This is a genomic window from Clostridium gasigenes (genome assembly GCF_017348895.1).
Classification (GTDB): Bacteria; Bacillota; Clostridia; order Clostridiales; family Clostridiaceae; genus Clostridium; species Clostridium gasigenes.
On sequence record NZ_CP071376.1, the window covers coordinates 115,344 to 576,716 of the forward strand.

Sequence of the window (461,373 nt, forward strand, 5' to 3'; positions counted from 1 at the left end):
TGTCTTTTCTTTGTCAAAGAACAAGTTAGGTTTTATTTGACTAAATGCAATATTACTTAGTGCTAATTCTAATTCTCTTGAAATATCTTTTTTACTTAATTCATAGCTTACTATTCCATGTGAATTTTGAATATTTTCAATGTTATTTTCTTGAATATTATTTACATATACCAATTTCATTATTCCAAGTAAACTTTGTTCAAATTGAGCAATTTCTTCTTTAGTTAATGATAGTATAATTTTAAATTCATTTTCAGTTAAATTAAAACCTTCTATTTTTTTAGCTGCTGCTATTTTTTCCTTTTCATCAGTTATAGTGGCATTTATATTACTTATCTTATTAAATAACTTTGTAATATTTTCTTCTGCAGAAAGCTTTACTTCACCCTTTACAGTGTATTGCTTATCTACTTTTTCTAATATTTCCTCTTCCTTTTCTTTAGTTGCCCTTTCGTCTACAGTATCTCTTGGTGCCTTAATATCCGCATTTGCAATATCTCCCTCTGTTAAATTATATTTCTTAGGGGCTATTGCTGTAATAAGCAAAATATAAATAAGAACAAATACTATTGTAAAAATAAACATTCTTTTTGATCTATCCTTTGGTTTATAACCATTTCCATTAAAAAACATGTTTCCCACCTTCTTATCTACATAGTTTTAATATTCAATAGTATTATTGTCTACTATGTTTTGTTCAACTACAAAAACAATTCTAACTTTTATACTTTCATTGCCAATATCTTCTGTATTAACTATCTTATCTACTATTGTAGCTTCTCTAGTTAACTCATTAAGCAATGATTCTTCCGAACTTTTTATTGAATTTTCAATTGCCACTTCTTTTGTTAACTTAACATTTTTTTCTTCTCTTTCAAAATATACCACTTTATTTAGCATTTTACTACTGTCTTCTATTTTATCATATTCTTTAAAACCTTTTATAGCTTTTTTTATATAAATTTTCTTTCCAAATATATTCAAATAAACGTCACTATCCTTATTTCCATTTCTCTCCATGGATGTTCCGTTAATTTTAACTTCCATTGATTTTTCATAGAATGTATTAGCCATAACAATTCCATTTGGCGGAACTTGAAATTCTTCTCCCTCTTTTCCATCAATTCCTTCTATAACAATATCTCCAGCTTTAATAACATCGCCTGTTTTAACAACTGTTCTCCCAGCGTAGGCATAAACTCTATTTATTTGGCCATCCATTTTAGCAACTAGATTGCCTAGCTTTGGTTTTTTTTCTTCCGGTGGATTTACCTTTTCTTCTATTAAAACTTTCAACGTAGAGCCTTCTATCCTCACTCTAAGCCATAAAATATCTGAGTTTATATCTTCAAGTTTTTTTTCTATATCTTTTACTTCAATAGATTTTTTTAATGTTCCCGGCTTAATGCCCATATCATAAAGTTGTTGTCTTACTTCAAATGGAGATACATTTTTCTTTGTTTTTATTTCAATTCCCCAAATATAAGTGGATAAATAAAATATTATTCCAATAAACATTATTGCCCCAATTACTAAAGAAGAGCGTTTTTTTAGTTTTCCTAGTAAAAATAATGGTCCATCACGGCCTACAATATCCATTTTTCCATTTATTCTATTTACAACTTCTCTTAACTGTGCATAATCATTATAGTCTATATCTACTCTTAAAGTAGCTATGTCTATTTTTTTGACATTAGACACTTTAATTTCATTATTCCATAATATGTTTAATATTCTTTCAGGGTTTAAAACTTTAATTTCAACTGAAACTTTCCCATTTTTAAATTTATTTAACCCCATATATGTTACCTCTCATATGCTATCGATTTAAACTTACCACTAATTGTTGTAGTTGAACTTCCTATATATAGTATTTCAAAGTTCTCTCCATTTATGGTTATTGGTCCAAACCTACTATTTATTTTTATTATATTTCTTTCAAATACAATGATTCCTTTATGATTTTCTATAGTTATTTCTCTATCCCCTATAACTATAATTTTAGGAACATCCAAAATAACATCTTTAGGTAAATCAAACTTCTCTATAATAATTTCCCTACTTTTATTTAATTTTTCTTCCATAAAGCATCCTCTCCTTATTTAATAATCCCTCTTTGTACTTTATGATTAAATAAAAAAAAAAATTACTTTTTTAGACAACAAAAAGAACTCAATAAAATATTGAGTTCTTTTACTATTTATTAGTTAAATATTATTTTATAATTAATTAATAAATTTATCATCTGATCTACCAATTATTTCTGGTATAATTGAAACCTTAACTTTTTTCAATATATCTAATGTTATTTCAACTGTTATTTCCACCCAATGGTGTAGCTGTTTTTTTAATAATTTCTAATATCATTATAACTGCTGAGGAAGGTAACTAACTAAGATTTTTATTCAGTTTGTGACTGACCTTCCAAATCTCGTCTGTTTCCCTTTTTAAATTCAAGCGTTGTTCTTTTTGCTTGACTTCTTTTTCTAAAATTTCTATAACTTTATCTTGTTGAAGTCTATCTTTTACTGATGGCATTTTCATAAATTCTTTAAAAAGAATTAAACCCTACTTGAACTTTCTCTTTCTTGCAGCTTCTGATTTTTTCTTCTTCTTTACACTTGGCTTTTCATAGTGTTCTCTTTTTTTAACCTCTGCAAGAACTCCAGTTCTAGCGCATTTTTTCTTAAATCTTCTTAATGCACTTTCTAGTGTTTCATTCTCTCCAACTTTAATTTCTGACATCCTATATCCCTCCCTCCGTTAGCTCAAATTAATTAATTTAATTCAGCTACGGGCTTAACAACACATGCTATATTATACAATATTTGCAATTGCAATGTCAATAATAGATTGAAAAACTGTTAACCCGGTGGCCACTTTAACCCTCGCCCACCTAAAACATGAAAATGCATGTGATCAACAGTCTGTCCCCCTAATTCGCCGCAATTATTAACTATTCTATAACCCTCTTTATTAATTCCAAGCTCTCTTACTAGCTTATTAATAACAAGGAATATATGTGAAATAATATTCGAATTTATTTCACTTATTTCATTAGCACTTATGATATGTTCTTTAGGTATTACTAAAAAATGTACAGGTGCTTCAGGATTTATATCATAAAAAGCATAAACTTTTTCATCTTCATAAATCTTTTTACTCTGTATTTCACCATTAATTATTTTACAAAATATACAGTTCATAAATTCACCGCCTTATATATATAAATAAAATTTTTCTAAATTCCTAAACTAATTTAGCTACAGCAAAATTAGTTTCTGCTTTTTCTATATTAATCTTTAATATCTTCCCTCTAACATCCGTACAATTGCAAGGCACTTCTACTTTTATATAGTTCTTAGTGTAACCTTCTACTATTCCAGCTTTTCCAGGTACTTCAAATTCCATTAAAGCATCCATCTCTTTACCTACATATTTCTCTATAAATGATTTTTCATTAATTCCATTTAACTTTATAAGCATTTTACTTCTTTGTTCTTTGATCTTTCCATCTAACTGATTAGGCATATCAGCAGCCTTTGTTCCTTTTCTTGGGCTAAATTTAAATATATGAGTTTTAGTTAACTTTAATCTTTTTAAATACTCATATGTTTCATTAAATTCTTCTTCTGTTTCTCCTGGGAACCCCACAATAACATCAGTGCTTATTGAAACATCTTTTAAAGTTTCTCTTAAAAGCTTAACTGACATCGCATATTCTTTAGCCTCATATCTTCTATTCATTCTTTTTAAGGTTCCATCACTACCACTTTGAAGAGATAAATGGAAGTGTGGACATAACTTTTTAAAGCCTTTAATCTTTTCTATTACTTCTGGAGTAAAGAATGCCGGTTCAATAGATCCTATTCTAATTCTTTCAATCCCATCTACTTTTTCTATTTCTTCTATTAAATTTATTAAAGTTATGTTTCCTTCTAATTCTAAGCCATAAGAAGCCGTGTGAATACCTGATAGTATTATTTCCTTAAACCCATGGCTTGCAAGGCTCTTAACCTCTTCTATTACCTTTATAGGATCCTTTGAGCATACAGCCCCCCTAGCATACGGAATTAAACAATATGTGCAGAATCTATTACATCCATCTTGTATTTTTAAAAATGCTCTTGTTTTATCTTGATATTCTTCTATATTCAAGTTTTCAAACTTTTTATTTTTAAGTACACCTTTAACATGAACTTGATTCTGCCCTTCATCTTTAGCTTTATTCACAAAATAAACTACATCACCCTTATTTCTAGTTCCAAGCACTACATTAACGCCTGGAATTTTTGAAACTTCCTTTGGAGCCATTTGAGAATAACAACCAACTACAGCTATAATGGCATTTTCATTTAATTTTCTTGCTCTTCCAATAATTTGCCTAGATTTCCTATCACCCATATTAGTAACTGTACATGTATTAATTACATATACATCTGATACTTCATTAAAATCTACAACACTATATCCTTCTCTTATAAATTTTTCTGCCATAGCCTCTGAATCATATTGATTAACTTTACACCCCAGTGTGGCAAATGCAACATTCATTAAATATCTCCCCCTAAGTCACCTAATTCATATTGAATTAAAGAAGTAGCTACAAATCCAGCTGTTTCTGTTCTCAATATTCTACTTCCTAAAGTTATAATATATGCACCCTTCTCTTTAAGTATGCTTATCTCTTCATCTTCAAATCCACCTTCTGGTCCTACAAATATACCAATATTTTTAATAGTTCCTAAGTCAACATTTTTATCTTTTAGTTCTTTAAACAATGTTTTTACACCAAAATTTTCTGCATTTTCATAAGGTACTAACATTAAATCCACAGTGTTTATTCTATTTAAAACCTCTTCAAATGCTATAGGTTCTAAAACCTTTGGCACAATCGTTCTTTTGCTTTGTTTTGATGCTTCTAAAACAATCCTGTTTAATCTATCTAATTTTTTAAAATCACCTTTAAGCTTAACATCAACTCTTGAGGTTATTGTTGGTATAAATTCTGCAATGCCAAGTTCAGTCCCCTTTTGAACTATTAAATCCATTTTTTGAGATTTAGGTAATCCTTGGAACAAATATATTTTAACTTCACTTTCATTATTTATGTCTAATTTTTCTAAAATTGATATAATAACTTCCGTTTTCTCAACACTTTTTACTTCTCCTAAAAACTCTTCACCAACGCAGTTATTAAGAACTACTTTTTCACCCTTCGCTAGTCTTAACACCTTGTATATGTGTTTTACATCATCACCAACTATTCTTCCTTCTGTTTCGGAAAAATTTTCTTTTGGTGTAAAAAACTTATGCATATATCCTCTCTCCTAACCTTCTAGGCATCTCCGAGTAAATACCTTACTTTAATTTTGCAACTATACAGTTCCATTCGCCATCTTTATTCTTCTCTAAAACTTCAAATCCACTTTCTTCTAATTTGCTAACAACCATTTCAACTCTGTCATGAATAATTCCTGATGAAATAAAGTATCCACCATCTTTAAGAACCCTTTTAACATCATCTGTTAAAATACATACTATTTCAGCTAAAATATTAGCTACAACAATATCAGCCTTTCCACTTATGACTTCTACTAAATTTCCATATAACACTTCAATATTTTCTAATTTATTATGTGCTACATTTTCCTTAGCTACTTCTACTGCAACTGGATCTAAATCAACCCCTATAGCCATTTTAGCTTCAAGTTTTGCTGCTGCAATTGCAAGTATACCAGTTCCACAACCTACATCAAAAACAGTACTATCTAAATTAACATATCTTTCTAAAGCTTGAACGCACATTCTTGTTGTTTCATGAGTTCCTGTTCCAAAAGCCATACCTGGATCTAATTCTATTACTAACTCATTTTCTTTTGCTATATACTCTTCCCAAGTTGGTTTAACTACTATTCTTTCACCTAAAAGAGTTGGTTTATAATATTTTTTCCAGTTATTTGCCCAATCTTCTTCAAATATTTTTTCATTTTCTACTATACCTTCACCAACATCAATTCCAAGGTCTCTAATTTCTTCAACCTTCTCCTTAACATAGGCTATTATCTTTTCAATTTCATCTTCTTCTGAGAAATATGCTTTAACAACAGCACATTTACCTTTATGTTCCAACACATTAATGTCCGCAAAATCCCAAGTTAATGGACCTTCTTTTGTTTCTAGTATATCATTTGGATCCTCTATAGCTACACCCTTACAATCTAATCCATAAAATATTCCTGAAATTGGTTCTAACGCCTCACTTTTTGTGATTACTCTAATTTCTATCCAAGTTCCTTGCATTTAAATCAATCCTTTCTTTACATCCTTTGACTAATTCTATATTTTACACTTATGTAAAGATTGTGTCTAGTATTATGTTAATTAACCTTAGGCATCATAAAATAAATAATACACCAGTATCCTTGATTTTGGGTCTATTATTTATTTTACAATGCCTTATTAAAAAAGCACTGAAATTTAATTAATTTCAGTGCTTTAAGAGCTGTTAAAATTCTATTTAGCTAACTTTATAGCTTCTAATATTTTTTCATAATTAGGTTCATTAGTTACTTCTTCAAGATATTCTACAAATGTTACCTTATCTTCAGAATCTACAACAAATGATGCTCTTGTTAATAACCCTAACTCTTTAATATATGTTCCTGTAGCTTCTCCAAAATTTCTATCTTTATAATCAGATAGAATCTTAACATCCTCTACCCCCGCATCTCCACACCATCTTGCTTGTGCAAAGGGTAAATCCATTGATATTGTATAACAACTTGCACCTTTTATGTTACCTATCTCCAAATTGAATTTTTTAACTTCCATATCACATACACCAGTATCTATTGATGGTACTGATAAAAACACTCTAACTCCACTTGTATCCTTTAATGTAAATGGACTTAAATCATTAGCTGATACCGTAAAAGCCCTCATTTTTTCCCCAACCGAAACAGTATTACCTTCTAGTGTTAGAGGGTTACCCTTAAACTTAATTTTTTTCATTTTTTATTCCTCCTTCATATATTTATTTCATTAATATTAATCATTCCAAAAAACATTAATTATTATACTTAGATTATACCCCTTAACAATCTCCTTGTAAATGATAATTATTATCATTTATTATATGAATATATTTTTTATACTAAATACTTCTTAACTATTGCTTCGAATTTTGTTTCTCTATTAATTATAAACTCAGTAAATGTTATATTTTCTTCCTTAATCAACAAAGCTAGTTCATATAAAAATCTAGGTATTTCTGTGTTTATTAGGTCACCATAAACTTTTCCAAGCCTTGCATCGTATGCTTTGCATTCTCCACCTATATGAAGTTCAAAACATTCTTCTACTTTATCATTAACTCTTTTCTTTTTACCAGTAAACCCTATTCCTGCTATTTGATGAACTCCACATGAATTTCCACATCCCGATATATATACTTTTGGTAATATATCTTCATTAAAATTTTTATCTTTAAAGTACTCAATAATACTATTTAAAACACCTTGGCTATTACATAATCCAATTTGACATGTAGGTGTTCCTATGCAAGCTATGCTTTGCTCTAAGTTAGTTTCCCCTCCCATTCCGTGTGTAAGTTTAAGAAGACCCTCTGCTTCTTTTCCATTTAAGTTTCTAAACCAAACACCTTCAGTCATTGACAACCTTATTTCAGCATCATCACAATTTTCTAATTCATCTAATATAATATCTAATTGCTGTAATGTTAATTGACCACCTATTGGATGAAGGTAAACACTATATAAGCCTTCTTGCTTTTGTCTATATAACCTTGGATGTTTAGTATTTATTATTATTCCCTCTTTATTATAAACTTTAGCTTCTAGTTTCAAGTCAAAGCCACCATTAGCTTTAACTTCACTTACGTGCTTTTTATAGCACTTCAAGAACTCTTCTTTACCCATTCTTTCTAAAATATATCTAACACGAGCCTTATTCTTATTTTCATAATCTCCTTCTGCCTTAAACATAGAAATCATACCCTCAACATAATACAAAATATCATTTGATTCTATAAGTTCGTCTAACATAACCGCAAGTTTAGGATTTCTACCTAACCCACCACCTAAATAAACTTTAAAATATTCCTTCCCATCTTTATTTACTGCTAAGAAACCTAAATCTTGAACACTGCAATGCGCACCATCTTCTTCACTACTTGAGAATGATACTTTTAACTTTCTTGGTAGTTTATAAGTATATATCTCCTCCATAAAATAATTACCTACAGCTAATGCATATGGTGTAATATCAAAAGCTTCATCCCTATCTACTCCTGATAATGGTGATATAGCAACATTCCTTGGAAAGTTACCGCCAGATCCCCTTGTATAAATGTCTAATTCTAAAGCTTCTTTCATAATGTCACAAATTGGATCTATATCCAGCCCATGTAACTGAATAGCTTGACGTGTTGTAAAATGCATTCCACCTAAATTATACTTTTCTGTTATATCCCTAATTAATCTCATTTCACGAATATCTGTCATTCCTGAAGGTATTCTAAATCTTATCATAAATTTTTCCCCACCACGTTGAGCATATACCCCCATTCCACCTGAATCATGTTTAAATTGCATCATATTTATTTCTTTATTAATAAATCTATGTCCTACTTCTCTAAACTCTTCTATTTCACCTAATAAGATTTCTTTTAACTTAGTCATGTTATCACTCCTAAAAATATTTTCTTCTATTTTTAATTATATCACTAAAAAATATACTTACTTATTGGAAATATCTATATCGCTCATACCTATTTACCTATTTACTTTCTTTGGAACTTAGTTTTTAATATATCTTGTTAAACTTATTTACAGAAAAATAAAGAGCTCAGGAAAATCCTGAGCTCTTTATTGTTTATTATTTTTTATTAAATAAGTCTTTTATGCCCTTTTTATGAGCCACTTCATCAAAACTTTCTCCCGATGCTTCTATAAGCATTTTTAAGGCTTCTCTTTGTTTTTCATTAAGAGTTTTAGGGATATCAACTATTACTTTAACGTATTGATCCCCTCTACCTGTTGAGTTAACTCTTGGAATACCTTTATTCTTTAATCTGAATAATGTTCCTGATTGAGTACCTTGAGGTATAGTATATTTAACATCTCCATCAACAGTTGAAACTGTAATTTCAGTTCCAAGTGCAGCTTTTGCCATAGAAATATGTGTATCTATATAAACATCTACACCTTTTCTAGTAAACTTCTTTGACGGAGTTACATTTATTCTAATATATAAATCCCCTACAGGACCCCCATTAGTTCCATGTTCACCTTCGCCTCTAAGTGGCATTACATTTCCAGTATCAACACCTGCCGGTATATTAACACTAATTTTTCTATTTTTTCTAGTTTTCCCTCTACCGCTACATGATGGACAAGGTGTTTCTACAATTTTACCTTTTCCAGCACATTTGTCACAAGTTGAAGTGCTTGCAAAACTTCCAAGAGGTGTTTGTCTTTGAACTCTAACTTGCCCACTTCCATTACATGAAGGACATGTTTTAGCTGTTGTACCAGCCTTAGCTCCTGATCCACTACAATATTCACAGTTTTCACTTCTATTAATTGAAACATCCTTTTTAACTCCAAAAACAGCTTCTTCAAAAGTTAAAGTAACGCTATATTCAACATCAGCTCCTCTAGCCGGACCATTAGCTCTTCTGCCTCCGCCTCCGCCTCCAAAGAAACTTTCGAAAATATCACCAAACCCGCCCATATCTGAGAATCCACCAGCTCCACCGCCGCCAAATCCTGGGTCTCCATCAACTGTTCCAAATTGATCATATCTAGATTTCTTTTCTGGGTCTGAAAGAACTTGATATGCCTCATTTACTTCTTTAAATTTTGCTTCAGCTACGTCATTTCCCTGATTTTTATCAGGATGATACTTCATAGCTTGCTTTCTAAAAGCCTTTTTAATTTCATCTTCACTAGCGCCTTTTTGAATTTCAAGGCTTGCATAGTAATCTTTATTTGCCATGTATATTTTCACCGCCTAGATAATTTTGTTCTTTAAGGAGTTTCTTTAAAATAACAGTCCAAGGTTCCATGTACATTGACTAGTTATTTTTTACTATACCTTATAAAAGGGAAGACATCTAAGGTCTTCCCTTTTTTATTATAATCCATTATAACATATAGTTACTACTATTTATCTTCTTTAACTTCAAAATCTGCATCAACTACATTATCATCATGAGGTGCTCCTGCATTTGCTCCACCCATATTGTTTGGATCAAATCCTTCAGCTCCTGGTTGTGCTCCTGCATCTGCATACATTTTAGAAGATATAGCATAGAATTCTTGATTTAATGCTTCTATTGCTGCTTTTATAGCTTCTACGTCTTCTCCATCTTTAACTTCATTAAGTGCCGCTACTTTTTCATTTACCTTAGCTTTATCTTCTTCTGAAACTTTTTCTCCAAGTTCAGTTAAAGTTTTTTCTGTTTGGTAAATAACTTGTTCTGCATTATTCTTAACATCTATTTTTTCTTTTCTCTTTCCATCTTCTTCAGCAAACTTAGCTGCTTCATTAACTGCATTTTCTACTTCTGCATCGCTTAAGTTAGTTGAAGATGTAATTGTAACATTGGCTTCTTTACCACTTGCTTTATCTGTTGCTGATACCTTAACAATACCATTAGCATCTATATCAAATGTAACTTCTATTTGAGGTTCTCCTCTTCTTGCTGATAAAATTCCTGAAAGAGTAAATCTTCCTAAAGCCTTATTATCTGCAGCCATTTGTCTTTCACCTTGAACTATATTAATTTCAACTGATGTTTGACCATCTGCTGCTGTTGAGAATGTTTGACTCTTTTTAGCTGGAATAGTTGTATTTCTTTCTATTAAAGCAGTAGCAACTCCACCTAAAGTTTCGATTCCAAGTGTTAGAGGCGTAACATCTAATAATAATACATCCTTAACTTCTCCTGTTAACACACCTGCTTGAATAGCAGCTCCCATAGCAACACATTCATCTGGGTTAACGCCCTTTGAAGGTTCTTTTCCTGTAAAGTTCTTAACTGCTTCTACAACAGCTGGTATTCTTGTTGATCCTCCAACTAATACTATCTTTTGGATATCTCCAATTGATAATTTAGCATCACTTAATGCTTTCTTCATTGGTTCTATTGATCTTTGAACTAAGTCATGAGTAAGTTCATTGAACTTAGCTCTTGTAAGGTTCATATCAATATGCTTTGGACCAGTTGCATCAGCTGTGATGAATGGTAAGTTAATGTTTGTTTGTGTTGATGATGATAATTCAATTTTAGCTTTTTCAGCAGCTTCTTTTAATCTTTGAAGAGCCATTTTATCTTGTCTTAAATCAACTCCATATTCATTCTTGAAAGTATCAGCAATATAATTCATTACTTTCTCATCAAAGTCATCTCCACCAAGTTTTGTGTCTCCGTTTGTTGATAGAACTTCAAATATTCCATCTCCAAGTTCAAGAATTGATACGTCGAAAGTACCACCACCTAAGTCATAAACAAATATCTTTTGGTTTGTATCCATTTTATCTAAACCATAAGCTAAAGCTGCAGCTGTTGGTTCGTTTATTATTCTTAAAACTTCAAGCCCTGCTATTTTACCAGCATCTTTTGTTGCTTGTCTTTCAGCATCATTGAAGTAAGCTGGAACTGTTATAACTGCTTGAGTTACAGTTTCGCCTAAGTAAGCTTCTGCATCTATTTTAATTTTTTGTAATACCATTGATGATATTTCTTGTGGTGAATGTGATTTTCCATCTATATCTACTTTGTAGTTTGTTCCCATATGTCTCTTTATTGATATTATTGTCTTATCTGGATTAGTTATTGATTGTCTCTTAGCTACTTGACCTACTAATCTTTCTCCATTTGCTTGGAATGAAACTACTGAAGGAGTAGTTCTAGCGCCTTCTGCATTAGTGATTACTACTGGTTCTCCACCTTCCATTACTGCTACACATGAATTTGTTGTTCCTAAATCAATTCCTATAATTTTTCCCATTTTTTTGTTCCTCCTAAATTTTTTATACTTATTAGCTTTTTATATTTATATTTGTCAAATTAATAACTATTTTATTAATTTGCAACTTTAACCATTGTATGTCGTAATACTTTATCGCCTTTTTTGTATCCTTTTTGGAATACTTCAGCAACTACATTTTCCCCTAATTCTTCATCTTGAATATGCATAACTGCTTGGTGAAGATTTGGATCAAATTGTCCTGTTGTATCTATTTCATTAACACCTAACTTTTCAAATGAAGTATTAACACCTTTAATAGTCATTTCTATACCTTTTTTAAGGTCTTCTATATTTCCTTCTACACTTAATGCTCTTTCTAAATTATCAATTACAGGTAATATTTCCTTTAATACATCTACGCAAGCATCTGTATATATACCTTCTTTTTCTTTAATTGTTCTTTTTCTGTAATTTTCATATTCTGCACTAACTCTAAGTAATCTTTCTTTTAGTGCTTCATTTTCATTAGAAAGTCTTTTATTTTTATCTTTAAATTTCATAAGTGTTTTTAGAGGGTTTTCTTTTTCTTCCTCTTCTCCCTTTTCATTAGGATTTTCTTCTGAAACTTCATCTGTTGATTCTTCATTTTCTAAATTTTCCACGTCCTCAGTCTCAACTTGTTCAGCTTCAACTTCTTCGGCTTCAACTTTTTCTATTATATCTTCTTCAACTTCTCTTTTTTGTTCCATTTAACTACACCTCATTTTATTTTATTCTATACGTTGGTTCGTAATACTTTTATTTAATTCTTTCATAACTTGAGCCATAATTGCTATAACTTTAGAATAATTAATTCTTCTAGGTCCTATAAGTCCAATAGTTCCAATTGCATTTCCACCTAGAGAATATTCTGCTGAAATAATTGAACATTCCTTTGCTCCAGGAAAAAAGTTCTCATCCCCAATTTTAACACTTATATCACCCGATTGTTCTAAAAGTTCAATTACACAGTCTTTATTATTTAAAAGAGAAATTATCTCCTTAGCTTTATCTATATTGTTGTACTCTGGATAATTAAATATATTAGTAGTTCCTTCTACTAATATATCTGTACTCTCCGATTGACTCAACGTTTCATATAAAGCTGGTAACATACCATTAAATATTTCATCATATCCTGTTAATTCAATTTTTAGACTGTTAATTACTTCTAAATTTATTTCTTCTATTGTCAAATTTTTAAGTCTTATTTGTAAAACTTCATTTATTCTTTGAAATTCACTTTGTTCTGGCATTTCAACTACTCTTATTCTATTATTTTTAATTAAACCACTTTGTGTAACAACTACTAAAACCAAATTATGGTTATCTATCTTAAGTAATTGTATAGATTTTATATAGCTTTTTCTAACTGAAGGAGTTTGTACTATACAAGTTAAATTTGTAAGTTCAGAAAGTAATGTACTTGCTTGTTTTACAATTTTATCAACTTCATACAATGCGGAGTTTATAATGTATTCCTTTATCCTTAACTCCTCTTGAAGAGTTAAAGGGTCAACTTCCATTAAACTATCTACATACAATCTGTAGCCCTTACTTGAAGGAATTCTACCTGCTGATGTATGAGGTTGTTCTAAATAACCTAACTCTTCTAGGTCAGCCATTTCATTTCTGATTGTAGCTGAGCCAACTCCTAAGTCGTATTTTTTTGCTAATGTTCTCGAGCCCACAGGCTCTCCTGTGCTGATATAGTCATTAATGATAGCCTGAAGCACTTTTATTTTTCTTTCATCAATAGCCATGACATCACCTCTATCTGTTAGCACTCATTCAAGTCGAGTGCTAATGACTATATTACTAATATATTATTCTTTAGGATTTTTGTCAATTTAAAATGCCATTAAATTTTATTAAATAACATCATTTAATTTAAATAAATGCTATTTACTTCACTTTTCTAATAATTACTCCATTTTCCTAAATATTAAATTCAAAAAATTATTTATCTAATATAAACTCACTCATTACTTTATTAGATAACTCAATTCCCTTTTCTGTTAGAAACACCTTATTGTTTTTCTCTCCCATTAAACAACACAATATATTTTTATCAATTATATCTTTATATATACTTGTTATATTAATTCCAAATCTAGCTTTAAATTCATTTTTATCTATTCCCTCTAAAAGCCTAAGTCCCATAAACATAAATTCTTCTATATTATCTTCCTTAGAATTTTGTCTTCTTTCTTCTTCTACACTACTTTTTAAACTTATATTCTCTATATATTTTTTTATATTATTTATATTTTTAAATCTATAGTTATCCATAAATGAACTAGATGAAGATCCAACTCCTAGATATGGCATACATCTCCAATAAACTTTATTATGTTCACATTCGTATCCTTCTTTTGAATAATTAGATATTTCATATTGATTATATCCATATTCCTTTAAAACACCTTTTGTAATTTCATACATTTCTCTTTCATCATCTTCTGATGGTAATATTAATTTATCTTCATTCCACATTTTGTAGAAACATGTTCCCTCTTCTATTATTAAACTATATGCAGAAATATGCTCTGGATTTATTTTAGCTATAGTTTCCAAAGTTTCTCTCCACTGCGAAACCTTCTGATGTGGAAGTCCAAACATCAAATCTATATTTATATTCTTAAATCCAATTTTTCTAGCTAATTTAAAATTCTTTTCAAATTGTTTAAATGTATGTATTCTACCAATATCTTTAAGAAGTCCATCTTGAACTGCTTGAAGCCCCATACTTATTCTATTTACTCCACCTTCAAACATAGCAATTAATTTTTCAGCTTCTAAAGTTCCAGGATTACACTCCATAGAAAACTCCATATTTTCCATTAAGTTAAGTCTAGATATACAGTTTAAAACTTTTCTTATTTGATGAGTTTCTAAATAAGACGGAGTTCCACCACCTATAAATATACTTTTTATTAAATATCCACTAGCTTTTTCTTCAATTTCAGTGCATAAAGCCTCTACGTAATCCTCCATTAAACTTTCTAAGGCTGCATAGGATGGGAAATCACAATAAAAACACTTCTGTTTACAAAATGGTACATGCACATATAATGATATCTCTTTATTTTCTTTTATTATATTCATTTGTTCAGCTCTCTTCCTAATTCATCTTTTAATTAGCTTTATATTGCTATTAAAAAAATAAGGCATTTTATTCAATGCCTTATTTAACAGAATTAATTTATTATTTACTTTTATATTACCAAATAAAATTGGAATTACCCATAATATTTTTCTAATAGTTTGTAAATATTTTTAGCATAGTTATTTTATTTATAATATCTTTAACCTAAATATTAAATTCGAATATATTATTTGTATAATTATTTTGTATAAGGGAGTTTTAACATTGAAGACATTTAAAATTTTATCCTTTGATGGTGGTGGAATTAAAGGCGCCTTATCTGCACGAATTTTGAAAAGAATTTGCGAAAAATTTCCGAATCTTTTAGATGAAGTTGATTTATTTGCAGGCACTTCAACCGGTTCTTTAATTGCACTTTCCTTAGCTTATGGTAAAACTGCCAATTTTGTTGATGATTTATATAGCTATAGCAATACAAAGAAAATTTTTTCACCAAGTCAATATAACATATTTAAACCCAAGTACAGTAATTACAACTTAAGCCAACTTTTATTAGATTATTTTCCTGAAGATTTATTAATTAAAGATTTAAAGAAATATGTTTTCGTACCATCCTTTAATGTTAAGGGATTTACTAAAGATAGCTTTGAAGTTGTTTTCTTTAATAATCTTTGTAATAACTCAACTTATAATTCTAGAGTTATAGATGTAGCACTTTCGACTTCTGCTGCTCCTACCTACTTCCCTTCTCATAATAATTTTATAGATGGTGGGGTAGTTGCAAATAGTCCTACTGCTGCTGCTGTTTTTAGCGCTATGAATTGCTTTAGCACTCTATCATCTGGAAATGATTTTAGACTTTTATCCATAGGTACAGGCGATAGTCCTGATACAATTATAGGTGATACTTCAAAATGGGGTGCCGCTCAATGGGCATTTCACCCTTTTGCAAAAATGAAATCACCTTTTCTATCCTTAGTTATGGATGGAAGTAGCTATTTAGAAGATATCTATTGCAAAGAATTTTTAAAAACTAATTATTTTAGAATAAATCCTAAAGTTTCAAAGTTTATAGCAATGGATAAGCCCCAGTTTGTCCCCTTTTTAAAAAACTTAGGAACTGAAGTTGACTTAACAGAAACTTATAAATTTATAGAAACTATTTTTCTTAATTAATTATTTATTTTATGATGCCTTAGTCATCTAATGAATTATAATTTAAAAGAGCCAGATGCCCCTAAGGTAATCTGACTCTTTTAAAACGCTTATAAAGATTCTACTAACTCATATAAAACATATAGTATTAAAATATTGTTTACTTTTGAATTTTCTAAATACTAATCTACTTTAAGGATAGACATAAATGCTTCTTGTGGTATTTCAACTGATCCCACTTGTCTCATTCTCTTCTTTCCTTCTTTTTGTTTATTTAGAAGTTTCTTCTTTCTTGATATATCTCCACCATAACATTTAGCTAAAACATCTTTTCTCATTGCTTTTACTGTTTCTCTAGCTATTATCTTAGTTCCTATGGCAGCTTGAATTGGCACTTCAAACATTTGTTTTGGAATAATTGCCTTTAATTTTTCTGTTATTGATTTACCCTTTGCATATGCTCTTTCAGCTGGCACTATCATAGATAATGCATCTACTACATCTCCATTTAACATAAGGTCTAACTTAACAAGTTCTGTTTTTATATATCCCTTGAAGTCATAATCAAGAGATGCATAACCTCTAGTTCTTGATTTTAACGTATCAAAGAAATCATAAATAATTTCATTTAACGGAATATCATATTTAATTGAAACTCTAGTTTCTTCTAAGTATGTTATTCCAATAAATATTCCTCTTCTTTCTTGACAAAGTTCCATTACTGCACCAACGTATTCTGTTGGTGATATAATTGTACCCGTTACAACTGGTTCTTCCATATAATCTATTTCAGTTGCGGCTGGAAGATTTGTTGGGTTTGTTAATTTAATTTCTTCACCTTTTACTGTAATAACTTTATAAATAACTGATGGCGCAGTTGTGATTATATCTAAGTTAAATTCTCTTTCTACTCTTTCTTGAATAATTTCCATATGAAGTAGTCCTAAGAATCCACATCTAAATCCAAATCCTAAAGCTATTGATGTCTCCGGCTCAAAATTTAATGCTGCATCATTTATTTGCAATCTTTCTAAAGCATCTTTTAACTCCTGATATTTTGCTCCATCTACTGGATAAATACCTGAGTAAACCATTGGTATAGCAGGTTTATACCCTTCCATTGCTACCTCTGCTGGTCTATCTGCTTCAGTTATTGTATCTCCAACTCTTGCATCTCTTACATTTTTAATTGATGCTGCTATGTATCCAACGTCTCCGGCTCTTAATTCTGATATTGGTAATAACTTAGGAGTAAATATTCCTACCTCTGTTACTTCGCAAATCTTGTTTGTTGCCATTAACTTAATCTTTGTTCCAGGTTTTACAACACCATCAAATACTCTTACATATGAAACTACACCTTTATAGCTATCATAACATGAGTCAAATATTAGCGCCTTAAGTGGAGCTTCTTCATCACCGTTAGGTGCTGGTATCTTTTCTACAATTGTTTCTAACACATCTTGTATATTTAAACCTGTTTTTGCAGATATCATAGGTGCATCTCCAGCTTCAATTCCTATTACATCTTCAATTTCTTGTTTAACTTCATCTGGCCTTGCTGATTGCAAATCAACTTTATTTATTACTGGTGCTATTTCCAAATTATTATTTAATGCTAAATAACAGTTTGCTAGTGTTTGCGCTTGAACTCCTTGAGTTGCATCAACTACTAAAACAGCTCCCTCGCAGGCTGCTAAACTTCTTGAAACTTCATAAGTAAAATCTACGTGTCCTGGAGTATCTATAAGATTTAATATATATTCTTCTCCGTCAGCTCTTTTATAAACAAGTCTAGCTGCTTGAGACTTAATAGTAATTCCTCTTTCTCTTTCAATTTCCATATTATCTAGAACTTGTTCTTCCATTTCTCTTTTTGTTAAAGTTCCAGTTAACTCTAATAATCTATCTGCAAGAGTTGACTTGCCGTGATCTATATGTGCTACTATTGAAAAATTTCTAATATTATCTTGTCTATTTTTTTCCATATATTTAAACTGCTAACCCTTATGTTAAGTTAAAGCAGTTACTTCACCCCCATTATAATTAAATCAGCTAATTATATCATAGAAAGCTTATTATGTGTCAATAATAAAAGTATTTTAAAATACTTTTATTATTAACTTTCTAAATTTACTATCTGTACAGTACAACTTAGCAATATTAAAATGCCTAATTTTGTGAATCTTCCTGTTTTGTACTTTCCTCTACTGGTGCATTCTTCTGGTCAATAATAGACTCTTTATCTTTATCTTTATCAGTTTCTAAATTTTCTTCACCCTTAGTTTCTTCATTTCCTTGTTCTTCTATACTATTTTTATTTTTCCCTCTACTTTTTATAAAATCATCTACTTTTGAATCTAGTTCCTTATTTGTATTTTCTTTTTCTGTATTATTTTTATTTATATCTTTTATTTTATTATCAATTTTAGCTTTACCACTTAAAAATGCACTTTCAATTTTTGTTCCTGCAGTTATAACTACTTTTATAAATGGATTTTCTTTTTTTAAACGAAGTTCCTTCTCTTTAATTCTTATTGACGCGTCCTCTTCCCCTTCACCTGTATAAATTTTAACCTCTGCATTATCTTTAATAAATTCTGTGAAGTCTTCTCCAAATTCTTCACTAACTAATGCATAATTATCTTCAGTATTCCCAATAGGAGATAGAGCCTTAGTATTTATTATATTTATTCTAATAAACCCTACTATTCCTAATAAAATTATAATAAACATTGATATAGCAAACTTCTTATTAAACATAAATGAGCACTCCCTATAGTTTTATCTATAAGAGTGCTCATTTTAATAAACTTCTATTCAATTTATTAATATTAAAATAAATAATCCTTTTAGACAGCTAAAAAACAATTCAATATTTTCATGTGTATTGGCTTGTTTTTATTTCTCTTATTCTGAACCATTTAAGTACTCTGCTAAAATTCTTGCTATATATTTACCTGTAAGCTTTGCTTCTTGAGCTGCATTTTTATGGGAACCAACTTCTATAATCATACTGCCTTCACAAAATCCTTGATTAAATCCATTTATTCCACCTAATCCTTCAAATATCTTAGTTGGCTTTATAAGTTCTGGGAACAATTTACTGCCTATGCCATATAACGCATCTACAGTTTTTTGATTTGCATCATAAGTTGGAACATTTTGAGATGTTACAAACATAAACTTAGCTAGACTCTGATCATTTAAAGTTGTCGTTACTAGACTCTTATTTTCTACCGAATCTCTATGCAAATCAATTACAATTTTAAATTTTCCATATTCATTTAAATATTTTTGTAACCCCTCGCGAGATCTATCATAAGCATCGTTATATGATACACTATAATTTGTTTTATCATGAACAACAGAGATTCCATAACCTTCTTCTAGTTCTTTAGCTAATACATCTCCAACCCCAACTACATTAGCATCAGAATTATTTGTTTGAGCTACTCCTGATTCAGCATACTGCTCCATTGTATGGGTATGATAAATAAATATTTCTGGTTTAGCTGAATTTAATGTTTTCTTAAGGCTTGGATTATAAGCCTTACTAACATCATTTAACTCTGCAATTTCTTCGGGGGTTAATTTAGCTATAGTATTTTCATTTACCTTAAATTTTTCAAAGCCTCTATTATGATCTCTTACTTCTGGATTGTTTATTGTAGCCTCACTAAAATAACTTACTTCATTTCCTATAATTCCAATTAAATTAATATTGGATAATCCTAATGCTTCTGCAACTACACCTTTTACTGATAACTTATTTTCTGCATATGCCTCATCTTTATACACCTGTGTTTTAACCATTGGCATACTTAAATTTAACATTTGAACATATGCATACCCCCCTCGTTCACTATTAGAATTTACAACTCCTACAGCTCTAGCTAAAAATATTATTACAAAACCTATAATTAAAAAGTATCCTAAATTTAAAGACGGTAACCTTCCTAAACTCTTTACTCTAACACTCCTTTTTAAAGGACTTATATTATTTCCCTTTTTAAAACCTATCATAGTAGCTCCTCCCTTATCCCTTAGAGAGCTTCAAAAACATTATTCTCTTTCAGCTCCCTTATATGTATATGGTAAGAGTTACATAATTATTAACACTTTTTTATTATTTTTTTTATTATTTTTTATGGATAACAGCCTATTTATGTTAGGGATCTAATTCATAAATTTATTTATATCTTCCATATCTAAATTCGGTTGTATAGCCATATTTATTCCGTTAGCAATTATTTTAGCTAATGAATTTACAATTGTATCTATATCTTTTGGAGTAACCATCAAATCTCCAATAAATGGATTTAACACTTCTTTTATTAATGCACTTTTTTCATTTTTATCAATAGACTTTAGCATATTATAAAATTCTTTACCTTCTTCTGCTTTCCCTATTAATTCATCCAAAAGTAAATCTATAGTATCATTTGCCATAGTTGCAGCATCAACAACTGTAGGAACTCCAATTGCAATAACCTTAACACCTAGAGTTTCTTCATTTATTTTCATTCTATGATTTCCAACTCCAGCTCCTGGAGAAATCCCAGTATCTCCTATTTGAATAGTTCTGTTAACTCTTTCAAGTTTTCTAGATCCTAATGCATCTACGCATATTACTAAATCTGGTTTTATTTTATTAACTAATGATTTTATAACTTCACCTGTTTCGATTCCTGTTATTCCAAGAACCCCTGGTGCTATTGTACATACAGATCTTACTGAATCATCTATAACATCTGGCATAACCTCTTTTAAATGTCTTGTAACCATTATTTTTTCTGACACCTTAGGTCCAAGAGCATCTGGAGTTACATTCCAATTACCAAGGCCAACCACTAAAACTGTTTTTTCATCTGGCATACTAACCATTCTTTTTAAAACATTCGAAACTACATAGGATACCTTATCCATAGACTCTCCATCGTAGTGTGTATATTCTGGGAAATCTATAGTTATGTAATTACCTTTTGGCTTACCAATTTTTTCACCAGCCTCATCAGTTTCTATTGTTACCGTAGATATTTTTATCTCTCCGTCTTTTTCTTCTTCTACAATAACCCCATCAATTTCACTTTTATTATCTCTTTTATACATTTCTCTAGCTTCTATTGCCAAATCTGTTCTTACGTTTATCATATAATACCTCCCTATTTTTATTTAAATCATTTTCTTGAAAAACGACAAATTAAATACCTCTGCTTTATTATTTTGCCTTAATGTTTAAATTTAATACTTGAAATACTAGACTTTCAATGATATAATATGGTATGTTAAAAACGAACTCGGTCACAGTTTTCCCCAAAGCTGTGAAGAGGCAACAAATAACCTAAGGGGGGTGAATTACAGATGGCAAATATTCAATCATCAAAGAAGAGAATAAAGGTTACAGAAACTAAAACTGCTCAAAACAGAATGATTAAATCAGCGTTAAAAACTACTATAAAGAAGTTTGAAACTGCTCTTGAATCAAACAGCAAAGACGAAGCTACAGTTTTATTAGTTAAAGTTGTTAAAGCTTTAGACATGGCTGCTCAAAAAGGAGTGGCTCATAAAAACATGGTTGCTAGAAAGAAGTCAAGATTAACTGCAAAGTTTAACGCTATGGCTTAATAAAATAAAAGCCGGTCTATTTAGACCGGCTATTATTTTTCTCAAAATTAACATAATTAAAAATATGGCACCCTTAAAAAAATATTAAAATCCGTCTTGGATTATTATTTCCTTAAGAATGCCTATGAATTTAAATTTTATTATTTATTTACCATAAATGTTTTAAAAAGCATTAATTCCATTTCAGTTTGCTTATCTATGCTACTAGATTTAATTTTCCTTTCAGTCTCTAAACAAATTTTCATTAATTGTTGTAATTGTTTAATGGAAAACCTGTTACATTGTGCCATTGTTTTTTCACAAACATAAGGATGCAATTTAAGGTATGATACTATTTGATCTAATTTTTTACCATTTAACATTAATACTTTAACTTCATATAATCTTTTAAAATGATTTTCTATGGATACTATTATAAGCATATGTTGATCTGCTTTAAATAAAAGTTCATCCATTAAATCAATTGCATTCTCTATTTTCTTTTGAGCTATAAAATCAACTAAATCAAAAATATCATCTTCACTTTTGTTTGGTATTAATTTATCTATATCGTTTTTTTGAATTTCTCTACCATAGGTATAATTTATTAACTTATCTACTTCTCTTTTTATAATATCAAAATTATTTTGAACCTTCTCTGAAAAATATCTTAATTCATTTTTACCAATTTCTTTTCCTTGATTTTTAAATACTTCTTCAACTTTTTTATAATACTTATCTTTTTTAAGTTTTTCACTGTGCACTATTTTGCAATTTTTACCTAAAGTGATTAATTTCCTATTTTTTTTTGGTGTCTCTCTTTTATCATTAAAAAGATAATACATAATAAGCACTGTATAGCTTGGCATATCCTTTAAATATGTTGACATCTCTCCATAGGTTTTCTTATCAGTTGAATCTGTTTTATCTTTCAAAAAATTTGCTCTATAAACTAAAACAACTTTCTTTTCTCCCATAAAAGGTATTGTTTCACAAGCATTCATTATTTCATCAAATGTAGTTGTTGATCCATCTAATTTAATATAATTTAAATCTTCAAAACCGGGTTCTACGACTTTACTCTTTATTAATTCTATACCTTCTTTTATTAATTGCTCATCTAAACCACAAAATATATATGAATTATCAATTACGCCTTTTTTAATTTCATTTTCTAAATTTTCAATATTAATCAAGATAATCCACCTTTCTTTACTATATCCTCAAAAATAACGCATTAAATATAAACCTATTATTTTTAAAAACCTCTAATCTAATGGTACAACTTCATCCTTTAATATAATAATTTCATTAAAGTCGCCCTTGCTAAAATCTATTATATCATATTCAGATTTGTTTTTCTCTCTCCATCTTTTCAATAAATATTCCTTATTTAAGTTCTGCAAAATAAAATCATCACCATTTTTTCTAAGTATAATATTTTCTCCTATTTTAATATTTTTAGGACTATTATAAATTTTATTTGCAATACATATTTTTTCAAGCCGTTTAAAGTCAGCATCTTTTTTCAAGGTTATTAATATTCTATCACCTTTATAGCTTAATAAATAAGCGCCTTCTCTATAATATTTAAGCTTTGGAATTGGGCTATAAATTGATATCATAATATAAATAATTGCTATAAATGGCATATACACAATTTTTTTATATCCTTTTTTATAAAAGTATCCACTCATTAACAATATTAAATACATAAAACTAGTATTTTCATTAAAATAAAATATTGGCAACATAAATTTTTCTAATATATCTATTATCTTATCCATAACTATAGTTACATAATAAGTAATAAAACATAGATAATTAAAAATAAACGGCATCCACCAAGTTATAACCAATAAATTCCCAATTAAGACAATTACACTAATAACAGGTGCTAAAATTATATTCCCAATAATAAAATTAAAAGAAAACTCCTTAAATGTTAAAACTAAGGCTGGAAATGATAAAATTTGAGCTGATAAGGTTAATGATAATCCCTCTCTTAAAAACTTAGGAAGCTTATATAATTTTTTATTTAGCTTCTTATTAAATAAAATAATACCTAATGTTGCTAAAAACGATAATATGAACCCTATTTCAAAAGCCCCATAAGGCTTCATAATTAAAATAATCACTCCAGCCAATGATAATCCTGCAGTGGGATTATAGTTTCTTCTTAGTGGCGTAGCTAGGCTAGTACATAATAGCATAATATATGCTCTTATTGTAGATAGAGCTGCCCCTGTAAATAATACATATAACAAAGCTATAAATGGCGTATATTTTCTCCCAAATATTTTTCTTAGAACGCCATAAACTAAAGCCATATGAAGCCCAGACACTGAAACTGCATGAAGAAGTCCAAGACTTTTCATATTCTCTTTATCATCCTCATCTAAAAACTCTGTATAACCAAAAGCTATAGAACTAACTAAAGAAGCTCTTCTCCATCCAAGCTTTTCCTTTATACTATAAAATATTTTTTCTCTTATTTTATAAAGCTTTGAAGTAAAATTATCTTTAAGTTTTTTATTCTCTACTATATTAAAAGTTCCAATATTCCCTCTAGCAATTTCTAATTCACTTATAAATTCTCCTCTAACTAATATCCTTTCCCCAATTTTGACTTTATCTAATTTTCCCTCTAAATATACCTTTCTCCTATTAATTTCACCACTTACAGAATAAGGCTTTACTGAAGTTATTGTAACTTTTTCAGTCACCCCTGGGGTGTAATTATAGTAAAAACTGTTATTTATTACTGCAACAACGAAAAACAACATCATTATCAATGTAATTTTTATTCCTTTTAAAAAATAAATAAGGACAAAAAAACAGCTAGCAATAAAAATTGCTAGCCATTGATATTTATAAAAACTTTTATAAGTTATAGTTCCTAAAATAAACATTCCAAATATATAAGGCATAGGATTTACTATGTTCTTATACTCATTTAAAATCAATGACATCACCTCATATTATGAGTCTTGCCATTTTGTTATAATTAAATCACCAATTAAATAAATTAATATTAATCCACCTATTATAATAGCTAAATTCTTTGAATATATAACAGAATTCATAAATCCTATCAAAACTCCACCTAATATATATATAATAATTGTTATTAACAATAATTTCACTCCTGTATTAAATGTTCTAAACGATAATTTAGAATTCACCATTCCATAAGAAACTAACATCCCACCTATAATCATATAAGCTGCAAACTCATTAAATTCAGAAAGTAAACCTATTGATAATACTGATAATAAAGAAAATAAACTACCCCTTATAAATGCCTTCTTTTTGTTTAATTCTTTTCTTCCCGAATTCATAACTAATAAGACTACTGGAGTTAACAAGAAAAAATTCATAAACATTAATGTATATAATTCAAATAATCTTAAATCAACTAGAGCATAATACCAATTTAAAGTTACAATTTCTGCTACTAACAATGTACTGTAAACTTTAATCCCGTTTTTTATAGATTTATCTAGTCCTATTCCTTCTTCACTAATTTTAAAGAAAGCTTTTAATCCATTTTCCTTTACATATAACTCTCCGCATCGTTTTAATAGTGTGGATGCTTTACCTTTTAATATAGAAAAGTGAGCTGATTTTACAATTGATAAATCACCTAGAGTTTCACCTTCTACTGCAACCTTAAACCCATCATCATTAAATATTGATATTACCTTGGTTTTAAGCTCTGGAGTTAATCTACAAAATATTCTTGTTCTTGAAATCACCTTATATAATTCTGTTTCGCTTAATGAATCTAATTCAACACCAGATATTACTTCCTTTGATGATGCTATTAATCCTATTTTTCTTCCTAGCATTTCTGCAACAATTTTATTATCATCTGTAAATATTAAAGGTAAAATCCCATTATCCATTAATTTTTCTATATCTTCACTAACATCTTCTACAAATAAGCTTTCTAAAGCAACTAACCCTACAAATACCAAATTACTTTCAATGTTTTCTGATTTTGAGGGCTGATAACTAAAACTTCTATATGCAAAGGCTTCAGTTAATAAACTTTCTCTTGAAAAACATAAATCTGCTAATTTAATTTTCTCTATATCTTGAGAATTTAATTCTCTTTCTATTCCATCAACTAATATATGTGTGCAAAACTCTAATACTCCATCTATAGTTCCTCTAGTGTTTGCTCTATATCCCTTATCGCATTTGTTAACTGTTGTTATTACATTTTTATTTGTATCCTTAGAAATTTCAAATTTCCTTTTATTTTCGCCATCTATAACAGCTTTAAACATTCTTTGTTCAGTACAATATTTAACATATGCTATTTCATACATATCACCTTTTGCCCAATTATTATCATTATTGTATTTAGAATCATTAGCTAAAAGTGATATATCTAATATCCTTCTTATATTTATATCTTTTATGTCTATTTCTCTATTATTGAATATTTTTTCATTTGTGTACATTTTATCAAAATACAACTCATTTTTTGTTATATTTCCAAACTTATTTATAAATATTACTTTAACATCATTCACTAAATTAAAAGATGAAAAATTTATAATATCAATATCTTCTTTTAAAAGCCTTTTTTTTATTATTTTTGAGTATGAAAAAATTATTATTGGAATACAAACATTAACTATAGAAAATAATCCATACATAAATATTTCTTGTTTATTAAATCCGCTACCTGGTAATACTAAATAAATTATTAACTCTACTAATATTAAGCATAACATTGCTTTTAATATAATATCCTCAATTTTCTTCTCCATGGTATGTTTATTATAACTATTCTCATTTATAATATCTAATAGCTTTCCAAGTTCAGTGTCATTACCAGTTTGAACCACTATCCCCATAGCTGTCCCTTCTTTAACAAAAGATCCTCTAAATAACATATTATTCATTTCTCCTAAGGAAGAAACTTGTCCATGAATTTTACTTTCGTATTTTTCCTTTATAAAATCTTCTCCTGTTATACTTCTTTCCTCTACTTTTAACCCATTACTTTTAACCAATCTTAAATCTGCTGATACAAATGAATTCTTTTTAAGAAGGACTATATCTCCTTTTACAATTTCATCAGCTTCTATTAATCTTTCAATCCCTTCTCTTAACACTATTACTTTTGATTTGTTTAAGTTTTGTAATATATCTAAATCATTTTTTCTTTTAAATTCATAATAACTTTTAAAAGCTATGTCAAATACTAATAATAAAAAATTTATAAGTGCCAAAATATTTAATCCCTTTAATAAAAAAAACAAACCTATTAAAATTGATGCATATATGTATTTTTTCTTCAATAAACCCTTCGCTATTGCCCATTTCCCATCCGTTTTTCCTAAGTTAATTATGTTATCTCCATATTTTTCTCTTCTTAATGTACAATCATACTCTAAGAGCCCTTTATCTATATTGCTTCCTAATGACCCAACAACTTCGATCCAATTTCTTCCGTAATACTCTTGCATAGTTTTTTCACTTCTCCTCTAATATTAATAACTACCCCTTAAGAGAGCTTCAAAAAAATAACTAGTTAGATCCCTTAGGTTATTCTTTAACGGTATTATTATATATGTATTTATAAAATAATAAAAGCATTTTTCATTACCTACTTGTCCCAATGCCTTAATTAGGTGCTTGAAAAAAAATAATATAATATCAAATCAATATATTTTTTTGAAAGTACCTTATGTTTAATCTATAAAAGCTATAGAAAAGGTGATAAGAATTTTATTCTTATCACCTAAAGGACCTTCAAAAAAATAACTAGTCAGATTATAGTCTATAAATCATGATTTAGTTTTTGGTGTAAATATTACTGCCATTAAATATCCAAATACAATTGCTGCTGTAATTCCACCTGCTGTCGCTGTAATTCCACCTGTAAAAGCCCCAACCAAACCATTTTCATTTACTGCTTTAATTGCACCTTTAGCAAGTGAATTTCCGAATCCAATTAAAGGTATAGTAGCTCCAGACCCACCAATTTCAATTACCTTGTCATAAAGCCCAAAAGCTCCAAGAGCTACTCCCATTGTTACAAAAAGCACAAGAATTCTAGCTGGAGTTAACTTAGTTGTATCCATTAATATTTGTCCTATTACACATATGGCTCCACCTATTACAAATGCATAAAAAAATTCCATTTTATTCACATCCTTTACTTATTAGCTTTAATCATAAAAAAATTAATAGTCTACTGTTTAACATAATTGACTAGTTATTTTTTTAAAGGTGAATAATCATCCTTAAATTCTATTGCAACTGCATGAGCTATTCCTGGGATACTTTCTCCTTGAAGTGATGATGTAGTACTCATTAATGCACCTGTAGAAATCAAAAGCATAGTTGTAATTTCTTTTCTCATAAGTTTTTTATAAAAATATCCTGCCATTACAACTGCAGAGCATCCACATCCACTACCACCAGCATCTGTTTTTTGAACTTTCTCATCAAAAATTATATCTCCACAATCTACATAATTAGCTCTTATATCACATCCATATTCATTTAATAATTTTGATGTTATTTCTTTGCCTACTCTTCCCAAGTCCCCCGTTGCTATAACATCATAATAATCCGGCTTTCTTCCAGTATCTTGAAAGTGTCTATAAATAGTGTCAACAGCTGCAGGCGCCATTGCAGCTCCCATATTATTAACATCTTTTACTCCATAATCCTTAACTACTCCTGTTGTGACATAAGTAATCCCAGGGAAATTTCCTTCCTTTGACAGTACCATTGCTCCAGATCCTGTAACTGTCCATTGACAAGTTCCACATCTTTGACATCCATATTCTAATGGAAATCTAAATTGTCTTTCCGATGAACTAAAATGTGATGAAGTAGATGCAACTACATTTGTTGCAAAATCTCCATCTATAAACATTGCTGCTATACTTAATGATTCTGCCATAGTAGAACAAGCTCCATATAGTCCAAAGAAAGGTATATTTAATTGTCTTGCCGCAAAAGTTGATGAAGTAATTTGATTTAATAAATCTCCTGCAAACAAATAATCTATATTTTCTTCCTTTAGTTTTACCCTTTCAATAGCACTTTTTATAGCTGTATGCATCATATCACTTTCAGCTTTTTCAAAACTATCTTTTCCACAAGTATCATCACTTAAAATTTCATCAAAATAAGTTTTAAGCGGTCCTTGGCCTTCCTTTGGTCCAACTATTGAATATGTAGAAATGATTTTTGGTGGGTTATCGAACTTTATAGTATGTTTCCCAACCTTTTTAGTTTTATTTTTCATAAAGTCTTCACCTTGTCCTCTCTATCTAATGTTTTTATATAATCCTCTTTAGAAAAATTATCCTCCATATACCCTTTATATTAATGATTTTTTGAATACAATTTCATTTATGATCCCTTAACTAACCCATAAATCTTTGGATTAAGAAGTATATAATACCAACTATTACAGAACTTCCGATTCCATATACTAAAACTGGACCTGCAATTGTAAACATCTTTGATGCCACTCCAAATACAAATCCTTCTTTTTTAAATTCCATTGCTGGAGATACAATTGCATTAGAGAATCCAGTAATAGGCACAACTGTACCTGCTCCTCCAAAAGCAGCAATTTTATCATATATTCCTACTCCTGTTAATAATGCTCCTAGTAGTATCATTATAATAGATACTACGCCTCTTGCTTCTTCTTCTGGACTACCGTATTTGACTAATATAAATTGAAATATCTGGGCAATTGTACATATTGCTCCACCAACTAAAAAAGCTAATACACAGTTTTTAGCAATTTTAGGTTTTGGCACTGCAGCCTTTGTAATACTTTCAAATTTTCTAACTATTTTCTGTTCTTTATTAGCCACTTCTTTCACTCCTTATTCTTTTAGTCATTGTAAAATAAATAACGAACCAAAGATTCTTTAAATATGCTTTATATATTTATTATCTCTAAAAAACCCAAATTAAAACTGGTATTTATATGCAAAAAGGCTTTTTGATTATTTTAGTCATCTAAAAAAAAAATAACAAGCCAATGTTCTATTCATATTGGCTTGTTATTTTTTTGAAGATGACTTATCAAAAAGCCTTTTAATTATTCTTCTAACTTTTTCCTCATAACAACTAAAACTTTTTTTTCTATTCTAGATACTTGTACCTGACTAATACCTAATAATTTTGCAACTTGTACCTGAGTTTTATCCTTGAAGTACCTAAGCATTATTATTTGTCTTGATTTTGTATCTAAACTTCTTAAAGCTTCCTTTAATGCTATTCTATCTATCATTTCTGTATCTTCTACACCTTTTTCACTTAACTTATCTATTAAAAGAACTGGTGCTCCATCATCTTGATGTATAGTATCATAAAGATAGTGTACTCCTGTAGATGCTTCTATTGCAAACACTATATCTTCCTTAGCTATTTGAGAGTATTTTGAAATTTCTTCTATTGTAGGATCCCGTCCTAGGTCTTTTGTCAATTGTTCCTTATCAAAGTGTATTTTTCTTGCTAAGCTTTTTACAGTTCTACTTACTTTAATAATACCATCATCTCTTATAAATCTCTTTATTTCTCCGATAATCATTGGAACTGCATATGTTGAAAATTTAACATTAAAGGATGGGTCAAAGTTTTTTATTGCTTTTACTAGACCTATAGAGCCAATTTGAAATATATCCTCATAGTCATATCCCCTATTAAGAAACTTTTTACTTATAGATGATACTAAAGGTAGGTTCATTTCAATAACCCTATTCATAGCTTTTCCGTCTCCAGCCTTTGCTAGAGGTATTAATTTTGAATTATCTTCATAATTATATTCCTCTTTTTTTACATTTATATTTTCCATATTTTTTTCACCTAACTTACTGAATTGAATTTCTTCTTCATTACAATTCTAGTTCCTTGTCCTTCTTTACTACTAACTTCTAAATCATCCATAAATGTTTCCATTACTGTAAAACCCATACCTGATCTTTCAAGATCAGGTCTAGAAGTGTATAGAGGTTCCATTGCTTGGTCTATATCTGGTATCCCTTTACCTTTATCACTAATAATAATTGTTATTTCATTACCAGTAATACTTGCCTCTATTTTGATTATTCCCTCTTTTCTATTTTCATAACCATGAATTATAGAATTTGTTACTGCTTCTGAAACAGAAGTTTTTACATCTGTAATTTCTTCTACAGTTGGGTCTAATTGAGCTACAAATGCTGCCACTGCAACTCTTGCAAACCCTTCATTTTGGGATATTGAGCAAAATTCAATACTTACTTTATTATCTTCCATTTCTAAACCCTCCATTAAATGCATCTTACTGCTTCATCTACACTGCTATAAGCATCTATAATTTTATATAGTCCTGAAAGTTCAAAAACTTTATTTGCATTTCTACTTACATCAGCGACACAAATTTTTCCAGATCTACCTTGCATTTTTTTAAACCTTCCTATAACAACACCAATACCTGAACTATCCATAAATGTAACTTCATTAAAATTTAACACAACTTTTTTTATATTATCTCTATCTATTCTATCGTCTATTTTCACTCTAACTTCCTCTGAACTATGATGATCTAACTCACCTATTAAACTAACAATTAGTTTGTCTTCACTTTTGTCAAACTTTAGATACATATAAAACTACTCCAAAGATTTCTCTCTAAGAGCAATTCACCTCCCCGCCTTATATTTTTCCTTCTTTTCCACATTTTAACATATTAACTTATTCATAGTCAAATACTTTTAGAACTTTATATGAAAATATTTTTAAAATAGATACTAAAAAATAACACAACCCTTCCATACGCCTATTTAAAATAAGGATATTAAAACTAAATAACTTATAGTTCTAATATCCTTATCTTAGTTTATTAAATTACTTATCTTTATCTTTATCTTTATCTTTATCTTTATCTTCATATTTTTTCAATTCTTCATTTATAGTTTTAAAGAAATCTTCTATAGTTTCTCCATCTTCTAATATCATCACCTCTATTGCATCATTTAAGGTTTCCATAGTATATATATGAAAATCACCATTTTCTATAGATTTCTCAATTTTTGAATTCAATATTATTTCATCCTTATTAGAGTTTGGTACTAAAACGCCCTTGTTTTTTACGTTATCAACTAACTTGCATACTTTATAAAACCCTTCTATTTTTTCATTTACTCCACCAATTGGCTGCACTTCTCCAAATTGATTAAGTGATCCAGTTACTGATATATTTTGCCTAATTGGTTTTTTACTTAATGCTGATAATATACATATCATTTCAGATACTGAGGCACTATCCCCCTCTATTAACCCATATATTTGTTCAAAACTTAAATGAAAATCTACAGTCATGGATTCATATGGATCTAATATACTACTTAATAAACCCTTTAAAATGTTTATAGATTTTTCATGTATTTTCCCACTTAAATTACTTTCTTTTTGAATGTCTACAATTCTTCCAGTGCCTTTATATGCAACACATGTCACCCTCATAGGTTTTCCAAAAGAATGATAACCTGTATCTAAAACTGCAAGAGCATTTATTGATCCTACCTTTTTACCATTTAAACTTAAAAGAATTTTATTTTCCTTAAACATTTTCATATATTCTTCTTCAACTTTTTCCTCTTCATAAGCAATAGCTGTTACATCTTCTTTCGATATTGTTTCCCCACCTCTTTCTTTGGTGTAGTTATTTGTTAATATAATTAACTTATCAATATCAATATCATCTATATTTATTTTACTCTTACTATTTGCTCTTCTACAAAGGTATTTTAAGACTTCCATTATTGCATCATCATCTATCTCTTTAATATTATTTTCTTTTATTCTATTTTTAACATAATCTTTAAGATAAAAAACAACTTCATCCCTCATCTCTACTATATCTGTAAATTCTGCTCTTAGAGGAAATAGCTTTTTGAAATCTTCATCCGCATTATAAAGAGTGTCGTAGCTTTCATAATCTCCAATTAATATTACCTTTAACTTAATTGCTATTGGTTTTGGCTTTAACCCATTAATTGATACTACCTCAGAATATACTCTCGAGGTATCATAGCTTAATTTATTCGCCATTAATGCCTTCTTTAAATAGTAATAACTATAGGGGCTCGTGGCAAGGGAACTTATTCTAATAATTATACAGCCCTCATTTGCTCTAATCATAGATCCGGAATTAATTAATGAAATATCAGTTGTATACACCCCATTATTATTCTCATACTCTACGCTTCCCATTAAATTATTTATACTTGGATCCTCCTCATATATAACTACCGGACTAAGATTAATTGAATTATCCACTAAAATTTTCACAGCATATTTATTTATTATTTCATAAAGTCCAGCTTCATCATCTTCTATACTCATGGTATAGGTATTTACGACTTCTTTTTCAATTTCTATGAATAATCTTTCTAAATATTCATAGGACTCATCATCATTTACGAATTCTAGTAAAGCATTATCTTTATACTCTTCCATTTCTACGATTAAAAATTTACTATAAATATTTTTAAGTTTCTTTATATATCTAACTTCTATTTCTTTTAGTGTATCTAAAATTCCCTCTGCCTTTTTCTTTAATGAAGCCGCTTTTAAACTTATTGATTCTTTTTTTTCTTTGTCTAAATCATCATATTGTTCTTCTGTTAAAGCTTCACCATTATTTATGGGTATAAAAGCAAACCCTTTTGCACTTGCTTTCACATCAAAACCTTCTACCTTTGCCATATCCATAAGTTCATTTATATATTTAGTTCTTTTTGATTCAATTTCATCTATTAACTTATCTTTCTTTTCATTTGATGAACTATTATAAAAGTCTTCTGCAAATTCAAGGTACTTATTCTTCAAACTTTCTACAGTTTCTTTTAATTGTTTTCCTTTTCCATTCTCTACAAAAATAGCCTCAGGTTTCTTCGCATCTTCTACTACTACATAACAAATATCCTTTGGAGGTTCTAATTTTTCGTACTGTTCCTTTATATATTTAATTAACTCTTTTAGTTTATTTTTCGAAAAAGAATCTATTACATACAGATTGAACCCGTCCTTTTCTATACTTAACGCCCTACCAACTCTTTTATATGAATCTTGAATTTCAGGAATTATCCGTTCCTTCTTTTCCTCAGCCTCATTGCATATTATTTTAAATATTACTTCCTTTGGAGTTAACTCTCTTTTCATATTGATTCCCACTTAAAAATCGTATTTACTACAATTTTCTTGAAGCAGTTCCCCCCTCTTTTATTAATATATTATATTAATATTCATAACCTTCCCTTTTAGATATTATTTTTTAAAATAAAACTGTATTTCTATTAATTTTTAAGCGTCTCAATAGTATTTAATGCACTATTAGTTAAATCATTACAACTCCGCTTATTATTTATTATTAAATGTACATTCCACCTTTAATATTATTAATATCAGTATACTTTTATAGGTTACTATTTGATATTGTTTATTAAGAGTTTTCACCACATATTTTACGACAAAAAAACACCAGTGCTTCCACGCTGGTGTTTTTTAATAACTAGTCAGATTCTAGTCTATTTTTCCCTTACTCTTCTTTTAATAATTTGAGTTTGATTTTGTACCATTACAAATTGCAATTGATGCTGAAGCTCCAATTCTAGTTGCTCCATTTTCTATCATTATCATAGCCTCTTCATTACTTCTAACTCCACCAGATGCTTTAACTCCCATATCAGGTCCAACAGTTTGTCTCATTAATCTAATATCTTCTTTTGTTGCTCCTCCACTTGAGAACCCAGTTGAAGTTTTAACAAAGTCTGCCCCTACTTCTTTTGCAATAGCGCAAACTTTTACTTTTTCTTCATCTGTTAAAAGACAGCTTTCTATTATAACCTTAGTTAAAGCTTTTCCTTTTGCTGCATTTACTACTGCTGCTATATCATTTTTAACATATTCTAAATTATTTTCTTTTAATTTACCAATGTTAATTACCATATCAACTTCTGTTGCACCATTTTCTATTGTTTGCTTAGTTTCAAAAACCTTAACTTCTGTAGTTGTTGCACCTAAAGGAAAACCTATTACTGTACAAACCTTAACTTCACTACCCTCTAATATTATAGCTGCTTTTTTCACCATTGATGGGTTAATACAAACTGATGCAAACCCATATTCTAATGCTTCCTTGCATAATTTCATTATTTCTGACTCTGTTGCCTCTGGTTTTAATATAGTATGATCTATCATTTTTGCTAATTCTTGTTTATTCATAAAAATTACCTCCTCTTTTGATTTCGTCTTAATTATAAAGTATGTTCAAAAAAATAACTAGCCAATATGGCTTATAATTAGAATAGTGTAAGCTGTTCTATTGTATTTTCTTTAAATGAAGATATTGTTAGCCCTATCAACCTTATTCCAGTAGTAAAATCTTCCCCTTCTATTATTTCTTCACATACTTTATAAAATTCTTCAACTTTATTTGTATAATAATTTAGTGTTTTACTTCTTGTATGACTTTCAAAAACACTACTTTTGTATTTTACTGTTATTGTTCTTCCTTCTAAGCTTCTCATAATTAAATCATTACTTATTTGAATACAAAAATCTTTTAAACAAATTAATAATTCTTCCTTATCCTCTGTATCTACTTTTAGAGTTCTCTCTTTTCCATAAGATTTCCTATCTTTTTCTATAATAACTTCTCTTTTATCAATTCCTCTAATCCTATCATAAATTTCCATGCCCCACTTACCTAAATATTCAAAATAGAAGTTCTTTGGCAGTTCATATAAATCTCTTATATAAAATATTCCCATATTATTTAATTTCTTTACTGATTTAGCCCCTAATCCATATATTTTAGAAATAGATAATGGTAATAGTATATCCGGAATCATATCTTCATTAATTACCATAATTCCATTTGGTTTATTCCAATCTGATCCAAGCTTTGCTAAAAATTTATTATAGGATATTCCAACTGAAATAGTTAATCCTAACTCTCTATAAACTCTTTTTTTAATAAAGAGTGCTGCTTCCATTCCATCTTTAAAGTTACTTTGACTTAAATCTAAATATGCCTCATCAATAGAGAGAGGTTCTACCAAAGGTGTAACCTCTCTTAATATTTCAAATATTTTTAATGATATTTCTTTATATCTACTATATCTAGTGAGTACATATATTCCATTTGGACAAAGTTTTTGAGCTATAAAAATTGGCATGGCTGAATGAATTCCATATTTCCTAGCTTCATAAGAACAAGTAGATACAACTCCCCGTTCACTTATTCCACCAACTATAACTGGCTTTCCTCTTAGCTTTGGATTATCTCTTTGCTCTACAGCAGCAAAAAAAGCATCCATATCTACATGCAAAATAATTTTGTCCATTTCCTGACCTCCTAGACATAATAGAGAAAATAACAAGTCAAAAATTCTTATTTGTTATTTATTTTCATGTCCCTTACACTAAAACTTCAGAGAAAACCCCTTTGTTTTTAGATTTTATAAAACAATACACTCCATGTCCTAGTAATTCATCTATATATCTTCTTTTTTCTGAAACTGCACAAAATGAAACTATTACAATAGCAATAATTGTTCTAAAGCCTTTGTCCATATAATACTCATATTCATATTCTTTCTCACAAAGTTCTTCTATTACACCCTCTACCATATCTGCATATTTTCTTGGTGTCACATTAGATAACACACCAAGTAATGGTAAAAACTGATGTGCTAGCTTTATTTCTCTTTTCTCCAACTGAAGTATGAATTCCATAGTTCTATACATATCTCCTGAAGAACCATTTAATATTATTGCATTAGCTAATCCCTGTACTCCATTTTTTGATTTTATATTAAGCTTTCCTATTTGATTAAATACAGTATCTATAAATTCATCAATAGTCTCTACATCTATATCATTTAATGCCCAAAGAGCACAAACTAAATAATCATCCTCTTTAGTTATATTATAGTATTTTTCTTTTAGTAGATAGAAAACTTCTTTTGTTTTCTTAACAACCTCAATTTTATTTTTGTTTTTACCATATTTTGCTATCACAAAAGCTGTTAGTGCTAAATGATCGCACTCATTAAAACCTTCTTGAACTAGCAAGTCCATTATTTCATATATATCATCAATAATTTCTTTTTCATCCAAATTATCTACCGCTATTAATAAAGAAAGTATATATAACATATCCCCTCTAAATGGTGATATTCTTGAGGATGTAGCTTTAATATATTTTCTTATTTCTTTTACCCTGTCTTCTGGAATTTCTTTTTCATAATGAGCATAAACTAATGAGGCATAATGATTTAACAGGTCCCCATCATTTCTTAAAAACTCTCTTGCATCTCTATAATTTTTTACCGTCAATTCAATTCTCTCATGGAGAAAATTTTCCATAACTTTCCCTCACTTTTACTTTTCAGCATATTATTTGTTCTCTAGGAGCTGAATTAAAATAACAAGTCAAAGATTCATAGGATATTTTGTGCTAGTGGAAGAACCATAGCTCAGAATCTTACTAGTTATTTTTTCAATCTCCCTTATATTATACTATAATATTTGTGTCAATTTCATAACAAATTTTTAACAATTGTTTTTTTATTTTTAACTATATTGAATAGTAAAATTCCTGGTGTTATACTTAGTGTATATACACCTATAAATTTTATGAAAGGTAGTGTAAACATGACATTAAAAGAAAATATATTAAAATTAAAAATTGAAAAAAATGCACTAATACTATCTCACTTATATGAATTAGATGAAATTCAAGAAATTGCTGATATTGTAGGCGATTCCTACTTTTTAAGTAAAAAAGCATTAGAAAGTACCAATGACTTAATTGTTTTTTGTGGAGTTCAATTTATGGCTGAAAGTGCGAAAATACTTTCTCCAAATAAAAAAATCCTTATTCCCTCTAATGAGACAACCTGTCCTATGGCCGACATGGCATCATTAGAAAAGCTTGAAATTTTAAAAGACAAGCATCCTAATGCAAAAATTGTTACTTATATAAATTCTAATTTAGATATTAAAGCAGTTTCTGATGTTTGTGTTACTTCTTCATCTGCTAAAAATATATTAGAAAATATTGATGAAGAGGAAATAATTTTCTTACCAGATAGAAATCTTGGTGAATATTTACAAGAACAAAATCCAAACAAAAAATTTATACTTTATAATGGCTTCTGTCCCACTCATGAAAGAATTGACAAAGAAGAAATAGTAAATTTAAAAAATAAATATAAAGACTTTAAAGTTTTAGTACATCCAGAATGTAATAAAGGAGTTCGTGATCTAGCCGATTTTATCGGTAGCACATCCGAACTTATAAATTATAGTGCTTCATCCCCTTTTAAAGGTTTCATTGTTGTTACCGAAGAAGGTGTTTTATATCAAATGAAACTTAAAAGTCCAAGTAAAACATTTATTAAAACAACTACTGGAATGATTTGTCCTAATATGAAAAAAATAACCCTGGAAAATTTATATACCTGTTTATTAAATGAAGAGTATGAAATTATTCTTAATGAAGGTTTACGAGTTAAAGCTCTTAAATCATTAGAAAATATGCACAGGCTTTCTTCTAAATAATTATGATTAAAAATACTGATGTTTTAATTATTGGAACAGGTATTTCCGGGCTATTCACCGCATTAAATTTAAAGGACAATATTAATATCATATTAGTTACTAAAGATAGGGTACGAGATTGTAACAGTTATTTGGCTCAAGGTGGTATTTCTATAGCATTAAATTCAGAAGATATTCCTTTATTTATAAATGACACTTTAACTGCAGGTAATTATAAAAATGATATTTCTGCACTTAATGTTTTAGCTAAAGAATCTTCAAGTGTTATACAAAAACTTATTTCCTTTGGCGTGTGCTTTGACAAAGAAAATAATAAATACCACTATACAAAAGAAGGTGGTCATAGTTGCTCTAGAATTATGCACATTAAAGATGAAACTGGAAAAGCTATTATGGAATGTTTACTAAAAGAAGTATCTAAAAGAAAAAATATAACTATTTTAGAAAATACAAAACTATTAGATATTATAGAAGATAAGAAATGTATTGGTGGATTATTTAATCAGAATTTCCATAGTATATATATCTATTCAAAGTTCACAATTATGGCAACTGGTGGGATAGGTGGATTATTTAATTCTTCTACTAATATCGAATCATTAACTGGTGATGGATTATCTATTGCTTTAAGGCATAATATTAAATTAAAGGACATGAACTATCTACAACTCCATCCAACAGTTTTATACGAGCCTACTATAAAAGGTAGACGACTTTTGCTTTCCGAATCCCTTAGAGGCGAAGGTGGATTACTTATTAATACTAAAGGAGAACATTTTGTAGATCCTCTTAACTCAAGACATATAGTATCATCTGCAATTTTGAAAGAAATATCTAAAACACCTAATACTCCATTTACTTATTTAAATATGACTATATTTCCCAAGGAATATTTAATTAATAGATTCCCATTTCTTTATAATGAATGTTTAAAGAGGGGCTATTCTATGGAACGTGATTTTCTCCCAGTATCCCCTGCTCATCATTATTGTATGGGTGGAATACTTGTTAATCTTAATTCAAGAACTTCATTAGATTCCCTATATGCAATAGGTGAAGTTAGTTGTACTGGAATCCATGGATCAAATAGACTAGCTAGTAATTCATTGCTAGAGGCTATTGTTTTTGGCAATAATTGTGCTAGTGATATTAATGAAAATATCATTAAAGAAGACTTCCCTACTCATGTGATTAACACTTTAAACTATTCAAATGAAATAAACATAAATTTTGTTAATTTTTTAAAAGGAAAGGCGGATAATAGATATGCTAAACTATTTAATTATTGATGATATAATTTTAAATTCACTTAAAGAGGATCTCCCTTTTGGTGATATTACAACCTCTTGTATTGTAACTGATGATGAAATAGCACAAGCTACAGTAATTTGTAAGGAAGATGGTATATTATGCGGTTTACCTGTATTTAGCCGTGTTTTTCATCTACTAGGTAATGTTGAGTTTACTCCTTTTATTAAAGAAGGAGCCCCTTTAATCTGTGGCGATGAGATAGGGATTTTAAAAGGAAATGCAAAAAACATATTAATTGGTGAGAGGGTAGCTTTGAACTTAATACAAAGAATGAGTGGAATAGCTACTTTAACAAAAAAATATTCTGATATTTTAGAAGGATTTAAAACTGAAATTCTTGATACTCGAAAAACGACTCCTTTGCTTAGAATTATTGAAAAATATGCAGTGAAAATTGGTGGAGGAAAAAATCATAGATATTCTTTATCTGATGGAATACTTATAAAAGATAATCATATTAGTTATGCCGGTAGTATAACTAATGCGGTTTCCCTTGCAAAACAAAACTGTTCATTTGTAAGAAAAATAGAAGTTGAAACTGAAACTAAAGAAGATGTTTTAGAAGCTCTAGCCTCTGGCGTTGATATAATAATGTTGGATAATATGTCGCCTAAAATGGTTAAAGAAATGGTTCTGTTAATAGATAAAAAGGCATTAATTGAGTGCTCTGGAAATATAACTCTTGAAACAGTATGTTCTTATGCAGAGTGTGGTGTTGACTATATATCAAGTGGTTCTTTAACTCATTCATTTAAAGTTCTAGATATAAGTCTTAAAAACTTATCTAAATTATAATTTTCTTAAAAATTTCTAAACTAAAAACTGCTAAGATGAATTCTTAGCAGTTTTTATTCTTTAGAGATAACTATCTACTGTACATTAGAATAAGAAAAGTAATAATAACCATTCCAATCCACAGCCGCATCCACATCTTCTACCTACTCTACATCCATTATTTGATCTAAATCTATTATTTGATCTACAGTTGCGAGAAGAACAAAATCTACAACTTCTTTTTTTATTAAAAACGAAAGTTATTTTTATAGTTTTATCTTCATCACAAATAAATATTTTTGGAAATCTGCATAAAATTTGTGATGTACGAGGATTATTCGAAGTTACAATCACGCAAAATTTCTTAGGTTTACAACCTTCACTTGTTTTGACTGGTCTTAAATTTGAAAAAGATATAGGTCCAAAACTTTCACATCCAAATGGACTTATAACGGCACGACCAAATTTAACAATAACATTAACAATAATATCATTATCACTATCAGTCATACAAACTGGAAGAGTATTCCTTATTCTTTGTGCTTCTGCACGGCTACAACAGTTAAAAATCATATTATACTTAGCGGGTGTACCTTCACAATGAGCAATTCTTTTTAAACATACTTTCATAATTCTGCCCCCTATTTCATCTTAGGGATCCAAATAACTAACTAGGTAGTATTATTATCTTTTGGCACTGTCCACCTTTGGTGTCACACTATACTTCGTCAGTAAATATAGCTAATAATAACAATATTAATTGCCTTTACTTCCTTGCCATAGTACAAAAAGCCTAATAATCTTTGACTAGTTATTTATTTTACGATTCCTTAAAGTTTAGTTTATATACTCCATACTATGCTAATATAATTTTTCTGATATTTAATTTTCAATATTTCTTTCTAATTTAGAAATTTATTAGAACAACTCTTCTATTTTACATGTATATGGCTAATTTTTTTAAAATTGATTATATCATTTTTACATAAAATCCATTATTATAAACTTCTTTATCATATTTAATTTCTATATTTGAACATAATTTTTTATCTTCATTTGAAATTACAAATTTTATATCATTTATAATTACTGTTATATCATTATCTCCTTTAAAACTAGAATAAATATTATATGCTGGCTTTCCACAACCATTTCCTACAACTTTAATTCTTGCATAATCCTCACTACTACTTTCAATTAAATTTAATAATCCAATTTTTGTTTTTTCATCAAACTTTATATTCATTTCCATTATAAAAACTCCTCTTTAATTAGATATTTTAGCATTTGTTATTCACCCACTAATTATACTAAAAATAGATTTAATAAAATAGTTTAATATATATAATAGTAAACTATTTCATTGTTTCAGCAATAGTGTGATTAATCTATTAATTAAACATTTTATATCCCTATAAAGTATGTTATAATATTTATTGTTATTATATTTATAATTTAAATTTTTATTTTATAAAAAAAGGAGTTTTTAGTATGGGTTTCAAAGATAAAATGACTAAGCATTTTAGTGATGCATATATACAAAAATATGGAGATAGAATGACTAGTGCTAATGGTACAGTTCTTTCAGTTAAAATCGAAGAAAAAAGTTTTCTTGGAATTATACGATCAATTGCTGTTTCACTAGTTTTAAAGCCAGATCAAGGAAAACAAATAATTAAATGCGCATATAGAAAGAAAAGATGGTTCAAAAAGCCAGAATTTATAGACATAAAACCAGGTCACAAATTAATAATTATGGGTCTTAGTGGTGAAAAAGGTAAAGAGCATAGTGAGGTTATAATAGCTTCAAATATAGCAAACTTAACAACTAAAAAAGATCTTCAACCCTTTGATCATAGCCAACTAAAAAAAGCTAGACAACAAGCAACGAAAATGAAAGCTAGATAAATTTTATCTAGCTTTATCTTAAAAAAGCCAGTCAAAATTTTGACTGGCTTTTTATTTTTTAGGATTCTTAGTTATCTCCCCAAAAATGCTTTATTAAAATTTGAATAGTTCCATATCATTAATAGCTTTTTCTACTAATTCATCTATTGCTAATACTGATTCTGACTTTCTAATTAATTCAAGCTTTGGCTTAATTTTTGGGTGCTTTGGAACAAATATAGTGCAACAATCTTCATAAGGTAAAATCGACGTCTCAAAAGTTCCTATTTCCCTTGCAACCTTAATAATATCCTCTTTATCCATTGCAATTAATGGTCTAAATGCAGGTCTATCCGCACAATCATCACTTACTATTAACCCTTCCATTGTTTGACTTGCAACTTGGCCTATACTTTCCCCAGAACAAACTGATTGGACTCCATTTTTTTCAGCAACTCCGCAAGCTATTCTCATCATAAATCTTCTCATTATAATTGTAAGTTCATCTTCTCTACACTTATCCATAATCTCCATTTGTATTTCTGTAAATGGAACTACGTATAAATTAACTTTTTCTGTGTAGCTTGAAAGTATTTTTGCTAAATCTTTTACTTTATCCTTAGCTCTTTCCGATGTATATGGGTGACTATGATAATATACACAATGAAGTTCAACTCCACGTCTTGCCATTTGATACCCTGCAACTGGCGAATCTAAGCCTCCTGATAACATAAGCATAGTACTACCATTCATTCCGTAAGGAAGCCCACCTGCACCCTTAATTTTGTCCTTATTTGTATATATATAAACTTTTTCTCTAATTTCAATATTTACTCTACATTCTGGGTTCTTAACATCTACTTTTAATTCTCCTTGGAAGTTATTTAATACATATCCTCCAACTTCTCTTGATGTTCCAAGCGAATCAGTTTGGAATAACTTATTTGCTCTATTAGTTTCTATTTTGAAAGTTTTTTGGTTAGCTTCTATAACCTTTCTTAAAGATTCTTCTTTTATTGCTTGCATATCTCTTTCAATAACTGTTACTATACATACTTCTGCAATTCCAAATACTCTTCTTACTCTATCTGCTGCTTCTTCAATATTTTCAGCTTCTATAAAATATCTTCCTTGATCTGAAATTATCTTAAAGTCTAATCCTTTTAATTTTAATTTAATATTATTTCTTAACTGCTTTTCAAACTTCCCCCTATTTTGCCCTTTTAAGAATATTTCTGATGCGTATTTTACTAATATTAATCTATTCATTATTTACCTCTCCTTAAAAACATTAATGATTTTTGTAACACTTCTATTGTTTTATCTATTTCTTCTTTTGTATTTTCTCCACTAAATGAAAATCTTATTGCACTTTCTATATCTTTATTTGATAATTTTAAGGATTTAATAACATAACTACCATGTACTACACTAGTTTTTGAAGTACATGCAGAACCTGTTGAAACATAAATATCTTCTGATTCTAATAAATGAAGTAATGTCTCTGCCCTTACTCCTCTAAAAGAAACATTTAATATATAAGGTGAATAATCATTTGTTATCGGACTATTAATTCTTATATCTTTAATTCCCTCTAGTTTTTCTATCATGTATCCTTTTAAAGCCCAAGCCTTATTATAATTTTCATCACGCCCTGATATAGTAATTTCTGCTGCCTTTTGAAGTCCCATTATTGCAGGTAAATTTTCCGTCCCTGCTCTCATGCCCTTTTCCTGACTTCCACCTTTTATTAAAGAGTTTAAAACTAAACCTTTTTTTAAATAACAAAAGCCTATACCCTTAGGTCCATGTATTTTATGAGCTGTTACAGATAACATGTCTATATTCATTTTTTTAACATCAATAGGTAACTTTCCATATGATTGAACTGCATCTACGTGAAATTTTGCCCTACTGCTTGTTTCTTTTATTAACTTTCCAATTTCCTCTATATTTTGAATTGATCCAATTTCATTATTTACGTGCATAATTGATACTAAAACAGTATTTTTACATATGCTTTTCCTTAAATCCTCTAATGAAATCATTCCATTTTCATCTACATCTAAATATGTAACTTCCACACCTTTTTCTTCTAATTCAATACAAGTTTTAAGTATTGATTGATGTTCAAAAGCAGTGGTGATTAAATGATGTCCAGGTTTAAGTAAACCCTTTAACATTAAATTATTTGCTTCGCTTCCACTTGATGTAAAATATATTTCATCCTTACTTGCACTTATAGTTGATGCTAAGTATTCACGAGACTCAGTAAGTCTCCTTTCACATTTAACACCTAATTTATGAAGCGAAGATGGGTTTCCGAAAAACTCTTTCATAGATACACAAACTTCATTTATAACTTCATCATAAGGTTTAGTTGTCGCACTATTATCAAAATAAATTTCCATATATTATTTTCTCCTTATAAGTCATTAAAACTCTGACTATTATGTTAAATATTTAATTCATATTAGTTCACTATGTTTAATAGTATTTATACTATATCAGAAATTAATTATTTAATAAAGTATTTTAATAAATTAAGACTGCCATACAAAATGAGTATGGCAGCCTTAATTTATTTCTAGACTTCTATATTTCCTTCCTTATTTAACTCAATATTTTCTTTGCTCACAAGCTTATTTTTTTGCCTCATACTTAATACTTCTACTCCCTTAAAAGCACATATCAAGAATGAAAAAGAGACAATATACCCATATCTAACTTGCTTTTCAGTTATTAAATATAAAATAATAAATCCTCCATAAATTAAATAGCTTAAATCTAACTCTTTATTTCTCTTCTTATCATATAATCCTATATACATTAAAATTAGAATAATTGAAAATAACAATTGGGTTCCTGGAACTACGGCATATGCATAAGCCGCTACCTTATTTGTATTAGCGCTATCTAAGGTAGCCCAATGATATGCTAAGGAATCTCCACTGCCCCAAAGAACTGCATATTTTATAAAATAAAATGCTATTACTACTATAACAGGTGGTCCTGTTAATCTTTCTTTAATTATTTCCCTGCTAACTTCCGATATCTTTTCTTTATCATAATTATACTTTTCTGGAATTGCTGCATCTGCTTCATTCCAGCTTCCTAAAGCTAAAATATTTGTTCCTTTTAAAACAGAAGTTATTTTAGGCTCAGATCCATTCCAAAGTTGGTACTCTGAAACCTTCATAGATACTAATATATTACTAATTAATATTAGTGGTAATATATAGGCCATAATTATCTTAGCTAAAGAACTTATCAATTTTTGTTTTGTTTTATATATTATTAAATATATTATATAAGCTACTAAAATTACACTCCCAACCATTCTAAATAAATTTCCAAAAGATAGTGCAAGTCCACATAATAATAAATAATTATTATTTAAACTTCCTTTTATTACTCTTATAAAAATATATATGCTTAAAATATAAAATGGCATTGCAATATTTTCAGAACAGGTAACTGAGTTGTACATTATAAAAGCAGGGTATATTATAGCTATAAGCAACGCATATAATCCATATTTTTCATTAAATATTTCTTTTATAATTAAATATATTAAATATGCCGATCCAATAGATAATAAAACATTTATAAATTTCACGACAAATAATGGATTCGGAAACAGTATTTGAATATACCCTAAATAAAGCATAGTTATAATAAGATGTGGAAACCTGCCCATATATGAGGTCCCTTGCATTGCCGAATAATCACCCTTAAAAGCATTTGGGGCTAAGTCCCATATCAAGCTAAAATCGGATGCAGGTAATGTTTTTACTGTGCATATCCACAAAAACCTAAACAAAAATCCTATTAATAAAAGAATCCCTATTAACCTTATATTATTATTCTTTATGTAACATTTGTTAATTATTTTTACCCCATAAAATATAAACCCTCCAATAGCTAATGTTATTATTAATGATAATATTAATAATAATATATAGCTTGTCTTATCTTTATTGGCATAATATAAGGTAACTAAAAAATATGATGCTATTGTTAAAATAACTGAATAAGCAATAAGTACTGGCATTATAATTTTTAATCCTCTGTTCATTAGTTTAGAAAAACTACAACTTAATTTATCCATATTTCCCCCTTGATTATTGTAACTTTATCTAATTATACCATATTTATCCCTATTTATAATAATAAAAAGAAAAGTAAAACACTTATAAAAGTATTTTACTTTCCTTTTTTGCAAAATATCAAAACTCTCATAGAGAGATTTAAACTAATTAAATTGACATCTAAGCAAAGCTACTCTTTGCTATTCCATAGCAATAAAATCCACCTTTTCTACATTTGGTATTTTAGCTAAATCTTCAAGTAAAGTTTTTATATCTCCATCTAATGATGATATATCTACTGTTAATGTTAGACTTGCCGCTTCATTTATCGGTATGCTTTGGTTTATTGTTAAAATGTTTCCACCTTCTTCAGATATATAATTTAATATTTCTGACAAAACACCTTTTTTATCTTTTATAATCATGCTAAATGTTACTTTTTTCCCTTGAGATGTTTCTGCAAATTCAAAAACAAAATCTTTGTATTTATAATAAACGCTTCTACTTATTCCCGCTGTTTTAGCAGCTTCAGTAACATCCTTAACTTTACCATCTTTTAAAAGATTCTTAGCATTAACTACTTTTTCATAAACATCTGCAAGTACTCTTTTATCAATTACTAAATAATTATCCTTCATTAGTTTTCTCCCTTTAAAATAACAGCCCCATGATTATCTACTTTTAATTCTACTACATCCCAATTTATATTATTATTTTTTAAGTACTTTTTTATACCTATTAAAAAATCTTTATTATCATCTTTTATCATAGTCATAATAGTTGGCCCTGCACCACTTAAAAAACAACCTACTGCCCCAAGTTCATATGATTTATTATATACTTCATCATAATGATTAATTAATTTACTTCTATAATTTTGATGAAACATATCATCACATGCATATTTCAAAAGCTCATAGTTTCCAGTTGAAAAACAAGAAACCATTAAAGCTGCTCTGCCTACATTATAAACTCCTTGCTTTAAGGATATTTCTCGTGGCAAGATTTCTCTAGCTTCCTTTGTTGATAATCTGAAATCTGGAATTAATCCAATAAAACTAATTCCAGGTTTTATATGAACTTTATTATATAGAGGCCTTCCATTATCTATTATAGCCACAACCATATCTCCAAACATAGCTGGTGCCACATTATCTGGATGTCCTTCCATTTCTACTCCAATATTAAAAAGTTCATCTTTGCTAAATTTATTTCCTGCAATAAAGTTTGCAGCAACAAGTCCCGCTACAATACAACTAGAACTTGATCCAAGCCCCCTTGATATTGGTACATCCTGCTTAATTACTTTTATTTTTAAACCTTTAGCCTTATAATTAGCCTTTTCAAAACACTTCATCATAGCTTCATATATAATATTCTTTGTGTTACAAAATTCTTCTGGAATTCCCTCAAACACCAGCCCAGTATCTACTTCGGAAATTTCATACTCATTATATAAATCAAAAGCTATTCCTAAAGAATCAAATCCTGGCCCCATATTTGCTGATGTAGCCGGAACTCTAACCCTTATCATTATTATTACCTTTTAAATATGAAAGTAATGCCTCTTTCATATTACCACTATCCCATACCTCATTATGAAGAATAGGCTTTTCATCTAATTTTTGTAAGTTAGTTGGAATATTCACCCCTGTATATTCCTTTAACTTATTTAAAACTTCGAAATCATTTATTTGCGCTACATCTAGCCCTAGTGCAGTGCAAATACTTCTTGGAAATTTATAAGGACTGGCTGTTGATACTAATAGGTATTGCGTATTATCATCTGTTTCTTTTACATACTTTTGATTAACTACATAAGCAACAGCTGTATGAGTATCCATTAAATATCCTTCAACCTCATATACACTTCTTATAGCCGTATAAACTTCATCCTTAGTTGCATATTCTCCATAAAAATCTTTTAAAAATTCTTTATAATTTTCTTTAACAGTATATATTCCATCATTATTTAATGAATCCATTAAATTTTTAACTTCATCACAATTTCTATTACTGGCTTCAAATAATAATCTTTCTAAATTAGATGAAACTAGAATGTCCATTGACGGTGATTCTGTAAGTTTAAGTTCACGACGTTTGTCATATACTGAAGTTTTAAAGAAATCTGTCAACACTTTATTTTCGTTAGATGCACATATAAACTTAGCTATAGGAAGGCCCATTTCCCTAGCATAATATGCAGCTAATATATTTCCAAAGTTTCCTGTTGGAACTACTACATTTATTTTATCGCCCTCTTTTATTTTTTGCTTATTGACTAATTGCAAATATCCGTAGAAATAATATACTATTTGTGGTATTAATCTACCAATATTAATAGAGTTTGCAGAAGATATTATATGCCCCTTATCTTTTAACTGTTCTCTAAAATTTTTATCGCCTAAAATTTTCTTTACCCCAGTTTGCGCATTATCAAAATTTCCATTAATGCCTATCACTTTTAGATTTTTCCCTTCTTGAGTAACCATTTGCTGCTTTTGCACTTCACTAACTCCTTTTTCAGGATAGTAAACTACAACTTTAAAACCTTCTACATTTTTGAACCCCTCAAGAGCTGCCTTTCCAGTATCCCCAGAAGTAGCTGTTAAAATTACTATTTCTTCTTTAACACTACAAATATTTTTAGCCCTCTTCATTATTTGTGGAAGAAATAGTAATGCGGCATCTTTAAATGCAGAGGTTGGTCCATGATAAAGCTCTAGAAAATTTTTCTCTTCTTTAACCTCAAATTTACCTTTATAGGCTTCATCTATAGCTTTTTTTAGATCCTCTTTTTTTATATCTGTGAAAAACTTGCTTATTATTTCATTAGCTAAATCTTCATAACAAATATTTGTTCTATTTTTTATTTTTTCATAAATTCTAGGAAATTTTTCAGGAACATATAGACCTCCATCACTAGCAATTCCATTTATAATTGCTCTTGCGGATAAAATGTCTTTTTCAGCTCCTCTTGTGCTAATAAATCTCATATACCCACCCCAAGTTTTTTTGATTTTTACATCTATTCTTTTATTTTCCATCCTATTATATTATATTATCATGTCTTTTATTTGTGCACAAGTGTTTTTCACAGAAACACAATTTATTTTTAAAAATATTAGTTTTTTCCTATTTATGGAACTGAAAGAAAATAATATACTATCCAATTAATCTTTTTTAAAGTGTCTTATTTAATTTCTAAATTAAATAAGAGTGATAAAAGTATATTTTTTTACTTTTATCACTCTATTTATTTCCTTACAGCTCACTAAGACCTGTTTAAAATTATTTTTTAGATTTTATAAGTAAGTATACACTATTTATAATGAATATTACTCCTGAGAAAAATAAAACAAGCATCCATTGTCCTATATTTAATGCTACTGTATTAAATACCCCTGATAAAAATGGTATATAAAGTATACTTAAGACCATTATCATTGATATTGCAACAGAACCTACAAGCCATGGGTTTGAGAATATCTTTATTTCAAATATTGAATGTCTTTCTGATCTACATTCAAAGACATGTAAAAGTTGTGATACCACAAGGGTTGTTAATGCTAGTGTTCTACATGTAACTAAATCATAATTATAATATCTGCCTGCCATAAATGATAACAGCGTGCATATACCAATTAAACATCCTCTTACTACTATTTTTGACCAAAGCCCTCTTGCAAAAATACTTTCGCCTTTTGATCTTGGTTGTTGATCCATAATGTCCTTATCTGCCGGATCCACTCCAAGTGCAATAGCTGGCAAACCATCTGTTGCTAAATTAACAAATAATATTTGTATTGGAGTAAGTGGATTTGGTAAGTAGAAAAGAGTTGCCAAAAACATTGTTAAAACTTCTCCTAAATTACAAGATAAAAGATATCTTATAAACTTTCTTATATTATCATATATAACTCTACCTTCTTCTATAGCCGCAACTATAGTTGCAAAATTATCATCCATAAGAACCATTGCTGCCGCTTCCTTAGTAACATCTGTTCCTGATATCCCCATTGCTATTCCAATATCAGCCTCTTTAATTGCAGGCGCATCATTAACTCCATCACCAGTCATTGCCACTATATTATTTCTTTTTTTAAATGCTTTAACTATCCTTAATTTATGATTTGGTGATACCCTTGCAAATACCCTTACATTATCAACTTTTTTCATTAACTCTTCTTCACTTAATTTCTCTATTTCATCACCAGTTAAAACTTGATCATCGCTACTGCAAATATTTATAGCCTTAGCAATAGCTAGTGCAGTATTTTTATGATCACCTGTAATCATAACAGGTTTTATTCCTGCAAGTTTACATTTCATAACCGCATCTCTAACTTCCAACCTAGGTGGATCCATGCTTCCAGCTACCCCTAAAAATACAAGCCCATTTTCTACTCTTTCATTTTTAACTAATTCCTCATCTTTATAAGCTGCTGCAATACACCTTAAAGCCCTATTTGACATAGATTCAATATATGATGCAACTTGCTTTTTCTTTTGAGGAGTTAATGGTTTTACTTTCCCCTGCTCAAGAATATGTGTACACTTATCTATTACTCTCTCCGGCGCACCTTTCATGTAGCAAGTTTCTTTGCCATCCTCTCTCATAATAACTGTCATCATTTTTCTAGTTGAGTCAAAAGGAATGTCAAATACTCTATTTGCATTTACTACAAAGCTTTCAAGTAATGGAACATCCTTGAAAAAGCCTTTAATTAAAGCTGTTTCTGTTGGATCTCCATGTAAAGCCTCTTCTATGTTTTTAACTTTAAAATTATAATTACAGTCATTACAATAAATAAATGCTTTCATTAACATAATATGTTCTGCAAGCTTTTCCTTTTCTAATTCATATATTTTTCCATTCATATACATTTCTTTTACAGTCATTTTATTTTGTGTTAATGTTCCTGTTTTATCAGAACAAATTACTGAAGTGCATCCAAGTGTTTCCACAGCTGGCAACTTTCTAATCAATGCATTTCTTTTAAGCATCCTTGAAACCCCTAAAGCTAAAGCAACAGTTACAATAGCTGCAAGCCCTTCTGGAATAGCTGCAACTGCAAGTGACACTCCAAGTAAAAACATTTCAGTTATATCATTTCCACGCATTATGCCTAAAACTGTTACTATTACACATATAACTAAGCATAGTGCAACTAAAACTTTACCTAAAGAATCTAATCTTTCTTTAAGAGGTGATTTTTCTTCTTCTATATTATCTAATAAATCTGCTATTTTACCCATTTCTGTTTTCATACCAATGGAGTCAACTAGCATTATACCTCTACCTTTTAATATAGTAGTTCCCATAAAACATTCATTTTTACCTTTTCGAGTATCTTTTGATACTCCAGCTGATTCCCCTGTTAAAAGTGATTCATCAATCATCATTGATGAAGCTTCAATAAAAGTTCCATCTGCTGGAATTCTATCTCCAACTTCAAGAATAACTAAATCACCAATAGTTAATTCTATTGAATTTAATACTTTTAGGGAACCATCTCTTATAACTTTACAAGTTGGAGCCGCAAGTTCCTTTAATGCCTCTAGCGATCTTTCTGTTTTATATTCTTGAACAAACCCTAAAATAGCATTTACAACTACTATTATTAAAATAGTTATTGCATCCGCTTTATCCCCAATTATTCCTGAAATTACAGTTGCACCTATTAGTACCCAAACTATAAAATCATTAAATTGTGCTAAAAATATTACTATTGGAGATGTTTTCTTTTTATGTTTTAACTCATTTAATCCATAGTTTATGCTTCTTTTCTCTGCTTCTTTTGTAGTTAGTCCACGACTAACCTCTCTTTCTTGTATCACTGATTTTCCTCCTTAAATAAGGGAGCTGAAATAAAATAACAAATCCAATATTGTGACTAGTTATTTTTTTGTGGATCCCTAAGCCTTCTCTAATAATATATATTAGAATTTAATAAATTTATGAGGATTTTCGTAACAAAAAAAATAGCAATGCATATGTATGCATTGCTACTTGTGTGAATAAAGGTCTTAAATAATCTGGCTAGTTGTTTTTTAAATATCCCTTAGCCATGATTAGTTTTTAAAATCTTCTATTCTTATAATATTATCTATTTTCTTTACTGTTTTAAGTTCATAAATTTCATCTATAGCTTCTATAACTTTAGCTTCTTTTGTATAGTGAGTTACAAGCACAAGCGTTACCTTATCATGCTGTGGGCTTTCTACCCCTCTTTGTATAACTGAACGTAAACTTATACCACAATCCCCTAAAATAGTAGTTATTTCGCCTAAAACTCCAGGCTTATCTTCTACTGTTGTTCTAATATAATATTTACTTTCTACACTTCTAATATCCCTTATTTTTTTATCCCATAAATTATTTTTAACTACTGGGTTTATATTTTCTAAATCTATATTACTTCTTAATATAGAAACCAAGTCACTAACTACAGCACTTCCTGTTGGCAGATCTCCTGCTCCTCTTCCATAAAACATTAAATCACCAACTGCATTCCCCTTTATAAAAATTGCGTTAAATGAATCATATACATTTGCTAAAGGATGATTTTTAGGAATCATGGTTGGATGAACTCTAAGTTCTAATTTTCCATTAACATCTTTTACTATTGCTAGTAATTTAATTACCATTTTAAACTCTTTTGCATAATCCATATCTATTGATTTTATATTTGTTATACCTTCTCTATAAACATTTTCTACATCTATTTTAGTTCCAAAAGCTAAAGATGATAAAATAGCTAATTTATATTGAGCATCAAAACCTTCTATATCTGAAGTTGGATCTGCCTCTGCATAACCCTTCTCTGTTGCTTCATCTAATGCTGCTTTAAAACTTAAGCCCTCTGTTTCCATTTTACTTAATATATAATTAGTAGTTCCATTAACTATTCCATATAATTGCTCAACTTTGTTAGCTGTTAAACTTTCGTTTATACCATTAATAATTGGTATTCCCCCAGCAACACTTGCTTCATAATGGAACATTACTCCCATGCTATCAGCCTTTTCAAAAATTTCATCCCCGCCAGTTGCAAGAAGCATTTTATTTGCAGTTACTATATGTTTCTTCTTATCCATAGCTTTTAACATATACTCTCTTGCCGGCTCTATGCCACCCATTACCTCAATTACAATTTTAATGTCCTTGTCATTTAATATTTCATTAAAATCCGTTGTTAAGATTTTTTCTGGTACAATAACCCCTCTATCCTTTTTAGTGTCTCTTACCAAAATTTTAGCTACTTCAATCTCATAACCAGAACGTTTTTGTATTTCTTCTTTGTTTGAATTTAAAATCTTCCAAACGCCACAACCGACATTGCCTAGCCCCAGCAAAGCAATTTTAACTTTTTTCATTTTAATAGCCCCCTTTTTTTTGCAATTTTATAACTATAAAGTCCCTATTATGTTTTTTATTATATCCCTATTATATTTTTTTTTCCATAATAATAAAATATTCTGTTATTTTTATTTTTGTATTTATTTTTATTTCTTTTAAATATATATCATTTTAGAAACTATTATTTTGTAGAACTCTTTACAAAACTCTCTCCTATATATAAAATAGTACTATATAAATATAATATTTAGGAGGTAACAACTTTGAAGGACATAATATACGTAACTGGACATAAAAACCCTGACTCTGATTCAATATGCGCAGCTTTTTCATATGCTGAGTTTAAAAATAAAACTGGAAACTTACCTGCAATTCCTGTTAGACTTGGAGATGTAAGTCAAGAAACTCAATACATTCTTGATTATTTCGGTGTAGAAGCTCCACAATATCTAAAAACTGTTAAATTAAAAGTTGAAGATTTACAATTTGATACTATTAGCCCAGTCTCCCCTGACATCTCTTTAAAGATGGCTTGGAACATAATGAAGGATAAAAACATTAAAACTTTACCTGTTGCTGATTGTAACGATCATTTACTAGGTGTTTTAGCAGTATCTAACTTAACTTCATGTTATATGGACATATGGGATAATACTATACTTTCAAAAAGTAATACATCTCTTGATAACATAATTGATACTCTTTCAGCTAAAGAATCATACATAAGCAACTCAAAATCTTCATTTCCTGGAAAAATAGTAGTTACTGCTATGCAACCAGATAGTATGAAGGGATATATTGATAAAGGTGATATTGCAATAGTTGGCGATAGACACGAAGCTCAAGATGCTTTGCTGGATATTGAAATTTCATTAATGATAGTAACTGGCTCACATACACCAACCGATGAAATTATCGAAAAAGCTAAAAATAAAAACATTACGATTATTGTAACACCACATGATTCATTCACTACTTCAAGACTTATTGTTCAAAGCATACCTGTAGGTTATGTTATGATTCGGGAGAATCTTATCACTTTCTCAAGTGATGATTTAGTAGATGATATTAGAGGTATAATGGCTGAAACTAGATTTAGAAGTTATCCTGTAACTGATTCTAACGGAAGAGTACTTGGAACAGTTTCAAGATATCATTTAATTTCAAACTATAAAAAGAAAATAATTCAAGTAGATCATAATGAAAGAGGTCAATCTGTTGATGGGCTTGAAGATGCAGAAATTCTTGAAATCATCGATCATCATAGAGTTGCTGATATTCAAACAAGTAATCCTATCTTCTTTAGAAATGAGCCTCTTGGAAGCACTTCAACAATAGTTGGTAAAAGTTTCTTTGAAAATGGTATTAGACCATCAAAACAAGCTGCTGGACTTTTATGTGGAGCTATAATTTCAGATACACTATTATTTAGAAGTCCCACATGTACTTACCAAGATAGGAATATGTGCAAAAAGCTTGCTGAAATAGCTGGAATTAACATTGAAGAGTTTGCTAAAGAAATGTTTAAAGCAGGAACTTCTTTAAAAGGAAAAACTGTTCCTCAAATCTTTAATCAAGATTTTAAACCATTCCAAATAGAGGATATAAAAGTTGGTATTGCACAAGTTAACACTATGGATATTGAAGGTTTCATGCCACTTAAAGATGAAATGCTTGACTATATGGAAACTAAAGCTAATGAAGCTAACCTTGATATGGTAATGTTATTATTAACAGACATATTAAATGAAGGTTCACAAATACTAGTTGCAGGTGAAAAACCTGAAATAGTAGAAAAAGCTTTCAAAGTAGAATTAAAAGATAAAGGTGCTTTCCTTCCTGGAGTACTTTCAAGAAAGAAACAAGTTGTACCACCGATTACTACATCTATAACTTCATCTTAATATTTAGAAGGCCTCTTTTATGAGGCTTTCTTTTTTTAGTAATTATAAATTAAAATTATATATAAGTTATATGCAAATAAATAACTTTCAAATTAATTTTAGTTATCAATAAAAAAAGTGGTAACTAAATAATTGTATACTTAGTTACCACTCTATTAAAAACACTATCTAGCTCTTAAATTGTTTACCATTCCCCACATTTCATCTGCAGTTTTTACCCCTCTTGAACTTAACTCAAAGCTTCTTTGAGTAACTATCATATCTGCAAATTCTTCTGCTATATCAACATTTGACCCTTCAGTAAATCCTTGTGATAAATTAGCATCCCTTGTTCTGAAAACTTCTGTTCCCTTAACTGGTTGAAATAAATTATCGCCTATAGATACAAATGCTTTATCTCCTACTGCATTATAAACAGGTATTTCTCCAACCTTTAAAAAAGTATCATTTTGTTTTAAATGAACTGAACCTTCTTCATCAATCAAGAAATTATCCTTTGTAAACTTCACATTATCACTGCTAAATCCATTAGCATATTCAAGATCCAATTTATTTCCTCTTGCATCTACAAGGCTTCCAGCTCCATCTACAGCAAATGCTCCATCTCTTGTGTATGCACTTTCTCCATTTGGAGATTTTATTCTAAAATATCCAGGCCCATCTATTGCTATATCAGTACTTCTTAATGTTTCCATTAATTGGCCCTGACTATTATCTCTATACCATTCTCCAGTCTTTATACCTGTCCCTATAACTGATTCTTTATTATTTATAGCATAACCTTTTCTATCTAAACTTTCTGTTAATAAATCTTGAAATCCAACTTCTGCTTTTTTATATCCTATAGTTGTTGAATTCGCTAAATTATTTGATATAGCATCTAATTTTTCTTGATTAGCATTCATTCCACTTTTAGCTGTCCATAAAGTTCTTAACACTGCTTTTCCACTCCCTTTTAATCCTGTTTATTATCTAACAGCTCCAACTTCATTAGCTGCCTTTCCTAGTGACTCATCAATAGTTTGTATCATCTTTTGATTTGTTTCAAAACTTCTCATTGTAGTAATCATTTCTACCATCTCATTTGAAAGATTAATATTTGATTGTTCTAAAGCTCCCTGATTTACTAGTACCTGTGTATTATAAACTGGATTTTCTGAAGTATATTGATTATCCCCAACTTTTTTCAAAGTTTTATAATCCTTAAAATCTGCTAAGGCTAATGAATGTGTGGATTTTCCATTAACATTAACCCCATTATTATTATCAATTACAAAATTATCAGTTCCAACAAAAATTGGCTCCATTGCTCCAGTACTTTTATTTATACCTAAAACAGGATCACCACCATTTGTAACTAAGTACCCATCATTTTTAACTCTAAAGCTACCATCTCTAGTAAAAACTGTTTGATCCCCGCTTTTAACTGCAAAAAAACCTCTTCCATCTATAGCTAAATCCGTAGGTTTATTTGTTGACTTTAATAGACCTTGTGTAAATCTAGTATCTATACTATCAATTTTTGTACCAAGGCTAAGAGTTCCTATTGGATTTTTTACATTATGCCCACCAGATATTTTATCCTTATTTTGTATTAAAACTTCATCAAAGCTTTTCATTGATAAAGTATCACCTTTAAACCCTGTAGTATTAGCATTTGTTATGTTATTTGTTATTGTTGCCTGCTTATTTTCTAAAGTTATCATTCCTGATACTGCTGTATATAAACTTCTAATCATTTGTATCATCTCCTCCAAATAAAACTTTACACTCATAATCATAGTGCATGCCAAATCCTCTTGCTTTTTCTTCTATTTTATCATCTGAAATACTGGAGTTATATTTATAACTAAACATTATTACTGATGCTATAATCATTCCTATACCGATTCCCATTAATATTTTTCTATCACTTAGGAAACCTACTACATTTTTTAACTTTTGAATAATCCTTTTATTAATAGTACTTCCCCCTTACCTATAAACATCTTCGTGCAAATTTCTTCATCTGTAAATCCATCTTGAACTAACCTTTTCACTTCATTCACCTTATTAATTTTTTCAGGCTTATATGCGAAATTTATTTCTGATATAACATTCTTATCTTCAACTTTAATATCATTAGTTATAATATCGTCCTTTTCTATTTTTTCTTCAATACTTTCTAAATAATTTATTGTATTTTCTTTATTAGTTATGTCTAATACTGACGCTTTAATTTCTTCCATTTCTTTTTGTATATCAAAAATACTTTCTGCCAAATCTTTTCTTATTGATATAATCTCCACATCATAATCTCTATTTACAGTAGATTCTTCTCTTTTTAAAATTGAACTAAAAGAATTATCTTCTTTTTTTATTGCCTTAATATTTAATAAAATAAGTAACGCACCTATTATAATAAGTATAAATCCCATTACCATACCTCTTTTATATATATTTAACCTTTTCCATTATAACCCTTAAATTTCTAATTGCTCTACTATGTAATTGACATATTCTAGATTCAGATACTTCAAGTACATTTCCTATCTCTCTTAAATTTAATCCCTCAAAATAATATAAATTTAAAACTAATCTATCTTTCTCTTTTAACTTTTCTATACACTGTGCTAAAACATCTAATTTTTCTTTTTCTTCTAATGACCCTTCAGGACTTGGTGTTGTTTTATCTTCTACAAGACCCATAAATGATACATCATCATCTTCTGAATAAATTATTGTTTCTAGTGATACAATAGACATATAATTTATGTAATTTTCAATTTCACCAACTTCAAATAGTGTCATATTTAAATCTTTAGCAATTTCTGTTATAGTTGGCTCTCTCATAAACTTATTTTGAAGCCGTTCAATACTATCATTATATTTTGCAAGCTTATCCATAGCGCCTTTAGATATAGGTCTATTTTTTCTAATTTCATCAATCATAGATCCTCTAATTCTAATAGATGCATATGAAGAAAACTTCATCCCCTTAGTTGGATCAAATTTACTAATAGCATCCATAAGTCCAATAATACCGTAGCTTACTAAATCTTCGTATTCTATATATTTAGTTTTCCCAATACTAACCCTAGACGCTAAATATTTTACTAACGGAATATATTTTTCTATTATTTGTTCTTTATACATTACTGGACTTTGGCTCTCCATAACTTATCCCCTTTTATCGTAATTTTCTTTGTTCTCTCATAATTCTAAAAACTATTTGTATAATTCTTTCTCTTGTCCTATTATCTAATTCTTGAAAACTAATTCCATAAATGTATCTTTTATCTTCGGTTATATCCACCCTTACAATTTTCCCTTTTATTAAAACTCCCTCATTTTCACTACCTATCTTTGCACTTATTACATCACCTTTTTCAAGCTTTTCTCTTAACTTTATTCTCATACCTCCGCCACTTAGGTCTAATAATAATGCATTAGAAATTTTATCATCCGCTTGTCCATTCGTTTCTTTCTCATATTTTTTTATATTCTTAATTACTTGAACTGTATCAACACGTACATAATTACGTCTTTGAATCTTAATTACATCATATGGTAATGTAATACTATAGTAAGATATATTATTTTCTTTTATTCTATTTATTACTCTACATTTAAAGCTGAATATATTTTCTCCATTATCATAATAAACTAGTTCTATTTCTTCACCCGTTTTCAATGTAAGATATACTCCACCTACTACTGGAATACTAATTAATATATTTTTACTATTACTATCTTGAACCAAAGTTTTGTAAATTCCATCTGCCCACTTAACCTCTAATTTACTATTTATAACCACATCAAATTTTTTCACTCTATCACCCCTATGAAAATATATTAAAAAGTCTTTTAAATAGCCCTTCAACTCCGGAACCTTTTTGCTGTCTTTTTTCATTTATTATTTTTTTACTTATATCTTTTATACACTTTGCTGCATTACTGTTTGGGTAAGATATTACAACTGGGCTTTGCTCTCTTACTGCCATAACTAACTTTCTATCATCATCAATACAGCCTAAATATTTAGTTTCCAATTTTAGAAATCTTCCTACTGCTCTTTGAAATTTAAAGAAAGTTTCTTCGCCTTCCCCTTTATGAAAAGTTCTATTTACAACTATGCTTGTATCTTTATTTATTTTAAAGTATTTTACTGCTTTTAACAAGCTATATGCATCAGTTAGTGATGTTGGCTCTGGTGTAGTTACTATAATTACATCATCTGCACAGGCAATAAATGCTAATACACTTCTACTTATTCCAGCTCCTGTATCAATAAATATATAATCAAAGCCTTCTATATTTTCTATTTTTTCAAGAAATCCTTCTCTTTCATTTTGCTGAAGATCTTCTATATTGTTTAATCCTGAACCACCAGGTAATAACTTTATTCCCTCTGGTCCATCAACTAAAACATCTTCAATTGACATGCCGCCTTTCATAAGATCTAGCACATTATATTTCGGATATATTCCCATTAAAACATCATCATTTCCCATTCCTATATCAGCATCAAAAATCATTACTTTTTGACCCTGCCTTTGAAGAGAAATAGCTAAATTAACAACGAAATTACTTTTACCAACTCCACCTTTTCCAGATGTTATAGTTATTATTCTTGCTTTTTTTCTATTATTAAAATTATTTTTTTCACCACTTGCCAGTCGTCTTAAGCTTTCAGCTTGATCTAACATATGGTTTCCTCTCCGATTATTAATTTAATTAATCGGTCTTTAGTAGGAACCTTAATATCATCTGGTACATTTTGGCCCGTTGTTATAAATGAAACTGGTTTATTCGCTTTATTTATAATATTGAATATTCCTCCATAAACTGTTGTTTCATCAAGCTTTGTTATAATTATTTTATCATATTTAAGCTCTTCATATCCACTTAAAATTGTATCTATATCTCTATTTTTAGTTGTTCCACTTAGTACTAACGCTGTATGGTCTGGTTTTGCATTTTGTACGTATGCTCTAAGCTCTGAAATCTGCATTGTATTTTTGCTACTTCTTCCCGTTGTATCAATTAATATAACATCGCAATAGCTTAAAGCTTCTACAGACGACTCCATTTCTTTAATTGTGTTTACAACTTTAAATGGTAGGTTCATAATTTCTGCATAGGTTTTCAATTGATCTACAGCACCAATTCTATATGTGTCTATAGTTATTAATCCTACTTTCTTTTTTTCTATTAACGCAAGCCTACCTGCAAGTTTTGCAATAGTTGTAGTTTTACCAACTCCTGTTGGCCCAACTAGAACTACTCTTCCAAGTAAATCTTCACTATTTATTTGAATTTTAGAATTTAATAATTTTTTAAAATCTTCTTTAAAAATATCAAAATCCTCTGAACAGTTCTGCTTTATCTCTTTAAAATATTTTTCATTTATATCTATTTCTTTCATAAATCCAACTAATAAATCTTTCTCTTCTTCTTTTGATGTATTTTTAATAACTTTATTTAAAAGTTCTTTCATTTCCCTTACTTCTTCTGTAAGCTTACTATCTTCTTCACTACTTTTTTCTAATTCTTTAGATTTTACACTTAAAATATCTTTATTATTTAACTCTTCAATATCCATAAGTTTTTTAAGTCCTTCTAAGGACTCCTTAAAGGATTCGTCCTCTTCTTCTTTTTCAGCTTTAGCTGCTTTTTTATTATTTTCCAAAGCAGCTGTTACCTCTATTAACTTAGGAGAAAAATATCCTTTAAATCCAGGAGATTTAATTTTCCTTTGACTTATTATAATTGCATCTTTACCTAATTCATATCTTATTCTAGTTAATGCTTCATTCATACTTTTAACTGTATATTTCTTAATTATCATTATAAAGATACAACTCCTTCAGTTCTTATTTCTACATCATTTGGTATTTCATTTAATGAAATTACCATTATATGAGGAAACACCATTTCTATAAGCTTCCTAAATACACAACGAATATTTGGAGAAACTAAAATAACTGGTTGATTATTAAAGAAGTAAACTATTTCCACAGTATTTTTTATACTATCTAAAATTCTAGTTGTAGTATCTGGATCTACTGCTGGGAATGATCCCTGCATAGATTTTTGAACATTAGCTGCTATTATTTCTTCTATTTGTGGTGACAGCGTAACTACTACTACACTTCTATTTTCATCTATAATTTGATTGCAAATTGTTCTTCCAAGTGCAAATCTTACATATTCAGTTAAAAGTTCTAAATCTTTTGTAATTCTTGAGTTATCTGCAAGAGACTCCATAATTGTAACCATATCTTTTATTGGAACTTTCTCTTTTAAAAGATTTTGTAATACCTTTTGAAGTTCTCCAATTGTCATTAAATCTGGAATTAACTCATCTACAACAGCACTATATTTTTCTCTTGTATTATCAACTACTAATTTAACTTCTTGTCTACCTAATAATTCATATGAATGTGATTTTATAGTTTCTGTTAAATGAGTTACCATAACGGTTGTTGGATCCACTACTGTTAATCCCTTTATTTCAGCCTCTTCCCTTTGATCCTTATTTATCCAAGTTGCTGGCAAGTTAAAGGTTGGCTCTATTGCTCTTATCCCTGCAATGCTTGAATTGTCTCCTGACGGATCCATACAAAGCAACATATTTGGCATAAGCTCTGATGCTGCAACTACAGTTCCTCTTATTTTGATAACATACTCATTTGTTTTTAGTTGCAAGTTATCTCTTATTCTTATAGGTTGTACAACTATACCCATTTCAATAGCACACTGTCTTCTAACAGATGCAATTCTTTGAAGTAAGTCTCCACCTGTAGATTCATCTGCAAGTGGAATTAACCCATATCCAATTTCTACTTCCATAGGTTCTACATGAATTAAATCCATAACATTTTCAGGTTCTTTTCTTTCCATTTCAGTATATTCTTCTTCAACTTTTGCAATTTCCATTTCTTCTTTTTCAGATTCATCCTTATATAGTGCATAAGATAAATATCCTACAGCTGCTGCTACAGAAAAAAATGGTATCTTAGGCATACCTGGAACTAATCCTAATGCAAATATTACAGCAGATGCTATTGCTGTTGCAACTGGAAATGCTGTAAGTTGTTTAGTAATTGTTTTACCAAAATTTTCAGAAGATCCAGAACGTGTTACCAACAGACCTGCTGCTGTTGATATTAAAAGTGCTGGTATTTGACTTACAAGTCCATCTCCAATTGTAAGCTTTGTATATAATTCAGCAGCCTGTCCAACTGACATATTAAGTTGCATTACTCCAATAATAATTCCTGCTATAATATTTATTATAGTAATTATTATACCTGCGACTGCATCTCCTTTAACAAACTTAGATGCCCCATCCATTGCCCCATAAAAATCTGCTTCTGCTTGCAAATCTTGTCTTCTTTTCTTTGCCATTATTTCATCTATAAGACCTGAGTTTAAATCTGCATCTATACTCATTTGTTTACCAGGCATAGCATCTAATGTAAATCTAGCTGCTACTTCAGATACTCTTGATGATCCACTTGTAATAACCATAAATTGTATTATTACTATAATAAGGAATATAATTATACCAACTACATAATTTCCTCTAATAACAAAATCTCCAAATGCTGCAATAATTGATCCTGCATCTGCCTCTGTTAAAATTAATCTAGTTGATGATACATTAAGCCCTAGCCTAATTAATGTAGTTACAAGTAGTAGTGTTGGAAACACTGACATCTGCAATACATTAGTTGTAAACATTGTTATTAGTATTATTACAGCCGAAAGTGTAATATTAAAAGCTAATAAAATATCTAGCATTGGCTTTGGTATTGGAATTATTATCATCATGACTATTCCAAGAACCCCAAAGGCAACTAGTATATCTAGATTCTGTTTTAACTTAAACTTATTATCCGAAATCACCAAAATCACATCCTTTTCTTAGTAGAGTTATTTTTTCTTTTGCTTTAACTTGTATATCATAGCTAAAATTTCAGCCACAGCTTGATACATTTCTTGAGGTATATCTTGTTCTAACTCAACTTCTTGATAAATTAGCCTTGCTAGAGGTTTGTTTTCTATAATAGGTATATCAGCCTCTTTGGCTAATTCCTTTATTTTAATAGCTATATTTTCTGCGCCCTTTGCAACAAGCTTTGGGGCTTCCATTTGTCCCTCTACATATTTTATAGCAATTGCTATATGTGTTGGGTTTGTAATAATAACTGTAGCATCTGCTACTGATTGCATCATTCTATTTTGAGACATTTCTTTTTGTCTTTGTTTTATTTTAGCCTTTAATTGAGGATCACCCTCCATTTGCTTATACTCTTCTTTTACTTCTTGCTTAGACATTCTTAATTCTTTATTATGCAGTCTAAATTGAACAAAATAATCTATTGCGGCTAATGTTACAAGTAGTAATGTTATTTTTTTAAAAATTCCTAAAATTAATTCTTTTATTTCAATACCAATTGTTGGTAAATACAAATTGCTAATCTGCATTATTTTATCGAAATTATCAGCAATATACTTGTATCCAATAAAACCAACTATAGATATCATTACTAGGTTCTTTACAAGTTCTACTAATGTTTTCTTAGAAAACATATTTTTAAAACCCTTTATAGGATTTAGCTTTCCAAGTGATGGTTTAATAGGTTCCCCTGTTACTAAAAAACCAGTTTGCATTAAACTAGCAATTACTCCAGCTATCATTATTGGAAGTGCTACTGGTAATATCCCCATACCTATCCTTCCTACTACTGTTAAACTTATTGCTTTAATGCTTGTTTCTGTTAATTCCATTAAAAGATTATCTCCTAAAAAGTAAATTACATTTCCTTTTAATCCAGATATTAAAAACCCACTTAAAGCTATAATCACCAATGTACAAGCTGCCATAGTTAAAGCTAACCCTATATCTTTACTTCTTGCAATTTGACCTTTTTTTCTTGAATCTTGCTTTTTCTTGGATGTCGCTTCTTCAGTCTTTTCTTCTGCTGCAAATATAAATACCACAGGCATTAATCCAATTATTTTCCTATATATTTCTGGCAATGAACTAATTCCACTAATAAATATTTTAATTATTATTGGTAATGCGATTGTTATAGATATAAGTCCTACTACTATTTTAACTGGCATACCAAGAACCATTACATTAATCTGTGGTACTGCTCTTGATATAAGTCCCATACAAAGATCAGTTATTATAATTATCAATACAATTGGTATTGCAATTTTCAATCCTATCACGAAATATTTTGTTATTATTTCTATTAGTGCCATCATTGATTCTCCACTTACTATGGTATGACCAAGTGGAACCAATATAAAACTTTCAATTAAAGATTTTATTAACATATGATGTCCATTTATAGAGAAAAATACTACCATTGCAATAAAATGCAATAAATTCCCTGTTATTGATGTATTAGATTTACTATTAGGATCTAATACACTAATCATACTAAGCCCTATATGAACATCCATGAAACTACCTGCCATAATAACTACTTCAAAAGCTACATTAGTTATTAAACCAAGTATTAATCCTGTTGCTATTTCTGAAATTATGTATGTAATTAATATGTAGTTATTTGTTATTGCCTCTACCGCTTTAGTATCTATTCCTCCAACTAGTGTTATTGAAAAAATTAATGCAAAAAACATTTTCATTGTAGGCGGTGTGCCATTTGGAAAAAACACCTTTGTAATTGCAAAAAAACTAGTTACTCTTATAAATATAAAGAAAAGGGCTAAAAACTGGGCTATATCAACCATTTAAATGCCCCCTATGTAGATATTTTAATTATTAATTCAAATATTCTTTCTGTAAATGCTACAATTGTATGAAGCATAAAACTTGCCGTTAAAAGCCCTATTGCAGCTATTCCTATAAGCTTTGGAACAAATGTTAAAGTTTGCTCCTGAATTTGTGTTGTAGCTTGAAAAATACTTATTATAAGACCTATTACTATAGATACTAGTAGTATTGGACCTGCCATTTTCATTGATGTGAAAAGGGCATCTTTAACTATTCCTATTATTAAATTCTCACTCATTATAAGTCACCTCACCCAAAACTTAATACTAATGCTTTTGTAATTAAATACCATCCATCTACCATTACAAATAATAATAATTTAAAAGGTAGTGCTATCATAACTGGTGGAAGCATAAACATCCCCATAGACATTAGTACACTTGCAACTACCATATCTATAATTAAAAATGGTAAGAATAATAAAAACCCTATTTCAAAAGCGGTTTTAAGTTCACTTATTGCAAAAGCTGGTACCACAACATATAATGGCACATTCTCCCTTGTTACCTCTTCTTTATTTATTTTAGAAGTTTCAATAAATAATTCTAAATCCTTCTGCCTTGTTTCTTTAAGCATAAACTCTCTTAAAGGTTTTGCTCCTGCCTCAAAAGCTTGATCTTGATTTATAGTGTTTTCCATAAATGGTTTAAATGCATTATCATTTATAGTTGTATAAACTGGTTGCATTATAAATATTGTTAAAAATAATGAAATCCCTATTAAAACTTGATTAGGTATTGATTGTTGAGCCCCTAATGCACCTTTTAAAAATGAAAATACAACTACTATTCTCGTAAAACAAGTTGCCATCATTATTACTGATGGTAATAATGTTAAAATAGTTAAAAATATTAAAAGTTTTATATTATCTACATAATCTTTAGGAGTACCCTCTCCCCCTAAAGAAATATTAACATCTGGTATATCAACTGTATTTGGTGCTGCAAAGGCTTTCGTTGTGAAAAATATTGTTACTATTGCAAATGCTATTAACATAATACCTAAATACTTCTTTTTATTTTTCATTTCCTTTACCCCCGCTACAAATCTTCTTTTTTAGTTTCAAAGCTCTTTCTTTTATTAAATTAATTGTATTTTCATATTTAATATTTGTTTCTTCAAATCTTTTTAATTTTTCTTTTTGTATATTAATCATTTCCTCTTCAGATAAATCTTCTAACTTTTCTGTTTTTCCTTCAGATGATGACATTACATATCCTTTTTTCCCTATTTTTACAATTAATATGTAGCTATCTTTTGAGATTTGAACTTTATCTATTACATTAATATATTTATTATCATTAATATCATTAATCTTCTTATTACTTAGCTTAAATAGTATAAGTATTAATCCTAGTATTATTACTAATGATATTATTAGTTTTATAATCATCATAAAAATATCCATTTAACGCTTCCTTTATTGTACAATTTTCTCTGTTATATAAACATTTAAAATTACACCCTTTGTTAGTTTTTGATTTAATCTTTTAATTAACTCACTTTTTAAAGCCTCTTCATTTGCAGCTTCCAAATTTTCTACAGTGCAAGATTCAAAATAATGTACAACAACATCTCTTATTACTGCATGCTTTTTTTCAACTTCCGCAGTTAACTCTTTATTTTTTTCATCAAACCCTATTGATAATTTTAATTTAACATATCTTTTCGCATCCGTATCACTTAAGTTTACAAATACTTCTCCAACTTCACTAGTTATTTCTTCTATAACTACTACTTTTGCAGTGTCTCCACCTTTCATTGATGTAAAATATACACCTGCAAAGGTAGCTCCTCCAATTACTAATAGTACAACTATAAACGCTATTATTTTTTTTCCTTTACTCATCTCTTTCTCCTTTAAACTTTTTTATTAATTGTTATCAATTGCCATAATCAATATATCAACCCTTCTATTTTTCGCCATATTTTCTTCTGAATCATTTGCGGCTACCGGTTGATATTCCCCATATCCAGCTGCACTAAATCTCGCTGGGTTTTGCCCCATATTTTCTATAAAATACCTTACTACATTTACTGATCTATCTACCGATAGCTCCCAATTTGATGGAAACTTTGAGGTATTAATAACTCTGTTATCTGTGTGTCCTTCTACTAATATCTGATTGGGCACTGATCCTATTAATGAATTTATTTTTCCAAGTACCTCTTTACTATCTCCTCTTAATATTGAACTTGATGTCTCAAATAAAATATTATCTCTTAATTGAATTACAATTCCTCTTTCACTATTAATTATTTCTACTACTTCCTCTAAATCATTTTCTTCAACAAATTTTTTAACATTATCATACATTTGTTGTTGCGCTGTTGCTGCGTCATCAACAGGAGTTTCTATGTCCGCCTCCCCACCGATTAACGGAACAGTTCCATTATACAAATCATATTTCATTATAGTATCTCCAGATTCACCAGCCATAACTGTTTTAAAAGCTTGTGATAAGCTATCCAGTTTTTCTTGTTCAACACTAGACATTGCATATAAAAGCACGAAAAATGTAAGTAGCAATGTTATACAATCTGCATATGTAGCTAACCATTCATCACCTGTAAGTCCACCTTCCTGCTGCTTTTTCTTCCTAGCCATTATTTACAACTCCTTCATTAAGTTCAGCTGTTGAATTTTGATATTCTAATCTAACTTTTGGCTGCAGATATGTTAAAAGTTTTTCTTCTACTATTCTAGGGTTAACACCAGATTGAATTGATAGAATCCCTTCTAACATCATTTCTCTTATTCCAACTTCTTTAGCACTTTTTCTCTTTAAATCAGTTGCAATTGGCACACAAAAAAGGTTAGCCAGTATTGTTCCATAGAAAGTTGTAAGTAATGCTACTCCCATCCCTTTTGCTATACTAGTTACATCAGTTAAGTTTTGCATCATTTGTATAAGTCCTATTAACGTACCTATCATACCAAATGCTGGTGCAAAACCACCCCAAGCACTAAAAATTCCTGCATTTTTTGAATGCCTATCTTCCATTTCTCCAATTTCAAGTTCTAATATATTCTTTATAGTTTCTGGTTCAATACCATCAACTACCATTTGAAGTCCTTTTTTTAAAAATTTATCATCAATTTGGGATATTTCATCTTCTAGTGATAATAACCCTTCTCTTCTAGCTTTTCTTGAAAGCTCTGAAAACTTCATAATTATTTCTTTACCTGAGGTATCTGCCTCTTTAAATGATTGCCCAAGTAACTTAGGTATTTTCTTAATATCTTCTACTGAGTATGCAATTAAAACAGCACAAAAAGATCCACCTACAGTAATAAACACCGATGCCAAGTCCCAAAATATTTTTAGACTTCCACCCATTAACATCCCATAAAGTATTAATGCAAGTCCAATTACTATTCCTGCTGGCGTTAATTTATCTAACTTTTTCATATCTTAACTCCTCCTAAAACTTATAATTAATAATTTTGCTTTTATATCTAATTACCTTTTCTCTTACTTCTTCAATACTATCTAAAACAATATATTTTTTACTATTAGTTAATGTAATTAGAGTTTCAGGCATCTCTTCAATTTTCTCTATATGATCTGCATTTAATGTAAATTCTTTATTATTCATACCAGTTAAAATAATCATAATTTTACCACCTTTTTTTAAATTAATTAAGTTTAGATAAACATTTTTATATTATATTTACCTAAAGTTAATTATTTTTTTAATATATACTTATATTTAGTAATTTATAAGCTATAGGCTAGAAAGTTCTTTCGAACTTTCCTTTAGTACTCTATTTTCATTTGCCCATAGCTTATTTTCTACTAATTAAAAACTATCTCTTCAAGTTAATAATATCTTGTAATATTTCATCTCCTGTTGTTATCATTTTACCTGAGGCTTGGAATGCTCTAGTTGAGATTATCATATCAGTAAATTGCTCTGCTAAATCTACATTTGACATTTCAAGCATTCCTTGCAAATTAGCTCCATATCCCTTTGAGTTATCATCTCCAAGAGTTCCTACACCACTTTTAATTATAGCATCACCGGAGTTAACTGATGATGAATAAAGATTACCACCAAGTTTTGCTAATCCTTCTGGATTTTTAAAATTTGCCATTCCAATTTGTCCAAGTGCTGCAACTCTACCATCTTCTAATACTCCATTTATTATTCCTGTACTATCAATTGTATAAGTTTTAACTCGGAGTTCTAAATCTGTTCCTGGTATTTTTACCTTATCTGGTATTTTCATAGTTTTTAATTGTCCGTCATAAGCTTTAAGTGTTTTTGTTCCATCAACAAAGCTTAACAATCCATCTGTTCCTAAACTTTGTATTGGTGTACCACCAAGAGTAAGTCCTGATTCAGTTCCACCTATTTCCATAGTTTTACCTGTCACCATTATTGATTGATTGATTCCTTTGTTTTGAAGAGCTTTGTTAATTGAGTTTTGAGCTGCATCTATTGTCATTGCTCCAGCTGTAGTGAAATCTCCATTAATTGTAATTGTCTTATTTTTTTCATCTATTTCAGTATCTGATTTTGTTCCTGCTGTTATTTTACCAATTTGAATTTTATATCCATTTAAAGATCCACCTGGTGTAAATGCGAATTGCATTGAACCGAGTTCAAGAGCTGTTGCTGTCATTAGCTCTCCACCACCCTCAATTGCATCTGCAGTTAATCCTGAATAAATCTTAGCAGTTCCACCTGCCTTTATTTTATAATCATCTGTAATTGCTACCCCTTTAGTTTTTAAGGCTGCATTTATTGCACTTTCAAGCTCCACTGCACTAGTTCCTGGATATGAAGCAAAGTCACCTGATAAAACAATTTTTGCAGGTCTATTATCTGCAGCAATTGGTTTAGTTGGATCTTGTAGAGTAACTTCAGCACTAGGCACAGTTGATCTTGTATCTCCTATTTCAATTTCAATACCATTAAATTCAGTTCCTTGTGGTAATTCAAACTTAAATCCACCTACATTAATTTCTTTAGGAGCCTTATTATCAGTTCCTCCAGCAATTTTTATTTTACTACTAATATTATTCGCTACTGTTCCACCAACAGTTATTGTAGTTTTAATACTAGCATTTTTTAATGCAGTCTTCATCTTAGCATCTATATCTGTTGATGTAGCTACTTTTGCAGGGTCAACTGATGAAAAATTTCCCTTAATAATAATAGATGGTCCTTCTTTATTTATTAGCACTTCTGTTGGTCCATCAACTTGTTGTGCACTAATTGTATATCCATTTAGGTCTTTTCCGTTACCAAATGTAAAGTTTAAACCTGCTAATAGTTCAGTTACTACTTTACCATCTTTATCTACTAAAGCTCCTGTTGGAGGTGCTGCTATAGTTCCACTTGTATCTGTTTTACCTGTAATATTTGCTAAATTCAGAGCACTACCACTAATATTTAAAACTTCTTGTTTATAACCCTTACCTTTAATTTCTGCATTTATCTTTTCTTGTAAATTCTTAGCAGATACATTTCCGCCTACAAAATCACCATCTATTTTAATTTTCTTTGTATCTGGATCCAAATTAACTTTTAAATCTGTCCCTTTACCAACTTCTCCTATTTGAAAAGTATAACCATTTAATCCACTACCTTCACTTAATTGAAGCGTGAAACCACCAATTGTAACTGCATTAGGTGAAGTTGCATCTGCTCCTCCCTTAACACCTTCTGATGATAAATCCGCTATATTTATAGGTTTACCTGATACAAATACTTGTTGTGATATTCCACCTGATGAAAGGCCTTTATTTACAGCTGATTCTACTTGTGCTGTTGTCAATCCATTTATAGTTGAAAAATCTCCATTTACAACTATAAGTTTTTGAGTTTTATCAATATCTGCAGTTGTTACAGTTCCAGGTCCTACAGTTCCTAAAACAACTTTATAACCATTTAATTGTGACCCAGGTCCAAATTTAAAATCTAGCCCAGCTGTTGATACGTCGTTTGGTTCCTTTGCTGTAGCTTCCATTGAGCTATCATCATTTGTTAACGAATATCCCATAACTCTGTATCCATCACCAGTTAAAAGATTACCGCCTTCATCTAATATAAATGATCCATCTCTTGAATACATAATTTCTGTGTTTCCATTTGCAAGTGATTGTGCAGTTAGTCCATGTGACCCTGCTCTATGATTTACTTCTAAAACGCCATCATTTATTGCAGGTCCCTTGCTTACCATAAAGAATCCAGCGCCATCTATAGCTACATCTAATGATCTTCCAGTTGGTTGCATCATACCTTGAGTCATTACTGAATCAATACTTGCAAGTTGAACTCCAAGTCCCACTTGACTTGCATTTAATCCACCTTTATTATTTCCAGGTGCCATTGCATCTGAAACATTTTGACTTAGCATATCACTAAATCTTGCTCTTGATGACTTGAAAGAAGTAGTACCTACATTTGATATATTATTTCCTATAACATCTAATTTTACTTGGTTAACCTTCATTCCACTTATTCCTGAATACATTGATCTTAACATAAAATTTGACCTCCACCCTTTTTTAAAAATACCTTGCTTCTATCTTTCCACAAGGCAATAGCCTCCATTTCTGGTCCAGCCTATAAAATAACTACACTATCTATATTTGTAAATATATTTTCCTTAGCTCTTTCTTTTTCAACTGCTGTAATAACTGTCTTATTTTCAATACTAGCTATTAAAGCTACATCTTTATACATTATCACAGAATTTTTCGCACCTTTAGCTTCTGCTATTTTAAATCCTTTTCCTATAGCATCCATATCTTGCTCATTAAAGTTTATCTCCTTTAATCTATCTGCTGCATGTTTTGAAAGAGTATATCCCCTATTTTTTTCTATTGTTTTATCTAATATATCTTTAAATCTATTATTATTTTTCAGTTTATTTTGATTTATGGCATTTCCTGTACTAACATCCGGAAAATTCCCTACTGGATAAGCCCTTCCATCAACTATTCTAAATCCCATTAAAACTCACCTGTCTTTAATTTAATTAAACACTTTCTTGTTTTGGTGTTTCTGTATCTGGAGTTTCTGGTACTTCTTCACCCTTATCTGATACCTTAATAACCTTATCATAAGTAAATTCTTTAATTTCATCTGTACCATCTAGTTTAATTCTAACCTTTATAACACCAGAATCTTTAACAACTCCTAAAACAGTGCCCTTTAAGTTGTTCTCATCTTTATCTTTTTCACTTAGTTCAACATTTTTACCAATAAATGCTGTTGCCACTAAGAAAGACATATTTCCATTCATATTAGTAATTGGAGGAAGTGTGTAATCTGGTACATCTAAAACTGTTACAACATCAGCAATATCAAAGGGCTTAATCTCATTTTTACCATTTACATTAACCTCTACCGAAATAGTAGTCTTCCCAGCTGTAGTCGTAATAGCTTTAACTACTCCTGTATATGGTTTACCCTCATTATCAACAGCCTTCATGGTAACACCTTTTCCAGCTAAATTATGAGATGTATAATTAGTCATTGTAGTGTTTAGATTATTCATTTGCTCCATTGATGAAAATTGTGCCATTTGAGTAACATATTTTGTTGAATCATTATCTCCCATAGGATCCATATTAGATAATTCTGCTGATAATATTTTTAAAAAAGCATTTTTATCCATATCTTGCCCGGGTTTCATAATTTTAGTTCCTTTTTCTGTTGCTCTTTCACCTGTATAATTATTTATAGTTAAATCTGTCATAGTTTTCTTATCTATATTTATATCTGCCATAGTTTTCACTCCTTACACTAATAAATTTACACTACTATCATCATATAGCTTTTCATCCTCTTCTAAATCCTCTGTAAAAAATTCTAATTGCTTAGATGAATTTTTACCTTGTTTACTTTGATTATTCTTAAACAATTCATCTTGATTACTTTCTCCACCGTGATATGTAGGATCATCACTATAAAGTCCAATGTTTACTTCATGTATTTTAATATTTTGTTGTTCTAAACTCTTTTTAATCTCATTAAGATTAGAATTTAATAAGTTATATGTTTCTTTTGATATAGCTTTAATATCAGCTTTTAAAATCCCCTCTTCAGAAAGTAATTTTATTGTCATTTCTCCAAGTTCTTTTGGATAAATTTTAACTTTCAATTCTGCTACAGCATTTTTCATCATAAACTTAACATTTTTAATTATATCTGTATCCATAGTTTCTTTACTTACAACCATTGGTTCTTTAATAACCTCGGTAGATTTAACATTTAATCTGTTTATTAAAGTATTTTGATTATTTAAGCCTGCATTTTCATTTCCACCTAATATTTTTGCAAGAAGCTTATCTTCTTTAGAAACTTCAGTCTTTAGTCCTTCTACTTCTAATAACGATTTATCAACTACACCATTATCTTTAACTTCGCTAAATCTTTTAGGATCTAAAGTTGCTTTTAAATCTGTTAATACACTCTTAACTTCACTTTCAATAGTATTATTAGTAGAAATATCTATCTTACTAATTTGCTTAACATCTATAAACTCCTTAGTTACTATTGATTTATCATCAATTTTTTCAGTTCCTAATATTGTTTTTATATTTGTTACTATACTTTCAACTTCGCTCTTAGCTTCATTATCAATAGTATTAACCATAAACATATCCACTGTACTATTTTGCTTAGCTACTTTAATTTCATTAGTTTCAATTCCTTGCTTAGTAATTATTTTCGGTAATATATCTACTTTATTAAACAAGTTTTCAGTTAAGCCTTCTAAAGCTGTTTTAAATTCTTGCATTTGATTAGTAGATAAAACTCCATCAATTTTTTTTGAATTTAAAGCATCTAAAATAGTATTTGTTAAATTCAAAGCCTCTTTAGTAAGATTATTATTTTTTATTACTTCCATATCAACTTGAGTATCAATATTATTTAACAAAGGAATCTCTTTATTATTAACTTCTGCAATACTACTTTGCATAAGCATTGGATCTTCAAGTTTTACTGGTAATAAACTTTTAATCTCTGGTGAATTTAAAATTTGATTTAAAAGAGCTACTACCTCTTCAAGTATTTGGCCTTCAAATTTATTTCCTTGGAAATTTTCTTCATTACTAATAATTTCAACTACTTCCTTAATAGTCTCTTTAACAGTAGACTCTTCTGTTACTTTAACATCATTAATATTTATAAATTCTTTTTTATTTAAACTATTATCTGATTTATTTTCATCATTAGTAGGTTGTTCTGTTTTTTTATTTAAAATCTTTTTGAAATTATTATCTGTAGTTATTTTTTCTACATTATTACTTTTCGAAGTATTTTGAGTTGGCTCTTTAGTAGGTATGTTTAAACTAAATTTGTTATCTATCATCTATTTTTCACCTCCCTTCCCTTGGACATCTCTATTATTTTCTTTGAAGCTGCTTGATTTCTCATATATGCATAAAGAGCAAATTCATCATTATTTATCTGTTCAATTCTGTTTTGCTCCTTGTTATATGATATCAACTGATTTTCTTTAAGAATATCAACTGTTTTTCTTTCTACTTGCTTCTTTTTCAAGTCTTCTCTTCTGAAATCTAACTCTCGCTCTCTAAGCTTCAGTTCTTTTTCTGTTTCATCTATTCCCTTATTAAGAGCAAACAAATAGTTCTTTTTAATTTTTTGATAAACTAAGGTTTCCCCTTTATTTATACCATTATATTTTTTATAATTATCATTTAAGTCATTTAACTTAATTTCAGTTTTTTTAGTTTCTCTTTGACTTTGGGTGAATTTTCTTTTACTTTCTTCTTCTTGTTTACCTCTTATTTCTAGAAGTTTTTCTAAACCAAATTTAAACCCTTTTGGCATATTACCCCTTCTTTCTATCTATTAAATAGCGATATTAAATTTCCTACTGAGTCTTCAAATTCTGATTTTTCTTCAACACTCTGCTTTAAATAATTTTCTAAAGCATCATGATATTCTATAGATAAATCAATTTTTTTATTGCTACCTCTTACATAAGCTCCTAGATTAATTAAATCTTCTGATTCTTTATAAGTTGCAAGTAAATCTCTTGCTATTGATGCTGATTCTTTATGATCCTTATCAGCAATTGAAGACATAAGTCTACTTACACTATTTAGAATATCAATTGCTGGATAATGGTTCTTATGAGCAAGTGCTCTTGATAACACAATATGTCCATCTAAAATACCTCTTACGGCATCTGCAATAGGCTCATTAAAATCATCACCATCAACAAGAACTGTATAAAAGCCTGTAATGGACCCCTTCTCTGAGGTCCCTGCTCTTTCCATTAACTTAGGTAACATTGCAAAAACTGAAGGTGTATATCCTTTTTGAGCTGGTGGTTCTCCAATAGCAAGTCCAACTTCTCTTTGAGCCATAGCAAACCTTGTAACAGAATCCATCATTAAAATAACTTTCTTACCTTGATCTCTAAAATATTCTGCTATAGCTGTTGCTGTTAATGCACCTTTTATTCTTACAAGAGCCGGTTTATCTGAAGTTGCACAAACTACAACTGATCTTTTCATACCTTCTGGCCCTAAATCTTTTTCAATAAATTCAAGAACCTCTCTTCCTCTTTCCCCAATTAAAGCAATTACATTTATATCCGCTTTTGCCTCTCTTGCTATCATCCCAAGTGTTGTACTTTTACCAACCCCTGACCCTGCAAATATACCTATTCTTTGACCATCACCACAGGTCAAAAAACCATCAATAGCTCTTACACCTGTAGGTAATACTTCTTTTATTCTTTTTCTTTTTAATGGATCTGGAGGTTGATTTTCTAAAGGATAGGCTTTATCACTTAAAATATCATCTCCTTCTAAAGGATTTCCCAGACCATCAAGAACCCGTCCTAAGAGTTCATTTGAACACTTAACTTCTAAAGGTCTCTTTTCTGGTATTACTCTACACCCTGGAGCTATTCCTATAAGTTCTCCAAGGGGCATTAGCAAAACAGCGTCTTCCCTAAACCCCACAACTTCACAGTTTATAGGCTTGTTTTCCAGATTATATATAGTACAAAGTTCTCCTACAAAAGCTTGTATGCCTTGCACCTCAATAGTTAATCCAATAATTTGTTTTACAATGCCTTCACAGTATGTTGTATTTATTTCTTGGATTTTTTTGTTTAACATATCAAAATCTATGTTTATCATATTTTCCTCCAACATACTATTTAAGTATTAGTTCTTCTAATTTTTGTAGTGTAATATCCATTCCTACAATTGTCTTTCCTGTCTTTTTTTGAACTTCAGCATTTCCAGGTTCCATAAGTGTATCTTCTAAAATAAATATTTCTCCCTTTATTGCATAAGCTTTTTGCCAATAACTTAACTTTTCTCTAATAGATTCACTATGCACTGGGTTACATTTTATAACTATATTTTCTTCACCTTTAGATTTTTCTAAAATAGGATCTATTAAATGTAATATTCCCTCTGACAATTTAAGTTCTTTACTTGCAATTACTTTAGCCATTTCTAAGGCAAGATTAAGTATTTCATTTCTTTTTTCACTCATATAGTTTTCATAATCACAAGCGGCTAATGCTAAAATACTTTCTGCTTTTTCTATGTCTTTTTTAACCTTATCTTCTGTATCCATTAAAGATTTTTCATAGCCCTTTTTATAACCATCCTCATATCCATTTCCAGTGCCATTTGCATATCCACTATCATAAGCAACTCTTTCAGCTATAGCTGCTTCTTCTAAGGATTTTAAAACTATTACTTCTGCCTCTTTTTTAGCGTTTTTAACAATTCCTACACCAATATTTTCATAACTTTGCATTATGGAGTCAACATCTATAACCTCTTCTTGGTCTTCTTTCTCTTCTCTTGAAGTTTTATTAATGTACTTAGTAGCAATTATTTGATTATTTCCTATAGTTGCTACTGCACTCTTTATAAGGTTATACGATGATTGCATCTTCCCCACCTCTTGAGACAATTATTTCTCCTGCTTCTTCTAATCTTCTAATTATAGAAACAATTTTTTGTTGTGCTTTTTCCACATCCATTAATCTTACAGGTCCAAGGAATTCCATATCTTCCTTTAATGAAGCTGCAGCTCTCTTAGATTGGTTCTTGTAAATAACATTTGCCACATCTTCAGAACAGCCCTTAAGTGCAAGCGCAAGTTCTTTAACTTCAACTTCTCTAAGAATCCTTTGAATTGAAACATCATCAAGAGTGATAATATCTTCAAATACAAACATTGAATTCTTAATTTTTTCAGCAAGGGCTTCATCTTCTCTTTCTAAGCCTTCTGTAATATTCTTCTCTGTAGTTCTATCAACTTGATTTAATATATCTACAAGTGTTTCTACCCCACCAAGAGTTGTCATTTCAGTTCTTAAAACACTAAATAATTTAGTATTAAGCACTTTTTCAATTTCTTTAATTACCATTGGTGATGTATTACTCATAGTAGCAATCCTTAAAGCCACGTCACTTTGAACATCCTCTGGCAGCTCAGCTAAAACCTGAGCTGCTTTATCTGGTTGAAGATAACATAATATTAAAGCTATCGTCTGTGGATGCTCATAGTTAAGAACATTTAACAGTTGGCTAGCATCTGCTTTTCTCGCTATTGCAAATGGTCTATATTGTTGGTTTGCTTCTGATACTCTACTAAGTATTTCAGTTGCCTTTTGAGGTCCTAAAGCCTTTGAAAGTAATGCTCTTGCATAGTCCATTCCACCTTCAACAATATAATCTTTAGCTTTATTTGTTTCTAAGAACTCATTTAATATATTTTCTCTTTGCTCTGAAGAAACTGAAGCTATATTTGCAATTTCATAAGTAATTTTTTGTATTTCACTTTCTGGAAGCTTCTTTAATATACCCGAAGAGGCTTCTGGTCCAAGAGTTATAAACAGTATAGCTACTTTTTGTATTCCATTTAATTTATTTATGTCTCTTGCCATTTTATCACCTCTCATTTTCAGATAACCAGGACTTAACAATATCTACTACTTGTTCTGGTTTATCTTGTGCATATTTTTTAATTTCTTCTTCAAGCTGTGTCTTAGGATTATTATCACCAAAATCTATTGGAGTTAACGGTTCTTGTATATTTTTAGATATTCTATCCTCAATAACCACATCTAATAAATTCCCTTCTTCTTCTTCGACTTTAGCATTTTTCCTTCTCTTTTTAAGTAAAACTACTATAATTGTAATAATTATTCCTAAACCAAGTAATCCTATAACAACGTATGTAATAATCTTATTTCTTTGTTCTGCCTTTAACATTTCATCCATAGCTGCAGTAGCTGCATCATCTTTTTCTAACGGATCAAAGTTTATACCTTCAATAGTAATAGCATCCCCTCTTTCAAGGTTAAATCCTATAGCCGTTCCCACTGAATTTTCAATTGCTTTTTGCAACTTTGCATCTAAATCCCCATCTACAAATACTGTTGCTGTTAATCTTTTAACTTCCCCTGGCGCACTAATTACCTTACTTTCTGTTTTTCCACTTTCATAATTAGTTTTTTGATCTTCCTTTGAAGATTTGGAAGTTGTATTTTTATCATCTATAGTATTTCCCATATTATTATCTACAGGACTTTCTGTTGCTTGTCCATCACCTGTTCCATTAATTTCTTTTAAAGTTTGTTGACTTACTATAACTTTATTTGGATCAATTACTGTTTTTGTTTCTTGTTTTGAATCAAAATCTAATTCCACATTTACCTGAGTAGTTATTTTTTTCCCTAAAACTGGTTGCAATAGATCAAGTATTGATTTTTCAAGAGTCTTTTCATATTTTTGTTCTAATAAATAATGTTTTTCAATAGTCTCCGAACTAACAACACTTTCATCAGTATTATTTAAATCCTTAGTTAGTAAATTCATCTTATCATCAACAACTTCTATGTTTCCCTTAGGAATATTTTCTGTACTTCCAGAAACTAAAGCTACAATTGAACTAACTTGTTCAGTGGAAAGATCATTTCCAGCTACAAGTTTTAAATAAACAGCTGCTTTTCCTGGCTCCTTATCTTCTACAAATACAGAATCCTTTGAAGGAGTTATATGTACTCTTACATTATCAACTTGAGGAAAACTTTTTATAGTTTTTTCCAATTCTCCTTGTTGCATTCTAATCTTTTTAATTTTAAATTCCTCATCAGTCATTCCAAAAGAACTACTACCATCCATAAGTTCAAAGCCCTTACTTCCTGTAGATAACTCTGGAGCAATTTCTAATCTTAACTCATCTACATTGTCTTTTGGCACCATTATTGAATCGCCTTCTATTTTCATGTCCACTTTCTTTTCTTTTAGCTTACTTGTAACAAGCTGTGCATCATTTGGGTCAAGCCCTGAAAATAGAACTTTATATTTATTATTGGCAGAATAAAAAAACATTGACATTATAGCAATAATTAATGTAACTAAGGCTATAACAATCGCAATTTTCACACCTTTGCCTAAAGCTTTAAATCCCGTCCAAAGTTTCTTAAAGCCTTCTTTAAGCTTATCCATCTACACTCAATCTCCTTACCTTATAGCTGCATTCTCGTTAGTTCTTGTACTGCCTCTACTACTTTATTTCTAATTTGAACTGCTAATTGAAGAGAGATTTTTGCCTCTTCACCAGCTAACATAACATCATTTATATCTACATCTTTACCTGAAACAAATCCTTTAGTTAATTCATCAGCTGCAACTTGTTTATCATTTACTTTATCTAAGCTCTCTTTGAAAAAGCTATCAAAACTTACCCCACTTGATTGTTTATCATTCTTTAAAGGATTATTAAATATAGCTTCACTTGGTACAAATCCATTAATTTTCATATTTATAACTCCTACCTTCCAATTTCTAATGATTTCATAAACATGCTTTTACTAGCATTTAAGGTATCAACGTTAGCTTCATAAGATCTTGAAGCCGATATCATATCTGCCATTTCATTTAACACATTAACATTTGGCATTGTTACATAACCTTCCTTATTAGCATCTGGATGACTTGGATCAAAAACAGTTCTTAAAGGAGACTTGTCCTCAAGTATTCCAACTGCTTTAACCCCATTTAAGCCCTTTTCATTATCTAATGATTCTTGAAAAACAGCTACTTTTCTAACGTAAGGTTTTCCATCTTCTCCTCTTGTAGTTGTTGCATTAGCCATATTAGATGTTATTGTATCCATCCTTAACCGTTCTGCTGAAAGCCCACTTGCACTAATCCTCATAGAATTAAACATACTCATTATTATCTACCTCCCACCTGCAATTATATTTTTCATAGAATTTAATTTTCCATTAGCCTGAGTAATTAAAGCATTATACATAAGTGTATTTGAAGCTTGATTTACTTTTTCCAAATCTAAATCTACATTATTTCCATCAGTTCTCATACTAGTACTTTTATCTTGTTTTATAGATATACTTCCCAACTCATTATCATCTTTTATATGACCCGTCTTAGTTTGTTTTAACTCAAAGTTTTCTTTTGCATTTTTAAAATTCTCTTCAAAAGTTACATATGATTTTTTATATTCTTTTGTATTTATGTTTGCCATATTATTTGCTATAACTTTTCCTCTTAAAGTTGAAGCTTTAAGCCCCTGTTTAATCAAGCTATAGGTTTCATTATTGCTTATATCCACTGTTCTTGTCTCCTCTACAATCTTTTTATATTAATTCGTCAAATTGTTATCATATAGAACATTATATGATAACCAGCATCTTTTTCATAGTCCTTTTTTGAAATACATTAACTTTTATATTAAACTTTTTTATCAAATTTTTATAATAATATTTACTTGTTTTTTTTATATTTTACTTATATATTCTAAATACTTTTTACTTTAACTTTCCTTTTTTTCCATATAATATATTAAACATATTAATTTTATTATTTTGCGAATAATTTTCTTATATTTTGTTGTATTAAATTAATTTTTCACTCAAATATAATATTAAAAATGTCGAAATATAGTTCTTATTAAAATAAGGACTTTACATTTTTAAATTATTGTGTTAAAGATTTTTTATTCATAAATTCAAAAAAAACCTACCAATTTTTATTGGCAAGTTCTTCTTTATACTTAAATATATACTTTTACTCTTATATTTACTAAAACAATTTCTATTTAACTCTTTCTAAAATACTTAATATATCTGATGGGAATCTATTTGTTTGAGCAAGTAAAGCTGTTGAAGCTTCATGTAAAATTGAAGTTCTTGCATAATCAGCCATTTCTACCCCAATATCTGAATCTCTTATACTACTATCAGCCTTTTCTAAACCCTGCATGCTACTCGCTAAATTATTTGCTGTACTTTCCATTCTATTTTGAATAGCTCCGTACCTACTTCTAACACGACTAACATTAGATATAGCTTCATCAATAACAGATAAATTTTTAGCACTATTCTCAATACTAGTAACATCCACATTACTTAAAGAGTTTCCCGTCTTATCCCTTAGCCCATCTGTAGTTACATTAAACATAGGTATTTTAATTTCTTCTTTAGCATTAGCCCCTATCATAGAAGTTTTATACTCTGGGTTATCATTGTTACTAACAAACTTATTACTTATTAAGTTAACTCCATTAAAATTTGAATTTTTAGCAGTATAATCTATAGTCTGTTTTAATTGGTCAATTTCTAATTGAATAATTTTTAAATCCCCGTCATTATTACTTCCACTACTAGCTTGAACAGTAAGTTCCTTCATTCTAACTAAAGAATTACTTACAGTTTCTAAAGTTCCATCTATTGCTTGAATCATAGAAACTCCATCTTGAAGATTCTTCTCTGCAGATTGTAATCCCCTAATTTGCATTCTAAAATTCTCACTTTGTCCAAGCTTATTAGGGTTATCCTTTGCACTATTAATTTTTTGTCCAGTTGATATTCTATTTAGAACTCCACCCTGCACATTTAAATTTTTCTTATAATTTTGATATACATTTAACGAATCCATATTTTGATGTAATCTCATAAAATCTTCACTCCTAAACTACTTACTTATATATAATATCGTACACTTCCTATAAATCTTGATACATATTAAAATTATCCAATGTATGAAATTTTTCAAAACTATCTAAATTCTTTATTTTATTTTTAATTTTACTTCATTTAAAAAATTCACTAATAAATGATTACTTTTCCCAAGTCACAGTAACCCAATAAAAAGAGCACCAACAGCCATTACGGCTACTAATGCTCATTCTAGTGTTCTCCCCATTTCACTTTATCTATCCACTACTATGCTCTTCCATCAAAATGTTGTCCTACATTCGTGTCTACTGCAACATTCTTCATTATTTCTGTAATCTGCGTAGCATTTTCCTTACCAGTCTCCATAGCCATTTTCATTACTGCTATACCAGCTGATTCTTGTACTCTTGATTGACTCATTACCATTGATAGTGCCCCGATGTCCATTCGATCACCTCAGTTTCACTATTTTTCCAAGCAACAGTTACCGTTGAATATACTTAGTTAATTGTCGATTGTTTTTTCAATAACTTAACTTAATATAGATTATTATCTCTAAATATGTCCACTTATGAATTATACCTACACTCTACATGTCTATTAAATATCTAATATAATTCTATTTTCCATTAAAATATCTTGTATATATAGCATTAATTTTTCTCATTATTGAAGCTAATGCTTCAGTTTCTGTCTTTATTATTAAATGTACATGATTATCCATCAAACAATAGCAAATAATTTTATATCCAAAATGACTATAATAATGAAGTGCACCTTCTATAATAGTTATATAAAATAAAAAATCCTCATCATCTCTAAAAATATCATTTCTATGATTGCCTCTAACAGTTACATGATAGGAAGCACCTTCATACCACTCTCTTTTTGGTGTTGCCATACATTTCAACTCCTTACTTTCCATTCATTAAAGAATTATTGACAACAAACATATATAATAAACAAAAAAGCTACGTTGAAAAATAAAATTCCATCATAGCTTCTTATAATATAATTCCAATTTTTGTTCCCCAAGAGAAGTTGAGTGACACTTTTGTTATCTGCAAGCTTTTAACTTTGCTATATCATAACAATTAACTTTAGTCACTTCTTCAACTTCTGTTACTTCTTTAAGTATCTTATCAAGCTTTGTATTGGTTTCAGTTCTAAACTCTGTTAAATCAGCGGTTTGATTATGTGTTGATTCAAGTTTAGCTTCAATATTATCAAATCTTTTATTTACTTCATCAAATCTTTTATTTACTTCATCAAATTTTTGATTTACTTCCACTCTAAATTCTTTACTTTCCTTTTGCATGCTCATTAGAACTTCTAATATTTTTTCCTCCATCATAGCACCTCTTTAAGTATCATATTATTTACATAATAACAGTCCTTTCAAAAATTGTCTACATTATAATTCCAGAATAATTTTCCAACATTCTAAGAGTAGTCTTTTAGCCATTTTTTTATACTTCTCATATGAATTATTGACAACAACTCTCTATAATAAACAAAAGGCTACGCCGAACAATAAAAGTTCAAGATAGCCTTCAAATCTAATTTCCAATTTTTTGTTACCCTGAGGAACTTGAGTAGGCCGAAGTAACACTCTTTTTTTTGGTGTTGCCATACATTTCAACTCCTTACTTTCCATTCATTAAAGAATTATTGACAACAAACATATATAATAAACAAAAAAGCTACGATGAAAAAATAAAATTCCATCATAGCTTTCTCTTATATAATTTCCAATTTTTGTTCCCCAGGGGAAGTAGCACCGCAAGGTACTTGCTACAAGTCACAGTTACCTATATGGGAAGTATCCCCTCAAAGCTCTTGCTATTTCATTTCTTCTACTGCCGGCAATATACCTACAAACCTTGCAATAGATACTATTGTTAGTACAATCCCCGAAAAAGTCTCTACAAAAACAATATTATTAAGGAATTTACCGTTATTAACAATTAAATCACCATTAAATGTTGCTATACACAAAAAACTCGCCTTTACAAAATATAGCCAACTATAAATTATTTCAAAATTATTAATCCTTATTATTGAAATAACCATTACAGAATACCAAAATATTATTTCTACATAATTATGAATAAGAAGGACTAAAATCCTAGGGATAGATTTAACTTTATACGTTACCCCTTTTTTCTCACATCTATATGGGTCAAATATTATAACGTTGATTTGATAAATAATAATTTCAAAAACTCTCAAAATAGCATATATAAATGCTATCCAATTTATAACATTATTATCTAAATTGTATATAAGTAATGATAACGTTATAGATAAACCTAAGTTAGTAACTACCCATATTTCAACAAATCTAAATTTATTTTTCACCCTATTCCATACAAAAATTCTTATTACTTCGAATACAGATATTTTACTTAATAAGAAGAATATCTTTTCCCACAAATCCATTATAAAACCTTCATCTTGTTTCACTTCATTCATCGCATATCACCTATTCCCAATTTTCTTCGTTAATATATATTTATAATACTCATAGGTTTCTTAATATTTTTCTACAACATGAATTTTCTACTACTAAAAGGAGTGAGATATAAAATCTCACTCCTTAATTTTGATTATATTAGCTTACAATTATCTTAATAATTGAAGAACTTGTTGTGGTTGTTGATTAGCTTGTGAAAGCATAGCTTGTGCAGCTTGAGAAAGAATATTGTTCTTTGAGAATGTTGACATTTCCTTAGCCATGTTAACGTCTCTTATTCTTGACTCAGCTGATGTTAAGTTTTCACTTGATGTTCCTAAATTAGCTATTGTATGCTCTAATCTATTTGAATAAGCACCAAGTTTTGCTCTTTCTGCTGATACTGATGCTGTAGCTGCATCAAGTACTTTAATTGCAGCTGTAGCTTTTGTAGCATCAGATACATCAAGTGCATGTTCTCCTGCTGTTGAAACATCTGATAAATCATTAGCTACTCCAGTAGCTACGTAAGAAGCTCCAACAACTGCTGTAGCTCCAACACCTGCTGCTGCTCCTCCTGCTGTTCCTGATAATCCTAAAGCAGCAGAACGCATATCGCTAATGCTAGCAGTAAATTGTTGTCCTTGATTTGCACCAATTTGGTATGTGAATGCTGATGATGCTGCAGTAGTTATAGCTGCTGTTCCTTTACTTCCAACAGTAGTTGTAGCCGCTGTTGTTCCTGTAGAAGTTATAGCTGTTGCACCTTCTTGTCCACCTTTTTGAGTTAATGTAAGTTTATTATCTGCTGCAGTATATGCACCTACAGTATATTTAGCACTTAAAGTAGCATCTGCTTCTATTGCTGTTTTCAAAAGAGCAAAACGTGAATCCACATCAGTACCAGCCCCAACTGTAAGATCTATACCATCAATTGTAACAGTACCAGCTGCTAGTGCAGCATTTGTTAATGTAGCTACGCCGGCAACTGCTGGTACTGCTGGTGTTGTTATTTTACTTGCTGTTACAACTCCTGATGTACCATTAAGTAACTTTTGAGTATTGAACTCAGTGTTGTTACCAATTCTGCTTGTTTCTGAAGTTAATTGATTCATTTCTTTTTGTATTTGTGTTCTATCATCAGTTGTATTAGTATCATTTGATGATTGAACTGCAAGTTCTCTCATTCTTTGAAGAATTGAAGTTGTTTCATTTAAAGCACCTTCAGCAGTTCCAATCATTGATATACCATCTTGAGCATTAGCTGAAGCTTGGTCTAAACCTCTGATTTGTCCTCTCATTTTTTCTGATATAGCAAGACCTGCTGCATCGTCTCCAGCCTTATTAATTCTTAAACCTGAAGAAAGTTTTTCCATTGATTTACCAGCATTTGCTTGGTTGATCCCCATTTGTCTGTTAGCGTTCATAGCTCCCATGTTGTGATTAATTATCATAATAAATTCCTCCTTGAATTTTGTCGGGCATCCGTGCCCTTTTTTTATTTATAGTTAAACTCTTTGAGTTTACTAACATTTTAAAGATACTTGGTAGTTTGTTATAACTACTTTCCTCTTATATTTAATATTCGTATTGTTTTTCTTATACTTTATAGTTATTTTATAAAAATTTAATTTTATTTTAATATAATTAAATTTAATTTATTAACTATACTTAATTTATCGTCACCTAGTTATAATACTTTATACTTTTGTATTAAAAAAGTTTATTGAATTTAAATTTGCTCCATATCCTCTATTTGCTTGCTTCTTCATTATTGTTTTTCTAATTTCTTCTTTTACTTTTCTTTGTTCTTCTTCTATAACTTCTTTAACTTGTTTTTCTAAATTTAAAATATCAAATTCTTTACCTATTTTTATTTTTTCTTCTTTAGATAAATCTATTTCAACTATTTTATTTAATAGATTTTGTCTTTCTTCCATTAATTCTTCTGCGTTAGCCTCTTCTTTTATTTCTTTTATTAAATCTAAAGAAACACTCTTATACTTTTCTAACAATTCTCTTAAGTCCATTAATTTCCACCCATTTGTTGTGTCATCATACTTTGTTGCGAATTATATTTATTCATAATAACTTCTAATTTAGCATACTTAGAATATAAAGATTTTTCTCTTCTTGCAAAGTCTTTTTCTAATTCTTCCATTTTTTTATTATATTTCTCGATACTTTTTGTTAAATCATTGTTACTAACACTTGGAGATCCTTCTACACCAACCCTCTTAATTAAACTTGAAGCTACTGTAACTGTTTCATCGAAAATAACATCCTTTAACCTTTGAAGAACTCCAGTTTTAGATGCTTTTTCATTTTCCGGTGTTCCTTCCGGAGGTAAACCTATAAGTGATTTCATAATTTCTTCTGAATTACTCTCTAAAGCTTTTGTTAATTTATCTACATCTACTGTAAATGTCCCATTTTTGCTTTCATAATCTTTAACAGGTTTTATTCCTATTTTTTCAATATTTATGCTAGCTCCCGGTACTGACCTCATAGCTTCTTTCATTTTATTTGCAATTCTAGTAAGGTCAGAATCCCTATATAATTGCCCTTGTTTTGTTTTTTCATTCCAAAGTTTAACTTCACTTTCAGACATTTCTTTTTTCTGTTCTTCTGATAAAGGCATATAATTCTTATTACGTTTTTCAGAAGTCATCTTATTTAATTTTTCCATCAAAACATTATAATCATTTATAAAAAGCACTATTTTATCTACTGTTGCTTTTGCATCTGTTTTACCCGTAATTCTTACTTCACTAGTAGTTACATCATTAAATGAAAATTCAACACCATCATATACAACTTTATTAGAACTTCCATCAACATCCTTAGATTCACCTCTTGAATTAGTTATAGTTGCTTTAGAATTTTTCCCTTTAGCTTCTAAATCAGCTATTGGAGTTCCTAATTTATCATTCCCTAATCCCGTTATCTTAAATTCATTTGGTTTATCTACAGTCCCTATTCCCATACTACCACTTTCAAACACTAGCCCATTTGAGAACTGACTATATTTAACTGTAACATCTATTTTTCCAAGTAAAAGTTCCTTGTTTATTCGCTCTGCTAACTTACTAGGATCTTTTAATTCATCAGCAGTTATAACACCTATAGATATAGGTGTAGGTATAGGTGTTCCTGCCATTTCTAGAGCAAACCCTTCACCAGCCTTTAAATATTCAGTTTTCAATGTGGTCGTCGCTTTAGATGCAAGTTGTGTAACGCTAACTTTATAATTTTCTGCTTTCCCTCCCGCAAGTCCATTTACAGAAACCGCTCCACTATCTGTGGATTCAAAGGTTGTTGTTCCCCAATTTTTTGATTGCAGTAAGCTATCTTGATTCGAAAACTCAAGATACTTACGATGAAATTCTTTTGAATCTTTAAGTACATCTCTATATAATTGTTGTTTCATTTCTACTATTTCTCTTTTTTGTTTTGTTTGGTCTACTTTTATTCTATATGGTTTCATTGAATCTTTTACTACTTGATCTACATCAAGCCCACTTGCTAATCCTGTTACTCTCATACTTCACCTCTTAATTTTAATTATGCATTTTTCATTTGTCCTTTTGAAACTTTATCAGCTTCATTCCATATATCTCTTATTTCTTCTATAAGTGGTATTATTTCATCCAATATTTTTATATCTTTTTTTATATTTGCTTCTACTAATTTTTCTTTTATAAAGTCATATAGTCTATACATTTGAACTGCCCATTCTCCTGCCTTTTGATCTAAAGTTATCATTAGTTCTGTAAATATATTTTGTGTTTTAACTATATTTTCATGGCACTTTTTTATATCTTTATCTTCCATAGCTTGTCTAGAAATTTTTACAAATCTTACCGAACCATCTAAAAGCATTAATAATAACTGTTGCTTTGATACATGGTTTACGCTGTTATTTTTATATGCATTTAATCCATTATTTCCATACATATTTGTTATCCCCCTATTTTTTCACATCTAAAAACGAACCCTGTGATGATATATTTTTATCCGATTTTTTTTCTGCTTTTATTTCAATATCTGGCTTTATGTCTTTAGTTGCTTCTATAATTATTTTTTCTTTATTTAAATCTTCTTTTATATAATCTTCAAAGGTTTTTTTTCTATTTTTTTCACTATCTTTATATATAGCTATTTCAGATTTTCTATGAATTTTACCATTTCTTGTTTTTTCATAAACTTTTCTTCTTAGGTCTGTGTCGATTTTATTTAACAAAAAATTCATTTCTCCACATCCTTTAATATTATCTAAGCCTTTTTATCTACAAGTACTCCTGCAAGTTCACACATTTTAGCCACTACATCTAGTATTTTCTTTGGTGGCACCTCCATAAGAACTTCTTGTGTATCATTATCTATAATCTTAATCATTATATCTCCTAATACTTCATGAACTGAATATTCTGCTCTTGTATTATCCTCGTGTAAAAATTTATTTAATTTATCTATCGCCTTTGCTATATCTTCTTCTTTATAGCCTTTATCTTTAGATGTTACCGCTGTATTTTTATTGCTTTCCACTTGCTTAAAGTCTACTTTTTTAATTTCTGTAGAAACTTGTCCACTTTCGCTCATAGCTTTTAGTTCCACATTAACACCTCTATTTTTTAAACTTTTTAAGTATATCCATATCTATTTTTATAGCTTCAATATTTTCACTTTCAACTTCGGTGTAAAGTTCTTTTCTTAAAATTCTTATTTCTCTAGGTGCATCTATTGCAATTTTAACACTGCCATCATCTATTTTTGAAATTGTTATCTCAATATTATCACCTATAAGTAACGATTCACCTTTTTTTCTAGTAATAACTAACATACGTCCACTCCTTACATTAAAGGATGTTTTATTTTGTACACATCTTTATCTACTATTAATTGTTCCCCAAACTTTTCTTTAATATTTAATACTAAAGGTGCTCTTAGGTTTGTTGTTATATTTTCTACCTTTGAACTTACATTAACAATCGAATAGAGCATTACATCTTTTTGATTTTCTATTTTAATATTTTTAATTATTTCTTCACTTAACTTTATTTCATAATCCTCTATTACATCAAATGGAGATATTATTATAAATGCTAATTCATTATTTTGCACTGATTGTAATATTTTAAATGGTCCTTCTTCTATTTCTTTAATTACATAGGTTTTGTATTCTTCACAACCTGGAATTCCCTTTTTAAAGGTTATTATTTCTTCTGCCTTATATTGAATTTTACCATGTACCGGTGAAATTAATTCCATTTAGTATTCCTCCTATCTTAAAAAGTCCATTAATGAAGGTTGTATAACTTTTGCACTTGTTTGAAGTGATGCCATATACACACTTTGCATAACAGAGGCTTCTATAGTTTTTTCTGCAAAATCTATATCTTCTGTTTGTGATAAAATACCCGTCATATTGAAGTTTTCTGCTTCATTTTGTTCCTGTGCTGCTTCCATTCTATTTTGCTTTGATCCAACTTCTGATCTAATCTTTAAAAGATTAGACATTACAGCATCCATATCTTTAAGATTTTCATTTGTAACTTTTTTAGATTCTCCAGGAACGTCTGAATCTAAATTATTTGTTATATCTTTGAATAAATTCATTACATTAATAGAGTTTCCTTCTAAATTTTCAAACATTAAAACATCTGTTGCAGATACGTTATATTCAACCTTAACCCCTTGAGATATTTCAGTGTTTAAGTTTCCACCAATCATATTAATTTGGTTTTTTATATCTTCTTCTGTACTATTAAGATCTAACACTTCTCCATCTCTTCCACTTAAATGTATTATATTATTTTTTGTAACTGCATCTTCCATAGATCCCACAGGTTTAGAACTTCCTTTAGTTCCTCCAAATATATATTTACCATCAAAACTGGTATTTAATATCTGAGATACTTCATTTATTCTTTCATTTATTTCATCTTTAATAGCTCTTTTTTCATCAGAACCATAAGCTGCATTTCCAGCCGATACCATAAGTTCTCTAACTCTTTGAAATGAATTATTCACCTGTTCTAGTGCTGTATCTGTTGTATCTAAAAAACTTACTGTATCCTTAATATTTTGATTATATTGCTTATTTGTACCAATATCTCCATGTAGTTGCATACTTCTTGCAACTTTAAAAGGATCATCTGATGGTCTTCTAAATTCTTTACCCGATGTTAATTGATTATTTATAGTTTTCATCCTATTTTGATTTGTATTTACATCTCTTAAAAAATTTGTAGACATCATTGAGTTTGTAATTCTCATAATCTTATCTCTCCTCCGCTATCTCTTTAAGCCATTAATTACCACATCTAATAATTCATCTATTGTAGAAATTATCTTTGCACTTGCATTGTATGCATGTTGAAATTGTACTAAGTTTGCCATTTCTTCATCTAATGAAACTCCTGAAATAGAAGTTCTACTTTCTTCTAAACTATATAATAAATCTTCTTGATTTGCAGCCATTCTACTAGCTTCTTGAGCTTGTACTCCTAATCTATCAATAGTATCTTTAAAATAAGAATCCATTTTCATACCACTTGAACTGTTAACTATTTTCATACCATTATCTTGAAGAACACTTCCACCTTTTGAAAGGTCAAACATATCCTTTCTTGAAATTATAGTTTCATTTACATCTTGCACTCTTAATATAGAATCTCTAAGTTGTGCAAGTGCAAGAGCTCTTGCTCCATCTGCATCTCCATCTATATTATTATGTGATGCAAAGGCAAATTTATCATCATTAGTTCTAGTTTTTATTTTCATAACATCTTCTAATATCTCTTTATTCATTGAAATATTTTTAGCTGTTATTTCATCTTCAGCAACTAGAGTATCATCAAGATTTGTTAATATATTATTATTATTGTATTTAACAACTGAACCATTAACAAAAAACGGTGTTGCATCTCTATCTGGGTTTCCGCCTCCATTTAACGGGTCATCCATACCACTATGAACTGCATTTACAGAAAACGCTAAGGTTTTAGCTAATTTATTTAGTTGATTCATATAATCTTGTATATCTTTTTGTACAGAAACAACTCCATTAAGTTCTCCGTTACTTGGTTTAAACATAAGTATTTCAGAAGCTTGTACAGTTTCTCCATTTCTTATAGGATACCCATCACCTTTTGTAGCTTGACCGCTTGAGTTTGCCCAAATAATTCTATTATCCATAACATCTTTAATTTGCTCTTTGCTTAATCCTGATACCTTCATGGTTTGTTTATTAGAATCATTTTTCATATTACCATTTTTATAATATGTAATTATATGAGTGTTCCCACTTGGATCGTTTTTATCCACTTCCATACTTGATATATATGAAAACCTTGCAGCTTCTGTATTTGGACTTGAAGTTACTACATTTGGAGTTTTCATATCTCCAACATCTTCTGGTCTAATGCATATTCCCTCAAATTCTTTTTTATCTACTACAAAATTAAATTTATTACTTAATTCATCTAATAATGTATCTCTTTTATCTAAAAGATCATTTGGCATATTTCCTGATACTTTAACACTTATTATTTCTTGATTTAACCTATCAACTTGATCTAAAATACTATTTACCCCTGTAACTCCAGCTCTTATTGAATCTTGTGCATTTGCTTGCAGCTTCTCAAGTTGACTGTATGTATGATTTAAAGCATCTGCAAGTGCTGCTGATTGTTGTGCCACTACTGTTCTTCCATTAGAACTACTTGGTTGCTTTGAAAGTTCTTGGAATGAATCAAAAAACTTCCCCATCAATGATGATATTCCTGTTTCTGATGGTTCATTAAATATTGTTTCTACTTCTTGTAATGTTTTACTTCTTGTATCATATTTTCCAAGAGATGAATTTTCTCCTCTTACTTGATAATCTAAGAACCCGTCTCTTACTCTTTCAATTGCAGCTACTTGGGCACCAGTTCCAAGTTGTCCTACATCTCCAGTCATCCCCATAGGTCTTGTTGTTTCAATTTTAGTTCTTTGTCTTGAATAACCTGGTGTATTTGCATTTGAAATATTATGTGATGTTACATCAATACTTCTTTGTTGAACATTCATACCACGCTTTGCTATATTAAAAGTTGAAAATAATCCTGACACGCTTTCTCCTCCTTAAGTAAGTGGTTAATATTTTAAATACCACTTACTCTTAATTTCTATTATAAAAGATTTTCTACCTTCTCAGATTTCCATATGAATTATAAGTTTTAACATCTCTTCTTGGATTAATTATATTTAACATTTTATTTACATATCCAAGTTGTTGCTTTATTAAAGCCTCATTAGTATCTTTTTGAAGTATAATCTCTTCTAAAAGTTTTTGAATTTTTCTATATAAATTATCTAAATTATCATTATCAATAGTTTTAACTATTTCTCTCATACTTTTATTTCCTATTAGTTTTCTTCTCTCAACTTCAAATTCTGCAATTCCCTTATTACAAGTTTGAAGCCTTTCAACCATTTCTTCCATGCCAAAAACATTTTTTGACATGATAAGTTTAAATTGTTCATCTAATAGAACTAATAAATTTTTAAGAGCTTTATCTTCTTTAACTAATACTTCTGTTAATTTATCTATCATAATTTCTATTTTATCTCCTTCATGACATCTAACATACTTTTAGCTGTAAGCTTTGCATCTATATTATAAGTTCCATTTAAAATTTTATTTTTTATTTCTTCAACTTTCGCAGCCTTATCATAGCTTGATGTTTCTACTGCATAATCATTTAAAACTTTACCAGCTTCAGATAATTCTATTCTATCTGAAGTCTTTACCTTATCTATTTTTTCAATTTTATTGCTAGCAACTTTATTATAATAATTAACAGTTGATAGTGGTCCCATACCTTTTATGTTCATTTAATATACCTCCACAATTTAATTCTATATTTTATTATCGTAAAAAACTCTTTTAAGTTTATAGCAATTAGGAAAAATACTTCCATAAAGCATTTTATTATTAATAAAAATGCTATGTAAATTATAAATATAATTTACATAGCATTTAAAAATTATTTTATTTAAGAGATTTAATTCTATCAGCGCCACTAACTATATTAGTTATTCTTACTCCGAAGTTTTCGTCTACAACTACAACTTCTCCATAAGCTATTTTTTTGCCGTTTACAAGTATTTCTACAGGTTCTTCAGCAAGTTTATCTAACTCTATTAATGATCCTGTACTTAAATTCAATATATCTTTTACACTTTTCTTTGTTCTTCCAAGAACTACTGAAATATTTAAAGGAACATCTAATATTAAATCTATATTTTTATGTGGTTCTCCTATTCTTGAAGGTGTTAATTGCCCAAACTTAGCTTCATGGACTTCAACTGCCTTAACTTCTCTTTGTGGCGCCCTTTCTGGCTCTCTTTGAACTTCTGCTTGTGATTCATAAGAAATAGTTTTTTCCTCTACTTTATAGTTATTAATTTCAACTACAGGTTTTTCAACTACGGGTTCTTCAATTTTTTCTTCACCCATCATAATAGAAACTATTTTTTTTGCTGTTTCTATAGGTAGAATTTGCATTATTTCTGAATCTACTAAAGTTCCTATGGTTATGTTAAACTTAACTCTTACTATTTGTTCATCTTCATCTAAGGTATCTGATATTGTTTCAGTTATTTCGCTCCAAATTTTAGAGTTTGGAGGGGATATATTAACTATTCTCGCAAACATAGTTGCCATAGATGTAGCTGATGATCCTATCATTTGATTCATAGCTTCTTGAACTGCACTTATTTCAATTTCTGATAGTTCTGTATTTTGTACATTACCATCTCCACCCATCATTAAGTTTGCAATAACTCCTGCATCTGCAACTTTCATTATTAGAATATTTCTTCCAACTATTCCTTCTGTATATTCAACATCTAATATAATATTTGGATATTCAAATTCTTTTTTTATATCTCTTAAAGTAGTTACACTAACTACAGGAGTTGTTATATTTACTTGTTGATTTACAAGTTGGTAAAGGGCTGTTGATGCAGACCCCATGGATATATTACCAATTTCGCCCAGCAAATCTTTTTCAATATCTGTTAATATTTCAGTATCAACATTTTCTTTAGAAGTTTCTATATCGCCATTTAATAATGCGTCTATTTCTTCCTGTGATAAAAATCCATTGCTCATTTTATCTCACATCCTTATCTATAATATCCAAAAGTTCTATTCCAATATTTTTACCAACTATACCTGGCTTTGCAAGGAAGCATTCTTCATCTTCTACAAACACTTTTACTGGTTCATTACATTTTGTTCCTAGCCTTAGCACATCTCCATTAACTAATTTTAAAAACTCATCTATTGTTATTTCTACGTCTCCAATTTCAGCTCTCATAGAGACATCTACTGTTTTTAATAAATCTTTAATCTTTTCTGTAGATTCTTCTAACGCATCTGTTACTTCATTACGGAACCAATATTGAACTATTAATTTATCTAAGACTTTTTCCACACTTAAATATGGAATGCAAAGATTCATATATGTAGTTTTCTTTCCTATTTCAACTGAAAAGTTTAATAATGCAACAGCTTCATTTGGTGCTAAAGTTTGGTTAGCTGTAGGATTTGTTATTAGCTCCTCAAAAACGGGTTCAACTTCCAACACTTCCTCCCAGGCTAGCACTAGGTTTTTTATCAAATCAGTTGTAACTTCCTTCATTATATTCTTATCTATATCTGAAAATTCTTTATTAACACTTATTCTCTCGCCTGTTCCACCTAGCAATATATCTAATATTTGAAAAGAAAACTCCGGATTAATTTCAAGTAAAATATTGCCTTGAAGTGGTGCCATCTTAAATAATGTAATTATTGTTGGGTTTGGAATAGAGTGTATAAATTCTTCATAAGTTATTTGCTCTACACTTTGAATATCAACTTTAACATTTTTCCTTAGCTGTCCTGATAGATAATTTGATATAATACGAGCAAAATTATCATGAACCATTTCTAATGTTCTAATATGATCTTTTGAGAACTTTTGAGGACTTCTAAAATCATATTTTTTAACTTTATGCACATCTTCATCTTTAATTATTAGCTCTTTTCCTTCTACGTCCCCTGTAGATAGGGCAGACAACAAGGCGTCTATTTCACTTTGTGATAAAACCTCTGCCATTTTCTTCCCTCTTTTCTTATTTATTTAACAGCTTTTCTATTTCTATAACTGTAAATAATTTTCCATCTAAGTTAATTATTCCTTTGATGTAATTTTCAGCTGTATATGCCGGTAAATTTTGTATATTAATTTCATCCACCTCTATAACTTCTTCAACCTCATCTACTGATATACCTATTTCTTCTTCATACAACTTAAGTATAATAATATTATTTTGCTTCTTTTCAGAAACAATATTCAAAAGCAAGTTTATATCAACTAATGACTTGATACTTCCTCTTAAATTTATTAATCCTTTAATGTAATTTGGTGAGTTAGGCACCTCTGTTATTATCATCATATCATTTATGCTCTGTATCTTTTCAGTTTCCACTGCAAAGTGTTCTTCCCCTAATTTAAATACTACAAATTGCATTTAACTTGCCTCCTAATAAACTATTAGCCAACAACTTTATTGATAGCTTCAAGTACTCTATCTGCTTGGAATGGTTTTACTATGAAATCTTTAGCTCCTGCTTTTATAGCATCCATAACCATTGATTGTTGTCCCATTGCTGAACACATTACTATTTTTGCACTTGGATCAAATGCCTTTATTTGTTTTACTGCTTCAATTCCATCCATCTCTGGCATTGTAATATCCATTGTTACTACATCTGGTTTTTCTTGTTTATATAATTCAACCGCTTGAAGTCCGTTACACCCTTCTCCAACTACTTCAAACCCATTCTTTTGAAGTATATCCTTAACCATCATTCTCATAAATGCTGCATCGTCTACTATTAATACTCTTGTCATATTTATCCCTCCAAAATTAGGCTATTCCTAATGATTTTAAAATTTGCTCTAAAGCACCCGGACCTGGGACATAGTAAAAATGTCCTGTTATTTTACTACTTTCATCCCCAATAAAATTTGTTTCAATCTCTAAAATATCTTCGTCATACTGTCCCGCTTCAATAAATGTTGAAATTAATATTGCACTTATCATATCGTTAGCAACTGCTGGTACCGAAACTATAGCTTCAACATTTATAAATTGTGATATAGCATTCATAAATGAAGATGAAATTATATTTCCAATTTCACTTATTACTGATATCGCCATTTCATCCATATGTCTTTCTGTGCTACCAGTTAACTTTTCTACTATATTAAAAGCTACATCTTTTTCAAAAATGTATAAAACGCTTCCAGAAAGCTCTCCAAGTACTCTTACAAGTACCGCTACAACTTCATGTTCTCCATAGTTATCTAATAATTTGTCAAATTTTATTATATCAACATTTGGTACAGCCATATCTATTTTTTGAGAAAAAAGAATTGATAATGCTGTTGCTGAATTTCCTGCACCTATATTAGATACTTCTCTTAACGCATCTAGTTGAAGTGGGTTTAAGTTACTATAATTCACTTATTGTTCCCTCCTATCTAAATTAATACTGCAACATCTAATATTAATGTTACCAATCCATTACCTAAAATGGTAGCTCCAATATATTCTTTTAAGGAACTTAATGTCTTTCCTAATGGTTTTATTACTATTTCTTGTTGTCCAAGTAAAGAATCAACCAATAAACCTACTGTTTTGCCTCCTACCTTAACTATGATAATAAAACTTTTTTCTTTTTCTTCTGAGTCTATACCTAATCTATTATTTAACCTTATTAAGTTAATAATTTCTTCTCTATAGACAATAACTTCTTCACCATTAGTTTTCTTTATGTTTTCTTCTTTATAATCAATTACTCTATCTATAAATCCAAGAGAAATAGCTAGAGTTTCATTACCAACTTTCACAAGTAAGGCTTGTATAATTTGCAATGTAAGCGGAAGTTTTATTATAAATGTTGACCCAACGCCCTCTTCACTTACAACCTCTACAGATCCTCCTAAGGCAGAAATTTTTGTTTTTACAACATCCATTCCAACTCCTCTACCAGATACATCTGTAACTACCTCGTTAGTACTAAATCCTTGAGCAAAAATAAGATTTTTTAAATCATTATCTCTCATACCCTCAGTGTTAATTCCAACTTTTTCAGCCTTAGCTCTTACCTTTTCTACATTTATTCCAGCACCATCATCTGTAACCTTAATTAAAGCTTTAGTACCTTCTTGATAAGCTATTAATTTTATTGTTCCTTGAGGGTTTTTGCCTTGTGCAATTCTAGCTTCTCTGCTTTCAATTCCATGATCTGCAGCATTTCTAAGTAGATGTATTAAAGGTTCTCCTATTTCATCTATTACAGTTCTATCAAGCTCTGTTTGAGCCCCTTCTACAACAAAATCAATATCTCTATTTAGTTCTAATGATAAATCTCTTATCATTCTTGGGAACCTATTAAATACAACTTCTAAAGGAAGCATTCTTATTTTCATAACTAACTCCTGTAACTCAGAAGTTGTTCTTTCTACTTGCTCTAGTGTTTCAACTAATTCCTGCGATTTATCATCTATAACTATTTGTTCTAATCTAGTTCTATAAATAACAAGTTCTGAAACCATGTTCATTAATTTATCTATTCTATCAAGATCAACTCTTACAGATTGATGAGCCTTCTTAACATCCTTTTTCTTTTCAACTTTAGTTTGTTCTTCTTTTTTATTAGATACTATTTCCTTTGGTTTTATAATTTCTTCTTCTTTTGTTTCAATATTTGTTGCTTCAATATTTGTTGCTTCGGTATTAGTTACCTCAACATCGCTTACTTCAACTTTTCTTACTTCAGAAATATTACTAACTATTTTATTTATTTCCTCTTTTGTACTACTTGTGATTAGCATAAAGTACAATTCTAAATCAAATTGCTCATTTTCAATATCCTCTGTTGATGGTATTGATTTTAAAATTTCGCCTTGTGCTTCTAGTTCTTGAACTATTAAAAATGCTCTAGCTGATTTTAAAATTGTATTTTGACTAAGTGTAATATTAACATTTATTACATTCATACCACTTTCAATAGCTTGCTTTGCAACAGATATATCATACTCATTCAAATCTTCTTTGATATTTTTTTCAACAATTTCCTCTATAACTTCTTCGGGCTTATCATTTTCTTCATTTGCAATTTTATCTAAAGATGCCATAACTGTTTTTATCTCAATAGCTTCATCATTACCGTTTTCAATGTTATTAACCATTTTTTCAAGTGTATCTAGACACTCAAATAATATTGTAACAACATATTCAGTTACTTTTAATTTGCCCTCTCTAAACTTTGATAAGACATCTTCCATTTTATGAGTTAGTTCTGCTATATCACTAAATCCCATTGTAGCTGCCATTCCTTTAATAGTATGCGCAACTCTAAATATTTCATTTAATTTATCCACATCATGTGGACTTTGCTCTAAATATAGCAATGCTTCATTTAAAGTTTGCAGATTATCCATAGATTCTTCAAGAAACATGTTCATATATTGTGATGTATCCATTTTCCCCTCTCCTTTTATACTTTCTTATAAATGAAAGTTGACACTTTTTCAAATCCATATTCTTTATAGTTATATATACTCTCTGTTGCTCCAACAAAAAGTAATCCGCCTTTTTTCAAAGACTCATTAAATCTTTGGAAAATAACCTTCTTAACATCATTTTTAAAATAAATAACAACATTTCTACATACTATTAAATCAAAATCTTTTTCATATTTATCTACAATAAGATCGTGTTTTTTAAATGTAACCATAGATTTAATATTTTTGTTTACAATGAATTTTTTATCTTCTTTTATAAAGTATTTATCCAGAATATTTTTTTGCACATTTTTTATATCTGCTTCTCCAAATACTCCTTCTTTTGCTTTCTTTAAAATTGTTGAATCAATATCTGTTGCAATAATAGAATGTTTACCAGTTGGACTTATCTCCTGCATTATCATTGCAATGCTATAAGGTTCACAACCAATAGAGCATGCTGCACTCCATATTTTTAATTTATTATTTTTAGGTAATAAATCTTTTTTTATATTGCTCTCTAACTCTTTAAACAATTCTGTATTTCTAAAAAATTCAGTTACATTAATAGTTATAAAATCTAAAAACTTTTGTTTTTGATCCTCATCACTAAGTAAAGCTTTTTTATATTCATTTAAATCTTTTATTCCAACCCTAGACATTAAACTAGTTATTCTTCTATTAAGTTGTTCTTGCTTATATGCTTCTAAATTTATACCTAGTTCTTTAAATGCCCATTTATTAAAATCATCAAAATCCATAAATTCTCCTATCGTTTATTCAATAAACTCTTGATTTTAAAACCTATTTTATCTAAAGGTAAAACATAATCTACTGCCCCTGTTTCATAAGCAGCTTTTGGCATCCCATATATAACACAACTTTCTTCGTCTTGAGATATTGTAGTTCCACCTACAGCTTTAATAGCTTTAGTACCTTCTGCTCCATCTCTACCCATTCCTGTTAATATTACCGATATAGCCCGACCTTTCCACACTTTAGATATTGATACAAATAATTTGTCTACAGCAGGTTTTACGCCCCATATGCTTGGTCCATCAGTTAAGATGATTTTCTCACCTTTTATAACTTCCATATGATATCCACCCGGTGCTATATAAACCTTATTCTTTTCTATCTTTATTCCATCACTTGCTTCTAAGACTTCTATAGCACAGCACCTATTTAATCTATCTGCAAAAGATTTAGTAAACCCCTTAGGCATATGTTGCACTATCAATACCGCTACGCCTAAATCTCCTGGCAATTCCATTAACAACTTCTCTACAGTCTTTGGCCCTCCCGTTGAAGCACCTATAACTATTACATCATAACTATTTACAGCCATATTACTAAATCCTACTTTCTGTTAAATACGCTTTATTTCTAAACCTATACTCTTTATTTCAACTATTCCATCTTTTGAATTAACTATCATTGTTCTTCCTTTGTTGCCTCCAACTTCACTAGCTATTATACGCATCCCAGTTACTTTCATTATATCTATAACTGCTTCTATATTTCTTTTCCCTACATCACTTATTATTTTGCTATCTGCAAATTGAAACATAGATGCTCCACCAGCTATCTTTACCTCTATATTTCTGGTTTCACAGCCTAAAGCTTTCATTTTTGATAATAATATAGGAACTGCTAAATCTGCATATTTCATTTCATTAGTTATTTTTTTAAACTTAGTGCTATCTGGAAGCATTATATGTGCAAGGCCTGCTATGTTTTTTCTTCTATCATAAAATGATATTCCAACACAGGAACCTAGTCCAATAGTTAAAACTTTTTCTGGATTTTTAACTATTTTCATATCAGCTATACCTACTCTAACCTCTATATTCTCATTCAATAAGTTCACCTCTAAAATACTATTGCTTCTTCTTCTTCTTCTGTTAATATTTTTGATAAATCTAGTATTATTATTATTTTCTTTTCTTTTTTAACTAATCCTTTTATGTATTTTTGTGAAATAAAAGTTGATATAGTTCTTGGATCATCTATATCTTCTTCATTTATATTTATAACTTCACAAACACTATCTACAAGTATGGCAAATTTACCCACTTGTTTTTTTATAACTATAAGCTTGTTTTCATCGCTAATAGCTTTACTTTTTAATTTAAACTTATTAGCTAAATTAATTATAGGTAATATTCCATCTTCATACTTAATAACTCCATCTAAAAACTCTGGTGATTCTGGTAATTGAGTTGGTATTTCATAGCCTAATATTCTTTCAACTTCCATTATATCAGTTGCATAAAGCTCTTTATTTAACTCAAACACTAATATTTTAAATTCTTTCATTACTTTTCCCTCCTTATAAATATAACTTATCTACTATAATTTCTCCATTTTTATCACTATACGCATGTACATCCTTAGAATCTTTAAGCAGAACATGTTTTCTTTTTCCTACTATAAATATAGTATTTTCATATGCTACATCTGCATATATATGACCATTTTTTTCAACCTGCAATTTAGTTCCTACCCCAACTTCATTTCCTACAACATTTACTTTTATAAGTTCATCAGCCTTCAAATATCCACCTTTACACTGAGATTTTTCTCCAGTAAATTCTATATTCCCCATTGCAAAAATTTTAGAAATATAACTTCCTTTACCTATAATCGAAACATTACCTGTAACTTCAATATCTGCCTCTTGGCAATATTCAATTATCAAGTCTTTACTTAAAGTATTTTCAATTTCAAGTAATTCCATTTCATTATTTAGCACTTCTATAATTTCTTCAATTTCAGTGTATTTCTTTATATTAATTGGGCCTACACCTATTAATTTTTTTCTAATTATAGAAATTAATTCTGACTTACCATCTAAGTTAGCTAATTCTATTCCAATTATAGCTGTACAATTCTTTGGTATTGTTTTATATTTACTTTCAATTAAAGTTTTTACCAAATACCCATCAGTTAAATTTTCATCAATTAACTTTTTTTCTTTCAAGAAAATAATATTTTCTAAAAGAGATTGCAGTTGCTCTTTTAACAATAATAGTTCTTGTCCTTTTTTTTGTTTTAATAGGTCTTGTCCACCTATTTTAATTTCTGTATTGACTATATTACCAAGTACTATAGAACTATCATTTACTTTAATATTTGCTTTAAAGGTACCACCTACAACATTTATAGAATTAGCAACTATATTCATTCCCTCAGTTACTTTTCCATTAACCTTAACATCTCCATGAAAATTAATATTTCCACTTTTTATATCTACATCTCCATTAACAGTATGTAGTTTATTTACCTGAAAAATATTTTTCCCAACAGATATTTTTCCATCTATAGTAGCTAATATTTTATTTCCTTCTAAGCTGCAACCACTACCCACTTTAAATTTTAACTCTTTTACTGGTTTAGTCTTTATTTTCTTACCGTAGATGCTTATTCCTTCTTTACCTAAGCTTCCTTTTATTATTTCGGCTATTATGTCTCCTTTCTTTACACTTTCTATTAAAATTTTATTTTTATAATCTATTTTTCTCATAGTATCTGTATTTTCTTCATCTTTATTGACATTATATACAAATTTAATTTTATCTTGCACAGGTTCTTCTGGTGGAGTTGACGCCGCAATACAAAAATCTTTTATATCTCTACTTTGTTCTATTAATTTAATTTCTTCTTTTTTTATACCCATTATTATTTTATTTTCATGAAGATAATTTACAATCTCTGTTGCTGTAAATAAAGGAGGCAGTTCACCCCTTACCTCATTATGTTCTAGTGCTAAAACATTATTTTCTATAGCATTTTTTATTTCATATCTAAAACCTGTTTCATAATTTATATTAACTCTTGCTTCTGTATTATCTACATTAGTTTTTATATTAATATGTCTCTTACCTTTAATCTCTTCTCTATCAAATACTATTTCATCATTTTCTTTAACTATTGAAGTTTCTCTTATTTTTTTCCCATTAACAAATAACTTACAATCATTATTTAATATAATTTTAGCATATTCTCCAGACCCTATTGGATTTTTAACTATTATTTTCCCATTCTTTACTTCTACACTTCCATTTAAATTCTCTATATCATTAGTGTCTAACCCAGTACCCACTTTATCCATAATGTCCCCCTAAATATATTATATATATTATACAGTATACCATAGCTTTCTATAGATGTATTAAATTTTTTTATATGTTTTAAACTATATTAATTTTTTCATTAAACATTTTTATTGTTATATAGATCCATAAGTTTTCTCATAATTTCATTATCAACATTCATAATAATACTATCCACTTTAGAAATGGGTAGTATTCCTGGAGAAGTTCCTGATATAAACATTGCATCTATTTCTTCTAATTCTGTATATTTACTGTTCTTTTCATCAAAATCTATATTTTCACTTTTAGCAATTTCTATAATTTTTCCCCTTGTAACCCCTGGTAATACAGCTTCTATCTTCGAAGTAAATAACTTATTATCTTTAATTAAAAATATATTAGATTTACTTCCTTCTGTTATATATCCATTATTATCAACGAGTATTGCCTCAAATGCATTTTTCTTTTTTATTTCTTCATTTACTTTTTCTCTAAATTTGCAATCAATTACTTTCGCATTTGGATTATGTCTTTCTCCATGATACAAAATAGTATCTACTCCATTTTTATACATTTCATCAGTTGGATATATATGCTTAATATAAAACACTTTCATTAAATCTTCATCAATATTAAATGTAATTTTTACATTTCCTTCTTTTTTATGATTAGCGGATATAACTCTTTCTAAATATTCAGCTATTTTATTGTATTCATAAGGAAAACTCTTATCCATAAGATTAAATGACTTTTCCATTCTCTTTAAATGTACTTCTAAAAATAATGGTTCCCCATTATTTATTCTTATTACTTCATAAATAATTTTATCTTTACTATTTTTTTCATCATTGAAATTCTTTGTTGAATCTAAATGACCATCCTCAATGAAAAAACTATTAATCGCTTCCATCAGTATCCTCCTTCTTAATTCCACTTTAGTATTTCAAACTCATGCTTCTTTTTATAATTTATTAAATATGGTTTTCCAACTAAATCTAATAATGGTTTATCTGAAAGTGAATCTGAAAACATATATGAATTTTCAAAATCAACATCAATATTTTCTTTCTCTATAACTTCCATTAACCTTTTTACCTTTTCTTCACCTTTGCAATTAAACCCATCCATTTTCCTTGCAAACTTACCTTCCTCAAAAAGAAATTTAGTTCCTATAATTAAATCTACTTCTTTAATTGCATATAATTCTGTTAAATAAAACTCTGGTGATGCTGAAATTAAAAATATCTTATAACCTTCACGCTTTAACTTCTTCATCATATCTAATGCATCTTTATATAATAGTTTACTTAATCTTTCCTCATAAAAAGACTTAACTAAATCTACTAAATGTTTTTCTTCTATTTTATCTATAAATTTCAGGAATTTCTCTTTAACTTTTCTTTCATCATAAATTCCTACTCCATACATTGTCCCACTAAATATTGCTCTTGGCAAAAATTTAATCATTTTCTTATCCTTTGAAATAACATATTTAAATAATTCCATTAATGTTTCTTTTCTTGTTATTGTATAGTCTACATCAAAAATCGCTAATTTATCCATGATTTTCCCCTTTAAATTCATGCTTACTTTTATTTTGGCATATTCACTTATTGAGCTGTGCTGAGTTTTCGTAAAAAGACCTCAAGTCTATCTAAACCTTTTTCAATCAACTCAATAGATGTTGCATATGATACTCTTATATAATTATCTAATCCAAATGCAGCTCCTGGAATTACCGCAACTTTCTCTTCATCTAATAATAACTCTGAAAACTCTAAAGAACTAGTAATTTTTTTTCCATTTAATTCTTTATTAAAGAATTTTTCTATATTTATCATAACGTAAAAAGCACCATTTGGTTTAATAATATCTAATCCGCCTATATCATTAATTTTTTTCATCATAAAGTTTCTTCTCTTTTCAAATTCAACTATCATAGAATTTATATTCTCTTGAGTTCCTGTTAAAGCTTCAATGGCTGCATATTGTGTTATAGAATTTGTATTTGATGTCATATGACTTTGTATACTTACCATTAACTTTGCTATTTCTAGTGGTGCTGCCGCATATCCTATTCTCCACCCTGTCATTGCATAAGATTTTGATAATCCATTAATAACAATAGTTCTTTTAAATGCATCTTCTGAAATAGAAGCTACGCTTACATGTTTCTTATTATCATATATTAATTTCTCATATATTTCATCTGATACTATTATTAAATTGTATTTTTTAGCAAATTCAGCAATCTTAGTTAATTCTTCTTTTGAATATATTGTTCCTGTTGGATTATTTGGACTATTTAATAATATTGCTTTGGTTTTACCCGTAACTACATTTTCTAAGGCTTCTATTGTATATTTATAATTACAATCTTCTCCCGTTTGAACGTAAACAGGTTTTCCATCAGCAATCCTTACAAGTTCTGGATAACTAACCCAATATGGTACTGGTATTATAACCTCATCACCTGGATTTAATATTGCCATAAAAACATTTGCCAAACTTTGTTTTGCTCCAGTCGAAACTATAATCTGATTAGGATTATACTCTAATTCATTATCTTTCTTAAATTTATCACAAATAGCTTTTCTAAGTTCTAAAACACCACTTGTTTGAGTATATTTTGTCTTTCCTTCTCTCATTGCTTTTATAGCTGCATTAATAATATTATCTGGAGTATTAAAATCCGGTTCCCCTGCTCCAAAACTAACTATATCTATTCCAGCTTCTTTAAGTTCTTTAGCCTTTGCTGTTATTGAAAGAGTTATTGATGGATTAATACCTATTGCTTTTTTTGATAAATTCATATATTTATCCCCCCATTTTAGGCACTTTTTTAAATAACTAATCTTTGTACTAATCTATTTTGCGCCTTATTTCTTATTTATTTTATTTAATAACACTTCATTTATTCCATAGCTTCCAAGCCCAGTATCATGAAATGATTGTTTTCCATGATAATCACTTCCTCCTGTTATACAAAGTTTATACTTTGTTGCTAAATTATAAAAATAATTTGTTTGTTCTTTAGTATGACTTGGATGATATACCTCAATTCCTTTTAATCCATAACATTTTAGATCTTTTATTATCTTTTCTATTCCAAGTCCTCTACACATTTGACCTGGATGAGCAAGGACCGGTATACCTCCTGATGTACTTATTAATTGCAAAGTTTCTTTATAATTTAATTTAAAGCCTTTTACATAAGCTGGTTTTCCTTTAACTAAATAGGATGTAAACGCCGCTTTATAATTATCAAAGTATCCATTTTTAACCATAGCATTAGCAATATGACTTCTTCCAACTGTAGAATCTAAATCAATACCTAAATCCTCTAACCCTAAATGAATTCCATATTTTTTTAACTCAAACAACATCTTTTCTATTCTATTTAGCCTAGACTTATTCAATTTATTAACTACTTCTTTTAAACTTTCATTCCCTATATCTATATTATAACCAAGCATATGTATTTCTAATTCCTGAAATTCTGTACTTAATTCTATTCCAGGTATTATACTTACATCTTGCCATATACTATTTGCAACATACTGAGATGCTATTGAATCATGATCTGTTATGGATATAACTTTTACACCCTTTTCTCTTGCTAAGCAAATAATTTCCTCTGGTGTCATAGTTCCATCAGAATAACATGAATGAATATGTAAATCTGCATATTTCATTTCTTACACCCTTTTTCTCGTATTAGGGATTTTTTTAAATAACTAATAATATTATGGTATATTTCGTCTTTAAACCCCTTAAATATTTAAAAATAATTCTCTATTCTTATATCTTATAATAAAAATATATCACTATTAAAATAAATTGTAAATTAATAAGCAAAAAAAAGATGCCCTAAGGCATCTTTTTCTTATGATTCTTGTGATTCATCTGCTAATTCACTATAATAAGCTGACACTCTATCAAATTCAACTTCATCTGGAACTTCTAGTTCTCCTGATTCAGTTGATCTGAATAAGTAAACTGAATCTTCTTCTGGGTTTTGAGCTAAGATGTATTCATTTTCTTCAAATTCGAATGCATCTATTATTGGACATGATACAACACTTCCGTCTTCATTTTCTAAATCTACTACGAAGTCTTCGTGATCTCCACATCCGCAGTCATCTCCACATTCACCTTCATGTTCTGCTTCATGATCGTGTCCACAACCACAGTTATCTCCACAACCTTTATGTTCTTCATGATCATGGCTACATCCACAACCTTCATTTCCTTCTGTACTACAACATTTGTTTAATTCTTTACTCATATTAAATTCCTCCTTTTATTAGACATTTAAAATATCTTATGTCGTCTTAATTAATTCTACCCTTAAATCAAATAAAATAAAAGCATTTTAAGGATTTTTTTCATAAAACTTAGTAAAATTAGCTTATTTTTTAATTTTCATACCTTTTTATTCCTCTTTTGTTATAATTACTAAGTTTTTATTTAAGGTATTTTCAAAAAAAATAAGGGCCTAAGCCCTTATCTATTTTGAAACTCTATTTTTGATTAGCTAATTTCTTGTATCCTTCTAATCTTTCTAAAGCATCTCTTTCTGTCTTTTCAAATAAAGCATCTGCAGCTTCAGGGAATGCCTTTGCTAATGATGAGTATCTAACTTCTCCCATTAAGAATTCTCTGAAATCACTCTTTGGTTCTTTTGAATCTAAAGTAAATGGATTCTTAGTTCCTTGTAGTGATGGATTGAATCTGTAAAGACCCCAATATCCACATTCTACAGCTTTCTTAGATTCCTCTTGGCTATTAGCCATTCCAATCTTAATACCTTGGCTTATACATGGAGCATAAGCTATTATTAATGATGGTCCCTTATAAGCTTCAGCTTCTGCTATAGCTTTAAGAGTTTGGTTTTTATCTGCACCCATTGATATTTGTGCTACATATACATAACCGTAAGTCATTGCCATCATACCAAGATCTTTCTTCTTAGTTTTCTTACCTGCTGCAGCAAACTTAGCGATTGCAGCTGTAGGTGTAGATTTTGATGCTTGACCTCCAGTGTTTGAGTACATTTCTGTATCAAATACAAGGATATTTACGTCTTCACCTGATGCTAATACATGATCAACTCCACCGTATCCGATGTCGTAAGCCCATCCATCTCCACCAAATATCCATTGTGATCTCTTAACTAAGTATTCTTTATCTCTTAATACTTCTTTAACTGATTCACATTTTAATGATTCTAAAACAGCTAATGTTTTATCAGCTCTATCTCTAGTGCCTTCGCCGTTTTCTATATTATCAATCCAATCTTTAAGGATTGCTTTAGCATCTTCTGAAATTTCTTCAGCAAGTACTGCTTCTAAGTTTGAAGCTATTCTTTCTCTTATAGCCTTAACCCCTAGATACATACCAATTCCGAATTCAGCATTATCTTCAAATAATGAGTTAGCCCAAGCTGGACCATGGCCATTATGATTCTTTGTATATGGTGTAGCTGGAGCAGAGCCTCCCCAAATTGATGAACATCCTGTCGCATTAGCTATCATCATTCTATCTCCGAATAATTGAGTAACTAATTTAGCATAAGGTGTTTCTCCACAACCAGCGCAAGCTCCTGAGAACTCAAGTAATGGTTGTTCAAATTGACTACCCTTTACTGTTTCTTTCTTCATTGGATTTTTCTTAGGTGATATTTCATTAACTGAATATTCCCAAACTTTTATTTGTTCTTCTTGTGTATCTGCTGGCTTCATAATTAAAGCCTTTCCTGGTGCTGGACACACTTGAGCACAGTTTCCACAACCAGTACAATCTAAAGGAGTTATTCCTATGCTGTAGTAAGTAGTCTCTTCTGTCTTTAATGCCTTTGCAGCTACAATCTTCATTGCTTCTGGTGCATTTGCTTTTTCATCTTCATTTAATAAGAATGGTCTTATTACAGCATGAGGACAAACATAAGCACATTGATTACATTGGATACAATTATCTTGAACCCACTCAGGAACATTAACAGCTACGCCTCTTTTTTCATATGCAGCAGTACCTGCTTCAAACGTACCATCTTCCATTCCTATAAATGTTGAAACTGGTAAATCGAAACCTTCTTGTCTAGTCATAGGGTTAACTATGTTTTTAACGAAGGCTGGTATTGTGTCATCTTCAACAATTTTTTCTACAACTACATCTTTCCAATGAGCTGGAACATCTATCTTAATGATTGATTGAACTCCCTTGTCGATTGCAGCATAATTCATGTTAACAACTTTTTCACCTTTTTTACCATATGATTTAACAACGGCATCTTTTAAGTACTTAACAGCATCTTCAACTGGAATAATGTTAGCTATCTTAAAGAAAGCAGCTTGCATTATCATGTTGATTCTTCCACCAAGACCAATTTCTTGTGCTATTTTAACAGCATTTAAAGTGTAGAATTGTATATTGTTTTGAGCTATATATTTCTTCATTGAAGCTGGTAACTTTTCTTCTACTTCTTCTGGTGTCCATATAGTATTTAATAAGAAGTTACTTCCCTTCTTTAATCCATCTAGTACGTTATATTTATAAACGTATGCTTGGTTATGACATGCAATAAAATCAGCCTTATCAATTAAGTAAGGTGACTTAATTGGTTTTTTACCAAATCTTAAATGAGATACTGTTATACCACCTGATTTCTTTGAATCATATGCAAAGTAACCTTGTGCAAACATATCTGTATGATCTCCGATGATTTTGATAGCGCTCTTATTAGCTCCAACAGTACCATCTGATCCAAGTCCCCAGAATTTACATGCTTTTGTACCACTAGGTGTTGCATCTATATCAACAACGTCTAATGAAGTATGTGTAACATCATCAACTATACCTATAGTGAATCCATTCTTAGGATTTTCCTTGCATAATTCAGCATATACACCAGCTATATGAGTTGGGTTTGGATCTTTTGATCCAAGTCCATATCTACCACCAATTATTACTGGAGCATTTTCACGTCCATAATATGCACTTCTAATATCTAAGTATAAAGGTTCTCCAATTGATCCTGGTTCCTTTGTTCTATCTAAAACAGCAATTGACTTAACAGTTGCAGGTATAACTTTCAATAATTTTTCTATTGAGAATGGTCTGTAAAGTCTTACTTTTACAAGTCCAACTTTATTTCCATTAGCATTTAAATAATCTATTGTTTCTTCGATAACATCTGTTGATGATCCCATTGAAACTATTATTCTATCTGCATCTTTTGCTCCATAGTAATCGAAACAATGATATTCTCTTCCAGTTAGTTTTGTTATTTCAGCCATATAGCTTTCAACAATATCAGGAATTTCATCATAGAATCTATTTACTGATTCTCTTGTTTGAAAATATATATCAGGATTTTGAGCTGTTCCTCTAGTCACTGGGCGATTAGGGTTCATTGCTCTACTTCTAAAATCTGCTAATGCATCTTGATCAACTAATGCTGCTAATTCATCATATTCAATAACTTCAATTTTTTGTATTTCATGTGAAGTTCTGAATCCATCAAAGAAGTTCATAAATGGTATCTTTGATTTTATTGTAGCTAAATGCGCAACAGCTGATAAGTCCATAACTTCTTGAACTGATCCTTCTGCAAGCATTGCAAAACCTGTTTGTCTTGCTGCCATAACATCTTGGTGATCTCCAAATATATTTAATGATGATGTAGCTAAAGCTCTAGCTGCAACATGAAAAACTGAAGGTAACATTTCGCCTGCTATTTTATACATATTTGGGATCATTAATAATAATCCTTGCGATGCAGTATAAGTTGTTGTTAATGCTCCAGCTTGTAACGAACCATGAACAGCACCTGCTGCTCCAGCTTCTGATTGCATTTCCATAACCTTAACCGTTTGTCCAAATATGTTTTTCTTTCCTTGTGACATCCATTCATCCACATGTTCTGCCATTGGTGATGAAGGTGTAATTGGGAATATTGCTGCTACATCAGTAAATGCATACGAAATATGTGCCGCAGCTGTATTTCCATCCATTGTTTTCATTTTTCTCATTATATTTGACCTCTCTTCCATAAATTAAAATTTCTTCTAAATCTATTTAGTCAATTCCTCGCCAAGTTTTTTAGCTATTTCTAGTTCTTTATCACTTGGTGATTCTTTAACGGCTAAGTTTGCAATTACATTAAATTTGTAGTCTTCCATTCTAACTACCCAATCTTTCATAAATTGTCCTTCGTCCCATCCATATGAACCAAATAAAACAAGTTTTTTATTATTGTTAGGAAGCAATTTAAATTCTTTTATAAATGGCTCCATTTCATGTTGTTCTATTTTATTATTGTCCATAGAAGGACTTCCAAATGCTACTGCATCTGCCATGGTTACATCTTCAATAGTTGCATCTTGTACATGTTTAACAGTAACATTCGCACCATATTTTTCTGCACTTTCTGCTATTGCATTAGCAAGCACTTCTACATTGCCACCATTGCTCCAATAAATAATTGATACTTTTTTCATATTACAGCACTCCATCCTTTAACCATAAATATGGTCTGTTTTTTGGATATTTATTACCTATTTTTACTTGACTATTTTATTATATACCACTATTTTGTTTTTGCAAGTCTATGAAATCTTATATTAGGCTAATATCCCTTAATCTTCTATAAATTAGGGTATTTCACTTGTTTAACTCTATACATTGTACAATTACTTTAATTATCTCATCAACACCGTTCTTTAACTTACTATTTTGCATATTTTCTATTAAAATATCCTTCTTTTCTTTAAGTTCAGTCAATTTTATCATTAATAAATCAGATTCCATCATAACATCTTCATCTAATACTAATGAAAATCCTTCCTTTTCAAAAGAATTTGCATTCAATATTTGATCTCCTCTACTTATTTTCCTTGAAAGAGGAATTAATAAGGTTGGTTTTCTAAGAACTAAAAGTTCAAAAATTACATTTGCGCCTGCTCTTGAAATTATAAAATCAGCTGCTTGCAGGAAATGTGGCAAATCTTCTTTTACATATTCAAATTGTCTATATCCGTTTATTTTTTCACACTCTTTATCTAAGTTTCCTCTGCCGCAAATATGAATAACATTAAATTCTTTTAGAATTTCTTTTATATTCCTTCTTACCTCATCATTAATACTTTTTGCACCTAAACTTCCTCCAATTACAAGAAGTATATCTTTATTATCTTTAAACCCGCATATTTGTTTTCCTTTTATCTTGCTTCCTTCAATTATTTCTCGTCTTATAGGAGTTCCTGTTAAAACACCTTTACCATCTTTTATATAATTCAAACTTTCTCTAAAAGTTACACATAACTTTTTACAAAAAGGTGCTGATAATTTATTAGCAAGTCCAGGAGTTAAATCTGATTCATGTGAAACTACAGGTATTTTTTTCATAGATGCTGCAATAACAACTGGCACTGCAACAAATCCACCTTTTGAAAATATTATATCAGGCTTTTCTTTTGATAATATCTTACTTGCTTGAAAAACACCTTTCATTACTTTAAATGGATCAGAAAAATTTTTCATATCAAAATATCTTCTAAGCTTACCTGAGGATATTTCATAATAAGGTATTTTTGCATCTTTAATAATCTCTTTTTCTATTCCAAGGACGCTTCCAATATACTTAATTTCAAAACCATTTTCTTTTAATTTTGGCGCTAATGCAAGATTTGGTGTAACATGACCTGCAGTTCCTCCGCCAGTCATAATAATTTTATATTTACTCATATGAATCACTCCTTAAATCTATCTTTAATTTTATAATATCTATTTTAAATAAAACTTACATTTTTAATATTATTACCACTTTTTCCTTCAATTACTTGTTATATTTTTTCAAAAGTTACGCAAGCTATAATCATCATCAATAAGGAGGTGACAATAATGGCAAAAACTTTAGTACCAGAAGCTAAGAACGGTCTATCAAAATTCAAAACTGAAGTAGCTAATGAAATGGGTGTACCATTTACTGACTACAACGGAAACCTTTCATCAAAACAATGCGGAAGCGTTGGTGGAGAAATGGTTAAGAAAATGGTAGAGAGCTATGAAAAAGGAATCTAATAGTATCCTTTGGAACTGTTAACCCTTTATTTCACAATATTGCATTAAAGTTAGAATTGCAATACTAAAGAATTAGAGTATCTTATTTTTAGATACTCTAATTTTGTTTTCTTAGACACCTGAAAAAAAATAATAGACTACAAAATTGATCTATTATCATTTTTGAAAGAGCCTTAAACATTATGATATTCTTAAATTCTTTATCATCAGTTGAACAGTTCTTCTACCATTAAATTCATTTACATTCGGATAATATATCAAGTCTATTTTCCCTCTAATACAATTACTATCACAAGCTTTTAAAAATACTTCTTCTCCATACTTATCAATATACACTTCTTTAAAATATTCAAGTTTATCAAAAGATAATCCATCAATGGCTGAGTTTTTTCCTGGAATTTTGCATCTTAATTTTAGATAGTTTTTTTCTTTTCCAATTAACCATATTTTATCTATTTCTACATCTTTTACTGCAAATAATGGACTAGGATTACCTTTCCCAAAAGGTCTTAACCCTTCAATTACTTTAATTAAATCTTCGTCTAAGTATTGAAGTGGCAATGGTAAATCTATTTTAACTACAGGCTTAACATCTTCCTCTGTTAATGTACATATATTATTTAATTTTTCTCTAAGTTTTGGAATATTTTCTTCTAGTAATGATAATCCTGCTGCCATTGGATGTCCTCCAAATTTACTCATAAGATCCTTGCACTTAGATAATTCTTCAAATATATTATAACATTCTATGGATCTTGCGGAACCCTTTGGCATTTCTTTTCCTTTTGTTAATACTATACAAGGAAGATTATATCTCTCTTTCATTCTTCCTGCTACAATTCCTGCAATACTTTCATGTATTTCTTCATCATAAACAACTATAACCTTATTATGATGGAAATTTTCTTTTTCTATTTTTTCTACTATTCTTTCTGCACTATCTTTTGTTAGTTCTTGCCTTCTAGCGTTTAAATCATAAAGTTTTTTAGCCAAATCTTTTGCTTTTCTTTCATCTTCTGTAATTAATAAATCTACTGAAAGATTAGCTGTTTCTAATCTCCCTGTTGCATTAATACAAGGGCCTATTACAAATCCTAAATGATATTCATTGACTTCCTTCTCCTGTAACCCAGTTACGTTTCTAAGTTCAATTAATCCTTTATTATTAGTCTTATTTATCATTTTAAGGCCATTTTTAACTATTATTCTATTTTCATCTAAAAGATCTACCACATCACATACAGTTGAAATAGCTGCATATTCAATAAGTTCTTTGTATTCATTTTCCTTAATTCCCATTTTTTTATAAAGACATTGTGAGAATTTTAACGCTACTCCCGCTCCACAAAGATGTTTAAATGGATAGGTACAATCATTTCTTTTAGGGTTTATTACAGCATCTGCTTTAGGCATTATAGATACAAATTCCCCATCTACTTCTTTTAATGGAATATCATGATGGTCAGTTAGAACAACTTCCATTCCTAGTTCTTTAGCAAGCTTAACCTCTTCAAAGGCTGAAATTCCATTATCGCAAGTTAATATAACATCATGGCCTTCATCTTTAAGCTTTTGAATTCTTCCACTATGCATACCATATCCTTCTTCTTCTCTATGTGGAATATGATAAGAAAAATTAGCTCCAACTTTTTTTAGTGCTTTATATAAAATAACAGTACTTATAACTCCATCACAATCATAATCACCATAAATAACTATTTTTTTATTATTAATCACAGCTTCCCTTATTATATCCACACCTTTATCCATATCTTTTAATAAAAAACCATCATAAAGATTATTTATGTCTGGACTCAAAAACTTTTTAGCCCCTTCTACTGTACTTATCCCTCTATTAGCTAATATTCTTAAGGCTAAAGGATTTTCTTTAACATTTTTAGAGAGCTTTTCAAATTCTTCTTTTTTATTAATTACAACCCATTTTTCCCTCATTTATAGACCCCCTACTTGCTTAATTTTTTGCAAAAAATAAATGTGTGCCTATTCAGCTACACACTTTATTTTTACTCTTTGGGTATATTTTTTAAAACAACATTCCTGCCTTAACTTGTTCTAGCTTCTCTGGTTTAAATTTATTCAATATTTCAAAAGCAAAGGGTATTGCCGCTGCCGGTCCTCTACCAGTTATTATATTCTCAAAACTTACAACTAATTCCTCTTTATAATTGCAGTTTCCTAGTTCTTTTTCAAATCCAGGATAACAGGTCATATCTTTTCCTTCTGTTATACCAGCTTCTCCTAAGGCTATTGGACCTGCACATATTCCGCAAATTAATTTCCCTTTATTATTGAAATCTTTTATTAATTCTATAACTCTACTATTTTCTTTTAAATTCTTTGCCCCAGGCATTCCTCCAGGTAAGACTATACAATCATAATCTTTTATTTCATTATCATTTATATTTTTATCAGCTTTAACAATTATTTTATGAGATGAGCATACTTCTAATCCCTCTAATGCAAAAGTGTCACAAGAAATCTCTGCTCTTCTTAAAATATCAACAACCGTTAATGCCTCTATTGTTTCAAACCCATCTGCTAATAAAACTGCTACCTTTTCCATACTAATCGCTCCTTTTCATGTCCCTAAGGGAGCTCCAAAAAAATAACAAGCCAATATGCTAGTCTATTTTGTGCCATAGGTTGCACCTTGACTGGTTATTTTTTTAATGCTTAAGTTAAAATATTACTTCTTTAATTTCATCTTCAAGGACTACTACCATTATGCTACTGCCTCTACCTGCTCTATTTTGAAGTTTTATTTCTTCTATATCTAGTTCTTTCTTTTCTTTATTCTTAGATACAAGAGTTATTTTATTTTCAATAGTTACTGAAATTTCTGAATCATTTTGTTTATTTGGTATAACTATAGCTTTACCAAATAAAACTGAATCATCTTCTTTTAAACTTATGCCTGTTACCCCTGTAGCTAATTTACCCATGGCGTTTACATTTTCTGATGAAAATTTAATTGCCATTCCTCTTTTAGTTACCATTACAAGTTCTGCTTCCTTAGAATTACAAATTTCTATAGATACTATTTCATCACCTTCATACTTAAATTTGTATGAAATTTGATATGAATAACTTCCATCAAACTCTTTTAAATAAGTTTTCTTTATCATTCCCTTTTTTGTGAATAAATAAACTATTTTATCATCTTCAAATCTCTTAATTGAATATAATTGTATTACAACTTCACCTTTAGCTATATCATCAATAATAGTTTTTAACGGAATTTCTTCTTTATCTACGCTTTGAAGTAAGAATGCTGGAACCTTATATACTCTTCCAAGGTTTGTAAACATAAGTACTTCACTTTTAGAATCTGTATTCACTTTAAGTTTATCTTGCTTCCTAGCTCTTTGAAATCCTTTAATATTCCCCTTAGCTGTTACACCAATTGTAAACTCTGCAAATTCCATTTTATCTGAATACTCTACACTAAGAACTTCATCCTTAGCTGAAATATTAAATAATTGTAATCCTAATATATTTCTTGGTTCTTCTTCAATTTCTGGTAACTCTAAACTGAATTTTAATCCTCTTTTAGTTTCAACTCTTAAGAATTCCGATTTATTATTTTCTTCCAATAAAGTTATATCCATAACTTCATCACCGTCTTTTAATTTTAAAGCTTGTAGCTTTGTATAAGTTGTTTGGAATTTGTCTAAGCTACTCTTTTTAATATAACCTTGAGTTGTAATAAATTGAAGCATCTTATTTGGCATCATTGATGATACCGACATTACTGAAACTATAACTTCTTTATCTAAGTTTAAAGTCTTAATTAATCTATCAACTTTTTCGCCTTTTTCCTTCCACTTAAGTTCCGGTATATTAATCCCCTTAGTCTGATACATATTCCCCTTATTTGTAAATATCAGCAATGTATCTCTTGTATTCGATTTAACAAGGAATTTAAGACTATCACCTTCTCTATAATCAATATCTTCTGGATTTGCATTTGATCTATTATAGGTTTTAAGAGGAATACTCTTAATAAATCCATCTTTTGAAAGAGTAACCATTATATCTTCTACTATTATTAATTCTTCTATATCAATTTTAGCTTCACTATCATCTTCTATAATAGCCGTTCTTCTTGGGTCTTTAAATTTTTCTGTTATTTCTATTAACTCAGTTTTAATAACCTTCAAAAGTTCACTTGGATTTTTCAATATATTTTTAAGCTTCTTAATTAACTTTTCTAATTCATTATATTCTTTTTGGAATACTTTTATTTCAAGACCTGTTAATCTATAAAGCATTAATTCTAAAATTGCATCAGATTGAATTTCAGTAAAATCAAATCTAGCTCTTATATTTTCGCCTGCATCCTTTTTAGATTTTGAAGCTCTAATTATTTTAATAAGCTCATCTAAAACATCAATTGCTTTTATAAACCCTTCTACAATATGGAATCTTTTTTCCGATATTGCTAATTCTCTTATAGTCCTTCTTGTAACTATATCCTTTTGATGGTTAACATAATGCTCAATTATAGTCTTAAGCCCCATTGTTTGAGGTTTCCCATCTGCAAGTGCTACCATATTAAAGCTTATGTTACATTGAAGGTCAGTTTTCTTAAATAAATATTTAAGAACTTTATCAGCCATATCTTCATCTACAGCTTTTCTAAACTCAATAACAGAACGAATCCCATTTCTATCTGATTCATCTCTAATATCAACAATAGATTCTAACGCTTTTGCATGTCTTTTATCGCCTGTCATTTCTGATATTAGTTGAAGCATCTTCGCCTTATTTCTTCTATACGGAAACTCAGTTATTACTATTCCAACTCTTCCATTTTCCAATTTTTCTATAGAACACTTAGATCTTAAACTTACTTTACCTTCACCTGTTTCATAAGCCGCAATCAAAGAATTTCTACCTATAAGTATTCCACCCGTTGGTAGATCTGGTCCTTTGATATGATTCATTAACTCTCTAGTTGTTATTTCTGGATTATCTATATAAGCAAGTACTCCATCTGTAACTTCACCTAAATTATGTGGTGGTATGTTAGTTGCAAGTCCAACTGCAATACCAAATGTTCCATTTACAAGTAAATTTGGATATCTACTTGGTAATACCTTAGGTTCTAGTTCACTCTCTGAATAGTTAAGAACCATATCTACTGTATCTTTCTCTATATCTCTTAGCATTTCCATAGCAATTGGTGCAAGTCTTGCTTCTGTATAACGCATTGCAGCCGCTCCATCACCATCACTTGAACCCCAGTTTCCTTGTCCATCAATAAGTGGTGCTCTTGTTGAAAAGTTTTGAGCCATAATTACCATAGCATCATAAACAGAAGTATCACCATGTGGATGATACTTTCCTAAAATATCCCCAACTATTCTAGCTGATTTATAATAAGGTCTATCTGGATATGCTTTTAATTGATAGGCTCCATATAATATTCTCCTATGTACTGGTTTTAAACCATCTCTTACATCTGGAAGAGCTCTTTCTTTAGCTACCTCAATAGCATAAGGAAGATAATTATCAGGCATTGCCTCATCAATTGGCACTCTTATAATATTATTATCTCTTGGTATCTCATTAACTTTTTTCGCCATAACACTTCTCCATCCTTATCTATTAAAATTCTCCGTATTTATACATATATTTCCTTCTAGGCTCAACAATTTCCCCCATTAGAAGTGAAACCATTTTTTCTGCTTTTGTAGCATCTTCTATAGTTACCTGCATTAATGTTCTTGACTCAGGATTTAGTGTTGTTTGCCATAATTGCTCTGGGTTCATTTCTCCAAGCCCTTTGTATCTTTGTATAAGAGCTCCCTTACCTATTTCTTTTTTAACTTTTTCTAAATCTTCATCACTATATGCATATTTAGCTACTTCTCCACTTTTTGTGTTTTTATAAACTTTATACAATGGTGGTCTAGCTAAATATAAATGTCCATTTGCAATAAGTGGTCTCATATATCTGTATATATAGGTCATCCATAATGTTCTTATATGGTATCCATCTACATCTGCATCACTCATAATAATTATTTTATCATACTTTAAATCCTGCTCTTTATAATTATCTAATGTTCCTGTTCCTACAGCAGTATTAAATATTTTAAGTTCCTCTGAGGCTAAAACATTTTCAAGCTTTTGCTTTTCAGTATTCATTATTTTACCTTTTGAAGGCATTATTGTTTGGAATCTTCTATCCCTAGCTTGCTTTGCAGACCCTCCAGCGGAATCTCCTTCCACTACAATGAATTCATTTACTGTTTTGTCTTTTAACGTACATACAGCTACCCTACCTGCAAGTGGTGATGTCCCCTTACCTATCTTTTTCTTTTCAGCATCATTAATTTTTTTTATTTTTTCTCTTCTTTGAGCTGCTTGAAGGGCATTATTAATAATACTAGTTGCGAGTTCTTTGTTATCTTCTATCCATTCGCTAAACTTAGTGTATGCTAAATCATTCATCATTGTATACGCTTCAGAGCTTCCAAGTTTTGTTTTAGTTTGTCCCTCAAATACAGGGTCAGTAATTTTAATTCTAAGGATAGCGGTCATACCTTCTCTTAAATCATCACCTTCAAAATCCTTATCCTTTTCTTTCACTAATCCTAATTTTTTCGCACCTTCTTTAAAACTTCTTGTCATCCCAGTTTTAAATCCAGTTTCATGAGTACCAGCTTCTGTAGTTGGTATATTATTAACATAACTTCCAATATACTCTGTAGTTGAATCTGTAAACTGAATACATACTTCTGCATACATTTCTACATTCTCTAATGATCTTTCGCCATCAAAAATTATAGGATTTGGATGAAGTGTTGTTTTACTTTCATTTAAGTATTCAATAAAGTCTAAAAGACCTCTTTCTGAGTAATATTCTTTCTTTACTTCTTCATCTTTTCTTTTATCTACTAACTCTAAATGTATTCCTTTATTTTGAAATGCTAACTGTTGCAGTCTTTCATCAATAATATCAAATTTAAAATCAATTGTTGAGAAAATATCCTTATCTGGCATAAATGTAACTTTAGTTCCTGTTTTTTTACTTGTGCCCACTATATCTAGCCCAGTAACAGCTGTTCCTGGCATATCTTTTTTTAGTTCTTTATCATAGGAATATTCAAACCTTTGTTTATATAAGTTTCCTTTTTGATAAATTTCAACTACTAACCATTTTGAAAGAGCATTAACTACTGCGGCTCCAACTCCATGTAATCCTCCAGAAGTTTTATAATTTTTATTATCAAACTTTCCTCCAGTATGCAACTCGGTAAATACCATTTCAACACCAGATTTTTTCTTTATTGGATGTATTCCTGTTGGAATACCTCGTCCATTATCTATTATAGTTATACTTTTATCTTTATTTATAATTACTGTAGTTCTATCACCATGACCATTAGATATTTCATCAATAGAGTTATCTAATATTTCCCACACACAATGATGTAGCCCCTTGCTTCCTGTAGATCCAATATACATTCCAGGTCTTACCCTTACCGGCTCTAGCTTTTCTAAGGAAGTTAAATCCGTAACATCATAGCCCTTAATTATTTCCTTACCCATAACAAACCTCCAAAATTAATTACATCCTAACACTAAGGTATTTTCAAAAAATAACTACTTATATTCTAGTTTATTTTCTTTTAGAGCCCTAATGATTTTAAATAATATATCTTATTTAAAAATTTTAGTTTTTATTATATTTCAAAATATCTATATACAATAATAATTTGTCCAAATTTATAACTTTTTATAATTTTCTATTTATAAATCAACTTTTATAATTTTATTATAATTCTTCTCACCCTAAAAATATATATTCTTTTATTTTTTTTGTCAAACTAATGTTCTCTTATCATTGAAAAATGCCACACTATTTTTCAAAATAATAACCCAGCACCTAAGTGCTGGGTTATTATTTTAAACATCACAAATTTCTATACTTCTAACATGTTTAGTAGGATTCCATTCTTTATTATTTTTATTTAATATACCTTGAATTGTTATTGGTATCCAAGTTAATGTATATAAAGAATATAATAAGAATCTGAAAAAGAAAATACAAGTTTTCTTTCCAAGGAATAAATAAGTTCCAAGTAAGAAAGCTAAATTGTATATAACATCAGCTACTAACACTAGCATTGTATGTTCTTTTCCTATAATTAATGGAATCACCACAAAACTAATAGCGTAGAATATTAATAATATAAAGAATCCTCGTGATATCTTTTTATCTAATTTCAAAATAATTGGTATTATTACAAATTGGATCCCAGCTAATAATGTAAATAGAACATCCCCAAATAAATCATTAAATGAAAATATATTCATTAGCTCTGGATTAATCAGCTCTATACCTGTTAAAAGCATTGATATACCTAACATTAAAGTTAAAAATGGTTGTATAACATATAATGCACAATCTAAAATAAACCATTTCTTCTCTTTTAAACCTTTTTTCAGTAACTTAAAGAAATATCTAGAAGCTACATCTGTAAATCCTTGCATCCATCTTTTTCTTTGTATCCATGATTGTTTTAACGTTAAAGGTTTTTCATCATAAATAATAGCATCATGAGCCCAACCAACTTTTTCTCCATTTAAAATAAGTTTACATGAAAACTCAAGATCTTCTGTAAGGCAAGTTGCGCCCCATCCCAAATCTTTAAGCATATTTGTATCAATTGCAAATCCAGTACCACCTATTTGGTTTGATAGCCCTACATTTGCTCTCGCCAATTGGAACATTCTATTTTGAGACCAGAATGCTACAGAATACGAAGTTGCAATCCAAGAATCATTTGGATTTTTACTATCTATATATCCTTGTACTACCTTATATCCTTCACTCATTTTTGAATTTATCTCTTTTATCCAATCTGGTGAAACTAAGTTATCTGCATCAAAAACAGCTACTACATCATATTTTTTATTCATTTTAAATATTTTTGCAAACATCCATTCTAAAGCATAACCTTTACCTCTTTGTTCTTTATTAAATCTTTCGTAAACATCTGCCCCATACTTTCTTGCAATTTTAGCTGTATTGTCTGTACAATTATCAGCTATAACAAAAATATCATACATTTCCTTTGGATAATTCTGTTTTTTTAAACTTTCTACAAGATTACCAATAACTACTTCCTCATTATGAGCTGCTACAAGCATGGCAAATCTTTTCTCTGAATTATAAGTTTTCTTCTCATCCTTTCTTCGTAACCCGAAAAAAGCCAAAACAAAATAATACATAGTTAAAGTAAATACTAAAACTTGAAATACGCATGTTACAGCAAAAGTAATTTTCTCCATTATATCACTCCTTAATTAAAGGACTTGCTCCCCATTTTATGTTTAATCCTCTTAATTCAATCCTTTATAAATATATTCTAATCAACTTAAAAAATCAAGTATTGATTTCTTAAAAATTAATTAATTTTTTAATTAACTCTATTTTACTCTTATATTATTATATTTACAAAGTTTTTTAATATGCTTTATATGTCTCAAAAAAATAACAAGTCAAATATACCTTATTATTACTCAAAATAATAAGGATGTCTAAATAGACATCCTTAATTTTTTTAAAATTCCCTTAAACTATTCCTTGAGACATCACAGCTTCTGCTACTTTCATGAACCCAGCAATATTTGCTCCTACTAAAATATTTCCTACTTCTCCATATTCTTTTGCTGCTTCACTAGCATTTTTATAAATATTTTTCATAATACTTTGAAGTTTTTCATCTACTTCTTCAAATGTCCATGATAATCTCATCCCATTTTGAGACATTTCTAAAGCTGAACAAGCAACTCCACCTGCATTTGCAGCTTTAGCAGGTCCAAATAATATCCCTGCATTTTGAATTATTTCAATAGCTTCTAAAGTTGATGGCATATTAGCACCTTCTGAAATAGCTTTTACTCCATTTCCAACTAATATTTTAGCTGATTCTTCATTTATTTCTCCTTGTGTTGCACAAGGAAGCGCTATATCACATTTAATTTCCCAAATTTTTGTACATCCCTCAACATATTTAGCTGATGGTACACTTTCTAAATATTCTTTAATTCTTCCTCTTTTAACTTCTTTAATTTCCCTTACAACATCTAAGTTAATTCCATTTTCATCATATATATATCCATTTGAATCACTTAAAGCAACAACTTTTGCACCAAGTTCAGTAGCCTTTTGTGTTGCATATATAGCAACATTACCTGAACCTGAAATAACAACTGTTTTTCCATTAAAGCTTAAATTATTATCTTTTAACATTTCCTCTGTAAAATAAACTAATCCAAATCCTGTTGCTTCTGTTCTTGCAAGGCTTCCTCCAAAAGTAAGTCCCTTACCAGTTAAAACGCCTTGATCATTTGTACTTCTTATTTTTTTATAATATCCATACATATAACCAATTTCACGTCCACCGACACCAATGTCTCCTGCTGGAACATCAAGATTTGGCCCTATATGTTTACAAAGCTCTGACATAAAGCTTTGGCAAAATCTCATTATTTCTCTGTCCGATTTCCCTTTAGGATTAAAATCAGCTCCACCTTTACCTCCTCCAATTGGAAGACCTGTTAATGAATTTTTAAATATTTGTTCAAATCCTAAAAATTTAACAATACTTGCATTAACTGACGGATGGAATCTTAACCCACCTTTATATGGTCCTATCGCACTGTTAAACTGTATTCTAAAGCCTCTGTTTACTTGTACAGTTCCATTATCATCAACCCATGGTACTCTAAACAATATTTGTCTTTCCGGTTCTACTAACCTTTCCAAAATACCTTCTTGAACATATTCTGGATGTTTGTCAAATACAGGTGCTAATGAATTTAACACTTCTGTTACTGCATCTTGGAATTCTTTTTCCCCTTTATTTCTTTGTTTAACTTGATCTATTACTTTTTGAACATATTGTTCTCCAATCATACTTCCAGCCCCTTTTTTCTTTTTATTTATATAATACATTATAGTAGATTATTTTGCTATATTTTTTTAAATTTTGTTATTTTTTCATTAAATTCATTTTATTTACTTTGTTTTTTTAACAAACCACTAATATAAGGAATATTCAGAAACTCGCAGAGTATTATTTTGTTATAATTACCATATATCATTATGTATTATATCTGTCCTATTACTATAAACTAAAGTATATTGAAAAAGATATATGTAAACTTGGACTATTTTTAAAATAACTAATACACTTTCAAATAAATAACCGCAATTTCTTATATTTTAACTAAAAATATAAGAATTTAACTAGGAGGGCCAAATGAAAATAGGATATGCTTGTACGCCATTACTACTGCCTTTTAAAACTACAAGAAGATTTCAATTAAAATATTATTCCGAAGATATTTTAATTAAATATATAAAAGAAAATTTAGATGACCTTAAAAACATCTTAATATATAATAACTCAGTTTCTATTAAACTTTTTAGAATAAGCTCAGACATTATCCCATTTGGTAGTCATTATATAAATACATTTAATTGGAGCGAATATTTTAAAGATGAACTTTTATCAATTGGTACTTATATAAAAGAAAATAATATGAGAGTTTCCATGCATCCAGGTCAATATACAGTGTTAAATTCTCCTGATAATGAAATAGTAAAAAGATCTGTACTGGATTTATCTTATCAAGCCAAGTTTTTAGATAGCCTTGGTCTAAATAAAACTCATAAATTAATTCTTCATATCGGCGGTGTTTATGGAGATAAACCCGCCGCAATAAATCGATTCATAAATACTTTTTTAAACTTAGATAATAATATAAAGAAAAGATTAATTATAGAAAACGATGAAAAAAATTACTCTATTGATGAAGTCTTATTAATAGGAACTACTTGTAATATTCCTGTTGTTTTTGATAATTTTCACAATTTTTGCTTTGCTGATAATATATATACTTTAAAAGAAATATTAACTAGAGTTAAGGCTACCTGGCCCTTAGATGATGGAAATATTAAAGTTCATTATAGCCAACAGAATTCTTCTAAAAAGAAAGGCTCACATTCCCAAACTATTATAGTTTTAGATTTTTTAAATTATTATAATAATGTTAAAAATTTTGATTTAGATATTATGTTAGAAGTCAAGAATAAAAATGTTTCAACAATTAAAATTTTAAATGTTATAAACGAGTTAAACGGAACTGTTTCTATAGACGAACTTTATAATGAATTAGACAGGTATAAATTAATTATTTTGTCATATGGAGAAGATTGTTTATCAAAAGCTGTTAGTATTTTAGAAACCAAAAACTCATTTATAGATCTGTATTCGTATATAGATACTCTTTTATTATCTAATCAAACTCCACCCTTCTATAATTATAGTTTAAATCGAGCTTTTAAAGAAATGAAAGAATCACTAATTCCTAAAGAAATAAGTCATTTTAATAAATTATATAAAGAAAATAAGTACATTGGTGCTAAGGAATATTTATTTAAACTAGCTTTAAGATATAATCTTCCTATTTATAAATCTTATTATTTTAATTGATACGCTAAATCTATTAAGACATCTTCAAAAAAACATCTTTTATAAACTTAATTTTAAAAATTAAAAGAAGCGCTAATGCGCCTCTTTTTTTCCTAACCAATAAAATATTAAAGCTGTTAACCCACCTAGAATTAAGCCTCCGAAATGTCCAAAGTTATCAATATTAGGTACTGATAGTCCTATTATTATATTTAAAACTATTACTTCTATGATATTCATCATAAAAGACTTTCCTATACTCTTCTTATTTATAACTCCAAACACTAGCATAGAACCAAGTAGTCCAAATACTGCTCCAGATGCACCAACTGAAATACTCTGTGGACTAAGCATATAACTTAGTAAACTTCCCCCTAATGCTGATAAAAAATAAATAATTAAATATTTCTTCCATCCATATATTTTCTCCACTTGAGGTCCTATAACATTAAGGGCCATCATATTAAACCCAATATGTACTAATCCACCATGTAAAAATGCAGCTGTTATAAGTCTCCATACCTGTCCATCATTAATTAGCACATTGACCTTAGCCCCCATATTTGCAAGTGTATATATATCTATTTCGAATAAATTTCTAGCCTTAATTACTGAAACTAAATATATCAATATATTTAAAGAAATTAATATATATGTAGCTTTGTATTTGTTTATTTTTTCTTTTGGAGTTATATCTACCTTAACCATCTTATCAATTATTTGTCCTAAAGGCTTACAACTTTCATGACAATAAGATATTTTTTGGTCTCCTAACGAAAATATAAGTTTATTCTTATAGCTTTCCTTATCTATTAATATATAATCACCATTTGTAACAATTACACTATTTAAAGAATAGGGCTTATTAAAAGTCCTACCTAAAAATTCTTTAGCCTCATTATAGTTAACAGACTCTTCTACATCAGTTGTAACTATAACTGTATAAATAGATTCTCCAAGGTCTAACACTCCAATCCATTTATCTTTATCACTATATTTACTGTGATAATCTTTCATAAAGAAACCTGCTTCTTTAGATAACATATTAAAAAACAGCTTTTCAAACTTTTCCACAAACGCCATCTCCCAAGGTTGGGCACCTTCAAAAAACATATACTCAATTGACTTGTTATTTTTTAAAAATGCCCTATTAAAATACTTATATACTTACTTTAAAACACCTAAATTTCTTTTTCTATCATATCTAGAAGTTCATTAAATCTTTCAATTGTTGCTTCTACTGGTTTTGATGTTGTCATATCAACTCCAGCTTTTTTAAGAATTTCTATAGGGTAATTACTTCCTCCACTCTTTAAGAAAGTAACATATTTTTCTACTGCATTTTCTTTTTTATCTAAGATTGACTTAGCAAAAGCTGAAGCTGCCGCATATCCAGTTGCATATTGATAAACATAAAAATCAGAATAAAAGTGTGGAATCCTTGACCATTCTACATCTATTTCAGGATCTACTATCATGTCTGGTCCAAAGTATTTTTGATTTAATTCTATCCATGCTTTGTTATAATCTTCTGCAGTTAATGGAATTCCATTTTCTAAACTTTCATGGGTATAAAGTTCAAACTCTGCAAACATTAATTGTCTAAATACTGTTGTTCTTATTTGTTCAAGCTCTTGATTTATTAAATATAATCTCTTTTGCTTATCTGTTTCTTTATTAATTAAATAATGAATTAATAAAGCTTCATTAGTTGTTGACGCAACTTCTGCACAAAAAAGAGTGTATCCTGCATAAATATAAGGTTGTTCTTTTCTTGAATAATATGAGTGGATTGAATGACCCATCTCATGAGCTAATGTCGATACATCATTTAACTCATAATTATAGTTAAGTAGCACATATGGCATAGTATCATATCCACCCCAAGAATAAGCTCCGCCTCTTTTACCTTTATTTTGGTATATATCTATCCAGCCATCTTTAACTCCATCTTTAAATATATTTAAATATTCTTCTCCAAGAGGATTTAACCCTTCAACTATCATTTTAACTGCATCATCAAATTCTATATGATTTTTTGGAACCTCAATAACAGGAACATATAAATCATACATATGCATTTCTTCTAAGCCTAAAAGTCTCTTCTTTAATGCTACATATCTATGCATAGATGAAAGATTATCATTAATTGTTTTAATAGCATTACGATATACCTCTAGTGGGATATTATTAGGTTTTAAAGATGAATCTAGTGCCCCTTCATATTTTCTAATTTTTGCACCAAAATTAAAATTCTTAATTGAACTTGAAAGAATTGTAGCTAGTGTATTCTCGAAACCCTTATACTCTTTAAATAAAGTTTTAAAAGCTTCTTCTCTTACAGCTCTATTTTTACTTTTAATAAATGATGAATAATTTCCTTCTGTTAATTCTACCTTTTTGCCATCTTCATCTGTTACATCTCCAAATTTCATATCTGCATTTGTAAAAATACTATGAATTGATGAAGGTGAATCTAAACAATCAGAAACTCCTGCTAATAATTCTTCTTCTGATTTACTTAAAATATGTGGCTTTTCTTTTAAAATATCATTAAATAAGAATTCATAAATTTTAAGTTTTGGATTTTTTTTAATTGATTCTTTAATAAAATTTTCTGGCATCTCAAGAATTTCTGGAACAAAATATGCTGTATATGTTGCAAACTCAGCCATATAACTATCTATTTTACTCATCATCCCTTGATACTTTGAATTTTTAGTATCTTCATCGCATCTTAAATGTGCATAAACATAAATAATTTCTGCTTTTCTAGATGTTTTTTCATAAATATCTAAGTATTTAATAAGATTTTCTGCATTTTCTAATTTTCCTTCAAAGCTTTTTAAATTAGGTGCTTCTTCTTTCAATTCTTTAAAGGCTTTTTCCCATTCCTCATCAGATGAAAATACCTTATTAACTTTCCATTTGCACTTCTCTTCTATTTCATCTCTCATTTTAAGAACTTTACTTTCACTCATATTTTTTAATTTCTCCCTTCTTCATATTAAATAAGGAATTTGGAAAAAAACAACTAATAAATATGTTAGTTGTTTTTTTGAAACTCCATTAAATATATTCTGCTTCCTTTCCTTGGATATCTTTAAATGCATTTTCCATTGATTCTTCTATTAAAGCTACACATTTGTCTATTCTACCTTTTACAACATCATAGTCTTCATTATATTCAAACTTTACTAAGAATGTTGGGTTAAATTCATCTAAAGAATCTTCTATAGCAAATTTATTTTCTTCAAAAATACTATAGTTAAAAACATCGTATATAGCTGAGTATTCCCATTCTTCTATATCTTTATTTGTATCAAAGTATAAATTAATTGTATTATCTAAAACAAATAATTTTTTTACATATAACGCTCCATCTGATACTTTAAAACTTCCTAGCTCCTTTGTTATAAATCCTGTCTCTTTATCTTTTTCCATTAATACTAAACTTGAAAAATCCATATTAATCTTCCTTCCGTGGTTTATTTTTCTTATTTTATCTACACCTCTATTATATGTTGTACCCATAACATAAATCAATATATGTATTTACTTATTGTAAATTTATGGTAATATTATTATAAAAGGTTCTAATTATTTAATTTATGCATCTACAAAATAACAAGTCACCGCAGAATTTATATTTAATAGTTATTTTTAAGATGACTTAATTTACCTTAAGGAGGGTATTTATGAGAAGTAAGAAGAAAAATGTAATGATTAAAAGAAAGGTAAGACTTAGGAAAAGAAGAAAAATGTTTTTTTTAGGTACTATAATTTTTTTAAGCTGCGCTATTATATTTACCACATTATTTTATAAATTATATATTAATTCTAAGTGTAAAAACTTATCTTATTCAATAAATTATACTTTAACAAATAAATCTGAAAAAAAGCAACGCTTACTAGAGGTCAAGGACGTAAATTTAGTGTTTCAAGATGATGACAGTGCAATTGTAGACGTATCTGGCCCTGGCAAAGAAAATCCTCATAGTAACACTAATGTAAAAGCATCTTTCAAAAAGACCTCTTTCGGAGTTTGGAAACTTAATAAAGCTTCCTTAATTTCTTCAGAAAATTAGTTATTGCAAATTATTCGCATTTCCTTGTATAATAGAGTTAGAAAACTTAGGAGATGATTTTTTGATTACCATAAATAATTTGTGTTTTTCATACACAAACAAAGCACCATATATACTAAATAACATTAATTTAAATATACCTTCTGGTGTTTATGTTTCTGTTGTTGGCGAAAATGGTAGTTGTAAAACAACACTAATTAAACTTATCCTTGGACTTTTAAATCCTACTTCTGGCTCTATTAACATTACGGCTAACTCAATAGGATACGTTCCTCAAAAGTTAGATTCTTTTAACGCCCAATTCCCAATCACTGTAACTGAAGTGCTTGATTGTCATAAAAAAACTTTAGGCAAAAATAAAAAAATAGATATTCCTGCTGCTTTGAAAAGTGTAAATTTATATGAATATAAAAATAAATTATTAGGTAACCTTTCTGGTGGTCAGCAACAAAGAGTTTTAATTGCACGTGCATTAATGGGAAATCCTGATATTATCATACTTGACGAGCCTTCTACGGGTGTAGATGAAGCTAATCAAAAAGAAATTTATAGCATTATATCTCAAATTAATAAAGTGGATAAAAAAACTATTATATCTATTGAACATAATATTCACATAGCCCTTAAATATTCAACACATATACTTAAAGTACATAATGGAAATGTTAAACTTTATACATCTAGCGAATATAAAATCTTAAGAGATAGAAATTTTGAGATAAACAGTGCTATTTAATTTTTCTTTAAAGCTTTAATTTATACAGAAAGGTAGGTTTCAATGTTACAATTAGAATTTATGCAAAATGCCTTTATGGCAAGTTTTATTATTTCAATACTATGTCCCTTTATAGGACTTTTTTTAGTTCTTAGAAGATACTCAATGATAGGTGATACTCTTTCTCACTCTTCATTTGCTGGAGTTGCAATAGGCTTAGTTATTGGTCTTAATCCTTTAATAACAGCTTTCCTATTCACTTCATTATGTGCTTTAATTATAGAGTTTTTAAGAGATTACTATAAAAAGTATGCTGAGCTTGTAATGTCACTCGTCCTTACTTTTAGCCTTGGTATTGCTATTATATTAATTAGTAGCGGCAAAGCCTCTGCTAATGTTAATTCATATTTATTTGGCAGTATATTAACAGTAACTAGATCCGATATTGTGTTAATATCAATTGTAGGTATTACTTGTATAGCTATACTTATGCTTCTTTATAATAAACTTGTATATATAACTTTTGATGAAGAAGGTGCAAAAACTTCTGGAATTAAAGTTAAAGCTATTAACTACATATTTACATTATTAGTTGGTGCAACAATATCTATGTCAATACGAATAATGGGAATCTTAGTTATATCCTCAATTATGGTAGTTCCAGTTGCTACTGCAATGCAACTAAAGAAAAGCTTTAAAACTACTCTTATATTTTCAATAATATTTGGTTTTATAGATATTATGTTAGGTCTTGTTTTCTCATATTACATAAATAGTGCACCAGGTGGTACTATTGCCCTAACTTCTGTATTTACACTTATTATGGTTATCATATATGAACGTTTTAGAGGCTAATGTAGATTCAAATACAAAAAGCTAGGTAAGAATAAATTTTAGAAAAACTAAAATTCATTCCTACCTAGCTTTTTTTGAGGCTTACTTATTCTTTACAATCCTCGCAAACACCTTTCATTTCTAGTTTGTGTTCTTTTAATGTAAATCCAACTTGAGCCTTTAATAATTCTTCTATATGTTGCATTGGACAAGGAAATGCTATTTCTTTATGGCAAATATCACATTCTACTGTATGATTATGTTTATTTTTTTTTAAGGAATAAATAAAATGGCCTTCTCCAAGGCTTACTTTATTAATAATATTTTTTTCTTCAAATAGTTCAAGACCCCTATATATTGTACTTAAATTCACATTTATACCCTGACTTTTACATTCTTCATAAAGATTTTCTGCCGAAATACCTTTAGTTATATTTTCTAAAATATTCAATAAAGCTATTCTAGCTTTTGTTATTTTTATTTCATTTTTTTTAAGATAGTTATTCCACTCCATACTTTCACCTACTCATTTAAGGCTTATTCAAAAAATAACAAGCTACTATGCTAGTATATTTTGTGCCTTGACTTGTTATTTTTTTAAAATCCCTAATATATATTATATCATATTAAGACTTCAATTATAATACTATAAAAATATCATCTTAAGTCCAAATAAAACAAGTATTATTCCACCAAAAAAATCTGCATACCTACATATAAAATCTATTTTTTTTACATATCTACATAAATAGAAACCAATAGTACAAATTAATAATGTAATTAATCCTGCTAATACAGAATCTACAAACATAAGTGAATAACCGCCTATATAATGAAATGTTGTAAATCCAACGACTAAGGCATCTATACTTACAGATATACCAAGAAGAATATGCATATACTTCTTCTCTAGTATAGACTTTTCATCTCCCTCACTTTTTATTCCTCCCAGTATCATAACCATACCAATAATCCCCATAATAATTCCACCTATCAAATTGGGGATGCTTGCTATATATGTATCAAAAAAATTTCCCCATATTCCTCCAACTAAAATAAATAAAAACTGAAATATTGCAAAAGATAGTATGCATTTAATTTTAGTATTTCTTCTTACTTTACAATTTAAGCCTAAACTTATAGTTACCCCTAATGCATCCATAGCTATAGCTACTCCTATTATAATAACCTCTCTTAACCCCATTTATATACTTATCCTCCTATTTTATAGAGTCTACTATATATTTTATTATATTTTTTTTATTTTATGTATCATATTATTTTTTTAATAAACCCTTTATTTAATGCATATTTTGTTGTATATTATTAAATAGAGTACATAATAAGTTAAAAAGTATATCACATTGCATATTTTATAATAAAAGGAGCGTATTTAAATGGCTAATTGTATCATTGCCCAATCAGGTGGACCAACATCTGTAATTAATTCAAGTGTAGTAGGTTTACTTAAGGCGAATAAAGATTTAGATTTATTTGACAATGTTTATGGCGGCTTAAACGGAATTGAAGGTATCTTAAACGGAAGCCTAATAAACTTAACAACCCTTTCAGATGAAGAAATCCAAATTTTTAGATATACACCTTCTTCTGGCCTTGGATCTTGTAGATATAAAATGAAAAACCTTGAAGATGGAGCAGAAGAATATGATAAACTTTTAGAAATTTTAAAAGCTAATGATATTAAAGCATTTTTTTATGTAGGCGGTAATGATTCAATGGATACTATTGCTAAGCTAGGAAAATATGCTGTGGAAACTGGACTTGATATAAAGTTTATGGGAATACCTAAAACTATAGATAATGATTTAATGTTTACAGATCATACACCTGGATTCGGAAGTGCTGCAAAATTTATTGCAACAACTGTTTTAGAAACTTATCTTGATTCATCAGTTTATATAAATAATGGTATATTCATACTAGAGACTATGGGCCGTGATACAGGATGGCTTGCAGCTTCAGCCTGCCTTGCTCAAATTAATGGAAAACCTGTAGCTGATTTTATTTATCTACCTGAGATAGCTTTTGATATAGATAAATTTTTAAGTGATGTAAACCAAAAGTTTAAGGAACAAAACCAAGTCTATATAGTTGTATCCGAAGGGATACGAAATGCGGAAGGTACATTTGTAACTGAAGTAGAAAAACAACATGATACTTTTGGACATGCTCAGCTTGGTGGAGTTGGTAACTATCTTAAGCATTTAATAATTAACTCTGGTATAACTACAAGAGTTAAATCACTTGAGCTTGGTGTACTGCAAAGATGTGCAATACATTGCGCTAGCAATGTAGATTTACAAGAAGCTTATGATGCTGGGTATTCAGCATTAGAATTTGCAAGAGATGGTATGTCTGGCTATATGGTAGGAATTAAAAGGGATTCTAATTCCCCTTATAAAGTATCATATTTTCTAGTCCCAGCAGATAAAATAGCTAATAACGTTAAATACTTTCCAACGGAATGGGTAAACACGGCTGGTAATCATCTAACTGAAGAAGCACTAAACTACTTTACTCCTTTAGTTAACGGCGAACCATCTTTAATACTTGAAAATTACTTGCCTAAATTTAAATCTTTTAATAATCCTAAGAATAAGTAAAACTTAGTAATCTAAAGGAAAATAGCAAAATAGCTTATAGCTATTTTGCTATTAATTAGCTAATATGCTAATTAAAATTTTGATATATTTTTACTTATCCATTCAATTGTGTTTAGAAATATATTTACCTCTTCTATGCTATTATATATTCCAAAGCTTACCCGAACCATCCCTTGCATCTTCAAATTTGAATTTGTTAGATACGCTGTTGCTTCTTCATCTGATAAATGTAACAGTCTTCTTACATATGGATGAGCACAAAAAGCACCCTGCCTTACTGCTATTGCTTTATATTCTGCTAATATTTTAGCAACTTCAGCATTATATATACCTTCAATATTAAATACTGTAATTCCTAATCTATCTTCATAATTTTCCAAATCCCCATAATTTATAATTTTTGGTATAGATTTCATACCTTCTAATGTCTTTGATAAAATTTCTTTTTCATGCTTTTCAATTTTATCATATCCTATTTTCTCTAGTTCCTTAATACCCTCTACTAATGCTACCGCTCCAAAGAAATTAGGGCTTCCAGCTTCATTTTTTTCAGGTGTCTGTAGCCATATTTCACTATAATCTAACACTGCCTCAACAGTTCCTCCACCTTTTATATCTGGTTCTACATCATTAAAATACGTGTTTAGTCCAACTATTGCGCCACTACCAAAAGGTGCATACATTTTATGAGCTGAGAACACTAAAAAATCTATATTTTCAAGTTCCTGGTTAGATGTCATATAAATTCTTTTATGCGCCACAATTTGAGCACCATCAACTATTAATTTTGCACCATACTTATGCACAGTTTTTGCAATTTTAGTTAGATCGTTCACATATCCAGTTACATTAGATGCCGCTATTAACGATACAAACTTAACCTTCCCATTATAATTTATAAGCTTTTCCTCTAATTCCTCTATCTTTAATCTACCATTATTATCAACTTCTATATAATCTACTATACATTTATTTCTCCAGGGCAAATCATTAGAATGATGTTCCATTCTACTAGTTATCACTACATCATATTTACTTGTTATTAATATATTAGATAACTTATTTATCCCCTCTGTTGTATTGTTAACAAATATTATAGTGTATTTATCTAAAGGAGCTTTAAAAAAATCTGAAATGAAATTTCTACACTCATTATATACCGCTGTGGAAAACTCAGATTTTTGACCAAGTCCTCTTCCTATAGAACCATAATCTTCACTAGCCTCTATTATTTTATTAATAACTTGCTTAAATACTGGTGTAGTAGCTGCATTATCAAAATTTATTGGTATTACCTTATGCCCACCTAAAATAGGCACCTTTTTATCTAGTCCTATAAATAAATCTCTCAATTTATCAACCCTTCCATTAAACATTATAAGTGACACTCAAAATTTTACATTTTAATATTAGAACTTAATTATCAGCTTGTAATGAAATTTTATATTAGTAGCTCCACTATATATTATTCAAAATATTAATTTATGACACAAATTACAACACTATACTATTTTTTAGTACTAGAACCATCTTCATTCTCATAATCTATAAAAGCTTGAAAAAACAGTTAATCAAATTCTGGTGTATTTTCATGTCCCTAAGGTAACATATATAAATATCTATCATATATTTATAATAAATATTCTTTTGGAGGTAAAAAATGAATTCAAAAAAAAATACTTTGGTTGATAGGTCTGATGATTTAACTTTCATTCCTTTAAACATTAAAGAACCATTTAAATCTAAAGATTCCTCATGGGTTCCTTGTATGGATGTAGATGCTAATAATATGACTAATAACTTCTTTATAGGGCTACCTGATTTACAAACTACTCAGGATTTTAATCCTCTTCCTAATATGAATACTAACCCAGTACCTCTTTATCCAGCAACTATTCCTACACCTTCAATATACAGTTCAGACAATAATACTACTAATAATAATTCTAATCCAACTAACATAGCTGACAAAGATGAACTTTATCCATCTGAATTACCTGCATTACCTCAATTACCTGAAAGTGAATTATACAACTACACTGAAGATACTAATATTGATAGATTTACAAATGCGCTTACTCACTTAGATATACTTAGAGATTTTGATTTATCTATTAATTCTGATATTACAAATGATACTAGGTGTTGCTCTTCTCATGATATTGATAAAATATTTAATGATATGGAAAAAAATAATAACGGAGTGCTTAGCACCTTAAAATCATATAAAATTCCTTATCCAATTGCTACTTTAATAATTAAAAAGATTATTAAATTAACTCTTGATTATTCAAGGGAAGAGTAGGTGATATTATGAACTTTTGTAGAGAAACATTGCCTAATTCACAAAGCAGGCTTAGATTAATCCATGCCCTTCCTGAGGCGGGCTCTATTGATGTTTATGCTAATGGTGAACTTATTGCCAAAGGATTACTATTTGGGAAAGTTGTACCCTATTTACAATTAAAGCCTGGAAGTTATGAAATTCAATTATATCCTTCTGGCTTATATGATAACCCACTTTTTACTAAGACAATTGATTTACTTCCAAACAGTGCATCAACTGTTTCTATTATTACTTTCTATAATAGTATTGACTTGTTTCTATTAAATGATTCAACTAGTGGTCCTAGTATATCTAACTCATTTTTAAGATTTATACATTTATCTCCAAATTCGCCATTACTAACCCTTTCTTTATTAAATAATGTTCCCCTTTTTAGTAATGTTGAATATGTAGAAACCACAGGATATTATCCCTTATCACCAGGCATTTATAACTTTAGAGTTACGCTTTCCTCTCTTCAGGCAATATCTCAACTTATTACAAACCTCAGACTTCTTAATGGACAGTTTTATACAATATATATAATAGGTTTATTTAACAATACTCCTCCACTTGGATATTTAGTTTTAAGAGATAGCCTATAATTTAAATATAAAAAAAGGTGTGATTTTATTAAATTTGCATCTTTTTTTCATTTTATAATTTCATAATTTGATTACCTTACTAGTTGATAGTATAATTAACTATGACATTTGATTTTTATTATTTTTTACATAGATGAGCCTTCTTTAAAAATGACAGTTTAAAGCTGCAAAGATGGCAATTAGGGAGCTAAAATAATATGACTAGTTATTTTTTGAAGCTGCCTTGAAAGATGGAGGATAACAATGGTAATTTTAAGTTGCAAGGATATAAGAAAAAGCTACGGTATTAGAGATGTATTAAAAAATGTTACATTTTCTATTAACGAAGGTGATAAAGTTGGTATTATAGGTGGAAATGGCGAAGGTAAATCTACTCTTTTTAAAATTCTTACAAAGGATTTAAATTATGATAATGGTGAAATATTTTTAGATAAAAATAAATCCCTTGGTTACCTGTCTCAAAACATTACACTTAATATGAATAACTCTATCTATGATGAGTTAGTTTGTGTTTTTCAAGAACTCCTAAACATGGAGACTAAGCTTGCTAATTTAGAAGTCAAAATGAGCGAGCCTTATGATGAAAATAATGCTGCTTATCATGATAAATTAATAAAAGACTATACAAATATTCAAGATTTATATGGACCTAGAGGTGGTTACACTTACAGAGGTGAAATATCTAAAGTTTTAAAAGGACTTGGATTTCTTGAAGATGACTTTAATAAAACTATATCTACATTAAGTGGGGGGCAAAAAACTAGAGTTTCTCTTTGTAGACTACTTCTTCGCAAACCAGATATAATTCTTTTAGATGAGCCTACTAATCATTTAGATTTAGAAGCTATAGAATGGCTTGAAGATTATTTGAAGTCTTATAAAGGAACAGTCTTAGTAGTTTCTCATGATAGATTCTTCTTAGATGCAGTTACTACACATACATTTGAAGTAATTAATGGTCATGTTAATTGTTATAACGTTCCTTACACTAAATTCTTAGATCTTAGAGCAAAAGACCATGAAGCTCAATTAAAAGCTTATACTCTACAGCAGGTTGAAATTAAAAGACAGGAAGCTATTATTGAAAAATTCAGATCTTTCAATAGAGAAAAGAGTATTAAAGCTGCCGAAAGCCGTGAAAAAGCTCTTGATAAAATTGATAGACTTGATACCCCAGATAAAGATAAAGAAGCTTCAAAAATACAATTTGAAACTTCAGTTAAAAGTGGTTATGATGTCTTACATGCAGAAAATTTAGCTAAAAGCTATGGTTTAAAAACATTATTTACAACTCTTGATTTTGATTTAAAACGAGGAGAAAAAGTCGCATTAATTGGTGAAAATGGACGTGGTAAAACTACTTTATTTAAAATCATCATGAACACAGTAGGTGCAGACAAAGGAAATATTATTCTTGGCACTAACGTAAATGTTGGATATTATGATCAAGAGCAATCTAATCTTAATTTAGATAAAAGTATAATAGACGAGGTTTGGGATGACTTCCCTCACTTAACTACTTCTAAACTTAGAAATGCACTTGCTTCATTTCTATTTACAGGAGATGATGTATTTAAAATCATAAATACCTTAAGTGGTGGAGAAAAGTGTAGAATTAATCTTTTAAAACTTATGCTTTCTCGCTCTAACTTACTTTTATTAGATGAACCAACAAACCATTTAGATATTATGTCAAGAGAAGCGCTAGAAGATGCTATTTTAAGCTATGATGGTACCTTAATGATAATATCTCATGATAGATATTTTCTTAATAAAGTAATTAATAGAATACTAGAACTTAAGGAATGTGGAATTAATGAGTACTTAGGTAACTACAGCTACTATCTAGAGAAAAAAGCTAATCCCCTTCGTTTCCAAGAAATTGAAGAATTACAAAATGGTAAAACTAAAACTCAGGTTAAAGACGAAAAGAAAAAGAAAAGAGAATTAGAAAAAGAAGAGAAAACTGTAAAACTTAAGCTAAAAAAAATTGAAGATGATATTGCTTCAAAGGAAGATGATTTATTAGTTCTTCAAGAACAATTATGCCTTGAAGAAATTTATGCAAATCCAAAAGAAAGTGAAAGAGTTAATAAAAAAATAGCTGTTCTTGAAGAAGTAGTCTCTTCCCTTTATGAAGAATGGGAAAATTTAGCTTAAAGAGCTTAAATAAAATAATAAATCAAAGATTCTGAGGATATTTTTAGCTAGGCAAAGAACCACAACATTTACATAGACTCACTATGTAAATGTTGTGGTAACGAAGCCTAGTGGCAAATACACCAGAATCTGATTAATTATTTATTTGTAGATTCCTTTATAAAACCTATCTTAGGCCAGTTGATCCAAACCCACCTTCTGCTCTTTCACTTGATGATAATTTTTCTACTTCTATTATATCAACTTTCCATACTGGTTTAACTACCATTTGAGCTATCTTCATTCCTTTTTCAACTGTAAAACTATTTTTACTATGATTAATTAATATAACTCCAACTTCCCCTCTGTAACCTTCATCTATAGTTCCCGGAGTATTTAAAACTGTTATACCAAATTTTAACGCTAATCCACTTCTTGGTCTAACTTGTGCCTCAGTTTGCTCTGGCAATTCTATTTTTATTCCGGTTTTAATTAATGCACTTTCTCCTGGGGTAATTACTATATTTTCTACAGAATATAAATCTAAACCTGCATCACCAGAGTGTGCGGCTCTTGGAAGTATTGCATCCTTATGTATTCTTTCTACTTTTAATGACATCTTATTCATTTTCTCTCCTCCAATTCTCATTTCAATATATTTAAATTTTATCATATTTTTTTCAAAGTGCCTAATATATTTTTAGACCATAACTTTAGCAAAAAGTTATGGTCTAAAAAAACTATTTTTCTTTTATTTATTCAAATGGCCCTTATGGTCGCTGAAAGAAAATATATTTAAATCTGACTAGATATTTTTTGAAGTTCCCTATAACAAGATGGTTTAATTTTATTTACTACACATATATTTGCATCTTTAATGGAATTATCAATAGTTACTTCATTCCATGTAATATAAACAGGCTTTTCAAAGAATTTTCTATCTACTAATGAAATTATTCTATAACATCCATTTACTAAATTATCGAAAATAATCTCTCCTTTAAAATCTGTTAACTTTGATTCATGTAATTTAGGACAAACACCATTCAATTCATATAAATTAACTTTTGCCCCTTTAATTTCAACACCATTGCTATCCTCTAATTTAACTGACACCTTAATTTTCCCACTACTATCATCATAATTTTCTTCACATACTTCACACTTTTCTTCACACTTTTCTTCATATTTTTCTTCATATTTTTCTTCATATTTTTTATCCAATTCTTCATATTCTATATGCTTTTCATCAGTACTATCTTCATAACTAGACTCTTCTGGATATTGTATTTCCATATCAAATTCATTATTATTTGATCTTTCATAGATACTATCATTATTGTTATAGCCACTACTTTCTTTTCCAAACGTACCATCTTCTTGTTTACTTATATCATTTTCACAATATTCACCAAAAACAATATTTAAATCTTCTCCTAAGTTAGAATATTCATCATCTATCCTTATTTTCATTTCTAGGCCCCCTAAGTATAATATATCTACATAATACGTCTATACTTATATTTTGGTGCTAATAAAAAACTAATTGATATTAATTTAAATCTATCAACATCATCTTTTTAGCTAATTCAAAAGGCTTTGGCTTGCTATAATAATAACCTTGTATTATATCGCATTTAATACTTTTTAAATACTCTACCTGCTTTTTAGTCTCTACCCCTTCAGCCACTACTACTATATCTAAACAATGTGATAAATCCACTATTTTTTCTATTATATATTCACTTTTTTTATCAATACTTATTCCATCTATAAAACTTTTATCAATTTTAAGTACATCTATTGGAAGAATTTTTAAATAACTTAAAGATGAATATCCTGTTCCAAAGTCATCTAATGCAATACTTACTCCAATTTTCTTAAGTTTTTTTAAAATATCTATATTTTTATCTACAGACTTCATTATTATACTCTCTGTTATCTCAAATTCTATATAACTTGGAGGTAAATTATATGCTTTAAGTGTATCTGAAACAAAATCGACTATTTCATCATCCCTAATCTGTATGCCAGATAAATTTATAGCTATTTTAAATTTCTTATTTGTAGTTAATGAAAGTTGTTTACACCTTTTTATTGACTCTTCAATTATAGATTTACCTATATTAATTATAAGACCTGTTCGCTCTGCTATTGGTATAAATTCTGTTGGTGATACAATCCCAAGCTCTGAACTATTCCATCTAGCTAATGATTCATATCCAACAACTTCTTCTGTAAAAGTATTTACTTTAGCTTGATATAATACAATAATCTCATTTTTATCTAGCGCTGTTCTTAATCCTTTTTCAATTTCAAAATCTCTATTAAATTCTTTTAATAGGTTTATATCAAAGAATTGATATCTATTTTTCCCATTAGCTTTAGCCTTATACATAGCTATATCAGCTCTTTTTAATAATGAATCTAGATTTTCTCCATCAAATGGATATAAACTAACCCCTATACTTAATGTACAATAAACATCTTTTCCATCAACTTTTATAGAATCGTTAAATCTCTTTATTATAGCTTGTATTAATTCCTCTACTTCTATATTATTTTTAATTTTAGTTTTAGCAATTACAAATTCATCTCCACCTAATCTTGCAAAATGACTATTTTCATCAATTATTCCATACATCTCTTCACAAAATTTTTCTAATAAAGAATCTCCTAAATTATGTCCATATGTATCATTTATATATTTAAAATTATCTAAATCTATAAATATAATAGCTATACTTTCATTCCCCTTATTACTTTCAAGTGATTTATTAACATTTTCAACAAATAATCTTCTATTAGCAATTCCAGTTACCTCATCGTAATAACTCATAAAATAAATTTTAAGTTCCTTTTCTTTTATATCAGTTATATCAATTAATGATCCATATACATACATTTTACCATCATCACCTATAGATCTCTTTCCACTAGCATGAACCCATACAATTTTATTTTCTTTACTTACAAGTCTATATTCTACTTCATAATCTACAGTATCTTTTCCATATAATAATTTCTGTATTTTTTCTCTATATGATTTAATATCCTTACTAAATATAAAAAATTCCCACTGTTTTAAAGTTATTATTACCTCTCCATGTAGCCCTATACAACTATCATGATTATACTGAAAATAATTAACTATTTTTTTATCAAAAATAATTTTTTCTTTTTCAATATCTATACAAAAAATTATATTGCTAGACCCCTCTACAACTAATTTATACTTTTTATTTCCTTCTTCTATTAACTGTTGTTGTTTAACCTTTTCTGTTATATCATTTATTATCCCTGCAAGGTAAAATACGCCTTCTTTAAACCTTCCTATTCCATTTAAATTTATAATTATCTCTTTTCCTTTTGTATTTTTAAAAGTATATTGAATATCAAATTTCTCCACTATTTTATTATTACATATATTACTAATTATTTCCTCAACTCTAGCTCTATCCTTAGGTACAATAAACTCAAACAATTTTCCAAAGGTATCTATATTACTCTTCACTTGTAAAATATCTTTTATTGTACTAGATAAATATAAGATTTTACTTTTATCATCCCATTCCCATATAGATCCATTTAAGGCTTCTATAGCCATATTATATCTTTTATAATTTGTTTTAGACATTTTGTTTGCTTTTTCATATTCTTCTTTTTTTAAAATAATCCTTTTCATTAAATATATACATATGCAAATAGCTATAAATCCAAAAAATATTATAGCTCCTAATCCCAAAAAGACCTCTCTTTTACTCATATATTCACCAATACCTTTACAATAATATATATATTACATTATCACATATTTTTACTTTTTATACTGTTTTTTATCAAATTATGATATACATTTACAAAAAACGATTTCTAATTCCTATATTAAATAGAAATTTATAATATTATCACCATATAATTACTCTTTTATTTTTTAAATACTTTGGCATACTAAGATTATCTAGTAATAACTAAAGGAAGGGATGAATTCTTTGTGAAAAAATTTTTTTTAAGAAACATTATAATATTATTTTTAACTTTATTTTTATTCTCATCATTAAGTTTAACATCATTAGCTTGCCAAACCGATGTTGAAAAGGTTATTTATCTTACTTTTGATGATGGTCCTGGCGGTAAAATAACTAATAAAATTTTAGATACATTAAAAGAGGAAGGTGTTCCAGCTACATTTTTTGTAATTGGATGTCAAGTCCAAAATCAAGAAGATATTATTTTGCGTATGAAAAACGAAGGTCACAGTATAGGATTACATAGTGTAACCCATGATAGAAATAAACTATATCATGGCAATGAAGGATTCTTAAAGGAAATGTTAAATGATCAAGCAATTTTAGAAAAAACTACTGGTCAAAAATATAAGATATTAAGATTTCCATTTGGTTGTAATAATAATACTTATAAATTAACAGATTCCTTAGTAAATTTAATTCACGAAAATGATTTAAGAATTTATGACTGGACTCAAGATACTTGTGATGGTGCAAATGCTAATTCTTCTCCAGATTGTATTTTAAAAAAATCTATCAGCGAGAAAAACAATATAACTCTATTAATGCATTGTGGCTACATAAATAAAAATAGTGCTACTGCATTACCTTCAATTATAAAACATTATAAAAAAGAAGGTTATACATTTAAAGCAATTGACGAAACAACTCCAGAAATTTATAAAGTTACAAAACACAATAACTAAGCTATTAATTTAAAAAATAAATAATTATGATTAGTAGATTTTTATCTACTAATCATAACTTTTGATTAATTGTAGTTCAAGCTTTTACTGTTGTTTTCGTTGCTTTTAATGCGACCTTTACAGCTTTAAATAATATTATTCCAATTATAGTATTCATTATTGCAGCTGGTATAACTACCACTTTTACAAGAGCCATGAATTCACTTGGCAAACCTACAATAAATTGTGCCGATAATAAAAACACCAATCCACTTATTATAGTTCCTATAGGTAAGCATATAGCCATTTTAGTAATATCTTTAAATCTATTTCTTAATGGTAATAATGCAAAATATATTATATTAGAAGTAACTACTTTATCTATAATGTTAGGAAGTTGCCCCCCTGGAAATTTTGTTGTTAAAGATGTGAAAACCCCAATTATAATTCCTGATATCAAAGTAGTTTTATAATCATTATTTAATATTATTATTATAAACAACATTGCTAGAGCTAAATCTGGTTGCATTGGTAATCCTATTGTTGGAGTTATTTGATGCAGTATTGCACCTATTGCTATTAATATCGAATTAATTGTCATTTTCTTTATATCCATTTTTTTATTCATTTCTATTTCCCCCTTGAAATTTTAATAATAAATTTAAGTTTTCTCCCACTAGATAAATTTTCTAAGTTTTAGTTGTCCTGTGGTATTACTATTAAGCAAATCCCCTCTGAAACTAATACCCCCTTGATTACACATTCACTTCATAACATACCACTCAACTCCTTTTTAGATAATAAAAAAACTCCGTCCTAAATTAATAGGACGGAGAATATCCGCGTTGCCACCTAAATTGCTTATAAAAAAGCCACTTATATTTCAGGTACTATATAAATACCCTATTTGCTGTAACGTGCAACCCACGGCTTAGCTACTATCATTAGATTTCACCTTGCTCCTCAAAGGCCCATTCACTATTTGCTGCAGTACCGAAATCACACCACCTTCGGTTCTCTGAATCTTTACCAAATTAGTTACTATCCCTCTTCAATGGAATATCATTGTTTCTTTATTCTATACTATGTTCTTTCACCATATTTGTCAACTATTTTTTTAATTTTAAATATTTTTTATATTATATTCTATCTCGGTAGCATATTTATTACATTTTCAAATACTTGTGGCTTACTATAATAATAACCTTGAACAATATCACAATAGATACTTTTTAAGTAATCAACTTGCTCTATTACCTCTACCCCTTCTGCTACAACTTTAATGCCAAGCTTGTGAGATAATTGTATTATATTTTCTACTATACATCTACTTTTATGATTATCTATCATGTCTACAACAAAACTTCTATCAATTTTTAAAACATCTATAGGTAATTTAGTTAAGTAATTAAGTGATGAATACCCAGTTCCAAAATCATCTAAGGCAATAGACACTCCAAGAGCTTTAATCTCTAGCAAAGCTTCAATATTTTTATCAAAACTTTTCATAAGCATACTCTCTGTTATTTCTATTTCTATGTATTTAGGAGAAATATCATATATCTCCATTACAGTCTTAAATGTATTTACTAGGGTTCTATCTCTTAGCTGTACCTCTGATAAATTAAGAGCTATTTTAAAATTATCATAACCTTCTTTTAATAAATATTTAATCTTTGAACAAACTTCTTCTAAAACAAAGTTTCCAATTGGTATAATAAGTCTAGTTGTCTCTGCTATAGGAATAAATTCCACAGGGCTCACAAATCCAAGTTCTTCACTTTTCCATCTTAACAAAGCTTCAAACCCACCAGTTTTATCATTATTAAGTTCAACTTTTGGTTGAAAAACTACAAACATTTCCCCCTTATCTAAAGCTGTTCTTAACCCTTTTTGTATTGTATATATTTTATTAAGTTCATGAGATATATTATAATTAAAGAATTGATACTGATTTTTACCATTACTTTTTGCTATATACATAGCTGCATCTGCATTTTTTAATAACTCTTCAAAATCAACACCATCATCAGGGAATATAGATGTTCCTATACTAACTGTTGAATATATTTCATTTTCCTCTATATAAAATGCATCTTTAAATCTATGAATTATTTTATTAGCCATTTTTTCTACATCTACTAAACTTGTAATGTTAGGAATAAATATTAAAAATTCATCTCCGCCAAACCTACATATTAATTCTTTATCTTCAGATATTTTTTCTAATTCATATGCTACTGCTTCAATAAATAAATCTCCACATCTATGACCATATGAATCATTAATAAATTTAAAATTATCTAAATCTATTATAATAAGTGATCCTCTTGATTCATTTTCTTTATGTTTTGTTATGTAATCTTCTATTATTTGTTTTAAGTAACCTCTATTATGAACACCTGTTAATTCGTCATAATTACTTATATACTTAAGTTTAATATTAGCTTCTTTTTCATTTGTTATATCATCTATATACCCTTCAAAACCAATTAAACTACCGTCGGAATTCCTTTTAACTCGTCCCTTCAAGCTAATCCATTTTTCTTTGCCATATATATCATTGATTTTAATTTCTAAGCCTTCATAAATACTTTGCGTAGGATTATTTATTAATGTACTAATTTCTTTAATATAATCTTTATGAATATATTTTATACAGTCATTAAAATTCATGTTAATGCATATATTATCTAATCCTATTATATCTTTGTTATTGCCGTAAAATGAAACTATGCCATCATATTTATTAGTAACAATAAAAATACCTTTAATTAATTCTTCTCTATTTTTAGATAAAAATCCTTCATTATTACTTTTTTCAAGCACATTGCTAATATTAAAGAAGTATCCTTCTCTTATATTAGGGTTTTCTATATTTATTATTGATCGCGCAAAAATTTTAATTAACTGCCCATAATTATTTCTAAATTTAAAAATAATTTCATCAAATGATGCTTCGTTGATTGATTCATATTTTATTCCTTTAAAAAAGTCCTCAACTCTAGAAACATCATCACAATGTACGTTTTTTAGTAAATTATTATAGCAACAAATCCCTGTGATTTGTTCTTTATTGTATACTTCATCATTGCAAAAAAATTCATTGCTTTGAATGTTGAATCTCCACTCACTTGCCCCTATCCCCTTAAATGATATAACGTCCTTGTTATTTTCATATTTGCTATTCATAATATACTACCCTCTACCACGCTTATTTTTATATATTAAATAATTTATTTTTCACTTTTTATTTTTTAATTTTTTTATCATTAACTAATGTAGCAACTAATGCTGCTGTAGCTGCTATTAATAAAGCCATTTTCCCTATTTTCTTAGCTTTCATATTTTCACTCCCTTTTCTCTTTTTATAATTATTGCCTATTTCCCAATATATATAACATTTTTTATATTTGCGAAAATTTTATTAACTCTATTTTATTATCTTTTACAATTTTTTTTATAGCTTCTGATTTTAAAGCATTAAGTTCTATAGTTCTATAGTTTAAATAAGAACTAATATTTCGTAACTCTTCATCTATTATAGCTGGATGAGCCATAACCTCCACTACATCTACACTATTTAACTCTTTTAGTCTTTTAATTAAGTAATCTTCATTTGCATTACCTTCATAAAAATCTCCAATCATAATATCTGGTGATTTAATATTAAATTCTTTTACAATATGCATATATTCACTACTTGGACACCTTACTGGAACATTGAATTCTCTAGCTAAGGAAAGGACTAATCTAAACACACTTTCATTAAATATATAAAAGTGATGATGTCCATCAATATGATTTAATTCCATACCTGTAGATATAAATTTACTTATTTGTGCTCTTAATTCTTTTTCTAATTCATCCATATCAATTTCTTTAGGCATGTAGTTTGGCTTTTTATAAAAATTACCATCTTCAGTTACTAATGAGGCAACTTCAATCTGTGATAAAATTGGTTTCCCACAAGTTAAATTAAGATGTACTCCCATTTCATTTATTCCATTTTCTTTAGCCATCTTCATAGATTCTTCAAAATAAGGCATATTCGCCATTGCAGTTGTATCGGTCATAATTCCATTTTTCATTGCATCTATTATACCTTTAGATACACCCATTGTTAACCCAAAATCATCACCATTTACTATTAATTTCATATTATTCACCACCCTTATCTTGTACCTATTTTATTACTTTGTCTATAATTTAAGAGCTTTTAAAATAACTAGTCATATTCTTGTCTATTCGCCGATTATAGTTCTTATACTATAGCAAAACATCCTCGAATCCTTGACTTTTTGTTTTCTTTCTGCTCCCTAAATCCAAATTGTCATCTATGTAAACTATACCATATTTTCATTAATATATAAAGTTTCTTTTTGAAAATAAAAAAAACTTCAATCAAATATTTTTACCTTGATTGAAGTTTTTTTATTTAAGAAAAAGAAGTTAAATAATTATATTTTATTAGTTATTTTTTGCCCTTTTTATTTACTTCCGGAACTGGTGCAACATCATTTTTTTTAGGTGCTTGAAAATGATCATTTTCCCAAGTAGCCCTTTGTCCATGTTTAGCCATAATCTCACCTCCCTTTATTATTTCTTTATATTATTTGTTTAATTGCATTATTTTATTCCTGTTTCTAAGGAAGCTAAAAAAAAGGTAGGGATAACCCTACCTTTCATCATACTCATCTAAATAAGAAACTTTTTCACCGTCTTTTTTCCAACCTAATATAGAATCAACATTTACATTTTCAGCCGATTTAAATATAGACTTTTCAACTCCATCAAAGTTCTTCTTTAATTCTTTAATTAAACCTTTAATTTCATATCTCTTATTCCCTATTTTCTTAGCAGCTACCATACAAGCACAATTAAGAGGCCAAATTCCGCAGTAGTTTATAAATTTCTTTATATTATCTTCTTCTATATAATACATTGGTCTTATAAGCTCCATATTTTCAAAATTTGCTGACTTTAATTTAGGAAGCATTGTTTTAAAGTTTCCTGCATATAAAACATTTAACATAGTTGTTTCAATGACATCATTGTAATGATGTCCAAGTGCTAATTTATTGCATCCAAGTTCTTTTGCCTTTGCATAAAGGGAACCTCGTCTCATTCTTGCACAAAGATAACATGGATATTCCTTAGCTTTTTCATCTATAACATCGAAAATACCCGATTTATAAATTGTTACTGGTATTTCTAGATGCTTACAGTTTTCCTCAAGCAACTCTCTTATTTGTGAATGATACCCAGGATCCATAGCTATAAATTCTAATTCAAAATTAACATTACCATGTATCTTTAATTCTTGCATTAATTTAGCTAAAAGAAGAGAATCCTTACCACCTGAAATAGCTACAGCTATTTTATCTCCCTCTTCTACTAAATTATAATCTTTAACAGCTCTTATAAATTTAGTCCAAAGTTCTTTTCTATATGTTTTAACTATACTACGTTCTATTTCCTTAACTGTCTTTTTTTCTTCTTGCGGAATTATTATCTCGCAACCTTTTCCTGCTATGCCGCTCATTTAAATCACCTCTATATAATAAATCTTTCTCAAAGTATAACATTTATTTTCTAAGTTGCAAATCTTTTATCCCAGTTATAATACTTATTATTCATCTAAACTACATTCTAATAAATATACAGCATACTGACTTACTAATTATTTTTATTAGTAACATTTATAAGGTTTTATAAGTATACTATTTATAAAGTAATACGTAGGAGTTTTTAGAATAATGTTCTATAAAGATAATCTTTTTGAAAATAAAAATGAAACATTTGATGAATATGAATTTTCTTCATTTCCTCTTGAAGAAATGCAACGTATTCCTCAGATACCTGGTGGGTTTACCCCAAACTTTCAGCCTCCAAATTTTCCTGGTGGCAACTTTCCTAGTGGCAATCCCCAAGGTGGAAACTCCCCTGGTGTAAACGTCCCTGGCGTAAATATAAATCCATCGCAACTTGGTGCACCTCCAAATTTTATTCCTAACCAAAATGATAAAGCGGTAAAAAGCTTAACTTCATCTAATTCTGGTGGCCCTCAATCAAAATTCGTAAGTCAAAACTCAATAAAATTTTGTCTTTTCCAATTTACTTATATTTGGGAAAGAGGTGGTAGAAACTACTGGGCATTTTTATTAAATGTTGATAGAGTTTCAGTTTCTGGTTTAAGATGGTTCGGTAGACGTTGGGCTTATTTCGGTGTAGATTTAAGAAGAATAGATTCTTTTGTTTGTTATAGAAATAAGTGTGAAAGTTGTCTTGAAGACAATTTATCTAGACAAACTAATGAAAATGGATTTAAAAACACTAAAAAGCTTTATACTAATAGCGAAGTTAGAGAATCAGTTAGTAAAACATTAGTTTCCTTAAATATACCCGAAACAAAAGATGATTTTACAGTTCAACCTATAGGAATTGTAGATAGTGAAAATATTGAAAATACAATTCCATGTGTTTCCTCTCGAGACACTCAATACACAATTGAACTAGAAGTCATGTACCCAGAAACTCTAGATGAAACCATAAAAGATAAGATAATCGAATATGCAAATGAAGCATGTGAAGAAACTGTTACTATTATTAATGCTACACGAGGAAATACCCATTCTGTTAATCCTCTTGAAAACTTTAATAATTCTACAAAAGTAATTTCAAAAGCTTTAGCACAGTTTTCTTCAGAATTCAACTCAAAACTTAGAGACCCTAAAATAGATAAGGATATAGCAAGATCTATTACCTATTCTATAACTCAAGGTAAAACAACTGATCCTTGGAAAACTATTTGATTTTTACCAAGGCAATCTCTAAATACATTTTTATATAACTTTAAAAACTTAATAATTTCAAAATAAATATTAAATTTTTTTAATATTTAAAAGCAGTAAGTAAATCCTATTTTAGAATTTACTTACTGCTTTTTATTTTTTTCATAATAGCTGCTGTTTATATATTTTTATTATAATTTATTTACCTCTTCTAACTTCCTATTATTTTTATACATTATATACTTCAAAAATAATATTTCAACTAATATAAAAAATAAATTTACGGCTTCATACTCTACACTATTACCTATATTTACTACAGAAGTGTTTATATACAAACTTTCTTTACTTAATTTTGCTAGTTCATTATTTTTTAATTTAGTCACTGAGATAAATGGTATATTTCTTATTGATAATTGTTTTGCAAACCCCCTAATATGACTTGATTCTCCTGATAATGATATAACTATCATTAAGTCATTGGAGGTCATAGTATCTAATGTTAAATCTATTTCTGCTATTCCATCTATAACTGCAAAACACTCTTTTCCAGATAAAAAAATTCTCTTTACTTCTTGTGCCACTGATTTTTGAACTGCACCAGTACCATATATAAACACTCTTCTACTTTCATAAATCATCTCACAAACTTTTGAGTAGTCTCTTTTTTTCATCTCATCAATACTACTTTTAAACTCATTACAAACTATTTCAACAAAGTTTTCATCAATAATTTCCTCAGTCATTTCCCATTTTAAATAAACCTTTAATTCACTATATCCTTTTAATGATAATTTCTGTGCAAACCTTAAAATTGTTGTTCTTGATACATTACATTTCCCTGCAAGATCATCAATAGTTAATCCACAACATTCCTTTTTATTACTATATATATACTTCCATATATGTAAATCATTTTGATTTAATTTGTCATAATGTGCATTAATAAGTTCATCTATTCTCATAATATCATCACTTCCTATATCTACAAGTATAGCAAACTTATACCTTACTTAATAGACGTATATTAGAAATAGAAAATAGGATGTTGCTTAAAATAATTTTGCAACATCCTCTTCTTAATTGTATTAACTATTTTTTATTTTAATTCTGGCCAGTATTCTGTGTTTTCCTTTATTAAATCATCAAGAATTTCTTTAGCAACTTTTACACTTGGTACTGTTTTTGATAATGAAATTGCTTGCCATAATTTTTGATACGATTTCTCTGCCCATGCTTCTACAACTAATTTTTCAACTGAAACTTGTTGTCCCATTAAGCCCTTTTGGAATTCAGGAATTGTACCTATTGTTAATGCTGTTGGTCCATTACTTCCTACTAAGCATGGTATTTCAACCATTGCAGTCTTATCAAAATTTTCTATTGCTCCATTATTTTCTACTATTAACAACATTCTTTCTTGAGTATTATATGATATTGCTCTTGCAAGATCTACTATATATGATGCATGTTCATCTATTTCTAATGTTGATCCTTCTGATTTTCCGGCTTTATAGATTTTTCTACATTCTCCGAAAACATGTTTTTCTCTACCATCCATAACTTCATTTGCCCTTGTATAGTTTTTATCTGAATGCTCAACTACATAATCAGGGAATAAATAATATTTTAAATATGTGTTTGGTAATGTTGTAGGATCTATTTCATATATATCCCTAGCTTTTCTAAATGTATCACTCCAAGTTGGATCTGTATGTTGGTTTTCATCTTCAACTTTAGTATCATATCCATATTTTTTAACATGTGCTTTAATTTTTGGCATTAAATCATTTCCTGCTTTATCTGTAATGCTTGACCACCAACCGAAGTGATTAAGTCCATAATACTTAACTATCATATCTTTTCTTGATTCTAAACCAGCTATTTGTGCCATATGCCCTTCTATTCCTATTGGCATATCACATATATTTAATATTTTAGTATTTGGAATTAACTTTCTTGTAGCTTCTGCAACTATAGCAGCTGGATTTGAATAGTTTAACATCCATGCATCCGGTGAATATTTTTCCATATATCCTGCAATCTCTAATATTCCACCAATTGATCTCATTCCATAAGCAATTCCTCCAGGACCGCAAGTTTCTTGACCTACTACTCCATGCTTTAGTGGAATTTTTTCATCTAATTCTCTCATTGCATATTTACCAACTCTTATATGTGCCATTACAAAATCCACATCTGTAAATGCTTCTTCTGGATCCACTGTTGCTAAAAACTCTATTTCCGGTGCTTTTTCCTTTAATAATATTTCACATGCTTTTGCAATTACATCTTGTCTTTCTTTATCATTGTCATAAAATTTAATCTTTCTAATTGGGAATTTATATAAATTATCTAAAAGCATTAACACTATCCCTGGTGTAAAAGTACTTCCTCCACCTGCTATTAAAATTGAAAACTTCTTCATAATTTTTCTCTCCTCTATATCTTTTTATTTTGTTTTTATTAATAATTCTTTCTACAACTTAATATTATCAAGTATGATCTTATCAATCAATACATTAGGCTTGTTTAGGGAATAAGCTCTCTTGTTGTTCTTACTCACTTTTTTTGTGAATATTCACAGCTATTAGTTAAGTCATCTTCAATCTAATAATCCCAATTATAAATATAACTACAATTCTACTATTTCTTTTAGATGCTTAAATTATTACCCATTAATAGTTCAACTTCTTCTGCAACTTTTACAACTGATAGTCCAATAATTACTTGAACTGCTTTTCCTTTCTTAACTAAGCCATGTGCTCCTGCTTTTTTAAATACAGAAATATCTTGCACTAAATTTTCATCAACTACAGATATACGCAGTCTAGTTGCACAATTATTAAGTTGTGAAATATTTTCTTTTCCACCTAGTGCTTTTATAATCATTTCTGCTTTGCTTAATAATTTTTTTTCTGTATCAACAATTTTATCTTCAGTTAAAGATTTTTCTATTTTCTTTAACTTATAATCTGACTTGCTATAAAGTTTTGTTTCTTCGTCTTCATCTTCTCTACCTGGTGTCTTAAACTTAAACTTTAATATTAAGTATCTAAATACTACAAAATAAATTCCTGTAAATATAAGCCCTATAATTATTTGTGTTATATATGTCGTAGTGTGATTACTAAATAACGGAATCCAATTTAATGCTATCCAATCAATTAATCCACCACCAAAATTACCAACTACTCCAAAAGAAAATGCTATTGATGATAAAGTTGCTGCTAATAATGCATGTACTAAAAATAATACTGGCGCAATAAATAAGAATGTAAATTCAAGTGGTTCTGTAATTCCTGCAACTACTGCTGTTAATGTTGCGGGGATCAATAAACCTAATACAATTTTCTTTTTATTTGGTTTAGCTGTAACATAAAATGCTGCTGCTATTCCTAAAGATCCAAATACCTTTGACATTCCATGAAGGGCAAATCCACCTTCTGGGAATAATGTTTTTAACGGTTCAGTTGATGATGAGAATTGTGATAAATGCAATGCCCAATAAGAATTTATTCCACCTTCAACAACTACTGAATCAAATATAAATGGTGTATATATAAAATGATGTAAACCTGTTGGGATAAGTATTCTTTCTAAGAAAGTATATACCCAAACTCCAATGACTCCAGATCCTACTAATATTCCTTGTAATGCTGCTATAACGCCTTGTACCTTTGGCCATATAAATGCCATTACCACTGCTAATGGAATCATTGCAAAGAACCCGATCATTGCAATGAACGCTGATCCTCTAAATGTCCCTAAAAATTCTGGCAACTCTACATCAAAGAACTTATCATGCATCCAAACTACAATACCCGATATTAATATTGCTCCTATCATACCTGTATCTAAAGTTTTAATACCTGCTATAGTTGTTAATCCACTAGCACCACCAACTTCTGCTGCAAAATTGACTCCAAATGCTGGCCCCCAAGTTGAAAGTATAGCGCCTAAAAAATAATTAAAAGTTAAATATATTACTAATGATTCCATACAAGCTCTTGCTTGTTGCTTTTTAGCTAATCCAATAGGTAATCCTATTACAAACAAAAGAGGTAATTGCTTAAATACTGTCCATGCGCCTTGTTCTATGATATTCCATATCTGATACCATAATCCGCTCTCTCTTGCTAAGGAACCCATTATTTCAGGATTCTTAAATAAAATTGAAAATCCAACCATTATTCCTGAAAATGCAAATAACAATACTGGAGTAAACATTGCGCCACCAAAGCGCTGAATTTTCTGCATCATATATTCTCTTCTCCTTACAAATTATTTTCGTTTGCTTTCTAACTTATTTTAATACCAAAACGTTTTGTTAAAATTATATTACCAAGATTATTAAACGTTATCAATAGATTGCAGTGATTAAGTTATTTTTACCATCTATAGGACTTTATATCTTTTATTGTGAATTTTCACAACATTAAGTAACGATTTTTATTTCTTTAAATAATCGCTAAAAAGTCCAAAGAGTTTTAACCTCTCTGGACTTTTTAATTTAACTATAAATTTTACTCGTTTTCTTTTATCCATTCATTACATAAAGTCTTAAACATCTCTTCCTTATAAGTAAATTCAATATCAATTATATCTATTAATTTACCATCTTCATCACTTACATGTATGCTATTAAATTCATCGTTTTCAAACTTGAATTTATTAATTATTGCTACATATTCTTCTTCCATATATATTCACCTACTTTTATAAATTTAATCTTAGACATCTTTTTCAAAATAATAATCCATTATACTAGTCTATTTTCTTGAAAGTGCCTTATTATAATATTTCTCTATTATCACTTAAACTTATTTAAATATCAACTATTTTAATTATATTAAATCAAAGCATTATTAATTTAGGCATCTTCAAATACCTAATGAAGTATATTTATAAACAAAGTAATAATTGCTGAGTTTGCAAAATCAATAAATAAACATCCTACAATAGGTACTACAAAATATGGAGTTGGAGCAAACCCATATTTACTAGTTAACGCATCCATATTTGCCACTGCATTAGGTGTAGCTCCCATACCAAATCCACAACTAGCTGATGCAAAAACTGCAGCGTCATAATTTTTTCCCATTACACGGAAAATTATAAAATAAGAGAATAGTCCCATAAGAACTGTTTGCCCCATAAGCATAACAATCATAGGAAGTGCTAAATCAAATAGTTCCCATAACTTCAATCCCATTAATGCCATAGATAAGAAGAATGAAAGGCTAATACCTCCAATTGCTTCAATTTCTTTTTCTTCAAGTCTAACTTTTCTCATATCACAAATATTTCTAATAATAGCAGCTGCAATCATTGCTCCAATATATGATGGGAAAGTTAACCCTAAATCTTGAATGAAATTAGATATTATTGATCCTATTCCCATTGCAAGGAAAATCCAAGATGCTCCATTCATAAGCTTTTTGTGACATAGAATAGCTTTATCATCCTCATGAAAATCACTTACAGGAATTGATTTATCATGTGACTCTTTAGGAGTTTTAATATTATTTCGTTCTATTAAGTTTTTTGCAACAAACCCACCTATAAAACTACCCATAACTAGCCCAAATGTTGCTGACGCAAAGGATACAGTAGTCGCACCTGCAATTCCCATTTTTTCTAGAAGTGGTCCAAATGAGCCTGCAGTTCCATGACCACCCACCATAGGAATAGAAGCTGTGCAAAGTCCTAATAATGGATCTAAATTGAATAATAATGCTAAAGAAGCACCTAAAACATCCTGGAATATTACTAGTAATATTGATAGAAATAAGAAAATGACAACCTTTATGCCACCCTTCTTTAATATTTTAAGACTAGCCGTATAACCAATGCTAGTAAAAAATGCAGTCATAAAAATGTTTTGTAATGTTATATCTAAACTTATAGTAGCAATATTAGTTATCTTTAAAATAAGCATTAATAGCGCAAATATAATTCCCCCTATAACAGCAGCTGGTATACAATATTTCGATAATGCTTTTACCTTTTTCTTTAAATACTTCCCTAAATAGAACACGACAGTGGCTAATGCCATTGTTTCAAATATATCAAATTTTAATTCCATAATTTTTCTCCTCTTATCTTTTGTTATTTTACGTTATTTATTAATATGTTTTTATTTTTCAGGAAAACATTTTATTCCTTGTGGAAAATTAAACACATCACAAGGATCATATTTTCCTTTTACTTCTCTTAATTTTTTTATATTTTCACCATAATATTCTTTTTCATAACCCTGTAGTTCTGCAAAAGGAAAGTTAATAAATGACCCTTTAGTAACTATCTTTATATAATTAAAGGCCTCTTTAACCCATTCTCTATTTACTTGTGCATATTGTGACTTCTCCCAAACAGACTGTAGCCCCATAATAAATTTTGAGCCTCTATAATAAAATGCTGTACTATATTTATCCTTATCTTGAATTGCTCCACCTAAACCATATAATGAAATTGATACATATACTGCTCCCTCTGGTCTATTCTTTACTAATTTTATAAGATTCTCAATTTCACTTATAGTATAATCCTTATCTACAAATCTTCCTGTAGATTTATATTTTTCATAATCTGGATGGCTATCTTGAATACTTCTATTAGCCTCTAACACCGTAATATATTCTAGTTTAACATCCACCTTACTAATAATATTTTTAAATGGTTTTAAGATATTATTAGCTTCTTCTTCATTACCATAAAATAATCCTGTAAACTTAATTCCAGTCCCTTTATCTTGCGAATTATATATAGCCATTTTTAAATTAACTCTTCTATCTAAATTTTTAAATTCAGTCTGAAACATTTTGAATATATTAATGCTTTCCTCAAGTTCTATATGTGGATAATCTATATTTATAAGTGTTGCCATTTTAATTTTTTTAGGAAGGTTAAATGTCATTTCAGTAACTATTCCAAAATTACCTCCGCCACCACCTCTACAAGCCCAAAATAAATCTTCATTATAATTTTCATTTGCAATTATTATGTTACCTTCATAATCTATAATTTTAACTTCTATTAATATATCACAACCTAGCCCTAAAAGCCTACTTGAATATCCCCAACCACCGCCTAATACAAATCCAGGAACTCCAACAGTTGGACATCCACCCCCTGGAAATACATAACCATGTTCTCCTAGAGCCTCATATAATTCTCTATTCCTAACTCCACCTTGTATTTTAACTATATTTTTTTCCTCATCTATATAAATATCACTCATTCTGCTAACATCAATAACTACTACATCATTGCCAGTTGAGTAACCTTCATAGTTATGACAACCCGACCTTATTCTAATAGGTAATAAATTCACTCTAGCCCAAGATATTGCAGTGCAAACATCCTTTTCACTCTGACAATATACAATTACCAATGGATATTGTTCAATAGCTCTATTCCAGGCTTTCCTGCTCTCTTCATAACTAAAATCATCTCTTGTAACTACTTCACCTGTTAACGCATCGTAATTAAATTTTATCATTTGTTTCACCTTCTTTTAATTGTTTATATTTATAATAATCTAATTTACTTATTAGATTTTAGTATTAATTATATACTAATGCAACAATATAATTAATATTTCCTTCTACTTTATATTTACAAGCATACAAATGTTTAATAGATTATAATATATATTAAATACATTATACTAAAGGAGATACTATAAATGAAATCAAATAATGATACAAAAAATAAATCTAAGGAATTAATATGTCCTATATGTGATGAAATAATGAAACAATATGACTATACATATGATACTCTTAAAGATGTAAAAGTTAATTATAAGTGTGATCATTGTGGACACAAAAGCACTAAAATTCTTTAAACAACTAGTCTTTACTTCAATTATAATATGTCCAAAAGATTAACTCGGAGTAATAGTTACTCCACCTAAAAAGTAGCCAGTTTTAAACTGGCTACTTCTTTTAGAAGCATTATTCAGAAACTATTACCTTACCTGTTTCTAATGAATACTTTGCCCCAACTACTTTCACTTTATTTTCCTCTAATAAATGTTTTATCACTTCACTATTCTTAATTTCATTAATACTTTGCTTAATATTTTCATCTTCAGTATTACTGTATATTAATTTATTATCTTTAATATTTATCTTAGCACTATTATAGGCAGGTGTTATTTCTTTTGCAATAGCTCCAATGTTTTCACTAAAATCTCCACCATCAATAGTGGCTTTCACTGCGCCACATTTTTCATGACCAAGAACCATAATTAATGGTGCACCTAAATGCTCAACACCATATTCTATACTTCCTAGTGAAATTTGATCCACTACATTCCCTGCATTTCTTATAACAAATATATTTCCAAATCCCTCATTAAATAATAGTTCTGGTGGTACTCTTGAATCTGAGCAACTTATAATTACAGCATAAGGATATTGCCCATCTTCAAATAAATCACTTTTTGTCTCTTCTGTTAAATCAGTATTTTTTTCTTTTCCATCTACAAACCGCTTATTTCCATCTTTTAAAAGGTTAAGAGCCTCATCTGCATTAACTTCTGTTCCCTTTGGAGAGACGTTTAACTGTTTTCCCTTTTGTGAACTACAAGAAATCAAAACTATGCTTATTAATAATGTTGTTAATAAAGTCAATAAAAAAATATTTTTTTTATTACCACTCATATAACCACCTCCAAATTACAATTTTAACTAAAAAAGAGGACATATACAAGCTATTTCAAATACTATTCAACGTAGATTACTATATTCATTAACTGAGTCCTTTGAAATCTCACCATTCTCTATTTCAATAATTCTATCAGCTAAGCTTGCAATTCTATTATCATGTGTAATAATTATAAAAGTTGTCCCAAATTCTTTATTTATTTCTCTCAAAAGATTATATATTTCCATGGTTGTATCCGAATCTAAATTTCCCGTTGGCTCATCGGCTAATATTATTTCTGGACTATTCATAAGAGCCCTCGCTATAGCAACCCTTTGTTGTTGTCCACCTGACAGGTTCAATGCCATATTGTTTTTTAATTTTAATAATCCAACTTTATCCAAAAGAAATTCTGCCCTTTTACTAATTGTCTTTACATCCTTAACACCCTCAATAAGTGCTGGCATCATAATATTTTCTATAGCATTAAACTCAGGTAGCAAATGATGAAATTGAAATATAAATCCTATTTCCTTATTTCTTAATGCTGAAATATCATTTTTGGAAAGTGATTTTGTACTAACACCATTAATATAAACTTTGCCTTCACTTTCCTTATCTAATGTACCCATTATATTTAACAGTGTACTTTTACCACTTCCACTTTGCCCAATAATTGCATTAAATGTACCTTTTTCTATTTCAAGGTTTATACCTTTAAGAACTGTATTTTTAATTGTTTCACCATATATTTTTTTAACATTCTCTAACTTAATAATCATAATATCCTCCTATAACTTTATTGCTTCAACTGGATTTAATTTCAATGATTTTCTTGCCGGTATTATTGAAGATATAATACACGCCACAATTGCAATAACTAAAGATAATATTACAAAATTAATATTTATGCTTCCTGATATTAATGAACTTCCATCACTATTTTTAACAAATACTGTGAAGGTTTTAAATAAACCTATCCCAATAACCGCTCCAAATATAGCTCCAATAATTCCAAGCAATCCTCCTTGAATAATGAAAATTCTAGATGCTTGCTTATCTGTAATTCCCATAGCTTTTAATATACCAATTTGTTTTGTTTTTTGCATTACTGTAATAGCTAATATACTAGCTATTGCAACAATTACAGATAAAACTACAAATACTTGAATTGTATAGCTTGATGCTGATTGTCCCTTTAAACCAGTTAACAAACTTTCATTTACTTCGATCCAATTTGGAGTAATATATTTTTCACCAACTGTAGCCTCAATTTTATTTGAAATTTCCTCTACATCAAAAATATTTGAATTTCCAACTTGTGTTTCAACAGAAGTAATAGTATCATTTCCTAATCCATAAATGCTTCTTATTGTATTTAAATCTGTGACAACATAGCTTTTATTCAAAGCTTCCACCTTTAAGTCAATTATCCCTGTAACTTTTACATTTATAACATCCTTTTTAGGTGTTAAAAGATTTACTTCATCACCACTTTCTATTTCTAATTGCTGTGCTAATAACTTTCCAATTATTATTTCATTAACATTTGATGGTAAGTTTCCGCTTATTAACTTGTCATTAAACTTATAGATTTTTTCTCCCGCATTTAGATTAAACCCCCTAAGTATAACCGCAAGACTTTTATCATCCTTTGAAATTAACCCAGGTTGATCCAATGTCTCTATGGCTGTAACTATTCTGCTATCAGTTTCAGCTACATTCTTTTTTAACTCACTCCCATTTTCAATTAATGTATTATCCTCACTTTTTATTGTAATATGAGAAGTTCCCCCTATAGTGTTTTTAACCAAATCATTTTGTAGATTTTGGATTAATAATCCTAAAAATATTTGAATACTTATCCCCAGTCCTATGGCTAAAGCTATTAAAAGGGTTTGTCCTTTATTATTTTTCAAAAATCTATATGCTATCTTAAATGATAATTTCATTTTTGTCCTCCTTATTAATTTTAAATTATATTATACATTTATCAGCTCTAATAATTAATGATAATTATTAGATATTTGTGATTATTGTTATATTTTTATAATTATTATATTTTTATAATATTCTCTTTCCAGGTATTAGTCAATATATAAAATAAACTTTTAAATATAACGAAAAGGAGTTACAAAAAAATAACTCCTCTTCATTAACCTATTATACAATTTTAGTTCTTTAATCTTTTTTATGTGTCTTTTTTGTATGTTTAGCTGGAGAATTATTAACTTTTTTCTCCTTTTCTTGTTGACTTCCGCAAGAAGAATCCTGTTTTTCGCTCATAGCATTAATACCTCCTAAAATAAAAATTCGACCATAATATTTCCTTTTTATTTTATCCAATATACAAATTATAATGCTATGAAATTAATAACAAAAATATAAACAGATATTTAGTAGCTTCTATATTTATATTTTATTATCCTTCACTAAAAATATTTTGATATACCTTACTCATAATGATTCTCCCCTAATATATTTTCCCCATCACTTGCCATGGAAATTAATCTTCTATATTCTTCTAGCAATATTACTTTTCCTTTTTCTGTTATTATATAACTTCTTTTTCTACCTTGAACTTCTGTTTCTTTTATCATATTTTCTTTTTCAAACTTACCAAGCAAAGCATATAAGGTTCCAGGCCCTACCCTTACACGACCATTGGAAATTTCATCCACACTAGCCATAATATCTACACCACAATTTTCCTTTAGCAATGACATTAGTATATAATACATTGGCTCCGTTAAGTTTTGAAATTGCTCCCTTGCCATTTACTGTCACCTCCAATATTAATTATCCATAAATACTTTTTCATATACCTTATTAAATAATTCATCTTCACTTAAGTTCTTATCCCAGCCACTAATTTCAATGAGCTTATTGGCTGAAACCATAAGATAAATATGCCCATGTTCATTCATATATACTTTTATACTATCTGGCAAATTAGTTTCTTTCTCGATATATTTCACATTAATTTCTTTCATCCAACTCATTATCTTATTAAAATCATACTTTACTGCCCATTCATATTTACTTTGGAATAATTCATAAGATAAATGTTCATTTTTTCCTTTATTACTGTAATGTAATGTTGATGCTAAAATCCCATTATTCTCATTTATATATAAAGCTTCTTCATCTACAGCTTCATCATTAAAATCCCTTAGAGTTAAAATATAATTATCTTTTTTTATTTCATTTTCTCTATTCCCCGAAAAAATTTCACTAAAAATTAATCCGTTCATTATTACAACGCTAAGTATAATAATAACAACATAACTTATAATATTAATTATTCTCTTTTTCTTATATTTATATTTAGTTTCACTTACAAAATTCATCACTGTTGCTATTGCACCTATTATTAATAAATTTAATACAAGAATTTTAAATACAAACACTTCTCCCATCATTGTCATAGATACTATTAGTAATAAAACCGGGAGCACCATTAATTTATATATAATCCTTTTAATTTTTATAGCTTTTAAATAATTATAAGATACAGCTTCTTCTCTTTTTAAACTTCTTCGTCCTTTAACTATCCAAATAATAAAGTTAATAAATCCTATACTCTCATGTATGACAAACATGCCATACAGCATCAATGTAAATAATTGCAAATTGTTTGCTAAGAAATTCGCATTAAAACTACCTATAGTTGCCATATATTGACCAAATAAAAGTATTGTAATAGTAAATAAATTTAAAAGAACATATTTTAAAGATGCTTTACATATACAATTAAACTTCTCCTCTTCCTCAGTATGAATAGGTATACTTTCTATTTCATTTTCACTACAATAAATTTGTATTTTTTCTCTTTCGCAAACAAAATCCCAACCTGAAACACTGCAATATTCTCTATATTCTAATGCTCTATCACTATTTCTTCCATCAAAAAATGATACCTTATCCATTATATCTACTGAATATTTTATTCTTTTAGGATCTATTCTTTTTAATTTTAATATTAGTCCTCTTATATTCTGTAATTTCCATCCCTTTAAAGCCATATCCTCTAAATATTTTTCTAAAGCCTTATATTCATATGGTAAAAAATTAAATAAAACCCATTTAGTATTTCTTATTATCATAAATCTCTCCCCCCAAAAAAATATTTCCTATTTCCCACTAATATCGAGTATCGATATTCTTAATTAAATTATAATATCGACAATCCATATTGTCAATATTTTCATTCCTATAATTTAACATAAACACTTGGAATTCCATCATAGTAAGAAAGCTGAAGGAAAATAACAAGTCAAATATTCTGAGGATATTTTGTGCTACACAAAGATTTACAGCCTTAGCATAGTGAGCTATATAAAGGCTATGGTCCTGGATCACATCTCAAAACAGACCAGAATCTGACTATTTATACTAGCTATTTTTATACTTAAAATTTTTTGTAACATTTTTTTTGTAAATTAATAGTATATATAGATTCTAAAAACTACGAATCAATATTTTTTAATTCTATGTAATAAAAAAATACTAATCTTTTTTGTTTTATGAAAGGAGTTGACTATGCGATTTAAAAAAATATTAATAATTAGCACAGTAATTGTTCTTGTAATTACATCAACAGTTTATACACAAGCAGAAAGCTTTGGTTTTAATTCAAAGGATACAGCAACTAATAATTTTGTTGTTTCTGACGTTAATATTGAAGTTGAAGAGAAATTTACTACTGAAGATAATTGGTCAGGATTATTTAAGGAAAAGGAAGTGGCTATAAAAAACTTAAGTAATACAGATGTATTACTTAGAGTGAATATTACACCAAAATGGGAAGATAAAAGTGGAAACCCAGTAGCATTAAATGCAAGTAGCAACATAGTTAAGCTTAAATTTGAGAATTTGAATACAGATACAGGTTGGATTTATGGAGATGATGGCTATTATTACTATAATTCCATTATAAAAACTGGTGATAGTACACTTCCGCTATTATCTGGAGTTGAACTTAATATAGCGGATGAAAATATCGCTGAGATGTATAGAGGAAATAATCTTACTATTGATGTGAAATCAGAATGTGTTCAAGCGTCAAAGGATGCCTATGCAAAGACATGGGCAAATATAAATAATCCTACTATAAAATCTATTTTAAATAATTTGTGTATTAGGTAGTATAAATGAAAAAGAATAAAATTTTTAATGTTTTAATAAACATACTTTTTTATAGTTTCATTATAACTTTTAGCCTTATGCTAATTTTTTCAATAGTAAATAATAAAAAAGGAAAAGAAACCTCTATATTAGGATATAAATTTTATACTGTTTTATCAGAAAGTATGAGCCCAACCTTGAATAAAGGAACAATAATAGCCATAAAAAAAGCTGATGTAAAGATTGGAGATATAATTACATTTAAGCCTACAAGCGAAAGTAGTAATACCACTCATAGAATAATTAAAATTAACGAAGCTCATGAAGTCACCTATGTAACTAAGGGTGATAACAATAAAGTAGAGGACCCAAAATTAGTTACAGAAAATCAAATAGTTGGCAAAGTTGAATTTAGTATTCCTTATGTTGGATTACTAATAGAGTCTATAAAAAGTAATTTGTTTACATCAATCCTAATAATAAGTTTATTAATTTTAGTGGTTTATGTAATTAAATATAAATTAAAATTTGGGAGGGCAAAAAATGAATAAGAAAAAAATAGCAGCAATATTAATTACAGGTGCACTAACAGTATCTATTATAGGGGGGACTTTTGCATGGTTTACTGCAAGCGACTCTGTAACAAATCCATTTAGTACTGGGACAACTGACGATTCAAACAATCCAAATTCCGGAGTAAAGGTTCAAGAAGAATTTAAACTTGAAGATGCTAAAACCATAACCCCCGGAACAGAGATTAATAAAGATGTTCAAGCTAAAAATACATCCAGCTACGATGAATTTATAAGAGTTGACTTTAAAATAGTTTGGAAAGATAAGGATGGAAAGGAAGTTACTAAAGTAACTGTAGGTGGAACTGAATATACATTAGATAATAAGTTAGTAGAGTTAAAGACTAAAAACATTTCTACTGATGGTACACAAGGAACTTGGGTTCTAGATAGTACTGACGGCAAATATTATTACATTGGAAAGGTTGCTACAGGAAGCTATACCAATACATTATTAGACTCAGTAAAGCTTAGTCCATTAGCTGGAAATGAATATAAGAATTTAAAGTTTGATGTAGTTGTTACAGCAGAAGCAATTCAAGCTTCAAATGGAGCTTATAAGGACTGGGCTTCTGATAATATAAAGACATATTTAGGTTCTGAAGAAGCTAAAGTAGCCTTTGCACCAACAGATGTAGCGGAGCCAAACGGCAGCAACTAATAAAATAATAGGAGTGACAGCATGGTTAAATATAAAAAAATATTTGTTATAGCTGCCGCACTTCTTTTATTAGTAACAGAAAAAGGGTGGGCAACAACATTGCTCCCCCCTAATGTTAAATTAATAGGAAATGCAGAAGGCTTAGTTAATGTTCCTGGAGAAAGTCCCTTTCTTCAAGGAGTAAATATGTTACCAGGAGATAATATTACAAGGCAAATGGTAATAGAAAATGACTATGATTATCCATATGAAATATTTTTAAAGGCAGAAAGAGTAACTCCAAAAGAGGAATATGACTTACTTGAAAAACTACACCTTAAAATAAATTATAATGACAAAACAATATATAATGGAGTTATAATTGGTGAAAATTTGTTAGTAGATACTATATCCTTAGGAGTTATAAATCCTGGAGAAAATAAAATATTAATCGGAGAAGTAGAACTTGAAGGTTCTACTATAGGAAATGAATATAAAAATAAATATGGAGAAATTAAATGGATTTTTACAGCAGTTAGAAAAGAGACTTCTATTAAAATCCCATATACTGGTGATAAGGGGGTTTTACCTTATGTTATAGTAGCAATCCTTAGCTTAGGTGGAATAATAACTATTACAATAGTAGGCAGGAGGAAAAAAGAAATATGAAAAAATATTTAAAATCAATCTTAATAGCCTGTCTTACAATAGTATTTATACTAGGAGTATTTCCTATGGGTAATTATAATAAAGTGAAATGCGAAGAATCCCCTCGATTAACATTAAAAAAAGAGGCAACTAAAATAAGCGATGATGAATACAAAATTGAACTAACAGTCGATGGACCAGCATCACCAGATAAAACTGGTACTGATATAATTATTGTTATGGATTCATCTGGAAGTATGAAAAATTCAATGGCATTATTAAATAATTCTATAAAGAACTTTTGCTCAAAAATGTTAAAAATGAATAACACTAGAATTTCTGTAATTGATTTTGATGGTCCAAATACTTTTTCCGGTACTGGTTCTATGAAAGATGCAAGAATCATCACTGAAAAAACTACTAACGGTGGATTTGAAAGTAATTATAAGAATATTACTAATGCAATTGATACTAAAATTTCAGTTGCTGGAGCTACAAATACACAGGCAGCTATAAGAACTGTTAAAAATCAATTAATAGTTTCTGAAAAATCTAGACCTAACGTTGATAGATATGTAATATTTTTTACAGATGGGATTCCAACAACTGCAATAGGTGAATCGGTAGTTAATGAAGATAATAGGTATAAAATTGAAAATTATATTAAACTATCAAAGACAGAATTTGATAGTATTGATAAGAAAGATACAAAATTTATATCACTAGGATTGCTAAATTATTCTAATTGGCAGAATGTTCAAGCTCATGAGCTTTTAAACTATATTCAAAATAGCGGCTTTAAGGATATACAAAATAATACTGATATAGACTCTATTTATACACAAATTAGAAATGATATTGTTTTACAGCTACTAATTGCAAAAAATGCAGTATTGACTGATATTGTTTCAAAAAACTTTGAAATTATACCAAATAGTAATGAACCTAGCACTATACCAATGACAGTATCGTCAGCAGAAAATACTGTATCATTTAATATTGATGAAATTACCACAAGTGGTACTAAGGTTTCCTTTAGAGTAAAGACTAAGGATGCGTATTACGCTAATAATGAAGAACCAACTAATGATAAAGCTGTATTAAACTATACTACTCCAAAAACAAATAGTCCAATTGAAGGAACATTTAATGTTCCAATAGTTAAGCTTGAACCAATAAAAGGGTCTATAACCATTATAAAAGAAGTAGATAAAAATGGAATGGAACCTCCTTCTGGAGATACTTTCACTGTGAAATTACATGGTGGAAAATCTATGGAGGAATATAACTTTGATTTAGCATCAAACTCCACCACAAAGGTAGATTTTACATTAAAAGATAAAGATACAACAAATCTTATTTATCCATACTATTTAACTATTGGTGAATATGATATAACAGAAATTATTCCTATGAATTATACGCTGAAAGAGATCTATGTTAATGGAACTAAGGTAGACACACCTAAATTCACAATAGATAAAGATAATCCTAATATAACAATAAAACTTGTTAATAAATATGATAATGATAGGTTCTTTACAGATACTCAATCAAAAGAAAATCAACTAAAATATAATCCTACTACACAATAAGAGAATTAGAATTTCAAATAAAAGGTCGAGGACTACCACCCCTCAGCCTTTTTCTATATGTATCGGAGGTTTTTATGAAGAAATTAAGAAAGTATTTTTACCTTATTACCGCATACTTATCATTAAGTAATAATTCTATTGCATTATCAATATCTTTTTCTTTTATTAGTATATAGTCTGTATCGTAAGTATAAATAGCAAATATACTTATTCCCTGGCTTGCCATTAAACTACTAATACCAGCTAAAATTCCTACTAATGCAAAATCTAAAGGGCCTTCTACTTTTAATACTTTCCAATTTTTTCATATTTAATGTCAGTAGGAATACTTTCTTGTAAACATACAATTGATAATTCATCTTCTGTTTTAGTTATAGAATAAAATTCACCATCTATAGCCCAGTTAGGAATTGAATTAGCTTTATCTAATCTACAAACTCCATATTTTTCTTTTAATAATTTCATTGTTAATTTTTCTTGCGACATTTTAAATTCCCTCCTTTTATTTTCAAACTAAAATTTTCTACATTTACAATCAGTCTATAAATTGAGTCTATTAATTATTATTTTTTCTAAATATATAAGTACTAAAGACACCAATTCCATTAGTACTTTCAATATGATTAACCAGTTCAAAATAGTCTTTTATCTCATCAAAATCATTCTCATAAATTAGGTCATCTTTTGTGATTTTATCATCAACTTTATGGTTAGCTCCAAATCCATTAATAAAAAGAATTCCACCTCTATTTATATTTCTATAAATTACATTTAAAATTTCTTTGCTTAATCTATAATGATTTATAACTATATTATCAAAAACTCCTATATCCTTTAGTGCATCCTTGATACTTAAATCTACTTGTTTTACAATTACTGAATGTCCATGTAAAATTGAAAATTTATTTAATCTTTCCAGTGCTTTTTCACTAAAATCTATGGCAGTAACTTTAAAATCATTTTCAAGTAGAAAAATAGTATTTCTACCATCTCCACAAGCAACATCTAAAACAGTACCAGCTTTAAAGCATCCTATACTTTCCACTAATATTTTTTCAGGTGAGAAGAGATCTTTACCTCTTCTATAGAATTTTTCATCCCAATAATCTTTATTTCCCATATAATCCATCCCAGTATCCCTCCTACTATATATTTTTTTGATATTTATAATATCAATCTAATTTTCCAGTTAATAGTCTCTTCTTTTCATTATCTATTTGTAGATCAGGTAATTCTTTTGATAATATTGTGAAAATTCCATAAAAATATTTCAATTCTTATTCAATTGTATCTATATATTTAGGCAGAAAAAATTGTTGTGTAATATTATAACGTACTTCCTTTTCGTTCTGTACTGTAAATAACTAGACTCCTCATAAGCCGCCACTCCTTCTTTTCCAAATTTGCCCTATTGTTTTATTATACCATATCCCTAAATCCAAACTAATTTATATAACTTATTTTTCAATTTCAATGGTTTCACCATACATATTTACTTTATAAATTTTATAATAATATTCTTTATCTTCTAATTTAAAATCAAATTTTATCTATTTATTAAATTATTACTCCTCTCAATATACATAAATATAGATTTTTTTATAATTTTACTTAAACTGAAAAAGAGTTAGCCTTTTAAATCTAACTATTTTGGTAATTTCTTCCATTTTAGTAATTACCTTTTCTCTTCTAATTCTATTCTTGCTTTACTGTTCCTATTTCTTCTATATTTATTAAGAAATAGGAACACCTCCTAATCTATAATATCAGTCCCCTTTAGTTTAGTTATATAAGTTTCTATATCATCGCTCATTTTAGGCACTGCGCACCTTAGGCGTAAATTCTAAACTCCTTTAAACACATAGACATAGACGTAAAACTTTCTATTAATATAAAATATTCTGAGAAGCTCTGTTTAATAGATAATTTTATTAATAATCTTAAATCTTCATCTTCTATTCTATGTAACTTTGAAAATTCCTTATCTACTACTACTAAGGTTTCTTTTATATTTTTTATTAGATCATATAATCTTTGTTTATTTATCCCATTTTTATATTTTTATTCATTAAATCCATTACCTCAATTTCTCTATGTAATTTCTTCTCTAAAAATTCCTCTATTGATAATATGTTATTAATAGCAATTGTTTTATAACTTAGAATACTATATCTATGTCTGAATACTCTTCAAAATTTTCTGTTAATATACTTCCAAATAATATTACTGTAACAAAAGGAGCTAGCATTTCGCTAACTCTTAATAAGGTATAATAAATTTTATTTTTTGCATTTTTTTATTTATCTACCATTTTTTTTATTTTATCAACATACTTACTTGGAATATTTAGCTTTTCGGCGATTATTTTATTATCTACCCCTTTGCTAATTAAATTTTTTATTTGTTTAATATTTTCAGGTTTCTTAATGAAATCTATAACAAATTTACCTAAAACATTATTTTTTATTTTTTTTATCTTATCAAACATTATTTCTCCCTTGTTTTTTATACTATATTTTTATATAGTTCATGATAATCTATTGATTCATCCAACATATTATCTCGTATAACAATAAATTTGTTATTTAAAGCCTCTATTTTTATAATATTATACACTATCATCTTTACTTTTCATTTCATCAATAGCTCCACTAGTTAACTGTTCCTATTCCTAAATTTATTACTTCAACATCTGTAGTTTTTTCATAATCAAAATAATAATTAATTCTATTGTAATCTACTAATTTCTTCGATGACCCAATAGTTAACTCTGTTACTATTATTGTAACTCTTGCATCTTTTGAGACTATATCCACTACATCCATACAGCCTTCTACAAGTTCATCATCTCGTGTTATCTCTAAGTTAGTTTTACTAACAAGTTTATAGTTACTTATTTCTAATTCTACTCTTGCTTTATACTCTTCTTTTGTAGTATATAATCCTAGTACCTCTGGTTGTTCTTGATCTATGCTCTCTGCATACCCATCATAGGAATATTCTATTAATTCTACTAAATATAATTTATTCATATATAATTTCCCCTTTATTTATTATTTTAATATTTTCTATATGGAAATATTATTCTTGTATTATCTTTAATTATAGAAATACTACATTATTTTTCTTATAAATTAATAACGTATTATCCTTTTTGTGAAAACCTCAATAAATATCCATCTAAATCCTGAACTAACAGCTCTTTCATTTTTATAATTTCACCATTAGATTCATATTCACTTTCAATAATATCCCTAAATAAATTTATATTATTTTTCACTAAACTAGATTTTATGATAGCTACATCATCAATCCCTATTTGAAAATTCACGCCTCGGCCAAATGGATATTGTAATTTACCCGTATTCCAGTAACCATTAATTTCTTCTATCATTATTTGTGCTTTTCCTAATGATAAAAAAGCAAATTTATCTTCTACCCTCTCATACTCTAGCTTAAATCCTAGAACATCAATATAAAACCTTTTAGATTCTACAATACTACTTACTGATAATTCTGGTATTAAATCATTAAACTTCATAACCCCCCCTATTTCTTTTTATCATTATATATATGTTACTTGTACGCTCTCTTTATTTACTATTGTACCCAAAATAGGTTGATTTAACAACCACAACAACAACTTAAAAAGAGCTAGGTCATTTCTCCCAGATCTTTATTTAGTTAAATTTTCAACTTGTCCCTTAGTTAGACCAGTTTTTTCTGCAATAATCTCTATAGCTAAAACCCCAATAAGCTTTTTAGCTATATTTATTCTTTCTTCTATTCTTCCTTGGTATTTTGCATCTGTTATCAAGTCTACTTCTATCTGAGATTCCTCTTCTCTAGCTCTCCAAAATTCCATGGATTCTAAATCAGTACTCATATAATCAAGTCCTTTTTCAGTTATCCTAATATCCATTTCCCTCATAACCCCAAATGCACCTTTAAACTCTATAATTCCTGACCTTACAAGTTCTTTTACCCTCCAGAATATGTAGTCATCACAAATTTTAGTCTCACTATTCCCAAGGATAGCTCCTACTGTTCTTGCTGATTTTTTAAATTCTTTTTCTGTGTATTTTAATATATCACTATCAAAATAATTTTCACCTACACTCTTCACCTTACCATCTTTAAAAACACGAAGTATTGAGTTATCTCTTTTTAATAAGTTCCAAGCCTTAATTAATTCATCATATTCTTCTAACTTAACTTTTCTTTTCTGTTTAATAAATGGTTTTAGCTGCTCAGTCATAACATCTCCTAATGACCTATATGTATATACATCACCATTTTCAATTTTATGAATTACATCTGAGACATTTATAATATATATATGGCTACACTTCCCCTTTAAAAGTTCCAAAGTATACAACATACCACAAATCTCACTACCACAATTTCCATACCATAAATAAATTACATCTGAGTTCTTGATTCTCAAAATCTTTTTATGAACACTTTTATAAATCCTACTATACTCTTGTTGTAAATAGTTCTCACCATGAGATTGAATTAACTTATCTTCTTTATAAATATTATTCCACCAATTAATTCTGTCACCCACATTTATTACATCCGCTATAGGCCCTTGCGAAATATCATCATCAAATGTGATAACCTCATTCTCCTCTATTGACTCTTTCTTTTTAAAAGCATGTCTTAAACTTATACCCGCACACTCTGAAAACCCTATATGTATTATTTTCACCATAACTTCCTCCCCAAAATAATATTTTCCCCTTTAAAAATCTTACTTTCATTTATTCTCAACCTTTATTACTAACTTTGTAACTTACCTACTTAAATGTTATTATCCAAATAATTTATTGTCAATTTGTTCACTCTAATTTTTTATAACATAAACAGAGCTAGTTTTTACACTAACTCTTCAAATTATGGAACTACTATACTATTTTAGTTGTCCAATCCTCACAATTCCAAGTTTCTGTTATTATATCTCTATAGAATTCTGGTTCATGGGATACAAGTAATATTGTACCTTTATATGCTATTAATGCTTGTTTTAATTCCTCTTTTGCATCTACATCTAAATGGTTAGTAGGCTCATCGAAGATTAATATATTTGTTTCATTGTTTAATATCTTGCAAAGTCTTACTTTTGCTGCTTCTCCACCTGATAATACCATTATTTTAGATTCTATTTGCTTTGTTGTTAATCCACATTTAGCAAGTGAGGCTCTTATTTCATATTGTGTTTTCCCTGGAAACTCTTGCCATATTTCTTCCATGCATGAGTTTGTGTTTCCTGATTTATCCTCTTGTTCAAAGTATCCTATGTGTTGATAATCTCCAAGTTCCACTTCTCCACTTAATGGTTTAACTTTTCCAAGCAAACTTTTTAGTAGTGTAGATTTTCCTAGTCCATTTGCTCCAACTAAAGCTATCTTTTGACCTCTTTCCATAGCTAAGTTAAGTGGTTTTGTTAATGGACTATCATATCCTATAACTAAATCTTTAGTTTCGAATATAACTTTTCCAGCGGTTCTTGCTTGTTTAAATCTAAATTCTGGCTTTGGTTTATCTTTAGATAATTCTAAAACATCCATTTTATCAAGTTTCTTTTGTCTTGATTTAGCCATATTAGAAGTAGCTACATTAGCTTTGTTTCTAGCTACAAAATCTTCAAGCCTTGCAATTTCCTTTTGTTGTTTTTCAAAAGCTTGCTCATGTCTTTTTTTATTATCTTCATATAATCTCATAAACTCAGTATGATCACCTACATATCTAGTAAGCTTTCTTTCTTCAACATGATACACTAAGTTAACTACTTCATTTAAGAATGGAATATCATGAGATATTAATATAAATGCATTTTCATAACTTTGCAGATATCTCTTAAGCCATTCAATATGTTCTTCATCTAAATAGTTTGTAGGCTCATCTAAAAGAAGTATGTCAGGCTTTTGAAGAAGTAATTTACCTAAAAGAATTTTCGTTCTTTGTCCACCAGATAAATCATCTACATCTTTATCTAACCCAACACCTGATAACCCAAGACCCTTAGCAATTTCTTCAACCTTAGGATCAATTACATAAAAACCATTATGGTCTAAAAGATCTTGAATAGTAGCTGTTCTTTCAAGCATTTTATTAAGTTCTTCTTCTGTAACTTCCCCCATTTTTTCATAAAGAGAGTTCATTTCCGCTTCTAAATCAAATAAATATTTAAAAGCATCTCTTAATGCATCTCTTACACTTTGTCCTTTTACTAAAGCCGCATGTTGATCCATGTATCCAACTCTAACATTATTTGACCAAACTACTTTTCCTTCATCTGGCATAAGCTTATCTGTTACTATATTCATGAAAGTTGATTTACCTTCACCATTTGCTCCAATTAACCCTACATGTTCACCTTTTAAAAGTCTAAATGACACGTCTTCAAAAATAGCTCTGTCACCAAAACCATGATTCATATTTTTCACTAATAAAACACTCATATTTTTCCTCCTATAATCAAACGACAAATAAGGTGCAATTTAATATCACACCTTATTTATTATAAACTATTATGTCATAAAATAAAGATATTTTTTCTTTTACTATATCTATTTTTGAGATACCTTAATACATATATTCCTTTACATCTTCACAAATAGATATTTTTAAAGAATTATCTTCTAATACTTTTTTGTATGAACATAAAAATTCATTTAATTCTAAATCAGCTAAATCAATTTTCCCTGGGCTTTTTAAAATTACATTCTCACTTTCAACATATATAATCACATTGTTTTTCTCATTTTTAATGTAGTATGTGCTTACAGCTTTTACTTCCATTCTTTCTTTATATTTCTCTTGGAATCCCATTGCTTTTCTTGCTTTTTCATAGCTGTTTGCATCAGCGTGTATATTATTTAATCCCATGTCTTTAAGCTGCTTTTCAAAGGCTCCAGTATCTAAACCATATCGCTCCATAAGTTTAGTTTGCATTTTTAAAAATCTATCTTGAGATATATTATTTTCTTCCATATATAATGTTATTTCTTTTGTGAACTCAGCCATATTTAATTTTCCCTCTGCCATTTTGTAATATAAAGAGTACATGTATGCTTCAATTTTATCTATATCCTTATCCATATCTTTTTCACTAGCTTTATTTTTAATTTGATTAAAATCTATTACTTTATCCATTTAAAACATCTCCCTAATTATAAAATAAATCTTAGTATCATTATACAATACTAAGATTTATTATTCCATATTCTTAAAAAACTATTACTATTCCTTAACTTTTTATTAATCTGTTCCTATTGCTGTCCAAACTTCATTATAAAGTTCTAACTCTTCTGTGTTTAAATGTTTATATACTTCACATTTATCCATAACTTCTTTTGGCATATAAGCCCCTGGATTGTTTTTAACTTCATCTGATTGAGCTTCCATTGCTCCTTTATGCGGAGTTGTATAACCAATTTCTTCTGCTATTTTTAATGCATTTTCTTTTTCACTTACAAAATTAATAAATTTTTCTGCTACATCTTTATTATTTGCATTAGTTGGTATTGCCCATGAATCTAACCAGAAATCTGCTCCCTCTTTTGGAACTATATATTCTAAGTTCTCGTTTTCATCTGCAAGCGTTAACCCTTCACCTGACCAAATCATAGCAATTGCAGCTTCCCCTTGTCTCATTATATCCATAACATCATCCGCACCATATTTTAAAACAAGAGGCTTCTGATCTATTAAAGATTGTTTTGCTTCCTCTAATTCTTTATGACTTGTACTATTTATTGAATATCCTAATCTTTTTAAAGCCATTCCAATAGTATCTCTTTGTGAATTTAATAAGAAAATTTGCTTTTCATATTTTTTATCCCACATTATATTCCAACTATCCACTGGATCTTTTACTAAATCTTTATTATATACTATACCAATTGTTCCATTCATATAAGGAACTGTGTACTCATTATTTGTATCGTATGGTTTTGCCAAATCATCTTCATTCATTTCTTGTAAATTTGGTATATTTTCTTTATTTAATTTTTGAAGCTTCCCTTCTTGAATTAATCTGTCAGCCATGTTATCTGAAACTAAAATTGCATCATATTCAACCTTTCCTGAAGTTGCTTCTATGTACATAGTTTCCATTTCATCGAATTTTTTCTCGTTTACTTTTACATCATACTTTTCTTCGAATTCTTCTATTACTCCATCTGCAATGTTTTCTCCATAGTTTAAAATATTAATTGTAGTTTCATATTTTTTTCCACAACCTACAAATAAAGATACTCCTAAAACCATTATTGACAATAAAGCAGTAATTTTAAATATTTTGTTCATTTGTTTGCTCCCTTTTAATTGTATTTTTTATTTACTAATAAACATTATCATTTATTATATAGTTTATTTTGAAATTTGAAAAGTATAAATTTAACAGAATATATTTCTGAACTCTTTAAAATATTATATTTTTATAACTTTTAAATTTATTATTATTGCAAATAGAACATTTGTTCGCTATAATTATTTTTATAAATCTATAAAAATAAGGGTGATTAATTTGAATATAAACGAAAAATTACAAGTATTATCTGCTGCTGCAAAATATGATGTGTCTTGTTCTTCTTCTGGCTCTAAACGTAAAAATAAAAATAATGGACTTGGCGATGCTTCATCTAATGGTATTTGTCATAGTTTTGCTGCTGATGGTAGATGTATTTCTCTTTTAAAGATACTACTTACTAATAATTGCATTTATGATTGTAAGTATTGTGTTAATGGTTCTTCAAAAGATGTTGAAAGAGCTATCTTTTCACCTGAAGAGGTTGTTTCTTTAACAATAAATTTCTATAAGCGTAATTACATTGAAGGTTTATTTTTAAGCTCTGCTATATTTAAATCTCCAAACTATACTATGGAACTTTTATTATCTGTTGTTAAAAAATTACGACTTGAAGAAAACTTTAACGGTTATATTCATCTTAAAGCAATTCCTGGGGCTGATGATATTTTGATTAAAGAAGCTGGCGAATTTGTAGATAGAATGAGTGTAAATATAGAACTGCCTTCTTCAAGTAGCCTAAAATTACTTGCACCTCAAAAGACAAAGCATGCAATACTAGCACCTATGAATCTTATTAAAAATAATATTATTGAACATAACTATATGAAGAAAACAATAAAATCAACTCCACTATTTGTTCCTGGTGGTCAAAGTACTCAATTAATTATTGGAGCTACCCCTGAAAGTGATTATAAAATTTTGAACCTTTCTGAAAATCTTTATAACACTTATAATCTTAAAAGAGTTTATTACTCTGCTTATGTTCCTGTTATAAAAGATAATAATTTTTTACCAGACATTACTCATCCACCTCTTGTTCGTGAGCATAGGCTTTATCAAGCTGATTGGCTTTTAAGGTTTTATGGGTTTAAAGCTGAAGAATTATTGAAAAATAAAGATGATAATTTTGATTTAAATTTTGATCCTAAAACATCTTGGGCTTTAAATAATATTGATAAATTTCCAATTGAGATTAATAAAGCTTCCTATGAAGCTCTTCTTAGAATTCCTGGTATAGGGGTAATATCTGCAAAAAGAATTCTTATAACAAGAAAAGTTCACACACTAAATTTTGAGGATTTAAGAAAGCTTGGAATTATACTTAAACGTGCCCAATATTTTATAACATGCACCGGCAAATATTATGGTGATGTTTCCTTTGATGATGAAAAGATTAGAAATAGACTACTATATATGGATAAGCCTTCTTTAGATAGGCAAAACTTATCACAACTTTCATTTTTTGATGATATTAAACCTAATAGTAGCGGTATACTATTACCTGAGAAAAAGAAAATACTTTTACCTAAAGATACCTATACTTCAACTACTGGACAGTTTTAAGAAAGGAGATTTTATTTTGATTATATATTTTTACGATGGAACTTTTGAAGGTTTGTTAACTTCTATTTATGATGGGTTTTATGCTACTACCCCACCAAATATTATCTCTACTAAATATGAGCATGAAGTAGATTTTCTTTCCGAAGTAGTTAATATAGAAACTGATACTATAAAACATAAAAAAGTACAAACCTCTATAGTTACTAAAATTGATCCACTTTGCTTAAATAAATTATATAATGTTTTTTTATCAAATAAAGAAGATAAGGGCATGTTATGCTTTAACTATCTTAAATTAGCTTTTAAAATTGGACCTGACATACACAAATATCTTCATAATGATTTAGTAAAATCTATTGATAGTATAAATAAAAAAATTTCTCTTGAATCACATAGATTTACGGGATTTGTTAGATTTTCTTATATTAACGATAAATTTCTTTATTCTTCAATTGAGCCAGATAATAATATATTAGAATTTATTTCACCACATTTTCAAAGAAGATTTCCAGGTGAATATTGGATTATCCACGATATAAATCGTGGACTTGCTTCAATTTATAATACAATTTCCTGGGAAATTGTCGAAATGGATATGGAATCCTATAACGAATTAAAAAATTATACAGATGGCTTCCATGACCTTTGGAAAGACTATTTCACTTCAGTTACAATAAAAGAAAGAGCAAACCCTAGACATCAAAAAGGTCAAATGCCTAAACGTTATTGGAAACATCTTACTGAAGTGAAATAATAATTTGCTTAAATAGTTGCTATAGCTTCTATTTCTATAACTGAATCTTTTGGTAATCTTGCTACTTCCACACAGCTTCTTGCCGGTGGATTTTCCTTAAAGTACTCTGCATATATTTCATTTACAAGCGCAAAATCATTCATATTTTTAACAAATACAGAAACTTTAACAACCTTATCTAAACTAGTTCCAGCAGCTTCTAAAACAGCCTTTACATTTTCTAAAGATTGTCTAGTTGCCTTTTGTATATCCATAACTAATTCTCCAGTTGCTGGGTTCACTGGAATTTGTCCTGATGTGAAAATAAAATCTCCAACTCTCATTCCTTGTGAATATGGTCCTATTGCTTGTGGTGCATTATTTGTTGAAATAATTTCTCTTTTCATAACTACACTTCCTTTGTATATTTATTTATTTTTAACATATACTAACTACAAATAATTAATAAGGAGGTCTTTACTTTGAGTAAAAAACCCCAAAAAAATAATACTAACATTAATAACAAAAATTTAAAAAATGCATCTCCTGAACCTAATGACGGTGTTTTTATAGATAATTCCCCTAAGGATAAATTTTCTACTAATGGCACCGTTCGATACGGGGAAGAAGCAGATAACTGCGATATTTAATTAGCTTCTCCCATAGGTCATAAACTTCTAGAATTGTTTTTGATTATCTTTTTAAGGTCCAATACTTCTCTCCTTTTCAAAAACAATTCTAGTTAGATACAAAAAAAATAATAGACTATTTATATTAAAACTATACGCTCTTTTCTTTCCTTCTGCAATATTCTATTGAAATAACAATTATAATTTAGCATTTTTTTGGATTTATTGGATTAACTATTTATGTCCTGCCTCAAAAGTGGTAAAATTAGATATTATATGAATAAAGAATTTTTAAAAAATAAATTCGTTTATCATAGTTACACAAGATATAAAAGGAGCGATTAAAATGAGTAAAGATGTAAACATTGATTGGAGTAAACTTACTTTCGACTATATTAAAACTGATTACAGATATTTGTCAATTTGGAAAGATGGTCAATGGGACGAAGGAAAGTTAGTTGAAGATAATATGCTAACAATAAGCGAAGCTTCTACTGCTCTTCATTATGGGCAACAATGCTTTGAGGGCCTTAAAGCTTATAGAACTAAAGATGGAAAAATACAGTTATTTAGACCAAATAGAAATGCTGCAAGAATGAATGACAGTAATGCGAAGTTATTAATGCCTGAAATTCCTGAAGAAAAGTTCATTGATGCTTGCATGCAAGTTGTTAGAGCTAATGAACACTTTGTTCCACCTTACGGAACTGGAGCTACTCTTTACCTAAGACCATTTATGATAGGTGTTGGAAATAACATAGGGGTTAAACCAGCCTCAGAATATATTTTTTCAGTATTTTGTATGCCTGTTGGTCCATATTTTAAAGGTGGACTTGCTCCATGCAACTTTATAATTTCAGATTATGATAGAGCTGCACCTCAAGGTACTGGTGGACAAAAAGTTGGTGGAAACTATGCAGCGTCAATGCAACCACATAAAATAGCAGCTGAAAAAGGATTTACAGATTGTATTTACTTAGATCCAGCTACCCATACGAAAATAGAAGAAGTAGGTGCTGCAAACTTCTTTGGAATAACAAAGGATAATAAATTTATTACACCAATATCACCTTCAATTCTTCCAAGTATAACAAAGTATTCATTAATTGATATAGCTAAAGACTACTTAAATCTTGAAGTTTTAGAAAGGGATGTATTGGCTGATAACCTTAGTGAATTTAAAGAAGCTGGTGCTTGTGGCACTGCTGCTGTTATAACTCCAATTGGTGGAATATCTTATAAAGATGAACTTCATGTGTTCCATAGTGAAACTGAAGTTGGCCCAATTGTAAAAGAATTATATAGAATTCTTTGTGGAATTCAATTTGGAGATGTAGAAGCTCCAGAAGGTTGGATCTACAAAGTTTAAGTAAATAAAAAAGGTTAAGTTTTCAACAAATGAAAACTTAACCTTTTGATTTTATTATATATGTATTTTATTTTTTATCCTTAGTTATATAATAGTACGGAAGTGCTACGAACACTACTCCACCTATAAAGTTACCTATAGATACTACAATTATGTTATACGCGTAACCAGCTAAAGTCACTTGTGCAGGATCAATCATCCAACCCATTGCAAGCATTCCCATATTAGCTACACTATGTTCAAATCCTGCTGTTATAAATGTAAATAAACACCAGAATATCATTAATATTTTCGCTGTTTCTTCTTTTAGCTTATATGTCATCCATACAGCTAAACAAACAAGTATGTTACATAATATACCCTTTATTAAAAGAGGCATAAATCCTATCTCAATTTTAGTAATTGAACTACTTACTATAAAATCTCCAATATAAGAGTTAGCTCCACTAGCAAGTCCGGCTTGTACGAATAGTGTAGCACCAATTACTCCACCTATTATATTACCAATCCAACTACCAAACCAAATAGTTAAAGCATCTTTCCATGTAACTTTCTTTTCTAGTCCGCCAAGTGTCATTATCATAGCATTACTAGTAAATAAATCTCCACCAGCCATTAAAACTAAACTTAAAGCAACACCAAAAGATAATCCCATTACTATTTTATAATTTGCTGAACCACCATGCTTCATTATTCCACCAATAGTATAAATAAGCATAATACCAAGGCTTACAAATAAACTTCCAATGATTGCACTAGTTAAATATCTAGTTTTTCCTTTTTTGTATAACCCAATTTTAACTTCTGCCGAATGGGCTATTTTATCAATTTCATTACTGTACATTTACATCCCGCCTAACTCAAGTATATTTTCTTGTTATGTTTTTAACAATTCCTTATATATAATACAACCTTTTATGGAATTTTTCAATTAAAATTGGAAGTTCACCCTTCTTAACGCTTTTAAAGCTCCCTATTTTTAATATACTTATCTAGAATACAAGAATACTAACTTGTTATTTATTTGGAGATGTCTTAATTAGTACATATCACCCTATTTATTTAATAGACCCTATTTCATCAAATGGATATACTCTAAAAGATGCACTTCCTTCAACTTGATTACAATCAATAAGTCCAAATTTTCTACTATCTCTACTTACAGATCTGTTATCTCCAAGTACAAATAACTTACCTTCTGAAACTGTAATTGGAAGTTTAAAATCGTTACTTATAGTTTCACCTTTTGCATAAGGTTCATCTAGTTTTTCATTATTTAAATATACAACTCCATCTTTTATATCAACTTCATCTCCGGAAACTCCAATAACCCTTTTTACTAATCTATTATTGTTATTATTTTTTTTACCAAGTATTGATCTTATATTCTCCCTAGTGTCTTCAATAATAGTTCCCCTTTTACAATTCTCAAGAAATATAATAATGTCTCCCCTTTTAGGTTCACTAAAGTTATAATTTAATTTATCCACTATTAGATGTTGTCCATCATGTAATGTATTGTCCATAGAACTTTGTTCTACTTTTACATTTGCCAAAACCTTACTATTAACTATTGAAACTATACAAATTGCTACTAGCACAGAAAAAATTCCACCTCTAATTTCCTTCATTATATTTTTATTCTTAATCATTAATATGCCCTCCCTATAAAATAATTAACTCTTCACTCGCAACTTATTAGTTACCACCTATTATATTAATTATATCATATCAATTCAATATTTTTACATATCTATGTTAAATAATAAGCCTTAGGCATAGTAAACTAACTAACCTTAATTGCACATATAAAGTCAGCTTATCTAAATGATATAAAGCAGCGCAGGGTTTGCTGAAAAACAAAAAAAATTAGAGCCACTTTAATAATGTGGCTCTAATTAATTAAATCTAGTTTAATTTAATTTAGTTTTTAACGATAGCTAGTTGCTATTGCAGTTTTTAATATTTTAGGATCACGTTTATATGGAGTTACTGGACATATTTCTTTATTTACTCCAAGTAATTTATATACTGCCATTCTAGCTGCACGAACTGAATATTCTTCTGTAAATACCATATCTTCTGCTATTTCAACAAATTGACTTATCATTGCAAAGTTTGTAGATCCTTTTGGCACAACTTCTGGACGATCTGACATTGCTCTTGGTTGGAAGTGTGAATCTATATAAGGCATCATACATGGAATTACATTTATAACACTTTCCATTATTTCATCTTTCTCATTTTCAAAGTGTAAATGATGTAATAGTTCAGTCATCATTTCTTCACCAGTACAATCTCTCATTGGTTTCTTTACAAAATTACCTTCTTTTTCTGTGAACAATCCATATCCCCAGAATATTGTAGTATCTAAAGGTTGATTTTTAAAATGTGGTTGAGCTGCAACTACTATACTCATTAACCAATTAGAATCTTTAAATGTCATTAAAGCTCCACTACCTGGTATATTACCTGATAATTTTTCAATTTTCTTTAATAATTCATTTCCTTTGCATGTAACAGTAAAGCTTTCCCAGTTTGTTTCTTCTGGATGATTAAAGAATGGTTCTGGGTTTCCAAGTCCTGGTTTTTTAGCCGCTACTTTTTCCCATAGTTGTCCAGATATTGGTTTGCTTGGGTTATATTCTGCCGGTGTAGTAAGATCTCCAAGTGTTGCACAATCTGTCATACAACCATTAGTCATAATACATATATCACCATTATTTAATGTAATTAATTTTTCTTCTCCATCATGATCACAATGAATTGCAGTAACAGTAATACCATCACCGTCTTTAAAATCTAAATCTGTTACAGTACATTTAATACTGAAGTCTACATTTGCTTTATCTAAATACTCTTTAATTGGAAGAATAACAGAGTCATATTGATTATATTGAGTACGTGTTACCCCTTCTAAAGTTTCTATACGTGGGAATTCAAATATCATTCTTTCCATATAACGTTTGAATTCAAATAAACTAGACCACTTTTGGAAAGCAAATGTAGTTTGCCACATATACCAGAAATTTGTTTCAAAGAAATGTGGAGTTGATTTGAACCATTGTTCTATAGTCATATTATCTAGTTTTTTCTCAGGGGTTACCATAAGTTTTCCTAAAGTCATACGATCCTTATTATTAAATCCCATACTTGTTACATCTTGAATTATTCCAAATTTATCTATTAAACGAGCTTGTGCTTTTGTAGGATGTTGATGATCAAAATTTAATATTTCCTCTGTTACGCTTTTTTTATCATCTTCAATAGATGGAATTGTAGAAAATAGTTCCCAGAAGTTTTCATAAGTTTCTTCGTTAAGCATTCTACCACCACGACATACAAAACCATTTGCTACATTACCAGCTCCATCATTACTTCCGCCTAAAATATTCATACCTTCTATTATATGTATATTTTCGCCCTTAAAGTTACAATCTCTTATAAGATAAGCTGCTCCTGCTAGTGATCCTAAACCACCACCTATAAAATAGGCTTGTTTTTCTCCATAATCTCTAAAAACAAAAGTGTTTTCTTTAATTTCTTTATTTTCCTTACATTTTTTATTTGTGTATATTGCAGCCGCTGCTGCTGTTGCTCCCACTAATGCACTAACCATTAAAAATTTATTATTTGTCTTTTTGCTTACCATATTAAATTCCTTCTTTCATAATATATTCTCTCCGTGTTCTTAATATAGTATAAAAAATTGTATTTGTAATTATACTATTTATTATATGTGTCTAAAAAAACTACACATTTATATTATTGGTTAAAATTCAGACAGTTATTAATATTTGTCTATATAATCTTCAAAATTAAAGCTTTAATATTTATATAAGTTAATTTAGGAATTTGAAAATAAATAACAAGTCACAGATGTGATATATATTTTATATCAGAGAAGTAAACAGCTTCCTGTTATAGTGTATTATCAAAGGGTTCTCCCAACAAAGTATAATGTAAATAGACTAACATGCTGACTTGTTATTTATTTGAACGTCCCTTAAATAAGGTGGATGAAGTTTATGACTATAGATTACAAAATTAGAAAGGCTACATTAGAAACTGCAATTAATGTATTATTAATACAAAAAAGGAAATCTACAAACCGTACTGCTAGAAATATTATTGATATTGGATGTAGCTTGAGTAAAAATACTATAACAGAAGATACTATAGATAAAATTTACAATGAATTAATTACTTTAATTCCAAATGAAAATATAAAAATAATAAAAATTTTTGTTGTTGAAAATTTTCTATAAAAAAATGAAGCATATAATATATATGCTTCATAGTAATAAATATCTTTCATAGCCTAATTTTTCTGTATTAAGAGCTAACTGCTTTAAATGGCTGGAAACACTTTTTGTAGATTCATTCATTCCCGATTTTACCCAAGATAATACTACCCCACAAATTCCAAAAGAATAGAATTCAGAAATAAACCCCTTGGCTTCTTCACTTAACTTACTTTTCTCATCTAGCTTTTCTATAGCATCTTTAAATATTACACTAGTTATATTTAAAAGATAATCCTTAAAATATTCATCTGAGTTCTTTATTGTATTTATGTAAAAGGATTTATTTTCTTTCATTATTTCTAATAATTCATATATACGATCACTCCAATTATCAAAACTAATATCTTCAATAACCTTTATAAATAACTCATTATAATAAATCCAGTTTAAAAGTTCATACTTATCTTGAAAATGATAATAGAAAGTTTGACGATTCAATCCACAATTTTTTGTAATATCTGAAATTGATATTTTTTCTATGTTTTTAATTTTACAAGTCTCTTTAAGAGCTTCTGCTATTGCTTTTTTCGTAATCAAAGATTCTGACATAATTCTCTCCTTACATAAATATAATCATGTATAATTACTATTATACTTCCAAAGTTATTCATATGGCTATAATTTTTTCATAATTATTTTTATATAGCTATACTTCTATATTAGATACTTTACCATAACTGATTATCAAATTGGTTTATTTTTTTTAAAAGTCACTTAAATAAATTTACCACTAATTTCCTTTGTAAGAAATGAACAACTACAATCGTATATTAATTGAATAGAGAATTAATGGGGGTGATAAACTATGAATGAAAAGGAGCTTATTCAAGGATTGAAGGATGGAAAAGAAAAATACTTATACATTCTAATAGACCACTATGGAAAGCTTTTTCATGGTATTATTAAAAGCGTTTTATGTTCTTCACATGAAGAAAGTTTTATTGATCAGTGCTACAATGATGTGATTCTAACTATTTGGTTTAACATCAAAAAGTATGATGAAAATAAGGGTCCCTTTAAAAATTGGTTAATTTCCTTAATAATATTTAAATCCATTGATTTTAAAAGATCTCGCAACAAAATGTATAGAAATGAAGTGCTTTCCCCTAATCTTGAGGATTCATGTAATATTCTTTCTGAAATCATAAAAACAGAAGAAAAAGCTGAACTTATAAAGGCAATTGAGTCTTTAGATGAAATAGATAGAGAAGTTTTCAAACTACGTTTTCTTGAAGAATCTACTATTGATGATATATCTTCAAAACTTAAAATTTCTAAAAGCACTGTCTATACTCGCATTTCTAGAGGGAAAATTAAATTAAAAAATATAATTGAAGGAGTTACATCATGAGCTATGAATTAGATTTAAGCAAGGTTGATTTTATTGATATAACTGAAGATGAAATTAATAATTTGAAAATTCTTGGTGAAAGCTTTGATGAGACTGATAAAAATAGAAAAATAGAATTAAAACGTCAAATCATTAAAGAAAACATTAGAATTATTGAAGAAAATGCTAATACCGAACTTGAAGAAAATGAATTTGTTGAATTCACTTTTTTGGCAAAGGCTACTTACCTTAATACCTATATAAATATTTTTGGTTCTTCGGATAATATGATTGCTCCCATGATTTTAGGGAAATTTGATGTTGGCGATAAATTCAAAGTTTTTGTCACTCATAAAAAAATTATGTTCTATGAGTTAGATAATATGTTTAGCATAAAGCGATTCTATATCGTTAACTGTACTGATGTTCTGAAAATAAAATCTGTTAGCAAAAATGACTCTATAAAATTTACTTTCCGCTGTGAAAAAGATAAATATAATAACTTCAGGGAGAGCCGTGACTTATTTCTTCATATTTATATGTACAAAAAAATTCATCTTGAAGTTTTCTCTGCTGACAGAGAAATTATAAAAACTTATTTTGAAGATAAGTTTTCAAATATGTAATTATATTAATTTTCAATTACCTTATTTAATAGCTGAACAGTTACTATTAATTTAAATCTATTAAAAGCCGCACACTAACTTATCTAGTGTACGGCTTTAATATTTGTTATTTATAAGTTTTCTCCTACTATGCCTTATTTACTTTTCTCTTTTCTGTTTCATCCACAATTAATGCTGCAACAGATGCCCCAGTAACATTAGTTGCTGTTCTAATCATATCTATTATAGAATCTACTGCAATTACCATTGCCATACCTTCTATAGGTAACCCCAATGTTGCAAGTACAACTGTTGTTGACATTGTAGCTGATCCAGGAACACCTGCAATTCCTATAGATGAAACAATAGTTGTTAATATTATTAATATATATGAATAAATTGTAAGTTCTATATTAAAAACATTTGCTACAAATATTGCTACTATTGCAGGATAAAAACCACCACATCCATTTAATCCTACTGTAGCGCCAATAGGTGCTACTAAACTTGCAATACTTTGTGAAACTCCAGTTCTTTCTACTAAAGATTTAATTGTAACTGGTAAAGTTCCATAACTACTTTGGCTTGTAAATGCTACTACTTGTGCTGGGAAAATTCCTTTGAAAAATTTCAATGGATTCTTTCTTGCAACAAAAGCAATTAAAGGTGTATATACAATTATAAATTGAAGTATGGCTGCAATATAAACAGCTATAATCACCCAGATTAATGACTTTATAGTTTCTATTCCATTACTAGCTGCTGCTGTAGCAATTAATGCAAACACTCCATATGGAATTATTTTCAATACCATCTTTGTAATTATTAATACTATGTCATAAGCAGATAATATAAAATCTTTAAAAGGTTTTGCTTTTTCTGGATTTGTATTATCTTGTATAACTAATGCTACTGCTACAAATAGTGAAAATATTACAACAGGAATTATTCTATTGTCTACAATTGCCGCTATTGGATTTGATGGCAACATATCTATTAACACTTTTGAAAAGGCTGGGATTTCTCTTTCTTTAAAACTTTCTACCCCTGCAAAGCTTAACCCTTGTCCTAATTTTAATGTATTAGCTACGATAATACCTATAGCGGCTGCAACTCCTGTAGTTCCTAGTAAAATAGTAAAAGTTTTAATTCCTACTGATTTTAAAGTTTTTAAATCTCCAATTCTTACTATACTAGTTATTAATGATGTCATAACTAAAGGTACAACTACCATCTTAATTAAAGACATATATGCTTTTCCAACTGTATCTAAAAATAGGATATCTTCTTTGAATATAATTCCAAGTATTAATCCTAAAGAAAGTGCCATCAGTGTAGCAAATGAAAATTTATTTGTTTTCTCTTTTACTTTATATATAATGTATATTGAAATTATTGATAGTATTATTGCTAATATTAATTTAGTGTTTGTCATTTGTAATCTCTCCCTTAATTTCGAATTTTTTCATTGCTTTTCTAGTTAGTAAACTATATTTTAATTTAATAAATTATAATCATATTTATTGAACTAAAAAAAACCTTCTACCCCTGTAATATACAGAGGTAGAAGGTTATACTTCTACTGTTCCACTCTAATTAGATAATAAATATCCATATTATTTCTGGTACAAAAATACCATAACTCTATAATGGGAGTTCCCATAAAAACCTACTTAATTCGGCTTTTCTGCTCCAAGGGGCACTTCAACAATACTTATTATAGGTTATCTCAGCTAACTAACCTTTCTCTGTAGTAACTTATATTACTTACTTTCCCTTTTCAACGCATTTGAAATTTCTTATTCATTTTTTATTATACTATACTATTTTTTTATACAAGTCAATATAATTATTTAACCTGTTATAATAATAAATAAATTTATTATTATATAAAATTATGAAAAGTCTCTTTTGGTAAAATATCCATAATTTTAGGCAAATTTTCTTTTAAAACAGTAAAGTGTTTTTCTATTTCTTCTTGTATCTCTAGTCTCATATTCAATTCGCTATCATAACTTTTATCTATTTCATCCCCACAGTAGCAGTCATTATCTTTTTTACTAATACCCTTCCAAACTTCACAACCTTGGAATGGATTCGCTGTACCAAGATATAATTCTTCTTCATTGTCTACAAATAATATTCTACCACCATAATTATTTGGATTTTTCAATCCTCTTTTTACTATACTCTTAAATGACCTTCCGTCTTTTGAAACATATAAATCAAAGCCAATTGGATACTTAATTTTAGCTAGTATTCTAACAACTGCTTCATAAACTCCTATTATCATTAGTAAAATACTTTTATCTATAATAATATATGTTCTATGTAGTTAGCTGTTTCTCAATATTTATAATAAATAAAAAAAGTATTGAAATTCTTTATTATAAGAACTCAACACTTTTTATTTATAATACATAAAGTTTCTATTCTATTTCTTGAGTATTTAGAATTAAACCATTTTTAAAAACAACTATCAATATCTGCTAAGCTAGAATAACTCTATCATCTAAGTTTCCATTAAATGTTACTGTGGTAAAGTGCTCTATTAGCTTTTCTTTTGTTAAAGCTTGTTTAGCTAATCCAGTCTTATCTAAAACCTGCTTACCATTATGCATCATTATAATTCTATTTCCATAATCTATTGCATGATTTATATTATGGGTTATCATTAATGTTGTTATATTTTTTTCTTTAACTATTTTATCTGTAATAAACATTATATTTTCTGATGTCTTCGGATCTAAGGCAGCTGTATGCTCATCCAGAAGAAGTATTTCTGGTTTCTTTAATGTTGCCATTAACAGTGACAATGCTTGTCTTTGCCCTCCTGATAATAATCCTACTTTAGTATCCAGCTTATCCTCTAATCCTAAATTTAATATTGATAATTGCTCTTTAAAAAAGCTTGTTCTTTTTTTATCTATTCCAAAAGCAAATCCAAAATTTTTCCCTTTGTTATCTGCTAGTGCCATATTTTCTATAATTGTCATAGATGGAGATGTTCCTTTTGTAGGATCTTGAAATACTCTTGCTATAAACTTAGCTCTCTTGTGCTCCTTCATATTTGTTATTTCATTTCCATTTAAAAATATCCCTCCATTATCAATAGGAAGTGTTCCTGCGATCATATTTAAAACTGTTGATTTTCCAGCTCCATTACTTCCAACTATAGTTATAAAATCACCTTTGTTTATTAATAAATTAAATTTATCAAATAACTTTGTTTCATTTACTGTTCCAGTATTAAATATCTTATCAACTTCTTTTATATTAAGCATTTAAAGCACCTCTCTTTTTAAACATTTTTCCTATACTACTTGAAAACTTATTGTTATTCATCACTATTGCAATAATAACAATTAGAGAGGTTATTAACTTAACATCAGTTGGTGGGAATCCAGCTTTTAGAGCGAGTCCTATACTTAATTTATATAATATGGCTCCTATAATTACTATAGTGGTCGCCTTTAATACTCTTTCACTTTTAAATACTGATTGTCCTAAAATAATAGCAGCTAATGCCATTATAACAAGACCAGTTCCCATAGATATATCTGAGAAATTTTGATATTGTGCCATTATTCCTCCTGAAAGAGCTACAAGCCCATTAGAAAACATAAGTGCAATAATTTTTATTTTACCAGTACTTACTGCAAGGGTAGTTACCAATGTTTCGTTATCCCCTGTTGCCTTCAATATGAATCCAAACTTTGTTTTAAATATTAAATCCATAGCTATTTTTATAATTATGGTTATTATAATTATAATCATCAACTTATTTTCTGATGAAAATATACTCCCTTTATCAAAAATAGGTAGATTTGCCTTACCCATTATTCTTAAATTTATAGAATATAATCCAATCATCACAAGTATTCCAGATAAAAGATTTGTTATCTTAAATTTCACATGAAGTATTCCTGTAATAAGCCCACCTAAGGCCCCTGCTATAAATGCAAATATTAGTGATACAAATGGATTTACATTATTTATAATAGCAACTATAGATACAGCTGCCCCCAGAGAAAAGGTTCCATCAACTGATAAATCAGGAAAATCTAATATAGTGTAAGTTATATATACACCTAAAGCAGCTATAGCTATTATAAGTCCTTGTTCTAATATTCCTATAAAGAAAGGCATATTATTCGCCTCCCTTTATCAGCTTTGCTTTATCCATAATATCTTTAGAAATTTTAACTCCTAGCTTTTCTAAAGTATCCGTATTTATAATAAGCTCTGTATCTTTTAAAGAACTTACTGACATTTGTTTTATATCTTGTCCTTTAATAACTTCTACAGCCTTAAGCCCAGCTTCAAAACCTAATTTTTTGTAACTTATTCCTTCGGTTATTAAAGCGCCCCCTTTAACATGAGCCTCTTCTGCTCCAACTACAGGAATTTTCTTTTCTATAGCTTTTGCTGAAATTAAAGGCATTGAAGATGCTATTAGATTATCTGTTAATGTGTATAATATATCAACTTTATCTAGTATTATATCTAAAGCTGTTGTCATATCATTAACACTAGTTACACCAGATGTTATTATTTCTAAATCATATTTTCCAGCTATTTCTTTTGCTTTTTCTATTTGAACCTCTGAGTTTACTTCACTTGTATTATATAAAATCCCTATTTTCTTGCTTTGTGGAAATATATCTTTTAATAATTTAAACTGCTTATCTAAAGGAGCTTCATCGCTTGTTCCTGCAACATTAGTATTTGATGTTTCTATACTACTAACAAGCCCCGCCTTCACAGGATCTGATACTGCTGTAACTATTATTGGAATTTCTTTTGTTGAGTTAAAAGCAGCTTGAGCTGCAGGTGTTGCAATCGCAAATATTAAATCTTTTTCCTGTGACACAAAATTTTGTGAAATCATTTGAGAAGTTCCTATATCTCCTTGTGCATTTTGAATTTCTATATTTAGGTTTTCTCCCTGCACATATCCTTTAGACTCTAATGCTTCTATAAATCCCTCTCTTGCTGCATCTAATGCAGGATGCTCTGCTATCTGAGTAATACCAATTGATATTTTTTTATTTTGATTGCCACCTTTATTTGCTGAACAACCAGCTATAATTGTTGTGGTTAAAATAATTGAAATTAATAATGAAACTTTTTTCTTAACTACCATACTACCATCCTCCTAAAATTAACTTTTTTTTAAAATAAAAAGACCCTACTTATAATTTATAAGTAGGGTCCATAAATATCACTTAAGTATCTTTTAGAGATATTCAAATAAATACCTAGTCAATATTCTTATCTTTGACTGGTTCTTTATTTTATGATCCCTTATTGTTAGATACATTATTTACGATTAAACTTATCTCCTACCAAACTACTATGCTACTTTTTTTAATATACTACTTCTATTACTATGCAACTACTTCTACTATGCTACTTTTTTACGGCACTTCAATCTCCACAACATTTACCTAAATCCCCTATGCCTATGCTATGGTTCTTAACCTAACACAAAACATCCTCAAAATCTTTGGCTTGTTATTTTCTTTTGGAACCTTAATTATTACTAATAATACAATCATTTTAAAATACTGTCAATGTTTTTTTACATTTCAGGTATTGATCTATGACCTATTCCAATAACTACCTCATTTAAATGCAATAAACCTATACTTAAGAATATTGTTACACTTAAGTGTTCTCCATATCTTGCAATACCTATCTTTCCACCAACACTTAATCCATTAGCTTTAGATGATACTTGCATTAAAGCTTCTCTTGTAGCACCTACAACAGCACCATCATGAAGATGGCAATCTTTAATAATTCCAGTTCTTTTTGATGCCACTAACGCTCTCTCAATTATTTTAGGTATAGATGTATTTAAGTTTCCACCTATATCTACTGCTACTGCAAATATATCCTCTTTTCTTAACTCATCTACTAATTTATGTTCTTCTTCTCTTGTTGATATGGCCATTTTAGTTGCTATCTTTGCTACTTCAACACTATTTTTTTCTATCATAATTTCCTCCAATTTTCATATTAAAAATTTTTGAATCTCATCTTCTAGCCTATTTATAAGTTCTTTTTATATATTTAATTTTATCACATTAGAACTATTTATATAAGGCTTTTGAAAATAACTAATATCCATATTTTTTATTTGAAAATAATAATAAATTATATATTTTTTCACCTAATAATATCATAGCAAAATAATTTCCAACCATATGAATTAAATCAAAGGGAATCCCTCTAATCCAATAAGCTATTGCTACATTCATTCCTGAAGCAAATATATACGGTATTGCATATAATGCTCCAAATATTAATCCGAATCCTGCGGAAAAAATAGCTAACCCTAAAAAATTCTTATTAAATTTATTTTTTAAAATATATGTTATCATAACAAGGGCTGGCCATATTATTAAATATCCTATCCACCATAAACCAAAACCATACATAAGACCCATTGACATTACAAATACAAAGACTATATATAGTGCTTTTTTTTCATAAATCAGCGTAAATATTATTAATAATAATGATACTAATTCAACATTTGGTATAAAATTCAATGCTATTTGAGATACAACTACAATAGCTCCTAAGAAACCCATCAATATAATTGTTTTTAAATTGTTTCTCATTTTTAGAAACCTACTTTATAAATAAACTCTATTTTATCTCCATCTTTTATAACTGTGTCATCTATTCCAGTTTGTGCATCTTCTCCATTTATAGCTATGTTCCACCATTGTTGTTTAGCCATTTCTGTATCTATTCCATCTACTTTAGTAACCATTCTACCAAAATCGCCTTTACTTGTTTCTGCTATTCCCATTTCATCTAATGCTACTCCAAGCTTTTCTGCATCAGTTCTATGTATATGCTCTTTTTCATAATTTTCATCTTTGTTTATAACTGTAACAGTTATCTCTTTATTTCCTTTAACAGTCTTTTCTGTTAAAAACTTATTATAACTAAAGTATCCCCCTATAGCTATAATTACAATTAATAATGATACTAAAACCTTTTTATTATTCATTTTATTCTCTCCTTATATTTTAAAATTTCTAAAACAAAAAGAAGCACTCTAAAAAAAGTGCTTCTTTATATAAACATATTAAAATCAAAATAATTTAATAGTTATAAATACAACGCTCTTCCCTCCGAAGATATATAGTTTTCTATTATAATTAAATATCCTGACTCTTGCTTCATTCTTTAAGCTTTCCTTCCCAGAACTTTAATTCTAGTGGTTTTTTAAGCTTATCGTCCACAATTACAGTAGCGGGGGCTGCTATGGATTTTCACCATATTCCTTAATTAATAATTATATTAAATTTTATTTTCATCTTTTTTTATAGTAACATATTTTTGATTGTTTCACAACTCAATTACTTTTGTTCTGCCCAATCAGCTGGATAAGTTACATACATAAATTTAGCATAGTTTGGTACACAGAATTGTATTTTACTACCTTTAGGTACTAAAATAATTTCTCCAGCATCAGCGCAAACTTTTCTTCCATCTATATTTATTTCAAGTCTACCTTCTATAACATATTGTATTTCATCATACATTAATGTCCAATCAAAAGTTGTTTCTTTCATTTCCATAAGCCCACAACCAAGTCTTGGACTTTCTTCTAATGATAATGCATCTCTTAACATAACATTGTCTTGTGATTTACCTGTATCGAACTTTTCAAGCTTAAGCATAGGTAACTTAACAGACATAATTCCACTTTGATCTACATGTCTATCTGCATTTACATTAGTTACTCCTGATAAGTTTTCTTTAATAATTTTTCTTACTAAATCTTCAATAATGCTTCTATCTAAATTTTCCATAACTAACACTCCTTAATTACATATTTATTATTATTTACTCTTATTTTTAGCCATTGTTTTATTAGCGATTATACAAGCAATAACTACTGCTGTAATTCCACCTACAAGTTTACCAACTATCATAGGGAAAATCATTTCTTTAGCAACTCCTGCTGTAAATCCTAAATGATCTCCAATTACAAATGCTGCTGAAACTGCAAATGCGATATTTATTATTTTTCCTCTTTCATCCATATCTTTTAACATACCAAACATAGGAATACTATTTGCTAATGTAGCAACCATACCTGCTGCTGCAATATCATTCATTTTAAGAAGTTTTCCCATTTTTAATAATGGCTTCTTAAATACTTTAGTTATTACAAGTACCATTGGGAATGCTCCTGCTAGAACAATTGCTATATTTCCAACAATTCCAATTCCTTCATCAATTGATGCCATACCTGGTATTACTACAAGACCAGTTAATTTTTCTATAATAGCTGCTGCTAGTCCAAGAGTTATAATTACAACTACACCTTTACCAAAATAAGTAAAACCTTTAATCATTTTTTCAGGCATTTTCCAAAGTCCTAAAACTACTAATGCTGCGAATATTACAATTGGAACTAAATTTTTCAACATCATAACTATTGGGAAACCTGCTACTAATCCACCAGCTAAACATCCAAGTGGAATAGTTATTATACCTGCAAGTACACCTGTTGCTAAATATTTATGATCTTCTTTTTCTATAATTCCTAAAGCTACAGGAATAGTAAATACTATTGTAGGTCCAAGCATTGCTCCTAGTATTGCTCCTGCAAATAACCCTGCTTGAGGATCTTTTGCAAGTTCTAAAGCTAATGGAAATCCACCCATATCATTTGCAAGCAATGTTGTTGCAAACATTGCAGGGTCAGCTCCTAAAAATTCATATAATGGAACTACTACTGGCTTCAATACGTCAGCAAGTACTGGAGCTAAACATATTACTCCAACCATAGCAATTGCTAATGCTCCCATTGCCATTAAACCTTCTTCAAATTTTTCACCAAGACCAAATTTATTTCCTATACATTTATCAATAGCACCTAATGCCATAAATACCGCCATAATACATATTATAATTTCATTAATTTCCATAATTAATACCTCTTTTCTTATAAGTCATCTTTTTTTAATAACAAGCCAATATTTTAATACTTGACTTGTTATTTTTGTCAGATGCCCGAAATAATATTTAGTACTTTTAATAATTCCGTGTCCGGTGATGGAATAATCTCATAGCATAATAGTTTGTCCTTTTTTATAACCTTTAAAGCACATTCTATAGCTTCCTTTACCCCACTTAATTGACCTGACACAATATAATAACACTTTCCACCTGTGGTAAATCCTAATGATAACTTAACTAAGGTAACTTCACCATTTTTTAGTGAAGTATCTAATGCAACAATACCTTCAGCTACAGAGATAGTTTCTACTATACCTATAGCTAAGCTGGCACTGCGTAAATATTTGTTTTTTATTGCATTTATAATATCCTCATGAATATTAGGTAGTATTTTAGTGGATATTATGTATTTATTATTTTCTTTTAATGCAGCCTCTAAAGCTGCATTAACACTTCCTACATCACCACAAACAATAACAAAGAATTTCCCGGGGCATATAGGTTTACAGTATAAAGGTTCCACATCTGCAGCTTTTAGCATTTTATCAACAACCGAAATTCCTGAGGCAATACTTCTAAGTTCAACAATTGCAACCGCTCTAGACATTGTCAACCTCTACTGAATCAACTATTCCTACTATAACTGCATCAACAGGTATTTCTTTGTATTCTATAGAAATTCTTGCGGCTGATCCTGTAGTCACTAAAACTGTATCCCCTATTCCAGCACCAACATTATCTGCTGCTACGAAAACCTCACCTTTTTCATTAAAATTTTCATCTAATGGCTTTACTACCATAAACTTAATTCCATTTAGTTTTTCGTCTTTTCTAGTGGACCAAATATTTCCTACAACCTTACCTATTACCATTATAATTCCTCCATTTATGCTCTTGTGATGTTTAAATGATATATTCTAACAAAATCTTTTGCTAGAGGTGTTAATATTGATTTTTTATCAATAGTTATGTTTCTAACACCATTCATATATACTTTTCTTAAATCTGACTCTGCTATAAGCTTTTTATTTCTTATATGCAAACTGTCTTTTACTTCAATAATTTCAGTAGATTGTACTTCTTTATGAAAAACTACATCATCATTGTTTTTTACAGTTTCATTTTCTATTAAATTGCTTTTTGATTTTTTTTGATTTAATTCAGCTTTTAATGAATCTACCTGAACTATTCTAACTCCAAAATTTCTTACCTTTTCTTCATATTCTAAAAATGTTTTATATAATGTTTTAGGTGCTGTTCCCTTAAACTTTCTATATTCCATACCATCTTCAAGTACTATAACATTTTTACCCATAAATATAGCTTCAATCATTTTACTAAGCATTTTTGAACTACTCATCCCTAATGCTAATGATGCTAAACCATTAGTACATAAACTCGGACAAATTATATGTTCATAAGAATTTAAATCAATATTATCTTCATAATATTCTAAATCAAAATCACTGCCTAGCAATTCTTGTATTTTATTATTATTTTCTTTAGATAATAATAATATTTTCTTCTTCATAACTGTATTTTGTTTTATATTATTAAATACTTGTTCTGTAATTAAGGCAACTAATTTATCAAACTCCAAAATATCACCACCTATTTTATTATTCTAGCTAATATTCCATTCTTAAAACCACAAGCATTTGCTTCATCATAATCTATATGCATCTTAGAATTAAAATGCTCTGAAACTCTTATAGCTACATCATCAAATATTAATTTTCTTGAACCTAATACTTGAACCTTTACATTTTCTTTATCATTAACTTTAAATTTCTTAGCATCCTTTGGTGTTAAATGAATATGTCTTTTAGCTATAATAGTTCCTTCTTCTAGTTTAACTGCTGATTTTTCTCCAACAATTAATATTCCACAAGAGCCTTTAACATCTCCACTTTCTCTTACTGGTACTTTTAAACCTAAAATTAATGCATCAGTAGCTGAAATTTCAACTTGAGTATCTTTTCGTTCTGGTCCTAAAACTACAACATTTGCCATAGATCCCTTTGGTCCTATTAGTGTTACTCTTTCCTTACAAGCAAATTGTCCGGGTTGAGAAAGTTCCTTAACCTTAGTAAGTTGATACCCTTTTCCAAACAATATATCTATACATTCTCTACTTAAATGAACATGTCTACCAGAGGCTTCAACCCCTATAAAAATTTCTTCTTTTACTTTACTTAAAACTTGTTCAACTAAATTATCAATTAATTTATCGTCCATGTATTTTCTCCTTATTTGTATATTCGCCAGCTAAAAACTTAAACATCATTATCCAAAATAAAGAAGAAAGCCTATTTAGTGCCCTTACAATATCTTCTCTTTCTACATCACCATACTCAGTTTTAAAAGCATTATAAGATGCTAGTTCCACTTCTCTTGTAGCTGATCTTAAAGAATTTAATGCAACTACAATTTCACCATTTTTATAACTTGGCTGAAAATGACCCATACCATAATATTTTTTAGGATGATGTGATTTTTCTCTAAGTTCCTTTTCATCCATATCTAAAAGCTTAAATTCATTTAATTTTTCTTCAAGAACTTCTGCTCTTAATAGATTTCTAACAAAACCTAAAATTTCTTCTAAGTCATTTGTAAGCTTTTCATGCTTTAATTTATCAGAAAGTATTTGAACCTGTAATATTTGAGATTCTAAACTATCAAATTTCCCTCTTAATATAATTCTACTATGATTTTTAAATACTAATAGATTTCCATTAAGATGAGTCATGTGTTCAGGTTTACTGTCTAAATATCCCCCAAATATAGTTCTAAATTTAGGCTCAATTCTTACTTCTTTCTCAATAATAACAGGTTCATTTATTTCTTTTATTTTTTCAACAATCTTTAATTGTATATTATTATCACTTAAATATCCTTTTGCTGATGGAGTTACTATTACTCCTTTTTCAACTTCATATTCTTTAAGTAACTTTAAATCCTTATCTCTTAAACGTTTTCTGATCTCTGTTTCTGTTAAAACGCTCATTATCTCACATCCTTATGGAATATAAACATACTACCCGCCAAACGCGGATAGTATGTTTTGAAATTTATTATTCTGCTATTTTTGGAATTAATATATCTACTTCAGCATGTGGTCTTGGGATTACGTGTACTGATACTAATTCTCCTACTCTTTCAGCAGCAGCAGCTCCAGCATCTGTAGCTGCTTTAACAGCTCCAACATCGCCTCTTACCATAACTGTTACTAATCCAGCACCGATTTGTTCTTTACCTACTAATGTTACGTTTGCAGCTTTCACCATTGCGTCTGCAGCCTCGATTGCTGCTACTAATCCTTTAGTTTCTACCATTCCTAATGCGTTTGTGTTTGCCATAATATTTTGCCTCCTAAATTTTGAATTTATTTAAATTTTAATGTTAACTAATTATTTGTTTAACTTTTGCATAATTTTTTCAACTAGAACATTTATTAAATCTTCTTCGTTGCTTACTGTACAAGCAGATTCTACGCTTTGTGATTTAGTTCCTCTTAATTCTTCTAACTCTCTAACACCATAACCTACTCTTTTTATATTTATTAGATTTAATGGACCTATGTTATCAGAAGTTGAACTTCCACCAACAGCTCCACAACCTAAAGTTAATGCTGGTAATAAATTTGTAGATGCTCCTATTCCTCCAAGTGCTCCTGGAGTGTTTACAAGTAATCTACTTACTGGTTTCTTTAATGCAAATTCTCTAATAACTTCTTGGTTTTCACTATGAAGTACTAAAGTATGTCCTGCACCTTCATTATTTAATATCTCAATACATCTTTCGCAAGCTGTATTCCAATTATCCTCAACATAGAATGCTAGTATTGGACAAAGTTTTTCTTTTGAATATGGAACTTTATGTCCAACTCTATTTTCTCTAGCTATAATAACTCTTGTACCTTTTGGTATTTCTATCCCTACAAGACTAGCTATAACCTCTGCACTTTTACCAACTATTTGAGGATTCATTGTACCATTAGGTCTTAAAATGAACTTCTCAAGCTTTTTGCTTTGTTCTTCTGTTACAAAATAAGCACCTGAGTTTTTAAGTTCTTCAACTACCTTATCTTCAATTTCTTTTTCAACAACAATTGATTGTTCTGAAGCACATATAGTACCATTATCAAAAGTTTTTGAATCCATAATTCTTTTTACTGCTAATTTAATATTTGCACTTTTTTCAATAAATGCAGGACCATTTCCAGGGCCTACTCCTATTGCTGGAGTTCCTGAAGAGTAAGCTGCCTTAACCATTGCAGAACCACCTGTAGCTAAAATTAATGCTACATCATTATGCTTCATAAGTTCATCAGTACCTTGCATGGTTGGAACTGTCATACATCCTATAGCTCCATCTGGACATCCAGCTGCAACAGATGCTTCTGATATTATTCTTACAGTTTCAAGAATACAATTCTTTGCATTTGGATGCGGTGAAAATACAATTGAATTTCCTGATTTAATAGCTATCATAGCTTTATAAATTGCTGTAGATGTTGGATTTGTTGATGGTATAAGACCCGCAACAACTCCCATTGGTACAGCTACTTCTAAAACCTTTAAAGCTTTATCTTCATTTATAATTCCAACTGTCTTCACATCTTTTATAGATTCATATACAACCTTTGAAGCAAAAGTATTCTTAACTATCTTATCTTCCCATTTCCCAAAACCAGTTTCTGAATGTGCCATTTTCGCTAATTTCTCAGCATTTTCATAACCTGCATCAGAAATTGCTTTTACAATTTTGTTTATCTCTTCTTGACTCATTTCAGATAATCTTTTTTGAGCAATTTTTGCTTTTGCTATAAGATTTCTAACCTCTTGTATTGAAACTAGATCCTTATCTAATAATTCCATTACTTATCTCCTTCTCTATAGTGCTTATCTATAACTTCTATAAGCCTATCTTTCTTAGCAAATTTAATTTGTTTATTATTCATTTCTGTTATTTTCAATTGTCTTGCTAACCTTCTAAGTTCTTCTACATTCATAGCTTTAATCTCTATGATTGTATAAACTTTTTTCTCTTTTAGCTCTATCTTTTCTTCTATCTTTTCTTCTATCTTTTCTTCACATTTATCCACTTTTTCTATCAAAATTTCATCTTCTATTTTAACCGGATTAGTTACCTCAGTAACTTCTGAAATATTAATTTCAGCTATATCACTATTAATAACTTCTTCAGTTTTTTCTGAATAATTTAAAGTTTCACTATTAACATTCAACTCATTTTTTTTTGTCTTATCATTAAAATTTAATATCATAGCTTCAGTTTGATTATCCATTCTTGATATTACAGTAGAAGAAAATATAGAACTTATTTTACTTGCAGCAACCTTTGCAACTGCTACAGCCTCTTGCACTGCATCTACATCTCCTATAATCTTAACAGTTGTTAAACCAGAAGATATCTTTTCTACTCCTAGAAGTTTAACATCAGCGGCTTTTAAAGCTGAATCAGCGGCTTCTATTGCTCCAACTAAACCATTAACTTCTATAAGGCCAAGCGCTTTTCCACCCATTTTAATCACTTCTCTTCTTAGTAACTAGTTGGATTTTCAGCAACAAATTCTACAGCTGCTGCGAATGCATCACAAGCTGCTTTGCAAGCTGATTGGCTTCCAGTTAATAAGCCTCCACCAAAGTTAGTTTCAGTTGGTGGTGTAAATAAAACAGTTACCTTAACATCTGCAGCTTTAAGAGCTGCATCTATACCATACATAGCTTCAAGTGGAGGTGCTACTAAATAAGCAAGAGCTTCCCCTTCTTTTATACCTGCTGTTTTTGATAAGTAAGAGCCTGTTCTTGATACACAATGAGCGAAATATGGAACTGTATTATCATCATTTGCGCTTATAAAATGAGCTCCATTTTCAATGAAATCTATAGCTGCATTTAAACCACTTCTTACTTCATCTGGGCTTGTTCCAGCTATCATTCCTATAACTTCACCAGCAAGCTTTGTTGATGAATTTGCAGAACCTGCATACATACTTTTTCCATAAACTACTTCAACTCCAGCAGCTTTAGTAGCTTCATCTAACGCTGTATATGTTACATCATCTATATCTGCTGTTATTATTCCTAAACTCTTTTGATAAGGTTTAAGTTCTAATAATTCTGCCATATCGGGACTTACATTTGATATTATTTTCACACCTAAAACAGTTGCACGTAATGCTTCGTTTTTCATATTATTAACTCCCCTTTTTTATAAACTTTTTAAATCTATACCTGATGCTTTTTTATCTATCATAGTTTTTACAAGTTCTGCAATATGAGCTCCAGCTTCAACAGCTGTTGTTCCACCCTTGTGTATGTTAGATATAACTGTTCTTCTTGCTTCTGGCATACCTACTGTAGCCTTATATGCTATATAAGCACTCATAGATTCTGCTGTTACTAGACCTGGTCTTTCACCAACTAATAACAATGTAACATCTGTTCCTGTTATCTCTGATATTACATCCATTGCAGGTACTCTACAATGTTTTACAAATATACAAGGACCTGCATCTATTCCATATCCCTTTAATCCTTGAATTATAGCTGGTAATATATCTTTAACATTTGCTTCTATAGCAGCTGAACTTAATCCATCTCCAATTACTATTTGAACCTTAGAATTTTTGTTTAATGATTTTCTCATTATATCCTTAGATTCATCAGAAAATTGTCTTCCGAAATCAGGTCTTGTAATATATTGATCTTTATCCTTACATATAGTATTAACTTTAATAAAGTTCATTTCTTTTACAAATTCCTCTGAAACATCTGAGAACACTGAATCTTGAGCTGCTGCATGATCCGCTCTAAATCTTAATGATGTTATAGTCTTATATCTAGGACCTGCTCTCCATATACCAACTCTAGCTGGAGTATTCATTTTCATTTTTAAATATCCATCTTTATCTTCTGGATTTGGAACTAATAATTGTTCCTTTAAATCAACTAATGTTATATCTTCAATATAACCATCTTCTATATTTGAAGTTTCATTTTGTTTTTCTACTTTATTTTCTTTTGGTAGTTCAACATTACCCTTCATCATTTCAGTAAGTAATGATTCAACCATGGACTTTAATTCTTTTTCGTTTACCATTTTTAGTTCCCCCTCTTACTTAAGAAATATTGACGCATCTCCTGCTTTTTCTGTTAACTTACCATCTTTATAAATTCCCATTTTTTCAAGCCATACTTCAAATTCCTTTATAGGTCTTAATCCTACAAGTTCTCTTAGTGTAGCTGCTTCATGATATCCTGTACATTGATAATTAAGCATTACATCATCGCCATGTGGAACTCCCATAAAGTATGTGCAACCTGCTTCTGCAAGTAAAACTGCAAGGTTTTCTATATCATTTTGATCAGCTTTCATATGGTTTGTATAACAAGCATCACATCCCATTGGAAGTCCTGTTAATTTACCCATAAAGTGATCTTCAAGTCCTGCTCTTATAACTTGTTTTGAATCATATAAATATTCGGGTCCAATGAATCCAACAACTGTATTTACGATGAATGGTTCAAATTTCTTAGCAAATCCATAACATCTAGCTTCCATAGTTACTTGATCTACTCCATGATGAGCATCTGAAGATAATTCTGAACCTTGTCCTGTTTCAAAATACATAACATTTGGTCCAGTTCCAGTTCCATGTTTTAAAGCTAATTGTCTTGCTTCTTCTATTGTAGCTGCATTAAATCCAAAAGCTGTATTTCCTTTTTCTGAACCAGCTATTGATTGGAATATTAAATCTGCTGGAGCACCATTTCTGATTGCTTCCATTTGTGTAGTTACATGAGCTAGTACACAAGTTTGAGTAGGTATATCCCATTTTCTCTTGAATTCATCAAATTTCTTTAATACTCTTGTTACACTTTCAACAGAGTCATCAACAGGATTAAGTCCAAGTACTGCATCTCCAACTCCATAGCTTAAACCTTCCATTAATGAAGCAAGAATACCATCTGGATTATCTGTTGGATGGTTAGGTTGTAATCTTATTGAAAGTCTTCCTTCTTCTCCTATTGTTGTGTTACAGTGAGCAGTTACTTTTATTTTCTTAGCTCCGTAAATTAAATCTAAGTTAGACATAATTTTTGCAACAGCAGCAATCATTTCTGATGTTAAACCTTTTGAAACTCTTCCAATATCTCTACCAGTTGTATTATGATCTAATAACCATTCTCTTAAATCTGATACTGTCCAATCTTTAATTTCTGCATATATTTTTTCATTGACATTATCTTGGATTATTCTTGTTACCTCATCAATTTCATAAGGCACTGCTGGATTATTTCTTAAATCTTCAAGTGTCATGTTTGATACAACAACCTTTGCTGCAACTCTTTCCTCAGCACTTGTAGCTGCAATACCTGCTAGTTGATCACCTGATTTTTCTTCATTAGCTTTTGCAAGCACCTCTATTACACTTTTAAATTCATAGCTTTTACCAAATAGTTTTGTTTTTAATTTCAAAATAATTCACCCCTTCTTTAATTAAATACTAAAGTTTTAATAACAACAGGTACTACTTGTCCGCCAACTAGTGGCTTTCCAATATCTATGTAGTCTCCATTTTCCACCCTCACTCCATCTATACAAACTATATTTTTCTTATAGTTTAAATATCTATGAAGTGTTTGCCCTAAAACCTTAGCCATGTCATTTTCGACGATTACTGTTAAAGGTAGATCTTTTTCTATTAATTCATTCATACCTTTTAATAAAGACTGTGCTATTTCTTCTACTTCTATAAAACTTGGGTTCTTCTTGCCATTTATTGCAACAGCAACTCTTTGTAGTTCTCCCTCAATCTTAAACCAATTTAATTTTTCTATTATCTTATCAGCTATTAACGAAGTATCTTTTTCCTCTTCTATAGAAAGTTTTAATATAGGTAGATTTTTCAGAGGAAAGTTATCCTCAGTGTAAGTTATTGTACTACCACTTATATCAGTGGTATGTGAACCAGCCCCTACAACTGTAGCTCTTATGGTTTCAGTTGAGTTCACGAGAGTTAACTTGCTAAGTAGCAAGGATTTTTTAATGGCTCTACCAAGAAGTATTCCTATATCACCATATTTAAAAACATCCTTTTCTTCCAAACCCTTATATATATAATCTGCAACTCCTCCTGAGAAAGATATGCAATTTATATGCGTATTTAAATCAATTCCCTTTTTAGTTAATATTCTTTGATAAAAATCATTTTCTTTTGTTACTCCCACAGAAATTTCAAGTAACTTAACCATTTCATCAATTATTTTCTGAACTGCTGTTTCTGAATAACTATCACCAACATTAATATTAATATTATTTATTTCTACTAATTCTTTAATTTTTGGTGCTATATAAGTTATTTTTTTTGAAGTTACATCTATTTTTATCAGTCTTCCTCCAATATCGAGGCACCCTGTATCTATTAATTCTCCCCTTGTAAATACTGCTATATTGGAAGTTCCCCCTCCAACATCAATATTAACTACTGTATTGTTATTTTCCTTTGAATAAACATCTGCTCCAGCACCTTTAGCCGAAATTATACTTTCAAGATCTGGACCTGCTGTTGCAACAACAAAATCTCCTGCAAAACCACTTAAATTATGAAGCACTATATTTGCATTTTCTTTTCTCGCTGTTTCACCAGTTATTATTACAGCACCAGTAGATATTTCTTCTTTTTTAACACCAGCTTTAATATATTCCTTTTGTACTATTTCTAAAATTTTCTCCATATCTATTTCTTTCCCTCTAAGTATCGGCGTGAAATAGATATCACTTCTATAAATAATTTCCTTACCAACAATACTTATTCTTGGCACTGAAAAACTAGATGCCATATTTTCTATAGTTATATTTGAAAAAACTAGTTGTGTTGTTGATGTTCCAATATCAATTCCTACGCTTAAAATTTCTTCTTTCATCACTACACCCCACAAAAAAGAGACTTAATGTTAAACCTTTTTAAAAAAAAGTCATAACATTAAGCCTCTTTGCTTAATACTTTTACTACAGCGTAAAAGTTGTTATATCTATACTATAAATTTTATTATTATGCTAGTTCCTGATCTATTAGAATCTATAATAAGATTCCCTTTGAGTTTATCCTTAACATAGCTTGAAACTATTTTACTTCCAAGGCTATCTTTTCTAGTATCGTTTATATCAAATCCAATACCATCATCAATAACTTTAACTATCTTATATTCTCCAATTGATTCAAGTATTAATTTTATAGAGCCTTTATCTCTTCCTATAAAAGCATGCTCCATAGAGTTTTGAAATAGCTCATTTACTATTAATGCTATAGTAGTAGACTTATCGCTATTAACAATAAAATCATCACCACTTATATCAATAGAAACTTTGTTAGAATTACTAAAGCATCTTAACATATTATTTTTAATAGTTGATAATACTTCTATTATAGATATATTATCTTCTATCTGTTTAGATAATAGTTCATGAGTTGTAGCAATTGATAAAATTCTATTCCCACTCTCAAGTAATGCAAGCTTGGCTTCATCGCCTATGCAATTTCGACTCTGAAGTCTTAATAATGAAGCTATAGTTTGAAGGTTATTCTTAACTCTATGATGTATTTCTCTTATAGCTACTGATTTAGAAATTATCTCATCGTCCTTATTCTTTATTTCTGTTAAATCATTTATTATCATAATAATTTTATTTTCACTATTATCTGTAACTATTTTTTTAACTTCAAAATAGTTATTTCCAATGGTTACTTTTTTATGCAAAAGAAAATTTTTATATTCTTTTGGATTTATTTCATTTATTTCTGTTAATGTTATTTCATCAAACCGCAAGTTATTATAATCTAACTCATTTAGTGATTCAAAAAAACCTAACTTTTCATAAATATTATCAGCACTCTTATTTTTAAGAACAAGCTTTCCTTCACTATTAAAAATAAGTATTGCTTCCTTCATTTCATCTTTAAAATCATTTTCATAATTTAATAAAGTCATTAAGGTTGAAGTTAATACCTCATTATCATCTGATAATGATTTGATTTTCTCATCAGTTAATATTTCTTTACTTATATTTCTTTCAGTTATTAAAACTGCTATAGTGTTTTCTCCATTTTTTATAGGTATTACATTTTGCTTTACCCATATGTTTTCTTGTGTTTTAGCATGAATATTTTTTGTATGAATACCTAGTTCTAAACTTCTTAAAACACCTGGTTCATTTACTCTTAATGCAAGTTCACCAACAACTGAATTCTTATATAAGCTTTGTCCATCACTTGGTCTACTTTCAAATACAACTAAAGCACTATTTTCAATGTTGCTTTTAATATCTATGAAAACATCACAAGTTTCTATTTGTGTAATATATTCTGCAGCCTTACTTGTTTCAATGATAATTTTAATATCACTATCTGTTAGACTTGACTGTTGTTCACATAAATTTTCGGTAATTTTATATTTCATAAGCAATTACAATCGCCTCTCCAATACTCCTCATTGAACATCTTCTATCCATGCTTAATTTTCTTATTTTTTCATAGGATTCTTCTTCAGTAAGGTTGTCTTCTTTCATAAGCATGCCTTTTGCTCTTTCAATTATTTTTCTCTCTTCAATTTTTTTAATACTTAAATCCAGTTCTTTTTTTAATTTTTTAAACTCACTAGATTTTGAGTATACCATCTCAACTGTAGGTATCAAAGATTTTTCATCCAAGGGTTTAAGTAAATATGCAAATACACCAACGTCTTTAGCTTTTTCTATAAATTCTTTATCTGAAAAAGCTGTTAAAAGTATAATCCCACCTGCATAACCACCCCTTGAGATAATTTTAGCTGCCTTTAGACCATCTAAATTAGGCATATTTATATCCATCAATATAATATCAGGTAAATATTTTTTACTAGCTTCAACGGCATCAAATCCATCACTTGCTTCTGCTACTACATCGTAACCTGCATCAACTAATAATGACTTCAAATCCATCCTCGTAATAGGTTCATCATCGACTATTACAATTCTTTTACTCATACCACACCTCTATTATTTCAAATATTCTTCTAATTCTTTTATCCCTATGCTTTCCATAGTTGAAATTTTAAAAATCCTCTGTGCACCTGCATTTATTAATGCTTCTTCTGCCTTTATTATTTCCTCTTCACTATTCGATAAATCAATCTTAGTTATAATACCGATTACCTCTTTAGGAAAAATACTTGCAAAAGCTGGTGGAAAATAATTTTCTTCTTCTGTGCAATCTTGTATCAAAGCTATTACATCAGCATCTACTGAAGTAACAATTAATGCTCTATAGTATGATCTATTTTCTATGTACTCACCAGGAGTATCTATTGCATTTTCATAATTATCAATAGCTTGAGTTTTCTTATACTCTAGATTCTCTGCATGTAATTTTTGGCATAATGTAGTTTTTCCACAACCGCATTTTCCCATAAAAATAACTTTTTTCATTTCTTCACCTAAGTCCTTGTTATTTCTGCTGGAGTAAATTTTAATATATTCGAAAGAACAATTAAAACTTGTCCCAATGCTGATTCTACGGATGAAACATCACCTGTTATAACAAGAGAACCACTGAATCTATCAACAAAACCAATTTGAACATCTGCTGCCTTAGTAGCGACATCTGCTGCGATAATAGAAGCTTCACCAGGTGTAATAGTTAATATGCCAATAGCATTTTTATTATCTCCATTTAATCCTAATTTCTTATATAAATCCTTATTAGGATTTGCAATTAAATGAGCTAATGTAACTTGCTTACCAGGTACATATTCTTGAATCACTCTTTGTTTTTCGTTAATTTCACTCATTTTATACCAACTTTCTTAAAAAAAATATATAAAGCTCCTTAAAAATATAATACTATTCTTAAGAAGCTTCGTTGCTACATATGAATAACACGCCCTTGTGCTATATAAAAATTGTACTCCTTTACAAATAATTTGTCAACATTTTTTAAATTATTTGTAAACTATTAATTAGAAATTATATTTAAAATTTTTATTATCTCATTTTTATTTGGAACTCTTGGATTTGTGATTGTACAACCATCAACTAAAGCACTTTCTGCTATAGCATCTATACTATTATTTATTTCATTTATATCCTTTCCACATTCCTTTAATGTTCTTGGCATATTCATTTCTTTTTGTAATTTTACAATCCAATTTATTAAACTCTTAACACCAGTTCTTACATTAGAACAAGGTAAATCTAAAATCTTAGCTACATTTGCATATCTTATAGCTGCATTTGAATATTCACAATTTGTATATCCTGTTAGATCTGCATTATATTCTACAATATGAGGAAGCAATATAGAATTTGTTCTTCCATGAGCTATATGTAGTTTTCCGCCTATACCATGAGCTATACCATGATTTAAACCTAATGAAGCCTCATTAAATGCCATTCCTGCTAAACATGAAGCTGAATGCATTTTCTCTCTTGCCTCTGTATTATTTCCATCTTTATATGCTCTTAAAAGATAATCACTAACTAATTTTATAGATTTTTCTGCTAAAGCATCAGTAAAGTCATTAGATTTTGTACTAACATAAGCTTCTAAACTATGCGTTAATACATCCATTCCTGTATCAGCCGTAATAAAATTCGGAACAGTTTTCACAAGTTCTGGATCTAATATAGCTTCATTTGGTAATAAACTATCTGATACTAGTGGATACTTTATATTTTTTTCTTTATCAGTTATTACTGAAAAACTAGTAACCTCTGAGCCTGTCCCACTTGTTGTTGGTATAGCTATAAAATATACATCATCAGTTTTAGTTATTTTTAAAGCAAATTCTTTTATAGCTTTTGCAGCATCAATAGCTGATCCTCCACCTAAAGCTATTATAGCTTCTGGCTTAAACTCCATCATTTTATTTACACCAACTACTACAGTTTCAATAGGTGGATCTGGAACAATTTCATCAAATACAATATATTCTACTGACCCTTTTTCAAGTTGTTCCGTTATTTTTTTAATAGTGCCACTCTTAACCATAAACGGATCTGTGATTACCATTACTTTTTTATAGTTTAGTTCACTTAATCTTGATAGTGAACCTTCACCAAAATAAATTTTGGTTTTAATTGAAAATTTATTCATTGCATTACCTCCTAAAAAATAAAAGCTCCATAGGATAAATCCCCATGAAGCTTCGTTGCTCATCAAATACACGTCATTGTGCATTAAATTATAAGTTAATTTTAATACTTATAAGGTTTTTGGTCAATAGATTTAATTTTTTTTGTAAATTCACCTTATCATTACGTAACATATTAAAAATATAAAACATATAATATACTAAAATATAATTTAGGTTTTACTGTTGCATTAATCAATAAATTTTCATGTATAAAAATCAATATTAAAGAACTATACAGGTCAGGATCATATTATGACAATGTTATTTTTACAAATCTCAGGTTGTGATGGGCTAAGAGATATTGATGATAAGTTTTGTAAATAAAAAAGAAGATGTTGCTTAAAATAATTTAAGCGACATCTTCTTTATGTTTAAAGGATAGAATGATTATCCGAATAAGCTGAATTGGTATTAGTATCATTACTTCCATGGTTTAAGAAAGCATTAAGAATAATTGCAACTATAGAACCTGAAACTATTCCACTTCCAAAAATAGATTGGAAAAATTGTGGTGTTTGTGAAAGTAATTCAGGAACCGCTGTAATTCCAAGGCCTACACCTAAAGAACAAGCAACTATTAAAATATTTGAATCTTTTTCTAAATCAGCGGCAAATAACATTTTTATACCAGCAACAGCAACAGTACCAAACATTATAGTAGTAGCCCCACCAATAACAGGTTGAGGAATAATTGTAGCTAAAGCTGCAAACTTTGGAATTAATCCAAGAGCGACAAGGATAATACCAGATGCAACAACTACAAAACGACTAAATATTTTGCTTAAAGATAGAAGTCCTAGGTTTTGATTGAAGGTAGTATAAGGGAAAGAATTAAATATTCCACCTAAAATTGTTGCTATTCCCTCTGCTCGTAGTCCTTTTACAATATCTTTTTCAGAAAGGTCCTTTTCACATAACTTTGCAACTCCCATAAAGGTTCCAGTAGATTCAACCATAATTACAAACATAACTAAAGTCATCATAATAATTGAACTAAGTTCAAATTTAGGAAATCCAAAAACAAATGGTTTAACAAAGCTAACCCATTTTGCATTAGCAACAATAGAGAAGTCAACCATACCCATAAAGGATGCTACTATAGTTCCAATAACTATACCATTAAGGATAGATATTGATTTAAAGAATCCTTTTAAATATTTGTTTGAAAGTAAAATAATAAACATTACTAGTCCCGCTAATGATATATTAGCAATGCTTCCAAAATCTTTAGAACCAGCACCACCGCCACAACTTCTAATACCAACATTAATTAAGGAAAGCCCAATAATGCTTACTACAGAGCCGGTTACAACAGTGGGGAAAAATCTTAGTAATTTACCATACAATGGAGCAATTAAAATAACAATAAATCCTGAAACTATTATTGCACCATATGCATAATCCATTCCTAAAGATTTACCTATAATAATTAATGGACCTACAGCAGCAAAGGTACATCCAAGTATAACAGGTAATTTAATACATGCAAAATTACCTATTCCAATGGCTTGCAGCAATGTAGCTATACCACAAGTAAATAAATCAGCTGCAACTAACAATTCTAATTGTTGAGGGCTTAAACCTACAGCAGCACCAATTATAAGGGGTACAGCTACAGCACCGGCATACATAGCGAGTACATGTTGAAGTCCTAGAGTAGCTAATTGTCCTAGTGGGAGCATTTCATCTAATTTATTTGTTTTGGTTACTTTTTTCTGATTTTTTATATTCATTAACGAGACCCCCTATAAAATTAATAGTAAAATTTCAACAAATTTATATTATAATTATATAGATACTTATTAGTAATTATGAATCTTAATTGGATAAAATCTATATAAGTTCTAATTAGTAATCTACATTAATTCCAGATAACTAACCATACAACTGTAAGTAATCTAGCTTTTAATATGTATATTATTTAATAGAACTTATATAGATTTATATTAATAATAATAATAGTAGTCTTTATACTGTAGTGTAGTATCTTTTACTATGCAGCTTTTTTCTTTGTTAAATATAAACCTGAAGCTATAAGTGCTACAGATATAATAGCTATTCCAGTTGCTCCAATTGGTGCACCTGTTTTAGGAATTCCTTGTCCTGTTTTAATTGAAGTTCCATCTGAAGTTGAATCTGTTTTTACTTCATTAACATTTGGAATTATTGTTCCTCCATTATTGTCTGGAGTTATTGTTCCTCCATTATTATCTGGAGTTGTTGTTCCTCCATTATTGTCTGGAGTTGTTGTTCCTCCATTATTGTCTGGAATTGTTGTTCCTCCATTATTATCTGGAGTTGTTGTTCCTCCATTATTGTCTGGAGTTGTTGTATCTATTGCTGGTGCATCACCTGCAATTAGAACTTGTTCAAATTTAAAATCAAGAGGCTTATCTTTAGATGTAGTTTCTTTTAATTCTTTTACTAAAGCATCTCTTATTGGCACTGACATATCAGCTAGATTAGAAACTCCCTTAGAGAAATCAAACTTATCTCCACCAGTAGACATAAAATCATTAGTAACTACTGAATAAGTCCCATCTTCCTTAACAACTGTTCCATCATCTAGAATCATTTTAGTTATTCTTGATCCAAATGCCGCTTTTTCATTGTAGTAAATCTTAATACCAGCAACTTGAACCCAGCCTATTTCCGTATTGTCTATTCCATTTTCCATTACTTTCTTTAATTGAGTTCCTGTAATATTCATTTTCACTAAAGTATTATCAAATGGCATTACATCATAAAGGTTACCCATAGTTATTTCACCTTTAGCTATTGGAGTTCTTAGTCCTCCTCCATTTGTTATACCTATTTGTACTCCAGCTACTTTAGCCATAACCTTTGCTGTGTAGTATCCAAGTGGTGATGTTCCTTTAATAGCTTTTCTATCATGATCTAAACTTATATTAGTATATCCTACTACTTCATCTAGAAGTGGTTTTACATCATTTACATATATGTCCAACATATCTTTAACTTCTTTATTAGGTGCTATTTCCTTAGCTCTTGTAGTTACTTTATCTAAATTAGCTTCTTTTAGTAACAACTTGTTATTGCTATCAAATACTAAGTTTATTTTCCCAATATTTCTTCCATTATATCCTGTTTGTATTACTGGAATACCATTTACCATACCGGCAACTTCTTGATGACTATGTGCTGTAATTACAGCATCTATATTTTTTGCAGATTTTGCAACCTCTGCACCTTCCCCTGTTATTTCCTTAGTTTTAGCATCTTGGAATGTTCCTAAGTGAGATAATACAACTACTGCATCAACCTTAACATTCTCACTTCCAACACCCTTATTTTTTAATAAGTCTGCCCAGTAGTTAACTGTTTCAACTGGATCTCTAAATTCGTAATCTTTTACATTTTCAGCCTTTGTTTGGAATACTGTTTGCGGAGTAGTAATACCTATTATACCTATTTTAACTCCATCTTTTTCCACTATTTTATATGGCTTAGCCCAGCTTGGTGTATCTTTAGTTCCTTTTAAATAAATATTAGAAGCTAAGAAATCCATCCCTGAATCTTTAGACCATTTTTCAAACATATTAGTTCCATCTTTACCTACTACACCCCAATCAAATTCATGATTTCCTATTGCAGATGCAACAAATTCATTAGCCTTGAAGAACTTATTCATAGGTTCTCCAGTTAATAAATTTGATAAGGCAGAACCTTGATAATTATCTCCTGCTGAAACCAGGATTGTATTTGGATTTTCTGCTTTATAGTCATTAAACACTGTAGAAAGCTTAGCTACTCCTACATTTTTTCCTTGTTCTACTAAAGCACCATGTATATCATTTATAGATGCTAAAGAGATAAATTTATTACCTGTCGCTTTCTTTAAATCCTCAACAGTTAAACTTACACTATTTACAGCTCTTGGATCTTGTCCTGCTGGAAGCGTAACTGCTTTATCTTTAAGAGCTTGTACCGCAACATTTCTTAAAGTAGGATCCCAGTTATTACCTGTAACTTTCCAGTTATTATTCATTTTAGGTGATATAGTTCCACCCTTTACATTTTTAATATAATCTCCTATAAGTTCTCTTACTCCACCTATATTAGATTTAATATCTTTCTCTATAATTTCTGGAAGAGCTTCTCCAGCTTTAAATATTGGTCCATAAGATAATAATTGAGTATTAGCTCTGTAATTATTTACTGCTACTTTCACAGAATCTTCATCTTTAATTGCTGTTCCATCCATTTTAGTTAAATTAACTATTCTTGATCCTACAGGTTTTGATATATCTATACCAAATTTAACACCTGAGAACATATCATAGTTATATAATCTAGAAGTTGGATTGAATGATATTGTTAAGTCCCCTGGCTTATATTGATTATAATAGCTAGCTGACCATTCCATATATTTCTTTAATTGTGTTCCTGTCATTTTAAGAGAATAAAGAGTATTTTCATATTTATAAATTAGTGAAGAATCAGCTTTCTTAAATTCTCCTTCTTTAACAACTGGACTTGACGCATCAAATATAGCCGATGCTGCTACATCTGCTCCTGAATAATGCATTTGAACTTCATTTATTAGATTAATAAGTGGTGTTTCTTGCAATTGAGCTTGTGGAACCTTATCTATTTCATTTTCCGGAGATAAATTACCATCAACTAATTTACCAATAATTTTATTTGCATCAGTTATTGCAAAATCATTATATGATTTAAGTGAAGTCATCATCTCTGTATCCGGTGTAACATCCTTAATTTTAGTTATTTTAGCTGTTACGTCATTAACTCTATCTGCAACTATATATTTACCATCTTTCTTTGTAACTTTAATATCAACCTTACCTATTGTCTTTCCTCTTGCATCATTTTCGATCATTTTAACGCCATTATAAACGTTGAATTTTCCTGGGTTATCGGTATTTACAGTTGTATCATCAACAATTTTATGTCCATGTCCTGCCACTACAAAATCTAGACCTTGAACATCATTTAAAAGATTTACAACTCCAGATCCATGTACATCATACTCATCACCTTCACTCATATGAACAGTTGCAATGATTACATCTGCTTTATTACCATCTTTAATTTCTTTGATGGCAGCTTTAGCTTCATCTATAGGATTAGTTACTTTATATCCGTTAAGATTTTCTTCATCCCATCTAGTTATATTTGGTGTTGTTATTCCTAAAATAGCAACTTTTACTCCACCTTTTTCTACTATTGTATAGTTACCATACATTCTAGTTTTTCCATCTTTTTCATATACGTTCGCACTTAGTACTTTAGCATTCGCTGTACCATAGGCTTCTTTAAGCTTGTCTATTCCTCCATTAAATTCATGATTACCTAAAGTAACTGAATCATACCCTATTTCATTAAAGGCTTTTATCATAGGGTTTCCTTCTAGTTTATATTCTGGATTACTTTTAAAAAATATTTCAGCTGAATTTTCTTGTATTGTATCACCAGCATCTACAACTATAGTGTTTGGATTTTTCGATCTATACTCTTTAACCACTGTAGCAATTTGAGCTAAACTCCCTGATTTATCCTCTTTATTTTGAGCATAGTCATATGGATAAAATCTCCCATGAAAATCAGAAGTCGCTATAAGCTGAATGTTAACGATTTCATCTTCGGCAGCTTTTACCGTTATAGGGCTAAATAAACTAAATAACATAATAGCGCTTAATGTTGCTGCTAAAGTCTTTTTGCTTTTAAATTTCTTTAATATAAACATATTTTTGCACCTTCCCTTTGTAAATTTTTTATTTTATTGCAAACTAATTATAATATATACATAACATTAATTTCCATCTAATTTTTTCTAATTTTATTTTTATATTCCTTCTTTTATTTTATTGATATTTTATTTGTGTATTATTTACTATTTTGTTATTATTATTACATATTTTTTCCTATTTTATTTTTTTAAAGTTCAAAAAAATATTAATTACCTAATTTAAACAGTTTGACTTGTTTTGTAAATTATGTTATATAGCTTACCTTTTGTAATAAAAAAGGAGGTTGTAAAATTAATTACAACCTCCTTTCTTATTACTCTTTATCCCAATTTTTTATAACCTCACTGGCTTCTACTCCAGGATAATACATCTTATCCTCTCCCTGGTTTCCTATAGCAAAAAGAGAAAATCCTAAGAACCAAGGTTCATCTTTATATGCTATTTTATAAGCCTCAAAACAATTTCCCTGCTCGCGACTATTAATCACAGTTGTTTTATAAGGATTCCATGGCTCTATAGAAGCTTTTTCAGTTCTCGGAAAGCCTAATTCTCCAAAGAAAATTGGTTTTTCCCATTTTTCATTAAAAGCTTTTACTTCTTCTTTTATTTCTTGTTTTCTATAATATCTTTGTGATGAATTTATTGAATTTACTAAATTATCCACTGTATTTATATCATTATCTGTAAGCTCAAAATATGAAGCAATAGATATAAAGTCTACCTTTGAAAACAACTTATTATTTAATTTATTTTCATATTGGCTCTTTAATTGTTTTTCTATTTCCATAGTACTTTCAACATTCCAATTAGTTGTTATCCAAAAGCTAGTTCTATATGTTACTAATCCCTTATAATATCCTCTAACATAATCAATTATATTACAAAACTCATCTTCCATATATTCTAACTTTGAGAAGCTAGTTGCTATGTTAAATGCATCTATATGATAGGGTATTGCTATTTCATCTATTAAGGGCTTAATGACCTTTGTTTTCCAATTATTAAAAAAAGCTTCTTTATCTTCTGGATTTAGTTCCGTTTCATATTTACTTCCATTCTCTATCCATGGATAAGGTTCTAGGATTATATTAATATCTCTTCCTTTTAGCTCATCAAGTAGCATTTTTGCTCTTTCTAAACTATTGTCATATATACTCATATCACTAGATGAGAGAGAATCAATATTTATTACTACAGGAAGATTTATAGTATTTAGTCCAAACTTATCAATATCATTAAGTGCCTCTTCTACTGTATAATCAGTAGATAAATTACCTGATTTTATTTTTTTTTCAAATTTATCGTTTAAAGTTTTTCCTTGAAATTTATTTATACTCTTATTAATTATCCCTCTAGTTGTATAATTAAAGTTATACATATAAAAACATACGACAACTATAAAAAAAATAGTCACTAGCCCTATTTTATTTTTTTTAGACATAATATCCCACCTTGTATTTATTAATAATTATTTAGACTTATTATTTTTTCTAAATACCTTAATTTTATATTTTTTCTTATATAATAAAATTGCACTTATTGTAAATGTGACTAATGCTAATAGCACTACTAATAAAATCTTAGAACTACTACTTAGCTTTATTATTTTATCATAACTTGGTGCTTCCACTTCTTCCTTATATTTAAAGCATCTAACATTTCCATGCTCATCTATAACTGCTCCATCTCCATTTAGTTTATAAAACTCCTTATCTTCACTTAAAAACAACAAGCTTTTTTCTAACAAATCCGCCCTTGGTGATGTTAAAACCAGCATATTTCTTTGTGAGTTATATGGTGATTTATCTAATTGGAATGTTGATATTGTCTTTGAAAAATCATCCATAAGGGTTAATTTTTCATTAGATTCAAACTTTGTATATTCATTATTATACTGCATCCAAAGATTTTTGTTTAATTCTTTTATTAATTTATTATTATCTGGGGTACCATAAACAATAATATTTTTATCATTATGCTGATTTTCTAAGTTTTTTGAACTTATAGCCTCTAAACTTCCTAAATTGTACTTAGTTTGTTTTTCCATATAAGCTGACATATTACCTAGAGCTGTTAACTCACTACTTGAAAGATTATCAGGTAGAACAAATAATGTTTCATTCATATCCCAATCAGATACAAATGGTGCTGGATATGTATCAAAATAAAATTGTTTTAGTTCCTTATTATTAATTTGAATAGTTGAATCATCTCTAACAAATACCCATGGTTGCTTTTGATCTCTTATCTCACAATTTACATCATTTAGTAATAAATCAAAGGCAAACTTTATTTCAACAAAGAATATGTTTGTAACATCTTCTGGTACTGTAATTAAAAGATTATCTTCATTTGCCTTCTCTTTTTCTAGCTTTTTACTAGCAACTGGAATATCATTTATAAATACTGTAAATAAAGATCTATCAAAATCTAAATTTTCAGAATACCTGAAATTTATATTAATTGTATCTCCTACACTTAATTGTCTATTTTGAGGTAATGAGTAGTTAATAGCCATTTCATTTCTAAATAATCCTTCTACAGTTTTTTGGTTATATCCAAGTTCCTTAAATGTGAAAGTTTTTTGTGGTTCCTTAATCTTATCATTTAAATCCATTTTACTATTTATATAAACTGAACTTTTGTTAACTTGGCTAACCAACTCCTTATTCATAAGGAATTTAACAGCACTAATTAATTCTTTATCATTTTCCGATAAAATATACAGAATTTTTTCCTGTCCTGTAGCTCCTACTGGTGAGTTTGCTATGTTGATATAGGCTTGATTATTAAGATCTTCAAAACCTCCTATCCCTTTTTTTAATATTTCTGGCATAGCATCTATTCTTCCTATATATGCTATATTACTTTTTTCTAAAGCCTTCCCATTTTCAGCTTTAATAATTTGTCCCTTTCCGCCTTCTCTTGCAATTAATCCTTGCATTTTTAATGCTGATGTTAATTCTCCATCAGTATAACTATCAGGAATTACTATTTTAGTGATTTCATATCCTCCCATATTTACTAATGGATAGGTCAGTTCACTTATTAAATTTTCTGGAATCATATTTGTTTGAGTTATATTAACTTTTGACTCTTTCTTTAAAACTAGCCAATTTGCAGTGTTTAAATCATCTGTACATGGCATATCTGTAAGTCTAAGATAACCTTCTACCTTAATCTCATTAAAGCCATCCTTTAATAATTCTAATGGAAGTTTTAATTCTATAGTTTGGTTTTGTCCATTATTACTTTCTATTTTTTTCGAATAAAATTCTGTTCCATTTACTAAAAAGGTTAAATAACTGCCTATATTTTTTTCTAATACATCTGTAACTTCAAAAACCATAGAGGTCTTTATATCCTTAATATTAGTTCTCTTATCTATATTAAAATTCCAAGAATAACTATCATAAACTCCTGAAAAAGAAACATTCTTTGAAAGCTCTAGATCTTTATTATAGCTATTATTACTATAACTTCTATTTTTCAAAACTCCCTGTGCTACCTTCGCTGGAATCACAGTCAATATTGAAACAATTAATAATATTAAAGTTACAATTTTGTTTATATTATTAAATATTTTTTTATTCATACCGTACCTCCTATTTTTCAAGATTCCTTACTCAAACCGTTCTGTTTTATACCACTTTACTTCTTTTTTTAATATTGTATCTTTTATAAAACTATAAAAACCGTACCCAGCAACAACGCCCCATAACTTACAATAAGTAAAGTACATAAGTAAAATTACGATAAAATTTTTAAATGTTAATTCTCCTTTTTCTGTTGATATGCAAACTAAAAGTGATAATACAAATACCGATAAAGCCATCACCCATATAGCCAGTACATATCCTTTTACATGAACTTGTATTAATCCAAGCAAACCAAGAATAAAAATAGCATCTGAAAGTATATTTGCTGACAAAAACAGAAAATATATAGTTACATAATATATAAGATCAAATCTTATAACTCCAGCACTTGGTTTGAAAATGTACTTTGCATTTTTTATTACTACATAAATATTTCCTTTAGCCCATCTTGTTCTTTGCCTAAACCAAACCTTTAAGGTTTGTGGTTCCTGCTCCCAGGTAACTGCCAGGGGCATAAATTTTATTTTATAACCCATTCTATAAAGTCTAAAGCTAATTTCAGTATCCTCTGTTATTGCCTTAGTATCCCAACCGCCCATTTCTTCTATTAATTTTCTTCTTACTACAAAGTTAGTTCCTGGAATAGTACAAAGATTAAAGATCTGCCATCTTCCCGCTTGTGCCATCCACTGAAAAGATAATGTCTCTATATTAATAAATGCAGTTAGTAAATTCACATTTTTATTTCTACATCTAAACTTACCTATAACTGCGCCAAGTTTTGGGTCCTCGTCAATAGTTTGAATTAAATATTTTAAAGCCTTTGGCTCTGGAGTATTATCCGCATCATAAATAGCAAGATATTCACCCCGGCTTATATTAAATGCCATGTTTAAAGCATTCGATTTTCCCTTCCCGCCAGTTACACTATCTGTGTTTATCACAGTAAAATTTCTTCCTTTATATTTATCCTTAACCTGATTTAATATCTCTTCAGAGTTATCTGAAGAATTATCATTAATTATTATTATTTCATATCTTTCCTTTGGATAATCTAATCTTAAAAGAGACTCTGCAGTCCTCTTTATAACCACCCCCTCATTATGAGATGGTACCATAACGGTTACAAATGGATAGTAATCCAATTCTTCCTTCATTTTTTTATCATGTATTTTTGTATAATAAATATATCCTCCGATTACTAAAATAATGTTCATAAAAATAACTACCCATATCACTCCTAAAGAGTACACTAGTAAATAATCAACCAGGCTCATATTGATCTCCTTTACTTAAAATACTTTTTCTTATCTATTTTTAAACTGTATAAGAAGAATATTATAAATACGATTACACCCATAATAGCAATTACAAATATTCCTTTGTTTACGTTAGTTAAATCAATAATACCCGATTTTTCCGGTATCTCATCTTCCAAGCTTTTATCTTCATCCCCATATAACCCCTGTTTTGATAAAAATTTATTTCCTCGTAAATTCACATCATTAACCATTAATCCATTTCTATTATTAGTTATTTTATTATTACCAAAGGTTAATTTACTTTCTAAATTTATAGTATTGGAAAATTCTATTCCCTTTTTTTTATATAATCGTATTTTTTCTTGAAGATCCTTAATTGGCTCATTGCCTTTAATCCCTATTGCTACATCAGTTAATAGTTCCTTTGAAAAATTCAATTCATCACCATCAATTTTTAGCAACACATTATCAAAATAACCTATAGAATATTTTTCAAAATCTATTACCCCTAAATTTTGATTTTCATTAATTATTATTGTAGACGTCTCATCTAAATATTTTTTTCTATCATTTCTATATAAATAATAATCATTTATGGTTATTGCTATTGGATACACCTTATAATTTACAAAGGCATCCTGGGCAATAGAAACATTTTGCATTAGTTCTTCTTCTGTAGGTCCCTTATCATACAAATAAGGATCGCCTAAAATAACAGTTCCACCTGAGGCAACACAATATCTTAGAGTCTCAACATATCTTTTCATGGCATCAAACTCTAAATTTTCATAGACCCCCATGGCACTAATTAAAAACGGAATTCCCTGATCATATAAATAGTCTGCCTTTTTAACTAGCAAATTTAAATCGTCATATGGATAAACTTCATCTATTAATAGATAACAATTTCTCTTTTTATTTTCCTTATTATTAAATTTATCATTTATTTTTTTCTTTATTTCTAATATTGATCTCTTACCTTTGAAATTTAATGGAACTACTTCCTTATCAGAAGAATTCTTTCCAATCCATAATAATTTTTCACTTCTTGTGTACAGCTCCTCTACTTGATTCTTTTTCAAGCTCCCCTCTTCATTGGATAATATAATAATGCCCTCAGCATTATTTAAATCTTCTGCTGTATAACTATTTATTTTTCTTAATTCTATGTTTTTTCCTGTAGTCAATGCCATTTTTATAACATAATTCAAATTATTATTTTCGCTTGCATACTCCTTATATTGATCATATATAATTAGTAATTCACTCTTATTCTCTATTGCTAAGGAAACCTTCCAAGGAAGTATTAATGTTATTTCTATACATAAAATAATTGCTTTTTTTATATTATTAAACATCATACTCTAATTCTTTCTCTGCTAAATTAATAAAGTTCATAGGATCTATCACCTGTTCATTTTGAGTAAAGCCTCCTATTTGAACCTCAACATTTAAATTTTTATATAGTTTTTCTTTTCCTATTTTTATCTCCCTAACAGCTTCCTTCATCCTATTTTTCACAACTAAAGCCCCATCTTCATCACATATTAATATATAGGCAAATGTTTTTTTATCAATTAAATATTTTCCATCCTCATATCTTAAAGTTTCACCTAATACCTCTGAACATTTTCTTATTACTTCCTTAAATAAATCTTCTCCTACTATACTAGCTAGCTTATCACTATATTTAAGTCTTACCATTACTAATGTTATTGGCATCTTATATCTTTTGTGTAAATTCATATATATAGGCATTTCATTTATAAATGCACTTCCATTTTTTATTCCTGTAGATTCATCCATCATTATAAACTTTTTATTTTTTTCTTCTAGCTCACTAATCTTAACCTGCATTTCTAATATTAATTCCGCTATTGTAGATATTAATAAAGCAGTTAATGGAACTATTATAATCCAATAAAAAATTTTATTATCTAATACTACCCCTTTAGTAAATGAAAGATAAAATTTATAGGTGCAATAAACAAAATCTACTATCATACCTACTATTAAGGCCCCAGTTTTTCCTAGATAATAGCTAATTTGAGCCACAATCATTAATATCATTAACATTATATATCCTTCTAGACTTTTACTTAATTCTAAATATACAAAGGCTATGCATGCCACAAAAAAATATCCTACCATTAATGTTGCATACAAATCAATTTTCATACTTATTTTTTCATTGCTTCCCAATTTTTTTCCCCTCCATTATTATTAAATATTGCATTATTAATCTAATTACCATTAAGTCGAATGTCAAATTATACAAAAACTCATGTTTTGCAATATCAGCATCACCTGCTCCAACTACTGATATTATAATTTGTGAAAACCCTGCTAAAAAAATATATAAATACGCCTCTTCAAATAAGCACCCATTAACATCTTTAGTATTAAGGCTTTTTTTATAACTTTTAAAGGAACATAAAAAGTAAATTATTAAAAATAAAATCATAAACCCAGATGTCTTAAATAAGCTTTTATCTTTTACACCGCTCCATCCACTAAAAAAATAACTTTTATCTCCATATGGTTTCCCTTCACTTTTTTCATAGTTTCCCATGGATTCAGGCTTTATAGTGTATGCATTTTTAATACCTACTTTTAAAATCGATTTAAATTCTTTTGGATGTTTTAAATAATATATAAAAAGTGATGGTATTGAATAGTTTTCATAAAAATCTTCCTTTAGCCTTTCATCATTTGGATTTATAGAGGGTACTTTTTTATAAAAATTTTCCCCTTCTAGCAAAGAGTAGCTTGCGTCTATACCAAAATTCTCTAATACCTTTTCTGGATCTTCTCCATTCATAAGTGAACCTCTAGTCATCGCATGAAATCTATTCATATAGTCAAAATCGCCCTTTATAGATTTATATAATAACCCTGCTGATACTATAAATAAAATACCTATTACTATTGATATTATCTTTATATGTCTACTCTTATTAACAGTTCCAATCCTTATAACTAGTATTGCAGCTAACACCCCTATTGGTGCTAATTGTTGCTTTGCTCCAAAAAATAATAAACAAACAATAGAGAATAAAATTAAATTCACCAAATTTATTTTGTTGAATTTTATCATATATAGTAATATGGCTACACTTAGTAAAAAGCAAGCTATTATTACCCCTTCACCATAAAATGAATTGAAATATGAAATATATGCTGTATCACAAAAAATAAATGTATATATAATTGCTATAAGATACTTAAATTTTTGTGTTTTTATATCCTTTGTAAAAACCTTAACTAGTAAATAACCTGCTACTGCATGTAAACTCAAAAATATTACTGAAAGAAATCTAATATCAAAAACATTACTATTATTAAATATTTTTGATATGTAAACTGCTAATTTTATAAATATAGATTGAGTTGAAAATAATGCTCCAGTTGTTTCATTTGCATATTTATATATTCCATATTCTCTGTTAAAATATCCAAACATTATATCGTTATCATTATTTGATAAATGGTATAATCCATTTTGACTTATGATTCTATAAAAGTCACCATTATCAGCAATCCCGATTATTGGTTTTATAAATAACACAAATGTACCTATAATCATTATTAGAATAAGCACTGTAATTTGTGGGGTCATCTTAATTTTTATAAAATTATATAACCTTTTCACATCTAATTTTTTATACATAAATTACCTCTTTATTGTTTTTTATTAATTTATAAAACCCCTTAAACCCCATAAAAAATAGTCTTTATTATTTTACACAATAAAGACTACTTTTATTTAAATTTATCTATACAATTAATAATAATTTCTAATCTTAAATTAATATTTAAGATTAAACTTCACCTCAAAATAATTTTATACAAAAGGAGCTAGGATCTTTAGCAATTTCATGCTAAAGGTCCTAGCTCTCTTTATATTTGAGACTATAGATAACTTCGTGTATATGTAATCTACTGTTCCTCAGTATCCCTAAATTTGTTTGTTTTTTTATCACTCAATTTTACTAATTGCTTCTTAGCAAATATAAAAATTAATTTTATAACTAAATATATTAAGAAAACATATAAAAAGCCATAGATTCCATAGGCGATATCAGCAAATTCCATATTCCCCCTATTAGTTAGCTTTTGTTGTATCTCAATTACAAATACAATAACAATCATAACAGTAAATGTATAAATAAATGATATAGCTGTTATGCTATACTTTGCCAATCTTTTAAATACAAATTGCGTAATAGTAAATATAGCCATACCTATAATAGCCATTGATATAAAGTGTAGCTTTTTGTCATCAATTGCATAATCACCTATTCCAACAAAATTTACAACTTCATCGTGAATATTATTAATGAACTCAGCCATAATTTTTAATAATTTTATTATAGTACCACCCCCTAAGTATTTATACATATACAAATAAATATCAATACTTATATTTATTATATCACTAAACCTTACCTAGTCATAATTGTTTTATCAATTTTAAAAGGCACCTGAGCCGCCTCCACCTCCACCACCAAAGTCTCCACCACTTGAGCCACCAGTAAATCCCCCACCAGAATCATTATTACTAGGTGTTGCATTATTATATATTGAATTCATGGTATTCATGTGAATTAAATAGTAGTTAAAGTAATATGTTCTATTAATATAATTAAGTGAATCCATGTCACGTTCACTAGCTCTTTTTGCAGTAATTATTAATTCATTAATGTAATGCTCAATTGAGGCATTATTAATTCCTAATGCTCTTGCATATAAAAGAATAGTATCTGCTGTATTAAATTCATTTAACCGTTCTTTAAGGTTGATAGTATTCTCTATAAACCCTTTGTATGATAACCATTTTAATTTTTCATTATAAAATTCATTTGTTAATGTTTCTCTATTTCCAATAATGGTAAAGAAGCCTTGTAATTTAGCATCTTCTCCGACTTTCACTTTCCATTCATTTAATTTTTTTAAAAATATTTTTGCTTTCGATTCTTTCTTTAATAAATTTTGTATATTAATCAATGAAAATTCATTATCTATCTCATAAACCGAAAACCATTTAATAATAAAATTAAGATGAGCTTCTTTAGGTAAAGTTTTATTAATGTTTCTTTTAAAGATTAAATCATTATCTGATTTATTACTCAAAAAACCTTTTTTTGTATGTTTAAGTTGTTCAATATTATAATACCCTAAGTTACACAGGTAGAATAAAGTAGAACTAAGAATTTCCTGAGAAATATTTTTCTTACCTATTAATAAATTAACTAAAGCCGGTGAAATTCTAGAAGGAGGCTCAATATATTGAATATTTGAAATAAATTTGTACTCATTCCTATATTTTTTAATAGCTTCATTACGTTTTTTATTTTCACTAACAACTAATATAACTATTAAAGTAATAATTCCACCAACAATTAAAATAAAAATAATGCCTCCATAATTTGGATTTTTAGAATTATTCTCAGAAACAATATCCTTATTATTAGGTTCTGTATTCCCCTTAATACTATCGTTACCTGATATTATAGAACTATTAACTAAAAATTCTGCTGGAATAGTTAAATCAATACCTATCCTGGAGGATAAGTTTTTATAATTAATATTTATTCCATTATTAATATAACTAGTTAAAAGTTCACCATCTCCAAAGGTTTGGTATCTGGAATTTTCAGCAGTAAGTATTTGATTATAAAAACTAATATTAAGATTAGCTTCCTTTATAGATGAAATATTTTCTACTGAATAAAAATCCCAATATAATTGACCAGTAGTTTCATATTTTTTAGCTACATTCTTAGCAGTATAATTCACCTTAAAAATTTTCTTTTCATTAGAGGTTCTTGAATATAATTTAATTGACGTTTTATCTCCATTTTCTGAAATTTCATAGGTATTTTCAGCCCCTATATTTCCCGATGTAGCTATAGTTTCAAACCCAGATTTATCAATAACAATAACTGAATTTATTATATAGCCATCAGAGCCAGTTGAATTTAACTCTCTAAGAAACCCATTAAAATCCCCTGAAAAATTATAAGTTAAATATTCAGTTACATTAATATCCCCATTATCCATAATAGCTGCATTAATATCTACCTTATCAATTTCATAGCTTTTAGTATCTGCAAAGCAAGGAACAAAGTTAAATAGCAATAAAAATAGCAAAGTAAAACTTAATAACTTTTTCACCTAATCAACCCCTTAATTCTTTTTATTCACCTTTATCAGCAATCATAATAAATTTAACATTAATTATACATTATATATATTCATTTATATATTTTAAAATTTACTCCACACAATACCTAAGTACAGTTTTTAATTTCTCTGTTTCAATTTCCCTTAAATCTGAAAGATATATCTCTCTATGTGCTTTTGTTTTTATAATTAAATTATTTTCCTCACAATACTCTTTCATAATAGAAAAACTCTTAGGTTCATCATCAAAAGAACCTATATGCAACATTTGAACTGAAAGTTCATCTTTTATAGTTCCAAAAGTAACTTTATCTAGTAATTTATGTGGCTTTTTCTTTTTAACAATTTCCATTGCTTTTACTATAAGTTCCTCTGTTACAAAATCTGGTTGCCTAATCATTATCTTATAAATAAACTCATCTTTATTTAAGATTTTTTGTTTTTTTCCTACCTCTGTTAAGTCCCAAATTCCTTCTAATGGATAAACAGTATATTCAAAATATCCTTCTGGGATATATCCATTTTTAGGCATCATTTTTATTGCATAGGCAAGTGAATATAATACTCCTATTGCTTCTGAAAACTCTTCGCTATTTGGATTTCCTTTTCCTTTTATCATGAAAAACTTAAATTCAGGAATATCTATCAAAGCTGGCTTTTCTTTAGGAATATAATATTCTTTTTCATGCCTTCTCCACTCATGCTTCATAATCTATATTTCCTCAACTGGGATTATTATTTCAGTAATATACTTGCTTTGGTTTCCTTTGAAAATCATACCAGGACCTTTTAAATATGTCTCTCTTGCTGGACCTATGCAATTAATATTATTTTTGCTCGCATAATCAAAAAGAGCTTTATATGCATTATTTAACTCCTCGTATTTCCCATAATGTATAGTAGAAATCCCCTTTATTGATGGTAATTTTTTAATATTTACAGTTGATGTCTCTATATATTTTTTAATAGGTACACAAACTTCTATATCAGCAATTTCATTATATTCACCATCATGATACAAATTAAAAGGAGTTCCGCTCGCTTTACCTTTAATGGTTTTATAAATAGATTTAATATAGTTTCCAACATCACAATATCTTCCTTTGTACCTAATTGATGCAACCATTATTTCCGGCATGCTTTTTATTTCTACTTTATAATCCATATGACATTCCTCCATTAAATTATATTCTGTATAGAGGTTAAGTTTTTTTAGCAATTCTTCTTGCTGAAATATTTTCTTTTTAATGATTTCCTTCTTTTCTTCAAAAACATAAGATAAATCCTCACTATTATTACAGATAGATAGTACATCTTTTATTTCAGAAATTGAGAAATCTAATTCTCTTAAAAGAACTAATAATTTAGCTTTTTGAAAATCTTCTTCATTATAATATCTATATCCATTTTCATCATTACGAAATGATGGCAGAAGTATTTTCTCTTCATCATAGTACCTTAATGTTTTTACACTAAGATTTGTTATCTTTGAAAACTCACCTATTTTATACATAACTCACCTCTATATTCAAATTATAATCTATCCATTGCACTGGAGTGTCAATAATATTTTCTCCGATTAAAAATTCTATATATTAATATTATATCATAGAGAATTAACTTTCTTAATGTCTATACATTACTTGCATTATAAAAAGTTGTTAGGCTTACAAAGGTTGGGTATAATAATAACTATAGTAAATGAGTGGAGGGTGATTTTATGGATCTTACTGATATTATAAATATAGTTGTTAAAAAGTATAATATTGATTGTATAGGTCTATTTGGAAGTAGAGCTAGAAATGATCATAATGAATACTCTGATTATGATTTATTTATTATAGCGCATATTGATTTAGATACTGAATTGACACTTGAATCAGAATTTGAAACTTTACTTAATGCTCCTGTAGATTTAATAAGCTTGTCTAAAGATACAGATGTAATATTACTTAAAAATATAATGAATGATTCAGTAATATTATATAATCAAAATGATAAGTATGAAAAATTATATTCTTTTGTAGAAAACTTTTTTATAGAAAACCATGATTTCTTAAAATTAAGAGAACATGACCTTATTTATGGGTAAAGGGAGGTGCTTTAATGATTAATAAAGATAGAGTTTTGAAATTATTAACTGATTTAAATGAATGGAACATAGAATATACAGAGTGTGTAAAAGAAATAGAAAATAATAAAAATGAAAATCTTAAAAAAATTTTATACCATAGTATTAGGGCATATTTTTTAGACTTTCATATTCTTTGCGAAGATTATATTTCAATAAACTTAAAAGACCTAAATAAATTTAAAATTAGCTTATCAGCAATTGATGGAATGGAAATAATAAAGGATTCTAATAGAATAGGTATTGATTTTCTTAATTTCTATGCTACATCAAGAAGACTTCGAAATAGGCTCGCACATAGATATAAGCTTCCTTCTGATGAAGAGCTATTATTAAACTTAAAAAACAATGTAAAATATATATTAGAATTACAAAAGTCAATCAAATTACTAATCTCTTATAATTAATCTTTACCAAAAAGCTAGTAGTTGCCAAACAGCAATTACTAGCTTTTTTTATTGTTTTTATTCAGTTTATCCAAAATTATTTACATGCTTTTTGGATATGCCTAAGATAATTAAACTCTTATGACTTCTTCATAACATTTACATCTCAACTATTATTTGAGTAAACTCTCCTAATTCACTTAAAATAATAATTTTCCCCTTATAATTATTAACTATTCTATCTGCTATTGATAATCCTAGTCCAAATGATTTATTAGTATTACATCTAGATTTATCAACCTTATACAACCTGTTTAATACATATGGTATTTCCGCTTTAGAAATCCCCATTCCGTTATCCTTAACGGATATTATTATTTTATTATTAACCTTAGTTAATTTAATATTAATTTCAATATTTTCCTTATTGTTATATTTTATTGCATTATCTATAAATATAATTAGAATTTGTTTTAGATGATCTTTCATAATTTTAACTTTCAAATTTGAATCAATTATAATTTCAAACTTAACATTATTGTTTAATATTTTATAATTTTCTACTATATATAATATTACAGGTTCAACATTTATAGGTTCTATTTCATCTAAATTTATAACTTCTTTTTCATTTCTAGATATTATTAATAAATCACTTACTATTTTACTTAACCTCTCCGTTTCATTAATGCAAATATCTAAAGATTTTTCAAGACGCTCTTTATCATTCTTTCCCCATCTTTTTATCATTTTTAAATGACCAAGAAGGGCTGTAAGTGGAGTTCTAAGTTCATGAGATGCATCTGACACAAATCTACTTTGATTATCAAATGACTCTTGCAGATCATCCATCATAGAGTTAAATACTATGTTTACCTTATCAAATTCATCATTTGATTCTGAAATTTCAACCCTTTGTGTAATTCCATTTTTTTTAATTTCTGTCATTGTGTTTGATAATACCTTTAATCTTAATATAAATCGCTTTGATAAATATATAGCCCCAATAACACTTAAAACTAAGCCTATAAATAAGGCAAATATAAAGGTTTCAAAATAACTTTCTATAAATTCATGAAAAATATTCTCGCCTTTAACTATTTGTATTTTATGTTCCTCACCCTTTATACTAATTACTTCATCTAATACTATATATTTTTCAAACCTGATATATTTCACTTTAGTTCTTAAATTCACACTTTCATCACTTAATTCGATTTTATCCCATATATTACTATCTGTTGCATATTCAACATAACCATCTTTATATATACGAATAAATTCATCTTCATTACCTATGAATTCATCTATTTCTTTTCCTTCTATATTTATGTTTGATAATAGGTACTTAATTTCTTCATATCTATTTCTTACCTGTTCTTTTTGATAATCTATACTAAAAAAATTAATACTTACTATTTGTATGCCTGTATAGATAACTAATATTGCAACTATAATAGCTAGTGATCCTATAGTAAGCTCTAAAAAAATTGGTAATCGCTTTTTTCTTTTCATAGATATAATCTCATAATATACCCAACAGCTCTAACTGTTTGGATATATTCTTCTTTATCGTTTTGATTTAACTTATTTCTTAAATAGCTTACATAAACATCTATTCCATTCGTCCCTGCATCATGATCATAACCCCATACTTTATCTAATATTACATCTCTAGCTACTACTTTATTTTTATTATTAATAAGAAGAATTAATAATTCATATTCCTTATTTGTTAAATTTAACTTTATAGAATTTTTAATAACAGTTCTTGATCCTCTATCTATAATAATATCTTTAAACCTAAGTTTTTCCATAGTTACTTTTTCTTCGCGTCTAAAAACAACCTGAATTCTTGCAAGTAATTCTTCTATATCAAAAGGCTTTGCTAAATAATCATCTGCCCCTATTTGAAGCCCTGCAACCTTATCCATAACACTATCCTTTGCGCTAAGCATTATAACAGGAATGTCTTTTTCTCTTTTTAGCCTTCTACATACTTCTAAACCGCTTAATGTAGGAAGCATTAAATCCAGTATTATTAAATCATAATCTCCATCTATAGCTTCCCTTAATCCAACCTTACCATCTTCACAAACCTTAGCATTATATCCTTCATATTCCAATTCAATTTTTATAAAATCCGAAATATTTGCCTCATCTTCAATAATTAAAATGTTTCTCAAAATATCACCTCTAATGATATTATATCATTATTTTTAATCATCATATCTTTCTTCATATGGATTTTCTATATCTGTTATAGCTCCTGATTTTGAGCTTACCGTAATCTCTTTAAGCATATTTTCCTTATCCTTTATTTCAAATTTATATTCAAAAGTTGCATCTTCAAAATCTAAGTCTTTTTCAAAGTCGACTACCTCTCCTTGAATTTTTTTAAGGGCTATCCCTTCTGCTTCACTCTTACTATATTTAATATTTGATTTAGCATAACTATAGTAAACACAACCAAGCACTATTACTAACGCAACCCCAATTGAAGCTATAAAAACACCAATCTTTATTATTTTCTTCTTATATGATATTATATATTCAATAAATTTAACAATTTTATCAAAAACCTTTTCCATATTTTATCACTCCATTTATTTATTTTTTTAATACGATCTATTCTTTTTCATATACCTAAAATTCCTTAATCTAAAGCAATTTTTTTTCTAATACTACCTTCAGCTTTTCTAATCCAAATATTAATGATCCACCAATTAAAAAATATATAATACTAAAGTTATTAAAACTAACACTGCTAAAAAAATTCCTCCTCTTTTCTAATTACTTGTTTAGATATTAATTACTTTCTCATTGATTTAATTATATTGTAAACTCCTATATAAGAAATTAAATCAATATTAGAGTTACATTAATTTTTTTTAATAAATAGGCATCTCCAAATAAATAACAAGAATACTGACTTGTTATTTATTTGGAGATGCAAAAAAAGGTTTCAGATAAATATGTATCTGAAACCTTTTTTGTGGTTATTTATTTCAACTTAAATGTTTTAGGTGCCATCTTATAAATAGTAAACAAAGCTATTGGTATAAATAACATTGTTATAACTATTACTACCAAAGTAAAGTAACTAGTAGCTACTTTTATTTGAAGCGCTTGATATGAAACCATGTATACAATGAAATTTGAAATATGAAATAGCGGACTCTTTATTGTTAAATCTTTAGTGTAAGGTTGAACTATATAATACATAAACAAGTGATATATAGAAAAGAAACCGCTAAGTCCAAGTATAGCTAAAAATATAGGAAGTAACTCTATAATATTATAAGCTTTACCACAGAAAATAATTATTATGGTTAATCCTAAGCATATTGTAACACTAGGAATTAAGTTATATAAAACAACTCTTTTAAGCCTTACTCTAAAGTTATCTAAAATTGCCTTTGGATCTTTATAATAGCCATATCTTAGCAAGCTGATGTCACAATTGAAAAACATAGCCTTACAAATTCGTTGTGTTGTAGATATCATATACATTACAAATACTAAATATCCACTTGCTTTTATTATATTCGCTGCTACTTTTTCTTTATAATTCGGAAATATTAATAGTAGTATTACAGCAGCTACTGTAGCTACTCCAATTATTACTACTCTATTTCTTATAGCATTTATAACTATTTTTTTATGTCTATTAAAAAATATTGAGTTTAAATAGTCATATCCACTTTTTTTATTTAACTTCTTACTATTTAAAGTTTTTATATCTATACTCTTTTCATTTATTGCAACATCTGCAAAAACTACGCCCTTAAGGTTCTCACCATCATTAAATATAGCTCCTTTGGATATTAACCTTTTAGAAAGTGCAGTATAACTTTTAGAATTCCATAAATAAGATGATGCTAAAAATCCTAAAACTATAATAATACAAATTGAAATTGGATTTAAAATTATAAATTCACCTAATATAATATTAAAAAATGGTAATAGATACGCAAATATAGGCGCTACTAAAATTAGAACTATTGGTAGCACCTTATTTCGTCCTAGTACAACCTTATATTTATTAAAGATAAAGAGAACTACAGTTTCCCCCAACATTCTAAAAGCACCTAATGTTAATAGTACTATTAGTGTCTTTTTAAATCCTATATTAATTAACATTAACGGGCTTAGAAAAATTGACTGTGAAATTATCTTATAAATAATTTGTCCTAAATAATATTTCTTAGGGTCAACTCGCATTAAAGTAATCATGTTATAAGCATCCTTGTCCACTTTTAATAACATACTATTTAATAATGATCCTGCCATAAAACTTAAAATAAAATATATGTGTATATATAATCTTTCTGTATCTACTTCAATTCCTCTTCCTTTAACTAAAGCTACTGTTGGTATTCCTACAAATATAGCTAAATATATAGCTTTTCTAAAGAACTCAGAGAATAGGCTAAGTATATATTTAATTAATCCTAAAACCATCTTAACCTTAGTCTCTTTATATAAGCTTTCAGGTATCTTTTTTCCTATTAAAGGTAACTTACTTAAAAGATATATAAATGAGTTAGCCCCTTCTACAAAAGACACTTTAAAACTAGTAAGAAATATATTAAGCATCATTATTCTCCTTTAGCAACTCAATTATCTTTTCCTCTAAATTTTCACTACTTAATAGTGCCTTGTCCACTTTATCTAATGTCCCATTATTTAATATAACTAATTCATCACAAAGATCCACAGCTAATTGCATTATATGAGTTGAAAATATTAATATATGATCATTCTTCATTTCCTTAAGTAACTTTTTCATTTCAAGAGCTACAACTACATCAAATGATGTTAATGGTTCATCTAATAATATTACTGGTGGTCTAGTTATAATGCAGCAAAGCATTTGTATTTTATTTTTCATTCCATGGGAATATCCTTTTATTAATTTATAACTATCTTCTTTAGTTATTTTAATTAATTTTAGATATTCATCTATACTTTTAATATTCTCAATACTATCTTTATTTATATCAATATAAAACTTCAAAAATTCATAACCAGTTAAAAAATCTGGTAGTATAGGTTCTGAAAATACATAACCTATTTTTGAGTGATCTAAATTTATAATGTTGTCATTTTCATCTAATAAACTCACAGACCCATTGTCTAATTCTAGCTCCTCACTTATACAGTTAAAAAGTGTTGTTTTCCCTGCACCATTTCGCCCTAGTAAGCCATATATTTTACCCTTTTCAAAAGTAAAACTAGCCTTATTTAACACCTTTTTATCCCCAAATTTTTTTTCAATATCATTTAATAATAACTTCATAAAGCCCCTCCATTATATTGTAATTTTTATTAAACCTTGCTGCTTCAACGTAATTATAACACAAGCCCCAAATTCATCCAATAAAGTTTAAGTAGCTATCATATTCACATTAATTATAATTAATGTGTGGTAAAATAAAAAAACTTAAGTAATTCGCCTTATGAATCACTTAAGTTTTAATATAATTTTACATTTATCAATATTAATTATCTACAAAATTTATCCCTTTATTTAATTTATTAATTCTTTTTTATCCACACTAGAATTATATATTAATCCTAAGAGAATCAATAATCCCCCAATAATTTTTCCTTTTGAAACAAATCCTACTATGAAATAATCAATAAATATACCTGTAAAAAGCTGACCTATAAATATAAGCAAAGTAGTATATATAGTAGGGATTTTAGGAATTATAATATTAGATGTCGAAACAACAATTACTCCAAGCAACCCACCTAAGAACGCCCAAAATGGTATTTCACTTAAACTACCAACAGATAAGTCTACATAATTTCTCACTATACTTAATAATAATATAGTACTTACTAGACCTACTATATAGTTTATAAGAGTTCCTTGAAGAACGCCTATTTTTTTAGCTAGATGTGAATTTATAATCATAGCTACTATAGTAATAGAACCACATAAAACTGCTAAAATAATATATAACATATTTATCCTCCTCTTTCTAAGTCAATTTAAAAAATAATAAAATAGCAAATTGATCTATTTTTTTAAAATGCTTAATATATTATCATTGTAACTAGCCCTAATAATATTATAGAAAATCCAATAATTTTTTTCTTTTTAAATTTATAAATATCTAATCCAAATAATCCATAATGATCTATTAAAGAAGCTAATACTAGTTGTCCAAAAACACCTAATGATAATGTTAAAGAAGCTCCTAGAGAATTGAAGCATAAATTATTTAAAAACACTACGAAAACTCCTATTGACCCCGCACTAAATAAATAAATCGGAATATTTTTCTTTAACTTGAACTTCTCTTTTTTTAATATTAAGATAATAATTAAAGAAATAAGTCCTACTATATGGATTATTAATATCGCTACATACTGATTTGTATATTTTGCCAGAGCACCATTAAACGTTACCATTATAGTAATTAATAATCCTATAAATACCGCATACGATTTATACATGTAATTTCCCCCATTCCTTGATTACGTCTCTTTTCTAAGATTAACATAGAATTTTAATCTTATATATGACATATGTCCTATTCTGATTAATTAATATTAGTCATTTTTCAGTTCTAGTTCACTTCTGTAAAATAAACGATTATAATAATACTTATAAATATTGAAATGCTTAATAATTTTTATCTCCCTTAGATGATTACAAGGAGGACTAATTAAATGAACCGTATAAATAATCAATCTAAATTAGATGATTACATAGAAAAATATAATATTGAAGATTTCTTTGGAATAGATATGAAAAAACACATGGAGTTACATGCTTTTAATAAAGGAAGTCACATTGTCAAAGTTAATGAACCAATAGATTATTTTTATTTTTTTGTAGAAGGTAAAATAAAGGTATATACTATTCTGAAAAACGGTAAATCTCTACTTTTTAGATTATACAATCCACTAACTATAATTGGGGATGTTGAATTTATTGATTGTGATAAAGCTAATTCAAACATTGAAGCAATAAATGAATGTTTATGCATTGCAATATCTATGAGTAATATAAGAAAATACGCTGTCAATGATCCAACTTTTCTAAAGTGTATTTGTCAGAGCCTTGGTAAAAAATTTATTAGTGCCTCTATCGCCAGTTCAATAAATATTCTCTACCCTCTAGAAAATAGATTATCAAGTTATCTACTTGCTATTGCACCAGAGAATAGTGAACATTCCAATTTAGATGGTGGAATAATAACAGATAAATTTACAGAAATGGCTGATTTACTTGGAACAAGCTATAGACACTTAATCAGAACTATAAATAAATTATGCGATGAAAATATAATAAAAAAAGAAAGAAATTCCATTATCATTCTAAATATAAATGCATTGGAAAAACTTGCTGGAGATTTATATAAATAAATAAAAAGGAGAATTATAATGAATATTTTAATTAGAAAAGCATCCGTAAAAGATTTAGATGCAGTAACAAAAGTTGAAGCAATCTGTTTCCCAAAGGAAGAGGCAGCTACTAGAGCATCCTTAGAAAAACGTATTAAAACATTTTCAGAACGCTTTTTTGTAGCAGAAATAGATAAGAAAATTATAGGATTTATAAATGGCTGTATTACTAATGAGAGCACTATATATGACGAACTATATTTTGACTCTAAACTACATATTCCAAATGGAGATTTCCAAACTATTTTTGGCCTTGATGTAATCCCGGATTATCGTAATTTGGGAATTGCCGCACAGTTAATGAATTATATGATTGAAACATCAAAATTAGCAGGTAGAAAAGGTGTTATTCTAACTTGCAAATTAAATCTTGTTGATTATTATACAAAGTTTGGATATATAAATAAAGGTATATCTAAATCAGTACATGGTGGAACTGAATGGTATGATATGATTTTAATCTTTTAGATAAAATCATAAGTTGTTTATTTTCATAATCTTAAATTGACGTCTTTATATAAGGGAGCTCCAAATAAATTTATTTAGTTTATGATGCGTAAGTAAAAGTATAAAAATAAGCTAGGCTTAATGCCTAGCTGTATATACTTAATAACTGTAACTTTACAGTAGAGTATTTCATAGTGAAAATGATATATAACACATCTATCCCACTACTATAATTATTTTATTTCTGTTTCATCAAAACTGCATTTATACCTTTTTAACAAATTCAGATTTTAGTTTCATAGCTCCAATACCATCGATTTTGCAATCAATATTGTGATCTCCATCAACTAAACGTATATTTTTTATTTTTATACCTACTTTTACAACTGCTGAACATCCTTTTACTTTAAGATCTTTGATTACTGTTATGCAATCACCATTACTTAAGATATTTCCATTTGCATCTTTGATAATCTTTTCATCTTCACTATTTTCGTTTTCTAATTCTAAAGCCCACTCATGAGCACATTCTGGGCAAATAAAAAGACTTCTATCTTCATAAGTGTATTCTGAATTACATTTTGGACAATTTGGTAAATCAACCATAATTCCATTTCCTCCATTCGTTATTCTTAGACATTTAAAGATGTCTAAATTATAATATATATAAGCATATAAGGCGTTCCTTATATGCTTATATATATTATCATAGTCTTCTTATATTGACAAACCAACCCCTAATCTCTGATTAAAGTTATATTATCCCTATCTAATATTGAATTTAATATCCCATCTCTTCGTTTATAAATATCACATAGATTCTATCTCTTCTATTTTGTTTTCTGATTAAAGTATATTCACAGCATATTCTTTCATCACTTTGACAATCCATACAATACCCTACCTTTGCACAAGGAGTTTGTTTATTAAGTCTTTTTGCATTTGCTGGCGCTGCTATATTTTTATTTCTCTCTATAGCTTCTTCAACATTTTTCACTATTTTATTTATTCCAGCTACAACTATAACCTTGTCTGGTCCATATAACATGGCTGCAACTCTATTTCCATTACCATCTACATTATAAAGTTCCCCTTGTTCAGTTATAGCATTAGTACTAGAAAAATATGCATCTGCTGAAAATGTTGCCCTATATATTTTTTTTACGTCTTCTTGCACTAATCCATCTTTATATCTATCAAGGAACTCATATCTTCCGCTTCTTAAATGATCCATTACCCCTGTTTCAAACAATGTCATAGATCCCCCACATCCCACTAAAGATCCCTCTTTAACTATTTCTTCAATTTTTTCTATAAGTTCTTCCCTTGATTTAACTAAGTAGCCGTTCATATTATTCTTTTGTAATGAATCTATTACTCTTTCGGCTCTTTTTTCATTTACCCATTTAATATTTTTATCCACATTAATCACTCCTATACTATCTATTAGCGCAGGCTTGCCTTTTTTTATTTTTTTAATATATATAAATTTCAGGAGAATTATATATATTGCTCCAATTATTTATTAAAAAATCTCTCATTTCTATGTATTCACTATTAGTCATTTCCTTTGCACCCACAGGACAATTTCTTATACAGCGACAACACTTAATACATCTTTCTTTATCAACAATCCTACAGTTTTGATTGCTTATAGCATTAGTGGGACAAGAATTTTTACATATTCCACAATCTATACAATTATCATTAGTTTCTGGTGCCATAGGTTTCATTTTACTTACCTTTACCACATAAGGATAATTTCCTGGAACATTCAAGTTTCCTATTTCACTAATATCCTTTATTGAATCAATCTTTATCTTAACTCTGTCACCAAATTTTTTTGCTATTTCTAAGTCCTTTTTATTTGGTCTTCCACTTCCTAAAAGTTCAGTATAAGAATGCTCTCCTACAAATGCAGCTGCCCCTACTCCTATAAACCCATTTTCTTCAAATGTATTCTTTAATTCTAATAAAGCATCTTCATAGGCTCTGTTGCCATATGTTACAACAAAAATTACTAGAGTATTATTACCCTTTACTTTATTAAAATATTCGACTAAAAACTTAGGTACTCGTCCAGCATAAACTGGAACGCCTACAATAACTAAGTCTTTTTCTGTAAAAACTAACCCTTCATTTCTATTTTCCTCTAATGTTATATCATTTTCAAATAATTCATTACTAATAGCACTTCCAATTTCCTTTACAACCTTAGCTGTTCTATCTGTAGCGCTAAAATAAATCAAATTTACTCTCATATCTTTTCTCCTACTATACTATTTGTTAATACTTACTATTATAGGCACTTTTTTATATTTTAACAATAAAAGGTCATAAGTTTCCTTATGACCTTTCCTAATCTCAACTGCCAAACAGGTAGGTTCTCTTCGCCAATGTTAACTAAGGTTTTGAAATAGCAACACTTCTCCTACAAGTAACTCCCCTTTAAGGTAGTTGACTTACAACAACATGATAATCTTTACCATTATTGTTATCCCATTTAACTTCATTTGAATTAAAGTCATACTTAAAACAATAATCTAAAGTTGAACCTTTCTTAACATAAACATCAGTCCAGAAAGCTTCAAATTCTCTTCCCATGTAAGCATCTACAAAATGTCTACTTAGCTCAACATCTTTTATTTCATTCCACCCGTTTACTCCAAAATGTACAGTAATATTTTTAATGTCCCTAGTATCCACTTTATCATAGGCTATTGGAGCTGATATTCTATAAACTACCCATTCATCATTTTCTGCTGCATGAACCGTTTTAGGCATTAATAACGTTCCCATTATTAAAGTTACTGATAAAAAACAAAGTATTATTTTTTTCATATTTTTATTCCTCCTTACATGTTTTATGATTTTATTATACATTTAATTACATAAATTGTATAATAAAGAATTACCTCTTGTAACCATTTTCTTTTACAAAATACTTAAATTTGCTTTAAATTACAATAAGTATATTAACTTTTCATAACTATAACTCCAATATTTGCCATTAAAGCTTAATTAAATAATGTTTTATAGAGTAATCATAAATTTTCTTATCCACCATCATTTAAACGCATTAAAATAAGCCATACATTTCTGCACGACTTATCTTAATTAGCATTTAATCATATTTATTTCATTTCAATTATCCAGTTACATTATTAACCTACTTGTCTCTGAAAATATCGCCATTCACCTCATTACTCTGAAGGCATGTTCGACAAGTGCTCGCTAATATTACTCAGCTAATGATTTAATTTCTTTGTAACTCTTAAGATCTGTATAAAGTTCGTCATTAATAGGATTACGCTTTGTCTTAACAATCTTGTAAATATAGTATCCAAATACTGCGATATTTGCTAGTAATGCTACTAAGCTTACAATGAATAAAGCAGTTGTGTTATGTGATGATTTAACTGCAAATTGTGATTCATCAATGAAACTTGGATAGGTCATTGCAAACATACACCATAATGCAAGTGTTTGTGCACGATGCTGTAGCCAAGCCCCCTTCTTGATAAAGAAAGCTGCAAATGTAGGAGCTAGTAATAACGCTACCCCACAGTACCATGCATGTTCAGGTAAGCAGTTATATGTGTATGCAAAGTTCCAAATATCATATGCTATAATCCAGAACCAAAGCATGTCAGGCCATAACATATCCTTGCTCTTATCTTTACTGATGCAGATTCCAACCCAACCTGTAATAGTAATGATATTTAAGATACCTGCAATTCCATTCATAATATTCCAGGAACCGCTTATAGTCATCATTCCTTCAAACATCTCTTTATTAAGATGTAATCCGTAAATTTGAAAATCACGTGCTACTGCTTCGCAAATATTGATTGCTAAAATCAATGGTGGAAAACACAAAAGCCATTTTTTGCTACTTGCGCCTTTCACATGTCTAATCAGCCAAAAGCCAATGCATCCTGCAAGTGATGAGTACACTTTAGCATAATGGAACCAATCGTTTACACTTGTTCCTTTAGTAGTTTTTGGCCATACTGCAAAGGTAAGAACCAGTGGTAATACGACGAAAAAAAATACTCCTCCCCATTTATATTTACGACCTACTTCATTTAGTCCAATCAACACAAAAAATACTACCAGCAACATAAGCCAGTTTGTCCAAGGTTGTGCTTCGAAAAAAAACATAAATATTCCTCCTTAATAAAATATAATAATTCCAGTAATTTAAAACCAATTCTCCTACAATTTACTAATATAAGTGTACGCGTTTATTTAATGATTGTCAATAAATGTAGATTACATTTAGCGCTTAGAAATCATTACTTAGCAGTATTGAAATTGCTCAAAGGTGCTATCCCATCCTCAATTTTCAAAGAAAAAAATGCTTGCTATGAAATGCCAAGAAAATATCAGTATTTTGGTAGTCTTGTATTATATTTTGAGGAATATACTTAGTATAGATTATAATGCTAGTCATAATTATAAATATATAAAAGGAGTTGAATTCATTTGCCTACAGATATTAAATATATACAGCAAATTAATCCAACTTATGAAGAGAGACTTAAAATGTTAAGGATTGCTCTAGAAGAAGGAAATCACATTGAAGATTTTGATAATTTAGTAGAGTTGCTTGGTCCACCAAAAGATATTACAACAATTAGCTCTCCAGAACATTGCAAAGGGCTTAAGGTAGGTGTAATAGGCGGAGGGCTTTCAGGGCTGGCTTCTGCCTTTGAACTTAGAAAGCTTGGCTTTGATATTACTATCTTTGAATCAGAGGAAAAACGTATTGGTGGCAGGGTTCATACCCATTACTTTGATAAGAATAAAAGATTTTATGGAGAACTTGGAGCTATGCGGATACCTGTAAGCCATGAAACTACATGGCACTATATAGACCTTTTTGGTTTAAAAACAAGGCCGTTTATTCAAAACAATGAAAATGCATTTATCTATGTAAGAAATAAACGTGCAAGAAATGATCCTCAAGGTAAAAGTGTAATGGAGAAAATATATCCTGAATTTAATCTTGCACCATGGGAAAGAAGTACACCTTGGCAAAAACTTATTGGTTATGCATTAGGAAGTAATCTTTTAAAAATACATCCAGATATAAGAAAAGAACTTGTGCAAATTAAAAAGAAATATTCAAATACAATTGAATATATGGATAGTTTAAGTATACGACAAGTACTTGAAAAAATGAATTTAAGTGAAGGTGCTATAGAGATGCTCTCATGCGTTTCACCTTTTGCAGGTTATTTCTACTACAATAATTATTATGAAAATCTTCAAGAAGAATATACCGTAGACTATGCTTATAGATATGAAATAGTTGATGGCTTTGTTAATCTCCCACTTGCTTTTTATAATTCTTTAATGTCTAAAAAACCTAAGGAATACTCTAATATTCAAGAAAAAAATTTAGGGAAAATTCTTTGGAAAAATGGAAAAGCAGTAACAGGTATATATAAAAAAGATAAAAACAATAAGGTTATACTACAATATAAAAATAAAAAATCCTCAGAAATTTTTCAGGAAACCTTTGATTTTATTGTTTGTACAATTCCTTTTTCTAATCTTCGTAATGTTACTGTATATCCTATGTTTAGTACTGAAAAAATGCAGGCAATAAAAGAAGTTAACTATACATCAGCTCAAAAAACTGTTTTTATGTGCAATAAACGTTTTTGGGAAGAAGGAGATACTAAAGAGAAAATAATAGGAGGTGGATCCCATACTGATTTATCAGTTGGAACTATATGGTACAATGATTATTATAAAGGTGTTAGTAATAGTCATATACAAAATAAGAAAATTTCTAATAATAACGGAGGAGTTCTTTTAGCATCTTACAATTTAAATCAAGATTCAATCCGTTTAGGTAACTTAGAAGATAAAACACGTGTTGAAGAAATAAAAAGACAAATTGAATCTATTCATGGCCTTAAAAAAGGATATCTTGATTCTATAGTTGATGACTTTAAAACTGCTCAATGGAATAATGAAAAAGGATTTTATGGAGGATTTTGTTATGCTAAACCTGGACACTTCAGGCTATTCTCATATGCAATGGCGAAACCAGAATATGAGAATAGAGTATACTTTGCTGGTGAACACGTTTCTTCAAGCCATGCTTGGATGCAAGGGGCTGTAAATAGTGCCATGAAAGCTGCTAATGATATAGCCGAATATTGTGAAAAAGGTTAATCTATATTCAATAAAAAACTGCAATAAAGGCTTAAACTGGTACCTATAGAATGGACAGTTAGAAAAAAAGTGCTAAACATTTATTTAACTGACTCTATTTTATAGGGTCTTTTTTATTGTAAAATATTTTAAAGGAGGATTGTAGTTATGGGAAGAATCTATTTTACAGATGAACAATTGAAAGATTTATCAGTAAATCCATTTGTAAAAAAGCTAGTAATAAAGCTATTACTTATACAGATGAATTTAAGGAGTATTATGTTTCTGAATATAATACCGGGAAAATGCCATTAGAAATACTACGGAATGCAGGATTTGATGTTAAGGCTTTAGGAAAACAGAGAGTTGATAATTTATCGCGCCGATTTCTAAGTATGGGAAAACGACAAGAAGGTTTTAGTGACTTAAGGAAGGAAACCTCTGGACGATTAGCTACAAAATATTTGACACCTGATGAACAAATTACACGTCTCAAACATCAAGTTAGATATCTAAAACAAGAAAATGAGTTTCTAAAAAAATGAATTTTATAAATCGGGAGGCGCAATGGAAGTCCAAGCTAAAACAGAAGAAAAATTCAAAATAATTCAGCAAATGCTTTCACGGAATAATAATTTATTAAATATTAGTTGGCTCTGTGAATATGCAGGGGTATCTAGATCAGGTTATTATAATTGGTTATCTTCTAAAGATCATAGAAATAAAAAAGAGGAAGAAGATAGAAAAGATTTTGAGATTATATTATTGCTTATCAGTTTCGTGGATATGACAAAGGTAAACGTGGTATTTACATGAGGCTTCTAAATACTGGGGTACGTATGAACATCAAGAAATAATAAGTAGATTGATGAAAAAATTTAATTTAACATGTCCTATTAGAAAAGCAAACCCGTACCGCCGAATGGCAAAGGCCCTAAAAACTAATAATGTTGCTGAAAATTTATTAAATAGAGAATTCACTAACTATGGGGCAAGAATGGTCTTATTAACAGACATTACATATATATCTTATGCCAATAGTCAAAGAGCATATCTTTCAACTATTCTGGATGCTTATACAAAGCAAATTCTAGCAGCATATGTTCTAAGTGAATCTCTAGAAATAGATTTTGTATTAGAAACTGTACATACTTATTCGTGAACATGGCATTTCTCTGACAAGCGAAACTCTAATTCACTCAGATCAAGGTTGCCATTATACTAGCGTTAAATTTCAAGAGATTATATCAAAGCAAGAAATTAGACAATCGATGTCTCGAAGAGGTAATTGTTGGGACAATGCCCCACAAGAATCCTTCTTCGGACATATGAAAGATGAAATTCACCTTGGAAAATGCAACACATTTAATCTACTGAAACAAGAAACTGATAATTATATTGATTATTATAATAACAATAGATATCAATAGAATTTGGCCAAGCTATCACCAAATAAATACTACGAATATCTAGAAATCGGTGAATATCCGATTAAAATCTAGCTAAACTAATTTTATATATTAATATAATTTAAAGCACTGGTAAATACCTACAAACGGTATAATACCAGTGCTTTCTTGTCATACATCTTCCATAAAAAATGTTCCAATTCATTTTTTAGGCGTTTTTTTCTAACTGTCCTTGACATAGGGACCACTTTAGCTTTAGCTCTATTGCAGTTTCATCATTTAAATGATTTTATTTAAAACACTACTTGTACTTGGAATATTTTAACCCCTAGGAGTCTTTAGGAACGTTTGATACTTATCCCTAGAAAATCTTGACTTCCCTGAATGTATTTCCAAAAGAAGACTCCCCAGTGAGGTAGCCTTTTAAAGTAATGAAATTAGTTAAAATAATTTAACATAATAAAATTAATATTACTTACTTTATAATCTGAATTTTTTTAATTTAACTTAATCCCATTAATTAATTCTAAAAATAGATAAAGTTCCAATAGGTCCGGATAAAACTGTTAATACTATACTAATAGGACCATTTGAATTGTTGGCAAATCTAAAACTTTCTCCTGCTGTTGCGGCATAAATTACATTAGAACCACTTAACGTTGGATTTGTTACTAAAATAGATATACCACCAATACGAGTTGCACTAGGAACTTGTTCCAAGTCAATTTGTAAAGCAAATGTTAAAGGAATTGAGTAACAGCTAACTTCCAGTCGATTACATAAACACCTGTTGTATTAACTGTAAATATACCTGATACTGGATTATAAATTATATCAGATCCTATAATATTTACAGTATCATAAATAACAGTGCCTCCGACTGGAATTGATATTTTATTTGTTGTTATAACACCATTTGCATACGAATTAAAACTTGGACCAGTAGAACCTGTAGGTCCTTGAATACCGGTAGCTCCAGTTGCTCCAGTTGTTCCAGTTACTCCTGTTGCTCCAGTTGCTCCAGTTGCTCCTGTTACTCCAGTTGCTCCTGTTACTCCAGTTACTCCAGTTGCTCCAGTTGCTCCTGTTGCTCCTGTTGCTCCTGTTGCTCCTGTTGCTCCTGTTGCTCCTGTTGCTCCAGTTGCTCCAGTTGCTCCAGTTGCTCCTGTTGCTCCAGTTCTCCCAGTTGCTCCAGTTACTCCAGTTTGTCCAGTTACTCCAGTTGCTCCTGTTACTCCAGTTGCTCCAGTTGCTCCTGTTGCTCCTGTTGCTCCTGTTGCTCCTGTTGCTCCTGTTGCTCCTGTTGCTCCTGTTGCTCCAGTTGCTCCTGTTGCTCCAGTTGCTCCTGTTGCTCCAGTTGCTCCTGTTGCTCCTGTTGCTCCTGTTGCTCCAGTTACTCCAGTTGCTCCAGTTGCTCCAGTTGCTCCAGTTGCTCCTGTTGCTCCAGTTGCTCCTGTTGCTCCAGTTCTCCCAGTTGCTCCAGTTGCTCCTGTTACTCCTGTTACTCCTGTTACTCCAGTTACTCCTGTTGCTCCAGTTCTCCCAGTTGCTCCTGTTACTCCTGTTGCTCCTGTTTGCCCTATACATTTCGGATGGCAAGGTTGACAACAATCGTATCTGTCCCTATAATTAGGATAATTTATATCCCCTTCAGAACCATATCTGTAATTACTCATAATAGACACCTCCCTCATTAATAATACTTTTTTTATTTAATATGCCGATATTTTTTTTATATCTTCATATTCTCTATACATAGTATGCAGATATTTTGTTTTGCGTTACATAGTTATGTTAATACGTGTCTAAATTAGAAAAAATATAGATTATAACATCCTAAAGCTGCAAAATAATAAGTATTATAGTCTCAAGCATTTGAATCATTATCAAAGTTCAATGTTTTTTTCTTAATTTTTAGTGATTCATTTGTATAATAATAAACACCAAGACAATCCTTTTCTCTGTAATCTAATAAAGATAGTAAGTGCTTGCCTTTGGCTATAACTAAATCACTAATAAGAAAACTGCAATAAAGTTTTAACTCTATCGCAGTTTCTTCATCAAAATGATTCTATTTTAAACACTACTTGTACCTGGGATATTTACGCAACATTAGGCGCGTTTGCTACTTCTTAATTTTTTAATAAGGTCAGTAATATCTTCGTTGTACTTGCTTTGTAAAACCATAATCAATAATTACTGGTATTCCATCAATTATACCCCAACTACTTTTCTTACATAAATCTTCCAATAATAAATTATACTTCCACTGAATAGTCTGTATTCCCTTCAATCTAATAAATTCCCGACTATTACTAACATTGAAATATTTCAATACATGTGAAAAATTATTTATTGTATCAGCCTTCTTCATTATCAGAAACTTGAAATCTCCTGAAACTTCTATAACCTTTGCAAATAAATTTGAATTATCATTAAATGAAATCTGATACTCAACCTGATTTTGTGCAATTCCTGCTATATTTTTTGCTACCTTTATTACATATCCATTCCCCAAATCGAATACTTTTCGGCCAGAACCGGAGCCAATATATCTATAAACCATTTGTTTCATCCCCAATATACTTCGATTAAATTTATCACTCGTTTCGAACACCTGATTTCTAATAATCTAATTTAAGTTAAGCTATTAGAAAATATTCTACATACTTATATTATTCAGTTTATAGTTAATGGGTTCATATGTTTAGCACACAATATTAATGTTCGAATAAATAATTTAAAATTCGTAAGCATCAAAGATTCTCCGTATATAATTACTAAATATAAAATCATATAATAATCCCAGTAGAAAGCAGCTATTGCTTTCTACTGGGTTTTCAAATTTAGTATTTCAGCAGCCTTAGTCATGCATCCATCAAGTGGATTTGCATTAAAATCTCCTACAAGTATTGTATTTCTATTTTCATAATCCAAAAAGCTATCGAATATTTTTCGATAGCTTTTGCTTATAAATTACCTTATATATAAATTAGGTTACTTCTTAAAATTAGATTTATCAATTATAAATAAACGTGGTTCTTGTAAGTAATCTTGAACAATCCTAAGAGCTTCACCAAATCTTTGATAATGAACCACTTCTCTTTCTCTTAAAAATTTTAATGGTTCTATTACATCAGGATCATCAGCCACATTTATTAGATACTCATAGGTGGCTCTTGCTTTTTGCTCTGCTGCTAAATTTTCAGTAAGATCTACAATTGGATCTCCTTTTGATTGAATATAAGAAGCATTAAAAGGAACGCCAGAAGCACTTACAGGATATATCCCTCTACCGTGATCTACATAGTAGCCACCCATTCCTGCATTATTAATTTCTTCAAGGCTTGCATCTTTCATTAATTGCCTAACCATTGAACCAACCATCTCTAAATGAGCTAACTCTTCTGTCCCTATATCATTACATGTTGCTATAGCTTGTGGAGTAATCATTGAAAAACGTTGACTTAAATATCTTAACGAAGCTGCTAATTCACCATCTGGTCCTCCATATTGAGTGATTATAATTTTTGCCATTTCAGGATTTGGATTCTTTATTTTCACTGGATATTCTAAGAATTTGTCATACGTCCACATAAATCATATATCCTCCCTTTCAATTTTAAAGTTAGCATCACTTTCCCAAGGCCAAGGTTCACTTATCCATTGCCATAAAGATGAATTCGATGAATCATGTTGAGTTAACATTCCATAATTCATTTCATAGGTTTCTCTTAATCCTTTGCATAGCATTACATAATAATTATATTTTTTTATAGCATGTTTATCTGATGGATGAGTATTAAGATATAAAGCTAAATCTACCTTCATAAACTGAGAGGTAGTAATTTGTTTTAATAGTTCCATTTTATCTATATCATCTATATCATTTCTCATAAGACACCCGCCTTCTTTCAGGCTCGCGTTTCTCTTTTGTTTCATATGGACTGTATAATTCAGGAAAAGCAGTTCCTTTATTTAACGCTTGTAGAGGTGTGAACAGATCGCATAAGATTTGGAATGGAACATAAGCAGCTGCTAACCTGACATTTTTTATTTCAGTTTCTTGAGGTATACAACTGCTATTTTGAGAACATTGTGATTTATTTTCTTTGTTTCTCATCTGTTTCAATTTAACTCTCCTTAAAATATTAATTATATTATATAATATTCAATTTATACAAAAAGTTCCAAAAAGTTGTTACTTAACTTATATATATATCTATTTTGCCGTTAACTTTAATATGATTTTATAATAAGTTTAAATTAAGCCTTCGTTTTTTTATTCCTAACTGGCTTATATTCATACTTACTTTCATCTTGTTCATTAATATATTCATAACCATTTTGTTCACTTTTTTTTAATCCTAATGAAGCCATTTGCTTTTTAGTTACAGTTAATTTATTGCTCATAATATAGTCACTCCCTAAATTTTTATTTTGAATAAATTTAAATCTCTATCGTATTAAATATTATATATCTAATCTCTTGATTATTTTTTCCTAAACTTTTGTATATATTCTATTAAATATTTTTATCTTACTCAAAATATATCAATCCAAGAAAGTAGTATACATTTATTCAATTAATAAACTTAGAATATATAACTTAATCTCCAATAAAAAACTACAATAAAGTTTTAACTTTATTGTAGTTTCATAATTAAAATTAACTCTCATATTTTTTTATAGTAGGGCTTATAAATAATATTTATAAGCCCTGTTTCTTCATCATCTATAATTTTAGCATCAACCTCATACAAAGACTTTATTAATTCTGTGGTTAAGACTTCCTTTGGTGTTCCAACCTTAATAATTCCACCTGCTTTTAGGGCATAAACCTTATCACAATATAAAGCAACAATATTTAAATCGTGAATAGCGGCTATAACTGTAACCCCAAGTTCTTTTACAGTATCCATAAACTGAAGCTGATACTTTATATCTAGATGATTTGTAGGTTCATCTAGAATAAGACACTCTGTTTTTTGTGCTAATGCCCTTGCAAGAATTATTCTTTGCTTTTCTCCCCCTGATAAACTTGAAAAGTTTCGTTTAGCATAATCTATCATACCTACTTTTTTTAAAGACTCTTCCATGATTCTATAATCGTAAACATTATCTTTTTCTATAAATTTTTTATGTGGTGACCGTCCCATTAGAACTATATCTGAAACAGTAAAATCAAAATTATAATTATTATGTTGAGATACCACAGCCATTTTTCTTGCACTTTCTTTCATAGAAAAATCCTTGCTATTTTTATCATCTAACAATATAGCTCCTGTAGACGGCTGCAGAGTTCTGTATATACATTTTAAAAATGTACTTTTGCCACTACCATTAGGCCCTATAATACCTACAAATTCTTTTTTCTTTGCATGAATACTTAAGCCTTTCAATATATGACTCCCACCTAAATAAGCTTCTATATCTAAAGTCTTTACCTCCATCAATCATTACCTCCAAATCCATATGATTTACTTACCATAAGATATATAAAACTTGGTGCACCTATCATAGAAATTAATATTCCTATTGGAAGTTCACTTCCTTGTATTATAATCCTTGATAAAACATCTGCCCAAACCAAAAATATAGCTCCTACTAATGCTGATAATAGAATAATTCTTTTATGATCTGTTCCAAATATCATTCTTACAAGATGAGGAATAATGAGCCCCACAAACCCAATCATACCAGATGCATATACTATGAATCCAATTACAACAGATGTAATTATAAGATAAAATTGTCTATACTTGTGCAAATCTGTACCTAAAGTTATAGAAACTTCATCACCAAGCAGCATTAAATTAAGCGTTCTATATTGCGTTATAAAAAACAATGTAGATATTATTACAACAGGAAGAATTATTCTTATATTTTGCCATTTTGCACCTGCAAGGCTTCCCATTAGCCAATATGCTATACTCTGCATGCCATCTCTATTATTAGCAAAGTATACAATAAAGCTTGAAAATGCTGAGCATACAGTACTTAACGCCATACCTGCTAGCAAAAGCTTTGTTGAATTAGCTCTTCCATTTACATTTGCAAGGGTTAATACAAGTATTGATATTGCAAATGCTCCAATGAAAGCGCATATTCCTACATAATTACTACCAAAAAAGACCCCAACACCAAGCAAAATTGCTAATGTAGCCCCAAGAGATGCCCCTGAAGAAACACCTAATATATATGGATCTGCTAGGGGGTTTTGCACAATCGCTTGCATTATGACCCCTGATACGGAAAGGCCTATACCTACAGCAACTGCCAACATAATTCTTGGGAGCCTTATAAACCAAACAATATCATGGACAGGCCCACTTGATAAAAATTTTGCATCACCAATACTAAATAGTTTGTACATTATAATTTCATATACATCTTTTATAGAAATCTCAACTGAGCCCATAGTTACTGTTATTAAAATAGAAAAAATCAAAAAAAATACAAGTATAATGGAAACACCTATATAAGTAGGCGTTCCATTTATCAAAGATTTTTGTGTGTTATTTTTATAAATTCTTTTCATTTTTATTTATCCTCATATAATTCAGGATATAACCCCTTTGAAATTGTCTTTATACCGTCTAAAGTTCTAATACCACTAGCATAAACTTCACTGAGCATTATAGGGTGAACACGTTCTGACTTTATTGCTGAAATACTTGAAAGACCTTCATTAGTCATAATACTTCTTAATGCAGATTCTTTATCAATTTCCTTACCATAGTAAACAGTAAAAATCACATCTGGATTAATCTTTATCAAATCTTCATTCCCCATTTTCCCACTAGATTTTGCTACTAAATTTGCTCCAACCCCCTTTGCAATATCACCACCAATACTATCTTCTCCATAAATTCTATAGACACCGTCTTTTTCTACTTCCAAAATAACTGTTTTAACAGCCTCTTTTTCCTTAACCAAATCCTTTACTTTTTCAATTTCTTTTTTCATGTTATTAACAATATCATTAGCTTTATTTTCTACATTGAAAATTTTACCTATGTTTAAAATATCATCATATTCATTTTGCAGACTATCTGGTTTAATAACACCGCTGTTTTGTGCCATATATGTATTTATACCTCTTTCATGCCAAAAATCTACATCTCCAAGTTTTTTTTCAGCGAATAGAGAATACCAACCTAATATAAAATCAGGTTCTAATCCAATAACCTCTTCTTTTGTAGGTGTTTTTTCATAATGTTTTAACTTACTAAATTCACTTTTATATTCATCTTTAACATCATGATCCAATCCAGACACTCCAATTATTTTATCCTGTAATCCTAATGCTAATAATGTTTCTATTGAATTTTGATATACTGCAATAACTTTTTCTGGTGATTTTTCAAAAGTAACTTTGACAGGATTTTTAGCATAATCATATGTTGTGATTGTAACAGGATAATGTGCTGACTGTTCATTACTATTTTCTACTTTAGTTTCTGCTTTAGGTGCTGTTGTCTCATCTTGATTCCCACATCCGGTTATTCCAAATGCCATTAACCCTATTAAAATCATACTTATTATCTTTTTCATTTTAAGTTTCTCTCCTTTATTTATCCCTTGTATACCCAATCAATACTTCTTAATATTTTTAATGAGTACCTTCTACCACTTCTATATTATATCTTTTAAATATCTCTTTTATTTCTTCTGTTCTTTGAATTTGACACTTAACAATACAAACACCAAGGTGAAGCTTTTGAACCCCTGCTTGTTCTAATTTTCTAGCAATATTTATCAAGTTTTCATCAGAATTACTTGAACATGAATCACATGTGAAAAATGACATAAGTTCTAAATTTTCGTTTTTATATATACTAAAGTTTTTCTCTCTGTTATTTAAAGCTTTAAAGCATCCCATGGTTGTACATATTCCATTTATTTTTTCACATACTCCGATAGCTATCTTCATTTTTACCTCCTATAAAATAAATTATTCCAAAAAAAATGATAACCTTTTAACAACAGTTAAAAGGCTATCAATTGAAAAAAATATTTTTCAAACGTTTCCCCCCCTATCACTCGTAGAGTTGTCATCACATTAAAATAGGCAGGTCTTCTGGCTTAAGTATCAACACTCCTGCAGTCTTCCCAGTTTCCCAGTGACATATTGCAAGAGCTCCTCTATTACAGCGGCGGGACCGCGTGGGATTAAAACCCACTTCCCTTTTAATTAACAGATATTAAATACCTGTTAAACCTATTTTTGTATATTCAATTTTACAATTTTATTTTATCATATTACAATTACATTAATCAAATAAATTTTAGTTCTATATTGCTTCAATTTCCTCAAAATCTCTGGTTACATCTTTAACCCATTTTCCACTAGTAACCCTAAATATACTTACTATAGATTTCAATACTTCATCTGACTTAATAATAAAGAAAACTATAACTATTGGTAATTTAAATACGAATGCAGCTAAGAATCCTCCTGGAATTGCAACTAACCACATAAATATAATGTCATTAACAAGAACAAACTTAGCGTCTCCACCACCCCTAAGAACTCCCATCATCATATTAACCCCAAGTGATTGAAAAACAACTATTATAGATGTTACTTTCATTATCTCCATGGCTATCATTTTAGTAGCGTCTGTTACATTATATAAATCAACAACTACCGGTCTTATAAGATATATAATTATTCCTGCTATCATTCCCATAGCAATACTAAAAAATCCAATAGTAAAGGCATATTCTACCGCCGCCTCTTTCTTCCCTTCCCCAATTGTATTTCCTACTATAACTGCTGCTGCATTAGATAATCCAAATATAAATACAGTTACAAATTGATGAGCCACGGTATTTATACTATTTGCTGCTACTATATCTGTACCCAGCCTCCCTACTATAATAGAAATCATAGATGCTCCTGTTGACCAAAGTAACTCATTAAATAGTACAGGAGTACAAATCTTAATAAAATCTTTTAGCATTAACTTATCAATTTTCAATAAGTATTTTATTTTAAGCCTTATTTTCTCTTCATAAAAAGCAATGAATATTAATACTATTGCAAATTCAATAATTCTTGCAATTACCGTTGCTATTGCAGCTCCCTTAATGCCAAGTTTTGGAGCACCCAAGTTACCAAAAATAAGTACCCAATTAAGGAAAGCATTAACTATTAATGAAATACTATATACTACTATTGATATTCTTACAGTTTTAACAGAACGAAGAATCATAATTGTACAATTTGTTACTGCATAGAACAGATATCCTATGCAAATAATTTTTAAATAGCTTGCCCCAGCTTCAATCACCGCTGAATCTGCTGTAAATATACTCATAAATTGTTTTGGAATAAATACTCCTATTCCAATAAATATAAGAGTTATTCCAATACATACTCTATACATTATTGATAATATTTTATGAATAGATTTTTTGTCACCTTTCCCAAAGTACTGTGAAATCATAATGTTTGATCCACCAGCTAGTCCAAACATTAATATCATAAGTATAAAAAACAGATTATTTGCAATTGCAACTGCTGATAGTTGAACCTCGCCTAATGATCCAACCATAATAGTATCAATCATACTAACAGCAAATGTAATAATATTTTGTATCGCTATTGGTAATGAAATACTTAAAAGTAATTTATAAAACTTCCTGTCTTTTGTTATTTTCATCATTATTTTCACCTCATCTACAGTTTTTTTTATAACATTACGCCACTATATCTCTTTTACTGTTATTTTATCATTTACTTTATTCAATTATTATTCTCTAAAAATATATATCCGAAAACTCTATAGATACCTTCTCAACCTTATCTATTTCAATATTTTTAAATAAATTCTCATTGCTATCTTCTACTAGCTTTACAGGAAGCTTTATAATAAACTCACTTCCCTTTCCATACTCGCTATTAACTGATATACTTCCATCATGCATTTCAACTAATAATTTTACAAGTGATAATCCTCTATTCCACTACCTTCGTTTTCTCTAGTTAAAGATTTATTTACCTGTATAAATCTTTCAAATATACTATCTAAATTTTCTTTTTTGATTCCAACTCCTGAATCCTTTACAGAAATCATTATTGAATCCTCTTCAGATGTTACATTTACAGATATTTTTCCCTGCTGCTTTGTAAACTTTATTGAATTTGATAACAGATTTAATATTATTCGTTCAATTTTATCTGGATCACATGAAATTATTTTTTTATTAGTATTGGAGTAAAATTCAAGGTCTAAATACTTAAGTCTTGCAAATTCTGAAACTGACATTGTTATATCTTCTACTATTTTTACAATATCATAGTTTTTAAGATTTAGGTCTAAAAAACCTGCATCTATCCTCGTGATATCAATTAAATTATTAACTAATCTTATTAATCTATAGCAATTTTGCTTCATAATTTTCTTTAAATTTATAATCTTTTCATAGATTTTAGAATCCGATATATTTCCTACATATATGTCCATTAGCTGTATAGCCCCTAGTATTACGTTTAATGGAGTTCTGAATTCATGGGATATATTCGCAAAAAATTCTGTTCTAAGTTTTTCATATTCCATCGCTTCATTTAATGTTTTTATATTTTCTTCAGCCTTTTTTTTAGCCTCTTCGGTTAACTTCCTTTTCGAAATATCCCTAACTATTATTATTAATTCATTTTTTGTTAACGGTACCAATCTACCTTCAAAATATTTTAGTTGCTCATTATCATTGGTACAAAACTCCTCTTCAACTAAATTATTTGTTGTTAAAACTTTATGTATAGCCTTATTAAAAAACATTTTTGTATCCCTAGGAACTATATCATTAAAAAGCTCTCCCTTATATTCATTAGGAACTATATCAAAATCAGAATGTATTCCTGATTTGCAATCTAATATGATTCCCTGTGAATTTATACGGAAGTAAAGGTCAGGCAATACTTCAAATATCTTTTCAAGTTCTTTAGTTTTTCTTCTCAACTTTTCTTCGGTACTCTTTCTACCAGTTACATCAATGCCAAATGCCCAAGAATTCCATTTAGGAATAGGAAATTCTTTAGAAATATTAAACCATGATATGGTTTTTACACTTCCATCTTTACATACCATGTCATATTCTAAATCTTTAAAGTTACAATCTAACTCTCTTATTTGCTTTAATATTTTTTCTTTGTAAGCTTCATCCGGATATACAGTTTTCCATATTTCATGATTGTTTTTGATTTCTTCCTTAGAATAACCTGTAACTATTTCACATTCTTTGTTCCATACTATTATATTATCCTTTTCATCAATAGCATCCATCATAATTGGCATATTTTCAATAATAAAATTCAACTTCTCTTTACTTTCTTTAAGTTTTATCTCAGTTATCTTTTCATTAGTTACATCATTTAAAACAACAATGATTTTTTTCACTTGAAAATTCTCTTCAACTATCTTTCTAAGTTTAATCCTGAAATGTAACACATGAATGTTTGTTTTAAACTCTTTTTCTAAACATAAAATCTCTTTAGTATTATCATTTTTAAAGTTAACCAAATCCGTCCCAATCCATTCTCCTATATTACTTTTGATATCCTTAGAGTTTATACTTAAACTATTTTCAAACATATTCATTGCATCTGAGTTTACTGTTATTATTTCAATATTATTATCAAAAGTAATAATAGGTACAGGCAAACTATCTAATAATGCTTTCATTTCTATCTCACTGCAAAACATATAAACTGCTCCCTTCCTTATAGCATTCCAATATCTGTAAGTACCTATCCCCTTACAAAAACTAGAACAGTTTTTGTTGCTATTTTATCATTTATTTATTCATACCCCTAATTATACCAAGTTATTTATAGTTTAGTAATCTATTTTTCAAACCACATTCTCAAAATATGTATTTAAGCAAAAGTTATCCACAGTTTGAAAATCTACAATACCGTATAAAGTAAAAAACTGCACTAAAGCCTTAGCTCTATTACAGTTTCATCACTCATTTTTAACACTACTTGTACCTGGAAATTTTAAAACTCCATCTTATTGAATTTATTTTACTATGCCCTAATTTTCAAACTCTGTATTTAATAAAGCATATACATACATGTCCTTGCATTCCCCTGTAACATTATGACATTCGAAGTTTCTTAGATATCCTTCTTCTTTAAAGTTGAATTTTTCTAATATATTTTTTGAAGCAATATTTTCCTCACAAACAAATGCTTGTATTCTAACTAATCCTAGCTTTTTAAACCCTAATGATAACACTTGATTTATTGCTTCTGACATAATTCCATTACGCCAATAATTTTCTGATAATTCATATCCAATCTCAGCTCTTTTGCCTTCAAATCCATTTAAGAATATTGTACCTATAATTTTATCACTTACTTTATCAGCTATTGCAAATCTAATAATCCACCCATCAATATATCCTTGATTCCATATTTTTAAGACTTCAGTACATCTTTCCAATGTTTCTGGTCCATTCCAATCAAGATAACGATATACATTTTTATTAGAATAATACTTTAATAAATCACTGGCATCTTCTAGCATTAATTTTCTTAATCTAATTTTATCACTTTCCATTACTGGAAATTCTTTAAATACCTTTTTAAAATTCAATTTAATTTCCCCCAAATATTTTAAATTTCAAATTACGAATATCCCCTTTAGGCATGAGATAAGATAGGAAACATTAACTTATTTACTCCAAATATGTTTCTCTCTCTACCTTTTACAAAAAGTGTAGTATCCTCATCTTTAAATAATATTTCTTCATAAAAAAGATTTTCATTTGGCGTAAATCCTAAAATGACTTCTTTTATTTCATCACTAATTATTTCATCAATGATAATATCTAATTTAATATCTTTAGTACTAGAAATATCTTGTACATATAATTTATTTCCATCAAACTCTGCAATAACTACAGTATTATAATCCTCAAGATAATAAATACTATCTTTCATAAATGATGTACAATAAAACATTACAAGAGATATACAATTTAACATTGTAACCTTAGAAAAAGATATTCTATTATTAACTATGTTATAAAGTAATTCTCTATGGTTTTTATTTGCCATATCCATCTTTGTCATATTTCTTGACTTACATTTTTTATTCACATTAATTGAGCATTGATATTCATTCATTGGTACAAATCCAAATTTAGGATAAAATTCAAGAACACTATCATTAGCAAAAAGGTATATTAGCTCACATTTATCTTCCCATTCTTTTAACACCCTTTCCATAAGTGCTTTGCATAAACCTCTTCCTCTATATTCATCAGCAGTCATAACTGTTCCTATTTGTATATATCTCTTTTGTTCATCTAAAATTAAGAACTCCATAATACTTACAGAAACATTAGCAACAACAATTTCATCTTCTAATAATGAATATGTTATATATCCATCTCCCCAATATCCACCATTGTACCATTGCTCAAAATCTATACCAAAAGTTTTTCTTGCCAGATTATTAAAGCTAGTTCTTAATATTTGATTATTTTTATAATCAGAAATATACCTATATTGCTTACCTTCTATCTCCAAACATTCTCTCATTTTTTACTCCCACTTATATCAATATTTTTTATTTACTATATAAATTAATCTTCTTATCTATATTTTATTATTAATTTTTCAATTACTCAACCTATTAAATTTTTATCAAATAAAAATAAGCCACAAACTATATAAATAGTCTATGGCCCATTAAATATTTATTTATTTCTTTCCTTTAAAATAATTCTATCTATACTCTTTTCAGATAAAAAATACTTTTCTGCAAGAACTTTTTTACTTGTACCACTATTATATTCATCATAAATAGTTAAATCTCTTAATTTAATTTCCTCTCGGGTGTTAGTTTTTTCTCCCCATTGTTTTCTATTACATTCTTTCCTAGGAATATAAATTACTCCACAGTCTACATACTTTTGATCTAATTACCGTCTTGAATCTACTCTAAATTCAATTTATTTTTAATAATATAATTGCATGCTATAAAAGATACTATTCCAAATAAAATCTCACAAACTAATAAAATATGGATAGTGCCCATAAAATTAGTCCCATTATCCATAAGACTAGGATCATTAGCAATAAACATAATTGCTTGTATAACGGCTTTAATAGTACCAATTATCATATTTAATACTATAAAAGATCCAAAAGATGCAAGAATTCTATTTTTGTTAAATAGGTGTCCTATTGATATTGATAGATATAATATTAAAATACTTGATATCATTAATACAAATGCATATAAAATTATTTCTAGTGCAAATCCATAATATTCTTGCGGTACATAACCTGTAAACTCAGCAAAATTAGTAAATAAATCCGTGAACATACCTTTTGAAAATGCCATTATAATTATAGATAAAACTGCTACAATTCCACTAACAATAATCCAAATAATTGAAGCTCCAAGTTTACTTAAAATATTCATCCAAGTTCGAACTGGTAATGTATTCATCAAGTATCCTTCATCACCTAATAAATTTTTATAAAATCTTTGTACGATTACGAAAAATGTTATAATAAATATTGCTACCATAGTACATCCATAGGCAAATATAGTTATCATTACTGGAATACCACCTAATAGCTCACTATTAGCGTTATTATTAATTCCCATAAATAACTTATTTATAAGTGCAAACATTAATAATGCAATATATAGTGGTATAAGTGTTCTTGCCGTAGATTTTAATTCGTACTTAATTAATTTTCCTAACATTTAAATACCTCCCTAAACAATGCATCAACAGTTTTGCCTTCTTCTTCTCTTATTTCATCTACACTTTTACATAATGTAACAGTTCCATATGAAATAAAGATTACATCATCAAGTATTTGTTCTATATCAGAAATTAAATGCGTTGAAATAACTACTGTAGCATTTTCATTATAATTATTAATTATTGTATTTAAAATATACTCTCTCGCTGCAGGATCTACTCCTGCAATTGGCTCATCTAATAAATATAAATCAGCTTCCCTACTCATAACTAATATAAGTTGAACTTTTTCCTTTGTTCCTTTTGACATTGTCTTTAATTTATCTTTTGGATCTATATTTAATCTCTTTAACATATCATAAGCTTTCTCGGAATTAAAATCCTCATAAAAATCTTCAAAGAAATTAATTATGTCAGAAACCTTCATCCACTCATTAAGATAAGTCCTTTCCGGTAAATATGAGACTATTTTTTTAGTTTCAACCCCTGGCTTTTTACCTGCTATTAATATTTCTCCGCTTGTTGCTGTTAAAAGTCCATTGGCAAGTTTTATAAGTGTACTTTTTCCACTTCCATTTGGTCCAAGCAAACCAACTATTCTCCCCTTATTTATTGTTAAGTCTATTCCTTTTAATGCTTCTTTGCTTCCAAAGCTCTTCACTAAATTTCTACACTCTAATATAGGATCACTCATTATTATTCCCCTCCCCTAATTCTTTTAAAATAATTATACTTTCTTCCTTGTTAAAACCTATACTTTCCATACTTCTTAGAAACTTTTCTGATTGTTCTGTTGCCAAATATTTTTTTAATTTTTCAATCTTTCTTATATCATCTGTAATAAATCTTCCACTGGTTGTTTGACTCTGAACTATTCCTGTTTTTTCTAGCTCACTTAAAGCTTTTTGCATTGTATTAGGATTCACAGATGCTTCGCTTGCCATATCTCTTACTGATGGTAACCTTCCACCAGCTTTATACAATCCAGATATTATTCTTAATTGGATTTGTTCAATTAATTGTAAGTATATTGGTCTATCATCCTTAAATTCCCACGGCATAATCTCACCCCTTTGTATTAACCTCTTAATACAATGCTATACCATTTTATGTCTATTGTCAAATTATTTAAACAAAAAACTGCAATAAAGTTTTTAACTCTATTACAGTCTCATAATTTAAATATTATAGTTTTATGATGCCTAAACTACTAGCACGTCCTTTAAAGGGTAGCCATTCTTCATAACTTTCAGCAGTACTAGGTATAAATTTCATTTTTTTAAAACCTTCACCTGTTGATTTATATTGAGATCTTAATTGATTTTTCTCTTCATAAACATTAAGTTCTGAAATTAGCCCTACGGCTTTTAGCGCTAGGATATGTGTTTCTATAGTTTTATCGCAACATTGTCTTTCATTTCCATATTCTAAATTAATTAGCCTTATAATCTCACCTGTATTTATTACTTTAGGCTGAATACTTCTTTCACAAATTAATTGAAGCATTCTAAATTTCATTGGTAGTTTCATATTATTACTCCTCATATTTTCTTAATTTCACCATTTCTTTTGGGTTTCCAGAAACCAAAATTGCTCCAAATACAATTATAAAACACCCAATTATTAAATTTGGAGAAGCATGTACACCATTTATTAACCATTCTAAGATTATTACCCATATAGGATAAGTAATATTAAGAGCCATAGCTCTTCCTACTCCAGTCTTACTTAACCCAAGATAAAAAGTTATATAGGATACACTACATACTATGCCTGCTAATATTAAAGTTAGCATATTAGGAGTTGTAAATGAATTAGATAATATTTCATGTACTTTTATAAATGGGATAACACAAAATAGATACATGAAGAATGAAACTGTTTGTCTAACCGAAATAGCTATTTCAGGATCTACAACATCCATAGCATAAGCACCAAGAACTCCTTCTAACCCCCATCCTAATGCAGCTATAAATGCAAATAGTATTCCTAAATAAAACTTAGGATATATTGTAGCCGTTGGTGCTACATATCCTGTAGCTATAGCTCCAATAACACATAATAAGATTCCTATTAAAGTTCTTTTATTTAGTTTTTCTTTAAGAAATATTACAGCTAAAATTGTTCCAACAGCAGGATAACAAGAAGTTATAACTGCTGTATACGAAACTCCCGCCATATTAATTCCAATTAAATATCCTGACATTGCAAGTGGTCCGCTAAATACTGCTGAAATAATAATAAGCAAACCCATTTTACTAAATAAACACCTATTAAATTCTTTTATTTTACCAGTATACCAATTGTAAAGTAAAATAAAAAGAGATGAAAATCCTGTATGTATGCATGCCACTATAAGAGATGCTTGAACTGCAGTTTTAACATCGTTAAATGGATATCTAGTTAATAAATATCCAAGTAGAACTGCGTCTACCCCCCATGTTATACCCGAAATCAAGCAATTACCTATACCCCTTTTAGCATAATGTAAATCTCTCTTCAACATTAAACTAGCTATATCTTCCAATATTAATCGTCCCTTTCATATATATAAACTTTGTATAAGTCATCATAAAATAAATAACAGACTAGTATACTTTGTATATTATTTATTTTATAATACCTAATTACAAAATTTAAGATTTATATATTTTCAATTTAGATTGTAGAACTTTTAAATTTTATTCAATATATTTTATTATTTTGCAAGGATTTCCAACTGCGACAACATTAGCTGGAATATTTTTTGTAACCACGCTACCAGAACCTATTACGCTATTATCTCCAATAATTATACCTGGGTTTATTATTGATCCACCTCCAATCCATACATTATTTCCTATAGTCACAGATTTTGTATAATCAGCATTTTTTGGTCTTAGTTTCGGATCAAGTAGATGAGTTGCAGTAAATATACTTACATTAGGGGCAATTAATACATCATTTCCAATTTTCACAAAGCCATCATCTAAAACTAAAAAATTAAAATTAGCATAGAAATTTTCTCCAATTTCTATGTTAGTACCATAATCACAAAGGAAAGGAGGTTCTATTTCAAAATTTTTTCCTATTTTCGAAAATAGTTTTTTTATAATATTTATTCTTTCTTCTGTTTCTTCAGGATCTGTATTATTATATACTTTTGTAAGATGTCTAGCTTTATTTCTTAAAATTATTAAATCTTTATCATACGCATTATATATTTCACCATTTAGCATTTTTTGTTTTTCACTCATTTTATACACTCCTATTCATCTCTTCTTAATTAATAGAGTATAGCATAACAGTATAATAAATATGGCTATACTGGTCATAAGGACTCCTATGTATAGTAAAGTGTTTAGAAAAGGAACCATAGCGTATATGTTTAAAGCTTATAGTCTCTATCGATAATATCAGGGGGATTTTACAAGAATTTGAAGAAATAATTATGATGAAACATTCTATGTACCCTTAAAAAATCGCGTAAAAATAGGTAGTCCATATTTGGACTACCTATTTTAGTATAGTATATCAATAATTTAGTCTAACAGAGCTTTATTTTTTATTTCATATGTATATCCATTTGAGGGTAAGGGATATCAATTTCTTCATTATCAAACTTAATCTTGACTTTTTCTAATAAATCAAAATAAACTGTCAAATAATCCTCAGTTTTGCACCAAGCTCGAAGAACAAAGTTTACTGAGCTATTCCCATGTTCATTTATAGCAATAAATGGCTCGGGAACATTTAAAATTGAATTATGTTTATTCACAATTTCAGTAAGTACTTTCTTTACATGTAAAATGTCAGCTGTATAAGCTACTGCAAATACTAAATCAACTCTTCTTGTATCTTTTGCAGTATAGTTTACTACAATACCGTTAGATAAAGTTCCGTTTGGTATAACAATTGACTTATTATCATTAGTTACTAAGTTTGTATAGAAAATTTTAATACTTTCAACAGTACCTGAATGTCCATTCGCTTCAATATAATCTCCTACTTTAAAAGGTTTGATAAATAGTAGTATTACTCCACCAGCAAAGTTTGATAAACTTCCTTGAAGAGCAAGTCCAACTGCTAAACCAGCAGAAGCTATAAGAGCCGCAAAACCAGTTGTTGGGATACCTATGTAACCTAATATAAATATAACTAAAAGAATTTTCAGTATAGCTTCACATAAGCCATCTAAAAAAGTAATAAGTGTTGCCTCAACATTTTGTTTCTCTAAAATAGCTCTAAATCCTATAATAACCTTGTTTATTAATTTGAAACCAATAAAAAGAGAAATTAAACCTATAATAAGTTTTAAACCGTTTGTTGATGCCCAAAAAATAATTTGTTCCGAAATTTTAGTTATGTCCATAAAGCCCTCCAATCTAATTGTAAAATTGATTATAGTCAAAAATTTATAATAAATCAATTGTTCTGAATTATTATATTAGTAAGTGAAAATGATATCACCTAACTGTAAATCTTACTAAGAAATTGAATAATACAACTATTACACTATTTGTGTTTTATATTTACTGATTATTAAAATAAAGTTATAAAACAAAAATACCCCATTTCCAAAACAGCTTTACCAAAACCATCTTCGAAAAACTCTATCATTGCATCAGTATTATTGCCTATAATTCTTGAAAAAGCTACAATATAATCTTTTATGTCTTCAGGATCTATTTTTTCATTTTTATTCATACAATACTTCAAAAATACAGCATACCTTACTAATAAATACTCCAATATAATCATTTGAAAAGAAATTGCCATCTCCTCAACATCATTACTGACGCAGCTACTTAAAATCTTAGCTACAATACAATTCTCAATTAGCTTATTATGTTCTTCAAATAAACTTTTATAATCATGCCACTTTGCTGAAAGACTTTCAATTTTAATAGTTTCCGCAAAGTTAGAACTATCTTTAAAAAGCTCCTCTAAAATAGAAACTTCCTTATAATTCTGTATAATATCTAAAAATAGAGAATTAATTTCTTCAATTGAATCATCTGTGTTTAACTCTATTTCGTTATACGTAGCTATAAGTTTTTGTATATACTCTCCTTTATTATACTTTTCTATTTTTTCTAATAAAGTATCTTCTCTAATATTTTTATTTTCTAAAGTAGTTAATAACATTTCAAAACTAATAATAAGCTTATCTTCTAATAAAAAATTCTCCTGATTTATTATATTAATAAGGGCTTCTCTTATTCTAAGTTCTAATAAATGGCTTTTTAAATTAGTATCCTTTTCTGAAATTATATTTATTTTTCCAGCTATGCTTCCCATAAGTTCTACTACTTCTGGACATGCACATGATAATGAAAGTTCCTTTCTATCCTCAAAGATATTCTCTATCCTAGGAAATGTATGACATGTTAAAGATAAATACCCTTCTCCATGGCCTTTTACTATCTGGCATAACCCCTGTTTATCTAAGAAAGGACACGCTTCACCAGTCTCCTTATCTATAAAATACTCTGTTTTACTTCCACATTTTTTTATTTTTACATTATTAAAAATATAATCAACCTTATCATTTTCTTTTTCCCATTTATTATAAGTATCAGTATCTATACTGACATCCCAACCTTCACAACATGTAAATTTGCATTTATCAGCTATGCAATTAAACTTATCATAATTTGAAATTTTTAAGATATCTATTCCTTTATTCATATAATTTTACTCCAATTTTTTATAATATTTGTTTAACCATTAATTATTATAATAGATTTATTTGGTTTTAGTATATTTTTTATTATCTAAAACTATGTAAATCATATATGCCCATTATAACCTACTTGTTGTGATTTTCTATAAGTAATAATAAACCCTACTTAATCGTTAGTAAGTATTTTATGAACTATCTTCATCTTGTGCTTAATTATATATGTATATCATTCACTTGTATTTTGACAAATATAACTCAAGCCTCAATAAAAAACTGCAATAAAGTTTTAACTCTATTGCAGTTTCATCATTCAAATTATTTTATTTATTATCTACCTTTTAGGGCACACTTTCCTTTTTAAATACATTGAGTGTTTTCGTTCCTAATAGCTTGATAGTCTTTACGCTCTGTATACAAATCATCCTTAAGAGGATTCTTCTTGTTTTTAATAATTGTTCTAACTTGATAAATTCCAACTCCAACATTAAATACTAAAGCTAAAATACTTACTGTATAATAAGCTGTTGAGCTATGTGTTGAAGCTACTGCATATTTACCATGAACAAAGAAATTTGGAATTGTTAACATAAGCATCATGTAAAGTGCTAATGTATGAACTCTATGTTGAGCCCAAGCACCTTTTTTGATTGTAAATGCAGGGATTGTACAAGATATAAGCAATGCTGCACTATAAAATGCACGATCTGTTACGCAGTTGTAAACATAAGCAAAGTTCCAAAGATCATAAGCTATAATCCAGAACCACATCATATCAGGCCACACTAAATCATGATGCTTATCCTTGCTTATAATAATACCACACCAACCGCAAAGGGCTAACATATTAATAATACCGGCAATTCCATTCATAGCATTCCATGGACCACCCTTGAAGAACATATCGTCTATTACACCTTGCATGCCCATGACTTGAAATTCACGAACAACTGCTTCTAATATATTAAGTGCAAGAATGGCAGGTGCCAATGCCAGACACCATTTTTTGCTTTGCATTTTTTTATTAAAACGTAGTCCTAAACCAATATAACATCCTACTAATGCAGAATAAGTTTTGACCCATGCAAACCAGTTAGCTGTTTGAGCACCGGTTCCTGATCCAGACGTTTTTGGCCAAACAAAAATTGTAAGTATAATAGGTAATACAACAAAAAATAAAATACCTGTTAACTTGTTATATCGAGTTACTTCATTGAAAATCATAAGACCTGCTAAAATAGCTATCCAAACTAACCCTGAATACAACGGAATAGATTCAAATAAAAACATTATTATACCTCCTAAACTTTTATAACAAACCGATCAGTCGTTATGTTAATGATATCATATAATGTAATTTTATGCCAACAAAATATTACTTAAAGCATCAATAAACTCTTGTTGATTCTTACTCTTATCTTCAGATTGTGCTATCCTTTTAATTGCTATATCAACGCAATTTGAAAGAAAAAGACTGTAATAAAGTTTTTAACTCTATTACAGTCTCATAATTTAAATTTTTTATACTACTATATATCTAGTTCTTCTCCCTTTTGCTCCATTTGCCATACCATATACAAGTAGTTGGCAGCTTCATACCACAACTTTGTATCCTCCTGTTCTAAAATATCATAAACCTTAGAATTGTAGAAATTTATTAAAGCATCTTTTCTATTTACACCTTTATTATCAACTTCTTTTTCAATAACTTTTGAAACCTTTAACGGAATGAATATGTGCACATTCTCTTGCGTTACTTTTGGTAATTTCATATTAAACCTCCTCAAAGCCAATAAACTTTAATCTTAACATCGCCTTCTCACTATGAAATGAAATTTGATCATCTAACTTATATGTTCTTAACTCGTTTATTGCAGTATTAAAATCCATAAATTTATTTTCAAAAGCATTTAGACATGTATATACTCTATCATCTGCTACCGCACCCTTAACTATATCAAATCTATGCTTAAAATCTTCCTTCATCCTATTATCTAATACAAAATTTAGCCAATTTTCGCTTGGTCCATTAAATTCTATTACTTGTAATTCCTTATCATCTATAAAACTATCTTCTAATTCGTAAATACTTATATATCCACTTTGAACAGACTCTCTTCTTTTCTTAATCTGAGACCACTTATACGCTTTTCCTTACTAGTAGTTGTATAAAACCCATGTCCAAAATCCAAAGTTCTATTTCCTTTTATAAGTTTAGGGTACTCAACTAAAATATGACTTCCGTGATAAAGTTTCATATCTTATATCCTCTCTTTTTTAAGAATTGTTCTATTTCATCAATAATATATCCTTTACCTTGTGTATGAAGTATATCATATCCATCTGTTAAGAAGTCTATAACCCCACTTTGATTAAACAAATTTGCAACTTCCTTACCTTTCATGTTATGCTCCATCTTAAAATTTTCTATACAAAATGAAATGAACTCAATAATTACATCACCAGAATATAAATTTTTCATAAAGTCACCGCCCTTTTATACATATCAACTAATTATCTATAACTATATTATAACTTAATTTAATTACCCAAATTTCAATATAATATTATTATTTTATATTTTAAGCAACCTGCTACTAAGATTTTTTTAATATCCCCTACAGTACTACTCTACCCAGTAATTAATTTAACATTACGCTTATATTTGGTAAAAACTAAGACTTCAAAACCCTTATTCTGGAAACCCTATTTTCAAAATTTACTTATTGTAAACAAACCGTATGCGATAGTTCATGTATTAGAATAACTTGGACAGTTTTGTGCTTATATGAAATGATTGAACTTAGTCGAAAAAAATGTTATGCTATCAATATTAAACTTAGTAAAATGTCTTTACTATATAAAAATAAATTATAAAATTTCAATTAATACGATAATATATTAAAGAGCTTATTTTTGTAAGCTCTTTTTTAATGATAAAGAGAGGTACTAATATGATAAAAGTTGATAACTTATCCTACTCATTTCCAAAAAAAGATCTATATAATAACATTTCATTTACATTAGAAGATGATCAACATTGTGCTTTCATAGGAACAAATGGCAGTGGAAAAAGTACACTGATAGATATACTTATTGATCCAGAAAAATATATGTTCGATGGTACTTTAGAGAAGTCCCCTAATTGTAGAATTGGGTATGTAAGTCAATTTTCACAACAGGACGAAACAAAAGAAATTACAGTTTTCGAATATATCGGAGAAGAATTTATTAAACTACAAAATGAAATGACATCTATTTGCAGCGAAATGGAAACATCTTCAGATATTGATACTTTACTAGAAAAGTATCAACAAACTTTAGATGCATTTGATGCAATTAATGGTGATGATTTCGAAAAAGTTATTAATAAAAAACTAAATCTTACAAACTTAATGAAGTATAAAGATATAATGATATCTGCCCTTAGTGGTGGTGAAATCAAGCTTATTCAAGTAATTAAGGCAATGCTAAATAGTCCTGACTTAATGATTATGGATGAACCAGATGTGTTTTTAGACTTTGAAAACCTTAATTCTCTTAAAAATCTAATTAATTCACACAAAGGAACAATGTTAATTATTACTCACAACAGATATCTACTTAATCATTGTTTCAACAAAATTATTCACCTTGAAAATATGGAAATACAAGAGTTTGATGGAAGCTATATTGATTATAACTTCTCATTACTTCAAACTAAAATTGAGTTACAAGAACTAGCTGCTGTTGATAATGAAGAAATTGATAGAAACGACAAACTAATAGATAAACTAAGATTTCTCGCAACTGATCATGCTGAACCTGCAAAAGGAAGAGCTCTAAAGGCTAGAGTTAAAGTTCAAGAAAGATTAGAAAAACGTAGAATAAAAGCCCCATTTGTAGAAATTAAAGAACCTTATATAAGTTTAGCTGCCTATAATGTAATGGATGAAGCCACTGTTTTAAAAGTTACTGATTACAGTGTTGCCTTTGATGAAATGCTTCTAGAAAATGTTACCTTTGAGATTAAATCTACTGATAAAGTAGCCATTGTCGGCTCAAATGGTACAGGAAAAACTACTTTACTAGGAGAAATCTTAAAAAACAATAATGATTCTATTGAGATAAATGAAAATGTTGAAATAGCATATTTATCTCAACTACAAGGCAAAACGCTAAATAATTCTAATACCATACTTGAAGAGTTTTTCGATGTTGGTTTCGAAACTCGTGAAGATATTGTATCACATATTTCAGACTATGGTTTTGAAGAAAAAATAATTAATCAAAAAATAGGCACATTATCTGGTGGAGAGAAAAATCTACTTCAATTAGCTAAAATTTCTGAAAGTAAATCAAACATGTTGCTTCTTGATGAACCAACATGCCATTTAGATACATATTCACAAATAGCACTTGAAAAAGCTATACAACATTATAAAGGTTCTATTATAATGATTTCACATGATTTCTATACTATAGTAAACTGTATGGATTATGTTTTAATCATTGAAGATAAGACAATTAGAAAAGTAAAGATGAAAAAATTTAAAAGGATGATTTATGCTAATCATTTTGGCAGAGACTATTTAGAAATTGAACAAAACAAAAAAATAGTTGAAACAAAAATACAATTAGCTTTAAAATATAATGATTTTATCCTTGCAAAAGAGTTATCTGAAGAGTTAGAATCGCTGATTAAGTTACTTCAAATTTAGTGAGTAACAAGGGGCTCACGCCCTTCCCCTCTAACACCTCGGTGGCAATGTCATCAAGCTAAGAATACATTAAAATTGGTAAAATAAAAAGGATATGTAAAAACATCTCCCCAACACATAAATTATCTATTATAATTTTATTGTAATAACAATGGTAAAAACTGAAACTCATAGCTCATTATTCTGGAAACTATATTTTCAGAATAATGAGCTATTTCATTTATTAAACTGTAGAACTTATTGTTTTTAATAATATCCCTTTTCACATAATAGATCATAACAATAATTTACTTCTTCATCAGTAAATAATTCTGCATATTGAGCTTTAACAATAGTCGCCTCCATTGTTAATTCAAGGACTCTCACTTCTACTAATTTATTAAAACAATCCGATGTCCTACCTTTTCTGAAAATTTCCTGTGCAGTTCTAACTATTCCAAATCTATTTATTGTTTCTAGAAATCTTGTCATGTTACAACCATATTCTTTTTCTGCTATTTCACAACTTCTAATAACTTCCTGTTGTAATTTTTTCTCTAATGTTCCCATCTTTACACTCCAATTAATATTTATTTTGCTAAAATAATTATAACATTAAATATACTCCATTTTAATAAAAACTTTGCCACCTATAAACAAATAACAATCAAATATAGACGCTTTTACAACTTCTAAAAACTCTTCAATAACAACTTTAGCTTAAACAAAAAAACTCCAATAAAGTTTTTATCTCTATTGCAGTTGAATTGCTCATTTTTCATATTACTTGTACCTGGAATATTTCAATACCCGCGGGGGTCGTGGCCCCGCCTTAGTTTTCTAAGGGTGAAGGGGCTTGTTATTCTGGAAACTCTGTTTTCAGAATTTGCTTTTTTCCAAAGCATCAATCCATGAATGCCCATCAGTAATTAATTCAATTTGAAATGCTACTTGTATTGTAGCTCTTGGACTCTTTACTTCAAAGCCCTCTTCCTCTAGTTAATCAGATTCTCCAAAAACTTCTATTCGTTCTTCAATCTTTAAATCCATATAATTAGTAACAATATTCTTTATATCCTCTATATCTCTTATTATAGATATTCCTAATTTTAAATTATTTTCATAAAATTTAATATATGTTTCTTGTTTAATTCTTATATTATTTTTATTTTTAGGGTTCATTATAATACATTCTGGTATCAAGTATTTCTTAATATTATTTTCTAAGTTATCTTCTAAATCAATAAATAATATTAAATGATAATTTTGAAACCAATAACGTTCATTTTTCTTTAATTTTAATTTTTCAATATTTTCATACTTAAAAATATTATCTTTTAAATAATATGATATAAGAAGCTGGTTATTACAATCAACAACAATATTCTCCGTTTCTTCCAATATAGAATCAAATCCTAATATTTTTATTGCATAATAATAATATAATTGCTCTTCGTTATAAGACTTACATAATACGTCCTTATATCTTACTTCTAAAAATTTCTTGAATATTTCTCCTGTAAAATAAGGAAAATGTTTAAATTTATTTATAGAATATATCATTACTTCCGGAGAAAATTTAAATATATAACACAATTGATGACAATTAAATTCTTGAATAGAATATTTTTTCATATCCAATTCTTGAAAATATGTTGATTTGAAAAAATTAGTTAAAAAAATCTTTTTTGATTTATAATCCTTTAAATTAGACATACGATAAATTAACTGATTAGTAAAATGTAATTTATTGTCATTATTTTTTTGGTTATATCTACTCTTACATTCATATATAATTTTTTTCCAATACTTTTCTATTAAATGATACTCATTATATTCTAAATAAGTCCATATCTCTACTTTGCCATCATTTCTTTCTAAATTATATCTCTCCAATGCAATATTAAATAAATTAATTATTTTTTGATTATCTTTTCTATTACAAAAGAAATAAAAATCATCTGAAAAATAAGAAAAACTACAATCAATCTGAGCTTTCTCTAATCTATTTTGGATTTCATCACTTATTTCTTTTGAATATTTTTCTGCAAAATATAATGATATATAATTCCCCATTATTAAACCATTTGTATTTCCTAAATTTAAATTTGATAGATATCTCTCATCCTCTTGCTCCTTAAACTCAATGTGATGTGTGTAAATTCTTTCATAATAACTTTTAATATCCAGTTTAAGCAGATTATCATATATACATAATTTTTGAAAATCATTTTCTAAATATACATCATATATTCCTGTTGCAAAATCTCCTGTATCTAAATTAGGAACTAACCTTTTACGCTTGTCAATTTTAGATGTATCTAAAAAGTGTTCATAATCCTTAAAGCATTCATATGCACATATAAAATTTAATATATTAGGCATTTTTAGTGTTCTATATTTATTATTTTCTTTTCTAACTCTAAAGTTTATTGGTTCTGTCCAAGTCAAATTTTCTATTTTAATCTCATCAATTTCGAAGGGAAAATCCATATTATCTATATTAAAAAAATGTCTAATTGAGTTTTTAAAATTATAAAAATTATTTATCTCCAAATCAATCTCCTCTCCTTAATACACTTTAATTCATATTCAGCACTATTTATGATATGGTATTTCTACCACAAAACTATTCCCTAACCTAGTAGCAAGTACTTGCTACTGACGATCACTACCTCCCCTTGGTGTGTTTTTAAGTCGCCAGCTTGTCTGGCATGAAATTTCTAATAATTTTATTATTATATATACATTACTATAGTTAAGTGGTTTCATTTTCAATACTAGCTTGTGACATTGCCCTTGAGCTTAGGTTGATACAAAAAATAATCCATATCTATATCTAAAATTTTTACTCTTTTATATTTTTGTCATCAATTATATCATTAAATATTTTATAGTTTTTAATATCTTCTCCCATTGCCAATATCTTATTTTTAATTTTTAATTTTTGCTTTTCATCTAACTTCTCTTTTTCCTTTTCTAAATTCCTCATTATATTTTTGAATTCATTTGCAACTGCACTGGTTATTTTCTGATTTTTCGCTTCTATGTTTCCGTTTCCAATATCGACCTTTGTATTAATCCATTGTTCTTCTAAGCTCTTCTTATATAAAGTTACAACGATCACACCCATCATATTCGTAATTGTGAAATATGTTCCAATATCTTCATAACATATTGTATATGAAGTAATTCCTCTATGAATAGCAACATGAGGTTGTAATTTCTTGAATTCTTCACCTAATTCACCTGAAACTTTTTCAATTCTATCGAAGAAAAATATGTGATTTTCTATTTGAGAAATATTGTGCTTCTTTTTTAGTAAATAATTTTTCATATTAGATTCTCTATCAATCAAACAAAGAAGCGCATCGATACCAATTCCCCCATTTTCAACAAAATCCATAATATCTAAATATAAGCTTCTCCAGCTCAATGATGTTAAAAAGAAATACAAACGGTGATCATAATCAAAGCTATCTTTTCCATCCTTCAAATATGGATAAAATATATTATTAGCAAACCAAGTCTCACTTTCACTAAATAATTCTTCACATTTACCACATAAAAGATAGTGTTTTTCTATATCCTGAACTACTTTATTTGAATTCTCTGTATTTCTTATTGCTCCAATTGACGTCTTTTTTAAATTTCTGCCAACTAATTTAGGAACGATATGGCTAAGTCTTATATCCCCATAATTTCCACATAATGCACATGTATTTACTCTATACATAAATATCACCTTTCAGCTAAATTATTATTTATTGTTAAATTTATAAATAATAATATTTTCATTTTTTTGTATTTTATATTCTTTCAATTATTATTAAATACTTCTTACCATTGGCAATCACAACCTCATGCGATTGTATTTTCAAGGCTTAATCTTGTATGATGCCAAATTGCTATTAATTGGGTAATATCTTATTTCATAGTATCTCTTCTTATCATTTGATCAATAGATTCTTTGATATAATCTATACATTTCTTTTGAAATCTATAACTAGTAGATGAAACTCCTCCAAAGTCTATGAATTTTGAAGAATTCATTCCTCTTACAATTGCTTTATACGCTAAATGATAATCTGCTTCTATTAGTTTATCCCTCTCAAAAAAAACCTTAAGTATCAAGTAATCATAAGATAATGTTAATGGTATTAAAAAGCTTATGAGAAATTTATGATTACCTTTTGGTGTTATTTGGGTAACAAATTCTTTAGAAAATATATTCTCTATCTCTTCTTCAATAGAAATTTTATTATAAAAATCTAAAAAACCTTTTAAATAATTCTCAATTTCCACCTTTTTAAGCTCCAATTTTTCTTCTGATAAATTTTTCATATCTTTCATAAATCTTTCTACATAGTACGGCGTATCATTTTTTCCCTCCACTAAACCTGAATATGAATATCCAAGACATGCATATAAATCATAATTTATAGTTTTATCCTTCTTTCTTGTATCATTATACTTAAACATTTTTTTGAATTTACACATCTTACTTAAATTCTGAATTAGTGTATCTTTTATCCAAAGTGAAAATTTAGAACGATATACTACTTCATTTAATTCTTGCCTTGTTAATGGATTAGTAGCTTGATTAAACCTCATGAATACCTCATATTCTAATTCTTCATTGTTTGAAACATCAATACTTTCAACGTTAATTTGACTATCCATTTCTAAACGATTTTTTACATTTGGTGGAAGTTGATCAAATTTCTGACCATTAAGACTTTTTAGCTTAGTTAGTTCTGTTAATGCAAATTCATTATTTTTAAATCTGTACATCGCTTTTAATCTATGAGCCCCATCTATTACATTTAATAATACTTTTTCTTGTTCTGTATCCTTTGAAAGATATATAACTGGTATAGGAATATTTAATAATAATGATTCTATTATGCTAGATTCTTTTTTCTTCCCAAATTTATATTCACGTTGATAATCTGGATCTAAGACTATTCCCCCATGTTTTCTATCATATCCATCGCTAATCAAACTACATAATTGTCCAAACTGATATACGTTCTTCCTTACTTCGCATTTCCATTCATTAAACTCTGTAAGATCCATATTTTGTTTATGTTTCATAATAAGTATCCTCCCTGTATAATCTAATATTTCACAGAAACTCGTTAGAGCGTGAGATTACCTCATTTTATCGATTTAACTTTTTTTAGAAAGTGCTTACCCATAGACACCACTACCTATCCACCTGGATTTTATCCTTATTAATTATAAACTTTTCATACTTCACAAAAAAATAACCAATTCCTTTTTAATTTATTACGCCTTAAAAATTTTACTATCATTAATTATTCTTCATACATATGTAAATCCTCTAACAATATTGCTAATTTCACCTACCCACTCAATATAAGTAATTTTATAACCCTTAATGGATTAACTATCATTTACAGACTAGCTTGGCCTATCTAGTATAACTATATTTCCATTAACACTATAATTGCCCCTTGAATTAGATACACTCAACAAGAGTCACCTTTTTCAAAATTAAATCCTATTAGTCCAGCATTTAAGGTTATCCCAGTCAATCTATTTTTTATACTTCTAATAATTCTTATAAACATAGGACATGCCTCCTTTACTTCTCCATTGGCTTTATTTGACTCTTGTAAGGTATTACCCTTGTTCAATGTACCTACCTAAATATTAATTTATATTTTAATTTATATTTTAATTATACATCATATCCCATATAATATTTACTATTTATTCATATTTATTATAACTTTGCATTTTTTTGTAGTTTTTCCCTCTATCAGCATCTAAATTTCTTAAAATAAAAGAGCTATAGAAGTTTAAAATCATATTTTAAACTTCTATAGCTCTCTCAATTTTCATAACTATTATATTATCTAACTTATTTCTTATCACATCTTAATTTACCATATTATACCCCTATATAACATTACTTAATAATGGTATAATATCCAAGTTATAAACAAAAAAATCCCGTAGTATAGATGGCTACGGGGGTTTTGAACGTTTTATCCCCCTTGGACTATTGATGATATTTCATCATAGTTAGGGGGTGGTATTGAATATGCTAGAGTTAATTATAAAAAGTGTTTTTACTATTTATATTATTAGATTAGTTTTAAAACATAATCTTTTTGTTTCTAAGTTAATTATCAAGGTTAAATTTCTTGGTATTCACATAGAACTTAATGGCAAAGAGAAAAAGCACCCATCCAGAGAAGATTAGTGCTTTACTCTTCAATATAATATTAAATTAAATTTATTCAATAGCCCTAAAACAAAATAAACGTTTTAGGATTAGCTTAGTGTTTGCGCACTAAGCTTTTCTTATATATATTATATCAAATTTTCATAAAAAATAAACCCTTTAATTAAATATTTAATTTTTTTATTTAATATCATCTACCCTACAATATTAATCCTCTAATCTCCTCGACATAAACCCGTCGTATCTCCTCATACTCAAGCAAAGCCTTCATATTAACATCCACCTCAATACCCTCATTCCTCAACTTATGTGCCCAGGATTTTTCTCCATTTTCTATATCTTTTTTCGCGTGGTTTCCTGGTAACATTAGTATTGGTATTAGTAGTGTTTCTTTAATCTCTTTCTCTTTCAACTCACCAATTATAACATCTACATTTCTGTCTCCATCTATTGTTCCTATTAATAGTTTCTTATAACCCAGTGCTTTGAATCTTTCTTCTAATTTATAATAACTTTCGTTTGATCCATTTTTTGAACCATGTCCAACTAGCACTACATTTTTATCTTTTGGCACTTCACGGCTTATTGCATCTATAAATCTATCACAGGCTTTTTCTAGTTCTTTTTCTTTGTACCCAAGTAGTGTTTTGCCTATTTTTAAACTTCTAAATGATTTGGAATAGGTATTCATAATTTTTTTTATATCTTCATACTCAGTTCCTGCCATAACATGAAGTGGTTGAAGCACTACTTCTTCATATCCTTCACTACTTAAATAAAATAGTGCTTCATCTATTCTAAGAACTGGAATATTTTCATTGATTTTTAATATATTAATTAGTGTTTTAGATGTAAATGCTTTTAACACTAAGTATTTATTATTAAATTCTTTTCTTATTTCTTCTTCCATTGGCACAATACAATTCTCTATTGCATCTTTATTTGCTGTTCCAAAACATACTAATAAAATCGCTTTTCTCATAGTTGCTCCTTCTAATTAAAATTTCTAAATGTTTCTAAAAATTTATCTATATGTTCTTCATTATGTTTTACACTTAAGAATAATGCTTCAAATTGTGATGGTGGTATATTGAATCCATTTTCTAGCATATGCAGGAAGTATTTTTTAAACATTTCTACATTACAGGTTTTAACATCATCATAACATCTTACTTCTTTTAGATTAGTAAAGAACATTGTCATCATTCCACCTTGTCTATTTATTACTAGTGGAATGTTCTTTTCTTTTGCTATTTCTAGCATACCTTTTTCTAATCTTTCTCCCATTTTTTCTATATGTGTATAAAGATCTGGATTTTCTTTTAATTTATTTAATGTTGCAAGTCCTGCTGCCATAACAACTGGGTTTCCTGACATTGTTCCGGCTTGGTAAACTCCTCCCATTGGAGATAGTTGTTCCATAACTTCTCGTCTTCCACCATAAGCTCCACATGGAAGCCCACCACCCATTATTTTAGCATATGTTACTAAATCTGGTTTTACATTAAATAATGTTTGTGCTCCTTTAAATGCAACTCTAAATCCACTCATAACTTCGTCAAATACAAGTAATGCACCATATTCATCACATAATTCTCTTAATGTTTTCATAAAGTTTTCTTCAGCTTTTATAACTCCCATATTACCTGCAACTGGTTCTATTATTATAGCTGCTATATCTTTACCATAGGTTTTAAATAATTCTCTTACTTGTTCTCCATTATTGTAAACACCTATAAGTGTATTTTCTATACTTTCCTTAGGAACTCCAAGTGATCCTGGTATTCCTTCTGTTAAAACTCCAGAGCCAGCTTCAATTAAGAAGCCATCAAAATGTCCATGGTAACATCCTGCAAATTTAATTATTTTGCTTTTATTTGTATATCCTCTTGCAAGTTTAACAGCACTCATAGTAGCTTCTGTTCCAGAGTTAACCATTCTAACCATATCTATATTTTCTAAGTTTTCACATAGGAATTTTCCCATTAAAAGTTCTAGCTCTGTTGGTGCTCCAAATGCTATTGAACTTTGCACAGTTTCGCAAATAGTAGTAACTACATCTTCGTCACTATGTCCAAGTAGCATAGGTCCCCAAGCTAAAACAAAATCTATATATTCTTTTCCATTTTCATCTTTTATAATTACGCCTTTTCCACTTTTAATAATTGGTGGTGTTATAGGCATTCCCTTGTAAGCTCTTACTGGTGAATTTACTCCACCTGGCATATACTTCTTTGATTCTTCAAATATCTCAGAGTTGTTCATTTTGTTTTCCTCCTAAATGCTTTACTACATTTCTATGTTATCTATGTTATCTATGTTATCTATTTTACCACACATATTAATCCTTATATTATAATAGCAATTTAGTAGCTCAATATCTTGCTACTAAATTGCTACTTAATATAATATCTTTATTTATTTTAACCTATATTTTCTTTATTTATTATCTTCTTTAATCCATTTTGAAGCTTCTAATGCATAATAAGTAATTATCATATCTGCTCCTGCTCTTTTAATTGAAAGTAACATTTCAAGGGCTACTGCTTTTTCATTTATAAGTCCAAGTTTTGCTCCGGCTTTAACTATTGCAAATTCTCCACTTACACTATAAGCACATACTGGAACATTTACTCTTTCTTTTGCGCCTTTAATTATATCTAAATATGAAAGTGCAGGTTTAACCATTATTATATCTGCGCCCTCTTCTACATCCATATCAATTTCGTGTAATGCTTCTCTTCCATTAGCTGGGTCCATTTGATAAGTTTTTCTATCTCCAGACTTTGGTGCTGAATTTGCAGCTGCTCTAAATGGGCCATAAAATGCAGAGCAATATTTAGCAGAATAACTCATTATTGCTACATTTTCATATCCGTTTATATCAAGTACATTTCTTATGTAACCTACTCTACCATCCATCATATCAGAAGGCGCAACCATATGAGCTCCAGCTTTTGCATGCGATAGAGCTATTTCTCCAATCTTAACTAAAGTTTTATCATTCTCAACTACATCACCATCTAAAATTCCGCAATGTCCATGATCTGTATATTGGCACATACAAACATCAGTTATTACATATAGTTTATCTGATATTTCACGAGTTTTTGCCACTGCTTTTTGAACTATTCCATTTTCACTATAAGCTTCTGAACCTGTGCAATCTTTATGTTCTGGTAATCCAAATAAAATTACCCCTTTAATTCCAAGTTCTTCTACTTCTTTAATAACTTCTGGTAGCCTATCTATTGACCAATGATAATTACCTTCAAGTGATGATATTTCTTCTTTTATATTTTCCCCTTCTACTACAAATATAGGAAATATAAAATCATTACTTGTTAAAGTATTTTCTCTTACCATATCTCTTATAAATGCTGTTTCTCTTAACCTTCTACCTCTTTTTATCATAATAGCCTCCTAATTTTTTAGCACCCCATGTGTATTTTTTTCCAATTAACCAAACTACACATGAGGTGTAAAATTTACCAATCAACTTTTCTATTTGCTTTCTATTTTATACATATCTACTATTTCTCCAAGGAATCCATCTTCTGAATGATTCTTGCACATTTCACATTCAATGTTATGATCTTTTAACGCTTTAAATGTTTGTGGTCCTATAGCAATATTTTTCTTTTCTTTTATTTTATCTAATCCTACCATTGATACCATGTTATTTACTGTGCTTGGGCTTGTATAAAGTATTAAATCTACTTCACTAAAAGCATTTACATTTTTAATTTCTCCACAAAGAGTATCATAAGTGTGAACTCTATCTACTTCTACTCCTAGTTTTTCAATTTCTATTTTTAAATATTCTCTACTTAATTTAGAGCAAGGCATAAGTACTTTTTCTCCACTATTTAAATGTGGCGCTAGTTCTTTAAATAATCCTTCACCAACAAATTCTTTTGCCATAACAAAGGCTGGTATCCCTCTTTTTTCTAAGGCTTTTTTTGTTGCTTTTCCAACTACTGAAAATTTTGCTTTAAGTTTTCTTATGTCATATTTTTTCTCTATTAAATAATCAAAAAACATTTCTACTCCATTTACTGAAGTTAATATTATATGATCATAATTTTCTAATTTATTAATGTAGCTTTCTAAATTAATTTTAGTTTCTTTAATTTTTATAGAGTTTATTTCTGTAACTTCTGCTCCTAATTCTCTTAATTTATTTTTAAGATTTGAGCTTTGTTCTTTTGAACGTGTTACACATATGTTTTTCCCAAACAATGGTTTGTTTTCATACCATGCTAATTTTTCATTTAAAGTTACAACTTCTCCAACTACAATTATACAAGGTGATTTTAAACCTGCTTCTTTAACTTTTTCCGAAATATTTTCTAAAGTTCCAACTACTTTTCTTTGTTTTGAAGATGTTCCCCTCATAACAACAGCTGAAGCCGTATTAATATCTTTCCCATTTGCTACTAAGTTATCTACTATATTTTCTAGGTTATCTAGCCCCATCATAAATACAAGTGTACCATTTTCTTTAGCTAAGGCTTCCCAGTTTATTTTTAAAACTCCTGCGGACATTCCAGTTACAATATGAAAACTTTGTGCCATTCCTCTTTGTGTTATAGGAATACCTGCATAATTTAATACTGATATTGGAGATGTTACTCCTGGAATAACTTCAAATTCAATGTTTTCTTCTACAAGTGATAGAACTTCTTCTCCACCTCTCCCAAAAACATAAGGATCTCCACCTTTTATTCTTCCAACTGTGTGACCTTCTTTAGCTAGTTTAACTAACATTTCATTTATTTGTTCTTGTGTTTTATAATGACATCCAGGTTCTTTGCCACAATAATATATTTCACAATTATCATTTAAATAGTTTAATACGTTATTTGAAACTAATCTATCATACATAACAGCGCTGCATTCTTTTAAAACTCTAGTAGCTTTTAATGTTAAAAGCTCCTCATCTCCAGGACCTGTTCCAATTATATAAACTTTACTCATTATATGTGCTCCTTTTCAATGAATACTAATCTATAGTATCTTTTTTTAATATTTTAAAAATCATCACTTATCCTAATAATATCTTCTCTGCAAGTTTGATTCCAAGCTCTATGTTATTCTCTTTATTTCCTATAATATCTTTTTTAACTATTTTCCCACCTACACTAAATGTTCCTATCATATATAAATCATTTCCTTTAACTTGTGAATAAGCCCCTATTAAAGTATGACAACCTCCATTTAGCACTTTCATAAAACTTCTTTCTGCTTCAACTGTTACTCTAACTTCTTCATTGTCTAAAGCTTTAAAATATTTATTAGTTTCAGCACCAATTAAACATTCTATTCCAAGTGCCCCTTGTCCTATAGCTGGCAGAAATATTTCCGGATTAAAATAATCTGTTATTATATCTTCAATTCCTAATCTATGTAATCCAGCTGCTGCTAAAATAATTCCATCCATATTTTGATTTTTCATTTTTTCAAGTCTAGTTTGAACATTTCCTCTTATAGGTACTATTTCTATATCTGGTCTTAGAATTCTTAATTGTGCGGCTCTTCTAATACTACTTGTTCCCACTATGGCACCATTTCTTAATTCATTAATTTTAATACCATTTTGTGATACAAATGCATCTCTTACATCTTGTCTCTCTGGCATTGCAACTAATTCAAAACCTTCTGGCAATAAAAACGGTACATCTTTCATACTATGTACTGCAGCATGTGCTTCCCCATTTGCTAATGCCATTTCTATTTCCTTTACAAACAAACCTTTTCCACCAATTTTATCTAGAGTTACATCTAACCTCCTGTCCCCTTCTGTTACTACTAAAAGTTTTTTTGAATCTAATCCACTATTTTCTTTTATAAGTTCCATTACTCTATCTGCTTGAACTTGCGCTAACATGCTTTTTCTTGTTGCTATAATTAATTCCATAACATCACCTCATATCTAATTTTTCTATTATATATTTCCCGAAAAATAATTTCAAAGCTAATTTACTTTTATTTTTTTCCCAAATGAATTTAAAATCCTCTGTACTTATAAAATCTATTATTTCTTTTTTATTATAATCTAAATTTTTAGCTTTGTTTCTTATTAACCCTGTATATTCTATAAAGTCATCATAACCTTTTAAAGTTTCCATAGCAGCTTCTGCTGCTAAAACTGCCCCTTTAGGGTTTCCAACCTTTGTGTTTAATGCAAAACTTATATTTGAAATTTCTCTTTGAACAGGAACTACTGCCATTCCTTCTTTAAAATTTGAGCAGTCTATAAATATTTTAAACAACTCTTCACAATTGGAAGAAATCTCTTCTCTTAATTTATTATCATCTAAAGCTAATATAATAATATGTTTGTCTTCTATAAAATTTTTGTTATATGATCTCTTATTTAGCACTATATTATCACATTCTATATTTATGAATTCGTTTAGAAATGTTTTTGACAATATCTCCACATAACATCCTTTTTCAATAAAGTTTTTTGCCTTTATAAAACCTGCTTTTCCTCCACCAATAATTCCAACCCTTAATTTATGGGACATTAGTGCAAGATATGTATATTCTATTTCCTTAGTTCGAATATTTTCTCCAGTATTCGTAGACATTCATCCTCACAACCTTTTAGCTTTTCTTCCTTTAAGACTTCTATTGCCCTATTTACATAAGCATCTGATGTACTTTTAATTAATGTCTTAGCAAGTTTTATATCATCCGAATTTTTACATTTATTATAAAAGCTGTCGCATCTTTCTTCTACTACTTTATTTCCGGCTTCTTTTATATTTTTAATATGTGGTGATATACCTCTTAGCTTTTTCCAATCTATGTACTCTTTAATAGCATCATTAGTAATATATTTAAAATACTGCATTCTTTCATTTCTAAGTTTTTTATTAACATCATCCATAGCGCTAATATCATCAATATCATATAATTTAACTCTTTTATAATCTCCAATTTCTTTCTCAATATCTCTTGGAAGAGCTAAATCAAATATAATTAAAGGATTTCCATCTTTCTTAACATGCTTTTTTTCTATTACCAAATGAGGTGCTGATGTACACGAAATAATACATTCAATATTATCAGTATTTTCTCTACCCTCATCATAGTTCATAACTTTAACTCTACTATCTATTAAGTCAGTAATACTTTCTACATTTCTAACTACTAATATTAGTGAAGTTATATCATGAGCTAAAGCATATTTTACAACTAATTTACCAACTTCTCCAAAACCAATTACCATAAAGTTTTTAGCTCCTGAATTTATTGCTTCATTAATAGCTATTGATGATGATGAAACTGGTATTTCATAAAGTTTTCCCTCTGTTCTAAATCTTTTTCCACAGGTTATAGCCTCTTGAAACAACCTTTGCAACTCTAATTTAACAGATCCTAGCTTTAAACTTTGCTTATACGCATTTTTAATTTGCCCAAGTATTTGATCCTCACCTAATATTTTTGAATGAAAGCCACTAACGACCTCCATTAAATGTTTTATTGTATTTTCTTCTTCTAAACAAAAACAGTATTTTTTAAAGTTCAAATCCCAGTTAAAAACTTGAAAAACCTTTTCCAAGCCTTCTTCTACTGTGTAAGAACTATTTAAATAGACTTCCGTCCTATTGCAGGTACTTATTATAACTACTTCATTAAAATAATTTAAAAGTTTATTTGTAAATTCTTCTTGTTTTCTTGTATTTAATGATAGCTTTTCTCTTATTTCTAATTCTATATTCTTCTTAAGTCCAATTACCTGTATCATACTTGTTCTCCCTAAATAATGTTTAGACATTTTTTTAAATAGACTAGCATATTGGCTTGTTATTTTTTGAAGATGCCTTAATCTATTTCCCCATATTTTTTATATCTTACCATACTCATTATACTATTTTAGAAGTTTATATTATAGTATTATAATATAAATACTATAATATTTTGCAATTTTCTTTTAACTTTTTAATATATATTAAATGAAAGAGGATATAAAATGATCTCAGTTACAGATATTAAATAAAATAAGGCTATTGCATTTTATTATTTTGCAATAGCCTTATTTTTTCAAATTCTTTATTTAATTGACTTTTTTAGAATTACCATAAACCAAACTAAAGAAACTCCAAATATAGCATGTGCTAAACCAGCAATATGACTAAGTCCTGAAAAATCTTTACCAGTTACTTGTAAAATACCTCTTGCTACTAATGTTGATAACATATATATTAATGCAACATTATGGAATATCAACCATTTTCCAAAGTGTTTTACCTCTGATATTTTGAAATTCTTTTCTAATAATAAAACTATTAAGAAAAATAAAAATCCTAACACTAAAACATGTGAATGTACTGCTCCTAGAACTGTTTGTCCCTCAAATCCATTAATCTTAGTAAATTCTCTATAAAAAACTCCTAAAACTAAGCCTAAAACTAAATAGAACATTGATAAATTTAAATATTTTTTCATTATGTTTTCCTCCACTAATTATTATCTTTTGATATTTATTATTCATTCTATATCTTATTTCTTTTTAAATCAATTATTATTTTATTATATTTATTGTATTTAAAGATTATCTATAGGTAATACTTTAATAAGAATACTTTTAAGGAGGAGATTTTTATGAGAGTACCAAAACATATAGGTATAATCCCTGATGGCAATAGACGATGGGCAATTGGGCAAGGTTTCTCTAAAGATATGGGGTATGCATCTGGTATAGATCCTGGACTTCTAGTTTTCAAGCTATGCCAAAAAGAAAATGTAGAAGAATTAACCTACTATGGTTTTACAACCGATAATGCTAAACGTCCCACAGTTCAAAAAGAGGCCTTTATCAAGGCTTGTATTGATGCGGTTAAATTAATAGAAAAGGAAGATTCTGAAATACTTGTAATGGGAGATAGTGAATCTCCTGTTTTTCCAAAAGAATTACTTCCATATACCACTCGCAGAGTCTTTGGAAAAGGTGGAATTAAAGTTAATTTTTTAGTAAACTATGGATGGGAATGGGATTTAAATGCTTTAAAATCTGCTGATTCTAAAAGAAAAAATATCACAAATAATATTATGTCTAGCGATATTTCTCGTATGGACTTAATTATACGTTGGGGTGGTCGAAGACGATTAAGTGGTTTTTTACCTGTTCAATCTGTGTACTCTGATTTTTATATTATAGAAGATCTTTGGCCTGATTTTATTGAAAAACACTTTTACGATGCAATAAATTGGTATGATAAACAAGATGTAACTCTTGGGGGCTAACCCTTTTTTATATAGTAAACATTCAAATAAATATCAAGTCAGTATGCTATTTTGCATCATACTTTGTAGACCTAACCTGCTTATAGTACAACATAATCAACGGAACCAGTCTCCTTGTCTGATGCAAAATATATGTTTCATCCTTAACTTGTTATTTATTTTCATGTACCTAAGTCATCTTTGTAACTCATTGGCTTAGTCAACTTCACAAATTAAACGAATTACATTAAAGTCGTATTTTTTATATCATTAATATTAAATGGAGTATTTTGATAAACACAATAATTTAACCAATTTCCAAAAACTATGTTAGCACTTCCACGCCATCTTACCATTGGTGTACAATCTGAATTGTCATTTGGAAAATAATTTTTAGGAACATTTATTTTCAATCCTTTTTCGATATCCCTTAGATATTCATCCCTTAATGTATTTCTATCATATTCTAGGTGGCCACTAACAAATATTTGTCTTCTTTCTTTTGTTGCTACAATAAATACTCCTGCCTCTTCTGATTCTGATAATATTTCTAATCCCTCTACCTTTTCTATGTCTTCTCTTTTAACTTCTGTATGCCTTGAGTGTGGCGCATAAAATATATCATCTAACCCTCTTGTAATGTCAACATTAGGATTATTTACCCAATGAGGAAATACTCCAAACATCTTTTCTTTTAGTGGGTATTTTTCAATTCCATAATGATAATATAATGCAGCTTGAGCTCCCCAACAAATATGTAATGTTGAAAATACATTTTCTTTACTCCATTCCATTATTTCTTTAAGTTCATCCCAATATAATACTTCGTCAAAATTCATTTGTTCTACTGGTGCCCCTGTAATTATTAACCCATCGAACTTTTCCCCTTTTATATCATCAAAATAATTGTAGAATTTTTTTAAATGCAAAAGAGATGTATTTTGAGAAGTATAACTTTTAGTTTGTATCAGCTTTACCTCTACTTGTATTGGAGTATTTGATAAGTATCTTAAAAGTTCATTTTCTGCCTGAATCTTTTTTGGCATTAAATTTACTATAGCTATTTTTAAAGGTCTAATATCTTGATTCTTAGCTCTTTCCATATTCATAACAAATATGTTTTCACTAGATAAAACCTTAAAAGCTGGTAATTCAACTGGAATCTTAATTGGCAATTATACCATCCCCTTATAAACTAATTAAACCATAAGTTGGTTTAATTTTAAACATCAATATAATTTTAAGTTATAAAAAAATATTAAATAATATATACAAAGTACTTCGGCTTGATAATTTAAAAATATTTTACTAAAACAAAAAACCTTAGCAAAGAGTATCCTTTAAGGTTTACTCAATGCTAAAGTTCTTTTAAAACATATTCTAATTTAAAATTATTTGTCTATTATAAAAACTATAACAATATAGTTTTTATACGTTTGCTCCTGTAAAACATGCACCTGTATAAGTTGATGGAATACCTGATATTTGATCTATATAACACATACCAAGAATAAATTTATCAGCACCACTTGTAACGCTTACTACCGATTGCCCAACTACGTCTATTATAACGTTCCCTAAATTAAATCCATTACCTTCTACATCTATATTTATTGGTTCAGTAGGAATAAATGTTTTTAGGTTACATAAAGAATTCTTAACCGTATTTGCACATCGGCTGCAAGTATTAGGAATATTACATCCAGTAGGAATAACCACTGGTGTTGCGATACCAACTCTAAATCCTGCAAGACTACATATAGGATATAGACTTATTCCTTGATTATCTTCTAAAACAACAGTAAAATCATTTATACATTTAATTGTTCCATCTACATTTCCTATAGTTGAATTTACTGTTGCTAATTCTATACCAGTTACTCCAATAACTTGTATTAATGCTGAATTCATACCGTCAAGACAACCTTCTTCACCACAAGGACCAGTCGCTCCTTTTTCTCCTGTTGCTCCTGTTCTTCCAGTTACTCCTGTTGCTCCAGTTGCCCCAGTTCTTCCAGTTGCTCCAGTTACTCCAGTTACTCCAGTTACTCCAGTTACTCCAGTTGCTCCAGTTGCTCCTGTTGCTCCAGTTGCTCCAGTTGCTCCAGTTGCTCCTGTTGCTCCAGTTGCTCCAGTTGCTCCTGTTGCTCCAGTACAACAAGGCCCAGTCGCTCCAGTTGCTCCTGTCGCGCCAGTTACTCCTGTTACTCCAGTTACTCCAGTTACTCCGGTTACTCCGGTTACTCCGGTTACTCCGGTTACTCCGGTTACTCCGGTTACTCCGGTTACTCCGGTTACTCCGGTTACTCCAGTTGCTCCAGTTGCTCCGGTTCTTCCAGTTGCTCCAGTTGCTCCAGTTGCTCCAGTTGCTCCAGTTTCACCAGTTACTCCAGTTACTCCAGTCGCTCCTGTTGTTCCTGTTACTCCGGTTGCTCCAGTTGCTCCAGTTTCACCAGTTACTCCAGTTACTCCAGTTGCTCCAGTTGCTCCAGTCGCTCCTGTTGTTCCTGTTACTCCGGTTGCTCCAGTTGCTCCAGTTGCTCCAGTTTCACCAGTTACTCCAGTTACTCCTGTTACTCCTGTTACTCCAGTTGCTCCAGTTGCTCCAGTTGCTCCAGTTGCTCCAGTTGCTCCAGTTGCTCCAGTTGCTCCTGTTACTCCTGTTACTCCTGTTACCCCTGTTACTCCTGTTACTCCTGTTACTCCTGTTACTCCTGTTACTCCTGTTACTCCTGTTACTCCTGTTACTCCTGTTACTCCTGTTACTCCTGTTACTCCTGTTACTCCTGTTACTCCTGTTACTCCTGTTACTCCTGTTACTCCTGTTACTCCTGTTACTCCTGTTGCTCCTGTCGCTCCTGTCGCTCCTGTACAACAAGGACCAGTTGCTCCGGTTGCTCCGGTTCTTCCAGTTGCCCCTTTTCTTCCTCTACGACCTACACAACAACAACAATTATCATGACATTTATCATGACATTTATCATGACATTTATCATGACATTTATCATGACATTTATCATGACAATCATCATGACAATCATCATGACATTTGTCATGACATTTATCATGACATTTATCATGACATTTATCATGACAATCATCATGACATTTATCATGACATTTATCATGACAATCATCATGACATTTATCATGACATTTATCATGACAATCATCATGACAATCATCATTGCAATTATTAATACAAGAATCTCCATATGAAACAATTAAATAAGGTGGGTTAATAACATTTATAGAGCTAAATTTACAGAATAACTCTTTATTTATACCTTCTATTATTATTCCATAATTCTCTTCACCCTCTGCCCATTTATTAACAATATTACTTATATCTATTTTTATATATCTCCCACTATAGGATTGGTTTACCATAAACTTAGATGACTTATTATAATCAATTTCATGTATGTTACTTAAAGTAACACTATTTGCATCAAGTCCTTTAATATTTTTTTTGACTATAAACTCACTCTCATAACAATTACTATTTGATATAACTTCATTTACAAATAGATATAAATATGCAGATTCAATTACTTTATATTTTATTTTTGACACATCAAAGCTTATTAAAGTTTTATATATATCAAACTCATAATAATTTATTAATCTAACCCCCGCAAATAAATCTACTGCGTCTGAGAAATTTGTATATGGTTCTAAACTCGTTACATAACTACTATACGTAGCATTTATCTTAATACTATCGTTCAACCCAAACCACCGCCTTAATATTATATTTATATATATATAATATTAATATGTGCCTCACTATGTTCATAATATATTATATTATGACTATTATATATTAAAATTAATTAACTGATTTTTAGTCACACATTTTTAAATATCTTAATAATAGCCTATTTGACACTATACTTCTTATTAAATATAATGAATAACAATAACCTTGGTATAATATATTACTATTAAATCTTAATTCACAAAGGTTAATTGGTTTAAAGGTGGTTTTATAATGGATAAAATTAATTTTATAGAACAAATTAAAGCAGCTTCAAAAACTGAAACTTGTGACTTAGTCATTAAAAATGTAACTATTATAGATGTATTTGAAAATGATTCTTTTATTTCTGATGTAGCTATTAAGCATGGATACATTGTTGGTATTGGTGAATATAATGGTGCTTTTACTATTGATGGAACAGGAAAGTATATTTGTCCTGGACTTATTGATGGACATGCTCATATTGAATCTTCATTAACAACTCCAAACGAATATTATAAGGCTGCACTTATTCATGGAATAACTTCAATAATTACTGACCCTCATGAGATTGCTAATGTTTTAGGAATAGCTGGTATAGAGCTTATGTTTAAATTAAGTGAAAACATACCTTTTGATTTTTACTTTATGTTACCATCTTGCGTTCCTGCAACTTCATTTGAAAATAGCGGTGCAGTACTAGAAAGTGAAGATTTATCTCCTCTTTATACTAATCAAAAAGTACTTGGACTTGCTGAAGTAATGAATTTTCCTTCTGTTTTAAATTGTGATGAAAACATGATAAATAAAATCTGGGATGCTAGATCTAAAGGATTAATTATAGATGGACACGGCGCCGGTTTTGATAAAACAATGTTAAACGCATATACTACTGCTAATATAACAACAGATCACGAATGTCATAATGCAGATGAAGTCATAGATAGAATAAGACGTGGTATGTATGTTTTAATACGTGAAGGTACTGTAGCTAAAAATCTTAAAGAATTAATAAAAGCTACTTCAATTGCTAATAGTAGACGTGTTTGTTTATGTACCGATGATAAGCATATTGATGATTTAATTGAAAATGGAAGCATAGATAATTCGATAAAAATGGTAATAGAATATGGTTTAAAACCAGAAACAGCTATTCAAATGTCCACTTTAAATACTGCTGAATGTTATGGTTTAAAACATAAAGGTGCAATAGCCCCTGGATATATAGCCGATTTCCTAATTTTAGATGAATTAAATACTTTTAAAATAAATTCTGTTTATAAAAATGGTAATCTTGTAGTTAAAGAAAACAAACTTATAAATATTGATGAGAACGATTCTATAATAATAAATATAAAAAATAGTGTTAATCTTCCACCGCTATCAAAAGAAAGCTTTAAAATAAATATTAAAGAGAAATCTATTTTAAATGTAATTGAAATCATTCCAAACAAGCTTGAAAGTAATCACCTAAGGATTAATATTAACGAAGTTTCTATTAATGATGAGTTTACATCATCTACGGCCTTAGATTTATTAAAAGTAGCTGTAATTGAAAGACATAATGCGACTGGCAACATAGGGCTTGGCATCCTTAAAGGTTTAAATATAAAAGAAGGCGCGATTGCTACAACCATTGCTCACGATTCTCATAATATGATAGTTTGTGGCTCTACAGATTCAGATATGTTATTTGCAGTTGAAGAACTTAAAAAAATAAAAGGTGGCATTATAGTTGTAAAAAACAAAACTATATTAGCTTCTATTTCGCTTGAAATTGGTGGTTTAATTACCTCACGTAAATCTGAAGATGTTATAAAAGATATTAACAACCTTAACTTAGCTGTAAATAAAATTGCACCTGATATAAACTTTAATCCATTTTTAACGTTATCATTCCTATCACTACCTGTAATTCCCACTATTAAAATTACAGATAAAGGTTTGTTTGATGTAATTAAATTTGAGTTTATACCTGTTGCAGAATAATTCACCTAAATTCTAACCATAGGAGTGATATTATATTATGAATACTTATAGAGGATATATTGGAACTTATACTAAAGGCGAAAGTGAAGGTATATATAATTTTTCCTTAGATAATACTACAGGACTAATTTCTAATATCAGCTTAGCTTCTAAAATTGAAAACCCAACCTACTTAAAAATTAACAGTAATACTAGAAAGTTATATTCTGTTATAAAGTTAAATGATGAAAATAATAATGTATGTGGTGGTGTGGCTTCTTTTAATATTAATGATGATTTTACTCTTACCTATTTAAACTCATCCTCTTCCTCTGGAAAGCCACCTTGTTACGTGAGTTTAGATAATATAAATAACACTGTATTTTCAGGTAATTATCATGAAAAAAATATAATTTCCTATAGCTTAAAAGAAACAGGTGAACTTAATAATATTATTTCCGAAATTATTCACAAGGATAAATCTCATATACATTTTGTAGATTTAACTCCTGATAAAAAATATTTATGTGCTGTTGATTTAGGATATGATGAAGTTATTTTATATAATTATAATCAAGGATTTATAGGTAATAGATTGATTTTAAAAGTTAAAAAGGGATCTGGTCCAAGACATATAATATTTCATCCAAATGGAAAATTCGCTTATTTAATATGTGAATCCTCCTCTGAAATAGTTATCTTATCTTATGACTCAATTTTAGGATTTAGTATATTAAATTATATATCTACAGTTCCTGAAAACTTTAATGGTATTAATTCAGCCGCTGCTATTCGCATAAGTTCAGATGGTAAATTTCTTTATGGCTCAAATAGAGGGGATAATTCACTTGTAGTTTATTCAATCTGCAACTCTACTGGTAATTTAACCTTAATTAATATTTATAGAACTTATGGTGATGGTCCTAGAGATTTTAATTTAACTCCAAGTGAAGATTTCATTGTAATTTGTAATGAACTAACTAATAATCTAACTGTTTATAAAAGAGATATTCTTAATGGAACATTATCACTTATTCAGAAAAATATTAATGTTCCTACACCAGTATGTATAACTTTTTTATAATTCTCCTTATATTTAATCTATTTATATAGTTATCTTTTCACAAATTCGACATAAATAAAAGCTATCTAAATTTGCAAACTGCATAACTTAGATAGCTTTTTACTACTAATAAATACTTAATGTCCTCTTCAGTATCCCTGTTAAATATGCAATAACTACTCCATAGTTTGTTATTGCCACATTATTTTCTTTGCAGTAGTTTATTCTATTTATAACTGTTTTTCTATTTATCATACAGGCCCCACAATGAATAATTAAATCATATTTTTTTATATCTTCAGGAAAATCACTCCCTACTCTAAATTCATAGTTTAATTCTGCACCTACATATTTATTAAGCATTTTTGGTATTTTAAATCTTCCTATATCTTCATGGGAAATATTATGTGAACAGCTTTCTGAAATTAATATTTTAGAATCTTTATTTAACTCTTCAATTTTCTTTGCACCTTGCACAAATGAGTCTAAATCACCTTTTTGCCTTGCAAATAATATTGAGAAACTTGTTAGTTTAATGTTGCTCGGAACTATTTTATCTACACTTTTAAAGGCTTGTGAATCTGTTATTACTAAATCCACATCTTTAATTTCTTCTAATGCTGATTCTAGTTCTGTATCTCTCACAACATAGCTTTTTATCCCATGATCTAAACAATCTCTTATACATTGAACTTGTGGTAGAATTAATCTTCCCTTTGGAGCTTCAGAATCTATTGGCACAACTAAAATAACCTTACTGTTATAAGGTAGTAAATCTCCAACTAGAGGGGAATCCTCCTCTTCTAGTTCTATTTTCTTAATTAGTTCTTCCTTTAACGTTTCTATTCCCTCACCTGTTCTAGATGATAAAAATATTACATTTTTTAAAATTTCTTTTACTTTATTAAGCTCTTCTACACTAGCTGTATCCACCTTATTAATTACAGTAATATATGGAATATTATACTTCTTAAATCTTAATTTTATTTCATTATAATTTTCTATATCTAAATCATTAATATCCATTACATATAATCCTATATCAGTCTTCTTTAATACTTCTAAGGTTTTTTTAACTCTTATTTCACCAAGTTTGCTTTTATCATCAAGCCCTGCAGTATCAATAAATAAAACTGGTCCAACTGGGATTAACTCCATAGCCTTTGAAACTGGATCTGTTGTTGTACCACGAGTTTTTGAAACTATGGATACTTCTTGATTTAAAAGGCAGTTAATTAAAGATGATTTACCTGCATTTGTTTTTCCATATATGGCTATATGTTTTCTATTTGAGTTTGGTGTACTATTCATGACTCCTCCTAAAGATATAAATCTCTTTCACCTTTTTTAAGTTTTTCTATATTATTTTTAAGAAGGATTTTTATATCATCTCTTTTAATTCTTTCTGATTCCTTTTTAACTAAGGCTTCTGCCTTTTCTAAAATTTCTTTGTCACCATAATCTAAAGCAAATTCCATTAATGTCATCATTGCATTAGGCTCACATACATTTTGTATTTCACCTGATTTTGCAAGTTTCATAAATCTTTCACCAGTTCTTCCTTTTCTGTAACAAGCAGTGCAATAACTTGGAATGTATCCATCATCAAGTAATCCTTTTAAAACTTCTAAAGTTGATCTGCTATCTGAAGTAATAAATTGTTCTATGCTTCCACCTTTTTCTCTTTCTGTGTATCCACCTACACCAGTGCTTGAACCTGCACTTACTTGAGAAACTCCATATTTTAATACTTCTCTTCTAATTTCTGATGTTTCTCTTGTAGACATAATTAACCCTGTAAATGGCACTGCTATTCTAATTATTGCTACTAATTTCTTAAACATTTCATCTGTAAGAAGGTTTGGAAAATTTTCTAAAGTCATTCCCTCTGCTGGTTTAATTCTTGGCATAGAAATTGTATGGAATCCAACTCCAAATTTCTTTTCTAAATGCTCGTTGTGCATCATTAATCCTAAAACTTCAAATTTAGGATCTGAAAGCCCAAATAGTACACCAGCTCCAACATCATCAACTCCAGCTTCCATTGCTCTATCAAAAGCTGTTAAATGATAGTTATAATCTCCTTTTAATGATTTTGGATGCATAGCTTCATAACTTGGTTTATTATAAGTTTCTTGGAATAATATATAAGTTCCGATATTAGCTTTCTTTAATTTTTTATAATTTTCAACAGTTGTTGCTGCTATATTAACATTAACTCTTCTAATTTCACCATTTCTATTTTGTGTTTTATAAATTGTATCTAAACATTCTAAAACATACTCAATTGGTGCATTTACTGGATCTTCTCCAAGTTCTAATGCCAATCTTTTATGTCCCATTTTTTCTAAAATTTTAACTTCTTGTGCAACTTCTTCTTGTGTTAATCTTCTTCTTTTAAATGTATTACAGTTTTTATATCCACAATAAACACAATTGTTCACACAATAATCACTAACATATAGTGGAGCAAACATAACAATTCTTTTACCATAAATAGATTCTTTTATTTCCCCAGCTATTTTATACATTTCTGATAGTTGCTCTTCATTATCAGTTTCAAGTAAAATTGCTATATCCTTATGAGATAATCCTTTGCTTTTTTTTGCTCTATTTAATACCTCTTGAATTTCTTCTTTTGTTGCATTTTTCGAACTTTCTAAAACCTCTTCAATATATTTGTGATCTATAAACATACCTATCCCTCCACTTTTAATTATTATATTTTAGAATATACTTTAAATATTCTAATCTGATTTTCATATAAATGTTTTCCAAATTATCATTTGCTTTTTATATAATATATTCTAATAATCACCTTCTAAAGTAAATGTCTTTTTAACATCATTTTTAATAACTTTTTTAGTTTGCCAAGCTATGTTATCCCCTCTTGTAATTTCCACTTCAAACCCTGCACCTTTAATTCTATTTTCTATGCATAATCTACATTCAGCGGCTTCATCACCTGTACATATTTTCCCATCATATAATGAATATTTCTCCCTAACACTTGTTGGTGAAAGATTTGGCATAACAACATTTCCACCTGCCTTTATTCCCTTTTCTCTCCCCTGTGTATCTATACTTCCAAGTGCTGTAGTAGATGGAAGCAACACATCTGGAAGCAATAGCCTTACTAAGGCTAGCATTGTAGTTGTTTTATCTACACTACCACCAATTTCATTTGCAAGGTTTGTATCCTTATGTGGTATAAATGGTCCTATTCCACACATTTGTGGCTCTAAATCTTTTACAAACCTAAGGTCATTAACTAAATCTTTATTTGTTTGTCCTGGTAATCCAACCATAAATCCTGGACCTATTTGGAATCCTATTTTCTTTAAGTTCCATAAACATTCGCGTCGGCTTTCAAAACTTGCACCAGGATGAAACTTTTCATAAAGTTCTTTAGTTGCAGTTTCATGTCTTAAAAGATATCTATCAGCCCCAGCCTTAAACATTTTTTCATAAGATTCATAACTTCGTTCTCCAAGTGAAAGTGTTATTGCATTATTTGGATATTTATCTTTTATTTTAGTAATAATTTCAACCATTATTTCATCTGTAAAAAAAGGATCTTCTCCACCTTGAAGCACATAAGTTTTATATCCAAGTCTGTCTCCTATATCTGCACATTCAATAATGTCTTCTATTGTTAATCTATATCTATCTGCTTTTTTATTACTTGCTCTAATGCCACAATACTCACAATTTTTAACACAATAATTGGTAAATTCTATTAATCCTCTCATATACACCTTATTTCCATAAGTTCTCATTCTAGTAGCATGAGATTTTTTAACAAGATACTCTTTACTATCTTTGTCCAAATTATCAAGAATATATAATAATTCTTCATTAGTAGCATTATTTGTTTCATATAATTTGTTTATATATTTTTTTATCATCCTAAAACCTACCTTTAATCTTAGGTATCTTCAAAAAAATAATAAGTCACTATGCCATTCTATTTTTTAAAGTTCCCTTATAATTCTTTTTTACTAATAGCTGTTTTAACCATTACTCCTTCTATATTTCCAAGTTTCCCTGTAAGACTATTTATTTCATCCAAATCTCCAATTACCGTTATTGAAATTACTGATACCCCTTCTTCAAAAGGTATTCCCATACGGCCTCTAATGCTTCCTCTAAAAGTTGAAACAACTTCGTTAAACTCTTGTTGACATCTTTCTGGTTCCTCTAATATCGCACTTACAACTGCTATTTTTTTCATTTTATTATTCACCTCTTTATATCTCCTGTAGCTATGCTACACAAGATTTCTTTATTTAAAATAATCCTCAATTAAGCTAAAAAAACCTAGCCTTCTAATATATAGAAAGCTAGATTTAAACTCTATTATAAATTGACTTTTTATTCAGCACATCTAAACAAATCACTATTAAAGTAATTTATTACAATCTGCCATCATTGTATAACTAAACCATAGTAAACCTAAAATATTATAAATACTAATTACGGTATATTCTAAAATAACCATCTGATATAATAGCACCTTTGACTGTTATTTTAAATATTCCTAAAGCATATAACATTTATTAATATTATGCTTTCATTATTCAATAAATAATAGTTTCAACTCTAATTGCTTATTATCATAGTTTTCTTTCAGATTAGATTTAGTTATTTAAAAATAATTTATCTTTTCTGTTAGATTAATTTCTAAGTATTATTAAACAAATATATAAAGATTAATCTCTAAACATTTGAATAATAAATATCTATTTATTTATTTATTATATCACTTACAGTTAAATTACACCATTTTTAAAATACACTTTATTTTTCTTTAATTTTTTCCTTAATTAATAAATCTATTTTTTCATCATCATCCATACTACCTATTAAAACTAATTTACCCAAATTCACCTTTATCTTAACTTAATATCTAATTTGATAAATTATTTTCATAACATTCTAAGTCAAAGAAAAATATAACACTATTATTACCACTTTCTACACCAAAGTTACTTCCATGTAACTCTAGAATTATTTTAACTATAAATAGTCCTAGCCCTGTTCCCCCATATTTTTTATTTCTTGATTTTTCACCTCTATAAAATGAATTCCATATATTTTTCAAATCCTCTTCTTCTAATGTAACTCCAAAATTCTCTATAGTAAATTTATATTTTTTTCCCTCTAACTGTACTTTAAGATTGATCTTCTCTCCACAAGGTGTATATTTAATTGCATTTGTAAAAAGGTTTGTTATAACTTGATTAATTCTTTTTTCATCACCTACAGCAATAGCTTCATCATTTATATCAATATTAAAATTTAGTTTTTTCTTATTTATCATAGATCTTAGTTTATCATTTTCCTTTAAAATCACTCTACACAAATCAAAAGGTTCTTTCTTCAACTTAAATGCTGGTGATTCTAGCTTAGATATTTCTAGCATCTCTTTAACTAAGTCATTCATTTTAACAGTTTCCTCTAATATATCATCATACATTTCTGTGGTGTATATTCCATTTTTTATTCCACCAATAACCCCTTGTATTATAGTAATTGGAGTTTTTAATTCATGAGATATATTTGCCACTAGCTCTTTTCGTTTTTCCTCTTGAATACTTTGAATATTAATATCTTCTTTTAATTTTATATTAGAACTCTTAAGTTCATTTAGAGCTCCTTGTAAATTATCTGAAATTAAGTTTAGGGAGTTTCCCAATGTTCCTATTTCATCCTCTCTATCTACCTCGTAATTATGATTAAAATCACATTCTGATATTCTTTTTGCAACCTTACTCATATCAAGTAATGGTCTTATCATAAATTTAGAATAAACTATTGATATAATTATAACTAAAATTAATATAATAAAAAATATAATAAAATAGAAACCATTCATTGTCCCCATTATATCATTTACTTGAGATAAATTTGAAAATGCTACTACACTACCATTTCCTCTACTCTCACTATTAAGAAGTATTTCATTATCTCCACTTGGGCTCTTTAACTTAGCCTCATAATTTTTATTATTAAGTAAATTATTATTGTCATCTTCACTTAAATATAAATCTATATTTATAAAATATGATTTACTTTCATGTTGTATATTACTAACAATCCCCAAAACCTTTACTTCACTATCCTCTGAATTTGTGCTATAGGCTGGTTTCAAAGTCCCCACAGCTACATTAGTATCACTTGGTACTATGTCGTAAATAGGTTTAACCTCAATATTATTAACAAATATTTTGCTTGGGAACATATATCCATACCCATCTGTAAAACCATCTACTTCAACTCTATCTCCTTTTTCCACATTTACATTTTTAAATTGATCTCCTAATACTATTTTATATTCTTTTGCTGAAATATCATCATTGACTATAATATTTTTAGCTTGCATATAGTCATTCATACTTATATTTTCTGCATAATCTTTTGATCTAAAGGATAAGTTTATTCCAGTTTCAGAGTTAACTTTACTTATATACTCCATTATTTCTACTTTATCACTTTCATAATTAAGCAAAGTTGAAAATTTATTTAACTCTATTTTTAGATCCTTTTCTTTTTCACCTAAATAATATTTTTCAAAATATACTGCTTGAAAAAAAAGTTGTGAAACTACTATACATATTAGGATTATTAAGTTCATTGAAAATAACTTATAGAATATACTCTTTTTAAATAATTTATTCAACTTCAAATTTATATCCAACTCCAAACACTGTTCTTATGCAATATGACTTATGTTTCAGACTTTTCCTCAACTTTTTTATTTGTGAATCTACAACTCTAGTATTTCCATAATATTCGTATCCCCACTTTGTTTCTAAAATCTTTTCTCTTGATATAACAATATTTTTATTTTCCATTAAATACGCTAAAACCTCAAATTGCTTAGGCTCTATTTCTATTTTTTCTTCATCTATATAAACTTCTACTTTTAATTTATCTAATTTTATTCCATTGTATTCTAATATATCTTCTTTAATATTTTGTGACATTGAATCAATTCTATTAAGTAAAACCCTAGATTTAGCTATTAAAATATCTATACTAAATGGCTTAGTTATATAATCATCTACGTTTAATTCATACCCCATTAATATATCCTCTTCCTCAGACCTTGCAGTAACCATAATCACGGGAACATTAGATTCCTTTCTAATCCGTCTTAAAACTGTAAAACCATCTAGCCTTGGCAACATAACGTCTAATATAATTAGATCTATACTTTTATTAAACATTTCAATACCTTCAACCCCATCTTTGGCACTATAAACATTAAATCCACTATGACTGAAATAATCACAAATCATCTTATTTATCTTTTCTTCATCTTCAACTATTAATATATTCTTGTTATTCATTTTGACCTCCAAATTTAGGCATCATAAAATAAAACATACTAGTCTATTATCTATTTTATAATATCACCTACTGTTAATATATCATAAAAATTTATCTCCTATAAAATAATATTCTCCTTATATTCTAATATAAAAGTTGATACTTTAATATTAATAGTCACCAAAAAGTCATAAATTATTTACTATATATAACTTTTTAGGTAGATTAATATTTAATCCACCTAAAAAGTTATATTTTTATTTTCTTAATGCTATTGCTGGCTCTGTTTTTATTAATTTTATATTTATAATATATGATATCCCTATAGTAAGAACTATGTTTAATCCTATTAAAATTAAGTAAGATAACATATTTAAGTCTAGTTTATATCCAAATTGCATTATATATACGCTATCTAATAATTTGATTAAAATTCCTGATATAGCCGTTGATATTGCAAAAAAGTATAAACTCTCTTTAAACATTATCTTCTTTATATTCTTCATAGTATATCCAAGTGCACAAAGTAGACCTATCTCTGTATATCTTTCTATGGAAATTTTATAAAGCATAGCTATACTTATTAAAATTCCTACTATTAATATTAAGTATGATAATACTGTGTATAGTTTTATTAGACTAGTAAAAGAATCTTGGAATGCTTTTATTTCAGTTGCCTTTGTAAATATTCCTATGTTCTTACCTTTGAGTTCTTTATCTATTGATACAATGTCATCAAAGTTTTTCATATCAAAAGATACTGCTGCTGGATTCTCTTTATCAATATTATATCTACTATATATATGTTTTTCAACATCTGTACTTACTATAAAATCTTGATATTGAGAGTTACTTAAGCCACTTACTGTTAACTCTATCTTCTCAACTTCACCAGTTTTATTTGTGTATTCTAAAGATATTTTCTCGCCTATTATGTTTTCTATTTTATCAGTAATTCTATTAGCCACATTTGAAGAAAGTACAATTTCAAACTTTCCAAACCTTGGCATGTTTCCATATGCCATAGTTTCTTTTGATGTTGATGTTGGAGTCTTAATTGTCATATCTAGATTTCTATTATTATAAGTTATTTTAATATTTTCAATGTTATATTGATAATAAACATTTTCAACACTATCCATATCATTTAACTTATTAAATATAGATTTTAAATCTTCATTAACTACTTTACCATTATCATAGCCAGGAGCTTGCCCCTTATTATAGAATAAATTCTTCTCTTTAAATTCACTTATTACATTGTTAGTTATATTTCTAGATCCCATTGATGCCACAAATGCCGATACTCCAAAGGCTATAATTAATGCCGCTATTATAAATTTAACCATATGAATTTTAAAGTTTTTCAAACTTAACTTTAAAGCTGTATTTTTACTTAGCTTAGGAACATTATCCTTATTTATAGCATTTTCACTATCTTTTAAATTATCATCATCTTCTTCTACTTTATCTTTAGCAACTTCTTCATTTTCATAATCATAACTTGAACTACTAATTATTTTTTTATCTAAACTTGAATTAACTTTTATATTAAAGTTATCTAACTCAATTATCTCATCTGCATATGGTGCAACCTCTTCATCATGAGTTATTACTATAACAATTCTCTCTTTAGATATTTCTTTTAAAATTTCCATAATACTTTTAGTAGCTTCACTATCTAATGCACCAGTTGGTTCATCTGCTAGAATTATTTTCGGATTATTTATAAGAGCTCTAGCAATTGATACTCTTTGCTTTTGTCCACCACTTAGCGTTTCTATGCTTTGATTTATTTGATCTTCAAGACCAAGCTTAATTAAAAGTTCTACTGCTCTCTTCTCTTTTTCTTTTTCACGTATGCTACTGTTTAAATGTATTCCCATTAATACATTTTCAAGCGAAGTATAACCTTTTAAAAGGTTATACTGTTGAAAAATAAATCCTACATTATTAAATCTATATTTACATAAATCATCACTGCTTAAATTATTAATATTTAAACCATCTATATTAATTTCTCCAATATAATCTCTATCAAATCCAGCTAATAGATTTAATAAAGTTGTTTTACCTGAACCACTTGGTCCTAGAAAACATGTTAGTGCATTATTTTTAAAACTATAATTAGCATTGATATAAATTTTAGATTCACCAAAATTTTTATTAAGATTTTTAAATCTTATCATTATCTATCACCTGTACTTAAATTATTTTTCACCTTTGTATTTCCTGCTATTAATGCTGCTATAATCCCCATAATAATTCCCTGAGCTAATATTATAATCACCCCTAGCATTATGCTACTAGACCTTGATGCTGACATATCAAACATAATACTTGAAAGCTTATTTATTGCTGGAGACCCTACTACAAAAATTATTATTGATAATATTGATGCTAATATATACTCAACTATACTTAATTTAAATAAACCTTTATTTGAATACCCATTAATTTTGAATATTGCATATTCAGATTTTCTTAAATATGAATTTATTAATGTTACTGCTAAGCTTCCCACTATTGCTACTATTGCTATTATTATTGATACTGAGTTTGATTGTTCACTTGTAGTATCGCTTATTTTTAATATGTCTTTTACAGATTCAAATTGCCCCATAGGTGTTATTCCCAATTTATTCAATTCTTCAACTACTGGAATAATATCTTTTACATCTTTAACTCTCATTTCAAAAGATAAATTAGTTGTGCTACTATTTAATTGTTTTTTAATATCCTTAACAACTTCCATACTATAAACAAATGAATCTTCTGGTTCAAATGAAAATGTTCCGCCCTTTGCATCATCAAATTTAACTGTTGTATCTACTACCCCTACTATTGTTAAATCATTAATTGTAATTGGCTTTTCCACTGGGTTCCCTGATGACCAATCAAATTCACTACCTTTAATAGAAATTTTCTTTCCAACTACATCTTCTGATTTTAATTTTAATTTTTCAACAATTATCTTAGGTATTGCCACTTCTTTTTTATTTTGGTTTGGCATAGCACCATAAACTAATTTATCAATGCTAGGATAGTTACCGCTATTTTCTACTTCGTAATTACTTTTAGCTCCATCAATTGTAATTGTCATCTCTCCAACTGGTTGACCAACTATAAAATGTTCTATTCTTGGATCATTCATATATTTCTCAATTAAAGCTGATACATCCTGCTTTATGTCTACTTTACCACCACTTGGCGTCTTATTTCCATCTGTACCACCTGCACTAATAGCCTCAGTTGGTACACTTATATCTCTTAGCCTATCACCTTTCTCACTAATTAACTTATCCATAATTCCACTTTGTTCATTAGCTATACCACCACTAAAGTTTAGAAGTAAAAAATATGATGACATTACTAATATTAGAGAGGTTAATACAAATTTAACTCCAAGGCCTTTAAAGTTTTTAAACCCTTGAGAAAATGCACTTAAAAATGATAGCTTAGGTTTTATAACTGCTTTTTTAACATTTGCTATCTTTTCTGTAGCTGATTTAGAAATTGCTTCTATTTGACCACCTTTTAAAAGAAAAGTATTACTTTCATTATCAACTAACGACTTATCATGGGTAACTACTATAACTATTTTTTCTTTAGATATTTTTTTTAAAGCGCTCATAATAACCTTTGATGATTTACTATCTAAAGCTCCAGTAGGTTCATCTGCTATTATTATATCAGGATTTTTTACTAATGCTCTAGCTATTGCAACTCGCTGTTTTTCTCCACCGGATAACTTTCCTACATTTTTTTTAGCAAGTTTTGCAATGCCTAATCTAGTAAGAATTATATTAACTTGTTTATTCTTTTCATCTTCACTTAAATTTGATAATTCTAAAACTAACTTTACATTATCTGCTACTGATAAATGATTTAAAAGTTGAAAATTCTGCCATATAAATCCTACTGAATTATAATAATACGAATCTAATTGGCTTTTACTAAAACTCTTTAAGCTCTCACCTTTAAAAAATATTTCTCCATCAAACTCATTATCAATACCACTTATTAATTTTAAAAGAGTAGATTTACCACTACCAGATGATCCTAATATAAAATTAATGCCTCCATTAAACTCTACATTAATATTATTTAAAACCTTAACCTCATTAAATTTCTTAACAATATTTTTAAGTACTAACATTTCACTCTCTCCTTCACCTTAATCTTTTTTCAGATTTCATAAATATAATATCCCATATATTTATGACAGTGAAATGTATTAGTTATGACTTTCATGTGCCCTTTTTCATATATACCCACCTCAAAAAAATGATACTCCTTGACCCTATGTTAAGGTCAAGGAGTATCTATGTTATTCAATAAATAATAGTTTAAACTCTAGTTGCTTATTATCATAGTTTTCTTTCAGAATAGATTTAGTTATTTTTTTAATTAGTTAATTGTCTTAAACAAGTTTTTAAATCGTCTTCTGGAGTGCTTATTGGTCTAATATCAAAAGTATCTACTAAGTATTGTAATACATTAGGTGTTATAAATGCTGGTAGTGTTGGTCCTAAGAATATTCCCTTTATACCTAATGATAATAACGCTAAAAGATCTGCTACTGCTTTTTGTTCGTACCATGATAATATAATTGATAGAGGTAATCCATTTACATCTGTATCAAATGCATCTGCTAAAGCTGTTGCTATTTTAACTGCTGAATATGCATCATTACATTGACCTATATCTAATAACCTTGGTAGCCCAGCAACTTCTCCAAAGTTTAATTTATTGAATCTATATTTACCACAAGCTAAAGTTAATATAATGCAATCCTGTGGTACCATTTTAGCAAAATCTGTGTAGTAATTTCTTCCTGATCTTGCTCCATCACATCCACCTATTAAGAAGAAGTGCTTTATTTTACCATCCTTAACAGCTCCTACTATTTCATTTGCATGAGAAAGTGTGGCTTTATGTCCAAAACCTACTAATATTTCATGTTTTTCTTCATCTTTTTCAAACCCACCAAGTTCTAGGGCTTTATTTATGATTTCACTAAAATCTTTGCAACCATCCTTATTTTTTGGAACGTATTTTATAGCATCCCAACCAACAACACTAGTTGTAAATATTCTATCTTTATAACTTGGTCTTGGTTTCATAAGACAATTTGTAGTCATTAATATACATCCTGGAATATTATCAAATTCTTTTTGTTGATCTTGCCATGCTCCACCAAAATTTCCTACAAGATGTTCATGTTTTTTAAGTTCTGGATATCCATGTGCTGGTATCATTTCTCCATGAGTATATATATTTATTCCTTTTCCTTTTGTTTGTTCTAAAAGCATTTGCAAATCATTTAAATCATGTCCTGAAACTATAATAAATGGACCCTTTTTAACCTGTACATTTACCATATGAGGAGTTGGATTTTCATAAATAGTAGTGTTAGCTTCATCTAATAATCGCATTACCTCAACACTAATTTCTCCAGTTCTCATTGTCATTCTAATTAAATCTTCTAACACAAGTTTATCATTAGTTGTTGCTTCAAGACCTAAAAAATAAAATTGATCTACTTGCTCACTATTATATTTTATAGCTCTTGCCTGATGTCCATAAGCAGAAACACCTTTTAATCCATAAACTATTGTTTGTCTTAATGAACGTATATCTGCATCTACCTCTTGGTCATACATAATACCTGCTTTTTTTGCATCTTGAAGCATTTCTTCTTTTGTATTACTTAAGTTATATGTAGCCTGCACTGGGTAGTTATCACTATATTTAGCTTTTTTTCTTAACCCTTCTTTGATTTGTTGAGATTCCTTTAAAAGTTCTACATGAACCTCTGCATCAAAATTTACATTAGTTAAAGTTGTAAATAAACAATTTTCAACAAACTCAACTATTTTTTTATCTATAATTTCTCCTTTATCAATTAGAGTCTTTGCATAAATGCTAATTCCTTTTAATTGATAAACGATTAAATCTTGAAGACATGCAACCTCTGGTGTCTTTCCACAAACACCAAGCTTTGTACAGCCTTTCCCCCCTGCTGTTTGCTCACACTGATAACAGAACATAGGATTTTCCATAATCACAATCACTCCTTAATTTATTTATCTCATAATTATTTATCTCCTATTAAACTAAACTTATTCATATATCTAAAAAGGAGTATCTAATTAATAAATTAGATACTCCTTTTTAGATAAATCACTTCAATTTCACATCTTAAAGAACTTTTTCTTTAAAATTATCTAGTCCAACTCTATCTATAAAAAATCCCATTTTTTCCCCTGCCTCAGCATTTTCTTTATAATACTTAAATACTGAATCCACAAGGTTTAATGCTTCTTCCTCTGTTAATTCTTTAGCAATAATATCTGCGATTCTTGGGTTATATCCTGCAGAGCCGCCTACAACTACCATCATTCCTGGTTTATCTGCTATAATACCTACATCTTTACTATAAACACTACCACAAGCATTAAGACAACCAGATACACCTATTTTAGTTCTGCAAGGCATTTCTTCCCATTGATATTTTTTAGAAAGCTTCATTCCTATTATCATAGTATTATGCTTTGCTCTTTTACAAAATCCTGCTGGACACATTTCAACGTTCTTAACAGAATTTTGTGATTTAACTGCGGGTTCCATTTTAAGTTCATCCCAAATTGCAGGTAAATCTTCATCTTGTAAATTAGTAATTAAAATTCTTTGACCTGAAGTTATTTTCAAAACTCCATGATATTTTCTTGCAACTCCTGCTATTTTCTCTAATGTCTCTGGGCTAACAAATCCACCTGGAATATGTGGAGTTATTGCGTAAGTTCTTTTTCCATCTCTAACTTTCTGTAAGTTACCATATGTATTACCCATAATTCTTCTCCTTTTTATTTAAAACGTATTATATATACACATTTTACTATAGTATAATACCCTTTGCAAAGTTTTATTCTACCTTTCCTTCTATTTATTTTCACATACTATACAAAACAAACGGTGCCTCTGTGAGACACCGTTTTATTATCTATCTTAAAGTACAAATTTTTCTATAACTTTAGCTACTCCATCATTTTCATTAGTATCAGTTATATAATTTGCAACCTTTTTAACTTCTGCAAAGGCATTTCCCATTGCAACTCCAAGTCCTGCATATTCAATCATATGAAGATCATTGCCTGCATCACCCATAGTTATTATTTCTTCTCTTTTAACTCCTAAATGTTGAGCTAAAAGTTCAACCCCTGTACCCTTATTAGCTTCTTTATTTAAGAATTCTAAGAAGAACGGTGCACTTCTAACTACAGTATATTTATCATAAAGCTCTTTAGGTAAGTTATCTACAGCCCTTTGCAGAATTTCTGGTTCATCTATCATCATAATTTTTATCATATTATCTTCTGCATCAATGTTATCAAAATTAAATTCTTTAAAGTTTATTCCATTTATATCTGCTTCTACTAAAGTATATTTATTACTTTTAGGAGTTATTAATCCTTCATTCTCAGAAAAAGAATGAATATTCACTTTAAGTTCTTTACTTAAATTATACAAATATGTTGCATCTGATCCCTTTAAAGTCCTCTTTGATATTATTTCTTTATTTTTAGTTTTTTGAACTAATGATCCATTATAACTTAATACATAATCATTTTCTCCAAGCATATCAAGTTCTTCTAAATATCTATGTACCCCTTCTATTGGTCTTCCTGTTGCTAAAACAACTGTAACACCTTTATCTCTAGCTGCCTTAAGGGCATCTTTAGTTCTTTGCGAAACTGTTTTATCTTCTCTTAATAAAGTTCCATCCATGTCAAGTGCAATTAATTTGTACATAATCCTCATCCTCCGTAATTCAAATTTTATTATAATTATATCATATAATAGCGCTGCAAATAAAAACTACCCAAATTAATTGAGTAGTTTAATACATATCATCTAATGACGTGTTATTTTATTTATTATTTTAGATTAAATTGAGCTTTCATTTGAAGTTTTTCACCTGTGAATGTAAAACTTGCATTAGATCCATCTTTATTTATCCAACTATACATTACTGATTCAATATCCATAATTTTACTTTGAGATAAAATTTGTCCTTCTCCAATAATAGCTTTAACTTCATCATAAGTCATGCCTTCTTTAACTTCATCATACTTAGCTGATGTTATCTTAGCATCCATATCTTTAAGTCCCATTTGAGCTTTTCCTGTTACAATATCATTCTGAATTGTAACATTCATATTGCTTATACCAGTTCCATTCCATTGATATATAGCAGTTTTTATTCCACTAACCTCTGCTGAACTGAGCTCTTTTCCTTCTCCAAGCAATGTTTTTACATCTTCATATTTAGAACCCATGTTAATTTTATTGAAATTTTCAAAGTTTACTTTGGAGTCTTCTTTTACGCTTCCAACACTACTATTTGAAGCAGTTGTACTTTCTGATTTTTTCCCACCACTTGTAGTAGCTACTATAATTACAAATACTATTACTACTAATATTCCTGTAAGCACCTTATGCCTTCCTAAAAAGCTTCTTTGATTCTTACCACAATGAACACATTTCTTAACGCCTTTTGCAATTTCTTTATCACAAGCCTTACATTTTATCATTTTACTCATTAAAAATCCCCCTTAATTTTGAATTCCATTCAATATATTACCATGTTTTCATAATTAGTTCAATTAAATATAATATTTGCATTTATTTATAAATATAAATATCTCAAGTTAGTTTTTTACACTAACATTGTGAATATTGCTATTTCAGAAAGGTTTGATTTTTTACCAGTTATTCCATCTTGTTTTAATTCTTTTCATTGAAATCGATTGCATTAGATGGTATAATTTCCAAGTATGTGTTAATTAATCCATATAACCCACTGATTAAAATTTCTAAGGAGGATTTAAAATGAAAAAATTTATTCTAACTGCAATGTTAACTTGTATTTTTTCAATCAATTCATTCGCTCTGTCAGACGGTAAAGTTACTCCTGCTGCTGAAAATACTGATAATGTAAAAGTAACTATATTAGGTAGCTCAGATCTTCACGGACGATTTGTTCCATGGGAATATGCCTCAGATAAAGAAAATATGACTGGTAGTTTAACTCAGATATCATCCTTGGTTTCTAAATTAAGGAATGAAAACCCAAACACTATTTTAATTGATGCTGGTGATTCTATTCAAGATAATATGGTTGAAACTTTTAACAAAGGTCCAGTTCAACCTATGGTATTAGGTATGAATTATCTTAATTACGATGCTTGGGTTATGGGAAACCATGAATTTAATTTTGGATTAGATGTTCTTAAAAATGTAACTAGCCAATTTAATGGAGCAGTTCTTGGTGGAAATATTTACAACACTGACGGCTCTAGATTTATGGATGCAACTACTATAATTGAAAAAAATGGAGTGAAAATAGGAATTATAGGTATAACTACTCCTATGATAGCTCAATTTGAAAATCCTGATCATATTAAAGGAATAGAATTTAGAGATACAGTAAAAGAAACAAAGAAAGCTATTGCGGATTTAACTGGAAAAGTTGATGCTATAATTGGCGTTATGCATATGGGTCTTGAGAATGAAAATAACATTCCAAATACAGGAATCTCAGATATAGCAAAAGAATGTCCAGAACTTACTGCTATAATTGGAGGTCATATGCATGCATTAGTTAAAGAAACAACTATTAATGGAGTTCTTATAACTGAACCTAGTAAATATGGACAAGCCTTATCAAAGATTGATTTAAATTTCACTAAAAAAGATGGTAAATATCAATTAGATAGCAAAAAGACAGATGCTATAAATATTAATAATTTACCTTCAGATACAAACCTTGAAAAATTATTAGAACCATACCACAATAACTTACGTGAAAATGTTAATAGTCCTATTGGTGAATTAAAAGGAATTAATATGGTTGACGAAAATGAAATTGCTGGAATACCAACTATACATATGGACGATACTCCATTAGTTGATTTCTTCCATGAGGTATCCCTATATTACAGTAATGCAGATGTTATTGGTTTAGGTATTGATAACGATGCTCCAAAACTTGATGTTGGACCAATAAAGAAAAAAGATATTGCTTTTAATTACAGATATACTAGTGGTGAAATAACAGTTTACGAAGTAAAAGGAAGTGACCTAAAAAAATATATGGAATGGTCTGCCGGTTATTATAACACATTAAATCCTGGTGATATAACTGTAAGCTTTAATCCTAAAAGAAGAGCATCAAAATATAGTACAAATGATATGTTTGGTGGAATAAATTACAAAATAGATTTAACTCAAAAAGAAGGAAATAGAATAAAAGATGTAAAATTCAAAGATGGTAGAGAAATTAAAGATACTGATGTTATTAAACTTGGTATGAACTCATATAGAATGGAACAACTTTTAGCTAAAGGCGGAATTTTTGATGGTTTGAGTTTTAATAAGCTTTGGGATTCAAAAGTTGCTATTGGTGAAGAAGCTGGAACTATACGAAATATGTCTATAGATTATATTATGAATGTTAAGAAAGGTCTTATAGAATCTAAGAAAGAAAATAATTGGACAATCTTAGGGATTGATAGAACTTCAAAAGAATATAAGAAGGTTGTTGAATTAGTAAACAATGGAACTATTAAAGTTCCATCAACAGAAGATGGAAAATATACTAATATAGCATCTATAAATATAAAAGATCTCCCTAAAGATTCTTTAATAGATAACACTGATACTATTACTCCTAACATTCCTAGTACTCCGGTTACACCTACCACTCCTGGTGATACTAATATTATTAATACTACTGATACAACTACTGATACAACTATTGCTACATCCACTAATGAAAGCTCAACTACTTTAAAAAGTGATATAAATAAATCAAACGCATTACCAAAAACAGGTAGCATTTTAGGTGCTACTGCAATTATTACTTTAAGCTTAATTAGTTTAGCATTAGGTGCATTCTTATTAAGAAAAAAACATAAATCTAATTAACAATATAATAAAAGCTATTTATAATAATTCAGGATTTTTCATTTCTAATATTATACTAAATAGAGATGCAGAAACCTTTAATAAAAATATGATTGAAGCATTGAAGTAAACTCTGTGCTATTATAAAAACTTTCACTTTTGATAATAGCACGGATTTTAGTAAGTTTAAATATTTACAGAATGCATTAGATTTTACTGCCTACTTTCCAAATTTATATAATTACCCTATTTTAAAATTGGAATCTCTATTGTTACCTGTGCGCCTCCAGTAAGAGGTGAGTTACCAATATAGAGCGTTCCATCATGTAGATTTGAAAATGATTCGGTAATGTACAGACCTATACCAAAATGAATTTTAGATGCCCGGCTAGAATCGCCCATATAAAACTGTTTCGTGGCAGATTTAATATCCTCTCCTGAAAATCCTTTTCCACTGTCAGTTGTCATAAAGCTAATTTTATTATTTAGTGATTTTACCTCAAAATAAAGCTTTGCCCTATTGGGGGAGTAATCCACCGCATTTGAAATAACATTCATAATTGCACGGTGAAGTAAAAATTGATCAATAATAATTGAACTAGGAACCCCAATTTTAGTAAATTCGACTTTAAGTTTCTTGGTATTTGCAAGTGCTTCAAGCTGGCTGTGAATTGTGTCAATAAAATTTTCAAAATCTATTGTTTCTAACTGTAGAAAAAGGTTTTTTTCCGAATTTGAAATTTCAATTAGTGTTTTTATATACTGATTAATCTGTATGGTGTTTTTTAAAATATAATCACTATATTCCTGTTGCTCTTTATTTAATATAGAGTCTGACAGCAATTCTGCGTTTCCTTTGATAATAGTTAATGGTGTTTTAAGATCGTGTGCAAGAGCTGAAATCTGCTTTTTCTTTGCTTCTTCAACATTCCATTGCTGCTCCAAAGACTTTTTTAATTCTGTTTTCATGTCAGATATTGATAAAAGTACCTCATTAAATTCTTTTATTCCTGAATACTTTATATCAAAGTCCAAATCTTGTTCCTTAATTTTTTTAGTAGCTTCCATTAGAGGCTTAAGATGTTTATTTAAATTTTTCGAATAAATAGTAGTAGCAATGAAAACAATTAAAAAATATAATATAATAAAGGTTACAAGCATAATAATTTCTGGTGATGTAACATGCTGATTTAAAAACTCAGATTTATAACTCATTTGGACATAATATTGCAAAACACAAAACCCATCTTGTCTTTCAATGAAATAGTAGCTTTTCTTGCTTCCATCTCTTGGGTAAGTGCCCTTAGCATATTCTGTTGCCTCCAATAATGTCTGACCCTCTAAATTTGTTTTTACAACTTGATATTTTTTATCTAAGACAACAAATTTACATCCATAGGGTATCATATCCTCTGTAATTTCTGGTGTAGATTCAAGCAATGGTTTGGCAAGTCTAGCCAAATCCTCGCTATAACTAGGTAGCAGAATCATTCCCTTTTTTATTCCCAGATTACAAATTGCAATATATATCCCAGCAAAAACAATAAATGAAACTCCCAAAATTAATAAATACTTAAAAAAAACTGTCTTTAGCGTAAAAGCTTTTTTCTTTACTTCCATTTGTATCCGATCCCCCATACTGTCTCAATTGGTGACAGTGCAAAAGCAGCTAGCTTTGCCCGTATGTTTTTAACATGCTCCGTAATAGCACTACTGTCACTTTCACCATCATACCCATAAAGAGCTTCATATATTTTGTCCTTTGAAAAAACCTGTCCTTGATTTCTAGCAAGTAATTCGCAGATGCTATATTCACTTTTAGTTAAGGGAATTTTTTTACCATCTTCTAAAATTTCCTTACCAGATAAATCAAACTTCACTCCTGATACACAAAGCGTACTGTGTTTTTCACGTTTTTCACGCCTTAAGTAAGCATTTACTCTAGCCCTTAATTCCCCCATTCCAAATGGTTTTGTAATGTAATCATCAGCGCCGAGCCCTAACCCATACATAATATCTATTTCCATGGTTTTCGCAGTAAGAAAAACAATTGGGCAATCCACAATATCTCTAATATTCTTACAAAAAGTAAATCCATCTATACCTGGCATCATAACATCCAGTAAAATCAAATCAAATTTTATAAACTCATTTGTTAAAATTTTTTCAGGATTTTCAACTGTAGTTACCAAATGATTATCTTTCTGAAGAATGTTTTTAATTAAAGCCAGAATATCAGGTTCATCATCAATAACCAAAATTTTCGCCATATTCCTTCCCCCTTTCTCCAATTAAGCCATTATAAAATATAGTAATAGACCAATAATCAAGGATACTGAGCTGTTATTTATTTTACTATGCCTAATATATTTCCTAATAAACATTATAATGGAAAAAATTTACGAACTCAACTTGTGGATGCCCTACATAAATTTTAAATCCAAATGTCACTTATTCGTAAATATCCTCTTCTTCATATTTAATGGCTGTTTTATCAGTAGACCCTATTACTACCGGAATAGCTTTATAAAAGTTATTATTGATTTGCACAGCAATACCTTCTTTATCATCGATATTTTCTATTAAGCAAACATTTTGAAAAGGAACAATAAACTTTGCATCTTTAGGAAGATTCTCCTTAATATTCTTTGTCATTAAAACAATATCTAAATCAATTTCTTTTTCCTCAATGATACAATAATTTTTATCTAACGTAGTTATTTTGTTAATAATCCCGTTCCATCCCCCAATTTTAGACCTCTCTAATAAAACATTTGAAATTTGATAGTTTGTTCCGTTATAACTGATTTGAGTCGCATTTTCAGCATTAATTTCACAAACAACTTTATTTTTAATTGCATTATTTCTTACTTTACTCATTATGTTATCTACTGGAAAACATCCTGTTACCATCATACAAAACAAAGCCGTGAAAAAAATTGCCAATACTTTTTTTATCTTCATAATAATTTCTCCTTAATCATAGGACTTTCTACCCTCCCATTGTCTGAACCAAAATAAACTTGAGAAGAATAACATACCTATAGCAAATAACATTATAAATATTCCTTGTTTCGTATCAAATACAGCTTCAGTAGGGGCAGAAGGATTGGCCCATGCGAAAACGAGATAGTCACAAAACCTCACTCCCCACGCCCACGGAACCCAACTCCACACCTTATCTCCAAGACCAGTAAGCATCAGAGCAGAAACCAGACTTCCTACAACTCCAAGCCCTGTGGAAGCTCCTTTTCCAAATTGAAGACTTATGAACACGTGCAAGATATAAAGAAACATATTTCCTATTACTAATGCTCCTGCGGCTTTCAAGTAAAAAATATTGGGCATTGTTTGGAATCCAAGTGCAAATGTTCCTACAGCAAGTATAATAGAAAAACTTTCCAATAAAAGTAACACAATTAGCTTACTCAAATACGTGGTGCATTTTGATTTTGTACTGCACAGTAGTGTTTGAAAATTTCCAGCTTGCTCTTCCTGCTCAATTACTATCCCGCTGATTATTCCTATCAGCAAAGGAAATGCAATTGCTAGGATCTCCAGATACCCACTTATTTTTTTTACTGAGTCAAATGAAGATAATCTATAATACGCCAAAAACATGATTGCTCCCGCTAGTGGAATAAGTAAATGAATCCACGGAATAGAAGTATGTCTTAATTTATAAAAATCCGATTTTATACACCTAAGTAAAGCAATCATATTAATTAACCTCCTGTTTTTCAAACCAATTAGCGGTAACAATCAGTAGCAAGATAAACAGGGCAACTGACAAAACAATTCCAATTGGAATCACGAGCGGATTTCGCAGTGGATCTCCTATGCCTGCTAGCTCTCCATTTGGCAAAATCCCAAGAACGGAACACATAATACGTGACGTCCAACTATAAGGAGAAATCCACCACATTGATGTACTTACAGCCATAACATTTAATACAGTTCCAACTCCAGCGTTTATCAAAACTGTTCCTAGCATTCCCAGTTTCTTCGCTAAAAACATACAAAGTGGAATCTGCCATAAAGATGTAACTGCAATCAAACCAGCTCCGGCAAATGCACTAAAAGCCGGTATGGGAGTGATCCTTAGATAACTTCCTAAAAAAATTCCAACTAACAAAATCATACATGAGAAAGTCATATAAATCCCGTTTACCAAAACTTTTGAAATCCATACTTTTTTTAAAGAAATTGGTAGACCAAATACAGCCCTATAGCGCAACTTTTTTTGATCCTTTTCGTTAGTCATTACTGCCATTATTGAAATATATCCGGGCAAAATCATCATGTACCACTGATTGAAGCTATTGGCTTCGAAATATTTTCCGGTCATAAATCCAATTACCAAAGTAACTATAGGTGCGATAAGAATCAATTTTTTTATAAATGTTCCCTTGTTTTTTAAATTTTCAGCCTGTAAATATTTAAGCATTATAACCCCTCCTTCCTATTTTTTTTCACAACCTCTGTGAAAAGTACTTCCAAATCTTCTCCAGGATTAATTTTGCCGTTATATCCGAGTACCCCATTGCTGATGATACCAATGTGGTCTGCAATAAGTTCAACCTCAGACAATATATGGCTAGATAAAATAACTGTCATTCCATGCGACGGGAAAGAACGTATTAACTCACGCAAATCTTGTATTCCAAGAGGATCCAGGCCATTTGTAGGCTCATCCAAAATTAACAATTTGGGTTTATTTAGTAGTGCAATTGCAATTCCAAGCCTCTGCTTCATCCCCATAGAAAATTGTCCTGCTTTCTTTTTTCTTGTATTTTTCAAATCAACAATGTCCAGCACTTCTTTAATACGAGAATCTGGAAGCCCTAAAAGAATTGTTCGTACTTTAAGGTTTTCAACCGCTGTTAGATTTTCATAAAGAGGTGGAGATTCAATCAAAACTCCTATATTAGAAAGATCATTCCTGCTCCATTCATGACCTTCGAAAATAATTTTTCCTGATGTTGGATGAAGCATTCCCGTAACCATTTTTAATAGAGTTGATTTTCCAGCACCATTCGGGCCTAGCAATCCATAGACAGAATTTTTCTCAATGGATAGCGAAATGTTGTTTACTGCACGCTGCCTCTTGAAATCCTTGCAAAGATCTTTTGTTTGTAAAATGTAATTATCCATATTCATATCACCCTTTCCTTTACTATAGTTTTATAATACTAAGCAATTATAAGGATTCTATAAGGATTAAAAAAATTCTTTCTTTAACATGAGTTACTCTATTTAGTTATTTTTTATATTTATTGCTATTAATTATATAGCCTAATAGATATAAAAAAGTAAAAAACCACCTTTCATAGTGATTTTGATACTTAAATCAAATTCACTCTATGAAAGGTGGTTTTCTATATTTTTAGGAATAATAAATCTGTATAAATGTTTGCTTTTAGATTCCTTACTATTCCTAAGATAAATTCCATAATTCTTGTTTTGTTGTTGAGATAGCCATTGCACCTGCACTAATTGATTCCATTATATCTTTCTTAGTCTCAATCAATCCCCCTGCTATAATTGGTACCTTCACTTCATTTCCCATTTTTTTAATAATTTTACTTGCAACTCCAGGCATAACCTCTACTGCATCTGGAAGTACTGATTGTATATTTCTTATTCCGGTTTCCAATGATAAAGAATCTACTGCAAATATTCTTTGTATTGCGCAGAATCCTAATTTTTTCCCATTTTTTATATTTGTTGCTCTTGTAGATATAATTCCATACGGTTGTCCACATTCTTTTATAAAAAGCATCCCTGTATGATCGCCCTTTAACCCTTCTATTAAATCCACATGTACGAATACTACTTTTTCTGCTTTTTTAAGCTTCTCACATATCTTCTTTATAGTCATTATGCTTCCATATAATACAAAAACAATAAGAACCTTACTAGTAATTACATTTTTTAAATCTTCATCATTTCTTATGGCTGCAATAACTGGATTTTCTATTAGCCATTCTTCTAATTTCTCCAATGATGTTTCCTCCAAAATTTTATTTTAGTTTATGCATCTCCAAATAAATTACAAGAGCACTTACTTGTCATTTATTTAAAAATGTTTTCTATAATATACTCAAAAATAGCAACATAAATTAAGGGGCCACTTCCTTGAATTATGTCGCTATTATACTCAGTATATCCTAATTAAATCCAGTTTATCACAATCTTATTTTTCTTTCAAGTAAATTGGTATTATTATATTTTTATTGAAAATTAATAAAAAATTTACTTCTTATATTAAAAAAATATATTTAATAAAAAAGCAATTTTTTAAAATTAGGCTTGTATTTTTTTAATTATTCTGTTAATATAAAAATACAATAATGTATGGGCGGAGAAAAGAGAGCCTTGATTTATGGGTATTTTATACCTATTAGTCAAGGTTCTCTTTTTATTTGCATTTAGGAGGTAAAATAATGTTTGACGTAACTATTGTTGGCGCTGGTATTATTGGCTGCGCAATATCAAGAGAGTTGTCTAAATATAATTTAAAAACATGTGTACTTGAAAAATCTATCGATGTTGCTTCTGGTACAACAAAAGCAAATAGCGCAATTGTGCATGCGGGCTTTGATGCTAAGCCTAATAGCTTAAAAGGAAAATTAAACGCAAAAGGTAATGCAATGTACACACAACTTGCAAAGGAATTAGATTTTCCCTTTAAAAGGAATGGCTCATTAGTTCTATGCTTTGATGCTGAACACATGGTTGATCTTGATTCTTTACTAGCTCAAGGTAAAAAAAATGGTGTTCCTGATTTAGTTATTCTTGATGGAGATCAAGTTAGAAAAATGGAACCTAATGTAACTGATAACTGTGTTGGTGCACTATATGCTCCTACTGGAGGAATAGTTTGTCCATATGAAATGACTGTTGGCTTTGCTGAAAACGCATACATTAATGGTGTTGAGTTTAAATTTGAAACTGAGGTTACTAATATAGAAAAAAATTCAAATAGTTATATTGTAAAAACTAATAAAGGTGATATTGAAACAAAAATAGTAATAAATGCAGCTGGTTTATTTTCAGATGACATTAATAATATGGTGAGTAATAAAAAGCTTAAAATAATTCCAAGAAAAGGCGAATATGTTTTATTTGATAAAGCTGTAGGAAATTTAGTAACAAATACTATTTTCCAACTTCCAACTAAACTTGGAAAAGGAATTTTAGTTACTCCTACTGTTCATGGTAATCTTTTAATCGGACCTACTGCTGTAGATATAACTGATAAAAATAATCTTTATACAACACAAGAAGGTATTGATGAGATTGTTTTGAAGGCTCAACTTAGCATTCAAACTCCCCTTCCTATGAATATGTCTATAACCTCTTTTGCAGGTAATAGGGCAACTAGTGAATTAGATGATTTCATAATTGAAGAAGTTTCTGATGCTAAAAACTTTATTAATGTTGCATCAATTGCATCTCCTGGGCTAACTAGCGCCCCAAGTATTGCTGCAATGGTATCTGATATGATAGTAGAAAAATTAGTTCCTGAAAAAAATATTAATTTTAATCCTATAAGAAAAGGTATAAGAAAATTCAGCGAAATGTCAAATGAAGAAAGAAAAGCAATAATCAAGGAAATACCTGAATACGGAAAAATTGTTTGCAGGTGTGAATCTGTAACAGAAGGTGAAATAATAGAGGCTATAAGAAGCCCTCTTGGAGCAAAAACACTTGATGGAATTAAAATAAGAACAAGAGCTGGAACTGGAAGATGTCAAGCTGGGTTCTGTGCAACAAAAATTGTTGATATTCTTTCAAAAGAACTTAATATATCTCGCTCTGAAATCACAAAATTTGGTGGTAATTCTACTTTGTTAGTTGGAAAAAATAAAGAATCTTTATAAATTGGAGGGGTATATATGCAAGAATATGATTTAATCATAATTGGTGGAGGTCCTGCTGGGCTTGCTGCTGCAGTTTCTGCAAAAGATCAAGGTATAAACAGCATTTTAATTATAGAGAGAGACGATGAATTAGGTGGTATCTTAAACCAATGTATTCATAATGGTTTTGGTCTTCACACCTTTAAAGAAGAGTTAACTGGTCCTGAGTATTCACAAAGATTTATTGATAAGGTTATAAGTTATGGTATTGAATTTAAGTTAAATACTATGGTATTAGATGTAAATGATAATAAGCAAGTTACCGCTGTAAATACAGAAGATGGTATCCTTGAACTTCAAGCTAAAGCAATTATACTTGCAATGGGCTGTCGTGAAAGACCAAGAGGTGCTCTAAACATACCAGGTTCAAGATGTGCTGGTATTTATACAGCTGGAACTGCTCAAAAATATGTTAATGTTGAAGGTTTAATGCCTGGAAAAGAGGTAGTAATACTTGGTTCTGGCGATATAGGTCTTATAATGGCAAGAAGAATGACTCTAGAGGGTGCAAAAGTAAAGGCATGTGTTGAATTAATGTCTTACTCCGGTGGCCTTAAAAGAAATATTGTACAATGCTTAGATGATTTTAATATTCCTTTAAAATTAAGCCACACTGTTACAAATATACATGGGAAAGATAGACTTGAAGGCATTACTATAGCTCAAGTTGATAATAACAGAAAGCCAATTAAGGGTACTGAGGAATATATTGTTTGCGATACATTACTATTATCTGTTGGACTTCTACCTGAAAATGAACTTTCTAGAAATGCAAATGTTAAACTTTCTAGAGTTACTGGTGGTCCTATAGTAGATGAAAGTATGCAGACAAGTATTCCTGGAATATTTACCTGTGGCAACGTGCTTCACGTTCACGATTTAGTAGATAATGTAACTACAGAGAGCTATACTGCTGGTAGAAATGCTGCCAATTATATAAATGGAATTCATAAGGTTGGAAATATTATTGATGTTTTCGCAACAGATGGAGTTAGGTATACAGTACCAAATACTATCAATCCTGAAAATGTTGACACTTTACTAGATGTTAGATTTAGAGTTGGAGAAGTATTCAAAGGTGCTTATATTTCTGTTTACTTTGATGATGTTAGAGAAATGCATTTAAAGAAGAAGATTCTTACACCAGGTGAAATGGAAAGCGTTAAATTAACTAAAGCAGTTTTTGACAAATATAGTGAATGCAAGAAAATTACTATTAAAGTAGAAAAGGAGTAATGAATTATGAGTACAAGAGAATTGACCTGCATAGGATGTCCCATAGGTTGTGCTCTTACAGTAGAGCTTGAGGGCACAGAAGTTCTAAGCGTAAAAGGAAATACCTGTAAGATAGGTGAAACCTATGGCAAAAAAGAATGTACTAATCCAACAAGAGTTGTTACTTCATCTGTTTTAGTGACCGGTGGAAAAAACGAAATAGTTCCTGTAAAAACTCAACATGATATCCCAAAGAATATGATTTATGACTGTGTAGCAGCATTAAAAAATGTTGTAGTAAAAGCCCCTATTTCTATAGGTGATATTGTACTTGAAAATGTACTTAACACAGGTGTAAATATTATTGTAACTAAGGATGTTAAATTGAAACATTAGTATTACCTTTAGGTAAATATCTCAAAAATAAATTCTATAAATAATTAAGTATTATGTATATTATCTATAAAGTATAATATACATAATACTACACTAATAAAAATAGATTTTATTCTTAATTCAATAATCTTTAACACAAGAATAAGTTTATTGAACTTAAGAATATTAAAGTATTAATCTAAAGTATTTAAATTAAGATGAATTTACGCTATTGATCAATAGCGTTTTTCTATAAATGTTAAGCAAACGTTTACCAAATAAAATGAATGAGGAGTGTACAAAATTATGGCTAAGTATGTAATGTCACTAGACCAAGGAACAACAAGTTCAAGATGTATTTTATTTAATAAAGAAGGTTTAATTGTAAGTGTTGCACAAAAAGAATTCACACAAATTTTCCCTAGCCCAGGTTTGGTTGAGCATGATCCAATGGAAATTTGGGCTACTCAATTAGGTGTAGCTCAAGAAGCTATGGCTAAAGTTGGTGCAACTGCAACAGATATATCTGCTATTGGTATTACTAATCAAAGAGAAACTACAGTAGTTTGGAATAAACACACTGGCGTTCCTGTGTACAATGCAATTGTTTGGCAATGCCGAAGAACAGCTGGTATGTGTGATGAATTAAAGGCTGTAGGATTTGATAAAGTTGTAAGAAATAAAACTGGACTTATCCTTGATGCTTATTTTTCCGGAACAAAAGTAAAATGGATACTTGATAATGTTGAGGGTGCTAGAGATGAAGCTGAAAAAGGCAATTTACTATTTGGTACTATTGATACATGGTTAATTTGGAAATTAACAAACGGAGCTGTTCATGTAACAGATTATACAAATGCCTCTAGAACACTTCTATATGACATTCATGAATTACAATGGGATGATGAAATACTTGAGACTTTAAATATCCCTAAATCAATGCTTGCCGAAGTAAAACCATCAAGTTATGTTTATGGATACACTGATAATTCAATATTTGGTTCTCCAATACCAATAGCAGGTGCTGCTGGTGATCAACAAGCTGCCTTATTTGGACAAACCTGTTATCAAGCTGGGACTGCTAAAAACACTTATGGAACTGGTTGTTTCTTGCTAATGAATACTGGTGAAAAAGCTGTTGATTCCCATAATGGTTTGCTTACAACTATAGCTTATGGTATTAACGGAAAAGTTAACTACGCTCTTGAAGGCAGTGTATTTGTTGCCGGTGCAGCTATTCAATGGTTAAGAGATGAATTAAGAATGATAAAGACCGCTGGTGAATCTGGAGAATATGCAAGTATGGTTGAAAGTACTGACGGTGTCTATATGGTACCAGCTTTTGTTGGACTTGGAGCACCATATTGGGATCCATATGCAAGAGGCGCAATAGTTGGTTTAACTAGAGGCACTAAGAAAGAACACTTTATAAGAGCAGCTCTTGAATCTATAGCTTATCAAACAAATGATGTATTAAAAGCTATGCAAGAAGATTCAGGAATTACACTTAAAGCTTTAAAAGTTGATGGTGGAGCCTGTGCTAATAACTTCTTAATGCAATTCCAATCAGATCTATTAGATGTTCAAGTTGATAGACCTGAAGTTATTGAAACAACAGCTTTAGGTGCTGCCTATTTAGCTGGACTTGCAGTTGGCTATTGGAAAGATCAAGAAGAAATTTCAAAGAATTGGGCACTATCAAGATCATTCAAGCCAAAAATGACAGAAGAAAATAGAACAGAACTTTTAAAAGGTTGGCACAAAGCAGTTGGAAGATCAATGGACTGGGCAAAATAATTAAAGCTATTTTTAATTATTAGAACCCAAGTGAAAACTTAATTTTTATTTTTATCTAAACAAATTATGTAGGGGGTATAAACAATATGTCACATTATTATGCAGAGTTTTTTGGAACAATGATACTTATTCTTCTTGGTGATGGTGTAGTTGCAAATGTATGTTTATCAAAAACAAAAGGAAATAATTCTGGTTGGATAGTTATAGCTTTTGGTTGGGCATTTGCAGTTGGTGTTCCCGCTTACATCTTTGGACCTGCAAGTGGAGCTTCATTCAATCCTGCTCTTACTCTTGGCCTAGCTGCAATTGGTAATTTATCATGGTCACTTGTACCTGGTTATATACTAGCTGAGCTTCTAGGAGCTATGGCAGGTGCAATTTTAGTTTGGTTAATGTATTTCCCTCATTGGGAAGCTACAGAAGACAAAGGAGCAAAACTTGCTGTATTCTGTACTGGACCTGCAATCAGAAATACACCAGCAAACTTTTTCTCAGAATTCCTTGGAACATTTGTATTAGTATTTGCATTATTAGGAGTTGGACAAACAGCATCTGCTCCTGGATTTGGACCACTTATTGCTGCATTTATAATTTTAGTAATAGGTTTAAGTTTAGGTGGTACAACAGGATATGCTATTAATCCTGCTAGAGATTTAGGACCTAGACTAATTCATGCAATTTGCCCTATTGCCGGTAAAGGTGATAGTGATTGGGGATATGCATGGATACCAGTAGTAGCTCCAATTTGTGGTGGTATTTTAGGTGCATTAGCATTCGTTGCCTTATTGGGTTAAATTTAACCTTTAATTTTATTAGTTTTTAATTGACTTATTTATTATTTTTTAATAAAAAGCTGTGAAGTAACAACTTCACAGCTTTTTCCATTTTCATTATTTATTAGCTTTTTGTATTCTTATTGATTTTCCTTTTATAGTTATTTCTCGATGGTTTTTAAGTACTATATTACCTTTACCATTTAAAATATCAACAAAAGAGCAAGTATCTTGAATATCTATAATGCCAATATCTTCTCCTGTTAATTCTTTTAAGTTGCTTAAAGCTCCAACTACATCAATAGCTCTAAGTTTTTTCTTTTTTCCACCTGTAAGATGTATTTTAGTAATGTCTGTATGTATAGCTACTTTTTTAACACCTTTATTTAATCCAAAAGCTTTTTGACTTTCTTTGAAAATAATCTTTCCGACCTTAACCTCTTCATCACTTGGATGGTTACCTTCTTTTATTTCATATCCAACATAACTTTCTACTGATGATAAAAATCTTTTTTCAAATTTAGAAACAAAGGAAATTGCACACCCTTCACGGCCGGCTCTCCCTGTTCTTCCTATTCTATGGACATAGTTTTCTGTTTCTCCTGGTAATTCATAGTTAAATACATGAGTAATATTATCAACATGTATTCCACGTGACGCTATATCAGTTGCAATTAAAACCTTAAACTCTTTATTTTTAAATCTTTCCATTGTAGATAATCTATCTTTTTGCTCCATATCTCCATGAAGTTGCTCAACCATTACACCATCTTTTTTAAGCTTATCGTGTAGTTCTCGAACTTTATCTTTTGTATTACAAAATACAATTGCAGCATCTGGAGTATTTGCATAAAGATTTCTTGTAAGCGCATTTGCTTTTTCATCATATTCAAGTTCTAGGAAACTTTCTTTTATTTTATCTCTATTAAATACCTCTGATTGTACATTTAGCACTTTAGGATTTCTCATATATTTTCCACATAATTTCTCAATTATTTCTGGAAGTGTAGCTGAGAATAATGCAGTTGTTCTATCTTTAGGCATAACTTCTAAAATTTCTTTAATTTGATCTATAAATCCCATACTAAGCATTTTATCTGCTTCATCTATTATCACAAACTTTATATCATCAAGTTTTAAGTTTCCTTTTCTTATATGGTCACTAATTCTTCCCGGTGTTCCTGATACTATATGTACTCTTTGTTTAAGCTCTCTAACTTGTTCATGAAAAGGTTGCTTTCCAAAAACAGCTGCCGCTCTAACTTTTTTAAGTCTCCCTATGTTAGATATATCTTCTTTTACTTGAAGTGCAAGTTCTCTAGTTGGAACAAGTATTAACCCTTGTACTCTTGATTCTTCAACTTCAACCATTTCACATAATGGAATACCAAAACTAGCTGTTTTACCACTACCAGTTTGAGATTTCACTATAATATCTTCTCTATTTAAAATATAAGGTATTGCTTCTATTTGTACTTCTGAAGGTTTTTTATACCCTAAATTTTCTAAAGCCTTAACTATATCGTCACTTAATTTTAATTCACTAAATCCTTTGTTTTCCATGCTTATCTCCTAACCTTTCTCTAAATAATATATCCATTGTACCTTATGTTCCTACAATAAACAAATTTAACAACTCTATTATATAATTATTCATCACTTAAATCTTTATCCACAGTTTTAGTAATTAAATTAGATTTATTTTTTAGATAAATTAAGTGTTTCTAACAACATTTACCACCTGTTGATCAAGTGGTATAATTAGTTAAAATAGTAAATGGAGGAATAACTAAATATGAAGAGAAAAACAGAGTTCACAGTATTTTTTGTAATAGTCTTCTTGTTAATAGCTCTAGTAACACTTATATTTTTAGGGTATAACCCTATGAAGAAAATTATTAAGACTTCTAATGTAGAAAGTGTTTACATTGAAACCTATAGAGATAAAATGTCGGGGAATAAGGAGTTTAAATTTGATACTATTATAAAGTATAAGGATGGTACTACTGAAAATTTAACAGATTTAGATTATAAAAGTAGTGATGAAAATGTAATAACTTTTAACGAAGGTAAAATAGCAACAAAAAATAAAGGTACTGCTACTATAAGTGTTACTTACTTAGGTAAGGAAGCTGAAAGAAGTATTGAAGTTGTTTCAGATGATGAGGTTTTAAATGATTTAAGTATAAGTCATAACGTTGTTTTTAATTGGATATTTGAAGAAGATACTTTAAAAATTTGGTGGAGTGGCGCCCCCGATTTGAGAAGATACACAATAACAAAAAAAGAAGATGGTGAAGAGGAACAGATTATAGTAAGTAGAGAAATTGGTACTGAGTTTAGTGAAAAGATTACTGATTTCAACACGAACTCCGAGTATACACTTTATCTAATAAGTGACTTTGGAATATCTCAAAAAATAAAAAGTATAAATACAAAAGATATAAATACATCAAATAATTCTAATAATATAAAAAATGAAAATAGTAATAAATCAAATACAGATGATAAAGATAAATTGAAAAATACTACAGATGATGTTGGGTATAAGATGATAGAAGAAGCTAGTGAGAATAATAATTTATATCCAAGATATGAATTACGATCTGGATTAGTAGTTGTTAAATTAAATGCTGATGGTGCCTGGGATTCATTGTATGTATATAAATATATCGAGGATGGAAAAGTGAAAAAATTAAAGTACAGGATAGGATCACCAATCGGAACAGAGTATTATTTAGAATTTAACTTTAATGGGCAAGTTTATAAAGATGCTGGAATTGTAAAAAATGATACTACTCTTAAAGAGTTTATAATACCTCAGGATATGCAACAAGGAGATTTAATTAAATATAAGATAAGAGGGAAATTAAATAATACTGAAGCAGAATATATAGGAATAGATTATTATTCAAAAGATAACTTCAAGGATTATGAAAATGATTAAGTATAAAACTTAAGATTATATTTACTGGTTACTTCTTCAACTAGTACGTGACCATTCTGATCACATAAAACAAAAAGATTACAAATAATACACCGTAATCTTTTTGTTTTATTTTCTATTAACTTATTTTCTTTGATCATTAATAAATCTTTCTATTCTTTTTAATGCTTCCATTATATTTTCCATTGAAGATGCGTAGCAAGCTCTTATAAACCCTTCTCCACAATCTCCAAAAGCATTTCCTGGAATTACTAATATTTTTTCCGTCTTTAAAAGTTTTTCACAGAATTCATCTGAAGTCATACCTGTAGATTTAATACATGGGAATACATAAAATGCTCCTAGAGGCTCAAAACAATCAAGTCCCATTTTTTTAAACCCATCAACTAACACTCTTCTTCTTCTGTTATATTCCCTAACCATAGTGAAAACACTATCGTCTCCAGATTTTAAAGCTTCAATTGCTGCAAACTGCGAAACTGTAGGTGAACACATTAATGCATATTGATGTATTTTTTTTATAGCATCTATTAATATTGGATGACCACAAATATATCCAAGCCTCCATCCAGTCATTGCATAAGCTTTAGAGAAACCATTAATAACTAAAGTTTTTTCCTTCATTTCTGGGAAACTCGCAATAGATACATGTTTTCTATCATAAGAAAGCTCTGCGTATATCTCATCTGAAATTACTATTACATCTTTATCTTTTAAAACCTCTACTATACCAGATAGTTCCTCTCTAGTCATAATAGCTCCTGTTGGATTATTTGGGAAAGGAATTATCACAACTTTAGTTTTAGGTGTAATAGCTTCTTCTAACATTTTAGGTGTAAGTTTAAATTCATCTTCTGCTCTAAGATTTAGTACCTTTGCTGTTGCACCTGTAAATGCTGTACAGCCTTTATAAGCTACAAAGCTTGGCTCTGGAATAATAACTTCGTCTCCAGGTCCAACTAAAGCTCTGAGTGCTATATCAATACCTTCGCTTCCCCCTACTGTAACTAATATTTCATCAAGCGGATTATATTTAAGATCAAATCTTCTATCTAAATACTTTGCAATTTCTGTTCGAAGTTCAATAAACCCCGCATTTGATGAATAATGTGTATGTCCTTTTTCTAAAGAATAAATTCCAGCTTCCCTAACATTCCAAGGGGTAACAAAATCTGGTTCCCCAACTCCTAGTGATATTACATCTTCCATTTCATTGATTATATCAAAATACTTTCTTATGCCTGATGGGGGCATATTTCTAACATTATCAACAATCATATCTTCTAATATCATACGAAAATATCCTCTCTTTCAGTCTTTTTCTTTTCTTTAAATATTCTTCCATGATCTTTATATTTCTTAAGCACAAAGTGAGTAGCCGTTCCTGTAACATATTCTTGTATAGCTAGTTTACCTGATACAAACATTGCTACTTCCTTCATAGTTTTTCCTTCAACTATAACGGTTAAATCAAACCCACCTGAAGACATTAAATAACAAGCTTTAACTTGCTTAAAATTATATATTCTTTCAGCAACTTTATCGAAACCCTCTCCTCTTTGTGGAGTTATCTTAACTTCAATTAATGCTGTAACTGTCTCTTTGCCTGTATTTTCCCAATTTATAAGAGTAGTATATCCTGCTATTATGTTTTTTTCTTCATAATCTCTAATGGCATCTCTAACCTCTTCTACTGATTTTCCTGCCATAATAGCAATTTGCTCATCACTATATCTACTGTTTTTTTCTAAAATTTCTAGAATTTCTTCCATAATTTAAAACCTCCCTTTTTTATCTTTAATATAAATCGGTATAAAAAAACCTTCCTCCAAGTAATGGACGAAGGAACCACTTCACTGCACCCCCTAAGTAAGGGACATTCAAATAAATAGCAATCCAAAAACTTTTTATAACTAAATTAGAATAATTAATATTCTCCAAAGTCACTATTTTCAACATTTTTGCTATTTCTCTATATTATAATGCTAATGCATATTAATTTCAATACTTTAACTATAGTATCTTTATTACTTTTATATTATTTCCTAACTTTCAAGGTATATTTTCTTAATTTATTGTTTTGTATTTCTATTGTATGTATAATTAATTATCATAGGTCATTTTGATATCCTAAGGAATATTCAAAAAAATAACTAGTCAACTTCTGGCCTATTTTGTTTCAGATCCCTAACTAAAAAAATATAAAGGTTGTGTAATATTTGAATAATGAAGGAAAGTCAAAATTGAAGCAATATATTTTGATAGCAACTTATATAATAGTTCTATCTTTTATATTACTTAATTTATCTGCACTAAACTCTGGACTTGGTAAAACTTTATCAATACTTAGTCCCTTTACAACTGCAATAGGAATTGCTTTTGTATTTAATTTACCAATGAAATTATTTGAAAACAAAGTTTTTAATTTCTTAGATAATCAAAAATCTCCTACAGCTAAGAAATTAAAAAGACCACTTTCTATTTTGGCCACTATTATTACTATTTTTGGATTATTAATAACTCTTATAGTTTTTGTTATTCCTCAACTAGTAGAAAGTGTTTCAACACTTGTGGATTCTGTTCCTGGATATATGAGATCATTTGAACATTTAATTAATCAATATGTTAATTCTACAGAGTTATTAAAAATAATTAGCGACAAATTACTACTTGCATGGAAAGATATACTTCAAGTTGGAGGTCAACTTCTTGGAAATTCTTTAAACGGTATATTAAATGTAACTATAGGTATAACAAGTGGCGTTGTTAACTTTATTCTTTCATTAGTTTTAGCAATTTATATGTTAGCTAGTAAAGAAACTTTACTACTTCAATTAAAGAAATTTATTTATGCCTTCAGCAAAAGAAGCTTTGCAGATAGAATTATGGAAATAGGTAACATCGCTAATGTTACTTTTGCTAGTTTCATTACTGGTCAATGTATAGAAGCAGTTATAATAGGATTCTTATGTTTTATTGGAATGACTATACTTGCACTTCCTTATGCTTTATTAATTAGTGTAATTATAGGTGTAACTGCATTAATTCCGATTTTCGGAGCATTTATAGGAATTATACCCTCTGCATTTATTATTATGATAATTTCACCAATACAAGCAATGATATTTATTATCTTCATAATTGTTCTTCAACAATTTGAAGGTGCATTTATATATCCAAAAGTTGTTGGAGGTTCTATAGGACTTTCTGCAATATGGGTTATGCTTGCAATGCTAGTTGGTGGTAGTCTTTTTGGCTTCCTTGGAATGTTACTTGGTATTCCAACATTTGGAGTTATATATAAACTAATTAGCAGATCTACAACTAATAAATTAAAATCTAAAGATATATCATTTAAGTAAAATATCTTCAAAGAAAAAAGAACACAATCTATGCTATAACTTAGCTACGATTGTGTTCTTTTTATTACATTCTGTCTGCTGCTATTTCGTCTGCTCTTTTTTCTTTTCTTCCTTCGATTACTGATTGGAATTTTTCTCCAGCATTTTTAAATACTATTGATATTGTTAAGAATACAACTAATACTATCGCTAGTATTGATACATCTTTAACTATTACTGAGTAGTCAATTACTGTTGCTGATATTACTTCTCTATACGCCTGTACTACATAAGTAAATGGCATATAAGGATTTAATACTTTAAACATATTTGGTACTAATTCTAATGGGAATGTACCTGCACATGCTGTTAATTGAAGTATTAATAATACTATTCCAAGAAGTCTTCCTGCATCTCCTAGTAAAGATATTAAACATTGAATTATTGATATAAATACTAGTGAGAAAAATATTGTAAGACCTATATATAATGGTACATTACCTGGTTTTAACCCAAGAGTAAGTACTACTACACTTACCAATATTGCTTGCATAACTCCTATAAATCCAAATGCTACGAACTTCCCTGCTATCTTATCAAATTTAGATAAATTTTCATCATCATGAGTTTGTGTTGGTATAACAAAGAACATCATAATTGCACCGATCCATAAAGAAAGTGCTATAAAGTAAGGTGCAAAACCTGTACCATAATTAGGTATTGGGTTTATTGGTTCTACATTCATTTCTGCTGGTTCTCCTATATACTCACCCATTGTTTCTGGTGAATTTATAAGACCTGCTTTAATTTCTGTAGCTCCATCTGCAAGTTTAGTTTTTAATTCTTCTGAACCATCATAAAGTTTAACAACTCCATCTTTTAGTTCTGGTACTTTAGCTGATAATTCCTTTACGCCAGTATTTAATTTAGTTTGGCCATCAACTAATGCATTTGATCCTACCATCAGGTCTTTTGATCCTGAATATAATGCTGTTACGCCTTGGCTTAATGCAGGAATATTTGAGTATAAATCATTTACACCTGTATTTAATTTACCTTGACCATCAACTAATGCATTTGATCCTACCATCATTTCTTTTGATCCTGAATTTAATGCTGTTACTCCTTCGCTTAATGCAGGAATATTTGATTTTAAAGCACTAAGTCCTCCATTAATTTGATTAGCTCCACCATTTAGTTTAACTAATCCAGTGTTTAATCCACCCATATTATCTGAAAGAGATTTTAATCCATTTCCAAATGACTTTGGTGTTTCTTCATTTATTCCGGCTTCTAATCTATTTAATCCACCGATTATTTGATTAACGCCACCATTTACTTCTGCTACACTACCTATTAATCTAGTTGTACCTGCTGCAGCTTCATTTACTTTTCCAGTATATAATTGCATACCACCCTCAAACTTATTTAACTCACCATTTAAAAATTCTGAACTTTTTGTAAGTTTTGTAAGTTTTTCCGGAGTATCTTTATTTGCATCTTGTAATTCTTTTAATTTTCCTAATGCTAATGCTATGTTTGCATCTTTTTCTTTTGAATCAGGAGCTTTCATAGCCTCCTTAAGATCTGCTACAACTAAGTCCATTTTTTTAGAAGAATCATTAACTTTCACTATAAGTTCGTCCACATCAGTTTTTACTCCACCATAGACATTTTTAATAGCAGTTGATCCTGCTGCAAATTTATCACTTGCAGGTTTTAAACCCGCTGCCCCTTTAGCTAATAATTCTATCTCTGCTTTTTTGTCTTCTGCATTTAATTTTGCACTTAATCCATTAGCTCCAGCTTGTAATTTTGTTACTCCTGGATAAACAGTTGTCTTAAATGCTGAATATAAACTTTTACTACCATATGCTAATTTATCTGATCCATCTTTTGCTTCTAGCATACCATTTTTCAAGTCATTAGATCCACCATATAATTGATCTACTCCACTACTTAATGTTGGAATTTTACCACTTAAAGTTCCAAGACCTGTTGATATTGCTGAAACTCCACTGTTTAATTTTCCTTGTCCATCATTTAATTGTGATGATCCATCTTTTAATTGATTTACTCCACTGCTTAGTGTTGGTATTTTACCACTTAAAGTTCCAAGACCTGTTGATATTGCTGAAACTCCATTGTTTAACTTTCCTTGTCCATCATTTAATTGTGATGAACCATCTGCTAATTTTTTAGTTCCATCTTCAAGCATTGGTACTTTTTCATTTAACTGAGCCATACCATCATAAATTTGTTTACTTCCATCTGCTGCTTGGACCATTCCATCCTTTACCTCATATAACTTTTCAAAAGCTACAGTTAGATATTGGTTAGATATAGTACTAGTTATTTGCTCCTTAAGTAATCCTTCTACCTTAGAATTTATTTGTGAAGCTAAGAAATTTTTCTTTTCGTTACATACAAATTTTAAATCTGCAACTTGAGGTGCTCCTTCTTTTGCTGCAAGTGTACTACTTGAGAAATTTTTTGGTATTACGAATTTAGCGTAATAATCATCTCCCTCAAGTCCTTTATCTGATTGTTCCTCTGTAACAAACTTCCATCCTAGACTTTCATCTTCTTTCAGGTTGTCTACTACATCTTGTCCGTAGTTTACATTTTTACCATCTAAACTACTTCCCTCATCAAGATTAACCACTGCAACTGGCATTTTACTTAGTCTGGAATATGGATCCCAAAAGGCATCTAAATATAGTAAAGAGTATAATAGCGGAACAATAATAATTGCTATAACTGAAACTCTTATAAACCTATTTTTAAAAATACTTTTAATATCATTTCCAGCGATTTTTAGAAAATTCATTTAATCACTCTCCATCTTTGTACTGGGTAGTCAGTTTATATTATTGATAATACTCTTTTTGTACTGACTAGTCAATACTATTTTTAAAATTTAATATTTATTTAACATTTATTTAACATAAAAAAAAAGCTAATCTTTGAGATTAACTTCTTAGTACGCATTAAATCTAAAGAATAACTATAATATATCTGGAAGTATTCAAAAAATAACAATTCAAAATTCTATGTATATTCATTCATTACTTTTAAAAGATTTCTAATTAAAAATTTTATCTTCTTTCAATTGTATTCCATATCTAACTTGATTCATAAATTTTTCAACAATCTCATCATGATCATATTGACCTTCGTTTATAATTTCATATAAAGCTGATGAGAATAATACTCCTATAAATGAATATCCTAAAATTTCAGAATTTAAACCTTTACTATGCTTTTCTGCTATAACTTCATCAAATCCAACTGTAGTAATATTAATTAAAGTTTTAACCTGCTCCCTCATTTCCTTATGTCTACTTGCTATTCCCCACATTTGGCTCATTATTACCCTAAATAGGTCCTTATTTTCATAAACATATTTTAACTGAACCGTTGCAGATATTTTCATTTTTTCTATTGGATCTTTTATCCCTATTACAGCTTCCAAAACTTCTTCTTTTATAAAATTTATTCCCTCTTTAATTATAAAGTTAAATAAATCCTCTTTACCTTTAAAGTGATAATATAAAGTTCCCTTGGCAACACCAGCATTAATTGCAACTTCTTCTACTGTTGCCCCTTCATATCCATAGCTTGAAAAAACCTTTATTGCAGAGTCAAAAATAGCTTTTTTTGTTTTATTCATATTAAAACGTTACGTAAACTTTATAAAACTATACACTAAATCACTTTTAAGTTTTATAATTTTATCCTTTTTACGTAACTCCCCCCTCTCTTATTTATTTTTTAAAAAGTGTCTCAACACTTCAAAACTTGTTTTGCTGACCGGTCAGTCTAATTATAAATCAATTATAACACTTCATTAACATAATGCAACATATGTATTTTTTCCAAGTGACTAACTTTACTTTAAAATGTATCTCTTTATATTTTAAATTGCTTTCTTTTATTAAAGAAGTTTCTATAGGACATATATGTCGCTATTATAGTTGCTATTGACGATGATGATAAAATCATAAACGTAACCATTATTTGAAACTTTATTGCAACAAGTGGAGATTTGCCTGCTAAAATTAAACCTGTCATCATTCCCGGAAGTGCTACTATTCCTAAAGTTTTTGCAGAATCTATAGTTGGAAGCATAGATATTTTTATGCTATCCCTTATTATACTTTTCGAGGCTACATTTACATCTGCTCCAAGGGATAACTTTACCTCAACTTCACCTCGTCTACTTTTGAAACTAGCATTTAAGTTTCTATAACTTAATCCAATAGCAACCATTGAATTGCTAATTACCATTCCTGCTATTGGTATAACTTCACTAGGTTTAAAATTTATTGCTCCTGAAATTATTAAAACTGTCATTATTATTGTAGTTCCTACAGCTATTGATATAAATGATAGCCAAACTACATTTTTAATACCCGACCCTCTTTTTTTAGTGTTTAAAGCGGCATTAATTATCATTACTAAAACTAATGAAATTGTGAATATAGGATTTTCAAATCCAAATATAATATCTAAAATATATCCGACTACTATTAATTGAACCAATGCTCTTAATGAACTAATTATAATTTCCTTTTCTAACCCTAAATGTTCCTTATATGATATAAATATTGGAATAGTAAGTAATAATGATGCTATTACTAATGATGTTGTGCTCATTTAAAGTTCTTCCTCCTTTAGTACTCTTCCATCTTTCATTATAATTCTTCTATTAAAAATATTTTGGCTTTGTTCTAAGCTATGAGTAATCCATATAACTGTAACCCCTTTATTATTAATATCATTAATAATTTTTTCTACACTCTTTACATTGTCCTCATCTAAGGCTGATGTAGATTCATCTAGCAATAAAACTTCTGGAGTATAAATTAAATTTCTTATAAGTGATATCCGTTGTTTTTCTCCTCCAGATAATGAGTTTATATCTTTTTTTAAGAAACTTTTGTCCAAATTAAACATTCTTAATAAATCATTAAGCCTGCCCTCATTTACATTCTCATTTCGTACAATAAACGGAAATTCTAAATTATCGTAAACAGTTTCTCCGAATAAATAAGCACTTTGTACACAATAACTTATTTCCCTACGTAACTCTAGTGAATCATAATTATTATAATTTTTTCCTTTATACAATATTTCGCCACTTTCTAATGGAATTAAATCAGAGCACAGTTTCAAAAGAGTACTTTTCCCACTTCCTGATGATCCTACTATTGATACACAATCGCCCTTATTTATATCTAAAGATATTCCCTTTAGTATCTGTGTATTATTAGCTCTATATGTAATATTTTTCACTTCTAATATTTTCATACTAATACTTCACCTCTTTAATCTTCTTATACCCTATATTACTAAAAACTAATGAATTATTTTTTTAAATATAATTTATAGTTTAAAAGTCCAATTAGCATTTCTTACTAATTGGACTTTTTTTATTTTAAATATAAAATTATAATGTATGTTCTATCTCTTTACCAGTTTTCATTGCTATACGTTCTGCTATTAGGTTACTTATTACTGTATTAACAGTCCACTCTTTCGAAGTCTCTGTCACTACTGCTTTTAATATATTGTTAATTTTTATTTTTTTTAAGTTTTCTATGAACATATTCATTTTTGCAGGTGATATTGCATTAAAAATTAAAGCTTTTTGTTTAATACCATCTTCAGAATTCGAAACTAAATTATTTTCTAAAACATCCTTAATTATTGATTCAGCATCTTTTGATGAAAGTATTATATGATCTTTAATTCCTAATATATTCGCATAATTTTTAATAGATTTAAGTTCTTTACTATTAAAATTATATATTATTATACAATTTCTTCCACTTACTGTTTCTTTATTATTAATATCTATCTTCTCAAATGACATTTAAATCACTCCCTTTATTGTCTAATAATAATTGTTATTAATAAACATAAATAAATTCTATCACTTATTTCTTTAACTTTCAACACTACCTATTATTAAAAAATGATTTTAGATATTTTAACGAAGTTCCAGCTTTCCATATGTTTCAATTTTCCCAGTCTATTTTACTATTTTTTCAACTTCACTATAAGTTTTTCCTTTAGTATCAACTGTAATTGATTCAATTATAACGTCTTTCTTAGGTTTGTCATTAGCTCCTGTCTTTACTACATTAATAGCATCAACAACATCCAAGCCTTCTATAACCTTTCCAAAGGCAGCATATTGACCATCTAAATCTGGTTTATCTTCAGTCATTATAAAGAACTGACTTCCTGCTGAATCCATATATGGATTTCCCCCTCTTGCCATTGATAAAACACCTTTTGTATGTTTTAGGTTATTTTCAAATCCATTACCTGAAAATTCACCTTTTATAGCATATCCAGGATCACCTTGTCCACTTCCTTTTGGGTCACCACCTTGAATCATGAAATTTTCAATTACTCTATGAAATATTAACCCATTATAAAAATCTTTATTAGCAAGCTCTATAAAATTATTTACTGTGTTTGGAGCTACGCTTGGATATAGCTCAGCTTTAATAGTTCCCATACCTTTAATTACTATAGTTGCAACAGGCAAAGTTTCATCTATCGTACCTTTATTCTCTACTACTTCATTATTACTGGATCCATTAGATGCACTTTCATTTTTTTTATTTGCCCCACATCCAACTAAAACTAATGAACTCATAGCGACTGCTAAAATTATTAATTTTAAATATTTACTTAACGACTTCTTTTTCATAAAAATTCCCACCTTTTATTATTAATGTATTTACATAATTATAACTTAGCTCAACATAAGTTTAAAGTATAATAATTTATCCATCTAAAAAATAGGTAGTTTGTATTTATAACTGGATAATTCACCAATTATATTATACTAACTACCTACCTTCTAAATATAAATATTTTGTTCTCCACTAGATAACTTTTCCTACTATCTAACTAAAGAACGTAATTGATTGTAATGATTACTTTATAGGATTTCCATCAAAATCTTTGTATTCTGAAACATTCTTATCGTTTCCTACATCATTTTGCTTTTTCTTTATTCTTTGTCTTCTTTCACCCTTTTGCATTGGATTACTAACAAATGGTTTTCCCATAATTAAATCACATCCTTTCTATAAATAGTTTGTACTTATAGAAAGATTTAATTCATATTTTAAAGTTCGAATTTCTCTATTTCTATGGTAAAATCTCCACAATGTGCACATACATTAATTGTAACAATATAACTTGTATCTACTGTTTTTTGTCTTTCAAGTCTTGTAAAGCTTAATCCATCATATTCATTGCTTATGTTACTTGAGACATAAGTTCCATTTTTACTATAAACATAGAAGTAATATTCTAGATAATCAAAAACTTTTTTCTTTTCTGCCTTACCAGCTAGACAATTTTCACAAACCTCTTTATAATAAGTCTTTTCAAAATCTACTTCAGTACTGTTATTTAACATATCTAAAATTTTATTTTCATCTATTCCCAAAATTTCATTTTCTTCATCATTAAAAAATCCTACTAATTTTTCTTCATTTAAATCATATTCTTTTTCTTCAAATGTAAATTTATATGACATTTAAATCATCCTCTCTTATATATAGCATAATAATTTTATCGTCTATTTAATTAATATCTTTACCTATTTTAACACATAAGGAAAATAAATTCCTGTAAAAATCATATTTAAATTGTTTTTATTATAATATATAATGTCTATTATTAAGAGTAATTTTTCAGGAGGTTCTATGAATAATTTAGATAAAGTAAAATTACAACTTTGCGAAGAAAGTATACATATTATAGAAAATAAAATCCCTTTAGATTTAAATAATTATTTGTTTAACTCTATATTAGATATATATAATAATTTTGATAAAGGACATAGTATAAAACATATCTCTACGGTTATAGATTCATCTCTAAAGCTTTCAAAGTTCTATAACTTAAATGAATCTATGATATTAGTAATTGCTATTTATCACGACCTAGGTCTTACAAAGAATAGAGAAACTCATCATATACATTCGAAAGAAATCTTAATAACTGATTTAAATTTATTAAAGTGGTTTTCTACTGAACAAATTAGTATTATGGGTCAAGCGTGTGAACAGCATAGAGCATCTAATATTGAAAAGCCAAAAACTATTTACGGATTAATAGTTTCTGATGCAGATAGAACTACAGATATTTTTGATATGATTATTAGATGTTATAATTTCACTTTAAAATATTATTCAGACTTATGTGAAGAAAAAAGATATATACGAATCTATTCTCATTTAACTGAGAAGTATGGAACTAATGGATATGCTAAATTTTATCTTGAAGAAAGTAAAGTTGTTATTATGAAACCTTTTTTAGAAGCTCAAGAAATATTAAAAACTGAATTTAAATTTAAGGGTATTTATTACAAATTGGTTGAAAATATATAATTTAATATAAATTTCTTTAATTGTATTTTAATACAATTATTGCACAAAAAAATATTTAAATATTTTTTATATAATCTTAAGGATAAATTAAGATTTATACGTTATAATTTATTAATAACATGTAGTTATAAAAAGTTATCGGGGGATGATTTATAAATATGAAAAATAAATATATTTATTTAGTTTTTTCTAATACAGGAACCTTATTATCAAAATGTATTAATAATATAACTAAAGATGACTATGTACATGTATCACTAAGCTTTGATGATACCTTTAGTAAGATGTACTCATTTGGAAGAGTTTTCACTAGTAATCCTATAATAGGTGGCCTAGTTGAAGAAAATCTTCATGGTGGAGTTTATAAAAAATTTACGAATACAAAGTGTTTAATATATAAGATAGATATTACTGAAGAACAACACAAGCTATTAGTAGACGAGCTTAAGCTTTTCTTCTCTGAAAAACGAAAATATAGATATAATTTTATTGGTTTAATAGCGATGCAACTTGATAAAACCATTATACGTGACAACTACTATTTCTGTTCTGAATTTATTTCACAACTTTTAATCAATAGCGGTATTTATGAAACTGATAAAACTCCACAATTTATTAAACCTAGTGATTTAATGAAAATAGAAAATAAAGAATTTATTTATGAAGGTCTTGCTTCTAATTATACTGTTTACTCAGATAATGATTATTCAGTTGTAAGCTAGAAAATTTATTTCTAACTAAAATTGAAAATTAGTTAGAAATAAATAATCGCCTATTATTATGATTTAAACTATCATAATAATAGGCGATTTTTTTGATTTATTTTGATAATGACTCTAAAAAAATAATAATCCAAGGTATGATTACCCCTAATTAAATTATAATTATTAGAACTACTATCCCATAAAACAATATCAGTAAAACTCTTTTTTTACTAATATTGAAAATATAATTATAATTATATTTCCCATTGTAACAACGATTTTTTAACCCTTCACTTATCTCTTTCCATCTAAAAAATAAATTTCTCATTACAATTGAACAAACTTTAGCAAAATCTTTTATACTTTTCTTAAAACTACCAAAACCACCTCTGCTTTTCATAGCTTTAAAGGTCACGTCAAAATCTTTTTCTATTACTAATATAAAAGTTTCCATAGATTTAGCTATATCAGCTATTTCTCTAGTTAAATTATTCCTACTCATTAAATATACTATATGGTTTAATGGAGTTGTTAATGCTAAAAAGCTAATAGTAAGCCCTCCATTTACCCCTCTTAATAATAGAACTATTATATATTTAACATCATAAGTAAACATTAGAGTAATAGTTGTGAAAATTGAATAAATAATTACTATTGATAAAAATTTTTTAATCATATTAAATGGATTTTTTGCGTTAATACTTAATATGCTGAAAAATATTATATTTAGCATTATTAAGTATATATTTTCAGTATAACTACAACTTATTAATGATATAAAAACTAACAATACTTTTTCTAATGGGTGCACTTTTGCATATTTGCTATTAAGAGCGTATAGATTTATTAGTCTTATCATACTTTTTCTTTGCTATATAATATCCTATAAACCCTGCTCCAAGTGCTGCTTGCATTGAAAATAGAAAGCTTTCTACTTCTCCTGATGGTGGTGTCCATAAACTTTCAAACCAAGGTTCATAATCTGCATTTATTTCTGTTATCAAATCTCCCGCTTGTCCATCTGCACCTTCAAATGCCCCATTCTTATTTAAGAAAAATGGTGCTATTATTAATGCTATACATATTAATATAATTACAACATTTTTTTTACTCATTAAATTAAAGCCTCCTCTAAATCTACTAATTCACTTTTACAATGCTTCATTATAAACTCATATATCATAACTGATACAAGCCCTTCAACTATTGCAAGTGGTATTTGAGTAATTGCAAATATACCTGCAAACTTAATAAATGAAGTTAAAACTCCACCATCACCTGATGGGTATGCTAGTGCTAATTGTCCTGATGTTACTACATATGTTGCTAAATCTCCAAGGGTTGCTGCTAAAAACACCGCTAGTGTTTTGTTTTTATTTTTAAATAATCTAAAAATTCCATAGGCAACAAAAGGTCCTACTATTCCCATTGATACTACATTTGCTCCTAAAGTTGTTATCCCCCCATGTGCAAGTAATAATGCTTGGAATAGTAATACTACTAAAGATATTACTACCATCACTATAGGTCCAAATACTATAGCTCCAAGGCCTGTTCCTGTTGGATGTGAAGAACTTCCTGTAACAGATGGTAGCTTTAATGCTGACAACATAAATACATAAGCTCCAATTAAACCTAAAAGCATTTTAAGTTCGCTGTTCTTTTTAACAACTTTTCTTATAGCTATAACGCTTAAATATATAAATGGTGCTGATAGTATAAAGTAGAAAACACACCAATTTAAAGATAAGTACCCCTCTGCTATATGCATTGCACTGGCGTTAAATGGAATACTAAAGCTTAATGCTAAAATAAACCCTAAATATAATATTTTTTTATCTTTCATGAATTTATCCCCCTTAGTATTTTTTTATTTTAGGAACTTGAAAAAATAATAGACTCATAAATTAGTCTATTATTTTTTTAAAAGTGCCTTATACTTTATTTTTAAATAATTAACTATCTCTTCCTCTTTGTTAAATACTTGCCCATATTCTATTTTAGTTTTCTCTATAACTATTAATTTGATATTAGTATCAGTTGTAGCTTTAAGTTTTTCTAAAACTCCACCTTGAACACCACTATCTTTAGTTATAATTGCTTTAATATTATCTTGATATATAAATCCTTTATTTAACTCATACCCTATTGGTCCTTTAATTGCTACAACATCTGAAACTTCAACTCCAAGTTCTAATACTTCTTTGAGAATTTGCCAAGATGGTAGAATTCTATGAATAACCCTATTTTCTATATTAAGTCTTAATATTTTCCCTATATTTTTGCTACCTGTAGTATTCAATATATTTCCCGGGATATTATTAATAACAGTTTCTAGTTCTTCGTAACTTTTCACCCTTATAATATTTTTGCTATTTTCTTTACTAAGAACACCTAACCGTTCATATCTTATATACTCTATATTAGATTCCTTGCAACTTTCCATAGCATTTTTGCTTACAATTTCTGCATAAGGATGAGATGCATCTACTAAAACCTTTATATTAAAATCTTTAATTAATTTATTTAATCCATCTTTATCTAAAGGTTTAGTATTTATATGCTTTACTTTATAATCACTTAAAAGTTCCCCACCATATTCAGTAGCTGTAGACACTATAATATCTTCAGTATATTCATTTATTAATGATAAAAACTTTTTCCCCTCAGATGTTCCAAGTATAAATCCTATCATTAAGCTTCTTCCCTATTTAACTTATATCCTCTAGGTGTTATAAATACCCCATTTTTTATATAGCTCTTAGAGTTACCAATTATAACAATTGAGAACATATCTACTATTTCATCATTAAAATTTTCTAAAGTACATAGTGCATAGCTCTGATCATCTCTTAGAGCATTTCTAACTACTGCTATTGGCGTATTATTCCCTCTATGCTCTTTTATAAGATTTATACATTCTCTTAAATAACCAGGTCTTCCTTTGCTTTTAGGATTATATAAAGATATTACAAAATCCCCTTCTGCAGCTAATGATACTCTTTTTTTTATTTCTTCATATGGTGTCATTAAGTCACTTAAGCTTATATTACAGTTATCGTGCATAAGTGGAGCCCCTACTACTGCGCCTGCTGCACTTGAAGCTGTTATACCTGGAATAATTTCAACATTTTCATCTTTTTTCATTTCTAAAATTAGCCCAGCCATACCGTATATTCCAGAATCACCAGTGCTTACTAAAGCTACTGTTTTATCTACTGACAGCCTTAGCGCCTCTTCACATCTTTTTTCTTCGCCTCTCATTCCTGTTGAATATACCTCTTTATTTTCTATTAATGGTTTTATCATTTCTAAATACTTTGTGTACCCAACTACAATATCACTTTCTTCTATAGCTTTTGCTGCTTTTAATGTTATATGATCAAGCCCTCCTGGGCCAATTCCTATTACATATAATTTTCCCATGTAAATCCCTCCTGTTTTTTTAAATATTACTTAAACTTGACCTATTGATAAAGTCATTCCATTGAATTTTATTTTAGATATTATTATATTTCCACCCATAAGTTCCACTGAAGGTTCGCATATTGCTCTTACCCCTAAAGTTTTTTCAACAAAATCACTGCCTTCGAATTTGTTATGAATTTTTAATATCTCATTTTTAGTAAATGTTTCAAATGGACATTCTAATTTGTTTTTCAAATCATTAATTGCTTTTTCATCTTTTTTTATTTCTATTGACCCTATTTTAAGTACAGCTTTAGGATCAATATTATTATCATATAAAGTTTTTATAACAAAATCCTCTAATCTTTCGCTTTCAATTCCGCGTCTACATCCTATACCTAAAACTATGTCTTTTCTTATTAACCTTAATATTTTTTTATCATCTAAATTATTATTTGCTGATATTTTATTAGTAACCCATACTGAGTTTTCTTCTAAGTTTTTTATTTCATTATATCCACTTGGAGTATTTATCAAGTTTTTATCATCCTTAAACCCTATAATTTCTCCTTTAACTAACAAGCTCGCTATTGTTTTTGCTTTTTTTAAATCTTCTATAACCAAGGAATTTTTTACTGCTATAACATCTGGAGCCACAACACCTAAATTATCAGTAGCAGTAGTTATTATTGGTGTATTATTTAATATTTCTGAAACATTTATTGCTAAATCATTAGCCCCACCTATATGCCCTGATATTAAACTTATTGTATAATTATTTGAAACATCAACAACTACTACACCAGGGTCTTTATCCTTACCTTTTAAATAAGGAGCAATAGCTCTAACTGCTATTCCTGTAGAACTTATAAAGATAACACCTTTATGTATTTGCATAGCCTCTTCAGTTAATTTGGATAATTTGAAATCTTCTATTTCTGTTTTTAAATATAGTGTTCCATTTAATGATTTTGCTAATTTTCTTGCTAAGACATCACCTTTTTCTGTTACGCTAATTATTCCTATCATAATTAATCCTCAGCATTTCTGTACATATGCGTAAAGCTCTTATCATATAAAAGGCTTTTTTCATATTCACAATCTATAAAATCTCCTACTAATATTTGAGCACATTTTTTAATTCCTGCAATTTTAACTTTTTCAGTTATATCATCTAAAGTTCCAAAAATAACTCTTTCATCTTCCCAGGTTGCTCTTTCTACAACTGCTATAGGTACATTTCTTTTATATCCATTTCTAAGATTTGCAACAACTTTTTCCATCATTGATATAGATAAAAATATTGCCATTGATGCACCTATTGAAGCTAGCTTTTCTAAATTTTCACCTTCTGGTACTGGAGTTCTACCTTCAACTCTTGTAAGTATTACCGTTTGTGTTACTGATGGAAGGGTAAATTCTTTTTTTATTGCAGCGGCAGCTGCTGTAAATGAACTTACACCTGGAACAACTTCATAATTAATATTAAATTTATCAAGTTCATCCATTTGTTCTTTTATTGCTCCATATATTGATGGATCTCCTGTATGTAATCTCACTATAATCTTATTTTCATCACTAGCTTTTTTCATTACTTCAATTACATTTTCTAATGTCATGCTAGCTGAATTATGAATTTCTGCACCTTCTTTGCAAAAAGTTAAATGCTCTTTTGAAACTAAAGAACCTGCATATATAACTACATCTGCTTTAGTAATTACATCTCTACCTCTTATTGTTATTAAATCTGCACTACCTGGGCCTGCTCCTACAAAATAAACCATCTCTTCACCTATTCCTTACTCGCAAGTATTAGGGACATATAGTCTCTTTCTTGCAATATTTTTTCTTTATCTTTTAATATATTTTGGCCTTCTCTTCCAGCTCTACTTACATAAACATAATCAAAACCTTTTTCTTCTAAAACTCTTATAATATTCTCTTCATGCTTATACATTTTCATTATTACTACATACTTCTCATCTTTTATATATTCCACTCTTGATCCTGGAATAATTAATAAAGGCTCATCTCCTACAACTAATGTCCTATTTACAATACTAGCTGCAGCACAAAATGATGTTATTCCTGGAACTGTTTGCACATTAAATCCATGATCCTCTATGTATGTTAATAAATGAATATATGTACTATACACGTATGGATCTCCTATTGTTAGAAACACTACATTTTTACCTTCTTTTAATTTTGATTCTATTAATGTATATATTTCTCCTACCTTTTGCATTCTTTCACTTCCACCCATTGGGAAATGTTTAGTAATTACTTCAGTTCCTTCTTTTATATATTCTTTTGCTGTTTCAAGGGCTATGCTGATTCCTCCATCTGCTGCAGCTGGTGCTACAATTACATCACATTTTTCTATTGTTCTTACTGCCTTTATTGTTAAAAGTTCTGGATCTCCAGGCCCTACGCCTATACCATATAAAATTGCCATTATTTTACCTCTTTCCTTCTACATTCGATTATAAAGATCGGATTTTTTGCTATCATCATATAAGTTTCGCCTCTATTATTGCTAATGTTTACTAAAGATATATCCACACTGTAATTAAGAGTCTTAATAAATTCTATTCCCTTATATGCATTATCTAAAGTTATAAAATTCATTACAAGTGTACCTTTAGTCTTTAATAATTTATCACTTAAAAAAATCAACTCTTCTAAGTTTCCACCACTTCCTCCAATGAATATTGAATCAAATGTTGCTTTATTTTCACTTTCTTGTAATAAATTTTCTAAATATTTTTTTGCTTCACATTTTGAGACTTTTACGTTATTACATTCAAATTTTTCTACATTACTATTTGTTACGTTAAAAGCTTCATCATCTTTTTCAACTGCATATACCATACCCTTATTTGCTATTTTTGCACATTGAACAGTAACACTTCCAGTTCCACTGCCAATATCTAAAACATTAGATGTTTCCTCTAAATTCAACTTTGAAATAGTAAGAATTCTAATATCCTTTTTTGTCATAGGACACGTTCCTCTTATGAACTCTTCATCATTTATAAAAACCATTTCTTCCCCTTCCCTTTTAGGCATCTCTAAATAAATAACTATCAATACTCATCAATGCTTTAATTTAAATTTTCTACTATTAAAATACTTAAATCACTATATTCATTACCTATATAATCCTTTGGTGATCCTTGTGTTATAACCTCATTTTCATAAGACAAGTTTTCCCCAACAATAACATTACAATCTATTGATTCTTTTATAAGAATACCACTTAATTTTGCTGGGTTATTTTTTTTATCAGTTAACCAAATTGATATTTTATACCTTCTCACATTTTCTATAAAATCTTCTTCCCTACCATGAAGACTTCCTAAGAAAGCATTGTTCCAAGCCATATTAAGTTTACATGTTAAATATTGAAATGAACTTATTCCTGGTATTACTTTTATATCACCTATATAATTTTTTTTAAAGTAGTTAGTTATTCCATAAAAAGTAGGATCTCCTGAGGCAACGATTGCAACATCCTCTTGTTTATATTCATTTGAAGCATTAAGTATCTTTTCTAATGAATTTATTATTATTTTTTCGCTTTCTATATAATCTATTGATTCAATAGCTCTAGAAAATCCTAAAATAATATTGCATTTATTTAATACACTTACTGCTTTTGGCAATATATACTCTTTATTCCCCGGTCCTATTCCTACTATATATAACATTTTTTCACTCACCTCCTTAGCTTTTATATCTATTGTTACTTACAGCGTTCATAGCTTATCATTCCCTACTCACTTTCTTACTACTTATATGAGTTCCATAAAGTAGTTCCGTTGGAAGAACCATAATACATTACAACATTAGATTTAATTTCACCATAGGTATATAACTCTAATCTGTCTTTAATTTTTTTACCTATATTTTTATATAATTGTTCATAGCCTTCGCCTAAAAGCTTAACCGCCCCTTCACTAGTCTTTTCTTTTAAAACTTTATTAACTAGTTCTATTGGATGCCCAAGTAACGCTAGCTCTAATGCTATAACTTCCAATCTTATATCTGATACTCTACTATGTGTATTAAAACATCCATATGCAATTTTGCTCATTTTACCTATATGTCCTACTAAAGTAATAGATTCAACCTTTGATATTACACAGCACTCTAAGGCAAATCCTACATAATTTGAAATAATAACTATATTATTTTCATCACCTTTATTAAGTCCTAACTCTTTTGAATATCTTTCTCCCATATTTCCAAAAGTTAATACTAAGTGCTTACTATTTAGAGCTCTTTGATTAATTTCTAATTTAATAGATGCTTTAAGCGCATCTTCTGACATTGGATATACAATTCCTGTAGTCCCAAGTATTGAAATCCCATCAATTATTCCAAGTCTTGGATTAAATGTTTTTTTAGCTACTTCCTTTCCCTCTGGAACAAAAATAGTTATTTTAACACCCTCATCATTTTGGAGCACTGATGTAACTTCTCTTTCTATCATTTGTCTTGGAACTGGGTTTATCGCAGCTTCACCTTTATTAACGAATAGCCCATCACAAGTAACCTTTCCAACGCCTTCTCCACCTTCAAGGATAAATCCGTTCTTAATTTTTTCTGCCCTAGACCATATCTCAATTCCTGTAGTTGCATCTATATCGTCTCCACCATCTTTAATAACACAACACTCAACATACCCTTCTTTTTTTACTATTGAAGTTATATTAAGTGAAATATCTATTCCTTTAGGTGTATTTATAGTAACTTCTCTTATTTCAACATTATTAAATAACATTGATGTAGCAGCTTTGGCTGCTGCTGTTGCCGATGAGCCAGTAGTGTATCCACATCTTAATCTTTTACCACCAGTTTCTACATATAAATCTAAATTGCTATTGCTTCCACTAGCTGTAATTTTTTTCATTTTATCCAAAACTCTTCACCTCTCTAGGTGTAATTTGTTCCATTCTCCAATTTATCTCTCTGTAACCATATAGACAAGAGCATTTACAATAGCTGCTGCTACTCCACTTCCACCTTTTCGTCCATTGACTGTTATATATGGTATGTTTAATTCACTCATATTTTCTTTACTTTCACTTGCTCCTACAAATCCTACTGGTACTGCTATTATTAATTTAGGATTTGCTTTGCCTTCTTTTATTAATTCTTTTAATCTAAATAAAGCTGTTGGTGCATTTCCAAAAACAAATATATCAACATTATCATTACAAGCCTTTTCTACTGCTGCCATCGATCTTGTTATTTCTCTTTCCTTAGCTTCTATGTGAACCTCTTCTAAATTAACATAACAAATTATTTTGCCATTAACTTGATTTAAGCCTCTTTTATTAACTCCTGAAAGTGCCATATTTGTATCTGTATAAATCATTGCCCCATTTTTCAAAACTTCTTTTGCTGTCTTTATCGCATCTGGGCTTATTTCAATTAAATTTTTATATTCAAAATCAGCAGTTGTATGTATAACTCTTTTAACAACTAATAATTCTTCATCTGTAAATGAATGTTCTCCTAATTCTTCTCCAATTATTTCAAAACTTCTTTTTTCAATATCCATAGGTTGTTTAATATATTTCATTAAACTCAAACTCCTTTCTATTTTAAATTCTCAATCTAACTCTAGATACTAGCATTTTTTATGATGCCTTATATTTAACATGATTCTATAAAACAAATATTCTTTATTTTTTAGAACTATCATAGCCAACTAGAACTTTTAAAAACTCTAAATTACCTATAAAATGTATATGTGGATATCCTGCTAAAGTATTTTTCTTTTTATATCCACAGGTCCACGTTAAGTTTTCCCCAGTCCAAGCCTTTTTTTCCACAATATAACTTGTACTTTCAAGTAATTTAACATCAGACTTATGAAATTCATGACAATTCACTTTAATTTGTTCCTTAGTTTCTTCATTTTCCATTAATACAGTGGCATATCCAAACCGCTTTAGTCCCTTTGTCATTTCACTATATCCAGTAAAGAAACCCACCATTTCATTTCCACTTATTTTTTCAGTAAGATACATTAATCCACCACATTCTGCATAACATTTAAGATTGTTATCTAAAGCTAATTTTATGCTTTCTCTCATAGATATATTTGCTTCTAACTTTTCTTTAAATACCTCTGGATATCCCCCTCCTAAATATAAAAAATCTATATTTTCTGGAAGCTTCTTATCATGCATTGGACTAAAATATATAACTTCTCCTATTTCTTCTAATAATTCTAAATTCTCTTTATAATAAAATCTAAAAGCTTCATCATAAGCTACTGCTATTTTTAATCCTTGATTTTTTAAATGGAACTTATCTTCGTATTTTGGCATGTCCTTAAAACTATCTATTAAAGAATCTAAATCTATATGTTCTTCTATTAGATTTGCACATATTTCTATTTTTTCTAAAAGATTATCTATTTCAACACTTTGAACTAATCCTAGATGTCTACTTTCTAGTCTTATTTTTTCTTCTTTTGGTACATACCCAAAAACTTTAACATTACAGTTTAATTCTATAGCTGATTTTAAAAGACTATAGTATTTTTCTGAAACTGAGTTTATTACCACTCCAACTACATTTGCATTTCTAAAATCTTTTAACCCATTAATTTCTGCGCATAATGTAACACTTTGCCCTTTTGGTGTAACTACTAATATAATTGGTGAATTATCTAAAACCTTTGCAACTTCATATGTTGATCCCTCTTCTGTAATTCCTATGCCATCATATAAACCCATTACACCTTCTATAATTCCAAGTTCCCCAGTTCCTCTTGAAAAACTTGCTTTTACTCCATCTTCACCCATAAGGTGTAAATCTAAATTTCTTGATGATTTTCCTATTACTTCACTATGAAATCCTGTATCTATATAATCTGGGCCTACTTTATATCCTTGTATATCATATCCTCTATTTTTTAAAGCTTTCATTAATCCCAATGTAAAAGTAGTTTTACCACCGCCACTACGATTTGATGATATTATTAAACTTTTCATATAATTCACCTCTCTTTAGGCATTGTAAAATAAATAGCAAGTCAAGTATGCTAGTCTATTTATTTTCATATTTCTAATTTCCCAAAGTCTTTTTAAAAATAATTACTCAGATTCTGAGCTATCTTCTTTTAACTCCTAAGCTTTCTTGGTTTCTCCTATACCTTTCATCTTTCCAGCTATAACATCTTTAATACGTTGTATATATAATTCGTTAAAGCTATCTATTTCACCTAAGCCTTTAAGATGTAATTTCACATCTATTCCTGCTGCTTTAAACATTGAATTCCATGAATCATCCTCTTCTGAAGCCATATCATTTTTAACATGATCACCTGCAACAACCATAAGTGGTATTAATGTAACTTCCTTTATATTTCTTTTCTTAACTCTCTTAAGTACACTATCAAAACTTGGATATCCTTCAACAGTTCCAACAAATACATTATCGTAACCTTCATCTTGTAATACCGTTTGCAAACAGCCATATGCTGAATTAGATGGATTTGCAGTTCCATGTCCAAACAAAATCAAATTTTCCTTCTTATCTAGTATTTCTTTAACACTTTCAATAAATAAACTATAATCCTGTGGAAGTTCTTCAATACCTTGATAATAAAATATTGGTCTACCTAAATTTATACTTTTAAATTTATCACTATATTTATTTACTACATTCTTTATATATGTAAATTCTTCTCCTGCTATCATATGAAGTGGTTGTACTATAACCTCTTCTATACCAAGCGCTAATAGCTTATCTAAAGATTCACTTGGCGTATCAACCTCTATATTATGCTTTTCCTTTAATTTTTTAATTATTTTATGTGATGTAAAAGCACGGCTAATTTTATATTCACCAAACTCTTCTTGTATTTTATTTTCTATTCTTTCAATAGAATTCGTTAATGCATCTAAATAACTTGTACCAAAACTTACTACTAATATAGCTTTATCCATAGTATCACTCCTAATTTTTTACTTAAGTCATAGTAAAATAAATAACAATCAAAAAACACCCCTACCATAACCTTGGTAGGGGTGCTGCAAATTTACACGACAAAAAACAAGAAATATGTTCAAAAAAATTCAACAATATTCTCTTGCTATTGTCCTTCCCACCGAAGGATAGCATATAATTATTAGGCAGGTCTCCTGACTTGGGTTCATCCTCCTCTCTTCCTTCCTAACCTTTTGGCCAGTGGATATCTTAGAGATTCGTCTCCCTTTACAGTAGCGGGGGCTGTAATGGATTTTAACCATTTTCCCTTTTAATTAAAAAACCTAAAATTAAATATTCTGTTGTTATAATAATAATATATTAATACTCTATATTATTCAAGGTATTATTATATTTTTATTTCAAATACAATTTTAAATATCTTCATAATCATCTTATAGCTTTATCTATCTCTATTTTAGACTTCTATAATATATATTATATAATTCTTCATAAGATATATTTTCTGGATGATTTTTTAATTTAGCTTTGTTTTCCCACATAGCATCTGTGTATGTTTTTATTTCCTCCTCACTTATTTCTATATCTACTTTTGTAAATTTAGATAATAAGTTTTCTAATTCACTATGTGACTTTAAACCTAATAGCTTATATATATTTTCTACTCTTTCTCTATTTTTAAACACTTTTAAGTATTCAATATAAAGACATCCATTAGCTAAACCATGTGGTATATTTTTAAAATATGTTAATGGATAACCCATTCCATGAGGAAGTGATGTTCCTGTTTGAGCAATTATTATTCCTGCCATTGTTGATGCTATCATTAATTTTTGCCTAATTTCACAACTTATTTCTCCTGATATTAATTCTTCTATACATTCACTCCATAGCTTAATTGATTTTTCTGCTAAAGCATCTGTAATAATATTAGCATTTACATTTAAATAACCTTCTACTATATGTGATAGTGAATCTATAGCTGTATTTAGTGTTGTTTTTAGATTCATATGTTGAGTATAAGTTTCATCTAAGAATGCTATTTTAGGGAATACCTCTTGTCCAAAATTAACCTTTGTCTTATTCTTATTATCTGTAACTATTGCATATTGAGTTGTTTCAGTTCCTGTACCTGAAGTTGTTGGAACTGCTATAACATCTAAAGCACATAGTTTTCCAGATTGTAAAATAGTATCCTTAGTTAACTCTTTATTTTTTATCATAATAGCAATTACCTTAGATGCATCTATTGGTGAGCCTCCACCAATCCCTATAATAAAATCAACTTTTTCTCTTTTCCCAATTTCAGCTGCTTTTTCAATAGTTTCTAAAGATGGATTCTCTTCTACTTCACTAAATATAACATATTCAATATTTGCAAACTCTAAAGCCTTAACTACATCATCTAAAGATCCATTTATTTTAGAGGAGTTTCTCCCCGTTATTATATAAGCCTTTTTCCCAAAGCTTTTAAACTCCTTATAATTATTAACAATTATATTCTTACCTACTAAAATTCTTGTTGGCATAAAATACTTAAAATTCATTTTAATTTCTCTCCCTATTTTTTATCATTGAGAATATTATTTATTTCATCAAAATTATGCGCTGTTAAAACTAAAATATCTCCCGCCATTATTTTTGTACACCCTTTTGGTATTACAACATCACTATTACGCTTTATCATAACAACTAATATCTCTTCTGGTATGTCTGCATCCATAATAGTTTTATTTGCCCATTCACTTTTCTCATTAATAATAACTTCCATAAGTCTATTTGCTTCCTCGCCTTCATAGTCATTAAATGTTTTTAGAACTGGTGAATCATTATCAACAAGATCTAGCTTCTGCGCAACCTTTGGTAATAATGTTCCTTGTACTGCAACAGAAAATAATGCTATAAAAAATATTATATGAAATATATCATTATCTATTGGTGCTCCATCTGTAACTGCATAAATTGCAAAAACTATGGAAGCCGCGCCTCTAAGTCCAACCCATGATATAAATAATTTTTCCTTAACTGGTACTTTAAAAAAGCTAAGGATACTAAAGGTTGCAGCTGGTCTTGCAATTATGATCATAAATAATGATATTGATATTCCTTTAAATGCAACACTAGGTATTTGTGATGGAAATGCTAATAATCCTAACATGAAAAATAATGTTATTTGCATAATCCATGATATACCATCAAAGAAATGTATTAAACTCTTCTTATGTGGAATTTTACAGTTTCCAATTATAATCCCAGCTAAGTACACACTTAAATACCCATTACCTCCAAAATACTCACTTACTGCATAAGAAAGTACTGCTATTGCTGCAACAAAAATTATATAGAACCCTTCTATTTCAAAATTCACACGTCTCAATAAATAAGTAGTTAACTTACCTAACAACACTCCTGTTATTATTCCAATTGAAATTTGGCTTATAAGAAGTGGTAATATTAAACCAGCACCACCACCAACTATTAATTGTAATATAATAACTGTAAGCATATACGCAATTGGATCATTACTTCCACTCTCAATTTCTAATATTGAAGCTAGTGATCCTTTTAAATTAAGCTTTTGTGATCTTAAAATTGCGAATACAGCTGCTGCATCTGTGGAAGCAACTATAGACCCTATAAGTAAACCTTCTAATAAAGTTGTTTTAAAAACAAAAAAACAAAAAAGTCCTGTAAGTGTCGCTGTAATAATAACACCTACTGTAGACATCATTACAGATTGTAGTGCAACTGGTTTAGCCATTTTCCAGTTTGTACTAAACCCGCCAAAAAACATTATAAATACTAATGCAAATGAACATATATCTTTTGTTAGTTCATAATTGTTAAAATATATTCCAACAATTCCATCTGAACCAAATAACATTCCTAATACAATAAATATTAATAATATTGGAACTCCAAACTTATATAGTAATTTTGTAGAAGTTATACATATCAACAATATCAATGCACAAATAATCATTATTTCTATCAATTTAATCACCTCTAAAATTTATTTTTTCTTTTGTAAAATGGCTTATATCACCTGAATACTATTACTGATAGTATTAGTATTATGTTTTTGTATCCTAAACTATACATTTTCTAATGTTTTTAAAGTATCTAATGCTATAAAATTTATTCCTGTTAAAGAATTTATTGCTTCTACAAACTAGAAAATTATACTAGTTACATTCTTAATTACCTTTGAATCATCAACTTCTCCATCATTATATATAATAATCATCTTTTACGTTCTTGATAAATATTCTTAGCTATTTCAGGCAACTTTTCTGCTAACATTTTAACTATCACAGCTTCACCATATTGTTTTAATAACAACTATAAACTTATCTTGTGACACGTTTTAATACTATCCCTACTTACATTATAACATTTTTCATATTATTTATTACAATAAAATAAAAAAGAAGCTATACCTATATAGATATAACTTCTTTAAATTCATATTTTTCGAAATAATTAATCACTATTCAAATCTAGTTTTTTCATATTCCTAGATTATAAATATTATCTTTTTCCTGAATCAAATGCTTCTCCAGCAGCTTTCGGTGCCTGAGATGATTTTGAGAATATTATCAATGCTATTAATGTTAACACATAAGGGAATGTTTTTAATAACACTGGTGGTATTGATCCAAGTGATGGGATTACTTGTGACACATTTGCTATTGTAGTTGCAAACCCAAAGAAGAATGTTGTTGCTAATATTCCTACTGGTTTCCATTGTCCAAATATTAATGCCGCAAGAGCTAAGAATCCAAGACCTGCAACGCTCCCATTAAATTCTCCTGAATAAGTAACTAGAATTATTCCGCCTCCAAGCCCTGCAAGAGCTCCTGAAATCATAACTCCAGCATATCTCATTCTATAAACATTTATTCCTGCTGAATCCGCAGCTTGAGGATTTTCTCCGCAAGCTCTAAGTCTTAACCCAAATTTTGTTTTATAAAGAATTAATATACTTATTAAAAGTATCCCAAGTACTAACCAAGTACTTGAATAAGTCTTTGTGAAAAATAGATCTCCTATTACAGGGATATCTGATAACACGGGAATATCCTTTTGAGCGAAACCTCTCATTATTCTTATATTACCACTTCCTGTAATACTCCTTGCAAGGAATATAGTAAATGCACCAGCAATCATATTTATTGCTGTACCACTTATAATTTGATTTGCATTTAAGTTAATACTTGCAAATGCATGTAATAATGAGAATAACATTCCAACTATTACAGCTGCTAATAACCCAAGCCATATAGCCAAATTTCCAAACTCTGAAGCTGGTAATTTATCTTGCAGATTAAGTATAGTATAGGCTGCTGCAAAAGATCCAACTACCATTAGTCCTTCAAGTCCTACATTTACAATACCACTTCTTTCACAATAAAGTGCTCCTAGTGCTACTATTAGTAAAGGAATTGTATATCCTACTGCATATGGAAATATTTGTTGTATTATATTCCACATATTAAATCTCCCCCTTGCTTTCCGCAGCTATTTTATCTTTTTTTCTTTTTGTAATATTTAAGCCACCATTTTTCTTTGGTTTATTATTAATATATTTTTTTATGAATTTATCCATAATTACACTTGTAGCTGCAAAATAAATTATAACAGCCATTATTGTATCTGCTATTTCTGGCGGAACACTTGTCATTGCACTCATAAATCCCTTTCCAGCATATAAAAGTCCAAAGAATAATGCTGCAAAGAAAACTCCAACTGGTCCATTAGCTCCAAGTAATGAAACCGCAATACCATCAAATCCTTGAGTTGGCATAATACCAATTTGCAGTATATTTGCATTTCCTGCATATTGAACAACACCAGCAAGCCCTGCAAGTCCTCCTGAAATCATCATTGAAATTACTATGTTACGTTTTACTGGCATACCTGCATATTCAGCAGCATGTCTATTGAATCCAACTGCCTTTAATTCATATCCAAGCACTGTTTTTTCTAATATAAATAAAACTACTACTACTGCTATAATAGCCACTATAAATCCTAAATTTATAAATGACCCATTAAACATGTCTGTAAGCCAAGGCGTTCTAAGTGACGCTGCATCTGGCAGTGGTCTTGATTCTGTTTCTAAAAAAGTCCCCTTGAAGTATGCTGGTATAGTATAATAAACTACCCAATATGCTATCCAATTCATCATTATTGTAGAAACAACTTCATTAACATTAAATTTAGCTTTTAATATTCCTGGGATCCCAGCTGCTATTGCTCCCCCTAAAAAACCAACTAAAATCATAGTTATTAAAAGTAGTGGTTTTGGCAGATCGACACTTAATCCTACTGCTGTTGCACTTAATCCTCCAAATAACATTTGTCCTGCTGCCCCAATATTAAATAATCCTGTTCTAAAAGCAAAGGCAACAGATAATCCTGTTAATATAATTGGTGTAGCCATAGCTATTGTGTTCCCTATTCTTTCTATATTAAGTGTTCCACCTTGAACTAAATAATTATATGCTTCAATAGGATTTTGACCCATACCTAACATTAACAATCCACCAAATACTAGTCCTAATAAAACTGCAAGAATGGACTTTAAACCATTATTTTTCATCAGTTTTCTCCTCCTTCTTTACGCCAGCCATCATTAGCCCTATTTCATTTTCATTTGTTTCTTTTGCATTAACAATACCTATAAGTTCTCCATTATTAACTACCGCTATTCTATCTGATACATTTAATATTTCATCTAATTCTAGTGATACTAGTAAAACTGCTTTACCCTTATCTCTTTGTTCAATTAATCTTTTATGAATATATTCTATAGAACCAACATCTAACCCTCTAGTAGGTTGAACTGCAATTAATAACTCTGGATTTAAAATAACTTCTCTTCCTATAATTGCTTTTTGTTGATTTCCCCCTGATAATGTTCTTGCAATTGATGCTCCACCTTCGCCTGATCTTACATCAAATGTTTCTATAATTTTATCTGAATGCTCTTTTATAGCCTTCTTATTTAAAAGTCCTTTATTTGAAAATGGCTTATGATTATATACTTCTAGAACCATATTTTCTTCTATAGTATAATCTAAAACCAAACCTCTCTTATGACGATCTTCTGGAATATGTGAAATTCCCTTATTTATTCTTGAACGAACAGATATCTTAGTAATATCATCACCGACGTAATTTACTTTACCAGATTCAATCTTCCTCATACCTGTAATCGATTCCACTAATTCGCTTTGCCCATTTCCTTCAACCCCAGCAATACCCATGATTTCTCCTGCACGTATTTCTAGTGAAAAATCTTTTACTCCAAGAACCTTTTTGTTATTCATAACATTAAGATTTTCAATTTCCATTACAATATTTCCTGGTGTACAATCTTTCTTATCAACTTTAAATGAAACATCTCTACCAACCATCATTTTAGCCATTTCAGCTTGACTTGTTTCTGCTACATCAACAGTTCCAATATACTTTCCTCTACGGATTGCAGTACATCTATCTGCTACAGCCTTTATTTCTTTTAGCTTATGTGTAATTATAATAATTGATTTACCTTCTTTAACAAGGTCCTTCATTATTTTCATTAATTCTTTTATCTCATTAGGTGTTAAGACTGCTGTTGGTTCATCAAAAATTAATACTTCTGCATCTCTATATAGCATTTTAAGAATTTCTACACGTTGTTGCATACCAACAGAAATATCCTCTATTTTAGCATACGGATCTACATTTAATCCATAACGTTTAGATAATTCTCCTATTTTCTTAGCTGCCTTTTCCGTATCAACACAAAGACCAAGCCACTTTTTAGGTTCTAAACCTAATATAATATTTTCAGTTACTGTAAAATTACTAACTAATTTAAAATGTTGATGAACCATTCCTATTCCAAGCTCATTTGCAACATTTGGATTACTAATTTGAACTTCTTTTCCTCTTACTTTAATAATTCCAACTTCTGGATTATACATTCCAAAAAGAATTCCCATTAGTGTAGACTTACCTGCACCGTTTTCACCAAGTAATGCATGAATTTCGCCTTTTCTTAATTGAAGTGTAATATTATCATTTGCTACTATCCCTGGAAATTCTTTACGGATATTAAGCATTTCTACTACATATTCCATCTAAACTCCTCCTTAATGTATATTCACGGGAAATTTCTTATATTTCCCAACTTACTCTTTAAAAAAAAATACGGAAGAACTGTATTTTACAACAGCCTCCCTAAATAGATGGTACACTTATTATTGTAATATCTATTAAATATTTACTTGTTTGAAAAAATCATATTAAATTATCTTTCTAAGTTACCTTTTTCATTTGATACTTTAATTTCTCCAGCCTTAAGTTTTTCTACTACTTCTTTAACTTTTGTAGTTGTTGCTTCAGAAAGATTTGGATTCTTTTCTGGGATTCCAACTCCATCATTCTTTATATCATATATTACAGTTTCTCCACCTGGGAATTCACCTTTAGTTTCTTTTACTACCATATCATAAGTTGCTTTGTCTATTTTCTTCATTGCTGAAGTTAATATAACTGATTTTTCGCCTTCATATATACCATGAGTATATTGATCAACGTCAACTCCGATAACCCAAGCTACTTTACCACTTGCAACTCTTGATTTAGCTTCATTTATAGCTCCAACTCCAACTCCACCTGCAGAACAGAATATAGCTTTTACGCCTCTGTCATACATAGTTGCAGCAAGTTGTTGTCCTGCTGGTACATCTGAAAACGTACCTTGATATACTATGTTTTCTTTTGTTAATTCCATTTTAGTTCCTAAGTTTTGATTAGCGTAAGCAACACCTTGTTGGAATCCCCAGTTAAACTTTTGTACTGGTGGAATTTCCATACCGCCGATAAATCCTAATTTTCCTTCTTTCATTTCAATTGCAGTTGCAATTCCAGCTATGAAACCTGATTGTTCTTCTGCAAAGAATATTGCAACTGAATTAGATCCAACGCTAGGTTGTGATTCTAAAGTTTCTTTTGGTGCTCCATCTAATAAAACAAATTTAGCATCTTTATATTTTCCTTGTGATTCAAAAATAGCTGTTTCAAATTTGTATCCTGGTGTAACTATTAATTTAAAACCAGCATCATACATATCTTTAATTTTAACCATATAATCTGCATGTGTTTCACCATCTGGTTGTAAATATTTATTCTTTAATTTTAAATCTTTTGTTACGTTTTGCACGCCTGTCCAAGTACCTTCATTGAATGATTTATCATCAATAGTTCCTGAATCAGTAACCATACCTACTTTTAAGTCTGCTGCTGCTTTCTCCCCACTACCACAACCAACTAATCCGGTTACCATAAGTGCAGATAATACTAATGCGATTGTTTTTTTTCTCATTTTTATTCCCCCTATTATTTTTTAAACCTTTTTAAGTAAACGTTATAATGACTTTATGAATTTATTATATATTATAAATTCTATAATTTCAACAATTTTATAAAATATTTAATTTTCCAATTTTTTTACCAATATATATCTTCTTAATCCACCATATTTTATCTTATCTTTTTTTATTTCATATCCTAATTTTTTAAATGTATTTACACTAAATTCATTATATGGTGATGCTGTAGCACATATTACGGAGTCGCCTTCTTCTCTTGCTATTTCTTCTAGTGTCTCACAAATTATCTTTTGAAGTCTATTTCCTCTATATTCCTCTCTTACTACAGTTGATTCTATTTGCCCTACTTTTAAAAGTTCTTCACCTTCTAATTCTATATCATATCCGTAATTTCCTTTAGCATAGCCTTTTTTTGCATATACACCCATAGCTATTAATTCATCTTCTTCTGTAATATATCCTATTATCTTGCCAAAGATATTTATATAATCTATGAATTCTTCTTTATCTGTAGCTGCATATAACCTTTTATCCTTGAGGTTTTCTAAAATAATATTTTGAATCTCCATTATTTTATCTATATATGTTATATCTAAGTTCTTTAATTGTACATTTATTATCTTCCCATCTTTTCTTTTTAGTTTCAATATTTTATTCATAGTTCTCTCCTTACCATCCTTTAAATAATTATGCTTTTCGAAAAAAATAACACGCCAATAATCTAGACTATCTTTCACATTACTAAATCATTTTTCTTGATCTCCACTTTCCAGATTTCCATCGTAAGTGGAATATGACAGCTCTTATACATTCATCTGCCATCATAGCAATCCAAACTCCTTGCAACCCCCATCCAAATAATACTCCAAATATATAAGAAAATAATGTAGCTATTGCCCACATAGATGAAATACCTACAAAAATAGGATATTTAATATCTCCGGCAGCCTGCATTCCTCTTATAAGAACCAGGTTAAATGTTCTTCCAACTTCTAATACAATATCTATAAACAATACTGCCTTTCCAAGTTTTAAAATTTCTGGGTTAGAAGTAAATACTCCAAGTAATTGATTACTAAATATAAATACTAAAGTAGCAACACTCAATGTTATTATGTTTGCCGGTTTCAAAGTTTCTAATACTTTTTTATATGCTTCATCTTCTTCATTTGCACCTATAAGATATCCAACTCTAATTTGATTAGCTTGGGATACTGCTGATGCATATAAATATGAAAACCAAGTTATTATACTTATGTATGATCTAGCAGTGATAACAGTTATGCCCATAGTATTCACAAATGTTAATATTACCATTTGTGAAGCATTATATGATATAGCTTCTCCGCCTGCTGGTACTCCAATACGCATTAATCTTTTAAATATATCTCTTGGGAATGGGAATAAATATTTTAAAGATACATGTCCTTTTATTTTTTTCTTGAAAATATAAATAATAATTATAACTCCAATTAATCTACTTACTACACTAGATATTGCAACTCCTGCTATACCTAATTTAGGTAATCCCAAATAACCATTTAACAATACTAAGTTACCTATAATATTAAGTATATTTACAATAGCTGAAATATACATACCCTGTTTCATAAATCCGTTACTTCTAAAAATTGCAGAATAAGTCATAAATATTCCTTGAAGAAATACCCCTCCACCTATAATATTCATATAAATTTTAGCATCACTTAATAATTCATCCGGTAATTTTATCAAAGTAAAAATAGCATCATTAAATAGAAATAATATAAGACCTATTACAATACTAAATATTAAATTTGAAAATACTGCCACTGAATATACTTCTGAAACTCTCCTTTGATTATTTGATCCTAAATATTGTGCAACTAATATGGTAGTTGCCATTGTTACAACACTAAACGTTATTAATAATACACTCATTATTTGATTTACATTACCTATAGCTGCTACAGAATCTTCTGAAACTCTGCTTATCATAAGTTGATCAACATTATTTACAAGCATTTGTAATACAAGTTCTATAAATATTGGCCATGTTAGTATAAATAATGATGTTTTTTTATTTATAGTAGCACTCACTGTTTATCCTCCTCATTTTATTCATAAAAATGTAGTTATCTTAAATAAAATTTAAGATAACTACATTAGAATAATAATTTAATTTTTTTCATTAGTTTTTAATATTCTATAAGATTAATGGCTATTTACATTTATGTCAATAGTCATTAATTACTCTGACTTCTGCCTACCTACTCTATTCGTTACCTTATCTTCTTTACAACATAAGCTGATATTGGTGGAACCTTAACTAATCCACCTCTTATTTCACTTATAATATCTGTGCCTGCTTTTATATCATTTACTAATACGCCAAAGTATCCTTCCTCAATTTTCACTTCTACTTCTTTATTATTAGCATTATATATAACTATTAAGTTTTCATCGCCTTTAATCTTAAAGGCTACTACTGAATCTTCATTGAAATCTTTTCCCTTTTGTAAGAATGTTAATTTTCCCTTAATGTCCTTTGCAGATTCTATCCTAAATTCTTTATAAGCTTTTCTTAATTGTATTAATCCAGTGTAGTAATTAAATACTTCTATATATTCTTTCTTTCTATTCCAATCTAGCTTATTTACTAAATCAGATGATTTATAGCTATTTTCTTCAAAGGTTCCATCTTCCCTTACTTTTGATCTTAGGAATTCTTCCCCCGCATGTAAGAATGGTATTCCTTGTGAAGTTAATACTATTGCTGCGGATAGCATATTCATTTTTATTAATTTCTCTTCACTTACATCTCCTGATGAAACTTGCAATTTATCCCACAGCGTATAGTTATCGTGAGCTGAATCATAATTTATTGTTTGATAAGGCTCATTTGCCCAATGCTTATCTGAATATAGTACATTTTTATAATCTATTTCATTATGATCTATAGTTGCTACTACTCCAGCCTTTATTGTTTCTTCTTGATTTTTCCCACCATTTACGAAACCCTGTACTTCTGCTTCAAATACATCTCCCTTTATAGCATCTCTCACATCATCACTAAAACATGCAATTTGCATATCATCGTATTTAATTGTATTAATTTTAAAAGCTGCTTCTTCCTTAGGAAGTGGACTTGCTCCACCAGTCCATCCTTCTCCATACATAATTATTGATGAATCAATTTTATCCAATTCTCTTCTTATTTCTTTCATAGTTTCTAAATCATGTATTCCCATCAAATCAAATCTGAATCCATCAATGTGATACTCTCGGGCCCAGTATTTTACTGAATCTATCATATATCTTCTAAACATTGATCTTTCAGAAGCTGTTTCATTTCCACAAGCTGAAGCATCTGAAAATTCTCCACTTTCATCTACTCTATGATAATAAAATGGCACTGCTAAGTTTAAGCAATTTGTTTTAGTATCAAATGTATGATTATATACAACATCCATTACTACTCTTATACCAGCTTCATGAAGCTTTAATATAGCTTGCTTAAACTCTGTTATTCTCACATTTCCATTTAAAGGATTTGTAGAATAAGATCCTTCTAAAGCATTATAATTTTGTGGATCATAACCCCAATTAAATTGTTTTGTATTTATATCTGCTTCATTTACTGTTTTATAATCAAATATTGGTAACAGATGCAGATGCGTAATTCCTAGTTCCTTTAAATGATCTAGTGTAGTTTTTATATTTGTTCCTGGTAATGTTGTTCCTTCTTGAACTAACCCTAAATATTTACCTTTTTGATTTTCCTCAACACCTGAATTTTCATCTATTGAAAAATCTCTTATATGCAATTCATAAAGTATTGCCTCAGTTGGAGATAAGAATTTTGGCTTTTTGTCTAGCATCCACTTTTCAGGATTTGTAGATTCTAAATCTACAACCATAGATTTTTCTCCATTTACTCCTACTGCTTTCGCATATGGGTCTACTACAACATTCTCATTCTCATAAACTTTAACTGAATAGTTATAGAAAACATCTTTTAAATCTCCCCTTAAACTTAAACTCCATTCTCCTCTTTCACCCTTTTTCATATCAAATGTTTCAACATTATCTTTATTATATATTAACAAATTAACATTACTTGCTGTTGGTGCCCATATAATAAATCTTGTACCTTTTTTTGCATAAACAGTTCCAAGACTTCCCTCATAATGATATTTTTCCTTAAACTCTTTTGTAGAAAATATATTTCCCATGGTAGCTACTTTCTCTTCTTTACCTATGCAAATCTTATATTCAATAGCTATATCAAACTTTTCATAAAATACTATTTTCCCAATTCCATTATCATAATCAATAATATACTTTTTATCTTCTATTATTTGATTATTTGCTTTTATAACTACACTATAGTTTATTGCCTTCTCTACCTTAAATGTCATTTCATTAAATGTATCTATCTTATAATATTTAATGATGTTATTCATATACCCATCTCCCATATTCTTCAATTCTCCTTATACCTATAAATGTTATTTTTAAAATATGCCTTAATCTACAAATAGTTTAGTGTGAACTTTATTTAATTTATCTATATTCCCAAGTACATCTTCATAATATACTCTTATTATTTCACCTACACTCCAAGCCTGTGTATAACATCCTCTTCCATGATGTGGAGCTTCTCCATCAAATATTTCTGCTATTCCACAAAGACATTGATCTTGTATATGACTTTCCATATCCTTTAAACAATTATCAACAAATTCTACAGATTCTTTTGAATAATCATTTACTTTGCAATAAGCTGTTAAGAAACCACCTAGTGGGAATCCCCATACTGTTCCTTGATGATATGCCATATCTCTTTCAAATAACTTTCCTATATACATAGGTTTATAATCTTCATGATTTCTACTTAAGCTTCTTAATCCATATGGTGTATATAATTCTTTATACACAGTATTTACTACAGCTTTTTCCTTTTCTCTATCTAATATAGAGAAAGGTAATGACACTGCCCATATTTGATTTGGTCTTATTGAAGCGTCACTTTCATTATCACTTACTACATCATATAAACATTTATCCTTTTCATTCCAGAATTTATTTTCAAATGAATTCTTAACCTTAATAGCTAATTCTTCATATTCATTGCCTTCTGAATCTCCAAATTTATTTGCAAGTAATGATGTAATCTTTAATGCATTATACCAAAGGGCATTAATTTCTACTGGCTTACCATGTCTTGGAGTAACAACTATATCATTTACTCTTACATCCATCCATGTTACTTGATCTAAACCATCTCCTGCCCAAATTAGATAATCATCTTTCATTCCAATTGAAAAATCTGTACCTTTTTTATAACTATCTATTATTTTCTTAATTGTAGGATATATTTCATCCTTTATAAATGTTACTGATTCTTCTGAATCACTATATAATAAGTAATCATAAATTCCCTTTACATACCATAATGAAGCATCTACTGTATTATATAATGGTTCTTGGCCAAAATCTGGGAACATATTTGGAATCAATCCATTTTTTTCATATAAACTAAAGCTTTTCAATATATCCTTTGCATCCTCTAACCTGTTAGTTGACATTGTTAAACCAGTAATTGCTATCATAGTATCTCTTCCCCAATCTAAAAACCAAGGGTACCCTGCAAGTATAGTTTTACTATTTATAGAATCTCTATCAACTATAAAATTATCTGCTCCTAAGGGTAAATACTTTGCTATTGGTCTATCATCATTAAAGGTATTTTTAAGTTTTTCTATTCTTATCTCCTCTTCCTCTACAATCTCTTCTATATTAGTAGGAATTTCTTTTTCAATTGTAGCTATAAAGTATACAGTTTTTTCTGTATCTTCATTAAATTCAATTTCAATACTGCCAGGAATATAATATTGCTCTATACATTTATCTCCAGAGGTAATATCCACATCATAAAATACATAATCAGTAAATATTTCTTCTTCATTTTTAGTTTCTCCAGATGTAGCAAATAGATTAATTCTAATATCTTTTTTTGTTTTTGGGATTAATTTAAAACCTTTTTCAGTTATAGTTTTTTCAAAAGTTAAATTATCTAAGCTACTACATTCTCCTGGGTTTCTAAAAGATACAAAAGGTGTTAGCTTTAATATTCCCTCTTGTCCATTTCCTTTTATCTTATATTCTATTATTGCAGTATTTTTACCATATTGAAGAAATACTCTTTTTTGTATATCTACACCACAGGCTAAATATCTATATGTTGGTATTCCCTCATGGGTGAAACTTTGAAGATTTTTAAAACCTTCAATTGTTTCACCTATATATTTTGTTGATGTTAATGGATATAATTTGTTATTTAAAATCAAAGTTTCTTCAACCTTTGGCAAAACCATATATCTTTCATCTGGTGATTTTATAGCTGCTATTAATAATCCGTGATACTTTCTGCTATTAGCTCCTATTATTGTTGAACCTGAAAAACCACTTCTGCCGTTAGTAAGTATCCATTCCTTTTCTATTCCTCTATCATAGCTACTAAAGCTATTTTTACTAAATCTCATAATCCAATCCCTCCCTAATGTATATTATGAATATACAAATAAATAACTAGTCAGTATCCTTGCCTTTGACTAGTTATTTATTTTACAATCCCTTAATTTATATTTTATGATTTATTTTTCGTACTTCTCCATTACTTAATATTGCTGTTATTTCAAGTTCCTTAATAGTAGTTTTTCCTTCTACAACTGTTTCTACTTTTAAATCATTTCCAACAGATTTTATTTCAATACTTAAATTATCAGCTTTCAAAGTTTTATAATCTTTACTTATTCCATCATCATCATATAAGTTATAATTTGCTTTTTCATTTACAAATGCAATAACTTTAAGTTTTTCATTATTTAATGATTCTACGCTCTTTGCAGTCTTTCCTAAAGGAAGCATCTTATCTTTCTTTACAAAAATTGCAAATTCATCTAAATTTGCTTCAAAATAATGATGACCCTTTGGCATAACTTCAAATTCCATTTCATCTATATTTTTTATTTTTACCATTAACATTTCCTCTGGCAAATAAACATATCTTCCTTTTGAATTTTGTTTATATATAGGTGCAAGCATTAATGAATCACCCATTAATAGTTGATCTTCAACAGTTCTTGATGTTGAATCACTATATTTAAATCCTAATGGTTCAAACATCATATCATCATTTAATGTTGCTTTCATAAATTCACTATATATATATGGTACTAAAGCATATCTTAAATCTATAAGGTTTTTTACTGATTTTTCAGTTCCTAAATCATATGCAAAAGGTTCTTGATTTCTAGTTCCCATAGCTGAATGATTTCTTAGTAATGGTGTAAATATACTCCATTGCATCCATCTTGTTAATAAATCTGGAGTGCAGTTACCACCAAAACCGCCTGTATCTGCACCAGTGTACATGTATCCACACATATTTAAGTTTGGCATCATTTTCACATTCATCTCCAAATGTTCCCATAATGATGTGTTATCACCAGTCCATATACCCCCATATCTATGAGCTCCTATAGCTGATGCTCTTGAGAATAATAAAAACCTCTTATTTTCATCTATTTTTTCTAAGCCTTCTGCTGCAGACTTTGTCATATTGTAACCATATAAGTTATGAATATCATTATGCTTAACTTTTTTCCCATCTACATTATGATAGAAGCTATTATAATCATTATTACTATTACTTAAACCAAGTATTGTATCCTTCAATTCAAAGAAACTATATATATCAAGATTCTTGCCTTTATATCCTTCTATTTTGTCAAAAGCTTTTTTCAATCCTTGCTCTGAATAGAATATTGCTGGCTCATTCATATCATTCCAGAAACCTTCAATTCCTTTATCTACAAGGAATTTATATTTACTTCCAAACCATAATCTTGCATCTTTATCTAAGAAATCTGGAAAGTGTACTTGTCCTGGCCACACTGCTGCTACAAAAGGTTTTCCATCTTCATCTTTGCAATAATGTCCTTTTTCAATTCCCTCTTCATAAATCTCATAGCCTTTTTCTATTTTGCATCCTGCATCTATAATTGGAATTAGTTTAATTCCATCTTCCTTCATATCCGCTACTAACTTATCAAAGTTTGGAAAGGATTCCTTATTTAATGTGAAGTTTTTGAATCTTTCCATATAATCGATATCTAAATAAATACAATCAATTGGAATTTCCTTATCTCTAAAGTTTTTTGCAAGTTCACGAACTTCGTCTTCATCCTTATAACTCCATCTACTTTGTTGATATCCAAATGCCCATTTTGGTGGAACATAGCTTTGTCCAATTAATTTTCTAAAACTCTTAGTTATTTCACTTTCAGTATCTCCATTTATTATATAAAGATTATACTCTCCATCTACTACTGTTATTTTTAATTCTCCAAGGTTTGTGTACCCTATATCAAATACTACTTTGCTAGGACAATCTACATATATACCTAGTTTTTCTTTTCCACTTATTAATATAAAATTATGTGCCCCATAAAGAGATCTTTTATCTTGAGCATGGTTTGGATCATCACTACAATAGCTTTCAAATATCCAACCTCTTTTATTTATACCTCTAACATTTTCTCCTAGTCCATAAACTATATCCTCATCTTCTAACTTTACTATAAGGCTCTTATCTTCTATTTCTACTTTTGTTAATTTAGTAATATCTTCACTTTTTATATTCTTAACCACTGCATGGCAATTTATTGGATTACCAACTGTAAATCTTTTTATATTCATTAATATCCCCTACCTTTAATATTATTTTTGAACTGCAACTATTATTTTTCTATGGATATTTCCAACTAATTTCTACTCATTAATTCTATGTCTATTTTATCTTTAATATTTTAAAGCTCATTTGCTCTATCTCAATATTCCCATTAACAGTTATTTCCTTTCCATTGTATAAGTCATAAATTGTACCTTCTAAATTTAGTGATATATTATTTAAATTTGTATCATTATTTATTATTACAATTATTTTTTCATTCTCTAAGTTTCTTTCAAAAATTAAAATTTTGTCATTACTTCCTATATCTCTATAATTTCCATGAATTAGAGTTTTATTTTCTTTTCTTATTCTAGCTAAATTTTTATAATGATTTAACATCTCTATATTTTGATTATTAGCATTCCAGGGTATACATTTTCTACACTGCGGATCCTCACCACCATTTACTCCAACTTCATCTCCATAATAAATATATGGAAGTCCTAAATAAGTAAATTGGAATACTGATGCTAATATCATTCTATTTATATCATCATCACATTCAGTTAAAAATCTGTGAGTATCATGGCTTCCTATTAGATTCCATAATTGCTTAGATATACTTTCCATATAAATATATCTATTTATAGCTAAGATATCGTTTAACTCTTTAGCATTAATTTTTCTTTTTGCAAAAAAATCTATCATTGCATGTTTAAATGGATAGTTCATTATTGAGTCTAGTTGCTCTCCCCTTAGGTACGAAACTGATTCATGCATTATTTCTCCTACTAAGACAGCTTCTTTCTTCACCTCTTTAATTCCAATTCTCATTTCTCTCCAGAATTGGTGATCTACCTCATCACAAACATCAAATCTCCATCCATCAATATCAGTTTCTCTTATCCAATACTCTGCCACATCAATAAAATACTTTTTAACTTCTGTATTTGCAGTATTTAATTTTGGCATATTTGCTACTTTATTTGCAAAAGTATAATAGTTTATATCTTTTATACTTACTGGTAAATTATCTATGTGATACCAATCAACATACTGTGACTTTTCTTGTTTCTCTAATAAATCCTTAAAGGCAAAGAAGCCACTACCTGTATGATTAAATACCCCATCTAAAATAACCTTAATATTATTCTCATGACAAGTTCTAACTAGTTCCTTTAAGGTTTCAATATCTCCAAAGCTTTCATCTATCATATAATAGTCATCAATGTTATATTTATGATTACTTGGAGATTTAAAAATAGGTGTTAAATATAATAACGTTATTCCTAATTCTCTTAAATAATCTATCTTATTTATTATTCCTCTTAAATCTCCCCCAAATAATGCTCTATGATCTACAGTACCACCCCATTGTTTAACATTTCTAGGATTTATGCTTTCATCTCCATTACAAAATCTATCAGGAAATATTTGATATACAATAGATTCTTGTAACCATTTACTTTCATCATAAATATCTACTTCGCCTATATATGCATATTGAAATGCTACAATTTCCTGTTCTTCTTCAGTCTTTATCTTAATTCCTCTTTCATCATAATAATAAATTTTTCCATTATTATCTGTTATTTCAAAATAGTATCTATATCTATTTCTAAATATGCTAACATCTATACTATAGATCTCAAACAAATGGTTTTCCTCAAATAAATTCATTTTCACTGCTTTATAAGAACTTTCAAAATCATATCTGCATCTGTAATATAAATTACATTTCTTTATATCATCTTTCGCTACTCTTAATAAAATTCTTAACTCGGCCTTATTTAAAGCATATGCATATGGTACGTCTGGTATATGATAAACTGCATGATTATTCATAGTATCCTCCTAATTTAAACACATAATTTTTATCAATAACTTTAATGTTTATATAATATATTTTTTAAATGACTAGTCACATTCTGGTATATTATTTTTTTAAAATCGTATTATTTTTCTAAATTTCACCTTATATTCAGTTTGGAATCGATTCCAAATTAGGTAATAAAGAATAATATACTTCCATCTCATCCTTACCTGAAGAAAACGCTTTCGTATTATATATTTAGATTACCATCCTATTTCATCAATTTCAATAGTATTTTAATATATTTTTCAATTTTTTAAAATTAATTATATAAATCGTTATTTATTCCTTACTATATAAAAATAGCTATGAAATTTTAAGTATTACCTCTTCAATTTCATAGCTCTTTCAATTTAATTTTATTTTATGGTTTTTCTGTCTACTAAATATGGAGTTAAATTTATTACTCTTTTATCTTTTCTCTTACCATTAATCGTATCTATTAATAAATTACAAGATTCTTTCCCCATATTGTATATAGGTTGTGCTATTGTAGTTAATTCCGGCTCAATAAATGAACAAATTCCTATGTTATCATATCCTAATATGCCTATATCACCTGGTATCTTATATCCACTTCTTAATAAACATTTCATTCCTCCTATTGCCATAACATCACTGCTATAGAATATTACATCAATAGGTAAATTTTTATTTATCAGCTTTTCAGTAGCTCTTATTCCACCTTCAAGAGATATTTCTTCCTCTTCTATAAGTTCACTATTAAAAATATTGTATTCCTTAGATATTTCTTTAAAATATTCAAGCCTTGAATTTTTACTTATTTCTTTTGTATCTGCTCCAACAAAAGCTACATTTTTATATCCTTTTTTTATCAGATACTTTACTCCAAGAGTTATTCCATCCATATTATCACAAAATACACCATTAATATTATCTTCATTATAAATATGTCTATCTGCAATTACAAAAGGAATATCATTTCCCTCTAAAAGTTCTATAGATTTATTTTTTTCTCCACTTGCTGAAATTATAACTCCATCAACTAATTTACCTATAAGTAATTTTATATAATCTTCTTCCTTTCTTCCACTATTGAAAGTATTACATAAAATCATACTATATCCTTGCTTCTCAGCTTCTGTTTCTATTGCCTTTGCCATTTCTGCAAAGAAAGGATTCCCTATATCTGGAATTACAAAACCTATGGTATAACTTTTTTTAGTACTTAAACTCCTTGCTAAGGCGTTTGGTATATAATTAAGCTCTCTTGCTGCTTCAAATATTTTATTTCTTGTACTATCAGCAACATTTATTCGCTTATTATTTAATACCATTGATACTGTTGTTGTAGATACATTTACATAATTAGCTATATCCAGCAACGTTGTTTTACTCATATAATACACCTCTTAATCTAAGGGAGTTTCAAAAATACTAATCATATTTTTTTACATCCCTAAGGCATCTTCAAAAAATACAAGAATACCTACTAGTTATTTATTTGGACATGCCCTACCATAAAATTATACCATAAGTAATATTTAAAATTAAAACTTTTACTATTTGCTTACAATTTTTAATTCGGCTGCAATTTCCTTATCTACAGTTTCGCCATTAGCTATCTTTGATGCTAACTCAACACCTAATGATCCAATTAAGTCTGGTTGTTGCGCTACTGTTGCCATCATTTCGCCTTTTTCTACAGCATCTAATGCATCTTCATTACCATCAAATCCTATAACCATGGCTTTTATGTTACTAGCTATTATAGCTTTTGCTGCTCCTAATGCCATTTCATCATTATGGGCAAATACTACTTGTATATCTGAATTACCTTGAACTATATTTTCCATAACTTGCAATCCCTTTTGTCTATCAAAATCAGCTGCTTGGCTTGCTACAAACTTCACATTTGATTTTCCATCTAAAACGCTATGAAAACCTTCTCCTCTATCTCTTGTAGCTGATGCTCCTGGAATACCTTGAAGTTCAACAACATTAAATTTAGCTTCTGCACCTAATTTTTCTAATACAAACTCCGCTGCCATTGCTCCACCTTTTACATTATCTGAAGCTATATGACTAGCTACTATTCCACCATTTGATTTTCTATCTAATGTTATTACTGGAATATTTTTTTCATTTGCAACTTCTACTGATTGAACAACAGCATCACTATCTGTTGGATTAATTAGTAATGCAGTAACTCCCTGTTGAATTAAATCTTCTACATTTGATTTTTCCTTTACTGAATCATTTTGTGAATCTAAAACTATTAATTTATATCCAAGCTTTTCAGCTTCCTTTTCTGCACCATCTTTCATACTTACAAAGAACGGATTATTTAAAGTTGATAAAACTATCCCTATTTTTTTATCATCGCTAGGTTTTGTACATCCCACAAAGGATGCCATTCCCATAACTGTTACTAACCCAATAGATAATAATCTTTTTACATTTTTCATTTTTATATCCTCCTCTTTTGCAATTAAGCTTTGCTTTTATTCTTTTTGTCTAATAATACAGCTATTAAAATAACTAAACCTTTTACTATTAATTGATAAAATGGTGATACATTCATTATGTTTAATCCATTGTTTAATACACCAATGATAAGAGCACCAATTAATGTTCCTGATATTTTACCTTCTCCACCAGATAATGAAGTTCCTCCAATAACAACTGCTGCTATTGCATCTAATTCAAATCCAATACCCGCATTTGGTGAAGCTGAGCCTATTCTACTTGCGATAATTACTCCTGCTATTGCTGATGCAAAACCAGATACAACATATACAAGAGTTTTTATTTTAGTTGTATTTATTCCTGATAATCTTGCTGAATCTTCATTTCCACCTAAAGCATATATATATCTTCCTAATTTTGTTTGTGATAGTATGTATATTGCAATCCCAGAAACGATTACAGTAATGATAACTGGCATTGGTAAAAATCCTATTTTCCCATTACCTAAATTTACAAAAGAATCTGGTAACTTAGATATTGGAGTACCATTTGTAAATACTAATGTAGCGCCTCTAAATATTGTCATTGTTGCTAGTGTAGCAATAAAGGCTTGTAATTTTCCCTTTGATATTAAAAGTCCATTTATTAAACCAATTCCAATACCTACTAATGCAGCTGCTATAATTGCTAAATAGATATTTCCCGTAGATTTAATTATTGAAGCTGCTAAAGCTCCACTTATAGCTAAAGTTGACCCTACTGATAAATCTATTCCACCAGTTAAAATAACAAAGGTCATTCCTACTGCAATTATTGCATTAACAGACACCTGTGTGAAAACATTAGTTATATTAGACAGTGTTAAAAATGTTGGTGCAACAAAGGTAATTATTGCACATAATACCACTAATCCTATAAGAGATTTATACTTAGATGCATTTTCTTTCAAATTAATATTCATTGTATTTTCCTCCCAACTTTTTAATTAATTCCTACTGCTAATTTCATAATACTTTCTTGAGATGCTTCTCCTCTTAATAATTCTCCGGATACTTTCCCTTCACTCATAACCATTATTCTATCACTTATGCCTAAGACCTCTGCCATATCTGATGATATCATTATTATTGCCTTTCCCATTTTCTTAAGTTCATTTAGTAGTTCATATATTTCTTTTTTAGCACCTACATCTATACCCCTAGTAGGTTCATCTACTATTAATATCTCTGGAGATAGCATTAACCATTTAGCTAATATTACTTTTTGTTGATTACCTCCACTAAGATTTTTCATTAACTGCTCTCTATTTGGAGTTTTTATTTTCATTTTTTCTATGTAGTAGTCAACATCCTTCATTGCCTTATTTTTATCTATAGATTTCCATTTATTTTCGTATTTTTTAAGATTAGATAGAATCATATTATCTGCTACTGATAAATTAAGCACACAGCCTTCTTTTTTTCTATCCTCTGATAAATAACAAATTCCATATTCTATGGCTTCATGAATATTTTTAATATCTACTTCCTGTCCCTTAATTTTTATCTTACCTGAAGTTTTTTTATATTCACCAAATATAGTTTTAGCAAGTTCAGACCTTCCAGAACCCATAAGCCCTGCAACACCTAATATTTCACCTTCTTTTACTTCAAAAGTTGCATTATTAACACCTTGTGGTGAACATAAATTTGAAACCTCTAAAATAACATTCCCTTTTTTAATATCTCTATATGGTATTTGTTCTTCTATCTTTCTTCCTACCATCATAGAAATTAATTTATCTTTATCAATATCCTTTATTAAAGCATTACCTACATATTTTCCATCTCTTAGAACTTCTACTCTATCACATATGGTGAAAATTTCTTCCATTCTATGAGATATATAAATTATTGCAATCCCTTTTTTCTTTAGATTTTCTATAACAATAAATAAACTTTTTGTTTCAACTTCAGTTAAGGCTGTTGTAGGCTCATCCATTATTATTACTCTTGCATTTTTAGTTAAAGCTTTAGCTATTTCAACCATTTGCTTTTCACCAATATTAATATTACCTACTAGTTTATTTGGATCTATATTACATCCTATTTGTTCTAAAAATAATTTACTTCTTTCAACTAATTCCTTATTATTTATTTTCCCAGTAAACTTATTACTTTTCTCATTTCCTAAAAATATATTTTCTGCTACTGTAAGATTATTTAATACACTCATTTCTTGATGTATTATTGTAATTCCATATTCTTCAGCTGATTTTATCCCTTTTATCTTAGCCTCAGTTCCATCAATAAACACTTTACCTTCATTTTTTTCATAAACTCCACTAAGAATTTTCATTAACGTTGACTTTCCAGCTCCATTTTCTCCCATTAAGGCTGTAACTTCTCCTCCGTAAGCTGTGACATTAACATTGTCTAATGCTTTAACGCCAGGAAATATCTTTGATACACCCTCCATTTTTAGCATTGGTATTCTTTTATCCATACTAAATACCTCCCTTTAACTAAAATACAACTCCTGATTTTAATATTATATTTGCATACGGTGTTTGTTCACCTGTTCTAACAACTGCCATACATTTTTTCAAGTCTTTTTTTAAGTCTTCATGTGATATAAATGTTATTTTAACATCACCTATTACTTTCTTTATTTCCTCAAATAAGTTTGGACTAACTTCCATAGTTTCTTTGGCTATAAGAACTTCTTCCACTTGTAGCTCCATTAAAGTTACCTTTAATGTATCAATAAATGTAGGAACCCCATTTACCAATGCTAAATCTATCCTTTCAGATTCCTTTGGTATAGGTAAACCACAGTCTCCTATAGCAATCATATCTGTATGTCCCATTTTAGAGATTACTAAGCTTAAATTACTGTTTAACAATGGTGTCTTTCTCATAAAATTAATCCTCCCCGTAAATTTCTACTACTTCTTTTAAATATGGTATAGATGGTTGAGCACCTTTTCTTTGAACTGCTAACGATGAAACTCTATTTCCAAAATCTACAGCCTTCAATAAATTTTCTTTTTTTATATTTTTCACATCTAACTTGGAGCTTAACCCTCCAATAAAACTATCTCCTGCTGCTGTTGTATCTATTGCATTAACTTTATAAGCTGGTACTAATTCACAAAAATCAGGTCCAATAACAGCTGCTCCTTTTGAGCCTAAAGTTATTATTGCAAAAGTTACGCCATATTCTAAAAATGCTTCTCCTGCTCTTTTAGCATCTTCTAAGGTTGTAACTTTTATACCCGTTATAAGTTCTGCTTCTGTCTCGTTAGGAACTATAATGTCTGTTACTCTTAAAAGATTTTTATCTATTTTTTTAGCTGGAGCTGGATTTAATATAGTTAACTTCCCTAGCTCCTTTGCCTTTCTAAATGCCATTAAAGTTATATCTTCTGGTGTCTCAAATTGTGATATTAAGATATCACTTTTCTTTAAAGCTTCTATTGAAGCATCTATTTCTTCTTCTTTAATTGTCATATTAGAACCTGGTACAACTATTATAGAGTTATTACCATTTTCATTAACCATAATAATAGCCATTCCCGTTTCTTCTTTTTTATCTTCAAAAACAAATTTAACATCTATATTATCATCTTCTAATTTACCTTTAAGTATTCTTCCATTTTCATCAAGTCCTATTTTAGATATCATAGTTACATCAGCGCCACTTCTTTTTGCAGCTACTGCTTGATTCGCTCCCTTGCCTCCAGATATCTTTTCAAATGATTTAGATAAAATAGTTTCACCTACTTGAGGTAAATTATTAACCTTTAAAACTAAGTCCATATTCATACTTCCAAGTACACATACCTTATTCATAAATTCATCTCCTGTTTACAAATTGTTAGTTAAACGTTTTACTGAATCGATTAACTATATAATAACTCCATTGAAAACGTTTTGCAAGCTTTTTTTAAAACTTATTTTTAATTAATTATTAAAAAATAAATTAACTAAAAATCTGCGTTTTTATACAAACTTTTATTACGAGAAATATTATTATAAATTTGTATAATACTTACTACCCAGTATTATTACCAATAGCTACCTCAATTATTATAAATTAAAGAAAGAGACTGTTGAAAATTTATAATTAATTTTTCAACAGTCTCTAAATAATATTGTATTTTCTTGAATGCCCTAATAATAACCCTAAATCTATTTATTCAATATATATGCCTTAATCACACCAAAAAACTCTCTAACATGATAATTTAAACTTGTGCTCATATGAGTTTGTGCAGGATACCCTAAACATTTAAATCCTATTTTTTCACCTAAATATTTAGCTCTATACATGTGAAAATTATTTGTTACAACAGTAATTATATAATCTTCATTACCAATTTCTTTTTCTAAAAGCTCTTTAGTAAAGAGAAAATTTTCATATGTACTAGTAGATTTATCTTCACAAATAATTAAATTCTCATTAACTCCTTTGTCTATTAAATACTTCCTCATGGCAAAAGCTTCTGTAACATCTTCTCCTTGTCCTTGTCCCCCTGAAACTATTATTTTCATATCTGGGTTTAATTTATTAAATTCTATTACAGCATCTAATCTATATTTTAATGAAACACTTAATTCTTTACCTCTAAGACCTGCACCTAAAACCATTAAGTAATCAGGTTTACCTGTATCTTTATGATGACCTTCATAAATTATTATTCCTTCAATAACAATAAAAACAGATAATCCTATTGCAAATAAAATAGTTATTATATTTCTAAGTATTTTGGGAAGTTTTCTCCATAAATTTATTTTAAAACTTATTTCTATAAGACCATAAATAACAAGTATTAATCCAAGTATAAAAAATACAATTGAAAATGCTATATGTCCAAAAGCTATCTTTAATCCTATATGATAAGCCATTGAAATAATACCCACTAAAATAATCATACTATCTAAGATCACATTATTTTTTTTCTTAATATCTGAGTTCATAAAATCCCCTTTACATTCAATATTTTTACATTTTTATTTTATCACACTACGCTTTTTATTTAAATACAAACAACTTACAAACTACTTACTTAACAAACTCTCCTAATATAATATAAAGTAGGATACTATTATTTTTTAAAAATCTGATTTTAGCATATTAAAGAATCGTTTAATTATTCGTTGTAAATTTTTTAAATATAATCAATATTAACCAATATAATCATTGTTTTTCCATGGATATTAGTGTAAAATATAGATAAATTATAAATTTGAATTTAAATTTAATTTAAATTCAAATTTAGATTCAAATTAATTCCTAAGTACATTTATAATTTTTCAATTAATTATATGAGGAGGATTAACAATGAATAAAATTTCAAAAAAATTTCTATGCTTAAGTACACTTATGGTTAGCGTTATCTTTGGTTCAAGTAGCCAAGCCTTTGCTTGGTCAAGTAATGAATCCCCAACACAAATGGACACTCATAAAATGATAGAGGAACAAGCTTTTTACAGTCTTAAAAATGATTTAATTGAAAACGATACCATGGAATTGAATTTATTAAAACTAGAAGAAAATTTATCACAATTAAAAAAAGGGGCTGTTGCTCCAGACTTTGGATCTGTAGGAGTAGATAGAGATTATGGGCTATACCAGGATCATTTTTATGACCCTGATACAGGTAAAAACTTTACAGGTAATGCAGGATATCCATTTCCACTTATTACAGATACTGCTGAATCTCAAACACGAAACTATATAGGACAAGCAGTTGCAAAATGGAAAGATGGAAATTTTTCAGAAGCTACATTTATTTTAGGTAAATCATTACACTATTTTGCAGATATTAATGAACCACATCATGCAAGTAATACAACAGGTGGTGAAGGAACTGCCCATACTAAATTCGAAAATTATGCTGAACAAGTTAAAGATAAATATAAAATCACTACATTGGGCTACAACACTTCTCAAGGAGAATATAAACCTTTAAGTGACCAATATTTATATTTGTCAGATTTTATTACAGCTCAATGTAATACATACGGTAGAGCAGCTAAGGCATTAGCACCGCGTTCATCCTTAAGTAGTTCATGGGCAGATTGGGACTATGTTGCTGATAAAACACTTACCAATGCTCAAAAATCAACTGCCAGTGTTTTATATAGATTTCTTAAAGAAGTGTCTTATCCTTCTACAAGTAGTGATATGCAGCTTCCAATAGGTAAATTCCATGTAGTACTAGGTACTGCTAATGAATTCCAAGCAGGCACTAATGATTATATTTATTTCGGAATGCAATTAGAAGATGGTAAAACTGTAGAATTTGAATGTACTCTTGCAGGCGATGACTTTGAACAAAATTTTAGAACTGCATATGAATTAAATATAACAGATCCTAATTTTGATCCTCAAAATGTTAAAAAAGTATGGATTAGAAAAGCGAAATTTGGAGCAGGTGACGACTGGAAAGTTAATGATATAGAAGTGTATATGAAAGGAATTAGAGTGTTTAATAAAAATATTAATACATGGTTAAGTGGAAATACTACTTATAATATGGATGTTAACGGACTTTAATATTATATAAAATTTAAATAGGGATAGGTAGCTTAATTAGTCTACCTATCCCTACAATATTGTGATTTTATTTATTTGCACAAACCTAAGATGTAATTTAAAATATCATCCTCACCATTAAAAAATGAATCCGCTTTCAAAACTATATCTTTATCCGGATAAACAGAATCTGTATCCTCACTAGAAGTTTTGAAAAAATTACTTGAATATTTAATATCTATATCTGTATTTGTTAAATGTATTTCTTTAACTTCTCCAAAATGATTTGGTTTACCACCAGTTGATTCTCCTATTAGTGTTGCATTTGTACCATTTCTAAGCTCCATAGCATTTAATGTTGCTGATGAAAATGTTTTTCTACCTATAATAACATAAAGATTTTCTTTTTTATTAACATTCTCCCTTTTCACTATTTCACTTAAGAATGGATTGAAAATACCAGAGTTTCCTCCACCATTATCTCTTAAATCAATAACTAACTTTTTTATATTTTTACTATCTACAATCTCAAAAACATCCTTTGTAAATTTTGAAAATGAGTAATCCTTCATTTCCGTACAAGAATTATATTTAACATAAAGAAGATTATCATTTTCAATGTAATCAAACCAATAATTAGCCTTACCATTTTGTTTTGTTAATGGTAAATTACTCACTAAATCTGAATCATCAGATAAAAACTTTACATTTTTATAGTCCACTGTTTCAACAGGTTTTACTGTAACATTATTATTCGATTCGCCTTCAAATGTAAAAACCGCCTCATTATCCTTTACTACCCCTATAAACTTAAGTGGTTCAACATACCTTAATAAATTAGAAAATTGATTTTTGGTTATAGCTTTATTATCTTTTGAAACGAATGGATCAATCTTTGAACGTATTTCCTCTACAGAATATCCATTTACTTTCACTAATTTTTTTCCCCAATAATCTTTGTAATCTAAAGATGCATCACTTACATAAATGTCATTTTCAAACTGAAAAAATGTTATTGGATAAATTAAAGAACCTGAAATATCAACCATTGTGTGACTATCATTAATAGTTACTATTACCTTTGCAAGTTCAGCTTTAATTTCTTCATCAGTATATTCTTCTATTTTACTTATAAGCGAATCCATATCATTATTAAAATCACTTTCTGATTTAGAAAAGAATAAATTTTTATGCTTTTTAGGTAACTCAGTTTTTACAAATTCAATATCTGATTTCCAACTTTCATTTCTGTCTCCACTTTTTGATATAGGTGATTTAGTTACCCTATTAAATCTTGGAAATAAATTTATATATATTATTATTCCAGTGACAATTAATATAGCAACACTTAATATAATAACTTTTCCCCTTTTTTTTAACTTCATTACAGATACCCTCTCTTTATTTATAAATATTTCTTTATTTATATGCACTTTAAAACTAATCTTTAACAATTAAGGTTCAACTAATTGATAGCCTTCTACTTTCATTTTCACTCCATCTTCCCAATTATCAGAATTAATTGAAGTAAGTTTTAAATATCCATTCTTTTCTTCTATAAAAATAGAATCCTTTGTATCTTATTACCGCCTTTTATTTAAACATGTCATTTTGCCCTGTATCTTTTTTTCCCACAAACCCAATACTTTCATACAAACGAATGGCATACTTGTTACATTCATCTGCTGCAAGGAACGCCCTTATTGCACCCTGTTTTTTGCCATAACTTAAGGCTTGCAGAATTAGGTTCCTTGCAATACCTTGCCTTTGATACTCAATTTTCACCGCTACCTCTCTTATCCAAACTATTGGGCCCTTTTCATTTACATGTGCATATGTTGCAGTACACACGAGTCCCACTATTTCACCATAGTTATTTCTATGTACTATAACTGCATTGTTTTTTATCCCTGTCTCTGCATCTGAAGATTCTTCTCCTTTTAGCCATATTTCCATCCATTCTGTTGTCTGCCCTGTAAATCCCCTGCTTTGACCTTTACATGATATAGTTACCAAAGATGCATTTTCACATTCAGTTTCATTCAAAAACTCGCTTTCAAAATCACAATGGACATGTTCAAGACTATTCATAAAATAATCGTTCCATGTAGCGAATATTTTAAATCCTGTCTTCTCAAAGTTAGAAATCCAATCAAGCGGAATAAATGTTATTAATGCCTTATCAGTTTCTTTTCTTATTACACTTATTAACTCCTCATCAATATTTGCTGCCCAATGATATTCATTCATTTTACTTTCAGCATTATATCCATACATAAGTAATACCTTTTCATTTTCTATCAACACATTGTAATTAGCTACTGCAACATAATCAAGGTATTGCATTGATGAATAATTATAATTATTACTTTTTGCTCTAATATCTAAGAATTCTTGCTCTGTCATATTTATTCACCTCCTAAATCATATGTGAAATAAAAATCATTAAATTCTTTTTATTCTAGTAACTTAAATACTTTTTCTATTGATTCTGTATCTTCAAAATTATTAGATATGCGAAACATCAATTCAGATCCATTATTATTTAGAAGAGCTTTCTCAACTTTACTCTTATCATTTAACATAAGTATTTTAATATTTAGCAATAACATTGCTAAACTACTTGTGTATTCTTCCGATGATATCCCATCCCCTTCGGATAAAGTTACATATGCCATGTGTGCTGATGCAATATCCCCATATTGTTCAGCATATACAAGTTCATCACTTAAGCTCCCACTCTTACTCGCAAATGATTCTATCCCCTGGCTTACTATAATCCCTAACTCCTCTTTATATCTCTTTATCTTAGAATCTTGATAAATGTTATACCCAATAGAAACTATTATTATAATAGTCAATACAGGTAAAACAATTGACTTTAGTTTATTTCTACAATTAACCTCTGCTTCTGCCATATAATTAATCTCCCCATATATTCTTTTTAATTAATATTATCTACATAAAATCTAATTGCTCTGCTACTTTTTTATCAACATACAATATTTGTCTAATTGGATTTTCTTCTACATACTTCCATAATTTTATTGTTTTAGGGGTAATCTTATAGACAACCTGTCCATCTAGTGACCCATAGGCATTATACGATCCTAAATGATCTGATTTATATAAATCCATTAGTTCTATATTTTTTTCTTCTTTCCAATCACCAATTTCTTCAACTGTTCCTTCTATAGAAATATTATTAAAACAAAGTGAAACCTTATTATTTTCTTGCATTTGACTGTGCTTTATATAACATTTGTTGGTCTGAAAAAATATATAAAGACCTTTATTTATAATGCTCATAGACCTAGACGTGACATTATCCTTATATGATGTAGACAATATCCATATTCTGTTTTTTTCTAAATTTGATATTATTTCATTTTCCAAGTTACAATAGTTTATTCTCATAAAATCCTCCTCTTTGTGTTTTTTAACCTATCTTTTATTTTATGATTTATGCTCTTTCCATAAGTAATCTGTTATCTTCATTTCACTAAATGTAGCTTTAAAAGAATTATTACTTGGCGAACATGCAAGTAACCCGAAATTAATTTCCTTTCTACCTTCAAACAAGTGGAAAATTCTCATCTGTTTAAAGTTTATACCATCAAATTAATTTTTAAGGCAATAATCATTTTCCCTCATGCTTAATCTATACCACATACATTTTAAAGAAGCTCCTATATCTACTGTTGCCCAATCTGAATATCCATGATTAGTTACAACACTTCCAAGCCATGACCTATTATTGTCATGAAATTCAATTCCTATCTTTACCCAATTTTCACTATTTTGATAAATCACAACTCCACATTGATCAAACAAGGCTGTACTATTAAACTCTGTCTTTACTGTAAATGAAAAATACCTTTCATCTGTTGTAATGTATAAAACATGTGCATTATCATTTCTAAATCCATAATAAGTTCTTTGTCAAAAATCAGTATTAGGATCTGTTATAATTTCAACACTATTATTTCCAATCACATAATTTTTAGGTTCAAAAAACCATTTTGCATCTTTCAAATTAAATTCAAACATAATTCCTCCCAATAAAACTAATTATTATGACCGTCTTCATCTTCTAGAATTGGTAAACTGATTTGAAATACATTAACTTAATTTCATATCTTGTGAATCTTACATCAACATTTTTCACGTCTACCTTTTCAACAATATACCGCCATTTTTTAATTTATATTACTTTTACATCCAATTATACCATAATTTAATTACATTACCCAATATCGTGGAGAAAAAGAAACAAAGGTGTATATTTATGAATGTTTAGCTGTTCTAGAAAATCGAACTAATGATACATTACTAATTAAATTTTCAAAATCTACTCTTATACAATTATTTGTTAGTTATCATACTATATAACAATTTATACTAACAGTTTCGATAAAATTCTTAAGCTAGCTAAATCCTATCTAGAATAATTTAACTTTAACAAAAGGAGAATACTTATAATGATTTTTAAAACCATTATAAGCATTCTCCTTTTTTATTAACCTTAGGCATATCCAAATAATAATAGACCAGTGTCCTTGATTTATTTTACTATGCCTTAATCTACAATATTTAAATTAGCTTTTAACTTATCAATATCTTTATTATCTCTATTTGCATAATCTAATAACTGCTCTTCATTTATTCTTTTAACATCAAAATATTTTGCTTCTTCTGACGCAAAGTATAATCCGCATACACTTGCAACTGGTTCCATCATATAACTATCTGTTAGAGTTACCCCTACTTTTTCATCTTTATTTATTAAATCAAACAGTTTTTCTTTTTCACTATGATCTCTTAAGCAAGGATATCCAAAGGCTGGTCTAATTCCTATAAATTTATCTTTTAATAATTCTTTTAGTGTTAAATCTTCATCTGCTACATAACCCCATAAATCTTTCCTACCTATTAAATGTATTTTTTCCGCTAGTGCTTCTGCTAATCTATCAGAAAGCAACTTTACCATAATTGACGAATAGTCATCTTCTTCTTTTTTAAGCTTTTCACTATATTCCGCTGTGCCTATTCCAAATGTAGTTATAAACCCACCAATATAATCTTTTATTTTACTTTCTTTTGGTGCAATATAATCAGAAAGACATTTATACTCATTATTTTTATTAACTTCTTGTTGTCTTAGCATATTAAAAGTAGTTAACACTTGATTATTTTCTGGGTTATAAACTTCTATATCATCACCTACAGAGTTAGCTTCAAAAACTCCAAATGCAGCTCTACCTTCTATTAGATTCTCGCTATCAAGATAATCTAACATTTTATTAGCATCATTAAATAATTTTCTAGCCTCTTCTCCATATTTACTATCTTCTAATATTCCAGGGTAAGCTCCTTTAAGTGCCCATCCCATGAAAAAGAATGTCCAATCTATATATTCTCTTACATCACATATTTTATAACTAACTACCTTTTGAGCTCCAAGTTTGTTTGGCTTTGTAATTTCACTTTTATTAAAATCAATACAATATTTATTATTTCTAGCTTCTTCTAAAGAAACAAACTTTCTATTTAAGTTCAGATAATTTTCTCTTACATTATTATATTCTTCATAGGTATTTTTTATAAACTCACGTCTTGTATCTTTATTTGCTAACTTTTTAGCAACTTCTACAGCTTTTGAAGCATCACTAGAATAAATTACTCCATTTGAATATTTAGGAGCTATTTTTAGTGCTGTATGAATTTTCGAAGTTGTAGCTCCACCAATCATAAGTGGAATATCAAAATTTAGACGTTCCATTTCACTAGCAACATAAGTCATTTCCTCTAGTGATGGAGTTATAAGTCCACTTAATGCTATGATATCTGCATTTTCTCTTTTAGCAGTTTCGAGTATAGTTTCACAAGTAACCATTACTCCTAAATCTATAACTTCAAAATTATTGCAACCAAGCACTACCGCTACTATATTTTTGCCTATATCGTGAACATCACCTTTTACTGTAGCAAAAACTACTTTCCCTGCACTACTTTTTTCCCCTTCACTTTTTTCATCTTCAATAAAAGGCATAAGTATGCTAACAGCTTTTTTCATTACCCTTGCACTTTTAACAACTTGAGGAAGAAACATTTTTCCTTCTCCAAAAAGCTTCCCAACAGTATTCATTCCATCCATTAAAGGACCTTCAATTACATCTAATGTACGAGGATAATTTACTCTTGCATGCAGTACATCATCTTCAACAAAATCACTTATTCCTTTAACTAATGCATGTTTAAGCCTATCTTCTACGCTTCCATCTCTCCAAATCAGCTTGTTTACTTCTTTAATATTATTATTGTTTTTTTTAAAGTTTTCTGCGAAGTTTATAAGATCTTCTCCTGCATTTTCGCTTTTATTAAATATTACAGCTTCTACTTTTTTAAGTAGCTCTTTATCAATATCATCATAGATTTGAATCATAGCTGGGTTAACTATTCCCATGTCCATTCCAGCTTCAATAGCATGATATAAAAATGCTGAGTGCATAGCTTCTCTTATTAAATTATTCCCTCTAAATGAGAATGATAAATTACTTACTCCTCCACTAATTTTTGCATAAGGTAAATTCTTTTTTATCCATCTAGTTGCATTTATAAAATCTACTGCGTAATTATTATGGTCTTCAATGCCAGTTGCGATAGCTAAAATATTAGGATCAAAAATAATATCCTCAGCTGGAAACTTAACTTTATTAACTAAAATATTATAAACTCTTTCACATATAGCAATTTTCTTCTCAAAAGTATCTGCCTGACCTTTTTCATCAAAAGCCATAACAACAACAGCTGCGCCATACTCTTTTATAATTCTTGCTTGTTTTATAAATTCTTCCTCACCAGCTTTTAAAGAAATGGAATTTACAATATTTTTTCCTTGAATAGATTTTAAACCTATTTCTAAAACCTCAAACTTAGAAGAATCAATCATTATAGGAACCTTTGCAATATTAGGTTCACTAGCTAGTAGCTTTAAAAATGTTTCCATTTCATAACCTGCATCTAAAAGTCCATCATCAAAATTTATATCAATTATCTGAGCTCCATTTTCAACTTGATGAAGGGCTATAGATAATGCTTCATCATATTTCTTTTCTCTTATAAGCCTTGCAAATTTAGCTGAACCGGCTACATTTGTCCTTTCCCCTATATTAACAAAGTTACTATTTTTATTTATTTTTGAAGCTTCAAGTCCACAAAAAACACTTTCTTTTTCAATATTTGGAATTACTCTTGGTTTAAATTTGCTTACCACTTCACTTATAGCTTTTATATGTTCATAAGTAGTTCCGCAACATCCCCCTACAATATTTATATGACCCTCTTTTGCAAGTTCTTTTATAAAACTAGCTGTTTCCTTTGGCGACTCATCATACTCACCTAATGAATTCGGTAGCCCTGCATTTGGATATAAACTTATATAAACTCCTTGCGATTTAGAAAGTTCTTTAATTAAAGGTATTAAATCCTTTGCTCCAAAAGAACAATTAAGACCAATACTTAATATTCTTTCATTTTTTAGAGATCCTGCAAAAGCTTCTAATGTTTGACCTGATAAAATCCTAGCACTTTTATCAACTGTACCTGAAATCATAATAGGCAAATCTAAATATTTTCTATTTAGAACATTATTAACAGCTATAATTGCAGCTCTTCCATTTAATGAATCAAATATTGTTTCTATTAACAATAAATCAACACCACCATCTATAAGACCAGTAGCTTGTTCTTCAAAAGCTATTACTAATTCATCAAAACTAATACCTCTAAACCCTGGATTATTAATATCTGGAGACATTGAAGCTGTTTTATTAGTTGGACCTATGGATCCTGCTACAAATCTAGGCTTAGATGGATCTTTCTTTGTATAAATATCAGCAGCCGCCCTTGCTATTTTAGCTCCACAATAATTTAATTCATAAACTTTATTTTCTAAATTATAATCAGATTGTGATATTCTAGTTGAGTTAAAAGTGTTTGTTTCAATAATATCTGCACCTGCTTCAAGATATTTTTTATGAATATCCATTATTATCTCAGGTGAAGTAAGATTTAATAAATCATTATTTCCTTGCTGATTGCATGTACACGCGCAATCTCCTCTAAATACTTTCTCTCCAAGTTTATAATCTTGTATACTAGTTCCCATAGCCCCATCTAATACAAGAATTCTATTTTTTAAATGCTTCTCTATTTCATATTTCATAATTATGCCCCCAATTTTGATGTGTTAATGATCTTCAAAAAAATAACAAGATAAATATCCTGACTTGTTATTTTTTTGAAGCTTCCTTAATCATTTGTAGTAATATCTATTCCTCTGCAAAAAACACCAAGCCTTTACACTGAATAGTTATTTATTTTGCAATTATTATTTTTCTAAACATGATCATTACTAAATCTCTTTATTATAAATATCTAGTCTAAAACCTTTTTCTAGTGCTTCTTTTGCATACTCCTTTGCTCCAAATAGTGATAAGTCCTTGTAATTCCCACATTGAATTTCATTAGCTGCTGGAATTTCCTTTGCTTCTAAAACTACCTTTAATGATTTTTCTAGTGCTTCTTTAATTTCACTTGGTTCTCTATTTCCCCAAAGGCTTAAATAAAATCCTGTTCTACATCCCATTGGTGATAAATCTATTATTCCATCTAACTCATTTCTTAATTCATGAGCTAACAAATGCTCAAGTCCATGCATTGCTGCTGTTCCAAAAGCTTCTTTATTTGGTTGTAAAAATCTAATATCAAATTTACAAACCACATCACCTTTTTCTCCATCTAAAACACAACACTTTCTTATATAAGGAGCCTTAACCTTTCTATGATCTAACTCAAAACTTTCTACTTTATCCATGTTCTTTTACCTCCTACATTTTTCTTTTACTACTGTTTTATATTTATTTGGACATGCCTTGTTAAATTGCATTTCCATTGTTAACAGAATTTATTATAGATGAAATACTTCCATTAATTCTTTTCGCTACATATGGATTATTCATTGTGTATAAATGTATTCCATCCACACCACTTGAAATTAAATCCACCATTTGTTCTATTGCATAAGCAATTCCTGCATCTCTTAATGCTTCTTTATTATGTTCATATCTATCCATTATTTTAAGAAACTTCTTTGGAATGTTAGTTCCGCAAAGTGATGTTATTCTTTCTACTTGTTTCTTATTTATAACAGGCATAATCCCTGCTTGAATTGGTGATTTAATATTATATTTTTCTTTTTTTTCTAAAAAATCATAAAAATAATTATTATCAAAAAACAGTTGAGATATAAAGTGAGATGCACCTGCTTCTTCCTTTAATTTTAGATTTAATATATCTCTATCTAAATCCTTACAATCTATATGACCTTCTGGATAACAAGCTCCAACTATATTGAAATCTCCTCTTCTTTTTATATGATTAACAAGCTCCGAGGCATAGTTAAATTCCGCTTTGGATAATTTATGACTTGTCATATCTCCTCTTAAGGCTAAAATATTTTCTATTCCAGCATTTTTTAAATCCCTAAGGAGAAAATCTATTTCCTCCTTAGTTGAATTTATACAAGTTAAATGTGCTAATGATTCTATTCCATACTTGCTTTTAACTAGTGATGATAATTCACATGTTCTATTTTCAGTTAAGCTTCCCCCAGCCCCATAGGTTACGCTTATATAATCTGGAGTTAAATCTTTTAACTCCTCTAATGTATTGTAAATAGTTTCTACTGATGATGATACCTTTGGTGGAAATATTTCAAATGAAAACACCAAATTCTTTTTTTCAAATAATTCTCTAATATTCATAAATTTTGCCCCCCTATAATTTAAATTTGCCTAAGTCATTTTTAAAAAATATCAAGTCAAGGTACTTTTTATTAGCTAGTTAATTTTTTGTAGATACCTTATCATACTTAGCTTCGCTATTAGATCTCTTATCTTCTAAAATCAAAAAAAGCCTATAGGATATTCCTATAGACTTAGTAAGCCACTATAAAATACCCTTATCTATCAGTTTTTAATAAAACTGCAGGATTTAGCACCACACATTTTTAAACTAGTAATTTAAAATTAATAATTTAAAATATTGGTTGCTGGGTTTCACAGGGCCAGTCCCTCCACCACTCTTGATAAGTAAATTTATTCTTTTTTATAATTATATACCCATTTCTTAAAATTGTAAATTAAATATTCTAAATACTCTTAAAAAATCCATTAATTACTGATATAATATACTTGTACATATTTAAAAAGAGGAAAGGGTGATAGGTTCTATGGGGAGTAAAAAAATTAGAAATAACGAATTAAAAGAAGTTAAAAAATTAGAATTAGATAAAATTAATAAAGATGCTTCTGAAAAAATTAGTAAAAGAAAAGGTACAGCTTTATTAAACATGATTGCTTTATTATCAGCTATAATTGTTATTTATATGGGGAATTTCATGAATAAGACAGTAGCTGCAGAGCCAAACCTTAAAGATTCTACTAATCTCATACAAAAAGAACTAAAGCTTGAAGAATCTGAGGCTATAAGCTCAATTTTTGCAGGGGATGCTCCTTATGTTCTTTATAAACAAAATAATCAGCTTGGTTTAGTTAAAGGTAATCCAGCAAAATTCTTAAAATCTAGATTTTATTTAGATACTGATTTAAAGTTTATCCCAAATGGAAAGGCTGTTTCCACAGTTACCCATAGATATGAAGATAAGAGCCAAGATAGAGTTATTCTTTATGGTGATTTAGCAGCAACAAAAGCTAAATACGCTGAGGTTACTTACAATGGCAAAACAGAAAAATTAGAATTTGAAGCTAGTGCTCCATTTATGCAATTAGTTGAATTTGATGCAGTAGATAACCAAACTCCTACTGTTAAAATATTTGATACAGATAATAAAGATATAACTAGCGAATTAATGAATTCTTAAAATATAACTAAAAAAGGAAAGTTTACTTTGTAAACTTTCCTTTTTTAGTTATAGCTCCAACCTCAATATTATTTAATTCGGAAAATTCCCAGCTTACAATTCATTATAATATATTTTTACTCTACATCTAATTCTTTTAAAATCATATCTATTTCATCATATTCCTCTTCTACTACTGATTCTTTCTCTAAATAGTCTTTATCTAATTTATTTATACTGTCAACATCTCCTAAATAAACAACCTTTTTAATAATGTAACTTAATGCAGCTAAGCATATTCCATAAAATACATATTGCGTTACAGAGTTTAAATAATAATTAATAACTTCTGTTATTTGCTTAATAGGATCAAATCCCTGTTTAATTAAGCTTGATATATACATATGTGATGTATATATATTAAATATTGCAAATATCACCATAATTATTGCCATTGTATTTAATATTTTGGTAGCCTTTGAAACCTTATTTCTTTCTTGTAATTTCATAATACCCCCTATTTATGTTATTAAAATCTAGTCAATACAAATCTTTATTTTATTAATAAACGCCTGACTTAATATAATTAATTCTACTCCTTTATAAAGATAAGTTTTCCTTTAGTAAGCCCCCATATCTCGTCTGAAAAATAAGAAACTTTTTTAGAATGAGTTACTATAATTACGCACTTATTCTCTTTATGTGCTAGCTCTTCTAATATTTTTAGTATCTCATCTTCAGTTTCATTATCTAAATTACCTGTTGGCTCATCTGATATTATTATATCTGGGTTATGAGCAAGTGATCTTGCAATTGCAACCCTTTGTTGTTCCCCTCCTGATAATTTCAAAACCTTTCTTAATGCAGTTTGATGATCTATTCCAACCTTGCTTAGTAACTCAAATGCATATAGCTTTTTATCAGGTACTTTTACGTTACTAATATCCATTGACAACAATATATTTTCAAGGGCTGATGTATTAGTGAAAAGATTATATCCTTGAAATATAACCCCAATATTCTTTGATCTATAAATATCTTTATCTATATTATTTAACGACTTATCATTATATAATATATCACCAGATTTGCAATTATCTAATCCAGCTATTAATGATAATAAGCTAGTTTTTCCTGCACCAGATTTTCCTATTATTGCATAAATTTTTCCTCTCTCAAAATCTACGCTTATATTATTAAAAACTGGCGTCTTTGCACCTTCATATGAATATGAAACATTTTTCACACTTAATACTGCCATAATTTTCTATCCCCTCTCTGTAAGTATTTTTCTTGGTTCATATTTTGTAATATAACTTACGCCTACAACACTACTTACTAAAGCTATTAATAGTGCAACTCCTGTTACCTCTAGTATTGCTTTTCCATTTAAATTTACATCAATTTCAGATATTGTATCCTCACTTGCCGAACCAGTTGAATTTGATATAGCCATTCTAAACCCTTGACTTGGCACCTTATCTGTCTTTTGTGCCTCAATTTGCTTTTGCAATAGTGAATTTGATACCGGTTGTGATAATACGCTGCCAGCTCCTATTCCAATTACTAAACATATTGCTGTTATTATTAATGACTCTGATATTAATCCTATTGCTACCTTACCTTTTTTCATTCCTATAGCACGTAATACACCAATTTCATACTTTCTTTCTCTTATTGATAATGTATTTAGTAATATTAATATTACTGATCCTAAACCTAATACTACTAATACAAACATTAATGTTATAGATCCTAACCCCTCTACTGGCCCAACTATTTTATTATAACTTTCTTCGTCAGTAGTTACATTATACATATCAGGTAATCCCTTAGCTCTTACTTCTTCTTCAAAATTCTTAATCATATCAGGATTCTTTAAGTAATACTTAGCTTGAATGTATAATTCTTCATCACCTGATATTCCCTGTGCTGTTTCTAAATTAATTAATATTTCATTTCTCTTATTCATAGCCGCTTGTTTAAAAGGCATTCTATATTCATTTGTAGAATCAAAATATATGCCTGTTACCTTTAGTTTATATGCATCACCATTTTCATCCGTAGCTTTGTTAACTTCTATAGAATCTCCAACCTTAATATTATTTAACTCAGCAAATTCTTGGCTTACAATACATTCATCTTTTTCTTTATACATTTCACCATCTATTATTTTTCTTTTACCACTTTTAAATTCCTCTAGTGATTCTAAGGTTGAATTACCTATGATTTTTAAATTTGGCATAGCTGACTCAATTGCTTTACCATCTGTTCCAATTGCTTTACTTATCATCGAACCATTTCCAGCATCCTCATCTTCATCAATTGCCTTTAGTGTTTTTGATACAGCTCCCAATTCAGATGTAAAAATACTTTCTTTCAAATATTCAGATTCTGCAAAATCAAAATACTGCTTAGTCTTTATAGCTTCTATAGGCCCAGCAGCCATCATTCCACCTTTATCTTCGCTTTGGTTCATTAACTTATCCATATCTGGAGCTAATGTCACTTCACTTCCAAACCTATTTTTATAATCTTTTATAATTTCATCTGTTGTTGTATTAATGCTAAAAGCAACTACAGTTGAAACTATTATTCCTAGTATTATTATTCCTATTAAAATATTCCTACCTTTGTTTCTATAAATATTTTTTATAGCATTTTTAAAAATATACATTATAACCATCCTCCAATTCATACTTTATATATTTATAATATCAAAAGCTATGTTAATCTATTGTTAATGGCTTAGTCTTCTCGAAGCCTTTTACTGATTGCATAGTTTATAATGCCTTAAATGCCATATAAAATTTTGCACCTTTCCCACTTTCACTATCTACAAATGTAATACCCTCGCTGAGGTTAGTTATTTGATACACAAGGCTAAGACCTATCCCATATCCATCTTTCTTTAAATTTCCACCTCTATATTCAAAGTTGAAGATCTTATCAATAATTTCTTTATCTATGCCTTTTCCACCATCCTCAACACAAATTATAGCACTTCCATTTTTGTTATATGCCTTAACTATGATTTTACTATTATCACCATACTTTATTGCATTTTCTATAAGATTACATACAGCTCTATATATCCAAATCTCTCTACTTTTTATAGTAGGTATTTCCTCTTCATCTATTTTAAGTTCTATATTATTATAAACTTTACTATATATATCAACAGCTTCAGCACAAACAAGTCCTAAATCTACTTCCTCATCATATTTTATATCCTCTGTTGCATTTAATGCTAAAATATCATCTAAACTACAGCTCATTTTATCAATTAGTCCTATTAATTCATCACGTTCTCCTAGTTGTATTTTGGCTCTTAATATTGCTAAGGTATTCTTTTGCTCATGACTTATGTAGGAGTTAATACTATTTGCTTCTTTTAATAACATTTTTATTTTTTGTGATGACTTAGCTAAAGCACTTCCTACGCCACTAAGCTCTCCTTCAAATATATTTTCATCTATTTCATCTATATTCCCATTAATTATATCTGGCAAAGAACATGCTATTTTCTCTATAGGATATATTACTTTTCTACTTATAAATTTTGATATTAATATAGATATCACCATGACAATTGCAAATACTACTAACATTACCACCATACCATTAGAAATTATTTCTTTATTATAAGTTTTCTGCATATCACTATTTGTAATCACCTTAGCTGGTAACTCTGCTATTTTAGTTGAAACAGATCCCTGCGTTATGGCAGTACTAATCTCAGCCTGACTATATGAAATAAAATAACTATTTATATTAGATATAGGTTTATCTATTTTATTAATTAAAATAAATCCTAATATTAGTACTATCATAGTAATAAAAAAGGCATAAGTAATTAATAGTATGTTTAGCTTTCCTTTATAATTTAATCTTTTTCCCATATTCTATATCCTTTCCCTTTTAAGGTTATTAAAATATCTTTTTCTGCTCCAATTTTTAACTTCTTTCTTAAATTAGCTATATGTACCCTAAGTACTGATGAAAACTGGTCAAAAAACTCATCATATACATGTTCTGTTATACTTTCACTAGATACTACACTCGGATGATTATTTGCAATATACTCTAATATATCAAATTCTTTAGCTGATAATTTTACTTCTTTTAACTTATAACTAACTACTCTAGTTTTCGGATTTATTAATAATTCGCCTATTTTTATTTCTGAATTTACTCTTCCATAAAGTCTTCTTACAACTGCATTTATTCTTGCCCTTAACTCTATTAAATCAAAAGGTTTTACTATATAATCATCTGAACCTAAATCTAACCCCATAGCTCTTTCCTTTACCTCATTTCTAGCAGTAATAATTATTACTGGTGTTGTTATTCCAGTTTCTCTTATACTTTTTAAAACTTCAAGTCCATCTTTATCAGGTAAATTTAAATCTAATAAAATAGAATCATATTCATTAACAAATATTTTTTCTTCGCCATCTTGTCCTGTATTTGCAATATCTGATGAAAACCCAAACTCTTCAAGCCCTCTTTTTACTACACTTGCTAATTCTTTATCATCTTCTATAATAAGTATTCTCATACTTCACCTCTTTAAATCTATTTCGATTAATTATAATATAATTAATGTTAATCTAATGTTAACCTACTTAGGCATTTCCAAATAAATAACAAGTAAGTATTCTTGTTATTTATTTGGAAATGCCTTATTTGCATAAACTAATGTTATTGCTTGTTTAAATGCGATCTATTTCAAATATTCTAAAACTGGATCTTTACCATTAATAAAATCATAAATCCCTACTTCTACATTTATATCTGGCAATAAAGAATCACTATTATCATCCTCTATTAAATTATAATATTCTGTAGAATATGTTATTAAAAATTTACTGTTTGGCAAATTAAACTTTTCTATTTCCCCATAACAGTTAGGCTTTCCTCCAGTAGGCTCTCCTATTAAAGTTGCATTTGTATTATTTTTAAATGAAAATGCATTTAAAAGTGCTGATGAAAACGTATCTCTTCCTATAACTACAAATAATTTTTCATTATCATTTATTTTATCATTTTTTTGAACATATTTTATAAATGGTTCTAGTAATCTTGAATCTCCGCCTGTATTATTCCTTAAATCTATTACTAACTTATTAACATTATTTTCCTGCATAAATTTAATAATATTTCCAGTAAAATCCTCTATTGACTCTTCTAAAACATCTCTACAGGAATTATATTTAAAATATAATATCTGTTTCTCCTCTAAATACTTAAACCAATAATTTTTATGATTATTCTTTCTATACAAAGGTATTTTATTAAATAGCTCTTTATCGTTCTTATTGATATTACATTGTTCTTTATTCTCACTATCTAGTAGAAGTAACTCATTATACTTATTTATATCTACTGAATTTATATTTCTAGTTTTAATTTCACCATTTAATCCTTCAAACTTCATACTGCAATTTTCTATATCATCAATAATCATTAATCCATATAAGATCTCAACAGCTTGAAGATATTTAACTATATTTGCTTTTAAGTATGATTTATTTTCGTGAGATATAATTTCTGTTAATTCCTCTAGAACTTCATTTATAGGTACATTATTAATTTCAATAACCTTGGAATATTCTAATTCCTTATATTCACCTAAAGTTTTAATTACATATATTCCTTCCTTAAACCAATAAAATTCTAGTGGTAGCAAATAATTCATCGGTAACTTAACAGCCGTATGTGCATCTCCTATACTAGCAATAACTCTACTTATTTCAACTTTCATATCATTATAATCTAGCTTTTCTATCCTGCCCTTAAGCTCTTTTATATTATTCTCAAAACTTTCTCTAGTTATATTAAAAAATAAATTTTTATGTTTATTTATTAGAGTCTCCTTTAAAAATTCAATATCCTCATTCCACTTATCTATCCACATATTAATACTCCTTCCTAAATTTATCCACAGATTCAAGATATATAATATACTCTACCCTGTTAACTAATTATTTTTTGAAAATTGATAAGGCATCGTAAAATAAAAAAAACAACTCTATATAAATAGAATTGCTTTAATATTCTTCAAATAAAGCCACTATAATATTATTTCTTTATAAGTAATAATATTATAGATATGGCACTAAAAGTTAAACTGATAATATTTATGTATGTTACTACTTGTCTTTGACTAAACCCTTTTTCTTGTAACCTGTAATGTATTTGACTTCTATCTGCTTGATATACTGGTTTTCCTTCTAAAAATCTTTTAACTATAACAAACAAATTATCAAATATAGGTACTGCCAGTGCTAATATTGGTATAAATAAACTCAGTACTGTGGCTTGTTTAAAAGCACCATCTAAAGCTATTATACTTAATATAAAACCTAATAAATTAGCTCCTGAATCTCCCATAAATATCCTTGCTGGATATCTGTTATACACTAAAAATCCAACTATTACTCCTGCTAACATTAGTGATATAATTGCTGAATCTCCTTGGTTTAATATTAAGGCTGCACCCGCAAATGTCATGGCTGATATAAATGATAACCCACCCGCTAGTCCGTCCATACCATCTGACCAATTTATTACTGTAGTCACCCCAAAAATCCACGTTATTGTAAGGGTGAATTGCAACATCATACTTAACTCTGTATATATTCCTGTAAAAGGATTTGTGAATCCTATAAAAACTATTCCGCATTTAAAAACTATAACAGCTGCTAAAAGCTGTATTATTAATCTTGGATATATAGGAAACTCTTTTCCATTAGACTTGTAATAATCATCAACTAATCCAATTGATAATATTAATGATCCACCAATAAACACACCTAATTTTTCAGTTATATTCCCTTGATTTACAAACAAATAAATTGCAAAAAAACCAATATACATAGCAATTCCACCACAAAGTGGTATTTCGCCCCTATGCTTTTTTCTTTCTGTTGGCTTATCTGTAAAATTATATTTTATAGATAACTTCATTAGTATTGGAGTTACTAGATATACTATTAAAAATGCCAGTATAAATGCCAATATATTTTTCATATAAATTCGACTCCTTAGCTTTTAGGCATCTATTAAATAATAACTATTTAATATACTAGTCTATTTTGTGCCGTATTATGTTATAAAATAATTTCGTCATAAAAAGATACTCTCTTTTTTATTATACTATTATTCCACATTTATATCAATTACAAAAATATTACTTTAATGTTACATTTCCTAATACCTCAATCCAACTAGTATCATCAAATAATTTGCAACGTTTAGAAAAGCTCTCGCTCTGCCCATTCTCTTTCCTCTGCTGTAAGTGATCTGTTACTTGTGTTGCTTCCTTGGCTCCATCTGCTTGCTTTTTCTTCCTCTCCATTTACCTGATTCGTTCTATTATTTCTATATCCATTAAAACTACCAGCTGTAGATTCCAAGTTGTTATTAATTACGCAAGATTTCATATTCATATTAAATTCATTTACATACCCTTCAAACTTTGTCCCAAATAATGTTTCTGGCCTCAAATACTTTTCCATATTATTGTCTAGCCACTCATTAGCCTTTGCACTAATTATATTTTGGAAATCTTCCAAGCCATAACCTTCCTTAATCCTTGCATTTATTAGCTTTTGATTCTTAACTGTTGTCACCTTATAATTTGTTCCACACCTCATATTTAAATACTCAATTACATAATGATACAAGGGCTTTTCACTAACACTATTCCTATCATCATTACTTGCCTTAGCTTCCTCATTACTAAAACTATTTTGTTTATGCTCCTCTAGATTTTTATAACTATCATTTGTTTCATTATCTTCAATAACATCTACTGAAGTTTCCTTTGTATTTATTTTAATATCCTGTAAATTTATATTTAAGCTTTTATTTTCTTCATAAATTTCATTTATTAAAGGAGCTTGTCCTATTTCGATGTTTTCCATGTTTTCACCCTTTGCTTTTCCCTCAAATTTATCTTCGTTAACTTTTATAATCCTACGTTCTACTGTTTTATTATCATTCTTATAAATCATTTTTATATTTATGTATCCCTTAGTCTTTAAAGCCTTAATTACCCCAGAGCATCTACCCTTGCTTAACCCACTGAATGTCATAAAATGAGTATTTCCTGCATAACATCCATTTATTCCATCTAATGATGATATCTCAACTAAAAACACTTTTTCTGTAAGTGTTAGCCCTTTATCTAACCAAACCTTAGCCGGTATCCAAACTCCCTTAAATGCTCTATCCATAAAAATCACTCCACCCTTTTTTATTTTTATATTTGTTCCCCTTACTTTTAATATATGCAGTAACATAACTTTTTGAAAATATTTTTATTTGTGGATTTTCCTAGTTACTTTTTCTTTTCTTAATCCCTAATATAATTTTTTATTGTATTTTATTCATTTTTAAATTTACCTTTTTTTGTCTGCAAGACAATATATCTAATCTATCTTAACTTGTATTATTAGCTTGTATTACTTACTTTAACGTTTATGGAACACCCTATACCTATTTATGGAATACCTTATATCTATTTATTGAACAGGCTATATGTATTTATGGACCACCCCTATGTGAATTTTTGGAACAGGTATTTTATATTTATTTTGATATTAGATTAATTTACAAACAAAAAAATCTAGGAGTTTTATTTACTCCTAGATCTTTATTCTTAAATTATTCTTTAAACAACTATTCACTAATTCTAAATCAAAAATTCTATGCCCGTGCTTTTTACTTTCTTATCCAAGTCACAGTTGACCTTTAAATTTCCTCGATAATGCAGCTATGTTCTTTAGTCTCAGAATTGTAGCAAATTCCTACTGCCAGCACCTTTTTATCTTTATATTCTTTTGCAAACTTTTGCGCATATTCTTTTTCTCTTATTTGTTTTATAGCCAGCTCTGGGCTATTATCCTTCTTTAGCTCAACTATAAATGGAATATCATTTTTACGTCTTGGATGAAATGAAAAATCAACATACCCTTTTCCACTCTTTTCTTCACGTTCAACTCTATAAGTATCACGAGCTGAAAGATAGGCAAGTGTTAGAACACATGATAAACTATTTTCATCACTATACTTAAGTATTGGGATTTCAGCATTGTGAATATCATGAAGGATTTCTACAACTGTTTTTGTATCACCGCTCACTGTAGCCTTTAACATCTTCCTTGAGTTTTCAATTATTTCCGAAACATACCCAAAGGATTCATCGCTTAAAGCTTTTTGAAACTCTTTCATAAGTTCTTGATTAGGTATCTTTAAATACCCATCATAATATGATAAGAACCCAAGAACTATCATTGCAGAATATATTTCCTCTTTAGTTTTCGGAGTTCCTTGCCCTGCTCTAAACTCTTCATCTATAGTTATATCAATTTCAGAACCAGATATCATTTTTATAACATCATCACGAATTTCTAAAGTATTATATTTAAGATATTCTAACACTTCATCCATGGCACCAGTGTTAGTCCAGTAACTTTTACACTTTTTATTTTGCAATGATTTAACAACTGAACGTGGATTATACATTCTTACTCCTTGCTCATTAACATATCCATTATACCACTGACTTATTTCACTAAATGAAAGAACATTTTCTCTATTACAAAGCTCAATTACTTCATCTTCTGTAAATCCAAAATAATCTCCATATATCATATCATTAAGCATTGTATGTTCATCAAACATATTAAGCGCTGACCCACTAGAATATTTTTTTATTGGAAGAACTCCTGTCATATAGCAAAGTGCTACGTAAGGTTGATCCTTTAAAATATTTCTTAAGAATTCTAAAAAGTCATTTTGATTTTCTACATAAATGTTATTATTAAAAATGTAGTCCCACTCATCAAAAATAAATATAAATTTTTCATTTGTGGCAGATAACATATGACTTATGTTAAAATGTTTTTTAATTTCTAAATTAGGATACATGGTCTTTATATCATCTACTAATCCACTTTGGATTAAACCTATATAAGCGTCATAGGTTTTATTTTTATCTGGGATTGTATTAAAACTTATATTTATAACATTGTATTTATTTAAATGTTTCTCATAGCTATTAGCTTTACTTATTTTTAATGTATCAAACATACCATTTGAATCTACAGCCTTTGAATAGTATGCTCCAAGCATATCTGCAACTGATGACTTACCAAACCTTCTTGGTCTTGTTATACAAACATATTTGCCCTTAGTAGATATTCTATCATTAAGTAAAGTTATTATTTTTGACTTATCAACAAAATATTTTTCTTCAAATAACTCTCTATAATTTTCTAAAGGTTTATTTGTATTTAAATATATAGCCATGCTTTTCACCCCTAACACAATAATAGTATATCTATTTTAATTCTCTTAAATTATATATTTCCTCTACAAATCCCTATTTTGGTTTCATAGCTTCATTCATTATTATATTATATCCCATAACATATTTATTTAAAACAACAAAAGCTACAATAAAGTTTTTAGCTCTATTACAGTTGAATTGTTAAAATTATTATATTTTAGATACTACTTGCACCTGTCAAATCCTATTTTCTTCAGGGGCAATATCATCCTCAGAACACTCCACTTTTAAATTAAATAGCTTTATAGCATTTTTAAATATGAGCTTATCATGCTCTTCTTTTGAAATTGATTCACTAATGTCATTGAAATGTGGACTATAGAATTTATAGGTATCCAAGCCATCTATTGGACTATCTGACCCAAATAATATTTTGTCTGGTCCACAAATTTTTATTGCTTTAATAGTTTTCTCAGCCGAAACCCAAGTTGTGTCTCCATAAAGATTTGGAAGTTTTGAAATAAGTTCTATAGCTTCTTCATTATCTGTACCTAACCCCATGTGAACCATTACTATATTTACATCAGGATTTTTTTGCGCAACTTCATAGGCAACCATAGGACTACTCTCATAATCATTAGCAGTATGTGTAACTATAGGTAATGAGTATTTCCTTGCAAGTTCTATATATTTAGCCACTTCTGGACTATTGAAAGCAAGTTTTGAATGATACGGATGAACCTTTATTCCATAAACTATATCTCTATTTTTCACTATAAGTTCCTCAAATTCTTCAGTACATCCTTCAGTTGTTGGTTTTATCCAAAGAAGAGCTCCTAATTTTTTAGGATTTTTACGCACAAATTCAAGCAATCTCTCATTAAGCTCTCTTTGAGCAAACTGCTGTTCCTTAGGAATAGGTTTTTGTGTCTGATCAACCTCTGCCGCCTCAGCATTAGATACCAAAGAAAAGTCTATTCCATATTTTTTCATAGATTCTAAGACTATTTGTTCTGGCATATTAAAGTTAATAATTTCACCTATGTGTACATGTGAATCAATAATCATTTATAAATACCTCCTAACAATTTCATCTGTTTTTATAAACACTTCAAAGTATTCACGAGCATTTCATTTTTTTCTTCTAAGAAATTTTGACATTTACCTAAAACTTTCTCTAGCAATTCAAAGTTACCATTTACTTGGCTTTCTGTTAATCCTTTTTTGTAATCCACATTATACTCTTCATCAATAGCTATTAAATCAATATGTGATTCTATGCATTGTTTAAGCATTATAAATCTTCCAATTCTTCCATTGCCATCTTGGAATGGATGTATTGTTTCAAATTCACTATGAGATTTTACTATAGATTTAAAATCTTTATCTGATAATTCCCAAGAGCTAAGTAACTCATCAATTTTAATATCAACTTCCCAAGGTTGCGCTAAAACAACTGATGATCCACTAATCATATTAGGTATCTTTTTCCAGCAACCTGCAAAACCTCTTTCTTGATCTAAGCTATTCTTTTTTAATATAGAATGAAATTCTAATATTAACTTTTTGCTAAGCTTTTCACCTAAAGTATCAACTACAAAATCAAATAAATTTAAAGAATTTATAGTTTCAAAAACATCATCAAGTTTATGACTACCTTCTATAATTTGTCTCTTTAAGTATATATCCAAGTTTTCTCTAGTAAATGTACTTCCCTCTATTTTATTTGAGTGATAAAGAAACTCTTTCTTCAATTCATCATAAATTGAATTAGGGTATTTCTTAATTTCAATTATTTGATTAGATGTTAATCTCATTTCCAAATTTCTCCTTTCGCTCATTCTTATTCTAATAATCATATTTACTATTAATTATACCAATGTTATATATATATATTAATATTATTGACCAGTTAATGTTAACGGAACTTTTAAAATGATCACCATCTTCAGTTTTCTTATATCCTTCTGGTATATTCTCTACCATACGAACTTATCAGATGTTCCTATACTCCCATTTAAGCACTCTCTTTAAACGCTTATGTATCTTATTATTATATCCCATAACCTATTTATTTAAAATAAAAAAACTGCAATAAAGTTTTAGCTCTATTACAGTGCAATTGTTAAAATTATTGTATTTTAGATACTACTTTCACTTGTAAAATCCGGTTTCCCCTGATATTTCCAAAGGAAACTTGCCGACTGAGGTTGTTAGGTAATGAATCCAACTCAATTGGTCACGCAGTGAGTGACTATTTTTAAATGTTAAATAATTGTCTCCTCCTGAGAATAAGCTTTCAGCTTAATTAAATTAGAAATGATTTTTCAATACTTTTAGCTTTTAAAAGTCTATATTTCGCACAGCCTACCGGTGGGAACTTTTGAGTCGTCAGCTTGTCCGACACGAAATTGCTATTTATTTTCTTACTTTCAAACTCTATCCATTTTCTTACAAGGGTCCGACCCCGTTGTGAGGTAAGAATTACTGAACTTGCTAAACAAAAAAATCTAGGAGTTTTATTTACTCCTACATCTTCTTTCTTAAACTATTCTCTAAATAACTATTCACTAATTCCAAATCAAAATTTCTATGCCAGTCCTTCTTTTTTATTTTAAATGAAAGTGGAAATCCACTGAAGGGTCCAACTTAATTATTGCCGCAGTGAGTCAACCTTGTTAAAAATAAAGGGAGGCGTGTTTCACGCTCACCTTTGATAAATTACACATATGTAATTTATCATTAAACTTTAGTTCTTGAAGTTTGCTGTTAAAGTTCTCATATAATGCAACCGATTCTTGCTATACTCCTCACTAATAAGTGCGTTTTTCAATTTATCTCTAGTGTATATAATGCCTATAATTATGGTATAATTTAAAAGTACAGTTTAAAGATTCCATAATGAATAGTACGTTAAGACTATATAAAAGGGGGCCTATATACTTGAATGATAAATTTAAAAAGGAATATAAAATAAATACTTATGATGTTGATTCTAACCTAAAATGCAAATTCTCATCTTTAGTAAATTACTTATGGGATGTTGTTATCTCACAATCTGATTCTTTAGGTGAAACAGACCAAGGTTTCGTAAATAATAATTGTGTTTGGATTCTTTTAAAATATGATATACATATATATGAATATCATAATTTTAGAGAAACAATAAGTGTGGATACTGAAGTATTAGGTGGTAAGAAGTTTTATGGTTATAGAGGCTATACTATTAGAAATTCAGAAGATAAAATTATAGGTGAAGCTTTTTCTATAGCTATATTAATTGACCTTGATAAAAGGCGTCCTGCCAAAATATCTCCTGATCAATATGAAATATACGGAATTAAAGGTGATGTAAAAAAACCTATTCCTTTAGATGATATACCTGATATAGAGAAAATAGACTATTCTAAAGACTATCCTATTAGATATAGTGACATTGATTCAAATAATCATGTTAATAATGTGAAATATATGGAAATGTCAATAGATACACTGCCACGTTCTATTTCAAAAGAATATACCCTAATTAATATTAAGGTACTATTTAAGAAAGAAACATCTGATGGAGATACTATTAATGTTTCTACTGAAGTAATTAAAAATGAAACTGATGAACTTATTACTCTTCATACTATTATAGGTAATGAGAAAAAGCTTCTTACAAAGTTACAATTAAAATGGAAAAAGAATAGTTAATTATCTATTCTCAAAAAGCATAAAAACCTTAGCAAAGAGTTAATTTCAAAAATCACTCAACACTAAGGTTTTTACATGCTTTCTATCTATTATTTAATTCTTATTTTTTATCTAATTCCTTTTTTAATATACTATAAATTACTTATTTAAAGCTTCTAATAAACTTTCTAAGTTTAATCCATGTACTGTTGCAGCGTCTTCTATTGTTTCTGCTTGAGCTGATGGACATCCAACACATCCCATTCCAAAGCCCATTAATATTTCTGGAGCATTATCCTTTGCTCTTATTACTTCTCCTATAGTCATGTCTTTAGTTATCATAAAAATCACCTATCCTTTTAATATTTATTAAATTTAATAATTTTTTAATCTCTAATTTATTTAATATCATACTTTAGTTTTAATTCTTCTAATATAGCTAAATTCTCATCTTTTATATTAGTATTTTCATTTTCAAATTTTGCACATTCCTCGTTAAGTTCATCTATAGTTTCCTTCTTTAATTCTCTTTCTGCAAATTTATATACTACATTGTCTTCTTTATGAATGTGCCTCTCTAAAAGATTAGTATAAGAAACTGCATTTGCAATTACATCTAGCTTAGCTTCATTATTTCCTTCTTTTAAAGATTCTAATGCAGCTTCTAAATTTATCATATACAATCTTCCAAGATCATGTTCTACAAGCATTCCGTATTTAACTACTTTTTCTGCTGTTGCTCCTATTTCATCTACCATTCTATTAAATAACATTGTTTCTTCTTTTTTATGATGATGTGAATCTGCATAGTTTTTTATAAAATATATTACCTTATAAAAATCTTCGTAATTCACTTCTCCTCCTTCTAAAATACCAAAACAAGCTTTTCTAACAACCTTTAGCATTTGTTTAATATTTTTATGTTCTTCTATCATTAATTCTACTGCATTCATATTCACATTCTCCTATACTCTTCCTATTTCCATCCCATTATTTTCATCTTTAGTATATTTAAATTCATTATTCACTTCTGTAACAAAAGATTTTATCCATAAGTTTCTTAAATCATAAAAATAATTTACATCTCCATTTGCAGATTCCCAAATATCTTTGTGAACGCAAATTCTTCTTTTCCAAATAACTTTTTCTTCATCTTGTGATATAACTTCATTTACTCTATCACAAGGCATCCCATCTAAAATATAATCATTTACTGAATTAAATATATCAACAGCTGTATTTAATGATTTTCCCTCTTCTTTTACCTCTTTAGCAGCTTTTATACCTTGTCTTATATATAAATCTTCTAATTTTTCCTTTGAATTTTTTTTTTCTAAAAGTTTACCTGTCCATGTTGCAAGTCTTCCTTCTGCTGAATGTATTTTTTCTTGAAGCCATCCATGAATATTTGATGTATCAATCATTTCCTCAAGTGGAATCTTTGGTAACTTTTCTCCATATTTATTATTTATATCTTTTGATAGGCTTTCTATGTCTAAACCTTCATTTTTTGCTAAATCTATTATTTCTTCTTCTAAACCTTCAAACCAAACTATTTTATTAAATAACCAGTAATGAATTTTTCCTAAATATAAACTCATTTTTTCGTCCTCCTATATCTCATATTTATTTTCTAACATTAGTTTAACATTAATCTATAGTTTTATTCGGTAACATTTGTCACATTTAATTAAAATTTATAATCTACTGATACTCTTTCTTCTACAGACTTTTTAATAAACTCAGCTACTTTCACATGTTTTGGATGATTTATATATATATTTAGTTCTTCCATACTTTCAAATTCAGAACATGAACATTATTTAAAATAACATTCCAGTATAGATATTTCTTTTTTGTTCCATAAATTCATTTTCTTGTTACAAAAAAATGCAATAAAGCCTTTAATAAAGTGGTTTCTATGTCAAGGACAGTTAGAAAAAAATGCCTAAAAATGAATTGGAATATTTTTTATGGAAGATGTATGACAAGAAAGCACTGGTATTATACCGTTTATAGGTATTTACCAGTGCTTTAAATTATATTAATATATAAAATTAGTTTAACTAGATTTTAATCGGACATTCACCGATTTCTAGATATTTGTAATATTTATTTGGTAATGGCTTTATTACTAGCTTTTTTAACAAATGGATTTACTGATAAATCTTTCAATTGTTCATCTGTAAAATAGATTCTTCCCATATCTACAATCCTCCTTTAAAATATTTTACAATAAAAAAAGACCCTATAAAATAGAGTCAGTTAAATAAATGTTTAGCACTTTTTTTCTAACTGTCCATTCTATAGGTACCAATTAACTTTTCATCTTCTTCTAATAGCTTTTTTCCACCAAAAAAGGAGCCATACGGCTCCTTTTAAAATTATGATCTTGATTCTATCATTTCTTTAACTTTCATTAATCTAGTTAAAGCGCCTCTTTCATTTTCTTCAAGTTTCATTCGGATATACCTAATTGTTTCTTGAAGTTGAGGAATTGTCATATACTCAAGTGCATTAACTCTTCTTCTTGTTTTTTCTATTTCATCAGCCATAAGCTGAGTTGATTTTTCTACTTCTGCAAGTTCAAGTAATTTAGGAAGTATTGTATAAAGTTTTGAAATAGCATCATCTAGTTCTGATGATGTACTTGCAAAGCCGTATGGGAATATGCTTCCTTCATCCCCTTCAAGTTGTCTTTTAAAAGTCATTTTTGGAACATTAACACTCATTATGTTTTTGGTTCCTACTTCAACTGAAATACTTTCCTTAGGATAGGCAACTGCTTCTTCTAAGAATTCTGAACTCATTACGGCTCTCGCCATAACAAAATCCTTTAAAGAACCTTCAAGTTCAAATTCTACTGACTTTCTTAACTCATTTGTATATTTAACTAAGTTAATGAATTGTCTCATAAGCTCATCTTGCTTATCTTTCAGGAGTTTATGACCTCTAGTAGCTGTAATTAATCTTTTCTTCAGCTTAGTCATTTCCATTCTAGTAGGATTGACATTTAATATTGCCATATTCTACTCTTCATCTCCCTTTGGCATATACTTTTCAAGGTATTCATCTCTAATTCTCTTAAGCTCAGTCTTTGGAAGAATCTTAAGTAATTTCCATCCTAGGTTTAAAGTTTCTTCTATACTTCTATTAGATGTAAATCCTTGTGCAATATATTGCTCTTCAAAAGCTTCTGCAAATTTAGCATATTTCTTATCTGTATCTGAAAGAGCTGACTCTCCTAAGATAGCTGATAATTCTTTTGCTTGTTTACCTTGTGCATATGCTGAGAATAATTGGTTCATAGTATCGGCATGATCTTCTCTTGTCTTGTTTTTACCGATTCCCTTATCCTTAAGTCTTGAAAGTGATGGAAGAACATCTATTGGAGGCATTATACCTTTTTTATATAATTCTCTTGAAAGAATTATTTGTCCTTCTGTAATATATCCAGTTAAATCTGGAATTGGATGAGTTTTATCATCTTCTGGCATTGTAAGTATTGGAATTTGAGTGATTGACCCTTCTCTTCCTTTAATTCTTCCAGCTCTTTCATATAAAGTAGAAAGATCTGTATAAAGGTATCCTGGATATCCTCTTCTTCCTGGAACTTCTTTTCTTGCTGCAGATACTTCTCTTAATGCTTCAGCATAGTTTGTTATATCTGTCATAATTACAAGAACTTGCATTCCTTTTTCATATGCTAAATATTCAGCACATGTTAATGCCATTCTTGGAGTTGCTATTCTTTCGATAGCTGGATCTGATGCAAGATTCATAAATAAAACTGCACTATCTATTGCACCAGTCTTTTGGAATTCATCAACGAAGAATTGAGATTCTTCAAATGTGATTCCTATAGCTGCAAATACAACTGCGAAACTTGAGCTTGAGTTTAAAACTGTCGCTTGTCTTGCAATTTGAGCTGCAAGCTCTTTATGAGGAAGTCCAGATCCTGAGAATACAGGTAACTTTTGTCCTCTAACTAGAGTATTTAACCCATCTATTGCAGAAATACCTGTTTGAATGAATTCTGATGGAAAATCTCTTGAAACTGGGTTTATAGCTTCTCCATTAATATCTAGTCTTTTATCTGGTATTATCTTAGGACCATCATCTATTGCATTACCCATACCATCAAATATTCTTCCTAGCATATCTTCTGATACACCAAGTTCAAGTGGTCTACCTAAGAATCTAGCTTTAGTTCCCTTTAAGTTAATTCCTGAAGAACCTTCAAAAATTTGAACCATTGCTTTTGATCCATTAATTTCAAGAACTTTACCTCTTCTTTTCTCACCAGTTTGAAGTTCAATTTCAACTAATTCGTCATATTTAACGCCTTCAACACCTTCAACTACCATTAAAGGTCCAACAACTTCAGTTACTGTTCTATATTCTTTAAGCATTTTGAACCCCTCCTTCATTGATTAATGTATCTATTTCAGCTTTTAATTCTTCTGCAATATTATCCATTTTAGAAATTTCATCTTCATGGATATATTTACTTCTTGCTACTTTATCTCTTACGTCATCTAATTTTAATACCTTATCTAAGTAAACTCCTGCATCTAAAGCTCTTTCAGCTTCACTACTAAATAAAAGTATTAACTTAAGCATTTTATATTGCTTAGCAAGAGAAGAGTAAGTATCTATTTCATGGAAAGCATTTTGTTGAAGATAATCTTCTCTTATTGACTTAGCAACTTCAAGTTTTAATCTATCTCTTTCTGATAATGCTTCTATACCTACAAGTCTAACTATTTCATCAAGTGCTGATTCTTCTTGCAGAATAGACATTGCATTTTGTCTTAATTCTGACCAATCAGAAGCTACTTCTTGATTCATCCATGTACCTATAGTATCTTCATATAATGAATATGAATTTAACCAATTAATTGATGGGAAATGTCTCTTATATGCAAGTTGTGCATCTAGTCCCCAGAAAACTTTAACTATTCTAAGTGTTGCTTGTGATACTGGTTCAGATATATCTCCTCCTGGAGGTGATACAGCACCAATTGCTGTGATAGAACCTTCTCTGCCATCTGTACCTAAACAAATAACCTTACCAGATCTTTCATAGTAATCAGCAAGTCTTGAACCTAGGTATGCTGGATATCCTTCATCCCCTGGCATTTCTTCAAGTCTACCTGACATTTCTCTTAAGGCTTCTGCCCATCTTGATGTTGAATCAGCCATTATTGAAACTGCATATCCCATATCTCTAAAATACTCAGATATTGTGATACCAGTGTATATACAAGCTTCTCTAGCAGCAACTGGCATGTTTGAAGTATTAGCTATAAGAACTGTTCTCTTCATTAAACTTTCACCAGTCTTTGGATCAATAAGTTCTGGGAACTCATTAACAACGTCTGTCATTTCATTTCCACGTTCTCCACATCCAACATAAACAACGATTTCACTATCGCCCCATTTAGCTATAGCATGTTGAACAACTGTTTTACCTGCTCCAAATGGTCCTGGTACTGCAGCGGCTCCTCCTTTAGCTATTGGGAAGAATGTATCTATAACTCTTTGTCCTGTAACCATTGGCGCTTCTGGTTTCATTTTTCTTGCAAATGGTCTACCTTTTCTTGCAGGCCATTTTTGCATAAGCATTAAATCTTTAGGGCCTTTTTCAGTTTCTACAACACATACTGTTTCTACAACTGTAAATTCTCCAGCCTTTATTTCTTTAATAGCTCCTTTAACACCAAATGGTACCATTATTTTATGAAGTATAACTGCTGTTTCTTGAACTGTTCCAATAACATCTCCAGCTTCAACTATATCTCCAACTTTAGTTGTTGGTACAAACTCCCACAGTCTTTCTCTATTTAAAGATTTAACTGAAACACCTTTCTTTAAGAATGGTGAATTAGTTGCCTTTTCTATTGCATCAAGTGGTCTTTGTATTCCATCGAACATTGATTCAATAAGTCCAGGTCCTAGTTCTATACTTAAAGGTTCTCCTGTTGTAACAACTGGATCTCCCGGTCCTATTCCTGTAGTTTCTTCATAAACTTGGATAGAGGCTCTATCGTTTCTCATTTCAATGATTTCACCGATAAGTCCTGCATTACCAACTCTAACCATATCATATATATTAGCTTCTTCCATGCCTCCAGCTACAACTAAAGGTCCTGAAACTTTAATTATTTTTCCGGTCTTCAACTCTCTAACCTACCTTCCTATAAAATATTAACGCCAACAGCCTTTTCCACGCTATCACTTATTTTCTTCATACCTATGTTTAATGTTCCTTGATTGCTTGGAATTAATATCACAGCTGGAAGTACCTGCTTTGTGTAACGTTCAATAGTTTCTTCTATTTCTTGTGCCACTTGCTCAGTTACAAATATTACTGCGTAATCATTTTTAGCTAATCTATCTACAGCTATTCTAGCTTCATCAGCTCCAACTACTGGAAAAACATCTATGCCTAAAGCTTTAAATGCTAAAACTGAATCCTTATCTCCAACAACTCCAATTTTCTTATACATAAATATCACGCAGCCTTTCTCTTATTACTTCCTCAGCAATATTATTAAGCTTGCCAACCATTATAATTCTTATTATTTTAATTTCTGTTTCCTTTGCATAAATATATGATAATATTCGCTCTGGTCCAAAGGTAACAAGTTTCGAATCTTTCATAAGTGCCATAACATAGTTATCGCTTAACTTTTCTAAAAGATTTGCTGAATCTGTAGCTATATATCCTTCAATTCCTTCTTTAATCATATCTGAATAAATTGTACTTTGAAGTCTAACTATTATGTTCTCTGGTGATTCGTTAATTAATGCTACTAAATTATCCCTATCAATAGCTCCTCCAGAAATCATTACTAAAGAAGCAAAATCTCTATCTTTATTTTGTCTCTTTATTCTTAATAATGTCTTAATATTAGTTGAATCTATTAAAGCATTTACAATCTTATCTACAAAAGGATATTTAAGATTATTTTTTATTTCAACCATATTTTTAAACATATATTTATCCATAATAATATCTATTCTTTGAGGATCTTTTGTTACTTCAAAATCAGCCACAACTGCTTCTACAGCTACTCTATGTTCTTCACTTAGATCTTTATAATTTTCATTATCAATCTTACGTTTGACTTCATGTAAATCTTTATTTCCTAAATCTATAAACATATAAGATAAATCTTTTCCAAGGAACTTCCCTTTTAAGATTACCTTTAAGTTGTGATAATTATATTTAATACTCATCAGCTCAACAACAGATTTTACTGGGCAAAGTTCATACATAAGATTATATACTCTTTTTAGCTCAGCACTTAATACTTCTTCATAATCAGTAGCTCTCTTAACAGTTGACATCACACCCGCATACTCAGTTTCCCCAAGTATCCTTAATGCATCATCTGCAGAGTTAGTCTCAATCATTCTTTCTATTTTGGACTTATCAAGGAGTCTGGTTTCTAACACCCATATTCTTGACACAGCTCTGGTAAATTGCATTACATCCATCTGTTGCCTCCTTAATTAAATAATACACCAGCTACTTCAGACTCTAATTCTTCTCTTAGCGAATCAACTAGAGCTTCGTAAGTATTATTGATTTCTATCCCATTCTTTTGTAGGATAAATCCACCATTAAATTCTCTAGTTTGAGAACTTAATTTAATGTCTCCATTTATTCCTTTAGCCTTTAATGCCTCATTTAATTCTTTTATAAAAGCTTCATCTATGATATTCATACTCGCTTCATTAACTATTAAAGTCTCATCTCCATCTACTTTAATTGAAAGCACTGAATTCAAAATAAAATTCTTGAAATCTTCTTTTGAACTAGAACATAGCTTATCTATGCTTGTTTTAAAAATATCTTCAATAATTCCTTGTTTTGCACCTAACTTGTTATCTCTAACTTTAAGCTTTGCTGCAGATAGAATTCTTTCTTTTCTTGATTTAGCTTCTATTTGAGATTTCTTAGCCATTTCAGACTCTATTTCCTTAGCACTATTTATTTTTTTTGAAATTATAATATCTTTTTCTGCATTTGCTGTAGATACGATATTTTCATTTTTGTCTTTTGCATCTTTTAATATCTTAGAAATTATATTATTTAAACTTGACATAATTTTTTCTCTCCAATCTTAAAACACTTTGCTTACTAACATGAATGATATAACGAATCCAAGTAATGCGTAAGTTTCAACCATTGCTGCTAAAACGATACCTTTAGTATTATGTTCTGGTCTTTTAGCTAATATTTGAATAGCTGCAGCTCCAACTCTACCTTGTGCTATTCCTGACCATAATCCTGCGAAGGCTATTGGTAGACAAGCACATAATAAGTATAAACCTTGCTCAAAAGGCATTCCTGAAGCCATCTTATTAAATACTAAGAACCCTATAACGAATCCATATAAACCTTGTGTACCTGGTAATAATTGAAGCACTAATGCCTTACCAAACTTTTCTGGTTGTTCTGTTATTAATCCTGTAGCTGCTTCACCAACTATTCCAACACCTTTTGCTGAACCTATACCTGATAATCCAACTGCTAACGCAACACCTAATGCTGCAAATATAATTCCACCGTTATTTTCAATAAAAAACTTAATCCATGACATTTCCATTATTAATTCCTCCTAATTCCTTTTAATTTTTACATATTTATCTGAAGTTTTGAATGGTGTGAAAGGTTTTCCCCCACCTTCATAAAACTTTGAGAAATACTCAACATATTGTAATCTTGCTGTATGCACATAAGCTCCAAGTAATGATAATAATAAATTGAAGGTATGAGCTAATATAAATAATATAGGTCCAATTACTATGGCTGCTACACCTGGCATTTGTCCTATAAGCAGATTTAACGCTCCTGCTATAGATCCACCGGCAAGTCCTAGTGCCATAAGTCTTGTATATGATACTAAATCTCCTATATATCCTGTAATACCATACAATGAATATATACCTTGACCTATTCTAGCACCCTTTGATTCTTCGCTTCTTCCACCTGTTAACACAATGACAATCATACCAAATATCATTGTAACCATTGCTATTGTTGTAACAATCTTTGGAAGTCCAAACATTGGTCCAAGTGCCATTACGCCAATTGATACTAATGTAATTACCCATGATCCTACATCATAGAAGGCATCTAGCGGTTTTCCTAGTTTAATTAATGTATATGCTTTTAGTCCAAGCCCAACGAATATTTGAATAATTCCAAGTACTAGAGACAATATAAGCACAGTATTAACATCACGTGCGGGGTCTATTAATCCTTTAAACTTTATTAAATCTCCAAAGAAAGATCCGTACATTAGCCCAAAGGCTATTGTTGGAATACTTAAGAATAAAAAGAACTTTGCAAAATTTCTTTTATCTTCATCTAAATTTAAAGCTTTAAGTGCAAGCGTTGATGCTATAAGCACTATAAGACCATATCCAACATCTGCAACCATCATACCAAAGAATATTAAGTAGAATGGCACTAAAAATGGTGTTGGATCTAATTCATTATATTTAGGGAAACTATACATTTCTGTTATTTGTTCAAATGCTTTTCCCAGTGCTCCATTTTTAAGCTTAATAGGCACAATATCAATTTCTTCTTCTTTAACATCTTCAAAATTTAAGTAGTATTCATCTTTAATAGTTTCTTCACATATAGATTTTAACTCTTCATTATTCTCTATACAGTTCCACCCTTGAATAGTAACTATTGTTTCTGTTTTTAAGAAGTTATTATATTCTTTTTGTATCATAATTTTATTGTTATTATACTCATAAACCAATTCCATAATTTTCATTTCTTTATCAAAGCTTGATAATTCTTCTTGCATAAAGAATTTTTTTGATTTTAATTCTTCTATTTCATGTTTAAAATCAGTTATTAGTGTCATTGGCACTTCTCTTTGTTCTGTCTTAAAAGCACTAAATCCATATCCCCTAAGAACTTCTGAAACCTTCTCTTCATCTTCTTTGTTTGTTAAAATAAAGATATTGGTATCGTTGCTACTTCTTGATATTATCTCAATATATTCATTAGATAAATTCTCAAGTAAAGTCTCTTCATATTGCTTTGCAATTGTCCCTATAAAATGAGATACCATTTTTAATTCTTTTATTGAATCAAAAGTTGTATCTAATGTTTCAAAGGGTTGTAGAAGCTTTATTTCACCTTGTAATTTAACAACTTTAGCTTCTAATGCAACTAATTGTTGTTCTTTTCCTTTAACCTTTTCATAAATTGTTTCCCAATTAGATTCTTCAACTTTCTGGGATAATTCGTCAAGGGTTAATATTCCTCTACTTTCTTGCATTGCTTTAATTGCAGACTTTTTAGGCATGTAGTTCTTTAGAAATTCTAGGGCAAATTTAGCCTTTGATAAATTTTCTTCATATTTTGCATATTTTAAATCAACATCATCCTTTGAAAGGTTTTGAAGCACTTCATTCTTTTCTATAAGGTCCTCATCTTGCAAATTAACAAACTCTACATTTGAAAATCCTTGTATTTTACTAAGAAGTTCTTCTTTTTTTGATTCAAAGGTTAGCAAAGTGAATTTGTTCATCTTAACTATTGCCATGAATCTTCACTATCCTCTCAACAACTAATTTAATAGCCATATCTTTCTTTTCTTGTGACATATTATTAATGTCACCTACTTCTTTATTTCCTTTTATCAAAATAGGTTCTGCATCCTTTTCGCCTTGTTTAATCGCATCGTCTATAAGTTTATTCTTATTAGCTTTTGCAATTCCTAAGATTTTGTTATACTCTCCTTCTGCTTGAAGGGTAGCACTTTGAACAATTTCTCTGGCTTTAGCCTTAGCTTCTAAAATTAATTCCTCAGCTTTTGTTTCAGCTATTTTAATTTCATTTATTGCTTCTAACGCCAAAATCTCACCACCTTTTGCTATAATTACAAATAATATATGCATTAATACTTTATATAGTATTAAATACTTTTTCTTCTACTATTATACACTTTTTTAACAATAATTCAATACTTTTGTTTTAAATTATTAGTTAATAACTCTTTTTTTTGATTATATATACACTTTTTCTAGCTATTCAAAGCCCTTCTATTTTTAACAAATTTGACTTGTAACATCAATCACCTCACCCTCATGAGCAAACAAGAAGTAAGTTCTTTCCATGACTATCTCATCAGTATTGATAAACTTATTAATATTCACACTAAAAGTTTCCAATTGATAGTCTTTAAGAGAATATTTACCTCTTAGCTGACTTTTTATCTCTTGTTCTTGATTTTTTGTTAAAGGTCTTTCTAAGAAATCTGGCATTCCTCTCTTTTTATTAAAACTTAAGTAATCAAATTTTAAAATATCTCCTAAAATAAAATTATCTCCTTTTAATATTTCCAAATTGAAATCTAAAAATACTTTATAATACTCACTATTTCCAATATTTCTTTTAAAATAACCTTTTTTATCAAAGAAATTTCCTAAGGCTAAGTAAAAATCAAATGGATTTTTAAATTTTGGAATAAAGTATTTAATAATATTATTAAATTTTTGAGAGTTATAATATTTATCGACTACTCCTTCAACTTTCTTAAGTATTAGTAATTCATCATAACTTATATCTTTTGTACTTAGTATTTCATATGGAGGGTACGGTGAATATTTCATATCATATAAATGTGCTTCTTCCCTCATAGAAGACCCCTTAAGTAATTTTAAGAATCCTAACTGAATTTCCTCAGGTCTTATAATATAAACTTCATTAAATGATCGTTCAAAGGAATTATAATTTTCTCCTGGGAGCCCCGCTATTAAATCTAAATGTTGTTTTATGTTTTTTATTTCAAGAAGTTCACAAACTTTTTCTTTTATGTCACTGAAGTTAACAAAACGATTTATTCTGTTAAGTACATCGTCATTTGTGGTTTGAACTCCAACTTCAAATTGGAATCTATCTTTTGGTGCTTTTCTTAATAATTCTAATTCCTTTGATTTTAATATATCTGCTGATATTTCAAAATGAAATTGGGTATTTGTTTCTTCATTAATTAAAAACTCCCAAACAGCCATGGAAAATTTATGGTTACAGTTAAATGTTCTATCAACAAATTTAACTAATCTAACTTTTTTATCAATAAAGAATTTAAGTTCTTTTTTAACTCTTTCACTATCTAAAAATCTAACTCCATGAGTTGTGGATGATAAACAATATTTGCAATTAAAAGGACATCCTCTTGACCCTTCATAATATACTATTTTATTATCCAAATTTTCATTTTCTTCATAAGGAAAGATTATTTCATCCATATTCATTAATGGTCTTTTTCCATTTGCAATAACCTCTCCATTTTCTTTGTAATAAAGTCCTCTTATACTACTAATACTTTTTTTGCCAAGTTTATATTCTATAAATTCTCTATAAGTCTTTTCACCCTCACCCTCAATAATATAATCTCCAACTAATTCTCCAAGTATTTTATTGCTATCATAAGATACTTCTGGTCCACCATAAATAATTTCTATGTTTTTATCAACAATTTTTATAAGGTTTGATAGTTTTTTTATCATTTCTATATTCCAAATATAAGTAGAAAAAGCTACTACATCTGGCTTTTCTTTAATTATTTCTTCTAGGATATTTTCCTCCCTATCATTTATTGAAAACTCTCTTATTTGTGCTGTGTAGTCCATATCTTTAGTAAATGCTTTTAGATATCTAACAGCTAAGTTACTGTGTACAAACTTTGAATTAATAGCTGTAAGTAAAACTTTCATATAATACCTTCCTTTCTTTGTTTTATAATCAAATCAAGGCTTCTTCTTTAGGATCTCCAAATAAATAACTAGTCAGTATTCCTTTCTTTTGGCCCTGCCCGCCTTTGGTGTTACACTCTTTACTTATTTTATGATCCCTTATGATTATTTTAAAAGATGCCTATGTTAACTAATTTGTAATTTCTTGTTTTTCTTGCTGCCTTGGGATTTTTTCGCTTTAATATAATAAATTTCTTCCCAAAGTTTAGTTTCTTCTATTTTATAAGATTTTTCAAGCATTATTTTTGTATCTTCTATATTTGATTTGCAAAGTGGATTAATATTCTTAAACTCAAACTCTTGAACTTTACCTGAAGGTAATAATGCATTTATCTTATTATTAACTACAGTTCCAACTTCTTTGTTTATATCCCAAATACAAATTTCTCCTCCAACTTTTAAATATTTAGTTACTTCTTTTATTAAATTTATTCTTGAATTCATGCTCCACATACTGCTTAGATGGAAGAAAATCGTACAGGTATCATAGTCTTCCATAGTAAGTAGATGTCTTTGCTCACTTCCTATATAATCTACCGCTACTTCATCCTCTACATCCTTAGACAAATTATATATTACACCAAAACTTTCCCCCACATCTAAAACATCACCCTTTAACTTTACATCTGATAAATTAAGTATCATTGTTTTCCCCATTTTACTTCTCCCCTTTCCTTTATATGTTTTAAAAAAATATATATCTAGTCGATATTTTTTCAAATGACTTACATATATATTATATTACCATTTGCTTACAATTATTAACATTACTTTTTATATTTTATGTAATATCTATTTTTTTATTTTGAGAATACAAAAATCCTTTTTCTTTTACTTTTATTTATGTATAATTAAATAGCAATCGTTAAATATTGTAAAAAAAGGAGTGAGCTTATGAACAAAAGAAATGATAGTATTATTAAATGGGCAATTAATAGAATTGAAAACAATTATAAAGATGATGTTAGCCTTTTACTTTCTTATGGTTCCTATGTAAACGGTACTGCTAATTCACTGTCAGATGTAGATTTCTATTTTATACCTAAAACAGAACGTGCATATGAATTGTGCACAACATTTATTGTGGAATCAGTAGGATTTGATTTATTTCCTATGTCTTGGGAAAGAGTTGAAGGCCTGGCAGAGCTACAAGAGTGTTTAACACCACTTCTCGCTAATGTGAATATACTTTATTGTAACTCTTTGGAAGATAAGCATAGATTTGAAGAATTACAAAATAAATTAAATAAAAATATGAATAATAAAGATTTTATGTTAGAAAAAGCTTCTAAAGAGCTAGACAGTTCTATTAGCCTTTATGAAAGAATGATGTTTGAAGATTATATGTGTGATATTAGAACATTAGCAGGAAAGATAGCAATGTCTTTATCTAATGTTGTAGCTTATATAAATCAAACATATTTCAGCTGTGGATTAAAGAAACAAATGGAAGACTTAAAGAAATTTAAAAGTGTACCTGATGCTTTTATATCACTGTATGAGTCTATTGTAAAATCAAACTCGGAACAAGAAATCAAAAATTATTGTTATAAAATGATAAAGAACACAAGAATTTTTTTGAATAGTAAAATTGAAAAACCAAGAGAAAATGAAAAGAAAGCCAACTATGAAGACTTAGCCGAGTTATATAAAGAAATTATTTCCCAATGGAATAAAATTTATGTATGTTGTGATAGTGGGGATTATGTTTTAGCATATATTTCAGGTACATGCCTTCAAGATGAATTAAATGCAGCTTCAATAGAAAATAGGTTAAACAAATTTGATTTAATGAGTTCCTATAATGCTAAAGAACTAAATAAATTCAAAGAAAGAGCAATTCAGTTACAAAAAGACTTTGTAAAAGTAATTGAGGACAATGGTGTTATTATTGAATCATATAACACTGTAGACGAATTTATAAATAAGAATTAAAGAATATTAATATGTTACTTAATAAGACCAGCAATTCAAATCGCCGGTCTTTCCTTTACCTAAAAATCATACATATCTAACTATTTTTCAAATAAACTTCCTAAACCACCAAGTATGCTTCCTTGATCTGTTGATTTACCTCCACCTCTTGGTGCAGATGCATACACTTTAGATGCTAACTTGCTAAATGGTAGACTTTGTATCCATACATCTCCTGGACCTGTTAATGTAGCAAAGAATAATCCTTCTCCTCCAAACACAGCATTTTTAAAGCCTCCAACAAATTGAATATCATATTTTATATTTTGAGTCATAGCAACCAAACATCCTGTATCTATTTTAAGTATTTGGCCTGGTGCTAAAGTTTTCTTAATTATAGTTCCACCCGCATGTACAAATGCTAATCCATCACCTTCAAGTTTTTGAAGAATAAAGCCTTCGCCTCCAAAGAAACCTGTCCCTAACTTCTTAGTAAGAGCTATGCCTATACTAATTCCCTTTGCACAACATAAAAGAGCATCTTTTTGACAAATTAAAGTTCCACCCATATTCCTTAAATCCATAGGTATAATTTTACCTGGATAAGGTGCTGAAAAAGAAACTTTTTCCTTTCCATTACCGCTGTTAGTAAATGCAGTCATAAATAGACTTTCACCAGTTATAGTTCTTTTTGCTGCGGCTCCAAGCTTACCCCAAAGTCCACCACTTTCACTTTTTTCACTTCCATCTCCAAATATTGTTTCCATAACAATGCTATTATCCATCATTAACATTGCTCCTGCTTCAGCAACTACAGTTTCTCTTGGATCTAGTTCAATTTCAACAAATTGCATTTCATTTCCATGAATCTCATAATCAATTTCATGTACCATATCATAAACCTCCTTTATTTAAATAATTTTTAACTTACATAATTATAATACTACTTTCACCTATTTAATTGTATTTATTCCACAAAATTAATTTTTGCCTATTTTAGATTTTTTGTTAAACTTAAATATACCACATACTAATAAAACTATTAATAATGAAATTATAAATAACCAAATCTCTATTGGAAGGTTAAATACCCCCTCTTGATTTTTAGGCTGAAGCTTATATAAGCATCCCAATTTACTATCTAAAACATAAAATGAATCATTATAAAACTTAATTTTCTCTATATTACTTTTGTTTCCAAGATCAATTATTTCATTTAATATACCATCATTTGTTAACGCGTATAAACGACCCTCTTTATTATCTGCAAACACCATTGTATCTTTCAAGAAGAATTCTCCTGTTGTATCTATTGCAAACCCTTTTAATGATTTCACATCTATATGCTGATATATTGGAGCTGATGGGGTTTTAGTCGGATGATTTTCTATTAAAAAATCTACCTTTTTGCCATCTGTGAATCTTGGTGAAGTTATGGGGTCTCCCCCACTATAATCTGGCCACCCATACCAAGCGCTTTTCTTAAATTCATATATATAATCCTTATCATCTTTAATAGGCCTTGGTCCTATATCTTCCATACCACCAACTATTCCCTTTATTTTCCCATTACTATCAATATCAAATCCATTAATATTTCTAAGCCCATGAGCGTATATAGATGTTTTTTTACTTTCAAAATCATAAGCCATTATAGAGCCATTTCCAAGTTTATTATCTTTCACCTTTTCACCTTTTTCTGTATTTACTGCAAAAGGTGAAAAAATACCGGTTTTATTTTCCCCATAATTAACGCCTGTTAAAGATAATTCTATTCCTGGTTTATCATAGGCACCACCTTTTTCATTAACTATTCCTGAATTTGTATTAGTTCCGATAGATAAATAAAGTACATTATCTTTTACTAACAACTTCGTCTCCTTATTTATTCCAGTATTTGGTATATCTCTTATCAAATCTATGCTCTTATTATTTTTAAGATTATACTCTACAACTCTATTATCTGTTGCTATAAATAATCTATTGTCACTACATAAAATATCAAAGATATCAAAATTATTTTCTTTAATAATTACTTCATCTTTTCCATTATTATTTATTATTCTAATAGTATCTTTAAAGCCTATATATAAATTTCCATCTTCATCATAATCAAAGCTTTTAGCACCTTCATAACCCTTAACATTTATGGACCAATCTATATTTTGGTAAATTACATCTAAATTATACTTACTAGTAAATTTAAAAATTCCAAAAGCTACTGTTACAATTATAATTGAACCTATTAAAAATTTCATAAACTTCTTCATGGTCCACCCTCCTTCATCCTATACTTATTTATATTTTTTAATAACCAAATTATTACTGTATATTAAAAATTATCATAATTATATCTTATTTAGAATAAACATTAAGGCAGCTGAAAAAATAATAAGCCAAGGTATGCTGTATATTTTTAGTCAAAGGAGGATATTCCTCCTTTAATAAAGGGAGTGATATAGCTTTGAGAAAGGATAACTTTGCAAAAAATTCATTTTTGCTAACTGCATCAAATATAACAACTGGAATTCTGGGATTTATATTTTCTATATATTTATCCAAAACTTTAGGTTCTGTAGGTATGGGTCTTTATAGTCTTATAATGCCTATTTACAATTTGTTTATTTGTCTAATGACAGCTGGCATTATAGCCGCAATATCTCAAATATCAGCTGTATATACTGCAAAAGGAGAAATGAATAATTTAACTAAGACTGTTAGAAGTGTAGCTTTTTTTAATATTATATGGGCAGTTATTATAGGTATAATAGTTTTCTTTCTTGCACCTTTTATAAGTAAATATGGGGTTAACGATATTAGAACAGTTAATGCAATAAGGGTTACTTGTCCTGCTATGGTGTTTATAGCCTTATCAAATATTTTAAAAGGTTATTTCTTTGGAGTTTCTAAAATAGCTATTCCTTCTTTTATTGATATTTTGGAAAAGGCAATGAGGATAATAACAATAGGTCTTTTAGTCTTTATGTTTAATGCTACAACTTTAACTTCTCTTGTTACTTTAGCTTATATATCATTAGCCATAGGAGAACTCCAAAGTTTATTATTATTATACATATACTATAGATATGTATGTGGTAACACTCCTAAAACTAATGAAAAGCCCGAAAGACGTTCCCAATTATTATTTAATGTACTTATTATTTCTTTACCTCTATGTATTAATGGGTTCTTAGGTAACATTTTTGGTACTATTTCCACACTTATTGTTCCACATAGATTAGTAGCTGCAGGATTTGAATCTTCAGTAGCTCTTGGAATGATTGGTAAATTTACTGGCATGGCTTTTGCAATCATTGGATTTCCTATGATTGTAATTGGATCTATAAACTCACTCATTATTCCAGATCTTTCACAAACATTAAGTCGTGGTGAGTATTACAATGCTTCCATTCGAATAAAAAAAGTTCTTAAAATAGCTTTTTTACTTGGACTTGCAACAACTATAATTTGCAACATAATTCCAGATTCTTTAGGAATAATGTTTTTCTCTAGAGATGATTTAGGACAATATATTAGAATTGGATCTCTTTGTGCTCCTATATTCTTTACAGCAAGTTGTACTTTTGGAATACTTAATGGACTAAATAAACAAGGTGTAATTCTTAGAAATTGTTTAATAACTGCTGCTCTAGAGCTTGTATGTTTATATATTTTCATAGGAATTCCTAGTATTAATATTTTAGGCTATGCATTAACATTATTTATAACCTCAACAGTAACATTAATTATAAATATGTATGAAGTGAAAAAACATCTAGAATTAAATTTATCTAAGTATAACATAGCAATATTTTCACTACTTGCTATATTAACATTCTTATTTTTGAACATACTATCTAAGACTATTTTATCTGATTTATTTATTATTAAAAATTTAACTATTATTTTAGGTACATTTGCAATTTTTGCAGTATTAAGCTTCTTTGGTATTGAGGAAGATTAATTTCATAGATGTATCTAATAAATATACCAACATTAACCTAAGATACCTTCAAAAAAATAACATAAAAGACTATTGGGCACACCAATAGTCTTTTATGTTATTAAATATTTAAATTTAGATAGTTAGAGATTTGAAATAAAAAATAAGTTAAGGATTTAAATGAAATTATCCAAGTTGCTTTCTTATCCCTCTTGGCATTAGTGTATATAACCTTGGAGAAACCATATCTAAATCTATTTTTCTTATTCCACCAAAATACACCATTACAACTAGATAAACTACTCCACCTATAGCCATTAGAATTATTGTTCCAATAGCTGTTACTAATCTACCTTGAACTCCTAGAATACTAAATACTCTAAATAACGGAATCCTTATAAAAATAATAGTAAAACTCATTACTATCGATGATATTAATGGCACTATTGATTGTCTTATTATTGGAATTTTAATTTTAAATGTTTTTTGAAGCTTAATATGATTTATTACTAGCGGTATTCCAAATGCAAGAAAATTACCAATAACAGCTCCCATTATATTTATATCCGTAATTCCAACTAATAAATAATTTGCAATAAATTTAGCTAATAATCCAAGGCTTGCTGTTGCCATTATTAAATAAAACTTATTTATTCCTTGCAAAATAACATTTTGTATAGTTGTTATAGCCATTAATATTAAAGCTGCTGATCCAAACATTAATAATTCATATCCAGTAGTTTTATTAAATAAGAATACATATATCTCCTTACTTAAAATCGCAAGTCCAAATGTTGCGGGTATTGTTATTATGTATGTAAGCCTAAATGAATAACTCATTTGTTTTCTTAAATCTTTCTTATTTCGCTCAACAAATGCCCGTATTATCCGTGGAAACATTGATGTACCTAGGGCAGTTACTATTGTTAATGGAACATAAATAAGTGTTTTATACTGACCTAAAGTCCCGTACATATCACTCGTTGCTGTAAACCCTGCAAACTCTAATCTATTTGTCACAGTAAACATATCTACCATTCCTGCAGCATTTTGTATAGCTGCAACTAATGTAATAGGTAGTCCATATTTAATAAGTTTTCTAATTATTTTTTTATCCGAAACTTTCTTCTTTCCCGTATCTAATGCATAAGCTTCATCTTCATAATTTCTCTTTTCGTATATATACATAATATATATAATAGCAACTATAGCTCCAAGCGAAGTACCAATGGTAGCTCCTGCACTTCCCCACTCTTTGTCACCGCCACCTACTTTTAGTAATAAAAATGCACATACTAGACTTAAAACTACATTAACTAGTTGTTCAATTATAGATGATATAGCAAGTGATTGCATATCTTCTATACCTTGCATATATCCTCTATAGGCAGATAAAACTGCTGCAAAAAAAATAGCCGGTGCTAAAAACATAAAAGTAAACCCACCGCTACCTTTACTAACCATATTTGCTAAAGGAAAGGCTATTATCATAAATAATGCAGATATTAAAAAACCTCCAATAGCCAAATATTTTCTAGCTAACTTCATAGCTCTTAATGCATCTTTATGATTTCCCAAAACCCTCAGTTCTGTAACAACTTTTGTAATGGCAGGCTGTGCGCCAAAACTACTTATAGCAAATAAAAATATGAATACATCATATCCTTTGTAATATATTCCATATCCATCAGTACCTATCAGTCCTGTTAAAAGTGGAACATATAATGCAGCTAAAATTTTCCCTAATATTCCTGCTATTGATAATATTAAAAACCCACGCCCTGCTGATCTCTCTTCCATAATGAATCCCCTTATCTTGCCAAAGTTCTAAAAATAAATTCCCATTCTCTTTATATTTAGACATCTTGAAAAAATAACTAGTAAATATACTAGTCTAATTTTTCAGATGCCTTCCCAAAATATTTATATAACCCTAATATCTTATAACATCTTAAATTTTTATCTAAATTTAAATACGTCTGTTTTTATTTTCTTAAATATTGGAGGTAAAGCTGCTGCAACTGTTTTATTATTTAAATACTCCATTTTTCCTGGTGCATCTCTAAATATTAGTTTATAAGCATAAAGGAATTGATAATTTAAACCAAACTTACTAGCAAAGAATGAATTTAGTTTTTTATCTCCATATTTATTGTCTCCAATAACGCCATGACCTAAATGAGCCATGTGTGCTCTTATTTGATGACTTCTACCTGTTATTAAATCAATTTCCACTAATGAATATGCTGTATTAGTTTGAATTGTCTTAACTTCCATAGCTATTTTTTTTGAATTTGGAATTTCTTCATCATATACTTTTGATATATTTACATCTTCATTCTTTTTAATATATCCTGTGTATATTCCATCTTTAACTTTTCCTGTAACTAGAGTCATATAGTATTTTTCAACTTTTCTCTCTCTAATCATTTCATTTAATGTTCTTAAACCTTCAAAAGTTTTACCAAACATAACTATTCCAGAAGTATTTCTATCTAATCTATTACATGATGCTGGAGTAAATGTAACTTCTTTATCTGGAAGGTATGCTCCCTTTTCATTTAAGTATGATAATACAAAATCAGTTAGAGTTGGTTCTTCACTCTTTTGATCTGGATGTATTAATACTCCTGGCCATTTTTCAACAACTATAAGATTATCATCTTCATATATTATCTTCATTCCTGTGGCATCTACTTTTATAAACTTAGGCTTTTTGTTTATTTCTTCTTGATTACTTTTTAAATATTTTATTTCTATAATATCATTTAACTGTAGAGCATAATTTTCTTTTTGCTTTTTACCGTTAATTCTAATATCACCTTTTCTTAAAGCTTTAAAAATAGCGCTTAGCGGAACATCCGTTAATAACTTTCTTAAAAATTTATCTAATCTTTGGCCTGCTTCATTTGTACCTATTCCTATTATCAAACTAAATCACTCCTAGCATTTTATACTCTAATTTATATTTTCCCATTCTTATAGATTAATATTAATTTAAGTTATTGTCAAATAATTCGACACTAACTGACATTGAATAGCTATTCCTACCGCAATTGCATCCTCATCTATATCAAAAAGGCTACTATGGGCTGGATAACTCGTGTGTTTTTCATTATTCCCAGTACCTAGGAAATAAAATACCGAAGGTCTCTGTTCTGCAAAATATGCAAAGCTCTCCACTCCCATCTTGATATTTTCCTGATTTAAAATATTTTCATTACCTATTATAGTTTCTGCGGACCTCTTTAAAATACTAACCATATTATCATCATTATAAAGAGATGGGTACGAATCTTCTATTTCAATTTCGCAGGTTCCTCTTGAATATTTACAAACACCTTCAACTACTTCTACTACTCTATTTTTTATAAACTCTCTGTCTTCTTTTATTAGTGTTCTTATAATCCCTTTTATATTAACCTCTTCTGGGATTACATTTTGAGCCTTCCCCCCATGAATTGAAGCAATTGTTATAACTGCTGGGTTTGCAGCATTAACTTCCCGACTTATAATATTTTGAATAGCAAGCACTACGCTACTTGCTATGACAATAGGGTCTACCGTGGTATGAGGATAAGCTCCATGACCACCTGATCCCTTTATTTTTATTTTAAAGGGATTAGATGATGCATTAACAACACCACTTTTGACCATTATTTTTCCACATTCTATAGTTTCTTCTACATGTAATCCACAAATCACATCAACACTTGGATTTTCTAAAACCCCTTCTTCTATCATAAACCTTGAACCACCCACTGTTTCTTCTGCTGGTTCAAAAAAAAGTTTCACATTTCCACTGAAAAAATTTCTATTCTTATTTAAAATTTTTGCAACGCCTAGGAGTATGGCTATATGAGCATCATGTCCACAAGCATGCATTCTTCCATTTATCTTTGATGAGTAATCACAAGTCTTTTTATCATCCATTGGCAACCCATCTATGTCACTTCTAAGTGCTATGGTTTTAATTGGTCCTGGTTTTTCGCCCTTTATAATTCCACAAACTCCAGTTTTAGCAACCTCTATAAAAGGTATTCCCTCATCTTTTAAAAATGTTTTTATTAACTCTCGTGTTTTAAATTCTTCCATTCCTATTTCAGGATACTTATGAAGTTCTCTTCTAATTATTATTAGCTCTTCTTTTATAGTATTTGCTTCTTCTTTGAAATTAATCATGTTCCCTCCCTAAACTAATTGCTCCAGAATACTTTTATTATATCTTGATTTTTGATTTTATCCGTATAGCTTGCATTCTCTTCATTTAGTTTAAGATTAATTGTCCCATTTGCTGATTTTAAATCAAAGTCTATAAAATTAAATATGTCTACAAATATATATTCTTGTTTTCCGGTTAGAATAACTTTTTCTGAATTAACAGTAACAACTATATCTAAATAGTTATCTCTATCTTTATCAATAGATATTTTGGGATTTATAGTAGTTATTACATCTTTACTAGTAGTTAACATTTCTCCATCTATTAATTTATATTCTTTTTCTAAACATATTCCTGATTTATATAATGATGTTTCTTTATTAAGTATATACTTTTTAATATCGCCTATGGTTTTAGGCATTATTATCTTAACAACATCATCATTTTTTATAAACTCATCTAATTTAACACTTTTATTATTTATGAAAGCCTTTGGTTCAATGTTTATAATCTCATCATTTATATAAATACTTATACTCATGAACTCTTTAATTTGTTCCATAACTTTTGGTTTTGCATCTTTTCCATTTTTCGCAAATATAATATTAATTTTTGCACCTTCTTTAACCTTATAATCTAGTGCTGCTAATGTTTTATTAAGCTCTATAACTGGATTTTCCCCTTTTTCCCCAAATGCTATTCGTTTATTTTTATTTAAAGTATATCTTATATTTTTCCCTTTTTTAGCAATAAGCATAGATGGGTTAATACCAGCTTGCAGTAGCACGTCCATTATAGTATGTTCATGAGAATTAAACATGCTTATTGGTGATCCATTTAGAATAATATCTATAAAATCATTTCCTGCATTTTTAAGTGCTACTAATGCAATTCCAAGTACTGTTACTCCCGCTGATCCAAGTCCATTATTACTAATACAGTCTATTACAGCCGTTCTATCTTTTATTGCAATTCTTTGAAGTGGTAAATTTACAACTTCACTTATTTGTTCAATAAGACCTGGAGTATGTGCTCCCCCACCAACTAAGAATATTGCACTTGGTGGTTTATTACCATTTAGTTCCTTCACTTTACTCCCTATGCTTTGTGCAATTTTCTTAACAACTGCTTCTATTGTTTTTTTTATATTTTCAGATTTAATAGAATTTTCAAATCCTAGAACATCTGTATATGTAATTTCTTCATCGATTCCTATTCGCCTTTTCATATTTTCAGCAGTATTAAAGTCTACTAAATATTCCTGGGCTATAGCTTCTGTTACTTTATCTCCAGCTTGTGGAACCATTCCAAATGATGAAATAGTCTCATTTGAGCTAATTGCTATATCTGATGTTCCTGCACCAATATCTATTAATGCTATATTTAGAAGCCTCAATTTTTTAGGAACTACAGCTTCAATAGCAGCAATTGGTTCTAATGTTAAATTATTAACTCTAAGACCTACTTTCTTCATAACTGTATATAATGAATCTACAACTGACCTCGGTAGAAATGTAGCTATAACCTCTACTCCAACTGATTCTCCCTTATGACCTATTAAATTAGAAATCACAAATCCATTTAAGTAATAATTAGTAACTGAATAACCTACACAATATAATTTCCCGTTTGTAGTTCTATTTATTTTCTCTTCAGCTTTCTTTACTGCTGTAAGCTCTAAGCTTCTGATAATATCTTTTGTTATTTCTTCTTCTATATTTAAATCCATTGTTCCCTTAGAGTTAATGGTCTTCAAAAATCGTCCCGCAGCTGCAATTGAAACTTGATCTACTTTAAATCCTACTTCTTCTTCAACTTGCTTAAGAATAATATTTACTCCTTTTGCCACAAGATCTATATCATGAATTTGACCATCAATCATTGCTCTTTCTTCGTGTTCTAAATATTTCTCACATATAACTTCAAATTTATCTTCTTTAACCACACCTAATGTACCTATCATGGATCTTGTCCCTATATCAAGTGCAAATTTCATATCATTATTATTCATTCTTTTACCTTCTTTATTAAGATAGTAGGTCTATATAATTCTATAAACCTACTAAAATTATATCGTATAAAGTTTTAACATTCAATCAATTACTAGGTTTCTTTAGCTAATTATGAAATTATAGGTATAAAAATAGGCTATCTTACGATACCCTACTGTATTTCCCACTATTCTTCATCCATGTCTTCAATAATTTTTTCTATAATCTTATCTATAGTTACATCTTTAGTTTCTAACTCTAATTCTAATATATATTCTTCAAACTCAACTTGTAAAACCCCTTCGGATTTCACTGTATATTTTATAATTTCTTCCTTAATCTCTTCTCTTAATTCTTTCTCTTCTTGTTTATTCATATGATTTTACCTCACATTCTTTTTAATATGACTTACTATTATCTAATATACTTCTTTGAACACAAAGTGTAAAGTCTTATTTGTACACCTTTTATAAAAATGAAAAATCATTACATAAGGACTTTTTGCAAATAATTTGTTGTTTTCTTTCATCTTCTTAACTTACAATTATTATTAAATTATTTTCCATTAAAACCTTTAATGAAAAAGATCTTATAATATCTACATCAAAGTTTATACGAACCTTATCGCCTTCAATATTTTCTACCTTTCCATCACCATGAGTTCTATGATGAATATAATCTCCGATTTTCAATCCATAATGATCCACTTCCGATTCTTTGCTAAAGTTTCCTTCTGCTATAAATCTTGATGATTCTTTAAATTGTCCTCTTATTGTTTTTGGCGAATAAAGATATAAGTTATTTATTGCTCTTGTAATTCCAACATAGAACAATCGCCTTTCCTCTTCTAAATTTTTTTCTATTGAGGATTTATGTGGCAATGTTTCTTCTGCGCAATTTATCATAAATACATTTTTAAATTCCATTCCTTTTACCCCATGTATAGTTGAAAGAATTACGCCCTCTTTATTACCCTTACTTTTCTCTATTTGTTCCTTAACATTTTCAACATGTCCAAATAGTTCTATTATTGTTCTAAGACCTTCTGCTGCACTTTTAAATTCCTCTAAAACATCCTCTAAGTCATCTATACTTTGATTATATTTTTCACCGTAGTTTTTTAAATACTCACTATATTTAAGATCAGAAATTATATACTGAATTGCAGATCCTAGAGATAGTTTATTTAAATATTGAATTTCCTTTTTTAAATCATTTAGCTTTTTAGCTTGAAAAGGTGGAGTATCTTTTTTATTTATAAGAATATCAAAAGGATTATTATCTTCAAAACTTGATTTAACACTTTCAAGACTGCTTTTACTTATATATCTAAATGGTTTATTTATAACATGTACAAAGCTAGCCTTATCTTTTATATCAATAGCCAATCTAAGATAGCTTAAAATATCTTTGCATATGAAATGTTCAAAGAAATTATATCCTTTATCTAATAAAATAAATTCTATTTTTCTTTTTGTAAAAACATCTATTATGCTTCTAGCTTCCATATTAGTTCTATATAACACTGCATTTTCAGTTATATTATCATAAGATTCTTTCACAATCGTAGCAATTTCTTCACCTTGCATAGTTTCGCTGTATGGCTTTGAATATTTTATTATCCCATCACTTTCATTAAACGCCTTAATTTCTTTTTTATTTCTATTTTCATTATTTTCAATTACATACTTTGAATTTTCAACTATATTTTGTTTACTTCTATAATTTATAGATAAATATACCTTTTTGCCCTTAGGAAATAACTCTTTGAAAGTTACCATGTATTCCGGCCTTGATCCTCTAAATGAATAAATACATTGATCCTCATCTCCAACTGCAAAAAGTTCATTATTTTCATTAATCAACTTTAAAAAATTAACTTGAATATCATCACAATCTTGAAACTCATCAACTAAAACATAGTTAAATATATCTTTATACTTTTTTAAGATACTTTTATTATTTTGAAATAATTCTATTACTTTAATTGATAAATCATCAAAATCCCAAAGTTGATTTTTTTTCTTATATCCTTCATACCCTTCATAGCATTCATCGAAAATATCATTACTTATGGACGGTATAAAGTTCCCTCTTTCCATAAGAGATGTTTTAAATGTAGAAATATTGTTTAAAACTTCTTTTATTTTATCTTCACTAACTTCATCTGAATACTTCGCTAGTACTGCTTTAACTATTCTATGGGATATTCCACCTTCAATAATTGCTATATTATATCCTTCCTTTAAAAGTATTTTATAAAACAATCCATGAAAAGTCCCAAAAAAAGGTGACTTATCTCTATTAAATAAGTTCTTGTATCTATTTCTCATATTATCAGCTGCAGCTCTAGTAAAAGTTATAACTATTATATTACCTATTTTCACCTTTAAATCTATAACTAAATGATTAACCCTATTTATTATTACTGTAGTCTTACCAGAACCTGGCGCTGCAACTACCAGTACATTCTTTTCTTTTATATAAACAGCTTCTTTTTGATATTTATCTAATTTAACTTCCATAAAGTCTCCTTATTGATTACTAGCATTGACTATTTTCTAGATTAGGGTGCCGAAAGAAAATAACAATTTAAGTTATTCTTAGTATTAAAGTTCACAATAGTTTTATACTATTAATTATTTAATTTTTATAAATCTGTACATAAGCAAAAGCAGTGTATCTCTAGTTGAGATACACCACTTTTAATAACTACTCATTTTCTTAAAAAAATCATACTCTCCATGCTTTTCTTGTGAATATGCAAAATTTTCATTTTCTATATCCTTATATGCTATTTTAGTTTCGTCTAAAACCTTTTTAAACGGACACGCCTCTTTTTGTGAGACCATTCCATTCATTGGACACTCATCATAACAATTAACCCTTTCTTTTTTTGTTGACCAAAATGGACACTTACTCATAAAACTCCCCCCAATCCCCATTGAAACCGAAATCATAGATACATTATAGTATAATTCCTTTTAAAAACAAAGCTTTTTTTAAATATTACATGAATAAATTATCTATTAATAAATTATCTATTAATATTTAACAACTTTGAACCCCATTCAATTGATGCTAAATAAATTTCCCCTAATTTATCTATATTTACTTTAGTCTTACTTGATATAATTTGAATCTTTTCTTCATCCATGTTTTCATAAGCAATTACTAAATTAAGAATATCACTATAAATATTATCTTCCCCAAGCAAAGCAGCTTTTCCTTCCTTCCCAATTGGAAGTTCCTCTACGACATCAATCAATGACTTATCCATTAACATATGAATATCTGAAAATAATCCTACCATAAATGCTAAGTCTTTATCATTATATCCTTTATTTTCTGATATTAGTTCACACATTCTAGCTCTAATAATTATATTATTTGCATGTTCTTCTCCTATATTCGAATTCATTTCCGAAATTGAAATTATACACAGCCACTTTCTTAATTCATTTGTTCCAATAAGCATTACTGCATTCTTTATTGAAGAAACTTCTTGAATAAAACTAAAATAAGCTGAATTTATAAATTTAATAAACTTATACGTTAACCCTATATCAGACTTAATTAAGTTTTCCATTCTATTAATATCATAATCTTCTTTCATAAGTTCTATTATTACATAAAATATTGTTCTATTTTTTGCTGCAATATCTTCACTTTCCATTACTGTTGGCTTGCTAAAATAATATCCCTGAAAATAATCAAAACCTAGACTCTTTGCCTCAATCATTTCATTTTCTGTTTCTATTTTTTCTGCTAACATTTTAATATTCTTATTTTTTAATTTTTGTATAATATTTATTCTTTCAGCTTTATTTGATAGTTTATAATCTATTTTAACAATATCTATAACTCCTAAAAAACCTTCTACTTGTTTATATGTACTTATATCATCTAAAGCTATGGTATAACCCTTATGTCTTAAAAACTTTAAATTTGCAATTATTTCTTTTGTTGGTTCTACGGTTTCTAGCACTTCAATTATTACTTTATTCGGTGGTAATAACGTTGCCATATTACTATTGATAACTTCTTCTGGAAAATTAATAAAAGCTAGTTTATTCTTTGTTAAAATATTTAATCCAAAAGATGATATATTTTGCATAACTTTATATGTTGCTTCTTCTTGTTTTTGATTTTTATCAAATTCATTTTTTAAAGAATTTCTATATAGAATTTCATATGCAACTATTTTTGTATTTTTATTATAAATAGCTTGTCTTGCTAAAAAAATTTTCATAGAACCTCCTTAATATTTTATTAGATAATTATACAATAATAATAATATTTTTGGAAGTTCTTAATTTTTTTGTATTTTTCTTTTTCATATAAAAAATCTACTTCACCTGTTTTAATGTATTTTTTGAAGCGACTTAAATGCCTAAATGAAAAAAAGATAGAACATTAGCTCTATCTTTAATTCATTATTATAATTAATCATTTAGGACTATTCAAAATAAAATAGCTTAATTCGCTTATAATTTTTTAGCAGAACTATTCTTAAATACTGATATATTTATTATTTCGTTTTGGAAAGCCTTAAGTAAAGCTTTTTCTAAAACCTTTTGTTGATCGAAATTTTCAATATCTCTACATTCTGCAAAAACCTTATTTAATTCTCCACTTACATTTCTATAAGTTAAAGTTACATGTGGTTTATCATATTCAACATTTATTATTTTTAATCCCCAAGCTATTTGGGCATATTCTCCATTAGTTGTTAAATGAGTTAACTCTTTTAATTTTTCTTCATCTTGACCAGGTTCATTAACTATTATTAATTCGTCGCCTACTTTATACTTTGACATTATAATTCCTCCTAAAAAGTTTAATATATTTCCATATTTTTTATTTTTTATATTACTTTATTATATTTATATGATATTATAAATTACATAAGATATAGGTAATTTATATTTCCTTGTTTTTCTTTGTTAATTAATTAACAACTGCCTTTATATTAACATACGGTTTATAAGTTTGCAACATTATTTTGAATATTTAGTTTAATAGCAATGCATCCAATATTAATATTAATTATTACTTCATTTGATTTACTAATTAATACTAATTGACATTGTCTTTATAATTGAATATAATTAATCTAATAATATAATAGGGTGGTGTCAAATGGATAATATAATTTCTATCTTCAAAGAAAGAAAATTAAAACTTACGCCTCAAAGGTTAGCAGTTTATAAATATCTAATGAGTACAAAAGAACATCCTTCTGCCGAAATTATTTATAAAGCACTTCAACCAAATTACCCAACAATGAGTTTAGCAACTGTATATAAAGCTGTTAAAACTTTAGTTGAAGTTAAATTAGTTCAAGAAATAAATGTCGGTGAAGGAAATTTCAGATATGATGGGAATCCTAAACAACATGCTCATATCCAATGTTTATCTTGTAGTAAAGTTGATGATTTAGAAGATGTCTCTTTCAGTAATCTAAATCAAACTGCTGAAGATAAATCAGGTTATAAAATCTTATCTAACAAAGTATTTTTTTATGGAATATGTAAGGAATGCCAGTAATCTACTTAACTAAGTAGATTACTGGTCTTTTTTTATTTGAATGCACCTTAATATCTATTTACTTTGAATTTATATATATTATTTGACATATACTTTATTGAGGTGATTGCATGTCTAAATTTATTGTTATAAAGAAGAAAAGTATTTTTTCATCTTTAATAGTATTTCTAATAATACTTTTTTTATTATTTTCTTTTTATTATATATATAGAGATAATAAAAATTCGCAAAATACAGTTGCAAACATTAATACTAATACCGAAACTTCTTTAGACTTAAATGGAGATGGAGAAAAAGAAACCTTAGAAGTTATTCTAGAAAAAAATACATATGTAGTAAAAGTAAAAACCGCTTCTAAGGATTATATTTTACAACCTAGTGATAATTCTAAAATACTCGGAGAATTTTCTCCTAATTGGCCATTAAGATTTAATACATTAGATCTTTCACGTGATGGGATACCTGAAATTATTATTACAACTTTTAAAGATAATAAGCCTATTAACTATATATTCACTTGGAATAAAACTGACTTTTTCAATATATACACTTCCTCTAATAATATCTTAGGTATATTAGATTCAAATAATTCTAGAACACCTAAGATATTATCAATTTCCTCTAGTGAAGGTAATAGTTCTACTAATTCTTATATTTTTAATGGGAAATCCCTTAAAGATACTACTTTCTCTAAAACTAATGTTCCAAATTTAAATTTGGTTCAATCTTTTATTGATCTTATAGAATATCCTTATGAGTTATCTGATGCTCCGGATATATTTTCTTCAACAATTAATAATAATGAATTAGGTCTTCTATGGAATTTATATAAAGATACTTATACTTATTCTTTTCAAAATGGCTATTTCTACGATAGTATCTGGGATGACAGCGGTAATATAACAACTATTAATTGGTGCTTATCATTTGAAGAAGTAAATAAATTAGATTCTTCAACTGAAAAAAAAGAACTATTCCTATATTTAACTATAGAAGTAGATTCCTCTACCCAATTAAAAATATCAGCCATAAAAAAACGTTTATAATATTAACAACCCAATAAAAACCAGATTAAACTAAAAGGCCGCTTTCGCGGCCTAAAAGGGGGATGGGGGGGGGTTTAGCCTTAATAAAGATTTCTCTTTATTTGCTATAGGAGAATATTTTCTCCGGTACATTAATAGTATTGACTGCATCATTTGTTTTTATACATTTTTTTATTTTTCTTCAAATAAGCCCTTATGATAAAGTTCTATTACTTTATCTATAAATTTCACCTTATCATAACTCACTATCTTTCTAAGAGATAATAGCATTTCTAAATTCTCATCAACTTCTATATCAGTAATGTTCTCTTTATTTCTACTCTTCTTATTATATCGACCATTATCGCGTTCATTATTATTATATTTAATATTTGTACTTTCTTGATTTTGTATATTATTTTGCGTTGATTGTGAGTTCCCCATATTAGCAATCATATCTTGAATTGAGGATAGTTCTTGATTATTTTGTCCTCCATTCATACCAGACATCATATTTTTAACAGATCCAATATTTATGTTATTTAAATCAAAACCATCTTTATTCATAGCTGATAATATATTTCCTATTTGACTCATATCTATATTTCCCAGCATCCCATTAAGTTGTGATGGATTAATCCCAAAAGGATTATTATCTAATTTACTACTTAATTTCCCTGATTTATTTTGACACTTTGAACACTGACATTCTTCTGATTTATTTCTTTCTCTTTTTTTTGACATTTAGGATCCTCCCAACAAATTCCTTACTAATTCATTATATGTATATTTATTAAATATGTTTATAATTTAGGACATTTTTTTGGAGGGCTATAAGCCCTCCATCTTTTATGCTATTAACATGACCCAAGTAAATTAGATATTGAATCGCCACCGCATAATAAGAATAATAAAATTATTAAAAATGAACTGTTAGAACATAATAATCCTGATGAACAAGCTATTAACAGGAATATTATTGGAGTAATTCCACCACCTAACCCGCCTAAAATACCTCCATCACTATTTCCACAACAAGGCATACATTCATAACCATCTTTACAGCATTTTTTTGACATATCTATCGCTCCTTTCTTAATAGAACTCTTTTATTTTTTATTAACAACAACCAAGTAAATTTCCAAATCCACCCAATCCACCGAATCCACTGTTTCCACAATCTCTTCCACTACCATTACAAATGAATAATATAACTAATAAGAATAAATAGAATGAACATCCACCTTTTGATTCATTGTGTTCACAGCAACAATCATTTTTTTCTTTTTCACAACAACAATGATCTTTTTTCTTTACACAGCGATAACAGTCCTCATAAGATTTACCTTTTGATCCTGAACGACTATAAAGTAATATTAATAGTATCCATATCCAGCATCCACCACCAAACCCTGCATTACCTCCTGTATTACAATTTGGCACACAATTTGGTGTACAATTTGGTGTACAATTTGAACTTTCATCTCCACAACCACATGAATTTAAGCCGTTTAGAATTTCATTCATTTCCATAGTTTGTTCCTCCTCAAGGTCTTTATTTTTTTTTGTTTTATAGTATATACTATGATTAGTACTTAACTTTGACACTGTTTTTCTCTTAAAAGTTTTATGTTTTTCTATAAAAAAATAAGAACCCCTAAAGTTTGCACTTTAGGGGTTCTTAGGCATCTTCGAAAAAATAACAAGCTAATATTCTAGTCTATTTTTACGTATGACTTACTGTATTATTCTATCTCATTTTCTTCTTCTACTAATCCTTCAAATAAATAATTAATTAATTCATCTTTTCCCTTTTTGTTTAAAGAAGAAAAGAAATAGAACTTATCATCTTTTGTTAGACCCATTGTATCTTTAATTATTTTTTCAGATTTTCTTAACTCATTATTAGATAATTTATCACTTTTAGTAGCTACAACTATAGCTTCAATATCAAAGTGCTTTACCCAATCATGCATAATTAAATCATCTTTAGTTGGCTTATGTCTTGAATCAACTAATAAAATAACTCTCTTAAGTTCTTCTCTATCAGTTAAGTACATTTCTATAGTTTTTCCCCAACTTGCTTGTTCTGTCTTAGAAACTTTAGCATATCCATATCCAGGTAAATCTACTAAATGGAATTCACCTTCATTTATCATAAAGAAGTTTATAAGTCTTGTTTTACCTGGTGTTTGACTTACTTTTGCTAAATGTCTTCTATTTGCTAAGGCATTTATTATTGAACTCTTCCCAACATTAGATCGTCCAACAAAGGCCACCTCTGGAAGTCCATCTACAGGATATTGTTCTCTTTTAACTGCTGATATTTCAAATTCTGATTGTTTAATTCTCAATGGTATCCACTCCAATTAATGCATTATTTAATACCTCTTTAACATCTTCTACTAAAATAATCTTTAACTTATTTTTTATAGAATTCGGTATTTTAATTATATCTTTTTCATTTTGTTTAGGTACTATTATTGTATCTACACCACTTCTTTGCGCTGCTATACTCTTCTCTTTTAATCCACCTATAGCAAGTACCTTTCCTGTTAGTGTTACTTCCCCAGTCATAGCTATATTTCTTCTTATCTTTTTGTTAGATAAAGCTGAAACTATCGCTGTAACCATAGCTACTCCCGCTGAAGGTCCATCTTTTTTAATAGATCCTTCTGGAGCATGTATATAAATATCTGTATTTTTATAGAAATCCGCTTCTAATCCATACTTGTTTGAATTTGAACGAACATATCCTACTGCAATTTTAGCAGATTCTTGCATTACTTCACCTAACTGACCTGTTATTTCTAACTTACCTGTTCCCTTCATTACGGCAACTTCTATTGGCAGAGTTGTTCCTCCGTATGCCGTCCATGCCATACCATTAACAACACCTACTCTATCTTCCTTATCTATCTTATCATAAGTATAAGGTTTAGGTCCTAATAACTTTTCAAGTTTACCTTTTGAAATAATTAACGACTCCTTGTTTGTCTTTAACATTTCAGTAAGTGATTTTCTAATTAACTTCCCTATAACCCTTTCTAGCCCTCGTACTCCAGATTCTATTGTATAACAATTTATTACTTCATTTATTATACTATCTGAAATTTTAATATTTTCTGAGGTTAAATTATGATTTTTAAGAACCTTAGGAATTATATGTTTTTTAGCTATATGGAACTTTTCTTCATAGGTATACCCTGATACTTCTATTATTTCCATTCTGTCATATAAGGGTCCTGGTATTGTGTCTGTTGAATTAGCTGTAGTTATAAATAAAACTTCCGACAAGTTAAAATCTAACTCTAAGTAGTTATCTCTAAATTCTTTGTTTTGTTCTGAATCTAAAACCTCTAAAAGTGCATCTGCCGGATTTCCTCTTTGATCTGAATTGAGCTTGTCTATTTCATCTAATAGTATTAATGGATTATTAGATTTTGCCTCTTTCATAGCATATATTATTCGTCCTGGTATTGCACCAACATAAGTTTTTCTATGTCCCCTAATCTCTGCTTCATCTCTTAATCCACCTAATGAAATTCTAACAAAATTTCTACCTAATGCATTAGCTACAGATTTTGCTATAGAACTCTTTCCTACTCCTGGTGGTCCAACTAAACATAAAATAGGTCCTTTTAAGCTATTAGTGTGCTTTTTAACTGCAAGATACTCAATTATTCTTTCTTTAACTTCTTCAAGACCATAATGCTCTTCATCTAAGTATTTTGAAGCCTTTGTAATTTCAAAGGTATCTTTAGTTTTTGTTCCCCACGGAAGATCTAATATCCAATCTAAGTAACTTCTAATAACATTTCCCTCTGATCCCTGACCTTCTGATGCTTTTAATCTAGAAATTTCATACAAAGCTTTTTCTTTTACATTCTTCGGAAGTTTAGCTTTCTTTATTCTTTCCTCGTATTTTATTATTTCCTTTTTTTCATCATTATCTTCGCCAAGTTCTTCTTGAATAATTTTAATTTGTTCTCTTAAATAATATTCTTTTTGAACCTTATCCATAGAGTTTTTAAGCTTCTTATCTATTCTTTTTTCAACTTTTACAATTTCAATTTCATTATTGATTATTATAATAAGCTTTTCTATTCGTTTTATAAGATTTAATTCTTCTAAAACCCCTTGTTTTTTCTCGTCTTCTACTAACATATATGCTGAAATTACATCTACTATTTCATCATAATCCTTTATTTCTTCAAATATTTTTAATATATTTGATTTTTCATTTTCTGACATTTTAATATATTTTGCAAAGCATTTTTTTAACGTTCTAATATATGCCTCTACACCTTCATATTCTTTGTTCTCTAATTCCTCTAAGTTTTCTATATTAGCTTCTATATATTTTTCATTACCTGTAATCTCTATTAGTTTAGCTCTTTCTATACCTTCAACTAAAACTCTTATTACGTCATTTGGTAACTTTAATAGCTGCTTAATTTTACATACAGTACCTATAGTATATAAATCTTTTAATTTAGGCACTTCATCTTTTATTTTTTTTTGTGTTACAAGAAATACCTCTACATCTTTCTCCATGGCTGATTCTAATGCTGTGATTGACTTTTCCCTAGCAACATCAAAATGTATAATCATACTTGGAAAAATAGTAATTCCTCTTAAAGGAATTAAAGGCAGAGTTATTAAATTATCATTCATTTATTTTCCTCCATCCTTTAAAATAAATTATTTAACTTTTCTAGTATACACATAATTTATTAATTTTTCAATATTTCCAGCTATAAAAATCCACAAAGCTTATTTTTATAATATATTAAAGGAATAAAAAGTTAAAATACTAACTCATAATATTAATATTATCCAGAGTTAGTATTTTTTTTCAAATTATTTAATCCAATTTTACTGATTCAATAGGTGATGCTACTAAAACATCTATATTTATTTCATTTTTTATTTCATTTTCTAATATAGCTATATCTATAACATTTTTCAGTGTATTTACTGGAATTATATTTATATCTTCTATTTTATTAAAATTTTCATTCCAATTATCCTTGGGTATTATTACTGTAGTTGCTCCAGCTTTTTTAGCCGCAAGTATTTTAGCGGACGCCCCACCAATAGGCTTTACTCCTCCAAGCAAACTAATTTCACCAGTCATGGCAACTTTATTATCTATAGGTTTCCCTTTCACTGCACTATAAATAGCTGTTGCTATTGTTATTCCTGCGGAAGGCCCATCCACAGGGACTCCACCAGGTATATTGACATGTATATCATATCCTTCGCAATCTAGATCAAATATATTATTTAAAACTGTTAATACATTTTGAATAGATGAATATGCGGTACTCTTTCTCTTTATTTTTCTATTGTTATTACTTATTTCTTCTTCTTCAACTATACCTGTTACTTTTAGTTCACCTTTTCTATGAGATATTTTTCTTGCCGTTGCTTCAATTTCCATTACCATTCCAATATTTGCTCCATATACTGCTAGCCCATTGACAATACCTATCTCAGGCTTATCTTTTATCTTTTTATTAGGTATTTCTATGTATTGACCATTTTCTATAACCCAGTCTATATCTTCCTCTGTTATATTTTTTCTATTTTCATTAATTGCAAAACCAGAACAAAGTTGTACTAGATTAACTACATCTCTTCCATTTGTACAATACCTACTAACAATATCAATACCTTTATCGGTTATTTCTAATCCTACTTTTGTGGCAGAATTTCTAGCTATTTTTTGTATTTCTTCTGGATGAAGTCCTCTAAAAAATATTTCTACACATCTTGATCTAATTGCTGGCACTATTTCATCTGGGCTTCTTGTAGTCGCTCCTATTAATCTAAAATCTGCTGGTAGCCCATTATCAAATATTTCTTTAATATAATCTGGTATATTAGGATTTTCAGAACTATAATACGAACTATCTAAAAACACTTTCCGATCTTCTAACACTTTCAAAAGTTTATTAAGTTCTGTTGAGTGTAATTCACCAATTTCATCAATAAATAAAATACCCCCATGTGCCTTAGTTACGGCACCTGCCTTTGGTTGTGGTATTCCTGCAACACCTAGTGACCCGGCCCCTTGATATATAGGATCATGAACAGATCCTATAAGTGGATCGGCAATACCTCTTTCATCGAATCTTATTGTTGTTGCATCTATTTCTATTATATTAGCACCTTTTTTAAATGGTGACCGCTCCATTTTCTTCGCTTCTTCCAACACTAGCCTTGCTGCTGCTGTCTTTCCAATACCTGGTGGACCATATATTATAACATGCTGAGGATTTGGACCACATAAAGCCGCCTTTAATGCTTTTATCCCCTGTTCTTGACCAATAATTTCTTCAAATGTTCTTGGTCTACTCTTTTCTGTTAATGGTTCAGTTAAACAAACACTTCTCATTTTTGCTAATTTGCTCATTTCTTTTTCGTTTTCTTTGTGAATAACCACTTTATTAGTGTGGTTATTCTTACTACTATTTATCATAAAGAATATAAATAGCACCATCATTAATATTTGTAACATGATTAGAATTTCTGTCATACGCTTCGCATTTACAATTTATAAATGCTCCCTCCCTTCCTAATTTCATATCTTTATTATTAACTTAAAGGTTCTTTTATATTCTATAAATTAAGGTTATTATTCCAAATTTTTATACTAATTTTATTTTACGCTTTAAATAAGTAATGTAGCCAAAAAATAAAAAGATAGTATTTCAAAAATTAATTTGAAATACTATCTCTTTTTTTTATAATTAAGCAGTTTCTATACTTTTTCTTTTCTTAGCTTTTTTAGATTTAATTTGAGGTCTAACAACCCCTTCTTCTAATCTAACAACCTCTGGTGCAGTTTTATTTTTAATACTATCTTCTGTTATAATTACTTTAGATATTCTTTCATCTGAAGGTACATCAAACATGGTTTCTATCATTGTTTCTTCCACTATTGACCTTAACCCTCTAGCCCCAGTTTTTCTTAAAATAGCTTCTTCTGCAATAGCTTTTAATGCAGCTTCTGTAAACTCAAGTTCAACATTATCTATTTCAAACAATTTATTATATTGTTTAACTAATGCATTCTTTGGCTTACTTAAAATATTAATTAAAGCTGAAGTATCTAAAGATTCTAATGTAACAACAATAGGTAGTCTTCCAACAAATTCAGGAATAAGACCAAATCTTAATAAGTCTCCAGGCATTATATCCTTTAACAACTTACCAACATCTCTCGTTTCCTTTGATTGTATTTGAGCTCCAAAACCTATTGAACTAACTCTTGTTCTCTTTTCAATAATTTTATCAACTCCATCAAAAGCTCCACCACAAATAAATAATATATTAGCAGTATTTATTTGTATAAATTCTTGATGAGGATGCTTTCTTCCACCTTGTGGAGGAACTGAAGCAACTGTACCTTCTAATATTTTTAATAGCGCTTGCTGAACTCCCTCTCCAGATACATCTCTAGTAATAGACGGATTTTCAGATTTTCTAGCTATTTTATCTATTTCATCTATATATATTATTCCTTTTTGTGCTCTTTCTACATCGTAGTCAGCATTTTGAATTAACTTTAATAGAATATTTTCAACATCTTCTCCTACATATCCAGCTTCAGTAAGAGTAGTAGCATCTGCAATAGCAAATGGTACATTTAAGTACTTAGCTAAGGTTTGAGCTAAAAGTGTCTTACCTGATCCAGTAGGACCTAATAAAAGTATATTACTTTTTTGTAATTCTACATCATCATCTGATGAATTAGCATTAATTCTTTTATAATGATTATAGACAGCAACTGCCATAGCCTTCTTAGCTTTTTCTTGACCAATTACATAATCATCTAAATTAGCTTTTATTTCCGCTGGTTTAGGCAACGCTGTAGTATCTAACTCAATGTGTTCTTCAAATTCATCTGTTATAATTTCAGAGCATAAATCTATACACTCATCGCATATATAAACTCCAGGTCCAGCGATTAATCTTTTGACCTGTTCTTGATTTTTCCCACAAAAAGAGCATTTCAATTGTTTTTTTTCTTCATTTTTAGCCATAAAATCCCCTCGCTTAGATTATTATAAAATTATTTCTTATAACTTTATTTTTCATTTTTACTAATTACTTTATCTACCAATCCATAATTCTTAGCTTCTTCTGCTGACATAAAGTAATCTCTTTCAACATCAGATTTAATTTTTTCTATAGTTTGGTTAGTATTTTCACTTAAAATATTATTTAACAAATCCTTAGTTCTTAATATTCTCTTAGCATGAATATCAATATCTGTTGCTTGACCTTGATAGCCACCTAAAGGTTGATGAATCATAACTTCACTATTTGGTAATGCAAATCTTTTACCCTTAGCACCTGATGAAAGCAAGAAAGCTCCCATTGAAGCTGCCATACCGACACATATAGTTGATACGTCTGGTTTTATATATTGCATAGTATCATAAATAGCCATACCAGCTGTAATTGATCCACCTGGACTATTTATATATATATATATATCTTTATCTGGATCTTCACTTTCTAAAAATAATAGCTGAGATACGATTAAGTTTGATGTTACATCATTTACTTCCCCACTCATCATTATTATTCTATCTTTTAATAATCTTGAGAAAATATCGTATGATCTTTCTCCTCTACTAGTTTGTTCTACAACCATTGGAACTAAATTCATTCTTTTTGCCTCCTTTTCTAAAATTTACCCTATTATATAATATATCCATTTATATAAAGATCCTATACTAAATTATATAAAATTTATATAATTTTGTTAATAGTTTATTCTAAATAATTGCCAGAATTAATTCTGGCAATCATTTATTCTTTATTATTCATTGTTTGTTGTTTATTGTTTGTTGTTTTCTAATAAGAAGTCTATTGATTTTCCAGTCTTAATATCTACTTCTAAAGCAACTCTTTGATTCTTAATTAATAAATCAACCATGCTTGCATCATCTGCTGCATACATTTTAGCTACTTCTTCAGCTTTTACTTTTATTTCTTCTTCTGAAACTTCAATTTTTTCAGCTACTTCTACTGCTTCTAATACTAAGTCAGTTCTAACTTTTCTTTCAGCATTTTCTTTCATATATTCTCTCATCTTAACTGCATCTGTTCCAGTAAATTGGAAATATTGCTCTAATGTTAAGCCTTGTTGTGAAAGTCTTGTTTCTAAGTTTTTAACCATTATATCTATTTCTTTTTCTATCATAATAGTTGGAACTTCGATTGTAGCATTTTCAACTACTGCGTTAATTACCGCATCTTCATATTCATTTTTTACTTTAGCTGCATTTTCTTCTGTCATAGTTTTAACTATATCTTCTTTCATTTGAGCTAATGTATCAAATTCTGAAACTTCCTTAGCAAATTCATCATCTAATTCTGGTAATTCTTTTGACTTAACTTCTTTTATAGTAACTTCGAATTTAGCATCTTTACCGTTTAATTCATCTTTTCCGTAGCTTTCAGGGAAAGTTACATTAACTTCAACATTATCTCCTGATTTAGCTCCCACTAATTGAGTTTCGAAAGTATCTATAAAAGAACCTGATCCGATTTCTAATGAATAATCTGATCCTTCTCCACCATCAAAAGCAACTCCATCAACGAATCCTTTAAAGTCAATAATAGCTATGTTTCCATTTTCTATTATTCCATCTTCTTTAACTTCAACTCTTGAGCTCTTTTCTTGTGTTTCTTTTAATTTAGCATTTACGTCTTCTTCAGTAACTTCATAACTTGGTTTTTCGATTTTTAAGCCTTTATATTCTCCAAGTTTAACTTCTGGATATACTGTTATTTGAGCAGTATAAACAAAATCCTTACCTTCTTCAGCAGTAATTACTTCTATTTGTGGGTAATCAACTGGGTTGATTTTATTTTCATTTAATAATTGTGGATATGAAGCATCTATTGCAAAATTAACTGCATCTTCAAGTAAAACTTCTATTCCGTATTGTTGTTTAACTATTGCCATTGGCACTTTACCTTTTCTGAATCCAGGTATATTAAAGTTTTTAGCATTTTTATTATAAGACTTGTTTAAAGCAGCTTGAAATTCCTTTGCTGCAACCTTTACCTCAAATTTAACAACGTTAGTTTCTATTCTTTCCATTTTAGCTTCCATTATATTCTTCCTCCTGAAATAGTATATACTATAATTTTTATTGATATAACTAGCTTATTATAACATATACTTATAATTATATTCAAACTTTTGTTTTCTTAAACCTTTATTGATGGTAATTATATTAAAACTCTTATTTTTTCAAGCTTCCTTAATCTAATTAACTAAATTATTATCATTATTTATATATTTGATATTACCATCTATTGTAACTTCAATACCTTTTTCTTTAATATTTCCGATAATTATATCTTTACCTTTACTTTGCCACAAAGTAATTTCATTTTTACCATCAATATCTATTAGCCATAAATATTGATTAAGACCACTACCAAAATAAGGCATATTAGTTTTATACACTATTTTTTTGTCATTTATGAACTTTGCACTTTTATGCCACAAATAATCTTTATAGGTGCTTTGCACTATATCCTTTTTGAAAATTTCTCCTTTTGGTGAAACATAACTATCTTTAGTAATATTTTTTTCTTCGCCTTTTGTATTAATAACTTTAATATTTTGTTTATCATCTGTTACTACTACAAGTTGTTTCGAAGGACTAATATTATATTCAATACCTTCTGGAATTTCTTTAGCCTCCTTAAATTTAATTACCCCTTCTAATTCTTCATATTCTACTTTCAAAATTTTTCCTTCACTAATCTTTAATTCCATAATTTTAGCTTTTGGCACTATTGGTTCTATCGGCGCTTCAGATGTTGATTCTATATTCGGGACTTCATCTACTATCTTGTTTTCAGAAGTGTCCTCATCAACCCATTTTTGTATTTTTGCTTTAACATCTGTAAAATTAAAAGTTTTAGTTGTAAACTTTACTCCCAAAACAACTACTATTAAGAAAGCTATAATTGAAATAGTAGTTATTATTCTTTTACGCTTTCTAATTTGTCTTTCGTAATCTCTACTAAATATACTAGGTTTTCTCAAACTATTACCCTCCTAGATTAATTAATAAAATATATTATATACTATATTTTTAAAAATAAAAAACATATTTTTCTTTAGTATTTATTTTTAACGTGTCTTACAACAACCTTTTCCACTAGTTGAACAACATCCGCCAGTTTTACCACAGCAACTCTTTTTAGATTGCTCCATCCCAAGTTCTTTTAGTTCATCTATAGTTAACTTAGCTTCATTTTCCGTATAATCCTCATAATCTGGAGATACTTTTAATATATCCTCTTTTTTTATTTCTATCATCTATATCACCTCACTTTTATATTAACATATTATATTTCTTATTTGTTAATTTACAATAGTATTTTCAACAAATTTCACAATAAAATCAATAAAGTTATAATTATTACTTTTATTAATTTAATTCTATAAAACTATTGGATTTTTCTGATTTTTATTATATAATATTGTTATAAATAACTTTAATATAATTCTATTTTTCATTATACTTTTAATATGCCCATACCCTTCTACTAATATTGCATTAGTAGATTTATAATAAAACCCCACACTATATCCATTTATTCCCTTTCTCGAATGGATATAAACCCTTTAACCTGTACAATAATTATTGTACAGGTTTTGTTTTTGTCGGTTTTTGTTGTGTACTAATTTTTCAATATTATAAATTTTTCACTTCTAAAAAAACATATGTAGCTTTATTTACATAAAAATAACTAAGGCAGCTAAGAAATACACTAATCAATATTCTAGTGTTTTTTCAGCTGCCTAAATATAATAAGAAATTTATTTTAACTTTTATTAAACGTAACCCATAGGATCTACAGGTTGTGCATTAATTCTAATTTCAAAATGCAAGTGAGGCCCTGTGCTCATACCAGTAGAACCTACTAATGCAATAGTTTCTCCTCTAGTAACATTTTGATTTACAGAAACATTCAAACTATTTGCATGTCCATATAAAGTTGTTACTCCACCACCATGATCAATTATAACGCTGTTTCCATAACCATTTATCCAGCCTGCATATGTTACAACTCCACTTTTGGATGCTTTTATCGGTGTATTAGTTGCATTTCCAAAATCTACTCCATTATGAAATCCTGGTTGAAGAGTTACTGGATTAGTTCTTCCACCAAAAGGATCTGTAATAGGTCCATCTGTAGGTCTTAAGAACCCTTCACCAGTATTCTCATTATTGTTTGTTCCACTATTGTTGTTGCTCTCATTATTGGTGCTATTATTGTTACTCTCATTACCGGTTCCATTATTATTATCACTCTCATTACTATTTTCATTAGTACTCCCACTATTGTTCCCGTTGTTGCTATTACTAATACTATTAAATATATTATCTAACTGTGCCTTAAGATCATCATTATATGATACTAAATCTCCTATTTTTTCTTGCAACGCTATTTCTTCTGCTGTTAAAGTTGCAATTAAATTTTGTTTTTCAGATTCTAGCGCTAACAATTTATTCATTTGAATTTGCTTAGCATCTTTTATAACTACAAATTCTTTTTGAGCTTCAAAAATTTCATTTTGTTTATAAGATATATCCTCTTTATCCTTCTTTTCTTTAGCTACTCTCTTATCAAGATTATCTTTTTCTACAGCTAATTCTTTTTGGAATTTTTTAATACTGTCCATTAACTCTTTATCTATATTAATAACTCTTGATATAGCTTGTATATTACTTAATAGTTGTCCTAGCCCATCGCTTTTAATTATCATATATATGTATTGTAATGTTATATTCATTTTATAGTAACTTCTAATTCTTTTACCTAATATATCTCGAGTTTTTACTAACTCTTCTTCTTTTTGGTCAATTAATTTTTCTTTTTGTGAAATTTCAGCTTCTGCATCATCTATTGATTTTTGAATTACATTTATATCTTCCTGTAATTTATCAATCTTAACTTGAAAAACTTCAACATCTTTTTCTGCTACTGAAAGTTCCGCACCTTTATTCTCTATTTCCTCAAGTAATTTATCTAATTCACTACCTTGGGTTGCCTTGTCTTCTTCTATTTTATTTTTATCTTTATCTATTTCATTCATAGCCTCTTTATTAACTTCCATTTCATTTTTAATCGCATCTGACGATTCTGCAAAGACAGATACATAGCTTGTACTAAAAAATATAAGACATAATACTATTATAATTTTATTTTTTATTTTATTCATCTTTCTCCTCTTAATCTACTCTAAACCAAATTTTTGAATTTCTTTAATTATCCACTCATCTCCAACTAACTCCATATTAGTAAGGAACATACTCTCTTCTCTATTTTTAGATAATAAAAACATTTTTTTATCTATAGAATAATTAATTTTTATAACTATTTGAGCTTTATATAAATTATCTTCATATTTAAATTCACTATTTTCTATTTTTGTTTCTAATTCACTTATTTCATAGTTATTTTTAAATATTAAACTTTTTTTATTAATTTCATCATATATTTTTCTTTGGATTTCTTCATTAGTTAAAACTATTAGCCTATAGTCTCTTTTATTTAAAGCATTAAAAACACTTTCATAAAATTTATTAATGCTTAATTCTATCTGCGTAGTTAGTTCCTCATTTACCATATTAATATCTATATTTATATTAGGCGAATCATTTACTTTTATTTTTTCGCTTTTAATAATGCCCCATGGGAATTCCCTTTGTACACCTATATCAATACTTTCATTAGTTGGAATTGGTCCATAATCACCAATTTCACTAACTTTTTTATTTATATCCTTATCATTTATAAGAACCTTTGCATCATTAAAATTAGATGTAATATTTAAATCAACTGCCTCTAAATTTATAGATACTTCTTCATTTTGAATTAATGAAACTTCAATTTCTTTTTCAACATCGCCATAATTGGTCTTAAGTATTGCTTTTATTTTATACAATCCAGGAACTATCCCACTACTACGATTATCTTCATTTAATTCATTGCTATCTACAAATATTTTTGCATTTGAGAAATTACAGTTAACCTTTATATCTACAGTATTTACTTCTAAATAGTAATCCTTCCAAATTCCTTTTTTATTACTTTTAATTGTAAATACTTCACCTACCCCACTATTTTTAAGTTCACTTAATACTTTATTAATCTTTGTAGTATCTGAATTATAATATTTAATTAAGGGATCTAATTCACTTCTACTTACCTTTTTATCCGCTACTAATATGTCTCCATAAATTTTGCTACTGTCTCCTTGTTTCATAGATATTTCTAAATCATTTAATAGTTTATCTTCGCTAGTTATAAAACCCTTACCTGATACCATTAGTAAAATTATAATTATTATAGATATACTAGTTATTAGATATTTTCTTACTTTAATAAAAGAAACTATACCTTTTTTATTAATTTTCCCAAGCTCTAATTTAAAATTATTAATATAATCCTTAACCTTAGATAAAATCTCATTATTTTTTTTCATTCCAACCTCACTTAAGCCTATTTAAATAAATAACGGTCCACTTATATTACTCTAAAATATCTATAATCCATTTATCGCATTCTATACATTTATAAATTCTTATAACAAATAGATCTAGAGGTTTTACTGAAGTTTGCACTCCTAAAGCTTCTATTTCCTCTCTTGTTACAAATTCATCATCTTCATTAAGAAATCCTTGTATTTCAACTATATAATTTTCACTTGTTTTTTCACAACAATCATTAACACTTGTACACTCTATTTTTTCATAAGTTAACTCACTACTTAAATCTTGTATAATTGGTATTATATCTCCAAATTCGTCTATATTATCTAAAAATTCCGCTCTCTTAAATACTAAATCTTTAATTTTAAATAATTCCATCATAATTTTTACCTCTTTTTATCTTAATTTTATATATATTAACACAGTTTTCCAAGTTATTTAACTGTTTTTTAATGTAAATTTTATATAAAGACATATCGCTTTATGATATAATTTACAAATAATTAAATTTTATTCAATTGGAGGTAATTTATGATTTTTGATAGCCACATGCATTCTAAATTTTCCACCGATAGTATTATGCTTATAGAAGATGCTATTAATACTTCTAATAAAAATAATATGGGTATCATTTTAACAGAACATACAGATTTAAATTATCCAGTATTAGATGAGTTTAGATGTGATATCCCTAGTTATTTATCAACCTATGAAAAATATAAATCCCATTCTTTATTACTTGGTATAGAAATAGGATTAGCCAAAGATATCTATGATGGTAATAATGAAATTACCACTAACTTTAATTTTGATTATGTTATAGGATCTATTCATTCAGTAAATAATATGGATATTTATAATAACTATATAAATACTAATTATCCTAAAAAGAAGTTTTTTCAAAACTACTTAGATGATATGTTAGAATGCTCAAAGCTTTATAATAACTTTGATGCACTTGGTCATATAGATTATCTTTGTAGGTATGCACCTTTTGATAATAATGAAATCTTAGTAGCTGATTATAAAGATACTCTTTCTGAAATTATGAAGACATTAATTTCTAAGGATAAGGTCTTAGAGTTAAACACTGCACGTTTAACTTCTAAAGAAGCTCAAGAATCACTTTTTGATATATATACTCTTTATAAAGACTTAGGCGGTGTCCATATAACACTAGGTTCTGATGCACATAAAGCATCGGATATTTTTAGAAACTTTACCCTAGCTCAGGAAATGATTTCTAAAATAGGTCTTAGAGGAATTTATTTTAAAGAAAGGTCTCCTCAGTATTTTTAACAAATTAAAAAAAGCTAAATTTAGCATTATTGCTAAATTTAGCTTTTATTTAGACATTTTTTAAAATAACTAGTAAATATGTTAGTGTATTTTCTTCAGATCTCTTACACTTTCTCTATTTCTTTTCTTTCACCTTTAAAATTATTTATTTTTTCTTTTCTCTTTATTAACTGAGCCTCTACTTCATCAACAGATATGCCAAGCTCTGCCATCATAACTAACAAGTGATAACTCAAGTCACATATCTCATTGATTTGCTCTTCCTTATCAGTTCCCTTTGCGCTTATAATAACCTCCGTTGATTCTTCCCCAATTTTCTTTAATATTTTATCTATTCCCTTTGCAAACAAATAAGAGGTGTATGAACCTTCCTCTTTTGAATTCTTTCTTCCTAATATAACCTCATATAAATCCTTCATTATGTTTTCCATATAATTTTCCCCCTTTTATAATGCGCCCTAAACTTTTATTTTATTTCATATGTTTAACTCTCTATAAAAACAACTTCTTTCCCCTGTGTGACAAGCTACTCCTTTAGGATCTACTAAAACTAATAATGTATCTTCATCACAATCTATTCTTATTTCCTTAACTATTTGAATATTTCCTGAAGTTGCTCCCTTATTCCATAACTCATTTCTACTTCTACTATAAAACCAGGTAGTTCCCGTTTCAAAAGTTTTAGTTAAACTTTCCTTAGACATATACGCAAGCATTAAAACTTCCTTACTTATATAATGTTGAACTATTGTTGGAACTAACCCGTTCCCCTTATTAAAGTCTATTATATTAACATTCTCTAAAATATTCCCCAAAATAATTCTCCTTCTACTAACTATATTTTCAATTTTCCTTATATCCAGTTGCACTAATTATATATAAGAAATGTTTACTTACCTTAAACCTCTTCAAAAAAATAACTAGTCAATACGCTAATCTATTTTGATCCTTACTTACTTAAATTAACCATATTAAAATCTCATTGGAATATTTTTTGTATTTAAGAATCTCTTAACTTCATCTACTGTTAATTCTCCATAGTGAAATAAAGATGCTGCAAGCGCTGCATCTGCGCCTCCATCTTTAAACACATCATAGAAATGTTCTAAGTTCCCACATCCACCTGATGCTATTACTGGCACATTTGTAGCATTGCTTACTGTTTTAGTTAACTCTAAATCAAATCCTTTTTTAGTTCCATCTGCATCCATTGAAGTTAATAGAATTTCTCCGGCCCCAAGGTTTGTTGCTTCTTCTATCCACTTTACCGCATCTATGCCAGTATCTATTCTTCCACCATTTATAACGACATTCCATCCTGTATCATCATTACGTTTTTTAGCATCTACTGCTAAAACTATACATTGACTTCCAAAATAGTAAGATCCCTCTTTTATTATATTTTTATCCCTAACCGCTGCTGAATTTAAACTTACTTTATCCGCTCCAGCTCTTAATATTGCTTTGATATCTTCTAGGTTTGCTATTCCCCCACCAACTGTAAATGGAATAAACACTCTTTCTGCAGTTCTTTCAACCACTTGTATCATTGTCCCTCTACCCTCATGAGTAGCTGTAATATCTAAGAAAACTAATTCATCAGCACCCTGCTTATTATAAAACTCCGCCAGTAGAACTGGATCTCCAATATCTACTAAACCTTTAAAATTTATTCCCTTAACAACTCTCCCATCCTTAACATCCAAACAAGGTATTATTCTTTTTGTATGCATACCGTCACCTACTCTTCCTTACATAAGTTTATAGACTCTTCTAAAGATAGTGTCTTTGCATAAATAGCTTTTCCAGTTATTGCTCCATACACACTTATATCCATTAACTCTTTTATATCTGATATGTTAGCAATTCCACCCGAAACAGTAATATCTATGTTTACTTCCTTCTTTAACTTTTTAATCATATCTACATTTGGTCCCTCTAATGTTCCATCTTTGCTTATATCAGTTACAATTATATTTTTAACACCTAATCTTTCAAGGTCCTTTGCAAAATCTATATAATAAATTTCACTACCTTCTAGCCATCCTTTTCCATAGGCATATCCATTTTTGCAATCTATTCCTACTGCTATTTTTTCTCCGAAATTTTCAACAGCCTTTTTAACTAGTTCTCTATCTTCCATCGCTATTGTTCCCAGTATCACCCTTGAAATTCCATTATTAATTAGATACTCTATTGTTTCAAAGGTTCTTATTCCTCCACCAACCTCAACAGGAATATCTAAAGCATTAGCTACTTTTATAATAAGTCCTCCATTAACTGATTTTCCTTTTTTGGCTCCATCTAAATCAACTAAATGAATAAATTCTGCCCCTTGTTTTTGAAAAGATAATGCAGTTTCTAAAACATCTTCTGCAACAATTTCTTTTCTGTTATAGTTCCCTTGATATAACCTAACAGGTTTTCCATCTATAATATCTATTGCAGGTATAATTATCATTTAATCATCTCCCCAAAGTTCTTTAAAATTTTAAGCCCTATATCTCCACTTTTTTCTGGATGAAATTGTGCCCCTATAATATTGCCTCTTCTTACTATGCCTGGTATAATTAATTCACCATAACTTGAAGATGCTACTAAATCTTCATTGTTATATCCTTTAACATAAAAACTGTGCACATAGTAGACAAAACTATCCCCAGTTAAACCCTTAGTTATTATATCTTGTTTATTAAAATCTAAACTATTCCATCCCATATGAGGAATTTTCACTTCTTCCTTAGGTTCCATTTTGACAATATCTCCATGTAAAAGTCCAAGCCCCTCTGTCTCTTCTGATTCATAACCTTTATTAAAAAGCATTTGCATACCTAAGCATATACCTAGTAAAAATTTTCCTTTTGCACATTCTTCTTTTATAACTTTATCTAAAGAGTTTTCACATAAGTTATCCATAGCCTCTTTAAAAGCTCCTACGCCTGGAAGAATCAATGCTTTTGCAGCTCTTATTTCATTAGGAGATGATGATATTTTGCACTCTAAACCTAAAACCTTTAAGGCATTATATACACTTTTTAAATTTCCCATTCCATAATCTATAATAACAATCATAAATACCCTCCTAAAATCTAAAATAATAGCCCATAAAAATCTATAGTTTACACCATATAAAAATCAACGTTTTTATGTAACTAACTACATATTTCTATATCATTCCTTTACTAGAAGGTAATAAGTCTGCTCTATCTCCTATTGATATCGCTTCTTTTAAAGCTCTTCCTAAAGCCTTAAATAATCCTTCTATTTTATGATGATCATTTTCACCATAAAGAACTCTTCCATGAAGTGTAATCCCAGCATTAAAAGCAAATGCTCTAAAAAACTCTTTAACCATTTCTGTTGAAAAACTCCCTATTGATTCTCTTTTAAATTCTCCTTCAAAATGCAAAAATCCTCTTCCACTTATATCTAAAGAAACAGTTACTAACGCTTCATCCATAGGAATATAAAATGTTCCATATCTTTTTATACCAATTTTATTTCCTAAAGCTTCATTAACACATTTTCCAAGAGCAATTCCTACATCTTCAACTAGGTGATGATCACAAACTTCAATATCACCCCTAACATCTAAATCAATATCTATTCCACTATGGAAAGATAACAGTGTTAGCATATGATCAAAAAAACCAACACCTGTATCTATGCTGCTATTTCCTTCTCCATCTAAATTAATTTTTAATTTAATACTTGTCTCATTTGTTATTCTTTCGATTTTACTAATTCTATTCATAACATTTTCCCTCCATTATAAACAAAGGCTTTTCTAATAGTCTCTACTACTTTATTATTTTCGAATTCTGAACCAACTGTTATTCTAAATGAATCATCACTAAAATTTCTTATAACTATTCCTTTGTTATTTAAAGCTTTAATTAATACATCCTTATAATTAGTTCTTCCAAAAATATAGTTAGCAGATGATTTATAAAACTTTATTTCTAAAGAACTTTCTTTTTGTAATTCTTTAAGATTTGAAAATAGCTTTTCTCTTTCCTCTATTATTACATTTGAATCTAATATTACTCTCTCCGTATTTCCTAGCATATTTTCAGCTACAACTTGAGAAAGCGAATTCACATTATAAGGAACTTTGTAATCTCTTAATTTTTTTATAAGCTCCTCATTTCCAATTAAAAACCCAATTCTAATAGCCGCAAGACCCCATGCCTTTGATAGTGTTCTTGTAACTAACAAATTCTTATATTCATTTATATATTCAACTATACTTTCTTTATTAAATTCATAATAAGCTTCATCAATAACTACTTTTGTATCTTTGAAAGCTTTTAATAGCTCTATAATAGCTTCATTAGGCAAAGCGAAACCAGTTGGATTATTTGGATTCGAAAACATTATTAAATCAACATTACTTTCAATTCCAAACATAATGAAATCTTGTATATCAAAACTACCATCTTCATTTACCTTATATTTAATTATTTCTCCATCATTTAAGGTCGCATAAAAATCATACATAGAGAAATCTGGATCTAGGGTTAAAATTCTTTTACCTTTTCCAATAGTTGAGCCTATAACTAGTGATAACATTTCATCTGAGCCATTTCCCATTATTATATTTTCTGCCTTTACTTTTGCATATTTTGCATAACAGGCTCTTACCTTTAATCCTTCAGTATCTGGATACCTATTTAATTCAACATTCTTCATTAATGTTATTATTTTAAATAGATTTTTTTCATCAAGTGCTATATAGCTTTCATTTCCATTTAATCTTATTCCTTTTTCATCTACTCCATTATCATACAAGTTAACTTCTTTCATTTAATTCAACCTCACTTTCACAGAATTTGCATGTGCTGTTAACCCTTCTTTTTGGGCTAACAAAATTATCTTTTCACCATGTTTTTTAAGGGCTTCTTCTGAATAATAAAGATATGAAGATTTTTTTATAAAGCTATCTACTGATAATGGCGAAAAAAACCTTGCTGTTCCGTTAGTTGGAAGCACGTGATTTGTTCCCCCAAAATAATCCCCAACTGGTTCGGGTGAATAATGTCCTAAAAATACTGAACCAGCATTTTTAACTTCTCCTAATAACTCCATAGGATTCTCTGTCATTATTTCTAAATGTTCTGGTGCTAATATATTTGATATTTCAATACATTCCTTTAAGTTATCGCATACTATTGCTATTCCAAAATTCTTAAGAGATTCTTTTATTATTTCCTTTCTTTCTAGCTCTTCAACTTGCTTTTCAAGTTCCTTCTCTACATTTTTATATAACTCCATTGATGTTGTTACTAAAATAGAAGAAGCTAACTTATCATGTTCTGCCTGTGACATTAAATCAGCTGCAATATATTTAGGATTGGCATTTTTATCACCAATAACTAATATTTCACTTGGCCCTGCAATCATATCTATATCAACTTTTCCAAAGACTAATCTTTTAGCAATTGCTACAAACATATTTCCAGGTCCAACTATTTTATCTACTTTAGGAATAGTTTCTGTTCCATAAGCTAATGCTCCAACTGCTTGTGCTCCTCCAACTTTATATATCTTATCTATTCCTGAAATTTTAGCAGCTACTGCAATATATGGGTTTATTCCGCCATCTTTACTTGGTGGAGTAACCATTATTATTTCTTTTACTCCAGCAACTTTAGCTGGAATAACATTCATTAAAACTGAAGAGGGATAGGCCGCAGTTCCTCCTGGAACATATATCCCTACCTTTTCTAAAGGAATGACTCTTTGGCCCATATAAACTCCATCTTCCTTATTTAAAATATATCCTCTATTTTTTTGATTTTCATGATACTCTTTTATATTTAAGGCTGCCTCTTGTAAGGCATTAATAAATTCTTTTTCTACTAATTTAAAAGCATTATCTAATTCTTCACTTTTAACCTCTAATTCTTTTAAATCTACCCCATCAAATTCTTTAGTAAATGATAATAAAGCCTTATCCCCAAGCTTTTTAACTTTACTAAGTATATTTGAAACTTTTGCTACAACTTCTAAATCGTCGTCTTTTTCTCTTTCCTTTAATTCTTTTATTAATGCTGTTTTGTTTTTTTCTGTTAACTCCATTAATCTAAGCATTTAGCCCCACCCCTTTATTTATTGCTTATACCTACTAACTTTTAAAATCACTTATATTTCTAATTGCTATTTTGCCCTAATATTATTTATTATATGTGCTCTTTTATTCTACTTAAAAAACAGTTAATTTCTTTTTGCTTTAATTTAAAACTAGCCTTATTAACAATTAATCTTGCGCTTATTTCACAAATATCCTCAAGAACAACTAAGCCATTTTCTTTAAGTGTTGTTCCTGTTTCCATAATGTCTACAATTCCATCACAAAGCCCAAGTATTGGTGCAAGTTCAACTGATCCTTCTATTTTAATAATTTCTACATCCATTCCTTTTTTCTTGAAAAACTCCTTAGTTACTGTTGGATATTTACTTCCTATTTTTATATGACCTATAGAATTAAATAAATCTCTACCTGGTAATGATGCTACTATGAATTTACACTTTCCAAGGCCTAAATCCATAACTTCATAACAACTATGATTACTTTCAAGTAAAGTATCTTTTCCTACAACTCCAATGTCAGCTACTCCATGTTCAACATAAGTTATAGAATCTGCTGCCTTAACTAAAAAATATCTTATATCTTCCTTATCATCCTTAAAAACTAACTTTCGCCCCTTATTTTTAAGCTCTGATGTTCCAAAATTTGCTTTATCTAATATTTTTACTGTTTCTTCTTCTAAACGCCCCTTAGTTAATGCAATACTAATTCCCATTTTTCTCCCCCTTACCTGCAACTATAACTTTATTTACTTCTTCACTGGGAAACATTTTTACCATTCCACCATTTTCTATTATTTCTAGTGCCTTAGTCATTGCTAAAGTCTCATTATCTTTATTGAAAGTTATTGCAAATTTGTTTTCATGTGAAACAGATTCATGTTTTACTAGTTGTATTAAGCAATCTATATTAATTGAAAAACCAATAGCCTTCTCATCTCTTCCAAATACTTTGATTAAATTATCATACCTACCGCCACCAAGCACTGTATTCCCAACACCTTGCACATAACCTCTAAAAATAATACCTGTATAATAGTCAAGTCTTGGTACCATTCCTAAATCTAATGTTATAAAACCTCCAAATCCTAACCTCTCTAACTTATTATATGAATCTTCTAAATATTTTAAACTTGCATTCATTCCCTCATTAAATGTAAGACTCTTACACTCTTCTAAAATTGATTTTCCTCCAAACAACCAAGGAAGCCTTTTGAAAAATTGTTTTTTATCTTCTTCAATATCTAATTGTTCTAGAAAATCCTCTAATGCTTTTAAGCTTTTCTTTTCTATTAATTCAGCTAATCTTATTTTCTCTTCTTCTTTTACTCCTAAAGTATTTATTGCTGAATTAAAGAAATTTATATCTCCAATTTCTAATTTATATTCTTCTACATTTGCAACTTTTAGAACTTCAAGAGCCGTTATTAGTATTTCTAAATCAGAACTATTACTATCTAACCCTATAAGTTCAACTCCACAATCTGTATATTCATTTCTTTTTCCACCTAAGCTTTCATTAACTCTATAAACATTCGATTCATACCTTAACCTAATTGGGGTCTTATGATCTTTTAACTTTGTTGCAACAACTCTAGCTATTGGAACTGTCATATCTGGTCTTAAAACTAAAATTCTTCCTTTACTATCAAAAAACTTATACATTTCCTCTTCTTTTAAGCTTTGTGTTTTATAATGAAATGTATTGTAATATTCAACTGTAGGTGTTATTACTTCATCATATCCCCATTTGGTAAATACGCTTTTAACGTTTTTAATTAATTCTTCTCGTACACTACATTCATCACCAAGTAAATCCCTTGTTCCTTCTGGTATTATATTTTCTTGCATATCCAAACCTCCTTCACATTTTATCACTTTAATACACTAAAGTGATGTGTTCTTATAATATTACACCACATGTTTATTGTCAATACTTTATAATTTAAATATATATAATAAAAGACCATGCACAAAATAATGCGTGGTTTTCTATTATTTGAACATAATTACACCATATTCACTATAATTAATTGTAATTAGCATATTATCTTAGTCATTATAAAAATTCATATATATCCATCATAATTTTTATTTTTTACTATTAAAATATCACATTATAGATTCAACCATATACTTAAACTAGTATATCCCTATATTAGATACATTATTTAAAGCAATTAGTAAGAATATCTTTATACCTTGTAATATTTTTATCTATTTTACTAATTATTTCGTCTTTATTCTTTTCTATACGTAAAATACATTTTTCAATTTCTTCATATATATTCTCTGAATCTGTAGGTATATTTAATTCTTCACATTCAATAGATTTAACAAGGTCATATGCTTTTAATCTATATCCTAAACATATAAATGGTACTTTTGCTACAGCTGAAGCTACATTACCATGTAATTTAAAGTTTATTGTAAAGACACAGTTTTTCATTATACTAACTAATTCCTCCCCAGTATGAATAAATATATCTAATATAACATTTTCTGATTTTGGTAACTTCTTATACAAATCTAATACTAAATTTAAATCAGTTGGCCACATAGCATAGATATACAACTTATACCCAGTCTTTAAAAGCTTATTACAAGCTTTTATAAGTTCCACTTCCACCAAATCTTCTCTACCACCATAAATCCTATTATAAGAAGTCCCCATATTAATACCTACAACTTTATCACTCTTTGTAAAATCAATATTCGTTCCTATTTCATTAATATTTGCACTTTCTAGTAAAAACCCTGGATCTCCCGATATAACAATATTTGTCATATCCACATTTGACTTTTCTAATATTTTATAAGTTAACGGACCCCTTACACCAAAAAAATCTGCTTTTTTTGCTATTTCGTTTAATTTTTCCTCTGTTGAATCAGAATATACATATGGAGAAATATATAAATCTTCTAGTCTTGTTATAAACTCATTTCCCAATAAATCATCATAACCCGATCCCCATACCATTACTCTTTTTCCCTGCTCTAATGCTCTATACAACACAGCTATAAATCCCTCTAATAGAATAGATCCTCCACCAAGGCATACTAAATCATATTCATCAAAATCATTATAAGTTTCCGGACAAAACAATGGAGTAACTCTACATTTATCTCCATATTTATTCTTTATTACTTTTTTAAAATTATTAAACATCAATTCGTCACCAATATTATTTGCCCCAACCCAACCAAGATACAATACTTTCATAACTACTTCCCCCTAATTAAATGAATCTAAATATATATCTATAATTTCATTAGCAATAACAGGTATATCAAATATATATTTACTTTTTATATATATTTTTTCAATACCTAAATCCAAAGTTTTTTGTTCTAAATAGAACTTTCTTAAATCATTATATAGATACATTGCATTATTAACTATATTCGATCCATGATCTCCAAAATATAGCTTCCATGAATCATAAAAGTTATCTTCATTTATTAAACCAAAATATCCATCATTTCCTGTGGCAATAACAATTTTTTTAGCCGCTAAACCCTCTATTGCAACCCTTCCTGTTCCAACCACACAATCACTTGTAGCATAAAAATCTACCAAATTTAGCTGATTACCCGCAAAATGAATAAGGTCTTCTCCAATTAAGTTGTTAGCTCTATTTCCAACTCTATTAAGCTCCTCATATCCTGGTCCATCTCCAACAATCAGCGCATGCATTTCTATATTTTCCCGTCTCTTTAAATCTCTACAAACTCTTATTAAATTTTCACACGTTTTAACTTTCCCCCATGCAAGTCTACTACAATACATTGCAACCATAGCATCCTTTGGTATTCCATATTTTTCTCTTATATAATTATCTTTACTACCTTCATTAAAGTCATTATAAATAACACCATTTGGGACTACTTTAGATTGAATTCCAGCCTCTAATAACCATTGATATACTGGATGACTTACACTAATTATCGAATTACATCGTGGTAGCTTATCATTCAATATATCGTGATAATACTTGCCATGTATAGTAAATATATATGGGATATTAAATTCCCTACCAGCCTCTAAAGCAAGACTTCCTGAAGGAGACTGATGTCCGTGTATTATATTAATATCCTCAGCTTCAATTACTCTTCTTATCTGCTCTTTAAATACATCAATAGTAAATTTATCTCTTGCTACTATAAGTGGAAATTCCATATTATATATCTTGCATTTTAACTTTTTAAATTCAGGCCCTAAGGGTCCATCTGCTCCTAAAATAGTAACTGCTATTCCTTGTTTTAACAATTCCTTAGCTAAAGTTAGTACATGCGTTTCTGTGCCACCCACATTAAACCTATCTAAGACTAACATTACTCTTAGATTCTCCCTATCAATTTTATATCTCTTTTTGGATGCTAATCCATAGAACTCTCTAGATCTTTGAGCTGTATGAATTCTATAGTAATATAGTCCCTCGTTTATATTATCGGCTCCATAACTTAATAACTTTGTTATATAGTCATAATCCTCCGCGCCATCTATCTTCTTTGTTAGTCCTCCTACAGCATCAAAAATATTACCTTCAAATAAAAGTGTTCCGTAGGATATAGCATTACCACCTTTAGAATATATTTCTCTGATTTTCTCAACACCATACTCAACAAAATTAGGTAATAGCTTAGGCTTTTCTCTCTTATCTGTAAATGTTGCATAATTTGTTCCTACAACTTTAATATCCTTATTCTCTTTTAAATACTTAATTTGTTTTTCTATTCTCATTTCATTAGAGCAATCATCACCATCTTGCATGGCTATATATTCGCCAGTTGTTAAATATAACCCTGCCGTAACTGCTCCTGAAAATCCAACATTCCTTGGCAACTTCAAAAAAACTATTCTATTTTCTTTATCTAAATCCACACTTACTTTTTTAATCCAATTATTTATCACGTCTACACTATTATCTGTAGATGCATCATCAACTATAATTATTTCAATATTTTTATAAGTCTGATTTACTAATGAATCTAAACACTCCTCAATATATTTTTCGTTATTATAATTTGATACAACTATACTAACTAATTCTATTTCTCTTAGTTTTTCCATACTATTTTTTCCTCCCGTTTTATATTCCAGCTATTATATACTATGATAAATAAAGAATTTTGTTATATTCTTATAGCACTATTCTTTATTTTTCATACAATAGAATATATATGTATATTTTAATAATACAAATTTTTATTAACAGGAGGAAATTAATATGGATGATTTTTTATCTACTGGTGTTGTAAGACGTCCAGTTGACACAAAAATTTTAAGAATAGTTTTAAGAAATACTTCTCAATCATTAGCATTTCAATCTATATACATCTATAACTGGGATACTGGCTCTGCTGTTTTGGTAGATTCCAAAAATTATTTTGTATCAGCAAATGGATTTAATAATATTGACTTCCCTTTAGTAATCAATGGTTATGGTGATACACGCAATATAATACTTTACGAAGTTTACTATGGTCCAACAA

Annotated in this window: 443 protein-coding genes, 6 pseudogenes, 4 riboswitches and 2 other annotated features (2 of these 455 running past the window's edge); of the genes and pseudogenes, 65 read left to right on the forward strand and 384 right to left on the reverse strand. The window is 28.9% G+C overall.

Features of this window, described 5'->3' with window-relative positions; translation table 11 throughout:
- The 16 genes from J1C67_RS00540 to hemW form a co-directional block, all read right to left on the reverse strand.
- Window positions 1-633, reverse strand: partial view of an HD family phosphohydrolase gene (locus tag J1C67_RS00540; protein ID WP_167866281.1) — the 5' portion only. It extends 1,425 nt beyond the left edge of the window; 633 of the gene's 2,058 nt are visible here — the first part of the coding sequence; its start codon is at window positions 631-633; its stop codon lies beyond the left edge, outside the window.
- 27 nt (window positions 634-660) lie between these two features.
- The gene (gene yqfD, locus J1C67_RS00545) at window positions 661-1,800 is read right to left on the reverse strand and encodes a sporulation protein YqfD (protein ID WP_167866280.1); all 1,140 of its coding nucleotides are present in this window, start codon (window positions 1,798-1,800) and stop codon (window positions 661-663) included.
- 5 nt (window positions 1,801-1,805) lie between these two features.
- The gene (gene yqfC, locus J1C67_RS00550) at window positions 1,806-2,084 is read right to left on the reverse strand and encodes a sporulation protein YqfC (protein WP_089970718.1); all 279 of its coding nucleotides are present in this window, start codon (window positions 2,082-2,084) and stop codon (window positions 1,806-1,808) included.
- Between the two features lie 304 nt (window positions 2,085-2,388).
- On the reverse strand, window positions 2,389-2,544 hold the full coding sequence (locus J1C67_RS00555; RefSeq protein WP_167866279.1) for a hypothetical protein: 156 nt from the start codon (window positions 2,542-2,544) through the stop codon (window positions 2,389-2,391).
- A gap of 24 nt (window positions 2,545-2,568) precedes the next feature.
- The gene (rpsU, locus tag J1C67_RS00560) at window positions 2,569-2,745 is read right to left on the reverse strand and encodes a 30S ribosomal protein S21 (RefSeq protein WP_089970717.1); all 177 of its coding nucleotides are present in this window, start codon (window positions 2,743-2,745) and stop codon (window positions 2,569-2,571) included.
- 119 nt (window positions 2,746-2,864) lie between these two features.
- Window positions 2,865-3,206: a histidine triad nucleotide-binding protein gene (locus J1C67_RS00565; protein ID WP_089970714.1), complete on the reverse strand. Its 342-nt coding sequence runs from the start codon at window positions 3,204-3,206 to the stop codon at window positions 2,865-2,867.
- Window positions 3,207-3,249: 43 nt separating this feature from the next.
- Window positions 3,250-4,554, reverse strand: coding sequence for a tRNA (N(6)-L-threonylcarbamoyladenosine(37)-C(2))-methylthiotransferase MtaB (gene mtaB / locus J1C67_RS00570; RefSeq protein ID WP_167866278.1), 1,305 nt, complete (start codon window positions 4,552-4,554; stop codon window positions 3,250-3,252).
- Window positions 4,554-5,318: an RsmE family RNA methyltransferase gene (locus tag J1C67_RS00575; protein WP_089970708.1), complete on the reverse strand. Its 765-nt coding sequence runs from the start codon at window positions 5,316-5,318 to the stop codon at window positions 4,554-4,556. The genes mtaB and J1C67_RS00575 overlap by 1 nt, the downstream gene beginning before the upstream one ends.
- A gap of 43 nt (window positions 5,319-5,361) precedes the next feature.
- The gene (prmA, locus tag J1C67_RS00580) at window positions 5,362-6,303 is read right to left on the reverse strand and encodes a 50S ribosomal protein L11 methyltransferase (RefSeq protein WP_167866277.1); all 942 of its coding nucleotides are present in this window, start codon (window positions 6,301-6,303) and stop codon (window positions 5,362-5,364) included.
- A 213-nt stretch (window positions 6,304-6,516) separates the two neighbouring features.
- Window positions 6,517-7,014, reverse strand: a complete 498-nt coding sequence (gene tpx, locus J1C67_RS00585) for a thiol peroxidase (RefSeq protein ID WP_167866276.1) — start codon at window positions 7,012-7,014, stop codon at window positions 6,517-6,519.
- A 137-nt stretch (window positions 7,015-7,151) separates the two neighbouring features.
- A complete protein-coding gene (locus tag J1C67_RS00590) occupies window positions 7,152-8,702 on the reverse strand; it encodes a nitrite/sulfite reductase (RefSeq protein ID WP_167866275.1) in 1,551 nt (516 codons plus the stop codon).
- A gap of 196 nt (window positions 8,703-8,898) precedes the next feature.
- Window positions 8,899-10,020, reverse strand: a complete 1,122-nt coding sequence (gene dnaJ / locus J1C67_RS00595; protein WP_089970699.1) for a molecular chaperone DnaJ — start codon at window positions 10,018-10,020, stop codon at window positions 8,899-8,901.
- 167 nt (window positions 10,021-10,187) lie between these two features.
- Entirely contained in the window at window positions 10,188-12,038 is a 1,851-nt protein-coding gene (dnaK, locus tag J1C67_RS00600; RefSeq protein WP_089970696.1) for a molecular chaperone DnaK, read from the reverse strand.
- A 74-nt stretch (window positions 12,039-12,112) separates the two neighbouring features.
- Window positions 12,113-12,748 (reverse strand): nucleotide exchange factor GrpE, encoded by a 636-nt coding sequence (gene grpE / locus J1C67_RS00605; RefSeq protein ID WP_167866274.1) that lies wholly within the window; start codon window positions 12,746-12,748, stop codon window positions 12,113-12,115.
- A gap of 21 nt (window positions 12,749-12,769) precedes the next feature.
- Window positions 12,770-13,801, reverse strand: a complete 1,032-nt coding sequence (gene hrcA, locus J1C67_RS00610) for a heat-inducible transcriptional repressor HrcA (protein ID WP_089970690.1) — start codon at window positions 13,799-13,801, stop codon at window positions 12,770-12,772.
- Window positions 13,802-13,997: 196 nt separating this feature from the next.
- Complete coding sequence (gene hemW / locus J1C67_RS00615; RefSeq protein ID WP_167866273.1) at window positions 13,998-15,146, reverse strand: radical SAM family heme chaperone HemW; 1,149 nt, start codon at window positions 15,144-15,146, stop codon at window positions 13,998-14,000.
- Window positions 15,147-15,411: 265 nt separating this feature from the next.
- Here hemW and J1C67_RS00620 point away from each other — a divergent pair, with 265 nt between their 5' ends.
- Window positions 15,412-16,323, forward strand: a complete 912-nt coding sequence (locus J1C67_RS00620; RefSeq protein WP_167866272.1) for a patatin-like phospholipase family protein — start codon at window positions 15,412-15,414, stop codon at window positions 16,321-16,323.
- Window positions 16,324-16,484: 161 nt separating this feature from the next.
- Here J1C67_RS00620 and lepA read toward each other — a convergent pair whose 3' ends face one another.
- The 4 genes from lepA to gpr all read right to left on the reverse strand — a co-directional run bounded on the left by lepA (window position 16,485) and on the right by gpr (window position 21,456).
- Complete coding sequence (gene lepA / locus J1C67_RS00625; RefSeq protein ID WP_167866271.1) at window positions 16,485-18,290, reverse strand: translation elongation factor 4; 1,806 nt, start codon at window positions 18,288-18,290, stop codon at window positions 16,485-16,487.
- A 184-nt stretch (window positions 18,291-18,474) separates the two neighbouring features.
- On the reverse strand, window positions 18,475-19,065 hold the full coding sequence (locus J1C67_RS00630; protein ID WP_207253612.1) for a hypothetical protein: 591 nt from the start codon (window positions 19,063-19,065) through the stop codon (window positions 18,475-18,477).
- Window positions 19,066-19,212: 147 nt separating this feature from the next.
- The gene (locus J1C67_RS00635; RefSeq protein ID WP_167866270.1) at window positions 19,213-20,328 is read right to left on the reverse strand and encodes a stage II sporulation protein P; all 1,116 of its coding nucleotides are present in this window, start codon (window positions 20,326-20,328) and stop codon (window positions 19,213-19,215) included.
- A 153-nt stretch (window positions 20,329-20,481) separates the two neighbouring features.
- Window positions 20,482-21,456, reverse strand: coding sequence for a GPR endopeptidase (gene gpr, locus J1C67_RS00640; protein WP_089970674.1), 975 nt, complete (start codon window positions 21,454-21,456; stop codon window positions 20,482-20,484).
- Window positions 21,457-21,666: 210 nt separating this feature from the next.
- Between gpr and rpsT the strand changes: the two genes are divergently transcribed.
- Entirely contained in the window at window positions 21,667-21,930 is a 264-nt protein-coding gene (gene rpsT / locus J1C67_RS00645; RefSeq protein WP_089970671.1) for a 30S ribosomal protein S20, read from the forward strand.
- Between the two features lie 140 nt (window positions 21,931-22,070).
- On the opposite strand, the gene holA is transcribed toward rpsT, so the two are convergent.
- The 13 genes from holA to J1C67_RS00710 all read right to left on the reverse strand — a co-directional run bounded on the left by holA (window position 22,071) and on the right by J1C67_RS00710 (window position 37,323).
- On the reverse strand, window positions 22,071-23,105 hold the full coding sequence (holA, locus tag J1C67_RS00650) for a DNA polymerase III subunit delta (protein ID WP_089970668.1): 1,035 nt from the start codon (window positions 23,103-23,105) through the stop codon (window positions 22,071-22,073).
- 72 nt (window positions 23,106-23,177) lie between these two features.
- Window positions 23,178-24,875: a ComEC/Rec2 family competence protein gene (locus tag J1C67_RS00655; protein WP_243176732.1), complete on the reverse strand. Its 1,698-nt coding sequence runs from the start codon at window positions 24,873-24,875 to the stop codon at window positions 23,178-23,180.
- A 15-nt stretch (window positions 24,876-24,890) separates the two neighbouring features.
- Window positions 24,891-27,395 (reverse strand): cation-transporting P-type ATPase, encoded by a 2,505-nt coding sequence (locus J1C67_RS00660; protein ID WP_167866269.1) that lies wholly within the window; start codon window positions 27,393-27,395, stop codon window positions 24,891-24,893.
- A gap of 321 nt (window positions 27,396-27,716) precedes the next feature.
- A complete protein-coding gene (gene spoVAE / locus J1C67_RS00665; protein ID WP_089970662.1) occupies window positions 27,717-28,073 on the reverse strand; it encodes a stage V sporulation protein AE in 357 nt (118 codons plus the stop codon).
- Between the two features lie 74 nt (window positions 28,074-28,147).
- Entirely contained in the window at window positions 28,148-29,191 is a 1,044-nt protein-coding gene (spoVAD, locus tag J1C67_RS00670; protein ID WP_089970659.1) for a stage V sporulation protein AD, read from the reverse strand.
- 121 nt (window positions 29,192-29,312) lie between these two features.
- The gene (spoVAC, locus tag J1C67_RS00675) at window positions 29,313-29,774 is read right to left on the reverse strand and encodes a stage V sporulation protein AC (protein ID WP_167866268.1); all 462 of its coding nucleotides are present in this window, start codon (window positions 29,772-29,774) and stop codon (window positions 29,313-29,315) included.
- Between the two features lie 230 nt (window positions 29,775-30,004).
- Complete coding sequence (sigF, locus tag J1C67_RS00680; RefSeq protein WP_089970652.1) at window positions 30,005-30,760, reverse strand: RNA polymerase sporulation sigma factor SigF; 756 nt, start codon at window positions 30,758-30,760, stop codon at window positions 30,005-30,007.
- A gap of 11 nt (window positions 30,761-30,771) precedes the next feature.
- A complete protein-coding gene (gene spoIIAB / locus J1C67_RS00685; protein ID WP_167866267.1) occupies window positions 30,772-31,203 on the reverse strand; it encodes an anti-sigma F factor in 432 nt (143 codons plus the stop codon).
- A gap of 14 nt (window positions 31,204-31,217) precedes the next feature.
- Entirely contained in the window at window positions 31,218-31,553 is a 336-nt protein-coding gene (gene spoIIAA, locus J1C67_RS00690; RefSeq protein WP_089970645.1) for an anti-sigma F factor antagonist, read from the reverse strand.
- A gap of 241 nt (window positions 31,554-31,794) precedes the next feature.
- On the reverse strand, window positions 31,795-34,113 hold the full coding sequence (locus tag J1C67_RS00695) for an AAA family ATPase (protein ID WP_167866266.1): 2,319 nt from the start codon (window positions 34,111-34,113) through the stop codon (window positions 31,795-31,797).
- 387 nt (window positions 34,114-34,500) lie between these two features.
- A complete protein-coding gene (gene deoC, locus J1C67_RS00700) occupies window positions 34,501-35,175 on the reverse strand; it encodes a deoxyribose-phosphate aldolase (protein WP_167866265.1) in 675 nt (224 codons plus the stop codon).
- Window positions 35,176-35,252: 77 nt separating this feature from the next.
- On the reverse strand, window positions 35,253-36,299 hold the full coding sequence (locus tag J1C67_RS00705) for a DNA polymerase IV (protein ID WP_167866264.1): 1,047 nt from the start codon (window positions 36,297-36,299) through the stop codon (window positions 35,253-35,255).
- A gap of 73 nt (window positions 36,300-36,372) precedes the next feature.
- Entirely contained in the window at window positions 36,373-37,323 is a 951-nt protein-coding gene (locus J1C67_RS00710) for a DUF4003 family protein (RefSeq protein ID WP_167866263.1), read from the reverse strand.
- A 288-nt stretch (window positions 37,324-37,611) separates the two neighbouring features.
- Here J1C67_RS00710 and nadA point away from each other — a divergent pair, with 288 nt between their 5' ends.
- The 3 genes from nadA to nadC are packed head-to-tail and all read left to right on the forward strand — an operon-like array spanning window position 37,612 to window position 40,626.
- A complete protein-coding gene (nadA, locus tag J1C67_RS00715) occupies window positions 37,612-38,520 on the forward strand; it encodes a quinolinate synthase NadA (RefSeq protein WP_167866361.1) in 909 nt (302 codons plus the stop codon).
- Between the two features lie 2 nt (window positions 38,521-38,522).
- Window positions 38,523-39,809, forward strand: a complete 1,287-nt coding sequence (locus J1C67_RS00720; protein WP_167866262.1) for an L-aspartate oxidase — start codon at window positions 38,523-38,525, stop codon at window positions 39,807-39,809.
- Complete coding sequence (gene nadC, locus J1C67_RS00725) at window positions 39,787-40,626, forward strand: carboxylating nicotinate-nucleotide diphosphorylase (RefSeq protein ID WP_167866261.1); 840 nt, start codon at window positions 39,787-39,789, stop codon at window positions 40,624-40,626. The genes J1C67_RS00720 and nadC overlap by 23 nt, the downstream gene beginning before the upstream one ends.
- A gap of 84 nt (window positions 40,627-40,710) precedes the next feature.
- On the opposite strand, the gene J1C67_RS00730 is transcribed toward nadC, so the two are convergent.
- Together J1C67_RS00730 and J1C67_RS00735 are read right to left on the reverse strand one after the other, a co-directional pair.
- Window positions 40,711-41,235 (reverse strand): hypothetical protein, encoded by a 525-nt coding sequence (locus J1C67_RS00730; RefSeq protein WP_167866260.1) that lies wholly within the window; start codon window positions 41,233-41,235, stop codon window positions 40,711-40,713.
- Between the two features lie 340 nt (window positions 41,236-41,575).
- On the reverse strand, window positions 41,576-41,857 hold the full coding sequence (locus J1C67_RS00735) for a hypothetical protein (protein ID WP_243176730.1): 282 nt from the start codon (window positions 41,855-41,857) through the stop codon (window positions 41,576-41,578).
- A 239-nt stretch (window positions 41,858-42,096) separates the two neighbouring features.
- On the opposite strand from J1C67_RS00735, the gene J1C67_RS00740 reads away from it, so the two are divergent.
- Window positions 42,097-42,513 (forward strand): hypothetical protein, encoded by a 417-nt coding sequence (locus tag J1C67_RS00740; RefSeq protein WP_089970621.1) that lies wholly within the window; start codon window positions 42,097-42,099, stop codon window positions 42,511-42,513.
- A gap of 93 nt (window positions 42,514-42,606) precedes the next feature.
- On the opposite strand, the gene thiI is transcribed toward J1C67_RS00740, so the two are convergent.
- The 8 genes from thiI to J1C67_RS00780 form a co-directional block, all read right to left on the reverse strand.
- Window positions 42,607-43,761 (reverse strand): tRNA uracil 4-sulfurtransferase ThiI, encoded by a 1,155-nt coding sequence (thiI, locus tag J1C67_RS00745; RefSeq protein ID WP_089970618.1) that lies wholly within the window; start codon window positions 43,759-43,761, stop codon window positions 42,607-42,609.
- Window positions 43,761-44,903: a cysteine desulfurase family protein gene (locus J1C67_RS00750; protein WP_167866259.1), complete on the reverse strand. Its 1,143-nt coding sequence runs from the start codon at window positions 44,901-44,903 to the stop codon at window positions 43,761-43,763. Before J1C67_RS00750 ends, thiI begins: the two co-directional genes overlap by 1 nt.
- A gap of 176 nt (window positions 44,904-45,079) precedes the next feature.
- Window positions 45,080-46,603: a glycosyltransferase family 39 protein gene (locus J1C67_RS00755; protein WP_167866258.1), complete on the reverse strand. Its 1,524-nt coding sequence runs from the start codon at window positions 46,601-46,603 to the stop codon at window positions 45,080-45,082.
- A 180-nt stretch (window positions 46,604-46,783) separates the two neighbouring features.
- Window positions 46,784-47,221, reverse strand: a complete 438-nt coding sequence (locus J1C67_RS00760) for an ACT domain-containing protein (protein ID WP_089970609.1) — start codon at window positions 47,219-47,221, stop codon at window positions 46,784-46,786.
- Window positions 47,221-48,117 carry a homoserine kinase gene (thrB, locus tag J1C67_RS00765; RefSeq protein ID WP_167866257.1) on the reverse strand — a complete coding sequence of 299 codons (897 nt, stop codon included), beginning with the start codon at window positions 48,115-48,117 and terminating at the stop codon, window positions 47,221-47,223. Before thrB ends, J1C67_RS00760 begins: the two co-directional genes overlap by 1 nt.
- Complete coding sequence (gene thrC / locus J1C67_RS00770; RefSeq protein WP_167866256.1) at window positions 48,104-49,579, reverse strand: threonine synthase; 1,476 nt, start codon at window positions 49,577-49,579, stop codon at window positions 48,104-48,106. Before thrC ends, thrB begins: the two co-directional genes overlap by 14 nt.
- A gap of 295 nt (window positions 49,580-49,874) precedes the next feature.
- Entirely contained in the window at window positions 49,875-52,424 is a 2,550-nt protein-coding gene (locus tag J1C67_RS00775; RefSeq protein ID WP_167866255.1) for a calcium-translocating P-type ATPase, SERCA-type, read from the reverse strand.
- Between the two features lie 234 nt (window positions 52,425-52,658).
- Window positions 52,659-53,963 (reverse strand): homoserine dehydrogenase, encoded by a 1,305-nt coding sequence (locus J1C67_RS00780; RefSeq protein ID WP_167866254.1) that lies wholly within the window; start codon window positions 53,961-53,963, stop codon window positions 52,659-52,661.
- Window positions 53,964-54,209: 246 nt separating this feature from the next.
- Between J1C67_RS00780 and J1C67_RS00785 the strand changes: the two genes are divergently transcribed.
- Window positions 54,210-55,850 carry a putative manganese-dependent inorganic diphosphatase gene (locus J1C67_RS00785; protein ID WP_167866253.1) on the forward strand — a complete coding sequence of 547 codons (1,641 nt, stop codon included), beginning with the start codon at window positions 54,210-54,212 and terminating at the stop codon, window positions 55,848-55,850.
- Window positions 55,851-56,014: 164 nt separating this feature from the next.
- On the opposite strand, the gene J1C67_RS00790 is transcribed toward J1C67_RS00785, so the two are convergent.
- The 66 genes and pseudogenes from J1C67_RS00790 to J1C67_RS01110 form a co-directional block, all read right to left on the reverse strand.
- Window positions 56,015-56,788 (reverse strand): flagellar hook-basal body complex protein, encoded by a 774-nt coding sequence (locus J1C67_RS00790; RefSeq protein ID WP_167866252.1) that lies wholly within the window; start codon window positions 56,786-56,788, stop codon window positions 56,015-56,017.
- Window positions 56,789-56,818: 30 nt separating this feature from the next.
- Window positions 56,819-57,589, reverse strand: coding sequence for a flagellar hook-basal body complex protein (locus tag J1C67_RS00795; RefSeq protein ID WP_167866251.1), 771 nt, complete (start codon window positions 57,587-57,589; stop codon window positions 56,819-56,821).
- Window positions 57,582-57,746 (reverse strand): hypothetical protein, encoded by a 165-nt coding sequence (locus tag J1C67_RS00800; RefSeq protein ID WP_167866105.1) that lies wholly within the window; start codon window positions 57,744-57,746, stop codon window positions 57,582-57,584. The genes J1C67_RS00795 and J1C67_RS00800 overlap by 8 nt, the downstream gene beginning before the upstream one ends.
- A gap of 38 nt (window positions 57,747-57,784) precedes the next feature.
- Window positions 57,785-58,267: a hypothetical protein gene (locus J1C67_RS00805; RefSeq protein WP_243176728.1), complete on the reverse strand. Its 483-nt coding sequence runs from the start codon at window positions 58,265-58,267 to the stop codon at window positions 57,785-57,787.
- Window positions 58,268-58,280: 13 nt separating this feature from the next.
- Window positions 58,281-59,006 (reverse strand): FliA/WhiG family RNA polymerase sigma factor, encoded by a 726-nt coding sequence (locus J1C67_RS00810; RefSeq protein WP_089970584.1) that lies wholly within the window; start codon window positions 59,004-59,006, stop codon window positions 58,281-58,283.
- 13 nt (window positions 59,007-59,019) lie between these two features.
- Entirely contained in the window at window positions 59,020-59,661 is a 642-nt protein-coding gene (locus J1C67_RS00815; RefSeq protein WP_167866249.1) for a flagellar brake protein, read from the reverse strand.
- 10 nt (window positions 59,662-59,671) lie between these two features.
- Window positions 59,672-60,538: a MinD/ParA family protein gene (locus J1C67_RS00820; RefSeq protein ID WP_167866248.1), complete on the reverse strand. Its 867-nt coding sequence runs from the start codon at window positions 60,536-60,538 to the stop codon at window positions 59,672-59,674.
- A complete protein-coding gene (gene flhF, locus J1C67_RS00825; RefSeq protein WP_167866247.1) occupies window positions 60,532-61,680 on the reverse strand; it encodes a flagellar biosynthesis GTPase FlhF in 1,149 nt (382 codons plus the stop codon). Before flhF ends, J1C67_RS00820 begins: the two co-directional genes overlap by 7 nt.
- The gene (gene flhA / locus J1C67_RS00830; protein WP_207713879.1) at window positions 61,680-63,746 is read right to left on the reverse strand and encodes a flagellar biosynthesis protein FlhA; all 2,067 of its coding nucleotides are present in this window, start codon (window positions 63,744-63,746) and stop codon (window positions 61,680-61,682) included. The genes flhF and flhA overlap by 1 nt, the downstream gene beginning before the upstream one ends.
- Before the next feature lie 24 nt (window positions 63,747-63,770).
- Complete coding sequence (locus J1C67_RS00835; RefSeq protein ID WP_167866245.1) at window positions 63,771-65,606, reverse strand: fused FliR family export protein/FlhB family type III secretion system protein; 1,836 nt, start codon at window positions 65,604-65,606, stop codon at window positions 63,771-63,773.
- A gap of 11 nt (window positions 65,607-65,617) precedes the next feature.
- Window positions 65,618-65,887: a flagellar biosynthetic protein FliQ gene (locus tag J1C67_RS00840; RefSeq protein WP_167866244.1), complete on the reverse strand. Its 270-nt coding sequence runs from the start codon at window positions 65,885-65,887 to the stop codon at window positions 65,618-65,620.
- Between the two features lie 11 nt (window positions 65,888-65,898).
- Entirely contained in the window at window positions 65,899-66,675 is a 777-nt protein-coding gene (fliP, locus tag J1C67_RS00845) for a flagellar type III secretion system pore protein FliP (protein ID WP_167866243.1), read from the reverse strand.
- Complete coding sequence (locus J1C67_RS00850; protein ID WP_243176727.1) at window positions 66,665-67,057, reverse strand: flagellar biosynthetic protein FliO; 393 nt, start codon at window positions 67,055-67,057, stop codon at window positions 66,665-66,667. The genes fliP and J1C67_RS00850 overlap by 11 nt, the downstream gene beginning before the upstream one ends.
- A 12-nt stretch (window positions 67,058-67,069) precedes the next feature.
- The gene (locus J1C67_RS00855; protein WP_089970563.1) at window positions 67,070-67,498 is read right to left on the reverse strand and encodes a flagellar basal body-associated FliL family protein; all 429 of its coding nucleotides are present in this window, start codon (window positions 67,496-67,498) and stop codon (window positions 67,070-67,072) included.
- 24 nt (window positions 67,499-67,522) lie between these two features.
- Complete coding sequence (locus tag J1C67_RS00860; protein WP_167866242.1) at window positions 67,523-68,257, reverse strand: flagellar motor protein MotB; 735 nt, start codon at window positions 68,255-68,257, stop codon at window positions 67,523-67,525.
- Window positions 68,250-69,062, reverse strand: coding sequence for a motility protein A (locus J1C67_RS00865; RefSeq protein ID WP_089970558.1), 813 nt, complete (start codon window positions 69,060-69,062; stop codon window positions 68,250-68,252). The genes J1C67_RS00860 and J1C67_RS00865 overlap by 8 nt, the downstream gene beginning before the upstream one ends.
- 13 nt (window positions 69,063-69,075) lie before the next feature.
- Complete coding sequence (locus tag J1C67_RS00870; RefSeq protein ID WP_089970555.1) at window positions 69,076-69,267, reverse strand: flagellar FlbD family protein; 192 nt, start codon at window positions 69,265-69,267, stop codon at window positions 69,076-69,078.
- A 193-nt stretch (window positions 69,268-69,460) separates the two neighbouring features.
- Entirely contained in the window at window positions 69,461-70,744 is a 1,284-nt protein-coding gene (locus J1C67_RS19825) for a flagellar hook-basal body complex protein (protein WP_425321715.1), read from the reverse strand.
- A gap of 588 nt (window positions 70,745-71,332) precedes the next feature.
- A pseudogene (locus J1C67_RS19830) lies at window positions 71,333-72,148 on the reverse strand (flagellar hook-basal body complex protein); the annotation flags it as partial.
- Between the two features lie 80 nt (window positions 72,149-72,228).
- On the reverse strand, window positions 72,229-72,618 hold the full coding sequence (locus J1C67_RS00880; RefSeq protein ID WP_167866240.1) for a TIGR02530 family flagellar biosynthesis protein: 390 nt from the start codon (window positions 72,616-72,618) through the stop codon (window positions 72,229-72,231).
- Between the two features lie 25 nt (window positions 72,619-72,643).
- Complete coding sequence (locus J1C67_RS00885) at window positions 72,644-73,396, reverse strand: flagellar hook assembly protein FlgD (RefSeq protein ID WP_243176725.1); 753 nt, start codon at window positions 73,394-73,396, stop codon at window positions 72,644-72,646.
- 12 nt (window positions 73,397-73,408) lie between these two features.
- Window positions 73,409-74,986, reverse strand: coding sequence for a flagellar hook-length control protein FliK (locus J1C67_RS00890; RefSeq protein WP_167866239.1), 1,578 nt, complete (start codon window positions 74,984-74,986; stop codon window positions 73,409-73,411).
- Window positions 74,983-75,468, reverse strand: coding sequence for a flagellar export protein FliJ (gene fliJ, locus J1C67_RS00895; protein WP_167866238.1), 486 nt, complete (start codon window positions 75,466-75,468; stop codon window positions 74,983-74,985). Before fliJ ends, J1C67_RS00890 begins: the two co-directional genes overlap by 4 nt.
- 14 nt (window positions 75,469-75,482) lie before the next feature.
- Complete coding sequence (fliI, locus tag J1C67_RS00900) at window positions 75,483-76,793, reverse strand: flagellar protein export ATPase FliI (protein WP_207253542.1); 1,311 nt, start codon at window positions 76,791-76,793, stop codon at window positions 75,483-75,485.
- Between the two features lie 16 nt (window positions 76,794-76,809).
- Window positions 76,810-77,565: a FliH/SctL family protein gene (locus J1C67_RS00905; RefSeq protein ID WP_167866236.1), complete on the reverse strand. Its 756-nt coding sequence runs from the start codon at window positions 77,563-77,565 to the stop codon at window positions 76,810-76,812.
- A complete protein-coding gene (gene fliG, locus J1C67_RS00910; protein ID WP_167866235.1) occupies window positions 77,549-78,565 on the reverse strand; it encodes a flagellar motor switch protein FliG in 1,017 nt (338 codons plus the stop codon). Before fliG ends, J1C67_RS00905 begins: the two co-directional genes overlap by 17 nt.
- A gap of 4 nt (window positions 78,566-78,569) precedes the next feature.
- Entirely contained in the window at window positions 78,570-80,132 is a 1,563-nt protein-coding gene (gene fliF / locus J1C67_RS00915) for a flagellar basal-body MS-ring/collar protein FliF (RefSeq protein WP_167866234.1), read from the reverse strand.
- Between the two features lie 20 nt (window positions 80,133-80,152).
- Complete coding sequence (fliE, locus tag J1C67_RS00920) at window positions 80,153-80,446, reverse strand: flagellar hook-basal body complex protein FliE (RefSeq protein WP_167866233.1); 294 nt, start codon at window positions 80,444-80,446, stop codon at window positions 80,153-80,155.
- Window positions 80,447-80,457: 11 nt separating this feature from the next.
- Entirely contained in the window at window positions 80,458-80,862 is a 405-nt protein-coding gene (gene flgC, locus J1C67_RS00925; RefSeq protein ID WP_167866232.1) for a flagellar basal body rod protein FlgC, read from the reverse strand.
- 6 nt (window positions 80,863-80,868) lie between these two features.
- Window positions 80,869-81,261 (reverse strand): flagellar basal body rod protein FlgB, encoded by a 393-nt coding sequence (gene flgB, locus J1C67_RS00930; RefSeq protein ID WP_167866231.1) that lies wholly within the window; start codon window positions 81,259-81,261, stop codon window positions 80,869-80,871.
- A gap of 482 nt (window positions 81,262-81,743) precedes the next feature.
- Window positions 81,744-82,604, reverse strand: a complete 861-nt coding sequence (locus J1C67_RS00935) for a flagellin N-terminal helical domain-containing protein (protein ID WP_167866230.1) — start codon at window positions 82,602-82,604, stop codon at window positions 81,744-81,746.
- 269 nt (window positions 82,605-82,873) lie between these two features.
- Window positions 82,874-83,053: a YjfB family protein gene (locus J1C67_RS00940; RefSeq protein ID WP_167866229.1), complete on the reverse strand. Its 180-nt coding sequence runs from the start codon at window positions 83,051-83,053 to the stop codon at window positions 82,874-82,876.
- A gap of 172 nt (window positions 83,054-83,225) precedes the next feature.
- Window positions 83,226-83,507, reverse strand: coding sequence for a transposase (locus J1C67_RS00945; protein WP_167866228.1), 282 nt, complete (start codon window positions 83,505-83,507; stop codon window positions 83,226-83,228).
- Window positions 83,508-83,663: 156 nt separating this feature from the next.
- Window positions 83,664-83,957 (reverse strand): hypothetical protein, encoded by a 294-nt coding sequence (locus J1C67_RS00950; protein ID WP_207713876.1) that lies wholly within the window; start codon window positions 83,955-83,957, stop codon window positions 83,664-83,666.
- Window positions 83,958-84,448: 491 nt separating this feature from the next.
- Entirely contained in the window at window positions 84,449-85,081 is a 633-nt protein-coding gene (locus tag J1C67_RS00955) for a hypothetical protein (RefSeq protein WP_167866227.1), read from the reverse strand.
- 150 nt (window positions 85,082-85,231) lie between these two features.
- Entirely contained in the window at window positions 85,232-86,515 is a 1,284-nt protein-coding gene (locus J1C67_RS00960; RefSeq protein ID WP_167866226.1) for a flagellin N-terminal helical domain-containing protein, read from the reverse strand.
- 246 nt (window positions 86,516-86,761) lie between these two features.
- A complete protein-coding gene (locus tag J1C67_RS00965; protein ID WP_167866225.1) occupies window positions 86,762-87,091 on the reverse strand; it encodes a flagellar protein FliT in 330 nt (109 codons plus the stop codon).
- The gene (gene fliD / locus J1C67_RS00970) at window positions 87,091-88,605 is read right to left on the reverse strand and encodes a flagellar filament capping protein FliD (protein WP_167866224.1); all 1,515 of its coding nucleotides are present in this window, start codon (window positions 88,603-88,605) and stop codon (window positions 87,091-87,093) included. The genes J1C67_RS00965 and fliD overlap by 1 nt, the downstream gene beginning before the upstream one ends.
- A 20-nt stretch (window positions 88,606-88,625) precedes the next feature.
- Window positions 88,626-89,018, reverse strand: a complete 393-nt coding sequence (gene fliS, locus J1C67_RS00975) for a flagellar export chaperone FliS (RefSeq protein WP_167866223.1) — start codon at window positions 89,016-89,018, stop codon at window positions 88,626-88,628.
- A 13-nt stretch (window positions 89,019-89,031) separates the two neighbouring features.
- Entirely contained in the window at window positions 89,032-89,313 is a 282-nt protein-coding gene (locus J1C67_RS00980) for a hypothetical protein (protein ID WP_167866222.1), read from the reverse strand.
- Between the two features lie 23 nt (window positions 89,314-89,336).
- On the reverse strand, window positions 89,337-89,678 hold the full coding sequence (locus tag J1C67_RS00985; protein WP_244980261.1) for a flagellar protein FlaG: 342 nt from the start codon (window positions 89,676-89,678) through the stop codon (window positions 89,337-89,339).
- A 10-nt stretch (window positions 89,679-89,688) separates the two neighbouring features.
- A complete protein-coding gene (csrA, locus tag J1C67_RS00990) occupies window positions 89,689-89,904 on the reverse strand; it encodes a carbon storage regulator CsrA (RefSeq protein ID WP_167866221.1) in 216 nt (71 codons plus the stop codon).
- Window positions 89,905-89,915: 11 nt separating this feature from the next.
- Complete coding sequence (gene fliW / locus J1C67_RS00995; RefSeq protein ID WP_167866220.1) at window positions 89,916-90,332, reverse strand: flagellar assembly protein FliW; 417 nt, start codon at window positions 90,330-90,332, stop codon at window positions 89,916-89,918.
- Between the two features lie 12 nt (window positions 90,333-90,344).
- Entirely contained in the window at window positions 90,345-91,340 is a 996-nt protein-coding gene (flgL, locus tag J1C67_RS01000) for a flagellar hook-associated protein FlgL (protein WP_167866219.1), read from the reverse strand.
- Between the two features lie 18 nt (window positions 91,341-91,358).
- Window positions 91,359-93,179, reverse strand: a complete 1,821-nt coding sequence (flgK, locus tag J1C67_RS01005; protein WP_167866218.1) for a flagellar hook-associated protein FlgK — start codon at window positions 93,177-93,179, stop codon at window positions 91,359-91,361.
- Window positions 93,180-93,252: 73 nt separating this feature from the next.
- A complete protein-coding gene (locus tag J1C67_RS01010; RefSeq protein ID WP_167866217.1) occupies window positions 93,253-93,663 on the reverse strand; it encodes a flagellar protein FlgN in 411 nt (136 codons plus the stop codon).
- A gap of 5 nt (window positions 93,664-93,668) precedes the next feature.
- Window positions 93,669-93,944: a flagellar biosynthesis anti-sigma factor FlgM gene (gene flgM, locus J1C67_RS01015; RefSeq protein ID WP_167866216.1), complete on the reverse strand. Its 276-nt coding sequence runs from the start codon at window positions 93,942-93,944 to the stop codon at window positions 93,669-93,671.
- A 157-nt stretch (window positions 93,945-94,101) separates the two neighbouring features.
- Window positions 94,102-95,226 (reverse strand): flagellar motor switch phosphatase FliY, encoded by a 1,125-nt coding sequence (gene fliY, locus J1C67_RS01020; RefSeq protein WP_167866215.1) that lies wholly within the window; start codon window positions 95,224-95,226, stop codon window positions 94,102-94,104.
- Between the two features lies 1 nt (window position 95,227).
- Complete coding sequence (gene fliM / locus J1C67_RS01025) at window positions 95,228-96,217, reverse strand: flagellar motor switch protein FliM (protein WP_167866214.1); 990 nt, start codon at window positions 96,215-96,217, stop codon at window positions 95,228-95,230.
- A gap of 16 nt (window positions 96,218-96,233) precedes the next feature.
- Window positions 96,234-96,632 (reverse strand): chemotaxis protein CheW, encoded by a 399-nt coding sequence (locus tag J1C67_RS01030; RefSeq protein ID WP_167866213.1) that lies wholly within the window; start codon window positions 96,630-96,632, stop codon window positions 96,234-96,236.
- Window positions 96,633-96,655: 23 nt separating this feature from the next.
- Window positions 96,656-97,015, reverse strand: coding sequence for a response regulator (locus J1C67_RS01035; protein WP_167866212.1), 360 nt, complete (start codon window positions 97,013-97,015; stop codon window positions 96,656-96,658).
- Window positions 97,016-97,031: 16 nt separating this feature from the next.
- Window positions 97,032-97,631, reverse strand: a complete 600-nt coding sequence (locus tag J1C67_RS01040; RefSeq protein ID WP_167866211.1) for a chemotaxis protein CheC — start codon at window positions 97,629-97,631, stop codon at window positions 97,032-97,034.
- Window positions 97,632-97,648: 17 nt separating this feature from the next.
- The gene (locus J1C67_RS01045; protein ID WP_167866210.1) at window positions 97,649-99,655 is read right to left on the reverse strand and encodes a chemotaxis protein CheA; all 2,007 of its coding nucleotides are present in this window, start codon (window positions 99,653-99,655) and stop codon (window positions 97,649-97,651) included.
- A 14-nt stretch (window positions 99,656-99,669) separates the two neighbouring features.
- On the reverse strand, window positions 99,670-100,437 hold the full coding sequence (locus tag J1C67_RS01050; RefSeq protein WP_167866209.1) for a CheR family methyltransferase: 768 nt from the start codon (window positions 100,435-100,437) through the stop codon (window positions 99,670-99,672).
- Window positions 100,438-100,445: 8 nt separating this feature from the next.
- Window positions 100,446-101,024, reverse strand: coding sequence for a CheB methylesterase domain-containing protein (locus J1C67_RS01055; RefSeq protein WP_167866208.1), 579 nt, complete (start codon window positions 101,022-101,024; stop codon window positions 100,446-100,448).
- Window positions 101,025-101,045: 21 nt separating this feature from the next.
- Window positions 101,046-101,498: a chemotaxis protein CheD gene (locus J1C67_RS01060; protein ID WP_167866355.1), complete on the reverse strand. Its 453-nt coding sequence runs from the start codon at window positions 101,496-101,498 to the stop codon at window positions 101,046-101,048.
- Window positions 101,499-101,548: 50 nt separating this feature from the next.
- Window positions 101,549-101,995: a chemotaxis protein CheW gene (locus J1C67_RS01065; protein ID WP_167866207.1), complete on the reverse strand. Its 447-nt coding sequence runs from the start codon at window positions 101,993-101,995 to the stop codon at window positions 101,549-101,551.
- 13 nt (window positions 101,996-102,008) lie between these two features.
- Window positions 102,009-103,790 (reverse strand): flagellar assembly protein A, encoded by a 1,782-nt coding sequence (locus J1C67_RS01070; RefSeq protein ID WP_167866206.1) that lies wholly within the window; start codon window positions 103,788-103,790, stop codon window positions 102,009-102,011.
- A 101-nt stretch (window positions 103,791-103,891) separates the two neighbouring features.
- Window positions 103,892-104,683, reverse strand: coding sequence for an aminotransferase class IV (locus J1C67_RS01075; RefSeq protein WP_167866205.1), 792 nt, complete (start codon window positions 104,681-104,683; stop codon window positions 103,892-103,894).
- A 14-nt stretch (window positions 104,684-104,697) separates the two neighbouring features.
- Window positions 104,698-105,336: an HAD-IB family hydrolase gene (locus J1C67_RS01080; protein WP_167866204.1), complete on the reverse strand. Its 639-nt coding sequence runs from the start codon at window positions 105,334-105,336 to the stop codon at window positions 104,698-104,700.
- 47 nt (window positions 105,337-105,383) lie between these two features.
- Entirely contained in the window at window positions 105,384-106,586 is a 1,203-nt protein-coding gene (locus J1C67_RS01085) for a pyridoxal phosphate-dependent aminotransferase (RefSeq protein ID WP_167866203.1), read from the reverse strand.
- 66 nt (window positions 106,587-106,652) lie between these two features.
- Window positions 106,653-107,468 carry a PHP domain-containing protein gene (locus J1C67_RS01090; RefSeq protein ID WP_167866202.1) on the reverse strand — a complete coding sequence of 272 codons (816 nt, stop codon included), beginning with the start codon at window positions 107,466-107,468 and terminating at the stop codon, window positions 106,653-106,655.
- A gap of 191 nt (window positions 107,469-107,659) precedes the next feature.
- Entirely contained in the window at window positions 107,660-108,061 is a 402-nt protein-coding gene (locus J1C67_RS01095; protein ID WP_167866201.1) for a DUF1292 domain-containing protein, read from the reverse strand.
- A 235-nt stretch (window positions 108,062-108,296) separates the two neighbouring features.
- Window positions 108,297-111,806, reverse strand: coding sequence for a pyruvate:ferredoxin (flavodoxin) oxidoreductase (gene nifJ, locus J1C67_RS01100; protein ID WP_167866200.1), 3,510 nt, complete (start codon window positions 111,804-111,806; stop codon window positions 108,297-108,299).
- Window positions 111,807-111,848: 42 nt separating this feature from the next.
- Window positions 111,849-112,274 (reverse strand): flavodoxin, encoded by a 426-nt coding sequence (locus tag J1C67_RS01105; RefSeq protein ID WP_167866199.1) that lies wholly within the window; start codon window positions 112,272-112,274, stop codon window positions 111,849-111,851.
- A gap of 163 nt (window positions 112,275-112,437) precedes the next feature.
- Window positions 112,438-113,520 (reverse strand): undecaprenyldiphospho-muramoylpentapeptide beta-N-acetylglucosaminyltransferase, encoded by a 1,083-nt coding sequence (locus J1C67_RS01110; protein ID WP_167866198.1) that lies wholly within the window; start codon window positions 113,518-113,520, stop codon window positions 112,438-112,440.
- 156 nt (window positions 113,521-113,676) lie between these two features.
- Between J1C67_RS01110 and J1C67_RS01115 the strand changes: the two genes are divergently transcribed.
- Window positions 113,677-113,856, forward strand: a complete 180-nt coding sequence (locus tag J1C67_RS01115; RefSeq protein ID WP_089971785.1) for an alpha/beta-type small acid-soluble spore protein — start codon at window positions 113,677-113,679, stop codon at window positions 113,854-113,856.
- 180 nt (window positions 113,857-114,036) lie between these two features.
- On the opposite strand, the gene recJ is transcribed toward J1C67_RS01115, so the two are convergent.
- The 6 genes from recJ to gdhA all read right to left on the reverse strand — a co-directional run bounded on the left by recJ (window position 114,037) and on the right by gdhA (window position 124,813).
- On the reverse strand, window positions 114,037-115,809 hold the full coding sequence (recJ, locus tag J1C67_RS01120; RefSeq protein WP_167866197.1) for a single-stranded-DNA-specific exonuclease RecJ: 1,773 nt from the start codon (window positions 115,807-115,809) through the stop codon (window positions 114,037-114,039).
- A 91-nt stretch (window positions 115,810-115,900) separates the two neighbouring features.
- Window positions 115,901-116,440 (reverse strand): DJ-1 family glyoxalase III, encoded by a 540-nt coding sequence (locus tag J1C67_RS01125; protein WP_089971780.1) that lies wholly within the window; start codon window positions 116,438-116,440, stop codon window positions 115,901-115,903.
- 115 nt (window positions 116,441-116,555) lie between these two features.
- Window positions 116,556-119,465 carry a DNA topoisomerase IV subunit A gene (locus J1C67_RS01130; protein WP_167866196.1) on the reverse strand — a complete coding sequence of 970 codons (2,910 nt, stop codon included), beginning with the start codon at window positions 119,463-119,465 and terminating at the stop codon, window positions 116,556-116,558.
- 22 nt (window positions 119,466-119,487) lie between these two features.
- Window positions 119,488-121,437, reverse strand: a complete 1,950-nt coding sequence (locus J1C67_RS01135; protein WP_167866195.1) for a DNA gyrase/topoisomerase IV subunit B — start codon at window positions 121,435-121,437, stop codon at window positions 119,488-119,490.
- Window positions 121,438-121,794: 357 nt separating this feature from the next.
- Window positions 121,795-123,183 (reverse strand): glycosyltransferase family 2 protein, encoded by a 1,389-nt coding sequence (locus tag J1C67_RS01140; RefSeq protein ID WP_089971777.1) that lies wholly within the window; start codon window positions 123,181-123,183, stop codon window positions 121,795-121,797.
- Window positions 123,184-123,466: 283 nt separating this feature from the next.
- On the reverse strand, window positions 123,467-124,813 hold the full coding sequence (gene gdhA, locus J1C67_RS01145; RefSeq protein WP_167866194.1) for an NADP-specific glutamate dehydrogenase: 1,347 nt from the start codon (window positions 124,811-124,813) through the stop codon (window positions 123,467-123,469).
- 346 nt (window positions 124,814-125,159) lie between these two features.
- On the opposite strand from gdhA, the gene uvsE reads away from it, so the two are divergent.
- Window positions 125,160-126,395 (forward strand): UV DNA damage repair endonuclease UvsE, encoded by a 1,236-nt coding sequence (uvsE, locus tag J1C67_RS01150; protein ID WP_167866193.1) that lies wholly within the window; start codon window positions 125,160-125,162, stop codon window positions 126,393-126,395.
- A gap of 72 nt (window positions 126,396-126,467) precedes the next feature.
- On the opposite strand, the gene J1C67_RS01155 is transcribed toward uvsE, so the two are convergent.
- The 3 genes from J1C67_RS01155 to J1C67_RS01165 all read right to left on the reverse strand — a co-directional run bounded on the left by J1C67_RS01155 (window position 126,468) and on the right by J1C67_RS01165 (window position 129,842).
- Window positions 126,468-127,448 (reverse strand): rhomboid family intramembrane serine protease, encoded by a 981-nt coding sequence (locus J1C67_RS01155; protein WP_167866192.1) that lies wholly within the window; start codon window positions 127,446-127,448, stop codon window positions 126,468-126,470.
- Between the two features lie 107 nt (window positions 127,449-127,555).
- On the reverse strand, window positions 127,556-129,355 hold the full coding sequence (pepF, locus tag J1C67_RS01160) for an oligoendopeptidase F (protein WP_167866191.1): 1,800 nt from the start codon (window positions 129,353-129,355) through the stop codon (window positions 127,556-127,558).
- An 88-nt stretch (window positions 129,356-129,443) separates the two neighbouring features.
- Complete coding sequence (locus tag J1C67_RS01165; RefSeq protein WP_089971766.1) at window positions 129,444-129,842, reverse strand: DUF6762 family protein; 399 nt, start codon at window positions 129,840-129,842, stop codon at window positions 129,444-129,446.
- A gap of 230 nt (window positions 129,843-130,072) precedes the next feature.
- On the opposite strand from J1C67_RS01165, the gene J1C67_RS01170 reads away from it, so the two are divergent.
- From J1C67_RS01170 to J1C67_RS01180, 3 genes are all read left to right on the forward strand, one after another.
- Window positions 130,073-130,462, forward strand: a complete 390-nt coding sequence (locus J1C67_RS01170) for a hypothetical protein (protein ID WP_167866190.1) — start codon at window positions 130,073-130,075, stop codon at window positions 130,460-130,462.
- A 61-nt stretch (window positions 130,463-130,523) separates the two neighbouring features.
- The gene (locus tag J1C67_RS01175; RefSeq protein WP_089971762.1) at window positions 130,524-131,198 is read left to right on the forward strand and encodes a metal ABC transporter ATP-binding protein; all 675 of its coding nucleotides are present in this window, start codon (window positions 130,524-130,526) and stop codon (window positions 131,196-131,198) included.
- A 42-nt stretch (window positions 131,199-131,240) separates the two neighbouring features.
- Window positions 131,241-132,032, forward strand: a complete 792-nt coding sequence (locus J1C67_RS01180) for a metal ABC transporter permease (RefSeq protein WP_089971759.1) — start codon at window positions 131,241-131,243, stop codon at window positions 132,030-132,032.
- 85 nt (window positions 132,033-132,117) lie between these two features.
- Here the strand turns inward: J1C67_RS01180 and J1C67_RS01185 are convergent, their stop codons facing one another.
- Window positions 132,118-132,525, reverse strand: a complete 408-nt coding sequence (locus J1C67_RS01185; protein WP_167866189.1) for a Fur family transcriptional regulator — start codon at window positions 132,523-132,525, stop codon at window positions 132,118-132,120.
- Window positions 132,526-132,657: 132 nt separating this feature from the next.
- Complete coding sequence (locus J1C67_RS01190; protein WP_167866188.1) at window positions 132,658-133,215, reverse strand: manganese efflux pump MntP; 558 nt, start codon at window positions 133,213-133,215, stop codon at window positions 132,658-132,660.
- A gap of 193 nt (window positions 133,216-133,408) precedes the next feature.
- Between J1C67_RS01190 and J1C67_RS01195 the strand changes: the two genes are divergently transcribed.
- Complete coding sequence (locus tag J1C67_RS01195; protein WP_167866187.1) at window positions 133,409-134,635, forward strand: 6-phosphofructokinase; 1,227 nt, start codon at window positions 133,409-133,411, stop codon at window positions 134,633-134,635.
- Between the two features lie 71 nt (window positions 134,636-134,706).
- Here J1C67_RS01195 and J1C67_RS01200 read toward each other — a convergent pair whose 3' ends face one another.
- Complete coding sequence (locus J1C67_RS01200) at window positions 134,707-136,011, reverse strand: aminotransferase class V-fold PLP-dependent enzyme (protein WP_167866186.1); 1,305 nt, start codon at window positions 136,009-136,011, stop codon at window positions 134,707-134,709.
- Window positions 136,012-136,295: 284 nt separating this feature from the next.
- On the opposite strand from J1C67_RS01200, the gene J1C67_RS01205 reads away from it, so the two are divergent.
- The 3 genes from J1C67_RS01205 (at window position 136,296) to J1C67_RS01215 (ending at window position 139,726) form a co-directional block, all read left to right on the forward strand.
- A complete protein-coding gene (locus J1C67_RS01205; RefSeq protein WP_167866185.1) occupies window positions 136,296-136,940 on the forward strand; it encodes a hypothetical protein in 645 nt (214 codons plus the stop codon).
- Between the two features lie 8 nt (window positions 136,941-136,948).
- Window positions 136,949-137,566: a DUF4397 domain-containing protein gene (locus tag J1C67_RS01210; protein WP_167866184.1), complete on the forward strand. Its 618-nt coding sequence runs from the start codon at window positions 136,949-136,951 to the stop codon at window positions 137,564-137,566.
- A gap of 243 nt (window positions 137,567-137,809) precedes the next feature.
- The gene (locus J1C67_RS01215) at window positions 137,810-139,726 is read left to right on the forward strand and encodes an ABC-F family ATP-binding cassette domain-containing protein (protein WP_167866183.1); all 1,917 of its coding nucleotides are present in this window, start codon (window positions 137,810-137,812) and stop codon (window positions 139,724-139,726) included.
- 166 nt (window positions 139,727-139,892) lie between these two features.
- Here J1C67_RS01215 and dut read toward each other — a convergent pair whose 3' ends face one another.
- The 3 genes from dut to J1C67_RS01230 all read right to left on the reverse strand — a co-directional run bounded on the left by dut (window position 139,893) and on the right by J1C67_RS01230 (window position 143,471).
- Window positions 139,893-140,333 (reverse strand): dUTP diphosphatase, encoded by a 441-nt coding sequence (gene dut, locus J1C67_RS01220; RefSeq protein WP_167866182.1) that lies wholly within the window; start codon window positions 140,331-140,333, stop codon window positions 139,893-139,895.
- 167 nt (window positions 140,334-140,500) lie between these two features.
- Window positions 140,501-141,178, reverse strand: coding sequence for a calcium-binding protein (locus J1C67_RS01225; RefSeq protein WP_167866181.1), 678 nt, complete (start codon window positions 141,176-141,178; stop codon window positions 140,501-140,503).
- Between the two features lie 79 nt (window positions 141,179-141,257).
- Window positions 141,258-143,471 carry a sensor domain-containing protein gene (locus J1C67_RS01230; protein WP_243176723.1) on the reverse strand — a complete coding sequence of 738 codons (2,214 nt, stop codon included), beginning with the start codon at window positions 143,469-143,471 and terminating at the stop codon, window positions 141,258-141,260.
- 228 nt (window positions 143,472-143,699) lie between these two features.
- Here J1C67_RS01230 and J1C67_RS01235 point away from each other — a divergent pair, with 228 nt between their 5' ends.
- Window positions 143,700-144,419: a polysaccharide deacetylase family protein gene (locus J1C67_RS01235; protein WP_244980262.1), complete on the forward strand. Its 720-nt coding sequence runs from the start codon at window positions 143,700-143,702 to the stop codon at window positions 144,417-144,419.
- 76 nt (window positions 144,420-144,495) lie between these two features.
- Here the strand turns inward: J1C67_RS01235 and J1C67_RS01240 are convergent, their stop codons facing one another.
- The 4 genes from J1C67_RS01240 to J1C67_RS01255 all read right to left on the reverse strand — a co-directional run bounded on the left by J1C67_RS01240 (window position 144,496) and on the right by J1C67_RS01255 (window position 149,943).
- Complete coding sequence (locus J1C67_RS01240; RefSeq protein WP_175490879.1) at window positions 144,496-145,026, reverse strand: tryptophan transporter; 531 nt, start codon at window positions 145,024-145,026, stop codon at window positions 144,496-144,498.
- A gap of 194 nt (window positions 145,027-145,220) precedes the next feature.
- Window positions 145,221-145,462, reverse strand: a binding site (T-box leader).
- Between the two features lie 82 nt (window positions 145,463-145,544).
- Window positions 145,545-147,590 (reverse strand): putative bifunctional diguanylate cyclase/phosphodiesterase, encoded by a 2,046-nt coding sequence (locus J1C67_RS01245; protein WP_167866180.1) that lies wholly within the window; start codon window positions 147,588-147,590, stop codon window positions 145,545-145,547.
- A gap of 215 nt (window positions 147,591-147,805) precedes the next feature.
- The gene (locus tag J1C67_RS01250; protein ID WP_167866179.1) at window positions 147,806-148,558 is read right to left on the reverse strand and encodes a carbohydrate deacetylase; all 753 of its coding nucleotides are present in this window, start codon (window positions 148,556-148,558) and stop codon (window positions 147,806-147,808) included.
- 518 nt (window positions 148,559-149,076) lie between these two features.
- Complete coding sequence (locus J1C67_RS01255; RefSeq protein ID WP_167866178.1) at window positions 149,077-149,943, reverse strand: tRNA 2-thiocytidine biosynthesis TtcA family protein; 867 nt, start codon at window positions 149,941-149,943, stop codon at window positions 149,077-149,079.
- A 214-nt stretch (window positions 149,944-150,157) separates the two neighbouring features.
- Between J1C67_RS01255 and J1C67_RS01260 the strand changes: the two genes are divergently transcribed.
- Window positions 150,158-151,213: a hypothetical protein gene (locus J1C67_RS01260; RefSeq protein WP_167866177.1), complete on the forward strand. Its 1,056-nt coding sequence runs from the start codon at window positions 150,158-150,160 to the stop codon at window positions 151,211-151,213.
- 170 nt (window positions 151,214-151,383) lie between these two features.
- Here the strand turns inward: J1C67_RS01260 and J1C67_RS01265 are convergent, their stop codons facing one another.
- The 6 genes from J1C67_RS01265 to J1C67_RS01290 all read right to left on the reverse strand — a co-directional run bounded on the left by J1C67_RS01265 (window position 151,384) and on the right by J1C67_RS01290 (window position 158,696).
- Window positions 151,384-152,157 (reverse strand): MurR/RpiR family transcriptional regulator, encoded by a 774-nt coding sequence (locus tag J1C67_RS01265; protein ID WP_089971726.1) that lies wholly within the window; start codon window positions 152,155-152,157, stop codon window positions 151,384-151,386.
- A gap of 134 nt (window positions 152,158-152,291) precedes the next feature.
- Entirely contained in the window at window positions 152,292-153,620 is a 1,329-nt protein-coding gene (locus J1C67_RS01270; protein ID WP_167866176.1) for a 6-phospho-alpha-glucosidase, read from the reverse strand.
- A gap of 227 nt (window positions 153,621-153,847) precedes the next feature.
- Window positions 153,848-155,455: an alpha-glucoside-specific PTS transporter subunit IIBC gene (locus J1C67_RS01275; protein WP_167866175.1), complete on the reverse strand. Its 1,608-nt coding sequence runs from the start codon at window positions 155,453-155,455 to the stop codon at window positions 153,848-153,850.
- A gap of 263 nt (window positions 155,456-155,718) precedes the next feature.
- Window positions 155,719-155,895 (reverse strand): hypothetical protein, encoded by a 177-nt coding sequence (locus J1C67_RS01280; protein WP_167866174.1) that lies wholly within the window; start codon window positions 155,893-155,895, stop codon window positions 155,719-155,721.
- 188 nt (window positions 155,896-156,083) lie between these two features.
- Window positions 156,084-157,280, reverse strand: a complete 1,197-nt coding sequence (gene gltS, locus J1C67_RS01285) for a sodium/glutamate symporter (protein WP_167866173.1) — start codon at window positions 157,278-157,280, stop codon at window positions 156,084-156,086.
- A gap of 51 nt (window positions 157,281-157,331) precedes the next feature.
- Window positions 157,332-158,696 carry an FAD-binding oxidoreductase gene (locus J1C67_RS01290; RefSeq protein ID WP_167866172.1) on the reverse strand — a complete coding sequence of 455 codons (1,365 nt, stop codon included), beginning with the start codon at window positions 158,694-158,696 and terminating at the stop codon, window positions 157,332-157,334.
- Window positions 158,697-158,882: 186 nt separating this feature from the next.
- On the opposite strand from J1C67_RS01290, the gene J1C67_RS01295 reads away from it, so the two are divergent.
- Window positions 158,883-159,044, forward strand: coding sequence for a hypothetical protein (locus J1C67_RS01295; protein ID WP_167866171.1), 162 nt, complete (start codon window positions 158,883-158,885; stop codon window positions 159,042-159,044).
- A 109-nt stretch (window positions 159,045-159,153) separates the two neighbouring features.
- Here the strand turns inward: J1C67_RS01295 and J1C67_RS01300 are convergent, their stop codons facing one another.
- The 5 genes from J1C67_RS01300 to J1C67_RS01320 form a co-directional block, all read right to left on the reverse strand.
- Window positions 159,154-159,864: a carbonic anhydrase gene (locus J1C67_RS01300; protein ID WP_167866170.1), complete on the reverse strand. Its 711-nt coding sequence runs from the start codon at window positions 159,862-159,864 to the stop codon at window positions 159,154-159,156.
- 66 nt (window positions 159,865-159,930) lie between these two features.
- The gene (locus tag J1C67_RS01305) at window positions 159,931-160,629 is read right to left on the reverse strand and encodes an ABC transporter ATP-binding protein (RefSeq protein ID WP_167866169.1); all 699 of its coding nucleotides are present in this window, start codon (window positions 160,627-160,629) and stop codon (window positions 159,931-159,933) included.
- A 9-nt stretch (window positions 160,630-160,638) separates the two neighbouring features.
- Window positions 160,639-161,799 carry an ABC transporter permease gene (locus tag J1C67_RS01310; RefSeq protein ID WP_167866168.1) on the reverse strand — a complete coding sequence of 387 codons (1,161 nt, stop codon included), beginning with the start codon at window positions 161,797-161,799 and terminating at the stop codon, window positions 160,639-160,641.
- Between the two features lie 501 nt (window positions 161,800-162,300).
- Window positions 162,301-162,624: a PadR family transcriptional regulator gene (locus J1C67_RS01315; protein WP_167866167.1), complete on the reverse strand. Its 324-nt coding sequence runs from the start codon at window positions 162,622-162,624 to the stop codon at window positions 162,301-162,303.
- 18 nt (window positions 162,625-162,642) lie between these two features.
- Complete coding sequence (locus tag J1C67_RS01320; protein ID WP_167866166.1) at window positions 162,643-163,953, reverse strand: DUF2812 domain-containing protein; 1,311 nt, start codon at window positions 163,951-163,953, stop codon at window positions 162,643-162,645.
- A gap of 436 nt (window positions 163,954-164,389) precedes the next feature.
- On the opposite strand from J1C67_RS01320, the gene J1C67_RS01325 reads away from it, so the two are divergent.
- Genes J1C67_RS01325 through J1C67_RS01345 form a run of 5 tightly spaced genes read left to right on the forward strand, consistent with a single transcriptional unit; the run spans window position 164,390 to window position 168,429 of the window.
- Entirely contained in the window at window positions 164,390-164,995 is a 606-nt protein-coding gene (locus tag J1C67_RS01325; RefSeq protein WP_167866165.1) for a hypothetical protein, read from the forward strand.
- Window positions 164,996-165,000: 5 nt separating this feature from the next.
- Window positions 165,001-165,525, forward strand: a complete 525-nt coding sequence (locus J1C67_RS01330; protein WP_167866164.1) for a signal peptidase I — start codon at window positions 165,001-165,003, stop codon at window positions 165,523-165,525.
- Window positions 165,518-166,207, forward strand: coding sequence for a BsaA family SipW-dependent biofilm matrix protein (locus tag J1C67_RS01335; protein WP_167866163.1), 690 nt, complete (start codon window positions 165,518-165,520; stop codon window positions 166,205-166,207). Before J1C67_RS01330 ends, J1C67_RS01335 begins: the two co-directional genes overlap by 8 nt.
- Window positions 166,208-166,228: 21 nt before the next feature.
- Window positions 166,229-166,855: a hypothetical protein gene (locus tag J1C67_RS01340; protein ID WP_167866162.1), complete on the forward strand. Its 627-nt coding sequence runs from the start codon at window positions 166,229-166,231 to the stop codon at window positions 166,853-166,855.
- Entirely contained in the window at window positions 166,852-168,429 is a 1,578-nt protein-coding gene (locus J1C67_RS01345) for a vWA domain-containing protein (RefSeq protein WP_167866161.1), read from the forward strand. The genes J1C67_RS01340 and J1C67_RS01345 overlap by 4 nt, the downstream gene beginning before the upstream one ends.
- A gap of 97 nt (window positions 168,430-168,526) precedes the next feature.
- On the opposite strand, the pseudogene J1C67_RS01350 reads toward J1C67_RS01345, so the two are convergent.
- From J1C67_RS01350 to J1C67_RS01395, 10 genes and pseudogenes are all read right to left on the reverse strand, one after another.
- Window positions 168,527-168,915, reverse strand: a pseudogene (locus J1C67_RS01350) (ACT domain-containing protein).
- A gap of 70 nt (window positions 168,916-168,985) precedes the next feature.
- Window positions 168,986-169,558: a class I SAM-dependent methyltransferase gene (locus J1C67_RS01355; protein WP_167866160.1), complete on the reverse strand. Its 573-nt coding sequence runs from the start codon at window positions 169,556-169,558 to the stop codon at window positions 168,986-168,988.
- Between the two features lie 1,029 nt (window positions 169,559-170,587).
- On the reverse strand, window positions 170,588-170,677 hold the full coding sequence (locus J1C67_RS01360) for a nucleotidyltransferase domain-containing protein (protein WP_167866159.1): 90 nt from the start codon (window positions 170,675-170,677) through the stop codon (window positions 170,588-170,590).
- Between the two features lie 48 nt (window positions 170,678-170,725).
- Window positions 170,726-170,917: a hypothetical protein gene (locus J1C67_RS01365; protein WP_167866158.1), complete on the reverse strand. Its 192-nt coding sequence runs from the start codon at window positions 170,915-170,917 to the stop codon at window positions 170,726-170,728.
- A 163-nt stretch (window positions 170,918-171,080) separates the two neighbouring features.
- A complete protein-coding gene (locus J1C67_RS01370) occupies window positions 171,081-171,461 on the reverse strand; it encodes a hypothetical protein (protein ID WP_167866157.1) in 381 nt (126 codons plus the stop codon).
- Window positions 171,462-171,574: 113 nt separating this feature from the next.
- Window positions 171,575-171,970 carry a bleomycin resistance protein gene (locus J1C67_RS01375; protein WP_167866156.1) on the reverse strand — a complete coding sequence of 132 codons (396 nt, stop codon included), beginning with the start codon at window positions 171,968-171,970 and terminating at the stop codon, window positions 171,575-171,577.
- A gap of 135 nt (window positions 171,971-172,105) precedes the next feature.
- Complete coding sequence (locus J1C67_RS01380) at window positions 172,106-173,146, reverse strand: DUF1835 domain-containing protein (RefSeq protein WP_167866155.1); 1,041 nt, start codon at window positions 173,144-173,146, stop codon at window positions 172,106-172,108.
- A 193-nt stretch (window positions 173,147-173,339) separates the two neighbouring features.
- Window positions 173,340-174,896, reverse strand: coding sequence for an ABC-F family ATP-binding cassette domain-containing protein (locus J1C67_RS01385; protein ID WP_167866154.1), 1,557 nt, complete (start codon window positions 174,894-174,896; stop codon window positions 173,340-173,342).
- Between the two features lie 124 nt (window positions 174,897-175,020).
- Window positions 175,021-175,590 carry a DUF3867 domain-containing protein gene (locus tag J1C67_RS01390; protein WP_167866153.1) on the reverse strand — a complete coding sequence of 190 codons (570 nt, stop codon included), beginning with the start codon at window positions 175,588-175,590 and terminating at the stop codon, window positions 175,021-175,023.
- Between the two features lie 105 nt (window positions 175,591-175,695).
- Window positions 175,696-176,745, reverse strand: coding sequence for an ABC transporter substrate-binding protein (locus J1C67_RS01395; protein WP_167866152.1), 1,050 nt, complete (start codon window positions 176,743-176,745; stop codon window positions 175,696-175,698).
- Window positions 176,746-176,965: 220 nt separating this feature from the next.
- On the opposite strand from J1C67_RS01395, the gene J1C67_RS01400 reads away from it, so the two are divergent.
- Window positions 176,966-178,312 (forward strand): putative DNA modification/repair radical SAM protein, encoded by a 1,347-nt coding sequence (locus tag J1C67_RS01400; protein ID WP_167866151.1) that lies wholly within the window; start codon window positions 176,966-176,968, stop codon window positions 178,310-178,312.
- Between the two features lie 16 nt (window positions 178,313-178,328).
- On the forward strand, window positions 178,329-179,066 hold the full coding sequence (locus tag J1C67_RS01405; RefSeq protein WP_167866150.1) for a TIGR03915 family putative DNA repair protein: 738 nt from the start codon (window positions 178,329-178,331) through the stop codon (window positions 179,064-179,066).
- A gap of 8 nt (window positions 179,067-179,074) precedes the next feature.
- On the opposite strand, the gene J1C67_RS01410 is transcribed toward J1C67_RS01405, so the two are convergent.
- Entirely contained in the window at window positions 179,075-179,452 is a 378-nt protein-coding gene (locus J1C67_RS01410; protein WP_167866149.1) for a RidA family protein, read from the reverse strand.
- Between the two features lie 75 nt (window positions 179,453-179,527).
- Between J1C67_RS01410 and J1C67_RS01415 the strand changes: the two genes are divergently transcribed.
- Both J1C67_RS01415 and J1C67_RS01420 read left to right on the forward strand, forming a co-directional pair.
- Window positions 179,528-179,695, forward strand: coding sequence for a hypothetical protein (locus tag J1C67_RS01415; RefSeq protein WP_167866148.1), 168 nt, complete (start codon window positions 179,528-179,530; stop codon window positions 179,693-179,695).
- A 325-nt stretch (window positions 179,696-180,020) separates the two neighbouring features.
- A complete protein-coding gene (locus tag J1C67_RS01420; protein WP_167866147.1) occupies window positions 180,021-181,043 on the forward strand; it encodes a branched-chain amino acid aminotransferase in 1,023 nt (340 codons plus the stop codon).
- Window positions 181,044-181,110: 67 nt separating this feature from the next.
- Here the strand turns inward: J1C67_RS01420 and J1C67_RS01425 are convergent, their stop codons facing one another.
- The 3 genes from J1C67_RS01425 to J1C67_RS01435 all read right to left on the reverse strand — a co-directional run bounded on the left by J1C67_RS01425 (window position 181,111) and on the right by J1C67_RS01435 (window position 184,695).
- Window positions 181,111-181,887, reverse strand: coding sequence for a formate/nitrite transporter family protein (locus J1C67_RS01425; RefSeq protein ID WP_167866146.1), 777 nt, complete (start codon window positions 181,885-181,887; stop codon window positions 181,111-181,113).
- 214 nt (window positions 181,888-182,101) lie between these two features.
- Window positions 182,102-182,695, reverse strand: a complete 594-nt coding sequence (gene lepB / locus J1C67_RS01430; RefSeq protein WP_207713873.1) for a signal peptidase I — start codon at window positions 182,693-182,695, stop codon at window positions 182,102-182,104.
- Window positions 182,696-182,973: 278 nt separating this feature from the next.
- A complete protein-coding gene (locus J1C67_RS01435; RefSeq protein WP_167866145.1) occupies window positions 182,974-184,695 on the reverse strand; it encodes an oleate hydratase in 1,722 nt (573 codons plus the stop codon).
- A 376-nt stretch (window positions 184,696-185,071) separates the two neighbouring features.
- Here J1C67_RS01435 and J1C67_RS01440 point away from each other — a divergent pair, with 376 nt between their 5' ends.
- Complete coding sequence (locus tag J1C67_RS01440) at window positions 185,072-185,311, forward strand: hypothetical protein (protein WP_089972380.1); 240 nt, start codon at window positions 185,072-185,074, stop codon at window positions 185,309-185,311.
- Between the two features lie 27 nt (window positions 185,312-185,338).
- On the opposite strand, the gene dhaS is transcribed toward J1C67_RS01440, so the two are convergent.
- Window positions 185,339-185,899 carry a dihydroxyacetone kinase transcriptional activator DhaS gene (dhaS, locus tag J1C67_RS01445; protein ID WP_167866144.1) on the reverse strand — a complete coding sequence of 187 codons (561 nt, stop codon included), beginning with the start codon at window positions 185,897-185,899 and terminating at the stop codon, window positions 185,339-185,341.
- A gap of 256 nt (window positions 185,900-186,155) precedes the next feature.
- On the opposite strand from dhaS, the gene J1C67_RS01450 reads away from it, so the two are divergent.
- Both J1C67_RS01450 and J1C67_RS01455 read left to right on the forward strand, forming a co-directional pair.
- Window positions 186,156-186,701 (forward strand): sigma-70 family RNA polymerase sigma factor, encoded by a 546-nt coding sequence (locus J1C67_RS01450; RefSeq protein ID WP_167866143.1) that lies wholly within the window; start codon window positions 186,156-186,158, stop codon window positions 186,699-186,701.
- Window positions 186,698-187,306: a hypothetical protein gene (locus J1C67_RS01455; protein WP_167866142.1), complete on the forward strand. Its 609-nt coding sequence runs from the start codon at window positions 186,698-186,700 to the stop codon at window positions 187,304-187,306. Before J1C67_RS01450 ends, J1C67_RS01455 begins: the two co-directional genes overlap by 4 nt.
- Window positions 187,307-187,433: 127 nt before the next feature.
- Here the strand turns inward: J1C67_RS01455 and J1C67_RS01460 are convergent, their stop codons facing one another.
- From J1C67_RS01460 to J1C67_RS01655, 39 genes are all read right to left on the reverse strand, one after another.
- The gene (locus tag J1C67_RS01460) at window positions 187,434-188,720 is read right to left on the reverse strand and encodes a dicarboxylate/amino acid:cation symporter (RefSeq protein WP_167866141.1); all 1,287 of its coding nucleotides are present in this window, start codon (window positions 188,718-188,720) and stop codon (window positions 187,434-187,436) included.
- A 121-nt stretch (window positions 188,721-188,841) separates the two neighbouring features.
- Window positions 188,842-189,078, reverse strand: a binding site (T-box leader).
- Between the two features lie 92 nt (window positions 189,079-189,170).
- Window positions 189,171-189,578 (reverse strand): hypothetical protein, encoded by a 408-nt coding sequence (locus J1C67_RS01465; RefSeq protein WP_167866140.1) that lies wholly within the window; start codon window positions 189,576-189,578, stop codon window positions 189,171-189,173.
- A 196-nt stretch (window positions 189,579-189,774) separates the two neighbouring features.
- Window positions 189,775-190,569, reverse strand: coding sequence for an ABC transporter ATP-binding protein (locus J1C67_RS01470; protein WP_167866139.1), 795 nt, complete (start codon window positions 190,567-190,569; stop codon window positions 189,775-189,777).
- Window positions 190,562-191,434, reverse strand: a complete 873-nt coding sequence (locus J1C67_RS01475) for an ABC transporter permease (RefSeq protein ID WP_167866138.1) — start codon at window positions 191,432-191,434, stop codon at window positions 190,562-190,564. Before J1C67_RS01475 ends, J1C67_RS01470 begins: the two co-directional genes overlap by 8 nt.
- 1 nt (window position 191,435) lies before the next feature.
- Entirely contained in the window at window positions 191,436-192,431 is a 996-nt protein-coding gene (locus J1C67_RS01480) for an ABC transporter substrate-binding protein (RefSeq protein WP_089972357.1), read from the reverse strand.
- A 438-nt stretch (window positions 192,432-192,869) separates the two neighbouring features.
- A complete protein-coding gene (locus J1C67_RS01485; RefSeq protein WP_207713870.1) occupies window positions 192,870-193,289 on the reverse strand; it encodes a HutP family protein in 420 nt (139 codons plus the stop codon).
- Window positions 193,290-193,410: 121 nt separating this feature from the next.
- Window positions 193,411-193,917 carry a hypothetical protein gene (locus J1C67_RS01490; RefSeq protein WP_089972354.1) on the reverse strand — a complete coding sequence of 169 codons (507 nt, stop codon included), beginning with the start codon at window positions 193,915-193,917 and terminating at the stop codon, window positions 193,411-193,413.
- A gap of 2 nt (window positions 193,918-193,919) precedes the next feature.
- Window positions 193,920-194,315, reverse strand: a complete 396-nt coding sequence (locus J1C67_RS01495; protein ID WP_089972353.1) for a DUF4430 domain-containing protein — start codon at window positions 194,313-194,315, stop codon at window positions 193,920-193,922.
- 153 nt (window positions 194,316-194,468) lie between these two features.
- A riboswitch (cobalamin riboswitch) is annotated at window positions 194,469-194,594 on the reverse strand.
- Window positions 194,595-194,667: 73 nt separating this feature from the next.
- Window positions 194,668-195,123 carry a cupin domain-containing protein gene (locus J1C67_RS01500; RefSeq protein WP_089972350.1) on the reverse strand — a complete coding sequence of 152 codons (456 nt, stop codon included), beginning with the start codon at window positions 195,121-195,123 and terminating at the stop codon, window positions 194,668-194,670.
- Between the two features lie 30 nt (window positions 195,124-195,153).
- Window positions 195,154-196,248, reverse strand: a complete 1,095-nt coding sequence (eutH, locus tag J1C67_RS01505; RefSeq protein WP_089972348.1) for an ethanolamine utilization protein EutH — start codon at window positions 196,246-196,248, stop codon at window positions 195,154-195,156.
- 77 nt (window positions 196,249-196,325) lie between these two features.
- Window positions 196,326-196,886: a BMC domain-containing protein gene (locus tag J1C67_RS01510; RefSeq protein ID WP_167866137.1), complete on the reverse strand. Its 561-nt coding sequence runs from the start codon at window positions 196,884-196,886 to the stop codon at window positions 196,326-196,328.
- A complete protein-coding gene (locus J1C67_RS01515; RefSeq protein ID WP_089972342.1) occupies window positions 196,879-197,151 on the reverse strand; it encodes a EutN/CcmL family microcompartment protein in 273 nt (90 codons plus the stop codon). The genes J1C67_RS01510 and J1C67_RS01515 overlap by 8 nt, the downstream gene beginning before the upstream one ends.
- Window positions 197,152-197,165: 14 nt before the next feature.
- Window positions 197,166-197,879 carry a hypothetical protein gene (locus tag J1C67_RS01520; protein ID WP_167866136.1) on the reverse strand — a complete coding sequence of 238 codons (714 nt, stop codon included), beginning with the start codon at window positions 197,877-197,879 and terminating at the stop codon, window positions 197,166-197,168.
- 11 nt (window positions 197,880-197,890) lie between these two features.
- A complete protein-coding gene (eutD, locus tag J1C67_RS01525; RefSeq protein ID WP_167866135.1) occupies window positions 197,891-198,517 on the reverse strand; it encodes an ethanolamine utilization phosphate acetyltransferase EutD in 627 nt (208 codons plus the stop codon).
- A complete protein-coding gene (locus tag J1C67_RS01530) occupies window positions 198,507-199,286 on the reverse strand; it encodes a cobalamin adenosyltransferase (protein ID WP_089972335.1) in 780 nt (259 codons plus the stop codon). Before J1C67_RS01530 ends, eutD begins: the two co-directional genes overlap by 11 nt.
- Window positions 199,287-199,353: 67 nt before the next feature.
- Window positions 199,354-199,638, reverse strand: a complete 285-nt coding sequence (locus tag J1C67_RS01535) for a BMC domain-containing protein (RefSeq protein ID WP_089972332.1) — start codon at window positions 199,636-199,638, stop codon at window positions 199,354-199,356.
- A gap of 51 nt (window positions 199,639-199,689) precedes the next feature.
- Window positions 199,690-201,159 (reverse strand): acetaldehyde dehydrogenase (acetylating), encoded by a 1,470-nt coding sequence (locus J1C67_RS01540; protein WP_167866134.1) that lies wholly within the window; start codon window positions 201,157-201,159, stop codon window positions 199,690-199,692.
- Complete coding sequence (locus J1C67_RS01545; protein ID WP_167866133.1) at window positions 201,159-201,824, reverse strand: BMC domain-containing protein; 666 nt, start codon at window positions 201,822-201,824, stop codon at window positions 201,159-201,161. The genes J1C67_RS01540 and J1C67_RS01545 overlap by 1 nt, the downstream gene beginning before the upstream one ends.
- A 17-nt stretch (window positions 201,825-201,841) precedes the next feature.
- Window positions 201,842-202,495, reverse strand: coding sequence for an ethanolamine utilization microcompartment protein EutL (gene eutL / locus J1C67_RS01550; RefSeq protein ID WP_089972322.1), 654 nt, complete (start codon window positions 202,493-202,495; stop codon window positions 201,842-201,844).
- Between the two features lie 18 nt (window positions 202,496-202,513).
- A complete protein-coding gene (gene eutC / locus J1C67_RS01555; RefSeq protein WP_089972320.1) occupies window positions 202,514-203,404 on the reverse strand; it encodes an ethanolamine ammonia-lyase subunit EutC in 891 nt (296 codons plus the stop codon).
- A 15-nt stretch (window positions 203,405-203,419) separates the two neighbouring features.
- Window positions 203,420-204,784 (reverse strand): ethanolamine ammonia-lyase subunit EutB, encoded by a 1,365-nt coding sequence (locus J1C67_RS01560; protein ID WP_089972318.1) that lies wholly within the window; start codon window positions 204,782-204,784, stop codon window positions 203,420-203,422.
- A gap of 17 nt (window positions 204,785-204,801) precedes the next feature.
- Window positions 204,802-206,232, reverse strand: coding sequence for an ethanolamine ammonia-lyase reactivating factor EutA (gene eutA / locus J1C67_RS01565; RefSeq protein WP_167866132.1), 1,431 nt, complete (start codon window positions 206,230-206,232; stop codon window positions 204,802-204,804).
- A gap of 108 nt (window positions 206,233-206,340) precedes the next feature.
- Window positions 206,341-207,765 (reverse strand): sensor histidine kinase, encoded by a 1,425-nt coding sequence (locus J1C67_RS01570; RefSeq protein WP_089972310.1) that lies wholly within the window; start codon window positions 207,763-207,765, stop codon window positions 206,341-206,343.
- Complete coding sequence (locus J1C67_RS01575; protein WP_089972307.1) at window positions 207,755-208,330, reverse strand: ANTAR domain-containing response regulator; 576 nt, start codon at window positions 208,328-208,330, stop codon at window positions 207,755-207,757. Before J1C67_RS01575 ends, J1C67_RS01570 begins: the two co-directional genes overlap by 11 nt.
- A gap of 12 nt (window positions 208,331-208,342) precedes the next feature.
- Entirely contained in the window at window positions 208,343-208,771 is a 429-nt protein-coding gene (locus J1C67_RS01580) for a EutP/PduV family microcompartment system protein (protein ID WP_089972305.1), read from the reverse strand.
- A gap of 8 nt (window positions 208,772-208,779) precedes the next feature.
- Window positions 208,780-209,133, reverse strand: coding sequence for an ethanolamine utilization microcompartment protein EutS (gene eutS / locus J1C67_RS01585; RefSeq protein WP_089972302.1), 354 nt, complete (start codon window positions 209,131-209,133; stop codon window positions 208,780-208,782).
- Between the two features lie 164 nt (window positions 209,134-209,297).
- Window positions 209,298-210,437 carry a 1-propanol dehydrogenase PduQ gene (locus J1C67_RS01590; protein WP_167866131.1) on the reverse strand — a complete coding sequence of 380 codons (1,140 nt, stop codon included), beginning with the start codon at window positions 210,435-210,437 and terminating at the stop codon, window positions 209,298-209,300.
- 411 nt (window positions 210,438-210,848) lie between these two features.
- Window positions 210,849-212,210, reverse strand: a complete 1,362-nt coding sequence (locus J1C67_RS01600; RefSeq protein ID WP_167866130.1) for a nucleobase:cation symporter-2 family protein — start codon at window positions 212,208-212,210, stop codon at window positions 210,849-210,851.
- Window positions 212,211-212,470: 260 nt separating this feature from the next.
- Entirely contained in the window at window positions 212,471-216,205 is a 3,735-nt protein-coding gene (locus J1C67_RS01605; RefSeq protein ID WP_167866129.1) for a 5'-nucleotidase C-terminal domain-containing protein, read from the reverse strand.
- A gap of 317 nt (window positions 216,206-216,522) precedes the next feature.
- Window positions 216,523-217,650 (reverse strand): glycoside hydrolase family 113, encoded by a 1,128-nt coding sequence (locus J1C67_RS01610; protein WP_167866128.1) that lies wholly within the window; start codon window positions 217,648-217,650, stop codon window positions 216,523-216,525.
- 27 nt (window positions 217,651-217,677) lie between these two features.
- The gene (locus J1C67_RS01615; protein ID WP_167866127.1) at window positions 217,678-219,804 is read right to left on the reverse strand and encodes a cellulose biosynthesis cyclic di-GMP-binding regulatory protein BcsB; all 2,127 of its coding nucleotides are present in this window, start codon (window positions 219,802-219,804) and stop codon (window positions 217,678-217,680) included.
- 27 nt (window positions 219,805-219,831) lie between these two features.
- Window positions 219,832-221,085 (reverse strand): glycosyltransferase family 2 protein, encoded by a 1,254-nt coding sequence (locus J1C67_RS01620; RefSeq protein WP_167866126.1) that lies wholly within the window; start codon window positions 221,083-221,085, stop codon window positions 219,832-219,834.
- 11 nt (window positions 221,086-221,096) lie between these two features.
- The gene (locus J1C67_RS01625; RefSeq protein ID WP_167866125.1) at window positions 221,097-222,431 is read right to left on the reverse strand and encodes a hypothetical protein; all 1,335 of its coding nucleotides are present in this window, start codon (window positions 222,429-222,431) and stop codon (window positions 221,097-221,099) included.
- Window positions 222,421-223,272 (reverse strand): diguanylate cyclase domain-containing protein, encoded by an 852-nt coding sequence (locus J1C67_RS01630; protein WP_167866124.1) that lies wholly within the window; start codon window positions 223,270-223,272, stop codon window positions 222,421-222,423. Before J1C67_RS01630 ends, J1C67_RS01625 begins: the two co-directional genes overlap by 11 nt.
- Window positions 223,259-224,740, reverse strand: a complete 1,482-nt coding sequence (wsfD, locus tag J1C67_RS01635; RefSeq protein ID WP_167866123.1) for a glycan biosynthesis hexose transferase WsfD — start codon at window positions 224,738-224,740, stop codon at window positions 223,259-223,261. The genes J1C67_RS01630 and wsfD overlap by 14 nt, the downstream gene beginning before the upstream one ends.
- A gap of 269 nt (window positions 224,741-225,009) precedes the next feature.
- Window positions 225,010-225,423 (reverse strand): hypothetical protein, encoded by a 414-nt coding sequence (locus J1C67_RS01640; RefSeq protein ID WP_185170689.1) that lies wholly within the window; start codon window positions 225,421-225,423, stop codon window positions 225,010-225,012.
- Window positions 225,424-225,543: 120 nt separating this feature from the next.
- The gene (locus J1C67_RS01645) at window positions 225,544-227,247 is read right to left on the reverse strand and encodes a DUF2207 domain-containing protein (RefSeq protein ID WP_167866122.1); all 1,704 of its coding nucleotides are present in this window, start codon (window positions 227,245-227,247) and stop codon (window positions 225,544-225,546) included.
- 100 nt (window positions 227,248-227,347) lie between these two features.
- Complete coding sequence (locus tag J1C67_RS01650) at window positions 227,348-227,965, reverse strand: GyrI-like domain-containing protein (protein ID WP_167866121.1); 618 nt, start codon at window positions 227,963-227,965, stop codon at window positions 227,348-227,350.
- Window positions 227,966-227,968: 3 nt separating this feature from the next.
- The gene (locus tag J1C67_RS01655) at window positions 227,969-228,769 is read right to left on the reverse strand and encodes a MerR family transcriptional regulator (RefSeq protein ID WP_167866120.1); all 801 of its coding nucleotides are present in this window, start codon (window positions 228,767-228,769) and stop codon (window positions 227,969-227,971) included.
- A 207-nt stretch (window positions 228,770-228,976) separates the two neighbouring features.
- On the opposite strand from J1C67_RS01655, the gene J1C67_RS01660 reads away from it, so the two are divergent.
- Window positions 228,977-229,348, forward strand: coding sequence for a nucleotidyltransferase family protein (locus J1C67_RS01660; RefSeq protein WP_167866119.1), 372 nt, complete (start codon window positions 228,977-228,979; stop codon window positions 229,346-229,348).
- Between the two features lie 14 nt (window positions 229,349-229,362).
- Window positions 229,363-229,794 carry a hypothetical protein gene (locus J1C67_RS01665; RefSeq protein WP_167866118.1) on the forward strand — a complete coding sequence of 144 codons (432 nt, stop codon included), beginning with the start codon at window positions 229,363-229,365 and terminating at the stop codon, window positions 229,792-229,794.
- Between the two features lie 138 nt (window positions 229,795-229,932).
- On the opposite strand, the gene J1C67_RS01670 is transcribed toward J1C67_RS01665, so the two are convergent.
- From J1C67_RS01670 to J1C67_RS01700, 7 genes are all read right to left on the reverse strand, one after another.
- Complete coding sequence (locus tag J1C67_RS01670; protein ID WP_167866117.1) at window positions 229,933-231,288, reverse strand: sensor histidine kinase; 1,356 nt, start codon at window positions 231,286-231,288, stop codon at window positions 229,933-229,935.
- Window positions 231,285-231,959 carry a response regulator transcription factor gene (locus J1C67_RS01675; protein ID WP_167866116.1) on the reverse strand — a complete coding sequence of 225 codons (675 nt, stop codon included), beginning with the start codon at window positions 231,957-231,959 and terminating at the stop codon, window positions 231,285-231,287. Before J1C67_RS01675 ends, J1C67_RS01670 begins: the two co-directional genes overlap by 4 nt.
- 33 nt (window positions 231,960-231,992) lie before the next feature.
- Window positions 231,993-232,364 (reverse strand): PepSY domain-containing protein, encoded by a 372-nt coding sequence (locus tag J1C67_RS01680; protein WP_167866115.1) that lies wholly within the window; start codon window positions 232,362-232,364, stop codon window positions 231,993-231,995.
- A gap of 412 nt (window positions 232,365-232,776) precedes the next feature.
- Window positions 232,777-234,372, reverse strand: coding sequence for a hypothetical protein (locus J1C67_RS01685; RefSeq protein ID WP_167866114.1), 1,596 nt, complete (start codon window positions 234,370-234,372; stop codon window positions 232,777-232,779).
- The gene (locus J1C67_RS01690) at window positions 234,365-235,075 is read right to left on the reverse strand and encodes an ABC transporter ATP-binding protein (RefSeq protein ID WP_089972257.1); all 711 of its coding nucleotides are present in this window, start codon (window positions 235,073-235,075) and stop codon (window positions 234,365-234,367) included. The genes J1C67_RS01685 and J1C67_RS01690 overlap by 8 nt, the downstream gene beginning before the upstream one ends.
- 231 nt (window positions 235,076-235,306) lie before the next feature.
- Window positions 235,307-235,750, reverse strand: coding sequence for a DMT family transporter (locus J1C67_RS01695; protein ID WP_089972255.1), 444 nt, complete (start codon window positions 235,748-235,750; stop codon window positions 235,307-235,309).
- Between the two features lie 71 nt (window positions 235,751-235,821).
- Window positions 235,822-236,244, reverse strand: coding sequence for a DMT family transporter (locus tag J1C67_RS01700; RefSeq protein ID WP_167866113.1), 423 nt, complete (start codon window positions 236,242-236,244; stop codon window positions 235,822-235,824).
- A 216-nt stretch (window positions 236,245-236,460) separates the two neighbouring features.
- On the opposite strand from J1C67_RS01700, the gene J1C67_RS01705 reads away from it, so the two are divergent.
- A complete protein-coding gene (locus J1C67_RS01705) occupies window positions 236,461-237,159 on the forward strand; it encodes a cyclic nucleotide-binding domain-containing protein (protein WP_167866112.1) in 699 nt (232 codons plus the stop codon).
- Window positions 237,160-237,177: 18 nt separating this feature from the next.
- Window positions 237,178-237,666, forward strand: coding sequence for a GNAT family N-acetyltransferase (locus J1C67_RS01710; protein WP_167866111.1), 489 nt, complete (start codon window positions 237,178-237,180; stop codon window positions 237,664-237,666).
- Between the two features lie 243 nt (window positions 237,667-237,909).
- On the opposite strand, the gene J1C67_RS01715 is transcribed toward J1C67_RS01710, so the two are convergent.
- The 5 genes from J1C67_RS01715 to J1C67_RS01735 all read right to left on the reverse strand — a co-directional run bounded on the left by J1C67_RS01715 (window position 237,910) and on the right by J1C67_RS01735 (window position 241,809).
- Window positions 237,910-238,251, reverse strand: coding sequence for a zinc ribbon domain-containing protein YjdM (locus J1C67_RS01715; protein WP_089972246.1), 342 nt, complete (start codon window positions 238,249-238,251; stop codon window positions 237,910-237,912).
- 175 nt (window positions 238,252-238,426) lie between these two features.
- On the reverse strand, window positions 238,427-239,068 hold the full coding sequence (locus J1C67_RS01720; RefSeq protein WP_167866110.1) for a lactate utilization protein: 642 nt from the start codon (window positions 239,066-239,068) through the stop codon (window positions 238,427-238,429).
- A gap of 52 nt (window positions 239,069-239,120) precedes the next feature.
- Window positions 239,121-239,906 (reverse strand): EFR1 family ferrodoxin, encoded by a 786-nt coding sequence (locus tag J1C67_RS01725; protein ID WP_167866109.1) that lies wholly within the window; start codon window positions 239,904-239,906, stop codon window positions 239,121-239,123.
- Between the two features lie 187 nt (window positions 239,907-240,093).
- Window positions 240,094-240,486, reverse strand: a complete 393-nt coding sequence (locus tag J1C67_RS01730; RefSeq protein WP_167866108.1) for a carbohydrate-binding protein — start codon at window positions 240,484-240,486, stop codon at window positions 240,094-240,096.
- A 399-nt stretch (window positions 240,487-240,885) separates the two neighbouring features.
- Window positions 240,886-241,809, reverse strand: coding sequence for a DUF5692 family protein (locus J1C67_RS01735; protein WP_167866107.1), 924 nt, complete (start codon window positions 241,807-241,809; stop codon window positions 240,886-240,888).
- A 324-nt stretch (window positions 241,810-242,133) separates the two neighbouring features.
- On the opposite strand from J1C67_RS01735, the gene J1C67_RS01740 reads away from it, so the two are divergent.
- The 6 genes from J1C67_RS01740 to J1C67_RS19350 all read left to right on the forward strand — a co-directional run bounded on the left by J1C67_RS01740 (window position 242,134) and on the right by J1C67_RS19350 (window position 245,246).
- Window positions 242,134-243,837, forward strand: a complete 1,704-nt coding sequence (locus tag J1C67_RS01740; RefSeq protein ID WP_167866106.1) for a flavin monoamine oxidase family protein — start codon at window positions 242,134-242,136, stop codon at window positions 243,835-243,837.
- 147 nt (window positions 243,838-243,984) lie between these two features.
- Complete coding sequence (locus tag J1C67_RS01745) at window positions 243,985-244,131, forward strand: hypothetical protein (protein WP_207253543.1); 147 nt, start codon at window positions 243,985-243,987, stop codon at window positions 244,129-244,131.
- A complete protein-coding gene (locus J1C67_RS01750; RefSeq protein ID WP_342356953.1) occupies window positions 244,065-244,361 on the forward strand; it encodes an HTH domain-containing protein in 297 nt (98 codons plus the stop codon). The genes J1C67_RS01745 and J1C67_RS01750 overlap by 67 nt, the downstream gene beginning before the upstream one ends.
- Window positions 244,362-244,383: 22 nt before the next feature.
- Entirely contained in the window at window positions 244,384-244,632 is a 249-nt protein-coding gene (locus J1C67_RS01755) for a hypothetical protein (RefSeq protein WP_207253545.1), read from the forward strand.
- Between the two features lie 52 nt (window positions 244,633-244,684).
- Window positions 244,685-244,978 carry a hypothetical protein gene (locus tag J1C67_RS01760; protein ID WP_207253546.1) on the forward strand — a complete coding sequence of 98 codons (294 nt, stop codon included), beginning with the start codon at window positions 244,685-244,687 and terminating at the stop codon, window positions 244,976-244,978.
- Between the two features lie 97 nt (window positions 244,979-245,075).
- A complete protein-coding gene (locus tag J1C67_RS19350) occupies window positions 245,076-245,246 on the forward strand; it encodes an integrase core domain-containing protein (protein ID WP_425321716.1) in 171 nt (56 codons plus the stop codon).
- A gap of 495 nt (window positions 245,247-245,741) precedes the next feature.
- On the opposite strand, the gene J1C67_RS01770 is transcribed toward J1C67_RS19350, so the two are convergent.
- From J1C67_RS01770 to J1C67_RS01905, 29 genes and pseudogenes are all read right to left on the reverse strand, one after another.
- Entirely contained in the window at window positions 245,742-245,945 is a 204-nt protein-coding gene (locus J1C67_RS01770; protein ID WP_207253548.1) for a hypothetical protein, read from the reverse strand.
- Window positions 245,946-245,965: 20 nt separating this feature from the next.
- Entirely contained in the window at window positions 245,966-246,901 is a 936-nt protein-coding gene (locus J1C67_RS19610; protein WP_280526551.1) for a collagen-like protein, read from the reverse strand.
- Between the two features lie 473 nt (window positions 246,902-247,374).
- Window positions 247,375-247,791, reverse strand: coding sequence for a hypothetical protein (locus J1C67_RS01780; protein ID WP_243176871.1), 417 nt, complete (start codon window positions 247,789-247,791; stop codon window positions 247,375-247,377).
- Window positions 247,792-248,222: 431 nt separating this feature from the next.
- On the reverse strand, window positions 248,223-248,822 hold the full coding sequence (locus J1C67_RS01785; RefSeq protein WP_167867599.1) for a manganese catalase family protein: 600 nt from the start codon (window positions 248,820-248,822) through the stop codon (window positions 248,223-248,225).
- 3 nt (window positions 248,823-248,825) lie between these two features.
- Window positions 248,826-249,122, reverse strand: a complete 297-nt coding sequence (locus J1C67_RS01790) for a spore coat protein CotJB (RefSeq protein WP_167867598.1) — start codon at window positions 249,120-249,122, stop codon at window positions 248,826-248,828.
- Window positions 249,112-249,348 carry a spore coat associated protein CotJA gene (locus J1C67_RS01795; RefSeq protein WP_167867602.1) on the reverse strand — a complete coding sequence of 79 codons (237 nt, stop codon included), beginning with the start codon at window positions 249,346-249,348 and terminating at the stop codon, window positions 249,112-249,114. The genes J1C67_RS01790 and J1C67_RS01795 overlap by 11 nt, the downstream gene beginning before the upstream one ends.
- Before the next feature lie 143 nt (window positions 249,349-249,491).
- Complete coding sequence (locus J1C67_RS01800) at window positions 249,492-249,638, reverse strand: hypothetical protein (RefSeq protein WP_167867597.1); 147 nt, start codon at window positions 249,636-249,638, stop codon at window positions 249,492-249,494.
- Between the two features lie 263 nt (window positions 249,639-249,901).
- Window positions 249,902-250,678: an ABC transporter ATP-binding protein gene (locus J1C67_RS01805; RefSeq protein WP_167867596.1), complete on the reverse strand. Its 777-nt coding sequence runs from the start codon at window positions 250,676-250,678 to the stop codon at window positions 249,902-249,904.
- Window positions 250,678-251,766, reverse strand: coding sequence for a FecCD family ABC transporter permease (locus tag J1C67_RS01810; RefSeq protein WP_167867595.1), 1,089 nt, complete (start codon window positions 251,764-251,766; stop codon window positions 250,678-250,680). The genes J1C67_RS01805 and J1C67_RS01810 overlap by 1 nt, the downstream gene beginning before the upstream one ends.
- A 2-nt stretch (window positions 251,767-251,768) precedes the next feature.
- A complete protein-coding gene (locus tag J1C67_RS01815; RefSeq protein ID WP_167867594.1) occupies window positions 251,769-252,782 on the reverse strand; it encodes an ABC transporter substrate-binding protein in 1,014 nt (337 codons plus the stop codon).
- Between the two features lie 58 nt (window positions 252,783-252,840).
- A complete protein-coding gene (locus J1C67_RS01820) occupies window positions 252,841-253,161 on the reverse strand; it encodes a CGGC domain-containing protein (protein WP_167867593.1) in 321 nt (106 codons plus the stop codon).
- Window positions 253,162-253,281: 120 nt separating this feature from the next.
- A riboswitch (cobalamin riboswitch) is annotated at window positions 253,282-253,468 on the reverse strand.
- A 54-nt stretch (window positions 253,469-253,522) separates the two neighbouring features.
- Entirely contained in the window at window positions 253,523-254,899 is a 1,377-nt protein-coding gene (locus J1C67_RS01825; RefSeq protein WP_243175692.1) for an MATE family efflux transporter, read from the reverse strand.
- Between the two features lie 94 nt (window positions 254,900-254,993).
- Entirely contained in the window at window positions 254,994-255,161 is a 168-nt protein-coding gene (locus J1C67_RS01830; protein WP_167867592.1) for a hypothetical protein, read from the reverse strand.
- Window positions 255,162-255,175: 14 nt separating this feature from the next.
- On the reverse strand, window positions 255,176-256,918 hold the full coding sequence (locus tag J1C67_RS01835) for a PAS domain-containing sensor histidine kinase (RefSeq protein ID WP_207253550.1): 1,743 nt from the start codon (window positions 256,916-256,918) through the stop codon (window positions 255,176-255,178).
- A 354-nt stretch (window positions 256,919-257,272) separates the two neighbouring features.
- The gene (locus J1C67_RS01840) at window positions 257,273-257,836 is read right to left on the reverse strand and encodes a GNAT family N-acetyltransferase (RefSeq protein ID WP_167867590.1); all 564 of its coding nucleotides are present in this window, start codon (window positions 257,834-257,836) and stop codon (window positions 257,273-257,275) included.
- Between the two features lie 47 nt (window positions 257,837-257,883).
- On the reverse strand, window positions 257,884-258,786 hold the full coding sequence (locus J1C67_RS01845; protein ID WP_167867589.1) for a GNAT family N-acetyltransferase: 903 nt from the start codon (window positions 258,784-258,786) through the stop codon (window positions 257,884-257,886).
- Window positions 258,787-258,944: 158 nt separating this feature from the next.
- Window positions 258,945-259,151 (reverse strand): annotated as a pseudogene (locus J1C67_RS19365) (CD3324 family protein); the annotation flags it as partial.
- 32 nt (window positions 259,152-259,183) lie between these two features.
- Complete coding sequence (locus J1C67_RS01850; protein ID WP_167867588.1) at window positions 259,184-259,966, reverse strand: ABC transporter permease; 783 nt, start codon at window positions 259,964-259,966, stop codon at window positions 259,184-259,186.
- Window positions 259,960-260,661 carry an ABC transporter ATP-binding protein gene (locus J1C67_RS01855; RefSeq protein WP_167867587.1) on the reverse strand — a complete coding sequence of 234 codons (702 nt, stop codon included), beginning with the start codon at window positions 260,659-260,661 and terminating at the stop codon, window positions 259,960-259,962. The genes J1C67_RS01850 and J1C67_RS01855 overlap by 7 nt, the downstream gene beginning before the upstream one ends.
- Entirely contained in the window at window positions 260,654-261,028 is a 375-nt protein-coding gene (locus J1C67_RS01860) for a GntR family transcriptional regulator (RefSeq protein WP_167867586.1), read from the reverse strand. Before J1C67_RS01860 ends, J1C67_RS01855 begins: the two co-directional genes overlap by 8 nt.
- Window positions 261,029-261,152: 124 nt before the next feature.
- Window positions 261,153-261,497, reverse strand: coding sequence for a hypothetical protein (locus J1C67_RS01865; protein WP_167867585.1), 345 nt, complete (start codon window positions 261,495-261,497; stop codon window positions 261,153-261,155).
- A 4-nt stretch (window positions 261,498-261,501) separates the two neighbouring features.
- A complete protein-coding gene (locus J1C67_RS01870) occupies window positions 261,502-262,494 on the reverse strand; it encodes a DMT family transporter (protein ID WP_167867584.1) in 993 nt (330 codons plus the stop codon).
- Between the two features lie 154 nt (window positions 262,495-262,648).
- Complete coding sequence (locus J1C67_RS01875; protein ID WP_167867583.1) at window positions 262,649-263,203, reverse strand: sugar O-acetyltransferase; 555 nt, start codon at window positions 263,201-263,203, stop codon at window positions 262,649-262,651.
- Window positions 263,204-263,511: 308 nt separating this feature from the next.
- Window positions 263,512-264,318 carry a mechanosensitive ion channel family protein gene (locus J1C67_RS01880; RefSeq protein WP_167867582.1) on the reverse strand — a complete coding sequence of 269 codons (807 nt, stop codon included), beginning with the start codon at window positions 264,316-264,318 and terminating at the stop codon, window positions 263,512-263,514.
- A gap of 170 nt (window positions 264,319-264,488) precedes the next feature.
- Window positions 264,489-265,637 (reverse strand): flagellin lysine-N-methylase, encoded by a 1,149-nt coding sequence (gene fliB / locus J1C67_RS01885; RefSeq protein WP_167867581.1) that lies wholly within the window; start codon window positions 265,635-265,637, stop codon window positions 264,489-264,491.
- Window positions 265,638-265,989: 352 nt separating this feature from the next.
- Window positions 265,990-266,919: a DUF5692 family protein gene (locus J1C67_RS01890; RefSeq protein ID WP_089973785.1), complete on the reverse strand. Its 930-nt coding sequence runs from the start codon at window positions 266,917-266,919 to the stop codon at window positions 265,990-265,992.
- Window positions 266,920-267,158: 239 nt separating this feature from the next.
- Window positions 267,159-267,401: a hypothetical protein gene (locus J1C67_RS01895; RefSeq protein ID WP_167867580.1), complete on the reverse strand. Its 243-nt coding sequence runs from the start codon at window positions 267,399-267,401 to the stop codon at window positions 267,159-267,161.
- 1 nt (window position 267,402) lies between these two features.
- Window positions 267,403-267,887: pseudogene (locus J1C67_RS01900) on the reverse strand (DUF3990 domain-containing protein).
- A complete protein-coding gene (locus J1C67_RS01905; RefSeq protein ID WP_167867579.1) occupies window positions 267,884-268,111 on the reverse strand; it encodes a DUF3791 domain-containing protein in 228 nt (75 codons plus the stop codon). The pseudogene J1C67_RS01900 and the gene J1C67_RS01905 overlap by 4 nt, the downstream one beginning before the upstream one ends.
- A gap of 472 nt (window positions 268,112-268,583) precedes the next feature.
- On the opposite strand from J1C67_RS01905, the gene J1C67_RS01910 reads away from it, so the two are divergent.
- Window positions 268,584-270,329, forward strand: coding sequence for an ABC-F family ATP-binding cassette domain-containing protein (locus J1C67_RS01910; protein WP_167867578.1), 1,746 nt, complete (start codon window positions 268,584-268,586; stop codon window positions 270,327-270,329).
- Window positions 270,330-270,575: 246 nt separating this feature from the next.
- Here J1C67_RS01910 and J1C67_RS01915 read toward each other — a convergent pair whose 3' ends face one another.
- From J1C67_RS01915 to J1C67_RS01930, 4 genes are all read right to left on the reverse strand, one after another.
- Complete coding sequence (locus J1C67_RS01915; RefSeq protein WP_167867577.1) at window positions 270,576-270,878, reverse strand: hypothetical protein; 303 nt, start codon at window positions 270,876-270,878, stop codon at window positions 270,576-270,578.
- 429 nt (window positions 270,879-271,307) lie between these two features.
- Window positions 271,308-272,864, reverse strand: a complete 1,557-nt coding sequence (locus tag J1C67_RS01920; protein WP_167867576.1) for an RNA-dependent RNA polymerase family protein — start codon at window positions 272,862-272,864, stop codon at window positions 271,308-271,310.
- A gap of 292 nt (window positions 272,865-273,156) precedes the next feature.
- Window positions 273,157-274,044, reverse strand: coding sequence for a hypothetical protein (locus J1C67_RS01925; RefSeq protein ID WP_167867575.1), 888 nt, complete (start codon window positions 274,042-274,044; stop codon window positions 273,157-273,159).
- A 191-nt stretch (window positions 274,045-274,235) separates the two neighbouring features.
- Window positions 274,236-275,405, reverse strand: a complete 1,170-nt coding sequence (locus J1C67_RS01930) for a DUF262 domain-containing protein (protein WP_167867574.1) — start codon at window positions 275,403-275,405, stop codon at window positions 274,236-274,238.
- Between the two features lie 976 nt (window positions 275,406-276,381).
- On the opposite strand from J1C67_RS01930, the gene J1C67_RS01935 reads away from it, so the two are divergent.
- The gene (locus J1C67_RS01935) at window positions 276,382-276,543 is read left to right on the forward strand and encodes a hypothetical protein (RefSeq protein WP_167867562.1); all 162 of its coding nucleotides are present in this window, start codon (window positions 276,382-276,384) and stop codon (window positions 276,541-276,543) included.
- Between the two features lie 181 nt (window positions 276,544-276,724).
- On the opposite strand, the gene J1C67_RS01940 is transcribed toward J1C67_RS01935, so the two are convergent.
- The 8 genes from J1C67_RS01940 to J1C67_RS01975 all read right to left on the reverse strand — a co-directional run bounded on the left by J1C67_RS01940 (window position 276,725) and on the right by J1C67_RS01975 (window position 284,985).
- Window positions 276,725-277,507 carry a sirohydrochlorin cobaltochelatase gene (locus J1C67_RS01940; RefSeq protein ID WP_167867573.1) on the reverse strand — a complete coding sequence of 261 codons (783 nt, stop codon included), beginning with the start codon at window positions 277,505-277,507 and terminating at the stop codon, window positions 276,725-276,727.
- An 11-nt stretch (window positions 277,508-277,518) separates the two neighbouring features.
- Window positions 277,519-278,790: a glutamate-1-semialdehyde 2,1-aminomutase gene (gene hemL / locus J1C67_RS01945; protein WP_167867572.1), complete on the reverse strand. Its 1,272-nt coding sequence runs from the start codon at window positions 278,788-278,790 to the stop codon at window positions 277,519-277,521.
- A 174-nt stretch (window positions 278,791-278,964) separates the two neighbouring features.
- Window positions 278,965-279,939, reverse strand: a complete 975-nt coding sequence (hemB, locus tag J1C67_RS01950) for a porphobilinogen synthase (protein ID WP_167867571.1) — start codon at window positions 279,937-279,939, stop codon at window positions 278,965-278,967.
- A gap of 90 nt (window positions 279,940-280,029) precedes the next feature.
- Complete coding sequence (gene cobA, locus J1C67_RS01955) at window positions 280,030-281,505, reverse strand: uroporphyrinogen-III C-methyltransferase (RefSeq protein WP_167867570.1); 1,476 nt, start codon at window positions 281,503-281,505, stop codon at window positions 280,030-280,032.
- 67 nt (window positions 281,506-281,572) lie between these two features.
- The gene (gene hemC / locus J1C67_RS01960) at window positions 281,573-282,445 is read right to left on the reverse strand and encodes a hydroxymethylbilane synthase (RefSeq protein ID WP_167867569.1); all 873 of its coding nucleotides are present in this window, start codon (window positions 282,443-282,445) and stop codon (window positions 281,573-281,575) included.
- A gap of 4 nt (window positions 282,446-282,449) precedes the next feature.
- On the reverse strand, window positions 282,450-283,121 hold the full coding sequence (locus J1C67_RS01965; RefSeq protein WP_167867568.1) for an NAD(P)-dependent oxidoreductase: 672 nt from the start codon (window positions 283,119-283,121) through the stop codon (window positions 282,450-282,452).
- Window positions 283,079-284,284, reverse strand: a complete 1,206-nt coding sequence (gene hemA / locus J1C67_RS01970; protein ID WP_167867567.1) for a glutamyl-tRNA reductase — start codon at window positions 284,282-284,284, stop codon at window positions 283,079-283,081. Before hemA ends, J1C67_RS01965 begins: the two co-directional genes overlap by 43 nt.
- A gap of 305 nt (window positions 284,285-284,589) precedes the next feature.
- Window positions 284,590-284,985 (reverse strand): DUF2871 domain-containing protein, encoded by a 396-nt coding sequence (locus tag J1C67_RS01975; RefSeq protein WP_167867566.1) that lies wholly within the window; start codon window positions 284,983-284,985, stop codon window positions 284,590-284,592.
- Window positions 284,986-285,141: 156 nt separating this feature from the next.
- Between J1C67_RS01975 and J1C67_RS01980 the strand changes: the two genes are divergently transcribed.
- Window positions 285,142-285,783, forward strand: a complete 642-nt coding sequence (locus J1C67_RS01980) for an undecaprenyl diphosphate synthase family protein (RefSeq protein WP_167867565.1) — start codon at window positions 285,142-285,144, stop codon at window positions 285,781-285,783.
- A 221-nt stretch (window positions 285,784-286,004) separates the two neighbouring features.
- Here J1C67_RS01980 and metA read toward each other — a convergent pair whose 3' ends face one another.
- Window positions 286,005-286,937, reverse strand: coding sequence for a homoserine O-acetyltransferase MetA (metA, locus tag J1C67_RS01985; RefSeq protein ID WP_167867564.1), 933 nt, complete (start codon window positions 286,935-286,937; stop codon window positions 286,005-286,007).
- Between the two features lie 253 nt (window positions 286,938-287,190).
- Complete coding sequence (locus J1C67_RS01990) at window positions 287,191-289,494, reverse strand: DNRLRE domain-containing protein (protein ID WP_207253551.1); 2,304 nt, start codon at window positions 289,492-289,494, stop codon at window positions 287,191-287,193.
- Between the two features lie 262 nt (window positions 289,495-289,756).
- On the opposite strand from J1C67_RS01990, the gene ade reads away from it, so the two are divergent.
- Together ade and J1C67_RS02000 are read left to right on the forward strand one after the other, a co-directional pair.
- Window positions 289,757-291,493 carry an adenine deaminase gene (gene ade / locus J1C67_RS01995; RefSeq protein WP_167865600.1) on the forward strand — a complete coding sequence of 579 codons (1,737 nt, stop codon included), beginning with the start codon at window positions 289,757-289,759 and terminating at the stop codon, window positions 291,491-291,493.
- A 37-nt stretch (window positions 291,494-291,530) separates the two neighbouring features.
- A complete protein-coding gene (locus J1C67_RS02000; protein ID WP_167865601.1) occupies window positions 291,531-292,556 on the forward strand; it encodes a lactonase family protein in 1,026 nt (341 codons plus the stop codon).
- 105 nt (window positions 292,557-292,661) lie between these two features.
- Here the strand turns inward: J1C67_RS02000 and hydF are convergent, their stop codons facing one another.
- From hydF to J1C67_RS02060, 12 genes are all read right to left on the reverse strand, one after another.
- A complete protein-coding gene (hydF, locus tag J1C67_RS02005; protein WP_167865602.1) occupies window positions 292,662-293,846 on the reverse strand; it encodes a [FeFe] hydrogenase H-cluster maturation GTPase HydF in 1,185 nt (394 codons plus the stop codon).
- Window positions 293,847-293,854: 8 nt separating this feature from the next.
- Window positions 293,855-295,231 (reverse strand): [FeFe] hydrogenase H-cluster radical SAM maturase HydG, encoded by a 1,377-nt coding sequence (gene hydG / locus J1C67_RS02010; RefSeq protein WP_167865603.1) that lies wholly within the window; start codon window positions 295,229-295,231, stop codon window positions 293,855-293,857.
- Between the two features lie 111 nt (window positions 295,232-295,342).
- Window positions 295,343-296,443 carry a [FeFe] hydrogenase H-cluster radical SAM maturase HydE gene (gene hydE / locus J1C67_RS02015; protein ID WP_167865604.1) on the reverse strand — a complete coding sequence of 367 codons (1,101 nt, stop codon included), beginning with the start codon at window positions 296,441-296,443 and terminating at the stop codon, window positions 295,343-295,345.
- Window positions 296,444-296,520: 77 nt separating this feature from the next.
- The gene (locus J1C67_RS02020) at window positions 296,521-296,769 is read right to left on the reverse strand and encodes a TM1266 family iron-only hydrogenase system putative regulator (protein WP_167865605.1); all 249 of its coding nucleotides are present in this window, start codon (window positions 296,767-296,769) and stop codon (window positions 296,521-296,523) included.
- 675 nt (window positions 296,770-297,444) lie between these two features.
- Window positions 297,445-299,172 carry a sensor histidine kinase gene (locus tag J1C67_RS02025; protein ID WP_167865606.1) on the reverse strand — a complete coding sequence of 576 codons (1,728 nt, stop codon included), beginning with the start codon at window positions 299,170-299,172 and terminating at the stop codon, window positions 297,445-297,447.
- 37 nt (window positions 299,173-299,209) lie between these two features.
- On the reverse strand, window positions 299,210-299,890 hold the full coding sequence (locus J1C67_RS02030) for a response regulator transcription factor (protein ID WP_167865607.1): 681 nt from the start codon (window positions 299,888-299,890) through the stop codon (window positions 299,210-299,212).
- Between the two features lie 237 nt (window positions 299,891-300,127).
- Window positions 300,128-302,059 (reverse strand): ABC transporter ATP-binding protein/permease, encoded by a 1,932-nt coding sequence (locus J1C67_RS02035; RefSeq protein ID WP_167865608.1) that lies wholly within the window; start codon window positions 302,057-302,059, stop codon window positions 300,128-300,130.
- Window positions 302,059-304,029, reverse strand: a complete 1,971-nt coding sequence (locus tag J1C67_RS02040) for an ABC transporter ATP-binding protein (RefSeq protein WP_167865609.1) — start codon at window positions 304,027-304,029, stop codon at window positions 302,059-302,061. The genes J1C67_RS02035 and J1C67_RS02040 overlap by 1 nt, the downstream gene beginning before the upstream one ends.
- A 247-nt stretch (window positions 304,030-304,276) precedes the next feature.
- On the reverse strand, window positions 304,277-305,935 hold the full coding sequence (gene hcp / locus J1C67_RS02045) for a hydroxylamine reductase (RefSeq protein WP_167865610.1): 1,659 nt from the start codon (window positions 305,933-305,935) through the stop codon (window positions 304,277-304,279).
- 139 nt (window positions 305,936-306,074) lie between these two features.
- Window positions 306,075-306,725 (reverse strand): NAD(P)/FAD-dependent oxidoreductase, encoded by a 651-nt coding sequence (locus J1C67_RS02050; RefSeq protein WP_167865611.1) that lies wholly within the window; start codon window positions 306,723-306,725, stop codon window positions 306,075-306,077.
- 156 nt (window positions 306,726-306,881) lie between these two features.
- The gene (gene yidA, locus J1C67_RS02055) at window positions 306,882-307,685 is read right to left on the reverse strand and encodes a sugar-phosphatase (protein ID WP_167865612.1); all 804 of its coding nucleotides are present in this window, start codon (window positions 307,683-307,685) and stop codon (window positions 306,882-306,884) included.
- A gap of 125 nt (window positions 307,686-307,810) precedes the next feature.
- Window positions 307,811-308,476 carry a DUF3862 domain-containing protein gene (locus J1C67_RS02060; protein WP_167865613.1) on the reverse strand — a complete coding sequence of 222 codons (666 nt, stop codon included), beginning with the start codon at window positions 308,474-308,476 and terminating at the stop codon, window positions 307,811-307,813.
- 289 nt (window positions 308,477-308,765) lie between these two features.
- Between J1C67_RS02060 and J1C67_RS02065 the strand changes: the two genes are divergently transcribed.
- Window positions 308,766-310,862, forward strand: coding sequence for a bifunctional metallophosphatase/5'-nucleotidase (locus tag J1C67_RS02065; RefSeq protein ID WP_167865614.1), 2,097 nt, complete (start codon window positions 308,766-308,768; stop codon window positions 310,860-310,862).
- A gap of 225 nt (window positions 310,863-311,087) precedes the next feature.
- Here J1C67_RS02065 and J1C67_RS02070 read toward each other — a convergent pair whose 3' ends face one another.
- From J1C67_RS02070 to J1C67_RS02100, 7 genes are all read right to left on the reverse strand, one after another.
- Window positions 311,088-312,461, reverse strand: coding sequence for a sensor histidine kinase (locus tag J1C67_RS02070; protein WP_167865615.1), 1,374 nt, complete (start codon window positions 312,459-312,461; stop codon window positions 311,088-311,090).
- Window positions 312,452-313,111: a response regulator transcription factor gene (locus J1C67_RS02075; RefSeq protein ID WP_167865616.1), complete on the reverse strand. Its 660-nt coding sequence runs from the start codon at window positions 313,109-313,111 to the stop codon at window positions 312,452-312,454. Before J1C67_RS02075 ends, J1C67_RS02070 begins: the two co-directional genes overlap by 10 nt.
- 181 nt (window positions 313,112-313,292) lie before the next feature.
- A complete protein-coding gene (locus J1C67_RS02080) occupies window positions 313,293-313,805 on the reverse strand; it encodes a NisI/SpaI family lantibiotic immunity lipoprotein (protein ID WP_207253552.1) in 513 nt (170 codons plus the stop codon).
- Window positions 313,806-313,817: 12 nt separating this feature from the next.
- The gene (locus J1C67_RS02085; protein ID WP_167865618.1) at window positions 313,818-314,561 is read right to left on the reverse strand and encodes a lantibiotic immunity ABC transporter MutG family permease subunit; all 744 of its coding nucleotides are present in this window, start codon (window positions 314,559-314,561) and stop codon (window positions 313,818-313,820) included.
- A 1-nt stretch (window position 314,562) separates the two neighbouring features.
- Window positions 314,563-315,288: a lantibiotic immunity ABC transporter MutE/EpiE family permease subunit gene (locus tag J1C67_RS02090; RefSeq protein ID WP_167865619.1), complete on the reverse strand. Its 726-nt coding sequence runs from the start codon at window positions 315,286-315,288 to the stop codon at window positions 314,563-314,565.
- On the reverse strand, window positions 315,288-315,995 hold the full coding sequence (locus J1C67_RS02095) for a lantibiotic protection ABC transporter ATP-binding protein (protein WP_167865822.1): 708 nt from the start codon (window positions 315,993-315,995) through the stop codon (window positions 315,288-315,290). The genes J1C67_RS02090 and J1C67_RS02095 overlap by 1 nt, the downstream gene beginning before the upstream one ends.
- Before the next feature lie 283 nt (window positions 315,996-316,278).
- Window positions 316,279-316,845 (reverse strand): glycerol-3-phosphate responsive antiterminator, encoded by a 567-nt coding sequence (locus J1C67_RS02100; protein WP_167865620.1) that lies wholly within the window; start codon window positions 316,843-316,845, stop codon window positions 316,279-316,281.
- Between the two features lie 442 nt (window positions 316,846-317,287).
- Between J1C67_RS02100 and J1C67_RS02105 the strand changes: the two genes are divergently transcribed.
- The 5 genes from J1C67_RS02105 (at window position 317,288) to J1C67_RS02125 (ending at window position 322,947) form a co-directional block, all read left to right on the forward strand.
- The gene (locus J1C67_RS02105) at window positions 317,288-318,727 is read left to right on the forward strand and encodes an NAD(P)/FAD-dependent oxidoreductase (protein WP_167865621.1); all 1,440 of its coding nucleotides are present in this window, start codon (window positions 317,288-317,290) and stop codon (window positions 318,725-318,727) included.
- Window positions 318,728-318,742: 15 nt separating this feature from the next.
- On the forward strand, window positions 318,743-320,002 hold the full coding sequence (locus J1C67_RS02110) for an NAD(P)/FAD-dependent oxidoreductase (protein WP_167865622.1): 1,260 nt from the start codon (window positions 318,743-318,745) through the stop codon (window positions 320,000-320,002).
- A gap of 6 nt (window positions 320,003-320,008) precedes the next feature.
- On the forward strand, window positions 320,009-320,377 hold the full coding sequence (locus tag J1C67_RS02115; RefSeq protein ID WP_167865623.1) for a DUF1667 domain-containing protein: 369 nt from the start codon (window positions 320,009-320,011) through the stop codon (window positions 320,375-320,377).
- A 285-nt stretch (window positions 320,378-320,662) separates the two neighbouring features.
- Window positions 320,663-322,153: a glycerol kinase GlpK gene (gene glpK, locus J1C67_RS02120; protein WP_089971065.1), complete on the forward strand. Its 1,491-nt coding sequence runs from the start codon at window positions 320,663-320,665 to the stop codon at window positions 322,151-322,153.
- Window positions 322,154-322,239: 86 nt separating this feature from the next.
- Window positions 322,240-322,947 (forward strand): MIP/aquaporin family protein, encoded by a 708-nt coding sequence (locus tag J1C67_RS02125; protein ID WP_089971062.1) that lies wholly within the window; start codon window positions 322,240-322,242, stop codon window positions 322,945-322,947.
- A gap of 96 nt (window positions 322,948-323,043) precedes the next feature.
- Here the strand turns inward: J1C67_RS02125 and J1C67_RS02130 are convergent, their stop codons facing one another.
- Complete coding sequence (locus J1C67_RS02130) at window positions 323,044-324,489, reverse strand: DEAD/DEAH box helicase (RefSeq protein ID WP_167865624.1); 1,446 nt, start codon at window positions 324,487-324,489, stop codon at window positions 323,044-323,046.
- 232 nt (window positions 324,490-324,721) lie between these two features.
- Between J1C67_RS02130 and J1C67_RS02135 the strand changes: the two genes are divergently transcribed.
- Window positions 324,722-325,873 carry a hypothetical protein gene (locus J1C67_RS02135; RefSeq protein WP_167865625.1) on the forward strand — a complete coding sequence of 384 codons (1,152 nt, stop codon included), beginning with the start codon at window positions 324,722-324,724 and terminating at the stop codon, window positions 325,871-325,873.
- Between the two features lie 123 nt (window positions 325,874-325,996).
- Here J1C67_RS02135 and J1C67_RS02140 read toward each other — a convergent pair whose 3' ends face one another.
- Together J1C67_RS02140 and J1C67_RS02145 are read right to left on the reverse strand one after the other, a co-directional pair.
- On the reverse strand, window positions 325,997-327,166 hold the full coding sequence (locus J1C67_RS02140) for an aminotransferase class I/II-fold pyridoxal phosphate-dependent enzyme (protein ID WP_167865626.1): 1,170 nt from the start codon (window positions 327,164-327,166) through the stop codon (window positions 325,997-325,999).
- The gene (locus J1C67_RS02145; RefSeq protein WP_089971052.1) at window positions 327,163-327,645 is read right to left on the reverse strand and encodes an Lrp/AsnC family transcriptional regulator; all 483 of its coding nucleotides are present in this window, start codon (window positions 327,643-327,645) and stop codon (window positions 327,163-327,165) included. Before J1C67_RS02145 ends, J1C67_RS02140 begins: the two co-directional genes overlap by 4 nt.
- A 471-nt stretch (window positions 327,646-328,116) precedes the next feature.
- Between J1C67_RS02145 and J1C67_RS02150 the strand changes: the two genes are divergently transcribed.
- The gene (locus J1C67_RS02150; protein ID WP_244980263.1) at window positions 328,117-329,235 is read left to right on the forward strand and encodes an AI-2E family transporter; all 1,119 of its coding nucleotides are present in this window, start codon (window positions 328,117-328,119) and stop codon (window positions 329,233-329,235) included.
- A gap of 64 nt (window positions 329,236-329,299) precedes the next feature.
- Here the strand turns inward: J1C67_RS02150 and J1C67_RS02155 are convergent, their stop codons facing one another.
- The 8 genes from J1C67_RS02155 to J1C67_RS02185 form a co-directional block, all read right to left on the reverse strand.
- Entirely contained in the window at window positions 329,300-332,044 is a 2,745-nt protein-coding gene (locus tag J1C67_RS02155; protein WP_167865628.1) for a YhgE/Pip domain-containing protein, read from the reverse strand.
- Window positions 332,045-332,299: 255 nt separating this feature from the next.
- The gene (locus J1C67_RS02160; RefSeq protein WP_089971046.1) at window positions 332,300-332,887 is read right to left on the reverse strand and encodes a TetR/AcrR family transcriptional regulator; all 588 of its coding nucleotides are present in this window, start codon (window positions 332,885-332,887) and stop codon (window positions 332,300-332,302) included.
- Window positions 332,888-333,126: 239 nt separating this feature from the next.
- Window positions 333,127-333,873, reverse strand: coding sequence for an ABC transporter permease (locus tag J1C67_RS02165; protein WP_167865629.1), 747 nt, complete (start codon window positions 333,871-333,873; stop codon window positions 333,127-333,129).
- On the reverse strand, window positions 333,874-334,527 hold the full coding sequence (locus J1C67_RS02170; RefSeq protein WP_167865630.1) for an ABC transporter ATP-binding protein: 654 nt from the start codon (window positions 334,525-334,527) through the stop codon (window positions 333,874-333,876).
- Between the two features lie 139 nt (window positions 334,528-334,666).
- Window positions 334,667-335,092 carry a DUF3783 domain-containing protein gene (locus J1C67_RS02175; RefSeq protein WP_167865631.1) on the reverse strand — a complete coding sequence of 142 codons (426 nt, stop codon included), beginning with the start codon at window positions 335,090-335,092 and terminating at the stop codon, window positions 334,667-334,669.
- 159 nt (window positions 335,093-335,251) lie between these two features.
- Complete coding sequence (locus J1C67_RS02180; RefSeq protein ID WP_167865632.1) at window positions 335,252-335,941, reverse strand: peptidylprolyl isomerase; 690 nt, start codon at window positions 335,939-335,941, stop codon at window positions 335,252-335,254.
- Window positions 335,942-336,170: 229 nt separating this feature from the next.
- Window positions 336,171-336,305, reverse strand: a complete 135-nt coding sequence (locus J1C67_RS19615) for a clostri-philic family protein (RefSeq protein WP_253197792.1) — start codon at window positions 336,303-336,305, stop codon at window positions 336,171-336,173.
- A 59-nt stretch (window positions 336,306-336,364) separates the two neighbouring features.
- On the reverse strand, window positions 336,365-336,781 hold the full coding sequence (locus J1C67_RS02185) for a DUF3785 family protein (protein ID WP_089971033.1): 417 nt from the start codon (window positions 336,779-336,781) through the stop codon (window positions 336,365-336,367).
- A gap of 169 nt (window positions 336,782-336,950) precedes the next feature.
- On the opposite strand from J1C67_RS02185, the gene J1C67_RS02190 reads away from it, so the two are divergent.
- Window positions 336,951-337,637: an HD domain-containing protein gene (locus J1C67_RS02190; protein ID WP_167865633.1), complete on the forward strand. Its 687-nt coding sequence runs from the start codon at window positions 336,951-336,953 to the stop codon at window positions 337,635-337,637.
- Window positions 337,638-337,795: 158 nt separating this feature from the next.
- A complete protein-coding gene (locus J1C67_RS02195; RefSeq protein ID WP_089971028.1) occupies window positions 337,796-338,359 on the forward strand; it encodes a C40 family peptidase in 564 nt (187 codons plus the stop codon).
- 151 nt (window positions 338,360-338,510) lie between these two features.
- Here J1C67_RS02195 and J1C67_RS02200 read toward each other — a convergent pair whose 3' ends face one another.
- From J1C67_RS02200 to J1C67_RS02360, 33 genes are all read right to left on the reverse strand, one after another.
- Complete coding sequence (locus J1C67_RS02200) at window positions 338,511-339,200, reverse strand: energy-coupling factor transporter transmembrane component T family protein (protein WP_089971025.1); 690 nt, start codon at window positions 339,198-339,200, stop codon at window positions 338,511-338,513.
- Entirely contained in the window at window positions 339,169-339,456 is a 288-nt protein-coding gene (locus tag J1C67_RS02205) for an energy-coupling factor ABC transporter substrate-binding protein (protein WP_089971022.1), read from the reverse strand. Before J1C67_RS02205 ends, J1C67_RS02200 begins: the two co-directional genes overlap by 32 nt.
- Complete coding sequence (locus J1C67_RS02210; protein ID WP_089971019.1) at window positions 339,456-340,187, reverse strand: energy-coupling factor ABC transporter permease; 732 nt, start codon at window positions 340,185-340,187, stop codon at window positions 339,456-339,458. The genes J1C67_RS02205 and J1C67_RS02210 overlap by 1 nt, the downstream gene beginning before the upstream one ends.
- A gap of 69 nt (window positions 340,188-340,256) precedes the next feature.
- Window positions 340,257-341,036 (reverse strand): cobalt-precorrin-6A reductase, encoded by a 780-nt coding sequence (locus tag J1C67_RS02215; RefSeq protein WP_167865634.1) that lies wholly within the window; start codon window positions 341,034-341,036, stop codon window positions 340,257-340,259.
- On the reverse strand, window positions 341,036-341,767 hold the full coding sequence (gene cobJ / locus J1C67_RS02220; protein WP_089971012.1) for a precorrin-3B C(17)-methyltransferase: 732 nt from the start codon (window positions 341,765-341,767) through the stop codon (window positions 341,036-341,038). The genes J1C67_RS02215 and cobJ overlap by 1 nt, the downstream gene beginning before the upstream one ends.
- Before the next feature lie 30 nt (window positions 341,768-341,797).
- On the reverse strand, window positions 341,798-342,778 hold the full coding sequence (gene cbiG / locus J1C67_RS02225; protein WP_167865635.1) for a cobalt-precorrin 5A hydrolase: 981 nt from the start codon (window positions 342,776-342,778) through the stop codon (window positions 341,798-341,800).
- Window positions 342,779-342,780: 2 nt separating this feature from the next.
- Entirely contained in the window at window positions 342,781-343,533 is a 753-nt protein-coding gene (gene cobM / locus J1C67_RS02230; RefSeq protein WP_089971006.1) for a precorrin-4 C(11)-methyltransferase, read from the reverse strand.
- 8 nt (window positions 343,534-343,541) lie between these two features.
- Window positions 343,542-344,207, reverse strand: a complete 666-nt coding sequence (locus J1C67_RS02235) for a cobalt-factor II C(20)-methyltransferase (RefSeq protein ID WP_167865636.1) — start codon at window positions 344,205-344,207, stop codon at window positions 343,542-343,544.
- Window positions 344,207-344,797 carry a precorrin-6Y C5,15-methyltransferase (decarboxylating) subunit CbiT gene (gene cbiT, locus J1C67_RS02240; RefSeq protein ID WP_089971001.1) on the reverse strand — a complete coding sequence of 197 codons (591 nt, stop codon included), beginning with the start codon at window positions 344,795-344,797 and terminating at the stop codon, window positions 344,207-344,209. The genes J1C67_RS02235 and cbiT overlap by 1 nt, the downstream gene beginning before the upstream one ends.
- 59 nt (window positions 344,798-344,856) lie before the next feature.
- Window positions 344,857-345,462 (reverse strand): precorrin-6y C5,15-methyltransferase (decarboxylating) subunit CbiE, encoded by a 606-nt coding sequence (cbiE, locus tag J1C67_RS02245; protein WP_089970998.1) that lies wholly within the window; start codon window positions 345,460-345,462, stop codon window positions 344,857-344,859.
- Between the two features lie 80 nt (window positions 345,463-345,542).
- Window positions 345,543-346,667 (reverse strand): cobalt-precorrin-5B (C(1))-methyltransferase CbiD, encoded by a 1,125-nt coding sequence (cbiD, locus tag J1C67_RS02250; protein ID WP_167865823.1) that lies wholly within the window; start codon window positions 346,665-346,667, stop codon window positions 345,543-345,545.
- 51 nt (window positions 346,668-346,718) lie between these two features.
- Window positions 346,719-347,342, reverse strand: a complete 624-nt coding sequence (locus J1C67_RS02255; RefSeq protein ID WP_167865637.1) for a precorrin-8X methylmutase — start codon at window positions 347,340-347,342, stop codon at window positions 346,719-346,721.
- A 103-nt stretch (window positions 347,343-347,445) separates the two neighbouring features.
- On the reverse strand, window positions 347,446-348,765 hold the full coding sequence (locus J1C67_RS02260) for a cobyrinic acid a,c-diamide synthase CobB (RefSeq protein ID WP_167865638.1): 1,320 nt from the start codon (window positions 348,763-348,765) through the stop codon (window positions 347,446-347,448).
- Window positions 348,766-348,900: 135 nt separating this feature from the next.
- Window positions 348,901-349,722 (reverse strand): sirohydrochlorin cobaltochelatase, encoded by an 822-nt coding sequence (locus tag J1C67_RS02265; protein ID WP_167865639.1) that lies wholly within the window; start codon window positions 349,720-349,722, stop codon window positions 348,901-348,903.
- A gap of 168 nt (window positions 349,723-349,890) precedes the next feature.
- Window positions 349,891-350,065, reverse strand: a riboswitch (cobalamin riboswitch).
- Window positions 350,066-350,175: 110 nt separating this feature from the next.
- Entirely contained in the window at window positions 350,176-351,270 is a 1,095-nt protein-coding gene (locus tag J1C67_RS02270) for an iron-containing alcohol dehydrogenase family protein (protein ID WP_167865640.1), read from the reverse strand.
- A gap of 14 nt (window positions 351,271-351,284) precedes the next feature.
- The gene (locus J1C67_RS02275) at window positions 351,285-352,718 is read right to left on the reverse strand and encodes a potassium/proton antiporter (RefSeq protein WP_167865641.1); all 1,434 of its coding nucleotides are present in this window, start codon (window positions 352,716-352,718) and stop codon (window positions 351,285-351,287) included.
- Window positions 352,719-353,254: 536 nt separating this feature from the next.
- Window positions 353,255-354,217, reverse strand: coding sequence for an ABC transporter permease (locus tag J1C67_RS02280; protein ID WP_167865642.1), 963 nt, complete (start codon window positions 354,215-354,217; stop codon window positions 353,255-353,257).
- Between the two features lies 1 nt (window position 354,218).
- Window positions 354,219-355,331, reverse strand: a complete 1,113-nt coding sequence (locus tag J1C67_RS02285) for an ABC transporter permease (protein WP_423738883.1) — start codon at window positions 355,329-355,331, stop codon at window positions 354,219-354,221.
- Complete coding sequence (locus J1C67_RS02290; RefSeq protein WP_167865644.1) at window positions 355,318-356,856, reverse strand: ABC transporter ATP-binding protein; 1,539 nt, start codon at window positions 356,854-356,856, stop codon at window positions 355,318-355,320. Before J1C67_RS02290 ends, J1C67_RS02285 begins: the two co-directional genes overlap by 14 nt.
- A gap of 170 nt (window positions 356,857-357,026) precedes the next feature.
- Window positions 357,027-358,103, reverse strand: a complete 1,077-nt coding sequence (locus J1C67_RS02295; protein WP_167865645.1) for a BMP family lipoprotein — start codon at window positions 358,101-358,103, stop codon at window positions 357,027-357,029.
- Between the two features lie 108 nt (window positions 358,104-358,211).
- Window positions 358,212-358,769: a GNAT family N-acetyltransferase gene (locus J1C67_RS02300; RefSeq protein ID WP_167865646.1), complete on the reverse strand. Its 558-nt coding sequence runs from the start codon at window positions 358,767-358,769 to the stop codon at window positions 358,212-358,214.
- A gap of 82 nt (window positions 358,770-358,851) precedes the next feature.
- Window positions 358,852-360,189, reverse strand: coding sequence for an MATE family efflux transporter (locus J1C67_RS02305; protein WP_244980264.1), 1,338 nt, complete (start codon window positions 360,187-360,189; stop codon window positions 358,852-358,854).
- Between the two features lie 182 nt (window positions 360,190-360,371).
- Window positions 360,372-362,324: a type I pullulanase gene (gene pulA / locus J1C67_RS02310; RefSeq protein WP_167865825.1), complete on the reverse strand. Its 1,953-nt coding sequence runs from the start codon at window positions 362,322-362,324 to the stop codon at window positions 360,372-360,374.
- A 294-nt stretch (window positions 362,325-362,618) separates the two neighbouring features.
- Window positions 362,619-364,637 (reverse strand): amylo-alpha-1,6-glucosidase, encoded by a 2,019-nt coding sequence (locus J1C67_RS02315; protein ID WP_167865647.1) that lies wholly within the window; start codon window positions 364,635-364,637, stop codon window positions 362,619-362,621.
- Between the two features lie 97 nt (window positions 364,638-364,734).
- Window positions 364,735-366,855, reverse strand: a complete 2,121-nt coding sequence (locus tag J1C67_RS02320; protein WP_167865648.1) for a glycoside hydrolase family 31 protein — start codon at window positions 366,853-366,855, stop codon at window positions 364,735-364,737.
- 91 nt (window positions 366,856-366,946) lie between these two features.
- Window positions 366,947-368,674 (reverse strand): glycoside hydrolase family 13 protein, encoded by a 1,728-nt coding sequence (locus J1C67_RS02325; protein ID WP_167865649.1) that lies wholly within the window; start codon window positions 368,672-368,674, stop codon window positions 366,947-366,949.
- Between the two features lie 387 nt (window positions 368,675-369,061).
- Complete coding sequence (locus tag J1C67_RS02330) at window positions 369,062-370,063, reverse strand: LacI family DNA-binding transcriptional regulator (protein ID WP_167865650.1); 1,002 nt, start codon at window positions 370,061-370,063, stop codon at window positions 369,062-369,064.
- 162 nt (window positions 370,064-370,225) lie between these two features.
- Window positions 370,226-371,131, reverse strand: a complete 906-nt coding sequence (rbsB, locus tag J1C67_RS02335; RefSeq protein WP_167865651.1) for a ribose ABC transporter substrate-binding protein RbsB — start codon at window positions 371,129-371,131, stop codon at window positions 370,226-370,228.
- A 23-nt stretch (window positions 371,132-371,154) separates the two neighbouring features.
- Window positions 371,155-372,093 carry an ABC transporter permease gene (locus J1C67_RS02340; RefSeq protein WP_089970948.1) on the reverse strand — a complete coding sequence of 313 codons (939 nt, stop codon included), beginning with the start codon at window positions 372,091-372,093 and terminating at the stop codon, window positions 371,155-371,157.
- Between the two features lie 20 nt (window positions 372,094-372,113).
- A complete protein-coding gene (locus tag J1C67_RS02345) occupies window positions 372,114-373,616 on the reverse strand; it encodes a sugar ABC transporter ATP-binding protein (RefSeq protein WP_167865652.1) in 1,503 nt (500 codons plus the stop codon).
- Between the two features lie 19 nt (window positions 373,617-373,635).
- Window positions 373,636-374,031, reverse strand: a complete 396-nt coding sequence (gene rbsD, locus J1C67_RS02350) for a D-ribose pyranase (RefSeq protein ID WP_089970942.1) — start codon at window positions 374,029-374,031, stop codon at window positions 373,636-373,638.
- Window positions 374,032-374,035: 4 nt separating this feature from the next.
- Window positions 374,036-374,965 carry a ribokinase gene (gene rbsK / locus J1C67_RS02355; RefSeq protein ID WP_167865653.1) on the reverse strand — a complete coding sequence of 310 codons (930 nt, stop codon included), beginning with the start codon at window positions 374,963-374,965 and terminating at the stop codon, window positions 374,036-374,038.
- A 339-nt stretch (window positions 374,966-375,304) separates the two neighbouring features.
- Entirely contained in the window at window positions 375,305-376,093 is a 789-nt protein-coding gene (locus J1C67_RS02360; protein WP_167865654.1) for a YdcF family protein, read from the reverse strand.
- 364 nt (window positions 376,094-376,457) lie between these two features.
- Here J1C67_RS02360 and J1C67_RS02365 point away from each other — a divergent pair, with 364 nt between their 5' ends.
- Window positions 376,458-377,675, forward strand: a complete 1,218-nt coding sequence (locus J1C67_RS02365; protein ID WP_167865655.1) for a zinc dependent phospholipase C family protein — start codon at window positions 376,458-376,460, stop codon at window positions 377,673-377,675.
- Window positions 377,676-377,746: 71 nt separating this feature from the next.
- Here the strand turns inward: J1C67_RS02365 and J1C67_RS02370 are convergent, their stop codons facing one another.
- From J1C67_RS02370 to metF, 8 genes and pseudogenes are all read right to left on the reverse strand, one after another.
- The gene (locus J1C67_RS02370; RefSeq protein WP_167865656.1) at window positions 377,747-379,039 is read right to left on the reverse strand and encodes a S41 family peptidase; all 1,293 of its coding nucleotides are present in this window, start codon (window positions 379,037-379,039) and stop codon (window positions 377,747-377,749) included.
- A 208-nt stretch (window positions 379,040-379,247) separates the two neighbouring features.
- The gene (locus J1C67_RS02375) at window positions 379,248-380,060 is read right to left on the reverse strand and encodes a GNAT family N-acetyltransferase (protein WP_167865657.1); all 813 of its coding nucleotides are present in this window, start codon (window positions 380,058-380,060) and stop codon (window positions 379,248-379,250) included.
- Window positions 380,061-380,110: 50 nt separating this feature from the next.
- A complete protein-coding gene (locus tag J1C67_RS02380) occupies window positions 380,111-380,572 on the reverse strand; it encodes a hypothetical protein (RefSeq protein WP_167865658.1) in 462 nt (153 codons plus the stop codon).
- Between the two features lie 40 nt (window positions 380,573-380,612).
- Window positions 380,613-381,071 carry a pyridoxamine 5'-phosphate oxidase family protein gene (locus tag J1C67_RS02385; RefSeq protein WP_089970925.1) on the reverse strand — a complete coding sequence of 153 codons (459 nt, stop codon included), beginning with the start codon at window positions 381,069-381,071 and terminating at the stop codon, window positions 380,613-380,615.
- Between the two features lie 39 nt (window positions 381,072-381,110).
- Window positions 381,111-381,704 (reverse strand): annotated as a pseudogene (locus J1C67_RS02390) (DUF1349 domain-containing protein).
- 529 nt (window positions 381,705-382,233) lie between these two features.
- On the reverse strand, window positions 382,234-385,881 hold the full coding sequence (metH, locus tag J1C67_RS02395) for a methionine synthase (protein ID WP_167865659.1): 3,648 nt from the start codon (window positions 385,879-385,881) through the stop codon (window positions 382,234-382,236).
- A gap of 189 nt (window positions 385,882-386,070) precedes the next feature.
- Complete coding sequence (locus J1C67_RS02400) at window positions 386,071-386,532, reverse strand: S-ribosylhomocysteine lyase (RefSeq protein ID WP_167865660.1); 462 nt, start codon at window positions 386,530-386,532, stop codon at window positions 386,071-386,073.
- A 61-nt stretch (window positions 386,533-386,593) separates the two neighbouring features.
- Complete coding sequence (gene metF / locus J1C67_RS02405; protein WP_167865661.1) at window positions 386,594-387,481, reverse strand: methylenetetrahydrofolate reductase [NAD(P)H]; 888 nt, start codon at window positions 387,479-387,481, stop codon at window positions 386,594-386,596.
- A 194-nt stretch (window positions 387,482-387,675) separates the two neighbouring features.
- A riboswitch (SAM riboswitch) is annotated at window positions 387,676-387,811 on the reverse strand.
- A 137-nt stretch (window positions 387,812-387,948) separates the two neighbouring features.
- Between metF and J1C67_RS02410 the strand changes: the two genes are divergently transcribed.
- The gene (locus J1C67_RS02410) at window positions 387,949-388,599 is read left to right on the forward strand and encodes a hypothetical protein (protein WP_167865662.1); all 651 of its coding nucleotides are present in this window, start codon (window positions 387,949-387,951) and stop codon (window positions 388,597-388,599) included.
- A gap of 116 nt (window positions 388,600-388,715) precedes the next feature.
- Here J1C67_RS02410 and J1C67_RS02415 read toward each other — a convergent pair whose 3' ends face one another.
- From J1C67_RS02415 to J1C67_RS02470, 12 genes are all read right to left on the reverse strand, one after another.
- A complete protein-coding gene (locus J1C67_RS02415; protein ID WP_167865663.1) occupies window positions 388,716-389,087 on the reverse strand; it encodes a hypothetical protein in 372 nt (123 codons plus the stop codon).
- An 83-nt stretch (window positions 389,088-389,170) separates the two neighbouring features.
- Complete coding sequence (locus J1C67_RS02420; RefSeq protein WP_089970907.1) at window positions 389,171-389,839, reverse strand: ABC transporter ATP-binding protein; 669 nt, start codon at window positions 389,837-389,839, stop codon at window positions 389,171-389,173.
- Between the two features lie 6 nt (window positions 389,840-389,845).
- Window positions 389,846-391,255, reverse strand: a complete 1,410-nt coding sequence (locus tag J1C67_RS02425) for an ABC transporter permease (RefSeq protein ID WP_167865664.1) — start codon at window positions 391,253-391,255, stop codon at window positions 389,846-389,848.
- 106 nt (window positions 391,256-391,361) lie between these two features.
- Window positions 391,362-392,480, reverse strand: a complete 1,119-nt coding sequence (locus tag J1C67_RS02430; RefSeq protein ID WP_167865665.1) for a sensor histidine kinase — start codon at window positions 392,478-392,480, stop codon at window positions 391,362-391,364.
- Window positions 392,465-393,139, reverse strand: a complete 675-nt coding sequence (locus J1C67_RS02435; protein WP_167865666.1) for a response regulator transcription factor — start codon at window positions 393,137-393,139, stop codon at window positions 392,465-392,467. Before J1C67_RS02435 ends, J1C67_RS02430 begins: the two co-directional genes overlap by 16 nt.
- A gap of 165 nt (window positions 393,140-393,304) precedes the next feature.
- Complete coding sequence (locus tag J1C67_RS02440; RefSeq protein ID WP_167865667.1) at window positions 393,305-394,498, reverse strand: S41 family peptidase; 1,194 nt, start codon at window positions 394,496-394,498, stop codon at window positions 393,305-393,307.
- A 164-nt stretch (window positions 394,499-394,662) separates the two neighbouring features.
- The gene (locus J1C67_RS02445; protein WP_167865668.1) at window positions 394,663-395,613 is read right to left on the reverse strand and encodes an MraY family glycosyltransferase; all 951 of its coding nucleotides are present in this window, start codon (window positions 395,611-395,613) and stop codon (window positions 394,663-394,665) included.
- A 224-nt stretch (window positions 395,614-395,837) separates the two neighbouring features.
- Window positions 395,838-396,821, reverse strand: a complete 984-nt coding sequence (locus tag J1C67_RS02450) for a conserved phage C-terminal domain-containing protein (protein WP_207253553.1) — start codon at window positions 396,819-396,821, stop codon at window positions 395,838-395,840.
- A gap of 517 nt (window positions 396,822-397,338) precedes the next feature.
- Window positions 397,339-398,898 carry an AAA family ATPase gene (locus J1C67_RS02455; protein WP_167865669.1) on the reverse strand — a complete coding sequence of 520 codons (1,560 nt, stop codon included), beginning with the start codon at window positions 398,896-398,898 and terminating at the stop codon, window positions 397,339-397,341.
- A gap of 217 nt (window positions 398,899-399,115) precedes the next feature.
- The gene (locus tag J1C67_RS02460) at window positions 399,116-399,946 is read right to left on the reverse strand and encodes an amidohydrolase family protein (RefSeq protein WP_167865670.1); all 831 of its coding nucleotides are present in this window, start codon (window positions 399,944-399,946) and stop codon (window positions 399,116-399,118) included.
- A 32-nt stretch (window positions 399,947-399,978) separates the two neighbouring features.
- Window positions 399,979-400,695 (reverse strand): Fic family protein, encoded by a 717-nt coding sequence (locus J1C67_RS02465; protein WP_167865671.1) that lies wholly within the window; start codon window positions 400,693-400,695, stop codon window positions 399,979-399,981.
- Between the two features lie 31 nt (window positions 400,696-400,726).
- Window positions 400,727-400,864, reverse strand: coding sequence for a hypothetical protein (locus tag J1C67_RS02470; RefSeq protein ID WP_167865672.1), 138 nt, complete (start codon window positions 400,862-400,864; stop codon window positions 400,727-400,729).
- 957 nt (window positions 400,865-401,821) lie between these two features.
- Between J1C67_RS02470 and J1C67_RS02475 the strand changes: the two genes are divergently transcribed.
- Entirely contained in the window at window positions 401,822-402,574 is a 753-nt protein-coding gene (locus J1C67_RS02475; protein ID WP_167865673.1) for an acyl-[acyl-carrier-protein] thioesterase, read from the forward strand.
- Between the two features lie 138 nt (window positions 402,575-402,712).
- On the opposite strand, the gene J1C67_RS02480 is transcribed toward J1C67_RS02475, so the two are convergent.
- From J1C67_RS02480 to J1C67_RS02550, 15 genes and pseudogenes are all read right to left on the reverse strand, one after another.
- Window positions 402,713-402,895: a DUF1858 domain-containing protein gene (locus tag J1C67_RS02480; RefSeq protein WP_089970874.1), complete on the reverse strand. Its 183-nt coding sequence runs from the start codon at window positions 402,893-402,895 to the stop codon at window positions 402,713-402,715.
- A gap of 56 nt (window positions 402,896-402,951) precedes the next feature.
- Entirely contained in the window at window positions 402,952-403,506 is a 555-nt protein-coding gene (locus J1C67_RS02485; protein WP_167865674.1) for a hemerythrin domain-containing protein, read from the reverse strand.
- A gap of 12 nt (window positions 403,507-403,518) precedes the next feature.
- Window positions 403,519-404,154, reverse strand: coding sequence for a hypothetical protein (locus J1C67_RS02490; protein ID WP_167865675.1), 636 nt, complete (start codon window positions 404,152-404,154; stop codon window positions 403,519-403,521).
- Window positions 404,155-404,243: 89 nt separating this feature from the next.
- Window positions 404,244-404,354, reverse strand: a pseudogene (locus tag J1C67_RS02495) (Dabb family protein); the annotation flags it as partial.
- 583 nt (window positions 404,355-404,937) lie between these two features.
- Window positions 404,938-405,579, reverse strand: coding sequence for a V-type ATP synthase subunit D (locus tag J1C67_RS02500; protein WP_089968923.1), 642 nt, complete (start codon window positions 405,577-405,579; stop codon window positions 404,938-404,940).
- A gap of 3 nt (window positions 405,580-405,582) precedes the next feature.
- Complete coding sequence (locus J1C67_RS02505) at window positions 405,583-406,965, reverse strand: V-type ATP synthase subunit B (RefSeq protein WP_167865676.1); 1,383 nt, start codon at window positions 406,963-406,965, stop codon at window positions 405,583-405,585.
- Window positions 406,958-408,736, reverse strand: coding sequence for a V-type ATP synthase subunit A (locus J1C67_RS02510; RefSeq protein WP_167865677.1), 1,779 nt, complete (start codon window positions 408,734-408,736; stop codon window positions 406,958-406,960). Before J1C67_RS02510 ends, J1C67_RS02505 begins: the two co-directional genes overlap by 8 nt.
- 17 nt (window positions 408,737-408,753) lie before the next feature.
- On the reverse strand, window positions 408,754-409,065 hold the full coding sequence (locus tag J1C67_RS02515) for a V-type ATP synthase subunit F (protein WP_089968950.1): 312 nt from the start codon (window positions 409,063-409,065) through the stop codon (window positions 408,754-408,756).
- Entirely contained in the window at window positions 409,058-410,059 is a 1,002-nt protein-coding gene (locus J1C67_RS02520; RefSeq protein WP_167865678.1) for a V-type ATP synthase subunit C, read from the reverse strand. The genes J1C67_RS02515 and J1C67_RS02520 overlap by 8 nt, the downstream gene beginning before the upstream one ends.
- Window positions 410,060-410,070: 11 nt before the next feature.
- On the reverse strand, window positions 410,071-410,670 hold the full coding sequence (locus J1C67_RS02525; RefSeq protein ID WP_089968913.1) for a V-type ATP synthase subunit E: 600 nt from the start codon (window positions 410,668-410,670) through the stop codon (window positions 410,071-410,073).
- Window positions 410,671-410,688: 18 nt separating this feature from the next.
- Window positions 410,689-411,174, reverse strand: coding sequence for a V-type ATP synthase subunit K (locus J1C67_RS02530; RefSeq protein WP_089968910.1), 486 nt, complete (start codon window positions 411,172-411,174; stop codon window positions 410,689-410,691).
- A gap of 12 nt (window positions 411,175-411,186) precedes the next feature.
- A complete protein-coding gene (locus tag J1C67_RS02535; RefSeq protein WP_167865679.1) occupies window positions 411,187-413,139 on the reverse strand; it encodes a V-type ATP synthase subunit I in 1,953 nt (650 codons plus the stop codon).
- Entirely contained in the window at window positions 413,126-413,452 is a 327-nt protein-coding gene (locus tag J1C67_RS02540) for an ATPase (RefSeq protein ID WP_167865680.1), read from the reverse strand. The genes J1C67_RS02535 and J1C67_RS02540 overlap by 14 nt, the downstream gene beginning before the upstream one ends.
- 192 nt (window positions 413,453-413,644) lie before the next feature.
- Entirely contained in the window at window positions 413,645-415,315 is a 1,671-nt protein-coding gene (locus tag J1C67_RS02545) for a B12-binding domain-containing radical SAM protein (protein WP_167865681.1), read from the reverse strand.
- 165 nt (window positions 415,316-415,480) lie between these two features.
- Entirely contained in the window at window positions 415,481-416,011 is a 531-nt protein-coding gene (locus J1C67_RS02550) for a hypothetical protein (protein ID WP_089968901.1), read from the reverse strand.
- 237 nt (window positions 416,012-416,248) lie between these two features.
- Between J1C67_RS02550 and J1C67_RS02555 the strand changes: the two genes are divergently transcribed.
- A complete protein-coding gene (locus tag J1C67_RS02555) occupies window positions 416,249-417,289 on the forward strand; it encodes a hypothetical protein (RefSeq protein ID WP_167865682.1) in 1,041 nt (346 codons plus the stop codon).
- Between the two features lie 80 nt (window positions 417,290-417,369).
- Here J1C67_RS02555 and J1C67_RS02560 read toward each other — a convergent pair whose 3' ends face one another.
- Together J1C67_RS02560 and J1C67_RS02565 are read right to left on the reverse strand one after the other, a co-directional pair.
- On the reverse strand, window positions 417,370-418,161 hold the full coding sequence (locus J1C67_RS02560; RefSeq protein ID WP_089968895.1) for a TIGR00266 family protein: 792 nt from the start codon (window positions 418,159-418,161) through the stop codon (window positions 417,370-417,372).
- An 87-nt stretch (window positions 418,162-418,248) separates the two neighbouring features.
- Window positions 418,249-419,538, reverse strand: coding sequence for a PQQ-dependent sugar dehydrogenase family protein (locus J1C67_RS02565; RefSeq protein WP_167865683.1), 1,290 nt, complete (start codon window positions 419,536-419,538; stop codon window positions 418,249-418,251).
- 194 nt (window positions 419,539-419,732) lie between these two features.
- Here J1C67_RS02565 and spoVB point away from each other — a divergent pair, with 194 nt between their 5' ends.
- The gene (gene spoVB / locus J1C67_RS02570) at window positions 419,733-421,232 is read left to right on the forward strand and encodes a stage V sporulation protein B (RefSeq protein ID WP_089968892.1); all 1,500 of its coding nucleotides are present in this window, start codon (window positions 419,733-419,735) and stop codon (window positions 421,230-421,232) included.
- A gap of 165 nt (window positions 421,233-421,397) precedes the next feature.
- Here spoVB and J1C67_RS02575 read toward each other — a convergent pair whose 3' ends face one another.
- From J1C67_RS02575 to J1C67_RS02615, 9 genes are all read right to left on the reverse strand, one after another.
- Window positions 421,398-423,011 carry a putative polysaccharide biosynthesis protein gene (locus J1C67_RS02575; RefSeq protein ID WP_089968889.1) on the reverse strand — a complete coding sequence of 538 codons (1,614 nt, stop codon included), beginning with the start codon at window positions 423,009-423,011 and terminating at the stop codon, window positions 421,398-421,400.
- A 159-nt stretch (window positions 423,012-423,170) separates the two neighbouring features.
- Entirely contained in the window at window positions 423,171-424,142 is a 972-nt protein-coding gene (locus J1C67_RS02580; RefSeq protein ID WP_089968887.1) for an RluA family pseudouridine synthase, read from the reverse strand.
- A 66-nt stretch (window positions 424,143-424,208) separates the two neighbouring features.
- Window positions 424,209-425,393 carry a M20 metallopeptidase family protein gene (locus J1C67_RS02585; protein ID WP_089968884.1) on the reverse strand — a complete coding sequence of 395 codons (1,185 nt, stop codon included), beginning with the start codon at window positions 425,391-425,393 and terminating at the stop codon, window positions 424,209-424,211.
- A 14-nt stretch (window positions 425,394-425,407) separates the two neighbouring features.
- Window positions 425,408-427,384 carry a cell division protein FtsA gene (locus J1C67_RS02590; RefSeq protein ID WP_167865684.1) on the reverse strand — a complete coding sequence of 659 codons (1,977 nt, stop codon included), beginning with the start codon at window positions 427,382-427,384 and terminating at the stop codon, window positions 425,408-425,410.
- A 167-nt stretch (window positions 427,385-427,551) separates the two neighbouring features.
- Window positions 427,552-427,740, reverse strand: coding sequence for a hypothetical protein (locus J1C67_RS02595; RefSeq protein ID WP_167865685.1), 189 nt, complete (start codon window positions 427,738-427,740; stop codon window positions 427,552-427,554).
- Window positions 427,741-427,897: 157 nt separating this feature from the next.
- A complete protein-coding gene (locus J1C67_RS02600; protein ID WP_089968876.1) occupies window positions 427,898-429,889 on the reverse strand; it encodes an ATP-dependent helicase in 1,992 nt (663 codons plus the stop codon).
- Between the two features lie 180 nt (window positions 429,890-430,069).
- Window positions 430,070-430,288: a hypothetical protein gene (locus J1C67_RS02605; protein WP_089968874.1), complete on the reverse strand. Its 219-nt coding sequence runs from the start codon at window positions 430,286-430,288 to the stop codon at window positions 430,070-430,072.
- Between the two features lie 113 nt (window positions 430,289-430,401).
- Window positions 430,402-431,616: an EAL and HDOD domain-containing protein gene (locus J1C67_RS02610; protein WP_167865686.1), complete on the reverse strand. Its 1,215-nt coding sequence runs from the start codon at window positions 431,614-431,616 to the stop codon at window positions 430,402-430,404.
- A gap of 235 nt (window positions 431,617-431,851) precedes the next feature.
- Window positions 431,852-432,184: a hypothetical protein gene (locus J1C67_RS02615; protein WP_089968869.1), complete on the reverse strand. Its 333-nt coding sequence runs from the start codon at window positions 432,182-432,184 to the stop codon at window positions 431,852-431,854.
- A gap of 322 nt (window positions 432,185-432,506) precedes the next feature.
- Between J1C67_RS02615 and perR the strand changes: the two genes are divergently transcribed.
- Window positions 432,507-432,914: a transcriptional regulator PerR gene (gene perR, locus J1C67_RS02620; protein ID WP_089968868.1), complete on the forward strand. Its 408-nt coding sequence runs from the start codon at window positions 432,507-432,509 to the stop codon at window positions 432,912-432,914.
- Window positions 432,915-433,024: 110 nt separating this feature from the next.
- Window positions 433,025-433,960, forward strand: coding sequence for a hypothetical protein (locus J1C67_RS02625; RefSeq protein WP_167865687.1), 936 nt, complete (start codon window positions 433,025-433,027; stop codon window positions 433,958-433,960).
- A gap of 171 nt (window positions 433,961-434,131) precedes the next feature.
- On the opposite strand, the gene J1C67_RS02630 is transcribed toward J1C67_RS02625, so the two are convergent.
- The 15 genes from J1C67_RS02630 to J1C67_RS02700 all read right to left on the reverse strand — a co-directional run bounded on the left by J1C67_RS02630 (window position 434,132) and on the right by J1C67_RS02700 (window position 448,869).
- Window positions 434,132-434,683: a hypothetical protein gene (locus J1C67_RS02630; protein WP_167865688.1), complete on the reverse strand. Its 552-nt coding sequence runs from the start codon at window positions 434,681-434,683 to the stop codon at window positions 434,132-434,134.
- Window positions 434,684-434,796: 113 nt separating this feature from the next.
- The gene (locus J1C67_RS02635) at window positions 434,797-435,018 is read right to left on the reverse strand and encodes a hypothetical protein (RefSeq protein ID WP_167865689.1); all 222 of its coding nucleotides are present in this window, start codon (window positions 435,016-435,018) and stop codon (window positions 434,797-434,799) included.
- 40 nt (window positions 435,019-435,058) lie between these two features.
- Entirely contained in the window at window positions 435,059-435,472 is a 414-nt protein-coding gene (locus J1C67_RS02640; RefSeq protein WP_167865690.1) for a hypothetical protein, read from the reverse strand.
- A 212-nt stretch (window positions 435,473-435,684) separates the two neighbouring features.
- Entirely contained in the window at window positions 435,685-436,293 is a 609-nt protein-coding gene (yihA, locus tag J1C67_RS02645; RefSeq protein ID WP_089968855.1) for a ribosome biogenesis GTP-binding protein YihA/YsxC, read from the reverse strand.
- Window positions 436,283-438,616: an endopeptidase La gene (gene lon, locus J1C67_RS02650; RefSeq protein WP_089968853.1), complete on the reverse strand. Its 2,334-nt coding sequence runs from the start codon at window positions 438,614-438,616 to the stop codon at window positions 436,283-436,285. The genes yihA and lon overlap by 11 nt, the downstream gene beginning before the upstream one ends.
- Before the next feature lie 190 nt (window positions 438,617-438,806).
- Entirely contained in the window at window positions 438,807-440,483 is a 1,677-nt protein-coding gene (lonB, locus tag J1C67_RS02655; RefSeq protein WP_167865691.1) for an ATP-dependent protease LonB, read from the reverse strand.
- A gap of 214 nt (window positions 440,484-440,697) precedes the next feature.
- Window positions 440,698-441,993, reverse strand: coding sequence for an ATP-dependent Clp protease ATP-binding subunit ClpX (gene clpX, locus J1C67_RS02660; protein WP_167865692.1), 1,296 nt, complete (start codon window positions 441,991-441,993; stop codon window positions 440,698-440,700).
- A 44-nt stretch (window positions 441,994-442,037) separates the two neighbouring features.
- Window positions 442,038-442,625 (reverse strand): ATP-dependent Clp endopeptidase proteolytic subunit ClpP, encoded by a 588-nt coding sequence (clpP, locus tag J1C67_RS02665; RefSeq protein ID WP_089968846.1) that lies wholly within the window; start codon window positions 442,623-442,625, stop codon window positions 442,038-442,040.
- Between the two features lie 171 nt (window positions 442,626-442,796).
- On the reverse strand, window positions 442,797-444,080 hold the full coding sequence (gene tig / locus J1C67_RS02670) for a trigger factor (protein ID WP_089968843.1): 1,284 nt from the start codon (window positions 444,078-444,080) through the stop codon (window positions 442,797-442,799).
- 156 nt (window positions 444,081-444,236) lie between these two features.
- Window positions 444,237-445,028, reverse strand: coding sequence for a hypothetical protein (locus tag J1C67_RS02675; protein ID WP_089968841.1), 792 nt, complete (start codon window positions 445,026-445,028; stop codon window positions 444,237-444,239).
- An 87-nt stretch (window positions 445,029-445,115) separates the two neighbouring features.
- Window positions 445,116-445,304: a hypothetical protein gene (locus tag J1C67_RS02680; RefSeq protein ID WP_089968838.1), complete on the reverse strand. Its 189-nt coding sequence runs from the start codon at window positions 445,302-445,304 to the stop codon at window positions 445,116-445,118.
- A gap of 123 nt (window positions 445,305-445,427) precedes the next feature.
- On the reverse strand, window positions 445,428-445,571 hold the full coding sequence (locus J1C67_RS02685) for a hypothetical protein (protein ID WP_207253554.1): 144 nt from the start codon (window positions 445,569-445,571) through the stop codon (window positions 445,428-445,430).
- A 252-nt stretch (window positions 445,572-445,823) separates the two neighbouring features.
- Window positions 445,824-447,215: a murein hydrolase activator EnvC family protein gene (locus J1C67_RS02690; protein ID WP_167865693.1), complete on the reverse strand. Its 1,392-nt coding sequence runs from the start codon at window positions 447,213-447,215 to the stop codon at window positions 445,824-445,826.
- 15 nt (window positions 447,216-447,230) lie between these two features.
- Window positions 447,231-448,481, reverse strand: coding sequence for a TcaA 3rd/4th domain-containing protein (locus J1C67_RS02695; RefSeq protein ID WP_167865694.1), 1,251 nt, complete (start codon window positions 448,479-448,481; stop codon window positions 447,231-447,233).
- 46 nt (window positions 448,482-448,527) lie between these two features.
- Complete coding sequence (locus J1C67_RS02700) at window positions 448,528-448,869, reverse strand: hypothetical protein (protein WP_167865695.1); 342 nt, start codon at window positions 448,867-448,869, stop codon at window positions 448,528-448,530.
- A 150-nt stretch (window positions 448,870-449,019) separates the two neighbouring features.
- Here J1C67_RS02700 and J1C67_RS02705 point away from each other — a divergent pair, with 150 nt between their 5' ends.
- Window positions 449,020-449,787 (forward strand): histidinol phosphate phosphatase, encoded by a 768-nt coding sequence (locus J1C67_RS02705; RefSeq protein ID WP_167865696.1) that lies wholly within the window; start codon window positions 449,020-449,022, stop codon window positions 449,785-449,787.
- 104 nt (window positions 449,788-449,891) lie between these two features.
- Here J1C67_RS02705 and hisE read toward each other — a convergent pair whose 3' ends face one another.
- The 12 genes from hisE to J1C67_RS02765 all read right to left on the reverse strand — a co-directional run bounded on the left by hisE (window position 449,892) and on the right by J1C67_RS02765 (window position 460,951).
- Window positions 449,892-450,218: a phosphoribosyl-ATP diphosphatase gene (gene hisE / locus J1C67_RS02710; RefSeq protein ID WP_167865697.1), complete on the reverse strand. Its 327-nt coding sequence runs from the start codon at window positions 450,216-450,218 to the stop codon at window positions 449,892-449,894.
- A 45-nt stretch (window positions 450,219-450,263) separates the two neighbouring features.
- Complete coding sequence (gene hisI / locus J1C67_RS02715; protein WP_167865698.1) at window positions 450,264-450,602, reverse strand: phosphoribosyl-AMP cyclohydrolase; 339 nt, start codon at window positions 450,600-450,602, stop codon at window positions 450,264-450,266.
- A gap of 156 nt (window positions 450,603-450,758) precedes the next feature.
- Window positions 450,759-451,520: an imidazole glycerol phosphate synthase subunit HisF gene (hisF, locus tag J1C67_RS02720; protein ID WP_167865699.1), complete on the reverse strand. Its 762-nt coding sequence runs from the start codon at window positions 451,518-451,520 to the stop codon at window positions 450,759-450,761.
- Between the two features lie 8 nt (window positions 451,521-451,528).
- Entirely contained in the window at window positions 451,529-452,248 is a 720-nt protein-coding gene (hisA, locus tag J1C67_RS02725) for a 1-(5-phosphoribosyl)-5-[(5-phosphoribosylamino)methylideneamino]imidazole-4-carboxamide isomerase (RefSeq protein ID WP_167865700.1), read from the reverse strand.
- Window positions 452,245-452,859, reverse strand: coding sequence for an imidazole glycerol phosphate synthase subunit HisH (gene hisH / locus J1C67_RS02730; RefSeq protein ID WP_167865701.1), 615 nt, complete (start codon window positions 452,857-452,859; stop codon window positions 452,245-452,247). Before hisH ends, hisA begins: the two co-directional genes overlap by 4 nt.
- A gap of 94 nt (window positions 452,860-452,953) precedes the next feature.
- The gene (gene hisB, locus J1C67_RS02735) at window positions 452,954-453,541 is read right to left on the reverse strand and encodes an imidazoleglycerol-phosphate dehydratase HisB (RefSeq protein ID WP_167865702.1); all 588 of its coding nucleotides are present in this window, start codon (window positions 453,539-453,541) and stop codon (window positions 452,954-452,956) included.
- Entirely contained in the window at window positions 453,538-454,593 is a 1,056-nt protein-coding gene (hisC, locus tag J1C67_RS02740; protein WP_089968811.1) for a histidinol-phosphate transaminase, read from the reverse strand. The genes hisB and hisC overlap by 4 nt, the downstream gene beginning before the upstream one ends.
- A complete protein-coding gene (hisD, locus tag J1C67_RS02745; RefSeq protein WP_089968808.1) occupies window positions 454,594-455,880 on the reverse strand; it encodes a histidinol dehydrogenase in 1,287 nt (428 codons plus the stop codon).
- An 89-nt stretch (window positions 455,881-455,969) separates the two neighbouring features.
- Window positions 455,970-456,593 carry an ATP phosphoribosyltransferase gene (gene hisG / locus J1C67_RS02750; RefSeq protein WP_089968805.1) on the reverse strand — a complete coding sequence of 208 codons (624 nt, stop codon included), beginning with the start codon at window positions 456,591-456,593 and terminating at the stop codon, window positions 455,970-455,972.
- Window positions 456,583-457,728 carry an ATP phosphoribosyltransferase regulatory subunit gene (gene hisZ, locus J1C67_RS02755; protein WP_167865703.1) on the reverse strand — a complete coding sequence of 382 codons (1,146 nt, stop codon included), beginning with the start codon at window positions 457,726-457,728 and terminating at the stop codon, window positions 456,583-456,585. The genes hisG and hisZ overlap by 11 nt, the downstream gene beginning before the upstream one ends.
- Before the next feature lie 316 nt (window positions 457,729-458,044).
- Window positions 458,045-459,100 carry a polysaccharide pyruvyl transferase family protein gene (locus J1C67_RS02760; protein ID WP_089968799.1) on the reverse strand — a complete coding sequence of 352 codons (1,056 nt, stop codon included), beginning with the start codon at window positions 459,098-459,100 and terminating at the stop codon, window positions 458,045-458,047.
- Between the two features lie 12 nt (window positions 459,101-459,112).
- Window positions 459,113-460,951 (reverse strand): glycosyltransferase, encoded by a 1,839-nt coding sequence (locus J1C67_RS02765; protein ID WP_089968796.1) that lies wholly within the window; start codon window positions 460,949-460,951, stop codon window positions 459,113-459,115.
- A 157-nt stretch (window positions 460,952-461,108) separates the two neighbouring features.
- Between J1C67_RS02765 and J1C67_RS02770 the strand changes: the two genes are divergently transcribed.
- Window positions 461,109-461,373, forward strand: partial view of a hypothetical protein gene (locus tag J1C67_RS02770; protein WP_167865704.1) — the 5' portion only. The gene runs 35 nt beyond the window's last position; 265 of the gene's 300 nt are visible here — the first part of the coding sequence; the start codon lies at window positions 461,109-461,111; its stop codon lies beyond the right edge, outside the window.

Bases quoted from the DNA above. Each gene is read 5' to 3' on its own strand.
- J1C67_RS00810 (WP_089970584.1), bottom strand. From the start codon at position 59,006: ATGGAGAGCCAAAGTCCAGTAATGTATAAAGAACAAATAATAGAAAAA.
- J1C67_RS01515 (WP_089972342.1), bottom strand. From the start codon at position 197,151: ATGGTAATAGGTAAGGTTGTAGGAAATATTTGGTCCACTAGAAAAGAC.
- J1C67_RS01650 (WP_167866121.1), bottom strand. From the start codon at position 227,965: ATGAAGCATGAGTGGAGAAGGCATGAAAAAGAATATTATATTCCTAAA.
- J1C67_RS02625 (WP_167865687.1), top strand. From the start codon at position 433,025: ATGTCTAAATTTATTGTTATAAAGAAGAAAAGTATTTTTTCATCTTTA.
- J1C67_RS01735 (WP_167866107.1), bottom strand. From the start codon at position 241,809: ATGTTTTTTTTCGAAGCACAACCTTGGACAAACTGGCTTATGTTGCTG.
- J1C67_RS01540 (WP_167866134.1), bottom strand. From the start codon at position 201,159: ATGGAATTATTAGATAAGGATCTAGTTTCAATACAAGAGGTTAGAAAT.
- hisC (WP_089968811.1), bottom strand. From the start codon at position 454,593: ATGAAAGAAGTTAACTTGTATGATAATGGAGTAGATGAAAAAGGAATA.
- J1C67_RS00965 (WP_167866225.1), bottom strand. From the start codon at position 87,091: ATGGACTTAAGAGAATTGTTAGAAAAGTATAAGAGTGTTTCTTTAGAT.
- J1C67_RS01715 (WP_089972246.1), bottom strand. From the start codon at position 238,251: ATGGTTGATTTACCAAATTGTCCAAAATGTAATTCAGAATACACTTAT.
- J1C67_RS01060 (WP_167866355.1), bottom strand. From the start codon at position 101,498: ATGAAAATAGTTAAAAATCCAGAAAAAGTTTTAACTATTGGACTAGGT.
- hemW (WP_167866273.1), bottom strand. From the start codon at position 15,146: ATGAATATAATAAAAGAAAATAAAGAGATATCATTATATGTGCATGTA.
- glpK (WP_089971065.1), top strand. From the start codon at position 320,663: ATGGCTAAGTATGTAATGTCACTAGACCAAGGAACAACAAGTTCAAGA.
- J1C67_RS01140 (WP_089971777.1), bottom strand. From the start codon at position 123,183: ATGGAGAAAATTACTTTTGCTGTAACATGCGTATTTCAAGTTTTAGTA.
- J1C67_RS01670 (WP_167866117.1), bottom strand. From the start codon at position 231,288: ATGAAAAGAAAAAAGCGATTACCAATTTTTTTAGAGCTTACTATAGGA.
- eutS (WP_089972302.1), bottom strand. From the start codon at position 209,133: ATGAGTGAAATTAACGAAAAACAAAGAGTGATTCAAGAATATGTACCT.
- J1C67_RS00840 (WP_167866244.1), bottom strand. From the start codon at position 65,887: ATGAGTGAGAATTTAATAATAGGAATAGTTAAAGATGCCCTTTTCACA.
- fliI (WP_207253542.1), bottom strand. From the start codon at position 76,793: ATGATAAACATAGATTTTGATATGTTAAACAAAAAAATCCAAGAAATA.
- yqfD (WP_167866280.1), bottom strand. From the start codon at position 1,800: ATGGGGTTAAATAAATTTAAAAATGGGAAAGTTTCAGTTGAAATTAAA.
- lonB (WP_167865691.1), bottom strand. From the start codon at position 440,483: ATGACAGAAATTCTAATCATGTTACAAATATTAATGATGGTGCTATTT.
- J1C67_RS00865 (WP_089970558.1), bottom strand. From the start codon at position 69,062: ATGAAAAAGTTAGATAAATTAACGCCAGCAGGAATAGTAATTGGACTT.
- J1C67_RS00890 (WP_167866239.1), bottom strand. From the start codon at position 74,986: ATGATAGATAACAAATTTAGTTTAAACATACCTACTAAAGAGCCAACT.
- J1C67_RS01290 (WP_167866172.1), bottom strand. From the start codon at position 158,696: ATGATAAAATTTAATTACGATGCGTTAACAGGTGAAGTAGTTACAAGA.
- J1C67_RS01795 (WP_167867602.1), bottom strand. From the start codon at position 249,348: ATGAGAAACAAAGAAAATAAATCACAATGTTCTCAAAATAGCAGTTGT.
- J1C67_RS02210 (WP_089971019.1), bottom strand. From the start codon at position 340,187: ATGAAAGATAAAAAAATATTATATTTAGGGTTTATTTTAGCATTAAGC.
- J1C67_RS00630 (WP_207253612.1), bottom strand. From the start codon at position 19,065: ATGTTTAATAAGAAGTTTGCTATATCAATGTTTATTATAATTTTATTA.
- J1C67_RS00835 (WP_167866245.1), bottom strand. From the start codon at position 65,606: ATGGTTGATATAGCCCAGTTTTTAGCCCTTTTCTTTATATTTATAAGA.
- hisF (WP_167865699.1), bottom strand. From the start codon at position 451,520: ATGCATACAAAAAGAATAATACCTTGTTTGGATGTTAAGGATGGGAGA.
- J1C67_RS01250 (WP_167866179.1), bottom strand. From the start codon at position 148,558: ATGAAATTAATAGTAAATGGTGATGATTTTGGGTTAACAATGGGTGTA.
- J1C67_RS02600 (WP_089968876.1), bottom strand. From the start codon at position 429,889: ATGGAAGTTAAATTAGATAAATATCAAAAAGAAGCTGTTTATATAAAA.
- cbiG (WP_167865635.1), bottom strand. From the start codon at position 342,778: ATGATAGGAATAATTAGCGTAACAGAAAAAGGTGATGTCTTAGCAAGA.
- J1C67_RS01345 (WP_167866161.1), top strand. From the start codon at position 166,852: ATGAAAAAATATTTAAAATCAATCTTAATAGCCTGTCTTACAATAGTA.
- J1C67_RS01490 (WP_089972354.1), bottom strand. From the start codon at position 193,917: ATGAGAAACAATTTAAAAACAATTATATTGATGGGTTTCTTAGGAGCT.
- J1C67_RS01070 (WP_167866206.1), bottom strand. From the start codon at position 103,790: ATGGATAAAGTGGGTACTGGGTTAGACACTAATGATATAGAGAATTTA.
- J1C67_RS01130 (WP_167866196.1), bottom strand. From the start codon at position 119,465: ATGGCGAAAAAAGTTAATGAGATACCAAGAGATAATAATATTATAAGA.
- J1C67_RS01615 (WP_167866127.1), bottom strand. From the start codon at position 219,804: ATGAATAAAAAAATATTTAATAATATAAACAAAATTGTAACTTTAATA.
- hisH (WP_167865701.1), bottom strand. From the start codon at position 452,859: ATGATTGTTATTATAGATTATGGAATGGGAAATTTAAAAAGTGTATAT.
- J1C67_RS01710 (WP_167866111.1), top strand. From the start codon at position 237,178: ATGAATATTTTAATTAGAAAAGCATCCGTAAAAGATTTAGATGCAGTA.
- J1C67_RS01420 (WP_167866147.1), top strand. From the start codon at position 180,021: ATGAGTAAAGATGTAAACATTGATTGGAGTAAACTTACTTTCGACTAT.
- J1C67_RS01240 (WP_175490879.1), bottom strand. From the start codon at position 145,026: ATGAATAAAAAAATGGATATAAAGAAAATGACAATTAATTCGATATTA.
- J1C67_RS02565 (WP_167865683.1), bottom strand. From the start codon at position 419,538: ATGAAGAAGTTTATGAAATTTTTAATAGGTTCAATTATAATTGTAACA.
- J1C67_RS00960 (WP_167866226.1), bottom strand. From the start codon at position 86,515: ATGATAATTAATCACAACATGGGAGCTATGAACGCTAACAGACAAATG.
- J1C67_RS01835 (WP_207253550.1), bottom strand. From the start codon at position 256,918: ATGAAAGCATTATTAGATAGTTTGCCTGTACCTATTATTACTTTTGAT.
- J1C67_RS02445 (WP_167865668.1), bottom strand. From the start codon at position 395,613: ATGAAAAATATATTGGCATTTATACTGGCATTTTTAATAGTATATCTA.
- fliY (WP_167866215.1), bottom strand. From the start codon at position 95,226: ATGAGCAATGGATTTTTATCACAGGAAGAAATAGACGCATTATTAAAT.
- J1C67_RS02420 (WP_089970907.1), bottom strand. From the start codon at position 389,839: ATGGCAGTATTAAGTGTGAAAAATGTTTCATATTCATATGAAGGTGCA.
- J1C67_RS01685 (WP_167866114.1), bottom strand. From the start codon at position 234,372: ATGCTTAATATATTTCTTACTAGTTTTAAAGTGTCTTTTGTAGAAGGG.
- hisD (WP_089968808.1), bottom strand. From the start codon at position 455,880: ATGCTTAGATTAATGGAGTTAACAGAAAAAAACAAAACAGCATTAATA.
- J1C67_RS01085 (WP_167866203.1), bottom strand. From the start codon at position 106,586: ATGAATTTATCAAAAAAAGCAATAGGTATTAATCCATCAATAACTCTT.
- hisE (WP_167865697.1), bottom strand. From the start codon at position 450,218: ATGGAAAACATAATGAAGGATTTATATGAGGTTATATTAGGAAGAAAG.
- J1C67_RS02070 (WP_167865615.1), bottom strand. From the start codon at position 312,461: ATGGAAGTAAAGAAAAAAGCTTTTACGCTAAAGACAGTTTTTTTTAAG.
- rbsB (WP_167865651.1), bottom strand. From the start codon at position 371,131: ATGAAAAATGTAAAAAGATTATTATCTATTGGGTTAGTAACAGTTATG.
- J1C67_RS01660 (WP_167866119.1), top strand. From the start codon at position 228,977: ATGGATCTTACTGATATTATAAATATAGTTGTTAAAAAGTATAATATT.
- J1C67_RS01790 (WP_167867598.1), bottom strand. From the start codon at position 249,122: ATGAGAAATGATATAGATGATATAGATAAAATGGAACTATTAAAACAA.
- J1C67_RS02435 (WP_167865666.1), bottom strand. From the start codon at position 393,139: ATGAGAATACTTATTATAGAAGATGATAAAGAATTAGCAAGTGTAGTA.
- J1C67_RS02515 (WP_089968950.1), bottom strand. From the start codon at position 409,065: ATGTATAAGAAAATTGGAGTTGTTGGAGATAAGGATTCAGTTTTAGCA.
- J1C67_RS01360 (WP_167866159.1), bottom strand. From the start codon at position 170,677: ATGCTAGCTCCTTTTGTTACAGTAATATTATTTGGAAGTATATTAACA.
- J1C67_RS02040 (WP_167865609.1), bottom strand. From the start codon at position 304,029: ATGTTAGTACTTAAAAATATTGTTAAGAAATTTAATGAGGTTAAGGTT.
- J1C67_RS01530 (WP_089972335.1), bottom strand. From the start codon at position 199,286: ATGAGCGTTTTAACAGAAACAGAGATCAGAAAACGTTTAAGAGATAAG.
- tpx (WP_167866276.1), bottom strand. From the start codon at position 7,014: ATGAAAAAAATTAAGTTTAAGGGTAACCCTCTAACACTAGAAGGTAAT.
- J1C67_RS02135 (WP_167865625.1), top strand. From the start codon at position 324,722: ATGAAGAGAAAAACAGAGTTCACAGTATTTTTTGTAATAGTCTTCTTG.
- spoVAE (WP_089970662.1), bottom strand. From the start codon at position 28,073: ATGGAATTTTTTTATGCATTTGTAATAGGTGGAGCCATATGTGTAATA.
- J1C67_RS02400 (WP_167865660.1), bottom strand. From the start codon at position 386,532: ATGGATAAAGTAGAAAGTTTTGAGTTAGATCATAGAAAGGTTAAGGCT.
- fliD (WP_167866224.1), bottom strand. From the start codon at position 88,605: ATGAGAGTAACAGGATTAGCAAGTGGGCTTGATGTAGATCAAGTAGTA.
- J1C67_RS02360 (WP_167865654.1), bottom strand. From the start codon at position 376,093: ATGAACTCAGATATTAAGAAAAAAAATAATGTGATCTTAGATAGTATG.
- J1C67_RS01320 (WP_167866166.1), bottom strand. From the start codon at position 163,953: ATGATAATAAGAAATACTAAATGGGTTTTATTTAATTTTTTACCATAT.
- pepF (WP_167866191.1), bottom strand. From the start codon at position 129,355: ATGAGTGAAAGTAAAGTTCTTAAAATGAGAGATGAAATAGAAGAGAAG.
- J1C67_RS01820 (WP_167867593.1), bottom strand. From the start codon at position 253,161: ATGAAGATAGCTATCGGAGTATGTGAAAAAATAAATGGAATATGTACA.
- J1C67_RS02195 (WP_089971028.1), top strand. From the start codon at position 337,796: ATGAAAAATAAATATATTTATTTAGTTTTTTCTAATACAGGAACCTTA.
- recJ (WP_167866197.1), bottom strand. From the start codon at position 115,809: ATGAGGGAAAAATGGGTTGTAATTAATAAAAAAGAAGAATTTGAAAAG.
- lon (WP_089968853.1), bottom strand. From the start codon at position 438,616: ATGAATGATAATTTAATAACTCTGCCTTTAATTCCTTTAAGAGGAATT.
- J1C67_RS01205 (WP_167866185.1), top strand. From the start codon at position 136,296: ATGAATTCAAAAAAAAATACTTTGGTTGATAGGTCTGATGATTTAACT.
- J1C67_RS01600 (WP_167866130.1), bottom strand. From the start codon at position 212,210: ATGAATATAAAAAATCAGAAAAAAGTAACCAAAACAAATAAATTAGAT.
- J1C67_RS02200 (WP_089971025.1), bottom strand. From the start codon at position 339,200: ATGATAAGACTAATAAATCTATACGCTCTTAATAGCAAATATGCAAAA.
- J1C67_RS02560 (WP_089968895.1), bottom strand. From the start codon at position 418,161: ATGGTACATGAAATTGATTATGAGATTCATGGAAATGAAATGCAATTT.
- J1C67_RS02415 (WP_167865663.1), bottom strand. From the start codon at position 389,087: ATGAAATTACAAGAAAGAAATAAGGTTTCAAAGGCTACCAAAATATTA.
- J1C67_RS01495 (WP_089972353.1), bottom strand. From the start codon at position 194,315: ATGAATAATAAAAAGGTTTTAGTATCATTATTAATTGTAATTATAGCT.
- cobA (WP_167867570.1), bottom strand. From the start codon at position 281,505: ATGAGTAAAGTTTATATAATTGGAACAGGTCCTGGAGATGAGGAGCTT.
- J1C67_RS02095 (WP_167865822.1), bottom strand. From the start codon at position 315,995: ATGGATAATTACATTTTACAAACAAAAGATCTTTGCAAGGATTTCAAG.
- J1C67_RS01915 (WP_167867577.1), bottom strand. From the start codon at position 270,878: ATGGGAACATTAGAGAAAAAATTACAACAGGAAGTTATTAGAAGTTGT.
- J1C67_RS01605 (WP_167866129.1), bottom strand. From the start codon at position 216,205: ATGTTTATATTAAAGAAATTTAAAAGCAAAAAGACTTTAGCAGCAACA.
- J1C67_RS00555 (WP_167866279.1), bottom strand. From the start codon at position 2,544: ATGAAAATGCCATCAGTAAAAGATAGACTTCAACAAGATAAAGTTATA.
- eutH (WP_089972348.1), bottom strand. From the start codon at position 196,248: ATGGAAATTAATGAAATTATAATATGTATTATGGCGGTATTTATGGCA.
- J1C67_RS02270 (WP_167865640.1), bottom strand. From the start codon at position 351,270: ATGAATTTTAAGTATTTTATGCCAACAAGAATTTTAGTAGGTAAGAAT.
- cobM (WP_089971006.1), bottom strand. From the start codon at position 343,533: ATGGTTTATTTTGTAGGAGCAGGCCCAGGTAGTGCAGATTTAATAACA.
- J1C67_RS02575 (WP_089968889.1), bottom strand. From the start codon at position 423,011: ATGGAAGAGAGATCAGCAGGGCGTGGGTTTTTAATATTATCAATAGCA.
- rpsT (WP_089970671.1), top strand. From the start codon at position 21,667: ATGGCAAATATTCAATCATCAAAGAAGAGAATAAAGGTTACAGAAACT.
- J1C67_RS01610 (WP_167866128.1), bottom strand. From the start codon at position 217,650: ATGTCTAAAAAAAATAAAATAGGGCTAGTGACTATTTTTTTTATAGTT.
- metH (WP_167865659.1), bottom strand. From the start codon at position 385,881: ATGAAATATGAAATAGAGAAGCATTTAAAAAATAGAATTCTTGTATTA.
- J1C67_RS02700 (WP_167865695.1), bottom strand. From the start codon at position 448,869: ATGATGGAATTATTTAAAATTAAAGATTTAGTATTTAAGAGAGCGGAA.
- J1C67_RS00705 (WP_167866264.1), bottom strand. From the start codon at position 36,299: ATGGACAAAATTATTTTGCATGTAGATATGGATGCTTTTTTTGCTGCT.
- J1C67_RS01825 (WP_243175692.1), bottom strand. From the start codon at position 254,899: ATGATGAAAATAACAAAAGACAGGAAGTTTTATAAATTACTTTTAAGT.
- J1C67_RS01910 (WP_167867578.1), top strand. From the start codon at position 268,584: ATGATAAAAGTTGATAACTTATCCTACTCATTTCCAAAAAAAGATCTA.
- J1C67_RS02085 (WP_167865618.1), bottom strand. From the start codon at position 314,561: ATGATTGCTTTACTTAGGTGTATAAAATCGGATTTTTATAAATTAAGA.
- J1C67_RS01805 (WP_167867596.1), bottom strand. From the start codon at position 250,678: ATGGAGGTAAAGACTTTAGATATAGAAGCTTATTTAGGTGGGAGTCAT.
- J1C67_RS02160 (WP_089971046.1), bottom strand. From the start codon at position 332,887: ATGAATAAAACAAAAAAAGCTATTTTTGACTCTGCAATAAAGGTTTTT.
- J1C67_RS01815 (WP_167867594.1), bottom strand. From the start codon at position 252,782: ATGAAAAAGATAATAAGTATGATTTTAATAGGGTTAATGGCATTTGGA.
- J1C67_RS01580 (WP_089972305.1), bottom strand. From the start codon at position 208,771: ATGAAAAAAGTTATTTTTATGGGAAAATGCGGTTGTGGAAAAACTACA.
- J1C67_RS02545 (WP_167865681.1), bottom strand. From the start codon at position 415,315: ATGAAAGTTTTACTTACAGCTATTAATTCAAAGTTTGTACACAGTAAC.
- J1C67_RS01780 (WP_243176871.1), bottom strand. From the start codon at position 247,791: ATGGTTTATAGATATATTGGCTCCGGTTCTGGCCGAAAAGTATTCGAT.
- J1C67_RS01190 (WP_167866188.1), bottom strand. From the start codon at position 133,215: ATGGGGTTAAGAGAGGTTATTATAATAGGAGTAGCTATAGCTATGGAT.
- J1C67_RS02465 (WP_167865671.1), bottom strand. From the start codon at position 400,695: ATGAGATTAACATCTAATCAAATAATTGAAATTAAGAAATACCCTAAT.
- J1C67_RS01410 (WP_167866149.1), bottom strand. From the start codon at position 179,452: ATGAAAAGAGAAATTATTTCAACAAATAATGCACCACAAGCAATAGGA.
- J1C67_RS01545 (WP_167866133.1), bottom strand. From the start codon at position 201,824: ATGGGTGGAAAAGCGCTTGGCCTTATAGAAGTTAATGGTTTAGTTGGA.
- J1C67_RS01395 (WP_167866152.1), bottom strand. From the start codon at position 176,745: ATGAACAAAATATTTAAAATTACTGCTTTATTGTCAATAATGGTTTTA.
- J1C67_RS02500 (WP_089968923.1), bottom strand. From the start codon at position 405,579: ATGGCAATATTAAATGTCAATCCTACTAGAATGGAAATGACTAAGCTG.
- J1C67_RS19610 (WP_280526551.1), bottom strand. From the start codon at position 246,901: ATGAGTAATTACAGATATGGTTCTGAAGGGGATATAAATTATCCTAAT.
- J1C67_RS02170 (WP_167865630.1), bottom strand. From the start codon at position 334,527: ATGAAAATATTAGAAGTGAAAAATATTACATATAGAGCTAATAATACA.
- J1C67_RS02680 (WP_089968838.1), bottom strand. From the start codon at position 445,304: ATGATAGAAATAAAAAAAGAGGATATATTAAAAGTATCTCCAGATTAT.
- J1C67_RS00855 (WP_089970563.1), bottom strand. From the start codon at position 67,498: ATGAGTAAAGGAAAAAAAATAATAGCGTTTATAGTTGTACTATTAGTA.
- J1C67_RS02180 (WP_167865632.1), bottom strand. From the start codon at position 335,941: ATGAAAAAGAAGTCGTTAAGTAAATATTTAAAATTAATAATTTTAGCA.
- ade (WP_167865600.1), top strand. From the start codon at position 289,757: ATGGATAAAATTAATTTTATAGAACAAATTAAAGCAGCTTCAAAAACT.
- J1C67_RS00780 (WP_167866254.1), bottom strand. From the start codon at position 53,963: ATGAAAAAAGTTAAAATTGCTTTGCTGGGGCTAGGCAATGTCGGTTGT.
- hrcA (WP_089970690.1), bottom strand. From the start codon at position 13,801: ATGGCTATTGATGAAAGAAAAATAAAAGTGCTTCAGGCTATCATTAAT.
- J1C67_RS02155 (WP_167865628.1), bottom strand. From the start codon at position 332,044: ATGAATTTTCTAAAAATCGCTGGAAATGATATTAAAAGTATTTTTAAA.
- J1C67_RS02635 (WP_167865689.1), bottom strand. From the start codon at position 435,018: ATGTCAAAAAAATGCTGTAAAGATGGTTATGAATGTATGCCTTGTTGT.
- J1C67_RS01925 (WP_167867575.1), bottom strand. From the start codon at position 274,044: ATGTATAGAGTAAATACATGTGCATTATGTGGAAATTATGGGGATATA.
- J1C67_RS02035 (WP_167865608.1), bottom strand. From the start codon at position 302,059: ATGATAAGATTTAAAAATCTTAATAAAAATTTTGGTGAATCTAAAATT.
- J1C67_RS02425 (WP_167865664.1), bottom strand. From the start codon at position 391,255: ATGTATATTTTTAAAAATGCTATAAAAAATATTTATAGAAACAAAGGT.
- J1C67_RS01975 (WP_167867566.1), bottom strand. From the start codon at position 284,985: ATGAAAAAATATTTAAATTTATCAATGTTCTATTTAGTTTTAGGCTTA.
- J1C67_RS01705 (WP_167866112.1), top strand. From the start codon at position 236,461: ATGAACCGTATAAATAATCAATCTAAATTAGATGATTACATAGAAAAA.
- J1C67_RS00575 (WP_089970708.1), bottom strand. From the start codon at position 5,318: ATGCATAAGTTTTTTACACCAAAAGAAAATTTTTCCGAAACAGAAGGA.
- J1C67_RS19615 (WP_253197792.1), bottom strand. From the start codon at position 336,305: ATGGGAAAACCATTTGTTAGTAATCCAATGCAAAAGGGTGAAAGAAGA.
- J1C67_RS02485 (WP_167865674.1), bottom strand. From the start codon at position 403,506: ATGAATGCAGTAGAATTAATGATAGAAGAACATAAAAATATTAAACAA.
- J1C67_RS01480 (WP_089972357.1), bottom strand. From the start codon at position 192,431: ATGGTAGTTAAGAAAAAAGTTTCATTATTAATTTCAATTATTTTAACC.
- dnaK (WP_089970696.1), bottom strand. From the start codon at position 12,038: ATGGGAAAAATTATAGGAATTGATTTAGGAACAACAAATTCATGTGTA.
- J1C67_RS01180 (WP_089971759.1), top strand. From the start codon at position 131,241: ATGTTACAATTAGAATTTATGCAAAATGCCTTTATGGCAAGTTTTATT.
- cobJ (WP_089971012.1), bottom strand. From the start codon at position 341,767: ATGGGAAAATTATATGTAATAGGAATTGGCCCAGGAGGGCTTGATCAT.
- thiI (WP_089970618.1), bottom strand. From the start codon at position 43,761: ATGAATAGATTAATATTAGTAAAATACGCATCAGAAATATTCTTAAAA.
- gpr (WP_089970674.1), bottom strand. From the start codon at position 21,456: ATGATAAACGTAAGAACAGATTTGGCAATAGAAGCTAGAGAAATGTAT.
- J1C67_RS01035 (WP_167866212.1), bottom strand. From the start codon at position 97,015: ATGACAAGAGTATTAATAGTAGACGATGCAGCATTTATGAGAATGATG.
- J1C67_RS02535 (WP_167865679.1), bottom strand. From the start codon at position 413,139: ATGGCAATAGTTAAGATGAACAAATTCACTTTGCTAACCTTTGAATCA.
- J1C67_RS02295 (WP_167865645.1), bottom strand. From the start codon at position 358,103: ATGAGAAAAAAAACAATCGCATTAGTATTATCTGCACTTATGGTAACC.
- hisG (WP_089968805.1), bottom strand. From the start codon at position 456,593: ATGGGAATTAGTATTGCATTAACTAAGGGGCGTTTAGAAGAAGAAACA.
- J1C67_RS00940 (WP_167866229.1), bottom strand. From the start codon at position 83,053: ATGGACATCGGGGCACTATCAATGGTAATGAGTCAATCAAGAGTACAA.
- J1C67_RS02265 (WP_167865639.1), bottom strand. From the start codon at position 349,722: ATGGATAAAGCTATATTAGTAGTAAGTTTTGGTACAAGTTATTTAGAT.
- J1C67_RS01470 (WP_167866139.1), bottom strand. From the start codon at position 190,569: ATGCTTAATATAAAAGAAGTTGATAAGATATTTAATACTGGAACAGTA.
- J1C67_RS01440 (WP_089972380.1), top strand. From the start codon at position 185,072: ATGACTATAGATTACAAAATTAGAAAGGCTACATTAGAAACTGCAATT.
- fliP (WP_167866243.1), bottom strand. From the start codon at position 66,675: ATGAAAAATAAAAAGAAGTATTTAGGTATTATGTTAATAGCATTTGCA.
- J1C67_RS01370 (WP_167866157.1), bottom strand. From the start codon at position 171,461: ATGAATAAATTATATTTAGTAGAATTAATAGAATATTCCTATGATGGG.
- J1C67_RS02130 (WP_167865624.1), bottom strand. From the start codon at position 324,489: ATGGAAAACAAAGGATTTAGTGAATTAAAATTAAGTGACGATATAGTT.
- J1C67_RS01575 (WP_089972307.1), bottom strand. From the start codon at position 208,330: ATGAGTAAAAGAATTGTAATAGTCGATGATGAACCTATTACGAGGATG.
- hemC (WP_167867569.1), bottom strand. From the start codon at position 282,445: ATGGAATTAATTATAGCAACAAGAAAAAGCATGTTAGCGCAAGTTCAA.
- J1C67_RS01665 (WP_167866118.1), top strand. From the start codon at position 229,363: ATGATTAATAAAGATAGAGTTTTGAAATTATTAACTGATTTAAATGAA.
- J1C67_RS01450 (WP_167866143.1), top strand. From the start codon at position 186,156: ATGAATGAAAAGGAGCTTATTCAAGGATTGAAGGATGGAAAAGAAAAA.
- J1C67_RS02205 (WP_089971022.1), bottom strand. From the start codon at position 339,456: ATGAGTAAAAAAAATGTTGTAATTATATTAATATGTATAGCATTAATA.
- J1C67_RS01640 (WP_185170689.1), bottom strand. From the start codon at position 225,423: ATGGCTGAGTTCATTAATAATATTCACGATGAAGTTGTAAATTTTGTT.
- J1C67_RS02440 (WP_167865667.1), bottom strand. From the start codon at position 394,498: ATGTGGATAGATAAGTGGAATGAGGATATTGAATTTTTAAAGGAGACT.
- J1C67_RS01300 (WP_167866170.1), bottom strand. From the start codon at position 159,864: ATGAGTGGTAATAAAAAAAATATTTTTTTATTGACTTTATTAACAACA.
- J1C67_RS02640 (WP_167865690.1), bottom strand. From the start codon at position 435,472: ATGGAAATGAATGAAATTCTAAACGGCTTAAATTCATGTGGTTGTGGA.
- J1C67_RS01375 (WP_167866156.1), bottom strand. From the start codon at position 171,970: ATGAAGTTTAATGATTTAATACCAGAATTATCAGTAAGTAGTATTGTA.
- J1C67_RS00980 (WP_167866222.1), bottom strand. From the start codon at position 89,313: ATGAATTTTTTGTTAAATAAAATCGACACAGACCTAAGAAGAAAAGTT.
- spoIIAB (WP_167866267.1), bottom strand. From the start codon at position 31,203: ATGGAAGATAATAAAGTAAGTATTGAATTTTGCTCAATATCCCAAAAT.
- hydG (WP_167865603.1), bottom strand. From the start codon at position 295,231: ATGTTTATAGATCACAAATATATTGAAGAGGTTTTAGAAAGTTCGAAA.
- J1C67_RS01170 (WP_167866190.1), top strand. From the start codon at position 130,073: ATGAGAAGTAAGAAGAAAAATGTAATGATTAAAAGAAAGGTAAGACTT.
- J1C67_RS01365 (WP_167866158.1), bottom strand. From the start codon at position 170,917: ATGTTTGATAAGATAAAAAAAATAAAAAATAATGTTTTAGGTAAATTT.
- J1C67_RS02320 (WP_167865648.1), bottom strand. From the start codon at position 366,855: ATGAATATAAAAAGATTTACAGTTGGTAATCCAATAAATTGCCATGCA.
- J1C67_RS01125 (WP_089971780.1), bottom strand. From the start codon at position 116,440: ATGGAAAAGGTAGCAGTTTTATTAGCAGATGGGTTTGAAACAATAGAG.
- J1C67_RS02215 (WP_167865634.1), bottom strand. From the start codon at position 341,036: ATGATAGGATTTATACTTGGAACATCTGAGGGGAAAAAGTTTTTATCA.
- J1C67_RS01880 (WP_167867582.1), bottom strand. From the start codon at position 264,318: ATGGACATAACTAAAATTTCGGAACAAATTATTTTTTGGGCATCAACA.
- spoIIAA (WP_089970645.1), bottom strand. From the start codon at position 31,553: ATGTATCTAAAGTTTGACAAAAGTGAAGACAAACTAATTGTTAGTTTA.
- J1C67_RS01115 (WP_089971785.1), top strand. From the start codon at position 113,677: ATGGCAAAAACTTTAGTACCAGAAGCTAAGAACGGTCTATCAAAATTC.
- J1C67_RS01455 (WP_167866142.1), top strand. From the start codon at position 186,698: ATGAGCTATGAATTAGATTTAAGCAAGGTTGATTTTATTGATATAACT.
- J1C67_RS02060 (WP_167865613.1), bottom strand. From the start codon at position 308,476: ATGAGTAAAATGATAAAATGTAAGGCTTGTGATAAAGAAATTGCAAAA.
- dnaJ (WP_089970699.1), bottom strand. From the start codon at position 10,020: ATGGCAAATAAAGATTACTATGCAAGCCTTGAAATTCAAAAAGGCGCT.
- J1C67_RS02385 (WP_089970925.1), bottom strand. From the start codon at position 381,071: ATGAGAATAAACTATTGTAACTTGGAAAATGAAATAATATCAAATTTA.
- J1C67_RS01280 (WP_167866174.1), bottom strand. From the start codon at position 155,895: ATGGAAGAAGAATATGTAGCAATAATTAATAAATTCAAGTTTGAAAAC.
- J1C67_RS02615 (WP_089968869.1), bottom strand. From the start codon at position 432,184: ATGTCAAAGTATAAAGTAGGCGACGAATTAATAATAGTTAATGAACCT.
- fliG (WP_167866235.1), bottom strand. From the start codon at position 78,565: ATGGCAAGAGACATAAATAAATTAAATGGAATACAAAAAGTAGCTATA.
- J1C67_RS01535 (WP_089972332.1), bottom strand. From the start codon at position 199,638: ATGGCAAACACAAACGCATTAGGAATGGTAGAAACTAAAGGATTAGTA.
- J1C67_RS00695 (WP_167866266.1), bottom strand. From the start codon at position 34,113: ATGAAAAGAGAGTTAACTCCAAAGGAAGTAATATTTAAAATAATATGC.
- J1C67_RS02185 (WP_089971033.1), bottom strand. From the start codon at position 336,781: ATGTCATATAAATTTACATTTGAAGAAAAAGAATATGATTTAAATGAA.
- J1C67_RS01340 (WP_167866162.1), top strand. From the start codon at position 166,229: ATGGTTAAATATAAAAAAATATTTGTTATAGCTGCCGCACTTCTTTTA.
- flgC (WP_167866232.1), bottom strand. From the start codon at position 80,862: ATGAGTATGTTTAATTCTATGAGGATTAGTGCAAGTGGGCTTTCAGCA.
- hemB (WP_167867571.1), bottom strand. From the start codon at position 279,939: ATGATAAAAAGAGGTAGAAGGTTAAGAGAAACAGCATTTATAAGAGAT.
- J1C67_RS01940 (WP_167867573.1), bottom strand. From the start codon at position 277,507: ATGAGAAAAGCGATTTTATTAGTATGTTTTGGAACAGCAAATAAAGAT.
- J1C67_RS01725 (WP_167866109.1), bottom strand. From the start codon at position 239,906: ATGAGAGTAAATTTGATTTATTTTAGCGCTACAGATAGAACAGCTAAG.
- J1C67_RS02175 (WP_167865631.1), bottom strand. From the start codon at position 335,092: ATGTCATTTGAGAAGATAGATATTAATAATAAAGAAACAGTAAGTGGA.
- J1C67_RS01330 (WP_167866164.1), top strand. From the start codon at position 165,001: ATGAAAAAGAATAAAATTTTTAATGTTTTAATAAACATACTTTTTTAT.
- J1C67_RS02760 (WP_089968799.1), bottom strand. From the start codon at position 459,100: ATGAAAGTATTGTATCTTGGTTGGGTTGGGGCAAATAATATTGGTGAC.
- J1C67_RS01700 (WP_167866113.1), bottom strand. From the start codon at position 236,244: ATGTATAAATCGTATGCGGTATTTATAGGATTATTAATTACTATAATG.
- J1C67_RS01325 (WP_167866165.1), top strand. From the start codon at position 164,390: ATGCGATTTAAAAAAATATTAATAATTAGCACAGTAATTGTTCTTGTA.
- J1C67_RS01730 (WP_167866108.1), bottom strand. From the start codon at position 240,486: ATGAAAAAAATAATACTTTGTTTTTTATCAGTAACTTTAATAATGGGA.
- J1C67_RS01570 (WP_089972310.1), bottom strand. From the start codon at position 207,765: ATGAAATATAAAATTACCGAAAATTTATGTGAACAACAGTCAAGTCTA.
- J1C67_RS01800 (WP_167867597.1), bottom strand. From the start codon at position 249,638: ATGAGCAATAAATTAACTGTAACTAAAAAGCAAATGGCTTCATTAGGA.
- hisA (WP_167865700.1), bottom strand. From the start codon at position 452,248: ATGATAATTATACCTGCAATAGATATTATAGATGGAAAACCTGTTAGG.
- J1C67_RS01255 (WP_167866178.1), bottom strand. From the start codon at position 149,943: ATGAGCGGCATAGCAGGAAAAGGTTGCGAGATAATAATTCCGCAAGAA.
- J1C67_RS02480 (WP_089970874.1), bottom strand. From the start codon at position 402,895: ATGATAACTAAAGACATGACTATAGGAGAAGTAATAAGAGCAAAGGAT.
- J1C67_RS01850 (WP_167867588.1), bottom strand. From the start codon at position 259,966: ATGTTAGGAAAATTAATTAAGTACGAATTAAAATCTACGGCAAGAACA.
- eutA (WP_167866132.1), bottom strand. From the start codon at position 206,232: ATGAAAGAAGAAATTTTAAGCGTAGGAATTGATATTGGAACATCAACA.
- fliE (WP_167866233.1), bottom strand. From the start codon at position 80,446: ATGAAAATTAATGGATTTGTACCAAGTGAAGCTATATTTAATAATCCT.
- dut (WP_167866182.1), bottom strand. From the start codon at position 140,333: ATGAATAAGATGTCATTAAAAGTAGAAAGAATACATAAGGATGCAATA.
- J1C67_RS01105 (WP_167866199.1), bottom strand. From the start codon at position 112,274: ATGAAAAAAGTATCAATTATTTATTGGAGCAATGGTGGCAATGTAGAA.
- J1C67_RS01055 (WP_167866208.1), bottom strand. From the start codon at position 101,024: ATGGCTGTAAATAGTTATGATGTAATAGTTATAGGTGCTTCAACGGGA.
- J1C67_RS01695 (WP_089972255.1), bottom strand. From the start codon at position 235,750: ATGTTATATATTATTTTAGCAGTTTTATGTGGTTCTATTACTATAGTA.
- fliM (WP_167866214.1), bottom strand. From the start codon at position 96,217: ATGGCAGAGGTTTTATCACAAAGTGAAATAGACGCCTTGTTGTCTGCC.
- J1C67_RS01075 (WP_167866205.1), bottom strand. From the start codon at position 104,683: ATGGAAGCGATTAATAGTTTTTTCATTGAGGATGGTCATTTAGATTCA.
- J1C67_RS01785 (WP_167867599.1), bottom strand. From the start codon at position 248,822: ATGTGGACGTATGACAAATTCTTAGAATATCCAGTGAAAATAAAGAAT.
- J1C67_RS01935 (WP_167867562.1), top strand. From the start codon at position 276,382: ATGCTAGAGTTAATTATAAAAAGTGTTTTTACTATTTATATTATTAGA.
- J1C67_RS00565 (WP_089970714.1), bottom strand. From the start codon at position 3,206: ATGAACTGTATATTTTGTAAAATAATTAATGGTGAAATACAGAGTAAA.
- spoVAD (WP_089970659.1), bottom strand. From the start codon at position 29,191: ATGAAAAATAAAACTAAAAAGGTTGGGAAACATACTATAAAGTTCGAT.
- J1C67_RS00795 (WP_167866251.1), bottom strand. From the start codon at position 57,589: ATGATTAGAAGTTTATATACAGCAGTATCAGGAATGATAACTTTAGAA.
- J1C67_RS02605 (WP_089968874.1), bottom strand. From the start codon at position 430,288: ATGAGTAAGTGTCCATTTTGGTCAACAAAAAAAGAAAGGGTTAATTGT.
- J1C67_RS02450 (WP_207253553.1), bottom strand. From the start codon at position 396,821: ATGGATAGAGCATTTAAGGGAGTTTGGATACCGGCTAAGGTTTGGTTA.
- J1C67_RS01335 (WP_167866163.1), top strand. From the start codon at position 165,518: ATGAATAAGAAAAAAATAGCAGCAATATTAATTACAGGTGCACTAACA.
- J1C67_RS00735 (WP_243176730.1), bottom strand. From the start codon at position 41,857: ATGGAAATGAATATAAAGTTTGATGAAAAAACAAAAATTGGATTATTA.
- J1C67_RS01315 (WP_167866167.1), bottom strand. From the start codon at position 162,624: ATGGCAAGGGAGCAATTTCAAAACTTAACGGAGCCAATGTATTATATA.
- J1C67_RS00590 (WP_167866275.1), bottom strand. From the start codon at position 8,702: ATGACTAAGTTAAAAGAAATCTTATTAGGTGAAATAGAAGAGTTTAGA.
- J1C67_RS00950 (WP_207713876.1), bottom strand. From the start codon at position 83,957: ATGGAGGAAAAAATATTAGAAGTTCTAATGAGCATGCAAAAGGAAAGT.
- J1C67_RS02375 (WP_167865657.1), bottom strand. From the start codon at position 380,060: ATGACAGAGCAAGAATTCTTAGATATTAGAGCAAAAAGTAATAATTAT.
- J1C67_RS01865 (WP_167867585.1), bottom strand. From the start codon at position 261,497: ATGAAACTACCAATGAAATTTAGAATGCTTCAATTAATTTGTGAAAGA.
- J1C67_RS00905 (WP_167866236.1), bottom strand. From the start codon at position 77,565: ATGCAATCATCGTATAACCTTATAAAGAGTGCAGTAGCAACTATAGGA.
- J1C67_RS00955 (WP_167866227.1), bottom strand. From the start codon at position 85,081: ATGAATGAAGTGAAACAAGATGAAGGTTTTATAATGGATTTGTGGGAA.
- J1C67_RS02280 (WP_167865642.1), bottom strand. From the start codon at position 354,217: ATGTGGAATATAATACAACAAATATTTCCATATGCAGTAGGATATACA.
- J1C67_RS01195 (WP_167866187.1), top strand. From the start codon at position 133,409: ATGGCTAATTGTATCATTGCCCAATCAGGTGGACCAACATCTGTAATT.
- flgL (WP_167866219.1), bottom strand. From the start codon at position 91,340: ATGAGAATTACAAACTCAATGATGTCTACAAATTTTTTAAGAGATGTA.
- J1C67_RS02075 (WP_167865616.1), bottom strand. From the start codon at position 313,111: ATGGCGAAAATTTTGGTTATTGATGATGAACCTGATATTCTGGCTTTA.
- uvsE (WP_167866193.1), top strand. From the start codon at position 125,160: ATGAAAATAGGATATGCTTGTACGCCATTACTACTGCCTTTTAAAACT.
- J1C67_RS00730 (WP_167866260.1), bottom strand. From the start codon at position 41,235: ATGAAAGTATGTTTAAAAAGAATTGCTCATTGTGAAGGTACACCCGCT.
- J1C67_RS01830 (WP_167867592.1), bottom strand. From the start codon at position 255,161: ATGCATGATGGAAGTATATCAGTTAATAGCGAGTATGGAAAGGGAAGT.
- flhF (WP_167866247.1), bottom strand. From the start codon at position 61,680: ATGATAATTAAGAAATATACAGTTAAAAGTATGAATGAAGCATTAACT.
- prmA (WP_167866277.1), bottom strand. From the start codon at position 6,303: ATGCAAGGAACTTGGATAGAAATTAGAGTAATCACAAAAAGTGAGGCG.
- J1C67_RS02020 (WP_167865605.1), bottom strand. From the start codon at position 296,769: ATGAAAAAAATAGCAGTTGTAAGTGCGATATTAGAGGAACCAGAAAGA.
- J1C67_RS01310 (WP_167866168.1), bottom strand. From the start codon at position 161,799: ATGAAATTATCATTTAAGATAGCATATAGATTTTTGAAAAATAATAAA.
- J1C67_RS02325 (WP_167865649.1), bottom strand. From the start codon at position 368,674: ATGAATAATCATGCAGTTTATCATATACCAGACGTACCATATGCATAT.
- J1C67_RS01030 (WP_167866213.1), bottom strand. From the start codon at position 96,632: ATGCAATTTGTAGTATTTAAATTAGGGGAAGAACACTTTGCAGTGGAA.
- J1C67_RS01295 (WP_167866171.1), top strand. From the start codon at position 158,883: ATGAAATCAAATAATGATACAAAAAATAAATCTAAGGAATTAATATGT.
- J1C67_RS02585 (WP_089968884.1), bottom strand. From the start codon at position 425,393: ATGATTAATTTCAAAGAAGAAGCAAATACTATAAAAGAAGAGCTAATA.
- J1C67_RS01355 (WP_167866160.1), bottom strand. From the start codon at position 169,558: ATGGATTATATGGGAAATAAAGATTATTGGGATGAAAAATTCTATAGA.
- J1C67_RS02430 (WP_167865665.1), bottom strand. From the start codon at position 392,480: ATGGGAAAAAGATTAAATTATAAAGGAAAGCTAAACATACTATTAATT.
- J1C67_RS02090 (WP_167865619.1), bottom strand. From the start codon at position 315,288: ATGCTTAAATATTTACAGGCTGAAAATTTAAAAAACAAGGGAACATTT.
- J1C67_RS02065 (WP_167865614.1), top strand. From the start codon at position 308,766: ATGAAAAAATTTATTCTAACTGCAATGTTAACTTGTATTTTTTCAATC.
- J1C67_RS01065 (WP_167866207.1), bottom strand. From the start codon at position 101,995: ATGAAAGAATTTAAAATATTAGTGTTTGAGTTAAATAAAGAGCTTTAT.
- tig (WP_089968843.1), bottom strand. From the start codon at position 444,080: ATGGAAGCTAAAATGGAAAGAATAGAAACTAACGTTGTTAAATTTGAG.
- J1C67_RS01465 (WP_167866140.1), bottom strand. From the start codon at position 189,578: ATGATAATAGGAGTTTATGAAGCAGTTGTTAGAATACTAGCTAAAATT.
- J1C67_RS01265 (WP_089971726.1), bottom strand. From the start codon at position 152,157: ATGAGAATAGATGAACTTATTAATGCACATTATGACAAATTAAATCAA.
- J1C67_RS01905 (WP_167867579.1), bottom strand. From the start codon at position 268,111: ATGAAAAATTTATATTCTGGTGATGTAATTATTGAGTTCATTTCATTT.
- J1C67_RS00820 (WP_167866248.1), bottom strand. From the start codon at position 60,538: ATGTTAGATCAAGCTGAAAGCTTAAGACGACTGGCAAGTGGTGAAAAA.
- J1C67_RS01110 (WP_167866198.1), bottom strand. From the start codon at position 113,520: ATGAGTAAATATAAAATTATTATGACTGGCGGAGGAACTGCAGGTCAT.
- lepA (WP_167866271.1), bottom strand. From the start codon at position 18,290: ATGGAAAAAAATAGACAAGATAATATTAGAAATTTTTCAATAGTAGCA.
- J1C67_RS01475 (WP_167866138.1), bottom strand. From the start codon at position 191,434: ATGCCTTTCTTTATAGGAATATTAGAACAAGGACTTATAATAGCTATA.
- J1C67_RS01210 (WP_167866184.1), top strand. From the start codon at position 136,949: ATGAACTTTTGTAGAGAAACATTGCCTAATTCACAAAGCAGGCTTAGA.
- hisB (WP_167865702.1), bottom strand. From the start codon at position 453,541: ATGAATAGAATTAGTAAAATCGAAAGAATAACAAATGAGACAAGTATT.
- sigF (WP_089970652.1), bottom strand. From the start codon at position 30,760: ATGGAAAATATAAATGTAAAAAAAGAGGAATATAATTATGAAGATAAT.
- J1C67_RS00635 (WP_167866270.1), bottom strand. From the start codon at position 20,328: ATGATAGGTTTTAAAAAGGGAAATAATATAAGTCCTTTAAAAAGGAGT.
- rbsD (WP_089970942.1), bottom strand. From the start codon at position 374,031: ATGAGAAAGACACCATTGTTAAACAGTAATTTAAGCTTAGTAATCTCT.
- J1C67_RS01435 (WP_167866145.1), bottom strand. From the start codon at position 184,695: ATGGTAAGCAAAAAGACAAATAATAAATTTTTAATGGTTAGTGCATTA.
- flgM (WP_167866216.1), bottom strand. From the start codon at position 93,944: ATGAACATAAAAGGTATGGGACCACTATCAACTGTTAATTATTATAAT.
- J1C67_RS01460 (WP_167866141.1), bottom strand. From the start codon at position 188,720: ATGACAAACACTAAATTAATATTAGCAATAATACTATCAATAATTTCA.
- hisZ (WP_167865703.1), bottom strand. From the start codon at position 457,728: ATGCAAGAAAATATAATACCAGAAGGAACAAGGGATTTACTTGGTGAT.
- J1C67_RS01245 (WP_167866180.1), bottom strand. From the start codon at position 147,590: ATGAATAGCAAATATGAAAATAACAAGGACGTTATATCATTTAAGGGG.
- eutD (WP_167866135.1), bottom strand. From the start codon at position 198,517: ATGGACGATAAATTAATTGATAATTTAGTTGAACAAGTTTTAAGTAAA.
- mtaB (WP_167866278.1), bottom strand. From the start codon at position 4,554: ATGAATGTTGCATTTGCCACACTGGGGTGTAAAGTTAATCAATATGAT.
- J1C67_RS02370 (WP_167865656.1), bottom strand. From the start codon at position 379,039: ATGAAGTTAAAAAAAAGGGGAAAAGTTATTATATTAAGTGTTGCTATA.
- J1C67_RS02125 (WP_089971062.1), top strand. From the start codon at position 322,240: ATGTCACATTATTATGCAGAGTTTTTTGGAACAATGATACTTATTCTT.
- J1C67_RS02140 (WP_167865626.1), bottom strand. From the start codon at position 327,166: ATGATATTAGAAGATATGATTGTTGATAATGTTAGAAATATGCCCCCA.
- J1C67_RS02165 (WP_167865629.1), bottom strand. From the start codon at position 333,873: ATGAGCACAACATCATTAGTAATAGCATCATTATTACTTACTATTCCA.
- eutL (WP_089972322.1), bottom strand. From the start codon at position 202,495: ATGAAAAACGAAGCATTACGTGCAACTGTTTTAGGTGTGAAAATAATA.
- J1C67_RS02030 (WP_167865607.1), bottom strand. From the start codon at position 299,890: ATGAATAACAAGAATATATTAATAGTTGAAGATGAAGAAAAGATAAAT.
- J1C67_RS01690 (WP_089972257.1), bottom strand. From the start codon at position 235,075: ATGAAGTTATTATTAAATGATATTGAAAAAAAATTTGGGGATAAAAAG.
- J1C67_RS02455 (WP_167865669.1), bottom strand. From the start codon at position 398,898: ATGGCTATATATTTAAATACAAATAAACCTTTAGAAAATTATAGAGAG.
- J1C67_RS00870 (WP_089970555.1), bottom strand. From the start codon at position 69,267: ATGATTATTTTAACTGGTATGAATAATAAAGAATTTACATTAAATGCA.
- thrB (WP_167866257.1), bottom strand. From the start codon at position 48,117: ATGATAAGGGTTAGAGTTCCGGCTACATCAGCAAATATGGGGCCAGGA.
- J1C67_RS01080 (WP_167866204.1), bottom strand. From the start codon at position 105,336: ATGGATAAATTAGCGATTTTTGATGTAGACTATACAATAACAAGAAAA.
- J1C67_RS01510 (WP_167866137.1), bottom strand. From the start codon at position 196,886: ATGTCTAGAGCGGTTGCAATTGTTGAACTTAGAAGTATTGCCTCAGGA.
- J1C67_RS00885 (WP_243176725.1), bottom strand. From the start codon at position 73,396: ATGGCAGATATAAATATAGATAAGAAAACTATGACAGATTTAACTATA.
- grpE (WP_167866274.1), bottom strand. From the start codon at position 12,748: ATGGAACAAAAAAGAGAAGTTGAAGAAGATATAATAGAAAAAGTTGAA.
- J1C67_RS02690 (WP_167865693.1), bottom strand. From the start codon at position 447,215: ATGAATAAAATAAAAAATAAAATTATAATAGTATTATGTCTTATATTT.
- hcp (WP_167865610.1), bottom strand. From the start codon at position 305,935: ATGGAAAATCCTATGTTCTGTTATCAGTGTGAGCAAACAGCAGGGGGG.
- J1C67_RS01845 (WP_167867589.1), bottom strand. From the start codon at position 258,786: ATGAGAGAATGTTTGGAGATAGAAGGTAAGCAATATAGGTATATTTCT.
- J1C67_RS01755 (WP_207253545.1), top strand. From the start codon at position 244,384: ATGGAAGTCCAAGCTAAAACAGAAGAAAAATTCAAAATAATTCAGCAA.
- J1C67_RS02765 (WP_089968796.1), bottom strand. From the start codon at position 460,951: ATGGAAAAACTAAGAGAAATAGAATTAGTTAGTATAGTTGTATCAAAT.
- J1C67_RS01625 (WP_167866125.1), bottom strand. From the start codon at position 222,431: ATGATGTTTAATAATATAAAAAAAGCAATTATTTTATGTATAGAAATA.
- J1C67_RS02470 (WP_167865672.1), bottom strand. From the start codon at position 400,864: ATGGTAGAGAATATACCAGAAGGATATAAGAAAACTGAAGATGGTGAT.
- yidA (WP_167865612.1), bottom strand. From the start codon at position 307,685: ATGTACAAATTAATTGCACTTGACATGGATGGAACTTTATTAAGAGAA.
- J1C67_RS02340 (WP_089970948.1), bottom strand. From the start codon at position 372,093: ATGAATATTAATTTGAAAGAAAATGCATCTAAGTATAAATCTCTTATA.
- fliB (WP_167867581.1), bottom strand. From the start codon at position 265,637: ATGAATAAAGGAATAGATATCTTAAAAATTTCAAATTATGATAAGTTT.
- J1C67_RS01620 (WP_167866126.1), bottom strand. From the start codon at position 221,085: ATGAGCCTGGTTGATTATTTACTAGTGTACTCTTTAGGAGTGATATGG.
- clpX (WP_167865692.1), bottom strand. From the start codon at position 441,993: ATGGCTAAAAATGAAGAAAAAAAACAATTGAAATGCTCTTTTTGTGGG.
- J1C67_RS00740 (WP_089970621.1), top strand. From the start codon at position 42,097: ATGGGTTTCAAAGATAAAATGACTAAGCATTTTAGTGATGCATATATA.
- J1C67_RS02590 (WP_167865684.1), bottom strand. From the start codon at position 427,384: ATGAATAATAATGATATGAAATTTGCACTTGATATAGGGACAAGATCC.
- J1C67_RS01135 (WP_167866195.1), bottom strand. From the start codon at position 121,437: ATGGGTAAGGAAATAATTAAGGGCTATGATGTTACGGATTTAACTTCC.
- perR (WP_089968868.1), top strand. From the start codon at position 432,507: ATGGATAATATAATTTCTATCTTCAAAGAAAGAAAATTAAAACTTACG.
- J1C67_RS01270 (WP_167866176.1), bottom strand. From the start codon at position 153,620: ATGAAGAAGTTTTCAATTTTAATAGCAGGTGGAGGAAGTACTTTTACA.
- J1C67_RS02380 (WP_167865658.1), bottom strand. From the start codon at position 380,572: ATGGCAGAAGCAGAGGTTAATTGTAGAAATAAACTAAAGTCAATTGTT.
- J1C67_RS02525 (WP_089968913.1), bottom strand. From the start codon at position 410,670: ATGTCAAGTTTAAATAATATAATTTCTAAGATATTAAAAGATGCAAAA.
- J1C67_RS01930 (WP_167867574.1), bottom strand. From the start codon at position 275,405: ATGAAACATAAACAAAATATGGATCTTACAGAGTTTAATGAATGGAAA.
- J1C67_RS02330 (WP_167865650.1), bottom strand. From the start codon at position 370,063: ATGAGTAAAACAACGTTGCTGGATATAGCTAATTATGTAAATGTATCT.
- J1C67_RS01225 (WP_167866181.1), bottom strand. From the start codon at position 141,178: ATGAAAATAAGGATAGATGATGAATATTCTAACTTAGGAGAAGATTTA.
- wsfD (WP_167866123.1), bottom strand. From the start codon at position 224,740: ATGTATAAAAAATTAGATGTGAAAAGGTTATATAATTTTATAAAAATT.
- J1C67_RS02490 (WP_167865675.1), bottom strand. From the start codon at position 404,154: ATGAGTTTATATTTAGGAAAAATTCATTACTGGTTATTTAATAAAATA.
- J1C67_RS01215 (WP_167866183.1), top strand. From the start codon at position 137,810: ATGGTAATTTTAAGTTGCAAGGATATAAGAAAAAGCTACGGTATTAGA.
- J1C67_RS01275 (WP_167866175.1), bottom strand. From the start codon at position 155,455: ATGATGCAGAAAATTCAGCGCTTTGGTGGCGCAATGTTTACTCCAGTA.
- J1C67_RS01185 (WP_167866189.1), bottom strand. From the start codon at position 132,525: ATGGAGTGGAATAACTATCTTAAAAAAAATGAAATAAAAATAACAAAA.
- J1C67_RS01230 (WP_243176723.1), bottom strand. From the start codon at position 143,471: ATGAGTAAAAGAGAGGTCTTTTTGGGATTAGGAGCTATAATATTTTTT.
- J1C67_RS02610 (WP_167865686.1), bottom strand. From the start codon at position 431,616: ATGAAAATTTTTTTAGCAAGACAAGCTATTTATAATAAAAATACAAAA.
- J1C67_RS00760 (WP_089970609.1), bottom strand. From the start codon at position 47,221: ATGAAGGATAATTATTTAGTAATTGATAAAAGAGTACTTGCAGATGTT.
- rbsK (WP_167865653.1), bottom strand. From the start codon at position 374,965: ATGAATAAGGTATGTGTACTTGGAAGTATGAATATGGACTTAGTTTTA.
- cbiD (WP_167865823.1), bottom strand. From the start codon at position 346,667: ATGAAAAAAATTACAGCTAGTGGAAGCAATAGCAATTTAGATTTATAT.
- thrC (WP_167866256.1), bottom strand. From the start codon at position 49,579: ATGAGATTTATTAGCACAAGAGGAGCTGAAAAAGACATTTTATCCGCA.
- pulA (WP_167865825.1), bottom strand. From the start codon at position 362,324: ATGGGAAATATATTTTCTACAAAAGAGTTTAAGGAAAAATATCATTAT.
- J1C67_RS02190 (WP_167865633.1), top strand. From the start codon at position 336,951: ATGAATAATTTAGATAAAGTAAAATTACAACTTTGCGAAGAAAGTATA.
- rpsU (WP_089970717.1), bottom strand. From the start codon at position 2,745: ATGTCAGAAATTAAAGTTGGAGAGAATGAAACACTAGAAAGTGCATTA.
- J1C67_RS00805 (WP_243176728.1), bottom strand. From the start codon at position 58,267: ATGGGATTTATACTTATTATAATAGGTGCGTTACTTATTTTATTAAAT.
- eutC (WP_089972320.1), bottom strand. From the start codon at position 203,404: ATGGTAAACGAAAAAGAATTAAAGTCCATGGTTGAATCATTACTTACT.
- J1C67_RS02345 (WP_167865652.1), bottom strand. From the start codon at position 373,616: ATGGATAAAAGAATACCAATGCTAAAAATGGAGGGTGTATCAAAGATA.
- J1C67_RS02555 (WP_167865682.1), top strand. From the start codon at position 416,249: ATGAACAAAAGAAATGATAGTATTATTAAATGGGCAATTAATAGAATT.
- J1C67_RS01860 (WP_167867586.1), bottom strand. From the start codon at position 261,028: ATGCCGTGGGAATTTAAGGATGATAGACCAATATACTTACAATTAATT.
- J1C67_RS02145 (WP_089971052.1), bottom strand. From the start codon at position 327,645: ATGGAAGAAATTCTAGAAATTTTAGAAAAAAACAGTAGATATAGTGAT.
- J1C67_RS02290 (WP_167865644.1), bottom strand. From the start codon at position 356,856: ATGGAATATGTAGTAGAAATGCTTAATATCCGTAAAGAATTTCCAGGG.
- J1C67_RS01090 (WP_167866202.1), bottom strand. From the start codon at position 107,468: ATGAAATATGCAGATTTACATATTCATTCATGTTATTCTGATGGAACT.
- J1C67_RS01305 (WP_167866169.1), bottom strand. From the start codon at position 160,629: ATGATTATTAAGTTAGAGAATGTTAAAAAAATATATGGTGAAACAATT.
- J1C67_RS01745 (WP_207253543.1), top strand. From the start codon at position 243,985: ATGGGAAGAATCTATTTTACAGATGAACAATTGAAAGATTTATCAGTA.
- J1C67_RS01485 (WP_207713870.1), bottom strand. From the start codon at position 193,289: ATGATAGAAAAAAATAGTGTTGAAGTAGCAAAGATAGCAACTAAAATG.
- J1C67_RS02000 (WP_167865601.1), top strand. From the start codon at position 291,531: ATGAATACTTATAGAGGATATATTGGAACTTATACTAAAGGCGAAAGT.
- J1C67_RS01855 (WP_167867587.1), bottom strand. From the start codon at position 260,661: ATGAGTGATCCTATATTAGAGTGTAGAAATTTAGTGAAGAGCTTTGGA.
- J1C67_RS01390 (WP_167866153.1), bottom strand. From the start codon at position 175,590: ATGGATAAAGTAATAGATTTTAATCAAATTAAAAATAAAGCTAGTGAA.
- J1C67_RS00945 (WP_167866228.1), bottom strand. From the start codon at position 83,507: ATGGCAACACCAAAAAGAGAGTGGTATGAAGGTGCTTCCTATCATGTA.
- cbiT (WP_089971001.1), bottom strand. From the start codon at position 344,797: ATGGTTTTTATAAATGATGAAGAGTTCATAAGAGGAACGTGTCCTATG.
- J1C67_RS00800 (WP_167866105.1), bottom strand. From the start codon at position 57,746: ATGGGAATCGGTATAGGAATGATTATAGCATCAGTAATAATGTTTAGT.
- J1C67_RS02695 (WP_167865694.1), bottom strand. From the start codon at position 448,481: ATGAAAAAAAATAATGAGATTTTATCTAAGGTTAAGGATTATATTAAT.
- J1C67_RS01045 (WP_167866210.1), bottom strand. From the start codon at position 99,655: ATGGATACATCACAATATATGAACATGTTTCTTGAAGAATCTATGGAT.
- J1C67_RS01760 (WP_207253546.1), top strand. From the start codon at position 244,685: ATGAAAAAATTTAATTTAACATGTCCTATTAGAAAAGCAAACCCGTAC.
- fliF (WP_167866234.1), bottom strand. From the start codon at position 80,132: ATGGATAAGCTTAAAGAAGGCTTTAAGAAACTTTGGACGGGATTTAAA.
- J1C67_RS01980 (WP_167867565.1), top strand. From the start codon at position 285,142: ATGAGAGTACCAAAACATATAGGTATAATCCCTGATGGCAATAGACGA.
- J1C67_RS02595 (WP_167865685.1), bottom strand. From the start codon at position 427,740: ATGAATAAACAAGAAGAGAAAGAATTAAGAGAAGAGATTAAGGAAGAA.
- J1C67_RS01050 (WP_167866209.1), bottom strand. From the start codon at position 100,437: ATGGATTTTGATGATTTTAATAAATGGGCATTTAAAGAACTAGGTATA.
- fliJ (WP_167866238.1), bottom strand. From the start codon at position 75,468: ATGCCAAAAGGGTTTAAATTTGGTTTAGAAAAACTTCTAGAAATAAGA.
- J1C67_RS02705 (WP_167865696.1), top strand. From the start codon at position 449,020: ATGATTTTTGATAGCCACATGCATTCTAAATTTTCCACCGATAGTATT.
- J1C67_RS01655 (WP_167866120.1), bottom strand. From the start codon at position 228,769: ATGTATAAAATAGGTGAGTTTTCAAAGATAACAAATCTTAGTGTAAAA.
- hydF (WP_167865602.1), bottom strand. From the start codon at position 293,846: ATGAATAGTACACCAAACTCAAATAGAAAACATATAGCCATATATGGA.
- dhaS (WP_167866144.1), bottom strand. From the start codon at position 185,899: ATGTCAGAATCTTTGATTACGAAAAAAGCAATAGCAGAAGCTCTTAAA.
- J1C67_RS02505 (WP_167865676.1), bottom strand. From the start codon at position 406,965: ATGCTTAAAGAATATAGAACAGTAACTGAAGTTGTTGGACCTTTAATG.
- J1C67_RS02550 (WP_089968901.1), bottom strand. From the start codon at position 416,011: ATGGGGAAAACAATGATACTTAATTTATCAGATGTAAAGTTAAAGGGT.
- J1C67_RS01385 (WP_167866154.1), bottom strand. From the start codon at position 174,896: ATGAGTGTTTTATTAGTGAAAAATATGAATCATGGTTTTGGTGACAGA.
- J1C67_RS00660 (WP_167866269.1), bottom strand. From the start codon at position 27,395: ATGCAAGAGTATTACGGAAGAAATTGGATCGAAGTTGTTGGGTCATTA.
- J1C67_RS00880 (WP_167866240.1), bottom strand. From the start codon at position 72,618: ATGGGATTTAGAATAGTTGATGGAAGGGCTTATCCAGTAGGGAATTTT.
- metF (WP_167865661.1), bottom strand. From the start codon at position 387,481: ATGAATATTAGAGAATTATTTGAAAAAAAGAATTTGGTGTTTTCATTT.
- J1C67_RS01425 (WP_167866146.1), bottom strand. From the start codon at position 181,887: ATGTACAGTAATGAAATTGATAAAATAGCCCATTCGGCAGAAGTTAAA.
- J1C67_RS02025 (WP_167865606.1), bottom strand. From the start codon at position 299,172: ATGAACTTAATAATCCTAATATGTATAGTAGTTTCACAACTTTTTTTT.
- J1C67_RS02105 (WP_167865621.1), top strand. From the start codon at position 317,288: ATGTTTGACGTAACTATTGTTGGCGCTGGTATTATTGGCTGCGCAATA.
- J1C67_RS01875 (WP_167867583.1), bottom strand. From the start codon at position 263,203: ATGAGTGAAAAACAAAAAATGCTAAATGGTGAAATATATAATGCGTAT.
- lepB (WP_207713873.1), bottom strand. From the start codon at position 182,695: ATGATTAAGAATAAAAATATAATGAAGGAAATTAGAGGTGGAATTTTT.
- J1C67_RS02460 (WP_167865670.1), bottom strand. From the start codon at position 399,946: ATGATTATTGATTCACATGTACACATAGGTGAAATTATTAACTTTAAT.
- nadC (WP_167866261.1), top strand. From the start codon at position 39,787: ATGCTAAACTATTTAATTATTGATGATATAATTTTAAATTCACTTAAA.
- J1C67_RS02365 (WP_167865655.1), top strand. From the start codon at position 376,458: ATGAATAAAATTTCAAAAAAATTTCTATGCTTAAGTACACTTATGGTT.
- J1C67_RS00755 (WP_167866258.1), bottom strand. From the start codon at position 46,603: ATGGATAAATTAAGTTGTAGTTTTTCTAAACTAATGAACAGAGGATTA.
- J1C67_RS01500 (WP_089972350.1), bottom strand. From the start codon at position 195,123: ATGGAAAATTTAGATAGAAGCATTATTGAAGATTTAGTAAGAAAAATT.
- nadA (WP_167866361.1), top strand. From the start codon at position 37,612: ATGACATTAAAAGAAAATATATTAAAATTAAAAATTGAAAAAAATGCA.
- cbiE (WP_089970998.1), bottom strand. From the start codon at position 345,462: ATGTTATATATAGTAGGAATAGGACCGGGGAATAAAGAGTATATATTG.
- hydE (WP_167865604.1), bottom strand. From the start codon at position 296,443: ATGATAAAAAAATATATAAACAAATTATATGAAACAAATAATGCTACT.
- J1C67_RS01965 (WP_167867568.1), bottom strand. From the start codon at position 283,121: ATGTCTACGAATACTGGAGAAAATATTCGAACTAAGGAAATAGAATAT.
- J1C67_RS02530 (WP_089968910.1), bottom strand. From the start codon at position 411,174: ATGGAAATGTCATGGATTAAGTTTTTTATTGAAAATAACGGTGGAATT.
- deoC (WP_167866265.1), bottom strand. From the start codon at position 35,175: ATGAATAAACAAGAATTAGCAAAAATGATAGATCATACTATATTAAAA.
- J1C67_RS02315 (WP_167865647.1), bottom strand. From the start codon at position 364,637: ATGAGATTTAGTAAAAATAGCTTTAGTAGCTATGATAGAGGAATAGAA.
- J1C67_RS01095 (WP_167866201.1), bottom strand. From the start codon at position 108,061: ATGAGTAAAGAATTAAACAAATGTTGTAGTACAGAAGGAAATGAAGGT.
- yqfC (WP_089970718.1), bottom strand. From the start codon at position 2,084: ATGGAAGAAAAATTAAATAAAAGTAGGGAAATTATTATAGAGAAGTTT.
- J1C67_RS01010 (WP_167866217.1), bottom strand. From the start codon at position 93,663: ATGATAGATAAATTAACAGAAGTATTAGTTAAAGAAGATAAAGCTCTT.
- J1C67_RS02630 (WP_167865688.1), bottom strand. From the start codon at position 434,683: ATGTCAAAAAAAAGAGAAAGAAATAAATCAGAAGAATGTCAGTGTTCA.
- J1C67_RS02110 (WP_167865622.1), top strand. From the start codon at position 318,743: ATGCAAGAATATGATTTAATCATAATTGGTGGAGGTCCTGCTGGGCTT.
- J1C67_RS01895 (WP_167867580.1), bottom strand. From the start codon at position 267,401: ATGAAATTACCAAAAGTAACGCAAGAGAATGTGCACATATTCATTCCG.
- J1C67_RS01165 (WP_089971766.1), bottom strand. From the start codon at position 129,842: ATGGATTTTTCAAGTTTAGTATTAATGGAAAAAGATAAAGAGACAGGA.
- J1C67_RS01380 (WP_167866155.1), bottom strand. From the start codon at position 173,146: ATGGTGAAAATAATACATATAGGGTTTTCAGAGTGTGCGGGTATAAGT.
- gltS (WP_167866173.1), bottom strand. From the start codon at position 157,280: ATGGAATTAAAATTTGATATATTTGAAACAATGGCATTAGCCACTGTC.
- J1C67_RS19825 (WP_425321715.1), bottom strand. From the start codon at position 70,744: ATGAAGACTGCATTAAAAAATGCTAGTATTAAAACTACAATAACTGTT.
- nifJ (WP_167866200.1), bottom strand. From the start codon at position 111,806: ATGAGAAAAATGAAAACAATGGATGGAAATACAGCTGCGGCACATATT.
- J1C67_RS01680 (WP_167866115.1), bottom strand. From the start codon at position 232,364: ATGGAAAAGGTTTTTGATAAAATTGTTAAATTTATTGAATATATAATA.
- hemA (WP_167867567.1), bottom strand. From the start codon at position 284,284: ATGATACAGGTAATTGGACTTAAGAAGAATATAGAATTAGAAATAAGA.
- J1C67_RS00720 (WP_167866262.1), top strand. From the start codon at position 38,523: ATGATTAAAAATACTGATGTTTTAATTATTGGAACAGGTATTTCCGGG.
- gdhA (WP_167866194.1), bottom strand. From the start codon at position 124,813: ATGATTGGAGAACAATATGTTCAAAAAGTAATAGATCAAGTTAAACAA.
- J1C67_RS02260 (WP_167865638.1), bottom strand. From the start codon at position 348,765: ATGAAAAGTTTAATAATATCATCAAATCGTAGTGGCGGTGGTAAAACT.
- J1C67_RS00860 (WP_167866242.1), bottom strand. From the start codon at position 68,257: ATGGCTAGGAAGAAAAAGCAGCAGGAAGGTGGACTTACAGGTGATGAA.
- J1C67_RS02235 (WP_167865636.1), bottom strand. From the start codon at position 344,207: ATGGCAATTTTATATGGTATAGGCGTAGGGCCTGGAGATCCAGAACTT.
- J1C67_RS01590 (WP_167866131.1), bottom strand. From the start codon at position 210,437: ATGAATAAATTTTCAATTAAAACCAAAATTTATTTTGGTGAAGGTTCA.
- J1C67_RS01810 (WP_167867595.1), bottom strand. From the start codon at position 251,766: ATGAAAAGAATTTATAAAAATAACACACAAAAATCTTTGATAAATGGA.
- J1C67_RS01890 (WP_089973785.1), bottom strand. From the start codon at position 266,919: ATGTTTTTATTTGAATCTATTCCGTTGTATTCAGGGTTAGTTTGGATA.
- csrA (WP_167866221.1), bottom strand. From the start codon at position 89,904: ATGTTAGTTATTACTAGAAAAAAAGGTGAATCGTTACTTATAGGTGAT.
- J1C67_RS01200 (WP_167866186.1), bottom strand. From the start codon at position 136,011: ATGTTTAATGGAAGGGTTGATAAATTGAGAGATTTATTTATAGGACTA.
- fliS (WP_167866223.1), bottom strand. From the start codon at position 89,018: ATGTATGGAAATAATGGATTAAATGCATATAAAAATAACAGCGTAAAC.
- J1C67_RS02255 (WP_167865637.1), bottom strand. From the start codon at position 347,342: ATGAAATATATTAAACAACCTATGGATATTGAAAAAAGAAGTTTTGAA.
- J1C67_RS00850 (WP_243176727.1), bottom strand. From the start codon at position 67,057: ATGGATATTTTTATGATGATTATAAAACTAATAATATCATTAGTAATA.
- clpP (WP_089968846.1), bottom strand. From the start codon at position 442,625: ATGAATTTAGTTCCAATGGTTGTAGAACAAACTAGTAGAGGAGAAAGA.
- J1C67_RS02300 (WP_167865646.1), bottom strand. From the start codon at position 358,769: ATGAATAAAATATTGAAACTAAAAAGAAAAGATGGGAAGATAATAAAT.
- J1C67_RS02050 (WP_167865611.1), bottom strand. From the start codon at position 306,725: ATGGGTAATACATATGGTAACTTACAGAAAGTTAGAGATGGAAAAAGA.
- J1C67_RS01260 (WP_167866177.1), top strand. From the start codon at position 150,158: ATGTTCTATAAAGATAATCTTTTTGAAAATAAAAATGAAACATTTGAT.
- J1C67_RS02115 (WP_167865623.1), top strand. From the start codon at position 320,009: ATGAGTACAAGAGAATTGACCTGCATAGGATGTCCCATAGGTTGTGCT.
- J1C67_RS00750 (WP_167866259.1), bottom strand. From the start codon at position 44,903: ATGGAAATTTATTTTGATAATAGTGCGACAACTAAACCTTATGATGAA.
- J1C67_RS02520 (WP_167865678.1), bottom strand. From the start codon at position 410,059: ATGGATGTAATGCAATTTACCAGAGCTGTGTCAAGAATATGGGTGTTA.
- J1C67_RS00935 (WP_167866230.1), bottom strand. From the start codon at position 82,604: ATGAGATTACATCAAAATATGGATTCGTTAAATGTATATCAAAATTAT.
- J1C67_RS02080 (WP_207253552.1), bottom strand. From the start codon at position 313,805: ATGAAGATAAAAAAAGTATTGGCAATTTTTTTCACGGCTTTGTTTTGT.
- hemL (WP_167867572.1), bottom strand. From the start codon at position 278,790: ATGAACAACTCTGAGATATTTGAAGAATCAAAGAAGTATATGCCAGGT.
- J1C67_RS02410 (WP_167865662.1), top strand. From the start codon at position 387,949: ATGGGGAGTAAAAAAATTAGAAATAACGAATTAAAAGAAGTTAAAAAA.
- fliW (WP_167866220.1), bottom strand. From the start codon at position 90,332: ATGGAATTAATTTCACCGGTACATGGTAAAATTCAATATAAGGCAGAA.
- J1C67_RS00710 (WP_167866263.1), bottom strand. From the start codon at position 37,323: ATGGAAAATTTTCTCCATGAGAGAATTGAATTGACGGTAAAAAATTAT.